Below are 456,900 nucleotides of genomic sequence, written 5' to 3' on the forward strand. Positions count from 1 at the left end.
GATGATTTTCATGACTCTCTACCTCCTCAGTTATTTCACGCCCAGGCGACCGGCAATGACCATCCGCTGGACCTCGGAAGTACCCTCGTAGATCTCGGTGATCTTTGCGTCGCGCATCATGCGCTCCACGGGATACTCGCGGGTGTAGCCGTAGCCGCCAAAGAGCTGCACGGCGCGGCGGGTCACATCAGACGCGGTTTCGGCGGCGAACAGCTTGGCCATGGCGGCGTCCATGGAATAATCCTCATGGAGCTGCTTCTTGCAGGCAGCGGCATACACCAGATACTGCGCAGCCTGTGTGCGGCAATGCATGTCAGCCAGTTGGAACTGGGTATTCTGGAACTGGCTCAGCCGTCTGCCGAACTGAACGCGCTCCTTGGTATACTTCACAGCTTCGTCAATGGCGCCCTCGGCAAGGCCCAGAGCCTGCGCGGCGATGCCGATACGGCCGCCGTCCAGCGTCTGCATGGCGATTTTGAAGCCCTTGCCCTCTTTGCCCAGCAGGTTTTCCTTGGGCACGATGCAGTCTTCAAAAATCAGATCGCAGGTAGAGCTGCCGCGAATGCCCATCTTCTTCTCGTGCTTACCCACGGAGAAGCCGGGGAAGGATTTTTCCACGATGAAGGCGGTGATGCCGTGGTTGCCGGCCTTCTTATCCGTCATGGCGAACACCACAAGGGTGTCGGCCACGGTACCGTTGGTGATGAAGCACTTGGTTCCGTTAAGTACATAGTGGTCGCCGTCCAGCACGGCCATGGTCTGCTGGCCGGAGGCGTCGGTACCGGCGCCGGGCTCAGTGAGGCCGAAAGCGCCGATCTTCTTGCCGGAAAGCAGGTCGGGCAGATACTTCTTCTTCTGCTCCTCGGTGCCGTGCTCAAAAATGGGGGCGCAGCACAAAGAGGTATGCGCAGAGACGATGACAGCGGTGGTGCCGCAGACCTTGGCCAGCTCTTCCACGCACATGGCATAGGAGAGAACGTCGCCGCCCGCTCCGCCGTACTCCTTGGGGAAATAAATGCCCATCATGCCAAGCTTTGCCATTTTCTCCACGGTTTCCATGGGGAACCGCTCTTCCTCGTCAAGCTCCTCGGCCAAAGGCTTTACTTCAGTTTCGGCAAATTCGCGGTACATCTTACGGAGCATCAACTGCTCGTTCGACAGATGAAAATCCATATTTCTTACTCCTTATATTGAATTTACTTGGAATAGTCGTAGAAGCCCTTGCCGGTCTTTTTACCCAGCAGACCTCCGCGGGCCATCTTGCGCAGAAGCAGCGCGGGACGGTATTTGGAATCACCGGTTTCGTTGTACAGTGTCTCCATGATAGCAAGGCACACGTCCAGGCCGATGAAATCGCCCAGAGCCAGAGGGCCCATGGGGTGGTTCGCGCCCAGCATCATAGCCTTGTCAATGTCCTCCACGGAAGCAACGCCGGTCTCCACCAGGCCCGCGGCCTCGTTGATCATGGGAATAAGTACCTTGTTAACCACAAAGCCGGGAGCCTCGGCCACCTCGATGGGGTCCTTGCCGATCTCGCGGGTCAGGTTATAAATGTAATCAAAGGTCTCCTGCGCGGTGCTGGCGCCCCGGATGATCTCCACGAGCTTCATGCTGGGGACGGGATTGAAAAAGTGCATGCCAATGACGGGGTGCTTCAGTCCGTTGCCCATTTCGGTGATGGACAGAGAAGAAGTGTTGGATGCGAAGATCGTCTCGGGCTTGCAGATGGCGTCCAGCTCGTTCAAGAGCTCCTTCTTGGTTGCCATTTCTTCCTTGACGCACTCGATGATCAAATCCGCGTCCGCACAGGCGGACTTTTCTTCCACCAGCACGTTTGCAAGCAATGCGTCCATCGCCTCTTGAGCCATCTTGCCCTTCTCAACACGCTTTTTCAGGGAAGCCGCCAGCTTATCCTTGTGCTTCTGGGCGGAAGCGACAGAACTTGCATACATAAGGGCGGTGTGTCCCTTTGCCGCGAAAACCTGAGCAATTCCGCTGCCCATTGTACCTGCGCCAAAAACTGCAACTTTCATGTAAATCCTCCTATTATTTTCACATGTTTATGGGATTTATTTCATAAAGGCCGACAGGTCAGCCATTTATAAACGGGTCGGGCTTGCGCTTTTCCACAAAGGCGGTCATGGCGTTTTTCTGATCCGCCGTCTCAAAACAGGAGCCAAACAGCTTTTCTTCCACAAGCAGTGCCGCGTCCATATCCGCCTCAAGGCCGTCGTTCACGGCCTTCTTGCAGGCACGAACGGCAATGGGGGCGTTTCCGGCGATGCGCCCGGCAAGCTTCTCAGCCTCAGCCATCAGCGTTTCGACGTGGTAAACGGCTTGCACCAGCCCCACGCTCAGCGCCTCGGGCGCTTTGATGTTGCGAGCCGTATAGAGCAGCTCCTTCGCTTTTCCGGGACCGATGAGCCGGGCCATGCGCTGAGTGCCGCCGAAGCCCGGCGTAATGCCCAGACCCACCTCCGGCTGGCCGAACACCGCCGTGTCCGCGCACAGGCGGATGTCGCAGCTCATGGCCAGCTCACAGCCGCCGCCTAAAGCAAACCCGTTTACCGCGGCCACTGTGGGCACGGAAAGGGTTTCCAGCTTGCGGAACACGTCGTTCCCCTGCTTTCCGAAGGCCTCGCCCTCCGCTTGGGTCAAATCGCGCATCTGCGCAATGTCCGCGCCTGCCACAAAGGCCTTCTGCCCTGCCCCGGTGACAATCAGACAGCGGACAGACGCCGGGTCGATTCGATCCAGCGTCTCATTTAACTGGGAAATTACTTCGCCATTCAGTGCATTCAGCGCCTCGGGACGGTTAATGGTCAGAATTGCCACCCCTCCGGCTCGCTCCTCCAATTCTACAAACGCCATATCTTCCCCCTCCAATACTTGTCAAAGGTTAAAGGCACCTGCCCTTGGAAACACAGACTTTGCTAAAATACTCACAATGTTTATTATAGTTTCTCCCGCTCAAATTAGCAACCCCAATCGTAGAAGAAATCTAACAATTATTGCTTTTTTACATTTCGTACAAATTCGTTACGTAATTTTATGCGATTGTGTTAAGCGGTTAACAGATGCAGGATATGCGTCTTTTTTTGCAGGACTTGATTCTCCCCGGTTTTCCGCATTTACAAGGGAAAAAAAGCATGCTATAATAGCCCGGAATCTATAATTTCTATGCAATTTTACAGCAGTGCGCCGGCATGGTAAGCACGGGCCGCCGCCTGCTTTTACAACTGGGAGGATGTATCCTGATGCGAATGAGAAAGAAAAAAAATCTGGTTCCCCGCATGGAGCGGTGTGCAGCGCTGCTGATTTCGGACCCCTATTCCATGCGCGGGCAGTGGCGGACGCTGAAGCCGGACGCGCGGGAACTGCGGGTGGAGCTGGGCTGCGGCAAGGGGCGGTTCACCGCCCAGACCGCCGCCGCAGAGCCAGACGTACTGTTTGTCGCGGTGGAGGTGGTTCCGGACGCCATGGTGGTCGCCATGGAGCGGTGCCGGACAGAGGGGCTTGAAAACGTCTTTTTTGTAGACGCAAACGCCGACCAGCTTCCCTCTTTTTTTGAGCCCGGCGAGGTGAGCCGCATCTACGTCAATTTCTGCGACCCGTGGCCCTCCAACCGGCACGCCAAGCGCCGCCTGACCCACGGGAATTTTCTGAAGCTGTACCGTCAGGTTCTGCGAGAGGACGGGCAAGTCCACTTCAAAACCGACAACGCCCCTTTGTTTGAGTTTTCCGTGGAGGAATTCCCCCAATTCGGCTTCACGCTTTCGGAGGTAACCAGAAACCTCCACGAAAACGGCCCCGTGGGCGTAATGACGGATTATGAGGAAAAATTCCACGGACTGGGAACACCCATCAACCGGCTGGTGGCCACCATGGCGGAGTGGACAGAGCCGGAACCTGCCCCTGAGGACGAAATGCAGGAGGGCGGGACATCGGAAGACGGTCCCGCTCTTTAAAACGCATTGTATGCGCACGGCGGCTTTTCCCGTTTTGGGGAAAAGCCGCCGCTTCTTTATATATGGCAATTGCTAAACTTTACAGGCTCGCCAAGTCAGGCGGAGACGACCGGAATCCGCAAAAAGAGGCGGGTATCCGAATGGATACCCGCCTCCGTGCTTTTATGGAAATATTCCGCTGTTACGCTGCCTTTTTCGCCATGTCGGCCAGCTGCGTGAAAGCAGCGGCGTCGTTGACGGCCATCTCGGCCAGCATCTTGCGGTTGATGGTCACGCCAGCGGTCTTCAGCCCGTGCATGAAAGTGGAATAGTTCATGCCGTTCAGCTTGCAGGCCGCAGAAATACGGGTGATCCACAGCTGACGGAAGTCGCGCTTTTTCAGGCGACGGCCGGTGTAAGCGTAGCTCAGGGACTTCATGACCGCCTCGTTTGCGATTCTGAAGTGCTTGGACTTGTCGCCCCAATAGCCCTTGGCCAGCTTCATGATCTTATTTCTTCTCTTGCGCGTCATCAGCGCGCCTTTTACTCTTGCCATTTTGAATTGCCTCCTATTCTAAACCGTTCAGTATCTTATTTGTAGGGGATCATCTTGCGGATCGCATCCACATTGGTCTGGTCCGCATAGGTGCCGGCGCGGAGGCGGCGGGTACGCTTGGTGGTCTTCTTGGTGAGGATATGGCTCTTGAACGCATGGGCGCGCTTCACCTTCCCGCTCTTGCTCAGGTTGAATCTCTTCTTCGCGCCACTGTGGGTTTTCAGCTTCGGCATAATTGAAATCTCCTTCCGTGTGTTTGACAGAATCTGTTTATTTACCAGTTTTGGGAGAGAGGAAAATGGACATCATCCTACCCTCCAGCTTGGCGGTCTTGTCCAATGCGGCGGTCTCGGCGCACTGCTCGGCAAACCGGGCCAGCAAGGCTCTGCCAATATCGGTGTGGGCCATCTCGCGTCCGCGGAAACGGACCGATACTTTGACGCGGTTTCCCTCGTCAATGAACTTCTGGGCATTTTTCAGCTTGGTGTTGAAATCCCCGATGTCGATGCCGGGAGACATGCGGATTTCCTTGATCTCCACCACGTGCTGATTCTTCCGGGCTTCCTTTTCCCGCTTGCTCTGTTCAAACCGGAATTTTCCATAGTTCATCAGCTTGCACACGGGCGGCTTGGCCTGGGGTGAAATCTTCACCAGGTCCAGGCCCTGTTCGTCGGCGATCTTCTGCGCGTCGGCGGAGGGCATAAGTCCCAGCTGCTCGCCGTCGGCTCCGATCAAACGGATCTCCCTGTCCCGGATCGCCTCGTTCAGTTCATGCTCTACCATGCTAATAGTCCAAGCACCTCCATTCAAAAATAGCAAAAAAACGCGGGCACCCGTCGGGCATCCGCGTAACTCTCCGGACAAGCGCCAATTCCTCAACTCGGAATGCGCCTGTCAACAAGCCGCCGTGGGCGGCCTGAGTACGGTGTTGACCTCTTTGCCAATGGCGGGAGGTGGAGCGGATGCACCCGGCTCACTTTATTTTGCTTTGTTATTTTAACAGTATCGGGCCTGTTTGTCAATCCCCAACGTCTTTTTTGAAAAATTTTATTTGCCACGGCAGCATGCATACATAAATTCCGATGAAAGCGGGAGACTATTTCTCGTACTCAGCGAACCGAAGGGAGGTGTGCAGCATGGCACAGAACCGTGAGAACAATCAGCAGAACCAGCAGAACCAGCAGAACCAGCAGAATCAGCAGCAGAAGCAAAATCAGCAGAACCAGCAGAATCAGCAGCAGAAGCAGAATCAGCAGAATCAGCAGCAGAAGAATCAGCAGCAGAACCAGCGCTGACTTCTTCGGAGGCCGTCGGGGAGCGGGCATTGCCCCCCGACGGCTTTCGCATTTTGTACGCAAAGCCCATGTTCCCGAAAGTCCTGCCGCCCAACCTCCCCCGGCCAAACAGGCCCTTGCGATTTTTGGCGCAACGTGGTATCGTGATAGATACTATATTGTGTGCGCGGGAGGAATCTATGAAACCGTCAAAGCAGGCTACGCTGGGCTATGCGCTGGCCCTGTTCACCGTGGTGGTGTGGGGCGCCACCTTTATCGCCAGCAAGCAGCTTCTCGCCTTTTACACTCCGGCCCGCATCATGCTGATGCGGTTTATTCTGGCCTACATCGCCCTGTGGATCATCCGTCCCCAGCCCCTGCTGCTGCCCTGGAAAACGGAACTGCGCTTCGCCGCCCTTGGCATTGCGGGCTGCTCGGTATATTTTCTCACGGAAAACACTGCGCTGCTCCACACTACGGCGGCCAACGTCAGTATCATTGTTTCGGCCGCCCCGATTCTCACGGCGCTCATCGCCCACTTCACCACCGATGAAAAGCTGCACCGAAACACGCTTTGGGGCTTTCTCACTGCCTTTTCCGGCGTGGTACTGGTGGTGTTCAACGGGGCGTTTGTCCTGCGGGTCAGCCCCAAAGGGGACATTCTCGCCCTGCTGTCTGCCTGCTGCTGGGCAACATACTCCGTGATGCTGCGAAAAATGCCGACGGAGCTGGACCCCATCATGCTTACGCGGCGGACCATGCTCTGGGGTCTGATTACCGCCGTTCCCATGGCGATTCCCGGCGGGGCGTTTTCTCTTGCTCCGCTGGCCGCGCCGCTTCCCCTGTTCGACATTCTGTTTCTGGGGCTGATCGGCAGTGCCCTGTGCTATGTCCTGTGGGGCAGAGCCTTTACGCTTCTGGGCGTGGTTCCCACCAACAACTGCCTGTATCTCATCCCCTTCGTCACCATGGTCGCGGCGGGACTGACGCTGAAAGAACCCATCTCTCCGGCGGCGCTGGCGGGCGCGGTTTTGATTACCGCAGGTGTGATTCTGGCCCAGCGGCGTAAGCCCGCCGCGCCGTCTCAGGAGGAACAGGAAGCCCTACTGCAAGGCTCCCGGGAGGCGCTTGCTGAGGATGTCTCAGAGGATGCATAACACATTTTTAATCATGAGGAGGCCGCGACGCGGCCTCCTCATAATTTTGGCTTTATACCGCGTCACAGCTCCGTAAATGCAAGGACTTCTTTCGTCCGCTCAAACTCCTCATACCGCAGTCCCCGGTCTGTAAGCTCCATCTCCCCCACCTGATTGTCGTAGGGGTCGGCCCGCCAGTGGTCCTGCGGCACGTCAAACGGAGCCTGAAACGCAGTGTTAGCGGTCATGCGGTAAAGGTCCAGATTACCAAAGTAAAACCGGCGGCGGGCCTCGTTTCCCTCCCGCACGGCGCCCACGCCGAAGGAGGGGTCGGCATACAGCCATCCATAGTCCGGAATGTAAAACCGCGCCCAGTCATGTGCGCCGCAAAAGCCCGGCTCCGCCTTCCAGCCGCTTTCCCACCGGGCCGGAATCCCCGCACAGCGGCAAAGCGTGATAAACAGCAGCGCCATCACGCCGCAGTCTCCCACAAGGTTTCTCGCGCAATTCTCCGCAATATTTTCAAGACCAAAATAAGCCCGGACATAGGTGTATTTCACATTTAGCGTCACAAAATCGTACAGCCTGCGGGCTTTTTCCAGCGGTTCTTCCGCGCCTGCCGTCAGCTCCGCCGTCAGGGCACGGAGATACGGGGTAAACAGAAGGTGGGGAGGCTCCTCCGCCAAAAATTCCTCCGGCGAGTAGGTGGACTCCTCTTTGTTCTTCCCCGAACGGGTTAAATCCGTATACCGCGCCGTGCGCACATACGAAAATTCCACCTCAAAGGGATGGTTTTCCACCATGCACTCCTCCCAAAACACCACCCGCTGGGGCGCGTCCTCCGGGGAGATATGGGCGGACTCCGGGGAAATCCGCTCAATGCGGAGTTCACTCTGCGCGTCGCAGCCACAGGGCAGGGGCAGGTATGCCCGGACCCGCTCTCCCTTTCGGAACGTCTCGTCTTTCAACCGCAGGGACGCACGGCACCGGATGCGGGCAGACAGCTCCCCCTTTTCCGCCAACAGGCGCGCCACGCGGTCCAGCCCGGATTCGCCGCCCTCCCGGGCGGCGTTTGAGCCGTCCGCGCCTGCCTGAGAAATCCCGGCCCGGGCGGCATAAGCCGCATCGGTTTTGCACAGGGAGTCAAAAAAACGGTTAAAATAATGGGGGACGCCCTGTATGTAAATCCAGTCAATCAGCCCCGCCTCCGCCAGTGCGTCAAACTCCTCCGCCGTGAAATCCGACGCGGCGGCTTGCGCCAACGCGATGGCTTCTTCCCGGGTAAAAGGGTAATCCGCCGGGAGACGGGCCATCATTTCCCGCTGGGCAGTCAGGCAGCGCTTCAATGGCTCCGGCGTGTTGGGCGCGGTTAAATACCGCAGGGCGGCGCGATCCGCCCGGGCAAAATCTCCAAAGTATTTCAGGCGCAGAACATCCTCCGGCAGGCCGATATGAAGGTATCTGAAATTGTCGTTGATACCCATGCTTCCTCCTTTTCCCGGTGCTCGGCCTCCCCGTCTTCGGGGAAGCCGAGCGATTGTTTACTTCTTTTTGACTTATGCCATCAGCTTGAGAATCGCGCCCATGGCAAGCCCGGCAAAGTTTCCGAGGGCCGCGCCCAGCACGCCCATCAAAACGCCGATGCCCGCGTAGGACTCATGATAGGCCACCGCAATAATCGGCGCGGAGGCGCTGCCACCGATATTGGCCACCGACGCTGTGGATACCATGCACAAATCCCAGTGGAACACTTTGGACAGAAGATACATGAGCGCCACGTGAATGGCAAGGATAAACACGCCGTAAACCACCCACATGGGTGCGGCCAACAGGTCGTTGAGCGGAGCCTGCGTCGCCAAAAGGGAAACCACCGCATACAGCAGAATGTTGGACAGTTCCTCCACCGCCGGAAGCTTTCCGATGGGGGTCATGGCGCACGCAAGGCCCAGCACAGTAACAAACAGGGTGGTGCAGGTACCCTTGTCGAACATGCTCATGCCCACAGACTTAAAGCCGGTATTCATCAGCAGGCCGATTTTCTGGGACATGGCAGAGACGAACAGCGCAAGGCCAATCAGCCAAATCCAGTCGGCGGACTTCGCCTGCTTCTTTTCCTTGGCAACCTCGGCGTTGGCCGCCTCGGCCACGGCGGAGAGCTTGGAGGTATCAGCCTTAACGGAATTGTCCCACTTGCCGGAATATCTCACCATGAAAAGAAGCAGGGCAATCCACACGGAATAGCACACCGTATCCAGCGCCAGAGCGCAGCTATACGCGCCGGGGTCCACTGGCAGAGCGTCCTGCATGGCGGCCATGTTGGCCGAACCGCCCACCCATGAGGCGTACAGCGCGGCGGTGGCGGCCCAGGTGTCCGCCCCCAGCAGTCCCTTAAAAATCGGATAGCCAATGATGAAGCCCGCGGCAATGGTCACGGAGCAACCAAGGAAAATGGCCACCATCCGCCCACCCAGCTTTGCAAGCTTACGGAAGTCACAGCGCAGCAGCATTACAAAAATCATGGCGTAAAGCAAATTGTTTTTCAGCCCGCTGTATGCCGCCGAGCACTCCTCCGAGGCATACAGTCCCATGGTGCAAAACACCATGTTCAGCACGTAAATCCACACCAGAGGGGGAACATAGCCAAAAACTTTCCACTTGGCGTACTTCTCCAGTGCCAGCAGCCCGCCGGCCAGGAACATCAGAAACGCAATGTACGTAAAGCCGTTGGTAATCGTAAACATGTTGTCCTCTCCCTTTTCATTTCAAGTTGCCGGTTTTGCGGTTCCCATACCGCCCGGACGCGCAATTCGGCGCACGCGGCGCCCCATTTTTCCCAGCTTCCCGCCCCCTTCCCTTCGTTGTCGCCGGAGCAGCCTCGTCCCGGCGAATTTTCTCAGTCCAGATATGTGATGCCCCGGATACCCGTCACGCCAAGGCCCGGCGCGTCAGACACGGTGATATCCTTCTCGTTGAACACCGCGCCCCCTTCCACGGGGTCCTCACTGCACAGCACAGGGCCGTCCAGATCCACTTTGGTGATGATTTTCTTTCCACAGGCCAGATGCACCGCGGCGTTGACGCTGACCTTGGCCTCCAGCATACAGCCGATCATGCATTCCACGCCGTAGACCTCGGCGGCGGAGGCGATTTTCAGCGCGTTCCACAGTCCGCCACACTTCATCAGCTTGATGTTCACCAAATCCGCCGCGCCCATCTGCATGATTTTCACGGCGTCCTCGGGGGAAAACACGCTCTCGTCCGCCAGAACGGGGACATAGCTCCGCTCGGTGACGTATTTCAGCCCCTCGAAATCGTGGGCCTTGACCGGCTGCTCCACAAATTCGATGTCCAGCCCCTTCTCCTGCATCTGGTTCAGCAGTGTGACCGCCTGCTTGGGGGACCAGGCCTGGTTCGCGTCGATACGAATTAACACGTCGCTCCCAGCCGCCTGCCGCACGGCGGCCAGCCGGGCCACATCCAGCGCCGGATTCGCGCCCACCTTCACTTTCAGGCAGTCATAGCCTCTTTCGATGGCGTTTCGCGCGTCCCGGGCCATCTCCTCCGGGTCGTTGACGCTGATGGTGATGTCGGTGACGATGTTCTTCCGGGCGCCGCCCATCAGCTTGTAGACCGGAATTTTGTAAAGCTGGCCGTACAAATCCCACAGGGCCATGTCCATGGCCGCTTTGGCGCTGGTGTTTTTGAGAATGCAGCCGTTCAGGGCGATCATCAAATCCTCAAAGTCATCCACGTCCCGGCCCACCACCGTTTTGATAATGTGGTCCTTTAATGCGCCGATGATTGCCCCTGTGGTGTCTCCGGTGATCACGCCGGTGGGGGGCGCTTCGCCGTAGCCCACCGCACCCGTGTCCGTATGGACCTCTACAATGACGTCCTCCACGCTGTTCACCTGCCGCAGTGCCGTCTTAAACGGCACCCGCAGGGGAACGGAGATATGTCCCAGCCGGACCTCTGTAATTTTCATATCCTTCCTCCTGTCTTATTTCGCAAGCTCATACATCGCCCGCGCGATGATCTGCGCGTTTTGCATCAGCCGGTCCACCTCGATGAATTCATCCGGCTTGTGCTCCCTCACCTCGTCCCCTGGGAAAATGGGACCGAAGGCCACCACGTTGGGCATAGCCTTGGCATAGGTCCCGCCGCCGATGCTCTTCGGCGTGGCGTTTAACCCCGTTTCTTCCTCGTATACCCGCAGTAAGGTGGTCACCAGCTCGCTCTCCAGCGGGACATACAGGCTTTCCTTATGGGTCTGCTCCTCCACTTGAAAGCCTGCCGCGCCCAGCTCCGCCTGAAAATTCGGGCCGCAGTCAGCCAGAGATTTGGTCACGGGATAGCGGTAGTTCACCCGGCAGGTCAGGCCGGTTTCGTCCCCGGAGATGACCCCCAGATTGAACGTCAGCGCGCCGGACATTTCATCCTCCAGCGCAAGTCCCAGCGATTTTCCGTTGGTTTCCATGCCGATCTTCTCCGCCAGAAAACGGACCGTCCCGGCAAGCTCTCCCTCCAGCGGCAAGCCGTTCAAGGCCAACATCAGCCGCCCAATGGCGTTTTCCCCCTGTTCCGGTGTGCTGCCGTGGGCGCTCACGCCCCGGGCTTCTATCCGTACGCCGCCGGAAACGGGAATGCATTCCGTCTTCTCCGTCATTGTAGCGGCGATTTGCTTCGCCAGTTCACCCGAGCATTCCAACTCCGCAAAGGCGGAGGCGGGAACCACGTTGGGCGCGTCGCCTCCCGAAATTTTCCGAAGCCGCACCGGACCGGACTGGCGCAGACTGCACCGGAAGGTCACGTTCACGATGCCCTTTTCCCCGTTGATGACCGGGTATTCCCCGTCCGGCGTGAAGCCCATCACGGGCCTTTCGCCCCCGTGGGCCAGATAGTATTTCATGTCGGCGGAGCCGGTTTCCTCGTTGGTGCCCATCAACAGCCTTACCCTGCGGCGCAGGGGCAGCCCCGATTCCTTCAGTGCGCCCAGTGCATAAAGAGCGGCCACGGTGGGACCCTTGTCATCCATCGACCCCCGTCCAAAGACCTTTCCGTCCCGGACCTCACCGGAAAATGGGTCGCCGCTCCAGCCCTCTCCGGCAGGGACCACGTCCAGATGGCCCAAGACGGCTACCATTTCCTTTCCCTCGCCAACCTCGCACCAGCCCACCTGATGATCCATGCTGCCCACCCGAAGGCCCAGATTCTTTCCGGTTTCCAGCATAAACTCCAGACACCGTTGAATGCTTGCACCATAGGGATAGCCGCTTGCATCCTCCTCCCGCACGCTGGGGATGCGGATGCTCTCCCCCAGCGTTTTCAGCAGCGGTTCTTTCTGCCGCTCCACAAGCTCCTTCAGTTCCATTTCGCGCTCCTTTCGGTTTCTTTCACCCGCACCCAAGGGGGCACAGGCCGCCTGATTCTAAGCTAAAAAACACAAAAACCCAGCAAGGACCAGAGAAATTCTCTGATCTTTACTGGGTTTCCCCCTGCTGATTGATATATTGGAAGATATATCACACAAGGGAAAGCAGTTTATGAACTTATTTGCCCGCCGAATCTATCCGCCAGTGGATTCGCTCTTTCCCACCGCAGCCCGATACCGCTTTTCAGCGTCCTTCATGGCAGCGAGCACCGCCTTGGCGGAGGACCCGTGGTATCGGCGGGTCACCTCGTTTTCCAGTTGGTCGTATTCCCGCAGCAGGAACCGCCCCACAAAAACGCGCCGCAGAAATTTCTCCGTCAGCTCCAGAGAGTGGGTACAGCTAAAATCCACGATTTTTCCGCTTTCAGCTTCCATCTCCAAAGCCATGTAAAAGGAACCGAACATTTTTGTGATGGCATTGTCGCTGTTGGTCCGGGATTCACCGATGATATACAGCGTCTCCATGTCTTCCATTTATCACATCATCCTGCCACAAACTTTGTAGTAATTATATCATTTCAAAGACCCATGTCAATAATTTACGGACACTTTATACAAAACTATTAGTTTTTCACAAAATCTAATGGTTTAATTTTGCAATATGGGTATGCATGCTATTACATATTTATGATGCTTTTTATATCTGCGCAAAGCCCGTTGTCTCTTTTCCGCCTGACGAGCACTCTTCCGACCGCTCCATTAAGTCTACAAAGCAGCGGCGGGAACCGATTCCGGTTCCCGCCGCCTCTTTCCGTATTCGGTTTTTCTTGTCCATCGGTTCACAGGTTGTCTGATGACTGCCTGCATTGCCCCATGAGCGTTTTGCGCCGAAGCGCCGTATTATTTGCTCAGCTGCTCGTCGATGGCCTTGGCGGCGGTTTTGCCCGCGCCCATGGCCAGAATCACCGTGGCCGCGCCGGTGACGGCGTCACCGCCGGCGTAAACGCTCGGGCGGGAGGTAAGTCCCTCCTCGTTCACCACGATACAGCCCTTGCGATTGACCTCCAGCCCCTCGGTGGTGCTCTTGATCAGGGGGTTGGGGCTGGTGCCCAGCGCCATGATGACGCAGTCCACCTCCATGTCAAACTCGCTGCCGGCAATCTCCACAGGGCTGCGGCGGCCGGAAGCGTCCGGCTCACCCAGCTCCATCTTGATGCAGCGGATGGCGCGGACATTGTCGTCCTCATCCGCCAAAATCTCCACAGGGTTATTGAGGGTGTTGAAGATCACGCCCTCTTCCTCGGCGTGCTCCACTTCCTCGTGACGGGCGGGGAGCTCCTCCATGCCACGACGGTAGACAATATGTACCTCGGCACCCAGCCGCTTGGAGCAGCGGGCCGCGTCCATGGCCACGTTGCCGCCGCCAACCACCGCCACCTTTTTGGGGTGGATGATGGGCGTGTCGGAGTCGGGCAGATAGGCCTTCATCAGGTTGATACGGGTCAAAAACTCGTTGGCGGAGAACACGCCCTTATAGTTGATGCCCGGAATGCTCATAAACATGGGCAGGCCCGCGCCGGAGCCGATGAACACGGCCTCGAAGCCTTCCTCCTCCATCAGCTCGTCGATGGAGATGGTACGACCCACCACGGTATCGGTGGCGACGGTGACGCCCAGCGCCTTCAGCCCGTCCACTTCCTTCTGGACGATGGCCTTGGGCAGACGGAACTCAGGGATGCCGTATACCAGAACGCCGCCCGCAAGGTGCAGTGCCTCAAACACGGTGACGTCGTAGCCCTTTTTGGCAAGGTCGCCCGCACAGGTGAGGCCCGCGGGACCGGAGCCGATCACGGCCACTTTATGTCCGTTGGGCGCGGGTCTGGGGGGGGCGTCGCAGGCGTTGTTGTTGTGCCAGTCGGCAACAAAGCGCTCCAGTCGGCCAATGCCCACCGGCTCTCCCTTGATGCCGCGGACACAGTACTTCTCGCACTGGCTCTCCTGCGGGCAGACCCGGCCGCACACGGCGGGCAGAGAGCTGGTCTTGGCGATAATCTGATACGCCGCCTCAAAATTGCCGTTGGCAACCTCGGCGATAAACTCGGGAATATGTATCATCACGGGACAGCCGCCCACGCAGGGCTTGTTCTTGCAGTTGAGGCAGCGCTTTGCCTCGTCCAGCGCCATTTCCTCGGTATATCCCAGCGTGACCTCTTCATAGTTCTTGTTGCGGACATTGGGGTCCTGCGCGGGCATGGGGTTTTTCTTCAAAGACATATTAGGCATATCACTCGGCCTCCTTGCTGAACAGATTGCAGGTTTCCTCGTGCTTGTGCTTCTCAAAGTCACTGTACATCCTGCTGCGCTTCACCGCCAGATCCCAGTCAACCTTGTGCCCGTCAAAATCGGGGCCGTCCACACAGGCAAACTTTGTCTCGCCGCCAACGCTCAGGCGGCAGCCGCCGCACATGCCCGTGCCATCAATCATGATGGGGCTCATGGACACCGTGGTGGGGATTCCGTAAGGCTCAGTGGTCTTGGAGACGAATTTCATCATAATCATGGGGCCGATGGCAAAAATCTCGTCGTACTGGTTTCCGGCCTCGATCAGCTCCTTCAGCGCGTCGGTGACCAAGCCCTTGCGTCCGTAGGACCCATCGTCGGTACAGATTTCCAGAATGGAGGAGGCAGCCTTGAACTTGTCCTCCAGAATCACCAGATCCGCGCTTTTAAAGCCGATGACCGCGTGGACCTCCGCCCCGTCGTCGTGGAACTTTTTCAGCACGGGATACGCAATCGCGCAGCCCACGCCGCCGCCAACCACGCAGACCTTCTTCTTTCCCTCCGTCTCGGTGGCCTTGCCCAGAGGACCCACAAAGTCCTGCAAACAGTCGCCCTCATTCAGACGGTTCAGCTTCTCCGTCGTGGCACCCACGATTTGGACAATGATGCTGACAGTGCCCTTCTCCCGGTCGTAATCATGGATCGTCAGGGGGACGCGCTCGCCATTTTCATCCACCCGGAGGATGATGAACTGGCCGGGCTGGGCCTTCTTTGCGATCATGGGGGCTTCAACCTCAAACAGCACGACGGTGGGCTTGAGCGCCTCTTTTCTCACGATTCGAAACATAGTTTTCCTTCTTTCCTCATATTGCTGCTCGCCTGGATTACACACTACTTTTATGTTAGCACAAGGGTCACAGTGCGTCAAATCAATTCCCAAACTTTTTTGTCAAATTTTTAACTAAATTTTTGTGCCATTTGTAGATATCAGACGGACATTCTCTTTTTCGCGGCCTTTCGACTGCCCAAACCCCTTGCTGCGCAGCCGGGGGCGCTTCTCAGCACAGCAGCGTAATCTCCCGTCCCTCCGCCTGAATCAGCTTTTCCTGCCTGAGATGCTTCAGCTCCCGCATCATGGCGCTGCGGTCCGTGGCGATATAGTCCGCCAGCATGCTCAGGGAAAAAGGCAGGGTGAAGGTGTCGCTCCCCTCCCGCTCAGCCTGCTGGCGGAAATAGCACAAAAGCTTATCCCGGATGGAGCGGCGGGAGAGCACGTCCACCCGCCCAGCCAGCGTCTGGGCCTTTTCGGTAATCAGTCTCAGCATGTTCCGCACCAGCAGGCTGTGGTGCTCGCAGGCCTTCTCACAACGCTTTAATATGTGGGGAAAGTCGATGTACAGCACGTCGCAGGCCGTCCGGCACACCACTTCCAGACTGTCGTTCACATCCCCGGAGAAAGCGAGACTGCGGCCAAACACATTGCCTGCGGTGAGATTTTCCAAAACCGTTGAAACCCCATCCTCGTCGATTCGGATGAGGGACGCTTCCCCCCGCTCCAGAATCCCCACCTGCTCCCCGACGCGGCTGAAATCATAGGCCACCTCCTCAGGGCGATAGCTCTTTTGCACCGCCTGAAAGCAGCTAAGCATGGCAAGATAGTTCTCGTAGTTGATCCCCTCAAAAATCGGACTCCCCTCCAGTTCCTCTTTTGACAGCATGAGAGTGCCTCCTTTTTATCTTTGTTGCATTTATCACATTTTATCACAGTGTTTGGGCCTTGTAAAGTTTCTTTTCCTGTCAGTGCAATTTAAAAATTTGTTCATCATTCTCCGGTAAAAATCGGTTATAGTAAACTTACAGATTCCGGCACATCGTTGCCAGAATAAAAAATGAAGAGAGGTATGCGTGTGAACATCGCTTATTTCCTGACGCCGAAAAACAGCGTGTCTTATCTGTATGACGATTTCACGTTTCGTCAGGGTCTGGAAAAAATGCGGCGGCATGGCTACTCCGCCATTCCCGTCATCGCACGGGACGGAACCTATATCGGCACCGTCAGCGAGGGCGATTTCCTCTGGCGGCTGCTGGACGCGGAGGACGCGCAGGACGGGGTTTTTACCAAAAAGACGGCGGAAAAGCTGTTTGTGCAGGACCTTCTCCGGGACAATACATATACAGCCGTCCCCATCACCGCTTCTATCGACCATCTGCTTTCTCTGGCGCTGAACCAGAATTTCATTCCGGTGGTGGACGATCTGGGGAAGTTCATCGGCATCGTCACCCGGAAAGACATTCTCAGCCGCCTTTCCCAAAGCGCGGAGCTTGCGTCGAGTCCCCAGCTTCAAAGAATTGTCTGAGCTTATCCCACTACGCGGTGCGGCGAACAAAAGGAACCGCCACGGAAGAGGGACAACCCTCCGGCAAAGTATCACAGCACAAACCAGCCCGGACCTGATTGGTCCGGGCTGGTTTCTTTTAGATTTTTCCCGGCTGCTTTAGGGTGAAGCGGCTGAAACTGCGGCGGTAAGCAGATAATCTATCCGCTTCAGCTTACACTCCACCACCGATATCTATTGTCGTCTCCACCTCGTCTCCGCCGCTGGTCAGAATTGTCACAATCAGTTCGGCCCCGTCCTCTGAAAACGCAAGCTTCCTGATGAACGAACCATCCTCTGGCAGCTCCACGGACCCAATAGATCGGCCCTCGTAATCATAGATCTCCGACCAAAAAGAGTAGACTGCGGTGGTGAGATCATCGCCCCGCCAGATAAGATTCGTGCCCGCAAAATCCTTTACAAACTGTTCCGCTTGGGTGTCAAACACACAGTAAATAAAGTTTTCCGGCCCCGTATGACCCTCGACAACGATATATTTTCCAACCGGATATTGGCCCATCAGCGCGTTGATGGACTGATTGCGCTCCGCCAGATCGTAGTCCACTCCGTGATAGGTAAAGACGCTTGAAAAGACGGTTGCTCCAGTCTCGTCTGGTAAAGACGCTTGCTCCGTCTCGGCCAGCAGCGCCACCGCTGCTTCCTTTTCCGGGTTCGTCAAAAAGCTCACGGCCACCGCTACGCAGGCGCATAGGGACATTGCGGCAACCCAAAACGCCGGCCTTTTATAGTTCAATCCCATCTTTATCCATCCTTTCACTCCCACCTTGCCAAAGGCCAGCGGACAGGCCTTACCCAAAACGCTGCCAGAAGCGAAACCCCAGAGGCTTCTATCGGTGGTCCCGGCGGTTTAGACGGGCCTGCTCGCGGGCAATTACATAGGCCTGCTGCAATTCATCCATGCGGGACGGAAGATAAATGCGAGCCTCGCAATGCCAAAAAACCGGCGTTTTGATATCATCGCAAATCCAGATGGCATCCCGGACATGGAGCGACGGCTTTACCCGCCTGTACAGCTTCCGACAGCCGATCGCTGCATACAGCAGCATGACCGTTATTCCTGCGCGTCAATCCGCTCCTTCAGTTCATTCAAATACATCCAGCGCTCAGTTTTTTCCTCCAGCGCCGCCTGCAATGTCTCCTGCCGCTCGGTCAGCGCCTGAAGCTTCACGTAATCACTGCCGCAATCCCCCATTTCGGCAGCTACGGCCTTCAATTCTTCCTCCAGCGCGGCCATCTCGCCGTCGATGCTGTCGAACTCACGCTGTTCTTTAAAGGTGAATTTCAGCTTCTTTTCCCTTGGGCGGCGGCTGTCCTCCCGGTCGGCCTTCTCCGGGGCGGCCGGCCGCTCCGCTTCCTGCCGCTTGCGCATATAGTCCGACCAGTTGCCGGTATACCGCTCCACCCGGCCCTCCTCGCCCACGGCGAAAATCTGCCCGGAAAGTCGGTCCAGAAAAAACCGGTCGTGGGACACGGCAAGGACAGGGCCGGGAAAGGTGTCCAGATAATCCTCCAAAATAGAAAGGGTGGTCACGTCCAAATCGTTGGTCGGCTCGTCCAGCAGCAGCACGTTGGGCGCGGACATCAAAATGCTGAGCAGGTAAAGTCTCCGCCGCTCGCCGCCGGAAAGACGGCCCACAGGCACCGATTGCAGCTCTGGAGGGAACAGAAACCGCTCCATCATGTCCTTGGCAGAGAGGGTTCCCTCCTCCGTTTTCACTTCATCGGAAATGCCACGGATAAAATCGTAAACCCGCTGGTTCAAATCCAGTTCCCGCCCCTCCTGCGAGAAAAAGCCAATCCGCACCGTGGCCCCCACGTCCACGCTGCCACCATCCGGCTCCAGCCGCCCGGCAATCAGGTTCAACAGGGTGGATTTTCCCGCCCCGTTGCGGCCCACAATGCCGATGCGGTCGTCCCGCAGAACGCCGTAAGAAAAATGGGAAAGGACGGTTCTTCCGTCAAAGGCCTTGGACACGTCCTCCAGCTCAATAATTTTCTTTCCAAGACGGCTTGAGGAGGCAGACAGGCGCACGGCCTCGTCCGTCTCCGGCGCGTCCTGATCTTTCAGGGCTTCGTACCGCTCGATCCGGTCCCGGCTCTTGGTGCTCCGGGCGCGACAGCCCCGCATAATCCACTCCCGCTCCACCTTTAAAATCGCCTGTCGCTTCCGCTCCCCTGCCTGCGCGATCTCGGCACGCTGTTCCTTCAGCTCCAGATATTTGGAGTAGTTTGCCTCGTAGTGATAAAGCTTCGCCCGGTCTACCTCAGTGATGTGATTCGCCACCCGCTCCAGAAAATAGCGGTCGTGGGTCACCATCACAAGGCCCCCGGTCCACCGGCGCAGCCACTCCTCCAGCCAGGAAACCATCTCCGCATCCAGATGGTTCGTCGGCTCGTCCAGAATCAGCACATCCGCCGGGTGAATCAGCGCCGCCGCAAGGGCCACCCGCTTGCGCTGTCCGCCGGAAAGTGTGCCGATTTTCTGCTCCGTATCAGAAATCCCCAGCCGCGTCAGCATGGAGACGGCCTCGTACTCGTTCAGCGCCCGAAACTCCTTGGGAAAGCTGAGAAACACCTGCTCCAGCACCGTGGCGCCGTCGTCCAGCTCCGGGTTCTGGGAAAGAAAGCTCACCTGCACGTTGGGGTCCCGGCGCACCGTGCCGCTGTCCGGCTCAATCACCCGGGCCAGCACCCGCAAAAAGGTGGACTTTCCGGTTCCGTTCACGCCGATGACGCCCACCCTGTCGCCCTCGTTCAGATAAAAATTCACGTCCTCCAACAACTGCCTACCGCCAAAGTTGATGGACAGCCGTTCCGCCGAGATCAGCATAGGGTCCTCCTTCAAGGCCCGGACACGGGGTCCGCACCGTTTGTTTTCTCCCCTATTTTACTACACCCGGCCCCATCACGCAAGCCGGGTCTGCTTGCCCTGCCGCCCGGCGTATGCTAAAATAGAACCAAGGCAATTATTTTTCAGCTTTCAGCTATCTTTTAGCCCTGCGGCAATTCATCATCCTGCGGCGGATTTTGCCGCCGGAGGAAGGGAGCGCAAGCCATGCCCTATGTCTCTTACCGTGTCTTGGAGGAGGATGCCGGTCTGACCGTCCGCCATATTTTAAAGCAGAAGCTGCACTTTTCCTCCCACGCCATCTCCCGCCTGACCCGTGCGGAAGGCGGCATTCTGGTGAACGGACGGCCCGCCCGCACCACCTTGGTCCTTTCTCCGGACGACACGGTGAGCGCAGAGAGCGGGGACGTCCGCCAGCAGCGCGAGGCCCCCATTCCAGGGCCTTGGCCCCTGCCGGTGGTTTGGGAGGACGAGCATCTTTTGGTGGTCAACAAGCCTGCGGGCATGACGGCCCACGTGTCCAATTTCCTGCCGGACACCCCCACCGTGGCAGGGGCGCTGGCCTATTCCCGTGGAACAGATTTTATTTTCCATGCGGTAAACCGCCTGGATAAGGGAACCACAGGGCTAATGGCGGTGGCCAAAAGCGGCCATGTCCACGACCTGCTGCGCAAAACCCTTCATACCGGAGGATTTTTCCGGGAGTACCGGGCCTTGTGCGTGGGGGTTCCCCAGCCGTTGGAGGGAATCATCAACCTGCCCATCGGACGGGACGAATCCTCCGCCGTGCGCCGCACCGTCCGCCCCGACGGACAGGCCGCTATCAGCCGGTATCAGGTTTTGGAGACGCGGAGCAACTTGTCCCTCCTGCGGCTTCTTCCCGAGACGGGACGCACCCACCAGCTTCGAGTGCACATGGCGGCGGTGGGCTGCCCTCTGGCGGGAGACTGGCTCTACGGCACGGAGGACCCGGACCTCATTGCCCGCCCAGCCCTCCATTCTTACCGGATGGCGCTGACCCATCCTATCACCGGCCAGCCGCTGGAACTTTTCGCGCCACTGCCGGAGGACATGGCCCGGCTGCTTGAAGATAATCCCGACCCACAGTTTGGGGACTGACAAGATAAACCGCCGGGAGACAAAGCTGTCTCCCGGCGGTCTTTTTCACTTCATGGTGGTTTTTAGCGTTTCCAGATTCCCTTCCATCAGCGTGAGATAGGTGGCTCCCGCGTCCATCTCCGCCTTGGAAACATTGTGGCAGCTATGAAACAGCGCGGTCTGCGCGCCGGTGGCTTCCGCGATGCTGTCCGCCACCAGATGGTTGGAAAATTCAATATAATACACCGTTCCAAGTCCTTCTTCCTTCACCTTCTCCGTCAAAAACGCGATGGTGGCGGCGGAAGGCTCGGTCTGGGTGCTGCATCCGGGGAAGGCGGCATAGCAGTTAATGCCGTATTCATCCGCAAAGTACCGCAGAGGGAAGCGGTCGCCAAACACCATGGTTTTATTGGAAACCGTTGCAAAGAAGTCCTCAAACTCCTTGTCCAGCTCCATCAGCTTTTCCGTGTAGTCCGCCGCATTTGCCCGATAGTCCTCCGCATGCGCCGGGTCCAGCTCCGCCATCCGCTCGCCGATGGCAGTGGTGATGGCGGCGGCGTTCACAGGAGAGGTCCACACATGCTCGTCATACTCCAAAACCTGCCCGTGCGTTTCCTCAGGCTCGTCTTCGTCATGCGCGTCCACATCCTGCTCGTGAGCGTCCTCCTCGTGGTTTTCCGCGTCTTCATCATGGGCATCCTCGTCTTGGTCATGGTCGTCTCCACTGTGGCTGTGGCCCTCCTCGGCGGTCATGCCCTCGATTTCAGCCTCTTCCTTCAGTTCCACGCAGTCCATCATTTTCATACGGCTCACGCCGTCGTCCACGGTCTTCAAAAGCGTCTCCACCCATGTGTCGGACTCGCCGCCCAGATACATAAACAGGTCGCTGTTTCCCACGTTCATGATATCCTTTGGCGTGGGCTCATAGCTGTGGCTCTCCGCCCCGGGAGGCAGCAGCAGCGTCACCTCCGCCAGATCACCGCACACGGCCCGGGCAAAATCATACGCAGGGAACACGGTGGTCGTCACCTGCAGCTTCGCCTCCTGCCCCTGAGAAGAGGCTGCGCTTCCCGCGCTTTGCGCGGCGCCCCCCGTCGCGCCACAGCCGGACAGTACCGCTGCGGCGGACACCGCCGCCAGCAACTTCAACATATTTATCTTCAATGTAAGGCTCCTTTCAATTTGAGAACGATTTTCATATTCGGAAGTATAGCACAGTCAAAATCAAAATGCAACCCCAAATTTTCCAGTTTTTTGCTTTCAAAATGTAGACTTTTTAAAGGACCCTGCGCTCCGCTTTGGCGGAGCGCAGGGTCCTTTTTTTCCTTAATCAATCGCAGCGGCTATCGGTTCCAGTTCATCAACGCCCGCTTTTTCACGCCTGAGACGATGCCCATGGCGGTATACAACGTAACAATAGAGGAGCCTCCATAGCTGAAAAAGGGCAGTGTCAGCCCGATGACAGGCATGACAAACAGGCACATGCCGATGTTTTCCACCGTCTGGAAAATCAGCATCCCCGCAATGCCCACGCACACCAGCCGCGCATAGTCCGTGGTGGCCCGGCGGGCCACCCACAGGCAGCGCAGGATGATGGCTGTTAGCAGCACAATCACCAGGAGACATCCGAAAAAGCCCAGTTCTTCGCCAATCATGGCGAAGATAAAATCCGTGTGCCGCTCCGGCAGAGCGCCCCGTCCCGCCTGGGTCTGGGTCCCCTGAAACAGGCCTTGTCCAAACCAGCCGCCGCTGCCCAGCGCCAGCAGTCCGCGGGTCTGCTGCCAGCCCACGCCACGCGGGTCAAAGCTGTGGTCAAACAGCACGCGGAACCGGTCCGCCATGTGGGAGGGCAGCTTTCCCATAAAATACAGCGCCAAGACACCCACTGCCATGCCGCCGCCGCCGAGGATAAACCACCGCCACGCAACCCCCGCCACCAGTGCTACGCACACGAAAATGAATACATAGACCAGCGCGCTTCCCATGTCGCTGGACACCACGTAAATCAGCCCAACCATAAACAGGAGGTGGCCCGTGGGCCCTGCCACGCTGCCAAGGCTTTTTAGCTCCCGCCGCCGATCCTTCACCCATTCAAGCTGTTTAGACAAAAGAATGATGAACGCAATCTTCACCACCTCCGCCGGCTGAATGGAAAAAGGCACATGGGGAATCTCCAGCCACGCCCGGTTTCCATTTCGGACGACACCCAAAGGCGTTCGCAGCAGCAAGATAAGCACCACGCTGGCCGCCAGAATGAGCTTCCAGTGCTTCACTAAAAGCTCCACATTCACCATGGACAGCAGCACATAGGCAACAAGACCAATCAGCATGGCCGCGCCCTGAACACCTACAAATCGAATCATACTGCCGGTCCCCATGTAGCGAGTGGCGCTGGCAATCAGCACCATTCCAAACAGAGTACACCCGCAGCAAAGGCCCAGCAGCACCAAATCAGCCTGCTGGAAAAAATCGGACAGTGTGGCGCGAAGACGGTTGAACATGGCATCTCCTATCAGAAAAACCGTGATTTTACAGAGTATATAGTATACCACAGGAGGTACGGCGTGTAAACCAATGAAATTTGTTTTTACATGGAGGAAAAACTGTGCTATACTATTTCCGGTAATTTTTTAGGGTCCGTACACCGCATTTCCGGCTGTGGCCGAAAATTGTGGGGCGGCGCCCCGGGAGAGGAGGCGGAAAAATGGAGTATCTGTCCCACAGCGAGGCCGAGACGGAGGCGCTCGGCGAGGCGCTGGGAAAGCGTCTGGCGCCGGGAACCGTGCTGGCCTTTCAGGGAGAGCTGGGCATGGGGAAAACGGCGTTTACCCGGGGGCTTGCCCGGGGACTTGGCTGTACGGGCCGGGTCACAAGCCCCACCTTCACCATTGTCAACGAATACGAGGGGCGCATCCCTCTGTTCCACTTTGACATGTACCGCCTGCCGGACTCCGACGCGCTGTTTGACATCGGCTGGGAGGATTACCCGGGCCGGGGCGGCGTGTGCGCCGTGGAATGGAGCGAACGAGTGGAGGACGCGCTGCCGGAGGATACGGTGTGGGTGCGCTTTTCCCGCCGCCCGGAAAGCGACGACTGGCGCGGCATTACAGTAGAGGGAGTGGACGGCTTTTGAAAATTTTAGCGCTGGAAACCTCCGCCAAGGCGTGCTCTGCCGCCGTGACGGAGGGCGGGCAGGTGCTGGCCTCCTGCTATCAGAACACCGGACTGACCCACAGCCGGACCCTGATGCCCATGGTGGAATCTTTACTGAAAAATGCGGATTTAAGCGTGGCGGATCTGGGCCTGATTGCCGTGGCCGCCGGGCCGGGGTCCTTTACCGGCATCCGCATTGGCGTGGCCGCCGCCAAGGGACTGGCCTTCGCCGCAGACCTCCCCGCCGCTGGTGTTTCCACGCTGTACGCCATGGCGCTGGGGCTGAGCCATATAAATGGCCTGATTATCTGCGCCATGGACGCCCGGCGGGCGCAGATCTACAACTCCCTGTTTGAAGCGAAAGATGGCAAGCTCACCCGTCTGTGCGAAGACCGGGCCGTCGGCCTTGCGGATTTGGCCGAGGAGCTGCGCGGCGACCCCCGCCCGCTCATTGCCGTGGGCGATGGCGGCGCTCTATGCCAGCGGGCGCTGGAGGAGGCGGGAATTCCCTGTGATTTAGCTCCCGCAAGGCTTCTGCATCAACACGCCGTGGGCGTGGCCCTTGCCGCGGGAGAGCTGGCCCAAGCGGGCACGCTGACCACCGCCCAAAACCTATCCCCCGTATATCTGCGCCCCGCCCAGGCGGAGCGGCTGCGAGACAGAATAAAGAAGGAGAACGCGACATGAACGACAACATCCACATTCTGAACCATCCCCTGCTCCAGCATAAGCTGACCATCCTGCGCAACAAGGACACCAGCACCAAGGACTTCCGGGAGCTGGTGTGCGAAATTGCCATGCTGATGACCTATGAGGCCACCCGCGACCTGCCTCTGGAGGATGTGGAGGTGGAAACCCCGGTGGCCCCCGGCGTTTTCAAAACTCTGGCGGGCAAAAAGCTTGCCATTGTGCCCATTCTGCGGGCGGGCCTTGGCATGGTAGACGGCGTTTTGAAAATGATTCCCGCCGCCCGGGTGGGACACATCGGCCTGTTCCGGGACCCGGAGACACTGGAGCCGGTGAAGTATTACTGCAAAATGCCCGCCGACATCGCCGAGCGGGACGTGATCATCGTGGACCCCATGCTTGCCACCGGCGGCTCTGCCTCCGCGGCCATCACCTTTATGAAGGAATACGGCTGTAAGCACATCAAGCTGATGGACGTGCTGGCCGCACCGGAGGGCATCAAGCGTGTGGAAAAGGACCATCCCGATGTGGAAATCTATATTGCCGCTCTGGACGACCATCTGAATGACCACGGCTATATCGTCCCCGGTCTTGGAGACGCAGGGGACCGGATTTTCGGCACCAAGTAATTTTTCTGCGGGCAATGTGCCCGTGTATGCCCGAGTCATAGTTTTTCATAAAACTGATTGCCATTGATTCAAAAAGTGGTCCCGCCGTTTTTAACGGCGGGACCACTTTTTGAAGTCTCACTGATTCCGAAGATGCCTAAGCCCCTTAAAACGGCCCAAAAAGCCTCAAATGCACCCAACAGCGCCCGAAAGCACCAAAATCATATCGGAATCGACCTGCACCCCTCCGAAGCACGGAGAACCTCGTCTGCCGAACTTCACGCATTTTTGAGCAGCACGACGTACCGCTCCCCAGCCTCCAGCGTGCAGACCTGCTCCATGTCCACGTCCATGTCCGAAAGGCATGGATCTTCCGCCTCGTAGCGCAGGCAGGTCCCGCAGGAGGAGCTGAGCCTCCGGGGCGTGGGCATCATCTTGGCGGAAATACCACGGGCAGCCAGTGTGCGGGCGGTGGTCAGTGCCGCCAGATGCGTGTGAAACGTGGCAACGTAGCAGCTCATTTTTTCAGCAGCAGGCGGAAGTCCCGGCCCTCCGGCGTCACGGACACCTGATAGCCGCTGCCGCCCGCATAGCGGGTCACATTTTCCACGGAGCACTGGTTGTCCACCAACACCTCCAGTTCGGCCGGACTGCTCTGCTTCACCTCTTTTTGCACCATTACCACCGGCGTGGGACAGGAATAGCCTCTTGCGTCAATCATTCTGAATTCCTCCTCTTATACCGCCGTTGTCTGCCGGGCGGCAACTTTTTCCTCTTTCGGCAGGTTTACCACAGAAATGACGGCCAGCACCGCAAAGCCCAGAAGCACCGCGACCTTGCCGGTGTTGGAGATTCCGCCCACCACCAGCTCCTTGGCCTCATTCAGCGCGTCGGGATTGCCCGCCAGGCCAAAGTTATGGGCCAGCGCGCCGCCCACGATCATTCCGAACACAGTGACGGCGGAATCGCCGTTGCCCTCGCCCGCCAGAATCAACTGGCGCAGGGGGCAGCCGCCCAGCAGCACAGAGCCCCAGCCCACCAGCGTCATGCCCAGCAGATTCCACAGGTGACTGCTGTGGGCTATGGGCTGGAGCGTAAACCCGAAGTGGAAATTTCCGTTGATGAGATTGCCCACCAGCACCACCAGGAAAATGGCAATAAAGCCATACAGCAGCTTAAAATCCTGGAACAGCAGCGCATCCCGGATGCCGCCCACGGTGCACAGTCTGGCCCGCTGGGCAAGCGCGCCCACCGCCAGAGCAACCACAAGCGCAACCAGTGCAGGCGCGTGCTTGGAGCCGGGGCCTTCCTCGCTGAACTTCAGCAGAGAGGGAACCGCCAGCAGAATCAGAAGCAGCCCCGCCATCACGGCGGGCAGCACGCCGCCCTCGGCCCGGCCCACCTCATAGGCCCGCTTCAAAGAGAAGCCACGCTTGAGGAATTGGACGCCCACCAGAATGCCCAGCGTGAAGCCCACAAGGCCCACGATGGCGTTGGCGTCACCGCCGCCAAGGCGCAGGACCATCCGCAGCGGGCAGCCCAAAAATGCCAGTGCGCCGATCATGACAAAGACGCCCAGAACAAACCGCGTGGCGGGAGAAGACCCCGCCTTTGCCCGGAATTCCTTTCCGGCCACGGACATGATGAATGCGCCCAGCACCAGTCCGATGACCTCGGGACGGGCATACTGCACCTTGGCTGCGCCGTGGAGCCCCACCGCGCCCGCAACGTCCCGCAGGAAGCAGGCAATGCAAAAGCCCATGTTGGAGGGGTTTCCAAGCATTGTCAACGCCACCGCCGCCAGACCCACCAGACCTCCGGCAGCCACCACAACCCAATTCACCTTTTTCATTTCAACTCTCCCATCTATAAAAATTTCCGTATTTTTTCACAGTTCTTGGAATTTATTATAAAATGGTTCCACAAAAAACGCCAATCTTTGTTTACAATTTCGTAATAGTTACTATCGTTTTTTGCGATAATCTATAAATTTCAGTAAAAAAGCACGGAGAGCGGACCTGCGCCGCTCTCCGTAATTTATCGTTTCAACTCTGATCTCAGGTACCCCACAAACGCCTGCTCCGTCCGACTGAGACTCACGTCCCTGCGCCAGACGAGGTAAATCCGCCGGGAAAAGCCCTCCTCGTCCAACTCAAAGGTCAGCAGCCGCCCGGCCTCCGCCTCCTCCCGCACGGACAGCTCCGACATCACCGAAACGCCCATTCCTCCCGCCACGCTGCGGCGGATGGCCTCCGGATTATCCATGCAGGCAACGATGTGCAGCTTCTCCGGCAGGATACCGTGCTTTCTCCAATATGTCTCCGCGGCCTGACGGGTTCCGGAGGTTTCCTCCCGGATGATAAAGGGCTCGTCCAGTAGGTCCCGTCCGCAGGCTCCCCGGGCCTTCAGGGCCTGAAACCGCTGCGTAGGGGCCGTGACCAGCACCAGCCGGTCCTCGCACAGGGTCTGACAGGTAAAGGTCCGACGGTCCGGCGCGGCGCCCACCACGCCGATGCGCACTTCGCCCTGGCTCAAAAGGCCGTGGACCTGCGCACTGTCCCCCCTACGGAGAAGAAACCGGCTCTCGCCGTGACGCTGGAGAAAGCCGGAAAGCAGCCCCGGCAACAAATACTGGGCTGGGACCGTGGACGCGCCGACGCTCAGCTCCACCCGTCCCTCCGCCGCCATGGGGTCCTGCAGCAGGCGGCAACGGTCCAGAATGTCCCGCGCCGCGCCATAAACCCGGCGGCCCTCCTCCGTCAGCGTCAGCTTCCGCCGCGCGCCCCGCAGAATCAGTTGAACGCCCATGGCCTCCTCCAAGGCCAGAATATGGGCGCTGACGGTAGACTGCGTGAGGTAAAGCTCCTCTGCCGCTCTGGTAAAGCTGCCGTATTCCGCCGTGGCGGTGAATGCCTCCAGCTGTTTCAAATTGATTCTCAGCATATCCATCCTCACAATCCCGGCGGGTATCGCTCCTGCCCGGACAATCTGGCTTTGCAAGCACGGGGCCACCGGGCGCACAGCCGTGGCATAAGCTCTCTGTGGCTCTATGATAGGGCTTTTTCCCCCCGACTGTCAACCCCTCCCCGTTTTTCGACGAATTTCACTGCAATGTTCCTTTAAAATCAAGTCCGGGCGCAAGACACGCGCCCGGGAGGAACTATGAAACATATTTTTTATCTGCCGCCCCGCGTTCGTCTTCTGCTGGCCATTCTGGCCCTCGCGGCGGGACTTTTCCTGTCATGGGGCCTTTGTGGGACGGACGGGCTGGGTCTTCTGGTTCTGCTGCCCTTTGCCGTCCTTTTCATCCGGATGAACCCGGAGCTGTGGCACGGACAGTAGATTTCTCCGTGGACTGCGGGGCAAAATCTCCCATGTCACTGTGTTATTCCGCTCCCCACCATCATAAAATATGATCAGGAGAGGAGTGATTGCGGACGTGTTTACCCAGCTGATCAACCCCAGTGTGGACGCTTACAACATCGAAACAGGCGCTTTTTGGGGCGAGGCCCGGTTTACGCCCACACAGGAAGCCGAGCAGGCCCTGTTGGATTGGATTAATTACGGCGTCAAGCCAAAATCCCTTTTGATGCTGGAGTCAAATTTCGAGCCCTCCGAACAGTATGTCCCCATTGTCCCCAACCAGGTTTATCACCAGAAGGGCATTTTCCGGGCTCTGGTCAAAGATGGCAGCTCCGGACGGTGGTTCCCCGTCGAGGCCCGGATTACATACGACTGGCGGACAAGGAGCGTGGAGCCGGGGCTTCATTTCAACAGCGTGGAATTTGACAACATTCAAATTACGGACTTTGTCGAATCCTTTTACTGACCTCTCCGCACCCGGCAAGGCTGCTCCGTCCCGAATGCCCGGAGCGGCATACGTCCGCATTCTTTAAAAGGCGCCGTCTTCGGACGGTGCCTTTTTCATTGCCATTGGTTTAGGGGCAAACGTGCGCAGCCTGCATAAGATGGAACAGCGAGCTGTTCCTCCCGTCAATTTTAACAGATGCAAGGTGTTTATATATGTATCAGATGAATTCAAAAACATGTCCTTCAAACGCTATGCAGCACACCATTAAAAGCGGAGATACGCTCTGGAAGCTCTCCCAGGCAAACGGCGTCAGTGTCCAGAGCATTCTGGACCTCAACCCGGGCGTTGATCCACGGAATCTGAAGATTGGCGCAACGCTCTGCATTCCTGCGTCCACATCCTCCGTATCTCCGTCCCCCCCATCCACTTCACCCGCGCCCCGTACCTGCCCAAGGGGTGCCTCCTCGTACATAATTCGTACCGGAGACACCCTGTGGAAGCTCTCGCAAACGCACGGTGTCAGCTTGCAAAGTATTCTGGACCTCAATCCGGGCGTGGACGCCCGAAATCTGCAAATCGGCGATGTGGTCTGCATTCCCCTTCCGACCGCACCGCAGCCACCGGCTCCCGCTCCAACGCCCGCGCCTGCACCTATGCCTACTCCAGCGCCTGCGCCTATGCCTACTCCAGCGCCTGCGCCTATGCCTACTCCAGCGCCTGCGCCTATGCCTACTCCAGCGCCTGCGCCAACCGTACCTGCCCCGCCCGCACCGTCCCCCTCCTGCGGAAACGAAACCTTTTCTTATGCCGTTCAGCGGGGCGATACCCTGTGGAGGCTTGCCCAGGTTTTTGGCGTCAGCGTAGAAAGTATTCTCAAGCTCAACCCCGGTCTGGAAGCCGACAATATGCAGCCCGGCGACGTAATCTGCGTTCCTCTTGTGCCGGCTACAAAGCCGGTTACTCCCACGCCCAAGCCGGTTATGCCTGCTCCCAAGCCTGTTAAGCCAGCGCCCAAGCCCCCTGTCGTCTGCGGAAGCGACGCGTTTTCCTATATGGTTCAGAGGGAGGATACCCTCTGGAAGCTCGCCCAGATTTACGGCGTCAGCGTAGACAGTATTCTCAAGCTCAACCCCGGTCTGGACGCACAGGATTTGCAGGTGGGTACCGCAATCTGCATTCCCTTTGCCCCTGCGCCCAAACCGGTTACTCCGACTCCAAAACCCGTAACTCCCACGCCGAAGCCGGTCACTCCCACTCCGAAGCCCCCCGTCGTCTGCGGAGACGAAGCGTTTACCTATACGCTTCAGCGGGAGGACACTCTCTGGAAGCTCGCCCAGATTTACGGCGTCAGCGTGCAAAGCATTCTCAAGCTCAACCCCGGTCTGGAGGCTAAAAATTTGCAGGTAGGCACTGCAATCTGCATTCCCTTTGCCCCCGCGCCGGAGCCCTCTGTTACGATGCCGATTACGATTACGCCCCCAACTATCACGCCCCCAACCATTACGGCGCCGTCTATCACGTTCCCATCCATTACGTCCAAGGGCATCACGCCACCCTCAATTACCATGCCCTCGATCACCATGCCTTCTATCACCGCTCCCACAATTACCTTCCCCTCTGTAACGTCAAAGTCTTCGGAAACCACAACCACAAAACCCACCACACCGACTGCTTTGCCCTCTATCTGCGGGGATGAAACCTTCTCCTATACGATTCGGCAGGGCGACACCCTCTGGAAGCTTGCCCAGATGTACGGTGTCAGCGTGCGAAGCATTCTGGACCTCAACGCCGGTCTGGACCCCCAGAACCTGCGCATCGGAAGCGTGATCTGCATTCCGGCCGATATGGAGCCGCCTGCACAGATGCCTGCGCAGCCGCCCGTACAGACGCCTTCGCAGCCCCAGCCCTCCTCAGATACGTTTATGTACAGAGTAAAAAAATGCGACAACATTTGTAAAATCGCAAAAGCCCACTTCGTCAGCGTAGAGAGTATCATCCGAAGCAATCCCGGCATGCAGCTCTACTGCCTGAAGGAAGGCACGTATATCTTTATCCCCATGAACCGCTGCCACGGGTCGGCCTGCCGCTACACCGTCAAGTGCGGAGATACCCTCAACCGGATCGCAAATCAGTTTAACCTCCCTCCCGCCGCGATTATGGCAGCAAACCCCAATGTGGACTTCGCAAACCTTGTGAAATGCCAGCGCATCTGCATTCCCAAGGAATAAATTTCTCTGTGCTTTTCTCTTCCCTCCAAAAACGTGCAGGGGCCTCGCCAAAAGGTGGGACTCCTCAGTCTGTGGAGAAACCCGGATGACATCTCCCCGTCATTTTAGCTTCTTCGACAGGCTGAAGCGAGGGGCCGTTCCTTAAAGAACGGCCCCTCGCCTTTTCATGTGATCATCCGGCTTCATTCAGTTCTGCACCTTTGCCTTCTGCTTACGGCTGGCTCCAAAGGCCGAGGCCGCGTGCATCGCCCGCATCAGCTCCTCCGCGGTGATGCCCTGTGCGATGGCGTCCAGCCGACTGCCGGGAACGCACTGCTTACGGCACCATGCCATCAGGTCCTCCTCGGGGACCTGATCCAGACGGATGTCCTCCATGGTCACGGGAAGTCCCAGCCGGACCATAAAGTCCACCAGCTCCTCCGCCTGCTCCATGTCCGCCTCCGGGTCCAGCATCAGCTGGGTCACGATGCCAAAGGAAACTTTCTCCCCGTGCATGATCCCGTGAAGCTGGGGAAAATCCGCCAGACGGGTTCCAAGCACATGGACGGCAGCGGTTCCGCAGCTCTCCCAGCCGATGCCGGAGAGGAGAATGCTGGCCTCCGCCACCCGCTCGTATGCGGGCGTGACCACGCCGCTTTTGGCGGCGAGAATTGCGGCCTCCGCATCGGCGCGGATGACCTCGCAGCAAAGCTTTGCCATGGTCCGGGCAGTGATGGTGGGCAGGTATTTCAGCCGCGTGGGCATATGGCTGAGATAGCTGGGCTCCGCCTCCATATACGTGGCCAGAGAGTCCGCGATGCCCGCAAGGAACATTCTTAGCGGCGCCTTGATGCACTCGGCGGTATCCACCAGCACGATGTCCGGGTTGGTGGGCCAGCCCTCCGTATCGCTGAAGCTGCCGTCCTCGTTGTACCAGACGGTACAAGCGGTGGGCGGCGCGTCGCTGGAGAGAATGGTGGGCGCCACAATGCAGGGCACCCCCGCCTGATGGGCCACGCCCTTGCTCAGGTCCAGCGCCTTGCCGCCGCCAAGACCGATGATTGCGTCAGACCCGGCGTCCTTCATCACCGCCACCACCCGGGCGCATTCGGCCCGGGAGCACTGGCCCTCCAGCATATACTCTCCCGGCTGAATCCCGGCCTGCTCCATGGCAGGCAGCACCGCGCCCTCTGTGGAGGCTTTGGTGCGATGGCCCCAAAGCAGCATGGGCCTTTTAATTCCCCGCTCGCTCAAAAGCCCCGGCAGCTCCTGTAAAACGCCCGCTCCCTGCATATATCTGGAGGGAAGCGCGATTAGTTTTCCTCTCATTGATGTTCCTCCGTTTCCAGACAATAGGATACCACGGGGCAGCGCTCCGGGAAACCCTTTTTTTCCACGTTACTTGTTGTACTCATAAAAGCCCGCGCCGCTCTTCCTTCCCAAGCGTCCTGCGTCCCGCAGTCGCTGAATCTGCGGAGAGGGACGGAACCGCTCCCCATAGGCACTGAATAGAATCTCGTCCACATTCATATTCAGGTCGTGGCCCGTCTGGTCGATCAGCTTGAAAATACCCATAGGATGGCCCAGCCCGTACAGGCAGATTTTGTCCACATCCTCCACGGAGCACACGCCCTCTTCCACCAGACGGCAGGCCTCGAGATAAAACACGTGGAACATGCGGTTCAGGGCAAAGCCCACCACATCTTTCACACGCACCGGCTCCTTGCCGATGGAGCGCAGCACTTCAAACACCGTGTCCACCGTCTCCTCCCGGGTCTGAAGACCGGGAATCACCTCCACCAGCTTCATGATGCTGGCGGGGGAATTGAAGTGGGTGCCGATGAACGCCCGGTCAGGTCCCACGGCGGCAGCCAGCTTTGTGATGGAGATGCTGGAGGTGTTGCTGGCGATAATGGTTTCCGGCTTGCAGACCATGTCCATGTGCTTATAGGCGTTGGTTTTGATGTCCAGACTTTCCAGAACCGCTTCCACAATCAGGTCGCAGTCCGCCATGTCCGCCACATTTCCGCTGGCGGATACCCGGCCCAGAATTTGCTCTTTCAGGTCCTCCGTCAGCTTTCCCTTGGCAATGCGCCGATCCAGCGCCGCTGCCTGCTTTTCCTTGCCCTTGTTTGCCAGCTCCTGATTCACATCGGTCAGAACCGTTTCATATCCGTTCATGGCAAAGCACAAGGCAATTTCCGAGCCCATCATGCCCGCGCCCAATACGCCGATTTTTTTCATTTCCATTGTATTTGCTCCTCTCAATCGCACCGCCGGATCAGCATGGCGGTGCCCATGCCGCCGCCCACGCAAAGCGTGGCCAGACCCAAGGTTTTGTTTTGCTTTTTCAATTCGTGCATCAGCGTCACCAGAATCCGCACGCCGGAGGCCGCAACGGGATGACCCAGCGCGATGGCGCCGCCGTTGACATTGGTTTTTTCCAGAATGGCCTCCTTGGTCATTCCGTAGTGGGCGCTCCACTCCTTCACGCAGCCAAGGGACTGTGCGGCAAACGCCTCGTTCAGCTCCATCAGGTCCACGTCCTTGAGGGACAGTTCCGCCTGATTCAGCGTCTTGATCACCGCCTTCACCGGACCCAGGCCCATGATGGCCGGGTCGATACCCACCGTGGCCATGGAGACGATTTCCGCCATGGGCTTCCACCCGTTGGCCAGCACCGCTTCCTCGGAGGCCACCAGCATCACCGCCGTGCCGTCGTTGAGCTGGCAGGCGTTTCCGGCGGTAACCGTTCCGCCCTCGCTGGCCTTTTTAAAGGCGGGGCGCATGTTGGCAAGGGCCTCATACGTCGTTCCCGGGGTATTGCTCTCGTCGGTGTCGAACACAAATTCCCGGCCCTTGCGGTCCTGATAGCGGATGGGAACGATTTCGTCCCGGAACCGGCCGGACTCGATGGCCTGCCGGGCCAGTGTCTGGGAGCGGAGGGCAAATTCGTCCTGCTCCTCCCGGGTAATTTCCTCTTTCACGGCCACATTTTCCGCCGTCATTCCCATCAGGTACCCGTTGAACTGGTCAATCAGGCCGTCGCAGTACAGGGAGTCCTGCACATCCACGGAGGTGGGGCCCATCTTGGTGCCCTTGCGGACCCGGTTGGTAAGAATATAGGGCACCTGAGACATATTCTCCACGCCGCCTACCAGCACCAGATTCGCACCGGCCTGAATGGCGTTGTACGCCAGGATTCCGGCTTTCAGCCCGCTGCCGCACTGCATGTTGACCGTGGTGGCGGGAACGTGGTCGGGGATGCCCGCCTCCAGCTCCGCCCGGCGGGCGATGGAGGGGCCCTGCCCTGCGGAATGCTGATGAGCCACCAGAACCTCGTCAATTTCACCCGGATTCACGCCGCTTTCCGCGATGACAGCTTTCATCACCTGCGCCGTCATGTCTCCCGGCTTCACCGGGGACAGGCTTCCGAGAAATTTTCCGATTGCCGTGCGCTTGGCGGCAACGATGTATGCTTTTTTCATAATATAAGACCCTCTTACTTTTGTTTTCATGGAAGAGGGCGGGGCGGATTCGCCCCGCCCCATCATTACCAGATCAATCCCTCTTCCACAGCCTGACGGCGAAGCTCCTCCCGGAAATCCGGGTGGGCAATTCCGATCAGGGCTTCCGCCCGCTGGCTGACCGTTTTGCCGGCAAGATTCACCACGCCGTATTCCGTGCAGATATACTGCACATCAAACCGGGAGGTAGTCACGGGCGTGCCCGTCTCCATGTGGGGAATGATGCGGGAGACTGCGCCCTTTTTTGCGGTGGAAGGCAGTGTGATAAAGGACTTTCCCCCCTTGGACATCTGGGCGCCGCGGACAAAATCAATCTGTCCGCCGCAGCCGCTGTATTGCCTTCCGCCGATGGTATCCGCGTTCACCTGACCCAGCAGGTCCACCTGCAAACAGGAGTTAATGGAAATCACATTGTCATTCTGGGCAATGACATAGGGGTCGTTGGTATAGTCCACCGGCACCACCAGAAGATCGGGATTGTGGTCCACAAAATCAAACAGGCGCTTGGTGCCGATCAGAAAGTTGGAGACAATTTTGCCCTTGTCCAGCGTTTTGCAGCTATTGTCAATGGCACCGGACTCATAGAGGTCGATAATTCCGTCGGACAGCACCTCGGAATGAATGCCCAGATGCTTCTTGTCCTTGAGGAAGTTCAATATGGCGTTGGGCAGGCCGCCGATTCCAAGCTGCAAACAGGCGCCGTCCTGGATAAAGGGGACGATGTGGGCGGCAATCTGCTCCTCAACGCCGCCCGTCTCGCTCTTGGTAAGCTCCGGCAGCGGCTGGTCGTGAATCACTATGTAGTCCAGCTTATCCAGCGAAACCTTGGCCCCATATGTCCACGGAAGAGAGGGGTTGATCTGTGCCACCACGATTTTTGCAGCTTCCATGTTGGCCACGGAATAGTCCACGTTTAGCGCATAGCTGCAATTGCCCTCCTCGTCGGGCTCCGTCAGCATCACAAAGAACACATCCGCCGGATGCTCGCGGTAATACTTGGGCATCTGGTAGTAAAACGCGGGAAGAGGATCTACCCGTCCCTCCCGGTAGGCCTGCCGGGTGCCCCGGTCCAGAAACTGGCTGACGTGACGGAAAATCCCCGCATACTGAGGCTCCAGAAACCGGGGAGTCTCCCAGATATTGTGGGCAATGACCTTTACGTCTTTCAGCTCCGGTGCCCGGTCCGTCAGTGCATCCATCAGGTGCATGGCCGTGCCCGCCGCCTGCTGGAGCACCACGGTGTCTCCGGATTTCACGCATTTGACAGCCTCTTCCGCAGAGACGATTTTATCTTGATAGGTTGCTTTCCAATCCATTTTTTCTTATCACCTTTTCAATCAGGATCCATAGCCGAACAGCCAGGGGATGCCCAGAGAAATCACCGGGATATAGGTCACCAGCATCAGCGCCACAATCAGCGCCAGCAGGAAGGGTACAATCCGCTTACACAGCGTGGTAAACTGGATATTGCCCAGCGAAGTAGCCACAAACAGGTTCAGGCCCACCGGCGGCGTGCAGAAGCCGATCGCCACGTTCAGGCACATCATCAGACCAAAGTGGATAATATCCACACCGTAGTCGGCGGCAATGGGCTGCAGGATGGGGGCCAAAATCAGAATGGCGGGGGTTCCGTCCATGACGCAGCCCACCATCAGCAGGAAGACGTTCATGGCAAGCAGCACCAGGATGCGGCTGTCGGTCAGTCCACCGATCCAGCTTGCCAGCTCCATGGGAATCTTCTCCAGCGTCAGCATCCGGGCAAGAGCCGTGGCCGTGCCCACGATGACCATGATGGTGGCAGTAGTGACCGCGGAGGTAGAAAGAGAAGCCACCAGCTTTTTAAAGGTCAGCTCGCGATAAATCAGGAAGCCCACCACTAGGGCATACACCACAGCCACGGCGGCCGCCTCGGTGGGGGTGAAAATGCTGCCGTAAATGCCGCCCAGAATAATGACCGGAACCAGCAGCGCGCCGATGGCGGAGACGAAGGTCTGCCCGACCCGCTTCCAGGTAAACTGCCGTCCGTTGCCCTGCCAGCCGTTTTTCCGGCAGATATACTGGGACACGGCAATGAGCAAAATGCCGCACAGGATGCCGGGGCCAAAGCCGCCCAGGAACATGGTTGCAATGGATGCGTTGGTTGCCACGCCATAGGTCACGAAGGGAATGGACGGGGGAATCAGCACGCCCAGCACGCCGGCGGCGGCAATCAGCGCATAGGAAAAGCCCTTGGAATAGCCCTGCTTAATCATGGAAGGCACCATGATGACGCCAATGGTGGCCACAGTGGCCGCCGCAGAGCCGGAGATGGCGCCGAAGAACATACAGGCCAAAACGGTGACAATTGCCAAACCGCCCTGCTTGTGGCCCACCATGGAGTCTGCAAAGTCAATCAGCCGCTTGCTCAGGCCGCCGCCTTCCATCAGTGCGCCCGCCAGAATGAACAGCGGGATTGCCATGAGTGTGAAGGAGTCGCAGGCCGTAAACATGGTCTGGGCCAGATAGGACAGATTGAAAGAGCTGGAGGACAGCATGTACAGGGTCACGGACATACCGATCGACCATGCGATGGGAACGTTCAGCACCAGCAGAATAAAAAAGGTGCCAATCAGAATCAATCCTGCATTCATTCTGCATCTCCTCCCTGTTTCATCATTTTCTCACTCTCAGTCTCTTCCATGGGAAGAATCCCAACCAGCTGCTTTACCAAAACCACCAGCCGCTGGAGTCCGCGTACGATCATCATACCCGCGCCCACATAAGGCGCCGCGTATGCAAACTGCATATTGATGTTATTGGCAGCGGAATACTGGGGCCGCACGCCCATAGAACTCAGAACCTGCATACCCACATAGCACAGCATGAAAAAGAATGCCAGGGAAATCAAAGACGCGATCATGTACAGCACAACCCGTGCCTTGCCCTTGAGAATCATGGGCAGCAGGTCTACGGACATGTGGTTGCCGTTTCTCACGCCCTTGCTTGCCGCGAGATAAATGACCCAGATGCACAGGTAACGGGCGCTCTCCTCCGTCCAGCCCACGGGAAGGCCCAGAGCCCGGAATACCACCTGAATAAAAATAATGGCACAGGTGATAAAAAACAGAACGGCGCAGACGTAGGTTTCAAAGAAATTCAAAACCCGGTCCAACATTTGGTTTGCTTTTGCCATTGTTGTCTCCTCTCCATCGCCGCCTCCCGGATGCTCCCGGGAGGCGGCCGAATTTCATGCGTAATTACTTATCGACGCCGGTAATTGCTTCCAACTCACCGTTGGTAAACTTGTCGTTGCAAACCTGAATTTGCTCCAGATAGGTATCCAGATTGGGCTCGGTGCCCTGCTGGCGGAACCAGTCGTACACGCCGGTAGTGGTGGCCTTGAATGCTTCCCGCTCCTCGTCGGTGAGGCGGATGACGGTCATACCGCCGTCAGCCAGCTCCTGATATGCGCCCTCTTCACCCTCGGCGGACAGCTTGAGTTGATACTGGCAGGCCTCCTGTGCGGCCTGATCCACCGCGGCCTGAAGCTCGGCGGGCAGGGACTGATAGAAGTCATAGTTAATTGAAATGGCGGTGGCATCATAAACGGCGGCCACGTCGGTGATATACTTCTGCACCTCGTCATAGTTGCCGGTAGAGGCGATCAGCGCAGGGTTCACCTGGCCGTCCACGGTTTTCTGCTGCATCGCGGTGAACAGCTCAGAGAAGGCCATGGGCATGGGGTTGCCGCCCATGTCGGTGTAGACCTTCAGCAAAATGTCGTTCTCCTGCGTGCGGATCTTCAATCCCTTCAGGTCCGCAGGGGTCTTGACCTCCCGCACAGAGTTGGTCAGAGCCTGCCAGCCATTCTCAAAGAACGCCAGAGGATAGATACCACTCTCCTCGGCGATCTTCTTGGTCAGTGCCTTGCCGTCCTCACTGTTCAGGAAGTTCTGGATGGACTCGCGGCTGTTGAACAGATAGGGAAGCTGCATGAACTTAAAGCTGTCGGTAAAGTTGGCCAGCACCACGGCGCCGCCCTCGGCCATCTGGATGTTGCCCTGCTGGCACTGCTCGTAATACTCTCTGTTGGAGCCAAGCTGCCCGTTGGGATATACCTCTACCTCGATGCGGCCGTCGGAATACTGCTCCGCCAGCTCCTCAAACTTGTAGAGGCCCTGAGTAATGGGATGATCCTCGGCCACGGAACCGGCCAACTGGATTTTGTAGGTTTCTCCACCCGCCTGGGAGCCTTGAGAGCCCTGGCTGCCGCCGCCGCACCCGGCCAGCAGCGTGCTGACCGAAAGCAAGGCCATGAGCAGTGCGCTTAACTTTTTCATCTTCATAGTCTTCCTCCATATTTAAATTGGCAATAAATCGTGCCTTATCTAACCTAAAGCAATTACTGTGCCATCTCCAAGGGTATATTTTGCACAAATTTGGCTTGAATAATTTGTCTCAAATTTAACATTGCTTCAAAAAGTCTAAAAACGTAGAAAAAGCTGTCTATATTTTTAGAAAGTCTAAAAATATAGACAGCTTACAATTTTACGCAGGCACACCTAATCCGAGCCCGCCGCTTTCAGTTTTTTATAAAGCCCGGAGCGGCTCACCTGCAAGCAGTCGGCAGTCTTGTCCACGTCTCCGCCGTTCTCCTCCAGGACCCGGCGGATATAAGACGCCTCCAATTCCGCCATCACCTGTTTGAGAGGCCTCTGCCCGTCTGGCAGGGCGGGCGAGTCCGCCTCCTTGTCGGCATTGCCTCCTCCTATTTCCGTTTCCCAGGAGGAAAGCTCCCCAATGAGCACAAACCGCTCGATGGTGTTGCGCAGCTCCCGAATGTTGCCCGGCCAACTGTAATTTTGCAAATTCGCCAGCTCCTGTGCGGACAAAACCCGGGCCTTTCCGTGCTTACGGTTAAACTGGGCCAGAAAAACGCTGGCCAGAGCCCGCAGGTCCCCCGGCCGTTCCCGCAGCGGGGGAATCGTGATGGGGACCACGTTCAGCCGGTAATACAGGTCCTCCCGGAAGGTTTTTTCCGCCACCATCCGCTTCAAATCCCGGTTGGTGGCCGCGATGATTCTTACATCCGTCTTTTGTGTCCTGCTCCCCCCTACGCGACGGAACTCTCCGCTCTCCAGCACCCTGAGAAGCTTTGCCTGGGCGGTCAGGGGCAGCTCGCCCACCTCGTCCATAAAGATAATGCCGCCGTTGGCCACCTCGAACAGGCCGGCCCTGCCCTCCTTTAACGCGCCGGTAAAGGCCCCCTTTTCATAGCCGAAAAGCTCCGCCTCAATCAGTTCGTTGGGGATGGCCGCACAGTTCACCGGTACAAACACCGCGTCCTTCCTCCCGCTGTGGCGGCGGATGAAGTTGGTGGCAACCTCCTTGCCCACGCCGGACTCCCCGTAAAGCATGATGGTGCTGTCCATTCGGGCCAGCGTTTCCAAAATGGAAAAAATCTTCCGGGTGGCAGGATCATCCGCCACCACCTGATTTTCCCCGCGGTAATCGGTCATCTCCATGGCGGCCTGATAGCCCTTGAGCTTTTCCTTTTCCCGCTGCAGCTCCTTTTGAAACGTCTCCAGAATATCCAGTCTGCGGCTGTATGTCACCACCATGCGCAGTTCGCCCGCGTCGTCAAAAATCGGCGTGCTGACACAGGCCACTTCCTGTCCGGTCTTATTAAAATATGTGCCCAGCGCCTGCCTGCGGGTACGAAGCACCTCGTCCGTCATGGAGTAGCTGACATAGCCCTCTGCCCGAAGCTGATAAATGTCCATCTTTAAAAGCTGCTCCAAAGGGCAGCAGAGCACCTGTACCGAATCTTCGTTTGCATAGATGATTTTCCCGCGTCCGTCCGTGGCAAACAAGTCCGCACAGCAATTTTCCAAAATCAGATGATATTCCTGATCGGTCAGATGGGCTCTTACTTTTCCAGACATGGTTCCGCTTGCGCCCCCTCTCGTGCAATGTCCTTTGTTTTCATCTTGTGGGCATAGTATATCCTAACCCGTCTGGGCGGGTCAAGTAAAAGTCTTGTCCAGACCGCCCTCCCCAAAAGGGGCCACTGGCACCCGTTGTCCGCTCTTTCATATGCCCGATATTAAGGTCGCAGCACCGCCGCGGGGCATCGCTTCTCCGTCTTCCACATCGGCTCCTCGGTTGGTCTTACCATTCCCCATCAATCAGGAACTGTTCCCCTCATTCATATAAAAAACGTAGGAGCCCCGCCTTTTGGCGGGCCCCTACGTTTTTTAAGCTCCGGCCTCCGCCGGACCTTTTGGCACCTTCACAGGTTGCAAATCTGATTCTGGAGGAGCGTTCCCACTGTGTCGGCAAACTGGTCCAACCGCCGAATGCGGGTAAAGTTCCGCCCATAAATGGTCCGGGCGGCGGGTAAATCCTCGTCCTCCCCTGTAAAAACACACACCACCGCCGCGCCGGTGCGGGAAAGGCTGCGGACCTCCTGCGCCGTATCCACCACGCCCATGCGGTCCGCATAATCCCGGAAGCCGCCGCTTCTGGCAATTTTAATCACATCATTGGGCTTTGCGTCGGACAGAAGAATCACCAGCCGGTGCTCACAGGGCGCATCCTCCAAATCCCGGCCCAGGGCGCGGACGGCCAGTCCGTCCCGGTTACAGCCGGTGGTGAAATAGTGGAAAATCATTTTGTTTCGGTCCGTCTCCCCATAATCCCGAAAGCGGGTCAACACCGTGTAGCCGCTGAGTGAGCAAAACGCCGTCACCCGCACGGGAATGCCGCAGCGGGTCAGGCTCTCCGCAATCATAAACCCTTGCGCGGAAACGGTTTCCTGCCGTGAAATCTGGGAGGTGGAGGCGTCCAGAAGCAGGTCCACGCACAGCGCGCCCGGGTCCCCCCGCAGGATGCGGGTGAACACCTTGTCGTCCCCCAGACACTCCGCCCGCCAGACCCGGGCCGCGTCCAGCAGTCCTGCAGAGGTCCGCACGGTTTCGGGCTGCAAGTGGGTCTGCATGGCGTTTCGGATGCGGGCGGTCAGCCGGGCCACGGTCATTCGGTTGGCGGTGAAATTTGCCTCATAGGCCGCTTTATTCTTCTCCATCTGCCGCAGCGCCGCCCTGCGCTGCTCTGCCGCGAAGCCCCGGGCGTGCTTGTCAAGCTCCGCCCCGCCCCGGGCGTAATAAAGGTTGCAGCCCTTGTGATCCCCGACGCACAGTTCCCGTTCCAATTGCTGCACCTTGTCCGCCGGGTACAGCGACGTGCCGAAATAGCTGGAAATATAGGCCCGGAGGGCCTCTTCGCTCTGGGCCAGGGTCATTTCCCCCAGCCGGCGCTGGGGCGCGGGGCCGCCGCCCCCCTCCACTGCCTGAGTGTGCTCTCCAAAGCCAAAGCCAAATTCCCGGAGACTGGGCTGGGGAGCCTTGTTCTTCTGCCTCCTGCCAAACAGGCGCAGCCGTCTCACAGCCCGCAGCTCCTCCGGGTCCTCGGCGTCGGCGGGGCCCGCGGGTGCATAGCCGAACCAGACCGCAAGGGTCTGCTCCAGACGCCGGGCAAGCGCCGCCCCGTCCAGCTCTCCCGGCAGGTCCAGCGCGGCAAGAAGCGCCCGGTCACGGTCCTTCAACCCACAGTCCTGTCCCAAAATCTCCCGGCAGCGTCCGGCGGAAAGGACGTGGACAAGCCGGTCCGTGGGCGTGCGTTCAAAGGCCTCCAGCGTTTTGCGGGCATAGCGCTGCCGCAGAGCCGCCATGGCGGGGCGGTTGTCCCGCTCCCGCGCAAACGCCGCGCTCTCCAGCCCCAGCCACGCGAGCTGCTCATAAATCCGTCGATCTGGCAAGCCCTCGAAGGAGGCAAACATGCCCTCCAACGAGTGGCCCCAGTCCCGGCGGACGCAGCCCGCCACCGTATTCCAGTATAAATCCGCGCGGCCTTCGGCATCATAGGTTTTCAGCTCCGGCTCAAACTCGTATTCCTCCGCCGCCGTCCAAACCTGATTTTTCGCCCGGCGCTGCTCGTGTTCCTGAATCTCCATCAGAGCGCAAAGGCTTCCCGGCCCGAAAGGTCCTCCGGCACCCGGCTTTTCACCACGTCCTCCACCAGCTGGCGCTCAAACTCGTCAAAGCACTTGTTCACAATGCCAAGCTCCAGCGCCCGGGCGGCGGGCAGTCCCTGCCGCATCAGGCGGACGGCGGCAAGCAGGCCCCGCAGGTCCAGCGCCTTGGTGGAAATCTCCGCACTGTCGCACTTTCTGCGGATGTCGGTAAACAAACTCGTCATCTGGTCGGCATATGTGGGCTTCAGCTCTGGAAACTCCCGGCCCAGCAGCTTTAGAAGATTTTCCTCGGTGATGGACGGCATGTTGATGACAAGGAATCGGGAAGCCAGCGCTTCATTCAAATCCCGTGTCCCGGCGTAGCCATAGTTCATGGTGGCGATAAAGCGGGCGGCATCCGACAAGGGGATACGGTCATAGCCCGGCACGTCGATGCAGCGGCGAAAGTCCAGCGCGGCGTGGAGCACCGCCAGAGATTCGTTTTTCGCCATATTGATCTCGTCCAGCACGCCGAACCCCCCCTCCAGCGCACAGCGGGCAATGGGTCCGTGGCGCAGGGAAACCTCCCCTCCGCATAGGGTATCTGTTCCAATCAGAGAGGCTGCGTCGGTGTTGATGTAAAACGACACGTCCCACTGGGGCCGCCCGAACAGGGCGGAGAGATTCTCTGCCAAATCGTTTTTTCCCGTGGCTTTGGGACCTGCCAGCAGCAGGTGCTCTCCGCTCAAAAGCGCGGAGATGGCCTCCTCCCAGACCTCCTTGCCGTAATAGGGATAGCGGGGCTTTGGAATGCGGTGAGCCGCTGCCTCCCGCACCGGGGTCTGGTGAGCCCTCCAGTCCTCCGTTGCCTGCAAAAGAGCCTCACTCACGCCCTCGGCCCGTAAAAACTCCATCAGCTCGCTCATATCGTCCTCCGTTCCGAAGGCGGCTGTGCGCCGCCTCCTCGTATTTTTCCTTCTTTTGTTATACGCGGGTTTTTTTGTCTTGTCAAACTTACGGCATTTCCACAAAAAACTGCAAAAAGTTCAGCGTGTAAAATGGCGGTCTGCCGCGTTGTCGTCATTGACGGGCGTCAGCCCGTCGGCATCCTCCGCCTTCCAGCCCACCATTTTACGCTGCTTCCTTTTTTCGCATTCCTCTGTGGAATTGCTGTACCCCCGCTATTTCGACAGCATTTCAAGAAAAACCAGCAAAAGACGGTTGTATCTTACCGCCGGAGGTAGTAAACTGACAAAAATGCTTTCTCGCGGGTGCGGGTCTGCACCGGGCAGCTATATGGCAGCTCTCCGGAACACGCAGATCCCGAAGCCACGTCCGCAGGCGGCTATTTTCATGAGCTTTGCGAAGCGAACAGGAATATGGAAAAGGAGTGAGAAGCCTATGAGCAGACTTGACATCAATACGCCCAGTCAGGCCCAATCCGTGGTGGATCAGCTATACCGCGGCATGGAGCGCCGCATCGCCGCCAGCCCTCCGGGCCTGTGCCCCATCGACATGGCGCTGAATTTCCTGAATCTCTGCCATGCCCAGACCTGCGGTAAGTGCGCCCCGTGCCGCATCGGACTGGGACAGCTTTCCAACATGCTGCGAGGGGTTCTGGACGGGGAGGCGGATGTCCGAGCCATTCACCGCATCGAGGTGACGGCGCAGGCCATCGTGGACACTGCCGACTGCGCCATCGGCATCAACGCCGCCCAACTGGTTCTCATGGGTCTTTTGGGCTTCCGGGACGATTATGAGGAGCACATTCTCCGCCACCGATGCCTGGGGAGCCTGAAAAACCCGGTGCCCTGCGTGGCTCTTTGTCCCGCCGGGGTGGACATTCCCGGCTACATTGCCCTGATCAACGCCGGGCGGTATGGCGACGCGGTGAAGCTCATCCGCAAGGATAACCCCTTCCCCACCGCCTGCGCCTACATCTGCGAGCATCCCTGCGAGGCCCGCTGCCGCCGGAACATGGTGGACGACCCCCTGAACATCCGGGGACTGAAGCGGTATGCCGTGGACCAGGCGGGAGAGGTGCCCCAGCCTGCCTGTGCTCCCTCCACGGGAAAGACCGTGGCCGTGGTGGGCGGCGGCCCCGGCGGACTGTCCGCCGCTTATTATCTCACATTGATGGGCCATCGCGTCACCGTGTTTGAAAAGCAGAAGCACCTTGGCGGCATGCTGCGCTACGGTATCCCCAGCTATCGCTTCCCCCGGGAGAAGCTGGACGAGGAGATCGCCTCCATTTTGTCCCTCGGCGTGGAAATCCACACCGAGGTGGACGTGGGCACCAGCCCCTCGCTGGACGAGCTGCGCCGGAAGTATGACTGCCTGTACCTCTCCGTGGGCGCCCACACCGACAAGAAAACCGGTATTCCCGGCGAGGACAGTGTGGGCGTGGTTTCCGCGGTGGAGCTGCTGCGCCGCATCGGCGACGGGGAACTGCCGGACTTCACCGGGATGAACGTGGTGGTCATCGGCGGCGGAAACGTGGCCATGGACGTGACCCGCTCCGCCCTGCGTCTTGGAGCGACAAAGGTCTCCTGCGTATACCGCCGCCGTCAGGCGGATATGACCGCCCAACAGGAGGAAATAGAGGGCGCCATTGCTGAGGGCGCGGAGGTTTTGACGCTGGAGGCCCCTCTTCGGATTGAAGCCGACGAGACGGGCCGTGCGGTGGCCCTGTGGGTCAGGCCCCAGATCATCGGCGAGATGGACAGTTTGGGCCGTCCCCGGCCCAACGACGCGGACGTGGAAATCCGGCGCATCCCCGCCGACGTGGTGATCGTAGCCATCGGGCAGGGCATTGAAACCCACGGCTTTGAGCAAAGCGGCGTGAAAATTCAGCGGGGCGGTACGGTGCTGGCGGCTTCCAGCACCCAGCTTCCGGACGTGGAGGGCGTGTTTGCCGGGGGTGACTGCGTCACCGGCCCCGCCACCGTCATCCGCGCCATCGCGGCGGGAAAGGTCGCCGCCGCCAATATCGACGAATACTTAGGCTTTAACCACGAGATTGTCACCGACGTGCAGATTCCCACCCCGGACCTCTCCGACCTGCGGCCCCGGGGCCGCATCAACACCGGAGAGCGGGATGCGGGAGAGCGCGTGCACGATTTCCAGTGCATTGAGTGCGGCTTTACCGATCAGGAGGCTCGGGAGGAATCCTCCCGCTGCCTGCGCTGCGACCATTTTGGCTACGGAATTTTCAAGGGAGGACGTGTGGAAAAATGGTAAATATCGAAATCAACGGACGCTTCCTTTCCGTCCCCGAGGGGTCCACCATTTTAAATGCGGCCCAGGAGGCGGGCATTCCCATCCCCCACCTGTGCTATCTGAAGGAAATCAACGAAATTGCCGCCTGCCGCATCTGCGTGGTGGAGCTGGAGGGAACCCAGCGGCTCATTCCCGCCTGCAACACGCAGGTGGAGGAGGGCATGGTCATCCGCACCAACAGCCCCCGGGTCCGCTCCGCCCGGAGAACCAATCTGCGCCTGATTCTCTCGGAGCACAATTCCACCTGCACCACCTGCATCCGCAGCGGAAACTGCGCCCTGCAAACCCTGTCCCACGATTTGAATATCCATTACCAGCCCTACCGGCTCCAGCCGGAAAAATCCCGCGTGGATTTGGACGCCCCGGTGGTACGGGAGGCCAGCAAGTGCATCAAGTGCATGCGCTGCGTGCAGGTGTGCGACAAGGTGCAGGGAATGCACATCTGGGACGTGGCGGGCACCGGCTCCCGCACCACGGTGGACGTGAGCTTTAACCGGCTTCTGAAAAACACGGACTGCACCTTCTGCGGCCAGTGCGTCACCCACTGCCCCACCGCAGCCCTCACCGTCCGGGACGACAGCAACAAGGTCCTGCGGGCTTTGGCGGACCCGGAAATCACCACGGTGATTCAGGTGGCCCCCGCCGTGCGGGTGGCATGGGCAGAGGCGTTTAACCTCTCCCCCAAGTTTGCCACCGCCGGGCGGATGGTAGCGGCGCTGCGCCGGATGGGCTTTGATTACATCTTCGACACCAATTTTGCCGCCGACCTCACCATTATGGAAGAGGGCAGCGAGTTTTTGGAGCGGTTTACCCACCGGGGGAAGTACCGCTGGCCCATGTTCACCTCCTGCTGCCCCGGCTGGGTGCGGTTTGTCAAGTCCCAGTACCCGGCGTATACGGAGTGCCTGTCCACCGCAAAGTCTCCTCAGCAGATGTTCGGCTCCATTGCCAAGAGCTACTTTGCGGAAAAGAAAAGCATCGACCCTCACAAGCTGTTTGTGGTGTCCATCATGCCCTGCTCCGCCAAAAAAGCGGAGTGCGAGCTTCCCAACATGAACGATGCCTGCGGCGATCCCGATGTGGACGCGGTACTCACTACCCGTGAGATGGTCCGCCTGCTGCGCAGCGACTGCATTGTCCCCACGGATCTTCCGGAGGAGCCTTTTGACAGTCCCCTTGGCTCCGGTACCGGCGCGGCGGTGATTTTCGGGGCCTCCGGCGGCGTGATGGACGCGGCGCTTCGCTCCGCCTATTACCTTGCCACCAGCAAAAACCCCAAGCCCGACGCATTCTCCAACCTCCGCAGCGGCACCCCCTGGCGAGAGGCCAACTTTGCCATTCCCGGCGCGGGAACCGTGCGTGTGGCAGTGGTCAGCAGCCTTTCCGGCGCCCGGGAGCTAATGGAAGCGGTGGAAAGCGGGTCATCGGAATATGACTTCGTGGAGGTGATGGCCTGCCCCGGCGGCTGTGCAGGCGGCGGCGGACAGCCCATTCACGAGGGTACGGAAATGGCTACCTCCCGGGGCGACCTGCTCTGGGAGCTGGACGCGGTAAGCAAGCTCCGCTTTTCCCACGAAAATCCCGACGTAAAAAGCCTGTACAGCGAATATCTCCGGGAGCCGCTGGGAAAGCGGTCCCACCATCTGCTCCACACGGACCACTCCGTCCATGCGGTCCCTGCGGGGAAAGATTCCCGGTAAAGACTTGAAATTCCACCACGCATGAAGTACCATAAAAGAAACCGGAATATGGAAGGAGCCTTATTATGAAACTGATTCACACCGAATTTGCCCCCGCCGCCATCGGCCCCTATTCTCAGGGCTATGTGGTAAACGGCCTGCTGTTTACCTCGGGCCAACTGGGGCTGGACCCCGCCACCGGCGCGATGGCGGGAGAGGACATTGTCTCCCAGTCCGAGCAGGTGATGAAAAACCTGTGCGCTCTGCTGGCTGCTGCGGGCAGCGACCCCTCCCGCGTAGTGAAGGCCACCTGCTTTCTCTCCGACATGGGAAACTTCGCTGCCTTCAACGAGGTATACGGTAAATACTTTACCGGAAAGCCCGCCCGCTCCTGCGTGGCGGTGAAAACCCTGCCCAAGGATGGACTGGTGGAAGTGGAGATCATCGCGGAGGCCTGACGGTCATATTTCGCGTGGTGAATTTCCGAAGACGATCTTCTCCGCTCACGGGGAGACAGCATTCGGAAAGGAGCGTACAGCAATTCAACCAATCCTGTCAAAACGGAGGGCAGCTTATGCCTTATATAGGGATCAACACCTCGAAATCTCTGTCCGACACCCAGAAGGACGCGCTCAGGACTGCGCTGGGCGAAAAAATCACGCTCATCCCCGGGAAGACAGAAAGCAAGCTGATGGTGGACATTTCCGACGGACGCACCATGTATCTGGCCGGTGAAAAGCGGGAGCTTGCCTATGTGGACGTGAAATGCTTCGGCTCATTCGAGTTTGCACACAAAAAGACGTTTACCGAGGCGGCGTTTGAAATCGTGCAGCAGGCCACCGGCCTGCCTCAGGACGGAATTTATCTCACGTACAGCGAGTTTGAAAACTGGGGCACGCAGGGCACAATGAAATAACAGGCATCTGGTGCGGTGCGGATTTTCCAGAAAAAGTTCGTCCGAGTCTGTTCTTCTCTAAAGGTTCGTACTTTACCAAATAATTGACCGCTGCTGTTTTCCTGCTTACCTGAAAATTTTCTGAGGGACTTGGCGTTTCCCGCGTTCTCCAGCATTTTTTCTTGGCTGCTTATTTCTATAGTTTTGCATTCCCGATATAAAAAACCGCCCGGACGCAATTGCGTCCGGGCGGTTTTTGTAAGCTCAATGCGAAATTCAGTCCTCGTATGCGGGGAGTTCGTCTCCCGCTCCGACCATGGCCGGAGTAGGCACCAGTTCCTCCGCAAATTCCTTGTAGGCCGCAAGTCCGGTACCGGCGGGAATCAGCTTGCCGATAATCACGTTCTCCTTCAGGCCCTGCAAATGGTCCACCTTGCCCTTGATGGCGGCCTCGGTCAAAACCTTGGTCGTCTCCTGGAAGGAAGCAGCGGACAGGAAGGATTCCGTGGCCAGAGATGCCTTGGTAATACCCATCAGAAGCTGGGTCCCCTCTGCGTGACGCAGAAGCTCTCCATCTTCCCGGCGCTCGCCCACCGCGTTGCGGCGGTCAACCTCCGTGTTGGCGTCCTCCAAATCCAGAAGGTCCACCATAGAGCCATCCAGCAGCTTGGTGTCGCCAGCGTCCTCCAAACGGACCTTGCGCATCATCTGGCGGACAATCACTTCGATATGCTTATCGTTGATGTCCACGCCCTGCTGGCGGTAAACCCGCAGGACTTCCTGAATGAGATAGTTATACACCGCATCGCTGCCCCGCAGGCGCAAAACCTCGTGGGGATTCAGTGCGCCGTAGGTCAAGGCAACGCCCTGGGCCACACGATCCCCGTCCTTCACCAGAAGGCCGGTGTGGGGCACAGAATAGATACGGGAATCGCCGTCATCGGCGGTAATAATAATGTTCAAAAGGCTTCCCTTGGTGGCCTCTTCAAACTTGACTACGCCGGAAATTTCCGCCAGCTGGGCCATCCGCTTGGGCTTGCGGGCCTCGAACAGTTCCTCCACTCGGGGAAGACCCTGCGTGATATCGCCGCCTGCCAGACCGCCGGTGTGGAAGGTTCGCATGGTCAGCTGGGTGCCGGGTTCGCCGATGGACTGGGCGGCGATGATACCAACCGCCTCGCCGGGGCCCACAGGCTGGGAGGTGGCAAGGTTCATGCCGTAGCACCGGGCGCACACGCCGCTGTGAGCGCCGCAGGTAAGCACCGTGCGAATCATCACAGTGGGCTTTCCGCCCTTTTCCGGGTCAAAGGAGCACATGTCTCCCTCCCGGTTGTTTTTCTGAATCCAGCGGCGGCCTTCCAGTATCTTCGCGTCGTTTTCGTCCATCATCCGCTCACTGGAGATCAGTTCCTCACCGGTGTCTGCATCCATAACGCTGCTCACCAGGAACCGGCCCCGCAGACGGTCGGAGAATTTCTCGATAACCTGCCCGTTTTCGCTGATTTCGGAAACGCGAATGCCGTGGATAGAGCCGCAGTCCTGCTGGCGAATAATCACGTCCTGAGACACGTCCACCATTCGGCGGGTCAGATAGCCGGAGTCCGCCGTACGAAGGGCGGTATCGGCAAGGCCCTTTCGTGCGCCTCTGGAGGAAATGAAATACTCCAGCGCGGTCAGGCCCTCGCGGTAGTTTGCCTTGATGGGGATTTCGATGGTGCGGCCCGCCGTGTTGGCGATCAGGCCGCGCATACCCGCCAGCTGACGAATCTGCTTCATGGAACCACGGGCGCCGGAGTCCGCCATCATGAAGATGGGGTTGTAGCGGTCCAGATTCTTTTGCAGCGCATCGGAAACCTCGTTGGTGGTCTTCTCCCACTCGGCAACCACCTGCTTATAGCGCTCCTGATTGGTCATGAAGCCCATTTTATACTGGCTCTCAATGTCCAGAACACGCTTTTCCGTCTGGGCCACCAACTCGTATTTCTTGGGAGGCACAGCCATGTCCGCAATGGACACGGTGATGGCGGCGCGGGTGGAGTATTGATAGCCGGTGGCCTTCACCGCATCCAGCACCTCGGCGGCGATGGTGAAGCCGTGCTTGTTGATGGTACGGTCCACGATGCGGCTCAGCTCTTTCTTGCCGCACTGGAAGGCAACCTCGTAATCCAGCGCCTTTTCGGGGTCGCTGCGGTCCACAAAGCCCAGATCCTGAGGAATGTTGCGGTTGAAAATAATGCGGCCCGCGGTGGCCCGGATGATTCCGGTGCGCTCCACGCCGTCCACCGTCCGGGTGACCCGCACCAGAATGGGGCAGTGGGGGCCGATGACATGGCTGTTGTAAGCCATCAGCGCCTCGTCCTCGCCCGCATAGACATGGACGGGCCGGAAAGTGGCTTCCTTCTTGCCTTCGTTTTTCGCGGCCTTATTGACGGCCAGGAACTCGTCGGCATCCACCTCCGCGTCGGGGGTGAGGCCGGTTTCGCCCGCGTCGTCCACATACACCGTCTCCGCGCCCATCTCGGCCTTGCCGATACGCTCGTAGGTCAGGTAGTACGCACCCAGCACCATGTCCTGCGTGGGCACGGTGACGGGGCCGCCGTCCTGCGGACGCAGGAGGTTGTTGGCGGAAAGCATCAGAATCCGGGCCTCTGCCTGTGCCTCGGCGGACAGGGGCACGTGAATGGCCATCTGGTCGCCGTCAAAGTCGGCGTTGAACGCCGTGCAGTTCAGGGGATGGAGCTTTAATGCGCGGCCGTCCACCAGCACCGGCTCGAAGGCCTGAATGCCCAGACGGTGCAGCGTAGGCGCGCGGTTGAGCATGACGGGATGATCCTTGATAATCACGTCCAGCGCGTCCCACACGTCGGCGGTACCCTTATCCACCATCTTCTTGGCGGACTTGATGTTGTTGGCGGTGCCGTCCTCCACAAGCTTCTTCATGATGAAGGGACGGAACAGCTCCACAGCCATTTCCTTGGGCACGCCGCACTGGTAAATCTTCATCTCAGGACCGACGACGATAACGCTTCGGCCGGAGTAGTCCACACGCTTGCCCAGCAGGTTCTGACGGAACCGGCCCTGCTTGCCCTTGAGCAGATCGCTCAGGGATTTCAGCGCCCGGTTGTTGGCGCCGGTGACGGCGCGGCCACGGCGGCCGTTGTCGATCAGGGCGTCCACGGCCTCCTGCAGCATCCGCTTCTCGTTGCGGACAATGATGTCCGGCGCATTGAGCTGGATCAGCCGCTTAAGGCGGTTGTTCCGGTTGATGACCCGGCGGTAAAGGTCGTTGAGGTCGGACGTTGCAAACCGTCCGCCGTCCAGCTGCACCATGGGGCGCAGCTCCGGCGGAATCACCGGCAGCACGTCAATCACCATCCACTCGGGTTTGTTCTGAGAGATGCGGAATGCGTCCACCACTTCCAGCCGCTTGACGATCCGGGCCTTTTTCTGGCCGGAAGCGTCCTTCAGCTCGGTGTGGAGCTGCTGGGAAAGCTGATCCAGATTCACGTCCTGAAGAAGCTTTTTCACGGCTTCCGCGCCCATTCCGGCGTGGAAATCGTCCTCATACTTCTCCCGATAGTCCCGATACTCCTTCTCGGAGAGAATCTGGTTGCGCATCAGGGGTGTTTCGCCGGGGTCGGTGACGATATAGTTGGCGAAATACAGGACCTTCTCCAGAATCCGGGGGCTGATGTCCAGCAGCAGGCCCATCCGGGAGGGAATGCCCTTGAAATACCAGATGTGGGAGACGGGGGTAGCCAGCTCAATGTGGCCCATGCGCTCCCGGCGCACCTTGGCCCGGGTGACTTCCACGCCGCAGCGGTCGCAGACCTTTCCCTTGTAGCGGATTTTCTTATACTTGCCGCAGTGGCATTCCCAGTCCTTGGTAGGCCCGAAAATCTTTTCGCAGAACAATCCGTCCCGCTCGGGCTTTAAGGTGCGGTAGTTAATCGTCTCCGGCTTTTTCACTTCGCCGTAGGACCACTCCATAATCTGTTCGGGAGAGGCCATGCCGATTTTAATCGCGTCAAAAGCAACATTGTTGCCGGTAGCAGTGTCAATCATTTGGTTTCCTCCTATCATGATTCAGAAATGTTGAGTTCTTCCGTGTGGGTATCGCTCAAGCTCTGAATCACTCGTCGTCAAACCCGGTATCCTCTTCCGCGTCCAGTCCGGCTTCCGCGCCGGCATCTTCGGGAGCGTCCTCAATGTCAAATCCGGACTCCTGGAACTCCGTCTCCTCCACCACGGCGTGGTGGCGGTCGTCCTCGGCGTCCATGCGGGCCAGGTTAAAGGTGTCCATGGCGTCCTCGTCTTCTTTCAGCTCGATCTGGTTGCCGTTCTCATCCAGCACCCGGATATCCAGGCACAGGGACTGCAGCTCCTTCACCAGCACCTTGAAGGCCTCCGGCACGCCGGGCTCGGGCACGTTGTGGCCCTTGACAATCGCCTCGTAGGTCTTCACACGGCCTGTCACGTCGTCGGACTTGACGGTGAGCATTTCACGCAGAGTATATGCCGCGCCATAGGCCTCCAGCGCCCACATTTCCATTTCGCCGAAGCGCTGGCCGCCAAACTGGGCCTTGCCGCCCAAAGGCTGCTGGGTCACCAGAGAGTACGGGCCGGTGGACCGGGCGTGAATCTTGTCGTCCACCAGATGGTGGAGCTTGAGGAAGTACACATAGCCCACGGTGACCTTATTGTCAAAGGGCTCTCCGGTCCGTCCGTCAATCAGTACGCTCTTGCCCTCGGGGTCCAGCCCCGCCTGCTGGAGCATGTCGGTGATGTCGGCTTCGTCGGCTCCGTCGAAAATGGGGGTGGCCACCTTGCAGCCAAGGGCATGGGCGGCATAGCCCAAATGGACCTCCAGCACCTGCCCGATGTTCATACGGGAGGGCACGCCCAGAGGATTCAGCACGATGTCCAGCGGCGTACCGTCGGGCATGAAGGGCATATCCTCCTGGGGCAGGACGCGGGAAACCACGCCCTTGTTGCCGTGGCGGCCGGCCATCTTATCGCCGACCTGAATCTTGCGGCGCTGGGCCACGTACACGCGAACCACCTGATTCACGCCCGGCCCCAGTTCGTCGCCCGCCTCGCGGGTGAACACCTTTGCATCCACCACGATGCCGGTTTCTCCGTGGGGCACCTTCAAAGAGGTATCCCGGACCTCACGGGCCTTTTCACCGAAAATGGCCCGCAGGAGCCGCTCCTCGGCGGTGAGGTCCGTCTCGCCCTTGGGCGTGACCTTACCCACCAGAATATCGCCGGCGTGGACCTCCGCGCCGATGCGGATGATGCCGGTTTCGTCCAGATCCTTCAGCGCGTCCTCGCCCACGTTGGGAATGTCGCGGGTAATCTCCTCGGGGCCAAGCTTGGTATCCCGGGAGTCGAGCTCAAATTCCTCGATGTGGATGGAGGTATACAAATCCTCCCGGACCAGCCGCTCGTTGAGCAGCACAGCATCCTCATAGTTGTAGCCTTCCCAGGTCATGAAGCCAACCAGAATGTTCTGGCCCAGAGCGATTTCACCCTGCTCGGTGGCGGGGCCGTCCGCCAGAACGCTGGGCGTAATCTCCCTGCCGTCGGCGTCGAAGCCGGGGCCGTGGACCCGCTCGCCCACCTCCACGATGGGGCGCTGGTTGATGCAGGTGGTGTGGTTAGAGCGGAGGAACTTCACCAGCTTATAGTCCTTTGTCTCGCCGGAGTCGTATTTCACGGCAACGTGCCGCGCGTCCATGGACGCGACCACGCCGTCGCCCTCCGCCAGCACCGCCACCTCGGAGTCGATGCAGATTTTGTGCTCCATGCCGGTGCCGACAATGGGGGCGTGGGGCTTGAGCAGAGGCACGGCCTGCCGCTGCATGTTCGCGCCCATCAGGGCGCGGTTTGCGTCATCGTTGGGCAGGAAGGGAATCATGGCCGTTGCGATGGAAACCATCATTCGAGGGGACACGTCGATATAGTCCACCCGGTCCCGGTCCACTTCCACGATTTCGTCCCGGTGCCGTGCAGTGATACGGGTATTGATGAGGCAGCCGTCCTCGTCCAGAGGCTCGGCAGCCTGACCGACGATGTAGTTGTCTTCCTCGTCGGCGGTCATATAGGTGATATCCCTCGCCACGTGGAAGCTCTCCTTGTCCACCGCGCGGTAGGGGGCCTCGATAAAGCCATATTCATTGATGCGGGCATACGTGGAGAGATAGGAGATCAGGCCGATGTTGGGACCTTCCGGCGTCTCAATGGGGCACATACGGCCATAGTGGCTGTAATGCACGTCTCGGACCTCCATGTTGGCGCGCTCGCGGCTCAGACCGCCGGGGCCCAGGGCGGAAAGACGGCGCTTGTGGGTCAGCTCCGCCAGCGGGTTCGTCTGGTCCATGAACTGGCTGAGGGGGCTGGAACCAAAGAACTCTTTGATAGCGGCGGTGACGGGCCGGATGTTGATGAGGCTCTGGGGCGTGACGATGTCCATGTCCTGAATGGTCATGCGCTCCCGGATCACCCGCTCCATCCGGCTGAAGCCGATGCGGAACTGGTTTTGCAGCAGCTCGCCCACGCACCGCAGACGACGATTGCCCAGATGGTCAATGTCGTCCCGGTTGGACACGTTCCGGGCAAGGCAGTTCATATAGTTAATGGAGGTGAGGATATCGTCGATGTTGATGTGCTTGGGCACCAGCGCGTCCCGATGGAGACGCAGCTGCTCCTTCAGCTCCTCGCCGGAATACTGGCCCAGCAGCTCCTGAAGCACGCTGTACCGCACCCGCTCCTTGATTTTGCATTCGGCCAGAGGGTCAAAGTCCACAAAGTGCTTTAGGTCGCACATGCCGTTTCCGATGACCTTCATAGGCTCGCCGTCGGCGATGATGCTGACCTCGCTGACGCCGCAGGCGTCCAGCCGCTTGGCCTCCTCCACGGTGAGCAGGTGGCCGTCCTCAAAGAGGATTTCTCCGGTAGAGGGGTCCGCCACAGGCAGGGCCAGCTTGTATCCGGACACTCTGGGCCACAGGCACAGCTTTTTATTGAACTTATACCGGCCCACGATGGACAGATCGTAGCGCCGGGGATCAAAGAACAGATTGTTCATCAGCGTCACGCAGGCCTCCACCGTGGGGGGCTCACCGGGACGAAGCTTGCGGTAAATCTCCAGCATGGCCTCTTCATAGGTCTTGCAGGGGTCCTTTTCAAGGGTCGCTAAAATACGGGGATCGTCCCCGAACCGGGCGAGGATCTCCGCATCAGTCTTCATTCCAAGTGCACGCAGCAGGCAGGTGACGGGCAGCTTCCGGTTTTTGTCAATCCGGACCCAGAAGCACTCGTTTGCATCCGTCTCATACTCCAGCCACGCACCACGATAGGGAATCACAGTGGCACTGAGGATGGGAAGGTCGGTTTTCAGGTCGATCTCCTTGCCATAGTACACGCCGGGGGAGCGGACAATCTGAGAAACCACAACCCGCTCTGCGCCGTTGATGACGAAGGTGCCGCCGTGGGTCATCAGGGGGAAATCTCCCATGAAGATCTCCTGCTCCTTAATCTCCTCCGTCTCCTTGTTGCGCAGGCGGACCGTCACCTTCAGGGGCGCGGCGTACGTGGCGTCACGCGCCTTGCACTCCTCCACGTTGTACTTGGGGGCCTCGTCCATTTTATAGTCGATGAAGGTCAGCTCCAGGTTCCCCTGATAGTCGGCAATGGAACCCACGTCGGCGAAGACCTCACGCAGGCCCTCCTCCCAGAACCACTGGTATGACTTCTTCTGAATCTCCAGCAGGTTGGGCACGGGCATGACTTCCTCGTACCGGGCAAAGTTCTTACGAAGGGTCTTTCCGTAATACTTGTCTTTGGACATCTCTGATTCACGCAGCCTTTCTGTCCGCTCCTCCGGCCCTGTCCGGCCGGGAAAGGGGACTTTAAGTTGTGAGCGGGCAACCAAATTGACACACCCGGATGGGTTGTTAAAACTTCATTGCTCGCTCTTGCTTTTTTATAGGAACTATGCTATCTTAATAACAGCAAATAAGAATGGGGTGGTATCTGTGCTGTCTATAAAGCACCTCATCATATCATTTTTGCAACCGCCTGTCAAGGCGGTTTTTCTATTTTAAGGGTGTTTCTGCGGCATTTTCCCCCAATACAGCTGGAAAATTTTTCAAAATAGCAAAAACAGGCCGCCCCTTTATCTGGGGCGGCCCGTTTTCTTCATGAATAGAGCTGCTCGTCGTTGTAATCGTCGTATTCGCTGCCAAAGCGTTGATCCATCCGCTTTTTCAGGCCGCTGTATCCCACGCTGAGATCGTGCCAGCCGCCGATCAGCAGGCAGACGAACGCCGCCAGAGCCAGACTTGCTCCCACAATTTTCATCACCATGCGTGCGGTTTTACTCATATCGTGTCCTCCTTTTACGGGTGCTTTTCACTGCTTCATCAATCGATCCTGAACTGCCTTAATTATGATACACCAGCGGGGAAAATATTACAAGTGCGGCGTCCCACAATTCTTTTTCGCAAGAAAGTTTTTCGGAATTTTTGGTCAGATTTCACAGAAGCGACCCGGCAGGCGCCAGTTCCGCCCAACGCTTTCTGTGCAGGACGACATGGCGCGCGGCACGAATCAGCCCCAAAAAGCAGCGCAACAGCGCTCAGGAGCGGGCCTTCCGCTGCCTTACAGCCGCTTTGCAAGATACTCCTTTCGCATAAGCGGAGGGACCAACCGCCCTCCCGTGGCCCAAAGAATATGGGACGCGTTCTCCATCTTCCCGGCAAGGCCGCGGGCCTTCAGATAGCTCTGCGCCGCCGGGAACTGGGCAAGGCCCCGATATCCCGCAAAGGCCGCGCAGGCAGACGGCTCGATAAAAAGCTTCTCCGCTGCGTTGAGCGCCCGTAGATCGTCGTACAACTGTCCGTCCGCCACGGTGAACTCTCCTGAGAGAGTGTGCTCCATCACGTCGCACACCAGCTTCGACGGGCGGGCCACCGCCAGTCCGTCCGCCTCCGTCACGCCGGTAAGACCCGCGTCCTGCACGCACACGCCGTCCTTTTCCCCGGTTGCAAGCCCCAGCAGCATGCAGGGGCACTGAACCGGCTCCGCGAAAAACACATGGACGTTGTCTCCGTACAGCAGCTTCAACCCATAGGCCACGCCCCCCGGCGCGCCGCCCACGCCGCAGGGAACAGTGACAAACAGTGGATGCCCGTCGTCCACCGTCACATTCTGGGCCGCAAGCTGCTCCGCCAGCCTCCGGGCGGCCACGGCATAGCCGAGAAACAGGTTTTTTGAGTGCTCATCATCCACAAAATAGCTCATCGGGTCCGCGTCGGACAGGGCCCGCCCCTGCTCCACAGCCTTGCCGTAGTCCCCGTCATACTCCCGCACATCCACGCCCTTTTGCCGCAGCAAGTCCTTTTTCCACTGCCGCGCATCGGCGGACATATGCACCACCACCCGATAGCCCAGCGCAGCGGCCATAATGCCGATGGAAAGGCCCAGATTTCCCGTGGAGCCCACCTGTACCGTGTATTTCGCAAAAAAATCCCGCTGTCCGGCAAGGTCTGCGTACTCCCCGTCCGGACGAAGCAGTCCCGCCTCCAACGCCAGCTCCTCCGTGTGCTTAAGGACCTCGTAAATCCCGCCCCGCGCCTTGACAGAGCCGGCCACCGCCAGCTCACTGTCCAGCTTCAAAAACAGCCGCCCGGCCGGGACCCGCTCCCGCCAGCTCAGCTTCTCCCTTAGGACAGGCAGCTCCCGCAGGGGCGATTCAATCCGTCCGCAATCCCCCTCCGTTTCCGGAAACAGGCGGCGCAGCAGCGGCGCAAAGCGGTCCAGCCTGTCCGCCGCGTCGTCCACCTCCTCCGGTTTCACCGGAAGACCGTCCGCCACAGCGGCAAAGGACTTCATTTGGGGGTTGATCCAACAGGTTTCCGCCGCCGCCAGCACGTCCCGCAGCGCCGGGTCCTCTCTCCACGTGGCGTTCATACGGCTCCCTCCCCGCGCAGACAGCGTCGCGCCCGCTTAACCAGCTTGTTCATCCGTCGCCCTCCTGTATGAAATTTGTTGGTTCCTTCCGTCCCGCGCAGCCCCTAAATATTTATCAGGTGGCGCATGGATCCTCCGAAAGTTCCTTAATTGTCAGTATAGCATACCCCGTTTTCCAAGGGAAGCGGGGAGAGATTGATTTTTGAAAAACGGCCCCCGCGCTTGTTGCGCGAGGGTCGTTTTCTGTCTTAATATTTTCCCGCAAAAGAGGGAGACGGAGCGCTTGTATAAGGCTCCACCGGAGGCTCCTCCCGCCGCTGGACCGCCGGAAGCGGGGCAGACTGCTCGTCTCTCAGCTTGAACTGGCCCACCAGCTCCCGCAGCGTCTGAGCCTGGGCAGACATCTCCTCGCTGGAGGCCGCACTCTCTTCGCTGGTGGCGGAGTTGTTCTGCACAACGCCGGAAATCTGGTCGATTCCCTGAGAGATTTGGGCAATCGCGGCAGCCTGCTGCTGTGCGGCGTCCGCGATTTTCTCCACCATCTCCGCCGTGGCCCGGGAGCTGACGGCCGCTGCGTCCAGATTTGCGGCGGTGGTGTCCGCAATACCGGTGCCCTTGGCGACAGACTGCACCGCAGCCTCAATCAGCGCAGCAGTGTCCTTGGAGGCGGCTGCGGATTTCCCGGCGAGATTGCGCACCTCGTCCGCCACCACCGCAAAGCCCTTGCCCGCCTCCCCGGCTCTGGCGGCTTCCACGGCGGCGTTCAGCGCCAGAATGTTCGTCTGGAACGCAATGTCCTCGATGGTCTTGATAATGCGGCCGATCTGCTTGGAGTTTTCGCTAATCTCGTCCATGGCCGACACCATGTCCTTCATCTGCCGGTCGCACTCCCGCATCACCGTACCCGTTTCGTCCACCTTGCGGCGGGCCTCCTCCGCGTTTTTGGAGGTATCGCCGATCTGGACCGAAACCTCCGTCACGGTGGCCGCCAGTTCTTCCACCGAGGATGCCTGCTCGGTGGCACCCTGACTCAGCGCCTGCGCCCCCGCAGCTACCTGCTCACTGCCAAGGGCCACCTGCTCCGCAGACAGGCCGATCTGCCGCATGGTTTCGTTCATACGTATCAGCATGTCACCCAAAGAGGCACGCAGCGCCGCATAATCACCCTGATACAGCCCGGCATTGGAGGTTGAAACCGTCAAATCTCCGTGGGCAACGCCGCTCAACCCCTGTTCAAAGTCCCCGATGATGCCGGAAATGGTCTGGGTAATGGAAGACGTAGCCTCCGCCAGACGCTTTGTCTCGTTCCGGCTGCGGACCTCGGGCACAGGAGACGCCAAATCGCCCTGCGCCAGCAGCTCCAGCCGCCGGGTACATTTTGCCACGGGGTCGCCAATCCGCTTGGACACTCGCAGGGCAACCACCACAGCCCCCACAATCGTCAACGCAATCAGCACCATGGTTATCAAAATCGCCCGGAAGGTGGAGCCCATAAAATCATTCACAGGCGCGTTGATGGCAAGGCTCCAGCCGTCGGTGTCTTCAACGGGCGCATAGGCCAGGAAATTAGTCTCACCGTTATAGGTGTACTGCCCAAAGCCGGCCCCGCCCTCCGTCATCTTTGTCTCCAGCCCGGCCAGCGCCGCAAGAGAGGTGTCCGTCTTGGCAGCCTCAATGGTGTTCTCCTGACTGACTACAACCCCCATGTCCTGATGGGCGATGGTGGTGCCCTGCTTATTCAGCATATAGGCGCCCCCATTTTCGCTGACATGAATTTCGGACACGATGTCGCTGAGAAACGTCTCCTTGGGAACAAAATACACCACGCCGGTCACCACGCTGCCGGAAATGCCGTCCTGCCAGATGGGCGCGGCAATCACGACGGTCATGGCCCCGGTCTTCTTGCTGACCAGCGGGTCAGAAACCCATGCCCTGCCCGATTTTGCCTGTTTGAAATACTCCCGGTCGGAATAGTTAACCCCGTCGAGAAGGCTTTTTCCGTCCAGATTCAGCACATTGCCCCGCTGGTAGCCGTGCTCCTTGGCTCGCTGGTCAATGATGGCCTGCTTGTCCTCCTTTGTAAGGGAATCGTCGGACAGCCGGGCCACGTAACCGGTTTCCATAGCCACGTTTTTAATGGCCTCCAGCTCTGCCTGCACCTTGTCTGCGGCCGCGTCGGAAATCTGCTGGAAGGTCTGCTCCAGGGTATCTTGCGTGCTGCTGAAAATTAAAAACGAGGTAAGTGCCCCCAGCAGAATGATGGGGATGGCCGCCAGAATGCAGATTTCCAGCATCAGTTCCTTCCGGATTGTGCTCTGTCGTTTTTTATGACCATTCATTTGCCCGCCGGACTTGTCTTTCTTTTTTACCGCTCGTTTCATAAGCACTCTCCTCTTTCTACCTTTTCTATCTAAGCCGCACAGCGGTGGACTTACAAAGCTGCCGCCCGCCGTCAAACGGGCCGCATATGTGTGAAAAAGCGCTTTTCTCCCGCGCGGTCCGGAAAGCCCCTGCATCCGGCCTCGGCGGAAATTTACACGTTGAAGCGGAAATAAATCATGTCCCCATCCCGAACCACATAGTCCTTGCCCTCGCTGCGCAGAAGGCCCTTCTCTTTGGCCTGATTGACCCCGCCGCAGCTCACCATATCCTCGTAGGCGATGACCTCCGCCCGGATAAAGCCCCGCTCGATGTCGGTATGGATTTTTCCGGCAGCCTGAGGGGCCTTTGTTCCCTTTTTAATGGTCCAGGCACGACACTCGTCCTTTCCGTAGGTCAAAAAGGAAATCAGGCCCAGCAGCGAATACGAGCATTTGATAAGCCGGTCCAGACCGGACTCCTCCACACCCAGCTCCTCCAGAAACAGTTCCTTCTCCTCGCCCTCCAGCTCCGCAATGTCCTGCTCCATCCGGGCGCAGATGGGCAGCACCTGACTGCCCTCTCTCTCGGCAAGCGCCTTCACCTGCTGATAATACTTGTTTTCCTCCAGCTTGGTAAAGCCCGCCTCGTCGGTGTTGGCGGCGTAAATTACGGGCTTCAGGCTCAAAAGGTCGGCAGTGGCGATCATCGCCATCTCATCCGGCTCGCACTCATACGTACGTGCGGGCTTGCCCGCGTCCAAATGAGCCGCCAAAGCCCGGAACACAGCCTCCTCCCGGAGGAATTTTTTATCACCCTTGGCCGCCTTGGCTGCCTTTTCTGCCCGACGGTTCACCATATCAAGGTCCGCCATTACCAGCTCCAGATCAATGGTCCCGATGTCGCCCAGCGGGTCCACCGGCACGTTGGTCCCCGCGTCCGCCACCACGTGCATGATGTTCTCGTCGTCAAAGCAGCGGACCACGTGGACGATGGCATCCGTCTCCCGAATGTTGGCCAGAAACTTATTTCCAAGGCCCGCACCCTGACTTGCGCCCTTCACCAGCCCCGCAATGTCCACAAATTCCACCACCGCGGGGGTTTTCTTGTCCGGCTCATAAATCCGGGCCAAATCGTCCAGCCGCTCGTCCGGCACGGCCACCACGCCCACATTGGGCTCGATGGTACAGAAGGGATAGTTGGCGCACTCCGCGCCCGCGTTGGTGATGGCGTTGAACAAGGTGCTCTTACCCACGTTGGGCAGGCCCACGATACCGAGCTTCATAGAATTTTAATCTCCTTTGTTTTCAATGGTTTGCGGCGTTTTCGGAGTGGCAATTACACCATCTTTACTCCACGTTAGCAATTTGATAGGATTCAAATTGCCGAACACCGTTTAATAATGAATCGTCTATTACATGAACATATCGATCCATAGTCGTTTTAATGCTTGCGTGTCCAAGCAGCTTTTGAAGCACTTTGGGCTGCATGCCGCTCTCAATTGCTCTTGTGGCGTATGTCTGTCGGAGGGTGTGCATAGAGAAACGTTTGATACCAGCCTTGTCGCACAACTTATATAAGTGCGTATCATAGGCACTGTTTTTTACAGGCTCTCCGTTTCGCCAATGGCCCTTGCTTGTACCGATACTCTAAGGTCTTATTGACGGTCAACGTCCGCTTTTCCCAATCAATCGCATCCCATGTCAGTCCGATCAGTTCCCCAGTTCGCAAACCGGTTTCTAAAATCAGAGCAAATTGAAAATAGCTACGCGACCTTTTCGCAGCCTCTAAGAACTTCTGTTGCTCTTCCACTGTAAGATATTTATTATCCTCCACAGCACGAATCGGCTTTGTATATCTTACACCATTCATTGGGTGTTTTGCAATCAAATCGTTCATTAAAGCAGACTTGAGCATAGTCCCCATGGCAATATAGACCTGACGAATCGTAGAACCTGCGTATTTATCTCCCATCTTATTCAAGACCATTTTGCAGAGCATAGGCTTAATCTCTGCCAACAGCATACTGCCAATAACAGGTTGGATATTATGGATGTACCGCTCTCGATAATTTCTCCGAGTATTGGGGGCCAAATCTCCCACAATGTTATCAATCCAGTATGCAAATCATGTGCCCAAGATTATATCTGCCGGAGCAAACATATTATCATGTCTATCCGCATACCTTGCGTCTTCCAGCCAGTTGCGAGCCTCCGCAAGTACGAAGAAATATTTCTCTTGGAGCTTACCATTTTTATTTACGAATCTGGCGTAAAATCCACCGGCTTTTCTTTGACCGATGCCTGTTCCGCATTCCTTTCCTTTCAGGCTTTTACCCACTTATTGAACTCCTTTCCCATTAAGAGAAAAAAGGCCAATGCAATATATTAAATTTTAACACAATGGCTTCTATTTCTCAAGAGCGGTCATTCATATAATTAGGTTTTTGCTGATAAGCTCCTCGAATTCCTTTCGTTTCGCCAGCTTTTTTATCCAATATAAAAAGCAAACGGGCAATTTTGTACTTTTTCATTCTCTATATCCACTTTTATTCCTCCTTTCTAGTGCATCCAGAAAAAGAGTGGCTGGAATATCGCCAGCAAGGAATCGGTGGCAGGGACGGCACAAGGCCCCATCCATTGTAATGCCATCCTGCATTATCTTTACTACACTGAAACACCGGAAACACCTCAACCAACGCCTGTTGACAGCCAAGAAATCGTGCTTCGAATCCTCAAACAGCAGCCTACCGCAGTCCCGCAACTGAGCGAACCTCAGAACAGAAAATATTGTCACAACAATCAGAAAGCCTCCACACCAAAGGCGTGGAAGCTTTCTGAGGAAAAGACGGACTTTCTGCTATTGCAAATACTTTGTCAGCATTTCGGAACGATTAAAAACAGCATATAAATAAGGCGTGCTTTTTATGTCAGAATCAATAGAGCTCTATTTCACCAATTTATATATAGTAAGCACATCCTGCCAGTAAAGTTTTTTCAGCCCACCAATCGGTTTTTCTTCTCCGAAAGCCGCACCAGTAGATTTTTTGGCCATTTCCTCCAGTCGGTCTTCTCCAACACCCAATTCCGACAACGTTCCAGGCAGTCCCATCTTGCAGAAAAATTCCCGCAGCCGGTTAATACCTTCCTGAACAATGGCATCAGGATCGCGGTAGCTGCCTTCCACGCCCATTACATTTACAGCGAACTGCACAAACATATTGATGTTATCCTTATAGACATACTGCATCCAGCCGGGGGTCAATACCGCCAAACCCGCGCCGTGTGCTACATCATATATGGCCGAAAGCTCATGCTCCATACCGTGGCAGGCCCAGTCCTGCTGGCGACCCATCCCTACAAGGCCATTGTGGGCAACTGTTCCGGAAAAACCAAGCTCTGCCCAAGCATCATAATCTTTCATATCCTTGTTGGCGAGAAGCGCGTTTTTCATCAGTGTTCTAAGCGTGACCTCACACAGTCCATCCGTCAGGTCGGTATGCGTGGTATTGGTAAAATAACGTTCAAAAACATGGCTCATCATGTCTGCCACACCGTTGGCTAGCTGATTTTTCGGCAGGGTAAAGAACAGTTCCGGGTTCATGATGCTGAGCAGGGGGCGCAGATGCGGGCTGCCGTAGCCATACTTCAACTGCCTTTCCTCGTTGGTGATGACTGTATCGCCACTGGATTCACTTCCCGCTGCCGGGATAGTCAGGATCGTGGCTACCGGCAAGGCTTTCTTAATCACCTTACCTTGTTCATAAACCTCCCAAATATCGCCGTCATAGTAAACACCCATGGCGATGGCCTTTGAGGAATCAATGGTGCTGCCACCGCCGATCGCAAGAATGAGATCGACATTCTCTCGCTTGCACAGAGCAATCCCCTCATACACCAACGAAAGACGTGGATTGGGCTTGACGCCGCCAAGTTCGACAAAAGACAGGCCGCTTGCTTTGAGGGAAGCGGTCACAACATCATATAGGCCACTTTTTTTGATACTGCCGCCACCGTAATGCAACAAGACCTTTGTTGCATGGGGCTTCAGCAATTCCCCGATGCGGTTTTCCTCACCTTTTCCAAACAAAATACGCGCGGGGGCGTAAAAATCAAAATTCCGCATAGATAATCCTCCATTAATATTTAGAATGTTGTTTTATCCGGATCGGACGAATAGCCGACACGGCCTTTCAGGTTGGCAATGAGCTGCACATCCGCCGCATCCAATTCAAAATTGAACACCTCTGTATTCTCCTTGATGCGAGTGGGCGTCACCGACTTGGGCAAGGGTAAATATCCACGCTGCAGGCTCCACCGAATACATATTTGCGCGATAGATTTCCCGTATTTCTCTGCGAGCGTTTTCATTTCCCGCACTTCAAAGATTTTGCCGACACCCAATGGACTGTACGCCTCCAGCAGCATATTCTTGGAACGGCAGTAATCAACAACCTCATCCTGCGTATCGCCGGGGCAAAGGCGAATTTGGTTCACCATTGGGGGAATTGTAGCCGTTTTCAACAATTCTTCGATATGGTGCGGACGAAAATTGCTGATGCCGATGGACCGAATGCGTCCGGCTTTGTACAGTTCTTCAAACGCCTTCCATGTACCGGCGTTCGCCTCCCGCCAGCTATTGCGAAACGCAATGGGGTTGGGCCAGTGAATCAGGAAAAGATCCAGATAATCCATATCCAGCTTTTTCATCGTTTCCTCAAAAGCGGCAAGGGTTTTTTCGTATCCATGCTCGCTGTTGGTCAACTTGGATGTAATGAAAAGCGACTTGCGGGGGATACCGCTTTTTTTCACAGCAATGCCCACGCTTTCCTCATTGCCATAACCTTGCGCAGTATCAATGTGACGGTATCCTGCTTCCATTGCACTTAATACAGACGAAACACAGACATCCCCATCTGGGGTCTACCAGGTTCCAAAACCTATACAGGGGATTTCCACCCCGTTGGAAAGTTTGTAGCAATCAGTTAATGACTTCATCGTCCTTCCTCCTTATCTGTGTTTCTTGACATATAGTTGGATGGTCTTGTAAAATTATCATAAACCTTAGCGTTAACGCTAAGTCAATAGTTTTATGAAAAATTTAGGAGGCCACGATATGGGATATACAGTGAGGATGGTAGCGGAGAAAACAAATCTGAGTCCGAACGCGTTGCGATATTATGAAAAAGAAGGGCTATTACCAAATGTAAAACGAACAAATAGCGGAATCCGACATTATTCCGATGAAGATTTGGAATGGCTGAGTTTAATTTGTTGCTTAAAAAATACAGGTATGTCCATAAAACAGATTCGTAATTTTGTCGATTTAAGCCTGCAAGGACCAGAGACGCTTAAAGACAGATGTGAAATGCTGGTTGCACACAAGAGAGAGGTAGAAGAACATATTGCGGAAATGAATCGACATCTTGAAAAGGTTACACATAAGATTTCATACTTTACCAGACAGTACGATGAATTCCAAATTAAAAAAGAGAATATATGAATAAGAAATTATAGTTACTTTTGTTTGCTATAGTTAGTCCGTACAATTATGTGAAATCGGGAGGCGAGTCTATTGAAATATGAGCCGAAGCTTGAAAAAGAAATGATGTGCCCAATAGAATACGGGCTTGACATATTCGGCGGCAAATGGAAGTCAAGAATTATCTGCGTTTTATCCTCTGCAGAAGTGTTGCGGTATAATGAAATTCGAAAAGAGCTGGGCAATATCACCGATGCGGTGCTTGCCGCGATGCTGAAAGATTTGATTGCGGACGGAATCATCAGCCGTACACAGTACAATGAGATTCCGCCTAAAGTGGAATATGCTCTGACCTCCAAGGGAAAGTCCGTGCTTCCCATTCTCCAAAGCATTTGCCAATGGTCAAGAACGCATACGCTGGACAGCCTTGAAAAAAAGCTGGCTGCATGCAAAACATGCAGCCAGCTTTCCCTATTACTATAAAATTTATTAGTATCTATTTAATTTCTTAATATCTTTTGGTTTCCAAGCGCCTTTGTTATACTTTACATTTGCCGCTACATGGTGCGGGTAAGCTGTTTGTGCCGTCACTTACGGTAACGGCATCAGCAATTAAAATTGTTGTCGGTTTCACTGGCTAAAAAACACCATACTGTCAGGGAACAATCGTTACTGCTCAAAGAAGCACCAGAGGGCGAGCCTATCGTTCTAGCTGAAACCGGTTCTATGATGCTCGAAGTGCACAATAAGAGTGCCAATAGTAGGCTAACTTCTTTTATACAATTCTTTCTCTTTCTTTATTAAGCTCTGGCATTGGGGTTGACCGCTCCACGAGGAACCAGACCTTTTGCCCCTTCGATGGCATATTCAACAGCCCTGTGCTGCAATTCATCAAATGACTCATTCGTCTGATACGCAATGTGGGGTGTCAGAATGACGTTGCGCATTTCCAGCAGAGGGCTATCCATAGGCAGCGGTTCAACTTCAAACACATCCAGTCCCGCCGCCCGAACTTTTCCGCTCCGCAGCCCCGCAATCAATGCTTCCTGATCAACCAGCGGCCCGCGCCCGGTATTTACGATAATTACGCCATCCTTCATTTTAGAGATAGCGTCTGCGTCGATAATATGATAGGAGGACTCCATCAAAGGAATGTTTGGCGAAATGATATCACACTTTTCAAAGATCTCATCCTTCGTCTTAGCAGGAATGACGCCATGCTCCTGCAACACTTCGTCGCTCAGGAACGGGTCAAACCCATAAACCGTGGCTCCAAATGCCAGCATATACTTGGCCAGATTCTTTGCGATACGTCCAAAGCCCAGCAAGCCTATGGAAATGGCGGAGATTCTTCTGGCGGGATAGCCAGACAGATATCCCAGGTGATCATACTCTCCCGAACGAACCTTCCAGTCATACCAGCAGACTTTGCGCAGAGTTCCCAAAATCAGAGCTGCCTGGTAAACCGCAACTTCCTCCATGGCGTAATCCGGAACGTTGCAAACATAGATACCGCGCTCCGTTGCCGCCTCTAAATCAATGATATCATAGCCCATGGCAACGCGCACGATTGCTTTTACGCTGGAATCAAGCCGCTCAATCACATTTTTTGGAAAGGGCTGAATGCAGGTAATGACGGCATCAGCCCCTTCACAGGCGGCAACAGTTTCATCATCACTTCCGCCATCCAGAACCTTCTTCAGCTCAACGCTGCTCTCATCAAACAGATGATAATACTCCTCACACTTAGGGGAGCCATGTTCATTGTAAAAAAACACTACCTTCATAATGCATTCCATCCTTTTCAGTCACGACTCTTTACAGGGAAATTCCTTCAAAATAATTACGTGGATTTTGATTTGTGATTCTTCTGATTGTATCAATAGGAAGACCCTTTTCAAGCAGCATAGGAACTGCATACTTTTCAAAGTAGGTAAAATTTACGGGGTTTTCCAACGCTTCGTTTGTACACGCTTCTTTCCACGATGGTACAAAGCCCGTGTATGGGGCGTAATCATGGGAAATAAGCAGCTGCTTTTCCCAGCCGTCCTTGCATAGTCGAATCAACGTATCTGTTCTTCTTTCCAGTGTTGTGCCGGGCGTAGCTGTTACGGTGCCGAAACGATCCAGTCCAACATAACAGCCGCGCTGCAGCAAGGATTCCAGATATTCAATATCGTCCACATCGCCGCTGTGTCCAGCAACCACGCGGTTTAGCGGAACACCGTGTTCCTGCATAATATCCAGCACGGCGCCTCCTTGTTTTAGCTCTGGAATGGTATGGCAAAAAACAGGAAGCCTGTATTTTTTTGCTGCATCCGCCGTAATTCCAAGCATTTTTAGAATGTAAGACGTCATCCCCCGGTAGTCCACCGCACATTTCATAATTCCAGGCAGAATGCTCGTCTCTTCCAATCCGTGGGCGCACTCATACGCAAGGTAATCATATATTTCTTCTTTGGGTTTCCATACAAGCCAAGGGTCTTCCTGGTGATAAAACCCGCTGGATACGATCACCCGGACTTTACTGAGTTCTGAAGCACGTTTAATCAGACGAATGTCCCTGCCCAAATTAATGGGAGTTCCGTCTACGATTGTCCTGATTCCAGCTGCATACGCTTTTCCCAGCTGGGTTACAGCCATTTCCAGCAATCGCTCCTCCTCGCAGAACTGCTTTCGCAGGCACATTCGCATAGACCAGTCACAGCAGGTCACAGCATGCTCGTGAATCAGCGTATACCCCAATTCAGAGGTATCAATTTCGCCAGTTACGGTATGAACTTTCATATTCGGAACTCCTATCTATTTAAGCAGGGACAAAGCTATCCTTTACTTCACAGTAATAATCTCAGACTTGGCGATGGCCTCCTCGCTCAGCTCCTGACCGATGCCGGGACGCTCGGGAACTTCAAAGCTGCCATTTTGGGGCAGCAGCATATCGTCATATTTTCCGATGGTGGTAAACACCGGAAGCGTGTTCCATTGCAGACACTCATGGTAGACAAAGTTGGGGATTGCCGCCTCCACCTGCAAGGTAGCTGCACAGGCAATGGGGCCGGCCATGCAGTGCATCTGAATTCCCACGTCGTAGGCATTTGCGAAGTCACAGGTCTTTTTCATCTCCGTGATGCCGCCGACAACCCCCAGATCGGGCTGTGCCACATCAATGGCACGGTTCTCTATAAACTGTTTAAAGCCCCACACAGAACCAATGCGCTCGCCGGTGGCGACACGGGTCTGAACGTTTTTCTTCAGTTCCAGCGTATAGCGGTAATCAATGGACTGGCTGGGCTCCTCATAGTACAGGCAGCCGTACTGATCCAATTCACGTCCCAGCTGAATGGCAGTGTTCACATCGCACATGCCGTGCAGTTCGATGACAATACCGACACTGTCTCCCACAGCGTCCCGAATTGCACCTACGCGATCGGAAACCACCTGTAGCTGATGCTTGGTATTGATTTTTTTCCATTCCCAGTCAGACACATTGGGGCGGAAAACACGCTGCGGGTTAGTGCACAGGCCCTTGTCGTCCGTCCACAGGGGATCGACCTTAACTGCGGTGAAGCCGTCCGCAACAGCACGCTTCGCCTCCGCCGCATACTGCTCCGGCGTAACGACCGGTTCACTGATGGGCCCCCACCCCAACTGAATCTGGCTTGCATAAGCCTTGATCTTCTGATTGACCTTGCCGCCCAGCAGCTTGTAAACCGGCATATTGGCAACCTTACCCTTGATATCCCAAAGTGCAATGTCAATCGCACTGATGGCAGCAAAGGGAATTGACCCGCCGCCGTAAGACCAGTAGGCGCCATGAAACAGCTTCTGCCAGATGACCTCGTTTTCCAGCGGATCCATCCCCAGAATAAAGGGAGCGATCTCCTTAATCATCGTCATAGTTGCATCGCGGCCGCTCATGACAGGGATCCCGGATTCGCCCCAGCCATAGACTCCCTCATTGGTATTTACTCGCACGCAGACGGGAAACCAGCCCGGTGTGGGGGATTCTACTTTTGCCTGAAAAATTTCAACACTTGTGATTTTCATTATGCCTGCTCCTTTTTGTATATTATTTTAATTGCACCAACTCAGTCTCATACCCGTCCGGGTCCTTGATGAAATACCCAAACTGATGAGCCTGCTCAACAATCTGTGCACTGACGCAGCCCATCTGCGTGTGAAACTCAAAGCTCTTTTGAATATCTTCCGTTTTCATGCCCAGATGACCGTACGCAGTATCCCGGGGTATATAGTCGGGAAGCTGCAGCAGCTGAATCTGCATCAGGCCGTCTGAAGTCATCATGAAGCAGGATCTTACGGTTGGTGTATGATGACACACAGCATTTTCACGAAAGCCCAGGGCTTGCTCATAGAATCTTTTTGCCCTGTCAATGCTGGCTACCTTCAGGCAGACATGATGTGTTTCAAACTTCATTAAAACTCCAGCTCCAGAATGTCGCCATTCTTCACGCCTGCGGCATTTCCTTCTTCAAAGTCCATGTGGATCACGTTTACATCACTGACCGTATTCTCCCGCACAATGACATTGTGGAATGTTACCGAACGGATGCCGCCGGAGGTGATGGAAACCGTCTGCATATTTCTTACGCCGATTCTTGCAAGGTCCTTTGTACAGATGTGCACATGGCGCGCCGCAACGATTCCGCACTTCAGTGTCACAGACGCCTTTGGGCCAACAAGTGTCAGCTCGCAGGCATTTTCAAGGTGACCAGACTCTACGATGGGTGCGTTGACACCCAGTTTCAGGGCATCGCTCTGCAACAGCTCCGCCTGATCAAACGGACGGTTGGGCCCCATCACGCGAATTCCGCTGATTGTTCCCTTGGGGCCGGTGACATCAATGGTTTCGGTGGAAATATATTCTCCGCCGCCCAGATACTTTTTCTGTGGAAGCACATACCCTTCGCCGAACAGCTTTTCAACAGTTTCCTGGCGCAGATGGACGTGATGATTGTCCAGCATGACTTCAATTGAATTCAGCTTATTCTCCAATGTACCGATCCTCCGCTTCGCTTTTTCCAAACAGATGGTATTTTTCTTCTTTGCGAATCACACGCAGTGCGCCGGAGGCCAGAGAATCCATCTCATGGGAGCCTGCGGCAACAATTATTGGTGCAATTTTTTCCGTGCGCTTGGCAAGCTCCTCCACCAGACGCTTGGAATATGCCATACCGCCGGTTAGCACAATGGCGTCAACAGCCATATTCAGGACAGTAGCCATGGCGCCGATATCCTTGGCCTGCTGATAAACCAATCCATCAAAGTAGAACCTGGCATCCTCGTCTCCGGCATCCATGCGCTTTTCCACTTCCCGCAGGTCGCTGGTGCCCAGATAGGACATCAAACCGCCCTTGCCCATAAACAGCTTCATCATATCGGTCTGGTCGTATACCCCGGAATAGCAGCCCTTGATGAATCCGGTGATGGCAAGGAAGGGCATGCCGCCCGCCCGCTCGGCGGCGTAGCCGTCACTGGTGGAGTCGATCAGCCTTCCATGCTGATGCGCAGAAGTGGATGTTCCGCCGCCCAGATGACAGACAACCAGATTGAAGTCAGCCAGCCCACCGCCCAGCTTCTCCGCACCGATGCGGGCAGCCGCCTTGGCATTCAGTGTGTGGGAACCGGGCGCAATGGGAAATTCCTTCAGCCCGGAAAGCGTGGCCAGAGCACAGAACTCATTGACCCCCTCGCCGTCATAAATAAAAGCGGGAATGCCCAGCTCCTTGCCCATGTCATAGGCAATGACAGGGCCGAGACTGGAGGCGTGGGGAATGGCAAAATTATGACAGTGCTCAACCAAATTTTCTTCAATCCGGTATGCACCCGACATCAGATTTCCACCTCCGCCGCCGCGGGATACAATCACATCCAGATCGGATTGATTGATCTGCTCTTCTTCCATAAACTTTTGAATTGTAGATCTGCGCAGGTCATACTGATCAAAAATCCCCTTCATGTTTGCAATCAGGGAATGATCAATATCCAAATTCTTTTCGCAGACTGCCTTCTCATTTTCATAATAGGCAACCTTTGTAGAAGTCGAGCCGGGATTAATCACTAAAATACGATAAATATCCTTCACAGACACTCTCCTGTATCTTCACATCTTGAAGCTTTTGGTTGCATAATCATAACCGCACTTGATCATTTCTTTGTTTCCCTGCGCAAACTTTGCCTTGGCGTCAACAAAGGTGTGGTCAACAGCATCGTAAAGATTCTGCAGAGAAATTTTCTCTGTAATTGCAGCGTAGACTCCGGCAACCAGCATGTTCATGCCGCGCTCATTGCCCGCCTCCATTGCAAGATCGTTGAATGGAATCTTGAAAGCCTTGATATCGGTTCTGGTTGGTTCCTGATGTACCAGAGAGCTGTTGATAATCATAATTCCGCCTGCCGCAAGGCGATCTTCAAACTTCAGCAGAGACGGAAGATTCATGACAATCAGCGATGTAGGCTTCAGAATCATGGGAGAATCCACGGGCTCGTCCGACACGCTGACACTGCAGGTCGCCGTGCCGCCGCGCATCTCGCTGCCATATGCGGGCAGCCAGCTGACTTCCATGCCATTTTCCATTGCAGACAGCGCCACCATTTTGCCGATCATCAGAACACCCTGTCCACCAAATCCCGCAACAATCAATTTTTCATTAATCATGGTTATTCTCCTTTCACTCAAAATCTTTGTAAACGCCCAGCGGGAAATAAGGAATCATATTTTCAGTCTGCCACTTCATAGCCTCGGCGGGCGTCTTGCCCCAGTTGGTCGGGCAGGTGGACAGAACTTCGACCATTGCAAAGCCCAGCCCCTTCATCTGGCACTCAAAGGCACGCTTGATCATCTTCTGTGCCTGACGGATGTGGGCGGGGGTATCGGTTGCAACACGCGCAATGAACTTGGAGCCCTCGATGGTTGCCAAAAGCTCGCTCATGCGGATAGGCATGCCGCAGTGATTTTCGTCACGCCCATAGGGCGAAGTTGTTGTCTTCTGCCCAACCAGCGTGGTGGGCGCCATTTGGCCGCCCGTCATGCCATAGGTTGTGTTGTTAATAAAAATGGTGGTGATTTTTTCACCTCTGTGGGCTGCCTGCACAATCTCCGCAGTACCGATGGACGCCAGATCACCGTCGCCCTGATAGGTCCAGACAATCTTGTCAGGATGGATGCGCTTAATGCCCGTTGCCGTGGCGGGCGCGCGTCCGTGCATGGGAAGAATGGTATCGGTGTCAAAAAACATGGGCGTCAGTCCGCCGCATCCGATGCAGGACACGTGGATCGTCTGATCCTTAATGCCAAGATCGTCAATCGCCTTTGCAACGCAGTTGGTGGCAATCCCATGCGCGCAGCCCGGACAATAGGTAAACTCTGTCGGAGTCAGGCTTTCCGCTCTTTTGAAAACAACACTCACTTTACTTCCTCCTTCAGGTATGCTTCCAGTGCGCGCACTACATTTTCCGTATTGAGTGGTCCGGTCTTGGTATTACCAACGTGATACACGGGCATTCTGCCATTGACGGCAATGCGCACATCGTCAATCATCTGGCCGATTGTATTGATTTCGGGGCAAATAACTGCTTTGCAGCTTTTTCCAATCTGCCGGAAAGGCTCTTCCGGAAAAGGCCATGCAGTCATGGGCCGAATGAAACCAATTTTCTTGTCCGTATGCAACTCCTTGATTGCTGCCTTGGCCATGCGGGCAGCAGTACCATACGCAGCAACCACAATGTCTGCATCCTCCAGGCCAAACGCTTCATATCGGGTTTCGTTTTTCTTGATTTCAGGCATCGTCTCATTTTCAAAACGATCGGTAAACTCGGTCAGCGGTTTGCCAAAGGTCAGCTGCATCTGCGTACGGTAGCCCTTCTCACTGACACTGGCCATGCGCCAGGGCTTATCAGGCAAATTTGTTCTTCTTAGAGGCAGCTTTTCAAAATCAACCGGCTCCATCATCTGGCCCAGCATACCATCCGCCAAAACCAAAACGGGCGTTCCGTACTGATCGGCAATGTCAAACGCCTCATAGACCATGTTGGCCAGTTCCTGCACATTGCCCGGCAGCAGAATGGGGATTTTATACGCGCCATTGCCGGATAACTTCCAGTCCTCCTGCGCAGGAGCAAGGTCACCGGCGCCCGGGCCGGAACGCATAACGTCAATAATCACGGCAGGGAGTCTGGTCAGTGCCATAGAAGAGATGGCCTCCAGCATCAGGCACAGGCCCGGACCAGAGCTGCTGGTCATGACACGCGCGCCTGCCGCAGACGCACCCAGCACCATATTGATGCCTGCCAATTCGCTCTCGGATTGTAAGAAAACCTTGCCCTTTTTCGGAAGCTCCCGTGCAAGATACTCAGGGACTTCGTTCTGCGGAGTGATGGGATATCCAAAAAACGCATCAACGTCTGCCCGCAGAGCAGCTTCGGCAATCACTTCATTGCCTTTAATCAATACTCTAGCCATATTTTATCCTTTCTCCGCTATCAGTCTTTTTCAAGAGTAATTGCTGCCTCAGGGCAGGTAATTGCACAGCTGCCGCACGCTATACACTTCTCAATCGCAATATTGCTCGTTGCATGATAGCCCTTTTTGTTGGTAATGCTCCTGTCAATTTTCATGATTTTGACAGGGCAAACAGACACGCAAAGCCCACAGCCCTTACAGCGTTCTGTATCAATTGTCATCTTTGCTCTCATGTTTTCACCTTATCTTTCCTTAGCTTTTCCTGTCTTTCCGCTTCATTTTACAAGTACTGGGGCCTCATAAACATTTCGATGGGAAACAATTCCCCGACAATTTGGCCTTTCTTCTGTTTGCACGCTTCAAGAAGGAATTGGGGGCACACGGTATAAATACAGGGAATATTCATCCGTCTGCATACTTCCTCTGTCACCTTGCTCCCGTGAAGAATGTCCTCAATGGTTGTTTCACGCAGCATATGCGTATTATTGATTGCACCTGTAATGTGAAGGCCGCTGGTCTGCATGATGGATTCCGCGAAGGAAATGGCCTGCTCTGCTGTTTGGCTTTCAAACCGGTTGGCATTGACCACCATCCACATGTCATAATGCCCTTCGATGATCTCATCGCGAAAGCGGGCCAGCACTCTGGCTCCGACCGCATTGCCGCCCACATCAATGACATTTTCGCGGCCGCTTTCAATAAAAAATGACTGTAATGCCCCACTGAGAGCGGGAATGTCAATTTTCCAGTCGTTTCCCAGATTACTTGAAACCACATTGATTCCCCTGGCCCCCAGCATATCTGCCTGTTGCCGGGTTCGAAAATACGGATTTACAATATCCAGGTCGGCCAGTGCCACATCCGCGCCGTTTCGTTTTAGGTTAATGGCATAGTTCACTGCAAATTCCGTCTTTCCACTTCCATAGTGACCTACGATGATATGTACCGTTGACCCCATTCCTATCCCCTCTCGTTATATTTTGAAATTGGATTTCATTTTAATTATAGTTCAACATATAACGCAAAGTCAATATATTAGTTAAATGAAAATTTAAAAATTTAATTTATCCTTTTATTTTTTGCAAATAATAAAACTAAATTTTATTATTTATACCCGCTTGCTTTCCATTTCTGATAATGCTATAATTTAAAAAAATGCAAGTAGGTGCTCATATGGTGGAAAAAGCTTCTGCAAACCAGTCGATAGACCGCATGTTCCGAATTACCGAAGCGATGGCAGCCGGCGGAAGAGCCATGCGTTTAAATGAAATTGCCGAAAAGAGCGGCGTTGCTGCCAGCACCGCAATGCGCATTTTAAATGCAATGATTGACAACGGATACGCACAGCAGGATTCCGATACGCAGTTTTACTCTCTGTCCTATAAGTTTTTATGGGTTGGGAACTCTATGAGAGAAAATCTGTCGCTGAATCAATTGCTGCACCCCTATCTCCGTGAAATTATGAAGCGGACAAACATGTCCTGTGCTTTGGGTATTCTGAACGGAAGTGAAGTTACCTATATTGACGAGGTCATATCAACGCAGCAAATGCTGCGTGTCTATCATCACCTCGGCTATTCGTATCCCTTGTATCTCAATGCCTGCGGCAAACTATTTCTGAGCGAATTTTCAAAAGCGGCCTTAAACAAGTATTTTCAGCGCACACAATTGATTGCTTCCACGCCAAAGACCCTGTGTACGCGGGAATCTCTCGAAGCGGATCTGAAAAGCATTCAAAGCCGTGGATATTCCATGAATGACGAAGAGGGCGTCCTTGGTATGCGCTGCCTTGCCTTTCCGCTGCGCAGTTCTGGCGGCGAAATATTTGCCGGCATCAGCGTCAGTGGCACCGTCTATCAAATTCCCAAAGACGGGCTGGACGTCTTCATTTCCACCGTTCAGGGTATTATCGAAAAAATGAATGACGACTGCGCCCCTGTGTTTACCAGAATGCAAACTGGTGAGCTGCTTTAAGCAGTTGAATAGAGAAAGGCTGTCCACTCCAAGGAGCGGACAGCCTTTTATTCTAATCAATTGCCCTCCGTCACAAGCTTCTCCCCTGCCGAAGCATGGGCGGCAGTATGTTTCTTCTTCAGGTAATGCAGCCGGATCGGCAAAATAATCACAGCCGGCAGCACCCCCAACGGCCACGCCAGCTTGGAGAGATAGCCGTACCCTGTTGAAATCGCGGCCTCCAGACCAAACTTCGAGCCAAAAGCCCCCACCAAAAGAAGTGCGGATGCGATGATTACGCTGCTCAGGCGATCTCCGCAGGAAAAGTATTTTGTGCACACAGGTTTAAATCTTGTAACAATGGCATAGGCACAGGTGGTTCCTGTCGAAGTGAGCGCGAAAAAGAGCATCACTTTATAAATACTTTCAAATACCGGCAATTGCAGGCCGTGTAAAACCGACAGAACCGGAAGTGCCTGCGTGTTGATTTCCGGAAAATTTGAAATCATTGCGACACCCAGGATTTGAAGCATCAGCGCATTTATCGCCGCTCCGCCGACCGCAGCGCCTACGGAGGCCTTTTGGTTTTCCAGGCTGCCGCTCGGTCCGCACAGGGCAAACATGCTTCCCACCAAAACACCTGCATACACCAGTGAATCCTTTACCGCCTGCCCAAGCGTCATCCCGCCGGTTTGCCTTTCAGCCACGACTTTGCAGAGCTGCTGCCAGTTCTGGGCCGTGCCAATGGTCCCGATAATCACAATGCAAATGACAAGACCAACCGTCAGGTAGGTTGAAAGAGTCATGATCGTCTTCGCTCCGGACACTACAATCATTAGGACAATTATACTCGCAGCAAGGACCCCCAGCCAGTAATTCAGCGAAAGCTCTTCAAATAATGCACCGGCACCGGAAAGGATGCTGACCTCTCCTATGATCTGTGTCACGATGGCCCAAATGTCAAACAAAAGCACAAATACGAAAGATATTTTTTTAATAAACACGCTTTGTGCATAGTCCTTATAGCTCTTGACCCGGGTCACCCGGCAGTATTCAAAAATGAAATAGAGCGCAATCCCAACGACTGCCCATGTTAAAAACGGCGTAATCAATGCCAGCCACCCATATGTGCTGTAATACACCGCATATTGTTTTCCGGTGGCAAATCCACCGCCGCATTGCAGTGTAAACCACATACACGCAATGCCTACGCTGGTGGGTATTTTTTTCTCTTTCATCAAACAGATTCCTTATTAGCAGAGTTCGGGGCCGCCCGTCTTTTCAGGCAGGCGGCCCCTTATAAGGGGTAGGTTATAGATTTTTCAACTTTTCATTGCGCAGCCACATTCTGTTTGTCCGCGCGGGAGAAAATTACTTTTTGGCAAGCTCCGGAGCATCCTTCCCCGTTGTGCGCAGATAGTGAATGCGCCAGGGGAGGATCAGAAATGCCGGCAGAATGCCGAGAGGCCATGCCAGCTTAGACAGGAAGCCATAGCCCTGAGAAAACACTGCCACCAGACCAAACTTCGATCCAAATGTGCCAACCACCATCATCACAATGGCAATCACAGCTGCAACAACTGTTTCAGAGCAGTTCAGCTTCTTTGCAATAACGCCCTTCCAACGAGCCACAATTGCGAATGCGCAACCGGCACCGGTGCTGAGGAGTGCCAGGAACAGCATAATACGATAGAGCCATACCAAGCCGGGGATGCCTGCGTTGTTCAGGGCCGTCAGAACCGGCAACGTCTCGGCATTGATGTCCGGATAGCTTGCAACGATCACCATGCCGAGGATTTGAAGCATCAAAACATTCAGAAGCGCGCCGCCAATCGCTGTCTTGGCAGATTCTTTGCGGTCTTCCAACTGCGGAGCCATAGAGGCAATTGCGAACATTGCGCCAATCTGAACTCCGGAATAGGTGCAGGCAGATTTCAGCGCCTCGAGGAATGTTCCGCCATCATTCTGGCGAGTGCTGACAACCCACCAGAAGTTGGACCAGTTTTGGGCAACGCCAATTATGCCCAGAATCACAATAATCACAATCAGCCCGTAAGTGATGTAAGAGGAAATCTTCATCATGGTCTTCACGCCGAATATTGTCATAAACAAAACAATGGCTGCCATAATGACAACACCCAGATAGTAGGGGACTCCAATTCCTTCAAACAGGGAGCCCGTGCCTGCCAGAATGCCGGTAACCCCCAGCATCTGTGCGCACAGTGACCACAAATCGATGGCAATCACAAAAAGTATGCCGATTTTCTTAATGAAAACATTCTGCGCATAATCCTTGTAGGTGTTGATTTTGGTCACACGCTCATACTCAAAGATAAAGTAAAACGCACCGCCCAAAACCGCCCATGTGATAAAGGGCATAATCAGCGCCAGCCAGCCATATTTGCTGTAATAAATTGTGTACTGTGTTCCCGTTGCAAAACCTGAGCCGCAATGCATGCCAAACCAAGTCGCTATGATGCCAAATGATGTCGCACTGAGAAATTTCTTTTTACCCGTTTTCCCTTCCATGCTCCCTTTTCCTTTCAAAACACGATTTAGTCTATTTAATGAAATCCAATTTCATTTTTTATAATAGCTTATTTTTATGTGTTTTGAAATAAACATTTCATCCAATGATTTAAAATTTTATTGTGCATTTAGCTTTATTTTCTGTTTTTATGCTTTTATTTTTATAAAAAATTTATAAATTGTAAAATTGGTATTCTTTTTCAAAATGCCTAATTTTAAAACGCTTTGCATTAGGACGATTAAACACTTGCCACCACACGCGCCCCAAACAGTGAGGGCACAGTGCCATCGGCTCTCCCGCGAAGATGCGCAGGAAGGGGAAAGCAACAGCATCTCCAATCAAAAGGCACTGCTGACCAATTATGCCAAGCGGAACAAGTCCCGCAACATCAAAATTTTTTTGGACGACGGCGTTTCCGGGGTTACCTTTAACCGTGACGACTTTAAAAAACTCATGGCAGTGACTGAAGTGGGCAAGACAGAAGCAGCCGCCAGATGCTCGTACTGAGCTCCTGTCGGCTGCTTTGTGTTAAGCGGCAAATCTGGGTTATCTAGACCTGCTTTTAGGTGCTGTCTATCAGAGTATTGAACATCTCATCAATTGTTTTTAGTGGTACTAACTGCACATTTCGTTTGATGTAGTCCCAGTATAAAGTTGGATTGCTTGTCCAATAATGTTTTCTGCAAAGAGTAACCAAGATTATCAGAATACCGTGTGTAATTAGCAATATGAATAGGAATATCTTACTTTGCTTTTTTATCATGCTTGGCCTTTCACATCAAAGAAGTTGATTCGGCAACGATTTCCGCATGCACAAGAATACCGGAGACTTGGGATCATCAGTTTCGGCTTCCTTTGTAATACTGGTGTCTGGAAACAGAAAAAGCGGGCAAAAATTCTATTATGCAGGTAGCGGTAAACAATTTTTAAAAAGTGAACAGGCGGCCTCGGAGGGCCGCCTGCTCGTTAGAGTGGACATACCTGTATGAGATTGTTAGCTGGGTGCATCCCGAATCAAAAGCGAACAATTATTATTGAAATTTATAGAGATGACTAAAAGATTGCTTATCTTATTATGATACTGCAATAAAAACATTTATTATTTTACAAATCTAAAGACTGCACGTGGAACTGTGTCTACTATGCAATCAGCCACATTGCCCGAAATGTAGTGGTTAAGACCGATATTCAAATTATTGGTTTTGTTATAAAAATTGGTACTTGCTATTTCATTAATTGGCATTGTTGCGTCCATGCTGGGATTTCCATATGGACTACCAGTGTAGCTAGCAATAGAAGTGTGTGAGATTCTTACCATATCTTGAATTACCGGTACATATGTGTTTGGCTGATAAGAAACTTTGTGATCCTTGTCCTCAATTAAAATATAACGACTTGTAATCTCATCTTCATTTGTGATTTCTGTCCGAGCACCATCGTAGTAAGTAACGTTGCCAACACCCGCCAGTAATGAAAATAGTGCATATGGGAAACCAATCTTCCAGTTTGCAAAACTCATAGTCATGTTAACAAGACCAGAAACCCATCTGGTATGGTCTGCTTTCCCATATAGATTGTAAAAATAGTTATCACTAAAAACTATAAGCAGCGCGGAATGTATACCCATTTAATATTCCATAAATTTTCGGGCATGAAAACATTATTATAAATCTTCTCCGCAATGGGGGCAGCAATTTGGAATCATTCCCCTAATGTTTAAAAGTGAATAGTTGCAATGTGGGCAACGATAAAAAAGCGCAGCTTGTATAATCGCAATTGCGATTAAGGCAATTCCTAACAGATATGAAAAGAAGCCTGCAAAAACTCCTATAATAAGTCCGATCCATAGTAACTCGAAACTATGTTTGTAACTCACTTAGCAACACCCACTTTGTCATACTTCATGCTATTTATCACCCGTTTTTCCATACCGTGCCAGGAATACATTACTCCTCTTATAAGCATTCATGCTAATAACACCTATGCTCAATTATGTTATACCTCTTTTCTCATTTTGTAAAAAATATGCCGGACTAGAGCCATGCAAAATGACTTTGCTATAATACTTACTGCATTGGCCTGCTCCTTTGCACCCCCGGTGGCGTGGGATCGTCGGTTTCTTCTGCATCAGTCTTACGGGCAGGTGTTGCTGACGGAAACAGAGGGCTTGGCCGTTCCATTTACAGAATAGCTCAGGGTCAGGGTGTAACTTTTTCCACCCTTGACGGCACACTGACCGGAGACAAAGACCGATCCCGTTCCAGAGCCGCTCCATGAGTCCACATAGGTATTCCCCTGATAGAGGGTCAGAGTCGCGGAAACCTTGTCGCTAGTGCTTGCGCTTCTGTAATTCACATAACAGTTTGCGGTTGTCCCGTTGAAAGACAAATTGGGATTTCCGGCCGCCCGTAGCTGCACCGCCTGAACAGAAATCGATAACACCAGCAACAGTAGTGCCGCTAAAGAAAACATACGTCTCTTCATCAAATACACCTCCTCTCTGCGTTGGATAAGGCTTCCATTTTGCCTTTACCCTGTTAACGCTTTGAGGAGGTGTATTTCTTACATTATTTTTAAAAGTTTTATCAGAAATATTTTATTTTGTCGATTCCACTAAAGCAACACTCTCTGCTATGTGTAAAAGAGCGGATTCATCGGCAAGTGTTTGCACCGTAAACTGAAGATTTGCGCTGGGATCAATCCAAGTGAGCGTGTTATCGTTCTTTGGATCAAGCGATAAGAAAATTTGTCCTTCAAAACCGTTGACCGTGATATCCCCCATTTCCACATTTTCTGTTAAAATATCAAGCGCGGAACCCTGTTGCATATATGCATAGTCAAAATACAAACGCCTGCCTTCTACGTTTTCATAGGTTACATAGAGCGCCGACGGGATTTCAATCCGGTCGGTTTCCACATAGCCCTCCGGCAGTTCGGTAATTTCATACTTGGGCAGTTCCCCGGAAATTTGCTCCCCGGAATAGCGATAGAGGATGTGCGTCTCGTACCACTCCGTGACCCAATTCATTACGGCGGCGCGCACAGAAGGACTGACCGCCATCAGCATCCCCAAAGACAGAGAGCACACCAAGAGGATCGCCGCCGCCGTCTGCACGCACCTTTTCCAAAGTGGGCGAACACGGCGCTTTGCCCAACGCTGTGGATTTGTCAGCATGGCGTTCATCTGCCGCTGAAAGCGAGGGGATACGACGACTGGCTCCGTGGAGAAAAGCTCTTCCGAAAACTCAATTGCCGCGGCATCTAAAAAAAGCTCCCGCAATGCGAAACGCTCTGTATCGTTTGTCATCGTGCATACTCCTCTCGCAGTTTTTTGATTAAGATTGCCCGTCCTCGATGAATCCGTGTGTTGACGGTGGTTTCCTTTAAATTGAGCGCCTTGGCGATTTCCTTTGTACTTCGCTCTTCTACAAATCGCATTTCCAACACCGCGCGGAAGGTTTCCGGCATCGTTTGGATCATCTTGATAATCGTCTTTCCGTCACCGTCTCCAAAGGAGGCTGTTTCGTCGGCAAAAGCATCCTCAAGGGGCAGTTCTTTTTTGCGCTTTCGCAGAATTGTAATCGCTTCGTTCCTCACTATGATGACGAGGTAGGCGCCTCTTTTCTTACAGGAAACATCCTGAACTTTTGAAAAGTTTTGCACCGCCTTCAACCAGGCATTTTGGACGGCGTCCTCCGCGTCCTGCTGGCTTTTCGGAAAATAGCGCTGGGCAACCCGCAGCATTGCGCTTCCGTACTGATTGTAAAGCTCTAAAAACAGTTGGCGTTCCGCATCGGATTCCAGCATGGATAAGAAAATCATCATCCGCCTTTCTCCTCTCTGTAACGCTTATCTGTCAAAAATTAAGACTCCTTCAACCAATTCGTAAACTCCTGCAAGCTGATCTCCCCGGCATCATAATATCCAGTATAATCAAATCAATGTCATGGCATTGGTTCAGCAGATGGAGCGCGCTTTCCCCTCTGTCGGCTGCGATTACCGCATACCCTTCGTTGGTGCGAAGAACCTCAACAACCTCGCAAATATCCTCGCTGTCGTTCACAACCATGATTTTTGAATACATATACTCTCCATTGCCTTGTTTTATCTATAATACTATATTATAACGTTATACTTTATGGCAAGTAGGAAAGCAACCGTATCGGGAGTCTTCCTTGGATTTGAATTGTAAAATATTGCGAAATTGGACAACGTTTATTTTAATTTGTCTTCAAGAGAAAGTCTCCTCCTGGCAAAGACTCCATTGTCATATCAATACGCTGTATTTCCTCTGGCCATTGTGGTTTGCGGCATTTCTATCGCGGTGAAGGCGCTCCCTAAACAGGGCTTATGGTTTCCTTTTAAGTCGGGCTTACATTAAAAAAGCATCTATGATAGAATAAAGCCAGATGATCTTTGAATCGCTATTATAAAGCTTTTCTATTATCTATTAAAAGTTTATTGTTTGAGCTTAAATCTGCTATATATGCTACACGAAGAAATATACACATTGTTTGCTATACTTAATTGCCGGACGGGAGGCGGGATATAATGCAGCCATCAACTATTTTAATCGTAGATGATGATAAGGATATCTGTGAAGTAACAGCAGCCCTGCTGCAAAGCGAGGGGTATGCCACATTACAGGCCAACAACGGCGAAGCTGCGCTGGATATGCTTGAAAACAGCATCGATCTGATTATCTTGGACATCATGATGCCCGGAGATTCCGGTTTTGCTGTATGCGAAAAAATGCGCAGGGTTACGACTGCGCCTATCCTGTATTTAAGCGCAAAAAGCTTGCCCACAGATAAGGAAATCGCATTAAATTCCGGCGGGGACGATTACCTCACAAAGCCTTTTATCCCTGTTGAACTTTTAGCCAGAGTAAAGGCTATGCTTAGACGGTATCACATTTACTCCAAGAATCAGCAACGCGGCAAACTGAATGACGAATTCATTCAAATCGGCGGGCTGGCCGTACACCCAACTTCAGGAGAGGTTTTTTTAAATAATTCCCCCGTGTTTTTACGGCACAAAGAATACCAGCTCTTATCGCATCTCATCCAAAACAGAGGAAGCGTTTTTTCCGTACAATATCTTTATGAGGCGCTTTGGTCTGAACCATATCTTCCCTCGGCAAACAACACGGTGATGGTTCATATTCGGAATTTGAGGCAAAAAATCGAGACAGACCCTCAGCATCCTAAATATATTCTTACGGTCTGGGGGGAGGGCTATCAAATTGTTTAGACATAGACTAAGTTCAAAGCTGGCATTATGTACGCTGTCGGCATTTATCATTGCAGCCTTTATTTTTTCAGGCACACATTTTGTTGGTTCTGTCTGGATTGACCATAAATTTCAGGACGCCGCCTTCGCCGAGCGACAGCAGCAATCGGAGTTGCAAAACTTGCAGGAGCATATCAGCAGCTGCAAGGCGTCCGCTTTGGATTATCATCTTGTATCCAATTGGGTAAAAGAACGAGAGCTTACTTCTCTGTCCTTGTATTATGGAGAGCGTCTTATTTATGATTCTACGATCTCCTATCATGCGGGCAATTTATTGAGCGGACGGGTAACCGCGCCATTGCCATGGCAAAAAACATATCCCTTGCGATTCCGTGATGTTGAAGTAACCGCTGTGGTCAGCACATTTGCGCGCCATCGATTTGAGGATCAACTGAACTTCGTCTGTCTGGCAGTTTTTTTCTTCGTATTTCTGCTGATTATGCTTTGGTATATGCATAAAAAGGTTGTTTACATACACCGCCTCGCAAAAGAAATCCGCAATATGGAAGCCGGCAATCTTAACAATCCGATTACCCTCAGAGGAAACGATGAGCTTTCCGCTCTTGCGCAGGACGTCGATAAAATGCGACACGCCTTGCTTCGGCAAATGATCCTTTTTCAAAAGGCCCGCAAGGATCGCGACCAGTTTGCCGTGCATATGTCTCACGATTTACGCACACCCATCACCAGCCTGATCGGCTATCTGGACATTGTAAACCAAAAACGATACCCCGATCAGAGCATACAGGAGCAATACCTCCATAAAGCGGAGGAAAAAGCGCTCCAGCTAAAAAACCTTTCAGAAAATATGTTCAGCCATTTTATGGTGAGCATGGATGAAGCGCAATCAGATAATGCCTTTTGTGACAATGCTACTGTGGACTCATTGATTCAGGATGGCGTTTTTATGCTGGAGTCCCAACTGCTTCAAGCTGTGGTTGCAAAGGCCCCGCAAGAGGACGGGGTGTTTTTCGCCATTAAAAAAGCGTCATTACAACGCATACTGGATAATATCTTTTCAAATCTTTTAAAGTATGCCGATCCCACTTTTCCTATTGAAATAGAATTTAAAAAAACAGAACAAATGCTTACGCTGTCTTTTTCTAACCATACTCTGCAAAAAAACTCCGACACTGTTGCCAGCGCCGGAGTTGGTTTGAAAAGTGCCCGGGAAATCGCATCTCAAAGTGGAGGGATGCTGCAAATAACGAAAGAGGCTTCTTTGTTTCGGATCAACCTAAGCCTTTGCGTCATATCAGAGACATCTTAACGCTGCGCCGCATTGAGCGCAGGCAGATCAATGATGCGGGTACACACCTTTTGCGCCAATGCCTCGCTGTGTGTAACCACGATCATCCCCATTTGGCGCTCTTCTACAACCGACAGCACCAGCTGCCAGATCTGCGCCTGCGTAATGACATCCAGCATAGTGCTTATTTCATCAGCAAGTAAGAACCTGGTTTTCGGTCCCAAGATGCGGGCAATGCAAAAGCGCTGCATTTCGCCGCCGCTGAGCTCGTTTGGCCAGCGATCCAGCCATTGCTTTTCAATCCCTATTTTTTGAAAAAAGTTATCATCCGGCTTCCATGCTTCTTCTAAAATCTGACGCATCTTCCACCGCACATTAATTGCTTTTTCGGGGTGCTGATAGATCATCTGCACAGGGCAGTACCCTGTTGTGGGAAGCGGTTTTCCGTCAAATAGAATTTCGCCTTTGGTTGGCTGCAAATACCCTGCCAAAAGCTTGGACAGCGTGCTTTTTCCGTAACCGGACGGCCCAACCAACCCCACACGCTCTCCCTTACTCACGGTAAAACTCACGTCTTTCAATATCAATTCTTTTTTTGAGTAGCCAAAGCTTACGTTTTTCACCTCAAGTAGCATGCTTGCATCTCACCTCTCCTCCGCGCAGTTCACGCATTTCTATCGTGCCGGTGCATGCATCGGTACGGCATTGGCACCGCGGCGCAAAGGGGCAGCCGCTTGGCAGGCTACCCGCATAGGGCTGCAACCCGGGAATGGGAACGAAATCATTTTGCGGCAAAGCATCCCATAAGGCCTTCGTGTAGGGATGGCGCAGACAGTCCTTTCCCGCTATAAAATCCTCAACTGGCGCAACCTCAATGGTTGTACCCGCATAAAAAACCGCAATTTTATCAGCGATGCTCAAGGCCAAATCAATGTCGTGCGTAATCAGCATGACCCCATTCCCCTGATCGGCAATCTCGCGGAAATAGCGCATGGTTTCTTCCGCCACCTCCACGTTGAGCCCCGGGGTGGGTTCATCGGCTATAATCAGGTGTGCATCTGTCACAACCGCTGTGGATACCAATACCCGCCGCGCCATTCCCCCGGAAAGCTGAAAGGGATACTTCTGCGCTGTTTCAGGTGCAAGTCCAAAGCGCCGGAACACCTCCTGCTGCTGCTTTTCGGCCCCATGAATGCCGCTGACCTGCTTGCCAACGCGCATCATAGGATCTAAGTATCCCACCGACTGAGGAACCAGCGCGATTTTCTTTCCACGCAGCCTCCTTTGAAGCCGGGGCGTCAGCTCCTCGCCGCAATACTTCATAGAGCCTGCACATGAGCTGTTGCCTGGCAATATTCCCAGAATAGCGTGAGCAAGCAGGCTTTTTCCGCTGCCGGAGGACCCTACTACCGCTAAAATCTCGCCTGCGTGTATAGCTATATTCAGATTTGAAATGACCTTTAATTCCTTTTGATTCAGCCCCCGGTCATACATCCGAAAGCAAATCGATAAATCCTTAACCTCTAACACAGGAGGTTTTTCTTTTTTCTCCAACATATCCCCCTCCTATTCCTGTGCGCTGTATGGATCGATAATCGTTCGAAGGTTGTCCCCGATGGCGTCAAAAAGCAGTACAATTACCAAAAGCGCCGCGCCGGGCAGCACCGTCAGCCACCAAAATCCGGAGGTCAGATAACGCATGGATTCTGATAAGATGACACCCACCGCCGGCTCCTCCGGCGACAAGCCAAACCCCAGAAAGGTAATGGATGCCTCATGTAAAATAGCATGGGGGAACAATAGGATCAACCCGACAATATATTGCGGAATGACATGGGGGAGAATATGCCGCACCGCAATAAACAGGCGGCTTCGCCCCATTTTGCGGGATGCCTGTACAAATTGGCCGTTCTTGACAGACATAACCTCTGCGCGGACAATTCGGGCCAGATTGGGCCAGTGGCTGATTGCAATACCAACCATCACACCTTTCAGTCCTTTTCCCAGCATAAACGAAATTAGCATCAGCAAAATCAGGTGAGGAATCCCCTGCACCATATCAATCAGCCACAAAATCAGCTGATCAACCTTTTTGCCCATAACAGCGGAAAGCGTTCCCAGAATCACCGCAATCACAGAGCTGATGCCTGCGGCCAGCATTCCGATCAGAATACTGGTGGAAAGCCCCTTGACCGTGCGGGCAAGCATGTCCCTCCCCATCCAGTCCGTTCCAAAAAGATGCGCGAACGATGGCGCTTGATTCTTATTTTCAAAATTAGTGGCATAGGCATCAGGCGGCATCAGAAGTCCAGCCAACGCAACAGCAACCAAAATACCAATGGCAGCTATGATGATAACCAACGTCCATGTGCGCCGATTGATTAAGGGCCTTTTCTCTGTGGAGATCACTTTATTTGTCATGTGTGGCCTCCCTGATCTGTGGATCAATCACGGGGTAAAGCAGATTTGCGATCATATTGCCGCAAAACACAAATAATGCGCTAAACAATGCAATTCCCATCAGCAGTGGTGTATCGCCATGGGTGCCTGCCAAAACGGCAGCCTGTCCGATCCCGGTATAAGAAAACACATTTTCCGCCAACACCGATCCTCCAAACAACTCACTGATTGCCGCAAACTGCAAGGTGATCGCAGGCAGCAGAATATTGCGGAATCCATGGCGGCGTATGGCCTGCCACTTCCCTTCTCCCCGTGCCTGTGCAAACAGCATAAAATCACTTTCCATAATGTCAATCAGCTTCTGCCGGGTGTGCAATGCGATGCTGGAGACACCCGTAATCGATAACGTAACGGCTGGCAGTATCAAGTGATGCAGTCGCTCCCAAATGGTCACTTCGCTTGCCAGCTTACCGATCGGGGCTGCCAGCCCCAGCGGAAACCACCCCAATTTTACCGCAAACACCATCATTAGCAGCAGCCCAAGCCAAAATGCCGGGCTGGAGGACAGAAGCAGGCAAACCGCCTTAATTCCCTTGTCAACCAGTCTGTGCCGATAAGCCGCCGCAACGACACCCAGCAGGAATCCAAAAACTCCAGATAAAATCCATGCAACACCCATTAGCATAATGGATTGTGTGAAGCGCTCTCCAATCACCGCCGTTACTGGCTGCTGAAAATAATAGGACCGCCCCATGTCCCCCTTTGCCAACGCTTTCATCCAACTGACCAGCCGCCCGGCAGGAGGCTCATTTAGTCCCCAATACTCGGCAATTGCTTCTCTTTGCTCTTCACTGATTGCGCTCTCCGATCCGACATAGGCACTGATGGGATCGATGGGGGATGCGTTTGCCAGCAAGAACGTCACGATAACAACTGCAATCAATAGCGTTATCCCTCGTAAAAGGCTCTGTGCGATTATTTTAACTAAGCTTCTATTCATCTGGTTCACTGATTCTCCTTTCTTTCTGTAAAAAACGACCAAGCCTTTTATCCGGCCTGGCCGCTTTTTTACAGCGATTGAATGGCAGACTTATTTTACAGAGCCCCAGTCCATAATGTTGCCCAGCACTGCAAAGCCATGGTCATGCGGATGAATTTTCTGTTCCCCAATGCTGATTCCATCACGCACAAAGTACAAATGGCTGATGTTTGCAATGTAAATATAGGGCGCATCGCCAAGAATACTGCCGCCGGTGGTTCCATCCCACTGCGCCTTCTGCCAGTATTGGTTCGCTTCCTCCTGCGTGGTGGCGGCTATGGCCGCCTCCAGATACTGATCCACCGTTGCATTTTTATAGGCAACGATGTTATACCAGCCGCCTTTTGCTGCGTAGGCTCCATAAAGCGCATTGATGACAGGAGTCGGATTATAATCGCCGCCGCCCAGCATGAATGCATCCTTGTGCTTTCTCGGAGTACGGTCGGAAGAGGAAAGTCCTTCGGTAATTACGTTGATACCAAATGCTTTTGCCTGCTCACTGAACGCCATGGAGATGGATTGGCGGGTGGAATCGTCAGAGGCATAGATCAAACTAAATTCCGCTTTTTGCCCATCTTTTTCACGGATGCCATCCCCATCGGTGTCTACCCAGCCGGCCTCTTCTAAAATCTGCTTGGCCGCATCAACATTTCCGTCCGTCAAAATGACGTCCTTATTATCCCACGGCAGGCCTTGTGAAACTGTGTATGCAACATCGCCATAACCGTTCAGTACCGTATCAATAATCTTCTGACGATTGATGCCATTTGCCAAAGCTTTGCGAATGGCCAGATCACTGGTGACACTGTTTCCGACGGGATATCCTTCCTCGCTAGTTTCTCCCGGCTTTTGAACCGGAAGCGCGACGGTGCGGAAGTCATTGGTCTTGCAGTCAACCAGATTATAGCCGGTCATTCCTTTTACGGCAAGATTCTCTGAAATCTTTGCCACATCTACCTGACCGGCCTGCAAGGCGGCATATGCCGCGTCATCACTGAGGAACAGAAGTACAAGACGTTTAAAAGGCGGCTTTCCGCCATAATACTCTTCATTCGCCTCTACAATCAGTTGCTGTCCCTTATCCCACTGCACAAACTTGTAGGGGCCTGACCCAATAGGCGCCTGCGCATAAGTATCACTGTAAGCGTGTTCGGGGACAATGCCCAAAGCGGCTGTCTGATAGACAAAAATCGACATGGGCGACTTCATATGAAACACAACCGTTGTATCATCTGTTGCCTCAGCCTTGTCCAGCAGAGTAAGGTCAACGGTAGAAATGCCGTTTTCCTTTGTCTGATTGTAAGTAAATGCGACGTCCTTTGCAGTCAGCTTTACGCCATCATGAAAAAGAACATCATCCCGGATTTTATATGTCCAGGTCAGGCCGTCCTCGCTCACCTTGTAATCTGTGGCCAAATCATTTTTCAGCTGATTGTTGGTGTCCGTATCCAACAGCTTACTTTGAAACAGCGGTGTTCCGTGGCTTCCCCAGCCCTTGCAGGGGTCGTACCCCGATTCTTTTTCTCCACCGACTGCAACAACTACCTCGTCTTTTGCAGCTATATTTACAGCGGCAGAAGAACTCGAGGGCTGCGATGAGCTTGAAGGTGCCTGTGCTGAACACCCCGCCGCAAGTAGCAGGACGCTCATCAGCCCTGCCGCAAGACTTGCTTTACTCCATTGTGTTTTCATAAGAAATATATCTCCCTTTCCATGGTTGTGCGTGGTTAGCGAATTCTAACCTTGCTTCAAGATTATAGTCTGCTCTTATGTCAATCGCAATAGATGTTGAAGGGATTTCAGATTATTTAAGAATTGCAAAAAGGAGGTATTATAAAACTATCTTTCTATAAATAAGCCTCTTATTTTCAATATAAAATTCAGTGTGTCAGAAGAGTTGCCTGAGACAGGTTCCTTTGACGGACTGAATAAGGGCAAACTGAATACGGATTCAAAGAGCAATCGGTGTCGACAAGCGGCACCGATTGTTTTTTGATTAACTTATTCCAACTACAACTTCACCTTCCGCTCACTGAGCGAGTCAAGTTTCTCCAGTATCGCTTGTACTGCTCAATGGTAGCGTAAGTTGCTACGATCTCCTGCTGCGCTGTGAAGCTCATCCTGCCGCTTTTGTCAGCCGGGAGCGGAACCTGCACATTTACAATTATATAAAAATAGAGCTTAGTGAGCTCATCTGCGCCTCGGTCGCTCTTCCGTCCTTTGGTGAGCCGCGAAAAATCGGCTGTATGATGTATTTCAGGCATTGGATGTCTATCCCTTCTTGTTTTGGAAAAAGGACACCTCTGTCTCCGTTGATTGAGAATCGGTCGTTAGAGATAACTCGTCGTTTGGAAACGCGCATATTTTCGCTTATAAGAAATGTTCCTTGGCGTATTGGCTCAGCTCGGCGCGAAAATCCGGGTGGGCGATCTGTATCATCGCTTCTGCCCTCTCCCGCAGAGTGTGGCCGCTCAGGCAGGCCACGCCATACTCCGTGGCCACATACTGAATCAGCGTGCGGGGACCGCTGACCGTGCTGCCACCGCCGATAAACGGAACAATGTTGCTTTGCAGAGTGCCGTCCTTTTTCTTGTGGGTGGATGCCAGACAGACGAATCCCTTTCCACCTTTGGAACGGAATGCCCCCTCCAAAAAGTCCAGCTGTCCGCCAATGCCGCTGAGCTGGCGGGTACCGGCGGATTCCGCATTCTCCTGCCCCATCAGATCCAACTGCACGCCGCCGTTGATGCTAATGAAATTTGTATAGGCCCCCATTCGCTGGGGATTGTGAACATAATCCAGATCCGCCGGATAGAACAGCGCAGCGTCCTCTTGTATCCAGTCATACATCTCCTGACTGCCCATGCACAAGTTCCATGTGCTGCGGCCGGTATCCTGCTCCTTGCATCTGTTGGTCAGCTTTCCCGCCCGGTACATGGCAAGATAGGCGTCGCTGATGGTGCCGGTATGGCAGCCCAACTCTTTCAAATCGCTTTGCGCAATCAAATTGGCCACAGTGAAAGGAATACTGCCCACGCCCAGAGACAGGCAGGCCCCGTCCGGGATCTCGTTGACCACCAGCCGCGCAATCTGAATATCGGTAAGAGAAGGCTCCCGATACGTCCGCACGGGAATCGGATCGTGCTTCCCTTCTACGACGTAGTCCGCCTCAGACAGATGTACCCGGTGGCTTCCGTCCACGCCCTGCAAGGTGGGGAAATACTCGTTGATCTCAAAAATGACCGTCCGGGCAGCCTGAAAAATGGTGCGCCAAGCATAGTTTGAAAGGCCCAGCCCGCAGTATCCCTGCGCGTCCGGACGGGAAACGGGGACAAACGCCACATCGACCCGGATATGGCCGTTGCGATAGAGGACCGGCAAGTTTCGCAGCAAGGTCGGCATGAATTTTACAAGTCCCTGAGCCTGAAGCTTTCGCTCGTAATCGCCGATGTGCCAGCTGTAATATTGAAAGGCAGTCTGCTCCGGATCGCATTCCACCACCTCAATGCGCGGATGAATCACCAATCCGCCGCGAATTTTCACATTCCGCAGCTCCGCCTTTCGTGCTACCACCGCTTTGTCCATCAACTCTGGAAATCCGCCGCCAAAGCCATAATCAACCCAATCCCCGCACTGAACAACTTTGGCTGCCTGCTCCGGTGTTACAAACTTTTCTCTGTATTGGTTTATCATTGGTAATCCCCCCTAATTTTAATGGATTCGTACTCATTTGATGCACAATGCTCCGGGGCTATCGAATGTCTGTCCAACAGCCCCGGAGTATCAGGCATGTGCGGAGATAGATAAACGCGCGTCGGGAAAGCGGTTTTTATTTATGCAAGAGCAATGCCCGCGTCAAGTGCCTGAATGTTGATATCAACCACCTTGGGCTTTGCCGCAAAATACTCCCGGATTGCGGCGGCAACGCTGTCCCGCTCCAAAATGCCGGTGCGCTTTATGATGGCACCCAATGCGATGGTGTTGGACACGGCCATATTTCCAATTTCAATGCCCATATTTTTAAATGGATGCCCGATATGGATGCCTTTTGCGTCCTTTGTTGGCGTGACCATGTTCGTATCATAAAACAGCAGGGTGTTGTCAGTCAACTGATTGACATAGCGCTCATAAGCCACCTGCGCAAGGCACAGGATGACCCCCGGTGTTTCAACATTGGGATAACTGATAGGCTCGTCGCTGACAATAACTTCCGCTTTTGTGAACGTACCTCTCGTCTCGGAACCGTAAGAGGCCGCAAGGGTTGCATAGACGTGCTGATGGATGGAAGCAGCCTCGCCGATGATTTCTCCGGTGGAAATCAGACCCTGACCGCCTACACCGCTTAAAACAATCTGTGTTTTCATAGGATTGACCCGTTCCTTTCTGCGGTCCGGAGGCATGGGCTCTCCCGCCGCCCCCGCCGCTGTTGGTTTCTTAAAATGATGAAGGATAGCGGCTTACGCCTGCTTTACCAGCCGGTCTATAATCTGTTGATAACGGGTGTAGTAGTCCTCCCGGGGCTTATTCACCAGCACGCCAGTGAGGAATTTCCCCTCCAACTCCTTGGGCGTCATGGACGCGGCCTTCTCCACGGGAACGGTCATGTCATTGACCGCCTCCAGCATCTGCGCGGAATTGCCCATCTTGTTCAGCCGTCCATAGTGGGTGGGGCAAGTATCCATAATTTCAATCAGCGCAAAGCCCTTCGTCTGCATTCCCTGCTTGATCAGGCTTCGGATCTGCATGGGATTATAGGCTGTCGAGCGGGCCACAAAGGGAGCACCGGCCGCCTCCACCAGCTTGCAGATGTCAAAGCCGGGTTCCACGTGGCCGTAAACGGATGTGGCGGTGATACTGCCCCGGGGCGTCGTGGCGGAATACTGTCCGCCGGTTTGACCGTAGTTATAATTGTTGGCGATAATCGCGGTGAGGTTGATGTTCCGACGGGCGCAATGAATCAGATGGTTGCCGCCAATGGTAGATCCATCGCCGTCGCCCATGGTGACCAGCACATGTAAATTGGGATTTGCCAGCGCAACGCCCGTGGCGGCGGCCAGCGCGCGGCCGTGGGTCACGTGCATACAGTTGATATTCAGATAATCGTCCACACGGCCAAAGCAGCCGATGCCGCTGACCAAAGCGATTTCGTGCTTGTCCAGCTCCTGCTGGGCCAGTGCGCTGGCAATTGCCTGAAGAATAATTCCGTGTCCGCAGCCCCCGCACCAGGTATGAGGCAGCTTATCAAAAAGCATGTAATCCTTGTAATTCGCCATTTTAAAGCGCCTCCTTCAGAGCTAGGATAATCTGCTGAGGGGAAATAAGAATGCCGTCCACACGGTTGGCCTGAACAATTTTGCATCCGTAATCGTTCAGCTTGCGGATTTCTCCGGCAATCTGGCCCAGATTCAGCTCGGGAACCACCACGGTTGCGGCTGTGGAAAGAACCTTGCGAATCTCCTTTTCAGGCAGCGGCCACACGGTTTGCAGTTGAAGCAAGCCCACGTTTTCACCCTGCGCCCGCAGGCACTCCATCGCGCCCAGTGCACTCCTGACAGAACAGCCGTATGCGATAAGCACCGTCTTGGCTCCCTCCAGATGAAACGATCTTGTCATACAGATGTCATCGGCATTTTTTTCGATCTTGTCGCTGAGATAGTGCGTTACGCGGTGGATATTTTCGGGGGTGGGGCGGAATTCTCCCTTTTCATCATGGGTAGAACCGGTGGTGCGGGAAAGATATTTTTCAGAGCCAAAGGCGGCAAGAGGCGCAGGCATTGTGCCGGTATAGTCATATGGACGATAGTCTTCGGGTGCGGTGCCTTCTTCGGGCTGCCTGCGGTTTACAATCTCGGAGACACTGACCTTGCGAATGGTCACGGTTTCTCTCAAATGACCGATTGTCTCATCTGCCATCAGATAAACAGGTGTGCGATACTTTTCTGCAAAGTTAAACGCCCTGATCGTAAGGTCGAAGCATTCCTGAACAGAGGCGGGAGAGAGTGCGATGATGCTGTGGTCGCCATGTGCGCCCCAGCGCGCCTGCATCATGTCTCCCTGCGCGGGTTTTGTGGCCGCCCCCGTGGATGGGCCGCTGCGCTGCACATCGATAATGACGGCCGGAAGCTCGGACATAATTCCAAGCCCCAGATTTTCCTGCATCAGGGAAACACCTGGGCCGCTGGTCGCGGTATATGCCTTTTTCCCCGCCACAGAAGCACCCAGCAAGGCCGCCATTGAGCTGATTTCATCCTCCATCTGAATGTAAAGCCCGCCAACCTTTGGCAGCATTTGAGATGAATATTCTGCGATCTCGGAACTGGGAGAAATAGGATAGCCGGCATAAAACCGGGCGCCCGCGGCCAGTGCGCCCTCCACAATGGCGATATTTCCCTCAATAAACCTCTTTTCTTCTTTCATCCCTGCACAACCTCCACTTCAATTGCAAAGTCAGGGCAGCGCATTTCACACAGCTTGCAGCCGATGCAAGCCTCCGGATTGGCTGCCACGGGGCAGTGCCCTACCTCCTGCGTCAATACTTTTTGGGGGCAAAAGTAGACGCAGATACCGCACTGCTTACAGTTCTTTTCCCTGATTGTGATGTTGCCTTTTTTAGCCATACTGTCGTAATACCTCCCTCATTTGTCGGTGTGTCCACAGAGGACACAGTCCATTTCCTATCCCCTATATCTTTTTATACAAGCAGAACAGCTTGCTGAAATAGGTGCGATTTCACCTGCCGAAAGGAACGCAGGCGGGATACGGAGAATCAATTGGCTTGCCAGTGAAAGAACTCCGTCATTTTCTCGCAGATCAGCACGCCGATGGCATCCTGCGCCTCATAGGTCCTCGCCCCTATGTGCGGGCTGACCAGATAGTTACCGCCGACATCAAACAGAGGGGAATGCAGTGTGTCGCCACCGCTCAGGTCGGCCATTTCCGCCTTGATGACATCCACACCGACGCCACCCAGCTTCCCAGACTTTAATCCTTCAGCGGCAGCGGTTTCATCCAGAACCCCGCCGCGGCTCATGTTGACGATGATGGCGCCGTCCTTCATCTTGGCAATCTCCTGATAGGAAAACAGGTTGTTTGTCTCCGGCGTCAGGGGCAGATGGATGGTGATAATATCTGCCTGACGCAGGAAGTCGTCCATCTCCAGCTTTACCGCGCCGCTCTGCTCGCACTGCTCCGCGGTCAGATACGGGTCGTATGCCAGAATGCGCATGCCGATGACGCGCGCAATCTCGGCCAGTCTGCGCCCAATACGGCCGTAGCCGCACAGCCCCAGCGACCGCCCCTTCAGCTCATGGCCGGTAAAGTGATACTTCTCCCAAATGCGATCCTCAGCCACTTCGTGGTGCGCGGCAATTACTTTGCGGCTTAAATCCAGTATTTTGGAAAGTGCCAGCTCCGCAACGGCGTTTGCACTGGCCCCGGGAGCATTTACCACGGCCACCCCTTTTTCCCGCGCATAATCCATGTCAATGTGTGCGGTGCCAACGCTGCAAACGGCAATCAACTTCAAATCCTTTGCTGCGTCCAGCAATTCCTTGTCAATTTCGGGGATAACGCGCATTACCAGCACTTCTACACCGTCCAGATGCTCTTTGAGATATTCCACACCTGGCATAACGATTGTCTCAACCTCTGCTCCGTGCTGCTCCAGTGTGTCTGCAATGATGCCTGGCACATCATCAATAATCAGGGCTTTCATTGGTATTCCTCCTTATTTTTTGAGACACCTGTCTCGTTAGAAATACAAAATTCAACGCAACTGCCGCGGTGCGCTTTCCACCGTCCGGTTGGTACCGGATGCGTGTCTTACGTGAGGTCGGGTATAGGAAATAATCACGAATAAGTTGTTCTTGCATGATAAATACAGACGCTCTATAATGAACCAAGCCAAGCGGACAAAGGGGCCAAGATGCGCAGTCGCCTTGCCCTTGAAAAAGTGAGGGGATATTGATATGAACCTTCTACATCTGCAGTATTTCAAAATTCTGGCGGAGAAAGAACATCTGCTGGCCAGTGCAAAGACAATCCACATCTCTCCGCCGGCACTTAGCTCCAGCATCTCAAAATTGGAACAGGAATTGGGAGTTCAGCTGTTTGACCACGTGGGGCGCAATATCAAGCTGAATGGGAACGGTCAGATTCTTTATCGCCATGTATGCCGGATATTTGCCGAGGTTGATGCCATCAACCAAGCCTTTTCAAAAGAGATGAGACAGAAACCGGATACCATCAACGTGGCTGTGATAGCCCCCACGACTTGGGCCGAAGTGACGGAAATGTTTATTAATGCACATCCGGGAATTATTGTAAACCAAAATGCACTTCAAGTTGAATACCTACAAAACCCCGCGATTTTAGAGCAATACGACCTGATTATAACGGACATGAATGAGTTCCCGTTGAAATCTTGGGAGCATGAATTTATAGTGGAAGATCCTCCCATGATCTTAGTTTCAAAAAATCATTCCTTAGCAAACCGAGAGATGGTCCTGATGAGGGATCTGAAGAATGAGCCGTTTGTTGCTCTTTCCAAGACATTTGCACCCCGCCGCTTTTTCGACGCTGCGTGCAGTCAGGCGGGTATTATCCCGAATATCATGGCTGAAACCGACTATCAGCTGCGCACCAGTCTGGTAGAATCCGGCGCGGGTATCGCATTCAGCAGCACACTGGCGGCCAAAGCCGTGCGCAGCACCTCCATTAAAGCGATTCGCGTCGGCTATCCGCCGAATCCCAAAATGCAGACCGTTTTTTGGAGGCCGGGAAAAGCACTTTTGCCCGCTGCGCAGGCATTTCGAGATTACCTAGTGGCCTATTACCACCACAGCAACGCCACCTGATTGCGGCGCTGCTTTGGGCACTTGCAAATTCAGAGTAGCACGTTTGCAAAATTGCGTCTATTTCAAAACCGCCACTGTATTATTAAGCGGAAGGTTAATAATTAAGAGGGGTTTTCTATGTAAGGTGCCAGCTTGGAACTGCCGGTTTTTTAGTGCTTCCAGTTATTTGTGCCGGATTTTGGGTTCTATAAAAAGCGCCGTTTTTTTCTATGCGACAAGAAATTTGATTCTTTTAAAAATTTGTCTGATTTGCTCTTGATTGTTAAGTTGCAACAAAAGTGAACACAAAAAAGCCGGATGATTTCCACAAAATCATCCGGCTTTTTTGTTGTGTTATGCTAAATTTTTACAACACATATGAAGAATTGACTGATTTGACAATAAATCAAACGCTATGTTACAGTCCAAGCGTCGACAAACTTCCTGTGCAGGAACTCCTACGTGCTCCACATGTATACTATTCCAAATTGGTTGGAAATGAAGGAAGGAGAGAACAAATGAGTTCTAGTACGATTGCAATTATTATTATTGTTTTGGCAATTATTTCTTTTGTTTTTGAAAAAATACCACTGGCAATGACTGCTATGATTGCATCTTTGGCGATGGGAATCTGCATTCCCGAAATAAACCTCTCGGATGTTTACTCCGGTTTCGGCAGCACCACCGTAATGATGGTTGCAGGCATGTGTATCGTTGGCAACGCATTATTTGAAACCGGCATGGCCAATAAAATCGGACATGCTATCGGAAACAGCAGGTTGGCAAAGAACGAGCGTACATTTACAATGGTTATCGTAGTTTGCTGTACAATTATGTCTGCGTTTTTGTCTAATTCGGGAACTATTGCCATGTGGATGCCTCTGATTGCTGCTGTTTCTGCAAAATCCAATGGCTTAATCCGCTCTAAAATGGTTATTATGGCAGCCGGAATTGCCGCAGCAATCGGGGGAGCCGGAACCCTTGTGGGCTCCGGTTCCCAGCAAATCGCAAGCTCGGTTCTCATGGGGTATGAAGGGTACGAGTCTGGTCTTGGCCTTTTTGATGAAACGCTTGTAATGGTGCCTCTTTGCCTCATTATGGTTGTATATTTTGGAACGGTGGGCTATACTCTTACTAAGAAAGTTCTCAAACCCGAGAGCAGCGACTTTGACAAGGACAATTACTTTGCCGAAATTTCAAATGCAGCGGTCAACGATACATCCAAAAGCATTCCTGCATGGAAAGGAAGGATGTCAGCCATTACCCTTGTCCTTTGCATTGTAGGCTTTATCATCTCCAGCTTCCCCACCTTTGAATCATATTTGAATGTGGGCATTGTTTCGCTTTTGGGAGCAACCCTTCTGATTACCACGGGTTGTATGCCCCTGAAGAAAACCCTTGCGGAGATGGATTGGAACACATTGATTATTTTGGGCGCGGCGCAAGGCTTTGCCAAAGGCTTGGATATTTCCGGCGGCGGCAAGGTTATCGCGGATGCAATCTTGAACCTGTTTGGAGGACAGAGCGCATCTCCGATTGTCTTAATGGCAGCTGGTATTGTAATTACCACTGTATTGACAAACTTTATGTCCAACAGTGCCTTAGCCGCAATGATGACTCCAATATACATCGAAATTGCGAGAAATCTTGGAATTAGTCCGATTCCTTTTGTAATTGCCATTGGCGCCGTGGCAACCAATCTGGCCTGTGCCACGCCTGTTGGAACACCGTGCATGACGCAAACCATCCCTGCGGGATACAAATATATGGACTATGTTAAAATTGGTGGGCCGCTGTGTGTGATCCTCACGATCGCCGCCATATTCCTGTGCCCAATTTTTTATCCGCTTTAAGTTAATTTCCGCGTCAGAGCTTCCGGTATATCGGAAGCTCTGACCTTTGGCTGCGTTTAAAAAGGGCAACGGTGCAGAATTTTATGTGGATACGAAAAAGGAATTTTAATTATGCTTGATACATTGTTACATGCGACGCAGGGTGTCTTCACAATTGTGATTATGGTCGCCACCGGATGGATATTGACGCACATAGGCTGGATGGGGGAAAATGAAAGCGTCTTCTTTTCAAGGCTGATTCTAAAAATCTCCTTTCCGTGCTATATGCTGTGGAATCTGACATCAAATTTTGACAGGTATGCACTTAGAGAGCTTTCCAGCGGCCTAATTGTACCGTTCACATCTATGTTGGCATCCTATTTTCTTAGTGTCGTTATAAGTAAACTCGCAAAAATATCCATAGAGCATCGCGGTATCTTTCGCAGTATCTTTTTTACATCTAACACGATTTTCATAGGATTACCTGTCAATCTCGCACTGTTTGGTGAAAAAAGCACCCCCTACGCGCTCATTTATTATATAGCAAACACCTGCCTTTTCTGGACACTGGCAAACTATGAAATTAGTAAGGACGGCAATCTCCGGAGCGCGGGAGGGATTTTCTCGCTCCGCACACTCAAGCAGCTCATAAATCCGCCCATATGCGTCTTCGTCTTCACCGTGCTGCTCATTTTGGCAGGCATTCAGCTGCCAAGTTTTATTACCAATAGTTGCCGGTACATTGGAGAATTGACAACCCCGTTGGCAATGTTCTTTATTGGCATTGTTCTGCATTCTATCCCGCTAAAAAAGCTGCGGCTGAATAAGGAACTGGGCATATTGCTTTTTGGCCGGTTTATCATTAGTCCGCTTTTGGTTGTCGCGCTGGAGCGAATTTTTATTCTTCCCCCCTTGATGTCCAAGGTGTTTATTATCCAATCCGCCATGCCTGCTGTTACAAGTACCGGCGCTATCGCGAAGCAATATGGCTCAGACTATGAATATGCCACAATCGCCACGGCAATTACGACTCTGTGCAGCATAATTGTTATTCCTGTTTATATGATCCTGATTTAATTGAAATTATTTATACATTTATTTGACGTATATAGCTCGATGCTTGGTATTGTCAAGAGTTATGCGCAAATTTGTTTGCAGTCGCCGGGGAAAGGAAGTTAGCTGGCAATGGAAGCATCCTCAGCCACCGCCTCCAGATGCCTCATATTCATGTACTTCTTGTTTCCCCACTGAGTACCCGCCACATGGCGCAGGCGAGCACAGACCATCATAAGAAGCTATGCCCCTTATGATGTCTCAGTATGTGAGCCACGTCAATTCCGGATATCATGCTATTTTAAAATGAGGATTTGAATTATCATGATCGGGAGACTATAAACAACATTATACGAAGTTCATATTTGTCGCACAGTCGTTATTGCGCTTATACTCTTTTTAAAATTTCGTAACTCATTGTTCGAAAAACCTCACAGTATTTTCGAAATGCATCCGATCCAATGATATAGATATTAGGCATATAGGCCATTCTTTTTCTGGAATATGCAATGCGTTCCAGACCATTGTCAATGGCTGTATGATTGCTTAAGGCCACATCTACATTTTTTTGGATTGCTGCGTCTTCAAAGTACCTCAAGGAGTTCAGATATTGTTCCACACCGAGCTTTGTCCATGGAGGTGTCGTCCCTCCCCACAAGGCCGCCATATGATGTTCACCGTTTTCTTTGACCGGGAATATGTAACTCAGGCATCCTGGCGTATGACCGGGTGTACTGTAAACGTATATGATTGTATCACCTAATGTTATGGTGTCTCCATCTTTCAGGTAGTGGTCAATGTTATAGTCCTTCCACGTTTCCGGCCTATCAGGCTTGGCGGGGTGTTCCTGCCAATAAATATCGTCAACTTCCGAGAGGTATGTATCTACATGGCATCGTTCAACAAGCCATTTCCCGCACCCCGTATGATCCACATGCCCATGGGTTAAAACCAGCTTTTTTATGGTATCCGGATACCATCCGACCTCTTTAATCGCATTTCTGATGGCATTAAAAGCTTCTTGGGCCGGCCAGATGGCATCTATGACGATCAGACCGTCCCTCGTCTTTAATACAAAGCAGTTTGTTTCTTTTTGGGCAACAATCAGTAAGTCATCAAAAATGAGAGAATGGGTAAAAAAAGACATATCCTCCATTGCTCTGATGGTCTCTTCTGTAACGACCGGTTTATCTAATCGATTCATTTATTATGCACTCCTCTGTACAATTTGTTTTTTATCTTTGTACAGAGGAAAAACGATTCTTGGGTGGCATACCGTCACTCCCTTTTCAAAATATTGATTATCAACTCCTGCGCTTGAACACGTCCTGAACAAACCGCGTAATTAAAAGAACATACACTCTGGCCACAGCTTAATAAATACGTTCCGCAATTTATTGTTGCAGCCCAAGCAGCCCCTTTTCCAGACAGGTGGACAGGATAAAGCGTTTTATCGTTCCATCGGTAAATCGGATTGTGACTGTATCCCCGCCTTTTTCCGCGATCATTCCACGCCCGAATATGTTGTGCACCACGTTTGCACCTTTGATGTAGTCTTTAGAGATCCACTGGATCCTTTGCGCCACTGCTGGCACCGTACTTGCGGCCAGAGGCATCTTCTTCCCCGGTTGCCCTGTTGCTTTGGGCGTCAGCGGCTGGCAGAATTGGTGGATAAACGTACACTCCGGCGTTTTTTCGTAACTCATAAGCAGCAGTTCGTTTTTTGCTCTGGTCGCTGCCACATAGAACAGCCGCCGTTCTTCCTCAAGGGCGGTTTGCTCGTCCTTATCCAAAGCCTGTCCCGGCTTGAACATCACCGAGGGCAGGATGCCGTCAACCGCATCAATGACAGCAACGCGGTCGTATTCCAGACCTTTGCTTGAGTGGATCGTACTGAGGATTAGATTGCTCTTTCTGTCTCCGCCAGCTTCAAACATACTTTTAAGCGCATCCAGCCGCTTTAAAAAGCTTTGGATGTTCTTCTCCCGGGATGCCAGCAGCGAGAGCAGATAGAGCCGCTCGTCGTCGCCGCCATTTTTCAGGAGGTACGCTCCGTATCCCATTTGATAACGCATCCGCTTCAATGCTTCCGCTGCGCTGTCTGTCATTAGGGCAGCAAAATGCGCCCTAAGCTCAATGAGCTTTTCCATTATTCGCTCAGGATTCTTGCCGGTGGGGTTCAGCGCAGCAAAGAGGGACACGTATTTCCCCGCCCGGCACAGCTCCACTGCCTTTTCGGCGTCCGCTCGGCTTATTGGCAGGTTCAGCTTATAATAGACCCGCATGAACGCCTCTGCATCCAGGGGTGAGCGCGCCAGCGTCATAAGGTCGCGGACGCCGGAAACCGTGCGGCTGGTAAAAAAAGTACCGTCTGTCTGGCGGATGCAATAGCTGATGTCGTTCCTGTCCAAAAAATCGATGAACGGCACGGCGCTGTCGTTATTGCGGTACAGCACGGCCAGCTCCCGTTCGGGTTCGCCCTGCGCCATTTTTGCGATGTAGCTGTATTGTGCCGCCCGGCTTATGAGCGTCACTTTTCGCACCGGCGCGCCGGAAGGCCGGCAAGCACGCATATGTTTCTCATGCCGCATGGTATTTCGAGTGATAAATCCGTCTGCTGCCGAGACAATCTCCGGCGTGGAACGGAAGTTCTCCTCCAAAAGCAGCACGGTGCTGTTTGAATACTCCCCCTCAAAGTGCATCAGCGCATCCGGGTACGCCGCGCGGAAACCGTAGATGCTCTGGTCTTCGTCGCCCACCATAAAGAGATTGCCGTCCTTGCCGGCAAGCAGGTGAATGATCCTGTGCTGTATCTTGGACGTATCCTGCGCCTCATCCACGCAAAGATATGGGTATTTTCGCCGATAGGCCTTCAGAATGTCCAGACGGGACTTGAGGATGTTGTAGGCGTAGACCAGTTGGTCGTCATAGTCCATCAGGCGGCGGCGCTTCATTTCGTTGATATATGCATCGTATATGGGGCCAATGTCTGCGCCGTCGAGATCAAGCGCATCTATTTCCTGACGGGTAAGGCACATATTCTTGATATATGTAATCTGCTTCTGAAGCTCTTTTACCTCGCCGTCCACGGGATAGTCGGCGCGCAGTTTCCGGTAGATCTCAGTAAGCAGCTTCCGGTTGTCGTCCAGCAGATCAAAGCCGTCTGCACCCTTGTCTCTTACATACCCGTTGATGATGGAGGCACACACGCCGTTGATCGTGCGAAATTGAAGCCTTGCGGCATATTCATCGCCAAACATGGCGGCAAACCGGTTTTTCATGTCCCCGGCCGCCGAGACGGTATAGGTCATCGTGAGGATGCGCTCCGGGGCCACGCCCACGCAGTACAGCATATATCCCAGCCGCGCCACCAGCGCGGTTGTTTTTCCACTTCCGGGCACGGCAAGCAGCAACACCGCGCCTTCAGTGTGCTGCACCGCCTGTGCCTGCTGCTCGTTGAGTAAGATGTTAAACTGTTTGCAGAATTCTTCGTAATGCACGTTATTTCCTCGTCGGTTGAATTTCTCTTGCGCGGAGTACTTTATTTATGTCCGCCAGGACGCGTTTTTTGTCTCCGCTCCATTTTGGCGCGATCAAATCCCGCTTTGCACCGTCGCCAGTGAGCCGATGGATCACCACGTTTTCCGGCAGCAGGTCCACTGCGTCGGCCACTAACTCGTAGTATTCGTCCGGCTCCAACGTCCGAAACTCGCCCCGGCGGTAGCTTTCCGCCAGCGCCGTCCCCTCAAGGACATGGAGCAGCTGGAGCTTGATTCCATCCGTGAACTGCCCGGCGTATTTGACCGTTGCCAGCATATCAGCGCGGCTTTCCCCCGGAAGGCCGAGAATGACATGGGTGATTCGATGGACGTTCAGCGCCGCCAAGTCCGCCATTGCCTTTTCGTAGACTGCCAGTGGATAGCCCCGATTGATATTCTTTGCGGTTTCCTCGTTTGAGGTCTGCAAGCCCAGTTCCACCCAAAGGGGCTTTTTTAATGCCAGCCGCTTCAGCATCGCCAACGCGTCTTTCCCAAGGCAGTCCGGCCTTGTGGCGATAGACAGTCCCACAATGTCGGGATGCTCCTCTGCTTCGGTATAGATACGCTCCAAGTGCACAATATCGCCGTAGGTGCCGGTGTAGCTTTGAAAGTATGCGATGTACTTAAGGCCCTCGCCTTTGGCGCCGAGTATCTGCTTCGCTTCCTCGATCTGCTGGGAAACCGGAAGCGCAGCGGACGCGGCGAAATCCCCGGAACCGCCCGCCGAGCAAAATATGCAGCCACCCACGCCCACCGTGCCGTCCCGATTGGGGCAGCCCGTCGCGGCGGACAGTGCCAGCTTATAGACCTTGCCGCCAAACAGCCGGCGGCAATAGACGTTTGCGGTGAGATATGTGTGGGACATAAAGAGCCTCCGGGAATTGTAAGGGTAAGGATAAGGATATAGGCATAAACAGAATGGCTTACGCCATTCTGTTTATTATAGCACAAAATAAATTTGAAGTTTGTGTGCCTGAAACAAGTTTAATTCCTTAAACTTGTTGATTTTGCTTATAACATAGATTGTGAATATTTGTGTAACAGCTCTTGAGGAATATGACAGTAGTCATCCGGGCATCTATCTAATCGATCTTGATGTTCCTCTGCACTTTTGACGTAATTGATAAGCGGAAGGACTTCCACTGCAATTTTGTCTCTGTCTGCTCTTCCGGCTATATAATTTTCAGCGTCCTCTAAATGACGAGGGGTTTTGCTGTATACGCCTGTGCGGTATTTTTCCCCCACATCATTGCCTTGCTGATTCACACTGTAAGGATCAATTATTTCAAAGAAATACTCCATAAGTTGAGTGACCGTGACAATTTCAGGGTCAAATTCCGTTTTCACGCATTCAGCATAACCGTCATACGCGCCATCCAGCGTATTTGAAGTGCCGTTTACGCGTCCCGCTTGCGTGCTCACAACACCTTTTAGAGTTTTGATGAATGCCTGTACACCCCATAGGCAGCCACCTGCAAAATAGATTGTTTCAGCCGTAGTGATCACCTGCGTCCCTTCACCAAATACAAATAATCAGATAGCGCTTTTGGTAGAAAACTCAAATTATTTTATTCTTGCTTCGCTAGCTGCACTGTATATCCATCCGGGTCTTTAACAAAATAAAATCGAATCCGTGGATTCGGCGATATCGGCCCCATAGGTGTATACCCGTTTTCCTTTAGTGTACAAATAAGCTGCTCCAAATCGTCGGCTTCAAGGCCGATGGATACTCCGTTCCCCGGATTGCCAATTTTCTTGCCCGCCTCACAGATCAATTCAATTTTAGTCTCGTCTTTCTTGCCCAGCATCACAATTTGATGGTCTGGGCTACCAAATTTTTCAGCAATACCAAGGTTGAGTAGATTCGTATAAAAAAACAGGCTTTTTTCTAAGTCACTTACATAAATGGTTATCCAATTCACTTTCATGATTAACGCTCCTTTTTTACTTGTTAATTATAAATATAATGCGACGTTCAGCCCCTAGTATAGAATATTCATAACTAACTGTCTACCTATTTCAACAGAGAGCGGCACCAGGCAATGTCTTCCCGGGAAACACAGGCAAAAATCCGCAGGGTCAGAATATAGAACAGAATTGTCAGGGCAATCTGCACCAGGAATGAAAAAGGTTCGGGGAACACCGGGAGCAACCGGCTCATCAGCGTTGCAAGCTGAGCGGATGCAATTATACACAGTACTACCTTAAATATATCGAACAATCGGATTTTCAGATCAGAAATATGCACCAGTTTATGAAGGCTCAATGTAAAATTCAGAATTTTGGAGCAATAAACCGTGATGAGATAGCCGGCAATGGCAAACTTGGGCAAAAGCAGGTAAAGCAGTACAACACTGACCAGAGAAGTGATCAAGTTATATTTCATCGTGCTCATGTGCCTGCCCAGGCCTCTGATCATCATATCGGTGATCATGTCCAGGTAAAAGAATGGGGCCAGAACGGCCAGACAACGGATAAAGTATGCGGCATCGGTGCTTTGATAGATTAGCATCCCCAATTCGTGACTAAACCGCAGAAAGATCCACATCATACAGACTGAAAACAAAACCCCAATTCGATATACCCGCCCGATGATATAACTCAGATGCCTAAGGTGGCCCGCAGCCTGACTTTCCGTCAGTTCGGGAAGTACCAGGTCCAGCGCTGTGCTGAGCAGAAAGGCTGGAAAAAGGATCAGCGGCATTGCCATACCCCGGATGATTCCGAACGTGGCAAGAGCTCCGCTTTCGGAGGCACCACCCTTTTTCAGACCGTAGGGGATCAGCAGATGCTCAATTGTGTGAATACTGGATGTAAGATAGGAACTCAAAGCAGTTGGCGCGGCAATATGAAGCAGTCGGCGAAAGAGATGGGGCGTGGAAGCACTGTTTTTCCGGCTTTGGTTTTTGATGGCTTTGCGGTAAAGCACAAACTGTATGAAGCAGGAACCCAATTCACCAAGCACACGACCCAAAGCTGCGGCAGCGCAGGAGTATGTAAGCCCCATGGGCAGACATATGCTCAGAAGCGCGACGCTGGCGGTGACCTCAAGCACCTGCTCGATCAATTGTGCTGCGGCGATATCTGCCGCTTTGCGCACGCCGATGAAATAACCGCTGAAGACCCCGGACAGTGAAGTCAGAGGAAGGCTGAAGGAAAAGATGCGAAGCGGCAGAATGGCCCTGTCATCATTGAGCCAAACTGTCGCAATCCAATTTGCTCCCAGATTCACCAGAATCGTTGCGGCAATACCGAAAGCTGCGGCACAGGCGAGGCACAAGCGTACCGCCTGAATGGCGCCGTTCGGTCGGCGGGCACCCAGCTCCTCGGCCACCAGCCGGGTGGCTGTGAACCGCATCCCGGAGGAGGCAAACGTTGCGGCCAGAAAATAGACCGATAAAGTCAGCTGGAAGAGTCCCAGCCCCTCCGCCCCCAGATTCCTGGCGAGATATGCCTGAAAGGAAAGGGCGACGGTCTGCAATATGACGGAAACGCCGCACAGGAGTATAAAGTTCAGAAACAGAGCTTTTACTTTTCTCAAATCAGCACCACTTTGCCTTTTAATAATCTAGACTATGGACAAAGCGAACGGATTATTCGATGACATTTTCGGCGGTAGCAAGGATGTCTATTCTTAAAAGAGCGGTTGATTGCGGCTCCGCGAAAACGCGTATTGCCCTCCCAATCCGCAGAAGGGCCGCCAATAAAATTGGCGGCCCTTTTTCACTTTGCCTTGATAAAGGCTACGCAATATACCAATTTTTCCAAAGCCCCGCTTCTCCTGCATATTTGTTTTGCATGCTTGACGTTCTCCTTTTGCAGCATGAACATAACACGAAGCTCGGCAGACTGGAATGATTATATTGGGAAAAAGGGGCGGTGGGGACAGAAGATTTTGCAGACTGCCCCATGCGCGGTTGCATTTTGCGCAAAATCCCGTTAAGATAATAAAACCACGCAATCTGCGAGAAAAAATTGAGGGAACAAACATGAGTATCTTGACAGTCAGTCATGTCAGTCACGGCTTCGGGGCCAGACAGATTTTAAAAGACGCGTCCTTCCGCTTGCTCAAAGGCGAGCATATCGGCCTTGTGGGCGCAAACGGCGAAGGAAAGACCACCTTTTTAGACATTATCACCGGCAAGCGCATGCCAGACGAGGGAACCGTGGAGTGGTGTAACCACATCACAACAGGGTATCTGGATCAGTTCAGCGTACTGGAGAAAGGAAAGACCATCCGCGATATTCTCCGCTCCGCCTTTGCACCCATGTACAAGCTGGAGCAGGAGCTGCTGGCAAATTATGACCAAATGGGCGAGTGCGAGGGTGATGCGCTGGAGAAGCTGATGGAGGATGTGGGCGAAATTCAGGAGATTCTGGAGCAGTCCGGTTTCTACGTGATAGATTCCCGCATTGAGGAGTATGCCAACGGTCTGGGGCTGGGGGACATCGGACTGGAACGGGATGTCAGTGAGTTGTCCGGCGGCCAGCGGGCAAAGGTGCTTTTGACGAAGCTGCTGCTGGAAAACCCAATGATCCTGATTCTGGACGAGCCGACTAATTTTCTGGATGAGAACCACATCGCGTGGCTGAAACGGTTCCTGCAGAACTACGAGAACGCCTTCATTCTGGTATCCCACGATACTCCGTTCCTCAACGATGTGGTCAATGTGATCTATCATGTGGAGAACACCGCGCTGACCCGCTACTCCGGCAACTATGAGCAGTTTCAGGCACTCTATGACATCAAAAGCCATCAGCTGGAACAGGCGTATGTAAAGCAGCAGAAGGAGATTGCCCAGCTAGAGGACTTTGTGGCCCGCAATAAGGCCCGTGCCGCCACCGCCACGCTGGCGCGGAGCCGGCAGAAGCGGCTGGACAAGATGGATGTCATTGAACTTGGGAAGGACAAGCCCAAGCCTGTCTTCTCTTTCACACCTGCCCGTACCCCTAGCCGCGAGGTCATCGTAGCCAAGCAACTGGTGCTGGGTTACAGCGAGCCGCTGACCCGTCCCGTGGATGTGACGGTGGAGCGCAACCAGAAAATCGCCATCCGCGGTGTCAATGGTCTGGGAAAATCCACGCTACTGAAAACTTTGCTGGGCCTGATTCCGCCGGTGTCCGGGACGGTGGAGCTGGGTCAGTTTGCCGATGTGGGATACTTTGAGCAGGAGGAGCGGGGCAACGACAACACGGCGCTGGTGGAGATCTGGCAGGAATTCCCCCAAATGAGCAACGGTGAGGTGCGGGGCGCGCTGGCGCGCTGCGGCCTGACCACCGAGCATATTACCACGCAGATGCGGGTGCTCTCTGGTGGCGAGAACGCGAAGGTTCGGCTTTGCAAGCTGATGCTGCGCCCCATGAATCTACTGGTGCTGGACGAACCCACCAACCATCTGGATGTGGACGCGAAGGACGCCCTGCGGGACGCCATCCGTGATTACAAGGGTACCATGCTGCTGGTGAGCCACGAACCGGAGTTTTACAGCGATCTGGTCACACAGGTGTGGAACGTCGAGGAGTGGACAACGAAGCTGATTTGATTTCGCATAAATAAATTGCGAAATTCGTACAGGAACCTTCGTGTCGGACCGTAATGTAACGGTCATGATTTTTTGCGGCAATATCCTGTACAAGGGAATCTATCGCTCATTCGTCTAGACCTTAGGCCCGGCTTGTTTCCTTTGAGTAAAGTTTGTTCTCTAATAATTCAACGACCCAGCGTGAATTCATTATTTAATAGTCCGTCCCTTATCATCACTGATTCAAGAACATCAATATCGCTCGTAACATCTATAACATCATCAATTGCCAAGGCGTCTAGCTGCTTTTCAAATCCCAAAACCAGTTTTTCAATTATGGTTTCAATTTCTTTTCTTAAATCAGATACGTTTTGGCTTGTACCGTATTCCTCGTATTGAGAATATTTATCGAGCAATTTTAATGTAGTGGGAAGATAATAGCTAACAAACATATTCACCTTACTTGACTTTTCCGGTTCTCTTTCAATAATCTCAAAAATATGTGTAGTAATCAGTTCTATTCGTGATATTTTTTCCGAGATATCTTCATTTAATATATTTTCGTTCAACTTGTGAATTCTTACCAAAGTGTTTGTGTATTCGTCCGCGCATTCCGAAGGCGGGATAGTCTTTTTTATATCAGTCGCTTTTTCGCTATTCTTTTCGTCTGCAAAGAATATAGCACCAGTATTGTGTAAATTAGCCCACTTCTTTTTGCTTTTTTGCAGTATAAGTATACCTCCAGTAAAAATTAAAAGATAGAAGAATATTCCAAAAATTCTATTAGAAACACTATCAGCAGTGCCAAGGGCGATCGCCCCAACTCCTCCAATAACGATTAAAAAGACGGCAATGGAAAAGGCTAACTTTAAAAAATATATCGCTTTATGCTTTTTTAATATTTTTTTCTTATTAACCAAAACAATTTCCTCATTTCAAGATAATTAATTATGAGTAGCTCAACAGCGCCAATGTGGATAATATGCTTCTTAGTTTAATAAACATAATGGGAAGTAATGTGTTTGTTTCTGATGCAAGTCTTATGGTCAGGTAATCACTTTAATTCGCAGCGGGCTTCCACGATTTCCTCAATGTTAAGTTCATACCCAGCAGTCATGCGGCTTCAGAGACTTTCATGAAGAATTAGAGATTTATAAAATTTAGGGGACGTGTCACAATTCCTAATTTCATGAAAAACCCTCCATAGTAGTAACATTATAACATTTACTTTTTAAAAACACAAATTTTTTGGTAAATACGCCCAATATTTTAGAGTTTTGTCCACTTCAAAGTCGACTTGCCTGCATTGGTCGTCTTTTCCCGGCAGGTGCAGAGCCAAACCGGCCCCCTTTTTGACAGATACGATTTCTGTCCATCCCATGCCTTTATAGAAGTTTTTAAACAGGATTCACACACTTGCTATCACAACTGAATCCATAATTATATAATCAATCCTCATGCTTTAACACCATTTGGAAAATATTGTAACGTCTTTGAACTTTTTAACGTCTTAATAGTATGTAGGGAATTGAAAACCGGCGATCCCACGTCTCCGGGGCACGAAAGGAGCAGTCCGATGCAGTAAACTTGCAGCAACTATTTCGCAATATCTCTGTTCTGCAAATTTTTTACAAAATGAGAAAAGAGGTATACCATGAAACGGAAAATGATGAGTTTGGCTCTGGCGCTGGTTATCAGCCTGTCCCTGTGTGTTCCGGCTTTGGCCGCAGAGTCTGCGGAAAGAATCGAGCATCTTTCTACAAACTCTATTATTACTTATATTCCATCTATTTCCCCCAGAGCAAATGATCCCACCCATTACACGTACATTTTTACAAATGTTCGCTGCACAACTCAACACATCGAAAAGGTTGTGGCGGGGCCAGCATCCAATGCTAATTACCCTAGTGAAGGTACTTGGCCGCACTTGACATACTCAAAAGGCGTGTCGACGACTTTCAGCGGTTCTATCTCTGCTCAAATAACAATTCCCTCAAACATAATTGAGGCAAATATATCGGTGAATGCAGGCAAAAGTGCATCGGTTACCAATACGGAAAGTATCGATTATGCTATCCCCTATCGATACAAAGCTTCAATTGTCTGTTATGTTAATCGCCAATATTACACATTCCACTGCGTCGTACAAAATCTTGCCGGAATTACAATCAGTGAGTTCGATGGCAACTGCACAGGAGGCGTCTACAACTCAGGGTATGATGTCAGTTTAGTTAGAATTTAACCACTTTTCAAACATCATTGGCAACCGTTAATATCGGTGTGGAGCATTTTTTCCAAGGAAAAAACGCTCCACACCTCGGACAATCTGATACATATTTCGAAGTTGCTTTTATAAGAAATATATTTTCTAACAACTATATTTTAAAATAAAAATGTTTCATTTTTTATAATAATAACACAAGGAGAAAAACGATGATTTGCATAATATGTGCAATGGCAATGATCGGTGCCCTGTGTACTGCCACTGGGGGAATTGGCATAAATCTTATTTATGCCGCCGCAATAAATCGTGAGGCATACAGTAATCAATCATTTATGCCTGCCATTCAAGTAATTGCCATGACAAGAGCATCAAATATTCTATTCTTCGACATCGGCTTAATCGTTGCCGGTATTTTAATTATATCTCTCTCACTCTATTTTGGTTTTAAATATATGAGCAAAACCAAGTAAAATAACGTCTCTTTTGTGGACGGATCACTCGCCTTTATTCATTAATATAGGCGTGAAAAAACTGGTTCAAGTAAAGCACAAGACCATTTAAAAATAAGTACAGTTTCTAAGCCAAACACCTACGTAAAAGGGAATGGGTACAGTTGTACCCATTCCCTTTTGCAAACAACAGCTTAGCGCGGCTTTACAATCAGATTGATGAGGCGGTTTTTTACATAGATGGTCTTGACAATCTCCATGCCCTCCACGGCCTTTTGCACCTTTTCCACTTCCAACGCGGCGGTCTTCACCGCCTCCTCGTCGCAATCGGCGGGGAGCACCACGGTACCCTTCAGCTTCCCGCCCACCTGTACCGCCATCTCCACGGTGGCGGCGGCGGTTTTGCTTTCGTCAAAGGCGGGCCACGGCTGCGCGCAGGCCATGCCGCCCGTCATCCCGGCAAAGCCCAGACTCTCCCACAGCTCCTCCGTAATATGGGGCGCGAAGGGACTGAGCAGCAGCAGCAGATATTTTATGTCGCCCCGGCTGGCGCCGTTGGCGTAGAACTCGTTCACCAAGGTCATCATGGCAGAGATGGCGGTGTTCATCTTCAGCTCATCGATGTCCTCCGTCACCTTCTTAATGGTTTTGTGAATCATCGACTCGTTGGCGGGGGTCACTTCGTAGCTGTCGGAGGCGGACTCCGCCAGATTCCACACCCTATCCAAAAAGCGCTTGGAACCCTTCACCGCCTCGTTGGACCAGGAGACGGCCTTTTCAAAGTCGCCGATGAACATGATGTGCAGGCGCATGGTGTCCGCGCCGTACTGCTCCACAATGTCGTTGGGATTCACCACGTTGCCCCGGGACTTGGACATTTTCTCGCCGCCCTCGCCCAAAATCATGCCGTGGCTGGTGCGCTTCTGATACGGCTCCTTGGTGGGGACCACGCCGATGTCGTAGAGGAACTTGTGCCAGAACCGGCTGTACAGCAGGTGGAGCGTGGTGTGCTCCATGCCGCCGTTGTACCAGTCCACCGGGGACCAATAGTCCAGCGCTTCCTTGGAGGCCAGCGCGTTTTCATTGTGGGGGTCCATATACCGCAGAAAATACCAGCTGGACCCGGCCCACTGGGGCATGGTGTCCGTCTCCCGCCGGGCGGGGCCGCCGCAATGGGGGCAGGTGGTTGCCACCCAGTCGGTCATGGCTGAGAGGGGGCTTTCGCCGTCCTCTGTCGGCTCGTAATTCTCCACGTTGGGCAGCACCAGGGGAAGCTGCTCCTCCGGCAGGGGTACCCAGCCGCACTTTTCGCAGTGGACCATGGGAATCGGCTCGCCCCAATACCGCTGGCGGGAGAACACCCAGTCCCGCAGCTTATAGTTGGTCTTGGCCTGACCGATGCCCTTTTCCACCAGCCAGTCCTTCATGGCGGGGATGGCTTCCTTCACAGTCAACCCGTCCAAGAAGCCCGAGTTCACCATGATGCCGGTGTCGTCCTTCAGGGCAAAGGCTTCTTTCGTAATGTCGCCGCCCCGGACCACCTCCACGATGGGAAGGTTAAACTTGGTGGCAAACTCCCAGTCGCGCTGGTCGTGGCCCGGCACGCCCATGACGATGCCAGTACCGTAGGTGATCAGCACGTAATCGGAGACGAACACAGGGATTTTCGCACCTGTAACGGGGTGAACGGCGGAGATGCCCTCCAGCCGCACGCCGGTTTTTTCCTTATTCAGTTCCGTGCGCTCCAGATCGGACTTGCGGGCTGCCGCGTCCATGTAGGTCGCAACCTCGTCCCAGTTTTTGATCTGGTCCTTCCACTTTTTAAGATACTCATGCTCCGGGGACAGGACCATATAGGTCACGCCGAACAGCGTGTCGCACCGGGTGGTGTATACCGTCAGCTTATCTCCGTTGTCGGCGGTGAAGTCCACCTCCGTGCCCTCGGACCGGCCAATCCAGTTGCGCTGCTGGATTTTCACCCGCTCGATATAGTCCACATCGTCCAGATCGTCAATCAGGCGCTGGGCATACTCGGTAATTTTCAGCATCCACTGGCTCTTCTCCTTGCGAACCACGGCGCTGCCGCAGCGCTCGCACACGCCCTCAACCACCTCTTCGTTGGCCAGCACGCACTTGCAGGAGGTACACCAGTTGACAGGCATAGTGGATTTATAGGCAAGCCCCTTTTTAAACATCTGGAGGAAAATCCACTGGGTCCACTTGTAGTAGCTTGAGTCGGTGGTGTCCACCTCCCGATCCCAGTCGAAGGAGTAGCCAAGGGACTGAATCTGGCTGCGGAAATTGGCGATATTGTCCTCCGTCACCTTCCGGGGATGGATGTGCATTTTGATGGCGTAGTTCTCCGTAGGCAGACCAAACGCGTCAAACCCGATGGGGAACAACACGTTATAGCCCTGCATCCGCTTTTTGCGGCAGATGATATCCATGGCGGTATAGGGCCGGGGATGGCCCACATGGAGCCCCTGCCCGGAGGGATAGGGGAACTCAATCAGCCCGTAGAACTTGGGCTTAGAGGTGTCGCCGTTCACGGCGGCGAAAGGCTTTTCCGTCTTCCATCGCTCCTGCCACTTTTTTTCAATGCCGGTAAAATCGTATTTCATTTTACAAGACCGTTCCTTTCTCATGTTTGCCCCGGTCGGGCAACGAAAAAAATACGCCCCTGACCGCAGCGGTCAGGGGCGTTGTGACGCGATACCACCCTGATTCAGCCGCCAGTCGCCCGGTCGGCCCTCTCGGGTCCCGAAACGGCGGCAGGCCCGGAATCCCGGCCAACGCCGCAAACCCGCCCGCGCCCTCTCGGACCATCAGCCTGTAACGGGGCCGCCCGCCCCGCCCTACTCTTCTTCAGGCGGGAAACTCCGGGACCAGTTATCCACGGACCTTCTCCACCGGCTCGCACCAGCCGCCGGCTCTCTGAGGCAGAAAAACCCGTCTTTTATCCCATCAACGTTTTTGAACACCGCTATTTTACGGGGGTTTTCCCTTTTTGTCAAGGAAAATCCGCAGTCCACCCCAAGGCGGCTCAGTCCCGGGTCAAAACCTCCGTCAGATCCAGCCGCTTGCCGTCCCGCCACAGGCGCTCCAAATCGTAAAATTCCCGGGCCTCCTGAGAAAACACGTGCACAGTCACGCAGCCGTAATCCAGAAGCACCCATGTTCCGTCCCGATAGCCCTCCCGGCGCAGGGGCGTCTCTCCCTGCTCCTTCAGCCGCTTCTCCACCGCATCGCACAGGGCGTTGATCTGGGTGTTTGAGGTACCGGTTGCGATGACGAAATAGTCTGCCAGCGTGGTCAGGTCCGCAATCTCAATGGCGGAAATCTCTCCGCCCTTTTTCTCGTCCAGCGCCGAAACGGCACTGATTGCAATTTCCTTTGGTGTCATGCATCTCTTCCTTTCAAATTGGGGCCGCCTGAAAACGCGGCAATTTTAACTGGTTCCGGGGCGCAAAGCGCCCTTGTCTCCTTGTCACTCGGCCAGACCGGACGGCACCTCGGTGACCTCCGGCGGGACAAATACCCCTTCGTCCGGTGGAGTAACCGTACCGGGGTCTGGCGTCCCCGGTGTCGTCGTGCCGGGGTCCGGCGTACCGGGGGTAGTCGTTCCTGGGTCTGTCGTACCGGGCGTGGTGGTTCCCGGGTCCGTCGTGCCGGGAGTGGTGGTCCCGGGCGTTGTCGTGCCGGGGCCTGTGGTTCCCGGGTCCGTTGTGCCGGGGGTGGTGGTGCCGGGCGTTGTTGCTCCGGAGCCGTCCTCCGGCGTGACGGGCAGGCCCGTCTCCGGATCGACAGGATTTCCGTCCCCATCCGTCACCGACTGCTCGGGTTCTTTCGTATCGGTCTTTTGGCCATAGAGAAGCACCGGGGCCTTTGCGGCTCTGGAGTCCTCCACATGGCCGGTGGAGGAGCTGACGGAGCCGTCAGCGTTCACACTCATAATATCCAGATCCTTAAGGGTAAATACCTCCGTAAAGGGGCTGAGGCTGTTGTTCACCAAGTCCAGAAGCTCCTTGGCGTTGGGTACCACATAGGACTGCCAGTTGTTCTTCCCCACCTGTCTGCTGACCGAGGGGCTATAACAGGATTTCATGGTATTGGGCATGGTGACAAACTCCACATTCTCCATGCTCAGTCCGCCCATAATGGCGGACTTTCCAAACCAGAACAGATTCTGCACGCTGAGGTCGGTTTCCACGTTCTCCTGAAAAATTTTGGAGAACTGGTTGATCTTCCCCACATTTTTCACCTGCAAAAGCTGCTCGATCACCGCCTTCAAAAACGCTTGCTGGGTTTTGATACGGCCCAGATCCCCGTCGGCATAGCCGTATTTCATATTGTTATCGTGACGGTAGCGGATGACGCCCATGGCCTGCTCGCCGTTCAGCAGCTGATCGCCCTTTTGGATATGAATAGACAAATCCTGATAGGGGTCTTCATAGTTCATGTTCCGGGGCACGTCGAACTGGACCCCGCCGATGGCGTCCACAAGCTTGCCCACCGCATCCCACTCGATAATCACCTGATAGTCCGGCTCAAAGCCCACAAGCTGGGAAATTTCCTGATAGACCTTTTTGACGCCCTTGTCGCCTCCTCCGTAATAATTGTATACGGAGTTGATGCGCTTGATGTCCCAGGACACGTTTACCATGGTGTCCCGTGGAATATTCATCACGGTGAGTTTCTGGTTCGTCACGTCGTAGCTGGCCAGCATCATGGTGTCCGTGTTGCCGCCGCCGCCGGTGTCCCGGCCCATCACCAGAACCGTGTAATAATCCTTGCTTTTGCGGGTCCCGTCACTGCGGGGACGCATGCCATCGCCATAGTCGTCGTCCTCCTCCTGAGAGGAAGTCGGGTCCTCCTTCTGGTGCAGCTCCGGCTTGACAAACACCGCCCGATAAGCCAGCGTCACAGACAGCACCGCCGCCAGTACGCACGCCAGCGCAATGAGGCCCCTTTGGGTCCCCGTCAGTCGATGCCTTTTTGTTTTTCCTTCCGTTTTTGCGGGGCAGGCCTTTTCTTCCCACCGCTTGCCCGGGCCTTTCTTTTTCTCGTTCATCGTTTGCCTTTCAGTTTCCTTTCAGATACTCCACTGCCTCCAGCGTGGCGCTGTGGACGGGATTTCCCATCTCGCGCATCTCCTGGACCGTCATGGTAAGGCCCAGCAGCAGCCCTTTGTCCAAATCCTCGTCGCAGGCCGCGCGCAGCGCATCCACGCCGGGAAAGCTGCGGGTGGGCTCGATGTAATCCGCCAGATACATAATTTTTTCCAGAAGCGTCATCCCAGCGTGACCAGTTGTGTGCCAGAAAATGGCTGTGTAAATCTCGTCGTCCACGCCGAACACGTCCCGGGCAATCGCCGCGCCGGTCTTGGCATGAAGCAGCTTCAGCGCCTTACGCTCCAGCTCGTCCATGGGGATGTCGTACTGCCGGCAAAGGGCCGATTGCTCTTCCATCCTCAGCTTTTTCGTGCAGTCGTGCAGCAGGGCCGCCACCCGGGCCTTGTGGACGTCCGCGCCATATCGCAGGGCCAGACGGATGGCCGCCTGCTCCGTGCCCAGCACATGGGGGATTCGGCTGTGGCTCAGATAGCTCAGCGCCACGGGCCGGAGCTGGTTGAGGTGCAGCGCACGCAAATCCGCATTTGTCCCATACAGCCTGTCCCGCAGAATCAGTCCGTATACCGCCGGGGCAAGATACCGGCTTCCGCCGCCAGCCGCCAGTTTGTCCCGCAGGTCCGTGGAGGAGATGTCCACCACGCCGGGGACCGTGAGGGTGAAAATGCGGGCGGAGGGATACTTATGATAGAGATACTCCCGCTGGGGCGCGAACAGCTCCTCCGTGTCGGCTTCCGACCGGCCGAAGGCCGCGATTCCCGCCAAGGCGAGAATGCGCTCCGGCTCGTGCCAGAGGTGAAGCGTCAGAAACATATCCGTCCCCATCAAAAGCCACAGCTCGTCGTCCGGATACAGTGACCGGACGGCCTCCAGCGTATCCGCCGTGTAGCTGGTTCCGCCCCGGCGCAGCTCAAGGTCCAGCGTCTCCACCCTGTCTCCAAGCCCCGTCTGCTCTCCCGCAAGGCGTGTCAGCTCCAAACGCTGCTCCGCCGTGGGGCTGCCGGTGGGCAAGGGCTTGTGAGGTGGAAGACTGTCGGGTATCAGCAGAAGCTTATCCAGCTTCAGCAGCTCAAACACCGCCCGCGCCGCCGTGATATGGCCCAAATGAGGCGGGTTAAAGGTCCCGCCGTAAATGCCAATCCGCATGTGCGCTTCCCCCTTGCGTCTTCAAAATCAAGCCTTGCGCTCCCTGCGGGGCTTGTCTTTCACCAGAGCAATCCGCTTGTCCTTGGGCTTGGAGTGGGTTTCCCGGTAGAGCACAAACTTGCTCCCGATGACCTGCACCGGCTCGCTGCGGGTGGGCAGCGTCAACTGGTCGCAGGCCTCCCTCGCAGTAAGCAGGGAATTTTCCAAAACCCGGCCCTTCACCAGCTCCCGCGCTTCCAGCGCTTCATTTGCCTGCTGGATGACCGCCTCGGTCACGCCCTCCTTGCCGATGTGCAAAATCGTGTCGATGGTATTTGCCATGCCGCGCAGCTGCGCGCGCTGTTTACTTGTCAGTTCCATAAATTTCAGATAATCTCCCCTAAGCTTGATTTTTATATTTCTATGACAGACGCAGGAATTTGTCAATAAGTTTCCCGAATTTCCAAAAATCTTTTTTCAACGCACAAATTTCAAAGAGCGAAGCTCCGTCCGCGCGGCATGTGCTTTTCCCGCCTGGCGCTTGACTGGGTTCTCACTTTCCGAGGTACGCCCTCAGCTCCTCGGCAAACGCCCGCAAAGCCTTGCCGCGGTGGGAAACTTCGGCCTTTTCCGCATCCGTCATCTGGCCGAAGGTCTTGGCCTTTTCCGGCACCAAAAACACCGGGTCATAGCCAAAGCCGCCGTCTCCGATGGGGGCAAAGGCAATCGCCCCGTCACACCGGCCCGCCACCGTCAAAGTATCCCCATTGGGAAACGCGCAGGCCACGGCGGTTTCAAAGTGAGCCGAGCGGGTAGGCACGCCCCGCATGGAGTTTAAAAGCAGCATATACCGCCCCCGGTCGTCCAGCTCCGGGCCGCCATACCGGGCAGAGTAAACCCCCGGTCCTCCGTTCAGCGCGTCCACGCACAGGCCCGAATCGTCCGCGATGGCGGGCAGGCCCGCCGCAGCACACACAGCCTTTGCCTTAAGCATGGCATTTTCCGCGAAGGTTTCGCCCGTCTCCTCCACGTCCACATGCAGCCCCAGCTCTGCGGGGCTGACCACATCCACCCCCAGAATTTCCAGAATGGCGGCCATCTCCCGGAGCTTGCCGGGGTTTTGTGTCGCCAGCACAAACTTCGCCTGTTCCATCTTCATCCTCCCAGCGCGGCCTGCTGCATGGCCCCAAGCTCCCGGATTCCCTTGGCGCACAGGTCCACCAGCTTCCGCTGCTCTTCTATGGTAAAGGCCCGGCCCTCGCCGGTGCCCTGCACTTCCACCAGCGCCCCATCTCCTGTCATCACGCAGTTCAAATCCACCTGCGCGGATGAGTCCTCCTCGTAGCACAGGTCCAGCAGCAGCTGGTCCTTCACGATTCCGGCGGACACCGCCGCCACGGAGGTTTTCAGGGGATTTTGCCTGAGCGCACCCTCCTTCATCAGCCTGCGCACCGCAAGCGCAAGGGCCACGTAGCCGCCGGTAACGCTGGCTGTGCGGGTCCCACCGTCGCCCTGAAGCACGTCGCAGTCCACGGTGATGGTCCGCTCTCCCAGCTTGGTCATATCCACGGCGGCCCGGAGGGACCGGCCCACCAGCCGCTGGATTTCCGCGCTGCGGGGGGACAGCTTCAGCTTGGAGATATCCCGTTTAGACCGATCCCGGTTGGCACGGGGCAGCATGCTGTATTCCGCCGTTACCCAGCCGGTTCCCTCCGGCACATGGAACGGGGCGCGCTCCTCCACGCTGGCGCAGCAGAGCACCTTGGTATTTCCGCAGGTAATCAGGCAGCTTCCTTCCGGAAACTCCACAAAATCAGTTGTAATTGTCACAGGCCGCAGCATATCAAAGGCCCGTCCGTCGATTCTGGTCATGGCTGTTCTCCTTTTTATATGATGGCCTCCACGTATTCCTTCGCGTCGAAGGGGCGCAGATCGTCAATTCCCTCACCCAGACCCACAAATTTCACGGGTACGCCCAGCTCTTTTGCAATGGCGATGACGATGCCGCCCTTGGCCGTGCCGTCCAGCTTGGTGAGGACGATGCCGGTAAGCCCCGCCGTCTCCCGGAAGCCCCTCGCCTGAATCAGGCCGTTTTGCCCGGTGGTGGCATCCAGCACCAACAGTGTTTCCCGGCTGGCTCCGGGACACTCCCGGTCAATGATTTTTGAGAGCTTCGCCAGCTCCTTCATGAGGTTTTCCTTGTTGTGGAGCCGCCCGGCGGTGTCGCACAGCACAGCGTCCACATTCCGGGCCTTGGCGGCGGAAAGTGCGTCAAACAGCACCGCACCGGGGTCCGCCCCCTCGCCGGAGCGCACCAGCTCGCACTCGGCCCGCTCTGCCCAGATTTGAAGCTGGTCGGCAGCGGCGGCGCGGAAGGTATCCGCCGCGCAGAAGAGGACCCGCTTGCCCTCCTCCTTCATGCGGTGGCCCAGCTTGCCGATGGATGTGGTTTTCCCCACGCCGTTCACGCCGATGAACAGCACCACGGCGGGCTTCTCTTCCAGATTGAGGGCAGTATCGCCCACATTCAGCATCTCGGCCAGAATTTCCCGCAGGGCGGCGCGCACCGCCGTTTCGCCGGAGACGCCCTCCCGCTTCATTTTGGACCGGAGACGCTCCACCGCCTCGGCGGAAGTTTCCACGCCCAGATCCGCCAGAATGAGACTTTCCTCCAAATCGTCGAAAAACGCCTCGTCGTCAGGGGAAATGGCATAGCCGGTGATGTCCTCCTGCCAAATTTTTTTCAGTTTGCTGAAAAAGCCCATAGTACCCGTCCTTTAAAATTTATTCAATCACTTCGCCGCAGTGGGGGCAATGCTTTCCGGGCCGGAAACGCCGCCCCAGCCACCGCTTACAGCTGGGGCAACGGAAGAAAATGATTTCCAGCACCAGCACGGACACCACCAGTGCCACCCCGGCATACCTCAGAGGATCGTTATTCAGCATTCCTCCCGCCAGCACCACGGTGCATCCCAGCGCCGCCACTGCAATTACCAGCAGATTTTTCTTTTTAGCGGACATCGTCTGTCCCTCCTCATTTGATGTTCAATTCCTTTGCCATGTCGTTGAGATTGATGGTCAGAATTTTGCTCACGCCCTGCTCCTGCATGGTCACGCCGTAAAGCACGTCGGCTTCCTCCATGGTGCCGCGGCGGTGGGTGATGACGATAAACTGCGTCTTCCCCGCAAGGGTGCGCATGTACCGGGCGTATCGGCTGACGTTGGCGTCGTCCAGCGCCGCCTCGATCTCGTCCATCACGCAAAAGGGCGTGGGATGTACTTTCAGTATGGAGAAATACAGCGCGATGGCCACGAACGCCTTTTCTCCGCCGGAAAGAAGGGAAATGGTCTTCAAAGTTTTTCCCGGCGGCTGGGCCTTAATTTCAATGCCGCAGTTTAAAATGTCGCTCTCGTCCTCCAGCTCCAGCGTGGCCTGCCCGCCGCCGAACAAATCCACGAAGGTAGACTGGAAGCTCTCGCTCAAAAGCTTGAACTGCTGGGAGAAAATCCCGGTCATCTCGCGGGTCAACTCTTCAATCACCCGCCGGATTTCACTTCCGGCCTTCTCCACGTCGTCCCGCTGCTCGCTGAGGTAGGTATAGCGGGTGTTCACCCGGTCGAATTCCTCGATGGCCCCGATATTGGGCGTACCCAGCGCGGAAATCTCCCGCTTCAGCTCGCCGATGCGGCGGTTGGCTTTCGAGCGGCTCTCCAGCTCCACCCGCTGGGCCTGCGCATCGGAATGGCTCAGCTCGTAGTGTTCCCACAAACGGTCCAAAATCTGCTTTTCCTCCAGCGCGCCTGTGGCCATTTTCTGCTCCAGCCGGCTGGCGGTGCGCTCTAAATCCAGCAGATGCTCGTTCATCTCCTGCCCGGCGCGGCTCTTGGCGGTGCGCTCCGCTTCCAGCGCGATTTTCTCCCGGTCCAGCGCCGCAAGGCGGTCCCGCAGGGCCTGTCCCTGTTCGCGCAATGCCTGCGCCTGCGCCTGCCTCGCCGCGATTTCTTCCTCCGCACGGGCAATGGCCGCCCGGCCCGTTTCCAGCGTCTCCTCCCGTACCGAGCGGTCGCCGGAGAGGTCAGTTTTCAGGCTCTGCAAGTCCTCCGCACGAAGAGCCGCGCCCTCCCGCTCCGCCCGCAGGGCGGCAAGATGGGACTTCCGTGCGCTGACCGATTCGCTCAGCTCTCCCGCACGGGCCAAAAGCTCCGTCTGCCCGGAAAGCTGCTCGTCTGCCCTGGAACGGAGGGCTGCGGCCTCGGCCTCTGCGGCGGCAATATTCGCCGCCGCTTTCGCCCCCCGGCGGTCGCACTCCGTCAGGCGGCCGGAAAGGGCCTCGCACTCGCCCTCCAGAGTTTCAAGGCTTGCACGCAGACTTTGAAGCAAAATGTCAAAGTGGCTCTGCCGCCCCTCCAGACGAAGGACCTCGTCCTCCGCCGCCCGCTGCTGGCTCTGCGCCGTCTCCAGCTCATACCGGGCTTTTTCCAGCTCCCGGTTCAGCTCCTCTGCCTCAGCCTTTGCTTCACTCAGGCGGCGGTTCAGCGTCTCCGCTTTTCCGTGAAGCTCCTTCAACTCCGCCGCCCGACTCAAAACGCCTGCGCTGCGGCTGACACTGCCGCCGGTCATGGAGCCGCCCCGGTTCATCACCTGTCCGTCCAGCGTGACGATCCGAAAACGGTTTCCATACTTCCTTGCCATGGCGATGCCGCAGTCCAAGTCCTCCGCCACCACGGTGCGGCCCAAGAGATTTCGGAAAATGCCCGCATACTGCGGGTCGTATTCCACCAGCCCGGAAGCAAGGCCCACGTAGCCGTATTCCCGCTCCAGGCCGCTTTCCCGCAGCTCGTCGCCCCGGATGGCGGACAGGGGCAGGAAGGTGGCTCGTCCCGCGTCCCGCTGCTTTAAAAAGCCGATGGCGGCCTTTGCGTCCTCTTCCCGGTCCACCACAATGTTCTGAAGTCCTGCGCCCAAGGCGATTTCGATGGCCACGGAGTATTTCCGCTCCACGCTCATCAGCCCCGCCACCGGCCCGCGAATCCCCCGCAGGCTGCTTTGGGCCTGACACACCAGACGGACGGCCTTGGAAAAGCCCTCGTACTCCTTTTCCATCTCCGTCAGCAGCCGGATACGGTTGTCCAGCGCCCCGGCGTCCATGGTCAGCTTGTTCGCTTTCTCCGCCGCTTCCCCGGCTTTGCGCTGCCGCTCCTCCATTTTCATGGTATGGCCCGCGATGATATTGGCAACGGCACCGGCCTCGTCCCGGGCGTCTTCCAGCGCGCGGCGGTTGGTCTTGGCCTCGCTGCCTGTCTGGTCCAGCCGCTCCCGGGCACTTGCAAGCTCCGTCTCCGATGCGGCCCGGCGCTCTGAAATCTGGGCGCGCTCCGCCGCCGCCGCCGAGGCCTCCGCCCGCGCGTCCGCAGCGGCGGACACTGCCAGCGTCTCCTTGGCCCGCAGGCGTTCTGCCTCGGTCAGCTTGCCCTCCGCCGTCTGTGACGCCTCCCGGGCCTGCGCCAGCAGGGCTTCCAGCGTCGCGGACTCTTCGGCAATCTGTCGGTCAATCTCCGCGATGCGCTCGGCCTGCTCCTCAATTTGCCGACTCAGGCCGTCCGCCCGATTCTCCTGATCCCGCAGCTCCCGCTCCACCCGGTCAATGTTCTCCCGATGGTGGGCGGCGGTGGTTTTCAGCACGGCCACGGCGGATTCCTGCTCGGCCGCCAGCGCGTCCTGCTCCCCGGCCTGCGTTCGCAGGCTTTCCGCCTCCATGTCCTTTTCCCGCATCCGCTGACCATATTGCTCACCCTCGGCGTACAGCGCGTCCAGTTGGACCCGGGCCTCGTCCCGTGCGGCCTCGGCGGCACGGAAGTCGCTCTCCAGCTTTCTGGCCCCGGCCTTCAGCGCATCCAGATCCTCCAGCCAGGTGGAAATCTCCAAATTTCGCAGCTCATCCCGGAAAATCAGGTATTTCTTCGCCTTCTCTGCCTGATCGCGCAAAGGCTCCACCTGCAATTCAAGCTCCGCGATCTTGTCGTTGATGCGCACCAGATTTTCGTCCGTGCGCTGGAGCTTGCGCTCCGCCTCCTCCTTGCGGTGGCGGTATTTGGAAATACCTGCGGCTTCCTCGAAAATCTCCCGGCGGTCGCCGCTTTTGGTGGACAGGATCTCATCAATCTTACCCTGTCCGATAATAGAATACCCCTCCCGGCCCATGCCGGTGTCCAGAAACAGCTCCGTCACGTCCTTCAGCCGGACGGACTGGCGGTTGATGTAATATTCGCTCTCCCCGCTGCGGTAGTACCGCCGGGTGACGGCCACCTCGGCCTCCTCCATGGCGGGGAAAATGTGCTCCGTATTGTCCAGCACCAGCGTCACCTGCGCAAACCCCTGCTGGGGCCGCTTGGCAGTGCCGCCAAAAATCACGTCCTCCATCTTCGCGCCCCGCAGGCCCTTCACGCTCTGCTCTCCCATGACCCAGCGGATGGCGTCGGAGGTATTCGATTTTCCGGAGCCGTTGGGCCCCACAATGGCGGTGATGTCCTCGCCGAACTTCAAAACCGTTTTGTCGGGAAAGGATTTGAAGCCCTGAATTTCCAATGCCTTTAAGTACAATGAAGCCACCTCTGTCAATAGAGATACTGTAACTACTCTACTATATCAAAAAACCCGCTTATATTCAAGGTACAATTTGAGAACGCTGTGGGAGAGCCATTCCCCGAAGTGCTTCTGCCTTCAACTCTGCGGAGCGTAGGTTGCCAATCCGCCCCGAACGCGGTATTCTGCCCATAGCGGCAAATCCGATGAAAATGAGGAACACAATTGATGAATCACTATGTAACGGGCGGGACTATCCGGGAGCTGCGGGAGAAAAAGCAGCTTACCCAGCGCCAGCTTGCCCAGATGCTTTGCGTCAGCGATAAAACCGTTTCAAAATGGGAGACCGGCCGGGGCCTGCCGGACATCTCCCTGCTGGAGTCCTTGGCATCAGCCCTGAGCGTCTCGGTGGCGGAGCTTTTGAGCGGCGAATGCTTTGTCAACGCCAACCGCTCCGGAAATCTCCTGCGGAGCAAATTCTACGTCTGCCCCATCTGCGGAAACGTCCTGTGGGCCGCGGGTGAGGGCTCGTTTTCCTGCTGCGGCGTGAGCCTTCCGCCTCTGGAGGCCGAGGAACCGGACGAGGCCCACGGCCTGCGGGCGCAGCGGCTGGACGGCGAATGGTACGTAGAACTGGACCACCCCATGCGCAAGGACCACTTCATCAGCTTTTTCGCACTGGTGACGGATAACCGGGCGGAAATCGTCCGGCTTTACCCGGAGCAGAGCGCCGAGGCCCGCTTTTCCTATCGAAGCGGTACGCTTTACGCCTGCTGCAATCGCCACGGTCTGTTCCGCATCCGACTGTAAAAAACGCCGCGGGAGCGACTTCGCTCCCGCAGCATTTTTCTCTGTACCGTCTCAGACTGTTCCCCTCCGCTTTCAGGAGGAGCGCTTTTTTCTTCCCGATTTCGGCTTTATTTCTCCATACAGCCAATCCAGCGCGTCGGAGAGCGTGCCCACCTGATCAATGAGCCCCAGACCCACGGCTTCTTCTCCGTAAAGCACCGTGCCCACGTCTGCCGCCATTTCTCCGGTCTTCATCATCAGGGACAGGAATTTCTCCCGGTCGATGGCGCAGTTGCGGGTGACAAAGTCCACAATGCGGTCCTGTAACCGCTCAAAGTAATGATACGTCTGGGGTGCGGCAATCACCGTGCCGCTCATGCGGACGGGGTGAACCGTCATGGCTGCGGAGGGCACCGCAAAGCTCCGCTTTGCCGCCACCGCCAGCGGGATGCCGATGGAATGGCTTCCTCCGAGTACCAGAGACGCAGTGGGCTTGCCCATGCCCGCAATCAGCTCCGCAATGCCAAGCCCCGCCTCAATGTCGCCGCCCACGGTGTTGAGAAGAAACAGCACGCCGTCCACCTCGTCGGACTGCTCCAGCGCTGCCAGCAGCGGCATCACATGCTCGTATTTCGTAGCCTTTGTGTTGGGCGCGGCGGCCATGTGCCCCTCAATTTGCCCGATAATGGTGAGGCAGTGGAGACTTCCCCGCCGGGTTTTGGTGGTGACGGAGCCGCTGTCCACAATCTGCTGCTGCCACGTCTCCGGGGAGGTTCCGCCCTTGTCAGAACCGGTGTCCGAGCCGGTATCGGCCTCGTCTTCTTCCGTCTGCTTTTTTGTTTTTGTCTCTTCCGTCATGAAATCCCTCGCTTTCCGCACTAGCTTCTGCAAAAATTAGAAATTTACCCGGTTTCCTTTTGAAAAACGCCGTGATATAATGCTTCCATATATCATCATTCTCTTGAGGGGAGCTGACGGACTTTGAAGCAGCAGCGTATTGTGGTGAAGGTGGGCACCTCTACCCTCACCCACAACTCCGGCGCGTTGAACCTGCACCGCATCGAGCAGCTTGTGCGGGTTCTTTCGGATTTAAGCGGTATGGGCCATCAGGTGATTCTGGTGTCCTCCGGCGCCATTGCCGTGGGCGCGGCCCGGCTGAACATGCCTGAGCGGCCAAAGGAGCTGCGGCTTAAGCAGGCGGCAGCAGCGGTGGGCCAGTGCCGCATCATGCACATTTACGACAAGTTTTTTTCCGAGTATAACCGCACCGTCTCCCAGATTCTGCTGACGGGGGACGACGTGGACGATTCCGTTCGGGCGGAGCATCTCACCAGCACCTTCGGGGCGTTGCTGGAGATGCGTGTCATTCCCGTGGTGAATGAAAACGACTCCGTGTCCTCGGCGGAGATTGAAACCGGGCGGCACAAGGTTCTGGGCGACAACGACACGCTTTCCGCCATCGTGGCAAAGCTGTGCCGGGCGGACCTGCTGATTCTGATTTCGGACATCGACGGGCTGTACGACGCGGACCCCCACGCACATCCGGATGCAAAGCTTATCCGCCGGGTGGAGGCGCTGACACCGGAGATTCTGGAAATGGCGGGGGGCGCAGGCTCGTGGCGGGGCACCGGCGGCATGGCCACCAAGCTGTCTGCCGCCAAAATCGCCACAGAGGCAGGCTGCGACATGGTGATCACCAACGGAGATCGGACCGAGGACCTGTACGGCATCGTGGACGGCGCGGAAATCGGGACCAGATTTTTAGCTTTAAAATGAGGAGGCGCGGAGCATGGAACCTATGACAGCTTTAGAGCGGCAGGGCCAATTGGCCCGGACCGCCGGACGGGTGCTGGCCATTACCGGCACGGCGCAGAAAAACGCCGCGCTGGAGGCCATCGCCGAGCTTTTGACGAAAAAACAGGACCTGTGGCTTGCCGCCAACGCAGAGGACGTGTCCGCCGCAGCGGCGGCGGGGATGCGCCCCGCGATGTTGGACCGGCTGACGCTGACGAAGGACCGGATTGCCGGGATTGTGGAGGGCATCCGTCAGGTAGCAGCTCTGCCGGACCCCATCGGCACGGTGACAAAAATGGAAACCCGGCCCAACGGGCTGATTATCGGGCGGCGGCGGGTCCCCCTCGGGGTCATCGCCATTATCTACGAGGCCCGGCCCAACGTCACTGCCGACGCGGCGGCCCTGTGCCTGAAATCCGGCAACGCCTGCATTCTCCGGGGCGGGAAGGAGGCCATCCGCTCCAACCGGGCGGCGGTGGAGCTGATGCGCGCCGCTCTGGAAAGCGCGGGTCTGCCTGCGGACTGCATCTCACTGGTGCAGGACACCAGCCGCGACACGGCAAATGAGCTGATGCACCTGACGGAGTACGTGGATGTGCTGATTCCCCGTGGCGGCGCGGACCTGATTCGCGCCGTGTCCAAAAACGCCGCCGTCCCCGTCATCCGCACCGGCGAGGGCGTGTGCCACGTCTATATCGACAGCGAGGCGGACTTGGACATGGGCGCCAAAATCCTGTTCAATGCAAAATGCTCCCGCCCCTCCGTGTGCAACGCGGTGGAGTGCGTACTGGTGGCGGAGGACGTGGCGGGCACCTTTTTTGAAAAGGCCGTTCCCCTCCTGAAGGAAAAAAACGTAGAGCTGCGGTGCGACGAGGCCGCTCTGGCCCTCATCGGCGGAAACGCCGTCCCCGCCCGGGAAGAGGACTGGGACGCAGAATATGACGACTATATTCTGGCAGTCCGCGTTGTAAAGGACGCTGCGGAGGCTATTGATTTTATCAACGCCCACGGCACCGGCCACTCCGAGTCTATCATTACCAAAAATTATTTTACCGCCCAGCACTTCTTAAACGCGGTGGACGCAGCGGCGGTGTACGTCAATGCCTCCACCCGGTTTACGGATGGATTTGAATTCGGCCTTGGCGCGGAAATCGGCATCTCCACCCAGAAGATGCACGCCCGTGGTCCCATGGGCTTAGAGGAGCTGACCAGCTCCAAATACGTGATTTACGGCGAAGGTCAGATTCGGGAATAAGCGTTCCGGCCCCGGCGGATTGCTCCGCCGGGGCCGGGCGAATGTACGAAAGGTAGGAGCGTTATGGCAACTTACGGATTTATCGGCGTTGGAAACATGGGCGGGGCGCTGGCCCGAGCGGTATGCCGCACGGTGGAGCCGGATCAGGTGTTTCTCTCCAACCGCACCATGGCAAAGGCGGAGGCGCTGGCTGAAGAGCTGGGCTGCGGTACAGCAGACGGCGAGGCTGTGGCCGGGAGCGCGGACTTCATCTTTCTGGGCGTGAAGCCCCACATGATGAAAGGACTTTTGGCCGACATTGGCCCCGTCCTTGCCGCGCGGGAGACGCGGTTTATTCTGGTGAGCATGGCGGCGGGCCTGTCCATCGCGGACATTCAGGAACAGGCCGGAGATACCTACCCTGTGATTCGCGTCATGCCCAACACCCCTTGCTCCATTGGGGAGGGGATGACGCTGTATTCCCTCAGCGCCGACGTGTCCGCCCAAGAGGAGCAGGCCTTCCTTGCCGACATGGCCGGGGCGGGAAAATTTATCGCATTACCCGAACATATGATTGACGCAGGCAGCGCCGTCTCCGGCTGCGGCCCGGCGTTTATCTGCCTGTTTTTGGAGGCTTTGGCAGACGGCGGCGTGGCCTGCGGCCTGCCCCGGGCCACGGCCATGGAGCTGGCCGCCCAGACGCTGATCGGCACAGCCCGTTTGCAGCAGGAGAGCGGAACGCACCCCGGGGCGCTGAAGGACGCGGTTTGCTCCCCCGGCGGAACCACCATTCAGGGCGTTCGCGCGCTGGAGGAGGGCGGCTTCCGGGCGGCGGCAATGAATGCGGTCATCGCCGCGTATGAGAAGACCGCGGCTCTCAAACAGTGAGGTTCTGTACCATTTAGAGTTGAAATTGCTGTATCTTTACGTGCGCGGCGGGCCTTGTATAAAGGCCCGCCGCGCTTTCTTTTCCTCGCCTTCTTTTTTCGGAAAAGTTATTTCGCGTTGTCCTTTGGCTGGCTTGTTCAGGTCCGTCCGAAAACTTTTTTAATATTTTCAGCCCGAGCGTGAACCTTTTGGTTTCGCATTCCCTCTAATATGTAGAGCTCAAATTTGGATCGGCCATCCGGAAAAGGACTTTGTATGTACCCAGATAGTTACACAGAAAGGAACAACCGCCGTGGACAGAGATGATTTTGCTTCCCGCGTCGTTGCGGCAGAGCCCACGCTGTACCGCATTTCCAAGTCTATCCTGAAAAATGACAGTGACTGTGCGGATGCGGTGCAGGAGGCGATTACGGCGGCATATGACAAGCTCCCCTCCTTACGGGAGCCAGGTTATTTCAAAACGTGGCTTTGCAGAATCTTGATTCACGAGTGCTACCGTATTTACCGGGCAAACCGAAACACCGTGTCTCTGGAGGAATATGCATTCCCGGAGACAGCCCCGCCCCAGATCCGGGACCCCGGGCTTTACGCCGCCATCATGGCGCTGCGGGAAGAGCTGCGGCTGGTGATTGTGCTTCACTATGTAGAGGGCTTTCAGGTGACGGAGATTGCGCAGATGCTGAAAATTCCGGAAGGGACGGTGAAAAGCCGCCTCTCCCGCGCCAGGGCCGAGCTTCGGTCGGTCCTTGAACAAAAGGAGGTACCGGTACATGACGCATGAAGATTGGGACGGCGTGTTTCCCGATGCGCCGCAGAGCTTTCACACAGCCGTGGAGCAGGCTTTGAGCGAATGCGCCCCCGCCCGGACTGAAAGGAGATTTCTAATGAGACGAAAAGCCCTTTTTATTGCTGCGGCGGCAGTGGCCGCCCTTTGCGTGACGGCAGCCGCCGCTTACGTTTTCCAGTGGAACGAGTTCATGGCCCGGCGCTTCGGCGCGGACCCGCAGCAGCAGGAGCTGCTGTCCTCCTCCGGGGCGGTGGGCGCCCCGGAACAGTCTGTTACAGAAAATGGTCTGACGGTATCGGCCCTGCAAACCCTCGGGGATCAGAATGGCGTTTACCTGCTTCTTTCCGTCAAAGCGCCTGAGGGCACGGCGCTGACAGACGCCAGCGGCTTTGAAATGCTGAGCGTGAAACTTGAAGGTTCGGACCATGTCAGCTGGAGTGGAGGGTTCATGAGCGGCGCAGCCCAAGCAGCCTCTCTTTCCGGGGCGGACAACGAGCGCTATTTCGAGCTGCGGCTGTATAATCCCCAGCAGGCGGACTGGAACGGCAAAACCATCACTCTGGATTTTGCAAATCTTCAGGCCGACCGGGGGAATCTGGACATGTACATCGTGACAGAGGGCCAATGGTCGTTGTCCTGGCCCTTGACCTACACCGATGCCATGCAAAGCTTTACCACCGGCGAACCCTATCAGGTGAACGGTCACGCGGTGACGGTGGACTCCGTTCAGCTCTCTCCGCTGTCCCTGGCCCTTTCTCTCAGCGGAGACGGGCTGGAAGTCCTCGTTGAAAACTCCGATTTGAACGAGGCCGGTTCCTTGTGCACGGTGTCTTTGACCATGGAGGACGGAACCGTCCTTGAAGAGCTGTACGGCCCCGGAACCGAAGGCTATGCCGACGGGCACTATGGGCGCACCACCAGCTTCGATCAGATTGTGGACGCAGACCGGGCAACGGCCCTCACCCTGACCTTCTTTTGGGAAAGCGGGGACAACACCATTACGATTCCCCTGAACTGACAGCCGACGCATTGTGCAGACACGGAGGAGCGGCCTTTTGACCGCTCCTCCTTACTATTTCGCAGGTCGATAAAGGTATGTCCATGATTTAAAATTGCAGAGAATATTTTCCCGTGAACCGCGCATACTGGGGCCAGAGGTGATTTTATGCAGTTAAGTCAAAAAGAAAGCAGTCTCTTAAAGGATTTGAAGGGGCAGGAGCAGCTCTGCGTGGACAAATACACCAAGCACGCCTCCTGCGCGGCGGATCCCCAGCTAAAGGACCTGTTCACGCAAATTGCCCAGACCGAGCAGCAGCATCTTGACACCATTACCCAGATGGAAAAGGGCACGGTTCCGTCCACAGGCGGAGGGTCCCAGAAAAGCCAGCCCACTTTCAAGGCGACCTATGGCGCGGCGGACACGCAGGACAAGCAAAACGACAGCTACCTGTGCTCCGACGTACTCTCCACGGAAAAGCACGCCTCCCATCTCTACGACACCTGTGTCTTCGAGTTCAAGGACGAAAAAGCCCGCGACGCCCTGAACCACATCCAGAAGGAAGAGCAGGAGCACGGCAAAATGATTTACGACTATATGTCAGCCAACGGCATGTACTCGTAACCCCCCAGCCCCGCCTTTCGGCGGGGCTGTTCTTTTTCCCCGCAGGCGATATTCCTTGCGAACTGAAATTCGGCATGAAACGTTGGTTCCCCGGCAACTTTCCGTTGCCCGCCGCCCCTTCCTGTGCTACAATGAAGCTGTCATTTCCCGGCGGCGGAACGGCTTCTGGCCCTTTCGCCCGCCGGAAGTTCAGGAGGAGCCTCATGAAAGTCGCCCTGCAATTTGCCATGCCTGCGGAGCTGCACGCCCTTCCCGGCGCGCGGGAGCTGCCGGTCATGGAAACAGTCTCCGGCATTCCCTTTTTTGAAGTCGCGCCGGGAATCCTTGCCTGCGCAGGCGGCGTGGGCAAGGTCAACGCCGCCGCTGCCGCCGAAATTCTTTGTCTGCGCTTTGGCGCGGAGCTGATTTTAAACGCGGGGGTGGCAGGCTGCTGCACGGACCTTGCCATCGGCTCCCTTGTGGTGGCGGACACGCTGGTGCAGCACGACGTGGACACCACCGCCGTGGGGGACCCCATCGGCCTTGTGTCCACTGTGAACAGAACAGAATTTCCCACATGGGAACCGGACGCCTGCCTGTCTGTTCTTAAAAAGCAAGGCGTGGACGCCGTAAAGGGCCGGGTCGCCACCGGGGACTGGTTTGCCGTGAAGGGGGATCGCGCCCGGTGGATCGCCGACACCTTCCATCCCCTGCTGGTGGAGATGGAGGCCTGCGCCGTTGCGCAGGTCTGTCTGCGCAACGATGTGAAATTTGCCGCGTTGAAATCCGTGTCCGACCACCTGTTTTTTGACAATCAGGCGGAGGAGTATTTTGACTTTACGCAGGCGCTGGAGAGCCTTGGGCGGGTGGTCCTGCCTCTTGCCCAGGCACTATCGGAGCTTTCATAAGGGGGCTTTTCATGAACACCGTCCGTCTTTATACCCGCCAGAGCGACAAGACCTTGCTGATGCTGGAGCATGGCGGGCGCATTGTGAACCAGCGGATTTACGTACAACTTCACTTCGGCGACATGGCGGAGCATTACCTTGACTGCTACGACTGGTTTGCCCGGGAGGCCTCCCGCCTTGTCCCGAAGCCGGAGGGGGCAGAATTGTCCATCTGGTGCACACCCAACGTGAAAAACTGCCTCCCGCCTATCGAGGGGACGGTGGTCTACGCACTGGACGTGCCGGAGGACCGGATCGTATTTTTTGACGACGCAAAGTGGGACTATGTCCTCAACCACCGATATCTCCCTTGGGACGATGCGGACGAGGCCGCGTATCGAAAGCACCTGCAAAACATTGGCGTTACCAATTCCTTTGAGTTTTTTGAGGGGCGGTACGCCGGGAAATACCCGGAGGAAACAGCCCGGATTCTGGAGAGCTGGAAGCGGGTCTTTGACCCCATCGACCACGCCTCCCCCACCGCCTGCGGCAACCTCTGGGAAATCAGGCAGGCGCAGATTGTCCGCATTTTCCGCCCCGGAGAGACAGTAACCCCTGTATGATTCGGAAAATATGCGGAAATGGGTCAATTTTGCTTGACAAGGCCGGATTTGGCCGCTATAATTAGTGAGCCGCTTTGAATGGGTAAAAGTGCGTCCCATGGACGCCGCCCCCGACAGCGAGCCCGTATTGAAGGAGTTGAAATATATGCACGCAATCATTGAAACCGGCGGCAAGCAGTACAAGGTCGCAGAGGGTGACGTGGTCTTCATCGAGAAGCTGGACAACGAAGCCGGCGACGCCGTGAAGTTCGACCGCGTTCTCGCCATTCTGGACGAGGAGAAGGCCACCTTCGGCGCACCCGTTGTGGCGGGCGCCTGCGTGGAGGCCACCATCGTCAAAAACGGCAAGGGCAAGAAGGTTCGTATCTTCAAGTACAATGCCAAGAAGGGCTACCGCAAGCGCCAGGGCCACCGTCAGCCTTACACCAAGGTTGAGATCGGCAAGATCTCTGTCTAAGGTATGACCACCGTTACGTTCCATATGGAGGGCGAGCGCATCTGCGGATTCGACGCCCGGGGACACAGCGGATACGCCGAAGCCGAGTGCGACATCGTGTGTGCCGCCGTCACCAGCGCTGTGCGTTTGGTAGATGCGACGATTAACGATGTTTTGGGCTTGGCGGCCAGCGTGAAAGTAAGCGAGGCGGACGCGGATATCAGCTTTCGTCTTCCCGGCGGACTGTCCGCCGAACTGGAGGACTGCTGTCAGCCGCTTCTGACCGGCCTGATGGTCTATCTCGCCCAGCTTCACGACGAGTATCCCGAAAATATCGAGGTTTTGGAGGGCTGACCCCCTCTCCATCTAAAACAAGTCTGAAAGAAAGGATGGTTCTTCATTATGCTGAACATTGGCTTGCAATTCTTCGCCCACAAAAAGGGCGGCGGCTCCACCAAGAACGGCCGCGACTCCAACGCCCAGCGTCTGGGCGTGAAGCGCGCGGACGGGCAGACGGTTCTGGCCGGCAACATTCTGGTTCGTCAGCGCGGCACCCACATTCATCCCGGCACCAACGTGGGCAAGGGCAAGGACGACACTCTGTTTGCCACCGCCACTGGCGTGGTTCGTTTCGAGCACCTGGGCAGGGACCGCAAGAAGGTCTCCGTCTACGAGGCGCAGTAACCGAACACCATGGAAGGGCCTCGAACGCAGACGTTCGAGGCCCTTTTTTTAGAACGGGACACACTAGGAAGTATGGCTGATCCGCTCCCGACCTCCGGGACGCACCGGACGCGGGGAGCTGACCAGCCGACAAGAAAGCGAGGCAGTTTATGGCGTCTTCTTTTATTGATAAGGCCCGCATTACCGTGCGGGCAGGCGACGGCGGAAACGGAGTGGTTTCCTTCCACCGTGAAAAATATGTGGCTGCGGGCGGGCCGGACGGCGGGGACGGCGGCAAGGGCGGCTCCGTCATTTTGCAGGTGGACGACAACCTCTCCACCCTGCTGGACTTCCGCTACAAGCGAAAGTATTCCGCCCCCAACGGCATGGACGGTCAGGGCGCGCGCAAGTCCGGAAAAGACGGGGCGGATCTGACCATTAAGGTTCCCCGGGGCACTCTGGTGCGGGATGCGGAAACCGGCGAAATTATCAAGGATATGTCCAACGGAAAGCCTTATGTTTTGTGCAAGGGCGGACGGGGCGGCTGGGGCAACTCCCACTTTGCCACCCCCACCCGGCAGATTCCCCGCTTCTCCAAGGGCGGAACTCCCGGCCAGAGCCATGATATCCTGCTGGAGCTGAAGCTGCTGGCGGATGTGGGCTTAGTGGGCTTTCCCAACGTGGGAAAATCTACACTGCTGAGCGTGGTGAGCCGTGCCCAGCCCAAAATTGCCAACTATCATTTCACCACCCTCTCCCCGAACCTTGGCGTAGTATACGTCGGCGAGGGCCGGTCCTTTGTACTCGCGGATATTCCCGGCATCATCGAGGGGGCCAGCGAGGGCGCGGGCCTGGGGCACGATTTTCTGCGCCACATCGACCGCTGCCGCCTGCTGATCCACGTGGTAGACGTATCCGGCAGTGAGGGGCGGGACCCTGTGGAGGACTTTGACGCCATCAACGCCGAGCTGATCCAGTACAGCGCCGACCTCGAAAAGCGGCCCCAGATTGTGGCCGCCAACAAGATAGACGTGATGGAGGATCCGGAAAATCTGGAGCGGCTGCGTAAGCACGTTGAAAAGCTGGGGTATCCCCTGTTTGAGATTTCCGCCGCGGCCCATCAGGGCGTGGACGGGCTGATGAATAAGGTGAGTGAGCAGCTTTCCACCTTACCTCCCATCGTCGTGTACGAGCCGGAGTACGTCCCCCGTCCCCCCGTGATCGACTATTCCCAGCCGCTGGACATTCAGCGCACGGACGACGGCATTTGGGTGGTGGACGGCCCGTGGCTCCAGCGGCTGATGAGCAACGTGAACCTGAACGACTACGAAAGCCGGATGTATTTCGACAGGACCCTGCGGGATTCGGGTCTTTATCAGCGGCTGGAGGAAATGGGCATTCATGATGGCGACACCGTTTCCCTCTACGACTATGAATTCGAGTATCAGCAGTAAGCCCAGCCTTTCACCCTTTTGACGGCAAAAACCGTTTCGGGCTTCGGCCTATTCAAATTTGCCTTGCAGTTAAAACATCCCCGGCGCGGCTGATGTCCGCGCCGGGGACGTTTTTCATGTTTACTCTCTCTGTACCTTTACGGGCGCAAGTCCGCATGAAGTGCTCGCGCCCCCCGCGGTTCAAGCGGCCTTGAAAAAGCGGCATGTTTTCTTTTGTGCTTTAATGACGGTAAGCCCGGCTGTTTACAGCAGAAGCCCCAGCCCGACAACCGTCAATAAATCCTCCGTCTGCCCGCCGGGACAATCCAGAGGAAGCTCCTGCGGCTCCACTTGCCCGCCGTCCGGCCGAAGCAGCGCCCGCTGGACGCACACCACCCCGTCCCGGTCCCCCATACTGGAAAAGGTCAGGCTGTCCCGGGCGGACAAACCGCAGCTTACCACCCGTTCCGCCCGAATCTGCCGGGAAGCGAGGCCTGTCCACTCGCTTGGCAGCAGAACGGTGCCGCAGGCACACACCGCCTCCGGTGCATCTGAAAGCTGCCGGCAGCCCTCCGCCGAGAGCGACAACACTTCCCACCGCTTTTCCGTCAGTGCCCGAACCGTTTGGGGCCGCTCCACCCCCGCCGGAAGAGGCACGGGGGCTGCCGCGCCTCCCCCAAAAAACGCCGCATCCACCATCTGCGCTCCCCCCTCTTTTCAAGTGTTTGCCAAGGCGGCAGGTTTATGCGAAAATTTCTCTCGTTTTTTTTGCAAAACCGTGATAAACTGATTTTAACAATTTGCTTTAAGAGTTCCGAGGTGACTATTTTGCGCTTTTTTGCCCATCTACATACGGTCAACCATCATCGCGCACTGGTGTGTAAATACTGCTTCCGCTTGGGGCTGTACTGGCAGGGTCTGACCCACGACCTGTCCAAATACTCTCCCCAGGAATTTTGGATCGGCGTGAAATATTATCAGGGGGACCGCAGTCCCAACGACGCGGAGCGGCGGGAAAGGGGCTATTCCAGCGCCTGGATTCACCATAAGTCCCGCAACCGCCACCATCTGGAATACTGGACCGACTACGGACAGAAAGAAGACGGTGACTTTGGCGTGGTGGGGGTGGAGATGCCCGTAAAATACGTGGCGGAGATGTTCTGCGACCGATACGCCGCCAGCCGGATTTACCGGGGCGCCGCCTTTGAGAACGCGGACCCGTGGCGGTTTTTTCAGCACTCAAAATCTCATACGATTTTAAATTCAAAGACTGCCGACCTTTTGGAAACCATGCTGACAAGGCTGAAGGATGAGGGTGAGGACGCCGCCTTTGCCTATATCCGCAGCGAGGTTTTAAAAAAATGAATACCGGGGCGTTTTTTTCGGGAATTGAAAAAGCAGGGCAGCCGAAAGGCTGCCCTGCTTTTTTAAATCCAGTCCTTTTCCGCGGTTTCCCGGAGTTCCCCGGGTTCGCGGCTCTGCGTCAGGAGCGTAAAAATGACCTTTGCGCCAAGGCTCAGGGCCTCGGCCTGCATTTTGGTCCAGGATCGATGGAACTGGCAGTCGTCAAAGCCCAAAAAGCCAAGAAGACACCCGTTTTCCCTTACCGCACAGCGGAGGATGGAGCAGGCGCTTCGCTCCTCCAGCAGCTTTCGGTGAGCGGTTGGCAGCGTCTCCGCTTCACGGCAGAGGAAAATTCCACGTGCATCAAAGCTCTGGCGGCAGTACACGTCCATGCTCCGACAGCGGATCCCCTGTCGAGCTGCCCGCATTGGGGCAACCCCCTCGCCACACCACTCAAAGGTATTAAAGCAATATTCGCCGTCCGCCGAGCTCTCGTAAAGATATACCCGGCTCACATGGAACAGCCGACCCAGCTTCTCCAGCGCACCGGCCACAGCTTCCTCCGTGCCGCCGGACAGGCGGCAGTCCCGCAAAATTTCACCCAGAATACGGGACAGGCCCATTTGAACGTCCGTCTCCGGGTCAATCTCGGCGTAGGGCACTTCCCCAGTCTCCCCGATTTCAGCGGAAAAATCTGGTTCGCCCAGCACGGCAATGCCGCCTCCGGTTTCCTTTGCCTGACAGAGGGCATGACCGCAGCACTGAAGCAGCGTTTCGCAGTCCTGTCCGTGGGCTGGAGCCATCGCAACGCCCACGCTGCACGAAATCGGCCGTCCGGAGTACCGCATTACGTTTTCGCACGCCTCCAAAAGCCGGTTCGCCCCGTCCAAGACAGAGCTCTGGGAAAAAACTGACGGCAGAAAGACTAAAAACACATCCCCGCCAATCCGGGCAGCAATCTCACCATCCCGATATGTCCGCTTCACCACGCCTGCCAGCTCCGAAAGCACGGCGTCGCCAAAAATGTGACCGTACCGGTCGTTCACGCGGCGAAACCCGTCCACATCCAGCACCAGCATAGCGGCAGTTTCGGATTCCTCCATGGCAGCAAGGCGAATATCAATTCTCTCCCGGGCCACCTCCTTGTGAAACAGCCCGGTCAGCCCGTCCCGTTTCGACTGGTCCGCCAACTCCTGTGCCGCCCGCTTTTCCTCCTCCACATCCGAAATAACGCCAATCACCCGGCAGGGCCTTCCGTCGCCTCCAAGCTGCACCGCAGCCTTGGCCCGCTGCCAGCGATACCGCCCATCAGCGGCAATCAGGCGAAATTCCTCCTCCTCCCGCAGGGCACCGTCCCGGATGGACTGAATCGCCCGCAGGATATTTTTCATATCCAGAGGATAAATGCGGGTGTTGCTCTTCAGCGCCTTTTGAAGATAGCTCCGGGGCTGATAGCCCAGCTTCAGCTCCCAGTTTCCAGAGGTCAAAAAGCGGTCCGTGGCTACATTCCACTCAAAGACAATGCTGCCCTCTCGCTGGGCGGCCACCTGATACCGCTCCAGACACTGGCGCAGGTCCTCCTGCACTCGTTTTTGGGCCGTGACATCCGTCAGCACGCACTGAAAATATTCCCGTCCGTCGGCCTCCCGGCGCAGAACACTGTCCTCCAAGACCCACACTGTGTGCCCGTCGGCGCTGTGCATGCGATATTCCAAATGCAGCTCGCGCCCTACTGCCAGCTGCCTGCTGCTATGCGCCAGCATTCGGTCCCGGTCCACCGGCTCCAGCAGGCAGACCATGCGGTTTTGAAACCGGACGGCAAACTCCTCCTCCGTATAGCCGGTCAGGTGCAAAAAGCCACGGTTCATATGGGTAACCGTGAGCTCCCGGTCGTTTTTGCGCCGCAGAAGTGCGGTGGGAAGCCGATTATAAAGTGCGCCTGGCTTCTCTGCTTTCTCAGGCAAGCGCATCTGTCTCGCCCCCATCTCCGCCCTGTTCGTCTCCCTGCGCCACACCGCCAGACCCTGACAGCGCCGTGGGTCATCCGAACCAAGGCGCAGCACCGTGCTCCTGTACCAGACGTATTCCCCGGTGTCCCGGTCCAAAACGCGATACCGGCTGGAATCCTCCAAGGATCCTTCCGTAAAAAAGCGGTGATACACCCCGTCCACCTGGGCCGAGGCTTTCTCCCGGTCCTCCGGATGGACGCAGGACTGCACAAACACAGCCCCCGCGTCGTCCACGGTCCGCTTCTGGAGAAACACAGAAAAATTGTGGTCCGCCTGATAAAGCAGGCGATAGCTCCCCGCGTTCCAGTCCAGTTCCAACACCGTGGCGTTCAGGTGGCGGAAGATGGCAGAGAGCTTGTCCTGACTCCGGGCCGTCCGGGTTCCTGAGAAAGCACGGACGGGCCGGGGCATCTCCTCTGCGCCCGCGTCCGCCGGGCGCAGCCCGTCGGCATATTTCCGGGCCAGCTCAAAAAACTCCGGCTGGGCGGTTTTAAAGCATTCCAAAAGCTCCTCGGAAAACGCGCCGCACTCTCCCCGCAGGATCATGTCGCAGGCCTCCTCCTCCGGAATCGCCTGCTTATACACCCGGTCTGTGGTCAGCGCGTCAAAGCAGTCCGCCACCGCCACCACCTGCGCGCAGATGGGGATATTGTTCTCCCGCAGTCCCTCCGGATATCCCTTGCCGTCCCACCGCTCGTGGTGATACCGGCAGATATTGTAGGCATAGCTTAGATACTCCGGATCGCTCATCCGGTCCAAACCCGCCAAAATCTCGCAGCCCTTGACGGTATGGGTCTTCATCACCTCAAATTCCTCCGGCGTCAGGCGGCCGGGCTTATTCAATACCGCGTCGGGAATGGCGATTTTTCCGATGTCGTGCAGCGTGGAGGCGCTGGCAATCACATCAATGGTATGTTCATTCATTCCGTATTCGGGATGCTCCTGCGCCAGCTCCCGCAGCAAAATCCGGGTAAAGCCCCGGATGCGGCGAATGTGCTGCCCGGACTCCAGACTCCGGTGTTCAATGACGGAGGAAAGTCCGTCGATCAGCGCGGTGTTTGACTCCCGGATGCGGGCGGCCTGCTCCGCCACCAGCTCCTCCAAATGGAGCTTATGACGGTAAAGCTCCACGGCGTTTTGTATCCGCCGCCTGACGGGCCGGGCCTCAAAGGGCTTGATAATAATATCCGTCGCCCCCAGGTCAAACACCCGAACCTCGCTTTCAGGCGTGTGGTCTGCGGTAATGACGATGATGGGGATACGGGAGAGGTCCTCATCCCCCGCCGCCTCTTGCAGCACCGCGTATCCATCCTTTACCGGCATCAGCAAATCCAGCAGTACGGCTGCAATTTTCTGCCGGTTCCGGCGCATCAGCGTCAGTGCCTGTGTGCCGTCCTCCGCCTCCAAAATCTCGTATTCTCCCTCGAACATCGCAGAGAGAATGGCCCGGTTAATCTGCATATCGTCCACCAGCAGCAGTGTGTTGCAGGTCTGTGTCATCGTCCGCCCCTCCACACCGGATACAATGTGCGGACACTGCCGCCCCTCCGGTCCTGTCGGCTCTGTTTCCTCCGCTGTGTCGTCATGGGTGATCTCCGTTCTATCTCAGTCTTTCACTTCCCCGCCGTCCGGAGCGGTCGGCCGACCCTTGGCGGAGAGCTGCAATAATATTCACTCTTGCATGTTATTTTACTTCAAAACGGCCCTCTTCGCAATAGTGTGCACTGCCTGGTTGACGTAATATTTTCCACTTTTATATGCAAAAAATTCCAAACTCTGTAATTTTTATACGACCCCGCCCCTGCATCGAAAAAATTAGAAAACCGCCCCTGATGAAGTCCTTCATCAGGGGCGGTGATTACTGCGGGCTGTCTCCCGGCTCTCCCAAAACCACGGAGGCGACTGCCGCACGCGTCAGCCTCCCAAATATGCCTTTTTAATGGCGGGAGACGCCAAAAGCTCGCCGCTTGGACCGGTGGTTACAATTTTTCCCGTCTCCAGCACGTAGCCCCGATGGGCAACGGAGAGGGCCATCTGCGCATTCTGCTCCACCAGCAAAATGGTGGACCCGGCCTTGTTCAGCCGCTGGATAATTTCAAAAATCTGCTCCACCAGAAGCGGAGCAAGGCCCATGGACGGTTCGTCCAGCATCAAAAGCCTTGGATGGCTCATCAACGCCCGGCCCATAGCCAGCATCTGCTGCTCGCCGCCGGAGAGGGTCCCGGCCACCTGCCGCCGCCGCTCCTTCAAGCGGGGAAACTGCTCGTAAACCTTCTCCATGTCTCCGGCAATTCCTGCACTCTTTTGCGTATAGGCCCCCATTTCCAGATTGTCCTGAACACTCATCTGCAAAAACACCCGTCGACCCTCCGGCACCAGGGCCATGCCGCGGGAGACAATCTTGTGGGGCGGAATCTTTCCTAAATTCTCGCCCATGAAGGTCACGGAACCTGTTTTGCTGTGCAGCAGTCCGGCAATGGTGTTCAGCGTGGTGGATTTTCCCGCGCCGTTTGCTCCGATAAGGGTGACGATTTCTCCCTCGTTCACATCGAAAGAAACACCCTTGACGGCGTGAATGCTGCCGTAAAAGACGTTCAGGTCCTCCGCGGATAAAATAACGCTCATGCCCTCACGCCTCCTTCTGTTTGCCAAGATACGCCTCGATCACGGCGGGGTTGGACTGGATATCCTCGGGACTGCCCTTGGCAATCACATGCCCGAAGTTCAGCACGCAAATACCCTCGCAAATGTTCATCACAAGGCTCATATCGTGCTCGATGAGGAGAATAGCAATCTGGAAGGTATCCCGGATTTTCCGGATATTCTCCATCAACTCCGCCGTCTCCGAGGGATTCATGCCCGCCGCAGGCTCGTCCAGCAGCAGCAGGCCGGGATTGGTGGCCAGCGCCCGGACAATCTCCAGCCGGCGCTGGGCCCCATAGGGCAGGGACCCGGCCTTGGCGCGGGCCATATCCTGCATGTCAAAAATGCTTAAAAGCTCCATGGCCCGGTCGTGAGCCACTTTCTCTTCCTTCCAGAATCCAGGAAGGCGGAAAATTCCGCTCCACATATTGTAACTCATGGCGTTGTCCATGCCCACCTTCACGTTTTCCTCCACCGTAAGGTTGGAGAACAGGCGGATATTCTGGAAGGTACGGGCGATGCCCGCCCGGTTCACCTGAATGGTGTTCATCCCGTGGGTGTCCTTGCCGTCCAGCAGAATCGTGCCCTTGGTGGGCTGATAGACCTTGGTTAACAGGTTAAACACGGTGGTTTTTCCCGCGCCGTTGGGACCAATGAGGCCCGCAATCTCCGTGCGCCCGATGGTCAGGTTGAAATTTTCAACCGCCTTCAGTCCGCCGAAGGTGACTCCCAGATTGATGCACTCGAGAATGGGGCTTTTGTCCGCGTCCCGGTCCGGAATCATTGCCCCGGAGGGGACGGGTATGAGCTTTGAAAACATATCAGGCAGCCTCCTTTCCGGCAGAGTGCCCAACCTTAAAGCGGGCAAAAAATGCTTTGAGTGCAGGATTGTTGGTAAACAGCATCACCAGAATCAGCACCACCGCATAGGCCAGCATCCGATAGTCCGCAAACTGGCGCAGCAGCTCCGGCAGAATTGTCAGCGCGGCGGCGGCAATGATGGAGCCCCGGATATTGCCCATGCCACCCAGCACCACGAACACCAGCACCAAAATTGAGGTGTTAAAGTCAAACTTTTTCGCGAGAATCGAGGAGAAATTCATGGCGTACAGTCCCCCCGCCAGCCCCGCCAGAACCGCGGAGGTGACAAAGGCCATCATCTTGTACCGGGCCGGGGAAATTCCCACGGACTCGGCGGCGATGCGGTTGTCCCGCAGGGCCATCACTGCCCGGCCTGCCCGGCTATGGATAAAATTCAGCACCACGGCAAGCGTCACCATGATGAGCAAGAAGCCCGCGGTCAAAGAAGACAGCTTGGAGATGCCCACCGCGCCCATCGGGCCTTGCAGCAGCATTTCCCCGTCCGCCGCCATATTCACGGCGGCGGCGCTCATGCCGAAATGAAGTCCCTCAGCGTCCAGACCCACATACACGCAATTCATGATATTTTTAATGATTTCGCCAAAGGCCAGCGTCACGATGGCAAGATAGTCTCCCCGCAGCCGCAGCACGGGCACCACCACAATCAGGCTCACCAGTCCCGCGGCCGCACCGCCCACCGCCATGGCCACGGCCAGACGCACGGGTCCCGCGGCAATTGTACCTTCCAGAGCCGCAGCAGCAATGACAGCGGTGAACGCGCCCACGCTCATAAAGCCCGCGTGGCCGAGACTCAGCTCGCCCATCACGCCCACCGTCAGATTCAGCGACACCGCCATGACGATATACGCGCACACAGGCACCAGCATGCCCCTCATGGAAGAGGTCAGCGCCTCGCCGGAAAGCATCCCCTGCATCAGGGCATACACCAAGATCACCATGGCGTAGGTGATGAAGCTGGAGCGGGTGGAGGGAGCCATGCGTTTCAGTTTTGTAGTCATCCCTTTCACCTCAAACCTTCTCGCGGAGCTGCTTGCCCAAAAGCCCTGTGGGCCGAACCAGCAGCACGACAATCAGCACACCGAACACAATGGCATCGGACAGCTCGGTAGAAATATAAGCCCGGGCAAAAATTTCGATGACGCCCAGCAGCAGTCCGCCAAGCAGCGCCCCGGGAATGGAACCGATCCCCCCGAACACGGCGGCGGTAAACGCCTTGATTCCGGGCATGGAGCCGGTGGTAGGAATCAGGGTGGGATAGGTAGAACACATCAATACCCCCGCCACGGCGGCAAGTCCCGAGCCGATGGCGAAGGTCATGGAAATGGTGAAATTCACATCAATGCCCATAAGCTGCGCCGCGCCCTTGTCCTCGGACACGGCCCGCATGGCCTTGCCCATTTTGGTGCGGCCGGTAAACGCGGTCAGCGCCAGCATAATCACAAGGCACGCCGCCACCGTAATCATGGACACATAGGCAATGTTCAACTGCCCGTCGAACAGCGACACACCCCGCTCCCCGCCAATGATAAAGAAGTTGGGGAAAATCTTCGTGTCGGAGCCCCACAGCAGCAGCGCCGCGTTTTGAAGAAAATAGCTCACGCCGATGGCGGTAATCAGCACCGCAAGAGAGGGGGCGGAGCGCAGCGGCTTATACGCCAGCCGTTCCACCGTAATTCCCAGCAGCGTGCACCCTGTAATCGCCAGCAGCACGGCGGGCACCGGGTGCCAGCCCAGAGAGGACGCCGTGATAAAGCACAAATAGCCGCCCACCATGATCACGTCGCCATGGGCGAAGTTCAACATTTTGGCAATGCCGTAAACCATGGTGTAGCCCAGAGCAATAATCGCGTAAATACTGCCCAGGCCAATGCCGCCAATCAGATTGGAGAGAATCGTCATAGCAAGAGATACCTGCCTTCCAAAATTTAAAGCGCCGCCGCGCCGGAATCGGCACGGGACTGCCCTCTGCGTTCTGGTCAGGAGGTCCCGGCCCGCCGTGGCAGGCCGTATCCTCCCGGCCGGAACGGCGGAAACCGGGAGGCCCCCAAAGGGGCCTTCCAGTTCTCGCATCCGTGAAACCGGAAATTACATGGTCACGTAAGCGCCGCTCTCAACCTTCACCACCATGGGAGCCTTGGAGACTTCGCCGTTGGTGCCCCAGGTCATGCCGGTGCCGGTCAGGCCGTCCACGCTGAAGTCGGAGGCAGTGAACGCGGCGACCATGGCCTCGCACACATCCTCGTGGCTCATCTCGGCGGTCACACCGGCCTTCTGGCAGGCGGCATAGATGGCGTAGATGCAGTCATAGCCGTCGGCAGCGAACTGGTTGGGCGTCTCGCCGTAGGCCGCCTCATACTTGGCGACGAAATCGGCAGAAGCCGCGTCGGAAGCGTTGAAGGGAGTCATCAGCATCAGGCCCTCAGCGATAGAAGTGTCAAAGCCCTCCATGGCCAGGATACCGTCCATGCCATCGCCGCCGAAGAACATCGGGGAATAGCCCATGCTCTTGGCCTGGTTCAGCACCAGAGAGGCGGGGGTGTAGTAGATGGGCATGAAGACCATCTCAGCGCCGTTGTTCTTCGCGTCGGCAAGCTGGACGGAGAAATCCGTATTGGTGTCGTCGGGGAAGGTAGTGGTGGAGACAACCTCCAGCCCCTTTGCCGCAGCCTCTGCGGCAAAGGCGGTGGCGATGCCGGTAGAATAGGCGTCGCCGTTGTTATAGAGGACGGCAACCTTCTTGGCAAGCGCCTTTTCCGCCACATAGTCCGCGGCGGTAACGCCCTGGCCGGGGTCCGTAAAGCAGATCTGGAACACGTTGTCCTTGCCCTTGGTCACGTCGGTGGAGGAAGCGGAGGGCGTGAGCTGGAAGTAACGGTCGGCATAGGTCTCAGCCGCCACGTTGACGCAGGAGCCGGTGGTGGTGCAGCCGTAGAGGAGCTGCATACCCCAATCCTGAAGTGTGTGATAGGCGTTGACGCCCTTCTCGGGGTCGGCTTCGTCGTCCTGAAAATTCATCTCAAACTGCAAATCGCCCAGCGCGTTGATTTCATCCAGCGCAATCTGCGCGCCGTTACGGGTGGCGATCCCGTAAGTAGCGGCTCCCCCAGTGAGAGGCCCGATGCCGCCGATCTTGATGGCTGCGGACGCTGCCCCGGCACCGGAGCCGGATGCGCTGCCGCCGGACGCGGCGGGCGCGGAGGTTCCGCCGTTGCTGCCGCAGCCGGCGAGGGCGGCCATCATGGCAGCCGCGAGGACAAAGCTCAAAACTTTCTTCTTTTTCATCATTACAATCTCCTTTAAAATCGTTTCGCGGTTGTTCCACAGCGGGACCGGGACCGACGGCCGTCCGGTCCTCTTCCCGCCCCGAACGCTCAGCTTATACAAAAAAGCGGCTACGCTCCAAGAGCGCAGCCGCTTTTCGTAACGAAAATCATGCGGTAACTCGTCTCCTGCGCCTATTTACTTTCCCCATAATCAGCAGTTCTACCAGTACCAATACCAGAATCGCCAGCAACAGGCCTACTACCAGAATGGTGCTAATCAGGCTGGCGGCAATAATGGCAATAATAATAATGGACGCCGCAATAACGGCGTCCAGAAGGGCAACAATGTTCATATTGGAAGCAGAATGCGTGCAGGGGAAAGAAGCCTCTGCACAATTGGCAGACGCGGTCATGTCCATATAAAAACGATTGGTAAACATCATAACCGTCAGGCTCCTTTCCAAAAATTTTTCGGCTCTCCCGCTGTCAGGGTCCAAATGGGATTGGTCTTATTGTAGCGGCGCAGCCCCGGAATGTCAACGGCCAAAACGACGGCAGTTTTCATAAATCAATCACGCAAAATCAGAATATATAGGACACTTGCTACAAAAAAGCCCCTTTTCACTGTAAATTTGTCATACCTCACAAACGTTGTCTGCTGAGCTAAAGCCGCCTTTTTCCAACGTTTTTTCCGTTGGAAAAGCCCGGCCGAAGCCGGGCTTTTCCAAAAGCAGCGCTCTTAATCCGGTACGGTGGGCACGGCTCCGGCCGGAATCGGACAGGTATAGCCCTCCTCCGTACGGCGGAGAAATTCGGCCTTGGCCTCCTCCAGAATTTCCGGACCGTTCAGAAGGTCGATGGCAGCGGCGCACAGTACTTTTCCCGCGTGGACCGCGGCTTTGTGACCGATGGCGGTTCTGTCACAGGAGACATTCTGCCAGCTGTGGCCGGGGCAGCCGTTGGGCCAGGCGGCGACGTGAATCTGTGCCGTGGGGCACTGCCAGCTCACATCCCCCACGTCGGTAGAACCGGGCTTGAATGCCTCTCCCTGATACAGCGGCAGGAGAAACTCGTTCATCGCGCCGCCATTTTCATTACGAAGAGTTTTCACCTTCGCCGAATATTCCGCATCGTAATCACATCCAATGCCTGGCAGATAGTTTGCGCCATCGTAGGTTTTGGCAAGGCTGTCGGCAAAGGCCTGCTCCTCCTCCGTGTGGGTGGGAACCCCCAGCGCAGAGAAATTCTCATACAGCAGCTTTTCCAACGTGTGGTTGGTCACGGTGTCGGCAAGCCCGTCAATGAACGTGCGCTCAAAGGTGGTGTCGGTCATCAGCGCCGCGCCCTCGGCAATGCGGTCTACCCGCGCTTGCAGCGCAACTGCCTCGGACACATGGTTGGAGCGGACCATGTACAGCACCGTTGCCCGGGGCTGAACCACGTTGGGGCTGCGCCCTCCCGCATCGGTGATGGCATAGTGTACCCGGGCCTTGTCACTCATGTGCTCCCGCAGAAATTGGACGCCAATGTTCATCAGCTCCACCGCGTCCAGCGCGCTGCGGCCCTGCTCGGGGCTTCCCGCCGCGTGAGAGGCAACGCCGGTAAAGCGGTACTGCACCTGAATGCAGGAGTTGGAGGACCCGGTGGCCACCTCGTTCCGGTCCTCCGGATGCCAGGTCAGCGCTGCGTCTAACCCGCGCCACAGTTCGTCCCGGGCCATAAACGCCTTTGCCGCGCCGCCTTCCTCACCGGGACAGCCATACAGCACCACGGTGCCGGGACGCTTCGTCTCCTCCAGATAGGCCTTCACGCCAATCGCAGCCGCCATGGCCCCCGCGCCCAGCAGATTGTGTCCGCAGCCGTGTCCACAGCCGCCCGGAATCAGTTCTTCCCGATCAAGGCTTCCCCCCTTTTGGGACAAACCGGACAGCGCGTCGTATTCCGCCAGAATCCCGATAATAGGCCGCCCCGCGCCAAAGGACGCGGAAAAAGCCGTGGGAATATTGCAAATTCCCTTCTCCACAGCAAAGCCCTCGCGCTCCAACACTTCGCAGTACAGGGCGGCGGACCGCTCCTCCTGCAACGACAGCTCCGCAAACTCCCAGATGGAGTCAGCCGTCCGGGTAATCAGCTCCGCCTTTTTATCAATGGCGGCAACCGCCTTTTGCTTTTCATTGCCAGTCATTTGATCGCTCCTTTTTTGCAGGGCGTCAAAAACGCCCCGTTTTGTTTTTATTCCGCCGCTGGAATCCATCCCTCATGCGAAGCAGGTCTTAGCGGCAAAAACCCCCGCCGGACCGCCGCGCGGCGGTCCGGCGGGGGTCGTTTCTTCAAAGCACCTTACTCAAAAAGTCCTGCAAGCGGGGATGCTGGGGGTTGCTGAAAATATTCTCGGGACTGCCCTGCTCCAAAAGCTTGCCGTCCGCCATGAACAGCACCCGGCTGCCCACCTCTCGGGCAAAGCCCATCTCATGGGTGACCACCACCATGGTCATCCCCTCCCGGGCAAGCCCCTTCATCACGTCCAGCACCTCGCCCACCATCTCCGGGTCCAGCGCAGAGGTAGGCTCGTCGAACAGCATTACCTCCGGCTCCATGGCAAGGGCGCGCACAATTGCCACACGCTGTTTCTGTCCGCCGGAGAGCTGAATGGGATATGCACCCGCCCGGTCCTTCAATCCGACGCGCTCCAGCAGGGTCAGAGCCTTTTCCTCCGCCTGCGCCTGACTCATGTGCCGCACCTTGATGGGGGCCAGTGTCATATTTTCCAGAATGGTCTTGTGGGGAAACAGGTTGAAGTGCTGGAACACCATGCCCATCTTCTGGCGGTGCTCGTCGATGTTTAGCCGCACGGTCTTCCCCTCCGCGGTTTTCACATGGGACTTGGTGATATCCACCCCGTCGAAGACAATGGACCCGTCTGTGGGCGCTTCCAGCAGGTTCAGACTGCGCAGAAATGTAGATTTTCCCGAGCCAGAGGGGCCGATGACCACCATCACATCGCCCCGGTTGATGTCCACCGTCACGTCGTCAAGGGCCTTAATGGCGCCCTTGTTGTAGTATTTTTTCAGTCCGGTGACCCGGATCAGACTACCGCTTGTCGCCACGTCTCATCCTCCTCTCGAAGTGCGCAATGATCTTGCTGGTGGGGAATGTCAGGCAGAAATAGAGCGCGGCCACCACCAGCAGCGGCTCCAGAATCCGGAAGGAGCCCGCCTGCGCCGCCTTCACCGCCGCCATCAGGTCCGCCACACCGATGGTAAAGGTAACGGCGGATTCCTTGATAATGGTGACAAACTCATTGCCGATGGCAGGCAGTATGTTCTTAATGGCCTGAGGAAGCACGATGTAACGCATGTTCTGGCCCTGTGTGAGGCCCAGAGAGCGGGCGGCCTCCGTCTGCCCCCCTTCAACCGACTGAATGCCCGCCCGGATGATTTCGGACACATACGCGCCGGAGTTCAGCGCCAGCGCCACCACGCCGGGGAGAAAACGGTTCAGCTTTACAAAGCCCAGGACGGTCACCGCGGGCAGGTTGATCACATCCTTGTGGAACAGCACCTGATACACGATGAATAGCTGCACCAACAGGGGCGTGGCCCGGAAAATCTCGACGTAGACCGTGGCGATAAAGCTGACGGGGTTAATCCGGCTCAGGGCAAATAGAAACCCCTGCTCCCGCAGACGGCCCTGATGATCCAGCGCCAGAAACCGCAGCGGCCTGATGTCGGACATGCGCATGACGGCCAGCACCAAAGCCAGCACAAAGCCCAGAATGACGGTAAAAAACGAAAGATAGATGGTGCACAGCATTCCTTCCTTAAACATACCGGAATACTGGAATACGGCTTCAAAGCCCGCTTTGGAGACATTCATCATGGGGCTCCTTTCGGATAATGATGGGGATGGCAACCCTGGGAACGGCGCAATTCCTCCCCGCCGGAATGGGGGGAGGAATCACGGTTATTGCGAATAAATCTCAGCCTGCCTGAGAAGAAGCGGCGGCAGAGGAAGCGCCGCCTTCCAGCAAGCCTTCGTGAATGTTGCCGCCTGCCTGCTCGTTGGCGGTGGCCACAAAGTCGTCCATAGAGCCGTCCGCCAGTGCGGCGGCAACGGCCTCGTTCACGCCCGCAAGCAGGGCCGCATTGCCCTTCTGCACGCCCACAGCGGAACCCTCCACCTCATAAGGCACATCGAAGGCCACATACAGGTCGGGATAGTTCTTGGCATAGCTCTCGGCCACCACAGTCTCAATAAAACCGGCGTCCAGCTTGCCGCCCAGCAGCTCGGAAACCACGTCGGTCACCTTGGCAAGCTGGATGATGTCGGCGTCGGGCGTGTTCTCAGCCGCCAGCTTATACTGGATGGAGCCCAGCTGCGCACCGATGGACAAAGAGGGATCGTTCAGATCTGCCAGAGATGCCCACTTGTCCTTGTTGGCCTGGGTGACCACCAGAGACTGGCCGCCTGCGTAGTAAATGTCGGAGAAGTCCATGGCTTCCATCCGGTCGGGGTCGGGGCTGAGGCCTGAGATGCCCAGGTCCACGTTTCCGGCATTTAGCTCAGCCAGCACGCCGTCAAAGTCCATGGGGACGATCTCCAGCTCCAGGTCCAGATAGTCGGCGATGTATCCGGCCAGCGCCAGATCAAAGCCCGCCAGCTGGGCATCGCCGTTTTCGTCGATGGCGTAGAACTCATAAGGGGCGAAGTCGGGAGAGGTGGCCACGGTCAACTTGCCGGGCGTCACCGTCTGGATACCGGCCTCAGCGGAACCGGAGCTGCTGCCGACGGACCCGGAAGGTGCGGAGGAACCGGCAGACCCGCCGGAATTCCCGCAGGCTGCAAGGGACAGAACCATTGCAAGGCTCAGCGCAAGTGCAAAAAACTTTTTCATCATATTCGCATCCTTTTCCAAAATCTGCTTGCCCGCTCAAGGGGCGTTATTCTCTCGTTCCGGGGAAAAAAAGCTTCCTCCCCGAGGCTTGCTATACCTTATCATGCCGGGTGCATAATGTCAATACTTTTCCACAATGAATGTATAATTATTTGTGGAAACTCCGCTATTCCTCGAAATCTCACAGCATCTTTGCTATAAGCCAGATAGTTTATTGTGCGTTTTGACGTTTCTCCTCTGTATGCTTTTTTGCATTTATGCATATCCCGCTGCATAAGAACTTTTTACCGTCCACAATTTTCGACCACAGGTATCTTCCAAATTGTCTAGCGGGGAGCCATCAGGTGGTGCAAAGCGGCGTCCAACCCGTCGATGCTTAACGGGAACATGGGAATTTCCTGACGGATTCTGCGGATGGTGTGGCTGCCTCTGGTATAGTCCCACAGCTCCTGAGGGACGGGATTCAGCCAGGCCGTGTGGGCCGATTTTTCTGCAAAGCGCCGGAGCCAGACAATGCCCGGGTCCTGATTCGTCCTATAATAGTCGAGGCTTCCGCCCTGTCTCAAAAGCTCCTCCGGGGCCATGGCCCCGTCCCCCACGAACAGGACTTTCCACGAGGAATTCAGCTTTGAAAGCACGCCGTTTGTGCCCTCACTCTCCCTGTAATAGCACTCCGGGGTGGTAAACAGATCGTCGTACACACAGTTGTGAAAATAATAGGTTTTCAGCTCTTTAAAATGGCTGGCCTCGTGGACCGCGTGGAAAAGCCTTGCGCACAGGCGGGAATAGGACCACATGGAACCGCCGGAGTCAAACAAAAGCAGCAGCCGCACGTCGTTTTTCCGGGGCCGGTCGAATTTCAGCTTCAAAAAGCCACCGCTGTCGCAGGTGGCCTGCACTGTCTCGTCCAGCATCAGCTGATCCTTGGGCCCGTCCCCTTTTACCGTCAGATTCCGCAGACGGCGAAACGCCATTTGAAACTGCCGCAGCTCCAGCGCCGCATCCTGCCGGAAATCCCGATAGTCCCGCTCCGCGGCCACCTGCACGGCGCTTCTGTGCCGCCCCGGCCCGCCGATCCGTATTCCCGCGGGGTTATAGCCCCCGTGGCCAAAGGGAGAAATTCCGCCGGTTCCTACCCATTTGCTGCCGCCGTCGTGGCGTTCCGTCTGCTCGGAAAGGCGCTCCGCCAGCATTTTTTTCAGTTCTTCAAGGTTCAGGCCGCCGCCAAATTGGGCGTCTACCGCATCCTTGTCAATTTCTCGCTGCGCCGCCGCCTCCGCCAGCCAGCTCAAAAACTCCTCCGGCAGCTCCTGAACGGACTCCACGTCGTGGAAATACTCTGCAAAAGCCAAATCAAACCGGTCAAAGTCCGCCTCGCTTCTGGCTAGAATACAGCGGGACAGCCGGTAAAAATCGGTCAGCTGGGAGTCGTGCAGCCCCAGACGCAGCGCCTCCATCAGCGTAAGCCATTCGTTTAAGGATACGTCCAGCCCGTGTCGGCGCAGGGCGTAAAAAAATCCCGTAAACATCCGCTCACCGCCGCCCAATGGCATCCATATCCTCTGTTTTTTTCAGCAGAACACCCGCAAAGGGCAGCGTTTTGCGCAGCAGCTCCGGGTCCACGCCGCCGATGCTCAGGGCCTGCACCCAGTCCAAAAGTTCGCTGGTAGAGGGTTTTTTTTGCAGGCTGCGGCTCCGCAGGGCGTAAAACTGCTCCAATGCCTGCCCCAAAAGCTGGCTGTCCAGATCCGGATAGTGGGCACGCACAATCTTTTCCATCATAGGCGCGTCGGGGAAGGCGATATAGTGGAAGATGCAGCGGCGCAAAAAGGCGTCCGGCAGCTCCTTTTCCGCATTGGAAGTGATAATGACGATGGGGCGGTGCTTTGCCCGGACAGTTTCCTTTGTCTCCGGGATATAAAACTCCATGCGGTCCAGCTCCCACAAAAGGTCGTTGGGAAACTCCAGATCGGCCTTATCGATCTCGTCAATCAACAGGACCACCTGCTCTCCCGCACGGAAGGCCTCCCCCATTTTCCCCAGCTTGATGTATTTCCGAATGTCGTTGACGCCGGACTCGCCAAACTGGCTGTCATACAGGCGGGCCACAGTATCGTAAACATACAGTCCGTCCTGCGCCTTGGTGGTGGACTTGATGTTCCACACCATCAGCTCCATCCCCAGTGACTCCGCCACCGCCTGGGCCAGCATGGTTTTTCCGGTTCCCGGTTCGCCCTTGATGAGCAGGGGCTTTTGAAGCGCCCGGGCGATTTCCGCCACCCGCAGCAGCTCCGGCGAGGCAATATAGTCTTTTGTGCTGTTCAGTTCTTTCATAGTTCCTCCAGGTAAGATTTCATTAAAGTTCGGCAAGGGGCTGCCGCAATTTCGCGGCAGCCCCTTTCTTGTCTTTCAACAAGCCGGTATTCCCGGCACAGTGGGATTCCTTCTTCCGCCTCTCGCCGGCGTAAAACACGTGAAGCGTTTGCGGTGTCACACCCGTTTCCCTATCCCTCTTCCGCCAAAGGCGGAAACGCAGCGCAGGGGGATTTTACTCTGACGCCGATTAGCCGAAGAGCTTCAGCAGGCAGCCAGCCGCCACCGCGGAGCCAATCACGCCGGCCACGTTGGGGCCCATAGCGTGCATCAGCAGGAAGTTGGAGGGATTGTATTTCTGGCCCACCACCTGAGACACGCGGGCTGCCATAGGAACGGCGGACACACCGGCGGAACCGATGAGGGGATTGATTTTGCCACCGGAGACAATATACATCACCTTGCCGAACAGCACGCCGCAGGCAGTGGCGAAGCAGAACGCCATCAGGCCCAGGAAGATGATCTTCAGCGTGTCCGCGGTGAGGAAGCGGCTGTACACCGCAGTGGCACCCACGGAGGTGCTCAGGAAGATGGTAACAATGTTCATCAGGTTGTTCTGGGCGGTATCGCTCAGGCGCTCGGTCACACCGCACTCCTTAAACAGGTTGCCCAGCATCAGGCAGCCGATCAGGGGCGCCACGGAGGGCAGCACCAGGCAGGTGACAATAGTAACCATGATGGGGAAAACGACCTTTTCCACCTTGGAGACGGGGCGCATGGTCTCCATCTTGACCTTCCGCTCCTTCTCCGTGGTCAGCAGCTTCATAATGGGCGGCTGAATCAGGGGGATCAAGGCCATGTAAGAATATGCCGCGATGGCGATGGCTCCCAGATATTCCGGAGCCAAAATCTTGGTCAGCCAGATGGCGGTGGGGCCGTCCGCACCGCCGATGATGGCGATAGATGCGGCCACATTCGGCTCAAAGCCCATAATGGTGGCCAGAATCAGCGCCACAAAAATGCCGCCCTGAGCCGCAGCACCCATAAACAGGGAAGAGGGACGGGCAATCATGGGGCCAAAGTCCGTCATAGCACCCACGCCCATGAAAATCAGAGGAGGATACAGTCCGACTTTTACGCCAATGTAAAGAATATCAAGCAGACCACCCTCCCGGAGCACGGTTCCGTAATCCACATTCACGCCCCAGAATTCCGGGTGATACATTTCCGCGCCGGGCAGGTTTGTCAGCAGCATACCGAAAGCGATACCCACCAGCAGCAGCGGCTCGAACCCCTTCACAATGCCGAGGTACAGCAGCACGCAGGAGATGAAAATCATCAGCAGCTGCCGCCAGTCCATCAATACGAAACCTGAGGTTTCCGCCAGGCCCGCAATGACTCCACTCACTAAATCCATCGGTTAAAGCTCCTTTCCGATTAACCCAGCTGAACCAGCGGAGCGCCGGTATCGAACTGCTGGCCAACCGTGATAAACACCTGTGCCACCGTGCCAGCGGAGGGAGCCATAATCTCGTTTTCCATCTTCATAGCCTCGAAGGTCAAAAGAATCTGCCCGGCGGTAACCGTATCACCCACCTTGACGGGGACAGACATCACCTTCCCTGCCATGGGAGCGGTAATCATGTCTTCTCCGGCAGGAACAGCAGCGGCAGCGGCGGGAGCAGGAGCGGCAACGGGAGCAGCGACGGGAGCAGGAGCGGCAGCGGGAGCAGCAACAGGGGTTACGCTCTGAATGCGGGGAGCGGCGGCGGAAGCGGAAGCGTCGTTCTCAGCCACCTGAACGTCATAAGCCTTGCCATTGACGGTAATCGTGTAAGCTCTCATGTCAATTTCTCCTTAAAAACAATATGAATTTTTATTTTTTAACTGGGGATCAAAAGACGTTCAGTCCAAATCCCGCCGGTTGCGGATGAAGGGGTTGCGCCGCCCGCGCTCGTATTCTGCGATGGCAGCGGAGAGAACGGCAATCAACTCCGCGTCGTCCTGCCTCGGCGCTGCCGCAGGGGCGGCGGCGGGAGCGGCAGGAGTGGGAGCGGCAGAAGTTGCCTTTCCCTCCTTGCCTGCGAAGAATTTGCCGAATGCAGTGATAATCGCAAAGAGCAGCAGCAGGACAACAAATACCACTGCCATACTGACAAGGCTGACGATGCCCGCCACGCCCAGGCTCATACTACCATGGATCATACATTCACCCTAAGAAGCAAACGCTTTCCTTTCTTCGATCATTTGTCTTCTTTTCGGGAGAAGACCTTTCCAAACGCGGTGATAATCGTATAAAGCGCCAGCAGAACAACGAACACCACCGCCATACTGACAAGACTGACGATGCCCGCCACGCCCAGGCTCATACTACCGTGAATCATACATTCACCTCAAAAAGCATCCGCTTCCCTTTCTTATTTGTTCATCAGACGGTCCCAGTCACGGATGATTCTGGGCGTCATCATGTGGTGAAAGGGGCAGATGGACTCGGGATTCTGATAGGCCGCGCCCACAAACGCGCAGATGTAGTTGCGCAGTTTGGGCATCTCCACGATCTCGTCCACCAGACCGGTCTTGGCACAGGAAGCGGGACGGGACTTATCGGCATACTCCTGAATCAGCTCGTTCATCTTGTCGATGGTGGGCTGGAGGTCCTTGTCCTCCTTCTTGTCCTTGACAAGGCGGCGGGAATACATGGCCGCGGCGGCAGTCTCGCCGTGCATCACGTAGATTTCTGTGGCGGCGGTGCCGATGCTGAAGACGTTGCGCGCGTTCCCCTGCGGTCCGCCCATGACATAGTGGGCGGCGGCGGTACCCTTGCGCAGGGTAATCTCCATCTGAGGGACCTTCGCGTTGTGGATGGAGTAAATCAGCGACTGGCCAAGACCCAGCAACTCCGCCTTTTCTGCGGGGTCGCCCACGTCGATGCCGGTGGTATCCTGCATCCACACGATGGGCAGGCGGTCCCGTCCGCACATGGTGACAAACTCGCTCATCTTAATCAGGCCCTGACGGTACAGCTTGCCGCCCACGCCTACGGAGCCGGCCTCGCGATACTCGGGATAGCCGGGAATCAAACCCTGATAGTTTGCCACCACACCGGTGAGAAGTCCGTTAATCCGGGCAAGGCCGCAGACGATTTCGGGGCCGTAGCCCTTCTTGAACTCCATAAACTCGCTGTTGTCGAACAGGCAGGCCAGCACTTCCCGGATGTCATAGGCGCGCTTCTGATTTGCGGGCACGCGGGTGTAAAGCTCCTCGCCCTGATGCGCAGGCTCCATGGGATCCGCCACGCGGAAGAAGTTTTCGTTGTAGCCGGGGATGGCGTCCATGTACTTCTTGATTGCGGTCAAAACGCCCTCTTCGCCGGAGTAAACCTCGCGGAAGAAGCCCGTCTCGCCGAAGTGGATGTGCACCGCGCCGGGAGGATCAATCTTTCCGGCCTTGACGGTTGCGTCGATCAAGGCCTCGGCGGCCTCCTCGTCCACATAGCCCTTGGGATTCATGCCGCCCACGATGCCCGCACCGCCCACGGCCATGTTGGCCTTCTCATGGGCAATAAGGATGGTGGGGCTGACAGCGTGATAGCCGCCGCCGGCGGGGTTGGTCCCGTAAATGCCCACCAGCACGGGAATGCCCATTTGCTCCAGCTCCGCGTGGCGGTAGAAAGGAGTGCCGCCGGTGACGCGGCCCGCGAAGACCTTTTCCTGCTCGTCCAGCTTCACGCCGGAGCAGTTGAGCACATACACCAGAGGAATGCGGAGCATCTTGGCAATGTCCGTGGCCCGGGTCAGCTTCAGGGCCTGACCGGGAACCCACGCGCCAGCCAGCTTCTTGTTGTCGGAGGCGATGACCACCGCCCACTTGTCCTGAATTTTGCCCATGCCGATCAGCACGCCGGTGGAACCGTCCTTGTTGTTCTCGGGATTGTACAGGCTGTCCAGCGGACACCAGGTCCCCTCGTCCACCAGGAGGTTCACCCGCTGGCTCGCGGTCATCTGCCCGGCCTGATTGAGAGACTCGTCACTGCGGCCTGCGGCCAGAGTGGCCTCTACCTCGGCGTTATACGCGGCTTCGACTTCCCGCAGGGTCTTCTCGTTTTCCTCGTTCGCCGCTTGAAGCGGCGTTCCCAGCTGAGGCATGTTCTGGAAATAGGAAGGCATGGAATAGCCAAATGCGCTCATATCGTACCACCTTATCATGTAATTTGGCCGCGGGCTAAAAAGCGGGACGGCAGCCCGGCCAACCAGCCGTCCCGCGCAATTCAAGCTTTTATTATGTTTCTCAGAGGGAAAGCACATCCGCAAACGCCTGAATGGCGGTGCGGGCCTGACCGAAGTCCCGCATCTGCTGGTCCACGCCCAGCTTGATATGGGGAATTCCGGCCTCATCCAGCGCCTTTTTCAAGGAGGGATACTCCATCTCCTCCGGGTCGCAGAACTGCTGCATAAACAGCACCAGACCCTTGGCCCCGCTCTCCTTCACCAGTCTCACCACATGCTCGCCCCGGCGATTTTCGCTGGAGCTTTCATCGTAGAGCAGCACGTCGTAATCCTGATCGGCAAACTGCTGAGCCAGCGCCTCCATGGGGTCGCCGGTCTCGCTTGCGTCTACCCTGAAGGCACGGGATTCGTGCGCCACGTCGTCGGCGGCAATGGCCACCTTGTTTTCTTCAAAAATCTCCAGCAGCTTGGGGTTGTCGCAGATGATGCCGGAGGTGACCACCTTTACGCCCTTCCAGTCGCTGGCGGGCAGAGCCTTCAGCTCCGCGTTGAGCGCTTCCAGCTTCTCGGCGTGCTCCGCCTTGGGCATAAACCACGCGGCCTTCAGCACCGCGCTGCGCATCACGGCCGTAATCACGTCGCAGTGGTCGCTGGCAAGCTTCACAAACTCCCGGCGGGCCGCGCGGCTGCGGTTATAGACCTTGATGGCCTCCCGCAAGGCTTCATCGGTGATGGGTGCGCCGGAGATTTTCTCAAGCTCTATCTTGATGTGGGTATACTGATCCAGGCAGAATTTTTTGCCGTAGGCGGGTCTGCGGTTCTGGGGATGCGCCAGGAAAATGCAGGGCAGCTTCTCGCTCATGGCCACGCGGATGTTCTGGCTCATGGGGCGCAGGGTGTCGCAGATGGTGGGGGTAATCACGCCGTCCAGCAGGTCCAGTGTGCCGTCCAGCAGCATTTCAAGGTCCAGCTGGGCAATGGTGCAGTAAAACGTGGCGCAGTATTCCTTGGCCTGAGAGATGGTCTTGTTGTTGCTGCCCCACAGGCCGAAGGGCATCATCCCAGCGGCGGAAACCAGCTCCTCGGGCGCGTAATAGGGCATCACGCCGATGCACTTTTTGCCCTCCGCCTTATACTTCTTGAGCTGCTCCCTGGGGCTTTCCGCCACGGCGGCAAACTCCTTTACAATTCCTTCGATGCTCATGCCCTGGCCTCCTTCTGCTTCATGTTCTCCTCCATCGCCTCCACCAGACCCTGTACGCGGGTTTCATACTGGGCCTCGTTGAAGTTGCGGGGGTCGGCCTGATCGCCGTCGAACCCGGCGCAGGGAACGCCAAGATCCTTTGTGAAGCGGCGCTGCATCTCGGCCATATAGCCGGACCAGGGCTTGCAGGAGCGGTTGTAATGAACCAGAACACCATCCACCTTGTTGTCCCGGCAGATACCCTCGCGCCAGTCCACGCCCTGCTCGATGCACACGCTGTTGGGCGCCTTGCAGTAAGCTCTTGCCATGTCGTCCAGGCCGTCGTATACAAAGCCGAAGGCAGGGGCATACACCACGGCGGTGACGTTGACGCCGTTGGCCTTCAGGGGCTTGAACAGGGTCTTCAGGTTGGGCCAGCAGGGGATGCCCTCGAACATAATGCGGTACTTCTCGGGGAAAGGTGCAGTGGTGGTGCCGTTTTTCACGTGCTCCTCCAGCTCGGTGGCCAGCAGCTCAAAGGCCTCGGCCGTCTCCACCTTGCCGCGGGCGGTCACCACGTCCGCCATGTGGTTGAACAGGTCAAAGCCGCTCATGGGAGAGGGCTTATACTGCAAATAGTCACACACCTTCAGCCATGCCTTGGCGGTACGGTTTGCGTTGGCGCAGGCCTGCTCGAACTTTTTCTCGTCAAACTTTGTCCCGGCGATTTTCTCCATCTGGCGGATGGCGTCGTCAAACTGGCCACGGATGTAGGCCACCTGAGAATCGCTGACGGTGACCTCGTTGTTGTAGGGCACGTCGATCATGATGAGAGGGATGTTGTGCATCCGGGCAATGTTCTCATACCACTTGGTCATGCAGTTGCAGATATTGTTGCAGCAGAGCACAAAGTCCGGCATGGGGACCCGGCGGGATTCGTTGGTCGTCTCCACCCCGGCGGAATAGGCAAGGGAAATTCGGGCATAGCCGCAGATGTCCGGGTCATAGCCCAAAGACTCCGCCGCCTCGCACATCCGCTGCCCGTCGTGCTGGGCGCCGATACCGGCGGCCTGATTCTCCGGATAGACAACCGCCAGGCCCAGGGCCTCAGCAATTTCGCAGGGGAACTTGGACGAGGACCAGCCCACGGGGCGGCCCGCCTCCTTCGCCTCCCATGCGGCGGCGTACACTTTGCTCACCACGTCCCGAAGGGCCTGCGTACCGGGGCTGGCCGGCTTAGGGGCCTTCTTTACGGGGGCCGCCTCTGGGGCGGCCGCCTCTGGGGCGGCCGCGGCGTTCTTCTCGTTTTCAGCCATGAATATATCCTCCGTTTCTCATAAGCTTGCGTTTCTTTTCCTGATATTGCACCGCGTCCCGGCTGGGATGGGCGCGTGGTTCCCCCTTTGGGATCACTTGCCGGTTATTTGGCGGCCTTCTGAAAGGCATACAGCGCCGCGCCCAGCGCGCCGTTGTACTGTGTCAGGGGCGAGGTGAGTATGGGATGGCCCAGCACTTCCTGCAAGGCGGAGACGATCCCGCCGTTCTGCGCGACGCCGCCGGTCATCACCACCGCGTCCCGCACGCCGATGCGCTTGGCCAGCCCCACCACCCGGGAGGCCACGGACTTGTGAATGCCGTTGATGATGTCCTTCTTGTCGCTGCCCTTGGCAAGCTGGCTGATGACCTCGCTCTCGGCGAACACGGTACAGGTGGAGCTGATTTCCACGTTTTTGGTGGACTGTGCGCCAAGGGTCGCAAGATCCTCTACCTTTACCTCCAGCACCCGGGCCATCACGTCCAGAAACCGGCCCGTACCGGCGGCGCACTTGTCGTTCATGGCGAAGTTCACCATCACACCGTTTTCAATCTCCAGCACCTTTACATCCTGCCCGCCGATGTCGATGACGGTGCGGACCTGCGGGAACAGGAAAAACGCACCCTTTGCATGGCAGCTCAGCTCGCTCATCTGGTGGTCCGCCACGTCGTCCAGCGAGTTGCGCCCATAGCCGGTGGCCAGAATGAAGGCCATATCTTCCTTCTTCATCCCCGCAGCTTCCAGCACCTCCGCGATGGCGCGGCTGGGCCCGCTGGTGCCCGCGCCCACGCTTACAAGCGACTTGGCCACGATGTCCTTCCCATCTCTCATGATCACGCATTTGGAGGCGGTGGACCCCACGTCGATACCCATTGTATAAATCTCACTCATAAAAAGCAGCCTCCTTTGGGGCGGCGGGGAACGCAACCCCGTGTTTTCCCCCGCTCTTTGGAACACGTCCGCTCAAACCCTGCGAAAGTCCTTTGAAACAGGTGGTTTTTTGATGATTCCACAGCCTTAGAATACCATACGGGGGCAAATTGTAAATACTGCCGCGCGTTAAAAAATTAGCATATATTGCTTTTTGCTTCGTCTGCTCTCACAATTTTGCCCGGTTCAAACCAAAAAAATTGACAGATTCTCAAATAAATTGACCGGACGCAACCGCTCTCCGGGTAAAAACCGGCCGCCAGCCGAAAGCAATTTCAGCGGGCGGCCGGAACATTAGGTCGGCGCAGCTCGGGCGCCGCGCCCCCAAAAATTGCCTCAGATCTTGTTGGCGGGGCAGGCCGGGGCCCGCCCGTAGCACAGGTTCACAAGATCGGTGGCGCAGGAGGTACAACAGTTAATCACGGACTCCTCCGTGGAAGCGGCGGTGTGGGGCGTGAGGACCACGTTTTCCATGTCCAACATCTGGCGGCTGTTTTCACTGAGCGGCTCCGGCTCAAACACGTCCAGACCCGCGCCGAACAGAACGCCGGTCTTCAGGGCCTCCACCATCTCCTCTTCGTAAATCAGGCCGCCGCGGGCCACGTTCAGGAAAATGGCGCGGGGCTTCATCATTTTGAACTGCTCCATGCCCACGGTTTTTTCGGTGGAGGGCATCAGGGGCAGGTGGATAGAGACAAAATCCGCAGTCTTCCAGATTTCGTCGGCATTGTCCTTCAGCTCGATGGGAAGGCCGCCCAACTGCTCCTTGGTAACATAGGGATCATAGCCGATGACCTTCATTCCAAGCCCGTTGATGCACTTGCCTGCAAAAATCTTGGCAATTCTGCCGCAGCCCAGCAGGCCCAGAGTCTTCCCCTCAACTTCCACGGTATTTTCAAGGCCCATGCGCACATAGAAATTGCCGCTGCGGAACTGCTTATCCACATAGCTGAACCGCCGTGCGGTCATCATCAGCAGCATCACGGCATGCTCTGCCACGGCGTTTGCATTTCCGGACGGGGCAAACACCACCTGAATCTTTTTGGACGTGGCATAGTCAAGGTCAATATTGTCCAGGCCCGCGCCCTGCTTGCCGATGCCCTTCAGATTGGGGCAGGCGTCGATCATGGCGGCGGTCACCGGCTCGGTGCGGCACATAATTACATCGGGCTGATACTCCTTCAGCTCCCGGAGATAAGTCTCCTCATCCAGGCCGCTTGCAACCTTTACTTCCACATCATTGCTATTGAAGATTTGGGTCGCCACATCGCTGAGCTTGTTGGTGTAATAAGCCTTGAATTTCATGACTTGCGTTCCTCCAAAAATCCATTTTTTCGGGAGCGGCAGATTGTTTCATTCGCTTCCGATTTTATATATCACGTAGTATTATCATAGCGTACTCTTTTTAATTTTGCAAGTATTCCTGCAATGTATTTTTAATTTTCCATAATTTCCGTCATTTTTGACGGGTTTTCAAACCCCTTTTGGTCATTTTGTAGAGCAAAATTCTCTGTATTTCCATAAAATATAGGAAATACAGAGAATTCATGATGCATATTGTGATTGTAGGCGACCTACTTTCGCTCCCCCTGGCTGAACCGCTTGGCATACTGCTTGGGCGGCAGCCCCGTCAGGGACGTAAAGGTCCGTATAAAGTGCTCGTTGCTCTGAAAGCCCACCATCTCCCCTGCGGTCTGCACCCGGTATCCGTCCTGCAACAGGCGGCGGGCCCGGAGAATGCGGGTGTTGATGACATATTCCATCACACTAAAGCCCGTGGCCTCCTTAAAGCAGTGGCTCAGGTAATATTTGCTGATAAAGAATTCCGAAGCCACCCGCTCCAGCGTCAGCTTTTCCGCCAGATGCTCCTGCAAATATTCCAGCACCGCGCTGATTTGCAGCGCGCCCTCCCGGCTGCCGGGGTCGGAGGGCCGCTCGATTTGGCACAGCTCGTCCGCCCACCGGCGAACCGGCGCCATGGACAGCGCCTGAAGCAAAAATTCTGACAAAAGCAGCATTTGGTTCAGATCGGAGCCAAAGCCCGCGTTTTTGCGGCCCTGCTCCCAGTCCAGCCGCTTTAAAAGGGACAGCAGTTCATTGTACCGGGTCCCCGTCTCCACCATCCGCTCGGCCTCCTGCACCCGGCGGTAAAGGTCGGTCCGGGGTGTGGAGATGGCATGAATTGTGGGAATGGGCACGTGAAGCACATACCGCTCATAGGGTTCGGCGGCCAAGGTTTTATGCAGCGTAGCGTCCGGAAGAATAAACAAGGCCTCCGGGTGCAGAGAATAGACCTGATTCTCCACGAACATCTCTCCGCCCCGGGAGACAGGCATCAAAAATTCAACGCTCTCATGAAAATGCGGACGGTCCATATACCAGGAGTTATCCCGGCTCATTTTTAAATAAAACGGCTGCACCTGCATGCCGGGCCCCTCCTTTCATCTCCGCCTGCAATTGCGCAAAATCAGGCAGTAAAACAACATCCGCTAATTTTTTCGCGCAAATGTTCCTTTACAGACTTTTAACGTATGGTAGTATGATATATGATTTCCTATGAAAACACAAGCTTTTTTGTGTTATTCAGACAGAAAAACAATCAAGATGTGGAGGCAATCGTAATGGGAAAAGTTTGCACGCTCTCCGAAGCCGTAGCCCGGTACGTGAAGAGCGGAGACACCATCTGCTTTGGCGGTTTTACCACCAACCGCAAGCCCTATGCCGCCGTGTATGAAATCCTGCGCCAGGGGCAGAAGGATTTCACCGCCTGGGGCGGTCCGGCTGGCGGCGACTGGGATATGATGATCGGCGAAGGTCGTGTGAAGGCGTATATCAACTGCTATACGGCCAACTCCGGCTATACCAACGTTTCTCGCCGCTTTCGCGCCGCCATCGAGGAGGGCAAGCTGACCTTTGAGGACTATTCTCAGGATGTCCTGATGCTTCAGCTCCACGCTGCATCCCTGGGCCTTCCGTTCCTGCCCGTGCGCCTGATGAACGGCTCCGGGCTGACGGAGCACTGGGGCATCAGCCGAGAGGAGCGGGAAAAAATAGACTCCGTGGACAATGACAAGTTCGTTTACGTAGACAATCCCTTCAACCCCGGTGAAAAGGTCATCGCTGTGCCGGTGCCCAAGCTGGACTGCGCCGTCATCCATGTGCAGAAGGCCTCTCCCGACGGGACCTGCATCATTGAGGGCGACGAGTTCCACGACGTGGACATCGCCGTCGCCGCCAAGCGGACCATCGTCACATGCGAAGAGCTGGTTTCCGACGAGTTTATTCGCCGCGATCCCACCCTGACCCGTATCTTCGGCATGTGCGTGGACGCAGTGGTTCACGCGCCCCACGGCGCATGGCCCGCCCAGTGCTACGGGTATTACGACGTGGACAGCAAGGCCATGACGGAGTATGACAAGGCCTCCAAGTATCAGGACGCGAACGACGCCAAACGCCAGCTTGCCAAAGCTGCCGAAAAGGCCCAAAAGGCTGCTGAAAAGGCCCCCGGCGACGCAAGGGCCGCCGAGATGGCCGCCAAGGCCGCCGCCGCTGCCAAGGGCGCGGAGGACGGCACCGCTGTTCCCGAAACCTTCCAGGACTTCCTGAACAAGTGGGTGTATGGCGTGAAGACTCACGAAGAGATGCTGGATAAGGTGGGCGCAAGCCACCTGATTTCCACTAAAAACGTGCCCGGCCTCGGCTATGCCGGAAAAATTCCGGAAAGGACGTGCTGAAAATGCCTGATTATACGAATTACACAAAGCAGGAAATGCAGGCGTTCGCCATCGCCAAAAACATTCAGGCGAACCAGATTGTCATTGTGGGAACGGGCCTGCCGCTGATCGGCGCATCTCTGGCCAAGCGGATCATCTGCCCCTCCTGCCACCCCATCGTGGAGAGCGGCCTGATGGACTGCGACCCCGTGGAGGTCCCCCGCAGCGTGGGCGACAACCGCTTTATGGCCCACTGCGCCGTGCAGTGGCCCAACGTCCGATTCATCGGTTTTGAGGCCAACGAGTGGCTCCACGGCGAGGACCGGCTCATCGCCTTTATCGGCGGCGCGCAGATCGACCCCTTCGGCAACGTGAACTCCACCTGCATCGGCGACTATCACCACCCCAAGACCCGTTTCACCGGGTCCGGCGGGGCCAACGGCATCGCTACCTACTGCAACACCGTCATCATGATGCAGCACCAGAAGCGCCGGTTCATCGACCAAATCGACTATGTGACCTCCTGCGGCTGGATGGACGGCCCCGGCGGGCGCGAGCGGGCGGGCCTTCCCGGCAACCGGGGCCCCCAGATGGTGGTGACGGACCTTGGCATTATGAAATTTGACGAGGATACCAAGCGGATGTACCTCGCCTACTATTATCCCTTCTCCACCCCCGAGATGGTGCAGGAGAACACGGGATTTGAAATCGACGTCAGCCGCGCGCAGCTGATGGAGGGTCCCGACCCCGAAATCATCCGCATTATCCGCGAGGAGATTGACCCGGGTCAGGCCTTTATCAAGGTTCCCAGGGAGAAATAAGCTTTCCTCAAAAATTCCCGTGATCGAATTTTCAGGGAAATTGCGGCCTGTCGGCGCGCACGAAAGAACCGCCTTTGGCGGTTCTTTCGCACACTTGCAGTCCAAAAAGAACTTTCAGCCATTTACACACGGCGCACAACATGATTTAATGGATTCAGCCGCCCCGGCGGCAACGCTCCCCGAAGCTTTTATGCAGACCTCAACGCTTTTCAAAAGCTTGCCTGTGGTAACTTTTGAAGCAACGCTAAAAAGGAGGGCCCCATGCTGCACTATTCCGGAACCGTCTACCGTCCCCCCAGCGAGGCTCACAGCCTGATTATTCAGGTGACTGTGGGTTGCAGCCACAACAAATGCGCCTTTTGCAACATGTACAAGGACAAGAAATTCTCCATTACCCCCATGGAGCAGGTGCTGGAAGACCTGCGCTGGGCCCGCGCCCAGTATCCCCGGGTGGAGCGCTTTTTCTTAGCCGACGGAGACGCGCTGATTCTCCCGACGGACCGTCTGCTGGAGATTCTGGGGGATATCCGGGCGCTGTTCCCCGAGTGCACCCGCATCTCCACCTACGCAAGCCCCAAGAGCATTCTTGGAAAATCCCCAGAGGATTTGTCCTCCCTCCGCAAGGCAGGGCTGGAATTTGCGTACCTCGGGCTTGAGACGGGGAACGAAGCGCTGCTTCAAAAAATCAACAAGGGCGTGACGGTTGCCCAGCAAATTGAGGCAGGTCAAAAGCTGAAGGCCGCCGGGCTGACCCTCTCCGTCACCGCCATCAGTGGCCTTGCCGGCTCCAACGGGGACTGGAAGGCCCACGCCATCGACACCGCCAAGGCCCTGAATGCAATGAACCCGGACTTTATCGCCCTGCTGACGCTGCGCATCTATACCGGTACGCCCATGGCCGATTGGGTTGCAAGCGGCGAGCTGGTGACCCCCACGCCCATGGAGCTGATTCGGGAAGCAAAGCTCCTTCTGGAGCATATCGACTGCCCCGGCGCGGTGTTTCGCTCCAACCACGCCAGTAACTATCTGGTGCTGGCAGGAAACCTGAATCAGGACCGGGGCCGACTCATTGCGGAGTGCGAGGAAGCCCTGCGGGGCGAAGCGCCGCTGCGCAAATTTGTAGAGCTGGGGCGATAACGCTCCTATTGGCGATATTTCTGCCCAGCCTGATGGTGCGTCCCGCCGATTGCGGAAATTTCCTCCTGATCCGGCGGACAAACACCGCCTGCCGGCGCGCTCCCCGCATAAGCGGGCCTGCCCTGAATATACGAAAAAACGCCTCTCCGACGCTTTTGTGTCGGAGGGGCGTGTTCTATGGGCGGAGTTGGAACCCGGGGTTATTTTAAAACCGAGGACAGCTCCCGCTTCATTGTCACAGTGATACGGGGCAAATCGTGAAGCCCACGCTTCAAATCCGCAATTTTCGGTTTTGTCACTGCGGTGACGGGAAACAATTGGTTTACAAGCTCCGCCGCATCCGACTCTTTTAATCCGAACGGATACGCAAAAAAAGCGGGCGCCTGCCCAACTTTCTGCTCAATCAGGTCATAGCTCTCTTGGATATCGTCCAGCACGCGGGCCTGAAACCCTTCGTCCGTCTCACCGGGCCTGCGCTGGATGCCGTTGACGCCGTTGGGATCAAAGCTTCCTCCCAGGTCCCCCAAATTGTGAAGTGCAAAGCTGTGGGAACCGATTTCAACCAAACCCGACCCGGCCATCTCTCTGCACATATCCCATGTGACGAAGTTATCAGTCGGAAGCTCCGGCATCTCCACAATGATGGAGATAACCGCCTTCATCTGATATTTTTGCAAAAGAGGGTACAACAGATCATAGTTGCTGCGGTATCCGTCGTCAAAGGTAATTAGCACAGGCTTCTCCGGCAGAGGGTCCCCCTCCGCCAGCTCCCGAGGCAGAACCGATTGATAGCCATGGTCCCGCAGCCAGCACAAATCCTTTTCCAAGCGGCTTTCAGTGACCGTCATGTCGTTGCACTCTGTCCCATCAGTCACCACATGGTGGTACATCAAAACAGGAAGTGGCGTTCTCCCATGGGCCGATACTCTCCATATGCCCAGCCCGCAGACCAGAACAGCCGCCACAAGGGCGGAAATTCCCCACCTGCCCCAAACATGCTTTTTTGCCGGACGCGTATGCCGCTTCACATCTGCCAGCTCCTTTTCATATCACAGCGGTATGCTGATTATTATTCCTACGTTAATTAAGACGGCGGCAGCACCCAAAAAGTAACGCCGTTTTATGCTGATATTCTATTTTTTTCAGAACTATCAGGCAAATTCACAAATAATTATTGGCATATACCAAATAAAGCTTGACATTTCCTATCAGCGCAGTATAATGCAGTTAATTGGTATATACCAAAAACGTAGATGGAGGAGCATGATTTGCCAAGACCTAAAAAATGCAGAAGGGTCTGCTCCCTTCCGCCCAGTTCCGCCTTTCTTCCGGTGGACGGTGGAGCGCAAAAGCAGCCGGTCATCCTGACGGTGGACGAATACGAAACCGTGCGTCTCATTGACAAAGAAGGGCTTTCTCAGGAGGCGTGCGGTACGTACATGGAGATTGCCCGCGCCTCGGCCCAGCTTATTTACGCGTCGGCCCGCAAAAAAATTGCGTCCGCGCTGGTGGACGGCCTGCCCCTGAAAATCGAAGGGGGAGACTACCGTCTGTGCAGCGGCACAGACGCTTCCTGCGGCTTTGGCGGCTGCGGCCGGCATCGCCGCTGCTGCGGTCAACCCGACAAACACTCAACAGGAGGAATAATGATGAAAAAAATAGCAGTCACCTATGAAAACGGCAACGTCTTTCAGCACTTCGGCCACACGGAGCACTTCAAAGTCTACGACGCGGAGGACGGAAAAATTACCGGCTCCTCGGTGGCGGATACCAACGGCAGCGGTCACGGGGCGCTGGCGTCCTTCCTGCGGGGGCTGGGCGTGGACACCCTGATCTGCGGTGGCATCGGCGGCGGCGCGCGAACTGCCCTGTCCGAGGCGGGGATTCAGATTTACGGCGGGGTGTCCGGCGATGCGGATGAAGCTGCTGCAGCGCTTCTTGCTGGGAGCCTGCACTATAACCCCGACGCTTCCTGCGGTCATCACCACGATGAGGAACACGCCCACACCTGCACAGAGCACGGCTGCGGAGAGCATCACCACGCTGAGCACCACCGCAAGGAGCAGAACTAAGGTAAATAGATCGGGGCGGCCAATAACAGGCCGCCCTGGTTTTTTAGACCTTGAAGTGCTGCGGTTCCGGCTAGGTTCGCTTGACAAGGCCTACCGTCTCCTTTAAAATAAGGGCAATTCATCTGGAGAGCCGTCCGGCAAGGGAGGACGGCTTTTGCATCTCCCCACCCTTGCCCGTCAGGAAAGGAGGCCGCCATGCGCCGTGAGGCAGTCAGAATCAGAATACTGGCAATCGCGCTGCTGGTCACACTTCTGGCAGCGGCATGGCTGACGGAGGGGTATGCGGCCACCCACCTTCGCCACCGCTGCACGGGGGATGGCTGCACCGTCTGCACACGGCTCGAGGTCTGTCTGCAAGCGGTGGAAAAAGCAGGAGACGCAGCCGTCGGTTCCGGTATTTTTTCCGGGAACACGCTGTTCTACCCGGCGTCAGCAGTGCTTCTTTTGTCCGTTGCCGCGCTCCTTTGCCCCCTGTCGCTGCTAAGGCTTAAAATCCGGCTGAACAATTGATTGCCCCGCAGGAAGAAAATTCGCCCCGGCATTGGAAGACAGGCCTGTCTTCCCCGCCAAGGGCGCTGTCTTCCTGCCTTTTTGTCTGAAACAAAATATTAGGGGGCAATTTTACTTTGAAACAGCCATTTTCTCCGCCGTTTGCACGGCGGCGGGAGGCAGTCTCCCCATCGGGGGACTATATCCCGGTTTTCGCCATCACCGGCTTTCTGGACGCCGGAAAGACAACGCTTTTAAACAGCCTGATCCAATCCCGCCTGCGGGAAGGAATCAACCCGCGCTGCATTCTTTTTGAAGAGGGCGAGGAGGACCCCGCCCCCTATGTGGAGGAACTGAAGCCTCTGCGCCTTTCCATCCGGGAGGTGCAGAGAAACCCGGCGGCGGCGTCTAAAAAAATCTATCAATACCTTCTGGAGCAGGACCCGGAGCAAATCGACGAAATTTGGGTCGAGTGGAACGGAATGCTGCCCATCCGGGATTTACAGGCCCTGTTCCCCGCCCCAAGCCGACAGGTCACCATGACAACCGGGGACTTCTGCCGTCTTCAGAAAATTCTGCATGTGGGGGACGGAGAGGCGCTGGAGCGTCTGCTGGGCGGCGCGGGAGCCGCCTTGGCCGATCAGGTTTCGGGCTGCGACTTCATTGTGCTGCGAAACGCCCGGGACCGGGAGTTCCGCCGCCTGCGCCAGCTTTTGCACGGACTGAATCCCGGCGTTTCCGTGCTGCGGTCAGATTGGCTCAGGGACATTGAAAAGGCCCTGCAAAAGCCTCGTCCCGCGCCCAACACCTTTTTTCTTCTGAGCCTTGTGTATTTCTGCGCCGCCTATCTTCTTCTGCGGCTGGTATTGGGCGGAACCCGGGTGGACGGCGTGGTGAACGTATTTCTGGGCATTCTCTTGCAAGCGGTGCCCTTTTTGCTCATCGGCGTGCTGCTCTCCTCCGCGATTCAGGTGTTTATCTCCGACCGGCTGATTGCGGAAAAATTTCCAAAGCACCCGGCGGGCGGCTTTTTGTTTGCGCTGCTGGCGGGCTTTTGCTTACCGGTGTGCGACTGCACCTCTATCCCGGTATTTCGCAGCATTGTGCGCAAGGGGGTTCCCCTGTCCGCGGCGGTGACGTTTCTCTCCGCCGCGCCGGTTATCAATCCGGTGGTCATGCTCAGCACATGGTACGCCTTCGGAGGGAACTGGAAAATCGTGGCCTGCCGCGTAGGTCTCGGGCTTTTTTGCGCGGTGCTGATCGGGCTGTCCTTCTCAGGGGCCGAATATAAATCCGGCATCCTCACCGGCGGGGGGCTTGGCGCGCTGTGCGGCTGCGGCTGCGCGTCGGACCCGGGAGCGGGAAAGCTGGAAAGCTTTATGCTTCATGCCCAGTCTGAATTTTTCAGCGTCGGAAAGTATCTGCTGCTGGGCGCGTTTGTCTCTGCCCTGTTTCAGACCATGGGTGCGGGCCTTTCCCGCACCGGCGCGGGAGAAGGCTTGCTGCTTCCCCTGCTGCTGATGATGGCAATGGCATTTTTGTTCTCCCTTTGCTCCTCGTCCGATGCGGTGGTGGCCCGAAGCTTTGCGGCCCAGTTTCCCATGGGGGCTTTGATGGGCTTTTTGGTATTTGGACCCATGATGGACGTGAAAAATGTGCTGATGCTTTCGGGGAGCTTCTCCAAAAAATTTGTGTTCCGGCTGGCTTTCACCATGTTTGCCGTGTGCGGCGCGGTGGTTTTTGCCGCCTTTTTTCTGGGACTTGGGGAGGTGTTAGCATGAAACGCGGCGCTTTGAACCCTCAGGCAGCTCTGGAAATTATCTGTCTGCTGTCCTTTTCCGGGGCGCTGATTTATCTGGCGCTCTCGGGCGCGTATCTTTCCTACGTGGCTCCGCGGGTAAAACCGTATCTTTTCTTTTCGGCAGGAGCGCTTCTGGTCTGCGCCGTCTTTTCCGCCACGCGCCTGTTCCGGCCGCAGTATCGCAGACGGTCCGCCCACTGTTTTTTGCTGGCCATTCCCGTGCTGCTGGTGCTGCTGCCCCACCAGCAGATCAGCACCGTCAGCTCCGGAGGGCTGTTGACCGGCGGCAGCGCCTTTGGCGGTTCGGACGGCCAGACGCCCGCCATCTCGTCCACCCTGCCCTCTTCCTCCCCGGAAAGCCCAGAGACTGGAGCGGAGGACGGCGTTTATACCATGGAGGGGGCCAGCGGGCAGGTGATCGGCTATCTCCACGGGTACGATGCAGAGGCCAAGACCATCACGATTCCGGACAGCGAGTTTTACAACTGGTGCAGTGAGCTTTTCATGTATCCGGAGCGTTTTGAAGGCTTTGAAATTACCATGACGGGCTTTGTCCTAAAGGACATTCCGTCTTTGAACGCGGACGAGTTTGTTCCTGCGCGGCTGATGATGTCCTGCTGCGCGGCGGATTTGTCTCCCTGCGGCATCGTCTGCAAATACGACGACGTGGCGGGACTGGCGGCGGATTCTTGGATCACCGTCTCCGGCACTTTGCAGGTGGGCTCCTTTGAGGGCGCGCCCGAGCCGCAGCTTCACGTCTCCTCCATCGAACCGGCGGAGGAAATCACGGATTACGTCTATCCGTATTAAATTGTCCCCGTCGGGGGAGAACACAGCAGGGGACCGTTTTCGGTCCCCTGCTGCGCCGTTTTTCGAGCCAAAACGAGGCGGAATCCGCCCGTGCGTGTTGACAAGGCCGGACGGATACAGTATGCTGTTTTAAAAAATGAACTCGTTTGGGACTTAGAAAGAAGAGATGCATTTTATGAACATGGATGTGTTGCAGGGCATTTTAATCCCGTTTATCGGCACGACGGCAGGTTCGGCCTGTGTCTTTTTTATGAAGGACGCTCTGGGCGACCGGGTGCAGCGCGCCCTCACAGGCTTTGCCGCCGGTGTGATGGTGGCGGCCTCCATCTGGAGCCTTTTGATTCCAGCCATCAATCAGTCGGAGCACATGGGAAAATGGTCCTTTGTCCCGGCGGTTGTGGGATTTTGGATCGGCGTGCTGTTTCTCCTTCTGTTGGACCACCTCATCCCTCACCTTCACCGCAACAGCGAGCAGGCCGAGGGCCCTCAGAGCCATCTTGAAAAAACCACCATGCTGGTGCTGGCGGTGGCGCTGCACAACATCCCGGAGGGGATGGCCGTGGGCGTGGTGTACGCAGGCTTTCTTTCCGGCGAAACCTCTATCACCGCCGCAGCGGCCCTGTCTTTGTCCATCGGAATCGCCATTCAGAATTTTCCTGAGGGAGCCATTATTTCCATGCCTTTGCGCTCCGAGGGGATGGGCAAGGGGAAGGCTTTTGCGGGCGGTGTGCTTTCCGGTCTTGTGGAGCCGCTGGGCGCGGTGGCGACGATTCTGGCCGCGGCGCTGGTGGTGCCTGCTCTGCCGTATCTTCTGAGCTTTGCCGCCGGGGCCATGCTCTACGTCGTGGTGGAGGAGCTGATTCCCGAAATGTCGGAGGGCGGCCATTCCAACATCGGCACTGTGTTTTTTGCGGCCGGCTTCAGCGTGATGATGGTGCTGGACGTGGCGCTTGGATAACACACTGGCGAACAGAATATCACGTTTTATTTCGGCGGGAAAACCCCGCCGAAATTTTCCTTTTTTCTGATAAAAAGCAGCCTTTCGGACAAACTAAATCCGAGTCCTCGACTCAGAAAGGGGGATTTTTATGGATAAACACATGGATCAGCATAAAGACGATTTTGAATTCCCCGACGAAAAAAACCGTCAAAAAAAGCAGCGGGACCCCGGAATCCCCTACGCCGATGATACAGCTCAGACCACTCCCGCCTCTCAGCAGGACTTTCAGCATGGCACAAATTCCTCGGGAAGCGGCTATGGACAGGATGAAAACGTGTCCCGCCAGCTCCGCCGGGAGAGCAGAAATTTCATGGGCTCCGTCGGTTCTATCGGGGCCTACGGCTCCCTTGGCGCCACGGGTTCCACCCGCTTTACGGGCGCAATCAATCCCGCATCCGATCCGTCCTCTCCGTCCGGTACACCCTCTCCGGACGAGATGAAGCACACTGACCAAAGCTCCGGAGAGCATAAGGAGCACTAATCTCCCTCCTCCGCCGCAATTGGCGGCGGACCGCACAAAGGAGACGCCAAACGGGGTTTGGCGTCTCCTTTTATCTTATCGAAAAAATTTGCCTAAGGACACTCCAACGGAAAGGCATCCTGAGGTTACAGCAGCTCAAATTCGTTTTTATGAAAGTGCAAAACGCCGCTGTCCCGAAGCTTCCCAAGCTCCGCCGACATGGCGCTGCGCTCCACCGAGAGATAATCCGCCAGCTCCTGACGGTTGAAGGGAATACTAAAGCGGCTGCCCCCTGCCCGCCGGGCCTCCGCCGAAAGATAAGCCAGCAGCTTTTCCCGCGTGGTCCGCCGGGAGGTAAACTCAATCTTCTGAGTCAGGGCAATGTTTTTCATGGAGACGATGCGCAGCATGTTTTGAATCAGCCGGTTGTGAAAATCGCAGGCCCGGGTACAGGGCGCGGTCAGCCTGCCACAGTCGATAAACAGCAGCTCGCTCGCGTCCAGCGCCGTCACGCCCACGGGCAGCGCGTCCGCCCCCGCGCAGGCAAAGGACTCCCCAAACAGGTTGCCCGGGCCGATATTTGCAAGAATGCTGCGGTTTCCGTAATAATCGTCCTGAATCACCTGCACCTGACCCGTAAGCACCACGCCAAATTCCCGGATGCGCTCTCCCCCGGAGAAAACGGCCTGCCCTTTTTCATAGCGAACAGTTCTGACCTGCAGGCAGCTTAAAAGCGGCTCAAAATCCGCCTCTTCTATGCCCCGAAACAGCGCCGTTCCTTTTAAAACATTTAAATATTTTTTCATAAAGCCCTCTTTTGTTGGAATTCCAACTGACTTGCTGTCTAAATAATAGTACACTCAGGGCATAAAGTCAATCCAAACATCTCACACTCTCAGAAGGAAATGCCCTTGCCTAATCGGCGGCAGGGGTGCAGACAAGTGGGTTTGGATTGACAAACAGCCTTTGGGATGATAGATGTTAGGTATCAGCCGACGGAAACAAAAGCGCATCATCCCATTCCCATAATATCCCCATCAATAAGTTCCATAAATACAAAAGGAGGAAAAAAGGAAATGAGTATGTTCTGCTACCAGTGTCAGGAAACCGCCGGAGGAAAGGGCTGCACCGTGCGCGGCGTGTGCGGCAAAAACGAGGAGGTGGCCAAGCTTCAGGATTTGCTGATTTACACCCTCAAGGGCGTATCGGAACGGGTCATTCAGGGAAAGCTGGATGTCGGTGCCATGCCCGGGACAAACCGCGAGGTAATCAACAGCCTGTTCATGACCATCACCAACGCCAACTTTGACGACGGCTCCATCGAGGTGCAAATCAAGCGGATGCTGTCCATCCGGGACGGCCTGACGACTCCTGCCGAAGGTCTGCATGACGCGGCCACCTTTACGGTGAATGACCGGGCCTCCATGCTGGAAAAAGCGGCGGACGTTGGCGTACTGTCCACGGAGAACGAGGACGTGCGCTCCCTGCGGGAAATGATCATTTATGGCGTGAAAGGCATGGCCGCCTATGCCGAGCACGCGGCAAACCTCGGGAAAAAGGACGACAGCATCAGCGCCTTTATTTACGAGGCTCTGGCCGCCACGCTGGACGACACCCTCACCGCCGACGATCTGGTGGCCCTGACGCTGAAAACCGGTGAGTATGGCGTGAAGACCATGGCGCTGCTGGATGAGGCCAATACCTCTAAATACGGCAGCCCCGAAATTACCGAGGTAAACATCGGCGTTCGGAAAAATCCCGCCATCCTGATTTCCGGCCACGATCTGGCCGACCTCGAACAGCTCCTGGAGCAGACGAAGGGCACCGGCGTGGACGTTTACACCCACGGCGAGATGCTGCCCGCCCACTACTATCCCTTCTTCAAGAAGTACGATAACTTTGTGGGAAACTACGGCGGCTCCTGGTGGCGGCAGGTGGATGAGTTCGGTCCGTTCCACGGCCCCATTCTCTTCACCACCAACTGCATTGTGCCCCCCAGAAGTGAGGAAATCCGCGCCAGAATTTTCACCACCGGCTCCTCCGGCTATCCCGACTGCCGGCATATCGACCCCGACAAAACCGGCAAAAAAGATTTTTCCGAAGTGATCGCTCTGGCCAAAACCCTGCCCGCTCCCGAGGAAATTGAGACTGGCAGCATCGTGGGCGGCTTTGCCCACAATCAGGTGCTGGCCCTTGCGGACAAGGTGGTGGATGCCGTGAAATCCGGCGCCATCCGGAAGTTTTTCGTCATGGCCGGATGCGATGGGCGCATGAAGTCCCGGGAGTATTACACCGAGTTTGCCAAAAAGCTCCCGGCGGACACCGTGATTCTCACGGCAGGCTGCGCCAAATACCGTTACAACAAGCTGGGCCTTGGCGACATCGGCGGCATTCCCAGAGTGCTGGACGCCGGTCAGTGCAACGACTCCTACTCTCTGGCGGTCATCGCCATGAAGCTTCAGGAGGTCTTTGGCCTGGACGACATCAACAAGCTGCCCATCGCGTTTAATATCGCCTGGTATGAGCAAAAGGCCGTCATCGTGCTGCTGGCGCTTTTGTATCTGGGCGTGAAGAACATCCATCTGGGTCCCACCCTGCCGGGCTTTTTGTCCCCCAATGTGGCAAAGGTACTGGTAGAAAAATTCGGCATTGCAGGCATCGGAACGGTTGAGGACGACATCAACCTGTTTTTGAACGCCTGATTGCAAACGCATTTATCTGAGGGAACTGAAAGGAAGGAGATTTGGCATTATGAACGCAAAAATTGACAGAAATGGCTGCATTTCCTGTGGGCTGTGCGAGTCCACCTGTCCCGAGGTCTTCCGCATGGGCGACGACGGCCCGGCGGAGGTCTACACCGACCCCGTGCCCACCGATGCGGAGAGCGCGGCGGAGGAGGCCCGGGATGGCTGTCCCGTCTCCGTCATCTCTCTGGAGTGACACAGACACTGGCATGAACCCCCGGCGCAATTGAACTTTCCCCCATACTTGAATTTTCCCCATCTTTGAAGTCGAAAAAGCGCCCGCCCGAACGGCAAATCCGTTCAGGCGGGCGCTCGGCTATTTGGAAGGCAAATAAACTCATCTTTGCGACGTGGGTATGCTTTGCTTCTCCTGTGTATCAGGCGTTTTTTAACGTTTCGGTGGTCCGGAGGCCCCGAAGCGCCAGCTTCACCAGTGCCTTTACCGGCTCCTCTTTCCCCAGCTGCCGCAGGCGGAGAATCAGATGCGGGTTGGGGAGCCCCAGCAAAATTGCCGCGGCAATGCTCACATCCATATCCTCCACCAGTTCTCCTGCCGCCTGCGCACGGAGAATGGCCTGTTCCAAGATGGACGCCATATCCCCTGCAAGGTCTTCCACCACTGTCTCCAGCGCGTTGATGGAATCCCGGGTAAAGACCCGCACAACCTCATTGAAATCAACATTTCCGGCCATATCCAGCATCATTTCCACATAAAGCTCCATCTGCGCGGAAAAGGAAATGTCCCGGCTGAAAATAGATAAAATCTCCTCTTTTATTTGTCCAATTTTCATTTCGCAGGATGCGATAATCAGCTCCGTTTTAGAGGGAAAGTACTCGTATATCGTTGACTTTCCGATCCCTGCCCGGGCAGCGATTTCCGACATAGAGGCTCCGTCCACGCCCCGGAGGCCAAACTCCGTCAGCGCGGCGTGCAATATGTCGGCGCGGCGCCGGTCACTGATCTTCGACACTGAGGATCTCCTCCTTCTTTTCCGGCGCGGATTTTCCCTTTTTGGCCGCGCGTTTATCTGCAAAATTTTGCCTGAAACTGTCCAGAATGCTGTAATACACCGGCGTGAACAGCAACGTTACAACAGTGGAGAGCAACATGCCGGTAATCATAGAGATGGCCATGGGCTTCATCATTTCGGCCCCCTCGCCCACACCCACGGCCATGGGTAAAAGTCCCAGAACCGTTGTAAGCATGGTCATCATCACAGGCCGGACGCGGCGGGGGCAGGCCTTCAAAATCGCCTCGTCCTTCTCCTCGCCCCGCAGCCGACGGATTTTGATGTAATCCACCAGCACGATGGCGGAGTTGACCACGGTTCCCGCCAGCATAATCACGCTGACCAGAGAGACGATGGAGATTTTCATGCCGAACAGGAACTGCGTGGACAGCGAACCCAGCAGGCTCACCGGCAGAATCATCATGACGATGACCGGCATCAGGAACGACTCGAACTGGGATGCCAGCACGAAATACACCAGGCCCAGCGCCACAATCAGCGCGGTGCCCAGGCTCTGGAAGGATTCCATCATATCGGCGCTTTCGCCCGCCATATCCACAGTGATTCCCTCCGGGGGCTGATAGCCATCCACCACGGTTTTAACAGACTTGGAAATGCCCACCGAATCGTCCGTACGGCTGTCGCCGGTGACGGTGATGGTGCGGCTCTGATTCTGGCGGATGATGGTCTGGGGCGCCATCACCACCTCTACGTTTGCCACCATGTTCAAAGGAACAGCACTGCCCGTGGGCGTGGTAATCAGCATGGAGCGCAGCGCGTCCAGGCTTTTGCCCGCATCGACCTCGCCCCGGACCACCACATCAATCTCCTCGCCGTTTACCTTTAGAATTGTGGCGGTGGAGCCGGTGAGCTGACTGCGCACAGCGGTACCGATGGTGGCGGCGGTAAGCCCGTACTGCGCGGCCACATCCCGGCGCAGCGTCACGTCCACCTCCGGCACCTGATCCCCGGCGCTGGATTTCAGGTCCACCGCGTCGGGCACGCCGTCGGCAATTTGCTTCAAAAGATCGTCCGCCGCCACCTTCAGCTCATCGTAATCGTCGCCGGAAAGGGTGAGCTGGATGGGGGCGCCGCTCATGGAGGACATATCCATCATGCCCGCAGAGGACACGGTGATTTCCGACCCGGCAATATCCCGTAAATCCTCCCGCAAACCGTTTCCAATTTCCTCGGCGGAGCGGTGGCGGTCCTCGATGGAAACGAGATTCAGCGTCACGGAGGTCGCGTTGTCACCGGTCATGCTGCTCATGGTGCCGCCGCCGGTGGTATAGTAAATGTCCTTAATCTCCGGGACGGTATCCATGGCAATGTCCACCACCTGCTCGGCGATGTGCTGTGCCTCCTCCGTCTCGGTTCCCGTGGGAAGGCTCACGGTGACGGTGACGCTGCTCTGGTCCATAGACGGCATCATCTCAAAGCCAGAGAACGCAATGATACCGATGAAGACCACAATCATGGCAAGGGTCGCCAGCATGGCACGCTTGCGATGATGGATATAATAGTCCAGCTTTTTCACATACCAGTCGGACAGGCGGGTGCTTTTCGCTTTTTTTGCCGCCTCCATGGCCTGTGCGTTGGCTTTCAGGCTCTTTTTCTGGCCGTGGCCCAAAAGCATATAGCTCAAAAGCGGCACGATGGTCAGCGCCACAATCAAAGACATGCCGATCAGGGTGCAGATGGTCAGGCAGAAATCGTAGAACATCATGCCCACAATTCCGTCGGTCAAGCCCAGAGGGAGAAACACCGCCACGGTGGTCAGCGTGGAGGCCACGATGGACAAAGACACCTCTCCCGTTCCCTTGGTACAGGCGGAGTAGTTATCGTGTCCGTCGGCGCGGTAATGGAAAATATTCTCCAACACCACGATGGAGTTATCCACAATCATTCCCACACCCATGGCCACACCGCCAAGGCTCATCATGTTCAGCGTAATGCCCAGCACCCGCATCAAAAGAAACACCGACACAATACAAAGGGGCATGGACACAGAGATGACCATGGTGGCGCCCCAGTCCCGCAGGAACACAAACAGCACCAGCGCGGCCAGCAGCACGCCCATGATGATGTTGGAAATGGCACTATCCACGGACATATTGATATAGTCGCTCTGGTCCATCAGCACGGACCATTCCAAGGTCGGATTCTCCTGCGCGATGTCCTCCATGGCCGCGCTCACGCTTCTGGCGGTGACCACGGTGTTCACGTCGGACTGCTTGTTCACAGACAGGAGCACGCAGTCTTCCCCGCCCACCCGGGCGATAGAACTGCGCTCCTGAGGCTTGAGATAGACGTTTGCCACCTCTCCCAACCGGACGGTTCCGCCGGTGGGCAGAGGAATCAGGCAGTTGGCCACATCCTCCGCAGAGGTAAACTGTCCGTCGGTCCGCACAGACAGGGTATTTGCTCCGCTGTCCACGCTGCCGGCGGGAATGGCCACATTCTCCGCCGAGAGAATCTGGGCGATATACGTGAGAGACAGTCCGTAACCTGCCAGCTTCTCCGTGTAGGTTTCCACCGCAATCTCGTTTTCAAAGCCACCCTGTACATCCACAGAGGCCACGCCATCAATGCGCTCCAGCGCAGGGGAAATGGTATCGTCCGCTGCGGCCTGAAGAGTCGCGAGATCAGCGCCCCGCAGCGCAATGACCATAACGGGCATGGCGTCCATGTCCATGGCCATCATCACCGGGTCACTGGCGCCGTCGGGCAAGGTACTTTTCACCATGCCGACTTTGTCCCGCAAATCCGTCATGGCGCTGTCCAGATTGGTTCCGTCGGTAAAAGTCACCAGCACAATGGACATGTTTTCAACGGAGTAGGAATAGAGCTCATCCATGCCCGACACCGACGCGGAAGCGCTTTCCAGCGGGACGGTGACCAGGTTCTCCACTTCCTGTGGACCCGCCTGATACGTGGAATACATCAGCACCATCGGAAGCTCGATGTCCGGCATCAGCGCCAAAGGCAGCTGGGAAAAGCCCATCACGCCAAAGACCGCCACCATCACGCAGGCCATGATGGTGGTAACCCTGTGGCGGATGGAAAATGAAACGATATTCATTCCGCCTTGCCCTCCGCGCTTTGGGCCGCCTGAGAGGCAGCTGCGTCAGAGGAGGCCGCGCCGCTCTCAGCGCCGGACGTGTCGGGGTCGGAGGAGTCCGCGCCGACCTCCGGTACCGGGGCGTTGGTGACACGCACGGGGGCCCCGTCGCTGAGATAGCTCTGCCCCCGCGTCACAAGCTGCTCGCCGCCGTGGAGCCCGGAGGTAATCTCCGTCTGCTTCTCACCCACAAGGCCGGTGGTCACATTTACCTGATAGGCCGTGTCGCCGTCCACCACGTAGACAGACTGGCTTCCATCCTCTCCCGTGAGAACCGTCTCCGTGGGGATGAGCACCGTGCCCGTCCGGGAATCGGTGCGGAAGGTGGCCCGGGCAAACATGCCGATGGAGACTTTCATATCCTTGGGCAAATCGATATGTACCTCATACAGTGCCGAGGGCAGGCTGACTGCGGAGGCAACAGAAGCCACCGTTCCCTGCACTGGCGTCTCTCCCACGGAGGGAATGTTGATTTCCACTGCGTCCCCCACGTGGATGGAGGGCTGCAGCGTCTCGGAGATGCTGACCACCACCTGGGGATGGCCGATTTCGGAAATCACCGCCCCCACAGTGCCGGGAGCCACGGCCACTCCCGCGGTCACGTTGACGCTGGAGACAGTTCCGGCGATGGGAGCCGTGACCGTGGGGCTGTTCAAAATATCCCACACATCGTCCAGCCCCATCTGGGTCAGGGTGCTCTTTCGAGCGTTTTCCGCCTGCATAAGCCCCAGCTTTGCCTGATCCACCTGATTCTGGCTCACAGCCCCAAGGGCAAAGAGGGCCTGAAGATTCTGATAGCTTTCCCCGGCCTGACTGACCTGCTCATCCAAAAGCTCCCGGGTGCCGGAATAGGTTTCCAGCGCACTGCCGTATGTATCCTGCAAATCGGCGGTATCCAGCGTAAACAACGCATCCCCGGCGGCCACGGCGTCGCCGGCCTTTGCCGTCACGCTTTTGACCTTGCAGGAAACCTTGCTCAAAACCGGTACGTTGCGGTTGGCGGTGACGCTGCCGGTGACGGTGCTTTCGGTGGCGATGTCGCCCAGCTCCACCGTTTGGGTTTCCACGGCAGTGCCCTTGACCTCTTCCTCGGAGGAATCGCCCGCCTGACCGCAGCCCGTCAGGATGCCCAGCAGCAGCGCCGCCGTCAGCAGCGCGGAAAGAGTTTTTGTTTTCATAGTGCTCTCCTTTATTTCTGACCGGCCTTACACAAGGCCGTACTTTGTGGCGCTGACATAGGCGTGGTAAGCGCTGAACAGGTTCCGCTGGGCCGTGTTCAAATCGTCCTGCGCGCTGTCCAGATTGCTTTTGGCGGCAAGGTATTCTTCGTGGGACGCCATTCCAAGCTCATACTTCTTGGCGGCGATGTCAAAGGTCCTCTGTTGAAAATCCACCGTCTCCTGCGCCGCGCTCACCAGCCGGACATTTTCCGGCACGGCCATGCAAACGCCCTTAAAGCCAGAGGCAAAGCTGTTTTGCGCCGCGATACGCGCATGTTTATTCACGGGGCCGGAATCCTCCCCGAAGGCAATCTCCGCGTTGGCCACATCCACATTTTTGGCGGCGGCGGTGCTCAGCATCTTGTCATAGTTCACGGCGTCCAACTCCGCCTGTGTGGGTACGGGCAGCTCGCCCAGCTTCACCGTGCCGCTCATCTCCATGTCGCACATGCCCTCCAGCAGCAGCTTATTCGTGGTCACCTGATACTTCAAAGCCTCCATCTGGCTGGCAACCTGCGCCCGCTGGTGACGGGCACTCTCCACGTCATAAGCGGAAGCCATGCCCAGCTCCTTCTGCTTTTCAACAATGGCCACCGCTCTGTCCAACGCGTCCAGTCCCCGCTGCACGGCAGGCAGTGTGTCCTCCATGGCAACAATGCCTACGTAAAGCTGCTCCGCGCCACTGATGACCTTTTCAATGGCGTTGTTCAGCGTGTTTTTCGTGCTGCCCATGGTATTATCCACGTTGATGACCTGGGCATAATTCTGCGCAACCGCGCTTTGCAGCGAAAGGACATTTGCATTCAGCGCGATGCGGAGCGCCTGGTAAACCGTGGGGTCAAGATCTCCGGCCTCCATCGCGCTTTCCACCATTCCAAGGGCTGCGGTGGTGCTTTCCAGCATTTCACGAAGCGTACCGCTGGCGCTCCACAGGCTGTCCTGCGTCATGCCGTTTACATCCATGATCTGCGCTTTCAGGGATTGAATGGTCGGGTTGTAATTCAGCAGCGCCCCCCGCAGGTTTTCAAAGCTGATGCCACTGGCGCTGTTGTTGGGTTTCAGCTGAAGATTTTGTACACTGCTTGCCAGCAAAACATCCGTGTCTGGGAGAATCTCCCCGTTTTCCGGCTGTCCGGGTACGGAAGCATCCGGGCTTGCGGCATCCGCCTGCCCGGAAGAAGCCGCGGGCTGCGCATCCGTTCCTGCATCCGTCCCCGCCTCCACTGCGGAGGAGGAAGATGCGGTCGGCTCCGCCGGAGGCTGAACACGGTCGTCCGCCAGCACCGGCAGCGCGGCGGCCATTGTCAGCAGGGCCGCCAATAGCAGCGCGAAAGTTCGTTTCATACAGATCTCCTTTTATCTGCGCGAGGCGCAAAGTTAGTACTTGCTAAGTCTCCGACCGAACGGTCGGTCGGAGATATTTATTATAGGCGCAGGGGTCTTGTCTGTCAAGGAAAATTTCTCCGTTTGCGCACCTTTTAACAATCCGCGGCAGGAAGTAAGAATCGTTTCTAAATGCCTTCCGGCTGCGTGCTTTTACGCAAAATCACGGGGACCCGACACGCCGGGTCCCCGGTGATTTTGTTCACTCCCCTGACCGCTCTGCCGTGATTTCCCGGCGAAGTCGCGCGCGGCGGTCATCAAGCAGCAGCTCTTTGTTGTGGCGGTAGTAGGCCTCGCAACCAAAATGCTCCACAAACCAGGAGGTATCGTACCCGGCGGTAATCTCCGTCACGAAAACCACCAGCTCTTGCGAGTCGCCCAAGGCCTCCTCCAAAAAGCGGAACACACTGTCAAAGCGGCGGCCAGTATCCTCGGCGGCAGCCCTGCGGGCCTCCACCTCCGCCCCAAACCATTGCCGTACCGCGTCCATGGCCAGCTCGTCTCCCACGGCTCCGTCTGCCAGACCCTGCCGATAGCGGCCCAAGGCATCCAGCTCCCGCTGCTCCAAGCTGCGGCGTTCCTTGTCCGTCTGTCCGGCGGCGGCAGCGCGGCGCATGGCCTCCCGGCGGGCATCCTCCAGCGCCAGCAGGGCCTCCGCCGCCCCGGTTCCCGCCGCGAGGCGGGCCTTGAATTCGGTGAGGTCGGCATGGAGCAGCTCTGTCAGCGCATCCTGCATACGGACGCCGTTCGCCTCCCGTCCAAGACGGCCCAGCAGCAGCCCCAGCACCGACAGCTTTTCGTCAAAGGGGGCGGTGCGCAGCTCGGAAACCGACACGGCGGCCCATTTTCCCTCCAGAATCTCGTCCACCCGCCAGGTCCGCTGATACTTGGCGTAAAGCTCCAGATACCCGGCAAAATCCCGGGCAATGGGGGGGAGTTGGATATACTGCCCTACCACCTCGGCCCCGGCGCGCAGGCCCAGCGTCTCATAGGCAAAAAGCAGCTCGCTCAAATCCTCCCAGCCTCGGGCCGTGGCAAACTGCACGCCGTCCACCGTAGTTTCGATGCGGTAAAAGTTCTCCCGCTTGCTGTCCAGATACGACACCACCGCCCCGTGAAGTCCTTTGCGGCGGGCATATTCCTTCCAAACGGCGAAATCTTCGGCAATGTCCATGCGCTTCACCCGGTCCAGCGTCACCACGTCAAAATCCCGGACAGAGCGGTTATACTCCGGGGGATTTCCCGCCGCGGCGATGAGCCAGCCCTCCGGCAGCTTCTGGTTGCCGAAGGTCTTGTTCTGCAAAAATTGCAGCATCATGGGCGCCAGCGTCTCGCTGACGCAATTGATTTCGTCCAGAAACAAAATCCCCTCCCGCAGCCTGGTCTGCTCCATCAGGTCGTACACCGAAGCAAGAATTTCGCTCATGGTGTACTCCGTGACGGAAAATTCCCGCCCGTCATAGGTCCGCTTTTCAATAAAAGGCAATCCCACGGCGCTCTGCCGGGTATGGTGGGTGATGGTGTAGGACACAAGGCCCACGCCTGTCTCCGCTGCAACCTGCTCCATAATCTGGGTTTTACCAATGCCCGGAGGGCCCATCAGCAGCACGGGCCGCTGACGGTTGGCGGGAATCAGGTAGTTCCCCAGCTCGTCCTTGGCAAGGTACGCCCGCAGAGTATTTATAAGCTCCTCTTTTGCCTGTTTGATGTTCATTCGTCCGTCTCCTTACAGCTCCGGCAATTCCAGAAGGTCATCCTCGTCCCGTCCGTCCGCTTCGCCGGGTTTCTCCGTATGCGCCGCTTCTCCCGCCTGATGCGCGGCGGTTTCCAGCTCCTGCTCCGTCAGCGTCAGCCGGATGGCCCATGGCGGCACATCCACCGCCAACGCCGGGTCCTCCGGCAACACAAACGCCGCTTCATAGGGCGGGCGCTTTTCGGGATACCGGCCCATTCCGTCGGTAAAGTAAATCAGACCCCGCAAGCACGCCAGCTCCCCGGCGGCGCGCAGCGCCTCCACATGGGAAAACACCGGGCGGAAGTCCGTGGCGCTGCCGCCGATGAGGTGAAAGTCCTCCATATAGGCCTTCAAATCCTTTAAATCATGGAGTACCGTATCATCCCGCACCCGGTCATCGCATTGGATGACCCGGATGTTCACTCGGGTGGAAAAGATTTCCGTACTTTTGAGAATCGAATAGGTGGCGGAGAGAAATTTCCGCACCAGCTCCCCGGAGGTGGACATGGAGGTATCAATTGCGATGACAAAGTCCTCGATGCGCTTTTCCTCCCGCGTCTCCGGCGGCTCCACCAAGGGCAGATTGCCATAAAGCCGCAGTCCGTAAGCATAGAAGCCGTAGTCAAAGCCGTCCGCGTCCACGCCCTGTACCTCCCGGGGGACAGCAAACCGTTTAAGAAAGGCCCGGTAGTCAACGCCCGGACGATTCGCCACTTTCACCTGCTCATACACCGCCTCACCGCCCACGGCCCTGCCCGCCAGCACCGTTTCCATCCCCGTCTGCGCCCGCTCCGACGCGGTGCGCCACTTCTGGTCCTGCCGCTCATTACGCTCCTGATCCTTTTTCCCCTGGGGGTCCCAAAGCCCGTGGTCGTCGGCAAAAAACTCCCGCTGGAGCCGCGCCCGCTCGTATTCCGGCAGATCCCGGCGCAAAAGCTCCCGGTAAATTCCCTCGGCGGTGAGTACCTTCATATGCTCCCGCAGACTTCCGTACAGACTGCGGCGCATGGGTGCGGGGGCAATTCCAAGGCAGGGGCTGGCCAGTCCGTCCAGAATGCTCTCCACGGCAATGTCGCAGCTCAAGTCCCATAGCTTCGGTTCCCGGCCCTGCTTCTTGGCAAGATGGCGCAGCAGGCAATGGAGAATCGTGTGGAGATAGGCCCGGTTGATGCTCTCCGCCCCCCGCAAAAAGCGCTCGGAGAGATAGTCCGCATCGTAATATAATTTTTCCCCGTCGGTGGCAATGGCCAGCGTCATCCCGTTTGCCGGAAGAAACGCAAGCCCGCTCAGCGCCGCGTCCAGATAGGGAAAATTCAGATACAGCTCACTCTGGGCCGCCCGCAGGATTTCAAGCCCCAGCTCCTCCCGGGTTTTTTTCTCCGCCACAGCGCCGCCCCCTTACAAGTCAAATGATTTATGAAGTCCTTCCGGGGCCGTTTGCCCCAGACGCTCCAGCAGCAGCGCCAGCGGCTCTGTAAGCCCCAGCCGCCGGGCCGTCTCCGCCGCCGTGCGCAGCGCATTTGCATCCGCACCGCTCAGGGGCAGGAACCATGCAAGGCCCCGGCTGTCCCGCTCTTCAAGAAGCCATGCCAGCGTGTCGCCCACCCTGCTCTTCAAATACGTGAAATAGCGCTTCTCTGATTGTTCCGTCAACTCCCGGGGTGCACGCAGCCGGTGCCATGCAAGGCGCAGGGCGCAGTTTGGGTCGTGCTCTTTCTCCAAAAGGCCGGGAAACAGCCGGTCGTACTCCTGAAGAGACAGCGCCCGGTCCCGGAATACATGGCGATAGGGATAGCCCGAGCCGTAGAGGTGAAAATCAAAGTGGTGGGCTGGGGCGTTTTCCTCCAATACCTCCCGGTACTCGGGGAAAATCAGCCGCGCGGTCCCCCCATCGGGAAAGTCCACGTTTACGTCCAGCTCTGTGGCCAGTTCATCTGCAAAATAAGCAAGGCTCTCCACCCTTGCGTCTCGCGCCCGGATAAAAAACCGGCGCAAATCACCGCAGTTCATCAACACCCCGCTTCCCCAATCGTTCATGGGCTCCGCAAGGTGCAGCTCTTTCAGGGCAGAGCAGTTGTAAAACGCGTAATCTCCCACCCGCCGCATCGTGGGCGGCAGAGTCACGGCCTCGATGCCCCGTGGATTGTCCCCCTGCACTCCCCCTCCGCAAACAATGCACAGGGGTTCGCCCTCCGGTGCGGGGCGGTTGGGAGAAAACGCATGGTGGCCCAGCGCCGTCACCGGCAGGCCCCGGACCCGCTCCGGCAGAAAAACGTGCTGTTCCCCCGAGGTAACAGCCGTCACCTCCGCCCCATCGGGCGCGGGCTTCCACCAGAGCGTCAGCGCGCCCTGTCCCATCTCTGTCTCCACGCGCTCACTCCCCTGCATCTCATCTGGTACTCCTGCGGGCGCAAAGCGCCGCCGGGATATTCGCAGTTCAAGCAGGCATGCGCCTGCAACGCGGACATTGTACCATAGTTTCCTCCGATTTTACAGTGTTTTCCCCGTTGATTCCCCGGCGCGGCAAAAAACGCTTAAAAATTCCGAAATTTCCCCCTTGACATTTCTTTTTAACTGTATATACTGTATATGAACAGTATGTGAGGTGATTACAGCTTGGAAATTTTATTGAGCAATTCCTCCAGCGCACCCATCTACGAGCAGATTGCCGCCCAGATTCGGGACCAGATTGTGGCGGGGACGTTGGAGCAGAGAGCGGCACTGCCCTCTATCCGGGCACTGGCAAAGGACCTGCGCATCTCCGTCATCACCACCAAGCGAGCCTATGACGAGCTGGAAGCGGAGGGCTTTGTCTACACGGTGGCAGGCAAGGGCTGCTTTGTGGCGGAGCAGAACACAGAGCTGATTCGGGAAAGCCGCCTGCGGGAGATCGAGGGCCACTTGCAGGCAGCCGCCGACCTTGCCAGGAGCTGCCGTGTCACAGACGAAGAGCTTCTTTCAATGCTGCGAATTATTATAGAGGGGGAATGAACTATGGATGCGATTGAAATAAAGAATGTGAGCAAGCGCCTCGGCGACTTTGCCATACAGGATTTGAGCCTTGTGCTGCCCCAGGGGTCTATCTGCGGGCTGGTGGGAGAAAACGGAGCGGGAAAGACCACCGCCATTCGCCTGATTATGGACGCACTGCGGCCCGACAGCGGCGAAATCCGTGTGTTGGGGGTGGATAACCGCAGCCCGGAATTTCATCAGGTAAAGGAGGACGTGGGTATCGTGCTGGACGAGGCCCATTTTCCTGAAACGCTGAATGCCCGGCAGGTGGGCCTGATCATGGCGGACACGTATCAGCGCTGGGACGCGGCGGCTTACGACGGGTTTTTAAAGCGCTTCGGCCTACCACTAAAAAAGGCATTCAAGGATTACTCCCGGGGTATGACCATGAAGCTTGCCATCGCCGTGGCTCTGAGCCATAGCCCGAAGCTGTTGATTCTGGACGAGGCCACCAGCGGACTGGACCCCATTGTGCGGGATGAGATTCTGGAGATTTTTTCAGAGTTTACCCGGGACGAAAGCTGTTCCATTCTCATCTCCTCCCACATCGTCAGCGACCTTGAGAAGCTGTGCGATTACATCGCGTTTCTTCACAGGGGCCGCCTGCGGTTTTCTATGGAAAAGGACGCTTTACGGGACGAATATGGCATTGTTGCTTGTAGCAAAAGCCGCCTTTCAGAGCTGCCCGAGGGAGCGGTGCTGGGCACGGAGGAATCGCCCTACGGCGTGCGCGCGCTGGTAAAGCGGCGCCTGGTTCCCGCCTCGCTGCCGGTGGAGCGGCCCAGTCTTGAGGACATCATTCTGTTTCTGGTAAAGGGGGAAAAGCAGGCATGAAGGCACTTTTGAAAAAGGATATTTTTGTGCTTCTTCGGCAAATGCGGATGTTTCTTTTAATGATTGCAATTTTTGCGGTGATTCCTCGGGGAAACATGACCGTGTTTGCAATTGTCTACTGCGGGATGCTGCCCTATACCGCCATGGCCTATGATGAGCGAAGCAAATGGGACGATCTGGCCGCCATGATGCCCTATACCGCCAGTGACGTGGTTATGAGCAAATATGTGCTGGGCTGGCTGGCGGTGGGCTGCGCGACGGTTTTGAGCGCCCTGAGCAATTTCCTGCTGGGGCTGTTTGTCACAACGGACCTTTCCTCCGCCGCGCTGCTGCCGTACATGTGCATGGGATTTTTGATGATGGCCGTGACCATGCCCATTATGTTCCGTTTCGGTGTGGAAAAAGGAAGAATGTTTTTCATTCTTCTGATGGTTTTCGTGGCCGTGGGCGGCGCGGGGCTGGTGGCTGGACTGGTAGATTCCGGTGAGAGCGGGGAGATTCCCAAGACGATGCTTGCCTTTGTTCAGGTCGGCATCCCTGTACTGTCCGCCGCGCTGACGGCGGCGTCTATCCCGCTGTCCATGGCCATGTACAAAAAGCACAGATACCACTAAGCGCGCACAGGATACCAGCCCACTCTGTCATGGCCTTCAAAAGGTTCCCAACAAGAGCGCACGTTCAGCCACACCTCCATAAGAACACATAATAAAACGCAGGAAATACGGAACATGAATCGGCAGACAGCGGGAATTCGCTGTCTGTCGATTTTTTAATGCAGCTTTCCAAAACATGGAACAACGTTGCTCTTACGTCGTTTTCCGGAAATTTTATTAAATGTCACAAAAACAAGCCTTACTTTTCATAGATATTCATTCTTGACGCGTTTACAGCCCAATGATAGTATAACGTATAAACATCCTACGTTGGATGAAATAAAGTCAAAGAAGAGGAAGGGAGCCATCATGAATAAAGAAGAACTCATCGATAAAGCGTATGAAGTTCGTAAAAACGTTCTGAGAATGGCACATGTGGACAAGCGCGGTTTTATTTCTCAATCCCTTGGTGCTGCGGACTTTTTGACAGTGCTGTATTCCCACGCCATGCGGTTTCATGCCGACGATCCGAAGTGGGAAGGCCGAGACAGATTTCTCCTCTCAGCCGGGCACAATGCCATTGCCGTATACGCGGCGATGGCGGAGGAAGGCTTTTTCCCCAAGGACTGGCTGGATACCTACGGCCTTGACAACAGCCGTCTCCCCATGTCCTGCATGCCTGCTTATACGCCTGGCATCGAAATTTCCGGCGGCTCCATTGGCCTTGGACTGCCCATTGCCGTGGGCATGGCGATGGGCCTGAAACTAAAGAACTCTGATGCAAAGGTCTACGTCATGATGGGCGACGGAGAGATGGCGGAGGGCCCCACGTGGGAGGCCGCTATGTCCGCCGGCGCTTATCAGCTGGACAACATTATCGGGATTGTAGACATCAACGGGATTCAGGCGGACGGCCTTACCAACGCGGTCATGGATACCGAGCCTCTGCATGAGAAATTCAGCGCCTTCAAGTTCGATGTGCAGCGGATCAACGGAAACAGCATTACGCAGGTGATGGAGGCTGTGGACAAGGCCAGAAACTCCACCGAAAAGAAGCCCCACATGATTCTTTGCGATACCGTGCCCGGCACGGGTGTTCCCTTCCTGATCGGCAATCAGAAAAGCCATTTTATCAGTCTGGACGCAGAGGGCTGGGAACGGGCATTCAGCGAATTGGAAAGGGGTAAGGACTAATGAGCAACGGTATCAAAAGTGTGATCAGCGACTCCAACGTCGCAACAAATCATCCGACCATGGCAGAGCCCTTTGGCAATGCGTTGATTGAGCTGGCCAAGGAAAATGATAAAATTATCGGCCTGAGCGCGGACCTTGCCAAGTATACGGACATCCATGTCTTCCGCGACGCCTTTCCCCAGCGGTTCTATAACGTCGGCATGTCCGAGCAGCTTCTGATGTGTGCTGCCGGAGGCTTGGCTAAGGAGGGGTTCATCCCCTTTGCCACTACATACGCCACGTTTATTGCCAGAAGATGCTACGACTTCATTTCCCAGGCAATTTGCGAGCATAACACCAATGTAAAGATTATCGGCGGTCTGCCCGGCCTTCAGTCAGGCTACGGTCCCAGCCATCAGGCCACGGACGATCTGGCAATCCTCGGTTCCATGCCCAATCTGACCATCATCGACCCCTGCGATGCGCTGGAAATGCAGCAGGCCACCAAGGCAGTTGCCGCTTTTAACGGCCCTGTCTATATGCGACTTCTGCGCGGAAACCGCGTGCCGGTCGTTCTGGACAAGTACGATTACCAGTTTGAAATCGGAAAGGCCAAGCTGCTGCGGGACGGCGCCGACGTGTTGATGATTTCCTGCGGCGAGATGACCATGCGCTGTCTGGACGCGGCGGAGGCTCTGGAAAAAGACAATATCCACGCCGCAGTTCTGCATGTTCCCACCGTTAAGCCCCTGGACAGGGAGACCATTCTGGCGGAGGTAAAGAAATCCGGACGTCTGGTGGTCACCGCCGAAAACCACAGCATTGTGGGCGGCTTGGGCAGCTTGGTCGCCAATCTGCTGGTGGACGAGCAGGTGTCCGCCGTTTTGAAGAAGATTGCCCTGCCCGACCGGTATCTTGCGGCAGGTACGCTTGAAACCTTGCAGGACACCTACGGAGTCTCCACCAAAGCGGTAATCTCGCAGGTGAAATCGTATCTGAACTAAGGAGGAGCGCACTTTGAAGGGAACGATGTGCGGCCTTGTCAAGGAGAGTGCGGCACCGGGAAAGTTTGTTTATCACACCGACCTGCCCATTCCCCAGATTAACGACGATGAGGTTTTGATCAAAATACACTGCACCGCTGTGTGCGGAACAGATCTTCATATCATGGATTGGGACAAGTGGTCCCAGGCCCGGATTAAGCCTCCGCTGATTCCCGGTCACGAGACGGCGGGCGATATTGTCGAGGTGGGCAAGGATGTCCGCGACCGCAAGGTGGGCGACCGGGTTTCCTGCGAAACTCATATTCCCTGCAACCGCTGCTGGTTTTGCAAAAACGGACTGCCCCATATCTGCAAGGATGTCAAGCTGTTCGGCGTGACGGAAAACGGCGCGTTTGCCGAATATGCCAAGATTCGGGCGGATAGCACCTTCCTGCTGGACGACGACATCTCCTATGAGACAGCCTGTTTGTTTGAACCCATGGGTGCCGGCGTGCATGGCGCTGAAAGCGCCGAGGTGGCGGGCAAAACAGTGCTTGTCAGCGGCTGCGGCCCCATCGGACTGACGGCCATCAGCGCCAGCAAGACCTTTGGCGCAAAGCTGGTCATTGCCTGCGATTTAGTGGACGAGCGCTTGGAAACAGCCCGTGAAATGGGCGCCGATGTGGTTTTGAACAGCGGCAAGTGTAATTTGGTTGAGGAAATTCAAAAGCTGACCGACGGCATCGGGGTAGATGCCGCCATCGACATTACCGGCGCGGAACCTGCCATCAGCGCCAGCCTGCGGTGTGTCCGCGCGGCGGGCAGGCTGGTATGCGTGGGCCTGCCCACCAAAAATGTCACGCTAGATCTGACCAACGACCTGATCTACCGGGAGGTTGAGATGACCGGCGTTTCCGGCAGAAAAATCTGGGATACCTGGACCGACTTTGAAACAGTGATGAAGGGCCCCTACTATAAATTGGATAAGGTCATCGGCCGCCGCTTCGCGCTGAAGGAGTTTGACAAGGCATTGGAAGCGATTCAAAGCGGCGTCCCCGGAAAAATGATACTTTACCCCTGGAAGGAGCCGCTGGAAGTATGAAACACGCTGAAGGAACCATTAAAAAAGTGCATGTACTGCGCATTGAACCGGGCGAAGACGTTCTGCTGTCCATTCAGCAATACTGTGACGAGCACCATATTCTCAGCGGAGTCATTCTTTCCGGAATCGGCAGTCTGGACGGCTGCACCTTTTTCGACCCGCAGGAAATGCCGGGCAAGCCGGGGCTTTACGGATATGTCACCCCCATCAGCCGACCCACTCCCATTGAGCTGGTAGGCCTGAACGGGATTGTCTGCGGCGAAGCCGATGGAAAGGCGGCGCCCCACATTCATGCCTGCTTTGCCGATGACGAGGGCAACGAATACGGCGGACACCTCAAGGAGGGAAACCGGGTTCTTGTAACGGTGGAGCTGGCAATTGCCGAACTGTCCGGCATTCGTATGTCCCGAAAGCTGGATCCCGTCAAGGCTGTTCCCGTGTTGTTTCCTGAGGCAGATCAATGATATACTAAGGCGATTTCCAGAAGCACCGAATGCTATATACGTAAAGAGAGGGAAAAAACATGAAGAAGAAAATTCTTGCGGCTCTGCTGTGCGCGGCAATGAGCGCCTCCCTGCTGGCCGGATGCGGCGGCAGCTCCTCCGGCGCGGGCAACGGCTCCGGCAGCACTGCTGCCGCCGGACAGAGCTACACCATGAAGATGCACCTGAGCCTTGGTGAAACCGACCCCGTGTACAAGTCCGCCGAGGTCTTTGCAAAAACCGTCAACGAAAAGACCGACGGAGCCATCACCGTGGAGCTGTATCCCAGTTCCTCCCTTGGCAACACCGCAGACTGCCTCGAGGGCCTGAGCCTTGGTATCTGCAACATTGTTTATGAATCCATCGGCAATCTGGCGTCGATGTCCTCCCTCGCCAATGTGGAGGCCGCTCCTTACCTGTACTCCGGCGTTGACCACTGGAGCGCCGTGTGGGAGGGCGAAATTGGCCAGGACATTCTGAATCAGCTGGGCGAAGACTGCGGCATGACCCTGATGGGCGCGGGCCTGCAGGGTGTGCGCGTGATGTGCAGCAACAAGCGCATCGAAACCCCTGCTGACGTGGCAGGCTTTAAGCTGCGCGTTCCCACAATCCCCATTTATCTCGACACCTGGCAGTGGCTGGGCGCTACCCCCACTCCTCTGGGCGGCAGCGAAGTCTTTACCGCAATTCAGCAGGGCACGGTCAATGGCGCGGAAAACGGCCTGACCAACATCGCCAGCCTGAGCTGGGATGAAAGCTGCGATTACATCATCGAAACCAACCACGTTTACAACACCGTTTCCTTTATCATGGATAAAAACTATTTCGCATCTCTTCCCGCCGAGTATCAGACCATCATTCAGGATGCTTCCGTGGAAGCGGGCAAGTATTGCACCAATCTGGTGATGGAAGCCACCGAGAACATTCGTCCCGAGGTGGAGGCCGCCGGCTGCGAGTTCATCAATACCGACGTGTCTCTCTGGCAGCAGGCCTTGGACGGCTTCCTGGAGGCAAAATATCCCGATTTGGTTCCTTACGCGGACGCAATTAAGGCCGCCGATCCCACCTGAACCCCGAATTGCTAACAAAGTGGGGCTTAGTGACGCTAAGCCCCACTCGGAAAACGCTAACAGAGGAGTTGAAAATCTGTGTTGACACAATACACCCGTTTTCTGGACGGCGTCCAAAGGGTAATCAAGGTACTGGAAATTATACTGCTGGCGGGGATTACCCTGATTATGGTTTATCAGTGCATGATGCGATATATCTTCCAAAATGCACAGCCTTGGTGCGAAGAGCTGGCCCTCTATCTCAGCATATACAGCATTTTTCTGGGGATTCCCATTGCTGTCCGGCGTGACAACCACCTTCAGGTGGATTTCCTTCTGAACTTTATGTCGGAGAGAACCCGGTATCTGATCTCTGCCATCAGCTCTGTGGCCGCAATTATCTTTATGATGGTCTTTTGTTATTACGGCCTCAGCCTGATTCAGCATGCCACCAGTGCATCCACCACGCTGCCGCTGAAAATGAAGGACATTTATTATTCCTTCCCCATTGGCGCTGTTCTGACAATTCTGTTTTCTGCGGAGATTGCCGTCACGAATTTTCTTAAATTTCTTGGCAAATCTCCTGCCGATTCCAAAAGGGAGGGCGTTTAAGCGATGAATGCCGGTGTTATTATTTTCGTCCTGCTGCTGGTTCTGGCCTTCGCAGGCCTGCCCATTTATCTCTCCATCGGCATTGCCACCATGGTGGCAATGGTCCACGCCGGATTCCCGCTGGAGGCCGTCGCTCAGAAGACCTTCCTTGGCATGAACTCCGCCTCCCTGCTGTGCATTCCCCTGTTCATTCTGGCGGGCAATATCATGGCGCAGGGCATTACGCAAAAGTTGATTGCCGCCGCCAACGTGCCGCTTGGCAGGGTGCGGGGCAGTCTTGCCTCTGTAACGGTGCTTTCCTCCGCCTTATTCGGCGCAATTTCCGGTTCCGCTGTGGCAACGGTTGCCGCCGTCGGCGGCATGACCGTTCCGGCAATGGTCAAGGAAGGCTATGATAAGAACTATTCCGTTGCCTGTGCAAGCTGCTCCTCTCTGTTGGGCCCCATGATTCCTCCCTCGATTTCTCTGGTGGTATATGCGAGCCTGACGGAAACCTCCATTCAAAAGCTCTTCATGGCAACCGCCGTGCCCGCCGTTTTCTGCGCGGTTTGCTTTTTGGTGTATACGCTGTATTATGGTTATAAAATGAAGCTGCCCAAGCAGCCGCAGACCACCACAAAGGAAAAGCTGCATATCCTGAAGGACAGCATTTGGGCCCTGTTCATGCCCATTATCGTCCTGGGACTCATCTTCGGCGGCATCTGCACCGTTTCCGAAGCGGCGGCTATCTCGTCGCTGTATGCCGCCATTGTGGGCATCTTTATTTACCGCACCATCAGCTTAAAGAACCTGATGGAAACGCTTTATGAGACAACCATTTCCGTGGCTGCCATCATGATTCTGGTGGGCCTGTCCAAAGCATCCGCTTATGTGGTCATCTCCTCTCAGCTGCCCAGCATTTTTATGGGGGCCATGACGTCTGTGGTCACCTCCAAGTTTATGGTGCTGCTGACGATCAACGTGATCTTCCTGATTCTGGGCTGCCTGATGGAGGGCAACTGCATCATCGTGATGATGGTCCCCCTGATGCTGAGCCTTGTAAACTCCTTCGGCATCGACCTGATTCAGTTTGGCATCCTGACCTGTATCAATATCTATATCGGCTGCATCACACCGCCGGTGGGCGTGTCGCTGCTGGTGGGGACAAAGATCGGTAATGCAACTGTGGGCGGCGCCTTCAAAGCCTGTCTGCCGTTCCTCATCATTGCTCTGGTCATTCTCTTGATGGTTACCTATATTCCGTCCTTTACGCTGTGGCTGCCGAGCGTTCTGGCCTAACGGTAAAAGTGCGGTAACAATGCTGTATCATGCAGGAGTGAACCGTATTCCACGGTTCACTCTTTGCATATTTTTGGAAGGTGTGTTATAATGACAAAAATAGGATTTTTAGGCCTTGGGGTTATGGGCTACCATATGGCTCTGAATGTGGACCGAAAGATGAATCTGGAGGTCATCGGATACGACATCGGCGAAAAGCAACGGGAAATGTACCGTGATGCAGGCGGCACTGTGGCCGCCGATATCGAGGAGCTTTACACCACCTGCGACGTAATTCTCCAGATGCTGCCTACTCACGCCATCATCCAGCACTCTGTGGAGGAGGCCATCCGGCTGGGAAAGCCGGGGCGTCTGATTGTGGATTTGTCCTCTGCCGCCCCGGACATTATTCTGGCGCTCGCGGAGAAGGCAAAGGCCGCGGGGATGTTTCTGCTGGATTCCCCCGTCAGCGGCGGAAATACGATGGCACAGGACGGAACGCTTTCCATCATGGTGGGCGGCGATCGTGCCGCTTTTGACCAAATAAAGCCCGTGCTGGACTGTATGGGTACCCCGGTGTACACCGGCGGCCCCGGCAGCGGCGACACGACAAAGCTGGTCAACAATATGGTGGGCGGCGCGATTCTGGTTGCCATTGCAGAGGGGTATGCCTTTGCCGCAAAAGCGGGCATTGATTTGCAGACCACCTTTGACGCGACCCGTGGCGGCTTTGCCGGAGGGCCCTTATACGATAACAAGGTGCCAAAGGTCCTTCATCGGGATTTTGAGCCGGGGGCCCGTATTGCCGTTCACCGCAAGGACATCCTCAATGCCAAGCACTATGCCCACAAAATGGGTGTGGACTTGCCCTTGACCGATGTGGTTTTGCAAGTGATGGATTGGATGAACGATAACGGCTATGTCAATGAAGATCAGGCAGCGCTTGTCCGTTACTATGAGGATAAGATGCAGGTAACTGTGGGGAAAACCGTGAAATGAGATCTGGCGTTTTGCCATTGATCCTTGGATATACAGCTTGAGCAAAGAAACAAACCTTGAAATTGAGGAAGAATCTGATGAGAGAAGTGACCGGCGAGTATCTTGCCCCTATTCAGGCAAAGTCCGTGGTAGACCGGGTGGTTTCACGCTTAACCAGCGCCATCATGAGCGGGGAATTGAAGCCCGGAATGAAAATTCCGACAGAATCCGACTTGGGGAAATCCTTTGGTGTGGGCCGCAATACCGTGCGGGAGGCCGTCAGGACCTTGGTGGCCTACGGCATTCTGGAGGTCCGCAGGGCAGACGGCACTTATGTCTGCGACGGGTTCTCCCCCAAGATTTTGAACCCGATGCTGTATGGGATTATCCTGCAAAAGGAAAGCGCCCATCACGAGCTTGTGGATCTCCGAAAACTTCTTGATAACGGAATTTTGCAGCAGCTTTTTTATACGAAGCTGCCGCAGGAGACATGGGACCGGCTCGGTGCGATTCAGGACGATTTGGAGGAATACCTGTCTTTGGGGGAGAATGACATCGCTGTGATTGCCAAGAAGGACATTGCATTTCACCAAGAACTGGCAGCCGCCACCGGCAATGTGGCCGTGATCACTCTTTACGACAGCATTGTAAAAATCACTGAGGACTTTCTGTATAAAACCATCCAGACGATTTTGCAGCATGATGCGGTGGCCTATTTTTCGGAGAGTCACAGAAACATTATGGAAAAGCTCTCCGGAAACCGGCTGGACGAGCTTTATGAGCGTGTAGAGTGGAGCTACCAGTATTGGTACATGACCTTCAAGGAAGAAGACTTCTTAAATGACGCCCCGCAGTAAGCGGGTAGAATTTTGCTTTAAGGCAGCTCTTCACAATTCGTGGCGATGGCCTTAAATTTCATTGTACTAAGAAGCCCGGCGGAACGCTATGCGTCCCGCCGGGCTGTTTGTTTATTCGGCCGCCAAAAAAGTTTCTGCAATCACCGGCAGGCGGGCGCCAAAGCCCTCCGCCGCCTCGTCGGGATAGGCCATGTAGACCGTGTATACGCCAGACTCCGGAACACCAACCTGCTGGCTCTCCACCCACTGTCCGTCCGTTTCGCTGCCGCAGACCGTCAGCGTCACCTCGGGATTATTCGCGGAGACCCACTGGTCCACGGCTCCCTTGGGCAGGTCCTCAGAGGTCTTTACCCACCCTTCATCGGGAACGTAAATGGAGTAGCCCTCTCCTTCGTACAGCGTGGCAGGGACCTCCTCGGACTGGCCCTCCACCTCCATGATTAAAATGGTGTGGTCATCTCTGCCGGGCTGGGATGCCGGATTGCCCGGTGTCTCGGACGACGCAGCTCCCGAGGATACGGCAGCGGACGAGCCGGATGAGCCGGCCGCGGGCGGATTCTGTCCGCAGGCAGACAGGGCCAGCGCCATACAAAGGGCGGCGGCAAGCAGCAGGGTTTTCTTCATGGATAGTTCCTCCTTATATGGGCCCCACAGGGGCTTCTCGTTGTTTTCTCCTTCGTGTTGCTTTGGAGCGGTTGCTCTCTCTCTATTGACGGAAACCGTCCGCAAAAAGTTACAAAAGGGGAGCCTAAAGGCTCCCCTTTTTCTCAGTCTTTCCGCTTGCCAAGGTACGCTTCCTTCACCTTTTCGTTCACCAGCAGCTCCGCGCCGGTACCGGAAAGGGTGATGTTCCCGGTTTCCAGCACATAGGCCAAATCCGCGATTTTCAGGGCCATATTGGCATTCTGCTCGATGAGCAGAATCGTAACGCCCTGACGGTTAATCTCCTGAATGATTTTGAAAATATCCTGCACCACCAGCGGAGCAAGTCCCAAAGAGGGTTCGTCCATCATCATCAGCTTGGGTCGGCTCATCAGCGCCCGTCCCACGGCCAGCATCTGCTGCTCTCCGCCGGACAGGGTTCCCGACAACTGCCAGGAGCGCTCCTTCAGCCGGGGAAACAGCTCGTAAACCCAGTTTAAATCCTTTTCGATCTCTGCCTTGTCTCTGCGCAGATACGCCCCGATTTTCAGGTTTTCCAGCACCGTTAAATCCGCAAAAACCCGCCGTCCCTCTGGAGACAGGGCAATGCCGCTGCTGATAATCTGGTCAATGCTCCGCCCCACCAGCTCCACTTCGTTCCACCGGATGGAGCCGGAGTCCGCCTTTACAAGGCCGGTAATGGTCCGCAGGGTGGTGGACTTTCCCGCGCCGTTGGCGCCGATCAGGGTGACAATTTTCCCGTCGGGCACCTCCATATTAATGCCCCGCAAAGCCTGAATGCCGCCGTAGGACACCTTCAGATTGTCGATTTTAAGCATCTTCCGCCACCCCCAGATACGCGTCGATCACGCGCTGATCGTTCTGAATGTCCGCCGGGGTGCCCTTGGCAATCAGCCCCCCGAAGTCCAGCACGTAAATGCGGTCGGAAATATCCATGACCAGATCCATATGGTGCTCGATGAGAAACACCGTCAGCCCCAGTTCGGAGCGGATACGGGCGATAAATTCCGTCAAATCGTTGGTTTCCTGAGGGTTCATGCCCGCCGCCGGTTCATCCAGCAGCAGCAGCTTCGGCTCCGTGGCCAGCGCGCGGGCAATTTCCAGACGGCGCTGCTTGCCATAGGGCAAAGAGGTCGCCAGCTCGTCCCGCAGCCCGCCAAGGCCCACGATATCCAGCAGCCGCTCCACGTCGGCCCGCTGGGCCTCCTCCTCCCGCCGGTTCATACGGAAGGTGGCGGAAAACAGGTTGGAGGTGCGCCGCAGATGCTTTGCAATCAAGATGTTGTCAAACACCGTCTGGGATTTCCAGAGGCGAATGTTCTGAAAGGTCCGGGCCATGCCCAGATTGGTAATGCGGTCGGGCGTGGGGCAGAGCACTTTATCGGTAAAGGCCGCCGGGTCCCGCTCCCGTTCATCCGCCTCCAGCAGGGTCCGCTCCTCCGGAGTGATTCCCGTGTCCGGCAGGCGAAGCCCGGTGGTATACAGTTCCGGATTCTGCCCCTTGTAGAGCTTTTTCATCTTCCCCTGAGGATGGTTGCGCACGATGGTTTCCCCGCAAAACTCCACTCGCCCGTTGCTGGGAGCGTATACTCCCGTGATGACGTTGAACGCGGTGGTCTTTCCCGCGCCGTTGGGTCCGATGAGGGATACAATCTCCCCCTTGTTGATCTCCAGATTCAAATTGTCCACAGCCACCACGCCGCCGAACTGCATGGTGGCGTTTTCCACGCGCAATACATTTTCTCTCATTTACCCGCACCTGCCTTTGCTTTCGCGGAGCGTCTCTTTCTCCTCAGGTCCCACAGCTCCTGATCACCCATGATGCCCTTCCGGAAGAACAGCACCACAATCATGATGACCACGGAGAACACCACCATGCGGAAGCCGGAGCGCAGCAGCGGCAGCTTTAGATTGGAGCTAAGCAGGAACCACACGTCCCAGCCCAGCGCCAGAGCCGCCAACGCCAAAGCCAGCACCGGGCCCCAGTCCACCGCAATTCGCTTTCCCGAGCGGAAGATAATCTTTCTGCCGCTACGTTTCAGCCGTAGCAGGCCGAAGCCCACAACCACGGCAATCAAAGCCGCCAGCAGGGCGCAAAACTGCACCTTGGCACTGAAATTTTTCAAAATTGTCTCGTTATCCAAAAACCGTAGCCACCACTCCGAGCAGCCCACGAACAGAAACGAACCCAGCACGGACCCGGTGACGGACCCGATCCCGCCAATAACCACAATCAGCAGAATTTCGTAGGTCATGGCCGCTTTGAAAGCCGTGGCCTGCACGCTGGCCTGAAACATGGCCAGCATAGCACCGGAAATACCGGCGAAAAAGGAGCTGATGACAAAGCTCATCCGCTTGTGTCTGGCCAGATTAATGCCCATGGCCTCAGCCGCCACCTCGTCGTCCCGGATGGCCTTGAAGGCCCGGCCATAGGTGGAGTTAATCAGCAGCACCACAATCAGGATACTCGCCCCCGCAAACAGAAAGGGCATCATCGTGGTGAGCTTCAGCTCACCCATATGGAAGTCGGAAAAGCCGGTGAAGCCGTACAGCAGGTTGGAACCGTTGGTGACGGGGCCAAGACCCTCATACTGCACCACGGAGCGGATAATCTCCGCAAAGCCCAGCGTGGCGATGGCCAGATAGTCGCTTTTCAGCTTCAAAACCGGCAGACCGATGAACCAGGCGAACAGCCCCGCCACGCACCCAGCCAGAATCAGGCAGAGCACCACGCCCAAAAACAAACCGAGCTGTCCCATGGAGTTGCCCAGGCTTTCCGTCACAGAGAATCCAAGGCCCCCGCCGGGATACCGCTGATAAACGCTGGCCTGCCGCGCCACGGGGACGGTGAGCACTGCATAGGTATAGGCCCCCAGCAGCATAAAGCCCGCCTGCCCGAGGGAAAAGAGGCCCGTAAATCCGTTTAGAAGGTTCATTGACACAGCCACCAGCGCGTAAATCGCACCCTTTTGCAGCACCGTCAGCAGCATGGACGGAACCACCTTGGACGGCAGGTTGTCAAGTACCACCACCAGTATCAGTATGGCGGCGGCAATGAGCAGGGCAATCCAAGTCTTTTTATAATCCTTTTTCTTGATCATTCCGTCACACCTTCTCCGTCAAATTCTCTCCGAAGAGGCCGGTGGGCTTCACAGCGAGAATCACAATCAGCAGGGCGAAGGTGAACGCGTCGGAAAACGTGGTCAGCCCCGCGCCCTTAATGAGGCTCTCACAGATGCCGATGATAAATCCGCCGATCACCGCACCGGGAATGGAGCCGATGCCGCCGAACACGGCGGCCACAAAGGCCTTTAGCCCCGGCATGGCGCCGATGGTGGGCGTGACAGTGGCGTAATTGGAAAAGTACAGCATGGAGCCAACAGCCGCCAGAAAGGACCCCACCACAAAGGTGAAGCTGATGACGTTGTTGATCTTGATGCCCATGAGCTGCGCCGTCTCAAAGTCCCGGGATGCGGCCCGCATGGCCATACCGATTTTGGTCCGCTTGATGAGCAGCACCAGACCCGCCACCAGTACCACCACCAAAAACGGGGTGACGACGGTGACCCGGCTGGTGGAGCTGCCCGCCACGTTCACGCTGTCGCTGATCCAGGGCAGCACCGGATACTGCTTGGGCAGGCCGCCGGTGAGATACCACATGGAGTTTTGCAGCAGATAGCTCATGCCGATGGCCGAAATCATAACGGACATCCGAGGGGCTGTGCGTAGGGGACGATAGGCCACCTTTTCCACCAGCACGGCCAAAGCCACCGTCAAAACGATGGTCAGCGGGATGGAAAGGGTCAGGGGCATGGTGGCGGCGGCGTAAACCATTACAAAGCCGGACACCGTAAAAATATCGCCGTGGGCAAAGTTTATCAGACGTAAAATACCGTATACCATCGTGTATCCAATGGCAATCAGGGCATACTGCCCACCCACGGAGACGCCTGCCAGCAGATAGGGCAGGATTTGTTCTAGCATGGGATTCCCTCCGTTTTCATTGTGTCCCGCGCAAGGGCGCGGGTTTCCCGTTAAACCGTTTCCTGTGATGCGGGCCTTGCCCGCGATGTGGGACTGCTTCTGTTCTGCATCGAACCCTTCGGCTTTCGGCTCGATGCAAGCCAGAATCGCCGCGCCCGGAAAAGCGCGGGCGGGGTGGCTCCCCGCCCGCGCCGTGGGCCGTACGGTTTTGGGGCAGACCTTTGCGAATCAGCCCTCGACGGACTGACGCTTCACAAAGGTAAACGCGCCGTCAGTGGCCTGCTTGATGTAAGCCTCGGTCTTGTTGGCGTCGCCTGTTTCGGGATTGATGGTGATGCGGCCGGTGACAGCATCGATATCCACGTCGAACAGCGCGGCCTGAATGGCTTCGCCCTCGGTGGACTGGGCCAGATTGATGGCCTCGATGGCAGTCATGTACGCATCGTAGCCCAGCGCGGAGACAGCCGCGACGATGTCGTTGCCGCCGTTATTGGTCAGGTTCTGGGCATCAGCGTTCAAAAACTCCTTAAAGCCCTTGACAAACGCGGCGGCAGGACCTGCATCGTCGTTCTCGTCGAAGAAGGTGGAACAGTAAACCTTCTGATCGGTTCCCTTCTGGGCGGCGAGAATCGCGGAGTTCTCCCACGTATCACCGGCGGTGATGGGAATGGTGACCCCGGCCTTGGCTGCCTGACCAACGATCAGGGCGGCATAGGTGGTGGAGGAGGGGGCGAAAATCACGTCCGCGCCATAGGTCACGGCGTTCTGGATGTAAGCGGAGAAGTCAGAGGTGCCCTCGGGGAAGCTCTCAGCTTTCACCTCACCGCCCAGGCCCTCAAATGCCTGCTTGAAATAGGTGCCAAGGCCGGAACCGTAGTCCTCGCCCAGCATGGTCAGCACATAGGCCTTTTTCGCGCCGAACTCCTCGGACACAAAGTTGGCCATGACGCTGCCCTGGAAGGGGTCCAGGAAGCAGACCCGGAAGTAGTAGGGGTTCAGCTCCGTCACGGCGGGGTTGGTGCAGGACACGCCGATGGCGGGAATCTTTGCCTGCTCAAAGGTAGGTGCAGCGGCAATGGACACGCCGGAGCCATAGGAGCCCAGCACCACGGACACGCCCGCGTTCACCAGCGTCTGGGCGGCAGTGATAGCCTTGTCGGTGGTGGACTGGTTATCCACGATCTCCAGCTTCACGTCGTATGTCTGGCCGTCGATCTCCACGGTGGGAGCCACCTGATTGGCATACTGGATGCCCAGCACCTCCTGCTTGCCGCCCGCGCCGTTATCGCCGGACGCAGGCTCAAACACGCCCACCTTCAGCACGGGATTGCTGCCGCCGGACGCGCTGCCGCCGTCGCCGCCGGATGCACTGCCGCCGGTATCCCCGCCGCAGGCGGCGAGAGAGAAGGTCATGGCAAGAGCCATGGCAAGCGCAAGAAACTTTTTCATGTTCTTTCCTCCTGTCGTCAATAAAAGAGAACCGTTTTTCAATTCTCTTTGCATAAGAAGCATTTTACGGAATTTCTTCCGGTTTTTCAAGTAGAATTATATACAGCGCAGCGCTTTAAATTCGTTTTACCACCCATAAATTTCCAAAAAAAAATTTTACTTTGTCTCTATACAGAAAACATATGTAGCTATTACAAAAAAAATTCACGATTCATGTCCTCGATACAAGGACAATCATTTTCGTGATTTTGCCGAAGGAAGCAAAAAATAATTGCGTACTCTTACGTCTCAGCCCGCATTTTGTTCTGCTTTTGATCCTCTTGATAAAATACGCACACTTCAAAAGCCTGGCCGATGCTGGTGCGGGGCTGTTTTTCAAAAAAGTCCCCGCCGTCGACGGACGGCGGGGACTTTCTCATGCGCTTATACCCGTGTAGATGCCTCCACCACGGTCAAAAATTCCTGGCGCGTCATTGTCTCGTTGGCCAGCAGGAAATTTGCCACCGAATCGAGTTGAGAGCGCCGCTCCCGCAAAATCAGTTCGCACCGGTCGTAGGCGGCGGTCACGATGCGGCGCACCTCCTCGTCGATCTGGGCGGCAATCTGCTCAGAATAGCTGCGACCCTGCCCCATGGCCCGGCCCAGAAACACCTCGTCGTGACCGGTTTCAAAGGACACAGTGCCAAGCTTTTCGCTCATGCCATAGGTGGCCACCATTTTATGGGCAATGCGGGTGGCCCGCTGAATGTCGTTGCCCGCGCCGGTAGAGATGTCCCCCAGCACCAGACTTTCGGCGGCGCGCCCGCCCAGAAGGGCCACAATCTGCTCCTCCAGATACTGCTTGGACATATAGGAGCGGTCCTCCTGCGGCAAAGAAATGGTCATGCCGCCCGCCTGTCCCCGGGGCACAATGGAAATCTGGTTCACCGGATCGTGGCTGGGCAGTGCGTGCATCACAATGGCGTGGCCCGCCTCGTGGAAGGCGGTAAGCCGGCGCTCGTGCTCGGGAATCACCCGGCTTTTCTTCTCCGGTCCGGCGATGACCTTGATCTCCGCCTCCTTCAAATCCGCCATGGTGATGAATTTCTGGTTCCGCCGGGCCGCCAGCAGCGCCCCCTCATTGGTGAGATTTTCAAGGTCCGCCCCGGTGAAGCCGGGGGTTCCCTTAGCCACCTCGCTCAAATCAACATCCTCAGACAGGGGCTTTCCCCGGGTGTGTACCTTGAGAATTTCCTCGCGTCCGCGAATGTCGGGAAGACCCACAAACACCTGCCGGTCAAACCGGCCCGGGCGCAGCAGGGCCGGGTCCAGAACGTCCACCCGGTTGGTTGCGGCCAGCACCACCACGCCCTCGTTGGCGGAAAAGCCGTCCATCTCCACCAGAAGCTGATTCAAGGTCTGCTCCCGCTCGTCGTGGCCGCCGCCCACGCCGGTGCCCCTCTGTCGGCCCACGGCGTCAATCTCGTCAATGAATACAATGCAGGGCGTGGTCTTCACCGCTTCTTTGAACAGGTCCCGCACCCGGGACGCGCCCACGCCCACGTAAAGCTCCACAAAGTCCGACCCGGAGATGGACAAAAAGCCCACCCCGGCCTCTCCCGCCACGGCCTTTGCAAGCAAAGTTTTTCCCGTGCCCGGAGGGCCCACCAGCAGCACACCCTTTGGAATCCGGGCGCCCAGCTCGGTGTACTTCTGCGGGTCCTTCAAAAACTCTACAATCTCCCGCAGCTCTTCCTTCTCCTCGTCGGCCCCCGCAACATCCGCAAAGGTGATGGACTTATCCCGCTCGGAAAGCGTGTGCGTCCGGGCCTCGCTGAATCGGTTCATGCGGTCCGGGCCGCCCGCGCCGCCGGAGCGGAGGGACATGACATACCACATGCCGCCCAACAGCAGTGCCGCCGCCACATAGGGCAGCAGAATCGCCAACCAGTTGGTAGAGTGGTCCGCCCGGTAGTTGTAGGAGGTGATGATGCCCTTGGCGGCCTGCTCCTGAATCAGGTCGTTCAAATCGCTGTAAAACAGCTCGAAATCATACAGCTCGTGGACCGCGGTAGTGCTGCCGTTGATCTGCGTGCGCAGATGCAGCGTCAGCGTGTTGTTGAAGATATCAAGGCTCTCCACCTTCTCCTGCTTGATAAGGCGCACCACCTCGGAATACTCCAGCGGCTCGGCGACAGAACTGCTGCGCCAAAGGTACATGGCACACAGCAGCATCACCACCGCCAGAAAGACAAAGGTCATCGCATTTGTTGCTTTTGAATTTTTCAACGGGTCCTCACTCCTTTGCGGGCCAAGCGCCCGTTTAGCGGGAATAAACCTCCGGCTTCAGCACGCCGATATAGGGGACGTTGCGATACTGCTGGCAATAATCCAGTCCGTAGCCTACCACAAACTCGTCCGGCACCACAAAGCCGACATAATCGGCGTTGACGGCCTTGGTCCTGCGGGAGGGCTTATCCAGTAACGTTACGATGGTGATGGAGGCCGCGCCCCGGGTTTTGAAATACTCGCTGAGAAACGCAAGGGTATTGCCGGAGTCCAAAATGTCCTCCACCACGATGACGTGCCGGTCCGTGATGTCCTGCTGAATGTCATGGACAATCTTCACCCGGCCGGAGGAACTGGTGGCGTTTTCATAAGAGCTGACGGCGATATACTCCACGTCGCTTTTCACCTGACAGGCCCTCACCAGGTCCGCCATGAACAGAAAGCAGCCCTTTAACACGCCCAGGAACAGCGGGTTCTTCCCCTCAAATTCCTTGTACAGCTCCTCGCCCAGCTCCGCGATGCGGGTCTGAATCTGCTCCTCCGTCACCAGAATTTTGAGGATATCGTTTTCCATCTCACTTCTCATAGTATCTCTCCCTCTATATCTTCTGTATAAAATGTCACCCATTCGCCGGGCGCCCCGGCGGAAAACTCCAAATCCACACCAAGATACGGCGCGGCTACCGGCCGCCCCCCTGTCCGCAGCACCGGCAAACGGTCCCGTTCCTCCGGGGAAATCCCTGCGTCGGAAAACAGCCGCTTCAACGTCCGCGCGCCCCGACTTCCCGGCAGATTCATGCGGTCCCCGCTGCGCCAGAGTGTCGCCTCAAGCGGCCCCGGTACGCACAGCCGATAGGAAACGCTCCCCGGCGGGCCCTCGCTCCCCAGCAGCACGCGCCATTTGCCAAATTCCACAATCTGTCCCCGCAAAAGCGGCACGGGCCGTGGCATGGGACTTGCTTTATAAAGCTCCAGCGCTTCTCCATTGTTGCGGGCCAGCAGCCCGTAAGGCAAGGAGTATTCCCGGCCCATTCCCAAGGACAGCACAGCACCCGCATGGGCGGCGGACAAATCCCTCCGCCGTCCGCAGACTCTTTCCATCAGCCCCAGCACCGCCCTGCCCCGCAGAGCCTCCGGCGCGGCGCGCAGGATTTCCCACGGTATGGTGGCCCGGTCCCCGGACAGCTCGGCCTGCTCCATCAGCTTTGCCGCAAGTTCGTCCAACAGCGCATCCTCCGCCGCCAGAAGCCCGGCGGAGCGGGCCATGTTTTGCACCGCTTTGGGGTTGATCTCCCGCAGCACAGGCAAAACCCTGTGCCGAAGCAGGTTCCGGGCCGCGTCGTCCTCGTCGTTCGTCTCGTCCTCCACATGGGGCAGGCCCCGGGCATGGGCGTAATCCGCAAGCTGTGCCCGGGTCAGCTCCAGAAACGGACGGTAAATATTCCCCCGCACGGCGGGAATCCCCAGCCCCGCGGAGCCGGTCCCCCGGCAGAGGTTTAACAGCATAGTCTCCGCGTTGTCGTCGGCGTGGTGGGCGGTGAGAATGGCGGCGCTGTGCCGCTTGGACGCGGCTTCCTCCAAAAAGGCATACCGCAGCCGTCGGGCGGCTTCCTCCAGAGAAAGGCCCTCTTCCCTTGCCGCCGCCCGGGCATCCCCCCGTCCGGAGACAAAGGGAATGCCCCACTGTGTGCAAAAGTCCCGGACAAAAATCTCGTCCCGATCCGCCGAGGCGCCCCGCAGCCCGTGGTGAAAGTGAGCGGCGGCGACAGCAATTCCCCGTCCCTCCGCCCAGCGGACAGTAAAGTCCAGCAGGCACATGGAGTCCAGCCCCCCGGACACAGCGCACAGCAGCTCCGTCCCGGCGGAAAAATGCGCCGTCATAAATTTTTCAGCGGAGGGAAGTTCAGTCCTCATCGTCGTACCGCGTCTCCAGCGTACCGAACATGGTATACTCCGGCACCCACTTCAGCTCCACCTTTCCCGTCTCGCCGTGGCGGTTTTTCGCCACGATGCACTCGGCAATGTTGCGCTTTTCGGAGTCCTCGTTATAGTAGTCGTCCCGATAGAGAAATAGCACGATGTCCGCGTCCTGCTCGATGGCGCCGGATTCCCGGAGGTCGGAGAGCATGGGGCGCTTGTCGTCCCGCTTTTCGTTGGCGCGGCTTAGCTGGCTGAGGCAAATCACCGGCACGTCCAGCTCCTTGGCCATGATTTTCAACGTTCGGGAAATGTCGGAAACCACCTGCTGGCGGTTCTCTCCGCCCTTGCTTTTCCCCCCGGCGGAGGTCATCAACTGCAAATAGTCGATGACTACCAGCCCCAGATTATCAAGCCTGCGGCATTTGGCGTTCATGTCCGCCACAGACAGAAGCGGGTTGTCGTCGATGCGGATATCCACCCGGTTGAGCACCGTGGCTGCATCTGCAATTCTCTCCCAGTCCGTCTCCCGCAGGGATCCGGTGCGCAGCTTGTTGCTCTCCACCAGCGCTTCGGAGGAAAGGAGCCGCAAAACAAGCTGCTCCTTGGACATCTCCAGAGAGAAGACGGCCACGGACCGGTCGGTCCCCTTGGCCACGTTCAGGGCCATGTTCAACGCCATAGAGGTTTTGCCCATGCCGGGCCGGGCCGCCAGCAAAATCAAATCCGACTTGTTCAGGCCCGTGATTTTTGTATCCAGCATGGAAAGGCCCGTGGACAGGCCCGGCATGCCCGAGGCGGACTCGCTCATTTCACTGAGCCGGTCCAACACGTCCGGCAAAACCTGCCGGACAGGGGTCATTCCCTGCGCGCCCTGTCCCCGGCGGATAGCAAAAATCCGCTGCTCCGCCGCTTCCAGCGTTTCCGCGGCCTCGCCGCCGCCCTCCTGCACCATGGCGGTGATCTCCGAGGCAGCCTGCGCCACGGCGCGCAGAAGGGCCTTATCCCGGACGATCGCAGCGTATTCCAGAACGTTTGCCGCCGTGGGGGTAATTTCGATCAGCTGGGCAAGATAGGCCCGGGTAGTATTTTCGTCGTAGGTGCCGTTTTTCTGCATCTCCTCCGCCACCGTGATCCCGTCGATGGGCCTCGCGTAGGTGAACATGGAGCAGATGGTTTCAAAAATCTCCCGGTTCTGGCGCAGGTAAAAATCCTCGGGCCGCAGCTTATCCACGACCTCCTTTACACAGTCCGGGTCGATGAGAACGGAACCCAGCACCGCCTGCTCCCCCTCCAGAGAGTGGGGCGTCTGGCGCAGAAGCAAATCTTCAATTGCCACGAAAAATCACCTCCGGGCGTGTTTTGGATGCATGGGCCGCTTATTTCTCCTCGTAGACGGACACGTACACAGTGCCGCTCACCTCGAAGCCCAGCTTGGCCCGGACCTCATAGTTGCCGAAGGCCTTGATCGGGTCCTCCAGCGCCAGCTTCTGCTTGGGGATGTCCACGCCGTACTGCTTCTGAAGCTCCTCGGAAATCTCCTTGGTGGTGATGGCGCCGAACAGCCGTCCGCCGGTTCCCGCCTTGGCGGTGACCTTGACGGGGCACTCCTTCAGCTTTTCCGCCGTGGCCTCGGCCTCGGCCTTCTGGCGGGCTTCCTCGGCTTTGCGGGCCTTTTCCTTCATGTTCATGGTGTTGACCGCGTCCGCCGTGGCGGCGGTGGCCAGCTTGCGGGGCAGCAGGAAATTCCGGGCGTAGCCCTCGGAAACCTCCACCATCTGGCCCTTCTTTCCCTGGCCCTTCACATCCTGCATCAAAATCACTTTCATCGGTATCTCTCCTTATTTGTCCGATCCCGCAAAGGATCTTTTATTTTTTCAGATAATCGTCCACGGCCTCCAGCAGCTTTTCCCGGACAGTGTCAGGATCGCTGTCCTCCACACGACCGCCTGCGGTGGTGGAGTTCCCGCCCCCGCCCAGCGTCTCCAGAATCACCTGCACGTTGATATCCCCCATGGACCGGGCGGACATCAAAACGCTCTCCCCGTCCCGGTAGATCACAAAGGAAGCCTGCACGCCCTTGAGCGTCAGCAGCTCGTCGGCAGCCTGTGCCGCCGCCACCCGCTCCACGCCGTCCTCCGTCACGGTGGCCACGGCGATGTCGTCCCGGTACAGCTCCGCCTGGCGGATAATGTCGTAACGGGAAACCATCTCCGTCAAATCATTCTGGAACAGGCGCTGCACCGCGCTGGTGTCCGCCCCTGCCCGGCGCAGGAAGGCGGCCGCCTCAAAAGTCCGCCCGCCGGTGCGCATGGTGAAATGCTTCGTATCCAGCACGATGCCGGCAAGGAGCGCCTCTGCCTCCTCGGGAAGAAGGTCGCTGGGCTCCACCAGATACTGTAAAAGCTCCGTCACCAGCTCCGAGGCCGAGGAGGCATACGGCTCGTGGAAATTCAGCGCAGCGTTTTCGATGTAGCTGGCGGCCCTGCGGTGGTGGTCGATGACTGCCACCCGGTTGCACGCCTCCAGCACGGCGGTGCTTTCCACAAAGTCCGGCCGGTTGGTGTCCACCACGATCAGCAGCGCCCCCGGCTGCATCCGCAAAAGCGCCTCGCTGCCGCCCAAGAACACACCGGCGTATTCCGCCCGGCTCCGCAGCTTTTCCAGCACGGCCTCCGCCGCGTTATGGTTCAGATCGATGACCACCTGCGGGTGCTTTCCCAGCTTGCGGGCCGCGCAGCAAAGGCCTGCCGCCGCGCCCACCGCGTCCATATCGGCAAAGGAGTGGCCCATTATATACACCTGCCGCGCGTCGCTCATCAGCTCACCCAGCGCATTGGCCATGACCCGGGACTTTACCTTCGTCCGCTTTTCCGGGCTTTTGGTCCTTCCGCCGTAAAACTCAAAATCCAGCTTGCCCCGGACCACCGCCTGATCGCCGCCCCGGCTCAGCGCCATCTCCAGCGATAAAGACGCATTTTTGTAAAGCTCCGCCATCCCGTCGGCCTCCCGGCCCACGCCGATGGACAGCGTGGGGTGGGACCCCTCGGCGCCGATTTCCCGCATGGAATCCAGAACGGAAAACTTCTCCGCCACCAGCGGAGCATAGTCCTTTTCCTCTGTCAAAAGAAGATAGCGGTCCCGGTTGGTCTTCACCAGAAGCCCCGTGTCCACCGCCCACGCCGTCAGCTTTTCGTCAATCTGGGCCTGAATGGCGCTGCGCTGGGCCTCGCCGCTGACCTTCATCAGCTCTTCATAGTTGTCCACATTCAAAAGCGCCACCACGGGGCGGGAACGCTCGAACTTCTCCCGCATGGCGTCGTATTCCGTGGTGTCCACCCAGTAGGTGGTAGCCACCAGATTCTGGGTGCCGTCCCGGTCCTTGGCCCGGACAAGGCTGCCATATACCCGGAAGCGGCGGTTGTTCATCACCACCCGGTCGGGGCACTCCTGCTTTCCCTCCAGCAGCCAAGCAACCGGCATCCCCGGCACCGTGTCCTCCACCTTAATCTCAAACAGATGCTCCCGCACGCCCACAAGCTGCAAAAAATCCTCGTTGCTCCAGATGATTTCGCCGGTATCCGGGCGAAAAACCATGATGGGCAGGGGCGAGTTAATCAGGGTGGATTTGCTGGCGGCGTCCACGCTGCCGGTCAGACTGTTGATATACTGCAAAATCCCCTGCTTGCGTTTCTGTGTGCTGGAGCGGAAAAAAAGATACATTCCCACCGTGACCGCGCCCTCCGCCGCCGCCAGCAGAGGCTGCACCGGAACGGTCACCGCCGCGAACAGCAGCAGGCAGAGAAAATAGAGTTTTAAATTGGGCTCCAGCAGCCGGGAAAACTTTTTATTCATAATCGGTTGCCCTCCTCCGGAGCACTGCGGCCCGCGCAGTCATGCTCCTAAGCCATAGATTTTACTAGTATACCACCCCTTTGTTTTTCGGGCAAGATTTTTTCTGTTTTCGCCCCCTCCCCAATTTTTTAAAAAGGTGTATACAAAGGAGGGGGCATGTGCTATACTATCCTATACAGTATCATTCGGGAGCTTGCGCGCAGGCCGCTGAGCCGGGCTTTTTTGCCCCTTGCCGCCGCTGCAGCCCGTTGATGTTTTTGTATTTCACTGGGCAGGACCGCGGTCCCATCCCGGTTTAATAAACGGACAATCTCACAGGGTACAGCGCGGACGCAGTTCATTCTTCCGCCGGCGAGACGGGGCCGGACGAAGTTGGACCGTCCTTAGTTTGGTGCGGCTTTTTGCAGTGCAAATCGCTCTCGCGCCCTATTTTGGTATACGTTTTCCGCCGTACAGCCTGGGATTTCTCCATCACTTTTTTACTTATTTTCTATAAAAGGAGTTCTCTGAATTTATGGCAGAAAAACTGAAAATCATCCCTCTCGGGGGGCTGGACGAAATCGGCAAGAACATGACCGTCTACGAGTACGGCGGCGAGATGATCGTCGTGGACTGCGGCATGGCCTTTCCGGGAGACGACATGTACGGCATCGACCTGGTAATTCCCGATGTGACGTATCTAATTAAAAACCGCACCCGCGTCCGCGGCCTGTTCATCACTCACGGGCATGAGGACCATGTGGGGGCCATCCCCTACGTGCTCAAGCAAATTAACATTCCCATCTACTGCACACGGCTCACCGCGGGCCTGATCAAGCTGAAGCTGGAGGAGCACGGGCTGGTGAAGTCCACCAAGCTCATCACCGTGGAGCCGGGCGAAACCGTCCGGGCGGGGAAATTCAATGTGGAATTTATCCACGTGAACCACTCCATCGCGGACTCCGTGGCCTTTGCCATCCACACCCGGATGGGCACCGTGGTCCACACCGGCGACTTTAAAATCGACTCCACCCCCATCGACGGCGAGGTCATGGACCTTGCCCGGCTGGGCGCGTTGGGGAAGGAGGGCGTGCTTGCCCTTTGTGCAGACTCCACCAATGTGGAGCGGCCCGGTTTTACCCCGTCTGAAAAAACCGTGGGCGCCGCCTTCATTCGCCAGTTCACCGGGTGCAACGAGCGTATCCTCGTCACCACCTTCGCCTCCAACGTACACCGCATCCAGCAGGTGCTGGACGCTGCGGCCGCCACGGGACGAAAGGTAGCGGTCACCGGCCGGAGCATGGAAAACATGATGCGGGTTTCCACGGAACTTGGCTATATGAAGGTTCCCAAGAACACCCTTCTGGACCTGAACCGCATCAAGGGCCTGCCCAAAAACAAGCAGGTCATCGTCACCACCGGCTCTCAGGGCGAAGAAATGAGCGCCCTGTACCGCATGGCGTTTTCCACCCACCGTCAGGTGGAGCTGGGAGCGGGCGACAAGGTGATTATCTCCGCCTCCGCCATCCCCGGCAACGAGGTAACGGTGGGCCGGGTCATCAACGAGCTGTTCCGCAAGGGCGTAAACGTGGTTTACGACCGGGCCGATATGCTCCACGTCTCCGGCCACGCCTGCCAGGAGGAGCTGAAAATCGTCCACGCGCTGACGAAGCCCCGGTTCTTCATCCCCGTCCACGGCGAGCAGCGGATGCTGCAAATCCACTCCAATCTAGCGCAGTCCATGGGTATGGATCGTAATCACATTGCCATCGCTCAAAACGGCGCTGTCATTGAAATCACCGGCAAGAGCATGAAGGTCAACGGCTCTGTCCCCTCCGGAGAGGTATATGTGGACGGCTCCGGCGTGGGCGACGTGGGCGCCGTGGTCATGCGGGACCGCAAGCGCCTTGCCGAGGACGGCATGGTGGTGGTGATTCTCCCTGTCTCCTCCCACGACGGGCAGCTTCTCTCCAAGCCGGAGATTGTCACCCGCGGCTTTATCTATGTGAAGGAGTCCGACGAGATGATGCGGGAGCTGGAAAATATCGCCATGGAGGCGGCATCCAACGCCCCCCGCAGCCGCGGGCGGGACGACGGCGAGCTGCGCAGCGCGGTGAAGTCCGCCGTCAGCAATTACCTCTTTAAAAATACCCAACGCAGTCCCATGATCATTCCCGTGGTCACCAAGCTGTAACCAAAAACAAACAGAGCGCCGCCCCGAAGATTCGGGGCGGCGCTTTTTGCCGTTGCTTTTCAGGTGGAGCGCCGGCCCCGTTCCTTTCCGGGAATGGCACGCGGAACCCCGCCGCTGCCGCGCTACAATCGGCAAAGCCTTTATATCAGGCGCCAAGTCCCTCCAGCGCCCGTTCCGGCAAGGAGGCCGCCAGCAGGCAGGAAAGCTCAAAGCTCTCGCCCTCCGTCAGGTCAAGGCCCAGCCTTGGCAGAAGGGACTGCAATTGAAGGGCCTTCCTTTTGAAATCTCTTGCCGCCAGAAAGCCCGTGTCCGTGAGATAGATTTTTCCGTACCGCTTCCGCACCAGAAAGCCCTTTTCCATCAGGACTGCGGACATCCGGGTGACAGAGGGTTTGGTCACATGCAGCGCTTTGGCCAGCTCCACGGTGCTGACATCCGGCATGGCGTGAGCCAGGTCGTAAATTGCCGCAAGATAGCGCCGATGCGCCGGGGTCAGTCGTTCCATTATGATCCTCCTGTTTCAAAATGGGCACAGGGAAGCGCGGGCGGAGTTTGCTCTGCCCGCGCCCCAAATGTGAAGTGTGTGAAGTGAATGTTTATTTCTCGTGGCAGCTTCCGCCGCAGGCGCCGCAGGCGCTTCCGCAGGAGCAGCCGCCTTTCCCGTTTTTCCTGTTGTGGACGCCGCGGGCCACGATGGCCACGAAGATACCCAGAACGATCAGGCCTATGATAATTGTCGGTGGATTCATGTGCAGACCACTCCTTTCAAAGTGTCAAATGTAGATGTGTATATTACCGGACGCCAGCCTTGGCCGCGGCGTCCACAGAGCTGACGGAGAGGACATTGCCGTCGTACTTATTCTTGCGGAACAGGAGATATATAAGACCCGCCAGCACCACAAGCGCCGCCACGGTGCCCGCGCCAAAGGATACCTCGCCCAGTAGCAGGCCGCCCAGCTGATAGATCATCAGGGCCATCACATAGGCGAAGCCGCACATATAACCAATGGCGGCGGCGGTCCATTTGGCGTTGTTCATCTCCCGCCGGATGGCACCCATCGCCGCGAAGCAGGGAGCGCACAGCAGGTTGAAGACCATGAAGCTGTAAGCGGAGAGAACCGTGTAGTGGGCCGCGATGGCGGCCCAGAGGCCCGCGTCGTCCTCGGCAACCTCTTCCCCGATGTGGAACAGGACGCCGAAGGTGGAAACCACGTTCTCCTTGGCAATCAGGCCGGTGACGGTAGCCACCGTGGACTGCCAGTCGCCGAAGCCCAAAGGCGCGAAGATGATGCACACCGCACCGCCGATGGCAGCAAGCAAAGAGCCATTGTTATCCTCCACCATGCCGAACGCGCCGTCCACAAAGCCAAAGCCCTGAAGGAACCACAGCACCATGGACGCGGCCACGATGATGGTACCTGCCCGCTTGATAAAGGACCAGCCGCGCTCCCAAGTGGCCCGCAGCACGTTGCTCATGGCGGGAACGTGATAGGCGGGCAACTCCATGACGAAGGGCGCCGGGTCCCCTGCAAAGCCCTTTGTCTTTTTCAGGATGATGCCGGAGATTACAATGGAGGCCACGCCGATGAAATAGGCAGACACGGCCACAAGGCCGCTGCCGTCAAACATCGCGCCGGCGAACAGGCCGATGATGGGCATTTTCGCACCGCAGGGAATGAAGCAGGTGGTCATGACGGTCATGCGCCGGTCCCGCTCGTTTTCAATGGTGCGGGAGGCCATTACGCCGGGCACGCCGCAGCCCGTGCCGATGAGCATGGGGATGAAGCTCTTGCCGGACAGGCCAAACTTCCGGAAAATCCGGTCCATGATGAAGGCGATACGGGCCATATAGCCCACGTCCTCCAGAATAGCCAGCATAAAGAAGAGCACCAGCATCTGGGGGACAAAGCCCAGCACCGCGCCAACACCAGCGATGATACCGTCGGAGATCAGGCCGATCAGCCACTCGGCAACACCCCAGCCCTCCAGCAGCGCACGGGAACCCTCCTGAAGCCACGCGGCGCCCAGCACATCGTTGGTCCAGTCGGTCAGGAAGCTGCCGAAGGGACCCATAGCCACCCAATACACCGCAAACATGATGACCGCGAAAATAGGCAGCGCCAAAATCCGGTTGGTGACAACACGGTCGATTCTGTCGGAGGAGGTGAGATCGTGCTTGGCCCGCTGCCGCTTCACAGCCTTGTTCACCACGCCGTTGATGTAAGCATACCGCTGGTTGGTGATGATGCTCTCTGCGTCATCGTCCAGCTCTTTTTCACAGTCGGTGATATGTTCTTCCAGATGGGCCTTCAAGCCGGCATCGATGTTCAGCTCGGAGAGGACCTTGCTGTCCCGCTCGAAAATCTTAATGGCATACCAGCGGAGGAAGCGGTCGTCCACTTTTCCCTGAATGGACTCCTCGATGTGGGCAATGGCGTGCTCCACACTGCCGGTGAACACATGGGGAAGCTCCCCTGCCTTGCGGGACTGGCCCAGCGCCATCGCTTTCTCGGCGGCGGAAATGCTGCCCTCGCTCTTCAGCGCGCTCATCTCCACAACCTCGCAGTGCAGCGCCTCCGCCAGCTTCTGCAAATCAATCTGATCGCCGTTTTTCCGCACCAGATCGATCATGTTCACCGCCACCAGCACCGGCAGGCCCAGCTCCACCAGTTGGGTGGTAAGATAGAGGTTCCGCTCGATGTTGGTGCCGTCCACAATGTTCAAAATGGCATCCGGCTTCTCACTCACCAGATAGCCCCGGGCCACCATCTCCTCCAGCGTATAGGGGGACAGGGAATAGATGCCGGGCAAATCCTGAATCACCACATCCTTGTGGCCTTTCAGCTTGCCCTCCTTCTTTTCCACGGTCACGCCGGGCCAGTTGCCCACGTACTGGTTGGAGCCGGTCAAGTCGTTGAACAGTGTGGTTTTGCCGCAGTTCGGATTGCCGGCCAGTGCAATTTTAATATCCATCGTTTTCTCCTTCCAAAATGTTAGTAAGAGCTAACCTTTAGCCCTTGAAAACGGCGGCCCTCCGCCGCCCTGCGGGAGCGGACCTCTCCGCGCCCGGTCTGCTTTCATGAGCAAACGCGCTCCGCACGCCCTACTCGCTCCCGCGGAAAATCCGGCTTCCCGGATTTGTCCGCGAAAAAAATGTACAGCTTACTGAATTTCGATCATCTCCGCGTCGGCTTTGCGCAGGCTGAGCTCATAGCCCCGCACGTTCAACTCCATGGGGTCGCCCAAAGGGGCTACCTTCCGCACGTGAACCTCCACGCCCTTGGTGATGCCCATGTCCATAATCCTCCGCTTGGTGGCACCCTCGCCGTGGAGTTTTACCACGGTGGCGTTTTCGCCCACCTTTACTTCTCTCAGTGTCCTCATGTCTCTCCTCCTCCTCAAATCATAATGCGATTGGCCATTGTCTTGTCCAGAGCAATGCGGCTGTCCTTCACCTGGAGAATCAGATTCCCGGCAATCTCACTGACCACCGTGATATCTTCATCCACCACAAAGCCCAGCTCCGCCAAGTGCTGGCGCACCTCGTCCTTGCCGGAAATCTTACGGATCGTCACAGTCTCCCCTGTTCTCGCCATCGTCAGCGGCATCATAGGCTCTCCCCCCTCTCAAGGATTAGCGATTGCTAACCGCAACTCCAAATACAAAGGTAAGTCACAACTTACCTCTCTTACAGCTAGAGTTTACTACCCCTAACCGTCCTTGTCAACCCCCTTTTTCATGCGTCCGGCGGCTTTAAGTTAGTTTCGCTAACTTATACGGATTGAAAAAGGCCTGTCCCCTTTCCTTTGTGCAGATTTACAAGACTGCTTTTTGCAATAACGCAAAGCCCAGCAAAATGCGCCCCCAAAAACGGATCCGCCCCCGCACGGTCAGCCTGAACCGCACGGGGGCAGCATCCGGGGAAAAAAGAAGGTAAACAGAATCTATGTATCCTTTTTTATAGGGCGCGGCTCGTTACCACTTGGCAAGTCCCCGGCCCAGCTCGCGGCAGGCTTCCTGACTCGCGTCATCAGGCATTTCGTTGGCGACCAGGCCCTCCTCTTCATAGAGGTTGGCGCTGTCGCAGCGCTTGCACCAGTCACGCATCCACTGGCCGTCGCCCCAGCCGTAGGAGCCGAACAGCGCAATGCGCTTGCCGGTGAGATCGCCCTCCAGGGCGGTGAACATGGGGTCGAACTCGCTCTCCTCCAAAACCTCGGACCCCATGGCGGGGCAGCCGAAGGCCACAGCTCCGTACTCCTTAAACCGGGCAGTGGAAAAATCGCCGGGGCCCAGCAGTTCGGCCTCGCCGCCCGCTTCCTTGACGCCCTCCGCAATGCACTGGGCCATTTTTTCCGTATTGCCGGTGCCGCTCCAATAGACGATTGCAACTTTGTTCATGATGCAGTTTCCTTTCTCAGCAGATAGATTAAATAATTATGACCAGCAGCGGCTATGCAGCCACCACAAGCTCAATAAGTGGGACTCCCCGGGCATACCGCTCCTTATACACTGCCGTGCATTTGCGGTACCGGTCAAAGCATTTCTGCGCGGCAGCCGGGTCGCCATAGGCTTTCCAATAGCCGCAGCAGGTATAATTCCAGCCCCGGTTTTCAATAAAGCCCACCACATCCTCCAGCGGATAGCCCAGAAAAATTCCGATTTCGTGGGGATACTCCGCCTCCATGCACAAACGCTCGGAGAGCTGGTCCAGCATAGAGGACACGCCGGAGCAGGAGTAGCCCTCGCCCTCCAGAAATGCGCGGCTGCCTTCTTCTTCCAGCAGTCTGGCCACCCAGGACTCCCGATAGACATAGAGCATCCCTGCGTCCAGCGAGGGGCATTCCTTTAAAACCCGAACGCGAATGCCATAGAGCTTCAGCGTCTCGTCCCAGCGGACGGCGTCACACCGAAGCTGCTCGAGACTTTCGCTCCGAAAACGAAACAGATTGGCGGGCTTCACCCCCGCCAGGGTGGGCGCGCAGTGGGTAATCAGCGCCGTTTCAAACCGTGGCTCCATAAACTGCCTCCCGTGTCTTGCGGAGCAGTGCGCTCCGTGTCAATGCGGGCCGCCTGCGGGCGGCTCCCGCGTCAATGGAACAAATCTCATGACGTGTATAGCCTTCCCTTTTTTCTGCCAGGCATCCGCAAAAACAGCTTCGCAGGGCACCAAAAAGCCTCCTAATGAATTGGGTTTGCAGGCGTAGGTTAGGCATCACTAATCTTATGCTTTTTGAAATGCCGCCCACAGGCGGCCTCCAAGTGTTGGTTAGCTTAATCTAACCGATGTTGAGAGAATACCACGGCCCCGCCATTTTGTCAAGAGAAGGCGTGCAAATTTCTTTCAACGCCTTGACTTTCCGGGCGGCAATGCTATACTGAATATTAACAACAGTCAACATTTTCCACTTTATTACGAGGAGGTATTACAATGGATAAAACTGTTTCTGAGCTGCTGAATAACCAAATCAATAAGGAGTTTTACTCCGCCTACCTGTATCTGGATATCGCCAACTACTATGACGCCAAGGGGCTGGACGGCTTCGCCAACTGGTACGAAATTCAGGCCAAGGAGGAGCAGGACCACGCCATGCTCTTTTACCGCTACATGCAGAACAACGACGAGCCTGTGAAGCTGCTGTCCATCGACCAGCCGGACAACGCCTTCTCCAACCTGCTCGACCCCCTGAAGGTCAGTCTGGAGCATGAGAAATATGTCACCGCCCTCATCAATGCCATCTATGCCGCCGCCCAGAAGGTGAACGACTTCCGCACCATTCAGTTTTTGGATTGGTTTATCAAGGAGCAGGGCGAGGAGGAGAAAAACGCCAGCGACCAGATTACCAAGATGGAGCTGTACGGCGGCGAAGCCCGCAGCCTGTATATGCTCAACAGTGAGCTGCTGACCCGGGCCTATGCCCCGCCGTCTCTGGTGCTGTAACCCAAAGTAAACAAATAGAGACGGGGCCATGGCCCCGTCTCTGCTTTTATCGTTATCTTCTGGCATCCCGCCCGCTCCCCGTGTACTATATCCTTTTGCGGCGCTGCGAAGCCGGAGGGATGGACAGCTCGCCCCGGTATTTCGCCACCGTGCGCCGGGACAGGGAAAAGCCCACCCCGGACAGCGCCTGCGCCAGCGCCTCGTCGGACAGGGGCCGATCCGGAGCCTCCGCCTCCACAAAGCGGCGCAGACGGCTGCGGGCCGCTTCGGCAGAGCCGCCGGTGGGCAGCGCGGTGGAAAACAGCTTTCGCAGGGGGAAAATCCGTCCGTCAAACTGGACGTACTTGTCCTTCACCGCGCGGCTGATCGTGGAAACGTTTAAACTCAGGTGTTGGGCCACCTGCTCCATGGTCATGGGCAGCAAATCCTCCCGGCGGAGAAAGTAACCCTCCTGCTCCCGCACCAGCGCACTAAGCAGGCGGAACAGCGTCTCATGCCGGCTCTCCATATTGTTCATCAGGTTTTTAGCCTCGGCAAGCTTTTCCTTCAGATAAAGCTGGGCCTCCTGACACCCGGGGTCGCCCACCAGATTGCAGTATTCCCGGTTCAAAGAGACGCGGGGGACCGCGCCCTCGTTCATCTCAATCACCAGTCCGTCCCCCGCACGGCGGATAACGGCCTCCGGCGCAATCAGCGCCGTACCCCGTCGGTCGCAAAAGCCACGGGAGGGAATGGGGTTCAGTGCGCGGACCACGTCTCCGGCCCGGCGGGCCTCCGCCGGTGAAACGCCCAAAAGCTTTGCAAGGCCCGCATAATCACCCTCCGCCAAAAGCGGAAGGCCAAAGCGGATCATGTGAATATTCACCTCGGTAAATTCGCTGCCCTGCGCCAATTGCAGCAGCAGACACTCTGACAGGCTTCGGGCGCCCACACCCGGCGGATCCAGCGCCTGCACCGCAAAAAGCGCCTGTTCCAGCTCCGGCTCCGTCACGTCCATCTCCAAGGCAAGCTCGTGAAGCTCGCAGTCCAGATATCCGGCGGAGTTGAGACAGCCCACCAGATACCGGCTCAGCGCCAGCATCCGTCCGTCCAGCGGCGCGGACTGGCCCAATTGAGCGTCCAGATATTCTGAAAAGGTCTGGGGCCGGGTCAGGCAGGAGGTAAAATCCGAAAGTCCTCCGCCCCCTTCCCAGATAAGCTGCTCCCGCCGCTCGATGGGAAGCGCCGTCTCCGGAGCCGCCTCCATCGTCTCGGGCCGGGGTCCGTCGTGGGGCGCGTCCTCCACCTCCAAAAGCGGATTGGAAAGCGCGGCCTCATGCAAAAACTCCCGCAGCTCCAAAGACGGCATTTGCAGGCATTGAAGCGATTGCAGCATCGCCTGCGTCAGTATTTGCTTTTGCGCCTGTTCCAAGCGCTGCTGAAAAACCATACAACCATCTCCTCCCCACAGAAGTCATTGTTTATCAGTTTAGCACATTTTTTGTCGAAAGGGAAGAGAAATCGCCGTGGATATCCATATAGAACGCGTAAAAAACGCGGACGACGGCCACCCGCTTTCGCGGACAGCCGTCTGGGCGCTTCCTCTTTGTCGTCTTTACAACCGCGTCTCCAAAATCTGGTCCATGCGGAAATTCTCAATGCGCAGGTAGTATTCCGCGCAGTCCACCAACGCGGCCATGGGCGTCAGCCCGATGATCTCACTGCCCACTACGCTCACACCCCAGCGCCGGGCCTCCATCTTCACCGTCTCAAACACACGGTAGAGGGAGGTTTTGGTATAATCCGTCATATTAATGGAAACCTGAGCAATATTCCGGTCCTCCAGCAGCACGCCCATGGATTTTACAAACCGGAAACCGCCATTGATGTGGCGGATGCGATGAGCAATTTCGTCGGCAATGTGCAAATCCGGTGTATTCAAATTGATGTTGAAGGCCACCAGGGGCATCCGCGCGCCGATGGCCGTCACGCCCGCGGTGGGATGGACGGTGTCTGGCCCAAAGTCCGGCCGCCACAGGGGATTTTTCATTTTTTCCGCCATTCCTTCAAACTGGCCCTTGCGGATGGCAGCCAGATTCTCCCGATGGGGCGCGGAGGCAGACTTTTCATAGAGAAACACCGGCAGGGCATATCGGTCCGCCACGGCGGCGGCCGTCTCCTTGGCGATGCGGTCCGCATCCTCCAGCGTGCAGCCCCGCACGGGGACAAAGGGTACCACGTCGGCCGCCCCCATACGGGGGTGCTGACCGTCGTGCTTTGTCAAATCAATCAGCGACACAGCGATGCCAATGGCCTCAATCACCGCGTTCCGCAGCGCCTCCGGGCTGCCCACGGCGGTAATCACGCAGCGGTTATGGTCCTTATCCGTGCTGTAATCCAGCAGCTTCACTTTCTCCTTTGCCCGAAAGGCCCCCGCAATTTTTTCTACCTTTTCAAGATCCCGTCCCTCGCTGAAATTTGGGATACACTCCATGATCTGATCCATCACGCTTCACTCCTTTATCCGTCCCGGTTTTCGGGGCCGCGCAGCCGCGTCTCCCCTATTCTTTCACAACATCTGTACCATAGCAAAAAAAATGCCGCCGCGCAACCGTTTTTCCTCCTCAGTATTCGTATTTCTCCCTTTTTTCACTGACCGTCCGCTTTTTTTGACGCGAATTCAACGCAAAGTCCCTATAATTGTATTCGTAAGACCACGCTTTGGCCGGCGCTTTTGCCCGCTGATGCGATGCCTTGGCAGTGAATTGTCGCAATACCGCTTTAATTTGGTGAAAACTACTAAATTTTTTAGTTTGTTTTTATGATTTTTGTTGATTTTTTAAAACAAGCATGTTAGAATGCGCTTGTAAGAAAAACCCTTGACTGTCCGGACCGGAGGATTTCCGGTCGGCAGAATTCAATTTTCAGGAGGAACAAGCATGGCTACCTTTGACGTTGACAAAGCTATGACGGTGAAACTGGACTATGACCTGCCGGAGTATCCTGCCTTTGAGGACGGAATCCGCCGCGCACCCCGCCGGGAAGCCCATCTGACTCAGGCCGACAAGGAGCTTGCCATTCGCAATGCCCTTCGGTACATTCACCCGGACCACCACGCCCAGATGGCAAAGGAATTTGCCCGGGAGCTGGAGGAGCACGGCCGGGTTTACGGCTATCGCTTCCGCCCTCAGGGCCGCATGCACGGCAAGCCCATTGACGAGTACAAGGGCAACTGCGTGGAGGGCAAGGCCTTCCAGGTGATGATTGAGAACAACCTGGACTTTGACGTGGCCCTGTATCCCTACGAGCTGGTTACCTACGGTGAAACCGGTCAGGTCTGCCAGAACTGGATGCAGTACCGTCTCATCAAGAAGTATCTGGAGGTCATGACCGACCAGCAGACGCTGGTTGTGATGAGCGGCCATCCTCTGGGCCTGTTCCACTCCCACAAGGGCGCTCCCCGCTGCATCATCTCCAACGGCCTGATGGTTGGCATGTTTGATAACCAGAAGGACTTTAACCGCGCCGCCGCCCTCGGCGTCGCAAACTACGGGCAGATGACCGCAGGCGGCTGGATGTATATCGGGCCGCAGGGCATCGTTCACGGCACTTTCAACACCCTGCTCAACGCAGGCCGCCTGAAGCTGGGCATTCCCACCGATGGGAATCTGGCAGGCCGTCTGTTCGTCACCGCCGGTCTTGGCGGCATGAGCGGCGCACAGGGCAAGGCGGCGGAGATTGCCGGCGCCGTGTCCATCATCGCCGAGGTGGATATGTCCCGCATTATGACCCGCTATACCCAGGGCTGGGTCAGCGAGAAGTCCGACAATCTGGAAGAGACGCTGGCCATTGCCAAAAAGCATCTGGACGCCAAGACTCCCTGCGCCATCGCCTACCACGGCAACGTGGTGGACCTGCTGGAGTTCCTGTATGAGAAGAATGTCCATGTGGACCTGCTCAGCGACCAGACCTCCTGCCACGTCCCCTACGACGGAGGCTACTGCCCCCAGGGCCTGACCTTCGAGCAGCGCACCGAGATGCTGGACAAGGACCCCGAGGGCTTCTGCAAGCTGGTGGACGAGACGCTGCGCCACCACTATGAAATGGTCTGCAAGCTCCACGAGCGGGGAACCTATTTCTTCGACTATGGCAACAGCTTCCTCAAGGCCGTGTACGATGCAGGCGTGAAGAGCATCTGCAAAAACGGCGAAAACGATCTGGACGGTTTCATTTTCCCGTCCTACGTGGAGGACATTCTGGGGCCCTTCCTATTTGACTATGGCTACGGCCCCTTCCGCTGGTGCTGCCTGAGCCGCAACCCCGAGGATCTTGACAAGACCGACGCGGCCGCGGCCGAGTATATTCAGGCCCACAACCGCCGCTATCAGGACTATGACAACTATGTCTGGGTCCGGGACGCGAAGAAGAACAAGATGGTGGTTGGAACCCAGTGCCGCATCCTCTATCAGGACGCCATGGGCCGCATGAATCTGGCCCTGAAGTTCAACGAGATGGTCCGCAACGGCGAAATTGGCCCCGTCATGCTGGGCCGCGACCACCACGACACCGGCGGAACCGACTCTCCCTTCCGTGAGACTTCCAACATCAAGGATGGCTCCAATATCATGGCCGAAATGGCCACCCAGTGCTACGCGGGCAACGCCGCCCGCGGCATGAGCCTGATTGCCCTGCACAATGGCGGCGGCACCGGCATCGGCAAGGCCATCAACGGCGGCTTTGGCATGGTGCTGGACGGCAGTGAGACGGTGGACACCATCCTGCGCATGTCAATGCCCTGGGACACCATGGTGGGCGTTGCCCGCCGCTCCTGGGCCCGCAATGAGAACGCTATGTCCACCGTGATGGAGTACAACGAGATGTACAGCGGTCAGGACCATATCACCCTGCCCTACGAGGCGGAAAACGACGACACGCTCATCCGCGAGGCACTTGAGAGCGCGAAGTAATTTTTAATCAAAACCTGAAAAGGGGCCTTTATAAGAGGCCCCTTTTCCCACATTTTATAAAGGAGGCTAACCTATGGCAAATCTGCTGATAAAAAACATCGGCCTGCTGGCCACCCCCACCGGTTCCAACCCAAGGCGCGGCAAGGAGCAGGGAGAAATCACAATGCTGAAGGACGCCTATGTCCTTGTGAAGGACGGGCTGATTGCCGCCGTGGGCGAGGGCGCGATTCCCGCCGGACTTTCCGACGGCGCGGAGGTGGTGGACGCGGGGGGCCGTCTGGTCACGCCCGGTCTGGTGGACGCCCACACCCACCTGATCTTTGGCGGCTGGCGGCAAAACGAGCTGGGAATGAAGCTCCACGGCGTGAGCTATCTGGAAATTCTGGCCCAGGGCGGCGGCATTCTCTCCACCGTCCGTTCCACCCGCGCCGCCTCCGAGGAGGAGTTGACGGACAAAGCCGCCAAGGTGCTGGACGACATGCTGCGCATGGGCGTCACCACCTGCGAAGCCAAAAGCGGCTATGGCCTCACGCCCGAGGACGAGTATAAGCAGCTGCGGGTCATCCACCGCCTGAATGAGACACATAAGGTGGAGGTAGTCCCCACGTTTATGGGCGCCCATGCCGTACCCGAGGAGTTCAAAGAGAATCGGGAAGGATATCTCCGCCTTTTGTGCGAGGAGATGATTCCCACCGTGGCCCGTGAGAAGCTTGCCGAATTCTGCGACGTGTTCTGCGAGACGGGCGTGTTTACTGCCGAGGAGTCCCGCCGGATTCTGGAGGCTGCCAAAGCCCACGGCCTGGTTCCCAAAATCCACGCAGACGAAATCGACCCCATCGGCGGATCCCAGCTTGCAGGTGAAATCGGGGCCATTTCCGCCGAGCATCTCATCGTCTGCCCGGAGGCGGGAATTGAAAGCCTTGCCAAGGGCGGCGTGATTGCCTGCCTGCTCCCCGGCACCAGCTTCTATCTGGGAGCCACCTTTGCCCCTGCCCGGGCTATGCTGGACGCGGGCGTTGCCGTGGCGGTGTCCACGGACTTCAACCCCGGCTCCTGCCCCAGCGCCAATTTGCAGCTTGCGATGAACATCGCCTGCCTGAAATATCGCCTCACGCCGGAAGAGGTTCTCACGGCCGTTACCCTTAACGGCGCGGGGGCCATCCACCGGGCAGACCGTCTTGGCTCCATCGAGGTCGGCAAGCAGGGCGACCTTCTTGTATGGGATGCGCCGGATCTGGACTACATTTGCTACCGGCTGGGTGCAAATCTGGTGGATACCGTCATCAAGCAGGGCGAGATCGTCCGGTTCTAAACGTTCGATCTGCCCCCTGAAATAAGCTCCATGCAGCGCTTTACCGCTTGGCGGGGCGCTTTATAAAAAACCGGCAGGCCCGGAAAGTCAAAGACTTTCCGGGCCTGCTTTTTACGCGCCTGCGTCACTCCGTCATAAAGTTTTTATTTTTGCTGTAAAGGTTCTCCACGGTCAGAGGCTTTGCCTGCCGGATGCTGTATTTCAGGCAGTCCTCCAGTTCGTCAAATTCATACGCACCTTTTACACCCCGCAGCCGCTGCATCCCCCTGTGACAATAAATGTCCAACGGGCGGTAAAGATAGCGGTCCAGCTCGTTGTCAAAAATGCGGTTCTGGTCCAGCTCCCGGCGCAGCCGGGCCAGCACGCTGTCCCGAATTCCCTGCTCCACCAGCGAGCTGAGACGGCTTGCCGAGTCCCACGAGGCCGCCAGCAGCTCCACCGCCCGGGCGTAACTCCCGTCCTGCGCAGCGTAATAGGCGGTGTATGCCTCGGTCAGTCCCCTGCCGGACAGCTCTCCTGTCTTTGCAAAGGCCCCCATGGCCCGCCCCAGCAGCAGCTGGGCTTTTTGGTGATCTCCCATGGCCATGGCGGCACGGGCATAGCAGGCGAACAAAAAGCCGCTGCCCGGCCATGGGTCCATTCCCTCTGTCCGGTTTGCCGCCGCCTGATAGAACACACAGGCCCCGGCGAAATCCTTCTGGCGGCGCTTCCACTCCCCCTGCCACGCCTCCACATAGGCGCAGAACATGGGATAGCGCTCTGGGTGGTCAATTGTCTCCAATGCCTGACGGAGGAAATAATCGCAGCTTTTATAGCTGCCCTCCTTGCAGAAGTCGATGCCCCGCAGCAGCAGATAACAGGCCCGCTGGCGTTTCAGGCCCGATTCCTCCGCAATTTCAAGGCCCCGGACAATGTATTCCGGCGCGGCCTGATCAGTCTTGATATGATAGGTGATTCGCTGGCGCAGCGCCCACAGCAGCAGCTCCGTGTCCTCCGGGGCGCAGGGCGTCAGGGCCCGAAGCAGGTCGTCCGTGACAGCCAGCCCCTCCTGATACTGCCCCGCGTAAATCATCGTCCGTGCCTTGGCGCACAAAAGCAGCCGTTCCGGCCCCGCCAACGTCCCTTTCTCCTCCGGCGAAAGCTGGCGGCGCAGCCGCTCCAGCTCCTGTTCCAGCCGCTTCACCTCATCCTCCGCCGTCTCCCCTGTCCGAAGGAAGAATGCGGGCGCGTCCGCAGGTGCGAGAGGCGGAATTTCACAACTCTGCCCCGTCCGCCAGTAAAGAGCCTCGATCTCGCAGCAAAGAGCCTTCAGTCCCTCTCCTCCCGCCCGGTAGTGATCCGCCGCCCGGCTAAGTCCGGCGGCGTCTCCCTCCTGCACAGTTTCCCGCAGGCACTCCGCGATTTTCAGGTGCAGGGGCTGACGCTGGAAATAGGACTGGGCCTGATACAGCGCCTCCCGCATATGGGGATGGAGAAATTCCAGATAACTCTCTCCGTCCACAAGCCGCTCTCCGATAAGGGAGTGCTCCTCCAGCTCCACGGAGAGGGTGTAAAGCTGCGCCGTCTGATAGCCGGTGATTTCGGTGAGCAGGCGACAGGGCGTCTTGTCCTGAAACAGGGCCAGAACATTGGCAAGGTGCAGCGCCTGGGCGCTCAGTCCCGCCATGCGCTGGCGAAGAATGCCGCCCTCGTCGGGCAAGGTGTTCTCCGAAGGCTCCTTGCCTCGCAGGTTTTCAACAGCCGCCGCCAGCAGTCGGGGATTGCCGCCCGTGGCCTCGTAAATGCGGCCCCGCAGGGGGACAGGAAGGTCTCCGCCCAGCACGGCGTCCAGATATTCGTCCGTCTCCTCCCGGGTGAGGCAGGGGATGCATACCCGCTCCAACGCCGCCTCGTCCAGCATGAAATTCACGTCCACGTTCAGCGTCCAGCTTGTTGCAAGCAGCAGAAGTTGATTTCCTCCCAGCCTGCGGACCACCTGACTGAGCAGATCCTGACTGGCCGAATCCATCCACTGCAAATCCTCGAACACCAATAGAATTTTCCGCCGATGGGCCGCCAGAGAAAGCAGCAATGCCACTGCGTCCGTTACCAGTGCGCCGCAGCGGTTCTGCTTGAACTCTCCCGGCTCCCGCCGGGCCTCTTCCCCGTCGGAAAAAACAGGAAACACCCGGGCAATGGTACGGCGGGTGGTTTCCGGAATCTGCACGTTTCGCCGGGCCATCTCCTCCGCCACAGCGAGCATCACGTTTTTCCACGGCTCCAGATACACCCCCGCCTGCCGTTGGGAGCAGCCGCCCTTCAGCACCAGCGCATCGGAAAAATCCCCGCCACGCAAAAAGGATTGCAGCAGATAGCTCTTGCCGCTGCCCGCCTCACCGTAAAACAGCAGGGAGGAAACCTCGTACCCCTCCTGAAACAGCCGATATCGCTCCTGCATTTTCCGCACCAATGCGGCGCGGCTGGCGGTCATCTCCGGGCCGGGGCGGCTGGGTGCGTCCTCCGTGGTGCGGTTCCACTGGTTCACAATTTCATAGTACAGCGCGGCCGTCTCGTGCAGCGGCGTGATGCCCAGCTCCTCCGCCAGCTTGTCCTTCAACCGCTGGTAGAGGTTCGCCGCCTTATAATACCGCCCCTCCTGCTGGTAAATCTCCATCAAGAACATCACCATTTTCTCATCCAGTCCATCCCGGCCGAGATATTCAAGGCTCAGCCGTTCCGCCCTTCCAAGATCGCCCGCCGCCCGGGCCTGTGCCGCGCCGTCGGCTAAATCGCTGAGGGTGCGCGCGGCCATCTGCTCCCGCACCTGATCCACCCACGCGTTGAAGCTGGGCGCGTTTTTCACAGTGAAGCCCCGTAAAAACCGCTCCTTGTCAATGGCCTCGCCCTCGCCGCATCGGTCCAGATCGGAAACCAATTCCCGCTCCGTGTTCAGCCGCACTTCCGTTTTCTGCGTAGTCAGAATCAGGTCGGCCCCCAAGATCTTGCGCAGGGTATAGATAGTGTGGCGCAGGTTTTTATAGCCCACCTCTTCCGTGCAATCCTCCCACAAAAGCTCCACCAGCTCCTGCCTTGTGGCGCTTTTGCGGCAGATCAGATAGTAAAACAGCGCGTCCACCCGCTTGAAGGGGAAGGAAACCTCCACCCCGTCCAGCTTCACACAGGGAATATCAAACATCTGCACTTCAATTTTCGGCATTGGCCCGTCCCTTCCCTTCAAAAAGCCACACTGCGGCTTTGTTTTTCATGCTTATTATACACGGCTTTGCCCCGCTGCGCCAGCTATATCTGCATCCATGGGATAACGAACAGGGGCAGGCCGCCACGGCCTGCCCCCAGTTGCACGCAAGCGTCGCGTATCTCCGCGCCGCTGTTTGTCAGTCCGTCCGTCCGAAAAAGGCGCGCACCTCGCCCACCTGATACAGCGAGCCAAAGGCGCAGACAATATCCTCCGGGCCTTTCCCGTCCATCGCCATGGCCATGCCGCTTTTCACATCGCCGCCGCTTCGGGCGGGAAGCCCGGTCAACTCCGCAATCCTCGCACAAAGCGCCCCGGATGGGAGCGCCCGCTCACTCTCCGGCGTCACGGCAATAAATTCCTTTGCAAACGGTGCCACGGTGCGAATCATATCGTCGTAATCCTTGTCCGCCATCACGCCCATCACCATGGTCAGCTTCCGTCCCGGCAGATAGGCTGAAAGGCCACCGGCCAGCTCCCGCACTCCGTCGGGATTGTGGGCTCCGTCCACCAGCACCAACGGATTTTTTTGCAGAATTTCAAATCGGCCCGGCCAGGTGACCGCCAAAAGCCCCTCCCGCACGGCAGACTCCGGAATGGTGTATCCCCGCCGCTCCCGCAGCACATCCACGGTGTCCAGCACCACGGCAGCGTTTTGATATTGATAGTTTCCAATCAACCGCAGGCGGAGGGCCTTCCGGTCCCCGTAATCGAAGGTCTGCCCGTCCAGATCGTGGGCAAGCAGCATTTGAGCTGTGGAATCGGTCACCCGCAAAGCGCAGCCCCGCTGGGCGCAGACACCGCGCACCACAGTCTCCACCTCTTCTGTCTGCCCGGAGAGCACAACCTCCGCGCCCGGTTTGATGATGCCCGCCTTCTCCCCGGCAATTTTCGTCAGGGTGTCTCCCAGCACATCAGTATGCTCCAGCGCAATGTGGGTAATCACCGCAACGTCCGGCGCGTCGATGACGTTGGTGGAATCCAGACGTCCTCCAAGACCCACCTCAAGAACCACCACGTCGCAGTTCTTCTGCTGAAAATACAGCAGAGCCATGGCAGTAATCCGCTCAAATTCCGTGGGCTGATCCGGCATCCCGTCCACCAGCGGCTTCACCTGTCGGGCAAGGTCAGTCAACTCCTCATCGGAGATGTCCGCTCCGTTCACCTTCATCCGCTCATTGATGCGAAAAAGATGGGGTGAGGTATACAGCCCGGTGGTATAGCCCGCCCGTGTCAAAATCTCTGAAAGCATGGCACATACGGAGCCCTTTCCATTGGTCCCCGCCACATGAATGAACTTCAGTCGCTTTTGGGGATTGCCCAGCAGTTCCATCAGTTCTTCAATGCGCTCCAGCCCCAGACGGCTTCCCTGCCAGGATGTGGCGTGGATAAATTCCAGCGCCTGCGAAAGATTCATACGGTTGCCTTCTTTCCAAAGTGTCCCAGTACCTTTGTCATCAGGCCGATGGTCACCACCTGTGCCGCAATCATCACAGCGGTGGAGATGGTCCGGGTGAGGAACAGAGGGCCGTAGGGCGAACCGTACAGCACGGAAATCCACAGTGTATTCAAAAGCAGGCTCAGCACCAGTTGGTTCACAGCCACCGCGCCGCCGATGCGGGCCATGGTCTGCCGCTTGTGCAGGAACACGCCCCACACCAGCCCCATCAAGGCGGCGGTGAGGGTAAATCCGGGGAAATAAGGCCCGATGGGGAACATAATGGCCCCCAGGAAATCGCTCAGACCGGCTACAACCGCCGCAGGCACAGGACCGTACAGAACCGCCGCCACCACCACGGGCACAAATCCAAGGCCGATTTTAAAGTTCCACGCAGGAATGGAGCAGAACCGGGAGAGGATGATTTCGATGGCAACCAGCATACCAAGGGTCACCAGCATGGATGTTTTTTGCTTTTTCATATTAAATTCCTCCTTTATGTGAGAAAAACGGCCCAACCAAGCAGTTTCTTGGTTCCGGCAGTTGCCACGTGGGAGGAAGTATTTCCTTCTTTGTGGCAGCGGATGCGGGTTCAGCAACGCGGGGCGTGGGCCCCTTCGTCCAACGGCGACTCCCATCCGTCGGCACTTAACGCGCTGGCCCTACTCTGTCGTCGGAGCAGGCTCCAATTCCCTCGCTTCGGCCTGCGGCCAAAGCTCGTTCATTTTGCCGCTCCTCCTCTTCCCAGAAAATGCTCCGCATTTTCTGGGGCTTGGGAACGGGGTACGCGGAGCAGGCTCCAACTCCCTCGCTTCGGCCTGCGGCCAAAGCTCGTTCATTTTGCCGCTCCTCCTCTTCCCAGAAAATGCTCCGCATTTTCTGGGGCTTGGGAACGGGGTACGCGGAGCAGGCTCCAATTCCCTCGCTTCGGCCTGCGGCCAAAGCTCGTTCATTTTGCCGCTCCTCCTCTTCCCAGAAAATGCTCCGCATTTTCTGGGGCTTGGGAACGGGGGTACGCGGAGCAGGCTCCAACTCCCTCGCTTCGGCCTGCGGCCAAAGCTCGTTCATTTTGCCGCTCCTCCTCTTCCCGGAAAATGCTCCGCATTTTCTGGGGCTTGGGAACGGGGTACGCGGAGCGTCGGCTCCGAAATGATATCCGGGCCTCGCCCAAAAAATTAGATTTGCACAGGCTTTTTATGGTGCGCAGACCAAAGCAGCCAAGCAAAACCAAGACCGCCCAAAAGATTTCCGATTGTCACCGGCAATAGATTTCCCAACAGGAAGTTTCCCCAGGTCAGGGCCGAGATATCCAGACCGGACGCCGCCACAACCGCTCCGGCACCGGGCAGGGTCAGCGCCAGCAGACCTGCGGGGATGTAATACATATTGGCTACACAGTGCTCAAATCCGCAGATCACAAAGCAGCAGACAGGGCCAAACACGCCCACAGCCCGGCCCACCGAATCCTCGGCGCACAGGGCCATCATGACGGCGGCGCACACCAGTATGTTGCACAAAATGCCAAGTCCCAGCGCTTCGGTAAACGAAAACGAGCATTTTGCAGCAGCGGTGGAAATCATTTTCAGCACCAGCCCGTCAGACATATGCGGGCCGCTGAACGTCCGCAATGCCCACGCCAGCAGCACCGACCCGACAAAGTTGCCGAGGTACACCAGCACAAGGTTTCGGACCATCCCGCCCACACGAATCCGCCGCTCCCGAATGGAAATCAGCATCAGGCAGTTTCCGGTAAACAGCTCCGCCCCGGTCATCAACACCATAATCAGCCCCAGCGGAAACAAAACGCCGCTGATAAGCTTTGCAATGGATGCACTTTCAACGGAATAGCTGGCTGCGGCAGTCACCGCGCTGCCGATTCCAATGGCAAAGCCCGCCAATATTCCTGCCAGCAGCAGCTTTTTTACGCCGGACGCAGCCTTTTTTTCACCAATCTCGGTATACTTTTCCAAAAATTCAGCGGGATTCAGCATAGCTCGTCCCCTTTCGCTCCCGCACACGAATCGGGAAGCTTTTTCTAAAATGCCCTGTAAAAGAGGGCGCGTGCCCCGGCGGAGCCGATTGGCTCCGCCGGGAGATGCAGTTTAAAACAGGCCGGAAATTCTCCCCTGCGCGTCCACGTCAATCCGGTCGGCAGAGGGAACCTTGGGCAGGCCGGGCATGGTCATGATATCGCCGGTCTTTGCCACCAGGAAGCCCGCACCGGCGTTCACCTTCAGGTCCCGCACGGTGATCTTGAAGCCACGGGGCGCACCCAGCTTCCCAGCATCGTCGGAGAAGGAGAACTGGGTCTTTGCCATGCAGATGGGCAGCTTGTCAAAGCCCAGCTCGGTGAGCTGCTGCATCTGCTTTTTCGCGGCGGGAGCAAGCACCACGCCGTCGGCGCGATAGACCTTGGTGGCGATGGCGTTGAGCTTCTCCTCAATGCCCGCCTCCGCGTCATAGACAAACTGGAAGTTGTTGGGCTGATCGCACAGGCGCATGACCTCCTGCGCAAGGGCTTCGCCGCCCTCGCCGCCCTTGGCCCACACCTCGCTGAGGGCCACGTTGACGCCAAGCTCGCGGCACTTGTCTTCCACCATTTTCAGCTCTGCGGCAGTATCGGTGGGGAAAGCGTTGATGGCCACCACGCAGGGAAGGCCGTACACCTTCGTCACGTTCTCCACGTGCTGAAGGAGGTTGGGCAGGCCCTTTTCCAGCGCCTCCAGGTTTTCATTGTTCAGGTCGGCCTTGGCAACACCGCCGTGATACTTCAGGGCGCGGACGGTGGCCACCACCACAACCGCGTCGGGATGGAATCCGCCTGCGCGGCACTTGATGTCAAGGAACTTCTCTGCGCCAAGGTCGGCGGCAAAGCCCGCCTCGGTGACGGTGTATTCGCTGAGCTTCATGGCCGTCTCCGTAGCCTGAATGGAGTTGCAGCCATGGGCAATATTAGCAAAGGGTCCGCCGTGGATCAGCGCGGGGGTGTGCTCCAGCGTCTGGACCAGATTGGGCTTAATGGCGTCCTTCAACAGGGCAGCCATGGCACCCTCGGCATGGAGGTCGTGGGCCGTGACGGGCTTCTCATCCCGGGTATAGGCCACCACCATCTTGGCAAGTCTCGCCTTCATATCCTCAAGGTCCTGCGCAAGGCACAGCACGGCCATGATCTCGGAGGCCACGGTAATCTCAAACCCGTCCTCGCGGGGCACGCCGCTGGCCTTGCCGCCAAGGCCGCAGATGATGTGGCGCAGCTGGCGGTCGTTCATGTCCACCGCACGCTTCCAAACAATTCTGCGCACGTCGATATCCAGCACGTTGCCCTGCTGAATGTGGTTGTCCAGCAGCGCTGCCATCAGGTTATTGGCTGCACCGATGGCGTGGAAATCGCCGGTGAAGTGGAGGTTGATATCCTCCATGGGCACCACCTGGGCATAGCCGCCGCCGGCCGCGCCGCCCTTGACGCCGAACACGGGGCCAAGGCTGGGTTCCCGCAGGCAGACCACGGTCTTCTTGCCGAGCCGGTTCAGTGCGTCGGCAAGGCCCACGGAGGTGGTGGTTTTACCCTCGCCCGCGGGGGTGGGGCTGATTGCCGTCACCAGCACCAGCTTCGCCTTGCGGGGCAGGTCCTTCAAAGCGTGGATATCCAGCTTCGCCTTGTAATGGCCATAGGGCTCCAGCGTCTCCTGCCCAACGCCCAGCTTCGCGGCCACCTCTTGGATGGGAAGCATGGCTGTGGACTGGGCAATTTCAATGTCAGTCTTAAATTCCATGGGTCATTTCCTCCTTAATCATTTGTCTTAGATCATCTCGGCAATTTCGCAAATCAGGAATGCGGATGCTGACGTGCATCGCAGCAGCGGCTCCACGTTCTCCGCCAGTGCCGCCTCGCCCGCGGCAAAGTGAACGCCTGTCCCCTCCGCCGAAAGCTCACCGTCCCCCTCCGCGCAGTAAATCAGAAACACGCTCTTTGCCGCCGCCTCCACCGTTTGGCTCAGGCGGCTCACACCGCCCTCGCCCATGCGCAGGCAAACCATCTGTCCGGCGCAGCGCCCCTTGCGGAGCATCAGGTTGAAGTCCGTGCAGGTACCCTCTGAGCGGGTCGGTGCGCCGCCGTCGAACCGGTGAACGCTGCCGGGGTTCAGCTCCAGCGCGTCTTCTCCATGGGTCAGGCGGATGGTCCCCCGCAGGGTGGACAAAAACCGCTCGTAGTCCGGAAGGGGCGTGAAGTCGGAAGTCTCCAGCTCCACTGTTGCGGAGCTGACGCGCCACAGAAAGTCCCGCTCCGCATAGACCGCCCCGGCGGGGGCAATGGCAATCTGCGTGGTAATTCCTCCGCTCCAGCGAGAGGCAGCATATTCCTCGGAGGCGATGCGCCGAATTGTAGCGTTCATTATATCACACTTTCCGACTGAATCCATCGGTTTTTTATAATTTAAAGTGAATTAAGAACCTTTTCGTAAATGGAGTCCGCCAAGGGCAGCGCCTTTGCCAAAAGGGCCTCGCCCTGCGCGCGGTAACGGTCGGCAAATTCCTGATCCTTCATCCCGGCGATATTGATGAGCACGTTCAGCCACGCGCCCTGAATGGCAGCCTTCAGGCTCAGGGCCGCACAGCCCAGATCGCTGGCGGCGCTGGCGTTGGACTTGCCAACCACCTGATCGGTCAGCTCCAGAGCGGCATAAGACAGCTCCATCATCTCAAAGGGCGTCTCTGTGCAGCCCTTGAGGGCGGTGAGCATTGCGCCGGAGCGGGCGGTTTTTTCCTCATCAGAATCCTTGGGCATGGCGAAGACGGCGGACACGGCATTGAATGCCTCGGTGTCCCGGTCAATCACGTCCACAAACTTTGCCTTCAGCGCCTGCGCCTGATCGGCAACACCGGCGGTCAGCTCCTGATACTCTTCATACTTCTTCTTTCCCTGGGTCAGGGAGCAGACCATGGCGGTCAGGGCCGCGCCCATGGCGCCCTCCAGTGCGGAGGCAGCTCCACCGCCGGGGGCGGGCGCGTTGGAGGCCGTCAGGTCTACAAAACCCGAAAGGGTCTGGTCAACAAGCTTCATGTCCGCCTCCTTATTCCATGTCGATCAGGTGGTATTCCATCACCTGATTGCGGCAGTTGAAATTCTCAATCTTGAGGTAGAACTCGGCGCAGTCGATCAGGGCCTTGGCGGGGGTCAGGCCCACCACCTCAGTGCCGAGAATGCGCACGCCATACCGGTCGGCCAAGGCGCGAATCATCTCGTAGGTATAGTACAGAGGGGTTCCCTCATAGTTCACCATGTTCATGGAAACCTGCGCGATGTTCCGGTCCTCCAGCAGAAGGCCGATGGCCTTGCAGTGCTTGAAGCCGCCGGAGGAGCCACGAATTGCCTTGGCAATCTCCTTGGCAACCTCCACATTGTCGGTGTCCAGATTCACGTTGAAGGCAACCAGAGGCATCCGTGCACCGATGGCAATAATGCCCGCGGTGGGGTGAATCTTCCGCTCACCGTAATCGGGAGCCCACTCGGGCAAAAGCAGCTTCTCGGGCATTCCCTCGAACTGGCCCTTGCGGACCTTGGCAAGGTTCACCCGGTCGGGAGAGGAAGCGGAATCCTCATACAGGAAGCTGGGGACCTTCAGCTCGTCCCAGATGCGCTGAGCGACGTGCTTGCTGATTTCAATGCACTCCTCCACGGTGATGTCCATGGTGGGGACAAAGGGAATGACATCGGTGGCACCCATGCGGGGATGCGCGCCCTCGTGCTTGGTGAGGTCAATTGTCTCGGTGGCTTTTTTGCACAGCTGGAAGGCGGCCTCTTCAATGCCCTCGGGAGAGCCCACCAGCGTGAACACGCAGCGGTTGTGGGTGCCGTCGGACTGAACGTCCATCACCGTACAGCCGGGAATGGAGTTCGCCACGTCCACCAGTCCCTGAAACACCGGCTCGTCCTTTTCCTTGCTGACGCTGAAATTGGGAATGCACTCTACAAGCTTTGACATATCAATTTCCTCCATAAAAATATTAATGCCTTAGGATCAATCAGGTATCCGAAATTTATCCGCGGGAGCATGGTCCTGAGCGGCGGTCCAGCGGCGGTCCCGCAGCGCCGCACCTGAAACTATTCGCAGTATAGCACGGCCTCATCCAAAACGCGTCTAATTTTATAATTTTCAAAAAAATCAGCAGTGCATTTCACGCATTCCAAGCTCCAGAGCCGTTTTAAAACCTAAAAACATCAGCATTTTTGCGGGATTCCTTCATCACGCCGTCCACCGTCTAATTTCCGTTTTCTTTTCGCGCCAAACTTCGAAAAATCAGGCAATTCCCTTTTTGGCGCTGCCATGGGCGAAGGACTTTGGGCAGTCTTTTCCGGGCAAAGGGGCGCAAACGGCGAAAGATGCCCCGCTGAAAAAATTTTGTAAAGGCCAGTGGGTGTCACAAACTGGAAGTTTTTTCGCATGCCAGTGGATACTGCCGCAAAATGACCTTTGTGGGGGGTCAGGAACCGAATTGCACATATATGTGTAAAAAGGCCCGCCGAATGTGCATTCGGCGGACCTCCTTACAGTATGGAGCAGCTTTTCGGAGAAAAAGCTTCTCAGTGTGGCCTTAGCCCATCAAATAGCCGTACCGGCTGAACACCGTGAGAATTACGCACTCGATATCCTTGGGCAGGGTGTTCTCCCCATCCAGATCGGCCTCGGAAACCGCTCCGTTCAGCCGAACCAGAACCTTACGCCCACCGAGGGGCAGGAACCCTGCGTTGCCCTCCGTTTCATCAAAGTCCTCCTTGCTGTGGAACAGGGTAAACTTATCGCGATAGGGCGCGGAGTCGTAGGGGCAGAACACGGCGCAGTTGCCGCACTCGTTGCACATACGGTCCACGTGGAGAATCTCCCGCCGCCCGTCGGGCATCTCTATGGAAACGTTGGCCCGGTTGGGGCATACGTCGGCGCAGCTTTCGCACACCACGTTGCAGCTCAGGCAGCGCTCTCCCTCGCACTTGGCGGATTCGCACAGGATGCCGCGCTTGGCCACCGCCTCCTCCCGGGAGGACTGTGCGTTTGCAGGGAAGTTCACAGAGGTACGGAAGGTTTTCAGCACCTGATTGGCAAAGCCCTGCGCGTCCGCGATGCACTCCACCACCGTGGCGGGGCCGCGGCGCACGTCGCCGCCGCAGAATACGCCCTCCAGATTGGTAATAAAGGCAGGACAGCCAATGTTATCCAGTTTAATGCCGTTGTCCGTGAGGAATTGGGTATCCACCTGCTCGCCCACGGCGGAAACCACCGTGTCGCAGTTGATTTCCACGGTTTCCCCCGTCTCCACCGGCACACGCCGGCCGGAGGCGTCCGGCTCACCCAGCTTCATCCGCTTGCACAGCAGCGTTCCGTCTTTCTGCTCAAAGGGGCTCACCAGCTCCAAAAAGCGCACACCGTCGGCAATGGCAAGGTTCAGCTCCTCCGCGTCGGCGGGCATATATTTCTTTGTCCGGCGATAAACCAGCGTGGAGGACTTAGCGCCCGCCCGCAGAGCCACGCGGGCCGCGTCCATGGCGGTGTTTCCGCCGCCGACCACGACCACATGGCCCAGAGATACTTCCTTCCCGTCCTTCAGGTCCTTCATCCAGCCGATGACGGGAGCCACGTTGCCGGGGATATTCAAATTGCCGGGCTTCCAAGCGCCCACGGCGAAATAGATATGGGTATAGCCCTGTGCCTTCAGCTCCTCCACAGAGGGAGCGGGCGCGCCGCAGCGGACCTCGGCACCCATTTTCAACACCAGATCCACGTCCTTCTGAATGGCCTCGTCACTGATGCGGAAGCCGGGGATGACCTGACGCACCACGCCGCCAAGGGTGTCCGCCTTTTCAAAAATAGTGCAGGGGATTCCAGCCCGACCAAGGAAGAACGCCGCCGACAAGCCGGAGGGGCCGCCGCCCACGATGGCGGCCTTCACCCCGTTATTGGCGGGAACGGGGGCCTTGAGCGTGCGCATCACCTCGTCATAGCCCTTTTCCGCCGCCACCAGCTTGGTGGCGCGAATCTGCACGGAGTCCTCGTAGAAATTCCGAGTGCACTTGTCCATGCAGTGATGGGTACAGATGGTGCCGGTGATGAAAGGCAGGGGGTTTTTCTCGATAATCAGGCGCAATGCGTCCGCATACCGGCCCTGATGGCACAGCTCGATATACTCCGGAATATCCTGCCGGATGGGGCAGCCGCCCTCGCAGGGGGCGGTGAAGCAGCTCAGCAGAGGCACCTTTTCATACAGCTTCCGCCGGGGCAGGGGCTTAACCGGCTTGACATGGTACTTATCCCGCCGCGCCTCCAGCGACAATGCCTCGATGCCCTCCACGTCCACGGAAATAAATGGCTCGTAGCGAAGCGTATCGAGCTTCTCTGCAATCTGCTTAAAGCGCTGATAGCCGCCGGGCTTTAACTCTGTGGTGGCCATGGTGATGGGCCAGATGCCGCAGGCAAACAGCTTGTCAATGTTGAAGAAGTCCGCGCCACCAGCATAGGACAGGCGCAGCCGCCCGCCAAATTCCTTGGCAATACGAGCCGCCATGATAGTGGTCAGCGGGAAGAGAGACTTGCCCGCCATATACATTTCCTCGGAGGGCAGCTCCTTGCGCGTCACGTCCACAGGGAAGGTGTTGGACAGCTTCAATCCGAATTCCAGACTGTGCTTTCCTGCCAGCGCCATCAGTCGGTGGAACATGGGCACCGCGTCGGCATACTGCAAATCCTCCTGAAAATGATGCTCGTCAAAGGAGATATAGTCGTACCCCATGGAATCCAGCACGGTGCGGGCCGTCTCATAGCCCAGAATGGTGGGGTTGCACTTCACGAAGGTGTGAAGATGCTTTTCCTCAATCAGGTAGCTGGCGATTCGCTCAATCTCGTCCGGCGGGCAGCCGTGGAGCGTGGAGACGGTGACGCTGCGGGAAACCCGGGGAGAGATGGAGGCGATAAAGTCCTCCTCCGCAGGGAACATCTGCCGCAAAACGGCGATGCACTCTTTAAAAATGGGGGTTTCGGACGCGTCGATCATTCCGTTGAGGAAATCGTCGATCTTCTTGCCCTTGATGCCCTCCAGGTCATAGCCCACGGACATGTTGAACACGAACCCATCCGGGTCGCCCAGCCCGTACAGCCGGGCCATCATTTTACAGGCGCACCAGGCTTTTACGTATTCCTCAAACGCCTGAGAAACGTACAGCTCTGTGGACCACTCGCAGTTATAGCACTCGTCCTCCGCCAGAATGCAGGGCTTGTTGACGCAGGCGGCCAGCTCCGCGCCGTCCATTTTCTGAACGGTTTTCAGCTCGAAGAACCGGGCGCCGGTGTAGTATCCGGCGATGATGTTCTGCGCAAGCTGGGTGGCGGGGCCTGCCGCCGGGCCAAAGGGGGTTTCAAGCTTCTCACCAAAAATAGGAAGGGTCTTGGTCCCGGCCAGATAGGGCCGGCGGGCGCCGAACACGGTTCCCTCCTGCTGGTGCTCCGAGACGGTCCATGCCATCAGTTCCCGAAACGGGATGGGGGTCATCAATTCGCTCATTTCCGTTTACCTCCGTTATATTCTTTCCTCATGCTTTAAAGGACGGAGCGGGCTGTTCCGCCGCCACGGCGGACGCCCCGTCCGTTCGTCTCAATACTCTCTGTGATTCAACCGGCCCCAAAGGCGCTTGGAGCTTTCCAGAATGCGGGCGTTGACCGCGTCCTCGTCGATCTCGGTCAAAACCCGGTCCTTCATCAGGACCTTGCCGTTGATCATGGTGGTCTTGCACTGGCGGCCCGTCATGCCGAAAAGCATATGCCCGTCGATGTTCTCGTCGGAGAAGGGGGTGTACGGCTTATAGTCCATGACAATTACGTCCGCCGCCGCGCCGGGGCGCAGAACGCCCAAGGGCGTTTCAAAGGAGCGGTTCGCAATTTTCGCATTGTTGCGGAAGAGCATGTCTGTGACCTCGCACCAGCCCACGTTTGGCAGGCACGCGTTGCTCCGCTGGGAGCACAGGGCCACCTTGATAGACTCCAGCATGTCGTTGGTATACGCGTCGGTGCCAAGGCCCACCAGAATGCCCTTTTTGCAAAGCTGCAAAATTGGAGAAATGCCAACGGCATTGCCCATATTGCTCTCGGGATTGTTGACGCACATGGTGTCGGTGGCCTTAATCAAATCCATTTCGGCGGTGTTTACGTGGATGCAGTGGCCAAGCAGGGTCTTCGGCCCCAGAATTTCGTGGTCCTGAAGCCGCTGGACGGGACGGCGGCCATAGTTTTGCAGGCTGTCGTACACGTCGTTCATACCCTCGGACACGTGGATATGGAAGCCCACACGCCCGTTGTTGGCGGTAGTCATCCGGTCAAAGGTCTTGTCGGAAATGGTGAACAGGGCATGCCCGCCGAACAGGGCCTTGAGCATATCGTCGGGGTTCTTCTCACAATAGTCGATAAAGTCCTCGTTCTCCTGCACGGATTGGATGGCCTTCTCCTCCCCGTCCCGGTCGGAAACCTCATAGCACAGGCAGGCCCGCATGCCCATCTCCTTTGTGACCTCCGCGATTCTCATGAGGGAACCAGGAATCTCGCAGAAGGATGCGTGGTGATCGAAAAAGGTTGTGACGCCCTGCTTGATGCAGTCGATGACCAGCGCTTGGGCGGAGGCTTTGGTGGCCTCCAGATCCAGATTGCGGTCGATGGCCCACCAAGTCCCCTCCAGCACTTCCAGGAAATTGGAGGGGTTGTTGCCATTGATGCTCAGTCCCCGGGCCAGTGCAGAATAAATGTGGGTATGGGCGTTAATCAGGCCGGGCATGATGACGCCGCCGCCTGCGTCCACAAACTCCGCCTGCGGATACTGGGCTTTCAGCTCCGCGGTCCCGCCCACGGCCACAATTTTGCCTCCGTCGGTGACAACTCCTCCGTCGGGATAGTAGCCAACACCCTCCGCGTCACGGGTGATGACCTTTCCGTTTGCCAATAGAATCATTTGAAAAGCCTCCTGTCTTCATTTATTATTATTCAATCTTCCCATTTTCTCTCGGTCTATAAAAAAGGAAAGCGCCCCAAACCACCGTCGGTTTGAAACGCCCCTCAGACAACAAGAAATGATAGGCGTCAGCCCGTGCGCAGAGCACTTCGTTCCAGCTATCATTTTTAATTGTGTCTATTGTATCGGACATACGCATAATTTGCAAGCAGGTGGGCTAAAAAAATTTTAGGTTTGGTTTTGTGGAAAACGACGGAGTAAAAATTCAAAAAACCACTTGAAATATTTTTGACATGATGTAATATAATAATGAAAACTATATTTAACCAAAGACGGACTGAGAGGTGTTATCTGTATGCGTGATTTCGTAGTAAAGGCACAGGACCGCGTCAGCTTTGCAACCCATGCCCTGGGGGCTGTCGGGGCCCTTGCGGGCTGCGTGGTGATGGCCCTGCGGGGCGTTGCGCTGGGCGTAAGCGCCAAAACCTTGTGGGCGGCGATGGTATTTTGCCTGTCGGCGCTGGCCCTGTACACCGCCAGCGCGGTTTATCATTACTATCCCGGCTGCGACACGACACCCGGGGCAAAGCGCTTTTTGCGCAAGATGGACCACAGCATGATCTATGTGCTGATTGCCGGAAGCTACACGCCCTTTGCCATGGTATTGCTGCCCCAGCCCACGGGCGTGCGGTTTTGTGTTGTGCTGTGGGCGGTGGCACTTTTGGGAATTATCATCAAGCTGGCATGGCTGAACGCGCCCCGGATTTTATCCACGGCGGTTTATCTTGTCATGGGCTGGGCAGTGCTGTTTGTTGCCAAGGACTTTGCGTCCGTGGGCCAGCCCTGCATGACGCTGGTGGCGCTGGGGGGCGTGTGCTATTCCGTAGGCGCGGTGTTTTACGCAATTAAAAGGCCCAACATTTCAGTGGAATGGACTTTCCACGAGCTGTTTCACCTGCTGATTCTCGCTGGAACGGCGTTCCACTTTGCGGCAATTTATTGCTTTGTGCTCTGAGCCTGTTTCTCTCTGTCCCGACGATTTTCAAGCAATTTTTCGGCTTCTCTTGCCAAATATTTTGCAGCGGGGTATACTGTTTTCCAGTTTATCTGGTGCAACCGCCCTTCGGTGAAGGGCCGAACGCTGCCCCTGCGCCGGGTAAACCGAGCCACATTGCCGATGGAAAAGCAGCTTTCCCGGCAGGATACGGGCGGCCGCCTTTTAGAATGACGGGAGGAGCAGGCGCATGGAAACTCTGGAACCCATAAAAATTGACGAAGCGGATGAAGCCGCCGGAACAGAGGCCGCAGAAGCGGGCAAGTCTGGGCGGCGCAAACGACGCTTTTGGTTTCGCCCCTTACGAACGGTGCGGCTGGTGCTTCTGGGCGTGGCGCTGTGCGCCATGGTTGGAGTTGCGGGCTTTCTTGCCGGGCGCTTCGGCGGCGGGTCCGCGGAAGTCACGGAGCTTGACGCAGTGGTGCTGGAAAACCGGCTGGAGGAAATCAGCGAGCTGGCCAGCGTCAGCTGGTCCTATACGAACATGGCGCAGTTTGAAAACAAAAACGTGTTTTATGGAATGACCCTGCCCTTCACCACCAAAAAGTTTATCCTTACCTACGACGGGGAAATCAAGGCGGGGGTGGATTTGCGCAAGGCCAAGGTGGATATTTCCGGCACAGAGGTACATATACGCCTGCCGCAGGCGGAAATTCTCTCCCACGAGATTGACGAGAACAGCGTGGAGGTCTTTGATGAAAAAGCCTCTATTTTTAATCCCTTTACCGTGGAGGATTTCACCGCTTTCCAGTCCGACCAGAAGGCCGCTATGGAGAAAAAGGCCCTGGACAAAGGGCTTTTGAAGGAAGGCCAGGAAAAGGCCGCCGACAGCGTGGCCCTTCTTCTGGGCGCGGCGCTGCCGGAGGGGTATACCCTCAAGGTTGACTGGAAAACGCAAATTTAATGCAAGCGCAGCCGCCCACCGGCGGCGCGAAGAAAAGGGCACGGGGAACTTCCCCGTGCCCTTCCAGCTTGCTCATGCGCCTCTACGCAGAGCCGGACGACAATTCGGCAGTCGCCGCTTTTAGCCTGTCCGCGCGCCCCTGCGCAGAGGGAGAGCGGTCGCTCCCTCTGCCTCATTTTATAAATTCCCCCAGCACTTGCAGCAGTTCCTCCCGCCGCACGGGCTTTGAAAGATGGGCGTTCATCCCGGCGGCCCGGGTTTCCCGCCGGTCATGTTCAAAGGCGTTGGCAGTCATGGCAATGATGGGAATGCTTTGCGCGTCGCCCCGTCCCGAGGCACGGATGGCCTTTGCAGCGTCGATTCCGTTCATCACCGGCATGCGAATATCCATCAGAATTGCATCGTAATAGCCCTCCGCCCCGGCAATATAGCGCTCCAGCGCCAACTGTCCGTTTTCCGCGTGGTCCACCAGCAATCCCCGCATGGAGAGCATCCGCTTCGCAATCTCTGTGTTGACAGGGTGGTCCTCCACCAGCAAAACACGCTTTCCTGCAAGGGCCGTCCCGGGTCCTCGCTGGGCGGACGCATCCTCCGACGCCTCCGGCGGATGTCCCTTATGCATGGTGATCCGCACGGTAAACTCGCTGCCCCGTCCCAGCTCGCTTTTGACGGTGACGGTGCCGCCCATCTCCTCCACCAGATTTTTCACGATGGCAAGGCCCAACCCCGTGCCGAGCTGGGGATTCTGATAGCCGTTGCTCTCCTGCTCAAAGGGCTCGAACACCCGGCTGAGAAACTCCGGGCTCATGCCGCAGCCCTGATCCCGGAAAACAATGGTGCTGAATATTTTATCGTCTCCGCAGGGAGCATGTCGTACCGTGCAGAAAATCTCCGAGCCGGGCCTTGAAAACTTCACGGCATTGCTCAGGATATTGATGTACACCTGCTGGATGCGCAGACGGTCCACCACCACATATGGCGTGATGCCGCTTGCATCCAGATGAAAGCGAACGCCCTTTTCCTCCATGCGTGGCAAAATCAGCGCACGGATATCCCCCAGCAGCGCCCCCGTATTCACAGTTTCCGGGTGCAGCTCAATGTGGCCCGACTCAATCCGGCTCATGTCCAGAACGTCGTTAATCAGCCCCAGCAGGTATTCGCCGGACACCTGAATTTTATCCAACATTCCCATCGCCTCGGAATCCAGCACCTTTTCCTGCGCCAGCTGGGTCAGTCCCAAAATGGCGTTCATGGGCGTACGAATTTCGTGGCTCATGCGGGAAAGAAACTCGCTTTTCGCCTGATTGGCCCGGCGGGCCTCCTCCAGCGCGGCGCGCAGCACCTCGCTGCGGCGGCGCTCCCTGGCAAAGGCGTCGGTAGCGTCCGCCATGGTGCAGCAGATGATATTGCTCTCCCTGTCCAGCCAGACAAAGGAATAGCGCAGCCGCCGGATTTCTCCGGCGCTGCTGCGGCAGTCGGCATAGACGGTATATTCCACGCTGCGGTTGAGCCGGGCCCGGATTTCCTTGAAATGCAGGCGCTCCAGCGTCTCCTCCAGATCGTCCCCGGCAAAGGAGTCCCGGACCACGCCAAGCAGCGCCGCCTCCGCCCCGAGAATCTCCCGAATGGAATGGTCCCTGTCCTGCGACGCAAAAATTCGGGCGGTGTCGGTATTCAGGTCAACGCGCAGAATCATCAGGTATTCCCGGCGGATGACGGTATCCATAATCTGCTCCATGGACTTTTGATCGTCGATGTCAAAGGAGTAAATGTTGGCCTCCACGTCGTTGGTCACGGGATTTTCCGTGATGTCCACCCTTACCGTCAGCCAACGGCAGGTGCTCCCGATCCGGCAGTTGCGCTCGAAGGTCAGCGTGGTGGTCCCCTTGGCATACGCATCCAGCAGGGCCGCGCGGTTGAACCGCCGTCCAAATTCCTCACACTGCTCCGGCACGGCGGTACGCTTTTTCATCGCCGCAAACAGGGCGTCCGCGGTTCCGTCCAGCCCCTCTAAAAAGTCTGGATACAAAGCGGGCCCCACCTTGCAGGTATTTCTCGTCAGATTCAGGCGGGCCGAAATCACCGCGTTGGACACCAGCGCCCGCATGCGCTGATTCTGCCGCTCATACCGCTCGATCTCCCGGTGAAGCTGGGTGCACACCACGCCGGTGCATAGCACCCGCGTCCGGCTCCCTTCCGCGTCGTACAGGGAGGTCATTTTAATCTTAATCCACCGGATATCCCCGCTCACCGTGCGCTCCCGCACCTCGCAGGAGGCAAAGGGCGCACCCTGATCAATGGCGTCGATTTCCTTTTGCAGTCTGGGAATGTCCTCCTCCAGCGTGATATTCTGCTCAAACCAGGACTGGGGATAGTTCTCCAGCACGCTGGGCACGCCAAACAACTCGCAGGCACGCTTACTGGTGCGCAGCGTGTGGAGCGTGGGGTCGTATATCCAGGAATCCACGTCGGCATGGTCCATGGCCGCCTGAAGCATGCGCTCGTTTTCCTCCAGATTCTCCTGAAGGCGTTTCAGCTCGTCCACGTCACTGAATACGCCGTAGTAGGTCCGCCCGTCGCCCTCCCGGGGAGCTGGGGACGCTTTCAGCGCAATCCAGAAATAATTCCCGTCCTGCCGCAGGATACGGAAGGTCGCCTGAATGGGTTCCCCACCCTGCCGGCAGCGGGCAAGCTGTTCTCGAAGGATCGCCCGGTCGTCGGGATGGACATTCAGCATTGGATTGACAATTTCACCCTCCTCCGGCTCCGAATAGCCCAGCATCTGATAAAAACCGGCGTTTAAATGAAGCGTTTCAAAGCAGGTCTCTTCGTCCACCCGGAAGGAGCAGATGCCGCCGGGCACCAAATCCATCATCTTTTGAAGCTGCCCTTCCCGCTCCCGCGCTTCCCGAATCAGGGAGCGTCTCCGACGGTTGTCCCACAGCAAAAAGGCAAGCCCCGCTGCCAGCAGCGCAACAAGCCCCATGACCACCAGCGCGTGGGGATGCCGGACAGCGGCCCGAAAAAAAGGCTCGTCCGCCGCCCGGGCGGCGGGAACAAAGAAAAAAAGCAGCACGGCAGGGAGCGATAAGCCTATCGCCCTCTCCCCTGCCGCGCCGCGCTTTTTCTGTCTGCGTCCCATAGCTTCTCCGCCTTTCCAAGGTCCGGCCTTCCGGCTCCCGGAGGTTCTCTCTTTTCCGGACCCTTGCAGCGTTTATTTTTGAAGGCCTGCCTCCACCTGAAGATAATAGTCCACAATCATGTTCACCGACGGCTCAATGCCGATGGCGCTGGAGAGCACCAGATCAAAGCACTTTCGGTCGCCCCACTTTTCACCGGTGAAGTGAAAATAGTAGTTGGCGCGGTTTTTGTCGGTTTTCAGCATCAGCGCCTCCGCCGCCTTCTGGTCCAGCTCATGCCGCTCCATCACCCGCCGGATACGGCTGCGCATGGGTGCCTGCACGAAGACGTTTACATGAGGGCCCTTTTCCTGAAGCACATAATCCGCACAGCGGCCCACAATCACCGCGCCGCCCTGTGCCGCAATGTCCCGAATGACCTCGGACTGGGACAAAAACAGCTGATCCGCGGGAGGTAGCAGGTTCACGCTGCCCGACCGCATCCCCATAGAGAAGTTGGCCCCGGAAAAGGAATACAGAAAGCTGCTGACGGACTGCTCGTCAAGCCCCGCCAGATACTCCGGGCTGAGGCCGGACTTTTCCGCCGCCAGCACAATCAGCTCCTTGTCGTAATAGGGCAGCCCCAGCTTTTGGGCCGCCAGCTTCCCAATTTCCCGGCCACCGCTGCCAAATTCCCGTCCGATGGTCATTACCATTTTATGTTCCATATCCTTGCTCCTTCCGGCAGGGAACTCAAATCTTCCCCTGCGCCGTTTCCTCTTTTGTCTCCTGTATAATATCACGGATTCCGGGAAAAAAACAATCATTTTCACCGTAGGGCACGGAAAAAACCGAGACGCCCTCTGCGGAGGGGGCCACGGCCAGCGTCTGCCAGAACCAGAAAAGCTCTGTCTCCGAGAGGTAGAAATGGTCTGGGTTAAAGCTGCGGCGCAAAAGCCGCCGCCATCCCTCCCGATACCGGGCCGCTCCGGCCCGCTCCCGCCGCTCCATCTCCGTCTCCGCTTCCCGCAGCAGCGCTTTTCGCCAGGGGTATTTTTTTGAAAAGCAGGCGGAGAGAGGAATCGGCGCACCGGTGAGCAAATCCCATGTGTCCCCGTGCCGCCTCCGCTCCATCCGCCCACCGCACCGCTCCACGGATTCGGTGTACAGGCTCAGCACGCCGCCGCCGTTGCAGGTGACGCAGTAGGTGAGCCGGGCAAAGTCTTGGGGGATGGGCGCGCTGTTCTCCATGGCCAGGCGGCAGGCCTCCGCCGACTGGGGGAAAAGCCAGCGCTCACAATAGCGCAGATAGGCACGGGCATAGAGCTGATAGTACCGCGCAAGCCTGCGGTCCGAACGTTCCCCCTCCCCCACGGGCCGGGGAAGGGACAGTTCCGCAGTGAGCACGGGGATTCCGTCCACCGTCCACTCCCGCTGGGCAACAAACGGTTCCAGCTTTATCTGATCGCGCATGGCAGCCTCCTTCACACGTTCAAGACGGCGAACGCTCCCCGCCGGCCGAAATGATTCATGCTCCAGCGTATGCCGCCGGACACTGCGGGGTGCCCCCCGCCGCCCGGCTCCAAAAGCCCGAAATTAGATTCGGACCGGAATTAAAAAAATCAACATCTCCCCCCTTTACTTTCATGCTGTAAAATAGTAAAATGAGCAATCAGAAGCGCGGCAAAACGCCGCCTACGTTTGGAAAGGAGCCAGTCATGGTCAAGATTGGAAAAAAAGAGAAAAATGGAGAGCTGTATAAGGCAATTCTCCTGCTGAAAAATGAAGAGGAGTGCTACAACTTTTTTCAGGACCTGTGCACCGTTTCGGAGCTGCGGTCCATGGAACAGCGCTTTGAGGTAGCCACATTGCTGCACGAGGGGCTGATTTATAACGATATTCTGGAGCGCACCGGAGCATCCAGCGCCACCATCAGCCGGGTAAACCGGTCGTTGAGCTACGGCGCGGGCGGATACGAAGTGATTTTCGATCGCCAGAAAAAGAAATGAGCCGCTATCAGTCCCTGGCCGGGGCCTATGATGCGCTGATCGCCGACGGAGCGCACCGAAAGCGGGCGGCCTATCTTCACCGCCTGCTGCAAAAGGAGCCACAGCGCGTTGAAACGGTGCTGGACCTCGGCTGCGGCACCGGCACAGTCACTTGTCTTCTGGCAGCTTTAGGCTATCGGATGATCGGAGCCGACCTGTCGGAGGAAATGCTGACAGAGGCCGCCCGCAAGGCGGAGGCCCTGCCCGAGGACCGGCGGCCCCTGCTGATTTGCCAGTCCATGAACCACCTGCGTCTCGCGGAGCCGGTGGACGCCGCCGTTTCCACTTTGGACGCGCTGAACTACGTGACGGGCGACGCCGCCATGCGGGAGACGCTGCGCAGGGTGTTTAAATGGCTGCGCCCCGGCGGACTGTTTGTGTTCGACGTGAACACGCCTTACAAGCTGCGGCGGATGGACGGAGAGGTGTATACAGACGAGTCGGAGGATTCCTTCTGTGTCTGGCGCACAGCTTTTTCTGAAAAAACTAAGGTCTGCACCTATGGCGTAGACCTTTTTTCACTGCGCCCCGACGGGGCCTGGGACCGCGCGTGGGAGGAGCACCGGGAGCGGGCATGGGAAGAGGACGAGCTGCGTCTTCTCTTGGAAGCGGCGGGCTTCCGGGATATTCATGTCACAGGCGACCTGCGCCAATCCGCCCCCCGCCCGGACGAGGATCGGGTGATTTTCCGCTGCCGTAAGCCCGAGGGCAGCCAAAAGCAACCACAAACGCGAAAAAGGAGCAACGCATGAGCGACAAAATCGTAAGAGCAATCTCGGCGGACGGCTATATCAAGGCCTCCGCCATCTCCAGCCGAAGCTTGACCGAGCGGGCACGGAACATCCACCGCACCCTCCCCGTGGCCACCGCCGCGCTGGGCCGCACTCTGGCGGCGGCCTCCATGATGGGCAACGCCCTGAAAGAGGACGGCGCCAGCGTGTCCCTGCAATTCCGGGGCGGCGGCCCGCTGGGCCTTGTGATGGCCGTGTCGGACAACGAGGGCAACGTCCGGGGCACGGTGGACAACCCCGCTGTGGACCTCCCCCTTCGCCCCGATGGGAAACTGGACGTGGGCGGAGCTGTTGGCAGTGAGGGAACCCTCACCGTCATCCGGGATTTGAATATGAAGGAGCCGTATGTGGGCAGCGTGGGCCTGATGGGCGGTGAGATCGCCGAGGACCTGGCGGCCTATTTCGTCGAATCCGAGCAGGTTCCCTCGGCTTGTGGTCTGGGTGTGCTGGTAGACCGGGATCAGAGCGTGCGCGCTGCGGGCGGCTATCTCGTCCAATTGCTGCCCGGTGCAGGCGAGGATACCGTTGCCCGGGTGGAAAGCGGCCTGATGGCCGCCGGAGCCGTTACAGCGCTTCTGGAGAAATATCCGGAACCTGCGGATCTGCTGCGGGCAGCGCTGCCGGAATTTGAGCTGCAAATTCTGGAGGAGCGCCCCGTGGAGTACCGCTGCACCTGCTCCCGGAGGCGAATGGAGCGGGCGCTGATCTCCATGGGCGCCGCGGAGCTGCGCAGCCTGATCGACGATCAGGGCGGCGCAGAGCTGACCTGCCGGTTCTGTGACAGCGTTCAGATCTTTACAAAGGCAGAGCTGGAAACGCTGCTGGCCTCTGCAAAGCGCTGAAAATCCAAGCATTTTGTAATTGAAAAAAATCTTTTTAAAAATTTTGGGATTTTTAGTTGACAGATCGCGGACCTTTTTGTATAATAACTTTTGCCGTCTGACGAGAGCGAGCGGCATTCGGGAGCATAGCTCAGCTGGTTAGAGCACCTGCCTTACAAGCAGGGGGTCACTGGTTCGAGTCCAGTTGTTCCCACCACCTCAAGCTCTCAGCAAAAGGTCCATGGCCCGGTAGTTCAGTTGGTTAGAACGCTAGCCTGTCACGCTAGAGGTCGACGGTTCGAGCCCGTTCCGGGTCGCCATTTTCCCGCGGGAAGCGCCGCTTCCCGCATATGCCTTCGTAGCTCAGTTGGTAGAGCAGAGGACTGAAAATCCTCGTGTCATTGGTTCGATTCCGATCGAAGGCACCATTTGCGGGCATAGCTCATCTGGTAGAGCGCCACCTTGCCAAGGTGGAGGTAGCGAGTTCGAGCCTCGTTGCCCGCTCCAAAACTGAATGCCCACACAGGGGTGTGGGCATTTAGTTTTCCTATAACTTTTAAATTTTGCTGGACTTTTTCCGGCATTTCGTATATACTATTAAATATCATGGTGACATAGCCAAGTGGTAAGGCAAGGGTCTGCAAAACCCTTATTCCCCGGTTCAAATCCGGGTGTCACCTCCAGAAACGAATCTGAGACAAAGGTACAAAAGGTTGTGCCTTTGTCTCAAATTTGTATTTGAGACAAAACCGCGAAGAAACCGCCATAGTGATGGCGCATAGGACTGCACACGGATGCAGCCTCCCATCAAGTCCATGTGGGGCCGTGAGGAAGTATCATGATCAATCGGCGTTTCATCGCAGCTTCTTAGCCCCCCACCCCATAAGGGTGCTCGTGGCCCTGGAGGAAATATCTCCCCTGCCCTTTAGTAATGCTCCGCGTGATGCTTGGGCCACGCGGTGTACTGCTCATTGTCCATCGGTCCCGGAGAATCCGTTTAATGTAGTCCTGCGAGCCAAAGAGGAGTAGCGAAGGTCTGCCTGTGTGATGACCTTTGCCGGGATGTGCCCCTGTCGCCTGCTGCACTGCCAATCGGGCGATCTGATGGAGTATGTGGAGGACTAACAGTCTGTGGGTCACCCACAGGGTATAGCAGCTCACGCCTGACGGTGTTTTTCTTGTAAATTGAATATTCCGCATCAACGCACAATTAAGGCGGCCCCCGGGAACATGTTCCTGGGGCCGCCTTTGAGTTTGTAGTAAACTTTGTTTTCTGCAAAGCCGAAATGACTGTGAACACTCTCACGGATGCAGGTCGCGCAGCCGAAGAAGAACTGGCGCTGTTCGCAATGCCTGGTAACTATCACTCTAATTGCAGACGCTCAACTAACGAGTTAAGATTATCAATCGTTTTCCGATCTAGAAAGTGCTCGATTTTTTCAACCTGCTCCAATTCATTATCAGAGCAATTAAGCAGGCATAAAAATCGATGAATTACTTCATGCCGATAAAGAAGATATCCCCCTGTTTCACGTCCCTTGTCGGTTAAAGAAATATCACCATATTTTTCAGCATGGATATACCCTGCATTATTCAGCTGCTGAAGCATTTTGCTCGCCGATGAGGGCCTAACATGCAATTGATACGACAAATCTCGAACCTTTACATGATTGTCACTTTGCATAATGCGGCAAATCATTTCAAGATAATCTTCCATTGCCGTGGTCAGCTCCAGTTGTGTGTTGAGCTGATAGCCTTTTAATGTGTAAAACCCGCTCGCTTTATCCATGTTGCTTTACGCCATCCCTTCGTATCTTGCTGTAACACATTACGCAGCAATAGAATAGTATAAGGCTGAAAGTTTCCTTATCCTAAATTATTCGAAGGGTGCGCATTATATGAATCAGCTTAGTACGCTCAACGTTTTAATCCCCGGTCAGCATGCTACCGTGCGTGAATTGCTTTCATCAGGCAGTATACGGCGTCGGTTACTTGATATTGGTTTAATTGAAAATACCGATGTGGAGTGCATTGGCCGAAGCCCTGGCGGAGACCCCACAGCCTTTTTAATTCGTGGCGCAGTCATTGCCATCCGATCAGAAGATTGTCGTAATATCTTAATTCAGTTACCTTGTTAGAAAGCGGTGAATAAAATGGGCCTGACCAACAGTTCGGTCGGTATTAAAGCAGTAGATTCCGGTTTGGAAATTAAAAGGCTCTCTCCCTCTGATAAAGTGATCGCCATTGCCGGTAATCCAAATGTGGGTAAAAGCACCGTGTTTAACGCATTAACCGGGATGAACCAGCATACCGGAAACTGGCCGGGAAAAACCGTAACGAATGCGCAGGGGTATTGCGCCACCAGCAAGCACGCTTATGTCATGGTGGATATACCCGGTACATATTCGTTAATGGCCCACTCTGCCGAGGAAGAAGTTGCGCGCAACTTTATCTGCTTCGGAGAACCGGATGCCGTGGTCGTCATCTGTGACGCCACCTGCCTAGAACGGAACCTAAACCTCGTTTTGCAGACGATTGAAATATCTTCAAAAGTGATTGTTTGCGTTAATTTAATGGATGAAGCCAAACGAAAAAATATCAAGATTGATTTGGCAAAGATCTCTGAACGCCTAGGCGTACCGGTGATTGGAACTGTTGCCCGAAAACGTAAAAGTCTTACAGCGCTTTTAAGTACGCTGGATGACATGATAGACGCAGAACATTGCCCGGCTCCACTCAGTGTTCGCTATTCAGACGAAATTGAGCAGGCCATTGACCTGATTGAGCCGATCGTCAGGCAAAAAACAAACGGAAAGCTGAATAGCCGATGGCTGAGTCTTAAACTGCTGGATCAGGATCAATCGCTTATCAGCGAGATAAATGCCTATCTTGGCAATGACTTTTTACTGGATGAGACACTAATCGCTGCCTTAGAGATCGCAAAACTTAAATTAACGCAGAGTGGTATCGGACCGGACCAGCTCAAAGATAAGGTGGTTTCTGCACTGGTGACCGCTGCGGAGAAAATTTGCCGCGATACTGTGATTTTCCAAAAAGAAAAATATGATGCGTTTGATCGCAAAATGGATCGCATTCTTACCAGTAGACAAACCGGGTACCCGATTATGATTCTGCTATTGGCTATGGTATTCTGGCTGACCATCAGCGGCGCAAATGTGCCATCACAATTGTTGGCTGACGGTTTATTCTGGGTACAGGATAGATTGACATCCCTTTTCCACTTTATGAACGCGCCGGACTGGTTGCACGGCGTACTGGTGCTTGGCGTTTATCGTGTTCTGGCGTGGGTCATTTCAGTGATGCTGCCTCCTATGGCCATCTTTTTTCCACTATTCACGCTGCTGGAGGATGCCGGTTACCTGCCGCGCGTTGCTTACAATCTTGATAAACCCTTTAAATGCTGCCGTGCTTGCGGCAAACAGTCACTGACTATGTGCATGGGATTTGGCTGTAACGCCGCCGGAATTATTGGGTGCAGAATCATCGATTCTCCGCGCGAAAGGCTATTGGCCATTTTGACAAATAACTTCGTTCCGTGTAACGGTCGATTTCCTACGTTGATCGCAATACTAACCATGTTCTTTGTCGGTGTACAAGGCGGAACGATCGCTTCTCTGTTCTCTGCCGTACTGCTGACGGTGGTTATACTGCTTGGCGTCCTGATTACGTTTGGCGTCACAAAACTACTTTCTGCAACGCTATTAAAAGGTGTACCATCTTCTTTTACGCTTGAACTTCCTCCTTATCGAAAGCCCCAGATTGGTAAGGTAATTGTTCGTTCTATTTTTGATCGCACATTATTTGTACTGGGAAGAGCCATCATTGTTGCCGCACCTGCAGGATTGGTCATATGGATGATGGCCAATATTATGGTAGGCGGCATCAGCATTCTAAATTACTGCACTGCATTTTTGGATCCTTTCGCACGTCTGATGGGACTGGACGGGGTAATATTGATCGCCTTTATATTGGGCTTTCCGGCCAATGAAATTGTCATTCCAATTATGATTATGGCTTATATGTCACAGGGAAGTCTTCTTGAACTGGATAGCCTTGCAGAAATGAAGCAGCTATTCGTTTTAAATGGCTGGACCTGGGTTACCGCTATCAGCACCATGCTTTTTTCTTTGATACACTGGCCCTGTTCAACAACTTTGTTAACCATAAAAAAAGAAACCGGCAGCTGGAAATGGACTGCGTTGGCTATGGGTATTCCCACGGTGATCGGTGTTGGCACCTGCATTTTATTTGCAAGCTTTGCAAAGCTGTTTCTTTAATAGAAAAGATGATGCACGAAGTGGCGCTTCGTGCATCATCTTTATTTTATCTAAAAAATGGGAAGCGATCTTTAAGAGATCAGGATAATGGCATTAGGGCCTTCCGCTCTCATTAAGAACAGAAGACCCCAAGAATGCCAAAGTGATGAAACTATTTGGAATTACACTTCAAGATAAATAATGCTCAGGTTTGCGGTTGCAAGAAGATCGAAAAAGAAAATTTGGTTGCCTGTGACGTTGTTGAGTGTAATGACAGCGGGCGTGGTTGTGATAGTAAGAAAATCTGAACCGGATATTTGCTCACTGTTAATGGTCGAAGAGGAGTTTGAGTGAACCACTCCGTTTACCTGTAAAGCAAGCGAGAATGTGGTTGCTATGGGGGAACCGCCTACCGCTGCCCACCAATTGACATAATAGCTACCCGGTTGTTGCAATGTGAGCTCTCCTGTACTAGCATTGAAAGTAACATAAGTGCCATTGCTGTCAATTAACTGGTTAAACGGAATAGGGTCACCGTCATCAATCATTTCTGTCTCCGTAATGATATATTGCACCTGAATACCTGACAGCTGGGCAGGTTGACCCGGGAGGCCTGCATCTCCGGTCGGCCCGGTGGGGCCTGCGTCTCCGGTCGGCCCGGTAGGACCTACATCGCCGGTCGGACCGGTGGGACCTACATCGCCAGTCAGGCCGGTAGGACCTACATCGCCAGTCGGCCCGGTAGGGCCTGCATCTCCGGTAGGACCGGTGGGACCTGCATCTCCGGTAGGCCCGGTAGGGCCTACATCGCCAGTCGGCCCGGTAGGGCCTGCATCTCCGGTCGGCCCGGTGGGACCTGCATCTCCGGTCGGCCCCGTAGGACCTGCATCCCCGGTCGGTCCCGTAGGACCTGCATCCCCGGTCGGCCCCGTAGGACCTGCATCTCCGGTCGGCCCGGTGGGGCCTGTATCTCCGGTCGGTCCGGTAGGGCCTGCATCTCCAGTCGGACCAGTGGGGCCAGCATCTCCGGTTGGCCCGGTAGGGCCTACATCGCCAGTCGGCCCGGTAGGACCTGCATCTCCAGTCGGACCAGTGGGGCCAGCATCTCCGGTCGGTCCGGTGGGGCCTGCATCCCCGGTCGGCCCGGTGGAGCCTGCATCCCCGGTCGGCCCGGTAGGGCCTACATCGCCAGTCGGACCGGTAGGGCCTACATCGCCAGTCGGACCGGTAGGGCCTACATCGCCAGTCGGACCGGTAGGGCCTACATCGCCAGTCGGACCGGTAGGGCCTACATCGCCAGTCGGCCCGGTAGGGCCTACATCGCCAGTCGGACCGGTAGGGCCTACATCGCCAGTCGGCCCGGTAGGGCCTACATCGCCAGTCGGACCGGTAGGGCCTACATCGCCAGTCGGACCGGTAGGGCCTACATCGCCAGTCGGCCCGGTAGGGCCTACATCGCCAGTCGGCCCGGTAGGGCCTACATCGCCAGTCGGCCCGGTAGGGCCTACATCGCCAGTCGGCCCGGTAGGGCCGGCAGGGGTAGTATCTTCAATTGTCACGATAGCAGAACCTTGCGTTACAGTGATATCAAGCGTAGAAGATTGGAAAATCAGGTTTTGTCCAACTCCCACGGTAGCAGACCCTACGGGACCCTGAACATTGAAGATCGTCTCTTCGGGTTCAAAAGTTCCGGTGGGGCCGGTGGGACCAGTTGGACCGATGAGGCCCGGTGCCCCGTCCCCGCCTGTTGCGCCAGTTGGGCCTGTTGGGCCTGTTGGACCAGTTGCACCGTTAGCACCAGTGGGGCCAGTCGGCCCGATGAGACCCGGTACCCCGTCCGCGCCGGTTGCGCCGGTGGGGCCAGTCGGCCCGATGAGACCCGGTGTCCCGTCCGCGCCGGTTGCGCCGGTGGGGCCGGTTGGACCAGTTGCACCGTTAGCACCGGTAGGACCGGTTGAACCAGCCGCACCGTTAGCACCAGTGGGGCCAGTCGGCCCGATGAGACCCGGTGCCCCATTCGCACCGGTTGCGCCGGTGGGGCCTGTTGAACCGTTAGCGCCGGTGGGCCCGGTCGGCCCGATGAGACCCGGTGCCCCATTCGCACCGGTTGCGCCAGTTGTACCGGTTGCACCGGTTGAACCTTGCGGACCTTGTGGACCCTGTGGACCTTGCGGGCCCTGTGGACCTTGCGGACCCTGTGGGCCCTGTGGACCTTGCGGACCTTGCGGGCCTTGCGGACCTTGCGGACCTTGCGGACCCTGTGAGCCTGTGGGACCTGTAATACAACATATTGGTTCGCAACAGGGTCCAGGACACGGTGGGTATGAATTACAACATTTGTTTTTAGACAGATCATTACATTGAATTCTATTCATTCTTGGAAAATCACTACTGTTATTGTCGTCATATTTCATGGGACTATCTCCCTTGCATTTATTGAGCAGAAAATACACCTTCGCTCTTTCAGTATATTTCCGAATTCATATAATTGTGCAATTGCTGTGCTGATACCTATATTCTTTAAGTGCCTCCGTCGCCCCATTATTATTTTAATGAATAGCCTTTATCCATGTTTGGAAGATAGGCGCTTTGGAGATAGATGTCAAAATTCATTTTTTTATATTCATGCCCCTTTATGATTTGCCCTTGCAAATGGCAAGGAAAAGCGGCGATCCAAAGAGTGTCTGATTGCACAGACCGCACACGTTTTTTGCAGAAAAAATCACAGGAGCCGGGCATTTGCCCGGCTCCTGTGTGCTGTTTACTGAATGATGCGGTTGTGGACGCTGCCATAATGGCGTCGTAGGCCCAATAACCGGAGGGATATTTGCGTAGCCCCTCAGTCAAAAATATCCATACCCTTAGCCGGTATAATTCCAAGCATTTCGTCGGTAACCTGACGAAGCGCGGCGATATCCGAGTTGATGATGCAGCTGTATATTTTATTATGGGTATCGTTTTCCCCCATAGGCGGAAGCCCCGCTTCTGCCCGACGATGAGCCCGGGTACTGAGCAGCTGGGTAATATGACTGCGAATCAACTGCTGTACCATGAAGTAAACGTCCTTATACAATCTGTTGTGGCTCATCTTCACCACTTTATAGTGAAAATTAAAATCCGCATCCACCACACGTTCCAGCGCCGTTGGATCATCCAAGTTTTTATTATAATCCGTTGCAAGGCTGTTATAATGCATCAGTGCGTCATGAAGCTCTTCTTTCTCTGCATCGGTGGCCGAACGGATTGCCAAACACATACACTCATATTCCAACAGATTGCGTAGTTGCTGCACATCACGATAGCGATCTGTACCCTCATAAAAAACAGATATCTCACTCAGCACGGGCCGGAGTGAAAAGTCACGCACAAAAGACCCTTCGCCCACGCGGGTTTCTATAATCCCTAAAGTGCTGAGCTTCTGCAAAGCCATACGTACGCTCAGGCGATTCACGCCGAAGGTATCGGCAAATTCGGCTTCCGAAGGGATCTTATCCCCTGTTTTCCAGATACCATCCGCAATGTCCTGTTTAATGGACGCGCAAACCTGATCGACTATGGATACCCGGCTGATTTTCATTTTTCGGTGAGGAACCCCGCCGAAGATTTCTGTTTCCATTCTGTTCACCTAACATCATTTAACATTGTTACTTTTTAGTATAACTCCTTTTTTATAAAATGTCACCCTAAATGTCATGATTCAAAAAATTAACGTACGGAAACAGATTGTTTTATAAATATTCAAATCATTATTAAGTCTAACCGGTTGGCCGCTTTTCTCAAACAGAAACAGCGCCTATTTTATCATCGGTATACGGTCCTTTTTGCCGGATTCGGCTTCAATGTTTTATGCAAATTATATAGGATTTTAAATGCAGCCGCCTTCCAATTGAAAGGCGGCTGCATTGCCAAACCAGAAAATCACGGGAGATTATGCTGTTACTTAATAATAACCTTCTTCGCCTTGGACATGTATTCCTCGCTCATTTCCTGACCGATTCCGGGCAACTCGGGAATTTCATAGAAACCATTCTGAGGCGCATAGTAGTATTTACCGGCGTTTTTAAACTTGGTCAGCAAATTCGCGTTGTGCTCCTCATGAATTACAAAGTTAGGGATGGTGGCTTCCACCTGAAGAGCAGCAGCGGTGGCAATAGGACCTCCGCAAACGTGGATCTGCACACCCACATCATAGACCTGCGCCATATCGCAGATCTTCTTTGTTTCGGTAATTCCGCCGGTATTGGCCAGATCAGGCTGAATTACGTCCAAGGTGCGGTCCTCGAAAAACTGCCGGAATCCCCAACGAGTATAGCTCCGTTCACCCGTGGCCAGAGGCAGCCCGCTGCGCTCCTTGATATGCTTGAAAAGCGAGGGATTGCACGGCATCGTGGGCTCCTCAAAGTACATAATGCGGTAGGGCTCCAGTGCCTTGCCCAAAATTGCGGAAGTATTGGCGTCCAACAAAGAATGTATCTCAATGATGATATCCAAATCATCGCCGCCAGCCTCGCGGGCCGCCGCAATCCGCTCTACGGAGCGCTTTAGGTCATGCTCACGATAGCAGCCCCGAATCTGATTCCCCTGCGTGGACATTACTTCGCCCATGGATTTCTTTTCATAGGGTGCAAAGACAGGATCAATCTTGACCGCATCATAGCCTTCGGCCATTGCGTCTTTCACTACGTCGTAGTAGTCCTTGGGATCAAACAGCAGCGTTAGGGAGTCGTCTTTTTCAATGAGTTTTCGCCAGCCGAACTGGAGCTGAGAAGCATAGGCGCGGAGCTTATTGTTGGTCTTTCCTCCCAGCAGCTTGTAGACAGGCATATTTAAGGCCTTGCCCTTAATGTCCCAGCAGGCGGTGTCGATGGCCGCCATGGCGGAAGTGACAACCACGCCGCCTCCCATGCCCCAGAAGGTGTGGCGATGCAGGTGTTCCCAAATTTTTTCCGTGTCAAAGGGATCCATGCCAATGACCAGCTTGGCAAAGTCCTGGCACTGCCCGAAAGCTGCCTCCGAGCAGTTTCCATAGGCCAAACCAGCCTCACCAAATCCATAGATGCCCTCATCTGTGTTCATCTTGATGGTAACAAAACCACCGAGAGCGCCGTCCCCAAGGTAACATTCTACACTTGTAATTTTCATAAATAGTTGCTCCTTTCTTTTACTATGGTTCTTTCAATGTGAAAAGTCTTTTCACACTTAGAAAGCAAATTATTTTACGGTGGAGGACTCCCCCTGATCTTCAGCCCACACAGAAGTGTGAATTTCGATATTGCCGCGCTTTGCCCTCCAAACTCCAACAATTGCCATTAACAAGAGCACCACTACGTTTGCGGTTGCCAATCCCGGAGTCATGGACAGGCAGGATTTCCAGAATACCACGATAAACCCGGCCAGCGACAAGAAGTTGATTGCAAAATACAGGCCGTTAGAAACGTGGAAACGAGATTTTTTCCATGCCTCCGGATACTTGGAAGGCATTTTGATTTGTGCCGTAAAGTTCAAAAATGCAAAGAATGAGGTGAATATCTGCACCATATTGGTAATCACTGTAATTGAAAGGCCAAAAACAATCGGAATAATTCCTATAAGATACATAAAAGTCAATATGTAAATACGCGAACCCTTGGAATTTTGTTTTCCAAAAGCAGATGGGAGCCAGCCGTCATCACATGACTGACCGATGGTAATGGCGTTATAGGCAAAGCTGGAGTTTAAAGTGGACAGCAACGCCATGATGGGGCCTCCAATAATGAAAAAGTAGAACAGCCAAGATGGGAAAATACGCTGTGCGGCAAAGACCAGTGTCGTAGACGCACCGTACTCACTCACGCTCATAACACCCACGCCAGCCATGGCCACCCCCACATATAAAATAATCAATGTGGGAACCGTCATCAGCATGGCTACGGGAATATCCCTTGTGGCATTCTTGGAGTCGCGGCCATAGGCAGTCGTCATATAATAACCCTGGCAAGAGTATACAAACAGCAGCAGTGCGCCTGTGAAACCACCGGAAATCTGCCCATCGGTAAAGGTAATCCCCCAACCGTTGATCAGGAAATTGGGGTCACTAAAATTAAAAATTGGTAATTTCATTTTGAAAATACCGACAATGGCAAAAAGAATCAATGCAGCAATGAGGAGCCATGTCATCAGCTTTTGCGCTTTAGCCATGACATCCACACCCAGCAGATTGACAACAAAAAAGAATGTCAGCAGCGATACTCCCACAATGGCCCGAGGAACCGTTCCTCCCAGAACGGGAATTATATCGCCCAGATAAGCGGATGCGGCAGCTCCAAACAAAGACAAGCCCAGACATTGCGTCAAATAAGAAAATGCGTAGATGCCGGAAACAGTGGGTCCTGCCAATTCACATAGCATGGAATAGTTACCGCCGCCCAGACGAAGTGTGGACGAGATAAAGACGAAAGGCAAGACCATGATAAATCCCATGATAATCGCCGCTAAATAGGCAAGCCACGCAGAATAGCCGGTCATTTTGATTGCGGGGACAATGAGCGTGATTACACCGGCCCCAATCACCTGGCCCACAGCTAATGCATAGAGTTCTACTTTTCCAAGAGTTCCGGGTTTTGGCGCTGGCTCTTTAATAATTTTAATAGCCATAGCAAACTCTCCTTAGTTCCTCTCCTGATTGTAATCAATACATCCTTGCAGAAACGTTTCCATTTAAAAGTCCTTTACAGGATCCCACATGCCGGAGCAGGCGCGCTGCCCTTTCACCGGCCAAAATTTACACCCCTTTCTCCCCTAGCATAATGCCCTTGAGAATTACTCCACAATTTTGTACAAAAGTGCTTTATCAATGGCTTCCTGCAAGAATTCGTTACCGATGCCGGGCAGATCGGGAACCGTGAAGTACCCGTTCTCAGGCTGAAGGTTATACTTTGTAAGACCCAAGCAGGTATCCATCCGATTACATGTGTGATGCTCATGTATCACAAAATTGGGAATCACGCACTCCAAATGCAACGCGGCATTGGTAGATAACGGACTGCCCGCCACATGAATCTGAATTCCCGCATCAAATGCGTGCGCCATATCGCAGATTTTTTTGACTTCACTGATTCCGCCGCAGTTTCCAATGTCGGGTTGTGCCAGCTGTAAAAGATTGCGCTTAAAGTAGTCGGCATATTGCCAGCGGGAAAAGAGACGTTCACCGTTGGCAATTGGTACACTCACATACTTTGCGATGTATTCCACCGTTTGAGTCGTGGGTGTATTCGGCTCTTCAAAGGCTAAAATACGATACTTCTCGGCCAGCTTCCCCAATTGCACAGCACCCAGCGCATCCGGATAAGAATGGTTTTCCATAATGATATCCACTCCATCGCCGGCGGCTTCCCTCGCTGCTTTCATCCGAGCCTCCACCATCTTGAGCTGCGCAGGAGTTAAGAAGCCGGTTGTATCCAAAAAGTTCAGGGGTTTGCCTTCTTCGTCCCGATCAAAAAAGTCAATTTTTACCGCATCAAACCCCTCTGCCATAGCCAGCTTCACATTATAGGCATAATCCTCAGGCTTCACGGCCCAAAGATGTTCGCTTACCCCTACCTGCCCCCAGCCAAACTGAAGCTGACTTGCATAGGTGCGAAGCTTATTGCGAACCTTGCCTCCCAACAGCTGGTAAACAGGGACATTAAAATGTTTGCCCTTAATATCCCACAATGCAACGTCAATGGCGGCAATGCCTGAGAATACCACGGGACCTCCGTTCTGCCCCCAGAACGTCTTTTTGTACATGGTTTCCCAAATAAGTTCCGTTTGCAGCGGATCCATACCGATGATCAACTCTGCCAGATCACAGACCATACCAAAAGCCGCAGAACCACCCACACCATAAGCCATACCGGCTTCGCCATCCCCACGAATACCAACATCAGTGTAGATGCGGCAGCCAATCGGGCTGTTCATCTTGCTGTTGGCCGTGGGCAATCGAAACACTTCCACCTTTGTAATTTTCATACTTCATCCCTCCGCATAAATTTATTTTAGTTATCCGTTTGTTCGGTTGTTCGCTATGTTGTAAACATATATCTAATTCTTTATAAAGTCAAGAGGATTGTTTATTTCTTGTATTAAATGTAAATTAACATAGTAATTTGTTGTGCATTTCGCTGATTTCAAAATTGTATATACGCTTTGTGAAAAAATATCATACCCGCCGAACGAAGATATAAAAAGGGCCTGCCTATTTTGCAGACCCTTATGTTTTAAATCGTTCAGTTTTTTGGTTGTAAGCTCTGTCAATCTTCGGGGACATAGTCTCCTTGTGAAAGATGTCGAAGCCATCCTGCGCATATTTTTACGAGCGGGACGGAAGAGCGGTGAGCCAAAGAGCACCGGCCTGCCGGGCCGTCTCACCGAGAAAGTCCCCCGTCTCTCTCCCCGCTGCGGCGGGTCCCCTCTGTCACCGGCAGCAGGCAGGAAATTGAAGGTTTTTGCAATGGCCTTATATCCCGCACGCTCCAGCTTCTCAACCGCCTTACGAATGGTGCGGACGGTAGGAACGGAGCAGTTGGTCAGAGCGGCGAGACTAATGATGCACTGACCAAATCGATTACGGTGGCTGTACAGGGAGGGTCCCTGTCAAAGGCTCTGTAAATGCGCAGTCGGCAGGATTTCCCGTTGGAAGTACAGCTTGCCCCGGATGCAAAGTGGAGGGGAACCAAATCGGTTCCCCTCCATTCGCGTCAGATTGAATTAGTTGCCCATAGTTCTATAAAGGAATGTGACGGCCTGTGCCCTGGTGCAGAGATCGCCGGGCACAAACTGGCCGTTGCTGCGGCCGGAGGCAATGCCTTGATTTATTGCCCAAGTCACCGCCTGCGCATAGTAGGCATCAGCACTCACATCTGAGAAGCCAGTCCCGGAAACCGCTGGACTTCCCTCCGCGCGCCAGAGGAACGTCACCACCTGTGCCCGATTGCTGAATGCATTCGGAGCGAATGTGGTCGCACTGAAGCCGCTGGTTATACCTTTTTCTACCGCCCAGAGGACCGCATGGTAGTAATAGGCGTCTTCACTGACATCCGTAAACGGATTTTCCATGGTGGCGGGGGTGGGAGAGCCATTGGCCCGCCAGAGGAATGTGACGATCTGCGCACGAGTGCAGCTCTGGCCCGGGGCGAAAGTATTTGCAGAGTTCCCGGCGGTAATCCCCTGCTCCACCGCCCACTGCACCGCATCATAGTAGTATGCGCCGCTGGAAACATCATTGAATGCGGCCGCCGTACGGTAGCCTACCATGTACTTGGAAAAATGAGGTGTGACAAAGGTCACCATGCCGGATGTCCTGTCGTAGGAGGTCTTGCATGCTGTCAGGCTGCCGCTGTCAGTCAGGTAGTAGACCGTCAGCGCCGCAGCCGTTTCACCGTCCTTCAGAGCATACGGAATGCTTACGGACGCGGCCCCGCCGCCCAAATCATGGATTGCGGCGGCATTGCCGTTGGCAATGGAAATGTCAAATACCCGGCTGTCGCCTGTTGCCTTTTGCTGATCCGTGTTCAACTCGGAAATTGGCACAGGCTTTACGGAGACGGTCACGTCTGTCCCGCCCTGACGGGCAACTGCCATCAGCGCATCCCTGTCCAGAGTCACATGCGCAACCCCGGAAGTAATCGTCAGCGCCGCATCCTTGTGGCCGGCGAGCGTTTCCAGTGCGTCTACCGGAATTGTAACAGACAGGCTGTCGGCTTTGGACGGGGTATTTACCTCTAGCTTCACCGCAGGCGCGGTGGAATTCTTCTGGGCCGCAGCCAAAGCACTGTTCACCGCACTGGTGACGGTTGCACTGCTTACCGTGACGTTGGCCGTTGTGCCGGAGACGGTGGGTGTTACAGTCACGGCAACGGTGGTTGTCTTTTCACTTGTAGTCGTATTTCCGGAGGGGGACTTAGAATCGCTGGAAGAGCCGCCACCGGAGGAACCTCCGCCGCCGTTTGAAGTTTTAGTCGTGGCTGCGGAAAGCGTAAGTCTGTCGCTTTGACCCACGGGGCTCATTGCATTGATCGTAATGGTGTATTCGCTTTGCTCGGAGAGCGCGTCAAATGTGGCGGAGGTTGCCGCTGCTTCCGAAGTCAGTGTTTTCAGCAGCGTCTTCCCCTGATAGAGCGAAATGACGTAACTGTCGGGCATCGGTCGGTTGTCCGTGTTTTCGGGTGCTGCCCATCGAACTTCCAAGCTGTTGGGCCCGGATTGAACCGTCGCCTTGGGCGCCTTGGGCACCTCCAGTTGGGCCTTGAAGGAGCCAAATTTCTGATCGGCAGTGATCGTCACCGTGGTGCCAATCAGCTTACCAGGAGCAATACCGGAAATCGACTGCGTTTCCGCTCCCGTGCTCCAAGCATAGCGATATTGCGTGCCTTCTTCTCCGCCCTTCACCTGTGCCGTCATCACATAGGTGCCGTCTTCGGATTTCTCAATGGAAATGACCGCTGCGCCGGTAAGAACCGTCCTCTCCGTAATCAAGAGATACTGCTCCCGAAGTGCATCATTGGCATTCGTCAGAGCTTCCAGCGTGGGTTCATAGCTGCTAAGAACCTGAATACCGGCGGTGATGGCTTCCTGCAGCGCCGCCCAATGCTCCTTTGCGCCATAATCCGCTTCGCTCAGCGCCTGCGCCTGATCAACCATCGCATCCAGCGCCAGCAGCGCCTGGAACACCTCATGCTCCTCAGCAATGTCGTCAATCAGCTCGTGATATTGCATCTCGCGGTTGTATTCGGTAACCACGGCTTTGTGGTCGATACGAAGGCCGTCCGCCTGCATCCCTGCCAAAAAGCGATCCAGCAGCGCATCAGACAAATTGCATATCAGCATGAACTCCGTGTCCACACCGCTGCCGGAATACGGTGTCTTATCCGCTTCATATCCATCCAGTCCCGCAAGATAGCCCACAGTCTGGTTCAATTCGGCATCCGAAACATCCAGCACCTCAATGCCCAAGCCGGACAAAATGCTTCTCAGCCGCATTCCACGGGAGGTATTCTCGCCCAAATTGTAAAGTGCAACCTTCGGCCCCGCCATGGTGGTACCCTCGCTGACAATTGGCGCGGAAACGGAGAAATAGTCAACTTCCTCTTCCGCCCATTCGGTATGCGGCAGACGGAGCTTGACGATCAGCCGATTTCCGGGAATGAGCGTCGTCCCCTCCCGCACCGGAATTTCCACCTTGCCCTTGGCAGTGTCGCCGGAACGGCTGCTGACTTGACCGACCACAGTCGCTTTCGGACTTTCCCACAGTTCATTCTCTTCAAATTCCCTGTCCGTGTAATTTGCGGGGAACTGATAGACAGTGGCTGTGCAATAGAAGTCGTCGCCCATGGTCAGATATTCGTCTGAATAGTCAATGGTAACCGGAATGGTCTGTGCATCGGAAGGGATTGCGGCGGCTTCAAACGCCGCATAGGGCGTTCCCCAGTTTGGCGAGGGCTGAACAGCCACGATATTTGACAATGTCTGCTGTCCGCCCGCCGTGATCACAAGCTGCAAATTGGTTCCGGCCGTTAAGCTTCCGGCTCCGAAATAAAGCGTGCGGTTGGCTGCGCTGATGGAGAGTGTTCCGTTGACCAGTGCCGTGGCGGTCTGGGGGTCCAGCACACTTCCGGTAAACTGATACAGCGTATAGGAAGCCGCGCCCACTGAGGTATCAAACGTCATGGCTGCACTCACGTGTGTCATTCCTGCGGTTACCTTGGTATCAAGAATTTTTGCGGTGGGTGCGGGAACCACAGCTTCCCCCAAAACAATCATCGGATCGGAAAAGTAATCCACCGAGGGGTTAACGCCACCGTTCCGCATTACAACAAGGATTTTTTTACCCGGCGTAGGCGCGGGAGAAAGTGCAAGTGTATTTTCTCCTTCCTCCAAACTGCCCAGCACGGCAAAATGCAGGCTTGTATAATTGTTGAGTTTGTCGCCTGCGTATGTTTCATTGGCACCCAGCTGAATGACCCGCAGAATCCCCGAAGACGGAATGTTTGCCAGCGATACCGCAATGCTCGTTGTATCCGCCGTAATTTCCGAATCCTGCAAGGTCACGCTTGGAGCCCCCGGCTGCGCCGCGGCCGCAACGGTAAACGCGCTGCTGGTAAAGGTATTATTGCCGTTCATGTACGTAATGACCAGGCACACCTGGTCCCCCGCCGCCAGCGCTGCGGAATTGATATCAAAGGCAATTTCCCCCGGGCTTTGACCGTACTTTGCTTGCAGGGGGGTGTCTGTATTCGCCACGCCGTTAACCAGTTTGCAGAGCTTGACCACATTCAGGTTTGTGACGCCGCTATTGCGCGCGGTCACCTGAAACACAGCCTGGGTGCTCTCCGGCGTCAGCTTGCCAACCAGAGAAACCGTCAAATCCTGCACGGCTTCCACCGTCACCGGCCGGGACTGTGCAGCAGCCGCTCCGCCATTGAGAATAAACGCCACCAGTTGCTTGCCGGCGGTCAGGGAAACTCCGGTATTGGGGATGATGGTATTTGCGCCTGTCACAGGACTTACTTTTGTGCCGTAAGCATCCCCGGAATCCGAAGCAAATTCCGTTACACTCGCCGGATAACTTTTCAGCAATAAAATCGAGCCGCCCGGCACAGCGCCGCCGACGGTGACGGAAACGCTTTCCGCATCACTTTCGACGGGCCCGCTGACCGCAACCGTCAACGTATCCTGATCGGGTGCGGCAGAAACCAGCACCGAGTCGTCGGGGCGGTTAAAGGCCGCCTCATAGTCGTTGCCCTTTGGCAAAAACAGCTCCTGATTCTGCGCCCAATAAACCACGGCGCGGACGCGATAGCCCTCACGCAGCGGCTCGTTGAGCTGAATTTCCTTTCCATTAAAGGCTTCAGTCGTCTGCAAATTGTTTTTCAAAGAGATTTGCTCTCCGCTTTCAAAGTCAAAGGTGTCTCCAGCGGGATACTGGGCCACCGCGCAAGTGATGCTGGTCTTCCCGTCCCGCACCGCCTGAAACAGACGCTCATCCCCGGTCAGGCTGATGTGCAGCGAGGTAGCCCCCGCGTAAAGTTCCGTCTCGTCAATTGTCACATCGGGATACGTATAATCTTCAAAACCCTTTCCGGAACCATCAACAACCTGCAGCACCTGAGAATTGATGGGACGATAATTGTCCTCTCCCACCGGCACGTTTAGACAGGCAATAATTTTATACCCCACAGTCAGGGGCAGATTATTTACGTTAAAGTCGCAGGTAACTTCATCGCCATCCTTTACCATGCCCGACCACAGGCTCTTGTTATAAGGCGCATCCGGACTAAAGGTGGTGTTGCCCGCATAGGCGTAGATTGTCAGGGCGCACTGCTGAACAGTCTCGTCCAGCAAGACATTAACATCCACGGAAGTCTCATCCTCCCGGAAGGGCTCCGTTCGCTCCGACCCATCTTTTTGCAGGCTGACCCGGCAATTTGCAAGGATGGCGCTGGGGTCTGTGACAACGGGACTTCCCCCAACAATGAGCGGCTCGGAAACGTAATCCACAGGACTGTCCCCGCTCCCATCCCGCAAAACGGCAACAATCTTTTTGCCCGCAACGGGAGATGCGGACAGCGTCAGCTCATTATCGCCGACCTTGATGGTGGTGATAAATCCCTGCGCCAGCATATATGCAGTATCAGTAAACAAATCAGATGTATATTGCGCGCTGCTATTTAACTGAAAAACACGCAAAAGTCCGGCTGTCGGAACTTGGGTTAAATTCACGGTTAAGGTGTTTGTCTGTGTGGTGATCTCCGTATCCTTGATGGAAACCACTGCCTGCGCCGCAAACGCCGGGGGTACTGCCAGCGAAAGCAGCATCACCAGCGCCAACAGCAAGCTTATTCCTTGCCTGTGCATCTTCTGGGCCATGAAATATCCTCCTTAAACTCTTGGGCGCATCGTCCCCTCAGTCGCAGTTAGGTAATACTAACCACGGAATTAAATTTATACAATAGTTTTCATAATTTGTCAATTGTCGAATGTACCAAGAGTGGAGAAGTCAATTATCGAGATTGGTGGGACAGGTAGTAGAATATATCCCCACCCTTGCCAGATAAGCCTCATTTCCGAGAAAGTCGTTGGAAAATATAATAAGAGCGTTCATGCCATCGGCATGAACGCTCTGGAAAGCGGAGTACGGGAGATAAACCGTGATAGGATGAGCTAAGCTCAAGATACTAAAACACGGGGCCCCATTAGCTTCGGGCCACCTTGGCCCTCAAACAATACTTATATAATCTTTATTACGAATCCTTTTCCAACTGTTTCGCGTCATTTTTTTCTGCATCAGATAAACAGACGATTGCACTGTCCAATCTGCGGTCTTGAATTTTCGTCACTTTTATCGTTAACCCATACTCTTCAAGCTCCGGTGTACTTCCGTCATTCGGGACCGTTCCCAGGATGCCAAAGACAAGGCCGCCAAAGGTATCGTGTTCCTCATCAGGAAGTAATACGCCTAATTGCCTGGCTACCTCATCTAGCGGTGCTGTTCCTTGAATACGCCATGTCTTTGAATCTATCCGCTCAATTAATGGCGCTTCCGGCGGTTCAGACATATCGTCATCAAGGTCACCTACCAATTGTTCCAGCAGGTCGTTCATAGTGACAATTCCGCTCATTCCGCCATATTCATCAACAACAACGGCAAAATGGTTTCTGGATTTTTTCATGTTACGGAACAAAACATCTGCCCGCACGGATTCCGGGACAAAATAGGCGCACTGCACCGCTTTTTCCATTGCATGCTCACGGGCCTTATTATTAAGCCTGAGGTAGTCTTTTGTATATAAAACACCGATAATATGGTCCGGATTATCTTCGCAAATAGGATAAATAGAGTGTCTGCTTTCGTTAATGGTGCGTTCCCACTGTTCATCCGTTTCTTCAACCCACAGCAGAGAAACCTCCGTGCGGTGCGTCATGATTTCCCCGGCAGAAATATCATCAAATTCAAAAATGTTTTGTATCATACTTTGCTCATCGGGCTGTATGGTGCCTTTTTGCTTACCTGCGTCTAAAATCATGCGAATTTCTTCTTCCGCATTTTCATCTTCCTCACTGTTCGGGTCAACGCCAAGCAGCCGCAGGAGTCCATTCGTGGATACGGTAAACAGCCAGACGGCCGGAGTAAATATCTTTGAAACTGCGTAGATAAGCCCTGACATACCCAGCGCGATTTGCTCTGCCTTTTTCATGGCAAGCCGCTTCGGAATCAATTCCCCAAGAAGCACGGTAAAGTAGGTTAGAAGGACTGTGATAATAGCCACAGATAGAATATTAACGACAGATAACGGGATGTTAATCCCCACGCTGATAAACCAAGCTACCAACCGGTCGGAAAAATTCTCCGTAGCAACGGCACTGCTCAAAAGGTTTACCAAAGTAATGCCGACCTGAATTGTAGCAAGAAAACCTGCGGGCTGCTCGGTAAGTTTAGTAAGCCGCATTGCCCGCTTATCTCCGGCAGCAGTAAGTTTCGCAAGTTTGTTATCATTCATCGTGATCACAGCAATTTCCGCACAAGCAAAAATTGCATTAAGACATATAAATACAAGTTGTAGCAAAAATAGCCATAACAAGGGATTGTCTTTCAAAATTATTACCTCCTGAAATACATTTAATGTATATCATCATATTTCTAGAATTTTAATTCGAGTAAGCACTTAACTAGGGAAAAATATAATATAAGTTTGTTCTTATAGCAGCAAAAAAACACACAGCAAAAAGGACAACATATAATTGCCCTCTGCTATGTGTATAAAAAATTGAAATATCTGTTTACGCCCTTTGAATAATACTAATTCAGTACTTCGACAATTCGGAGGTTCTGAATCAGGATCTGAAGATTCACTCACGTTAAGTACACCTACCCTTTTCTTATGTAATCATAGGATATTTTGAGGAATATGTCAAGCCTTGAAAAAAAACTTCGGGCCAATTTGGCCCGAAGTTCCTTTTTATCCGGAAGTCCGTCAAAAAGTATCGGAAGATTTGGTGCTGACATTGTTCTTGGTTCTGGCATTTCCCTTTCGGCCAGGGCGGGCAGGCCCCTCAGGCTCTTTACGGGGAATTCCTCCCCCGATGGTTCCTTGCAGGCACTTCGCACCGCGGCATGGATGGGGAACCTTTCACTACCACTTTGCGTAAGTCCAGCTCATTGATACAGCTTAATATACTCTTCGGTCAGTGCGCTCAGCCCCATCATGTTGTAAACCTCCACGGGATTAAACATCTTTTCGCGATCTTTCAGGGTATTTTCCTGCGCAAACAGATTGGCAAATAGATCATACATTGACTTTGCCGCCACAGCCATTGCCGAAACCGGGAAAAGTCCAATCTGGTAGCCCAGCGACTTGATCTGCTCAATAGGAAGATTTGCAGCCGCACCCTTTTCATTCATATTGACCAACAGCTTAATTTTTGCATTGGAGGCCACGTACTCCAGTTCTTCCGCGGACTTAAGCCCGTCCACATAGGCATAATCCGCACCGTACTCGCCGGCACTGTTGATTCTGCGGACCGCCTCGCTTAAGTCATTTTTTGCAATGTTTGCAATGGTGCGGAAAATTATCACAAAGTCCTTTGAGACGTTTTTTCTTACCGCCTGAATTTTAGGAATGGTCATCTCCCAGCTGAGCATTTCCTTGCTTGTAGTCGGAACGGACTGGGGCAAAATCTGATCATCCACCTGCATTCCCGCCACGCCTAGAGCTTCAAACATACGGGCTGTGTTTGCCACGTGAATCGCATTGCCAAACCCGTTATCCGCGTCGGAAATCAGCGGAATATCAACCGTTGACGTAATGCGCTGAATTGCATTCATAAACTCCGTCAAATTCAAAAACCCAATGTCAGGCCGACCCAAGCCCGCAATGGACAGTGCGCCGCCAGACAAAAAGAGGGCTTTCGCGCCGGTTTCTTCGGCCATTTTGGCGGACATACAATCATAAATTCCGGGGACAATCAAAAACTGGTTTTGATCGAGGATTTCACGCAATTTTTTTTTGTTATCCATTTTTATCTCCTATCGAAAATTAATAAAAAATGATACATGCGGCAGTTGTGATGATCCAGAAGATAACAGCCAGCGGAGCGCCCACCTTGGCATAGTCCTTAAACTCATATCCGCCGGCCTCCCAAACCAGCAGATTGGGGCCCGTGCCAAAGGGCGTGCAGAATGCGGCAGATGCCGCTACGGCAATCGCCATCACCACGCCTCTGGGGCCCATCCCCGCCGACTGCGCAACCAGAATTCCCATTGGCACCAGAATTGCGGTCAGAGAAGTGTTCATCAAAAACTGGGTGGTCACAATGGTCAGTCCCGTGACGGCGGCATAGACAAATACTGGAGAAGCTTCGGCTAAAACTGGAGAAAGCATATCAATAATAAACTGTGCGGCTCCAGTCTGAATCAGGGCAGTGCTCAGGGGAAAAATCCCCGCAACCAAAAACAGCGTGGTGGTGCTGAACGACTTGACCGCTTCATCAACCGTGATACAGCCAAACAATACGACTAGAATGGCCCCCAACGCCGCCGCCAGATGCATTGCCAACAGCCCACTCGCCATGCAGTAGATAATAAACACAAACACTGCAAAAACCAGAATCATTTTTTTGGGGCTTCTTTCGGCCAGCTCGGCTGCATTGCTATTTGAAATTTCTTTGGACGGAAGCAGCTTTTTTCCGATGGTTGCCATGTAAATCAATCCGACGATTGTAACAGGGATGCCAAACTTTGCAAATTCAAAAAAGGTAAATTCCGCAATTCCCGCATCAGCCAAAAGACCGTTGGCAACAATATGCGGCGTGGTTCCAATCAGTGTGATCGTCCCGCCCAGCGAAGCAAAAAAGGCGACCGACATCAGGACTTTTGAAAGTGGGACCTTGGCTTTTTGTGCTAATGAGCTGACGATTGGAATGAGACACCCGGTGGTTCCGGTATCGTTGAGAAATGCCGACAGGCTTGCCGCTACGATCCCCGAGCTTAAAATGATCCCCGTTTCGCTTTTCCCAACAATGCCAATCAGTTTTTCACCAATAAAATCGGCCAGCCCGGTCTTAAAAATAGCCGCGCCAATTACCAAAAGGCTCATAAAGAAGACCACAGTGGTGTTTGCAAAATCTGAAAATGCCGTTTTGGCGTCAAGAATTCCCAAAAGAGCCAGTGCCGTAGGTATGGCCGCGCCAATTAAAATCGGATGGATTGGCTTCCAAATTAAGAGGACGATTGCCGCAACAAAAACCACGCATGCAAGTATAGCCTGTGTTGTCATACTCTCTCTCCTTTTTATGTCTTTATTAAAGCTGCAGAAGTAGATCCACAATCCCTTGGGCCATAAACAGGACACCGGTTTTAATGCTATTTTCGTCAAATAAAATACCGGAATTGTGCAGCGGCAGCCTGGATTGTTCCTCCTGATTGGCTGTACCCAGTCGAATCAGCGCCCCGGGGACCTTTTCAAGATAAAAGGAAAAGTCCTCGCTTCCCATGGACGGAGTTTCAAGCCATCGCAAATTCTCGCTACCTATTGACTGCTTCCCCGATTGTTCAAGCACCTCGATTACCGGGGTATGGTTGATGACCGGACCACACACCTTTTGAAACGTCAGTTCTCCCGTGGCGCCAAAGCTGGCCGCCTGGTTTTCAACAATCAGCCTGAGCTTTTCCTCAATCCGACGGTCAGTTTCTACGCTGAGCGTTCTCACTGTGCCCTCGGCCCGGGCAGTGCTGGGGATGACATTCGATGCGGTTCCGGCAGTCAGCTTTCCAAATGTGATCACTGCGGAATCGACAGGTGCGATATTTCTTGCAATAATAGACTGAATGGCAGTCATGGTATAAGCAGAAACCAAAACCGGGTCAATGCTCCGGTGCGGGTGGGCGGCGTGACCGCCGCTTCCGGTGATTTCAAAGGAAACATTCGAACTGGATGCCATCATGGCGCCTTTTTTCAGACCAACGGTACCGGCAGGAAGATCGGGCCAGGTATGCATGGCAAGAATAAAATTGACCGGGGGATCTAAAAGGACACCTTTTGTTATGGCCCGCTTCGCGCCAGTAAAATTTTCCTCTCCGCCTTGAAAAATCAAACGGACATTGCCTTTCAGCCGGCTCTTATTTTGGCTCAGTACTTTTGCCGCGCCCAGTAAAACCGTTGTATGGATATCGTGGCCGCACGCGTGCATACAACCTGGATTTTGGGAGGTAAAATCCAGCCCGGTTTTTTCATCAAGCGGCAATGCGTCCATGTCCGCCCGATACGCAATGGTCTTCCCGGGCTGTCCGCCCCGGATCAATGCGGTGACCCCCACATTTTCAAAAATGTATTCCGGAGACAGCCCGCATTTTTCGAGAAACTCAAAAACAAGCCTGGATGTCGCAGTTTCGTGGTTGCTTAATTCGGGATTCTGATGAATTTGCCGCCTGATTGCAATCAGCTCGGGCAGCATCTCCCGGATGGAACGTTTAATATCCTGCATAACGCGTTTCACCTTCCTTTGTAGTTATCTACAAATTGATGCTAGCATATCAGGTTTTTTCAGTCAAAGACCGAAAAAGTAATGCACATTATAACATCTAGTGTTATAATGTGCCGGGGTGATGATATGGATGAAATAAAGTTTGATTATATAATGGAAATAGCACGGCAAAAAAGCATTTCAAAGGCGGCCAAAAATCTGTTTATCGCCCAGCCGTCACTCAGCCGCTATGTCATCAATCTTGAAAAGCAGCTCGGCGTAAAGCTTTTTGATCGTTCCCACGCGCCTTTGGAGCTGACCGAAGCCGGCATTCTGATGGTCCAATATATTGAGCAGTCAGAAGCATTAAAAGCAAAGTTTTTCAGCAAACTCGGGAAGCACAAGGAATCTACATGCACTGAAATAAAAATCGGTGTGGTTCCATGGCGTATCCCAGTATTTCTACCGAAAATTGTTCCGGAATTTATGGACAAGCACCACAATGTCAAGGTTGTCATAAAAGAGGGCGTCTCGCAGGATCTGGAAGCATTGGTGCTTGCAGATCAGATCGACGCCTGCGTTGTCAACGGTCCGCAGAACAATCAGTTACTGGAATATCGGGTGCTGAACTATGAAAAAATTGTACTGGTCGCTTCACGCAGTTCGGAGGTTGCCAAAAGCAGCTATGATTTTGTGAACAACAGATACTACTCCTCCATGATTGATCTGCGGTCCCTCAGAAACGAAGCATTTATTCTTTTGGTGGAAAAATATCGACTGGGCCTTCTCTCCCGAAAAATATTTAAATCGAGAGATGTTATGCCCTCCCGTATCACCTATGTTTCTAATATGAACACAGCACTAAGTATGTCAGCGGTTGGGCTTGGATTAACATTTATGCCCGAATCCGGTATTGAGCGTTCCCTCGATGGGGGTGAATCACCCCTCTATTTTTCCATCGGCGAACCAGAATTCGGCTTTCCACTGATCATCGCTTTTAAAAAGGGTAAGAAATTAAACCAACCCTTAATTGAATTTATTGATTTTGTGTGCAGCAATTATAATGACTACCGTCAGTGCTGATCATTTTTTAAAATAAATTCCAAGCAGCAGACACAAGTAAAAGTTCGAAGAAAACTATAATACTGAAGCTTGTGTCAATATCTGATGCCCTTCCGCTCCGTTGGGCAATATACCGCTCCGGTTCCCCTTTTCTTCTCGTTTCGTAGTGCGGTGGCAGGTACTTCATAAGAACCTATACCGCATAAATCCTACATATATGCAGAAGCTTCTTAAAAGCCGAACTATAAATTCGGCAGAGGGCGGGAGGCGGCATACACATGAGTAAGAAGCGGCGGGTTCTCCGAAAAGTGGGAGCAGGTCTTTTTGCCGCAGCCTTTTTATCTGTTTGGCTATGCGGATTCATCTTATATCAGCCCCCTCAAAAGGCTAATTACTGCGAAGTTAAAATTGTGGCGCATCGGGGCGACTCCTCCCGCTTTCCGGAAAATACAATGGCCGCCTTTCGGGGGGCGGCAGACGCAGGGGCAGACTATGTCGAGTTGGACGTACGTCAGACATCAGACGGAGTCTTAGTCGCCATGCATGACAGCAACCTTCTGCGCACTACCGGAGTGAATCGGGAAATCTGTGACGTTACCTATAATGAGCTTCGCAGTCTAAAAGTAAGGAGCGGCTTCGGGCCTTGGTCTATTCAGGAAGCAATTCCAACGCTTCAGGAGGTATTTCAGTTCCTGAAAAGCAGCAGTATGATGCTGAACATTGAACTCAAGCCATGTGAAGAAGACGGCTACGAAAAAGAAGTCGTCAATTTGATCTTGGAAACAAACATGCAGAACCGATGCCTGGTCGCCTCCAGCGACTGCGGGATTCTTCAGCGAGTGAAGAGCTACGCCCCCGAAATCAGAACAGCATACGTGGGCTGCAATTTTAAAAGCTGTATTCTAGAGCTGCGGTGTGCCGATGTTATCAGTCTGAACGCAAACTGTGTGGATGCAGAGGTGGTGCAGCTTTCTCATTCTGCGGGTAAACAGATCTATGTGTGGACCATCAATACAAAGCAGATTCTGGACAAGGTCATTGCTTTAGGGGTGGATGGCGTCATTACAGACAATCCGTCGTTGGCAATTCAGAGAACTTATTTTATTAAGAAGCAGCCTGCGGCTCAGGCGTCATAAGGACAACGTGTCCGGATGCTCTGCGCCTTGATGGGTTTTAAGGAACCTTGTCATTTCTTTGCGTATGATTCTCGTCGCTGACGCTGCTTGCAGCGGGGTACTTGAGGCACTCGCCTCATATATAGTTTTGCACCGCGCCATAAAAGATAAAAGGACGCGCCTTTCAAGCGATGAAAGGCGCGTCCTTTTAATTGAAATAGCAGCAGATTATCTGTTTTCTGAAGTCTTTAAAATTGTTGGCGGGTTTTGAAGTTCACTGATCGCTCCGCAAGTTGTTGCAACGATTGCCCGTCTCACTTCCGGGATTACCAGTTTGCGCTTCACTGCTGAATAGTGTGCGGAAAATCCATCCCTCCAATTGACAAGCCGCAGAGAGCGCGTCGCTTATTTTTTTCAGCGGGTATTGCGGAGCAGCCTGAATGATAAGGACCGGATGGTCGTTGTCAATATACATGTTCAAAAGAGTGGCTTTTTTGAACGATGCCAAGTCGGCGCCCTCCTGCACGCTTTTTCCCAGGACTGAATATGTGACATAGATACTTTGATAGCGGCAGTCACCATTGAACAGATGATAAATCTTTTCAAAAAACAAATCCGGCATCAACGTAAAAGTAAACAGGTATCGCCCACAGAGACTGTCATGCGCCTCCAGCAGCGTTCCGCCCTCCGAAAGCGCCATTTCTTTGAACTTGGGCATTTCATCAGTCCACAAACCGGCGGATCGCTGAGACCTGTCCTCAATCAGAAGCATGGAAGAATTTCCTTTGAGCAGGCATTTTATTGCATTGCCTACAATCCGGCGAAATTTCTCTTCGTTTTTCTCTTGCTCGGATACGTTTTTTTCGTAGAAAAACGTGGGAATCCCATAGTATCGAACAAATTCGGGTAGCGCTTCACTGATTCGGAAATCGCCCTGTGATAGCCAGAACTCATCTGGATTGGGCGAATTCTTCTTTTCCTTGCCGCGCCGTAAGAACATAGTTATTCTCCAATTCTTGTAATATCAGTCACCCATTCGCTAGGGGAAGATCAGGTGTAAGAACCAGCCATGCCAAAAATCGGCCCCCGGCAATACCCCCAATCGCTCAAGAATCGTATTCGATGCTGTAATAGATACAGGCATCTAAATCGTAAATTTCTATCCGGAAATCTGTGTAGTCTCCGTTTGAAGTCTCTTCAGGACTGTTATCCCAGAAAAGCCACACGCCATTGGTGATCTGAACTACATATTCCAACTCCTTGATGTGTGACAAGGTCTGCTGTGCAAAATTGGAAAGCGGAGTTTCTTAAAATCCATCCTCCCGCAGCTTTTGCGCAAACTTCTCGGATTCCCCCGGTAGAATATAAGCCGTATCAGTTGCGGCGCCACCCGCGCGAAATCCACGGTCATCTGTTCTCGTGACTTGTGTTCCCTCAGGGTAAAAAGGGTGAATTTTTGAATCTTGAATTGTCAAGTCAAGTGCAACGATTTTTGAAAAAAGACTTCAAAGGGAGTTTTCCATCCTAAGCATTTGCGAGGTCTGTGATTGAGCTTTTTAATGAAGTCTGCAATTTGGTTTTCTGAAGAAAGTGCGATGTCAAAAGACTTGGGCAGATATTCTCGAAGCAGACCATTGGTATTTTCATTTGTGCCCCGTTGCCAGGGCGCATGGGGGGCTGGGAAGTAGAACTGCACTCCGTTTAATGCCTTCGTTACGCAACTATGCTTAGAAAACTCTTTTCCCCGGTCAGGCGTGATGGTTCTGCGTTTCTTCTTAGGCAAAGCGGATAACAAAGAGATCATCTTGTCTGCAACCAGAGCCGAATATCGCTTTGCTACCTTTCCGGCCAGCAGATACCGGCTGCACCGATCTGTGATGGTTACAAGACAGGCAGAGCCTGTTTTCCCAGCCACAGTATCCGCTTCCCAATGCCCAATAATTTGCCGATCGTCAGCTTCTTGGGGGCGCTCTTGAATGCGGTTGCTGATTGCAATTTTGCCTCTGGTTTCAACGGTTCCTTGGCGGCGTCTGGTTTTTCCCCGATGGCGTAGATTCCTAATTGCACCCCGATTTCCCTTGGAACGCCTTTGCTCCGGCGTATCAAACGCCCCGGAATAAATTGCCCGATAAATAGTAGCATAGCTGACTCTGAGTTGGTTGTTCTCGTGTACAAGGCGATTCGCTATTTGTTCCGGAGACCATTGCTCTTTAAGAAACAAACGCATCACAGTTTCCTTTAGCAGCATGTTTGAGAGTAGCCTCTGCCGCCTGCATTTCTTGCGGCGGTTATGGTAGCTCCTTTGTGCATCTATTGCGGAATACCTTTCATGGTGAAGCTGGTTACGGCGCAGCTCTCGAGATATCGTTGATGCGGAACGTCCGATTTCACCCGCTATCCTTCGTACACTTTTACCTTCTGTACGCAATACAAGTATCTTTTCTCGTTCCGATATGCTAAGATGATGGTAATGACTCATTGTCTTGGTATCCTCCCATAGTTGTCCTCACAAACACTATGGTATCGGATTCCCTGCTCTGAGTCATTATTTTTTACTGCTGCACTTACATTGTAAATTCAAGCTTTTGGATGGCCGCTTCAATTGCTCACCCATCGCTGAAAGAAATGCTGAAAAGGCCCGTCAGGTTCTACATGGCAATGCGCCGCTGTGGGCACAGGAAATACCTGCCCTTCCACAAACATCATACAGCCCCTGAACCTGTTTTACAAGGGCATTTCACCAGACAGAATCAATGGAGAGAAGTTGCACATTATTGTACAACTTCTCTCCATTGTCACGCCTTTTATCAAAAGGACTTTTAGGAGGCACGGCATGAGCAGAGAAGCGATTGGAGAAAACGGAGCCGTTTTGGGAAGCGGCGAGTATTGGAGTCGGGTAAACCGCTCCACCTTTTTCGGCGGACTGATGCAGCGGGCATCAGAGGCAAGCTATCAGGAAACACTGCGGGAAACCGGCAGTCGGGCAAGCGACATGGTGGAGGAAATCCACGAAGATTTGCAGGAGCATAAAAAGCGACTCTCTTCCATTGATTCCGGGGGTCGAAATACCCTTGCAAAACAGGTTCAAGGGCTGTATGATGTTTGCAGAATGGCAGATACTTCCTGCACCCACAGCGGCGAATGCATTACTATGCTGAATCTCTCGGGTCTTTTCAGCAATCCTTTCAGCGACGAGCGCGCAATTGAAGCCGCCATCCGCAAGGTAAAAAACAATCCGGATTTCTTTTCAAGTGAATGCATTGATCTCATTGAAAAGGCTGCGGACTGGGGCATCGCTTTTGCCGCCGGAAGCAGCGAGAAAAAGCGGGCATTTCTGGAAGACGTTGCGCAGGGAAAGGGCAAGGACTTTTTGCAGGAGGTTGCGGACGCCTATCAGGCTGGAAGCGATACGGCGGATATCCGGGGAAAGTGCGGACACTCCATCGGGAGCCGCGAATATCTGGACCGCATGGAGCGGGTTGTTTTTCGACAGGATGTCCCAACCATGTACAGCGCCCGCTGGGGAAGCCCGGACTATGACGGTCTGCTGAAAAGTTCGCTGGAATCCATTGCTCACCAGCTGGATCAGGACCTGGAGCGCAATGAGCGGGAGAACAATTACATCACCGATGATACCGCCAAAGAACTGAAGCTTGCCGTCGGCGAGTTGGAGCGCTGCGGTATCAGTACCGGCTCGGCCAGCGGCAAAATAGAAAAGCTGGCGTGGTTTGTGGGCGGCGACCCGGCGAAGATTCGGGAGCTGCAAAGTAAGCTAAACCAGTTGGGGATTGGCGAGCATCTCAATGAGGACGGCGTTTATGGAGGAAAAACGCTAGCTGCGTGGGAGAGATTTATTAAAAATTTGGAGCACGGAACGGTGCCGACACTTGCATGGATTGACCCGCTGCAAAATAACGCAGGAGGATTAATGATTGCAGGCAGTAACAACATGCCCAATAATTCGATTGCAGATGTAAAGACTGGCTATCGGTATCTTCGAATCGATACACCTCATATTAGCAAAAACGGAGTGCCGCATAAAGTTTTCTTTCGCGGGGAGCAACTGCCGATTGATTATAATCACCTCAATGTTGATTTTGGGAATCATCCCACTGCGCTTCAATCTTGGCTTAAAAACAGATATAATCATTTTCGGCTCAGTGATAGCGCTTACGACATGCTAAAAGATTTGAAAAGCGCCGGCAAGAAGGTTCGTGTTGCCGGAAAAGTATTGCTGGTGGCAGGGATTGCCCTGGATGCTTTGGAGTTAGGAACAACTATTGACGCGGACTTAAAGGATGCAGATCGGAAACTTGGCAAAACAACGCTTTCCACCGCCGTCGGTATCGGTGGAAGCTGGGCGGGCGCCGCGCTGGGGGCACAGCTGGGCGCGCTTGCGGGCGTGGCAACCGGTCCGGCCGCATTTATTGCGGTCCCAGTTTTAAGTCTTGCGGGCGGCATTGTCGGTGCTTTGGGCGGGGATGCCCTTGGGAGATACATCGTGGACATCACTTGTACGGAGGATTAGATATGGGACTGATTAAACTTTTATGGGACCTTTACTATTTCCCACGGCATCACGAATCTACGTTGCCGCCGGGCAACTGGCCGCCGGACGGTAGTCTGCATTTTATTGAATGTGGGACCGCCTCTTGGAAATCTATACCAGAAACGTATAGAAACTATGAATTTTCGTCAAACGAAGATGAGTATGATCGTAGAATTGGGGAACTCGGCATAGAGATTATGAAGCGTTTCTGTGTTTCCAGACGGGTTTTAACAAAAATAAGATCCGTCAGGGAGGTTTCTAAAAAAGAAAAATCTCCACCCGATCGCTTTCCTGTGCGGTATCAGCGGTTTTTGCAGCAAACTCAGCCGCAGACCCCTATCTATGCAGGACATGATAAGGAACTCTTCTTTTGCACCTATGGCTTTGATGGAACCGCGCTGGCTGCATTTAAGGAGCTTGATCGAACGGATGACTGCTTTTTTGATTATTACGTTTTTCCGGAAAGCGCCCTAATTTCAAGCGCGGAAGAAACCTCCAAAGCGGCTGCCGCTGGGGAGTACGACGTGTGGTTTAGTCTGAGCGAATGGGGGCCGTGTGCCCTATATGTAACGCTGAATCCCGAAACGGTTGACGTGGGCGAATTGCAGGAACTGATCGCAGAGGTTTGCGAGGAAAATGATATTTTGTTTCAGAATCCGAAAGGGTACGAAGGGTAGTTGTATGGCACGAAGACGGGATCATTCCATGCTCTATGGCGTGTTGGGTGGGTTTTGACTCTTTGTGTTGCTGCCGCTTTTAATCGCACTGTATTTTATATGGCCCAGCTATATGTATTCAAAATCCCACCCTTTTTCCCCGGAGGGGACGCAGGTCTCACAAACAGATGATCACGGATTTCCCGGGGATGGAATTGCAACCATTACAGCTCATATTTTACCGGAGGCATCTGAGGAGTTTGCTCAAAACTTAAGGAGGATGGATTCGTAGAAACGCCAATTTCCGAGTTTGTGCATATGCAGTTGCAGGGAGTCACAGAAGCAGCGGACGCCGCTCAGGTCACCAATGGTCTATGGTATTTTCAAGACGATACCCCTAATAAAGAATTTTCTGGAGGAGACTGTTTTAATTATACATTTGAAATTTACGATTTGGACGCCTATATCTATTACAGTATCGAATACGATTCCTGAGCGACTGCGCGCTGGCGGGCGCAACATTCGGTCCGGCCGCATTTATTGCGGTCCCCGTTTTAGGTCTTGTTGGCGGTATCGGCGGAGCCATAGTCCGGGACGCGCTTGGGCGGTATATCGTGGACATTACTTGTACGGAGGATTAAATTGAAATGAGCTTTATCAACGGCTTTTTTAAGCGAGCGCTTTCTGCGCAGTATGCCGTGCAAAATGAGCAGGCATCGTGCGACACAATGTACTTTCTGGAATGCACAGAAGAATCCTCAAAAAATATTTCAGGCACTTACATTCGCTACGAGTTTACACAGGATTTAGATGAATATGACGCCAGAATTGTAAGACTCAGCGCGGAAATTATGAAGCGATTTTGCGGTTTCAGACAAGTTTTAACAAAAATTCACTCAGACAGGGAGTTTTCAAAAAAAGAGGCACGCAATTCAAAACATTTGCTCTTTACCGTGCGGTATCGTGAGTTTTTGGAGGGCATGGATTCCCCGATCTCAATGTACGCGGGAAACGAAAGAACGCTGTTTCTTCTGACGGACGGCTTTGACGGGACCGCCCTCTGGGCAAATCAGAAAATCGATACAGAAAATCGCTGCTACTTTGATTTTTATATTTTGCCGGATACGCCCGCAATTTCAAGTGCGGAGGATGCCACCAAAGCGGTTGCCGCCGGAAATTACGATGTGTGGTTTCAGATCTGTGAAAATGGAGCTTCCGCTCTATATGTAACACTGAATCCCGAAACGGTTGACGCGGGTGAATTGCAGGAACTGATCGCAGCGGTTTGCGAAGAAAATAATATTTTGTTTCAGAATCCGAAAGGGTACGAAGGGTAGTTGTATGGCACGAAGACGGGATCATTCCATGCTCTATAGCGTGTTGGGTGGGTTTGGACTTTTTGTTTTGTTGCCGCTCTTAGTTGCACTGTGTTTCACATGGGTAAATTACATAAATTCAGAAGATCGCATTATTTTCCCGGCGGGAACGCAGGTCATAAGAACGAATGACTATGATGGATTTCCAGAAAATGGGACTGCCACCATCACGGCGCACATCTTGCCGGATAAATCCGAAGAGTTTGCACAACAGTTGCATAAGAACGGGTTTCAGGAATCACCGATCCCTGGAAATATACAATTGCAGTTGAGATATGTCTCCGAAGCAGAGGCCGCCGCACAGGTTATCAATGGCCTGTGGTATTTCAAAGATGAAACTCCGGAGGAATTTTAAGGCAGGTATTGTCACAACTATTTATTTGAAATTTACGATTTGGACGCCTGCATCTATTACAGTATCGAATACGATTCCTGAGCGACTGCGCGCTGGTGGGCGTGGCAACCGGTCCGGCCGCATTTATTGCGGTCCCCGTTTTAGGTCTTGTTGGCGGTATCGGCGGAGCCATAGGCGGGGACGCGCTTGGGCGGTATATCGTGGACATTACTTGTCCGGAGGATTAGATATGGGACTGATTAAACTTTTATGGGACCTTTACTATTTCCCACGGCATCACGAATCTACGTTGACGCCGGATGATTGGCCGCCGGACGGTAGTCTGCACTTTGTCAAGTGCACGGACGAAGCCCAGAAAACCGTTCCAAATACGCACATTCAATATGAATTTGGCGCTAACGTAGGCGAGGATGACCGCAGAATCGTAACGCTAAGTATGGAGATTATGAAACGCATCTGCGGTTCCGGACTGGTTTTGACAAAAATCGGCTCCAATAGGGAATTTTCAAAAAAAGAGAAGTTCCATCCCGAACGCTTTCCCGTGCGGTATCGTCGCTTTCTGGAGGATATAGGTTCTCCCGTTTCAATTTACGTAAGGAATGAAAAAACGCTGGAGCTTCTGGCAAGAGGCTTTGACGCAACTGCGTTTTGGATGAATCAGGAAATCAACACGGCAGACCCCAGTTTTTTTGATTTTTACGTATTGCCGGATACGCCCGCGATTTTAAGTGCGGAGGATGCCGCCAAAGCGGTTGCCGTCGGAAATTACGATGTGTGGTTTGACCTGAGCGAATGGGGTCCGTGCGCGCTTTATATAACGCTGAATCCCGAAACGGTTGACGTGGGTGAATTGCAGAAGCTGATCGCAGCGGTTTGCGAGGAAAATGATATTTTGTTTCAGAATCCACCAACAATTTTAAGGACTTTAGAAAACGATTAAGCTGCCGTGTTCAGACGGTAGCTTCGTGTTTTTTAATTCTTCCTGTGCGTATCAAAAAGGGCACGGGCCGTCAATTGACGGCCCGTGCCCTTTTCAATAATTCGCGGCTTCACACTTGCGGGGCTTATGCGGCCGCTGTCATACACCCTGTTCCGGACGTTTTTTCATCAGCTCGATGGCCTCTTTCCCCGTCATATGGTGAACGGTCATCTCCATTACGCAAAGGGGCTTCCACTCCCGGTCAATGGCCTCTTTAAGCCTTTGGGCGCTGTTTTCCGGAGCGTATTTGACAGCCAGCTTTTTGATGGCCTCCATCTTTTCAGCGTCATCCTCTAAAATCCGGAGCGCACCAAAGACAATCACGCTTCTAAAGTAGGAAGTGTATTCCTCCGGCACTACCTGGTCCCGGTCCACTACGCAAAAGGAGGCCTTTTCACACCGGCGGATCGCATCAATCTTGTGCCCTTCTTTTGCACCATGGAAATAGATTTTGGAGCAGTCATACACATAGCTCAGGGGAACAGCATAAGGATAACCGTCGTCCCCGGACAGGGCAAGAACGCCTGCCGTTCCCCGGTTCAGAACACCAACCGCGTCCTCCTCTGATAACAGCTGCCTCTTTCTGCGCATTTCACGAAACATAGCCGCGCTCCTTCCGAAACCTGCCGAAAAAGGTCTGGTATGCTTTTCTGGCAGACAATATTTTTTAAAGTATACGACGCCCAATGGGCAAAGTCAACATTTCCGTTCTTCATAGCCGGGCACATTCAATGGCCCGAGTCCGCAAATTTGACGCATCGGGCCGCACCGCAAATTTTCTTAGACAGCACGACAGGGGTATGATACAATATTAAATAGAAAGCATCCGCTTTTGAAACCGTTTTGGGAGGGAGCGCCATGAAAAAAATTATTCTGGCCCCCGATTCCTTTAAGGGGACCATGACTTCCCGGGAAGTCTGCGAAGAGCTGACCGCCGCCATTGGTGAAATTTTTCCGGAGACGGAGATTCTATCCCTTCCCGTGGCGGACGGGGGCGAGGGCAGCGTGGACGCATTTCTCACCGCCTGCGGCGGCGAGCGGGTGCGCACGGGCTGCATTGGCCCCAACGGGCAGCGCATTGAGGCGGAGTACGGCCTTTTGCCCGACGGGACGGCAGTGGTGGAGATGGCCGCAGCTGCGGGTCTTCCTCTGGCCGACCCCAAAAATCCGGAGTGCACCACCACCTTTGGCGTGGGGGAACTGCTGCGCCATGCGGCGATTCGGGGCGCGAGGAAAATCATTATGTGCCTTGGCGGCAGCGCCACCAACGACGGCGGCTGTGGAGCCGCGGCGGCCTGCGGCATCCGGTTTTTTGACGAAGAGGGAACTCTTTTTACACCCGTCGGGGGAACCCTGCGGGACATTGCCCGCATCGACCTGTTGGGACTTGACCCTGCTCTTGCCGCCCTTCCTATCGTAACCATGTGGGACATTGACAATCCCCTCTGCGGCCCGACGGGAGCGGCGGCGGTGTTTGGCCCCCAGAAAGGGGCGGATGCGGCCATGGTCCTGCGACTGGACGAGGGGCTTGCCCATCTTTCCGACCTGCTGCATCGGGACTGCGGCGCGGAGGTTCTCAGTCTCCCCGGCGCGGGAGCAGCGGGTGGAATGGGCGCGGGAATGACTGCGTTTTTTAAGAGCCGCCTGCAAATGGGCATCGAAACAGTGCTGGACACGGTGGACTTTGACAAAGCACTTGCCGGAGCGGACTTGGTCATCACCGGCGAGGGCTGCCTGGACCGTCAAAGCCTCTATGGAAAGGTGGCGGTGGGTGTGGCCCGGCGGGCCGCCCTTCGCGGTGTGCCGGTCATCGCTCTGGTAGGCGATGTTGGAGAGGGCGCGGAGGAGATCTACGCACTCGGCATTACGGCGGTTTTCTCCATCAACCGCGTGGCGGTGCCTTATGAGCAGGCGCGGCTTAGGAGCCGCCGGGACCTGCGCGCCGCGGCGGGAGATATTCTGCGGCTGTGCCGCACTCTTGAAATTTCAGAGCGGCTGTGATAATATTGATAAATCATTTACGGCAGACGGGCCGAAAATAACTTGACAGTTTTCAGGAAATCAGACATCACGAAAAGGAGCAAGCCCGCCCATGATTAAAATTACCACGGACAGCACCTGCGACCTGCCGGTCGCCCTGCTGGAGGAAAACAATATCACGGTGGTGCCGCTGGGCATTGTAAAAGGCGAGCGTGTCTACCGGGACGGCGTTGACATCCATCCGGCGGACATTGCCGCCCATGTGGACGCCGGCGGCGACATCACCACCACCAGTGCGGTAAACACGGCGGATTACCACGAGCTGTTCAGCAATCTGCTGAAGGAATACGACGCGGTCATCCATATCAATCTGGGCGCCGGTTTTTCCTCTTGTCATCAAAATGCCAGAATTGTGGCGGAGGAGCTGCGGGGCGTCTACGTGGTGGATTCCGCCAACCTGACGGTGGGCATCGGTGAGCTTACCCTGCGGGCGGCGCGGATGGCGCGGGAGGGCCGCCCTCCGGAGGAAATTGTTGCGGAACTGGAAAACCTGCGCGACCGGCTGGAGGTCAGCTTTGTACTGGACCGGCTGGATTATATGAAAAAAGGCGGGCGCTGCAATTCCGTAACCGCCATCGGGGCAAATCTTTTGAAGCTGCACCCCTGTGTGGAGGTCATTGACGGGAAAATGTCCGTCACAAAAAAATACCGGGGCTCCATTGAGCGGGTGGTAACGGAATACCTCCACGACCGGCTGGACGGACGGACGGACATTGACACGGAACGCGTCTGGCTGGTGGACACCTCTTTCGGCCCGGAGCTTGCGAACACGGCCCGGGAGATTCTGCGGGCAGACGGACGCTTTGGCACCATTTTAGAGGGCAAGGCGGGCTGCACGATTTTCTCCCACTGCGGACCAAACACGCTGGGCATCGCGTTTTTCCACAAAAAGAACACCGACTGAAAAACCCTGCCCCGGCGGACAAGCGTTCGCCGGGGCAGGGTTTTACTCCGGAGGCGAGAATTTCCGCCGGGGCCTTTCTTCCTGTGACCTTCTTCCATTTTCCGGGCTCATTTTTTACGTTCTTACTTCTCCGCGTTTTTTCCTAGATCCTTCCGGCGTGTTTGCTCCCCCGGGTTCTCTTCGCGCGTCCCTCTCCCACTCTGTGCCCTCTCCCTTGTCCGGCTAAAAACGACTGCGAATGCTTCTGGGCAAAAAAACACGCCCCTTCCGGGACGTCGAATCGTTATTAAAAAACACAACCCCCCATCTGTCCAACGCAGATGGGGGGTTACTTCTGACTGGGGTTCTCTGCCATGTTGCTACCTCTTACTTTCGTAGATTCACGTTTGGAAGGCCGGGATACTGAGACTTACGCTGCGGGATACCGGAAAAAGCTTTGGGATGACCGGGAAACAGGAAAAACTCTCGGTGGCAGCCAATCCATAAAACATCAGGTGCACGCAGATAGTTGCCTTGGACATTGCCAAAACCGAATCTCGTGATTCTCATTGAAATGAGTTATGTCTCGTCTTTGGTTCCCTCCGTGGGTTTACTGGAGTCTGCCGGAAATTCGCCAAGGCTTTGCCGGGTTGCCGGGAAAGTATTTATCTTTGCGGGGAAAGATCTATTCGCTGAAATCAGCCTGCACTTGCGGTGAAATTGCGGAATACTTCCAAACGCGGCGGTGAGAAATGAGACTGGATTTCGCTGAACCAGCTAGCCCATTGGACTCACTTCCTTCCGGTAATTATTAAATACCACATTAGCGCATAAAAGTCAAGTGGCTTTTGTGCGTTTCTACATTTTGTAATTATTTTATCACTGATTTTTGTGCAGTTTCACATCACGCTTACTCAGACTTTAAGCCCTCCACTGCATCATCCCCCAGTGTTCGGAAAAAGGCGGAGAGTGACAGGGTGGGCTCGGTGCGAAACACAGACAGCAGCGCCTCTATGTTATCCTCATTGTGCTCAATCTCCCGGCAGTAGAGCCGCAGGGCCTTATCAAGGGGCAGAAGGCTTGCCGCCCGATCCACCACCAAACCGCCCAGCAGGGCAAGCTGCACCCGCCCCAGCAAATCCCCGTCGTTGACGGCCTTGAGGGCATAGCGAAACAGAAAGTAGGCGACAATCCGTTCCAGCAGAGCTTCCGGGACCGCACCGGGAACGGCTTCCCTCCCCCGACACAACAGCGCCCGCCAATCATCTCCCAGAATTTCCAGACCGGACAGCATCTCCCACGCACGGGGAAAAATCCCCTCCCCGTCCATCTGACAAACGGGGGCAGGAGCCGACCACGCCCGGCAAAGGGCCGGGAGTGACGGGGCCTCGTCCTCGTCCAGCAAAATCTGGGCTTCCGCCGCCAAGGCCAGCAGCTCCGAAAGGCGGAAACCAATTTTGAGGGAACGGTCCTGTAAAACTTCAAAAAGCTTCTCCCGGACAACCAGCAGCGGATCCAGCCAAGGGTCCCCCGACTCGCCCTTCTCGTCCGTTTCCGTCCGAGGAAACATCAGCGGCGCGGAGGAAGAGAGCAGCAGGCGGCAGGCCTCCGGACAGGAAGCGACGAGATTTGTCTCCCGCAGCGGGCCGTAGTCCTCAATAAACCGGGGATGGCTGCGGCAGACCTCGCTGGTCCGCTCCGGTCCAAGCGCCCGGTGGATGGCGCACAGGCCGTCCGTATCCCAAAAGGGGCAGCGGCCCGTGTCCGTCAGGGCAAAATAGTCCTCTCCGTCCTCGGTTTGCAGGGCTGCCCGGAGCCGCTCTCCCAGCGGCTCCGGCAGGGTGCGGTAAAATTCGGCGGAAGCTTCGTCCACCACTACCTCCCAGCCCTGACAGCAGGAGTGGGGGCACGCGCCCGCAAGGCACTGAAATTGTTCCAGATAATCCGGCGCCCGCAATTGCATGCCGCCCGCTCCCTTATATTAAAGATTTAAGCTATCCACGGCGGCTTTCAACCGCTCCATGGCCTGCTCCAGCACAGAGCGTGGACAGGCGGCGTTTAAGCGCATGAAGCCGCTGAGGCTCCGTCCGAAGGAATCCCCGTCGTTCAGGCCCAGCCGCGCCTTTTGAATCATAAAGTCGTGCAGCTCCCGGTTGCTCAACCCCAGCGCACGGCAGTCCAGCCAGACGAGATAGGTAGCGTCCGGCACGGTGGGGCGAATCTGCGGTATATGCGCGGCGCAGTAGTCATGGATGTAGTCAAAATTGGCGGAAAGATACGGAAGAAGCTGGTCCAGCCATTCGTCCCCATGGGTAAACGCAGCCTCCATGGCCGTGAGGGAAAAGGCGTTGTTGCGGTGAATGTCCATGCGATGCCAGAAGCGGTCAAACACCTGCTTTTTGTGCCGGTTGGGGAACACCACCGTGCTGGCCTGCAGGCCTGCCAGATTGAAGGTCTTGGTACCGGAAATGCAGGTGATGACGTTTTCCGCAACGCTGGCCGCGACGGTGTGCTTTTTCCCGTGGAAAATCAAGTCGGAGTGAATCTCGTCGGACACCATGGGCACGCGGTATTTGTCGCACAGCTCTCCCATCCGCCGCAGCTCCTCCGCCGTCCAGACGATGCCCAGAGGATTGTGGGGGTTGCACAGAATAAAGAGGTCGCTCCGGCCCAGCTTTTCCTCAAAGTCGACCCAGTCCACGGTCCACTTGCCGTCCTTTTCCACAAGGGGATTTTCCACCACCGTGCGCTCCCACGCCTCGGTCATGTCGTAAAACTCGGAATACACCGGGGTCTGAATCAGGACGCTGCCCCCCTCCGGGGTGAACAGCCGCACACAGGCGGAAAGCGTCTGCACCACGCCAAGGCTGAAACTCATCAGGCTCTGGTCGATGTCCCAGCCGTTGCGCCGCTTCTGCCAGCCGCGGATGGCAGTAAAGTAGCTGTCGGGCCGGGCGGTATAGCCCCAGATGCCCTCCTCAGCCCGCGCCTTCAGCGCGTCGACGATGGGCTGGGCAGTGCGAAAGTCCATGTCCGCAATCCACAGGGGAATCACGTCCTCCGTGCCGAACTTTTTCAGCCGCTCGTCGTATTTGGCGGCACGGTTACCGGAGCGGTCGATGACAGTATCAAAATCGTATTTCATAAATAGCCTCACTTTCCAGAATTGCCTGTGGATTATTCGCCGTCGGGTTATCGCCTGCACAAAGCAACCCATTCCCGGCGTCGGTCCGCGCAGCGCAGAACGCGAATGACCTGTCCGCCATATTCTGCGGCTTTGCACGGCTTTAAAAACCTGCGGGACGTAAACCAAATCCGCTGCTTTGCCGCTATTTTACCACGCTTCCGCCCCCTGCGCAATCCCGGCTGTTCTCCCCCCGCCAAGGAATAAGTCACATCCTTTTTATGGTGCCAGCGGCAAAATTCCGCTTTTTTTCCTATTGACAAACCTGGCTGTGGCGTTTAAAATTACCTCAAATTAGTTCAATTTTTTTGACTAAATAAACTTAACTACATGAATTTAAGGAGATATTGACAATGGATTTTGAGAAGGTACGGGACGTAATCGTGGAAACACTGGCCTGCGAGGCCGAGCAGGTGACACTGGAGGCCACTCTGGCAGAGGACCTGGGCGCGGATTCCCTGGCCTCCGTGGAGCTGGTGATGGCGCTGGAGGAGGCCACAGGCGTGGCCATTGACGACGCGGAGCTTCCCAACCTGAAAACCGTGGGCGATATCGTGAAGTATCTGGAAGCTCACAAGGCCTGATTGCCGCACATCGACCGAAAGGGAACCGCTGCGGTTCCCTTTCGCGCTATAAAGGTTTTTTGTGCGCCCCTGTGGGCGTCAAAAGGCGCGCGTCCCCGGTGAACGCCCGGGACGCGAATAAAGGAAGGAGAATCATGACCAACTCCGAGATTTTTGAACTGATGGACCGCTTTGAAAAAAGCGGCATTTTGACCATGCGTGTCTGCGTTGGCGGCGACGAGCTGGAGCTGAGCCGGGCGGGTACGGCGGCAACGCCCGACGCTGCCGCCGCTCCTGCGTCTCCCGCCATGTCCGCCCCCAACCCGCAGGAGGGGCCGGTGATTCGGGCCCCGCTGGTGGGAACGTTTTATGCCGCCCCCGCCCCTGACCGGCCTCCCCTTGTCAATTCGGGTGACCGCGTGAGCAAGGGGCAGACCGTGTGTCTCATCGAAGCCATGAAAATGATGAGCGAGGTGACGGCCCCCTGCGACTGCGTGATTGAAGAGGCGCTGGTGAAAAACGGCGACCTGCTGGGCTTTGACGCGCCCATCTTCCGTTATCGGGAGGCGTAACCATGTTCAGGCGCATTTTGATTGCCAACCGGGGCGAAATTGCACTGCGGGTGCTGCGGGCCTGTCGGGAAATGGAGATTGAAACGGTGGCGGTGTATTCCACCGCCGACGCGGATGCACTCCACGTCCAGCTTGCCACCCGGAGCGTTTGCATCGGTCCGCCCAAGGCCGCCGACAGCTATCTCAATCAGGCGGCGCTTTTGACCGCCGCCAAGGCCACCGGCTGCGATGCGGTTCACCCCGGATATGGCTTTTTGTCGGAAAACGCCGACTTTGCCGACGCCTGCGCCGCTGCGGGGCTGAAATTCATCGGCCCCTCCGGTGATTCCATCCGCAAGGCGGGAAGCAAGGCCGCCGCCTGCGCGCTCATGTCCGCGGCGGGTGTTCCCACGGTTCCCGGCTCCGGCGGCCCGCTGGCCGATGTGGATGCCGCTCTGAAAGTCGCCGGACAGGTGGGCTATCCCGTGCTTCTGAAAGCCAGCGCCGGCGGCGGCGGGCGGGGCATCCGCAAGGTGGAAGCTCCCGAGGAGTTGCCCGCCGCGTTCCACGAGGCCGTGGCAGAGGCCATGGCCTGTTTTGGCGACGGAACCATGTATCTTGAAAAATTTGTGGTGAATCCCCGGCACATTGAGTTTCAGATTCTGGCGGACAGCCATGGAAACACGATTCACCTCTTCGACCGGGACTGCTCCATTCAGCGGCGGAACCAAAAGCTGATTGAGGAGGCTCCCGCCCGGTGTCTCACGCCGGAGCTGCGCCGGGAGATGGGCGAGGCGGCAGTTCGCGCCGCCCGGGCCGTGGGCTATGAAAACGCGGGGACAGTGGAATTCCTTCTGGCGGAGGATGGACGGTTTTACTTCTGCGAGATGAACACCCGCATTCAGGTAGAACACGGAATTACCGAGCTTGTCACCGGGGTGGACCTGGTGCGCCAGCAAATCCGCATCGCGGCCGGGCTTTCTCTGGGCTTTGCGCAGGAAGACGTGACGCTGAACGGCCACGCCATTGAGTGCCGGGTAAACGCAGAGGACCCCGCCGCCGATTTCCGCCCTTGCCCCGGTACGGCGGCTTTTGTCCACTTCCCCGGGGGAATGGGCGTGCGAATCGACTCGGGGCTTTACAGCGGCTACACCCTGCCTCCCTACTACGATTCTCTGGCGGCAAAGGTTTTGGTTCACGCCCCTACCCGGCTGGAGGCCATCCGCCGGATGCGCCGTTCGCTGGAGGAGCTGACCATCGAGGGCTTCGCCACCAACGCAGGGCTGAGCCATCTGATTTTGTACCATCCGGATTTTGTCCGGGGAACCTGTACCACCGCGTTTCTGGAAAATCATTTGCAGGAGCTGGTGGACTGGGACCGCAAAGCAGTGGAAAGTGAGGCGGCCAAATGACTTCGATTTTTGCCCAGCGGCGGCAAAAGCTGCTGGCGATGAAGGCCTTTCGGGACGGGCAAACCCACGCGCCCACAGCTGGGACGGTCTGCCCCGGCTGTGGCCAGACCGTGGGCGCAGGGACGCTTGCCCAAACGCAGTACGTCTGCCCCCAGTGTGGCTATCACATGCCTCTGGGGAGCTACTACCGGCTCAGCACGATTCTGGATGCCGGTTCCTTCCGGGAGCTGAACTCCCGCCTGACCTCCACGGACCCTCTGCATTTCCCCGACTATGCCGCAAAGCTGGAGGCCACCCGAAGAAAAACCGGACTAAACGAAGCGGTGGTCACCGCCTTGGGGTCCGTGGATGGTCAAAAATGCGTGATCGGGGTTTTGGACGGGCGGTTTTTTCTTGGCAGCATGAGCGCTGCCGTGGGAGAAAAAATCACCCGCGCCATTGAGTTTGCCGCAAAGAGCAAACTCCCCCTGATCCTCTTCTCCGCCAGCGGCGGCGCGAGAATGCAGGAGGGGATTCTCTCCCTAATGCAGATGGCAAAAACCAGCGCCGCTTTGGCCCGGTTTGATGAAAAGGGAGGTTTTTTCCTCTCGATTCTGACAAACCCCACCACCGGCGGCGTCACCGCCAGCTTTGCAAGCCTTGGCGACGTGATTCTGGCGGAGCCGGGAGCCCTCATCGGCTTTGCCGGTCCCCGGGTCATCGAGCAAACCATCGGGCAAACGCTGCCGGAGGGCTTTCAACGGGCGGAATTTCAACTGGAGCACGGCTTTGTAGACGCGGTGGTTCCCCGCAGTGAGCTGCGGAGCACGATTTCCCGCCTGCTGGCGCTCCATGGGAAAGGAGGCCGCAATGAGTGAGCCCATGACCGCCGCCGAGCGGGTGGCAATTGCCCGCCATCATCAGCGGCCCAACGCACAGGAGATTTTTGACTTTTTGTTTACGGACCTCTTTATCCAGCGGGGCGACCGCCTGGCAGGAGAGGACGAGAGCATTCTGGGCGGCATCGCCCGGTTTCATGGGCGGCCTGTCACGGTGATTGCCACCCGCAAGGGCCGCACGCTGGACGAAAACATCAAATACAATTTCGGGATGCCCTCCCCCGAGGGCTACCGCAAGGCGCTGCGCCTGATGCATCAGGCGCAGAAGTTTCGCCGCCCGATTTTCACGTTTATCGACACGCCGGGGGCCTACCCCGGCATGGAGGCGGAGGAGCGGGGACAGGGGGAGGCGATCGCACGAAATCTGATGGAGATGAGCCGCCTCACCGTGCCGATTTTTGTCACCGTCACCGGTGAGGGCAACAGTGGCGGCGCGCTGGCCTTGGGCGTTGGGGACCGGGTACTGATGCTGGAAAACGCGGTGTATTCCATTTTGTCCCCCGAGGGGTTTGCAACCATTCTGTGGAAGGATTCCTCCCGTCATGGGCAAGCCTGCGAACTGATGCGGCTCACCGCCCCGGACCTCAAGCGATTGGGGATTATTGATGAAATTATTCCCGAACCGGCAGGAGGCGCGCATCTGGCCCCGGACATTGCCCTGCGTGCGCTGGACGAGGCGCTTGTCCGGAACTTAAAGGCCGTCTCCCGCCAGAGCGGAGAGGCGCTGGCCGCGGGGCGGTATCGGAAATTCAGACAGATGGGGACACCCCCGAAGGAGGACCAATGAGCGGAATTAAAATTTGCGGCGCGGGACACTATGCCCCGCCGAAACTGGTCAGCAACGCCGACCTTGAGAAAATCGTGGACACCAACGACGAATGGATTACGTCCCGCACCGGCATCAAGACCCGCCACCACTGCGTTGAGGAAACCCATTCCGACATGTGCCGCCATGCGGCGCAGACGGCACTGGAACGTGCCGGAATCAAGCCGGAGGAGATTGGCGTGTGCATCGTGGCCACGTTTTCGTCCGACTTTCTCTCCCCCAACGCCGCAAGCCTGTTGCAGCGGGATCTGGGCCTTTTAAACGACACGGTCTGCTTTGACATCAACGCCGCGTGCAGCGGGTTCCTCTTTGCCATCCACACGGCGGAATGCCTGCTGGCGGCCTCGCCCCGGAAATACGGGCTGGTGCTGGGGGCGGAGATGCTCAGCCGCTTTATCAACTGGGAGGACCGGGGCACCTGCGTTCTCTTTGGCGACGCGGCGGGGGCAGCCGTGGTGGAATGGAACGAGGAATACGAATCCCTCGGCGCGGTGCTGCACTGCGAGGGCGACAGCGAAATGCTGGGCGTCACCGGTTCGGGCCATAAAGCCCCGCCTCAGATTTTCATGCAGGGCCAGCAGGTGTTTAAATTCGCGGTAAACGCCGTGCCCTCCTGCATGGATCAGGCATTGACGCGCAGCGGCAAAACGATTGACGACGTGGACTTTTTCGTGTTCCATCAGGCCAACACCCGCATCATTGATCTGGCGGTGAGAAAGTATCACATTCCGGAGGAAAAGTACTACAAAAACATCGAAAAGTACGGCAACACCTCCGCCGCCAGCATTCCCATGGTGCTCAGCGAGCTGACGGAGCTTGGCAAGGTGGGCCCCGGCAGCCGGGTGATGCTGGTGGGCTTTGGCGGCGGACGCGCGTGGGGCGCGGCGCTGGCGGAATTTAAATGAGAGGACGGACCCGCGCCTGCGGGGAAGCAACGTGATATGAGATTGAACGAGTTTCTGGGGACGGAGTTCCCCATTATTCAAGGCGGCATGGCCAACATCGCCACCGGCGAATTTGCCGCCGCCTGCGCCAACGCGGGCGCCCTTGGCATGATTGCCACCGGCGGCTGGGACGGCGAGCGTCTCCGTCAGGAGATTCGCCGGGCAAGAGAGCTGACAGACAAGCCCTTCGGCGTAAACCTGATGCTGATGAGCCCCCATGCCGACGACATCGCAAGGGTCATTCTGGAAGAGAACGTCCGGGTGGTGACCACCGGGGCGGGCAACCCCGGAAAATATATCCCCGCATGGAAGGAAGCGGGCATCAAGGTGATGCCCGTGGTTGCGGCGGCGGTACTGGCAAAGCGGCTGGAGCGCTACGGCGTGGACGCGTTCATTGCCGAAGGCACCGAGTCCGGCGGCCATGTGGGTGAAATGACCACCATGGCGCTGGTTCCGCAAGTCATCGACGCGGTAAACGTCCCCGTCATTGCCGCAGGCGGCATTGCCGACGGGCGGCAGCTGGCGGCGGCCTACGCACTGGGCGCCATCGGCGTTCAGGTGGGCACCTGCCTGCTTGCAAGCGAGGAGTGCCCCATTCACGACGGGTATAAGCAGGCAATTCTCAAGGCCAAGGACTCCGACACCGTGGTGACAGGCCGCAGCATCGGCGGGCCTGTCCGGGTTTTGAAAAACAAGATGGCCCGGACCTACCTGGAGCTTGAAAAGCGCAATGCCACGCTGGAGGAGCTGGAAACGGTGACGCTGGGCGGCCTGCGCCGGGCGGTGCTGGAGGGTGACGTGGAAAACGGCAGCGTGATGTCCGGTCAGGTGGCCGGAATGCTCCACGAAATCCGCCCTCTGCGGAAAATTTTTGAGGAGCTCGCAGCGGCAGGTGATGCTCGCATCAGGGAATTGGCGGCAAGCCTATGAAGCTGGGATTTTTATACGCCGGGCAGGGCGCCCAGCATCCCGGTATGGGGGCGGACCTATACGAAAAGTATCCGGCCTTTCGTTCCGCGCTGGACGGGGCCGACGTTGGCTTTGACTTAAAGGCCGTGTCCTTTGCGGACCCCGACGGTCTTTTGAACGAGACGCAATATACCCAGCCCTGCATGGTGGCCTTTGCCGTGGGACTGACGGACGTTCTGGCGGAAAAGGGCGTTGTCCCCTCCGCTGCCGCGGGCCTGTCCCTCGGCGAATATTCCGCACTGTACGCCGCAGGCGCGCTGGACGCGAAAACCGCCGTGGAGATGGTGGCCTTTCGCGGAAAGGCCATGACCGACGCGGCAAAGGGCGTGGACTCCGCCATGATGGCGGTGCTGGGGGCAGATCGGGAAACGGTGACCGCCGCCTGCAAGACCGCATCAAGCCTTGGCGTAGTGGAACCCTGCAACTTCAACTGCCCCGGGCAAATCGTCATCGGCGGTGAGCGGGCAGCGGTTGAAAAGGCAGCAGCTGTCGCCAAGGAGCTGGGCGCAAAGCGCTGCATGCCCCTGAACGTCAGCGGCCCGTTTCACACCTCCCTTTTAAAGCCCGCCGGAGACGCGCTGCGGGAGTACTTCAAAACCGTGGACTTTCAACAGCCGAACATTCCCGTCCTGCATAACTGTCTGGGCGGTGAAAACCAGGCCGGGGATTCCATCCCCGCCCTGCTGGGGCGGCAGGTCCAGTCCGCCGTGTACATGGAGGACTGCATCCGCGCCATGGCGGCGCTGGGGATGGACGCTGTGGTTGAAATCGGCCCTGGCAAAGCGCTGGCGGGCTTTGTGAAGAAAACACTGCCGGGCTTCCCCGTGTTCAGCGTGGAAACGGCGGAGGATGTTGAAAAGCTGCCGGAGTTTTTGAAAGAGGTGGAGCGCGGATGAATTTCACAGGTAAAACAGCCGTGGTCACCGGCGGAAGCCGGGGGCTGGGCCGGGCCGTGTGCCGCAAGCTTGCCGAGCATGGCGCCAACGTGGTTTTTTCCTATGCAGGAAACACCGCCGCCGCGCAGGAAGCGCTTGCAGAGCTTGAGCGCATGGGCGCAAATGTCCGTGCCGTGCAGGGAAACGTGGCAGACAGCGCAGCGGTGAAAGCCCTGATGGATACCGCCGTGAAGGAGTTCGGCAGACTGGATATCCTCGTAAACAATGCCGGCATCACCCGGGACGGACTGGTGATGCTGATGAAAGAAGAGGACTTCGACGCGGTGATCGACACAAACCTGAAAGGGACGTTTCTTTGCATGAAAGCCGCCAGCCGCATCATGCTCCGGCAGAAATACGGCCGCATCGTGAACCTCAGCTCCGTGGTGGGTCTGCACGGAAACGCCGGGCAGGTGAATTACGCCGCCAGCAAGGCGGGAGTCATCGGCATGACCAAGTCCCTTGCCAAGGAGCTGGCCTCCAAGGGCGTCACGGTAAACGCCGTGGCCCCCGGCTTCATCACCACCGACATGACCGACGGATTGCCCGAGGCGGCAAAGTCCTCCCTGCTGTCCACCATTCCCATGGCCCGTCTGGGCGCACCGGAGGACGTGGCTGAGGCCGTGGCCTTCCTTGCCGGGGATGGCGCCGGGTATATTACCGGGCAGGTTCTGGGCGTGGACGGCGGCATGGGCATGTAACACGGCGGGGGCCAAGGCTCCCATACGCATAAACGCAAAAGGAGACAGCTATGGATAAAAGACGAGTTGTGATTACCGGCCTTGGCGCCGTCACGCCCATCGGGCACTCCGCCCCCGAAACCTGGCAGGCGGTGCGAAACGGGGTGTGCGGCGTGGCCCCCATCGCCGCCTATGACGCATCCGGGCAGAAGGTCACGCTGGCCGCGGAGGTCAAGAACTACCAGCCGGACGATTTTCTGGATAAAAAAGAAGCGAAGCACATGGCCCGCTTCACCCAGTTCGCGGTTATTTCCGCCCGGGAGGCGCTGAAAGACGGCGGCTTCACCCTTGAAAATGCGGACCCTGACCGCTGCGGCGTGATTGTATCCAGCGGCATCGGCGCACTGCAAAACACCGAGGACGAACACAGCCGGTATCTGGAAAAAGGCATTGACCGGGTGTCCCCCTTCTATATCCCCATGACCATCTGCAACATGGCGGCGGGGCAAGTTGCCATTGACGCGGGCTTTCGGGGGATGTGTTCCTGCCCGGTGACGGCCTGTGCCGGCGGCACCAACGCCGTGGGCGACGCGTTCCACTACATCCGGGACGGGTACGCCGATGCGATGCTCTGCGGCGGCAGCGAGTCCGCAGTCACGCCGCTGGCCATCGGCGGCTTCACCACCATGAAAGCCCTGACCCAAAGCGCCGACCCCAGCCGCGCCTCCATCCCCTTTGACGCGGAGCGCAGCGGCTTTGTCATGGGCGAGGGAGCGGCAATTTTGCTGCTGGAGGAGCTGGACCACGCACTGGCCCGTGGCGCGAAGATTTACGCGGAGTTTGTGGGCTACGGCTCCACCTGCGACGCGTATCACATGACCGCTCCCCTGCCGGGCGGTGAGGGCGGCGCGAAAGCCATGGCTCTCGCCCTCTCCGACGCAGGAGCGCGGCCCGAGGACGTGGACTATATCAACGCCCACGGCACCTCCACTCCCCTAAACGACGCGGGCGAAACCGCGGCTATCAAAACTGTGTTCGGCGAGCACGCAAAAAAGCTTGCCGTCAGCTCCACCAAGTCTATGACCGGCCACATGCTGGGGGCGGCGGGCGCGGCGGAGGCCCTGTTCTCCGCGCTGGCGCTGAAAGAGGGGTATCTCCCCGCCACCATCAACTATCAAGTAAGCGATCCCGCCTGCGATCTGGACGTGGTGCCGAACGTGGGCCGCGATGCCGAATTGCGCTATGCCCTGTCTAACTCTCTGGGCTTTGGCGGGCACAACGGCAGCATTCTCTTAAAGAAATGGGAGGGCTGAGGCATGGGATTGCAGTATAACTCCGACGAAATCGCCCAGATTCTGCCCCACCGCTATCCCTTTGCCCTGGTGGACCGCATTGTGGACGGCGAGGAGGGTAAGTGGGCCAAGGGCATCAAGTGTGTCACGGTAAACGAGCCGTTTTTTCAGGGGCACTTTCCTCAAAAGCACGTGATGCCCGGCGTTCTGATGATCGAGGCCATGGCGCAGGTGGGGGGCGTTGCCGTGCTGGCTCTGCCGGAAAACCGGGGAAAAATCGCCCTGATGGGGGCGGTGAAAAACGCCCGCTTCAAGCGGCAGGTCACTCCCGGCGACGTGCTTGAAATCACCTGCACCCTGACAAAGCAGCGCGGTCCTGTGGGAATCGGTCAGGCGGAGGTCCGGGTGGACGGCGCGCTGGCGGCCACAGCGGAGCTGACCTTTGCCATCGGGCAGTGAAGACCGGATTTGAATACCAGTTGTAAAGCCCAACAGGGCACAAATTATAAAAAGGGTGGTTTTTGCCGTGCTGGATCAGCTTTTTTTTGAGGTGTACAGCAAATTTAAGCTGCATTTTTATCAGGAGATTTTGACCAGTTTTCAATCCCGGGAGGCCAGCCTGACCACCATAGAGACCTTTTGCATGGAGTCTATTCAGGCGCTGAAAAGTCCCACTATCAACGAGTTTGCATCGTTTCTGCACATCTCCCCCTCCAACGCCGCCTACAAGGTCAACAGTCTGGTGAAGAAAGGCTATGTGGACCGGGTGCAGTCTCCGGAGGACCGGCGGGAGTTTCACCTACGGGTAACGCAGAAATATGTTGATTACTACAACATCAGCTCCTCCTACGTGCGGGAGGTGACGGAGCGGATGCAGCGGCGCTTTCCCCCCCACGACTGCGCGAAGCTGGAGGAGATGCTGCGCATCATCAGCGGCGAGCTGATGCCGGAGGTTGTTCTGCCGGAGATTTCCGCCGCCGAATAAAGCATCAAAAAACCCGGGAGCGTCCATTAGGGCGCTCCCGGGTTTCATTTTGCTTAAGATCGTCTTACTTATTGTCCACCGAGGCCATATAGCAGGCCAGCTCCACCATTTTGGTGGAATAGCCGTACTCGTTGTCATACCAGGAGACAACCTTGACAAAGGTGTCTGTCAGGGCAATGCCCGCCTTGGCGTCGAAAATAGAGGTATGGGAATCCCCCAGGAAGTCCGAGGAGACAACCTCATCCTCGGTATAGCCCAAAACGCCCTTCAGCTCCCCTTCGGAGGCGGTCTTCATCGCCTTGCAGACCTCTTCATAGGTGGCGGGCTTTTCCAGATTGACGGTCAGATCCACCACAGACACATCCAGCGTGGGAACACGCATGGACATACCGGTAAGCTTGCCGTTCAGATCGGGAATCACCTTGCCCACGGCCTTTGCCGCACCGGTGGTGGAGGGAATGATGTTTCCGCAGCCCGCCCGGCCGCCGCGCCAATCCTTCAGAGAAGCGCCGTCCAGAATCTTCTGGGTGGGGGTGACGGAGTGTACGGTGGTCATCAGGCCGTCCTTGATGCCAAAGCTCTCGTGGAGCACCTTGGCAATGGGGGCCAGGCAGTTGGTGGTGCAGGATGCGTTGGACACGAACTGCATATCGGAGGTGTACTTTTTGTTGTTCACGCCCATGACGAACATAGGGGTGTCATCCTTGGAGGGTGCACCCATGATGACATGCTTCGCACCCGCGTCGATGTGGCCCTGACACTTTTCCTTGGTCAGGTGCTGCCCGGTGCACTCGCAGACATACTCCGCCCCTGCGTCGCCCCAGGGAATGCTGCCCACTTCCTTCTCCGCGTACACGGCAATGCGCTGCCCGTTGACAATCAGTGCGCCGTCCTCATAGGACACCTCGCCCTGAAACCGGCCATGGACCGTGTCGTAGCGCAGCATATAGGCCATATAGTCAGGGGTCATGAACGGATCGTTCACCGCCACAACCTCCACATCGTCCCGGGTCAGGGCGACGCGGAAAACCAGACGACCAATGCGGCCGAAGCCATTAATTCCAAGTTTAACCTTCATAAGGAAACGTCTCCTTTCAAATTCGGCCGCTGAAAACCGATTGCGCAACCGTTTTTGTTAATCGTTTACATTTGCATAGTATCACAACTCGCTTGCCTTTGCAACCGTCAAAACCGCAAGATTTTTTATTCTTACTTGTATAAATCCAATAATTTTTGAAAAATTTGCACAATTTTGCGTTTAAAATTGCCCGAAGGCCTTGACGTTGCAACGGAAGGAGCATATACTAGGCACTAATTAAAGGATTACGTAATGCCAACACAGCTTGCGCAAACCCCTCCAGTCCGCGAAACGCGGCGCTCTGGCTGTGGCGGCGCGACGTACCCGCGCTTAACCGTTCCCGTCTCGGGTATTGGAACAAGCGAATCTACGTGAGAAAGGAGCGGTTCTCCACGATGAAAGTGACCATCAGCGATGTGGCAAAGCTTGCCGGCGTATCCACAGCCACCGTCTCCCACACCATCAACAACACGCGCTATGTCTCGGAGGAGACGAGGGAAAAGGTTTACGCCGCTATCTCCCGTCTGGGCTACACGCCGGACGCCTCCGCCCGGAGCTTTCGCACCGGAAAGCGGAAAACCATCGGCTTTATCGTGCCGGACATCTCCAATAAATTTTTCGCCACCATGATTGAGTCTGTGGAAAATTATCTGGCCGCCGCCGGGTATCACCTGATTATTGCCAACACCAAGGAGGACATGGACCGAGAGGAACGGAACATCCGATTGCTTGCCGCCGGTCTTGTGGACGGGCTGCTCATCGCCAGCACCATGGATAACTTTTCGCGGCTGGACAGCCTGATTCCCGCGGGCTTTCCCGTGGTACTGGTGGACCGGGTGTTCAGCGAGAAAAAGTTTACCTCCGTGTGCGTTTCGAATTTCCAGCCCATCTACCGCAGCGTATGCCGTCTGGTGGGCAAAGGCGACCGGCGCATCGGCATCATCGGGGGCCTGCCCCGCCTGTCCTCCACACAGGAGCGCGTCTCCGCCTATCAGCAGGCCATTTCAGACTGCGGTCTGGAGGCGGAGGAGACGCTGATCCGCTACGGAGACTCCATGGAAAACAGCGCTCATGGCTGTCTTGACGAGCTTTTGGAGCAGCAGTGCGACGCCGTGATTGTCACCAACGGCCTGATGGCCTCGGAGTCCATCATCCACCTGCACCGCAAGGGCGTGCAGCTTGCCCGAGATATTGACCTTGTAAGCTTTGTGGATTATGAATCGGATTTTTACGAGCTTTACGCCAACCAGATCGACTCCATTGTCCAGCCTGTGGACGAGCTGGGCAACATCGCCGGGGAGGAGATTTTAAAGCGAGTGGAAGATCCGGACGCGCCGATTTTTGAAAAGGTGCTCACCTCGGCCTATCGCCCCTATGATGTACCAAAGTCCAAAAATGATGCGGACGGCTGAGGACTTCAAGCAGTATTTGTAAGCACAGCATCGAAATGAACGAAACGCGCCGCCGGAAATCCGGCGGCGCGCTTTTCAATTTGATACGGTCAAATGACTTACAGGGCGGCCTTGATATCCTCCGCGATCTGCCCGGCGGTGAGCCGGTATTCCCGCAGAACATCCTCCGCCTTGCCGGACTGGCCAAAACGGTCGTTGACGCCCAGCTTCTTGAACTTGCAGGCAACCTTTCCCATCAGCACATCCGCCACCGCGTCTCCCAGACCGCCAATGACACTGTGCTCCTCCACGGTAATCACCTTGCCGCACTTTTGAGCGTATTCCGTAACGCAGTCTGCGTCGATGGGTTTAATGGTGTGGACATTGATGACGCTGACGCGGATACCGTCAGCCTCCAGAAGCTTTGCGGCCTCCAGGCATTCAGACACCATCAGCCCGCAGGTAAAGATCGCCGCGTCGGGTCCCTCCCGCATGACGTTTGCCTTGCCGATTTCAAAGGGATAGTCCTCCTCAAACACCGGAGAGGCCAGCCGCGCCAGCCGGAGATACGCGGGCCCCTCCAGTTCGGCCAGCGCGAAGACGGCCTTTTTCGCTTCCTTCGCGTCGGCAGGGACGATCACCGTCATGCCGGGAATCACCCGCATCAGAGCCAAATCCTCAATGGCCTGATGGCTGCCGCCGTCCTCTCCCACGGAAACGCCCGCGTGGGTCATGCACAGCTTCACGTTGAAATGAGGATAGGCCACAGAGTTGCGCACCTGCTCATACGCCCGGCCCGCGCCGAACATGGCGAAGGTGGAGCAGAACGGAATCAGCCCCATGGTGGACATTCCCGCAGACACCGACACGAGATTGCTCTCGGCGATACCCATATTATAGTGACGGTCAGGGTAAGCCTTTTGAAATTTCGCGGTCTGGGTGGCGTTGGCCAAATCCGCGTCCAGAACCACTACCTTGTCGTTCTGCGCACCCAGCTCAATCAGGGCCTCGCCGTATGCGGCGCGGGTTGCGATTTTCTCTGCCATCTTACATTCCCTCCAGTTCCGCGAGGGCCGCGACCCGCTGCTCTTCATTGGGGGCTTTGCCGTGCCAGCCCACCTGATTTTCCATAAAGGACACGCCCTTGCCCTTCAGGGTATGCGCAAGAATGCACCGGGGCTTGCCGGGAACGGCAGGGCGGGCCAACGCCTCCACCACGGCGGCAATATCATTGCCATCGGCCAGCTCGATAAGGTCGAAGCCAAAGGCCCGCAGCTTTGCGGGCAAATCGCCAAGGCTCATGACCTCCTCGTTGGAACCGTCGATCTGAAGGCCGTTGTTGTCAAACAAAACAGTAAGATTATCCAGCTTATAATGGGCGGCGGACATAAATGCCTCCCACAGCTGGCCCTCCTGCGCCTCACCGTCGCCGCACATGGCAAAGACTCTGGTGTCTTTTTTCAGGTGCTTTGCGCCCAGCGCCATACCCACCGCGATGGACACACCCTGCCCCAAAGAGCCGGTGGACGCGTCCACTCCGGGAACCTTTTTCACGTCGGGATGCCCCTGAAGAATGGCATGGAGCTGGCGGAAGTTTTTAAATTCCTCCTTGGCAAAAAAGCCCAGCTCACCCAGCACCCCGTAGTAGCAAGGGGAGGCATGGCCCTTGCTCAGGACGAAGCGGTCCCGGTCCGGGTCGTGGGGATTCTTGGGGTCCACCCGCATCTGGGTGCAAAACGCGGCGCTCATCAGCTCCACCGCGGAGAGCGAGCCGCCGGGGTGGCCGCTGCCCGCGTCGGCGGTCATGTTGATGATGTCCCTCCGGACCGCGGCGCAGAATTTTTCCAGCTCTTGCGTCGTCATATTCTTCCTCCGTATTCCCAATGAATTTGGGTTGTATTCCTAAGCTTCTACGGTATCACAAGTGCCCCTGCGTGTCAAGAAAGAACCGGATTTCCAAGCCGGCGGCAACTTGTCCACTTCCCTGCGCCAAACCTTGCCCAAGGGGGCTTGCGGGCCGGGCCAAAGACCGCTATAATGAAAAAAACATCAGAAAGCGGGGAAGCAGGATGGAGACGAGACGCGAGCGAGACACCATGGGGGAAATTATGGTTCCGGCGGAGCGCCACTGGGGTGCCCAGACCCAACGTAGCCTTGAAAACTTCAAAATCGGCACGGAAAAAATGCCCCGTGAGATCATCGTTGCTTTTGCTTATTTAAAGGAAGCCTGCGCCAGGGCCAACGCGGGTTTTGGAAAGCTAACGGCAGAGCAGGCGGAGAATATCTCTGCCGTATGCGGTGAAATCCGCACCGGTCAGTGGGAGAGCGAATTTCCTCTGGCGGTGTGGCAGACCGGCTCGGGCACCCAGACCAACATGAACGTCAACGAGGTAATTTCCCATCTGGCGACGGAGCGGGGAACAGCGCTCCACCCCAATGACCATGTGAACGCCTCCCAGTCCAGCAACGACACCTTTCCCTCCGCCTTGCACATCGCGGCAGTACTTGCGGCAGAAGCGGGCGTACTCCCCGCCGCAAGGCGGCTGAGCGGGACCCTTGCCCGGCTGGAGCGGGAAAACGAGGACGTCATCAAAATTGGACGCACCCATTTGCAGGACGCCACGCCCCTTCGCTTCTCTCAGGAGATTTCCGGCTGGCGGGAGTTGGTGGACGCGCCCTGCCGGATGCTGGAAATGGCCCTTTTAGAGCTGCGCCGCCTTGCCATCGGCGGCACCGCCGTGGGCACGGGCCTGAACGCCCCCGAGGGATTCGACGCAAAAGTCTGCGCCTGTCTCACGGAGTTATGCGGCACGGAATTTGTCCCGGATGAAAACAAATTCCACGCCTTGACCTCTAAAGACGCGCTGGTGTTTGCCCATGGGGCGCTGAAGGCCCTTGCGGCAAATCTCATGAAGATTGCCAACGATGTTCGGTGGTATGCCTCCGGCCCCCGCTGCGGATTGGGGGAGCTTCATATCCCCGAAAACGAACCGGGCAGCTCCATCATGCCCGGAAAAGTAAACCCCACACAATGCGAGGCAGTGACGATGGTGGCGGTGCAGGTGATGGGAAACGACGCGGCGATCGGCTTTGCCGCGTCGCAGGGGAATTTCCAGCTAAACGTGTTTCTGCCGGCGTGCGCCCAGAATTTTTTGCAGTCCGCCCGTTTGCTGGCGGACGCGATGGACTCCTTCCGGGTCCACTGCATGGAGGGTCTCACCGCCGACCGGGAGCGGATGGAGCAAAATCTCCGGGGCTCTTTGATGCTTGTGACCTGCCTCACACCAAAAATCGGCTATGAAAAGGCGGCGGAGTGTGCGAAACAGGCTCTCCGGAACGGGACGACGCTGAAAGAAGCCGCGCTTTCTTTGGGACTGATGAGTGAGGCAGAGTTTGACGAGGCCGTGCGTCCTGAGAAGATGGTCTGAGCCGCTTCTTCTCCTTTCCTGTGGGGACTTTCCTCCAAGCGCCATCAGTATATTTTCATCTAAGATAGCAGCCGCTTTGCACCTCTATCCGGCGGTATTTCCATGAAAAGCCCCTCTCTTTTTTCCGGAAAAAGAGAGGGACTGAACATTATTACGCTCTTGCCGCATCGTCTATCCACACTGTACGCATACTGGGTGATAAACGGACTGCGCTACATAATTAATAGATTGCAATTGGTCCGTAAGGGCTGTCAATAATGTCGATTTGCGTTTCAAAAATGTCTGTCAGAAGCTCTGCATTCATAATTTCCGCCACCGTTCCAAACGCGGCAATTTTTCCATTCTTCATGGCACAAATTCTGTCTGAATACTTGGCGGCAAAATTGATGTCATGCATCACCGTCAAAATTGTTCTTCCGAATTCATCGGCGGCATGCCGCAAATGCTTCATCATCTGCACAGAACGGGCCACATCGAGATTATTGAGCGGCTCATCCAAAAGCACATATTCCGTTTCCTGACACAACACCATTGCCACATAGGCCCTTTGTCTTTGGCCGCCGGAAAGCTCATCCAAATACCGGTTTTCTAAATCCGTCAGGTCCAAAAAGTCGATATATTTGGAAATAATCAGCTCATCTTCTTTTGTCAGCCTGCCTTTGGAATACGGGAAACGTCCAAACCCGGCCAGCTGCCGAACCGTCAGTCTCGTTACAAAATGGTTTTCCTGCCGCAAAATCGTCAGGATTTTTGCAAGCTCCTCCGACTTGGATGTTGAAATGTCCATGGACGCCACTTGAATCTGGCCCTCGTCCATGTCCAAAAGCCGTCCAATCATCAAAAGCGCCGTGGATTTTCCCGCGCCATTGGGGCCGATGAGGGAGGTCAGCCCGGCTTTGGGGATCTGAATATTCAAAGGCCCTATTTTTACTTCATCCGAATATACTTTTCCCGCATTGAGAATATCGATCATAAGCTTCCCTTCCTTAACAGTACAATGAGAAATGTGATTCCCCCAAACAGCTCGATAATAATGGAGACGACCCCCTGAGCCCTGAACACATGATACATAAAAAAGTACGACCCCGTTAATATGAGAAAGCCGATCGCAAGAGACATTGGAAACATATATCTGTGGTCATAGGTTGGCGCCGCCTGATAGGTCATGGTGGCAACCAAAAAGCCATAAAAGGTCAGTGACCCCACCAGAGCGGTTGAAACCGACATCAGAACAGAAACCAATATCAGCGTATAAATTACCCCAAATTGATGGTTTAAACCCAACGAGGTACCGGCACTCCTGCCCAGCGACAATACATTTAGCTTTTTGGAATAAAGAAGAATCAGCAATGCGGTAATGCCTACAATTGGAATTGCAATGGGAAAGTAAGCGGCGTCTGCGTGATTGACAGAGCCAAACAGCTTTGCCTGCAAGACGTCAAATTCGGACGGCGCCAAGAGCCTTCTCATGAAAGAGGAGACAGCCTTCAGCCCGGTTCCCATAATGACCCCCACCAGCAGCATCAGCTGCAAATTTCCATATTTCCCGGAAAGCAGCCAGCCATAAAGGATCAGACACATCAAAATCATTGCTACAACCTGAAACAGAAAGGGTCCCACCCCGCTGAATTTCAGGAATGCGCTGGTGCCGAAGAAAAACATCGTGCCGGTATGAATCGTCGAGTATAAGGCTTCAAACCCCAAAAGCGAAGGGGTTATTATCCGATTATTGGTGCTTGACTGAAAGGCAACCGTCGCCAGACTTTGGCACACAGCCGCAATGATCATGGCTGTCAGCGCCACCATTCTTCTTTTCACCACCGGGATAAAAGAGGGGGCCCCCACCGGAACGGGATTGTTATAGACCAACAGTCCGTAGGAAGCAACTGCACCCAAAACAATCAATGTAATCAGCAAAATCCAATATCGCTTCTCTTCCCTTTGGGAGCGAAACGCTCTGGCTGACCTGCTTTTATCATCAGGCCCGGTTTTGGCCCTATTTTGTTGTGTATGATCTTTAAATTCCCTCATCTCTGCTTCCTCTGCTTTAATAAGATCACAATAAATACAACCGCGCCCACAGTTCCCAGTATCAGGGAAACAGGGACCTCAAACGGCATGATGATGGTCCGGGAAATAATATCGCAAAGGGTGATGGCGCCCATTCCCAGCACACATACCCACGGCAGGTTGCTCTTGAGATCATCGCCCCGGTACATCGAAACAATATTAGGTACAATCAGCCCCAAAAAGGGCAGATTCCCAATCACGGCGGCAACAACCCCGACAGCGGCGGAAATCAGGCAAGTGCCCAAAATGACAATCCGGTTATAATTGACGCCAAGACTTGTCGCCACATCCTCCCCCAATCCGGCCAGTGTCAGCCGGTCTGCATAGACAAAAATGATGATGTTTACAACCACAATCAGCCATAAGTATTCATACCGGCCAATCTGGACAGGCGCAAAAGAACCCACAAACCAGCTTTCGATGCTTTGCGTCATTTGAAATACGAGGCCGATAAACGTAGAAATTGCGGAAATAACCGCGCCAAGCATCATTCCGATGATGGGAACGATCAACGAGGAGCGCAGCTTCACTTTTCTTAAAAAGAGGAAGAAAATCATCGTGCCGATGAACGAAAAAAGAATCGCCCCCGCCATTCTTACCATCAGCGTCGGAGCAGGAACCGCCAAATAGACAAACACAAGCCCCAGCCCCGCCCATTCGATGGTGCCTGTTGTGGTCGGCTCAACCAGACGGTTTTGTGTAATCAGTTGCGTCACCAGTCCCGACATGGACATGGCCGCCCCCGTCAGCATCAGTGCCGCCGTCCGCGGGACACGGGTAATAAAAAACATATTCCACCCGTCCTCCCGGCCCTGTATATCGTAAACGCCCGTAAACAGGGACACAGCGCCCAAAGCAAGCACAGCGCACACTGCAAATATAAAGGGCTTTGACCATGGTTTCCTGTGGCTAAAAAGGGGGGGCTGAGAAATCTCAGCCCCTGTAATTCTATGTATCACGCGTTTCAACATTTTGAAATACACCCTTCATGCTATTTGGAAAAAGCACTTGCAATATTCTCAAACAGCTCCAGATAGGTCTGTATGGATTCATTTGTGTAAGTGTCATTCGGCGCGTAGATAATCTGATCCTTTGAGACGGCCGTTGTGTTTTTCAGGGCGGGAGACTGATTGATCACATCCTTGGCAGGCACGTTTTCCTCCTCGGAGGAAATCGCCGCATCACGGTCCAACACCATCATCCAATCGGGATTGCTTTGGGCAATCGCTTCTACGGAAATATCATCTCCCTTATGATCAGAAGAGGAACCGTCCACCTCCAATGCCGAGCTCCAGCCGAAAATATCATACATAGGGCCCCAAACACGCCCGGAAAGAGGCGCCGAGAATCCAATATCTCCACCGGAAACCACCACACTCATGATTTTGTCAGTTCCATTATAGGCAGCTTTGGCATCCTGAATGGCCTGATCAAAATCAGCGTTCAACTGTTGGGCCTCTTCATTTTTATCAAAAACCTTTCCCAACGCAATTGTGGAATTTTTAAGGCCATCCACCAGCGTCGCTCCAGATTTTCCGGCCTCCTCTGAAAGCTCAAAGTTGAGGTTGATCACAGCCGCATCGGGCACCAGCGCTTTTATATCTTCATAATAACCGGCAAATCTCTGGCCAACAATCACAAGCTCCGGATTAACCGCCGCAATGATCTCAAGGTTCGGCTCGCGGTGATCTCCGATATCCTGGACAGCGTCGTCCTGATAGTAGGGAGAATCCGCAGGCATAACGCCCTTTGGAACCGCTGCCAGCTCAATTCCCCAATCAGACAGGGTTTCAAACGATCGGTTATCCAAAGACACTACATTCTTCGGATTGACAGGAACGGTCACAGTGCCGTAAATATCCGTGATTTCCACCATGGCGGCCGCGGCTGGCTCATTTCCCTGCTGGCCTGCTTCGGGATTGGAAGTTTGATTGCCGGAGCTTGAGCAGCCCGTCAGCATCAAAGCAAACGCCGCAGTAACAACAATTAATTTTTTGAGACGAAATCTTTTCATGTGTATCCTCCTGAATTTGTGTTTTAATCGACAGGCAATCAATTGCCTTGCTTTTCATGGTCAGTTTAAAACGCTGGATAAGCTCTGTTTTAAAAACGCAGCAACCCCCTCCTCCCTTTTTGTTTGGAAGCACAATACAACGTTGACCGCCTTTAAGTTAGTTATATCTAACTATATGTAAAAAAATAAGAGGTCAACCATAGTTGATCTCTTATCCAATATACTTTCGTATATCCTCCGAGACGGGATATGCTGATGTATGGGCATTATTATATCTTGCCTGTGAGCAAATGTCAATATTTATCATCACGACCTCAAAAACATACCCATAAACCTAACAGGTTGGTTTCATATGCCATATGACAAAAATCCTTGCTGAGGCTCATTTCCCGGGGGCTTGCTTGAAACGCGACGGATGTTCGTCTTTGTAATTATCTCCCCACGCATGCATCGCATCCAGCACAGGCCTTAAGCTGTATCCAAGCTCTGTAAGGGTATATTCCACCCTCGGCGGGACCTCTGCATACGCCTTGCGGGAAAGCAGTCCCTCCTGTTCCATCTCCCGAAGATTGGCCGTTAAAACCTTTTGAGAGACAGCGCCGATGGCACAGCGCAGCTCCCCAAAGCGTTTTGTTCCATCCATCAGATCCCGAAGAATCAGAACTTTCCACTTATTCCCGATCAGTGTAATTGTAAGTTCCACGGGGCAAGCCGGAAGCTGTTCACACATTTATCTCATCTCCTATTAGTATCTTTTTGAAACCAGATAACCAAACGGTTCCTACTTTACATTTTGCACTAAGGTAAAGTATAATAAAAAAAATAAAAAAATCAAGCTCTTTAAGGAGGAACGTAATGAAAATCATGATCATTGGTGCTTCGGGTAAACAAGGCAGACAGCTTTTGTCAGAGGCGCAAAGAAGAAACCACGAGGTAACGGCAGTTGTCAGAGATAAGAATAAGCTGTCTGATGCCAATTGCAAGGTTCTTGAAAAGGACCTGTTTGAGTTGACCTATGATGACGTAAAGGAGCAGGATGTCATCATCAGCGCCTTCGGGACATGGACGCCGGAAACGCATATTCTGCATAAAAATTCCACGGTATTTCTAGCCGATCTGTTAAGCGGAAAGCACAACCACCTGCTGTTCGTCGGCGGAGCAGGCAGCCTGTTCACCGACGAAACCCACACGCAAAGGCTGATGGATGCCCCGGATTTTCCGGAATCCTATTATCCCACAGCTTCCAACATGGCCCTTGGGCTTGATGAAATCAAGAAACGCGATGATGTGAACTGGACCTATCTCAGCCCTTCCGCCGAGTTTGACGCAGAGGGCGAGCAGACCGGAAAATACCGGTCCGGCGGCGAGGTTGTCCTGTTCAATGCAAAAGGCGACAGCTACATCAGCTACGCGGATTACGCTGTGGCAATGCTTGACGAGGCCGAACAGGGCAAGCATATCAAGAAAAGGTTTACGGTTGTTTCCGCGTAAAACGGCATAAATAATCCAGCTCTTCTCCTCTAAAAAACATGCGCGGCTCTTAAGCAATAAAGGCCTTGACATCAAAATTTGAGTATGCTATGATGTTCAACGTTCATCGGAGGACTATCTGTGCAAATGAGAAACGGCACAGATTCAATGCCGGACAAGATGACTAACTTCGTTAGTTTCTTGTCCGGCATTTTTGTTTTCGGAACAATTGACACGATAAGGTGTGATGATAAAAAACGGTTATTTATACAGTGAGTAGCGCACTCTCACAAACTGGAGCGGTTTTTAGAAATCATCTTACAAAGAAAGAAGGGGAAACCACATGAAATTGATGTTTCGTTTTATCAAGCCCCATTGGAAGCTATGCGCAGTTACGATGCTGATGCTGATCATAGACGTTACAGGCGGATTGTATATTCCGACGCTGGCCGCCGAAATGATGAATCAGGGTGTTTTGGGCAGTTCTTTCGAAACGCTGCTCAATACAGGAATAAAAATGGCCATTGGCTCCTTGGTCGCCGGGTTATGCGCTGTGATCGGCGGCTATACCTGCGCAACGCTCACCGCGCGCATTGGCAAGGACATGCGGGTCGCTCTTTACGAAAGCTCGCTGAAGCTGTCCGTTCATGAGTTTCGCCAATTCGGCACGGCCTCTATCACCACACGGACTGTTTCAGACATCACCAATATTCAGACCGCCTTCATCAGCTTTATGCAGATGGTGGTGCCGGTTCCTGTGATTTGCGTGATCGCTTTGGCACTTTCCTTCCGGCTGGATACACAAATCGGTATCGTTTTGCTCATTGCGGTGTTCATCATTCTTTTACTGGCCTATTTCATTATTAAAAGCGCCTCTCCCCTGTTTAAGCGGCTGCAAAAGCTGCTGGATTCCATGAGCACCGTTTTGCTTGAAAACATTACGGGCGTGCGGGTGATTCGCGCGTTTAACAATGAACTCCGCGAGCAGGAACGGCTGAATGTCTCTTTTGCGACCTATGCCAACACTTCGATCAAAGCAAACCGCAAGTTTGCAAATCTGGACGGATTATCGTTTTTCTGCATCAATTTTGTCATTATTTCTGTGTTCTGGCTCAGCGGAGGAAGAATTGCCGCAGGACATTTTCAGATCGGAGATATTACCGCCGTCATCGAATACGCCTATCTGATTTTGTTCTTCATTATGATGGCGCAAATGGTCATCTTAACGCTTCCGCGCGCGTTGGAGTGCTGCAATCGCATCCAGAATGTGCTGGACTATTCACCGGAAATCTCCGACCCCGCGTCTGCGCAGCCGATTAACAACGAACACAGCCAAAGTGATGTACTGGTATTCCAAAACGTATCGTTCCAATTCCCCGATGCGGAAAAGGATACGTTAAGCAATTTGAACTTTACATGCCGCCGGGGTGAAACAACGGCGATTATCGGCGGAACCGGCAGCGGAAAGTCCACCATCGCCTCTATGATTCTGCGGTTTCACGATGTAACGGAGGGCGCGATTTTGCTCAGCGGTCGTGACATCCGCGGGATGCGCCAGGAGGATTTACGCAATCAGTTGGCTTATGTGCAGCAAAAGGCAATGCTTTTTTCAGGAACGATTGCCGAAAACCTTCGTTATGGAAAGCCTGATGCAACAGAGGAGGAACTGCTGCACGCCGCCAGGGTTGCACAGATTGATGCGCTGATTCGCTCTCTGCCCGATGGGTTAAACGCCTTTGTTGCTCAGGGAGGTACCAACTTCTCCGGTGGGCAGCGGCAGCGTCTTTCCATTGCGCGGGCGCTGGTCAAAAAGCCGGAGCTTTATCTCTTCGACGACAGCTTCTCCGCTCTGGATTTTAAAACCGACGCCGCCCTGCGCAAGGCCCTGACACCGGAGACAAAGGACGCGGCCGTATTGATCATCGCGCAGCGCGTCAGCTCCATCCGCCACGCGCAGCAGATTATTGTACTGAACGAAGGGACCATTGCAGGCATCGGAACCCACGACCAATTAATGAAAAGCTGTTCGGTTTACCGTGAAATTTATGAATCTCAGACCAGGGAGGTGCAGAACGCATGACCAAACGCCAAGATAACGCCAAGTCCGCAGACTTATCCGGTTCAGATAGCGAGGCTTTGAAAGACACCGGAAGCACGCTGCTGCGCCTTGTCCGCAGGTTAAAGGGACAGCGTATCCGCCTTTCCATCATTACGGCCTCCATCCTGATTTACACCGTCCTGACGATTTGGGCTCCGCTTTACAGCGCACAGGTTGTCGACATGCTGTGGAGCAGCATTCAGGCAGCCAGGACGCAGGGCCTTCCGTTTGCCATTACATGGCATAATATGGGGTCTGCGCTGACCCACCTCACCGTTATGTACATAGGTATCTGGCTTTTTTACTATCTCCAGTCCTACCTGATGGCGGTCGTGGCCGAAACCCTGACCCTAACCCTTCGCAAGCAAATCAGCCGCAAGCTCAGTCATTTGCCCTTGCGGTTTTACGATCAGAACAAGGCGGGAGAAATTCTAAGCCGGGTAACCAGCGATCTGGATAAGGTATCCGAAACCCTCCAAACCGGGCTTTTAAAGCTGATTGTTGCAATTGGCACCGTCACCGGATCGCTGGTGGTCATGTTCTATTTCAGTGTCCCTCTGACCTGTATTTTCCTTGCAAGCGTTTTTCTCAGCCTGCTTGTCACCAAGGCGGCAGCAACCCAGAACCTGAAATACGCCTCCCTCCGGCAGGAGTCCATCGGGGAGCTTACCGGTATCGTGGAGGAGTATTATACAGGAAGAAACGTCATCAAGGCCTATAACCATGAGCAGGAGAGTTTGAATCAGGTTACTCTCGCCGCGGAAAAAAACCGCATCGTCTCCCAAAAGGCGGATTTCCTGACACATTGTATCAACCCCATCATCCGCCTGCTGACCCGCCTTTCCCATGTGGTCATTGCCGTGATTGCAGGCGGGGCCATCCTCAACGGAACCATGTCGGTCGGCGTGGTGCAGGCATTTTTTCAATATGTGAATCAGACGGCGGAGCCTTTGACCGAAGGCGCCTTCATGATCAATTCCCTCCAGTCCGCGCTGGCCTCCGTCAAGCGCACATTTGACTTTCTGGATAGCCCGGAGGAACGCCCGGACCCCCTGCATCCCGCAGAGCTGGAGCACGCAAACGGATTGGTTGCTTTTGAGCATGTCAGCTTTGGTTACGAAGAAAACCAGCCGTTAATGAAGGACATCAGCTTCCGTGCACAGCCCGGGCAGAAAATTGCCATTGTCGGGAGTACCGGCGCCGGAAAAACCACCCTTGTCAATCTGCTTATGCGGTTTTATGAGGTGAATGACGGAACCATCATGGTGGACGGCGTTGCTGCCTCGGAAATGACGCGCCGCGGTCTGCGCCGGAACTTTGGCATGGTCTTACAGGACACATGGCTGTTTGGCGGGACAATTGCGGAAAACATTGCCTACGGAAAGCCACAGGCCACGAGAGAAGAAATTGTGGCTGCGGCAAAGGCGGCGAAAATAGACTATCTGATTCGCACCATGCCCAAAGGGTATGATACGGTTCTGGACAACGACGCGGCCAACCTTTCCGTTGGGCAGCGGCAGCTTCTGACCATCGCCCGTGTGTTTTTATGTGATCCCCCCATTCTGATTCTGGATGAGGCCACCTCCAGCGTTGATACGCGGACAGAGATGGAGATCGGCCGGGCAATGAAGAAGCTGATGCAGGGGCGCACCAGCTTTGTCATCGCACACCGCCTTTCCACCATCCGGGATGCCGATAATATTCTTTATATGGAAAACGGCAATATTATTGAGCAGGGCAGTCATCACGCGCTGTTAAAGCAAAAAGGCGCCTATGCAAATCTATACGACAGCCAGTTCGCCTGAGCCTGTTGGTAAACACGTGTAAGCGCCACACAAACAAAATCCCGGAAGAAAAACAGCCGCTTGTTTTGCCCGTATCCGCATGATAAAATAAGTATAAAACCAGTATGATTTATGAGGAATATGGCGGATATGGACGAAAGAATTGAGAAAACAATCTCCAGCTTGCGGCGAAACAATATGGCCGGGTATTTTGTTCAGGACCGGGAGGAATTGCTTCGGCTGCTTGCAGAGCTGATTCAGCCGGGCGAAACCATCGGGTGCGGAGATTCCGCAACCTTGGAGGAAACAGGTGTATTTGATTTCATCCGAAATGGAAGATACACCTTTTACGACAAGCACCGCAACAGCTTAACCCCGACAGAAAAGCGCGCTATCTATCTACAAAACTTTGATGCCGACACCTTCCTGACCGGTACCAACGCCGTTACCATGGACGGGAAGCTGTTTAACATCGACGGAAACGGAAGCCGGGTGGCGCCCATGCTGTACGGTCCGAAGCAGGTAATCGCCGTTGTGGGTATCAATAAGCTCACAAATACTGTTCAGGATGCAATTGACCGCACACGGCAGGTTGCCGCTCCCATGGATGCGAAACGGCTTTGCAAGGATACGCCCTGCACAAAGCTTGGGCGGTGCATTGATTGCAGGCACGCCCAAAGAATCTGCAACGATTTCGTTTTGATTGCGGGGCAATTTGTGAAAGACAGAATCAAAGTGATCATTGTCAACCAGACATTGGGATATTGACCTATCTGTCAACCAAGTCATAGAAAACACTGGGAATCAAGGATTTCGAAGCTCGAAATCCTTGATTCCCAGTGTTTTATTGTTCATCCCACTCTTTTTCCACGCTGAGGCAAGCGTGTTGCTCCAGCCTCTCACTGCATGTCCACGAGGCTGAAAATTCAAGAAAGCCTATGCGTTGCGGGAGAAAATGGGTCTTTCCCCTATGTTACGCCATCAACGTGATCTTGCTCTCAAATTTCTGCTTCTCCGCATTCCAGCAAAACTCCGCTTTGCCGCCGTACTTCCCGGCGATGGTTTCTATGGACAACAGCCCATACCCCATCTGCCCACCCCTCTTGGAGGAAAGAAACCGCCCGCCACGCTGGCGGATAGTTCCGGCAGTGTTCCACACACGGATGTGCAGCGCATCTGCCCCCGTGCGGATCACGGCAACCCAAATGGCTCTTTGTCCGCTTTGCATCCGCTGGCATGCCTCCACAGCATTTTCCATGAGGTTGGCGTACAGGCAGCACAAATCGGAATCGGTCATGCCGGTATGGCCGGGGTCTGCCACGGCTTTCAGATCGCAGCGAATATCCAGCCGGATCTGGTTCTGCCTTGCCACTGTCTGGTAATGGCAGGTCAGCGTGTTGATGACGTCGATGGGGCAATACTCCGGCAGTTCCCCCTCCGTGGAGGTAGTTCGGTATTCTTTGATGTACTCCTCCAGCCTGTCGTACTGGCGACTGCTCACATACTGATCTATGAGGGTAAGATGATGGCGCAGATCGTGACGCATGGTTTTGACCTGCGTCATCTCCTGCCTGAGCACCTCCAAATGGGAGAGCTGGCTTTGGTACAGCCGCTCCATGCTGCCTGCCCGCTCGGCCATCACAGCGCTTTCCCGGTACCGGGTGGCCACTTCCTGCCCGGTCACCCCACCGATGCAAAGCACAAGGGTGAAGCTTGCAAGCTCGATAAACCAGCCCGTGAGAATGGGTTCATGCACTGGCAGGAGCCGGTCCGCCAGGAGGGCGCAGACGAAAATCACCACGCCGTAAAGCAGGGGCGTAATGCGCACCACGCCCTTTCGGATGGCATACCAGACTGCGGCGGCAATCAATCCTGCCGTCATCCATTCGTAAGCCGAAATCAGCCATGAATAGGCCAGCAGCAGGTTCAGATTGCCAATCGGCAGCAGCAAATGCACCAGTACGGAGGCGGCACACAGGAGTCCTCCGAAGCCCACAAAGGGAAGCCCCCACTTTTTTGGCAGGCCGCTTACCCCCATGGCTACCAGCATCGCAACGCCGAGCATGGCACAGAAGGAAACATTTTCAAGGGCATAGCGGAGCCGTCCGCCGGTAAACAGGGTACCGGTAATCGGATAGCTCACATAGCCCACAAAGAACAGGCACAAAAGTCCGAACAGCAGCGCCAGCGAGCTTTTGCGGCCCAGCAGGCCCACCATCACCGACAGCAGGCCGACGGTGAGCGCCACAGCGCACACAATGCTTCTAAATACAAGTCTTGTGCTCAGGAGCCCGGACACCGCGTCCGGCTGACCAAACGCGGGAGGATACACCATGCCGCTGTACAGATGGGAGAAATCGGATACCGCAAGCAAAATTTCAATGCTGCCGCCTGCTTCCATGCTGACGGTGCGGTTTCCGGTTTCCGCCCGGTATCCGTCCCTCTCCGGTTCCCCCATCTGCATGACCTGCTCGCCGTTAATATATAGGCGGTAGGCGGAAAAGATTTCGGGCAGCTCCAGCAGGTAGGTGTCCGTCTGCGCCGGTAATCTGATCGTCAGCCGATAGCTGGCACTGCCATGAGGCGAGCCGCCATTCCATGCTTCAAAGCCACCGAAGCGGCCAATAAACAGATACTGGTCCGGGGCAGGCGGCGTATCGTCAAAGTCCGCAGGCGTAAGCAGCCGGTTGGCGTAATACTCCCATCCGTCCACGAGGAAAACGACAGGATGCTGTGCAAGCGCTTCCCCATCCAGCGTGAGAATGCCGTCCTTTGCTTTGGGCCCTGCCGCCGTGTATTTATTGTCGTACTGGTATACCGTCAGAAACACAGCAGAAGCCAGCGCAAAAATCACCGCCACTTTCAGTGCCAGCCGAATACGGTGATCTACTGCATCATGGTTTCCCACGCCGCCACCTCCCGTGTCTGCCAAACCGGAGCACCAGCAGTGCGCCGGAGCACACGCTCGCTGCGCTGAGAAAGAAAAGAATCAGTGCTGTTGCCGAAAATCCTGGCTCCGGTGCTGACTGCTCCAGGTCAAGAGGAATTGCAGCGTTTTCTGTGGCAGGCGCTTCTTCCTCCTTTGCCGGGATGTTTTCCCCTTCAGGCCTTGCCGGCGCGGGCTGTGTTTGCGCGGCTTCACTTTGTTCCTCAGCCGGAACTGTTTGTGCAGGAGCTGCGGCTGTCGGATTTTCTGCAGAAACAGTCTCTGTCTCCGTATCCGGCGGAGCCGCGACGGTGGGAATATCCGTGTCGGTATGCGCATCTGATTCGTCGGTTATCAAGCCGCTGACTTCCGCGGCATTTTCATCGTGACCGCCTGATGCTTCATCGGTTTCCGACGGATTGTCATTGCCGCCGTCAGACTGACCGCTGTCTCCGTCATCCGGCTCCTCACCGGTTCCGGGCACATTGCCGCTGCCGCCGTTGTCGCCGTCGGGAGGATTGACGCCGCCCCGGTCGGTTCCCGTGCGGTCGCCGCCGTTTCCTCCGATAAAGACGCCATCCCTTTCATCTAAGATGGCAATGTTGGATTCACCCACGCCGATATTCTCAACCTGAAACCATACAGCATGCGCCAGTGTATCATAGAAAAATTTCACTGCACTGCCATTCCACAGGATATCCTGCGCGTGCGTGGCATCCTGCCACGTTTCGCCCTCGTCGTCTGAGCGCCACAGGATCACATTTTCCTCCATGGAGTCATAGTCCTGCCAGAAATTCAGAACCGCATACCGTGCGCCGTCTTCCAGCTCCCGCACGGCAATTTGGCTGATACAGGGCAGAGCGGGGTCCCGCACCTCCACCGTTATCGTAATGGACACATCATCAAATATCCCCAGACCATACAGGTCCGGGTCGACGGTACCGGACACCAGCGTTATTCCTAAATTTTCGGTGTCAATTTCGTAACTTTCATCCCAGTAGACGGGAAATGGCCGGATGATTACGCGGCCTTCTTTGTCCATGAGGAAAATATTCGGGCTGTTCAGCATTGCAAGGGGGTCAAACAGGAAGCTGTGCTGCTCCAGCGGCAGATACAGCCGGGAGAAGGACTCCTCCATGGCGCGGCGGCTGACGCTTTGCACCCCGGCGGGTGCGGGAGAAGCGGCGCAGGAATCCAGAAGCAGGTCGTTTCCCGCCGCCACGCTGGCTCCGTCGCCCTGGGCGGTCAGCTTGCAGTAGAAAAGGTCCGCTCCGTTTGGCGCGTATACGGCGATGCTGTTGTCACCGGAAACCTCCACCTTGTAGCACCATGCCTCCATAGGAACATCCAGCCAAAGCCCGACAGCCCCTTCGCCATAAGAGCGAAGCACGCCCTGCCAGAGCAGACTGTCCATGCCAAAGTCTTTATCATCGGCATTTGATATACGTAGCGCCGTGCCGCCCCTGCCATCCCGGCCAGTGGCCGTCACATTCATCTGCAACAGGGTACTGTTCCAACTGGGTGCATAAGGATAGCCGCCGTCTCCCCGCTTCACATTCACCACCGGTACATTGATGCCCTCTCCGGTAATGAAAACATTGTAGGTTGGCAGCATGCCGCCGTCAAACACAAGGCCAAACATGCCGGTATCAATGGTAATTTTTCCGTTGATTCCGTATATTCCCATATCCTGCGTAATGGTCACGTGGTCGGACAGAGTTACCGTTCCGCCTGTCTCCTGATGCTGTTGGATCCATTCCGCCAGATCCTCTTCCTTGGAAACGGCACCTGTTTCCAAGGGTGCATCAGGCAATTCCGGCGCAGCATTGCTCTGGCTCCGGAGGGAATTGCCGGGTTCTTCCCATTTCTCCGGATTCTCCCGCTCCGGTTCGGCTGGCGCTTCCGGCTCGATGGGCCGCTCCGGTTCTGCTTCCGGCTCGGTAGGATTCTCCGCCCCCGGATCGGCAGGGGAATCCGCCTCTTTTGCACCCGGCTCACCTTGCTGGTCAGAAGCCTGCAAAGCAGGCTCCTCAGTTGGAACCGCAAGGGCATAAACGCTCTGACAGAGCATCAGGCAAGCCGCCAGCGCCACGGGCAAGGCCCGTCCTTTCCACCATCTCATGGCGACACCTTAAACAGACGGTCGGATAAAAAATCGGCATAGGCGTCCCGCAGCTCGGTCCTCCCCCGCTGGCGCAGGGGGACGAGGCTGCCGTCACGCATCCGAAAATCATCCTGCCCGATGGCCTCCACATGGTTCAGGTTTACGATGTAAGAACGGTGGCAGCGCAGGAACGTACCTGTTACCATCTTTTCCAATTCATCGAGGGGCAAAGCGGCTTTGATCGTTCCTGCGGCCGTATGGATCAAAACCTCTTTGCCGTACACCTCCATAAACAGGATTTGATTGAGCGGAACTTTTCGTTTCATGCGATTGGACACCACCTCAATAAACCGTCCGTTTTTCAGAAAAACCTCTCGGCATCTGACAAAGGCACGGTCAATCTCCTCACGCTTAATCGGCTTCACTACATAGTCGTTTGTCCCAATAGAAAAGGAATCCAGGGCGTGATCTTTGCTCGTGGTAATAAACACCAGAGAAAAATCACGGTCTATCTCCCGGAGCCTTTGGGCAGTCTCCAGCCCGTTCATTCCGCCCATGTAAATATCCAGAAATACAACGTCGAAAGGATCGGCTGCAAAAGCCTGTGCAAGCGCTTCTCCGCTGAAAAAGGTATAAAGCTCACCGGCAAAGTCGTTTTTCTCAAAATGCTCGCGCAGCAGTGCACAAACCAGCTCTGCATCGTGAACACTGTCGTCGCAAATAGCAACTCTCATCCCCTCACCTACCGACCATTATTTTTTTAATTATACCATTCCTCTGAAAGGGAGACAAGAATTTTAGGCATAAAGATGTAATTCGCGCAGTTTGCCCTCCGTTCAGGCCATATCTATATAAAGGCATTGCAAAAATTGCTACAATATATTCTGCCAAACCAGCAAACAAAGTGGTGCGTTTTTGTGTTTTGGCGCTGAAAGGCACGACCCCCTCGGGAAAAGCAATCCATGGGGATATCCGTGCGCAAATGAGTAACGATGTGCAGGAGGAGTATGGTATGAAAGCCGGCAAACGCTTGATAAGCTTACTATTGCTTATCGCAATCATTTTTACAGGGATTCCTACATATGCATTCGCGCAGGAAGCGAATGCACCCGAATCAGTCACACAGATTTCTGAAAAGAGCCCCGCCGAGTTGCCCTTTACCGATGTCAATGAGGGTGACTGGTATTACGACGCCATTGAATACGCTTATCAAAACGGGATATTCAGCGGCACCTCCGAGGATTCCTTTAACCCGAACGGTGGAATGACCCGCGCCATGTTCGTCACCGTGCTGGGACGCTTCGCAGGAATTGACCCAGCCGCGTATTCCGGCGCCGCCGCCGTGTTTAAGGATGTTGTGGCAGACGCCTATTACGCGCCCTATGTGGCATGGGCCGCAGAAAAGGAGATTACCCTCGGCGCGAGGGATCAATACTTTGATTTATACAGCCTTGTCACCCGCCAGCAAATGGCAGTATTTGCAGAAAGATTCTTTAAGGCATACTCCATTTCCTATTCCGAAGACACCGACAATCAAAAAACGCCCTCCGACCTTTCCACTGTTTCGTCCTTTGCAAGGGACGCCGTGCTCAATCTCTATCGGGCAGGTATCTTCCAGGGAGATGCGAATGGAAATTTCAATCCCAGGTCAACGGCAACCCGCGCTGCCGCGGCAACGGTGCTGAAACGCATTGATACCAACCTGGACTGCCTGGGCGTTGCAAGCCAGGAGAAGGAGAAAGAAAAAGAAGTCGCGCCGAAGCCCTCCGGCGGCAGCGGAGGTGGGGGTTCCGACTCAGGCGCGTCTTCATACAGCATCAGCTTTCAAACCGACGGCGGAAGAGCGCTTGATCCCATTAGGGTCGCCACAGGTCAGCGTGTCGCAAACCTGCCGACTCCAATTAAGGAGAACGCCGTGTTCGCAGGCTGGTACAAGGATGCGGACCTCTCAATCAGATTTGATGAAAATACCGCTGTCACCAGCAATTTAACGCTCTATGCAAAATATATCGCCGTAGACATCAACTACATGAACAACAGAGTGGAAATTTCCTCGGCCTACCAGATCGCTGAGGAAACCCCGGTTCAACCGAATTTTTCAATCAGATTAAACGCGTCAAATGCCGGGTTAACGGCAGCGGACGTGCGAAACCTGCTTCAATTTGCCTGCACCTCCGGTGTGGATGACCGCGGCATCACCGTCACAGGGCAAGGCGGCTCCTACGAGGTGTCCATGGACGGCGGCTTCAAGCCCGGCGCCAGCTATACGCTGACGCTGCCCAGCGACGGGCTTAGATTCGCGGGTAAGGACGAAACGGCCAGAGAATACTCCTTCAGCATTTACAGAGAAGAAAGCGATGATCTGTCCTTTAACGCTGGAATCATCTATATTCCCGCCGATAAAATCAGCAATATTCTCTGCAACGGCGCACCGGTCAATTCCCTTTCCGCCGCTGTGTACAACATCTCTGAGACAGGTGTTGAATCCCAAGACATTTCAGGGACCTTTACCTACGGCGGAAACGAAACTCTGACTTCCGGCAATGTGCTCTGCATATACAGCGGCCTAAGTCCGGAACTGGCGGATACCGCCGCCCGTGAGTCGCTGTACGACGATATTGCCTATGTCAAAGTCAAATCTGTAAGTGGCACGACAATATCCTATGAAAGCGCAGAAGCGGAAGATGTGCTGTTTATCTCTAAGACGGTTGCCATCCCAAAAAGCAGCGTCCTTGATTCTTTGGAAATGGACACTGATGTTTTTTCCTTCCGGATTAATCACCTTACTGTCGATAACACCTGGTCCATCGGCAGTGACAGTCCCGTATCCGGAACCATCGCAGAGGGCGACACCATTGCGCTCTACGACGCAGCCTCACTCATGCAGGCAACGCCGGAGGACGTTACCTTGGGTACGGTGACCGGGATTTCAGAAGGCAGCGCTATTTATACCATCACCTGCGCCACCACTTCGCTGGAGCAGTTGCAGCAGGGGATGAACTACTATCAGAATATTCCCATCAACACACAGGACCTTATAGACAGGGGAGCCATTAAACCCGACCTGCTTCAGCACGAGCTTCGCCAGCAGACGCTGCAAAGCGGAATCATTGACGAACTGGCCGGACAATATGCCCTCACGGTCCTTGAGGGAGATTTGCTGGCCGATCAGGTGGAAAACCTGCAAGGCATGACGGTTCTGATGAGCAACGGCACGCAGGCTTCCGCCCAGCAGCTTCAGAATATTCTCTACTCTCAAAGCGGCGAGGATAACAAAGATGATGAAAAGGTGGAGGTCGGAGACGTTTCTGTAATTGTCACTGTCAACTCCGATGAAGGTGTGCTGGGCAACGGCGCACTGGTGGCCAATGTTGAGGTTGGCTTTGATGTGACCATTAAAACGCAAGAGGAAGATTCCATCAAGCTGTCCTTTAGTATTACATTTATACAGGAAATCGGCCTGTCCGTGGCTGCAGACGCAGGAATTGAGTGGGGCTGGACATGGTGCGTTCCCTATCCTCAGGAGTGCTGGGTCAATGCCTCTCTGGACGTAAAAACCCGCAGCGCCGTGGAGCTGAAAGCTACGCTGGCGACAAAGTCCGGCGACAGCGACAATACCATTGATATCTCCGAGAAAATCAAGGCCGCACTTGGCGGCAATGAGGAAAATGACGCTCTCGAAAACGTCTCTGGCATCTACGCATATTATCAAGAGTTCATGGAGAATGATTTGGACTACATTCAAATCATTAAGAAGAGCCTGTTTCAGGTCAACATCTCTCTTGCATGGGGTCTTGTTCAGATTACGGTGGAGCCGTATTTTGTGGTTAGTGCCGCGGCAAACGCCGCAGTTACCTGCACGCTTTCCTATCAGGAGGGCACAAGATACAGCTTTACCGCGCGTATGAGCACCGCTTCTCTGACCTTTAACAAAACCCCCATTCTGGATAAGCGCTTTGACTTTTCCCTCTATCTGGTGGGAAAGCTGGGGCTGAGGGTTGGTATCGAACTGGAGTTGAAGGCCGGGCTGATTTCCACCAAGCTGAACAGCATGGGAATCTCCGCGCAAACCGGCTTATACATTGAGTGGTGCGGTTTCTTCAGTTATGAATACAGCCGCAATTTTTCCCAAGGTACTTCGACGTCGGTTGCGCAGGGGGCCATGTATGCCGAGCTTGGCGTTTACCTTGAAATCGGGGCAAGTTTTCAGGCGGGAAATGGCAAATGGCAAAAAAACTTTGGCCTCCTAAGTGAGACTTTCCCCCTGCTGACCACCAACAGCCGGGACTATGTATACGACTTCTCCTATGAACTGGGCGAGGCTGAAAAGCTGATTATTAATGACACGAAAAACAGCTTGCCGGACTATGCGTTTAAAATGATCACGCTGGATCTCAGTTCCGGTGAATCGACACTGGAGGACTATGACGCGGGCCGTTTCAGCATCGCGTTTACAAATCCTGCGTTTTCACTGAATAACGGGAAAATCGTCGTGAATACGCAGGAGGATTATCTGGAGGCGGATATGATCATCACATGGAAAGGCTCGCCGCTGGCATTTACCTCCGTTCCCATCAAGCGCAGTTTCCACGTTATTTACAACGACAACGAGAACCCCGTGGAAAAGGGCCTGCTAACGGTGAAGGTAAACAATCAGCCGGTTTGGAGCCAGCGCGTCGACTTCGGGACGCCAGTGGAAGATGCGCTTCCCACGCAGGCCGAAATTCTCAAGCTGATTGGCTATTCTGATTATGATAAAACTGTTGACAAGGGAACCCCCTCCGCGAGAACAGTCAACCTCCGTTACGACGGCACAGGCGGCTATAAAGGACTATATTCCGGCGTGGTTGACGGCTCCCGCGAATTTGACTATGAGCTGCCCCTGAGAGAATACACCGTCACGGTGAAAGACATTCAGCAGGCAAATGGCAGCACCACTACCCAGAATTTCACCACCCTATACGGCGGAAGCTTCGACCTCAGCGCTCTCGACTCCACCGGCACGGAAAATCCGGGAGATGCCTATCCATCCGGCACGGAAGCACCAGAAATTATCTATACAAAATTCTTCAATGTGGAAACTCAAAAAAATGGCGTGGCGGAGGGACAGCCGCTCTCCGGCCCCGTGCTTGACGCCCTTGCTGTTCAAATCCTGAGCAGCCAAAACTATACCTATCACGCCACCTATGCCGACAACTCGGCCAAGGTAATCTATCGGTTCCAGACCTTGGTCGGCTCGATTGAGGGCCGGACCGAAATCATCAAAAGAAACACTTCTCCCACATTTGGTTACCAGACGTATGTGGAAAGTCAAGTTGTGAACGTTCCAGAGCATGACGACCACTATGCCGTATACAGTGTCAGCGGTGATCCCTCCGCGCCTGTCACCGGAGAGCGCATCATCAATATCGCCTGCGCGCCACAGGGCGGCTATGAGCTGACTCTTTACCGCAACGGCGGAACCTATGTCAGCTATACTCCGCCCACAACCTATGATGTAGCCGGGACCAGACTGCCGGCCTATGGCGAAATTGAGAAAGAAAATTATGAATTTGCGGGGTGGTATGAAAACAGCGACTTCAGCGGAAATCCGGTGGCAACCGTCAGCGGGAATCTGGGTCCGAAAACCTATTACGCCCTGTGGATCGCCCCGGAGTATACCATTCAGTTTAACAGCGCGGGCGGCACAGGCACAATGGATGAAGTACCCGCAACCTTCGGAACCCAAACCACCCTCCCCAACTGCGGCTTTGCCTACGAGTCCTATAAGGAAACGGATAACCCGTTCCTAAGCTGGAACACCAAGGCAGACGGCACCGGCTTTGCTTATGCTGACTTGGCAGCGATTACAATTCCCGATGGGGTAAATTCCTCCGGTGTTCTGACGCTTTATGCGCAATGGGACGATTATAAGGTCACCTATGTCCCGGACAATCCGGCCGCTCCGACTTTCTCCGGGGAATTACCTCTGGGCACCGCACTAAAATACTGCGAGCAATATCCGGGGGCCATTACGCTAAATAGTGATGATTGGCGCATAGAGATTGACAGAACAATTGTCCTGCCGGACGGCGTAACCTTCTCAACAAACCGTCCCCAGCCCTACGGAAACAGCTATCTCGAACTCGTCGGTATGTCTGATGCACTGTTTTTCATAGAGGAGCGCAGTTCAGTCACGGTGAAAGATGTGATAATTCACAGCACTGCGTACAGTAACTGCTGCACTTTTGAAAATCGCGGCAGCCTGACACTGGAGGATGTTTATATCGACAATTTCATCAGCACCGACAAGCATGCAATTCGTAATTACGAGACGGGACGCATCGTTATGCAAAATTCGTCTGCTAGATCCGGAGACGGCCCCACCTTCGATCCAAGTCTCATTTTTAATGAAGGCATTCTGCTTATAGACAATGCATATTTTGGAGACAACAGCCCCGTTGAATCTGACCACCTAATTGTAAACCGGGGGCAGATGGTGCTTAATAATGTGATCTATCGCAATAATGGGTATCGTTCTCATTCCGGCGGAATATTCAACGAAGGCGGAGAGTTGTATGTGCTGAATACATCTTTTAATAGAAATGGTAGCTTACACGGGGCAATTGAAAGCAACGGCGGAGCATTGTATATTATTAATTCTATTTTTGGCAGCAACCGAAATGAGCAAGAGAACTTCAGTAATATCAGTGTCTCTGGCGAGAGCGGCAGTGCCTACCTTTACAATGCAATATACGGCATCGCAGATTCGTCGAGCCTAAACCGACTGACGATAGTGAACTCCGAGTCTTTTGAAGATGCCGCAATTGGTGAATTCAATACCATCCTCAAAGACCCAGCCCTCAGAAATCTTGCTGCCACAGTGCATTTGGACTATTCCGATCCTAAAAACATCAAAATTGGCCTTAGCTACGACGGAACGTTTACATCCATTCTGAACGGCGCGACAAGCGAAACCCCGGTGGTAAACAAATATCGGGGCGGTGATGACAGAGACTTGAGCGACAACAGAGTTGGAGCCGAATATCTGGAGATTCAGGAGAATTGACCGGCGAATAAAAAACTACACCAGCGCGTGAAACCGCAATCCGTTAGGCCCAAAACGGTTCAAAGAGCCCGCAGGTATAACCTGCGGGCTCTTCCCTTTCCTTGCAGCTTGGTTAATTGTTTCCTTTCGAGATTTCTCCTTGCCGGTTATCGACGCTTGCGCTGTGGCTCATTGAACGGAGCAACCCAAAGGCAATTAAAGCGGTTAGCCCTTCACTCAGGGAATGACACAGCCAAATGACTTCGCTGCCAAACATCATTGGCAAAAGCATAATCAAGATTGGCGGGCACACGATACTGCGCGCCAGAGAAACGGCCAATGCTCTTTTCGTGCACTGTGTCGACTGCCAATAAGTAATCATCAAAATATTGTATCCTGCCAGGAAAAATCCGCAGAAATAGTAAAGGCTTTTGCTCTGCATGAAGTCAATCAACTGCATGTCTTCCGGATTGAAGATCGCGAAAAAGTGGCGGGAGAACAGCACGATCAACAGATAACACAGGATTCCAACGCCTAAAAATATCTTGGCTGCAAAACGCCGCATCTCCTGACTTCTTTCCGTTTCACCTGTGCCTGTAAGGTAGCTGAAAACAGGCTGCAAGCCCTCGGCCATTCCCAAAAAAATCGTGAGAATCATCAGCATCAGGTATCCAATCACGAGATAGGCTGCAAGGCCGATTTCTCCGTACCCATGCTTTACAATAGCAAAGTTATAAACAAATGTCACAATACCGACGGTAAACTCCATAATAAACGAGGGAAAGCCCAGCGTGAAGATGCGTTGGATATTGCAAAAGCGTATTTCCAGCTTAGCAAAGTGCAAGTTTCCCCTTTTCATCAAAAAATGCGGCAGCAGAATCAGCACGCTGAAAATGGGCCCCAGCGCCGTGGCCAGCGCCGCCCCGGCAATTCCCATATTCAGCGGGTACATGAACACATAATCCAGCACAATATTGGAAACCGAGCCGAATGCCAGCGCAAACATTGCAAGCTTCGGGCAGCCGTCGTTCCTCGCCAGCCCGCCCAGCAAAAAGCTGAACAAAAGGAACGGAGAAAAGGTGACAATGTACCACAGATAAGAAACTGCCTCGGCGTGTATCTGGGGTGTAGATCCCAGGAACGACGCAAGCGGGTGAAGAAAAAGGTTTCCCAGAATGGCCGTCAGAATTCCGATCCCCGCGGAGCAAAGGATTGCAGTATTAAAGGTCTGCACAGCTCTGCCGTTTTCATTCCGGGCAAGCTGCCCGGAAATCATAATTCCCGCACCGGATGCCACAGCCATTGAAAGGGCAATCAGGATTTCAATAAACGGCACGGATACTGCGGCGGCAGCCATAGCATCGCGGCCCAGCCGGTTGCCGATAAAAATGCCGTCCACAATTAAATAAACGGAGTTGAACAGCAACCCAATCATCTGGGGAATTGCGTACTTTACAAACAGTGTGTGCGTCTTTCCTTCATACATGGTGGAAGCCCTCCTTAAAAATAAAAAGAGGCCTGTGTTGTGTAACACAGGCCTACTACACAAAGTGAAATCCCGGCGGATTGCTTTTATTGATCTCTGCGCTTACATGGCTCTTTTGGGCAAAAAAATAAAACGCCCTGCTCTCCATTCCTTCTATGGCCTAACGGAATGGGAGTAAGACGCAAAACCCGGCGGTTATTTTTTATATAATAATACATTTCGCCTAAAAAGTCAAGACCGCATAGCCAGAAGCAATGAAAAGATCGAATGCTCAACACGTTGCCGCCGCGATCGGCGCGAGGCAGCAGGGCGTTTTAAAACACACAAAGTGAGGAGCCCCCTCATAAAAGGGGACTCCTCATTTTTGCATTTGCTCCTCTTTCTCCAGCAACGCATATGCGGCCTTTCGAGCTCTTGTCAGTGCCATGCGAATGCTGCTCGGTTTGATTCCAAGCTCCTGCGCCAATTCATCCATGGGCCTTTCAAGTATGTAGTACCCTTCCAGTATGTATCTGCTTCGTTCGTCCAGCTTGGACCAAACGCGGGACAGCTGCGCCAATTCTTCCTCTTTCACAAGGTAGCGTTCCGCCAAGTGATCGTCATTTCTAAAATCCGAAGTATCCATGTAATCCTCGTAAGACAATTCCTTTGGGCGTTTGCTGTCACGCAAATAATTCAGCGCGGTGTTATGGGCGGTGGAAATAAGATAGTTGACGCGCTGATCCCGACTTTGGCTTCGTAGCAACGGTATCTTATCGATGAGTCTCACCCATGTAATTTGATAAATTTCATCAACATCCCAGCAGTCTGTCGTAATTTTTCGAACAGTGCTGTATATAATCCGCTCGTAAGCCTTAACGAGGTCCGACATAAATGCGCGGTCGTCATCATCCTCAATGACCAGAATGCACTGCGGTATCATCAATGCTCCTTCTTATTGCAGCGGTTGATCGCTATATGGAATTCCATCTCGTCCATAATGAGAATCAAAGCATCTTTCCGAGCTGCATCTAATTGTTTTAATGTACAAATAAATTCACCGATTGTTTTTCTTTCTGCGATTATCTCCTTGAAAACATCCGGAGACAAATTGCTTTCACAGCGCCCAAGCAGATAATCGGTAGTCACATGGAAATAGTCAGCCAGATTTATCAGTTTCTCCAAGTCCGGGAAGTGAACACCCTTTTCATAATTTGAAATGGTGCCGATGGATACGTGAAGTTTATCTGCTAACTCACGCTGCGTCATTTTCCTGTCTTGACGCAGTTCAGCCAACAATTCCCCCAATTTAGCCATATCATTCGCTCCCATCAAATAAGTGTCTATATTATATGTTACCTGTGAAAAAATGGGATAAAATATTAAGATAACAATAATATTTTTTTACAGCTGTCTATGTGTTTTAGTATAACTAAAACACATAGACAGCTGTTTGTATCAAAATACTCCTACACCCTTTTTCACATGTTGCAAAATCTTAGCCCTGGCGTCTCCTTGTTTGTCTAACGGAGAAAAGGTTGTATAATGGAGGCGACTTACTGTGATGATATTTAACTTGCAAGAATCTTCCGATCAGGACTTTATAGACAAGTTCAGCCGGGACTATGAGCGACTTATGTTTTTTACCGTAAAAAAGTATACATCCAATTTATCTGATCAAGAGGATATCGTGCAGGACGCTTTACTAAAACTGATGAATAAAGTTTCCGTTATCCGTCCGTTGCCCTGTTACATTTTAGCCGGATATGTTGTCTCTACAATTAGAAATACAGCGATCAATTACTTGAAACGGCAGGGACGTGAGCAGGGTCGTTGCGGAAGTCTGGAGGATAAGCCTTTTGTTGGGGGCGAATCACCGTCGCTGGACGAACTGTTGATTCTTGCGGAGCAGCGTGAGGGCCTCTTGGAACGATGGAAGGATTTGCCCGAGAAGGACCGAGTTCTCTTGGAAGGAAAGTATATTTTGGACTACACGGATGAAGAATTGGCGGCGCGGCTAAACTGCAAGGCATGCAATATTCGGATGCGGTTGAGCAGAGCCCGCCGTAGAGCGATGAAATTATTGATTGAATGGGAAGAAGGCGCAGAATTATGACAAGACAGGAGCAATTGCGGGAGCGGTATGAAGACGCTCTCTTCGCGCTTATGATGGACCAGGTAGCAATCTCTGAGGGAAAAAAGGCGCTGGAAGAAAATGAGCGTTTGAAGAATGACCCCTCCGCAGAGGTACCGGAGGCTGTGTCCATGCGATGCCAACGGATGATTCGACAGCATTTTGCAACAAACACAGCCCGTAAAGCAGGAAAGTTTACGGCGAAAATTTTTGGCAAAATTGCAATGGCCGCCGGTATTGCGGCCATGCTTTTTACAAGCGCTTTCGCCGTATCAGAGACAGTGCGAATTAACACGCTCAATTTAGTCGTTGAGGTTTTTGAGGAAAACACGGATTTCTATTTTGCAAAGAGTTCGACTTCCGCTGATGATAGCCAAATTACAGCAGGCTGGCTGCCATCTGGTTATGTGCTGGAGGATCAGGGAAAGGACGAATTAGGACGTTGGTGTATCTTTAGGAAGTCGGAAAATGAATACATCTATGTGATGTATACCTCGGGAAATGGCTCTGTACTAAGTGCAGACACAGAAAGCGCAGAGACAGAAGGCGTGCAAATTAATGGGATACAAGCCACGCTTATAAAGAAGGACAGTGAATTACAGCTTGCGTGGGGAACAAAAGATCAAGCCGCGTTTATCCAAATCATTGGCACAGGGATAACAGGTGAAGACCTGATTCATATGGCAAATAAATTAAAATTTTAAAAATGATGTTGCATATTTTTAAATCTTGTGTCTCCTATTTGAGCAAATCCCCAAATATAAATTAGGAGGAAATTCAAATGAGAAAGAAATCAATTCGCGCAACGGTTTTCATGCTTTTACTCGTCAGCCTATTTTCAGCGAACCTAGTAAGCGCAGGGGCCACACAGATTGGGCTTATGTACACCGGCGTTTCAAGTTTAACCTCCGGCTTAACCATCTCTACCAGCGGCGCAGCAACCTGCGGTGGTAGAGCGAGTGTGCGGAGCGGGTATACGGTTGATCTAACCGTTGAACTGAAACAGGATGGCTCAACGATTAAGACCTGGACTTCATCGGGAACTAGTATTGTGAGTGCCGGCGGTACTTACTACGTCGCGTCAGGACACAGCTATGTAGTCACAACGACCGCCGCAGTCTACGACTCTAACGACCATCTGGTTGAAAATCCCGACAAGGATTCTCTGGTTACTTACTACTAAAATTCAAAAAAGAGGCGGGCACTCTTTTTTCACAGAGAGTACCCGCCTTTTTTATTTGTCGCAACGCGTCATAAATTAAGATGCGTTGCGATAAACAGCAGGAGGTCGTAGATTGAACTATTTTATAGAAATGACTGCTTTGTCCATAACATGGAAGCGGGCAGGTTCAGATTGCTTTGCAGGCAATCGCCGGGTTTTGCCTTAAAATCCTCAATGCGCATCGGTGATTGTCGTTGTATTGCCCAACACAAACCGCTTTCCGTTCATGATGATGGAATCAGATCAAATTTAGGAGGAAAGCATTATGCGAGAATTACCAATTACAACTCGTACTATACAAACGGAGGACAATCGCCGTCTTACGCTCCGATATATTCTTTTGGTGGAGGAAACGGCGGAGGGGCTGGAAAATTTCGGGGTAAAAATTACAGAAGCAGAGAACGAAACCAATGCTACCGCGCCCAATCTGACTATGAACACTCAGAAAATCTACGGCCTGATCGGGACGTTGGCGCGATGCACTGTCACGCCCACCGGACTCATGGACGTGCTGGCAGACTGGCTATGACGTCTTATGAACACCGCAATGTCAGCGAGAATTCTAGTTAGAAGAATATCCCACCAGAGCCGAGGCAGTGGGATGGGGAAGGACAGCAAGAATGTTGGAACGGCGCTGTTCCATCCTACGGCCTGACTTCAGGGAGGAACCCATCGCTTTTACAATTTGGGATGCGAACCGAGTGGTGGAAAATTCCCAAAACCACGCAAAAAGGGATTGCAGGCAAGCGGTTCGCATCCTATTTAGAATCCTAAAAAAATTATAAAAAAACCACGAAATCATACAATTTCGTGGTTTATCTGGTGGAGACGAAGAGGATCGAACTCTCGACCTTACGGATGCGAACCGTACGCTCTCCCAGCTGAGCTACGCCCCCAAATATTTCCTGCGCAAACCGACACCGCGTCTTTCCCGCAGACTTCTTCACTGCACTCCAGTTGATTAAGACGATTCCCCGCAGGGCGGGACGATACGCCGGAATCCTCCGGAGCCAGAGACAAATGATATTATAGCATGATTTTTGGAAATGTAAAGTGTAATTTTGCGAAAATTGGGTGTAAAACGCCGCGTGGAAAATTCCGGAACGTGAACAGTCGGTAAATTGCGCCGGGAAACGTGAAGAAACACTACCAAACCGAAAAAATATATGATATACTGCTATAATTGAGTTAAAAAGAGTTTTGGCCCGGACGGGGCAGCGGGAAGGAGGCGGACCCATTGAAAAACAAGCTGAGATGTATGACCGCAGTCTCGCTTTTATTGGTTCTCTGCCTCTTTTTGAGTGGCTGCGCCGGACTGAAGCCGGAAACTGCGGAGGACCTTTACAGCCTGCCCAGTCTTCCTGCCGAATACCGGGAGCTGGAGGCCAGCATCAACGCCCTGATTGAAGAGGGCGCGGAATATGCGGCCCCCACCTCCGGGTCTAACATCCAGCCGGTGCAGCTTGTGGATCTGGACGGAGACGGGCAAGAGGAAGCCCTTGCCTTTATGCGCAAGCCCAATGAGGAAAAGCCTCTGAAAATCTATATCTTCAGCGCCAGCAACGGAAGCTATCACCCCTCCGCCGTGATTGAGGGCAGCGGCAGCGCCATCTTCAGCATCGTATACAGCGATTTTGACGGAGATGGCTACACGGAGATGGCGGTGGGCTGGAAAACTGCCTCCGAGATGCAGGCGCTGACCATTTACGCCCTGCGTGGCGATCAGCCCGAGGAGCTGCTGCGCACCACCTATGTCAAATATGTCCTGACCGATCTGGATGCAGACGGCCGCAGTGAACTTGTAGCCTTCCGGGCGGACACGGAGGGCATGGGCGTTGCCGAGCGGTATGTCTGGCAGGACGGGACCATGGCGCTGAAATCCTCCTGTAAAATATCCGTTACCATGGCGGAGCTGAGCAATCTGGGCCGGGTAGTCTCCGGCGCCTTGCAGGACGGGACGCCGGCTCTGTTTGTGGTGGGTGTGTCGGATTCCACCACCGCCATCACCGATATTCTGATAGACCGTGACGGGGAGCTGGACAACATTGTGCTCTCCGACATTACCGGCATGTCCACCGAAATCGCCCGGTTCCTCTCCCTCTACCCCACGGATATCAACGGCGACAAAACCACTGAGGCGCCGGTTCCGGCGCTGATTGCCATGTCCGAGGGCGGACAGGGGTATTACCGCATCGAGTGGCGGGGCTACGATAGTTCAGGCGCCTCCACCCGGGTGGCGTCCACCTACCATGATGTGGAGGACGGCTGGTATCTGGTCCTGCCGGAGAGCTGGCTGAATCAGGTAACGGTCCGGAGGGACTCCGGTCCGGAGGAGGCCACCGTGACCTTCTCCTACCGCGACGACACCGGGACGCGGGAATTTTTGAAAATCAGCGCCGTCACCGGAAGCAGCCGGGAGATTAAGGCCGTGCGGGGCGGGCGGTTCATTCTCAGCCGCCGGGCCGAAACGGTTTACTCCGCGGAGCTGTTGACGGAGGCCAGCAACGCCTGGCCATTGAGCATGACGGAGGACGAGCTGCGCACAGCCTTCAGCCTGATCACCGGAGAATGGCTGGCGGGAGACAACTGAGAACACCGGGAAAGGACGGAGCACTCATGAAAAAAGTTCTGGTACTGGAAGACGAGTCCAGCATCCGCGATTTCATCGTCATTAATCTGCGCCGGGCGGGCTACGACGCCATCGAGGCGGAAACGGGCGAGGAAGCCATGGATCGTCTGCGGGAAAATCCGGACGTGACCGTGGCGCTTTTGGACATTATGCTGCCGGGAATCGACGGGTTTGAGGTCTGCCGCCGGATTCGGGCCACCAACACGAAAATCGGCATTATCATGCTCACCGCACGCACGCAGGAGATGGATAAGGTGACAGGCCTGATGACCGGGGCCGACGACTATGTGACAAAGCCCTTCTCCCCCGCCGAGCTTACCGCTCGGGTGGACGCCCTGTTCCGCAGGGCGGGAGGTGAGGACCCCGCTCCCGCGGGAGAGCTGAACCAGCCGCCCTTTCTGCTGAACACCCGAAACCGCACGCTGGAGAAAAACGGCAAGCGCATCAAGCTGACGCAGGTGGAGTATTCCATCGTGAAGATGTTTATGGAGAATCCCGGAAAGGCCCTGAGCCGGGAGGAGATTTTGGACACGGTCTGGGGCCGGGACTATTTCGCGGAGCTGAAAATCGTGGATGTGAACATCCGGCGGCTCCGTCTGAAAATTGAGGACGACGTGGCAAACCCCGCGTTTATCACCACCATCTGGGGCTACGGCTACAAGTGGGGCCTGTGACGCCGCGCGGAAGATAAAACGGAAAAAGAGGGCGGAGCACCATGCCGAAGACAGGCGGAAGTATGCGAAAAAAATATCTGCACATCGGCGGACTGCGCCAGCGGTGGATTCTCAACACCATTATGCCGGTACTTGCCCTGCTGGTGCTGATTGTGACGCTGTTTTCCGCCGGCGTTGCCAGCTATTATTACGGTGGGATGCAGCGGGGCCTGGAAATTCGGGCACAGGAAGCGGCGGACTCCTTCAACAGCTATTTTATGAACAGCTACGCCGAGTACTATCAGATGGCGGTGTACTCTACCGATTCCTTTGAGGACAAGGACCGTATTGAATTGCAGTTCATCAGTCCCAGCGGGCGGATTCAGGCCTCCAGCTATGGGCTTACCGTAGGAACCTCTCCCAAAACCGCCGACATTCCCGATGCGGTTTCCACAGGGGAAAAGGCCGTGTTTCAGGGCGAGGACCCCGCCACGGGAGAGCGCATCCTTTCCGTGTCCTATCCGCTGATGTTCAACAGCCGGGTCGTGGGCGTACTGCGGCTGGTGACAGCGCTGCGGGACGTGGACCGGCAGGTGCTTTTGTCCGTACTGGCAGTGTTTTTGATCGCGGCAGTCTGCATGTCTATGGTGGTGGTTTCAAATCTCCTGTTCATTAACCGGGTGGTAGAGCCGGTGGCGGTGGTTTCCGACGCGGCAAAGCGGATTTCTGCCGGAGGCTATGGGCTTCAAATTGAAAACAGGTACACCGACGAGCTGGGCGAACTGGTGAATAACATCAATGACATGTCTCTGAAAATCGGGCGAAACGAGAAAATGAAAACGGAGTTTATTTCCTCCGTATCCCACGAGCTGCGCACTCCCCTCACCGCCATCAACGGCTGGGGCGAGACAATTTTGGCGGACGCCTCCGGCGACCCCGCGCAGCTTCGCAAGGGCATCCGCATCATTTTGCGGGAGGCCCGTCGCCTGAGCACCATGGTGGAGGAGCTTTTGGAGTTCTCTAAAATGGAAGACGGGCGCTTTACCCTGCGGGTGGAAGCGGACGTGGATCTTCGCAGCGAATTTGAGGACGCAATTTTTACCTATCGTGAGCTGTTCCGTCAGGAGGACATTGAGCTGGACTACGACGCAGACGGCGAGGACCTCCCTCCCATCTCCGCAGACCCGGAGCGGCTGAAGCAGGTGTTTTGCAACGTGCTGGACAATGCCGCCAAGCACGGCGGCTCCGGCAAGCGGATTGCCGCCTCCGTGGCTCTTGAAAACGAATACGAGGTAGTCCGGGTCCGGGACTTTGGCCCCGGCATTCCAGAGGCGGAGCTGCCCTACGTGAAGCAGAAATTTTACAAAGGCTCCTCCAAAGCCCGGGGCAGCGGCATTGGCCTTGCGGTGTGCAATGAGATCGTCACCCTGCACAGCGGAAAGTTCGACATTGCCAACGCGCAGGGCGGCGGCACGGTGGTGTCAATCTTCCTGCCAATCGGAAACTGAAAAACCCGTCCTTGCCGTCCGCCGTCTTTTGCGGCGGGCGCGTGGACGTCTTTGCCGCCAGATCACGCGGGCGGCAAAAATATTGTAGAACAAACGTTGCATTTCCATAAATCTTGTGCTATTCTAAGTAACTAGAAAGGACCACACATGGCAGAAAACAACTCCTGCGCCTTCCGCACCAGCATCGGCGGACAGGCTTTGATCGAGGGCATTTTGATGCGCGGGCCTGAAAAGCAGGCCATTGTCGTGCGGGATCACGAAGGAAATTTGGTGGAAAAGGTGGAGGAGCTCCACCTCATCAAGGAGCGGCACCCGTTTTTGGGCTGGCCGCTGGTGCGGGGCACCGTGAACTTTTTGGACTCCATGGTCAAGGGTGTGAAGGCCCTGATGTACTCCGCAGATTTTTACCCGGAGGACGAGGCGGCAAAGCCGTCCAAATTTGATCTGTGGCTGGAAAAGCATTTGTCCAGCAAAAAGCTGGAGGCTATGCTGGTGGCGGTGGCCACCGTGGTGGGTGTTGGAATGTCTCTCCTGCTGTTTCTGGTGCTGCCCACGTTTATCACCGGCGGGATTCTGCACTTTTTCCCCGGCTTCCCCCTGTGGGGGCGCAACGTGGTGGAAGGCGTTCTGAAAATTATTATCTTCATGATTTATCTGGTTGGCTGTTCAAAAATGAAGGATATCTACCGGGTATTTCAGTACCATGGCGCGGAGCACAAAACCATTTTCTGTTATGAAGCGGGCCTGCCCTTGACGGTGGAAAACGTCCGCATTCAGCCCCGGCACCATCCCCGCTGCGGCACAAGCTTTCTCTTTGTGGTGATTTTTGTGTCCATTCTCATTTCCTCCGCGGTGTTCGGTATCTGGCCAATCACCAATGTGTGGCTGCGGACACTGGTGCACCTGCTGCTTTTGCCGCTGGTGGTAGGCATTACCTATGAGTTTAACCGCTGGGTGGGCCGCAGCAGCTCCGGCCTTGCAAAGGCCCTGACTGCTCCGGGCATGTGGATGCAAAACTTCACCACCAACGAGCCGGAGGACTCTATGATTGAGTGCGCCATCCGCTCGCTGGAGCTGGTTTTGCCCAACGAAAAAGGGCAGGACGAATGGTAAGCACAGCTTTTTAAAAAGGATGAAGCAAACGTGACCAAGACCTATAACAATTTATACATGGACCTTCGTGCCGGTTTGAAAGCCGCCGGGGTGGAAATGGCCACGCTGGAGGCCCGGGAGCTGACGTGCTTTGCCACCGGCAAAAGCCGGGAAGAACTGGTGCGGGACGGGGCGCTGTACGCCTCGCCGGAGCTGGAGCAGCGGGCCCACGACCTGCTGGCCCGGCGGCTCGCGGGAGAACCGGTAGCATATCTTGTGGGCGAGTGGGAATTTTTTGGCCTGAGCCTGGACATCTCCCCCGCCGTACTGATTCCCCGGACGGACACGGAGGTGCTGGCCGCGCAGGCCATGGAGTTCTGCGGCGCGCTTTCTGAGTGCCGGGTGCTGGATTTGTGCGCCGGCAGCGGCTGCGTCGGCCTTGCCATCGGCTGCCGGGTCCCTCAGGCCCGGGTGGTGCTGGGCGAGCTGAGCGAGGCGGCGCTGAAAATCTGCCGCCAGAACGTGAGGCGCTGCGGCTTGTCCGGAAGAGCCGTCTCCATGCAAATAGACGCGCGGCAAAAGCCCTCCCCCGCTCTGGGGGAGTTTCACTGCATCGTGTCCAATCCCCCCTATATCCCCGCTGGGGACATTCCTTCGCTGGACGCGGCGGTGCGGGACTATGAACCCCATCTTGCGCTGGACGGCGGCGCGGACGGACTGGACTTTTACCGTGACATTGTAGAGCGGTGGCGGCAGGCGCTGGCCCCCGGCGGGCGGCTGTACTTTGAGGTGGGCATCGGGCAGGCGGACAGCGTTCTGCGCATCATGCGCACCGCGGGCTTTGGGGACATTCAGGTGGTGAAGGACACGAACGGCATTCCCCGGGTAGTGTTTGGAACGCTGTGCGCAGAGATTTAAGCCGTATCCGTAGCCGCCCCGTGCCAATGGGCGCCTGATTGAGCGCATGAAGAGAGTTTTTACAGCACCGTCCGAAAAATAAGGAGGAAGAAGACTATGGCAAAAGATAAAGCAGCCGCATCCTCGCTGCCGGATAAGAAGGCGGAAATCGCCTCGGACAAGGATCAGGCCATTAAAAGCGCCATCGCCCAGATTGAGAAGGCCTATGGTAAAGGCTCCATCATGCGGCTGGGCGACCGGTCCAATCTGGAGATTGACACCGTGCCCACCGGGTCGCTGGCGCTGGATCTGGCGCTGGGCGTGGGGGGACTGCCCCGGGGCCGCATTATTGAGATTTACGGGCCGGAATCCTCCGGCAAAACCACGCTGGCTCTCCATGTGGTGGCGCAGGCCCAGAAGAAGGGCGGCGAGGTGGCCTTTGTGGACGCAGAGCACGCGCTGGACCCCACCTATGCCCGCGCCCTTGGAGTTGACATTGAAAATATGCTGATTTCCCAGCCGGACACCGGCGAACAAGCGCTGGAAATCACCGAAGCGCTGGTGCGCTCCGGCGCCATTGACGTAGTGGTGGTGGACAGCGTGGCCGCGCTGGTCCCCCGTGCGGAAATCGAAGGCGACATGGGCGACAGCTACGTGGGCCTTCAGGCCAGGCTGATGAGTCAGGCCCTGCGCAAGCTCACCGGTGCCATCGGCAAAACCAACTGCATCGTCATCTTTATTAACCAGCTCCGGGAAAAGGTGGGCGTTACTTACGGAAATCCCGAGGTCACCACCGGTGGCCGGGCGCTGAAATTCTACTCCTCCATCCGCATCGACGTGCGCCGCATCGAGGCTCTGAAAAACGGCACAGAGTTGATCGGTAACCGTACCCGGGCCAAGGTGGTAAAGAACAAAATGGCCCCCCCGTTCCGGGAGGCGGAGTTCGACATCATGTACGGCGAGGGCATTTCCCGCAGCGGAGAACTGATTGATTTGGGAATCAAGCTGGACTTGGTGCAAAAGTCCGGGTCTTGGTTCTCCATGGGGGAAACCCGCATCGGTCAGGGCCGGGACACTGCCAAAAACTACCTTCGGGATAACCCGGAGGTGATGGAAAAGCTGGAAGCGGATATCCGCGCCAACTTTGACAAGCTGCTCACCGGCCAGTCCCGCGTGGCAGCCAAGGCGGCGGGCCGGGCCGTGGATGTGGACGCGGACGATTTCAACGATGAAACTTGACCGTTTAGAGCGGTCTAAGCACGTTTCCGGACGGGTTCTTGTGTTTCTGGAGGATGGGACGCTTCTGAAAGTCACGGAGCAGGAGCTGCTGGACTTTGGCCTGCGGGCCGGAGACGAGCTGGACGAGGAGACGCTGGAACGGCTGAAGTCCTCCGCCTCCGGCTCCGATGCAAAGGCCCGGGCAGCGGAGCTGATCGGGCGGCGGGCCATGTCCCGTCGGGATTTGGAGCGGAAGCTGACGGAAAAGGGCGCGTCACAGACGGAGGCACGCTACGCCGCCGAATGGCTGGAAGCCATCGGCGCGCTGGATGATGGGGAGTATGCCGCCCTTCTGGTGCGCCACTGTGCGGAAAAGGGCTACGGTCCCGCCCGCTACCGGGATGAGCTGTATAAACACGGCGTTCCCCGGGAGCTGTGGGAGGACGCGATGGCCTCGGCCCCAGACCCTGAGACACTTGTGGCGGCGTATTTGCAAGACCGCTTTCGCAAGGGTCCCCCGGACGAGCGGGAGCGGCGGCGGGCCGCCGACGCGCTGGCCCGCCGGGGCTTTGGCTGGAGCGACGTGAGAACCGGACTGTCCGCTTGGGCAGAACTCCCGGACGATTCCTGAGTATTCCTTTTAAAAAGGCATTGTCTGCGCCAAAACAGGCCGGAGTTGTTTTAAAAAACTTTACGAATGCAAAAGCTCTGTAAAAACAGGCAAGTCCGCATTGTAACAATCAGGCCGCGTCAAAACCATCAGGACACACTGGGCCGCGCTCTTGGCGCGGCCCGCAAATCGAAACCCATGCAATGGAGGAGCTATTTTGAAGTACAGTGTTGCGTTTATTTCCCTTGGCTGCGCAAAAAATCAGGTGAACTGCGAGCAAATGATGGCCACCGTCACCGCGGCGGGCCACACCGTTGCCGCCGCGCCGGAGGGCGCGGATGTGGCGGTGGTAAACACCTGCGGCTTTCTGGCCTCTGCCTGTGAGGAGGCCATTGACAACATTCTGGAGATGGGTGCGCTGAAAAAGGCGGGAAAGGTCCAAAAAATTCTCGTCACCGGCTGCATGGCCCAGCGGTATCAGGAGGATGTGCTGGGCGAACTGCCGGAGGTGGACGGCGTTCTGGGCACCGGAAGCTACGGCGACGTGGCCTTTGCTGTGGATGCCGTGATGGCCGGGGAGCGGCCCTGCCGCTTTGGCAGCATCCATACGGCGGAGCAGGAGGGAACCCGTGTTCTCTCCACTCCCGGCTGGTACGCGTATCTGCGGATTGCAGAGGGCTGCGACAACCGCTGCGCCTACTGCGTCATTCCCTCTTTGCGGGGAAAATACCGCAGCCGCCCCATGAAGCACCTTCTGGAGGAGGCCCGGGACCTGGCGGACCGGGGCGTGAAAGAGCTCATCGTCATTGCGCAGGACATCACCCGGTACGGCACGGACCTGACGGGAACGCACCAGCTCGCCCCCCTGCTGCGGGAGCTGTGCAAGCTGGACTTCCACTGGATTCGGCTTCATTACCTCTACCCCGATGAAATCGACGACGAGCTGATGGAGGTCATCGCTGCTGAGCCGAAAATTCTTAAGTATATTGACCTGCCCATCCAGCACTGCAACGACAGAATTTTAAAGGCCATGAACCGCAGGGACACCAAGGCAGCCATGCTGTCCCTGCTAAACAAGCTGCGGGCGCGCATCCCCGGACTGGTGCTGCGCACCAGCATCATCGCGGGACTGCCCCTGGAGGACGACGCGGCTTTTGAGGAGCTTTGCGAATTTCTGCGGGAGACGAAAATTGAGCGGGCGGGCGTGTTCCCCTTCTCTCCCGAGGAGGGAACTCCTGCCGCTAAAATGGACCATGTAGACGAGGCAGAGGCCCGCCGCCGGGCAGAACTGCTGGTGGATGTACAATCCGACGTGATCGACGGATACAACGAATCCGTCCTCGGCTCCGTGCGGGAGGTGCTGTGCGAGGGCTTTGACCCCCAAGCCCAGCGCTATTACGGGCGCAGCTATGCCGAGTCCCCGGATATTGACGGGCGCATCTGGTTTGACGCGGACGAGGCCCGTCCCGGAGAATTTGTAAACGTCCGCCTCACCGGCACCACGGACGGCGAGCTGACCGGAGAAAAGGAGTGAGCCACGGTGAATTTGCCGAATAAGCTGACCCTGCTGCGCATTTTGCTGATTCCGGTGTTTATGGGGGTGCTGTACTGGGGCTTTCCCGGCGCGAATTACGCGGCACTAGTGATTTTCATCCTGGCAAGCCTCACGGATTTGCTGGACGGCCACATCGCCCGGTCCAGAAACCTCGTCACGGACTTCGGCAAATTTGCGGACCCTCTGGCGGACAAAATGCTGGTCACAGCGGCCATGCTTTGGTTCGTGGAAATCGGGCAGATGCCCGCATGGGCGCTGCTGATTGTCATTTGCCGTGAATTTGCCGTCAGTGGGCTGAGAATGCTGGCGTCCGACGCGGGGCGGGTCATCGCCGCCGGCTGGTCCGGCAAGGTGAAAACCGCCGCCACCATGGTGTGTCTCGTGCTGATGTTTTTGCCCATCCCAAAGGTGCTGAACACCGCGTGCGTGTGGGTGATTGTTGTGACCACCCTGTATTCCGGCGTGGAGTATTTTACCAAGAATAAGGACGTATTTCGGTCCATGTGAGTAAAGGGTCGGGGGTTTCAACTTTGTTGAAACCCCCGACCCTTTTTGCGTTTCTACACAGAAGCTTCCGAAGCTGCCCCGTGGAAATGAGCCGTTTTAAAAGGAGCACGGGCGCACTTGCGCCCACTGGCACGCTTTTACGCCCCGGGTATGGGGGATGCAGCAACGGTAAAAGTGGAGGGCTTTTTATCTGGGACGGATAGTTCCTTTGCGCGACAGCGGGAGAACATAAACAGACTTTCCCAGGAGGAGGCAAACGGACCTTTATCAAGGAGATACCAGCCTCCATTCACCGGCGAGAACAAGAAAGCCCTGTCCCTCTGAAAATTTGCGACAGCACTTCCCCCGCCGAAAGAGTGGCAACTCCCTCCGGGTCGGTGATCACGCCCCCGTCAAGCGCCCAGCGGAACACGCCGCCGGAAAACGCCGTATAAACCTCCCACGGCTTTCTAACCGGCGCGTAGCGTGTGTACCACGCGGGGCAGCGCCGCATCACCATTTCTGCCAAAGCCAGCGCTTCGCAGCAGCCGGTATCACCGGGCGACAAGGCGCTGAGCTGAACGCCCCCTCCCGGGCAGCCCGCCCGGCTGTCGGAAGGCGTGGAGTGGGCCAGAAGAACGCTGCCGTCACCGCAGGTCCCCATGCACAGCCAGACGTGCCCCTTTATGCCGCAAATGTCCCCGGGACGAAGCGAATTTTCCTCCCCGATTTCTGTCAGACCGCCCCAGCCCCGGCGGGCAAAGTCCCCGGCCATGGCCGCAGAGGAGCACACATAACCGGGAAGGCTGTCCCGGTCATGGAGGGTGTTGTACACCGTCCAGCCCAAATAGCCGGAGCAGTCCAGCCCCGCGTAGTAATAGACGTTTTCACCCAATACAGGATAATAGTCCCGATAAAAATAGCACTTGTTCTGCGCCCTGAAAAACGCGCACCACTCGGGCGCAAGCCCGATGTGGACCGCCTGAGGGCCCGCGCCGGTATCCTCCCGGTTCCAGCCGCCGCCGTAGACATACAGCGCACCCCCCATGGGGGCTAAGGCAGTTGTCAGCAGATTTTTCAGCGTCCGCAGACCGGGGATTGCCCCGGAAGGGCATCCCGTTTTTTGTACATCGGAAAGCGGGGTTTTCATTCGGTTCTCCTCCTCCCCGGCGAGACAGTTTCGCCCGGCTGTTTGGATGTATGCGAAAAAAACCGCTTTCATGCCGCCCGGGAAGGAATGGAACATGTGCATAAACAGGCAAAATGCAGGGGGCTGCGGAATTTATTTCCGCAGCCCCCGATCTTCTCTCCGCCCGCAATGCCTGTGCAGGCCTGCACCATCACATCGAACCAGGCAGGCTTGCAGGTTCTTTCCAATCCGCCTACGGCCGGAGGGACTTTCTCTTGTCAGCCCTTCCAGAGGACGGCCTCTCCCGCCCGCAAAGACGCGGGCACATCGATGATCCGCTGATTGGCGCTGCCCCGGAAGCGCAGGGAGATGTCCTTCAGTGACTGCACAAACTCCCCATCCACCAACACATCGGTGAGCGCCAGTAGTTCGTCCGTTGCCTCGCAGCGGGCGCGGCTCTCCCCCGTCAGCTCTTCCCATGTGTAGCCGGAAAAGGCCCACACGGTTTTCCCGGGGCGCTCTGCCCGGACCCTGCGGATAAAGGGCAGCAGCGCGCGCTGGTTTTCCGGCTCAAAAGGCTCGCCCCCCAGCAGCGTCAGTCCCGCCACATAGGACGGCTCCAGCGCCCGGAGCACCAGCTCCTCCGTCTCTCCGGTAAAAAGCCTTCCGTATTGAAAATCCTGCGCCTCAGAGTTAAAGCAGCCGGGGCAGCCATGGGTACAGCCGGAAACGAACAGGCTGACCCGCACCCCTACGCCGTTGGCAATGTCGCAGGTTTTGATATTGGCATAATTCATGGCATCCCTCGAAAAGTCCCGCCGGAGAACCTCCGGCGGGCTTTTTTTCGTTGATTTACAGATGGAGCACCCGCTCCCGAATCTCTTGGGTCCGGCCCTGATTCCAGAACTGGGTCCCGATATAGCCGCAGGTCCGCCGGGCCACGTTCAGCTTGCTCTGGTCCCGGCTGCCGCACTTGGGGCACTCCCAAACCAGCTTGCCGTCGTCCTCCACAATGGAGATTTCCCCGTCGTAGCCGCAAGTCTGGCAATAGTCGCTCTTGGTGTTCAGCTCGGCGTACATAATGTGGTCGTAGATATACTCCATCACGCTCAACACCGCGGGGATGTTGTCCTGCATGTTGGGGACCTCCACATAGCTGATGGCTCCGCCGGGGGACAGCGCCTGGAACTGAGATTCAAACTCCAGCTTGTCAAACGCGTTGATCTCCTCGGACACATGGACGTGATAGCTGTTGGTGATATAGGCCTTGTCCGTCACGCCGGGAACGATGCCGAACCGCTTTTGCAAACACTTGGCAAACCGGTAGGTGGTGGATTCCAGCGGCGTTCCGTACAGGGAGAAGTCGATGTTCTCCTTTGCCTTCCACGCAGCGGTGGCTTCATTGAGCCGACGCATGATGGAAAGCGCAAAGGGCGTGGCTTCCGGGTCGGTGTGGGATCTCCCGGTCATGTACTTCACGCACTCGTAAAGCCCTGCGTAACCCAGAGACAGGGTGGAATACCCGCCGTAAAGCAGCTTGTCGATGGTTTCTCCCTTATTCAGTCGGGCCAACGCGCCGTACTGCCACAAAATGGGGGCCGCATCGGAGAGAGTGCCCTTGAGCCGCTTGTGGCGGCACATCAGCGCCCGGTAACAAAGCTCCAGTCTCTCAGAGAAAATCTCCTCAAACCGGGCCATGTCTCCATTAGAGGACAGGGCCACATCCACCAGATTGATGGTGACCACGCCCTGATTGAACCGACCGTAATACTTGGGGCTTCCCGTCTCGGGGTCCACATAGGGTGTGAGGAACGAACGGCAGCCCATGCAGGTATAGCAGTGCCCCTCTCCATTTTTATCAACCTTGTTCTGAAGCATGACCTTTTCGGAGATATAGTCCGGCACCATCCGCTTGGCGGTGCATCTGGCCGCCATCTCCGTCAGATAGTAATAGGGTGTTCCGGGGCGGACATTGTCCTCCTCCAGCACATAAATAAGCTTTGGAAATGCCGGGGTGATCCACACCCCCGCCTCGTTTTTCACGCCCTGATACCGCTGGGTCAGCGTTTCTTCGATAATCACCGACAAATCCCGCTTGGTCTGGGGATCGGACACCTCGCCCAGATACATGAACACCGTCACAAACGGGGCCTGCCCGTTGGTGGTCAGCAGCGTCACCACCTGATACTGGATGGTCTGCACTCCCCGGCGGATTTCCGCGCGAAGACGCTTTTCCACAATCCGGTTCAAAACCTCTCCCTCGGGGTGGCCGCCCATGGCGGCGGCCTCCGCCAGCACGTCACCCCGGATTTTCTCCCGGGAAACCTGCACGAAGGGAGCCAGATGGGCAAGGGAAATGGACTGCCCGCCATACTGGCTGGAGGCCACCTGGGCAATAATCTGGGTGGCGATGTTGCAGGCGGTGGAAAAGCTGTGGGGCTTTTCAATCAGCGTGCCGGAAATCACCGTACCGTTTTGCAGCATGTCCTCCAGATTCACAAGATCACAGTTGTGCATGTGCTGGGCGTAATAGTCCATGTCGTGGAAATGAATCACGCCCTCCTCGTGGGCCTGCACCACTTCCGTCGGCAGCAGCAGGCGCTTGGTGATGTCCTTGGACACCTCGCCCGCCATATAGTCCCGCTGGACGGAGTTCACCGTGGGATTTTTATTGGAGTTTTCCTGCATAACCTCCTCGTTGTTGCACTCGATGAGGCTGAGAATCTGATTGTCGGTGGTGTTGGCGGCCCGGGCCAGCGTCCGGGTATAACGATAACGGATATAGCGCTTCGCCGTTTCATAGGCACTGTGGCGCATCAGCTCTGTCTCCACCAGTTCCTGAATTTCCTCCACATTCAGCGTCCGGCCAACCTTCTCCGCAGTAGTCTCCACATTCAGCGCGATCTGCTGCACCTGTGCGTGGGACAGCTCCGGCGTCTGCCCGCCTGCAAAGTTCGACTTTTCCACCGCCGCTGCGATTTTTTCCCGGTCAAAGCCCGCTTCACTGCCGTTTCTTTTGATAATTTTCATGATGTTTCTGCCGCTCCCTTTTGTCGAAAAGCCAAAATAGTTCTTCCCAACTTACTTTTATGTCAACCAAACGGTTTTATAACAACCACATTATATAGTGTGTCATCCCATTTTGCAATACCCTATTTAGTATTTTCTTCGAAAATTTCCACAGTCTTCTGTTCCGTCTGCACTTCGGCAAAGCGGCGGTCTGCCCTGTGCTTGGCCCAGAGGTAGCAGAGCACATGGATTAAAAGGGTCACTATCCATGAGACGGGATAGGACCAGTAGACACACTCCGGCGTGTGATACGCCGGAATCTGAAAGACCGTGGCAACCCACACAAGACGCAGGACGCAGGCCCCCATCAGCGACACCATCATGGGCATCACGGAGTAGCCAATGCCCCGCAGAGCACCCACCATCGTGTCCATCATGCCGCAGATAAAATAGGTCCCGCAGATAATGCCAAGGCGCACAAAGCCAGCCTCCACCACCGCCGGGTCCCCGGAGTAGATTCCAAGCAACAGCCGGCCCCCCTGCCACGCGCCCACGCCCAGCACCAGTCCCGTGGCCGTTACACAGCCCAGCCCCGTCAGCAAAATGCGGTTGACCCGGTCCAGCCGTCCCGCACCCACGTTCTGGCTGGTAAAGGACAGCGTCGCCTGATACACCGCGTTCATCGCCACGTATACAAATCCCTCGATATTGCTGGAGGCAGCGCTGCCCGCCATGACAATCTCCCCCAGAGAGTTGACGGAGGACTGAATGACCACGTTGGACAGCGAAAAAATGATGCCCTGCACTCCGGCGGGCAGACCCACCCGCAAGATGCCCACAAGCTGCTCCTTGTGAAATCGCAGCGCCCGCAGGTCCAGATGAAAGCTCCCCGTCTCCCGCATCAGGCAGGAAACCACCAGCGCCGCGGAAATGCACTGGGACACCACGGTGGCAATCGCCACGCCCGCCACGTCCAAATGAAACACGATCACCAGCAGCAGGTTCAAAACCACATTCACCACGCCGGCCAGCAGCAGGTAATACAAGGGACGGCGGGTATCTCCCTTGGAGCGCAGAAGGCCCGCGCCGAAGTTATAGAGCATCAGGGCGGGCATCCCCAAAAAGTAGATCCGCAGATACAGCACCGCCAGATCCAAAACGGCGGGAGGCGTCTGCATCCAGACCAGCACCTGCCGCGCCATGGCGACGCCCACCACAATCAGCACCATACCGCTGCAAAATGCCAAAAGCATAGCCGTGTGGACCGCCCGATGGAGCTCCCGCTCCCGCTTTGCCCCGAAATATCGGGCCGCCAGCACGTTTGCGCCCACGGAAAGCCCGACAAACAAATTTGTCAGCAGATTGATCAGCGCCGCGTTGGACCCCACCGCCGCCATAGAATTATCCCCGGAAAACTGCCCTACCACAATCACGTCCGCCGCGTTGAACAGCAGTTGGAGTACGCCGGAGGCCATCAACGGCACGGCAAAGCGCAGCATTTTTTTCAAGATTGGCCCGCTGCACATATCAATTTCATAAGCCTTCGACTTTAACATAGGGTTTGCCGTCTCCTCATTTTCATGCTTTTGCATGGTGTTCCCGCAAAATTCGCGGCGGCAAAGGCTGCCGCCGCGAGTTGCAGTGATGCTATTTATCAATCATCAGGTTCCATTCGCCAGCGCATCCAGCGTTTTTCTCAAATCCTCCGGGTCATAGGGCTTGCGCACAAAGCCTCTGGCACCCAGACGCAGGGCCTTTTCCTCGCTGTCCAAATTATCCGCCTGGGAAAGCACCAGCACCGGAATATCCCGCAGAGCCGGGTCCTGCGCCTTCTTTTGCAGAAATTCGTACCCGTCCATAATGGGCATGATGATATCCAACAGCACCACGCCAACGTCTTCCCCGCTGCGCAGAGCATCCAGCCCCGCCTTGCCGTTGGACGCCTCCAGAATGCTGTATTGGTGAGAGAGCATCTTCTCCAGCACCAGTTGGTTCACCCGGTTGTCCTCCACAATTAGGAGCTTGCGGCAAGTACGGCAGCCCAATACCCGCTGCTGCCGGGGCGGCCCGAGCTCCTCGCTGGGGACGGCAGCGGGCACCATGCAGCCAAACTCGGCAGGCAGCTTCAACCGGGAAATATCCCGAAACAGCGCCAAAAACAGCTTGCGGCTGTCCTTGCGCCCCATGTAGCAGACGCTGACCATCAGGCTTTTGATCCGGTAGGAATCCATATACCGCCGGATGACCAGCTCCTGCCGTTCTCCCGTTTCCGAAGCGGCGTCCATGGCCATTAGAAACGCGGGACGGTCCCGCTCCTCCAGCCAGTCGGTAATCAGCTGCCCGCTGCGGAACAAAAGCTCGGGAGAGCTCTCCATCAGACGGTAATACCCGTCGTTCACGCTGAGAATCTCCGCCGCGTCGCCAAACTGCTCGAACATGGCCGCCGCGTCCATCCTCCCCCGCATCATCCTGTCATAGGCCTTTACCGCGTCCCACACCGCCCGGGTGTCCGCCGTTTTGTCAAAAATCCGGGGCCGTTCGGGAGCGAAAGTCGACCGGTATCGCTTCAGCAGGGAAAAAAAGTCGTCCTTCGGGACAGGGCGGGAGAAATAGTACCCCTGCACCCGGTCACAGCCGATGGAGCGCAGATAATCCACATGGGTCTGTGTCTCCGCCCCCTCCGCCACCACGCTCATCTCCAGCCACTTGGCCATGCGCACGATGCTGCTGACCACGCAGTTGGTCCGCTCGTCGCTGCCAACGCTGCGGATAAAGCCCATGTCCAGCTTCAAAGACGACACCGTCATATTCATCAGCATATTCAAAGAGGAGTAGCCGTTGCCAAAATCGTCAATCAAAACGGCAAAGCCCGCTGCGTTGAGCTGCCGTGTCAAATCCAGCATCTGACCCGGGTCCTCCATATAGACGCTCTCCGTCACCTCAATCCGAAAGACGGCGGGGTTCACATCGTACTTTTTTGCAAGTCCTGTCAGCAGCCCGCAGATATCCGCGCTGTAAATATCCAGCCGCGACATGTTGGCGGAAATGGTCACGTCGGGATAGCCCGCCGCCTTCAGCTCCGCCAGATACTGAAACACCTGCTCCCAGACATACTGGTCCAGTCGGTTGATAAAGCCGTTTTTTTCAAGGATGGAGATAAATTGATTGGGGAGAATCAGCCCCCGCTTGGGGTGATCCCAGCGCACCAGTGCCTCCGCCGACACGGGCGCGTTGGACGACAGGCTGAAAATCGGTTGAAGATACACCTGAAACTGCCCCTGCTCCAGCGCCTCATACATCCCGGAGGCCACCTCCTGCTCCCACAGCAGGCTCCGGCGCAGCTCCTCATCATAGAGCGCCACGCTCTTGTCGCTGCGGCCGGAAACGGTTTCCTGCGCGATTTGCGCGCGGTCACACAGCTCCACCACCGGAAGCGTGGGATCGTCGATTTCATAGACGCCGCAGCACAAATGCAACGCGTATTTCAGGTGCAGCCGCCGCATCAGATCGGCGCCCAGCCGGTTAAACCGGGAAAGCTCCAGTTCCTCCGTGCGGCACAGCATCACAAACCGGTCCCCACCCACGCGGCCCACGTGAATCACGCCCCGCATCGCGGACAGCTTTGCCGCCAGATTCCGCAAAAGCTGGTCGCCCGTGGCCCTGCCGAAAAGATCGTTGAACACCTTGAAGCGGTCCATGTTTAAAAAGATGATGGACAGCGACCTCGGCCGATTATCCTGTTCCATCTCCGCCAGCGTGTCCCGTGCCTTTTTTAAAAACGGTTCCCACTGCAAAACGCCGGTCAGCGGGTCCAAATCCCGATCTCTCCAGAAAAGATTCACCAGATTCTGCACCTGGCAGGCGAGAATATCCGGCTCTCTGGACTCCTCAAAAAACGCGGCGGCGCCAAGGCTCAGCGCCTTCAGCTCGTCCTCCGCCGTCCCCATGGCAACCACGGGAATCGACTTGAGCAGCCGGTTCGTATGAAGAAAGTGCATCACATCAAACCCGCTGAACTCAAACAGGCGGCATTGCAGCACAATCGCGGCAAAATCCTGCCGCGTCCGCAGGATGTCCACCGCCATTTCCCCGTCCAGCGCGGACGTGACGCAAAACGTGCCATGCAGGACCCCGGCAGTCTGCTGACGGCGCTCTCCATCCCCGTCCACCAGAAGAATTTTCTGTTTCTTCCGCGTGTCCTTCACGTCTCTCCCTCTCCTCCGGCGGGACGAAACCGCCCCGTTTTCTTATCTGCCCACCGCATCAAATGTCCGGCGGCCAAGCCCAGCGCCAAACCCAGCGACGCGCCGGCCAGCACATCGCTGGGCCAGTGCACATATAAATACAGCCGTGAAAAAGCAATCAGGGCCGCCAAAACCAAGACGGGCCCCAACAGTCTGCCGCGCTTCTCCGACAGCAGAGCGCCCACCGCGGCAAAGGACGCCGCCGCGTGCCCGGAGGGAAACGACCAGTCCTGCGGCCGGGAAATCAAAAGTGTTACCGCCGGATTCACGTCGCAGGGCCGCACCCGGGCAATCAGCGGCTTGAGAATCCCGTTGCAAAGCAGCACATCTAAAAGCAGCGCCAGCGCCAAAACCGCGCCGGTACGCCGATATCTCCGCATAAAAAGCAAAATTGCCGCCAGCGCAATCCAGATTTCTCCGTGATTGCACAGCGCGCTGATCAGCGGCATCAACCCGTCCAGAAGCTCCGTCCGGCAATTCTCCTGTATCCAGTTTAAAACGCCGAATTCCAGCTCCCTCACCCGCACACCTCTCCCATACGGCCGGCGCAAAATCGGCTGCGCCGGAAAGCTTTCAAAGCCCCCGTACAAAGCAATGTCGTCCACTGTGGCCATTGTACCATCTGCTTCCAATTTTGAAAAGGATTATTTATGCGCAATTCCACCAAAGTCAAACGAGTTTCAATTGCTTTGCCCTAAATTCCACCAATTTTTATGTTTTGCACAAAAATGCAAAAAAAATTTGGGAATACAGTTGACATCCCCTTCATATCGTGATAGGATACCTCAAAATTGGATCGCTCAGATAGAGGCGCGAGGTCCATCAGTACCGTGAGTAAGTCGGCAGGCAGCCGCCGCGGGAAAGGGGACGTCGCCGAAGGATTTTGGAGCTGCCTGCTCCAAGACACCTGGGCCGGCGGGGAATACCCGACGGACTGTCACATTTTTTGTGAAGCGCTATCATGGCTGAATCGGGCAGTTCTGCCTGCTTTTTCCACGGGTCGCTTTGCGTCAAAGCGGCCCGTTTTTTGTCGTTCTCCTTTGCGGCGTGGGGAGAGGGATATTCAGTGCCCGCCGCCACAAAATACCATTGGTTGAGTTGAAAGGAAGGATCTTTTATGAAGAAGTTTTTTGCTCTTGTTCTGGCTCTGGCCATGACTGCGTCTCTTGCCGCCTGCGGCGGCTCTGCCCCGGCGGCCTCCGGCTCCGGTGCGGCTGCCGGTTCCTCCGCGTCCTCCGCCGACGGCGCGGTCCCCTCCGGCGTGGAGGACGGGGTGCTGACCGTGGCCATGGAGTGCGGCTACGCGCCCTACAACTGGTCCCAGCCGGATGACTCCAACGACGCTGTTCCCATCCGGGACACCAGTGAATACGCCAACGGCTACGACGTGATGATGGCCAAAAAGCTCTGCGAGGCCAACGGCTGGGAGCTGGAAATTGTCCGGCTGGAGTGGGAATCTCTGGTACCCGCCGTTCAGTCCGGCGCCGTGGACGCGGTGATCGCGGGCCAGTCCATGACCGCCGAGCGGGCGGAGCAGGTGGACTTTGCAGGCCCCTATCTGTACGCCTCCATCATATGCCTGACCAAGGCAAACAGTGCCTTTGCAAACGCCAAGGGCATCAGCGACCTTGCCGGCGGCTCCTGCACCAGCCAGCAGGGCACCATTTGGTATGAAACCTGCCTGCCCCAGATTGAAGGGGCCGATATCCGCACGGCTGCGGAATCCGCCCCCGCCATGCTGATGGCGCTGGAAACCGGCGCGGTGGACTTTGTGTGCACCGATATGCCCACCGCACAGGGCGCGATGGTGGCCTATCCCGATTTCAAGCTGCTGGACTTCTCCGGCTCCGGTGACGACTTTGAAGTGTCCGACGAGGACGTGAACATCGGCATCTCCGTCATGAAGGGCAACACCGTGCTGAAGGACGCCATGAACTCCGTCCTCTCCGGCATGACTGCCGACGATTTCAACGACCTGATGGCGCAGGCCGTGGCGGTGCAGCCCATCGGGGCCTGAGCCTCCCTGTCCGGGCGCGCCCGCTGAATACTGAGAGAACGAGGGAACCATTATGGACTGGTCAAGATTTCCACAACTGGCCGCCGACATTACCGACCTCTGGGCCAAATACGGCACGGTGAGCTATCTGGGCGGCATCCGCCGCACGCTGATTCTGGCCGTGGTGGCCACGTTAATCGGCTGCGTCATCGGGCTTGGCTGCGGTATTTTGCAGACCATTCCCAGCGCCAAATCCGACCACCCCGTCAAGCGGCTGGGTCTGGGATTGGTGCGGGTGCTGCTGCGCATTTATATCGAGGTTTTCAGGGGCACGCCCATGATTTTGCAGGCAGTGTTCATTTACTACGGCCTGCCCTATTTCACCAACAACTCTCTCCGCTTTGAGGGTATCTGGACCGTGGCGATTCTGGTGGTATCCGTCAATACCGGCGCATATATGGCCGAGTCCGTCCGGGGCGGCATTCTCTCCATCGATCCCGGCCAGACGGAGGGGGCCAAGGCCATCGGCATGACCCACTTCCAAACCATGCTGGGGGTCATTCTGCCCCAGGCCCTGCGGAACATCATGCCCCAGATTGGCAACAACCTGATTATCAACATCAAGGACACCTCCGTGATGTTCATTATCGGCTTTACCGATTTTTTTGCCGCCCACAAGGCGATTTCCGGGGCCACCTTCACGTATTTTCCCTCCGCCACCATCGAAATGGCGGGCTATCTCACCATGACCCTTGCGGCTTCTTTCCTGCTGCGGTGGGTGGAGCGGCGGATGGACGGGTCCGACAGCTACGAGCTGGTACAGACCGATTCTCTGACCATGACCGCCGGAACCTACAACCACCCCGGCAAGGGCAGCAATTTTGACGAGCACAGCAAGGAATACCGGAAAAATTCCAAGCAGTCCTCCAAAAAGCGGAACTTGACCGAGAGAGGAGAGATCTGACATGGGCGAGACGATTCTTGAAATCCGCCATCTGGGCAAGGCCTTCGGCAGTCATCAGGTGCTGCGGGACATCGATTTCACGGTGGAAAAAGGGGACGTGACCTCCATCATCGGCTCCTCCGGCTCCGGAAAGTCCACGCTGCTTCGCTGCGTGAACCTGTTGGAAACCCCCACCTCCGGCGAGATTCTCTTTCACGGGAAGAACATGGCGGACCGGGGTGTGGATGCGGCCGCATACCGTTCCCGGGTGGGAATGGTGTTTCAATCCTTCAACCTGTTCAACAACATGACCGTTTTGAAAAACTGCGTGGCGGGACAGGTGAAGGTCCTGAAAAAGGACCCGGCGGAGGCCCGGACCGCCGCCCTTCAATATCTGGACCGGGTGGGCATGGCGCCCTATATCAACGCAAGGCCACGTCAGCTCTCCGGCGGGCAGAAACAGCGGGTGGCCATCGCCCGGGCGCTTGCCATGGAGCCGGAGGTGCTGCTGTTTGACGAGCCGACCTCAGCGCTGGACCCTGAGATGGTGGGCGAGGTGCTGGACGTGATGAAGGACCTGGCCCGGGAGGGGATGACCATGCTGGTGGTGACCCACGAGATGGCCTTCGCCCGGGACGTGAGCAGCCGGGTGGTGTATATGAATCAGGGCGTTATCTGCGAGGAGGGCACGCCGGAGGAACTTCTGGGCAACCCCCAAAGACAGGAAACCCGGGACTTTCTCTCACGCTTTCGCAGCGTGTAAGCCGCAGGAATCAACTGTAACAAACCCCTGCGCGCCTTTTCAAAAAGCAAAAGGGCTTGAGGACATAAAATCCTCAAGCCCTTTTTTTATTACGACAGCCGCTCCGGCGTATGCACCGCCACGGTGACGCCGGAATAGTAGTGGGTGATAATCTCTTTCCAGTCCTTGCCGTCCTTTGCCATCTGCTGGGCGCCATATTGGCTCATGCCCACGCCGTGGCCGTACCCGGTGACAAAGAAGACGATTTTCCCGTCGGCCACCTCCGCTTCAAAGGTGGAAGAGCGCAGGGAGAAAATGGTGCGCAGCTTCGTCCCCCGGACGCTGACGCCGCCCACCGTGACAGACTCCACATTGCTGTCCTCGCTGATGGCCCAATCCTTCATCCATCCTCCGGCAGCGCCGGACAGGTCCGCCTCCGGATAGGCCGCCAGAAACAGCTTCTTGAACTCCGCCGGGGTAAACTCCGCGCGGCTGTAATAATTGGGCACGCTTTCCCCCTCCGGGCTCTCCACGCTCTGGAGATAGGGCAGATCGTCAGTCCACACCTCGCCCGCCCGCTTTGTGCTCCCGGCGGAGGATGAGTGAAACACCGCCAAAATGGGCTGCCCGCCGTATAGAATCGTTTGCCCGTCGGTGAGGGCGACGGCGTTTTCCACCTTCGCCTCGTAAGCCTGCGCGCTGTCCCCCCAGTTGGACGCGGCAGTCTCCTTATCAAGATACGCCTGACAGCAGGTGTGATCACCGCAGACATCCGCCGTGTCGCCGTGGTTCCCGCCGGTGGCCATCTTATACATCGTATAGGTCCGTGCCGCCACCGCCTGGGCGCACAGGGCCTGCTGCTCGAAGGAGGCGGGCATTTCCGCCCGCACCACACCCTGAAGATATTCCCCCATGGTCATGGTCTTCACCTCTTCCCCCAGCAGAACCCGGATGGTGTAAGACCCGTCCGTCTCCCCCTGGGGCAGCAGCTCAATTTCCGGCGTTTCCGGCTTCAGCTCCCGCTTCGTCCCCGCCTCCGCCTCCCGCCGGACCACATGGGTCGTCACGGTAATCAGCGGCAGCAAAAAAAGCAGGCCCAGCAGCACCGCCGACATGCCCAGATACCGTCTCATCTCGTTTCCTTTCCCGCCGCTCCAAAAAGCATTTACCTTTTGAACAGCCTGTACACTTTCCGTAAATTGATCAAAGTACGCCCGCAATCCGCGGTTTCTTCAGCATATGCGCGGAAGATAAAAAACAGTCCTGCGTATAAGCTGTCGAATTTTGCGGCGTTTGATTATAACATGGATTGCCCAAAGCGGCAACCTCGCCGCCCGATGCGTTTTCCCTCGCCGCGGTGTGGACAAACCGCCTTGGCGGGCGTATAATGACCCCAGTATCAGCCCCTTTGCGCCTTTAGCAATCACGGGGAACCCTGCACGCGTCTCGTCCCCACGGTCGGAGCAGTACCGCTTCCTTTGGGGCGTGGCGGGAAAATCTCCGCCCGCTACGAAGACACCGCAAACCGGGCGAGCGAAAAATATTACCAAATTGCGCCGGGGGCTATGCCCGGCTTTTCAAGGAGGACCGGAATGAAACACACCACGGCTATGGCTGTTTTGGCGGCGGCGGGCGGCGCGGCGGCCTTTTTTCTGCGGCTGGCGCAGGCGCGCACCGGCTTGATTCCGGAAACCGGACTGAGCGTTCCCGGAAATCTTTTCGGACATCTTCTGTGGGTTTTGCTGGCTCTTTTGGGGGTGGGGCTGTTTTTGCTTGCCCGCCGCCTGCCTGATCGCCGCCCCGACCCCCGCCCGTTTCAGGATGTCTTTTCCGCGCAGGGAGCCGCACCCCTGCTGCTGGTCGGCGTCTTCCTGCTGGCTCTTTCCGGGGGGGCAGAGGTACGGGCCGCCCTTTCAGCTCCCGCAGGCTTTCCCGGCAGCGGGGCCCCTCCCGCAGGAGTTGCGCTGGCCTGCGGCGGCCTGACCGCGCTTTCCGCCCTGTGTCTGCTGCCCGTCGCTTTTTCGGCAGGTGCCGGGCGGCACTCTCGCTCCCGCAGGACCCCGCCACCAGTCTTACTTCTGCCTGCCCCCGTGGCGCTGGTGTTTCATCTGGTGCTGGACTACCGGGTCCGCGCCGCAAACCCCGCGCTGGAAACCTATGCACCGGAGCTGCTGGCTCTGGGCTTTGCCGCGCTGGCCTTTTTCCGTCTGTCCTCCTTCGCCTTTGAAGACGGCTCGGTGCAGGTCTTTTCCTTTTTCGCCGGAGGCAGCGTCGTTCTCTGCGCTGCCGCACTGGCAGGCAATCGAAGCCTTTCGAACTACGCCTTGCTAGGCGGCTGTGCCCTCTTCTTTCTGGGGCTTCTCCTCTCCCTACAGCCCGGTTCGATCCGCAGACGCGCAGGCGAGGTGGAAGAAGAGGAACTGCCTTGACCTTCTGCGGACTGCAAACTCTGTCACTGGTTGACTTTCCCGGTAAAGTGGCGGCCACGGTCTTCACCGGCGGGTGCAACCTCCGCTGCCCCTATTGCCACAACGCCCGTCTGGTCATCGCGCCCGCCGAGGAGCAGGAGCGGTATAAGGAGCAGGAGATTCTTGCGTTTTTATCCTCCCGCCGGGGACTGCTGGACGGGGTGGTGCTCTCCGGCGGGGAACCGCTGCTGCACGAGGGGCTTTCGGACTTTGCCGCCCGGGTAAAGTCTATGGGCTTTGCGGTGAAGCTGGACACCAACGGGTGCTATCCCCAGCGGCTCCGTGCCCTGCTTGAGACAGGAAGCATCGACTATGTAGCCATGGATATCAAAAACAGCCTGTCAAAGTACCCTCTGACCGTGGGCGTAATGGACTTTGACACCGCCCCTGTGGAGGAGAGTGCCGCGCTTTTGATGGATGGACCGACGGACTATGAATTCCGTACCACGCTGGTGCGGGAGCTTCACACTCAGGCGGATTTGCTGTCCATTGCCCAATGGCTGAACGGGGCACGGCGCTATTTTTTCCAGAACTTCGCCGACTCCGGGGAACTGATTGGCTCCGGGCTGCACGGCTTCTCCCCCGATGAAATGCGTACCTTTGCCGAGGCTGTCCGCCCCTTTTGTGGAGAAGTTTCTCTCCGGGGCGTGGACTGAGCGGTACTCACCTTTTTCGACAAATACTGACTTTTTTCGTCACAAAATGCTATTTGGTGTACAGTTATGTTTTTCGCGTTCCTACTAAATCTGGGCGCAATTGGCATTTTTTATGAAATACTCCACAAGATATAGGAGTTCTTCTAATTGACATCCCCCAACAGCCCCGCTAGAATAAGAACGGAAGGACGCTTCGGCGTCTTTCCGTTCTGACGGTATATGGGCCTATCTTTGGTACGCAGGCGGCGGCAGGGCAGTTTGCCCCGCCGCCGCGAAGCGGAAATACTTTAAGAGAGTGTGGGAGCGGTATGTATCGAGTTTTGAAGCGGGACGGCAAGGTCGTGGACTTTGCCCTGTCCAAGATCAGCGTGGCCATCACCAAGGCGTTTGACGCCGTGGGAAAGGACTACAACCCCGACATCATCGATCTTTTGGCGCTGAAGGTCACCGCGGATTATCAGGACAACATCAAGGACGGCTCCATCTCAGTGGAGCAGATTCAGGACAGCGTGGAAAACGTTCTCATCAAGGCCGGATACAGCGATGTGGCCAAGGCCTACATTCTGTACCGCAAGCAGCGGGAGAAAATCCGTAATTTAGGCTCCACCGTGCTGGATTACAAGGACCTGGTGAACAACTACCTGCACATCAACGACTGGCGGGTGAAGGAAAACTCCACCGTCACTTACTCCGTGGGCGGGCTGATTCTATCCAACTCCGGGGCCATCACCGCCAACTACTGGCTCAGCGAGATTTACGATGCGGAGGTGGCACAGGCCCACAAAAGCGGCGATCTCCACATTCACGATTTGTCCATGCTCACCGGCTACTGCGCGGGATGGAGCCTGAAGCAATTGATTCAGGAGGGCCTTGGCGGCATTCCGGGCAAGATCACCTCCTCCCCCGCAAGCCACCTGTCCACCCTTTGCAACCAGATGGTGAATTTCCTTGGCATCATGCAGAACGAGTGGGCCGGGGCGCAGGCGTTCTCCTCCTTCGACACGTATCTGGCCCCCTTTGTGCGAGTGGACAACCTCTCCCAAAAAGAGGTGAAGCAGTGCATCCAGTCCTTTGTGTACGGGGTGAACACCCCGTCCCGCTGGGGCACGCAGGCTCCGTTTTCCAACATCACGCTGGACTGGACCGTTCCCACCGATCTTGCAGGCCAGCCCGCCATCGTGGGGGGCAGGGAGATGGACTTTAACTATGGGGACTGCAAGCAGGAAATGGACATGGTAAACCGCGCCTTTATCGAAATCATGGTGGAGGGCGACGCGGACGGCCGGGGCTTCCAGTATCCCATTCCCACTTACTCCATTACGAAGGATTTTGACTGGAGTGACACGGAGAACAACCGTCTTCTCTTTGAGATGACCGGGAAATACGGGACACCCTATTTCTCCAACTACATCAACTCCGACATGGAACCCTCGGACGTGCGCAGCATGTGCTGCCGCCTTCGGCTGGATTTGCGGGAGCTGCGGAAAAAGTCCGGCGGCTACTTCGGCTCCGGCGAATCCACCGGGTCCGTCGGCGTGGTGACGGTAAACCTGCCCCGCATCGCATATCTTGCCAAGGACGCGGCGGACTTTTACCGGCGGCTGGACAAGCTGATGGACGTGGCCGCCCGCAGCCTGAACACCAAGCGCACCGTCATCACCAAGCTGCTGGATGCGGGACTGTATCCCTATACCCAGCGGTATCTGGGCAGCTTTGGCAACCACTTTTCCACCATCGGCCTTGTCGGCATGAACGAAGCGGCGCTGAACGCCGCCTGGCTGCGCAGGGACCTGACAGCGCCGGAGTCCCAATCCTTTGCCAAGGATGTGCTGAACCATATGCGTCAGCGGCTCAGCGACTATCAGGAGCAGTACGGCGACCTTTACAATCTGGAGGCCACCCCCGCCGAGTCCACCTCTTATCGTCTGGCAAAGCACGACACGGAGCGGTTCGAAGACATTATTACCGCCGCCAAACCCGGTGACGCACCCTATTACACCAATTCCTCCCACCTGCCGGTGGGGTACACCTCGGACTTGTTCGACGCGCTGGCGGTGCAGGATGAGTTGCAGACCCTCTATACCTCCGGCACCGTGTTCCACGCGTTTCTGGGCGAAAAACTGCCGGACTGGAAAGCCGCCGCCGCGCTGGTGCACAAAATCGCGGAGAACTTTAAACTGCCCTACTATACTCTCTCCCCCACCTATTCCGTCTGTTCACAGCACGGGTATCTTACCGGAGAGCATTTCACCTGCCCCCACTGCGGGAAACCCGCCGAGGTTTACAGCCGCATCACCGGGTATTACCGCCCCGTACAGAACTGGAACGACGGCAAGGCGCAGGAATACAAAGACCGCAAACTTTATGAACCCGGAACGGCTTTTAAAGCTCACGCGCCAAGCCCCGCCCCACAGACTGCCCAGCCCGTGCCCGGTTTTACTGCTCCCTTCTCTGCGGAGCAGCCCGTCCCGGAGAAAAGCTCCACCGTGCGGGCCATGCGCGATGCGGTAGACGAGCTGCTGCTGTTCACCACCAAAACCTGCCCCAACTGCAAAACCGCAAAGGCGGGACTTGAACAGGCGGGACTTTCCTACACGGTGCTGGACGTGAGCGAACATCTGGACCTTGCTCGGAAATACCGCATTATGCAGGCGCCCACCCTGCTGGTGCGCCGGGGGGACAAGATGGAGGCGGTTTCCGGCGCGCCCGACATCTGCAAGCTTGCCGCCGCGCTTTGAATCGCAGTTTTCAGAATACGACTTTCATAAAAGGTTCCCCCGCCGTATTGCGGCGGGGGAACCTTTTCATAAACGCTTTGGGCATCTTCAAAAGCCTCGGGACTGCTCCCGGCTTCTTCCGGATGCTCTCTTGCTTCGGGATACTTCCGGGCAATGCCTTTTACTCGCAATCGCCCCTGCTTCCCAATACGCTTTCAGGCTAGATTCCGCCAAAGCGCCCTTATTTTCTCCGCAGGGCTTTCAGCGCCTGAATCACCAGCATGCTGGCAAAGGCCAGCCCCACAATGGTCCAAAGATTTGTCGCCGACAGGACCGCCACGTCAAACAGCGGCTCCAGCACCGGGACGGTCAAAACGCTTGCCAGAAGCGCCGCGCCAACCAAAAACGCCAGCAGGAGGTACCGGTTGTTGAACAGCTTTTTGGAAAACAGCACGGGCCGCTGGGATTTGCAGTTGAACCCATGGAACAGGCGGCTCAGACACAGCGTCGCAAAGGCCATGGTGGTTCCCACGGGCGTTCCTCCAGCGCTCAGGCCCATGTGGAATGCAATGGAGGTGGCAATGGCAATCACCATACCCTCCAGCCCCACGTCCGCAAGGAATGCACGGGTCAGAATCCCCTCGTTCCGGGGGCGGGGCTTTTGAAGCATCACGTCCTCGCTTCTGGGCTCCAGCCCCAGCGCGATGGCGGGCAGGCTGTCAGTTAACAGATTAATGAATAGCAGATGCACTGCCGCAAAGGGCGCAGGCAGGCCCATGAGGGACGCGTACAGCACCGCAAGGATGCCCGCCGCGTTGCCAGAGAGCAGGAACTGAATGGCCCGCTTGATATTGGCATACACGCCCCGTCCGTTTTCCACGGCCCGGACGATGGTGGCGAAATTGTCGTCCGTCAGAATCATGCCCGCCGCGTCCTTGGCCACCTCCGTGCCTGTGACGCCCATGGCCACGCCAATATCCGCCTGCTTCAATGCCGGGGCGTCGTTCACGCCGTCTCCGGTCATGGCCACCAAGTTTCCCCGCTCCTGCCAGGCCCGGACGATGCGGATTTTATGCTCGGGGGACACCCGGGCGTACACGCTGACTTTGGGTACAAACTCCCGCAGTTCTCCGTCGCTCATGGCGTCGATGGCAGCCCCGTCCACCGCCTCGGTCCCCTCGGTGAGGATACCGATTTTCTTGGCGATGGCGGCGGCGGTGATACGGTGGTCGCCGGTAATCATCACCGGGCGGATTCCGGCGGAGATGCACTCCGCCACCGCCACGGCAGATTCCTCCCGGGGCGGGTCCATCATGGCAATCAGGCCCAGAAAGTCCAGCCCATTTTCATCAGACAGATTCACCGCCGGGGCATCCAGATGCCGGCAGGCAAAGGCCAACACCCGCAGCCCCTCCCGGGAAAACTGCTCATTAACAGCTTCAATTCTCGTGCGCTCCTCCGGCGTAAGCAGAGCGCGGTCCAGCAGCACGTCCGTTGCCCCTTTGGTAATCATCATCAGTCCGCCGGAAAGGGTATGGACTGTGGACATCAGCTTGCGGTCGGAATCGAAGGGGATTTCCGTCAGCCGGGGGTATTTCTCCCGGACTTCTTCCTCGTCAAAGCGGAACCGCTCGCCAAGGCGCACCAGCGCCGTCTCCGTGGGGTCACCCACCTCTCCATTTTCGTTCACCGTGGCGTCGCTGCACAGCAGGGCCGCCCGCAGCAAAGGCTCCTGCATCGCGTCGGAAAAGTCCGCATCCTCTACGGAAATGACTTTCCCGGCGGTATAGAGCTTTTGAACGGTCATTTTATTCTGGGTCAGGGTTCCGGTTTTATCGGAGCAGATGACCGACACGCTTCCAAGGCCCTCCACCGCCTGCAATTTGCGGATGATGGCATTCTCCCGGGCCATGGTCCGGGTACCAAAGGAGAGGACGATGGTGACGATGGAGCTGAGCGCCTCGGGAATCGCGGCCACCGCCAGCGCCACGGCAAACAAAAACGCGTTCATCACCGGCTCGTGCCGCAAAAACACACTCACCATAAACAAAAGCCCACACAGAATCAAGATGCCCACAGAGAGCTTTTTCCCGAACTGGTCCAGACTTTCCTGCAAGGGGGTCTTCTTGTCCCCCGCCGCCTTCAAAAGCGCCGCAATGCGGCCCATCTCCGTGTCCATAGCCGTTCCGGTGACCAAAAACCGGCCCCGCCCATAGGTGATGAAGCTGCCGGAGTAGACCATGTTTTTCCGGTCACCCAGAGGAACGTCGCCTTCAATCTCCGTAATGTCCTTCTCCACCGGCAGGCTTTCGCCGGTGAGGGCGCTTTCGTCCGCCTTTAATGCGGCGCATTCCAGCAGCCGCCCATCGGCGCACACCGCGTCTCCCGCGTCCAGACACACCACGTCGCCCGCCACGACCTCGCGCCCCGGAATCTCCCGGATCACGCCGCCACGCAGAACCTTTGCTGTGGGTGCGGACATTTTTTTCAGGCTTTCCAACGACGACGCGGCTTTCACGGTCTGAACCGTTCCGAGAATCGCGTTCATGGTGATCACCGCCAAAATGACCACCGCGCTCTCCGCATCTTTCAAAGCGATGGACACCGCCGCCGCCGCAATCAAAACAATTACCAGAAAATCCGCAAACTGCTCCAAAAAAATCCGCATTGTGGACTTCCGCGCCTCGGCTAAAAGCTCGTTGGGTCCGTTTTGTTTCAGCCGCAGCGCGGCCTCCTCCTCTGTCAGGCCCTCCTCGCCGCAGCTAAGATCCCGAAACAACTCCACCCTGGCCTTCTGCCATACTCCCCGTTTTTCCGCCATAATTCTCTTCCTTTCCTGCATCCATTGCGCAAAAAAACGAGACTTTTGCGCCAACGCCGCAGCGTTTGCTCAAAAGTCTCGCCATTTCGATCCGAAGCGGGGCAGAAATTCTGCCCGACCTGACGCCAGCGGATGCACATTTCTGTGCCGGCTACTCCCTTATGATTGGACGTATCATATCCGATTTTTCGGCGGCTGTCAAGAAGTATTTCCCGAAATGCCGCTAAAAATTCTTGCGGCCCTTACAAGCCACGCCATTCCTCCGGCCGCAGCAGCGACAAATCCGCCGCCGCGTGGTCAATCGCCGCCAGCATGGCGGCCTTATCCCCATTCAGGGTTCCCCGCAGGGCCAGATAATTGCTGGCATGGTTCATGCGGAACACGCTGCCGGGACTGTCCAGCCCCTCCACCAGCATGCGGGTTTCCCGCAGGTCCTCCGCCGGGGTCAGCAGGCGGAAGGAGCCGTCCTGCACCCAGTCGTACAAAGGCGTACCGGGCTCTACCATCAGCGTCAGCATTCCGATATATTCCGGGTTCATCGCGTTAAAGGCGGCGGCGGTTTCGACCGCGTGCCGCTCCAAAAGCGCCGGCCCGCCAAGGCCCGTGATGGCGGTAACGGACAGGGCGATGCCGTTTCTGCGAACCTTGCGCCCCATTTCTACAATAAAGGCCGCATCGTGGCCCTTGCGCATCAGCTCCAGCACCGCGTCGCACCCGGACTCAAGGCCCATATAAACCATGCTTAGGCCCTTTTCCCGCAGTATCTTCAGTTCTTCGTCGGAGCGGATGTTGATGCTGTCCGGCGAGGCATAGCTGGTCACGCGGATGCACTCGGGAAAAAGTGCCCGGATTGTGTCCAGAATCGTTTCCAGCTCCCCAGCCTTGCGGACCAGCGCGTCCCCGTCCGCCAGAAAGATTTTCTCCACGTGGGGGTAAAGCCGCCGGGCCTCCTGGAAATCCGCCAAAACCTCTTCCAGCGGGCGGACCGCAAAGCGCTTTTCCTTGTACATGCTGCAAAAGGCGCAGGTATTATGGCTGCACCCGTAAGTCACCTGAACGATGAGGCTTCGCGCCTCGGAGGGGGGGCGGTATACGCTTCCGTAGTAGTTCATTTTAAAATTTTCTCCAATGCGGCAAGTTTCAGCGAGGTGCACAGCACCTCCATGGCGGCCTCCAGCTCCGAAAGCGGCGGCAGGGACGGGGCGATGCGGATATTGCTGTCCTCCGGGTCGGTTCCATAGGGGAACGCAGCGCCAGCCCCGGTCATGGCAACCCCCGCGGCTTTGCAAAGGTCCAGCGTCCGCCGCGCCGTTCCGGGCATGGCGTTGAGTGAGACAAAGTATCCGCCCTTGGGGCTGCGCCAAGAGGCGATGCCCAACGGGGCAATTTCCTGCTCCAGCGCGTCGGTGACGCAGCGGAACTTGGGACCGAGGATGGCCGCGTGACGGCGCATCAGCGCCAGCGTGTTTTCCCTGTCCTTTAAATACAGCACATGGCGCTGCTGATTCACCTTGTCAAAGCTGATGGCCTGCACGTCAATCAGCTTCACCATGTACTCCATATTCGCCTCCGAACAGGCAAAACAGGACACACCCGCGCCGGGCAGCGTGATTTTGGAGGTGGACGCAAATTCAAACACCATGTCCGGGTTTCCGGCCTCTGCGCACAGGGACAGGATATCCGAAAACGGCACAAACACACCCTCCAGCTCATGGACGCAGTACGCATTGTCCCACATCAGCAAAAAATCCGGCGCGGCGGGCTTCAGGGCGGCAATGCGACGTACGGTTTCCTCGGAATAGACAATCCCGTCTGGGTTGGAGTATTTGGGCACGTTCCACATGCCCTTCACCTGCGGGTCCGCCACGGCGGCTTCCACCGCGGCCATGTCCGGGCCGTCCTCTGTCATGGGGATGCTCACCAGCTCAAACCCGAAGGACTCGGTAATTTTAAAATGCCGGTCATATCCCGGGACGGGGCAGAGCCACTTCACCGTCTCTTCCCGGCACCAGGGGCGCGGGCTGTGCAAAAGCCCGTGGGTATAGGCCTTGGAAACCGTGTCGTACATCAACTGAAGGCTGGAGCTGCCTCCTGCAAACACCTGCTCCGCCCGGCAGCCTAAGATATCGGCGAACAGGCGGCGGGCGGCGGGCAGGCCCGCCGTCTCCCCGTAGTTCCGGCAGTCGATTCCGTCGGACACATAGTCCTCCGGTCCCTTGAAAACATTCAAAAGGTCCCCACTGACCAAATCCAATTGGATCTTTCCCGGCTTGCCCCGGGCCATGTTCAAATTCAGCTTCCGGTCCCGGAGCTTTTCAAATTTCTCGCAGACCAGCTCCTGCTCCATCAAAAGCTCCTGCCTGTTTCTATCGGCATACGCGGTCATATGCGCCATCCTTCCCCGGGCGGAGCAACGCGCCCGGTTTCTTCATAAAGTTTTAATGAAATCTTATTAAATCCAGTATACCCGCTTCTCTTGTTTCTGACAATATGGATTTCGACGGTTTTGCCAAAAAACCCGCCTGTTTACGGGGCGTTTGCGGATCGTTGGCGGATGTTTTTTCGCTTTGGGCGGCCTGCGGTCCGCTCTTGCGCTTTTTTCGCCGCTGTGGTATCTTAGCGGTATGGAAGCTTATACGCTGATTCGCTCCCGCCGGAAAACGCTGGCGCTGGAAATTACAAAGGATTGCAAGCTGCTGGTACGCGCACCCCTGCGGTGCTCCGAGGAAACCATCCGGGGATTTGTAGCCCGGAACCAGAGCTGGATCGCCCGCAGCGCGGACAAGGTGCGCCAAAGGGCCGCCGCGGCAGGCCCGCCCCCCACGGAGGACGAGCTTGCGGCGCTGAAAGCGCTGGCCCGCACCATCCTGCCGGAGAAGGTCGCGCGGTATGCCGCCGCCATGGGCCTTTCCCCCACCGGAATCAAAATCACCACGGCCCAGAAGCGGTATGGCAGCTGCAGCGCGAAAAACAGCCTGTGCTTTTCCTGCTACCTGATGCGCTCGCCTGACACGGCCATTGACGCGGTGGTGGTACACGAGCTGGCCCACATCCGCCACAAGAACCATGGGCCCCAGTTTTACGCGCTGGTGGAGCGGTACCTTCCGGATTACCGGGCGCGGAAAAAGCTGCTGAAATAGCGCAAAGGGCAAAAGGCATAGCCTCCCGCCCTTCGCCGTATGTTTTCTTATCCCCGGCGCGCCCGCTCATAGAGAGGCTCGCCCCGCCGGAAGCTCTGGGGCAGATAGGTTATGGAGGAAATTCGCTTGCCCGACACCCCGTATTTCGGGTGGTAGCCGAACAGGTTCTGATACTCCAGAAGGTCGTCCCGCTCTTCGGCCATGGCCCACAGAAGGGCGGCGGCGGCCCGCGCGTCGTCCACGGCCCGGTGGCTGTTCTGTACAGTGTCCTCCAGCCCGTAGGCGGCGATGGCGTCCTTTAGCTTGTGAGGATAGTCCCGCCGGTCCTTATAGACCGTGAGCGCGTCCAGAAATTTCAGATTTCTGAGACAGGACGCGCGGCCCTGCTCCCGAAGAAAATAGTACATAAAATTCAGGTCAAACTGGGCGTTGTAGGCCACCAGCAGTGTATTCTCCCGGGTAAGAAGTCTGCTGAATTCCTCCGCCGCGTTTGCCTTTTCCACGCCGTCCCGTTCAAGCTGCTCCGCCGTGATGCCGGTCAGTGATGTAATAAAGGGAGGCAAAGTCTTTCCCCCTGAAAGGCGCACCAGCGCGTTGAAGCTGCCGTCCTCCACCCCGTTCGTCACGCTGACGGCCCCGATTTCGATGATCTGCTCTTCCGCAGGGTCGATGCCCGTTGTCTCCGTGTCAAACAGGACCAGATGGGCAAACCGGTCCTCCAGTGCGCTGTGTATTCCCATAAACGATCTCCGTCTCTAACCCGCGCCGCTGCGTCAGGCTTCTTCTTTTTATAAGTTTATCGGCCAATGTGCAAAATTTCCGCAAATTTGTCGATACTAAAAGCGCTTGCTTTTCAGCATTATAGCTTTTTGTCGAAAAAAAGGCAATCCCCGGCCCGATTTTTACCGAATCTGGCGCGAACCGAATATACGGGCTACTTTCGGGCAATTGACACTTGACTTTTCGCAGAATTGTGCTATTGTACTTCTGTATTAAATATATGATACAATTTTTCGGTTTAGCCTTGACATTTTCAGACGCGTGTCCTATACTAACTGTACTAGTACGGATAATACAGCGTTGGCCGGCTTACTCCGGTTGACCGCTGCGCCGAACGCCGGACGTATTTACACAAATGAGAGCCCTTTTTCCATGTTTATGTATGATGGTTCTCCCCACGGGCTACTTGGAGCGGTCCCGCGTGCAAATACGCTCTTCCGCGTTGGAAAGGATGGTTTCCCCTTATGAAAGTCCTGATTACCTCCGATTGGTACGCCCCCACCGTCAACGGTGTGGTGACCTCGGTATTGAATCTTCAGCGCGAACTGGTGGCCCAGGGCCACGAGGTTCGTGTGTTGACCTTATCTGAATCCCGTCACACGCTGGTACGGGACGGCGTGACCTATGTGGGCGCCATGAGCGCCGGCGTCATCTATCCCGGCGCACGGCTGCGTACGGCTCTTGCCACCCGGCAGGTCCAGTCCCTGATTCGCTGGCGGCCCGACGTGATTCACACCCAGTGTGAATTTTCCACCTTCCTGCTGGCCCGGAAAATCAGCGACCGCACCGGCGCGCCCATCGTCCATACCTATCATACGGTGTATGAGGACTACACGCACTACTTTTCCCCCAGCCGCGCCTGGGGCAGGCGGATGGTTGCCTTCTTCTCCCGGCATGTCGTCACGCAGACCGCCTGCGTCATCGTCCCCACGGAGAAGGTGCGCGGCCTTTTAAAGAGCTACGGCGTTCGTAAGCCGGTATATGTGATTCCCTCCGGCATTGACCTGCGCCGGTTTTCCGGCCCCGTCGACCAAGAGCATCTTTCCCGCATGAAAGAGGAGCTGGGCATTCCCTCGGGCAATTTCGTGCTGACCTATGTGGGCCGCCTTGCCAAGGAAAAGAACGTGGAGGAGCTGCTTGGCAGTCTTGCAAGGCTGGAGCGGAAGGACGTTACCCTTCTCATCGTGGGCGACGGCCCCTACCGCCAGACGCTGGAGGAGTCCGTCCGGGAGCTGAGCCTTGGAGACAGGGTGATTTTCACGGGCATGGTGAAGCCCGACCGGGTGGCCGACTATTACCGTCTGGGAGATTTGTTTGTCAGCGCCTCCACCAGCGAGACGCAGGGCCTCACCTATATTGAAGCCCTGGCCTCCGGGCTTCCCGCCCTGTGCCGGAAGGACGCGTGTCTGGACGGCGTGATTGAGGAGGGCGTGAACGGCTGGCAGTTTGAAAACAGCGAGGAATTTCTCGTCCGTCTCCGGGAATTTCTGGGGGATGAAGCGCTTCGCGCCTCCATGCGGGCCGCCGCTTCGGAGCACATCCGAAAAACCTTTTCGGCGGAGCGCTTTGCCCGCCGGGCAGCGGAGGTTTATGCCGCAGCCGCCAGTGGGAATTCGCTGTGGGAAACCACTGCATAAGCATAACTTTAACGCAGCAGCCGCGCGGACCTGAGAAGCGCTCCTTTGAGCCGTTCTCAGGCCCGCGTTTTTTGCGCTTTGCAGGGCGCAGCGGCAGATGATTCAGGCACAGTTCCTTTGTTTTTCCAAACTTTTTCAATTGCGCAAAGAAGGCCGCACTTTTTGCATGGATTTTAGCACATTCTCCAGTGTAATTGTGGGGAATCTGCTGATATAATAAAGCAAGTAAATTCAGAAGGGGGCACACCCGATGCAGTTTTGGAAAATGAATGGCGCGGGCAACGATTTTATTGTTCTGAATAATCTGGAGGAGCGTTTGCCAACCGAGGAGTTTTCGGAGCTGGCGCGGACGCTGTGCGAGCGGCACCTGTCCATTGGGGCGGACGGCCTGATGGTGGTGGATACACCCACGCAGGGCGGAGACTACAAGATGCTGTTTTACAACGCCGACGGGTCAGTGGGCGAAATGTGCGGAAACGGCGCCCGGTGCATCTGCCGGTACGGCTATGAAACCGGTCTTGCCGGGGAAACCCAGACGGTGGAAACCATGGCGGGCATCGTCACGGGCAAGCGGATTGACAAGCGGCGCTACCGCATCCGCCTGAATGACCCCTCCACCATCCGGCTGGAGCACCCCATTGAGGTGGACGGCGTGCGGTATTCCTGCGCCTATGTGGAGCTGGGAAATCCGGGTATTCCTCATGCGGTGGTCCCCTATCGCGGCCTGCGGGATGCGGATGCAAACGAGCTGCGGGAGCTGGGCCGCGCCATGCGGCATCATCCCTCCTTCCCCAAGGGCGCCAACGTGAATTTCTATGAACTTACCGGCGAGGACGCGGTTTATGAGCGGACCTTTGAGCGGGGCGTGGAGGACTTTACTTACGCCTGCGGCACGGGAACCGGGTCTGTGGCGGTAGTCCTGACCTTGCAGGGCAAGGTTTCCGGCTCCGGGGTCCGGGTGGATATGACCGGCGGGCAGCTCATCGTGGACGTGGAGCGGGAGGGCTCCGGCATCCGGTCCCTGTACCTGACGGGACCTACCAACATTGTTTGCAAGGGCGAAATCACCGACGAGGAGCTTTGCCCCGCAAAATAAACGCAGTGCGTTTGAACTTCCCCATTGTGTGTGAAAGAGAGGATTGAATTTATGAGCAAGAAAAGCTCCCTGTGGAGCAGCTACGGCCTTTTGATCTGCATGGTATGCGGCATTGTGCTGGGCTGCGTCGTGGGCGCCCTGTTCCCCAACGTGAAGGACGCAAACGGCGACGTGATCGGACCGGGTGCTTCCATCCTGAAGCCTCTGGGCCAGATCTTCATTAACCTGATGTTCTGCATCGTGGTCCCTCTGGTGTTCGCGTCCATCTCCGGCGCCGTGGCCAACATGAAAAGCGCCAAGCGGGCCGGCAAAATTATGGGCACCACCATCGTCACCTTCCTGGTCACGGGGGCCATCGCCGCCGTCATCATGATTGTGCTAATGAAAATTATCCCCCCCGTGCTGGCCCCGTGGCAGAACATTTCCGCCGGAACGGTGGATGCGCAGAAGAGCATGGCGGAGCTGATTGTCAGCTTCCTCACGGCGGAGGACTTTGTGGCCCTGCTGAGCCGTCGGGCCATGCTGCCTCTGATTGTGTTTTCCATCATCTTTGGCTTCGGCGTGAATATGAACGGCGGACCGGACTCTCTGGTGGGCAAGTTCCTGGAGGATTTGTCCAACTGCATGATGAAGGTGGTCAAGATCATCACCTACTACGCGCCCATCGCGTTTTTCGGCTTCTTTGCCGATCTGGTGGCGACTTATGGCTCCGGCATTGCGCAGGACTATGGCCGCGCACTGCTGGTGTACTATCCCCTCTGCTTCGTCTATGTGTTTACCGCTTTCCCCCTGTTTGCCCGCTTCGGCGGCGGCAAGGGCGCTGTGAAGCTGATGTTTAAGCACATTCTCCGTCCCGCAGTCACCAGCCTCGGCACCTGCTCCTCCGTGGCCACCATCCCCACCAACATGGAAGTGGCGGAGGAAACCGGCATCCCCAAGGATGTCAGCGAGATTGTGGTTCCTCTGGGTGCCACCATGCACATGGACGGCTCCTGCTTCTCCTGCGTGCTGAAGATTGCGTTCCTGTTTGGCGTGTTTGGTATTCCGTTTGACGGGGTGGGCACCTTCCTGAAAATTATTCTGGTGGCAGTGTTCTCCTCCGTGGGTATGAGCGGAATCCCCGGCGGCGGCTACATCGGCGAATTCATCATGTGCTCCGTCTTCTTCCCCACCCAGTTGGAGCTGGCCTATCCCATCGCCATCACCATCGGCAATCTGGTGGATCCCCCCGCCACCATGATCAACTCTGCCGGAGACTATGTTATCAGCTATGTGGTGGCTCGCTTTGTGGACGGCAAGGATTGGTTGCAAAAGGCGATTGCCTCCGGAAAGGTACGCTGAGAAAACCCTGCTTTCGTCTTTTCGCGCGGCGCGGACGAAACCTCCTGCGGCACAGATTGCTGCTTAGCTGTAAAAAAACCGGCGCGGCCCGAGGGCCGCGCCGGTTTTTTCGGCCTGACGGAACTAAAATTGTGCCTTTTCCCGCCACGACGAATCAGGAACTTATCCAGCTTGCGGGAGTTTGTAGGACTTGCCAGAGCATATGTGCACCTGGGGGGCCTATCACACCCTGGGGGCCGGCTTTTTTTCTCCAGCCTGCCCTCAGCAGTGCTTCATTGCGGCATGGGCAGAATCCTTGGCGCATAAATTGTTCTGTCTTTCAAGCGCGGGCCCTTTTGTTTGCGGCATAAAAAATCACGCGATTTTACCCGAATATGCTGGCTCATCCGGTTAGTATGTGCTATAATGTCGAAGTGTGGCGGCGCGGGCCGCGGCCAATTCCTGCAGTACGGGGAGGCATTGACACAATATGACGCTATCGAACAACCATCTTTTAATAAACGCGGTGATTGCCTGGATTACGGCGCAGGTTTTGAAGGTAATTATCTACGCGCTGGTAAACCGAAAGCTGGACATCCGCCGCCTGGTTGGAGACGGAGGGATGCCCAGCGGTCACTCCGCGACCGTGACGGCTCTGGCTGTCACCGCCGGGCTGGAATGCGGACTGGACTCGGCAACCTTTGCCGTCTCGGCCATTCTGGCCATTATCGTCATGCACGACGCCATGGGCGTTCGTCTGGAGGCAGGCAAGCACGCCAAGGCGCTCAACGAGCTTTTGGAGCTTGCCAGCAGCGATCTTGAAAACGAGGTCAAGCTGAAAGAGTTTGTGGGGCATACCCCGCTTCAGGTGGCATTCGGCTGCCTGTTGGGTCTGGTGCTGGCGGTAATTCTGAGCTGACATTCATCCCCGGCGGGTCGGGCCGCGATTTGCCTACACCGGGCAACCTTTCCGCCTTTCGGAGGAGGACGTGTCGGTTTGCGGTGCAGCTTTCATATTTGCGCACCGCTTAGGAGCCTTTTATTGCATTTGAATACTTACATCAAAAGACGTGGGATTGCCGAATCGGCAATCCCACGTCTTTTTTCATATCTGTAATGAAACGAGCGGCTTAAAGGCAATCCTTCTCCCTGTCCAGCCAGTCCGCCACCAAGGCGGCAAAAGGCTCCGGTCGCTCAACCTGCAAATTGTGGCCCGCCAAATCCAGCAGGGCAAACGCCGCCCTCGGCATATCCTCCAGTAGCCTCCACAAGTCCCGGTAGCCTACGCAGATATCCTGTCGACCGGCCAGCAGCAGCGCGGGCCGGTCAAAGCCCAGCGCCCGGACCCGTGCGTCCACGTCAAAGGAAAACGCGTAGCTTTGCCGTAGCGCCGCCACAAATTCCCCGTTTGAAAGGCGCAGCCCGGAGGCAACTTCTTTTTCATACCGTTCATAAACCCGCCGGTTTGCCAGCACCGCCAGATTGCAGAACGCCGCCCGCTCCTTCGGTCCCAGTTCTCGCAGAAATTCCTCATCATAGCGCAGAGCGCCCACGGGAGGTAACTCCCGTTTTTCCGGCTCCGGCACAGTCACTGGGCAGATCAGCAGCAGACCATCCACAAGAGGGCCCAGCTCTGTGGTCAAAAGGCCACGGGCAAGATAGCCGCCATAAGATTCCCCCGCCAGCAAAAACCGCTCTCCTGCCGTCAGCTCGACCACAAGGGCCCGCAAAAGCTCCAGAATCCCGTCCGACGAAGCCCGCTCCATCGGCGCGTCCGACCGACCCATGCCGGGCAGGTCCACGTAGATGCGCCGGTAGCCGGGCCGATGTGCAAACACCGGCTCCATGCACCCCGCCATCAATCGATGGTCGCAGCCAAGGCCGTGAAGCAGCACCACCGGCTTCCCCTCGCCCACGCTGTGGCAGTAAAGCCGAACGCCTTGCACCGTTTTGTACATCTTCTCCACTCCTGCCTGCGGTCAACTCCGCGCCTGTTCTCTTTTTCCGCAGTGTCTGCTTGGGCCTTTACTCCTCCTGCGTCTGGGCCGCCGTGCCGCCCAAATCCACATCGCGGCTCTGCCCGGAGGGGGAGGTCCCCTTCCCCGGTCCGCCCAGGCCAAAGTCCCGCTCTACGCTGGCAGTATCCCGCCGAAGCATGGTTTCCATCACCCGGATATCGCTGTCCACGTCCAGTACGTCGGTCTTGTAAAGCTCGTCCAGCTGGTGCTCAAAGCCCGCGACAATGGAATCCATGGTCTGCTCAATCCGCAGCTTGGCCTGACGCAGGTTCTCTCCCTCCACGCCCGCCGCGTCAAACTCTGCGTAGGAGTCCAGCAGCTTTTGGGTGGTGGGCAGGTAGTAGTTCATAAACGTATCGATGCGGCCCTGTTTTTTCGGGTCCGCCTCCACCGCCCGGAAAATACGGGCGGTCACTTCCTCCAGACGGTCAATTTTCTCAGACAAAACGGGGTCAGCAATTTGCTCGTTGGCCCGGCGAATGCTTCGCAGAATACCGGAATAGCCCTCCTCCGCCTCCTTGGGCGGCTGACGGGCAGGGTCCTCCGCCTCCTTTTGCCGGCGGTGGGCTTCCTCCGCCCGGGCGCTGCGGAAAAAGCAGCCCTGAATTTGGTCCAGATAGGCTTGGGGGCCAAAATAGCCCCGATCGATCATTTTTTCCAAATCCTTTTCCACGCGCCGTCTGGACCAGCCCAGCTTTCGGCTCAGGTCCTCCACAGAGATGGCCTCCGCCTCTCCCAGCACGGCGGAATAGCGGGCATAACGGCGCAGGGCCGCGTCCATGTTCAGCCCGCCTAAAAACAGGCCCAAACCGCCCGCCGCAATGGCCAGATACTGCAAGAGGTCCCAAAGGTATCCGCTGAAACCGGAAAACACCATCCCAGCCGGGTCGGCAGCCGACAAAATGCCGATTCCCATCGCCACAAGGCCGATAATTTTCATGGTCCGAGAATTAGACCGCTTCACCGCCGGAGGACGTGTCAGATTTCTGGCCGCGGCCTCCGCCCGACCGCCGACATGCCCCTGCTGGCCAGTCTGCTCCATACCCGGGCGCACGGAGGATGCGGGCGCAACTTTTTTCCTGCCGCCGTTCTTGCCAAACAGCTTGGAAAACAGCATAAACAGCGCCACGGGCCAAATTCCAATGGCAAACAGGAAGACAATCAGCGCCCAATAGCCCCAGTCGCCGTCCTTATTTCGTTTCTCGGGGGTCATGGGCGTCACTTCTCTTTCCTTTTCAGCTTTTCTTTCGACCCGTCGGGCCGCAGAAGCACGGTGTTGTCCAGCTGTCCCTGTAAATTGCCCAGCACAGCACCCACATATTCTTTGTGCAGCGCGGTGCGCTCCGCCGTCTCCTCTTCACTCAGACCCTCGGGCGACTTCGCCTTGCGGGCCAGTTCGTTGATGCGGTCAATTTTCGCTTGCTCCATGCAGTTCCTCCTGTCACTCTATGGGGGTTTCCCGCTCAAAAATCAAGTCAATCGTCTCTATATAGCCCTCTGCCCGCTGAATCCGGGGGATGCACCCGGCGTATCGCCAGCCATCAGCCGCTCTTCGGCAAATGACTTCCCGGTACTCCTGTGTTTCAATACCCGCCGCGCCAACAGCTATGCTTGCAAATCCGCCGCCTAGCCGGCAAGGCACCGTTTCAAACCCATATTCCAGCATATGCGCGCCTCCTCAAACGGACCGCCGAACCACAATGGACGTCCGGCCCTTTCTGGTGACACCGCCGATCTCTGTCATTGTAAACCGGCCCACACCCCGGGCAGAAACGGTGTCTCCCTCTGCCAGCAGGCGGTCCGGCTTGGTGCATTCCATCCAGTTCACCTGCACCCGACCGCTCTCGATCAGGGAAGCGGCCTTTCCCCGGGCCATTTTAAAGCCCGTGGCGGCAATCGCGTCCAGCCGAAGGCTCATCACCGTGTCCCGGACCTCCTCAAAGCGCTCCTCCGGGACGGACAGCTCTTCAGCCGAAATGGCGGAAACGCTCAGCTTTGCCCGCCCGGCCTGGTCCCAGCTTTGCAGCAGAAACTCCGCCACGCCCTCCAGCACAATCAAATCGCAGGACTCTTTGCCTGCCAGAATGTCTCCTGTCTTCTCCCGGGTCACGCCCATGCCCATCAGGCTTCCCAGAAGATCCCGGTGCCCAAGGTCGTATTCCGGGCGGTATTTCGCCCGCAGGCACCGAAGGGGACTTTGCTCTGCTGCGGCTTCTATGTCCATCCAATCCGGCAGGAACAACAGAATCCGCCGCTCGGCGCCTTCGTAGCCACCCATGGATACATATTCTGTCTCTCCCACGCCCGCAAGGCGCAAAAGCACCTCGGCGGAGGCCCGCTCCTGCGGGGAAAGAAAATCTGTGGCCGCGGGAATATTGCGGCTTTGGGCCTGCTCCAGCCGGTCCAGTACCCGGGCAAGAATCAGCCGCTCCTCTCCGCTTTTCGCGGCCCTGTCCAGAAGCTTCGTCTTATCCATGGCGCAGCTCCTGCGTGCGGTACAGCTGGGCATACGCGCCGTTTTTCGCCAGCAGCTCCGCGTGGGGGCCCTGCTCCACAATTTCGCCGTTCTCCACCACCAGAATCCGGTCCGCCTTTTGGACGGTGGAAAGCCGGTGGGCGATCATCAGCGTGGTGCGGTTTTTGGCAAGCCGCTCGAAGGTGGCCTGAATTTTGGCCTCTGTCACGCTGTCAAGCGCGGAGGTTGCCTCGTCCAGAATCAGCACCGGCGGGTCCTTCAGGAAAATCCGGGCGATGGAAATGCGCTGCTTCTGCCCTCCGGATAAAAGCGTTCCCCGCTCGCCCACGTAGGTGTCAAACCCATCGGGTAAGGCGCAGATATCGTCGTAAATCTCCGCTTCCTTCGCGGCTTTGAAAATCTCCTCCTCCGTGGCGTCTGGACGGCCATAGCGGATGTTTTCAAGGACGCTGGCGGCAAATAGAAATACCTCCTGCTGCACCACGCCCACGTTGCGGCGCAGGGAGCTTTGCTTTACATGGCGAATGTCCTTCCCGTCCAGCCGCACGCTGCCCCCGGACACATCGTAAAACCGGGGAATGAGCTGGCAGAGGGTGGACTTTCCGCCCCCCGAGGGGCCAACCACCGCCACGGTTTCACCGGGGCGGATGTGCAGGTCAACATCGTGGAGCACCGGCAGATTGTCCCGATAGGCAAAGCTCACATGGTCCAGATCCACCCGGCCCTCCACCCGGGAAAGGTCCTCCGCGTCCGGCGCGTCCTTCAGCGCCGGTTCCTCCCGCATCAGCTCGGCAAAGCGCTTCAGGCCCGCGGACCCGTTGGCAAACAGCTCCATAAAGGAGGAGAGCTTGCGGATGGGGCTGACGAAGGTAGTGATATACAGACTAAACGTAATCAGGTCAATGGTGTTCATCTGCCCCTGCATGATGAGCCAGCCGCCCGCGGCAATCACCGCCGCCTGCAGCATACACAGGAAAAACTCCATGGCGGCGTTAAACCGGCCCATGGCCTTGTGAAACATCCGCTTGGAGGTTTTAAACGTCTCGTTGGACCGGTCAAACTTGCGCAGCTCCGCCGCCTCGTTTGCAAAGGCCTTGGCGGTGCGGATGCCGGACAGGCCGGACTCGATATCCGTATTGATGGCAGCGGTCTTCCGCTTCACCGCGTCCGACGCCTCCGCCATAGACCGGCGGAAGCTCCACACCACGGCGAAAAACACGGGAAGAATCACCGCAATCACCAGCGCCAGCCGCCACTGAATGGTAAACATCACCGCAAGGGACCCCACAATGGTCACAAAAGAGATAAACACATCCTCCGGTCCGTGGTGGGCCAGCTCCGTGATGTCGAACAGGTCCGCAGTGAGCCTGCTCATCAGCTGGCCGGTGCGGTTTTTATCGTAGTAACGGAAGTCCAGCTCCTGCATGTGGTGAAACAGGTCCCGGCGGATGTCCGCCTCCACCAGAATGCCGAAGGTGTGCCCGTAATAGGCGATGACGTAGCTCAGGGCCGCCCGCAGGGTAAAGGCCGCCACCACCACCGTCATTACGGCGAAAAATGCCTGCCATGCGTTTGCTGGCAATAGAGTATACATGCACCACCGGGAGACAAACGGAAACGCCAAATCAATGAGGGACATGATAAAAGCGCAGCCGATGTCCAAAAAGAAAAGCCGCCGGTGGGGCTTGAAATAGCCGATAAAAATTTGAAATAGGGAACGGGTTTGAAATTCTTTGGCGGTCATGCTCACTCTCCTGATTTCAGCCGGTGAAAACCGGACATTATAATATAGGAAAACTCCGTGGAAACGGCGGTTTCAATATCCTGCCCGCTTCTTATATATTATAGCATGGGATTTCCCTTGGCGCAACAAGGAATCCCCGCCGGACAGTCCGTGTCCGGCGGGGATTTTCACTCAGGAAATAGCCTCGCTTCCGATGCTGTACTCCGTCCATGTGCCGCGCTCCGGCCAGACGCATACGCAGTCGGAAAAGAAATACGCCCCGTCGCCGCCGCGCCACTTTTGCGCGTCAAAGGTCAGGGTTGGCAGGCTGGCATCAGCCGTTTCGCCCTGCTCATCCGCCGTGATGGAAAAAAGCACTCCGTCCTTCCAGAAAAGCTTCTCCCGGTCAATATATCCCTGCTCCGCCAGCTCGTCAAAGGTTCCGGTCAGGGCCTGCGCCCCGTGAAGCCGCCCAAACTGCCACACCACCGCGGCCTTTTCCGTCTCCGTCAGGTCACCGGGGGCGGCGCTTAAATCTACGCCCACATAGGGAACCGTGCCGCCGCCCTCCATGCCGTTCAGGCCCGGGTCTGTGCTCCACAGGTCGTCCAAAACCTTGAGCCACAGGCCGCACAGGTCGGTATAACTCCCATTTTCCGGCGTTTGTGCTCGCAGGGACATAACCTGCGCAAATTGGGCGGGATAGCTTTCCAGCACCGCGCCGGAATGCTCCACCTCCACCGTCATGCCGTCGGTAAGGTCTTTTGCGTCGGAAGATTGTCCGTCCACCGTCACGGGCAGGTTCCCCACCGTCAGAAGATACACGCCGTTCTCCGCGCCGTTCAGCTCCGCCAGTAGCAGCTCCCCCGTCTCCGCCCCATCCACAATCCGGCACACGGTCACCGTTCCCGTCGATAAAGTTTCTCCTTTTAAGGTCCCCGCCGAGGAAGAGGACCCACCTCCGACTGCGGCCGGGGGCGCAGCCTGTCCGCAGGCCGCGAGAACCACGCACAAAGTCAATAACAAGATTGCTATCCGCACTTTTTTCACCCAAATCAGCCTCCTTTTTCCTCTTGGACGGAAATCATACGCCGGGAGTTCCCATAATCAATATTTTCGGATTCATTTTGAGATGAAACCCCGCGGATTTCCCTCTTGACAAATTGCCTGAAACGCGTAAAATAAACATGTGATTACTAAATATTAAAAAGCTTACAGAGGTGAAGTTCATGACCCAAAGAGAGCGCCAGCTGCTCAACTGGATTGAGGAAAATCCCCTGATTTCCCAGCAGGAGCTGGCGGAAAAAGCGGGCATCACCCGCTCCAGCGTGGCTGTTCACATCTCCAATCTGATGAAAAAGGGCTGCATCGCCGGGAAGGGCTACATTGTCCGCACCGCGCCTTACGCGGCGGTGGTGGGCGGCGTGAACATGGACATTGGCGGCTGGCCCGCCGAGGTACCGGTGGCCCGGGACTCCAATCCCGGTCGGGTGCGCATGAGCCTTGGCGGCGTGGGCCGGAACATTGCCCACAACATGGCCCTCATGGGGCTGGACGTGCGGATGGTGACGGTGTTCGGCGACGATCTGAACGCCCGGAAAATTGCCGCCGGCTGCGCGGAGGTGGGCATTGACGTATCCCAGTCCCCCTTTTTGTCGGGGGAACACACCTCCACCTATCTTTTCATCACCGACGAGGGGGGCGACATGGCCCTTGCCGTCAGCGACATGGAAATTTATGAGCGGCTGACGCCTCAGTTTCTGGCCCAGCGGCAAAAGCTGCTGGACGGCGCGCAGGTGGTGGTGGCAGACACGAATCCCCCGGCAGAGGCCCTTGCCTATCTGGCGGACCACTGCGCTGCCCCCATTTTCTGCGACCCTGTCTCCACCGCCAAGGCGGAGAAGCTCGGACCCATCTTAGGAAAGCTTCACACCCTCAAGCCCAACCGCATTGAGGCGGAGCTGCTTTCGGGTGTGGAAATCCGGGATGAAAAAAGTCTGCGCCGGGCGGCGGACACCCTGCTGGAAACCGGACTGCGACGGGTCTTCATTTCGCTGGGAGCCGACGGCGTGTTTGCTGCCGACCACCACGCCGCGGTGCAACTTCCGGTGATCCCCGGAACCATGGTGAACACCACCGGCTGCGGCGACGCGTTTATGGCCGCCATCACCTGGGCATATCTCCGGGGATCGGATTTGGAAGAAACCGCCCGTCTGGGGCTTGCCGCCTCCTCCATCGCCATGGAGAGCGGAGAGACGATCAATCCGGCGATGCAGGCGGACGAGCTGTGCCGTCGTGCCGAAGTCTGCAAAGCGCTTTAATCCCCCGATTTTCAGCAAATTATTTTACAATCAGTCATTTTTAATCAAAAATTATACACGGAGGAATCATTATGCTGAACAATTATCTGGATATCTCTCCCGAAGTGCGCGCCGCGCTGGACGCGGGCAAGCCCGTGGTCGCTCTGGAATCCACCATTATTTCCCACGGTATGCCCTATCCCCAGAACGTGGAGACAGCGCTGAACGTGGAGCAGCTCGTCCGGGACAGCGGCGCCGTTCCCGCCACCATCGCCATCATTAAGGGACGCCTGAAGGCAGGCCTGACCAGAGATGAAATCGACTATCTGGGCAAAACTGGTCACGGCATCCCCAAGGCCAGCCGCCGGGACCTGCCGGTGTTGGTGGCACAGGGCCGGGACGGGGCCTGCACTGTCACCACCACTATGATCATCGCAAGCCTTGCGGGCATTTCCGTGTTTGCTACCGGCGGCATCGGCGGCGTTCACCGGGGCGCGGAAACCACGATGGACATCTCCGCCGATCTGGAGGAGCTGGCCCACACCCCCGTCATGGTCATCTGCGCGGGTGCAAAGTCCATTCTGGACCTTGGCCTGACACTGGAGTATCTGGAAACCCACGGCGTGCCTGTCATCGGCTATGGCACGGAGGAGCTGCCCGCTTTCTACACCCGGAAATCCGGCTTCGGCGTGGATTATCGTCTGGACACCCCGGAGGAGCTGGCAAAGGCCTTCCACGTCCAGCAGCAGCTGGGCCTTGGCGGCGGAATGCTGGTGACAAACCCCATTCCCGAGGAGTATTCCATGGACCCGGCTGTTATCAACGGTGCAATCACCCGGGCCGTTGAGGAGGCAAAGCAGCTGGGGATTCACGGCAAGGAAACTACCCCGTTCCTGCTGGCAAAAATCAAGGACCTTACCGGCGGCGACTCTCTGGACAGCAACATCCAGCTTGTGTACAACAACGCCCGGCTGGCAGCCAAGACTGCCGTGGCCCTTTGTGCTCTTGAAAAGGGCTGAGCACTGTGATAAAATGGGCCGACGGAGGCTTCCGTCGGCCCATCTTATCATCTCCGGCCCAATTTCCGGCCGACCCTTTTTCAGGAGGACCCTCTATGGAGACGAAATCTGCTCTGCTTCCGGAAGCCACGAACTTTTCAACCGTTGCGTTCCTGTTCGGCTCCCCCTTGGGCCTTGCGCTCACGTGGCTTTTGCTGATCAACCTGATTACTTTTCTGGTCTTCGGCCTTGACAAGCTGAAGGCAAAGTGGAAGGTAAGTCACGAGGCTACACGCCGGGTGCCGGAAAAAACATTGTTTTTCCTCAGCGCCATTGGCGGCAGTCTCGGTGCACTTTTGGGCATGAAGGTGTTTCACCATAAGACCCTTCACAAGACGTTCCGCTTCGGCATTCCTGCCATTTTGCTTTTGCAGGTCGTAGTGGTTGGGGGTCTTTGGGTCTATTTCCATTCCAACTGGTAAGCAGCGCCGAAGCTCAACCACAGGAAAGTACATACGCTTTACAAATAAACCACCCGCATTGCTAATAGCAATGCGGGTGGTTTTTGCTTCGTGCACCGGTTTTCGCTTGGGGCTACGCTTCTCTCACACCCCGCCGAAGTGGAACACCACGCCCACGACGGCAGAGATTGCGATAAAGACAATGGGATGCCACTTTTTCGTGGGCTTGACCCAGGTGGTGAACACCAGCAAGGCCCCCGCCAGCGCCAGCCCCCGCCAGTTGAACAGCCCGGCCCAATCCACGCCCTTGGCCGACAGGGCAGTGAAATTCACCAGCGTCTCCAGAATTACGCCCAGACAGGCCGCGCCAATCAGTCCGGTAGAGGCGGGACGCAGACCGTAAAATGCAAACTGCACATATTTACTTTGGCGAAATTGCTGCAACAGCACCGCGATGATCAGAATTACAATGATGGAGGGGGCCACCTCTCCGACGGTGGCGACAATTGCACCCGGAACCCCCGCCAAAGTAAAGCCCACATAGGTGGCCATGTTGATGCCCACAGGGCCCGGGGTGGACTCGGAAATGGCCAGCATGTTCATCAGCTGGCTCTGGGTAAACCAACCCGTAGCCTCCCCCATGTGCGCCAGAAACGGCAGCGTGGCCATTCCGCCGCCCACGGCAAAAAGGCCCACCTTAAAAAACTCCCAAAAAAGCTGAAGATAAATCATGCCTTTCGCGCCTCCAATTGCTTAAGCGCGATGCCCGCCAGCGCGGACAGCACCACAAATATCACCGGCGTCACATCCAGCGCAAAGCTTCCCGCCAGCACCAGCAGAAAGATCACCAGCGTCCGCTTGTCCACCACCGAATTTTTCAGCAGCTTCACCACCGCGTTGAAAATCAGCACGCACACGCACGCCTGAATTCCCGCGAAGGCGTTTTTCACCCATGCCAGATGGTTGAAGCTGTCGATAATCCCCGCCAGCAGGGAGATAATCACCAGCGACGGAAACGCAACGCCAAGGGTCGCCACAATGCCGCCCAGCGCACCATAGAGCTTTTGCCCCACAAAGGTGGCGGTATTCACCGCGATGATGCCGGGCGTACACTGGCCGATGGCAAAATAGTCAGACAGCTCCTCCTCGGTGGCCCAGCTCTTGTTCTCCACCACCTCCCGCTGCAGCATCGGCAGCATGGCCATTCCGCCGCCGAAGGTCATCACGCCGATTTTCGCAAAGGCGATAAACAGCATCCAGTACTTTTTCAAACCAGTCCTCCTCTTTTCCTCGCTGCTCCCTTCCGCACCCGCGTCGGGAAGCTGTCAGTCCACATAGCCGTACATCCCCCGGACGGATACTTCACCGGTGCGGACGGTCTTTTGCGTCCCATCCTCCAGCTCCACGATAAGGCCAAACTCATCGTCAATATCCAGCGCCCTGGCCGTCTCCCGCGTGCCGTCGGACGAGATAAGCTGCACGGGCTTTCCCAGTGTCACGCAGTCCCGCCGATAAGCGTCCAGATACCCGCCGGTGTCTCCCCGGAGAATGTCCCCGTACAGCCGGTCCAGCGCCCGGATCTCCGCCGCGGCCAGCGCGGGGCGGGACACGGCCTTCCCCAGCGCCATGTCCAGCGACACGGCGATTTCCCGAAGCTCAGGGCCAAACTCCTCTGCGGTCTGGTGGACATTGATCCCCATGCCGATGACGAGGTATTGCAGGTCTCCGCTCTCTCCCTCCAGCGCCATCTCCGTCAGAATCCCGCAGAGCTTCTTCTGTCCGATCACCAGATCATTGGTCCACTTGATGCCCGGGCGAATCCCGCAGACCTCCTCCACCGCGCCGCACAGCGCCACGGCGGTCTGGGCGGTGACGCAGCCAAGCCGCGTAAGCGGCACCCCGCGGGGCCGCAGCAGCACGGATAGCGCCACCAGCTTTCCCCCGGGATTTTGGAAGGGACGGTCCATCCTCCCCCGGCCTCCCGTCTGGCAATCCGCTGTCACCACGGTGCCCTCGGCCGCGCCGGAAAGAGCCTGTTTTTTCAGATACGTATTGGTGGAATCCACGCTGTCCAGACACACCAGTTCCCGGCCCACCAGCTCTGTCTCACCCAGAAAGCCCCGGATTTCCTTTTCCGTCAGCGCGTCCGGCGCAAAAAGGAGCCGGTATCCCAGCCCCGTTCGCGCCTCCACGGTATAGCCCTCCTTCCGCAGGGCGTCCACCGCCTTCCACACCGCGGCCCGGCTCAGCCCCAGGCGCTCGGCGGCCTCCTCACCGGAAAAATAATCCCCCGGACGGCTCCTCAGCAGCTCCAATATTTTTTGACGGCTCATCGGGTCCGCCTCCTCTTACAAATTCCCTGTCAGCATACCACGTTGCACCCTGTTTGTAAACCGCGCGGAGTTGTAAACCATTCCAAAAAATAAGTTGACATTCTCAAAAAATATGCTATTCTTTCTGTAAACCATAAATTCAAAAACAGTTTACAATAGGAGGCCCTCATGAAAACAAAAGCACTGATTCTCTGCGCCCTATTCGCGGCGCTGACGGCCGTGGGCGCATTCATCAAGGTTCCGTTCCTCTATTCCTCCATCACGCTGCAATTTTTCTTTACCGCTCTGGCGGGCGTGCTGCTGGGGGCAAAATACGGGGCACTGAGCCAGCTTGTCTACGTGGCGCTGGGGCTGGCAGGCCTGCCTATTTTCACCTCCGGCGGTGGCTTTGGGTACTTTTTATATCCCACCTGCGGCTTTTTGCTGGGACTGATTCCCGCCGCGTGGGTCATCGGAACACTGGCAGGGGACGGACGGTCCATGAAGCGGGTGGTCCCTGCCGCACTGGCGGGGCTGGCGGTTTTATATGCGGTGGGCCTTCCATACATGGCGGTGATTCTGAACGTGTATATGGGCAAGGGAATGGACCTCTCGGCGGTTCTGATGGCGGGGATGATCCCGTTCCTTCCCGGCGACATGGTAAAAATTATCGTGGTGGGGGTTCTTGCCCCGAAGCTGCTGCCCCGGCTGCGCTTTCGCTCCGCCGACGCAAAGAACCCATCGTAACTGAGCGGGTCGCAGTCACCGCAGGAAATGCCGTCCGTTATCCCACAAAACTGCTTGGTTTTTTATATTATATCCGTCTTTGTGGGGCATAAACGTTGAAATACCAAGGCATTTCGCTGGATTTTGATGCTGCTTTATCCGGCCATTAAAGCTCCCGCAGACGGCTTTTTTGAAAATGTAACAGTTGCAAAAAAAGGGGAGGTATGTTATAGTCTGGTGTATCGGGCGCTGCGGTGTCGCGCGTATTCCGGATTTGAACTGACAGGGGGCGTACTGCTTGGCAAATCAGCAGTCTTCCATTTTGAAAATTCAAATGCTGGGAGGCTTCTCTCTGCTTTGGAGCGGCCGGGAAATCACAGACAGTGACAACCGGTCCCGGAAAGTGTGGCTGCTGCTGGCATATATGATCTGCTGCCGAAACCGCCCTGTTTCGCAAAGCGAGCTGTTCAGCCTGCTATGGGGCGACGAGGGGACCGTGAACCCCGTAAACGCGTTGAAGACCATGTTTCACCGGGTTCGCACCATGCTGGACAGGCTGGGCGACGGCGCGGGGCATACGCTGATTATCCGCCGTGGCGGCAGCTACGCCTGGAACGACGAAATTCCCGTCTCGGTGGACGTGGAGGAATTCGAGGCTCTGTGCCGGACTGCTTCGGCCCAGTCGGACGAACAGGCCCAGCTCAAGCTGTATCTGGAGGCTTTGGAGCTTTATCAGGGTGATTTTCTGCCCAAGCTGTCCTCCGAATCCTGGATTGTCCCCCAGAGTACTTATTTTCACAATCTTTATCTCAGAACGCTGCGCTCTGTCCTCCCTCTTTTGCAGGAGCAGGAGCGTCAAGCTGACATTGTGGCGCTGTGCGGCCGGGCAATTCTTGTGGAGCCTTACGACGAGGAAGTGTATCAATTTCTGATGCAGGCGCAGCTTGCTCTGGGTGACCAGCAAAGCGTGATTAAAACCTATGAGAACATGAGCGATCTGCTCTTTACGAATTTTGGAATTATGCCCGCCGACGAAAGCAGGGCTATTTACCGGGAGGCTGCCCGCACCGTCAACGAGCGGTCTGTGAATCTGGGGCTTTTGCGGGAGCAGTTGGACGAGCCCGGCAGCGTCAGAGGGGCGCTTCTGTGTGACTACGATTTTTTCCGCATTATTTATCAGGCAGAGGCCCGGTCCGTGGCCCGCAGCGGAGCCGCGGTGCACATTGCCCTGATTTCGGCTGTGGGCTGCGAGTCAAAACCTCTGTCCCGCCGCAGTCTGGACTGCTGCATGGACAATTTACAGGACGTGATTGTGGGGAATCTTCGCCGCGGCGACGTGGTGGCCCGGTGCAGCGTTTCTCAATACATACTGATGCTGCCGCAGGCCAACTATGAAAATAGCTGCATGGTCTGCGACCGGATTGTGCGGGCTTTCTCCCGCCAGTATCCTCACTCCCCGGCAACACTGAGCTTTACTGTGCAGCCTTTGGTCCCCCGTTCCTGAATTTTTAAGCGGTCCGCAGTTTCCTTCGGATCGGAGCGCGGCGCGGCGGATGTTCCGCCGCGCCGCATAAATAAAGCGGTGCGCTTTCTTTTCTTGAAAGCGTACCGTCTTATTTTATCCCCTTACAGCACCGACACCAGCAGCCACGCCAGCCCACAGGCCCCCGCCCCGGTCAGGGACCAAAGCACCGGAGGAATCTGGTTAAGCCGCTTTTTCAGGCCCGAGCCACCGGCGTATTCCTGCGCCACCCGGCGGGCCTCCTCCACCAACTCCCGGGAGGAAACGCCCTCTCCCGCCGCATCGTTGCGCACAATAAAAATTGCCTGCTCAAAGTATCGTCTGTCCGGCGAATCCACAACCACTACCCGCCGGGAAATGCCCTTGACCATCCTGATCCACTCCTTTTTTTCTGTCGATTCCGTAAACCGGAACGGCATATAATCCAGTCTCATTTTGGCACTGCGGGGAAATTTTTATACCCCGCGTCAGAAAAGATTTTCAGTTCATTTGCCACAGGAAAAATTTTCAAACAAACTAAAGCCGCGGGATTGCGCAATCCCGCGGCTTTGCTGTATTAAAAACGGTTTGTAAGCACCTCCGACTTTATCCTATACCTCTTTCAGTCCCTCGGACGGCAGATACAGCACCTGCACGCCGCAGTCGTCCGCAAGGCCGTTTTGCTTTTCCGCCTCCCGCAAAATCAAATTTGCAAGCTGCTGCGGGTCTGTCCCGCTCCAGCCCGCCAGCAGATTTTGAAGCCACTCGTCATGGTTGCTGTCCGCCGCCCCGTCACTGATGAGGACGGCAAAGCTCTCCGGCTCCAGCCGCAGACGGGTCACGTCCGGCCCCGCCGGGGATGTTTTCAGACCTGCGGGCAGCGCAGCACCGGTGATGCGGCGTACTCTTCCAAAACGCTTGATGTAGGTGGGCGCCGCGCCGTATTTGTAGATAGCGGCTTCCCCGCTTTCCAGCCGCAGGGTCAACAGGTCGATGGTGGAAAAGCTGCCTGTCTCCTGCCCACGCAGGGCCATAGCCGCGTTCATCGTGTTCAGCGCAGCCTCGGCTTCCACGCCCGCCTCCAAAAACTGGCGCAGCAGCCGGCAGGTCAGGGCGGATTCCCGGCGGGCCGCCTCGCCACTGCCCATGCCGTCGGACAAAAGAAGGCACAGCAGGCCGTCGTCCGTTTCAAAGGAGGCCAGCGTATCCCCGCAGGAAACCTCCCCCTGCTTGGGCTTGATGGCCGCGCCCAACTGATACTGACGGCGAACCCCCACCGCTGTGGGAACCGCCTCCAAATTTGCCGCCGTGGCGGCCAGCAGGTCGCTGAGCCGGGCATACTGCCCCTTCGCGTCCTGCCGCGTTTCTTCCATCCTGCGGCGATACTGCTTGCGCAGAAGGTAGGCCGACAGCTCCACGTTGATAGCTCCCAAAAACTCCGGCAGATGGATGCAGCGAGAGGAAAAGTGGTTGGGAAAATCCTTTGCCAGCACCCGCCCCCGCTCCAGAAGATAAGGCGTGGCGTCATTTAAGGCATTATAGGTGGCACCGTATTCCTTTTTCCAGCACAAGTCGCACAGGGCGCAGCCCCGGCAGACCCGTTCCGCCGCCCGGTCAAATACAATTGCGGGGTTTTCCTCCGCAGACTGGACGGGCCCCCGGCCCATGCTGTCGTACAGGTCCCGGAAGGCTGACGCGGCACGCTCCAGCCGCTCCCGAAGAGTGGGTAGTGCACCGGGTTCCTGATGGACGGCCTGCTTGACCCGCTTGCCTCCCAAAAGCTTTGGAGGGACCAGTAAAAACAGTGGAATTGCCAGCGCCGCCTCCCCAATGGCGGAAATTCCCTGCGCCTGTGTTACGGGGGCGAGCGCCGTCAGCGCCGCCAGCAACCACAGTGCCCCGGCGGAGATGCGGCTGCGCCCCATCCGCAGACCCGCCGCCATCCCGGCAAAGCCGTATGCGGCAGTGAATACCGGCGCATTGCCCCCTGCGCACAGGTCTGCCAGAAGCCCGGCCCACACGCCGGTGACCGCCCCGGCGGAGGCCCCCTTCTGCCATGCGGTAAACAATACCAGACAAGCAATGACCGTCCGCCCCAGAGAGATTCCCCCAGGGGCCACGTCGGAAAACGCCAGCAGCAGCGTCACCGCCAGAAATTCCAGAGACTCAGACTTTTTTGTGTCCTCTCCGCCCCGCAACAGCGGCGCGCAGCACCGGGCGGAAACCCCCACCAGCACGGTGGTCAGCAGGCACGGCGTGAGCCGCGCCAGAGGTGAGAGGGACTGGGCCACATAGATGCCCTCCACTGCCAGCGTCATTCCGGCGGCCACCAGGGGCGTAAACAGAGGCCTGTCCGTCAGTTTCATTCCCCGAAAGGCCGCCGCCGCCGTATATACCAGAATTGCCACGGCGATGTGGGCAAGCCCCGCTGAAAACTCCAGAAACACCAGCGCGCCCACAACCGCCCCGGCCAAAGCGCACATTCCGTTGATTCCCGCGCCGCAGGCTGCCGTAAAGCCCAGAGCAAAGGGCGCGCTCCCCCCCGCAATCTGGGCGGCGGTCAGTGCCGCCGCCAAAAAAAAGCGCACGCCGCCGTTTAAAAAACGCACCGTTCGTGCGTTGTCCAAAGTGATTTGCCCGTGCATCAGGCTTGTCCCCTCCCTCGTTGGTTTTCCATTATTTTACATAACAACATTTAAAAATGCCGTCGGTAAAAGAGAGAGTTCAAAAGTTTTTGGTTTGCCGCCGCCATCCCCGGCGGATTTTGGAGGGTTCTTCAGCCGCGGTGAGGAAAGGGACAGGTTCCCTCTTTTCATTTGATGCGAGTTGTGATAAACTGAGCAAGTATATTGTGCCCCGGCGTGGGGCGTCTTCGTAAGAATTGGCAATTTGGGCCCCGTGCCCGCAAAGGAGCGCATTTTTTGAAAATCGGAACAGTGGAAATTTCATCAAAGCTGGCCCTGGCCCCTATGGCGGGGGTGACAGACGCCGCATTCCGCCAGATTTGCGCGGAAAACGGAGCGGGCTATACCTGTACGGAGTTGATTTCCTCCAAGGCCCTGTGCTACGGCGACAAAAAGACCCAAGCCCTGCTGGCCCCTTTTCCGGGGGAGCGGCCCTTTGCCGTGCAGATTTTCGGCAGCGACCCCTCCTGCATGGCGGAGGCGGCGCAGATTGCGGTGGAGCTGTCTGGGGCCGACATAGTGGACATCAACATGGGCTGCCCTGTGGGGAAGGTCGTGAAAAACGGAGACGGCTCGGCTTTGATGAAGGACCCGGAAAAGGCCGCCCGGATTGCCGAGGCAGTGGTGCGGTCCAGTCCCGTGCCGGTGACGGCGAAAATCCGCCGCGGCTGGGACATGGGAAACCTGAACGCCGTGGAGGTTGCAAGGCTTTTGGAGCAGGCGGGCGTTTCCGCCATCGCGGTCCACGGGCGCACACGGGTGCAGATGTACGGCGGACAGGCAGACTGGAACTCCATCAGGGAGGTCAAGGAAGCCGTGAGCGTCCCGGTCATTGCCAACGGCGATATTTTTAAGCCCGAGGACGCGGTGCGCATTCTGGAGCGGACCGGCGCGGACATGGCCATGATCGGGCGGGGCTGCTTCGGAAATCCGTGGCTGTTTACACAGGCGAAGGCTCTTTTGGAGGGGCTTCCCCTGCCGCCCTTACCGCCGCTTGATGAGCGGTGCGACACCGTGGTGCGGCAGATCGAGCTGTCTGCCGCCGCCCGGGGCGAGCGAACGGCCGTGCTGGAGGCACGGCGGCACTACTGCTGGTACTTAAAGGGGATACCCCACGCCGGATATTATAAGGAACAGATCGTCCGCATGAACACACTGGAGGACGTTTACACTGTGACGAAAGGGATCAAAAGGGATCTGAAATGAATGACATACCGGAACAACAACTGGTAAAAGACGCACGATCGGGTGACGCGGACGCTTTTGAAACGCTGGTTCTCCGCTATGAAAAGCGGGTTTACGCGCTGGCGCTGCGGATGTGCGGCAACCCGGCGGACGCGCAGGAGGCGGCGCAGGAGGCGTTTCTTTCCGCGTGGCAAAGCCTGCCCTTCTTCCGGGGCGAGGCCAGCTTCTCAACCTGGCTCTATCGCCTGACCTCCAACGCGTCGGTGGATTTGCTGCGGAGGGAAAAGCGGCAGCGGGCCGTTTCTCTGGACGACGGAGAGCTGAGCCTAAACATTCCCGACGACCGGCTCACCCCCCACGAGGAGGCAGAACAGTCTGAGCTGCGGGAGGCTATCCGCTCGGGACTGAAAACCCTGCCGGACGACTACCGCGCGGTGCTGGTGCTGCGGGAGCTGCATCAACTGAGCTATCAGGAGATTTCCACCGCGCTGGATGTGGATTTGGGGACCGTGAAGTCCCGGATTAATCGGGGTCGAAAGCGGCTTTGTGAATTTTTAACGGAAACCGGGAACTTTTTGCCCGCCGCTCCGTCCAAGAATGCAGAGAAGGAGGGGCGATAACATGAAAATTTGCGAACAATATGCACCCCTTCTGGATTCCTTTGTGGACGGGGAGCTGCCGGAGCAGGAAGCCGAAACCGTGCGGGAGCATCTCACTGCCTGCCCCGCCTGCGCAGCTTACGTCTCAGATGCATTTGCCATCCGGGCTGGGTTTGAAGACGTGGAGGAAACGGAAGTCCCCGCCGGCTTTGCCGACGGCGTGATGGCCGTCATCCGGGCAAACGCGGCGCCCCGGAAAAAGCCCCACCGTGCCTTGAAAACAGTGGCATCGCTGGCGGCCTGCGTAGCTCTTGTATTTGCCGCCGTGCGGGTACTGCCCTTTGAGAGCTTTTCCAGCAGCGCGCCCATGTCCGCCATGGCGGGGGGCGGCGCGGCTTTTAAGACCGAATCGGAAAGCAGCACGGCAGAAAGCGGAGAGCTTGGCTCTGCCCCAGAAGAAGACTTGTTCGATGACGCATCCTCTGGTGAGGATGTACAGTCCCGGAGCTATACGGCATCTTCCTCCCAGCTCTCTGAGATGTACGACGCCCCCTCCCCTGACAGCGCGGCCCCCTCCGAGCAGCAGGCCCCGGCCTCCTTCCTCATGACCCAGGCCAACGAAGACGGCGGCGCTTCGGACGAAGACATGGTGTTTGCCGGAGTGGTCTTTCTTCCCGCCAGTGAGCGCCTGAGCGCGCTTTTGGAAGGTCGGGAGAGCCAGCCTTACTCCGACCAAGATGGCGGCACCGGAATCGGCTACGCCATGTCGCAAGAAGAACTAACGGCCATTCTGGAGGAACTGGGCGTGGAACCGGAGCTGCGGCTCAACGCCGACAAGACCACCGAGCTATACTGCCTCGTGGTGTCGGATTCATAAATGAACACCGCAAGGGGCCGCCAATTGGCGGCCCCTTGACTTTTGTACATTGGCTGTGCTATACTTCCAATCGACAGGTGCCATATCCCTGTCCAAGCGTCGGTTCCGGCGTTCGTTCGGCAAGCTTTCTTGCCGTTCTCTAAACAAAAAAATGGGGGCTGCGCGCATTTGCGCGCCGCGTGCTTTGTGACGGCCTCCGAATTTAAAAGGAGGTCTTTTTTTATGTCCAAATCCCGCTTTACTGTACAGCAAATTACCTTCGCCGGTATTGTGGGGGCGCTGTACGCTGTCCTCAGCTACTTTGCCGCCGTCTTCGGCGTGGCCTATGGGCCGGTGCAGTTTCGCTTTTCCGAGGCGCTGTGCGTCCTGCCCTTCCTGTTTCCCGCCGCCGCGCCGGGCCTGTTTGTGGGGTGTCTTGTTGCAAACCTCCTGTCGCCCTACGGTGCGCTGGACATCATTTTCGGCTCCCTCGCAACGCTTTTGGCTGCGGTCCTCACTATGAAGGCCCCCAACAAGTGGCTGGCCCCTCTTCCCCCGGTTCTGTGCAACGCGGTCATTGTGGGCGCGGTCATTGCGTTTCAGCAGACCGGTTTTACGGATGCGTTTCTCGCAGCGCTGGCGTACAATGCCCTTACGCTGGGCCTTGGCGAGGCGGTGGTCTGCTATGTACTGGGTGGACTTCTCCTTGCGGCCCTGTCCCGGGTACGCGGCCTGCGGCCCATGATGGCGGAGGGTCGGATTGTACAGTGAGCCCTTTTTGAAGAAAGGATTTTTATGCTGAACATCGGATGTCACCTCTCCTCTTCCAAAGGCTTTCTCGCCATGGGGAAAACGGCGGCGGAAATCGGCGCCTCCACCTTCCAATTCTTTACCCGCAATCCCCGGGGCGGAGCAGCCAAAGCGCTGGACACGGACGACATTGCCGCCTACCGCGCTTTTGCAGAGGCGCACGGGATTTTTCCCGTTCTGGCTCACGCGCCCTACACTTTGAACTGCTGCGCTGCCGATCCCCACATCCGGGAGTTTGCGAGAAATACCATGGCGGACGACTTGGCCCGTCTGGAGTATTTTCCCGGCAGCCTGTACAACTTTCACCCCGGAAGTCATGTGAAGCAGGGCGTGGAGGCGGGAATTGCACTGATTGCCGAAACGCTGAACACCGTTCTGCGTCCTGGGCAAACTCCGCGAGTGCTTCTTGAAACCATGTCCGGCAAAGGCAGTGAGGTAGGCCGCAGCTTTGAGGAACTGCGGGCCATCATGGACCTCGTGGAGCATCGACAGTTGTTGGGGGTGTGTCTGGACACCTGCCACGTTTACGACGCCGGATACGATTTGGTTCACGATCTGGATGGCGTGCTTGAGAGGTTTGACAAGACCGTTGGCCTTGACCGCCTGCGGGCCATTCACCTGAACGACAGCAAGAATCCCTTCGCCAGCCACAAAGACCGTCATGCCCGCATCGGGGAGGGAAGTCTCGGTCTTGACACATTTGCCGCTATTATCAATCATCCCAAGCTGCGGCACCTGCCCTTTTATCTGGAAACCCCGCAGGAGGACGTGGCTGGCTACGGGCAAGAGATTGCCCTGCTGCGGAGCAGATTTCTAAACAATTAAAATTTTCTGCGCTTACAGCTTAGCCCACGAATGCACGATCTGTGCCATTTTGCCTCGCTGTAATGTGCGTTTCTCAAAGACCTTCTTCGTTAGGAAGTTGTAGGAGTCCGTTTGCTACGGATTTGGAAAGCGGCCATTATGTGCGCTTTCCCGCTGCGTAAGCGGGATGTCTATATTAGCGCATTTCTTCTATGAAAACACGTTTCTTTTCCTTCCGAAAATTTTGCACCTGAAAAAGCGCCCCTGCCGGTCGGCAGGGGCGCTTTCAAGGTTATTTACTTTACCAGCTCGATAATGGCCGTCTCCGCGGCGTCTCCGCGGCGAATGCCGGTACGGATGACGCGGGTGTAACCACCGTTGCGCTCCGCATAGCCGGGGGCGATCTCCTTGAAGATCTTCTTGCAAACATCCTCGCGGGTAATGAAGGTCATAGCCTGCCGATAGGCGGCCAGATCGTTCTTCTTCCCCAAGGTGATCATCTTCTCGGCCAGGGGCTTGATCTCCTTGGCGCGGGTGACGGTGGTCTCCATAGCGCCTTTGTCCAGGAAATCGGTGACCTGCTGGCGAAGCATCGCTCTGCGCTGGTCCGTTGTTTTACCGAGTTTACGGGTTCCGGGCATTTCGGTATTCCTCCTTATCGGGAATTTTCTTCCCCGGCAGTCTCCCGCCGGGCTTTCAGTCAATTATTCTCTTCGTCTGCCAAGGACAGACCCATCATCGCCAGCTTATTGATTACTTCCTCCAGCGACTTGCGGCCCAGATTGCGAACCTTCATCATCTCGTCTTCGGTCTTGGAAATCAGGTCCTCCACGGTGTTGATGTTGGCCCGCTTGAGGCAGTTAAAGCTGCGCACGCTCAGGTCCAGCTCCTCAATGGTCATCTCCAGCACCTTATCCCGCTGGGCCTCTCCCTTCTCCACCACCGTGGGCTTGCTGCCCACGTTCTCCGAGAGGTCGGTGAAGAGGGTGAAGTGGTCGCACAGAATCTTGGCGCCAAGGGACACAGCGTCCCTTGCGGAGATGGTGCCGTCGGTCCAGACCTCCAGCGTCAGCTTGTCAAAATCGCTGGACGTGCCCACGCGGGTGGGCTCCACAGTATAGTTGACCTTGTACACCGGGGTATAGATCGAATCAATGGGAATCACGCCGATCACCTGCTGGCTCATTGCATGCTTATTCTTGTCGGCAGAGACATAGCCCCGGCCGTGGGACAGTGTGATTTCCATGTTCAGCGTCGCGCCGCTGTCCAGCGAGGCGATGTGAAGCTCGGGGTTGAGAATCTCCACCTCGCCGTCGGCCTTGATATCGCCGGCGGTGACCTCGCAGGGGCCGACAGCCTCTACATAGACCGTCTTCCCGCTTTCGCCGTGGAGCTTGGTGAGGAGGCCCTTTACATTCAGGACAATCTCCGTCACATCCTCCTTGACGCCGGGAATGGTGGAAAACTCGTGCTGGACGCCGGCGATCTTGATGGAGGTCGCAGCGGTGCCGGGCAGAGAGGACAGCATAATGCGGCGAAGCGCATTGCCCAGCGTGGTGCCATAGCCCCGCTCCAGCGGCTCCACCACATACTTGCCGTAGGTCACGTCGCCGGGAGCTTCGATACACTCGATCTGGGGCTTTTCGATTTCGATCATGCAGTTACCCTCCTTCATCTTCTCATTGCGGCAAAGCCCAAGGGCAGGCCGCGTTCGGTTCCTGTCATCTTCGAGGGCGTCCTCCGATTACTTGGAGTACAACTCGACGATGAGGTGTTCCTCGATGGGAAGATCGATGTCCTCGCGGGCGGGCATCCGCACCACAGTGCCCTTCAGCGTATTCTTTTCGCGCTCCAGCCACGAAGGCAGCAGGAACATCACGGCGTTCTCGCCCACAAGGCGCTTGAACGCTGCGGAGGAGCGGCTGGATTCCGCAACCTCAATCACGTCTCCCGCCTTCACCAGATAAGAAGGAATGTTGACCTTCTTGCCGTTGACGGTGAAATGCCCATGGTTCACCAGCTGACGGGCCTCGCGGCGGGTCATGGCAAAGCCCATGCGGTACACCACGTTGTCCAGCCGACGCTCTACCAGAATCAGCAGGTTGTCGCCGGTCTTGCCGGGAGTGGCCACGGCCTTTTCATAGTAGCTGTGGAACTGCTTTTCGAGAATTCCGTAAATAAACTTGACTTTCTGCTTCTCGTTCATCTGAGTCGCATACTCGCTCTTCTTCTTTCTCATCTGGCCGCCGGGATTACGCTTGGTTTCCTTCTTGGCGTAACCCATCACGGCAGGAGAAATGCCCAGAGTCTTGCAGCGCTTGGCAATGGGCTGCATATTCTTAGCCATAAAGCTTTACCTCCTTCAAATCAGACACGGCGACGCTTCGGGGGACGGCAGCCGTTGTGAGGAATGGGAGTGACGTCCTTAATCATTGTCACTTCCAGGCCCACGGCCTGCAGCGCCCGGATCGCAGCCTCACGGCCCTGACCGGGTCCCTTCACGAAAACCTCGACGGTCTTCAGTCCGTGCTCCATGGCGGCGCGGGCGGCAGTCTCCGCCGCGGTCTGCGCCGCAAAGGGCGTGGACTTCTTGCTGCCCCGGAAGCCGAGGCCGCCGGAGGAAGCCCAGGAGAGCGCGTTGCCCTGGGAGTCGGTAACAGTCACCATGGTGTTGTTGAAGGAAGAGCGGATATGGACCTGGCCACGCTCAATATGCTTTTTCTCGCGGCGGCGGCGGACGACTTTCTTTCCACCGGAACTTGCTGTCTTAGCCATTTTCGTTCTCCCTCCTTACTTCTTCTTGTTCGCAATGGTCTTCTTGGGACCTTTGCGGGTACGAGCATTGGTCTTGCTGCGCTGTCCGCGGACAGGCAGGCCTCTGCGGTGACGCAGGCCGCGATAGCAGCCAATCTCCGTCAGGCGCTTGATGTCCAGCGCGGTCTGGCGACGCAGGTCGCCTTCCACGGAATAAGCCTCAATGGCGTCGCGGAGCTGCTGCTCCTCGGCGTCCGTCAGATCCTTCACGCGGGTATCGGGGTTGATGCCCGTCTGCGCCAGGATGTCCTTGGCGCTCTTTCTGCCGATTCCGTAGATATAAGTCAGTCCGATTTCGATCCGCTTATCCTTCGGCAGGTCAATGCCGGCGATACGTGCCATACTCTTAAAGCACCTCCATTTTTAATTAGCCCTGTCTCTGCTTGTGCTTGGGGTTCTCGCAAATAACCATGACACGGCCTTTGCGGCGAATGACCTTACACTTTTCGCACATGGGCTTCACGGACGGTCTTACCTTCATGTCTAACCATTCCTTTCAGCTTTTGTTCCCAGCCGCCAAGAGCGGCGTAGGCAGTGTGTTCGTTACTTTGTACGCCAGGTGATCCGGCCCCGGGTCAGGTCGTATGGTGACATTTCCACCGTGACCTTGTCGCCAGGCAGGATCCTGATGAAATTCATTCTGAGTTTCCCGGAGATGTGCGCCAGGATCGTATGTCCATTGCCGATGTCCACCTTAAACGTGGTGTTGGGCATGGATTCAACCACAACGCCCTCTACTTCGATCATATCGGATTTTGCCAAGCCTTATCCCTCCTGGTCCGGATGAACCTCCCCGCGGTATTCCGCGAGGGCTCTGCGAAGTTCGCTGTTCGTGACTTTTTCTTCGCCTTTAATTTTTGTGGAAAGGCGGGTGTCGTCAGCGGCAACAAACAGCACATGTCTGCGCTTTTTGCGCTTGGGCGACTCTACCCTCCGTGATTTCCCATCCGCCAGCAGCAGGTATTCCCCCTCCACGCTCATCACGCAGAAAAGCTTTCCCCGGTCCCTGCCGGCGCTGGACTGAACAATATTCGACTTTGCGATCTCCATAAGCACTCTCTCAAATTGCAGGAGCCGTCAAAATTTCCGGCTCGCCGTCGGTAATCAGGATCGTGTTCTCATAGTGGGCGGCGTTCTTTCCGTCCGCAGTGCGGACAGTCCAGCCATCGCTCATCTGATAAATGGAGGCGGACCCGGCGTTCACCATGGGTTCAACCGCAATCGTCATCCCCTTGAGGAGCCTGGGGCCCCGGCCGGGATGACCGTAGTTTGGAATCTCAGGGGATTCGTGCATATCCGCGCCGACCCCGTGGCCGACGAATTCCCGCACGATTCCGTATCCATGAGCTTCCGCATAAGCCTGCACCGCCGCAGAGATATCTCCAGTGCGGTTGCCTGAACGTGCCTGCTTGATTCCCTCGAAAAAGCTCTGTCTGGTCACATCAATCAGGTCCTGAGCCTCCTTAGAAACGGTTCCGCAGGCAAAGGTTGCCGCGCAGTCCCCGTGAAATCCGCCGATATACGCGCCCACATCCACGCTGACGATATCACCCTCCAGCAGCACCCGCTTGCCGGGGATGCCGTGAATAATCTCGTCGTTGACGCTGATGCAGACGGACGCCGGATAGCCCTGATAGTGCAGGAAGGACGGCACCGCGTGGTTCTTTCGGATAAATCGCTCCACTTCGTCGTTGATCTCCTGGGTTGTAACGCCGGGCTTTACCATTTCCCCTGCCAAGGCACGGGCAGCCGCGGTAAGTTTTCCCGCTCGGCGCATCAAGTCGATCTCCTCCGGGGATTTGAGAATAATCATTCTGTCCTCATTTCCCCAACGCGCGGAGGATTGCCTGGGAGGTCGCAGCCACAGTGGGCTGGTTCTCCACATATTCCAGAACGCCCCGGGACTTGTAAAAGTCCTTCAGCGGCTCTGTCTCCTTGTGATAGACCGCGAGGCGGTGTTCCACAACCTCGGGGTCGTCGTCATGACGGCGGCTCAGTTTACCGCCGCACTTGTCGCAGATTCCCTCCTGCTTGGGGGGAACCGCCACCACGTGAAAGCTGGCGCTGCACTGTTCGCACACCCGCCGGCCCGCCATGCGCTCTTCAATCTCCGCATCGGAGATTTCGATGGAAATTACGTGGTCAAAGTAAATACCGGCCTTCTCCAGCGCCTCGGCCTGAGCGATGGTGCGGGGCACCCCGTCCAGAATGTAGCCGTTAGCGCAGTCCGGCTCCGCCAGCCGGTCCGAGATGACGCCAATGATGACCTCATCAGGGACCAGCTTGCCCGCGTCCATAAAGGACTTCGCCTTCAGGCCGGTGGGCGTGCCGTTTTTCACGGCCGCGCGGAGAATGCTTCCGGTTGAAATCGTGGGAATGGAAAATTCCTTGCACAGAATTTCAGCCTGTGTCCCTTTTCCGGCGCCAGGTGCGCCCAACAGGATCAGTTTCATTCCATTTCGCCTCTTTCTTATTCCAGGAAGCCCTTATACTGGCGCATCAGCATCTGGGATTCCAGCGCGCGCACTGTTTCCAGCGCCACGCCCACGATAATGATGACCGAGGTACCGCCAATGCCCAGCGTGCTGTTTTTAATCACAATGCCGGCAACCAGGGGAACCATAGCCACAATACCCAGATAGATGGCGCCAAAGAGCGTCACCTTGTTCAAAACCTTCCGGATGAAGTCCACCGTGGGCTTGCCCGGACGGAAACCGGGGATAAAGCCGCCCTGCTTTTTCAGGTTGTTGGCAATCTCCACGGGATTGAACTGAATGGTAGAGTAGAAATAACTGAAGCCAATGATCAGGATGAAATACACCGCCATATAGAGAATGGACTTGGTGTCCAGGAACTGAGAAAGTGCATAGCTGAAGCTTCCCTCCTCGCCCACGCCGGTAAACGCCATAATGGTGGCCGGCAGAGAAGCGATGGACTGGGCGAAGATGATGGGCAGCACGCCCGACATATTCACCTTCATGGGAAGGGTGGAGGTCTGGCCGCCGTACATCTTCCGGCCCACCTGCCGCTTGGCATACTGGACGGGGATGCGGCGTTCAGCGCCGTTGATAAACACAATGAACACAATCAGCGCCAGAATACCCACCAGAATCAGAACCACGCTCCAGGGAGCCATTGCCTGATCCAGCATATACTTTGCGTTTGTCGCCGAGTAGCCTGCATCCAGCAGCGTCTGCTCTGTCAGCGCTCCGCTGCGAACGCCGGACCAGGTGATCACACCCTCGTACATCCCGGACACCATGCTGGGAACGCGGGAAAGAATGCCCGCGAACAGGATGATGGAGATGCCGTTACCCACGCCGAACTCAGTAACCTGCTCGCCCATCCACATCACGAAGGAGGAACCGGCGATGAAGGACACAATGATCACCAGTGCGGGCCAGATGCCTGCGTCAGTGAGGATGTCGTAGCGCTTCATAATCATATAGTAGCCGAACGCCTGCAAAATGGCGATGGCCACAGTGGCATACCGGGTGATAGACTGAATCTTCTTCCGGCCTTCCTCGCCGCCCTCCTTGGCCAGCCGCTCCAGAGCGGGAATGGCCACGGTAAGCAGCTGAATGATAATGGAGCTGTTGATATAGGGCTGGATGCTCAGTGCGAAGACAGTTGCCTGTGCAAACGCCCCGCCGCTCATCACGTTATACAGCCCCAAAATGGTGGTGGTCTGGCTGTTCAGATAGCTGGACAGCGTGGCCGTGTCCACATAGGGAACGGTGATGGCGTTACCGATGCGGAAAATGAGCAAAATCAGCAAAGTGAAAATGATCTTCTTCCGCAGCTCGGGAATATCCCATGCTTTGCGAATTGTTTCGATCACGTTACTTCACCTCGGCCTTTCCGCCAGCTGCCTCGATTGCCTCCTTGGCAGATGCGGAGAAGGCAGAGGCCTGCACCGTCACTTTTTTTGTGACCTTGCCGTTGCCCAGCACCTTGAATCCATAGGTGCACTTGGAGAGAACACCTTTCTCCAGCAACGCCTGATCGGTGACGGTTTCGCCGTCTTCAAACACGTCCAGTGCGCTGAGGTTGATAATCTCCAAGGGCTTTGCAAAGATATTGTTGAATCCGCGCTTGGGAACGCGGCGTGCCAGAGGCATCTGGCCGCCCTCGAAGCCCACGCGGACCTTGCCGCCGCTGCGGGCCTTCTGGCCCTTGTGGCCGCGGCCGCCGGTCTTGCCGTTGCCGCTGCCGGCGCCCCGGCCCTTGCGGTAGGGCTGCTGGACGGAGCCTTCGGCGGGAGACAGTTCGTTGAGTTTCATGTTTCCGTGCCTCCTTATTTCACTTCGGCGACCTGCAGCAGATAGCCGATCTTGGCGATCTTGCCGCGGGTCTGGTCATTGTCGGGCTGCACGGCGATATCACCGATTTTGCGCAGACCCAGGGAATGGGCGGTCAGAATCTGCTTTTCCAGACGACCGTTCAGGCTCTTGACGAGCTTAATATTTAAGTTTGCCATAATAAGCCCCTCCTTAACCCACAATCTCGCTGACGCTCTTGCCCCGGATCCGAGCCACTTCTTCCGGCCCGCGCATAGAGCGCAGTCCCTCGAAGGCGGCGGCGACCACGTTGTTGGCATTGTTAGAGCGCAGGCACTTGGTACGAATATCCTTAATTCCGGCAGCTTCCACCACGGCGCGGACAGCGCCGCCGGCAATCACGCCGGTACCGGGGGCGGCGGGCTTCATCAGCACGCGTCCGGCGCCGGAAGCGCCGATCACCTCGTGGGGAATGGTGGACCCGGCCAGGGTCACGGTAATCATGTTCTTCTTCGCGGACTCCAGGCCCTTGCGGATGGCCTCGGGAACCTCGGCGGCCTTGCCCAGGCCATAGCCGACCTTACCCTTCTGGTCACCCACCACCACCAGAGCGGAGAACTTCATCACGCGGCCGCCCTTAACGGTTTTGGAAACTCGGTTGAGGGCAACAACCTTCTCTGCGTACTCGCTGGGCTCTCTTTCAAATCTAGGCATGTTGTTTACCTCCTCCGATCAAAACTTCAGGCCGCCCTCGCGGGCGCCTTCGGCCAGTGCCTGAACACGGCCATGATACAGATAACCACCGCGGTCGAAAACCACGTTCTCGATTCCCTTCGCCTTGGCCCGCTCGGCAATGAGCTTGCCCACGGCGGCAGCGGCGGTGGCGTTGCCGCCGTAACCGGCGATCTCTTTATCCAGAGAAGACGCGGCCGCCAGGGTCTCGCCCTTTACATCGTCGATCACCTGAGCATAAATGTTAGACTCGCTGCGGAAGACATTCAGGCGGGGAGTAGCGGCGGTGCCGGAGATTTTGGCACGCACCCTCTTGTGACGCTTCAGGCGCTGAGCGTTTGTATTCGGCTTTTTAATCATATCGGCACACCTCCTTACTTCTTGGCGCCGGTCTTACCAACCTTGCGGCGGATGACCTCGTCAGAATACTTAATACCCTTGCCCTTATAAGGCTCGGGGGGACGCTTCTCGCGGATTTCGGCGGCAAACTGGCCCACAGCCTGCTTGTCGCAGCCGCGCACGATGATTTTATTGGGAGCGGGGACCTCAATGGTGATGCCCTCGATCTCGGAAACGATCACCTGATGGGAGAAACCCAGGTTCATCACCAGGTTCTTGCCCTCCTTAGCCACACGGTAGCCCACGCCGTTGACGTCCAGCTCTTTGGTGAACTCATTGGCGACACCCTCCACCATATTGTGGAGCAGGGTGCGGGTCAGGCCGTGCAGGGCCTTGTGCTGCTTATCCTCGGAGGGACGGTCCACGGTGATCGTGTTGCCGTCCTGCTTGATGATCATTTCGGGGCGCAGGGCCCGGGCAAGCTCGCCCTTGGGACCCTTCACGGTGACCACATTACCCTCTGCCACGTTGACGGTGACGCCGGCGGGGACGGTAATGGGCATTCTGCCGATTCTAGACATGATTCAGTACCCTCCTTACCAGACGAACGCCAGGACTTCGCCGCCGACATGTCCCTCGCGGGCCTTCTTGTCGGTCATGATGCCCTTTGACGTGGAAATGATCGCGATACCCAGGCCGCGGAGCACGCGGGGCAGCTCATCGGCGCCCACATAGACGCGCAGGCCGGGCTTGCTGACACGGCGAAGACCTGTAATGACCTTCTCCTTGCCGGCGTTGTACTTCAAGGTGATGTGGATGATGCCCTGCAGGCCGTCTTCCACCACCTGGAAGCTCTTGATATAGCCCTCGTCCAGCAGAATCTGAGCAATGCTCTTCTTCATGTTGGAGGCAGGGACATCAACGGTGTCGTGCTTTGCGCTGTTGGCGTTGCGGATGCGGGTGAGCATATCCGCAACTGGATCTGTGATATGCATGGATAAATCCTCCTGTTTTTAGAGTTACGGTTCCGAAGAACCGTTCAGGCAGCGAGGTATCACTATGAATGGAGCAGTCCGCTCGCGCGTGGTGCCCGATTCACAGTGACCTTTCGCCATCCTTCCACCAGGGCTTTCGCCCCAAGCGACAAAAGAAAACTCGGTGGGCCTTAGAAAGACGCCTTCCGAACGCCGGGGATCTCGCCCTTGTAGGCCAGCTCACGGAAGCAAATACGGCAAACGCCGTAGTCCCGGAGATAGGCATGGGGGCGACCGCAGAGCTTGCAGCGGTTGTACTTCCGGGAAGAGAACTTCGCGGGAGCCTGCTGCTTCAAAATCATAGACTTCTTAGCCATTCTTCTCTTCCTTCCTTACTTGGCGAAGGGAGCGCCGACCTGCTCCAGCAGGGCGCGGGCTTCCTCGTCGGTTTTTGCGGTGGTGCAGATAACCACATCCATGCCGCGGATCTTGTCGATCTTATCGTACTCGATTTCCGGGAAAATCAACTGCTCCCGAATGCCCAGAGCATAGTTGCCCCGGCCGTCAAAGGAGTTGGGGTTGATACCCTGGAAATCGCGGACGCGGGGCAGAGCCACGTTGAACAGCCGGTCCAGGAATTCCCACATCTTTGCGCCGCGGAGAGTGACCTTCGCGCCGATGGGCATTTCCTCACGGAGCTTGAAGTTCGCGATGGACTTGCGGGCCTTGGTGATGATGGGCTTCTGGCCGGTAATCTGGGCCAGATCGCCCACCACGTTCTCAAGAACCTTGGCGTTTTCCCGGGCCTCGCCGCAGCCCACGTTCACGACAACCTTGTCGATCCGGGGAATCTGCATGACGCTCTTGTATTCAAACTGCTTCATGAGCGCGGGAGCGACTTCGGCGCCGTATTTTTCTTTCAGTGTTGCCATGTTCGTCTACTCCCCTTTCTCACAGCGCGGCGCCGCAGTGCTTGCACACGCGGACGCTCTTGCCGTTTTCGATCTTGTGGGCAACACGGGTGCCCTTGCTGCACTTGGGGCAGACTACCTGCACCTTGCAGGAAGCAATCGCCGCCTCGCGCTTGACAATACCGCCGGTCTCGCCCTGCTTGCGGGGCTTGACGTGGCAGGTCACCATGTTGATGCCTTCCACCACAACCCGGCTGGTCTTGGGCACGCTGCCCAGGACCTTGCCCTGCTTACCCCGGTCCTTGCCGGAGAGAACGACCACGGTGTCGCCCTTTTTGATATTCATAGACATATCAGGCGTCCTCCTCAAATCACTTCGGGAGCCAGGGACAGGATTTTCATGTAATCCTTGTCGCGCAGCTCGCGTGCAACCGGCCCAAAGATACGGGTTCCTCTGGGGTTCTGGTCGTCCTTAATGAGGACGGCAGCGTTATCGTCGAAGCGGACATAGGTGCCGTCGTTGCGGCGGACGCCCTTGGCGCTGCGAACGATGACGGCTTTGACCACCTCGCCCTTTTTCACGGTGCCACCCGGCTGGGCCTTGCGGACAGACGCCACAATAACGTCGCCGATGTTGCCAAACTTGCGGGTGGAGCCGCCCAGAACGCGGATGCACTTGATCTCTTTGGCGCCGGTATTATCGGCAACCTTCAAATAGCTTTCCTGTTGGATCATAACTCGGCACCTCCTTACTTCGCTTTTTCAATAATCTCGACCACGCGCCACCGCTTGTCCTTGCTGAGGGGGCGGGTCTCCATAACCTTCACCTTGTCACCGATGCCGCATGCATTTTCCTCGTCGTGGGCCTTCAGCTTGTAGGTGCGGCCGACAATCTTCTTGTACAGGGGATGGGCCACGCGGTCCTCAATGGCCACAACCACGGTCTTATCCATCTTGTCGGACACAACCTTGCCGATTCTGGTCTTCCGGGAGGAAGTTCTCACCATTTCACTCATGTTCACTTACCTCCTTACTGCTTTCCGGAAGCCTGAAGCTCCCGCAACACGGTTTTGACTCTGGCAATGTCGTGCTTGGTTTCCCGAATCTTCAGGGGATTGTCAAGCTGGTTGGTGGCGTGCTGCATACGCAGGAAAAACAGATCCTTCTTCAGGCCGGTCAGCTTCTCGTTGAGCTGCTCAGCATTCATCTTGCGAACTTCACTTGCCTTCATCTTACTCACCTGCTTCCTGAGCCTCCGAAGCAGCCTCGCGGATGACCAGCTTCGTCTTGATGGGCAGCTTGTGGCTGGCCAGACGCAGGGCCTCGCGGGCGGTTTCTTCGGGAACGCCGGCAATCTCAAACATGATACGGCCGGGCTTCACTACTGCAACCCAAAACTCGGGGGAACCTTTACCGGAACCCATGCGGGTGTCGGCGGGCTTCTTGGTGACGGGCTTATCGGGGAAAATCTTGATCCAGACCTGACCGCCACGCTTGGTGTAGCGGGTCATGGCGATACGGGCCGCCTCAATCTGGTTGCTGGTGATCCAGCCGGGCTCCATGGCCTGGAGGCCGAACTGACCGTAGGTAATCGTGTTTCCGCGGTATGCCTTGCCGGTCATACGGCCACGGTGCACACGGCGGTATTTAACTCTCTTGGGCAGAAGCATTATTCAGCTCCTCCTTCCTTCTTGGGTTCAGCGGGGGCCGCAGGGGCAGCCGCCGGACGAGGGGTGTTGGTGTTGGGACGGTTGAAGCCGCCCTGAGGGCCGCGGTTGAAGCCACCCTGGCCGCCTGCGGGGCCGCGGTTGAAGCCGCCCTGTCCGCCTGCGGGGCCGCGGTTGAAGCCGCCCTGGCCGCCTGCGGGACCGCGGTTGAAGCCGCCCTGGCCGCCTGCGGGACCGCGGTTGAAGCCGCCCTGGCCGCCTGCGGGGCCGCGGTTGAAGCCGCCGCCCTGGCCGCCTGCGGGACCGCGGTTGAAGCCGCCGCCCTGACCGCCGGGGCCACGGTTGAAGCCGCCGGGCCGACGATCGCCGCCACGGAAGTCTCCATCACGGCGAGGCCGACGCTCACGACGCTCCTGATAGGGCTTCGTGGTATCCATGGTACGGGGAGTGGTGCGCAGGGTCTGAGAAAGGACCTCTCCCTTGTACACCCAGACCTTCACGCCGATGCGGCCGAAGGTGGTGGCAGCCTCCGCGAAGCCATAATCAATGTCGGCGCGGATAGTCTGCAGGGGGATAGTGCCCTCGTGATAGTGCTCAACGCCCGCGATCTCGCGGCCGCCCAGACGACCGGAGCAGCAGCACTTGATGCCCTTGGCACCGGCGCGCATGGCGCGGGCCATGGAATTCTTCATAGCGCGGCGGTGAGAGATGCGCTTTTCAAGCTGCTGGGCAATGTTCTCTGCCACAAGCTGGGCGTCCATGTCGGGGTTACGGACCTCAACGATGTTCAGCTTTACCTTCTTGCCGGTCATCTTCTCAACAGCCAGACGATACTGCTCGATCTGCTCGCCGCCCTTGCCGATGACCACGCCCGGACGGGCGCAGTGCAGGAAAATGGTGACCGTGTCGTTGCTGCGCTCAATCTCGATCTTGGGAACACCGGCACCGTACAGGGTCTTCTTCAGGTACTTGCGGATCTTCTGATCTTCGACGATCAGGTCGCCGACCTTCTCATCACTGGCATACCAACGGGAATCCCAGTCTTTGATGACGCCCACGCGCATGCCGTGGGGATTAACTTTCTGTCCCATAAAAAACTGTCTCCTCCCTTATGCCTTTTCCGCCACGGCCAGCGTGACGTGAGAGCTTCTCTTGTTGATGCGGTACGCGCGGCCCTGCGCCCGGGGCATCATCCGCTTGAGGATGGGGCCGGGGGTGGCGAAGACCTCACTGACGTACAGCTTGCTGGGGTCCATGGCGAAGTTGTTCTCCGCGTTAGCGGCGGCACTCTTGAGAAGCTTCATCAGAGGCTCGGATGCAGCCTTGGGGGTCTGCATCAGAATCGCCATGGCGGTGCCCACATCCTTGCCGCGAATCAGATCGCAGACGATCTGAATCTTGCGGGGAGCGATGCGGACATAGCGCAGGAATGCCTTTGCTTCATTGTTTTCCATATTTCGCATCCTCCTTTATCAGTTTTTCTTTGCGTGGCCGCGGAAGGTCCGGGTGGGGGCGAACTCGCCCAGCTTGTGACCCACCATGTCCTCCTGGACATAGACGGGCACGTGCTTGCGCCCGTCGTGCACGGCGATGGTATGACCCACGAAAGCGGGGAAGATGGTGGAGCTGCGGCTCCAGGTCTTCAGCACCTGCTTTTCGTTCTTCTCGTTCATTGCCTCAACCCGCTTGAGAAGCTCAGGGGCAACATACGGGCCTTTTTTGACAGATCTGCTCATAATCTACTTGCCTCCTTACTTCTCGTTCCGCCGCTTGACGATGAACTTGCTGGTGGGGTTCTTGCCCTTGCGGGTCTTGTAACCCATGGCGGGCTTGCCCCAAGGCGTCACGGGGCCGGGACGGCCGACGGGCGCACGGCCCTCGCCGCCGCCGTGGGGATGGTCGTTGGGGTTCATGACGCTGCCGCGGACCGTGGGACGCCAGCCCATGTGGCGCTTGCGTCCGGCCTTGCCGATGTTGATGTTCTCATGGTCGATGTTGCCGACCTGACCGATGGTGGCCATGCAGTTGATCCGCACGATACGCACCTCGCCGGAGGGCATACGAATCTGAGCATCCTTGCCCTCCTTGGCCATCAGCTGGGCGGAGGTTCCGGCGGAGCGCACCAGCTGGGCGCCGTTGCCGGGATGAAGCTCAATGTTGTGGATAATGGTACCCACGGGGATCTTCTCGATGGGCAGCGCGTTACCCGGCAGAATGTCGGCGTCGGGTCCGGTCATGATCTTGTGGCCGGACTTCATGCCCACGGGAGCCAGGATGTAGCGCTTTTCGCCGTCCTCGTACTGGATGAGGGCGATGTTGGCGCTGCGGTTGGGATCGTACTCCAGACGCAGGACGGTGGCGCTTCCCTGCTTGTCGCGCTTGAAGTCGATGATACGGTACTTGCGCTTGTTGCCGCCGCCGCGATGGCGGACGGTGATGCGGCCGTAGCTGTTGCGGCCAGAGGACTTCTTCAGAGACTCGGTGAGGCTGGGCTCGGGCTTGGCTTTCTTGTCAAGGCCGTCGAAACCGGAAACCGTCATCTGTCTTCTGGAAGGTGTCGTCGGCTTATAAGATTTAATAGACATCGCTTAACACTCCTTACAGTTATATCGGTTCCGGTCTTAGACCATCCCCTCGAAGAACTCGATGGTCTTGGATTCGTCGGTGAGCTGGACATAGGCCTTTTTCCAGGTCTTGGTCTTGCCGGGACGGCCTGCGCCGCGGCGCTTCTCCTTGCCCGGAACGGTCAGCGTGTTCACGCTTTTGACCTTTACGCCGAAGATTTCCTCAACGGCCTTCTTAATCTCGATCTTACCGGCTTCCTTGGCAACCTCGAAGACATATTTCTTGTCGGCGACGGCGCCCATGGCGCGCTCGGTGATGATCGGGCGGATCACGATATCGTAACTGGTGGCCATTACGCGAACACCTCCTCGATTTTGGCGAGCGCAGTCTGGTCAATGACCAACTTCTTGGCATTGAGAATGTCATAGACGCTCAGAATGGTGGCGGTGGTGGTGGACACGCCGGGAAGATTCCGGGCGCTCTTGACCACGACGTCGTCCTTCTCGGGGACGATGACCATGGCCTTGCCGTCCGCCTTGACGGCGTCCAAGAACTTGCGGAAGTCAGCGGTCTTGATGGCGTCCATCTTAATGGAATCCACAACGATGATCTCGCCGTCCGCGGCCTTGGCAGACAAGACAGACTTCAGCGCCAGGCGCTTGATCTTCTTGTTCAGGACATAGCTGTAATCCCGGGGCTTCGGGGCAAACACGATGCCGCCGTGGGTCCACTGGGGAGAACGGGTGGAACCCTGACGGGCATGGCCGGTTCCCTTCTGACGCCAGGGCTTTCTGCCGCCGCCGGAAACCTCGGCGCGGGTCAGGGCACTCTGGGTGCCCTGCCGGCAGTTGGCCAGGTGATTCTTTACGGCCTCGTGAACGACAGCCCCATTCGGCTCGATGCCAAAGACGGCGTCGCTCAGAGCGACCTCGCCGACCTTTGCGCCGGACATATTCAAAACTTCAACATTAGGCATATTCTAAGCACCCCTTTCTCACTTGCTTCTCGCGGAAGCCTTCTGCGGGTTGCGGCCGGAAGCCTTCTGCGGGTTGTGGCTGATGCCGGTCTCCACATTCTTGGCCCGGTGCGTCTTCACGGTGGTCTTCACGGTGACAAGGCTGCCCTTGGGTCCGGGAATCGCGCCGCAGACCACCAGCATATTCAGCTCCGGGTCCACCTTCACAACGGTCAGGTTCTGCACAGTGACCTGATCCACGCCCATGTGGCCCGCGCCGATCTTCCCCTTGAAAATCTTGGAGGGATCGGAAGAAGAGCCCATAGAGCCCGCATGACGGTGCACAGGGCCGCCGCCGTGACTGGTGGGCGTGCGGTGGGCGCCGTGGCGCTTGATAACGCCCGCAAAGCCGTGGCCCTTGCTGGTGCCGGTCACGTCCACGAAGTCTCCTGTCTGGAACACGTCGGCCTTTACAAGGTCGCCCACGTTCAGTTCAGCGCCATTTTCCAGGTTGAACTCCCGCAGGTGCTTCTTGGGGCCCACGCCCGCCTTGGTCAGATGGCCCATCTCAGGCTTGGTGAGCTTGCGCTCAGCCACGTCTTCATAGCCCAGCTGGACGGTTTCATAGCCGTCTCTCTCCGTGGTCTTCTTCATGGTGACCACGCAGGGACCGGCCTCGATCACGGTGACGGGAATTACGTGACCGTTTTCATCAAAGATCTGGCTCATGCCGACCTTTTTGCCGATGATTGCTTTCATGTATGTTCCTCCTTAAAGGTTATTGGTCGGCTTAGATACGGCCGCGCCGCATTGCTCTGCCGACATGACCCGTCCGCCTCGCAAGTCGGCGGACAATGGGTGAGCAACGAATTAAATGTGGGAAAGGGTCTTACAGCTTGATCTCAATCTCAACGCCCGCGGGCAGCTCCAGGGCCATCAGCGCTTCCACAGTCTTGGGGGTGGAGCGGGTGATGTCGATGAGGCGCTTGTGGGTGCGGCGCTCAAACTGCTCGCGGCTGTCCTTGTACTTGTGGACGGCGCGCAGGATGGTGACGACCTCTTTCCGGGTGGGCAGAGGGATGGGTCCGGAGACTTCGGCGCCGGTGCGCTTGGCAGTCTCGACGATCTTCTCTGCGCTCTGGTCGATGACCTGATGGTCATAGGCCTTCAGACGAATGCGAATCATTTGCTTCTGTGCCATAATTGTTTCCTCCTGATTTCGTACATAGTTTTTTGTTGTTCCGAAAACTGTGTACGGCGGGAAGTTTTTCTGTACGCTTATCCGTGCGTATCATTCTCGCTCATGAAAAATACCGGCGCAATACGGCCGGTATCCAAACATGGCGCAGCGATCTACGCAACGTGCAGATTCCTTCTCAGCCGCCCGATCATCGGACATACTCCCCGAAAGTTACCGGGGCAAGCCCCGCAATCTCCCGGTTCATCGCAGTTTGCGCGTTTTAGGCATAGTTCGCCCTTTGCGCGCTCAATTATGATACAAGATATATGTCCCAATGTCAAGTAGAATTTTATATTTTGCAGCATTTTGCGCAAAGATTCTTTGTAAAGGTTTGCGCGCGGTTTTCCTTGTAACCCCAGAGGGGATATAGTACAATGAAACCATCATCAATTTAACCGGGCCAACCCGCCCGTAAAGTGAAAGGAATATTTGCATGGACACCATCTATGTCACCGGGCACCGCAACCCCGACACAGACTCCATCGTCTCCGCCATGGCTTATGCCGCCCTGCGCAATTCTCTGGGGGACCGGGAATACACGGCGGCGTGCCTCGGCAGAGTAAACGATGAAACCCAGGCCGTGCTGGACCGTTTTGGCTTTGAGCCGCCCATGCTGCTGAAAAACGTGCGGACGCAGGTGGACGACCTCTCCTATGACACGCCGCCCCTGCTCAGCGCGGGGGTCACCGTCAGCCGGGCGTGGCGCGTGATTCATCAGGACGCCAATACCAAGGCCATTCCCGTGACCAATGAGGACGGAACGCTGTACGGAATGCTCTCCTCCGGGGATATTGCCTCCTATGATATCTCCTCCGTCCGCAATCCCCATGTCAGCAACATCCCCCTGTACAATCTGTTATCTGTTCTGGAGGGAAAGGTGCTCAACAAGGCCGGTGAGCAGGTGGACACTATCTCCGGTGAGGTGACCATTGCCCTGCCATCCTCCCGCAAAAATCTGATGTTTGACGCGAAGGACAGCATCGTGGTCTGCGGCGATCAGCCGGATATGATTCGTTACGCCATGGAGCTGGGGGTCCAGTGCCTGATCGTGTGTCAGTCGGAGGTAAGCGAGGAGCTGCGGACCATGGAGACGGAGACGTGCCTGATCTCCACGCCCTACGACGCCTACCGCACGGTGCGGCTAATCTGCCTTTCCCTGCCGGTGAACCGCATCTGTAAAACGGAAGACCTTGTCTCCTTCCATCTGGACGACTATATTGACGACGTGCGGGAGACAGTTTTGAAAAGCCGCTTCCGCTGCTACCCCATTCTGGACGATGAAGAGAAGGTGGTGGGAACGCTGTCCCGCTTCCATCTGCTGCGCCCCGCCCGCAAGCGGGTAGTTCTGGTGGACCACAACGAAGCGGCGCAGGCTGTCCGCGGGCTTGAGCAGGCGGAGATTCTGGAAATCATCGACCATCACCGTCTGGCGGACATCCAGACCGGGAATCCCATCTACGTGCGCAACGAGCCGGTGGGCAGCACAACCACCATTGTGGCGGGGATGTATCAGGACCGGGGCCTGATGCCCTCGGAGAAAATGGCGGGGCTGATGGCCGCGGCCATTCTCTCCGACACGGTTATGTTTAAATCCCCCACCTGCACCCAGCGGGACATTGACATGGCAAACCGCATGGCCCGTATTGCCAAAATTTCCTTAGACGAGCTGGGCCATATGATTTTCTCCGTTTCCAGCGGTGAAACCCACACGGCGGAGGAGCTTTTGATGACGGACTTCAAGGAGTTCCACATTGCGGGGCACGACCTGGGCGTGTCCCAGATTACCTGTGCGGACTCCGCCCAGTTCCTCGCCCGGAGAGAGGAGTTTGTGGAGTCGCTGCACCGGATGCGCACGGAGAAGCACTATGACTTGGCCATCCTGATGCTGACCGATGTGTTGCAGGAGGGCAGCCGCCTGTTTTTCGCGGGGGACGAGCAGACCATCCAGCAGGCGTTTAACGCCAAAACAGAAAACGGCAGCGTTTTCCTGCCCCACGTCATGTCCCGGAAGAAGCAGGTGATCCCCGCCCTCTCCGCTCTCTGGGGCTGAGGCGCAGGGCCCTGTTTTCAAATCCCGTCACACCAACGAAATACGAAAGAGCGTTTCATAGAAGTGCTTCAAATTATACAAAAACGGCTCCAGGACTTGTTTCCTGGAGCCGTTTTGTCTACAATCCGAGAGATCATATTAGAAGAACGATCTCTTTTTTAAGATTAGCACAATTAGTCAACTATTTTTACCATTGCGTGGCAGGTATCACCCTTCCCGGCATGGGACTGATCCAAAAACCCTGAGAGCGCCGCATAGCGGCGCTCTTTTTGTTTTCTTATATATAAGGTAATTAAGAAACCTGACACGAAACGGGCCTCAATTTGGCAAATACACCCCGCCGTGATAGCAGTAATACGCCCCCGCCTTCAGCGCCAGCAGCTTTTCAAGCGACGCCTCGGCCCCTTCCCTGTCCAGCGCAAATTGGGGGTTGGCCGTCACGGGCAGACCGTTTTCCAGCGCCATGGCATCCCCGGTCATCACAATGGACTCGTTTTCCAAGAGCAGAGAAATATGCCCCGGCGTGTGACCCGGGGTGCCGATGACACGGCAGCCGCCGCACCAGTCCAGCCATTCTCCGTCGCGCAAAAGCCCGTCTATCTCCACCGGTTCCACACGGCGCAGCAAATCGCAAAACGCCCGTCCGAATTCCTGCATCTCCGGCGGCAACGTTTCCTGCATCTCCTCCGCCTGCCGGAGCCGCAGCGGCTTTTCCCGCCCGGAGATAAACGGTTCCTCGGCGGGTGACGTATAAATCTTTATATCGGGATTCGCCCGCCGCAGCGCGGCGGCAGCGCCCATGTGGTCGTGGTCGTGATGGGTCAGGACAAGCCCCGTCAAATCCTGCACCGCCAGCCCGACTTTTTCTAATTCCCGTTCCACAATCGGCAGCGCTCCAATCCACCCGCAGTCCACAAGAACGGCGCACGCCCTGTCCCGCAGTACCGTAGGATAAACCGTCTCCTCCACTCCCTGAAACGCCATGGTAACGGTAAGCCTGTGTATTTCGTGTTCCATTCCTCATGTTCCTCTCTTCTTTGCAAGGTACGGCCCACTTTTTCGCAAGGCAAAAAACTTCCCCGCAACGCCGGAACTTTTTTACGGACATTTCCTCACCGGACCGACACGTATTTGTTATCCTTTATATAGAATCTCCACGGATAGTCCTTTGCCTCCCCGGCATAGTCCACACCTATCCGCTTTGCCGTCGCCACAGAAAAGTCCTTTTGTTCTCCTTCTTCTATATATAGCGCATCCCCACACAGGTCCGCGCCGTTCAACCGCCTGTCCAGCCCCAGCGCGCGGCACAGCTTTCCCGGCCCATTGGTCAGGCCAAGGCGCTGGCTTTTCGTCAGCTCACCGTAAAGCCCGCCAAACCGCGACAGCGCCATCTGCTCCAGCCCCTCCAGCGGCTCCAACCCACGAATCAAAACGGCTTGTGGAATTTCCTTCTGGGCTGTCACCACATTGAAGCAGCAGTGCATTCCATAGATCATAAAAATATAGGCAAAGCCCGCCTCTCCGTACATAATCTCCACCCGGGGCGTTCTCCTGCCGCCATAGGAATGGGCGGCCCGGTCTGCAACTCCCATATAAGCCTCCGTCTCCACAATCCGGGCCGCGATTCTCTCTCCGCCGGTTTCCCGGACAAGCACCTTGCCCAGAAGCGCCTTGGCAACAGAAATCGAATCCCGGCTGTAAAATGCCCTGTCCAGCTTATCCACGGCCAAATTCCTCCCGGCTTTCAACAATCGGGACTCATGCCCGACGCTCCCGCCTCAAAATATTCTTCACCTGCTCCAAACCATAGAATACTCCGCTTCTCCCGTGCTCTCGTCCACTTGCTCCCGGTTAATCGAAAACCCCTCCCGCTGATAAAAGCGAGCCGCTTTTCGATTCTTTTGATAAACCGATAAACTTAAGCTGGGGTAAAGCTCCTTTGCTCTATCAAGCAGCTGCTTTCCAACGCCCCTTGATTGCTCCTCACGGGAAACGAATATTCCGGCAATGTATCCGCTGTCAATTCCGATGAAGGCTTTAATATTACCCTCTATCTCACAAACATAGATTTCTGCTTCTGGAAGCATATGCTTCACAGAAGTAAAGTTGTTTTCCCAATAATCTGCCGGGATAAAGTCATGCGCCTGTATATTCGTATTCAGCCACAGGTTCATTACTTCTTCCAAATCTTTAATTTCAAATTCTCTAATCATTGTCTCCTCAGCGTATACTCCCGCCGCCGTTCTCGATTTCATGTGCTTTTGTGCCTTGGACCCACAATATTTTGAGATGGCGCCGCCTTATTCCCTCGCGCCTTTTCGGTGCGTCATCAACACTACGCACTCAACATGCGCCGTCCCGGGAAAGAGGTCCGCCGCCACCGCCCGCTCCGCCTGATAGCCCAGCGCGGAAAACTGCTTTAAATCCCGGGCCAACGTCGCTGGGTCGCAGGAGACGTACACCACCCGCTTCGGCCCCATAGCGGCCACGCTGTCCACCACCTCGGGGGCCAGACCTTTCCGGGGCGGGTCCACACAGATTACGTCGGGCCGCAGGCCCTCCCTTTCCAGCTTTGCAGCCACATCCGCCGCGTCCCCCAGAAAAAACTCCGCGTTTGAAATTCCGTTCCGCTCCGCGTTCTCCCGGGCGTTTTCAACCGCCTCGGGCACAATTTCCGCGCCGATTACCCGCTTCGCCGCCTTCGACATTGCCAGCGTGATGGTCCCTGCCCCACAGTACAAATCCAACACCGTCTCCGTCCCCGTCAGCCCCGCGAACTCCACGGCCTTGCCGTACAGCACCTCCGCCTGCTCCCGGTTCACCTGATAGAACGACGGCACAGACAGCTTGAACTCTAACCCGCACAGCTCGTCCATCAGAAAGTCCTGCCCCCAAAGCGTCCGATACCGCTCACCCAGAATCACGTTGCCCCGGCTGGCGTTGCCGTTGAGTACCACGCCCACGGTCTTCGGCACGGCAGCCAAAATCATGGCGACCAGCTCCGGTTCCCGAGGGGCGGTTTTGCCGTTGAGCACCACGCAGCAAAGGCTTTCCCCCGCCCGGTTGGTCCGGACGTAGACATGGCGCACCAGGCCCTTCCCCGCTGTTTCGTCATAGGGGGAAATGCCGTACTTTCTCATCCACGCACCAACAGCCCCGGCGGTTTCGTCCGCGGCGGTGGCGCAGATTTGGCAGTGCTCCACAGGAATCACCCGGTGGCTCCGCCGCCGGTAAAAGCCCACCGCACCGTCCGCCCCTACCGGATACTGCGCCTTGTTGCGGTAATGAAGCGGGTTTTCCGCCCCCAGAATTTCCTCCGCCCGCAGTGTAAGACCTCCGATGCGCCGAAGTGCGTCGTTCACCTTTTGCAGCTTGGATTGCAACTCCTCGGCATAGGTCATATGGCGATAGACACAGCCGCCGCACTCCCCGAAATAGGGGCAGTCCGGCTCCACCCGCTCCGGCGAGGTTGTCAAAATTTCTTCGATTTCCCCCGCGTAGCTGGTTTTCATGGCCTTGACAATGCGAAGCCGCACCTCTTCGCCGCGGACGGCGCGGGGTACGAATACCACCGCGCCGTTGATGCGAACAATGCCCAAGCCCTCGCTGGAGTAGCCCTCTACCGTGCCGGTATATGCCTGATTCAGCAATAAACGTTCCATAATCTTTTCCTTATTGTAAAGTAGCAGGAGCAGACAGGCGTTACGCCTCCCACTTGTCCAAAACCTGCTTGAGCTGGTCCGCAAATCTGCCCACGCTCTTGTTGTCCCTGCCTCTTGCGCGGGTAATGGCCTCCGACACCCGCCGTCCAATGGCCGTCAGCCGCTCATAGGCCGCCGACAGCTTCACGCCGTCCACAGTCTTGGCTTTGCGCTCGGGAAGATATCCGTTTTCAATCTGCCGGTTGGCCGCCAGATCGTAAATCTCCGTATACTGCGCCGCATGGGCATCCATCCCCATCCCTCGCAGCGTCTCGGCAAAGAAGGGCGCCACATCCCGGTCGCCATGGACCACAAACACCTGCTGGGGCTTGGGGTCCTTAAACTCGGAAATCCAGGCAATCAGGTGGTCCCGGTCCGCGTGGGAGGAAAGACCCGTGTAGTTTACCATCTCCGCCCGGACCGTAATTTCCTCGCCGAACATCTTGACAGTCTGGGCCCCGTCCAGCAGCTGCCGCCCCAGGGTTCCTTCTCCCTGATAGCCCACGAATGCAATGGTGCTCTCGGGCCGCCAGAGGTTGTGCTTGAGATGGTGCCGGATACGTCCCGCATCACACATGCCGGAGGCGGAGATAATGACCTTGGGTGCGCGGTCCTCGTTCAGCGCACGGGACTCGTCCACCGTCTCGGTCATGCGCAGGTCGGGAAAGTTAAACATATGGGTCCCGTCGGCCACCAGCGCCAGCGCATCCTCGTCCAGATAGCCCCTAAGGTCGCCGGTGAAGACCTGCGTCGCCTTTCTGGCAAGAGGCGAGTCGATATAAACCGGAAAGTTGGGAACGGATTTCACCATTCCCCTGTCCTTGATCTCCCGGATGAAGTACAAAAGCTCCTGCGTGCGGCCCACGGCAAAGGAGGGAATCACCACATTGCCGCCCCGGGCCATGGTCTTGTCGATAATCTCTGCCAGATCGTCCGTATAGCTCCAGACTTCCTTGTGGTTCCGGTCGCCGTAGGTGGATTCCATCACCACATAGTCCGCCCCTGGGAACGTAGAGGGGTCCCGAATGATGGGCTGGTCTACATTGCCGATATCCCCGGAGAAAACGATGGTCTTGGTCACCCCGGCCTCGGTCATTTCCACCCAGATAAAGGCAGATCCCAAAAGATGACCCGCGTCCTGAAATTTCACCCGCACGCCCTCGCACAGGTCAATGATCTGGTTGTACTCGCAGGTATGCACGTATTCCGCCACCTTCTGGGCGTCCTCCACGGTGTACAGCGGCTCCACCGGTTCGCGGCCCGCCCGCTCACCCTTGCGGTTTTTCCACTCCGCGTCCTGCTCCTGAATGTGGGCAGAGTCCAGCAGCATGATGTTAATCAAATCCGCCGTCAGCCGGGTGGTGACCACCTGCCCCCGGAACCCGTCCCGAATCAGCTTGGGAATCCGACCCGAGTGGTCGATGTGGGCGTGGGTCAACAGCACATAATCCACACCGGCGGGGTTGAAGGGAAACTCGTCGTTGGAAATCTCATCCCGCCCCTGCTGCAAGCCGCAGTCGATCAAAATGGTCTTACCGTTGACCTCCAGACAGTGGCAGCTCCCGGTGACGCTCTGGTCCGCGCCAAAAAATTTCAGCTTCATGGAATGTCCTCCCGTATTTTTTAGAGTCTCATATTTGCAATTTTGTAGGGCCGGGCTTGTCCGCCCCGCAGTGTCATTCCCTTTACAGTGCCCGTCAGCGGTTTAAAATCTCCGCCTGAAGCCCCGCCAGCACGTCCATGGTCTTTTCGTGCAGACCCGGATCAAAGCTGGCGGTAAGTCTTGCATCCACCACGATGCGGGCCTGGGGATAGTGGCTTTGCAGCACCGCCGCATTGCTGACCACACAGATGTTGGATACCAGCCCGCACAGCTCGATACGCGCCGCCTCCTTGGGGAGAGCCGCCAGCACCGCCGGGTCGCCTGTATCCATCCCAAAAGCGGGCTTGTCGATGCCAACAGCGCCCACCTCTTCAAGGGCCTTGGCCGTCTCGCCGTAGTTTTCCCAGCCGGGGGTTCCCTTTACGCAGTGGACCACGGGCAAAAACGTCCCCTCCCGGGTTTGGAGATAGTCCTCGGAATGGGTGTCTCTGGTAAACCAGACGCGGCCCGGACCATAGGCCCGCACCCGGGCGGCAATGGCCCCGTCCAGCTTTTCCGCGCCGGGAAAGCCAAGGGCCCCGTCCACAAAATCCTTTTGGTAGTCGATGACAAACAGGCAGTCCATACCGATTCCCGATCCTTTCCCGCTGCCGGCCGCAGCCGGTTATATTTTTACCGTTTATTCCTACTATTGTAGCATCAAATTCTTAAATGCACAATGAAAAATCCGGAAGGCAAACAGCTCCTTTCCGTGCCCCCAGAAGGAAAATTTCCTGCGATTTCCATGCAAACGGCGGTTTTGCCTGAAATTTTTGAGTCTTTTTGTGAAAAAGGGAAAAATCTTTCTCCGGAAATTGACTTTTGACGCGGAAACCGCTACAATTGTGCCATCTCAAAGTTCCGATTAACACAGATTTTTTTGTTTTTAGGGAGCTTTGGGTTAAATTATTTTGGAGGTCTTTTCATGAAAAAGTTGTTTGCTCTTGCTCTTGCAATGGCCATGACGCTGTCTCTGGCCGCCTGCGGAGGCGGCTCTACGCCCCCCGCCGGGTCCACGCCCTCTTCCGGCTCCGGCTCCGAGGCTCCCGATGGAAAGGTATACAACGTGTGCAACCTTGTCAACGGCAACCTGGGGGACAAGTCCTTCTTCGACTCTGCTAACGCCGGACTTGAGCAGTTGAAGGCCGACGGTCGCATCACTCTGAACACCATCGAAATGGGCGGCACCGACGCCGACCAGCCCACATGGCTGTCCAACCTTTACGAGGTGTCCGACTCCGGCGAATACGACCTGATTGTCTGCGGTACTTATCAGATGCCCGAGTATCTGGACGAGGTGGCCGCCAAATATCCCGACCAGCACTACCTTATTTATGACTCTGAGTCCAGCCAGCCCAACGTGGTGAATATCAACTACAAGCAAAACGATCTGGGCTACCTGATGGGCGTATTTGCCGCCAGCATGACGACTGACACCACCGTGGACCACATCAACGAGGATGCGGTGCTGGGCTTCGTCGGCGGCGTGGACAGCCCCGTCATCAACGATTTCCTGTACGGCTTCATTCTGGGCGCCCAGAGCATCAACCCCGACGTGAAGGTGGATACCCGCTACACCAACGACTATGTGGATACCGCCATCGCCAAGGAATATGGCAACTCCATGATTAATGACAACAAGTGCGACGTGATCTGGGGTGTGGCTGGCAACTCCGGCAACGGCGCTGCCGAGGCGGCTCTGGAAACCGGCAAGGCATGGTTCCTGGGCGTTGACTCCGATCAGGAGCTGACCTTCTCTCCCGATCTGGCCGCCATCACCCTCACCTCCGGCCTGAAGAACATCGGCAACTCCCTGATCTGGTTCTTCGATCAGTGGGACGCGGGCGAGGATCTCTTCGGCCAGAACATCCTGCTGGGCATTACCGAGGGCGGTGTTGGCATCGTCACCGACAAGAACTATGACAAATATGCCTCCGCCGAGACCAAGGCGGCCGTGGAGGCCGCGCAGCAGAGCATCATCGACGGTGCTGTCACCGTTCCCTCCGCTATCACCGACAGCGACGGCGTTGTCGCCCTGCGCGAGGCGGTCCGTCCGTAATTTTCCCGCTTTTTCAGACAAAGGGGGGGCTTCGCCCCCTCTTTGTCTCTCCCGCCCGGGCGCGGAGCGAGTGGCAGGCCGCTCGTTTCACGCGCGGACAGGAGGCCGGTCCTCCGGAATCCGTTTTAATATCCCACCCACAGAAAAACGCAGAGGGGGAATCCCATATATGCAGGAACACAAAGAAGAGGAATACGTCGTTCGGATGCTTGGCATCACCAAGGTTTATCCCAACGGCATCGCCGCCAATCAGGACGTTGAGCTGAATATCCGCAAGGGGGAGATTCACGCCCTGATGGGAGAGAATGGCGCAGGAAAATCCACGCTGATGAAAATGCTGTTCGGTCTGGAGCAGCCCACCGGCGGTGAAATCTGGCTGAACGGGGAAAAGGTGTCTCTCACCGCCCCCGCCGTAGCCATTGCCAAGGGAGTGGGCATGGTCCACCAGCACTTCATGCTGGTGCCCAGCCTCACCGTGGCGGAGAATATGGTGCTGGGAATGGTGCCCAAAAAGTCCGGCCTTTTGATTGATGGGGCTAAGGCAGTCCAGATCACAAAGGAATACTCGGAGAAATTTAACCTCCATGTAGACCCTGACGCCCGGGTATGCGACATTCCCGTGGGCATGAAGCAGAAGGTGGAAATTCTCAAGGCACTGGTTCGGGGTGCGAAAATCCTGATTCTGGACGAGCCTACCGCCGTTTTAACCACGCAGGAGACGGCGGAGCTGTTTAAGGAGCTGATCCATCTCAAGGAGCAGGGATACACCATTATCTTTATCTCCCACAAGCTAACCGAAATTATGCAGATAACCGACCGCATGACCATTCTCCGGGGTGGAAAGTCCATGGGCGTCTACGAAACCAAGGACGTAAGCCCGGAGAAAATTTCCCGCCTGATGGTGGGCCGGGACGTGGTGCTGAAGGTGGAAAAGGGCAAGGCAGAACCGGGAGACACCGTGCTGCGGGTCCGGGATCTGGAATACGTCAACGAGTGGGGCAAGAAAATGCTGGACAAGCTGTCCTTTGACCTGCGCCAGGGTGAGATTCTGGGCATTGCAGGCGTGGAGGGCAACGGGCAGAAGGAGCTGGTGGACATGCTGTTCCACCTGAACCTGCCCAACGCCGGCTCCGCCGAGGTGAACGGCGTCAGCGTTCTGGGACAGTCCCAGCGGAAAATCCGGGGCATGGGCGTGTCTTTGGTGCCGGAGGACCGGATGATTTACGGCATCGCAGGAGACGGCACCATTGAGGAAAACCTGATTTCCGACCGCGCCGGGGCGAAGCGGCTGAACCGCGGCCCCATGTTCGACATGAAGGCCATTCACAAGGAGTGCGACCAACTGATCGCCGATTACACCGTTTTGTGCAAATCCGGGGCGCAGCAGGTCAAAATGCTCTCCGGCGGCAATATTCAAAAGGTAGTGGTGGCCCGCGAGTTTTCTAACAGCCCCACCCTCATCATCGCCGACCAGCCCACCCGGGGCATCGACGTGGGCGCCACGGAGTTTATCCGCCGCAAGCTGGTGGAGCTTTCCCGCTCCGGTGTGGCCGTACTGCTGGTTTCCGCGGATTTGAACGAGGTCATGGAGCTGTCCGACAGCCTGATGGTCATGTACGGCGGACGGATTGCCGCTTACTTTGAAGACACGTCCAGCCTTAGCGACGAGGAGATGGGCGAATATATGCTGGGCCTGAAACAGCAGGCCCCCGAAGAGATTGGGAGGGTCTGCCATGAATAAGAGACAAAGCATGCTCTTCAGTCTCATCCGGGGTGGCGCGGCTATTTTCATCGCCCTGCTGGTGACAACGTTTTTGATTTTCATTTCCGCCGACGCGCCAGACGGCGCCTCCTTCGGCGCTGCCGTCTCCGCAAAGCTTTCGCTGACGGGGGGCGCCTTGCGCCAGCTTTTGATTGGCCCCGCCTTCCGGGCAAACGGAAGCATCAGCGTCAAAAATCTCTCCGACATTCTGGCGTCTATGATTCCCATCATCTTCACCGGCCTTGCCACCTGTGTCATGTTCTCCGCCAACCAGTTTAACCTTGGCGCAGAGGGCGGCGTCATGCTGGGCGCCTTTACAGGTGCGCTGGCCGCCATCTATCTGGATCTGCCCGCAGGGCTTCTGGCGGTGGTGTGCGTGCTGATCGCGGCGGCCTCCGTGGGCGTGATGATGCTGATTCCCGCGGTGCTGAAAGCGCGGCTTGGCGTCAGCGAAATGGTGAACTCCTTGATGCTGAACTACGTGGTGATGTACCTCATCAAATATCTGCTGAACACCTATCTGGCGGACAAAACCAAAGGTCAGATTCAGTCTTACCCCTTTCAGGCCGGGGCCGCGATTCCCCAGCTGGTGGACAACGGGTCCAAGCTGTCTTGGGGCTTTGTGGTGGCGCTGGCCTTCGTGGTCATCACCGCGCTGTTCATGTACCGCACTCGCTGGGGCTATGCCATCCGCATGATCGGCATCAATCAGGACTTTGCCATGTATTCCGGCATGAAGGTGGGCGGCATTGTGATTCTCTCCCAGGTGCTGGGCGGCGTCCTCGCGGGTATGGGCGGCAGCATTGAGATGCTGGGCCGCTACACTACCTTCTCTTGGGGCGCTCTGCCCGGATATGGCTGGACCGGCATCACCGTGGCGATTCTCGCCGGAAACAATCCGGCTTTCGTCCCTCTGGCGGCCTTTTTCATGGCATACCTCAATAAGGGCTGTAACCTGATGTCCACCTATTCCGGTGTTCCCGCCCAGTTGATTGACATTATTCAGGCGTTGATTTTCCTGTTCTTCGCGGCGGAGCAGTTCCTCTCCCGCTACCGGCAGAAGCTGGTGGTCCGCAACACGCAGGCAGAGCTGGCCGCAAAGGCCGCTCCCGCGGAAGGGAGCGTGAAGTAATATGCTGCTGGAACGAATTTTTACTACGGATTTCTTCTTCTCTGTCCTCCGTATCACCGCACCCATCCTCTTCGCCACGCTGGGCGCGGTCATTGGGGAGAAGGCCGGCATTTCCAACATCGGCCTCGAGGGCATCATGATGATTTCAGCACTCTTCGGCTCGCTCACCGCTTATTGGAGCGGAAGCTGGTTTATGGGCGTGCTGCTGGCCCTGCTGATTGGCATTCTGGTTTCCCTGCTGATGGGCTTTTTCTCCTTTAACCTGAAAACAGACATCATTCTCACCGGTGTGGCCGTAAACATGATCGGCTCCGGCGGCACACTGTTTTTAGTGAAGGTCATTACCCAGCTCACCGAGGGTTCCGCCATGGCCTCCACTACCTCCCTGATTACCAAAAGCCTTCAGACGCCCTCTGTCAACATTCCACTCTTAAAGGATATTCCCATCCTTGGCGGCATTCTCTCGGGCCACAGCGTGCTGACTTACCTTGCCTTTTTGCTGGTGTTCCTCACTTGGGTCATGCTGTATCGGACCCCTCTGGGCCTGAACATCCGCTCCGTGGGTGAAAATCCCAACGCGGCCGCCTCTGTGGGCGTCAGTGTGCTGCGCATCCGGTATATCGCCATCGGCTTTTCGGGCGCCATGGCAGGCCTTGGCGGCGCGTATATGTCCATGTACTATGCCATGGGCTGGTCCCAGGACATGGTGGCGGGCCGGGGCTTTATCGCCCTCGCAGCGCAGGCCATGGGCGCTGGCGAGCCTTTCGGGGCCATGCTGGCGGCGCTGGTCTTTGGCCTTGCCCAGGCGCTGGGCATCAAGGTTTCGTCTCTGGGGGCGGACTCCAACCTTGTCTCCCCCATTCCCTATCTCGTGACCATTCTGGGGCTTGTAATCTTTGCTCTGGTGGCCCGGAGCCGCACGCGGCGTCGTCATTCTGCCGCAGCGCTGGCCTCTGCCGCCGGAAAATAATCCATTCACAGCCCGCCTGAAAGGAAACCGCATATGACAAATCCAAAAAAACGCCCAGTCATTCTGGACGGCGACCCCGGCCACGACGACGCCATGGCTTGGATGCTGGCGCAGGCCAGTCAGGAGCTTGACATTCTGGCCGTCACCTCCGCCGCCGGAAACCAGACCATTGAAAAAACCACCTTTAACGCCAGACGCGTGTGCGCTCTGCTTGGCATTACGGCACCCATTGCCATGGGCCTGCCCGCCCCGCTTCTCTGCGACCCCATCACCGCCGGAAACATCCACGGCCAGACGGGGTTGGACGGCCCCAGCCTCCCCCAGCCGGAAGGTTCCCTCTCCTCCCTGAGCGCAGTGGAGCTGATGGCAAAGGCCCTGCGGGAAAGTTCCGACCCCGTGACCATCATCGCCACCGGGCCGGAAACCAATGTGGCCGCCCTGCTGCTGGCCCATCCGGAGCTGAAGCCCAACATTGCGCAAATCTCCGTCATGGGCGGCGGACTGGGCTTTGGCAACTGGACCCCGGCGGCGGAGTTCAACATTCTGGCGGACCCCGAGGCGGCGGACATTGTCTTCTCCTCCGGTCTTCCCCTGCTCATGTCTGGGCTGGACGTAACGGAGCAGGCTTTGATTTTTCCCGAGGATTTTGAGCGCATCCGCGCCGTTGGGAATCAGGTGGCGGGCGTGGTGGCGGACTGGCTGGAGTTCTTCTTCAAATTCCACCGGGACCTTGGCTATCAGGGCGCGCCTGTCCACGACGCGGTGGCCGTTGCAGCCCTGCTGCACCCGGAGCTGTTTACCATTCAGGACATGTACGTGGGCATTGAAACCCGCGGTGAATACTGTCGCGGCGCAACAGTAGGCGACCCGCAGGGGAAGCTAGGCCGCGCGCCCAACGCCCGGTGTGTCCTGAATCTTCAGCGCGAAAAATTTGTGGACCTGATGGCCGAGGCAGTGAAAGCCTATGACGGACGGGAGGTTGCGGTATGAGTAAAATTCCTGTCTGGTTCGATACCGATTTGGGCGTGGACGACGCGGTGGCCCTGCTGGTGCTGGCGCGGCTGCCTCAGCTTGAATTGAAGGGCATTTCCACCGTGGCAGGCAACGCAGAACTGCATCATACCTTTGAAAACGCCAGGAATGTCTGCCATTTGGCGGGTATTGAGACACCCGTCTATCCCGGCGCGGAGCAGCCTCTGTTTGTCCCGCTGCACACCGCCCCTCTGGTGCACGGCATAAACGGTGTGGGAGAGGTAGCGCTTCCCCCCTCCCCCGCAGCCAAGGAAACGAAGCCCGCGTGGGACGCGCTGTACGAGGCGGCGGAGGCCGCCGGGGGTACGCTTGAGGTGGTGGCGGTAGGCCCCTTGACCAATCTCGCCATCGCTCTGGGCAAGTACCCCAAGCTGAAAACTCTTTTAAAACGCATCCTTATCATGGGCGGCGCGGCGAAAGGCGGCAATGTGACTCCGGCGGCGGAGTTTAACATCTACGGCGACCCCCACGCCGCGCAGGCGGTCTTCCGCTCCGGCATTCCCGTGGTGATGTGCGGACTGGACGTGACTATGCAGGCCTATCTCACTCCCGAGGAGGTGGACAGCATCGGTGATCACGGCACCCCGGTGTGCCGCTTCGTCCGGGAAAGCAATCAGTTGGCGCTGAACTTCTTTGAGCGGCTCAACGGCCCCGGCCTCTGCTGCCACGACACGTGTCCGGTGCTCTTTTTGGCCTGTCCGGAGCTATTTTCCGGGGAGACGGCGGGCGTTTACGTGGAAACACAGGGAAACTTCACTCTGGGCAAAACCGTTACCGATTTGTGGAGCGATAAACAGTTTCCCCAGCAAAACGTCTTTGTCGTGCTGGATGTGGACCGGGACCGCTTCGCGGCAAAGGTGCGGGAGCTGCTGCTGGAATATTGAGAGCGGCATTTGAATATTGCAAAGCGGCGTTGGGGAACTTCCCCAACGCCGCCTTTATACGTTAATCACCCAATAAACAGACAGCCTTACGAAAAAAGCAGAGCGGCGTGCCAAAAGCACGCCGCTCTGTTCATTGAGTAATTCAGTCATTCCAAAAGCGCACGAATGCAGCATTTCAGAAATTCTTACTTCTCCTCTACCTCGATGACAGCGCCGGAACCGACGGTACGGCCGCCCTCACGGATAGCGAAACGGAGACCCTTCTCAATAGCGATGGGGGTGATCAGCTCCACGTCCATCTCCACGTTGTCGCCGGGCATGCACATCTCAACGCCCTCGGGCAGGGAGATGACGCCGGTCACGTCGGTGGTACGGAAGTAGAACTGGGGACGATAGTTGTTGAAGAAGGGAGTGTGACGGCCGCCTTCGTCCTTGCTCAGAACGTAGACCTGGCCCTTGAACTTGGTGTGGGGGTGAATGGAGTTGGGCTTCGCCAGAACCTGGCCACGCTCAATGCCATTGCGGTCCACGCCGCGCAGCAGGACGCCGATGTTGTCGCCAGCCTCAGCATAGTCCAGCAGCTTGTGGAACATCTCGATGCCGGTGACGACGGTCTTGCGCTTCTCCTCGGCCATGCCGACGATCTCGACTTCCTCGCTCAGCTTCAGCATGCCACGCTCCACACGGCCAGTGGCCACGGTGCCGCGGCCGGAGATGGTGAACACGTCCTCGACGGGCATCAGGAAGGGCATATTCTCCTTGCGCTCGGGGGTGGGGATATAGTCGTCAACCGCGTCCATCAGCTCCTTGATGCAAGCATACTCGGGAGCGGCGGGATCGGTGGACTCGCAAACCAATGCGTTCAGCGCGGAGCCCTTGATAATGGGCAGATCATCGCCGGGGAACTCGTACTTGCTCAGCAGCTCGCGGACTTCCATCTCAACCAGCTCCAGCAGCTCGGGATCGTCCACCTGATCGCACTTGTTCAGGAACACAACGATGGCGGGCACGCCCACCTGACGGGCCAGCAGAATGTGCTCGCGGGTCTGGGCCATGGGGCCGTCGGAAGCGGCGATAACCAGAATCGCACCGTCCATCTGGGCAGCGCCGGTAATCATGTTCTTGATATAGTCGGCGTGGCCCGGGCAGTCAACGTGAGCATAGTGACGCTTATCGGTCTCATACTCCACGTGGGCGGTGTTGATGGTAATGCCGCGCTCTTTCTCTTCGGGAGCCTTATCAATGGAATCATAGGCCTCAAACTTGGCCTTGCCCTGCAGGGACAGCCACTTGGTAATAGCGGCGGTGAGGGTGGTCTTGCCATGGTCAACGTGACCGATGGTACCAATGTTTACATGCGGTTTGGTTCTCTCAAATTTCTGCTTAGCCATTTGATGATCCTCCTGTCAATTTCAAAAATCCTTGCGGGCAGCGCAGTTATATTCAGTGCTCCCCATTTTACAGTAAAATGCGGGGAAAATCAATCCCCAATTATTCCGCCTTGTTCCCGTTGCGGGTGGCCACGATCTTGTCCCGGATGTTCTTCGGGATTTCGACGTAGTGGCTGGGCTCCATGGTGTACTGACCACGGCCCTGTGTGCGGGAGCGCAGGTCGGTGGCATAGCCGAACATCTCGGCCAGAGGCACATGCGCGTCGATCTGCTGGGCGCCGGGACGGGCCTCCAGCTTGACAATCTGCCCGCGGCGGCTGTTCAGGTCGCCGATGACATCGCCCATATACTCGTCGGGCACGATGACGGAAACCTTCATGATAGGCTCCTGAAGGGTGGGGTCAGCCTTGCGGCAGGCCTCTTTAAAGCCCATGGAACCAGCGATCTTAAATGCCATTTCGGAGGAGTCAACCTCGTGGTAGGAGCCGTCATACAGCGTAACCTTCACGTCCACCACAGGGAAACCGGCCAGTACGCCGCCGTTCAGCGCGCCCTGAATACCGGAATCAACCGCAGGGATATACTCCTTGGGGATCGCGCCGCCCACGATGGCGTTGACAAACTCATAGCCCTTGCCGGACTCGTTGGGCTCCACACGGAGCTTGACGTGACCGTACTGGCCCTTGCCGCCGGACTGGCGGGCATACTTGGTGTCCTGCTCCACCTTTTTCTTGATGGTTTCCTTGTAAGCCACCTGAGGGGCACCCACGTTGGCCTCCACCTTGAACTCGCGGAGCATACGGTCCACGATAATGTCCAGATGCAGCTCGCCCATGCCGGCGATAATGGTCTGCCCTGTCTCATCGTCGGTCCATGTCTTAAAGGTGGGGTCCTCCTCGGCCAACTTGATCAGGGCCATGGTCATTTTTTCCTGACCGGCCTTGGTCTTGGGCTCAATAGCCACGCGGATAACGGGCTCGGGGAACTCCATGGACTCCAGAATGATGGGGGCCTTTTCGTCGCACAGGGTATCGCCGGTGGTGGTATTCTTCAGGCCCACAGCGGCTTCAATGTCGCCTGCGTAGACCTCATCAATATCCTCCCGGTGATTGGCGTGCATCTGCAAAATGCGGCCGATGCGCTCTCTCTGGTTCTTGGTGCTGTTCAGCACGGAGGAACCGGTGGTCAGATGCCCGGAATACACCCGGAAAAAGCTCAGACGGCCCACATAGGGGTCGGTCATGATCTTAAATGCCAGAGCGGAGAAGGGCTCATCGTCGCTGGGCTTGCGGTCTTCCTCGGCCTCAGTCTTGGGGTTCACGCCCTTGATGGCGGGAATGTCCAAAGGAGAGGGCATATAGTCCACAATCGCGTCCAGCAACTTCTGCACGCCCTTGTTTTTATAGGACGTGCCGCAGGTGACAGGAATCATCTCGTTGGCAACCGTGGCTTTCCGGATGGCCACGCGGATTTTCTCAGAAGAGACTTCCTCGCCGCCCAGATAAGCTTCCATGATGGAGTCGTCAAACATGGAAACCGCATCCATCAGCTTCTCACGGTACTCACTGGCAAGGTCGGCCATGTCGGCGGGGATTTCCTCCTCGCGCATGTCCTTGCCCTGATCGTCGTAATACACGTCCGCCTTCATGTCCACCAGATCGATGATGCCCTTAAAGGTATCCTCGCTGCCGATGGGAAGCTGGATGGGGACGGCGTTGCACTTGAGCCGGTCCTCCACCATCCGCAGAACGTTGTAGAAATCCGCGCCCATGATGTCCATCTTATTGACGTAAATCATGCGGGGGACCTTGTAAGTGTCGGCCTGCCGCCACACGGTTTCGGACTGGGGCTCCACGCCGCCCTTGGCGCAAAGCACCGTCACGGATCCGTCCAGCACGCGCAGTGAGCGCTCCACTTCCACGGTGAAATCCACATGGCCCGGGGTGTCGATAATATTGATGCGGGTATCGGCGAACTGGCTCTTGGAGCCCTTCCAGTGGCAGGTGGTAGCGGCGGACGTAATGGTGATGCCGCGCTCCTGCTCCTGAGCCATCCAGTCCATGGTGGCAGTGCCGTCATGGGTTTCACCGATCTTATAATTCACACCGGTGTAGAACAGGATGCGCTCTGTGGTGGTGGTTTTACCCGCGTCGATATGGGCCATGATGCCGATGTTACGGGTGTTTTCGAGCGAGTTTTTTCTCGGCATAGTTTTTCTCCTTAATAGCGGAAATGCGCAAACGCCTTGTTGGCCTCGGCAGCCTTGTGGACTTCCTCGCGCTTCTTGACGGCGGCGCCGGTGTTGTTGGATGCGTCCGTGATCTCATTGGCCAGGCGCTCCGCCATGGTGCGCTCCCCACGGGAGCGGGCATAGGCGGTGAGCCACCGCAGGCCCAGGGTCTGGCGGCGGGCGGGACGAACCTCCAGGGGCACCTGATAGGTGGCGCCGCCCACGCGGCGGGCCTTGACCTCCAGGCTGGGCATGATGTTCTCCATAGCCTGAGTAAACACTTCAACGGGGTCCTTCTCGGTCTTTTCCTTGATCTGGTCAAAGGCCGTGTAGACCACCTTCTGGGCTACGCCCTTCTTGCCGTCCAGCATCACGCTGTTGACCAGCTTGGTCACCAGAATGGAGCCGTAAACGGGATCGGGCAGAACCTCTCTTTTGGGAACGTTACCTCTTCTCGGCACGATACTTCCCTCCTTCATAATAATATGATGTCATAGGTACTCAAAAGGCATTTCTGCCTTCCGTGAATGCCCGCCAAAGAGGTGATCTATATAAACCTATTCGGCAAAGCTTTCAGTGAGTAGTCCTTACTTGGACTTGGGCCGCTTGGCGCCGTACTTGGAACGGGACTGCATACGGCCGGAAACGCCCTGTGCATCCAGAGTACCACGAACAATGTGGTAGCGGACGCCGGGGAGATCCTTCACGCGGCCGCCGCGAATCATGACGACAGAGTGCTCCTGCAGGGAGTGACCCACGCCGGGGATATAAGCGGTGACCTCATAGCCGTTGGTCAGACGAACACGGGCGATCTTACGCAGAGCGGAGTTGGGCTTCTTAGGGGTAGCCGTTCTCACAGCGGTGCAAACGCCTCTCTTCTGGGGGGAGGGCAGATCGGTGCTCCGGTTCTTCAGGGTGTTCAGGCCAAACTGCAGCGCGGGGGAGGTGGACTTGTAGCTGGACTGCTCCCGTCCTTTACGGACCAGTTGGTTAAAAGTAGGCATACTGTTCTCCTTTCTTGTCAAATGTGTTGACTGTAAAACGCACAGCCTTTATTTTTTGCGGAAAGCCGGTAAGCTATTCCGAAAAAACCGAAATGTTCCATCCTATTTCAAAAGGACGGCTACGGCGGCACCCACGCTGATGCGGCAGGCGGCGCCAAGCTGCGCCATGGTGTGCTCCCCTTCCACGGGAACCCCCATTTCTTCGCAGCTTTTTGCAAGGGCCTCCAGCAGCGCCGGATCTGCGTCGCAGGCCAGGAACGCCTTGGCGGCCTGTCCCTGCGCAATGGCCCTGTGGGACTGCTTCACGCCCACGACTCTGGATTTTCCTGTCAGTTCCTCCAGCACGGGGTTCTCCCTCACATTCGCATGGCAAAATTCGCGGAATATCCGCGCAGAATGGAATTATATCATGACTTTTTGCCGCAGTCAAGCATTTGTTCCCAGGATTTCCTTTCTGCCGGACCTTTTCCATGCACAAATCCCCATCCGTCCTTTTCATAAAAAAATCCCCGGAACCGCTTGGTTCCGGGGATTTCGTGAAAAATCAACGCTTGGAGAACTGAGGTGCGCGACGGGCTGCTTTCAGACCGTACTTCTTGCGTTCCTTCATACGAGGATCGCGGGTCAGGAAACCGGCCTTCTTCAGGATGGGACGGTTGTCCTCGCTGGCCAGCAGCAGGGCGCGGGCAATGCCATGGCGCAGGGCGCCGGCCTGGCCGGACACGCCGCCGCCGGCAACAGTAGCCACAACGTCCATCTTGCCGGTGTTGGAGGTGGACTCCAGCGGCTGACGGACCACCATCTTCAGGGTATCCAGGCCGAAATACTCGTCAATATCCCGGCCGTTGATGATAATGGAGCCGGTGCCGTTGGGGAACAGGTGGACGCGTGCCACGGAGGACTTTCTCCGGCCAGTGCCGTACAGATAGGGCTTCTTAGACTGATACATTCTGTTCTTCCTCCTTATTCCGCGTCGAGCGCCACGGGCATCTGTGCCTGCTGCTCATGGTTTTCGCCGGCATAGATGTGCAGCCGGGTCAGAGAAGAGCGGCCCACGCTGTTCTTGGGCAGCATGCCCCGGACAGCCTCGCGCATGGCAAGCTCCGGCTTCTCCTGCATCAGGATGCGATAGGGAGTCTCCTTCAGGCCGCCGATCCAGCCGGAATGTCTCCGGTAGATCTTCTGGTTGCCCTTGTCGCCGGTCAGCACCGCCTTGGAAGCGTTGATGATGACGACAAAGTCACCGCAGTCGGCATGGGGGGTAAAGGTGGTCTTGGTTTTGCCGCGCAGAATGTCGGCAGCTCGGACGGCCGTTTTGCCCAGGGGCTTTCCGGCGGCGTCCAGGATGTACCACTTGCGCTCAATATTGGACGCGTTGGCCATAAAAGTGGACATGTTCTTTCCTCCGTATATGAAATTCTTGATGTTCTTTACAAACCTGATATATCAGGGTAAAATCAAAGCACGTTTATTTATACCACCCTATTTCGGCAATGTCAACACAAATCTGATTTAGATATATGATACCTTTCATTATCTTTGTTTTTCTCTTAGTATCTCCCAAAATCACTTGTTCAATTTAAATTTTATAAAAAGGACGGAGGCGTTTCTCCGCCTCCGTCTTTGATCAAGCGCCTGATTTTATATGTAGCAGCTAGAGAATCCACTGCACCAGCAGCAGCAGCACAAATCCCGGCAGGCCCAGAATCCCCACCACCAGAGCGTTCCAGATGTTCAGTCCCAGGGCGATGCCGGTCCACGGGGCCGTCAGCCCCGCAAGATACAGCGCGAGAAAGCCCAGAAAGGTATTGGCCAGCAGCTTGACAGCCAGCTTCAGCGGCGCCTTGAAAATGCGCAGCAGTGCCGCCAGCAGAAATACTGCCAGCACGCCCAGAATGATTTTATGACTTAAGTCCATGTGGCGGCCTCCTCCGTCCGGGTCATCGCCGCCGTGTCAGGGCAGCGGGCCTTGATGGCGCGAATCAGGTAATTGCACCGGGCTTTGGCCGCGCTGATCTGGTAGACGCAGGATTCCACCAGCTCCGGGTCCGTCGCCAGATCGAACTGGCGATACGCCAGAGTCAGCTCGCCTTGGGCCGCGCGCAGCTCGCTTTGCAGGACCGACAGCTCGGACTCCTGCACGGGACGCTTGGAAAAGAATACGTTTTTCATATGACTCCCCCGTTTCTTTGCGCACTATATCTTACGGGGAGTTTGGACAATTATTCCAATTTCTATACGGAGGTTTCCATGGAGCACGAGGATTTTATGCGCCGGGCGCTGGCACTGGCCCGGGAGGCCGCGGACGCCGGAGAGGTTCCGGTGGGCTGCGTCATCGTCCGGGAGGACGAAATTGTCGGCGAGGGCCGCAACCGGCGGGAAGAATGCGGCCTTGCCGCCGCCCACGCGGAGATGGACGCCATCGCCGCCGCAAACCGCCGCCTTGGAGACTGGAGGCTGGAAAATTGCTCCCTGTACGTGACACTGGAGCCATGCCCCATGTGCGCGGGGGCAATTTTAAACACCCGGATTGCCAGAGTTTTTTACGGCGCCCGGGACGGGGTTTTCGGGGCCTGCGGCGGCGTGACAAACCTGTTTATGGAAAACTTCCCCAACCCGCCCGCACTGGTGGGCGGGATTCTGGGCGAGGAGTGCCGCGGGCTTCTGGCCTCGTTTTTCCAAGCCCTCCGGGACCGCGATCACAGCAAATAGAGGCTTCCGTTTTTGTCCCCTCCCGCGCATTCTATAAAAGACGCAAAAGAGAACAGGCTGCACGCCTGTGCCGCCTGTTCTCTTCTTCGGTCTGAATCTTCAAAATATTTTCTCCAGCCGGAGCGCCAAGCCGAAAATCCGCCTGCGGCTTTTTCCGTTCGGCATCACCAGATGCCCAAAGTCCTTTGCAGCACAAGGCTGACCACCGTGATGCCCACCCAGCAGCAGGCTCCCAGCGCCAAGGGCTTCCCTCCGGACTTAATCAACTGGATGAGATTACTGTTCAGCCCGATGGCGGCCATTGCCACCACGATGAAAAACTTGCTCAATTCCTTCACCGGGCCGAACACCGCCGCCGGAACGCCCAGCCGCAGTGCCACGGTGGTTACGACAGAGGCGGCCACGAAGTAGAGAATAAAGAAGGGGAAAATTTCCCGGAGCCGCAGGGCCTTCCCCGTACCCCCGGCAGCCTTTTCCCGGTGTGCCCGCAGCAGGGCCAGCACCAGCGTGATGGGGATGATCGCAAGGGTTCTGGTCAGCTTTACGGTCACCGCCTTGTCCAGCGTGGCGGAGCCGAGATTCCACATGCTGTCCCAGGTAGCGGCGGCGGCGGTAACGGAGGAGGTATCGTTGATGGCCGTACCCGCAAACACACCGAAGGCCTCACCGGAGCCGGTATCAAAGCCCAGCACATTTCCAAGGAGAGGAAACAGCACCGCCGCCAGCACATTGAAAAAGAAAATTACCGAGATGGCCTGCGCCACCTCCCCATCGTCTGCATCAATCACGGGGGCGGTGGCAGCGATGGCACTGCCGCCGCAGATGGAGGAGCCCACCCCCACCAGCGTGGAAATATTCCCCGGAATGCGAAGCACCCGGTGCAGCGCGGCGGCAATCGCAAGAGAGGTTGCAATCGTGCACAGGATGATGGGCAGGGACTGCTTCCCCGTCTCAATCACCACCCGCAGATTCATCCCAAAGCCCAGCAGGATCACCGCCCACTGAAGAATTTTTTTTGAGGCAAACTTAATTCCACTTTCCAAATGCCCCCTGCTTTGCAGGAAAAGCGCGATCACCATTCCCGCCAGAATGGCGATCACTGCCCCGCCCACCACGGGAAACCGCCTGCCCAGCAGCCACGACGGCGCCGCGATCACCAGACACAGCAGCAACCCCGGCCCATTTTTCTTTAAAAATTGCATCGGTCTTTCCTCTTTTCACAAAGTTCTCTTCGCTATCATACGCCTCCTGACGCGCAAATTCAAACGCCTTATTTATTTTTAATTGCCAGCAGAAGATTTCATACTTTTGTAACAATCCTTGCTTTTTCGGTTAACATATTGCCGTTATTATAATACTTGCAAGAGACAAAACTTCTTTTCATCCAATCTTCCAAAAGCACAACGGGCCAGCCTGCCGGCTGGCCCGTTGTGCTGCGCCTGTACCTTTGTACCTTGTGCGTAAAGGCGCCGAATTTCGTTTTTCGCAGTTCATTCCGGGGGCTGATCGCCGGGCGGCGAATCAGCGGTCCCTTCCCTGCAGAACTGCTCCAGCAGCACCTTGATTTCGCTGAGCAGCTCGTTCTGGTAGCTGAGGGCACAGCAGATATAATGCATCGTGGACTCCGGGAGCGCCGGGCCGCCGGGCTGCGGAATAGGGTGAACCCACCGACGGACCTCCGGTTCGCCGACGCCCGCTTCCGGGGCGGGGGAGGCAGCCGCGCTCCGACCCCGATCGAATTTATTTTCCATCAAAGCTCCCTCCAGTTCTAAACTGTGCCGGTTACCGGGCGGCTTTCGCCCCCGTCACCGATGCCCGTGGAGATATTTTTCCTTGGTGGCAATTCCGCCTCGGATATGGCGCTCCTGTTTGTTCACGTCCAGCACCTGCCGCGCCTGCGCCGCCAGCGCCGGATTCATTCTGGGCAGCCGCTCGGTAATGTCCTTATGTACGGTGGATTTGGAGATTCCGAATTTTCCGGCGGCGGCGCGGACCGTCGCTCGGTTTTCTATGATGTACTGGGCCAGTTGCTCGGCCCGCTCCTCCATGTTTCCCTTCAAAAAGCAACACTCCCCGCCTTGCGTTGCTCCATCCTATGCAAAACGCGGGGCGGTTATGTACGCCAAACGCGGGAGGCAGCCCGACGCGGGAATTCGCTGTCTTTCATGAGACGGATTTGCGATCTTACACCGGACCGCGGGGGCCGTCTCCTTTAAGGGAGACGGTTCGCCCCTGATTGCTGCAAATCTGCATGTTCATCTGCCCCTTTTGCAATTTACTCTAATTATACGTAAGCACCAAATTCTTTTGTTAATTAATATGTACAAAAAAAGTTTAAATTTCTCCCAGAATATACTTGACAATTTATATCCACAATAGTAGAGTGGAAGACGCAAAGGAGATGAAACATTGCTTCTGACAAAGGAAACGGATTACGCTCTGCGGATTTTGCGGGTACTTGCGGACGAGGAGCGGGCCACTGCGGCGCAGCTGGCGCAGGGAGAACAAATTCCTCAGCAGTTTGCCTATAAGATTTTAAAAAAGCTTGAAAAAGGCGGGATTGTCCGAATTTTGCGCGGAGCGGATGGCGGCTATATTTTGGCGGCCAAGCTGGAGCAGGTGTCTCTTTTCCGGCTGATGCAGGTCATGGAAGAGGATTCCTTTATCAGCCCCTGTATGAATCCGAACTATCAGTGCCTTTGGTGTAAGGCGCACGGAGATACCGTCTGCCGCGCGCATATCAATTTAACCTCCATCCAGAAAAAGCTGGATCAGGAACTGGAGGCCCATAGCCTTCACGAAATTTTATTCGACGGGTAATCATTTTTTGCACTTAAAGTGGATATATTTTGTCAAATATAGCGGTCAATTAAAAAGGGGGAAGCAGTATGTTATTCACGACCACGCAGCAGCAGGAAAAGCTTCGCGCCAAGGTCCGCGCGTTTGCGGAAGAAGAGATTAAGCCCCTCGCCTTCCTCATGGACAAGGAAAACCAGTTCCCCGATGAAGCGGTGGCAACTCTGGGAAAAATGGGGTTGATGGGGATTCCCTTCCCGAAAGAGTATGGCGGAGCGGGTCTGGACATGATCAGCTATGCCGTCGCGGTGGAGGAGCTGTCCCGGGTCGACGGCGGCTCCGGCGTCATTCTGTCGGCGCACACGTCCCTGGGCACCTGGCCCATCTTCGGATTTGGCACCGAGGAACAGAAGAAAAAATATCTCGTTCCGCTGTGTAAGGGAGAGAAAATCGGCGCGTTTGGCCTGACCGAGCAAAACGCAGGCTCCGACGCGGGCGGAACGGAAACCACGGCGGTGGATAAGGGCGACCACTACCAGCTGAACGGCGGAAAAATTTTTATCACCAACGCGCCCAAGGCCGATACATATGTGGTGTTCGCAGTGACCACCCCCGACATCGGCGTAAAAGGCATCTCCGCCTTTATCGTGGAAAAGGGCTGGAAGGGCTTTGAATTTGGCGACCACTACGACAAAATGGGCATTCGGTCCTCCTCCACCGCAGAGCTGATTTTCAACGACGTGAAGGTCCCCAAGGAAAATCTGCTGGGCAAGGAGGGCGAGGGCTTTAAAATCGCCATGGCCACGCTGGACGGCGGACGCATCGGCATTGCGGCGCAGGCGTTGGGCATTGCGCAGGGTGCGTTCGAACAGGCGGTGAGCTACGCCAAAGAGCGCGTCCAGTTCGGTAAGCCCATCGGCTTCCAGCAGGCCATTTCCTTCAAAATCGCGGACATGGCGACCAAGCTGCGCACGGCGCGGTTCCTGGTCTATTCGGCGGCAGAGCTGAAGGAGAACCACGAACCCTTCGGCATGGAATCCGCCATGGCCAAGCAGTATGCCTCCGACATTGCATTGGAGGTCACCAACGACGCGCTCCAGATTTTCGGCGGCAGCGGCTACCTCAAGGGCATGGAGGTTGAGCGGATGTACCGCGACGCGAAAATCACCACCATCTACGAGGGCACCAACGAGATTCAGCGGGTGGTCATCGCCTCCCACATTCTGGGCAAGCCGCCCAAGGAGGAAAGCGCCTCCTCCAGCCGGTCCAAAAAGCCCGCGCCCATCACCGGAATCCGGAAAAAGCAGATTTTCCGGGACGGGGTCGCCACGGAGCAGGTTTCCGCGTTGGTGGACGCACTGAAAAAGGACGGTTTTGACTTTACGGTGGGGATTCCTCTGGATGCGCCCATCGTGCAGGCCGAGCGTGTGGTTTCCGCGGGCAAAGGCATCGGAGACAAGGAAAACATGCTTCTGGTCGAGAATCTGGCCAAGGCCGCAGGCGCGGCAATCGGCTCCTCCCGCCCCGTGGCTGAAACGCTGAAGTATCTGCCGCTCAACCGCTATGTGGGTATGTCCGGCCAGAAATTTACCGGCAACCTATATATTGCCTGCGGCATTTCCGGGGCCAGCCAGCATCTCAAGGGCATTAAGGACGCCGGAATCATCGTGGCGGTCAATAAAAACGGCAACGCCCCGATTTTTAAGAACTGCGACTACGGCATCGTGGGCGACGTGAATGAAATTCTGCCCCTGCTCACCGCCGCGCTGGACACCGGCGACAAGCAGCTCGCCCCTCCCATGGTGAAGATGAAGCGCCCCCGCATGCCCAAGCCGGAGCCCATCGGCCCCAGCTATGTATGCAGCGGCTGCGGCTATGAATATGTACCCGAGCTTGGCGACGCGGAAAGCGAGATCGCGCCGGGCACGCAGTTTAAGGATCTGCCGGAAGACTGGGCATGCCCCGAGTGTGCCGAGTCCAAGGACCAATTTATTCAGGCGTAAAACCGAAGGGAGGAAAAAAATATGTATAGTGTAAGAAATGTGACTGAGGATGTGTACTGGGTAGGGGCCAACGACCATCGCCTTGCTCTGTTTGAAAATGCATATCCCATTCCCAGAGGTGTTTCCTATAACTCCTATCTTTTGCTGGACGAAAAGACCGCCCTGTTTGACACCGTGGACTGGTCCGGCTGCCGTCAGCTTCTGGAAAACATGGAGCACGTTTTGGCGGGCCGCCCGCTGGATTATCTGGTCATCAACCATCTGGAGCCGGACCACGCAGGCTCCATCGAGGAGATTTTGCTCCGGTGGCCCAATGTGGTGATTATTAGCAACGAAAAAGCTTTCATGATGATGCGCCAGTTCAAATTCCCCGTGGACGAACATGCGATCGTTGAGGTGAAGGAAGGTGACACCTTCAGCTTTGGGAAGCATGTGGTTACATTTGTGTTTGCCCCCATGGTCCACTGGCCGGAGGTCATGGTGACCTTTGACACCACCGACGGCGTGCTCTTCTCCGCCGACGCGTTTGGAACCTTCGGCGCGTTGGACGGAAAGCTGTTTGCCGACGAGGTGGACTTTGACCGGGACTGGCTGGACGATGCCCGCCGGTATTTGACCAACATTGTTGGAAAATACGGCCCCCACATTCAGCTCATCCTGAAAAAGGCCGGGGGCATTTTGAGCCAGATCAAATACATCTGCCCGCTCCATGGGCCGGTGTGGCGCAAGGACCTGATGTATTTTATCCAGAAGTACGACACCTGGAGCCGCTATGAGCCGGAGGAAAAGGGCGTGATGATTGTATACGCCTCCATGTACGGCAACACGGAGTCCGCCGCGCAGGCACTGGCCGCGCGGCTGTGCGACAAGGGCATGACGAAAGTCGCCATCTATGACGTATCCTCCACCGACGTCTCCCAGCTTATCTCAGAAACCTTTAAGTACAGTCACCTGGTGCTGGCCTCGGTGACGTATAACCTCGGAATTTATCCGGCGATGCACAATCTTCTCATGGATATGAAGGCGCTGAACGTGCAAAACCGCACCGTGGCCATTATGGAGAACGGGTCCTGGGCTATCAAGTCCGGCGATCTGATGCAGAAGTTCCTCGACGAGGAAATGAAGAACATGACCGTGCTGAACGAGCGCGTGAGCATGGCCTCCTCCCTGCACGAGGATAAGGCATTTGAACTGGAAACGCTGGCGGACGCCATCTTGGAGTCCATGCAGTAAGGCTATTTGAATCAGCTACGCCCCCTCCCTTTCTCAATCTTGTTTTACACACAAAAGACCGGACCTGTCGCAAGCCCAAGGCTTGCGATAGGTCCCCCTCTTTTTATCTGCATTTTTGCATTTGTTTGCCGCATGTGCTGACTTATCTGTCTAACCATTTTCAAAGCAGCGGAGATTGCGAAAGCCATTGCGGCCAGACTTTGCTTGTCGGGTTTTCCTTCTAAATACGCAGGTTATCCGGCGCTCGCACTCTGGCAAGATGGCGGTCAATGCCTGCCGGGACTATGTGGCGCAGAAGAGAGAGGGCGTGAATCCCGTCTTCCAAGCCGCTGATATCTGTATAGACGTCAGCCAACTGGACTATTGGAAGTGATTTTTCCCCCCTGGGGCTGCGCCAAGCGGCAGGGCCTTTAAGTCCGCAAAGAACAATCCGTTCCGCAGGAGCCAAGGCTCCTGCGGAACGGATTATCATAATTCCATTCAAAAAAGCACCCCAACCGTTATGCAGCATATCATGCTGTCTGACGATTGGGGTGCAGTCTTTATCTGCTCACTCGACTGATGCCGCCTGTTCCTGCTACTTCAGCTCCTTCTTCAAAAGATCAAGGATTGCAAGGTCGGCGCTCCAATAATAAGCGGACTCTCCCAGCAATGCGGTGATTCCCGCCCGGTCAAAATAGGTGCGCACAGAGTGCGTCATGCCGCAAAAGGCCACTGTCCTTCCCTCTTCCTTCATGCTCTGGCAAAGCTCCAACATCGTCTGAACGCCCGACACATCCACACTGGGCATCCCCCGCAGAGACAAAATAACATGATCATATGCGGGCATTTCTCTGATGCAGCGATTAAATTCATCCACCGCGCCAAAAAACAAAGAACCGGTCACATAGGCCACGCCGGAAGTCTCCCAAACAGCGGCTTTTTCATCCGGCACATCCCGCAGCCGATTTGCGTCAATCGCAGAAAAGCTGACGGAGATATGGCTGACACGGGACATATACAAAATAACGGAGTACAGCACACCTAGCAAAATTGCCATGGTCAGATCAAAGACCACAGTGGCCAGCATCGTCACGAAAAACTGACTGATCCCGGACTTAAAGCGGTGCGAAAAGATGTACCGGATTCCGTCCCAGTCGTTCATGCGCCATGCCGTGACCATCAATACGCCCGCCAGCGCCGCCAGCGGCAGCTTTGCCATGACGCCGCCCAGCAACAGCATGGACCCCAGCAGGAACAGGGAGTGAAACACGCTGGTAAGTCTGGTTTGCTGTCCGGACTTCACCGCCACGCTGGTGCGGGCGATGGCCGCCGTGGCCGGCACGCCGCCAAACAGGGGCAGCAGCATGTTTCCAACACCCTGTGCAATCAATTCCTGATCGGCATTGAACGTCTCGTTTTTCATCCGGGCGGCGGACGCGCCGCACAGCAGGCTTTCAATCATTCCCAGCGCTGCAATGGTGACAATCGGCGAGCTCAAGTTTGCCAGCATCCCAAGGCTGTCACCGTCAAGCGTCAGGCGGTCGCTCAGCAGCAACGACCGCGGAATGTCGCCCACCGTTGTCAAGCTGTCCATGCCAAACGCAACAGACACCACAGCCGCCACAACAATTCCCGCCAGAGAGCCGGGCACCTTTGCACCCCATTTCTTAGGCCAGAGCAGCATCACCGCCACCACCAGCACACTCACCGCCACAGCCTGCCAATTGGGGGAAAAACCCAGCCCTCCATAAGAAGCCAGTTTTTCCAGATTGGAACTTCCCTGCGAAACAGTTCCAAAAAAATTATCAATCTGCCCCATGGCAATAATGATTGCAATTCCGGAGGTAAATCCCATGACCACGGGCATTGGGATAAACGAGATCAGGCGGCCCATTCGGAAAATCCCCGCAATCAGCAGCAGTACTCCCGCGGCAAAGCTGGCCAAAAATACGCCCTGCAAACCATGGGTTCCCACAATGCCAATCAGCACGGCGCTCATGGCACCGGTAGGTCCGGATATTTGATAGGATGCGCCCCCCAGCGCGGCAATCACCACACCCGCAATAATGGCCGTGACAAGGCCCGCGGCCGCCGTGGCGCCGGAGCTGACGCCAAATGCCAAGGCCAAGGGCAGCGCCACCGCGCAGGCCGTCAGTCCGGCCATTGCGTCCTGCATCAGGCCTGTGGAACCGTATCCCCGAAACTCATTTTTCAAATCTGATATAAACCGCAAAAACAATGCCAATTCCTCCAAAATCGTTCTAAAACATGCGTTTTCCATTGTACCACAACTCATCCGGAGGGGCAAGTTTTAATCTGCATTCGGGCACGCTCTGAACCGGCAAAAAGGGCAGCCGCAAATGCTCCCAGAATAAAGCCGCCGCCCGCAAAAGCGGGCGGCGGCTTTGCATCATATCTGTTTCTGTGCCTCCAGATAGTCATTCAGCTCTGCGTTTTTCACGTCGGTGATAAACATATGCCCCGGCGCATGGGTAATGACGATGGGCGGCTTTGCATGCTCCACCGCCGCCTGCGGCGTCACGCCGCAGGGCCAGAACACAGGGATTTCGCCGGGCTTTATCTCCACGGGGTCCCCGTAATCCGGCTTCATAATATCCTGAATTCCGATCTGCGCGGGATCGCCCATATGGACAGGCGCTCCGTGGACATTGGGCATTTTCTCCGTAATGGCCCTGGCAATTTCGGCGTGCTCCGGCGACATAGGACGCATAGAGCAGACCATGGGTCCGTAAAACGGTCCGGCCTGCACTGTTGCAATGTTCGTTTTGTACATGGGCACATTGCAGCCCTGCGTAATATGCCGCACCTCGATTCCCGCAGAAAGCAGCGCCTCTTCAAAAGAAAAGGAGCAGCCGATCAAAAATCCCACATAGCCGTCCTCCCAATAGGCGGACACATCCGTGAGCTCTTCCGTGAACACGCCGCCGCGATAGATGCGGTAACGGGGAATGTCGGTGGTAATGTCGCCGCCCTCTCCCATGGCATGGGTCCCGGGCGTACCCTCGATCACCTCCAATATCGGGCAGGGAAACGGGTTGCGCCGGGCATACTCCCTGAAATCCGCCGCATAGTCCGGCGGCAGGATTACAAGGTTGGCCTGCGCATAGCCCCGGCACATACCGGCAGTTGGAAAGTCGATTTTCCCGGCGCGGATCTTTTCCCGCACCACTGCGGGAGAAAGGTCAATATAAGGCGTAATATCAAATGACATTGATGCTCCTCCTTTTTTATGTCAGCGCCTGTTTTCTTCAGTTGTCCAGCACATGCCGCAGCAGCCGCAGCGATGCCCGCTGGGCAAGCAACGCCTCCTGTGCGGCGGACAACGATATCTTTTCAAAACGGACCTTATCTCCGCTCTTTAGCTGGCCCAGAATGCGAAAATCCGCAGAAATTACGTTGGCAATCTTGGTGTAGCCGCCGGTGGTCTGCCGGTCGGAAAGCATGACGATGGGCTGCCCCGAAGAGGGCACCTGAATGGCGCCGAACGCGATGCCATCGGAGATGATGTCTCCGGAGGATTCATGGGCAATCTCCGGGCCCTCCAGTCGGCAGCCCATTCGGTCAAACTCGGCTGTGACGCTATAAACGCCCGTGAGAAACGTCTCCATCCCCGCAGAGGTAAACGCATCGTCCTGCGGTCCCGGAACCACCCGAAGCGTGTATTCCGTCCGCGCGCGGAACTCCGGCGCGATGGCACGGGTGGCCAGTGATTTTGGCCCCTTCTCCGGTGCACGAAGGCCAAGCACGTCTTCCTTTTCCAGCTTTCTGCCATGGAAGCCGCCGATTCCCGCTTTCATATAAGTCGATCGGCTCCCCATCACCTGAGGAATATCCAGTCCCCCCGCGACGGCGATAAATGCCCGGCAACCGGATTTGGGACCGGTAAAGCGCAGCACCTGCCCAGCGCCCACCTGAACGGCCCGGTAGTTATCCATAGGAACGCCGTCCAGCGTCGGGCCCAGGTCCGCACCGGTGACGGCGATCACCGCGGGCTGGTCGAAGCGGAGCTGGGGGCCCATAATGGTACACTCCAGAATAGCTTCTCCCTCTTCATTACCCGCCAAAATATTGGCTACGGCGGCGGAACGGGGATCCACTGCCCCGGAAACCGGCACGCCAAACTGCTGATACCCCGTCCGTCCCTGATCCTGAACGGTTGTCAGCATACCGGGATGCAAAACCGTGATACTCATTCCGCACGCTCCTCTCTGGAGTGACGCTTGCAGACATAAGTCCCGGCGGCCTCCTGCTCCGCAATTCTATCATATTCCGCCCGATCAATGGGGTAAAACTTCATATACTGGCCCGCCTCCGGCAAAATCGGTTTTTCACGCTCCGGCGCGTACATCCGCACCGGGGTCCGCCCGATCAACTGCCAGCCTCCCGGAGAGTCGATGGGATATACTCCGGTTTGCGCCCCGGCGATGCCCACGCTGCCTGCGGGAATTTTGACCCGGGGTGTTTTCAGCCGGGGCGTGGCGATGGTGTCGTCCATGCCGCCCAGATACGTGAAGCCCGGCGTAAAGCCCAGCATGTAGATCAGGTATTCCGGCGCGCTATGAATGGCGATCACCTCGTCCACGGACCTGCCTCCCTGCTCCGCCACAAACGGAAGATCCGGCCCTTCCTCCCCACCATACAGCACGGGAATTTCCAGCACCTCGCTGGGAGGAATCCGCACCTTGTCCAGACCGCCCAGCAGTCCCTTCAGCTTCTGTTCCAGTGCGGCATAGCGAATGACGCCCGGATCATAATGCACCATCAGGGACCGATAGGTGGGAACCGTCTCCACGATGCCTGAAATGCCGCTTTCCAGCAGGGCAATGTTAAACGCCCGAATGCGGCTGTTAATCGCCACGCTGATCTCATTGCCAAATTCCACGGTCACAGCCGTATCTCCGGCATTTAAAAATCTCACTTCGTCCATACTTGTTCCTTTCCGCTGGGCGCGACACCGCCGCGCCCAGCGTATGATACGCCTTTTATCAGGCGAAAAGCTTCAAAATGCCGGGAACGGCTTTCACTCCGGCGTAGAGAGAGATGCAGACCACAATGATACCCAACGCAATCATCCATGTAGGATGCTTGTAGTCATCGCCTACGATTTTCTTATTGCGGCACGCCAGCAGCATTACGCCCAGACTGACCGGCAGAATCAGGCCATTGAACGCACCCGCAATAATCAAAAGCTGGGCGGCGTTGCCAACCAGCACCATCATCAGCGTGGAAAAGGTGATGAAGCCCACCACGAACTGGCGCTCATACTTGTTGATGAAAGGGTGCAGCGTCTTGAGGAAGGAGACTGAGGTGAACGCCGCGCCCACCACGGAGGAGACGCCGGCGGAGAACAGGCACAGGCCGAACAGCCGATAGCCCAAATTGCCGGCGGACAGGCGGAACGCCTCGGCGGCGGGGTTTGCTGCGTTGATAATGGTGTCGGCATTGGCGGCATTCCACTGGGAGCCGATCATGCAGGTGCCCAGCACGGCCAGGAACAGCAAAATACGCACGGTTCCGGAGGTTCCGCAGCCCTGAAGCACACTCTTGCGCACATGCTTCACATTTTCAGGACCGGAAATGCCCGCGTCCAGCAGCCGGTGTGCGCCGGAAAAAGCAATGTAGCCGCCGCAGGAGCCGCCCAGCAGGGTGGTCAGCGCCACAAACATGGAGGGGATTTCATTGAACTTGGTCAGGCTGGACGCAACCACGCCCAGAGGCGGCTGAGAGATCACCGCCACCACCAGCACAGTGACCAGAATGATGGCAGCCAGAAGCGTGGCAACCTTATCCATGATGGTCTTGGCATTTTTGTTGACAAAGATGATGATGCCAAGGCAGCCTGCGATCACGGCGCCCACCTTTTCATTCAAGCCGAACATGGCGTTGAAGCCCAGCGCCACGCCGCCCACGTTGCCCACGTTGAATGCCAATCCGCCGATTGCCACCAAAACAGCAAGGACGACGCCCAGGCCGGGAAGCACCTTGTTTGCCACGTCCTGTGCCCGCATCTTGGACACGCTGACAATAGACCAGATGTTCATTTGTGCGGTAATATCCATCAGGATTGCCAGCAAAATAACGAGAATCAGTACGGGACCATATTGTGCGGTAAATTTTGAGGTCTGGGTCAAAAATCCGGGGCCGATGGCAGAAGTCGCCATTAAAAACGCGGCGCCCAGCAAAACAGATCTATTCTTTGTCGTCTCGTTCGCACTCATCGGGATTTCCTCACTTTTATTATATTTGTGGCACGCGATTAAACAATGGCGGCGATGGGGGCGATTTTCACGCCCTGCGCCTCCATAGCGGCACGGATGTTTTTTACAAATTCCACAGCGGAGGGGTTGTCGCCGTGTACACAGATGGAATCGGCGGAGATGGAAACCTCCTCGCCTGTAATGGCAGTGACCTTTCCCTCCATCACCATGCGCACCGTACGGCGAATGGCCTCGTCCTTATCGTGGATTACCGCGCCGGGCTGCTTGCGGGGAACCAGAGAACCGTCCGCCTGGTAGGCGCGGTCCGCAAACACCTCGCTGGCCACCCGCAGTCCTGCGGCCCGGCCCGCCTCAATCATTTTGCTTCCGGCAAGACCCAGCAGAATCACGTCCCTGTCTACCTCCGCGATGCCCTGCGCGATGGCGGACGCCAGTTCCATGTCCTTGCCCGCCATATTGTAAAGCGCACCGTGGGGCTTCACATGCTGAAGCTTTACCCCCGCCGCGGCGGTGAACGCCAACAAAGCACCCATCTGATACTGGACATAGGCCTTGGCCTCCTTGGGCGAGCACACCATGTTTCGCCGGCCAAAGCCCATCAGGTCCGGAAACCCCGGATGCGCGCCGATGGCCACACCCGCCTCTTTCGCCATGGCCACGGTCTGCGCCATGACCAGAGGGTCCCCCGCATGATAGCCGCAGGCCACGTTGACCGACGATACGTGCTGAATCACCTCGCTGTCCAAACCGATGGTGTACGCACCGAAGCTCTCTCCCAGATCGCTGTTCAGATCCACCAGATTCATAATTGTAGCTCCTTCCTTTTTTGCCCCAAGGGCACCATTCCAGATGTACCTGTCATACTTAGCAGCAAGTTCCATACCAAGCCTTCAAGTTTTTATTACAAACGCACATCATTTCCGCTTATGGCGCGAAATAATTGTTTGTATTTTACAGTTTCGCTAGTTGCTTTTTGTGATTTTCACATTCATAGTCTCTGATTTTTTTACAAAAAAACACGTCCGCTTAGGAAAATAAACCATTTTCCTAAGCGGACGTGCGATTCTGCACGGCCGGATGTTCAATTCCGCACGTCTTCATCCTCCATCCGGCGCTTCAGCGTAAACCGGCTGATACCCAGCAGCTCCGCCGCCGCGGTGCTGTTCTCCCCGCTCAGAGCCAGTGCCCGGCGGATATACGCCCGTTGAAATGCCACGGTCTCGGCTTCCAGATCAATCGGTCCCAAGGAAAGGTCCTTTACTCCCAAAGGGGCGCCTCCTCCGCCAAAAGCGGCCAAAGGCGCGCCCCGAAGGGTCTTTCCCTCACAAAACAGCACCTCCCGCTCCAAAACGTTTCTCAGCTCGCGCACATTGCCCTTCCAATAATAGCGGCGCATTTCGCCCAGATAGGCCAGGTCAATGGCTTCAATCTCCTTGGAAAATTTCTGATTGAAGTGCCGCAGGTAATAATCCGCGATGACGGGAATATCCTCCACCCGTTCCCGCAGGGGCGGGATAAATATCTGCATGACATTGAGCCGGTAGAACAAATCCTCCCGAAAGGTCCCCTTGGCAATCTCATCCTCCAGCCGGCGGTTGGTGGCGGCAACCACCCGCACATCCACGGGAATATCCGTCAGTCCACCCACCCGCTTAAAGCAGCGGTCCTCCAGAAAGGTCAGGAGCTTTGCCTGCATGGCAAGAGGCATCTCCCCAATTTCGTCGAGAAACACCGTGCCGCCATGCGCCAGCTCAAACAGGCCCTTTTTGGTCTTCACCGCCCCGGTAAACGCTCCCTTTTCATAGCCGAACAGCTCCGCCTCCAAAAGGTTTTCCGGAATAGCGCTGCAATTGATTTTCACCATGGGGCCCGCCTGCCGGGCGGAGGTGTAATGGATCATGTTCACCACCACCTCCTTGCCGGTGCCGGTTTCGCCCCGAATCAGCAGGTCTACGTTGTCATTTCTCGCCAACAGCCGGATCTGGGACCGGATTTCCTCCGTGGCGGGGCTGTTTCCAATCAGCTCCCGCTGCTTGCCCTTCACAGCCTTCAGGCTGCGGTCTTTTTTCAGTTCGTCCAGACTGCGGCGAATGATCAGGTTCAGCTCGTCCAGATCAAAGGGCTTTTGCACAAAATCATAGGCCCCCCGGCGGATGGCCTCCACGGCCTGCGCAACCGTCCCGTAAGCGGTGATCATGATGATGCGCACTTCCTCGTCAAGATGTCGGAGCGCCTCGATATAGTCCGTCCCCACATCCCCTTCCAAGCGATTATCCAGCAATATCACGTTTGGCCGCATCCGCTCCGCCGCGGCAAGGCCCTGGGCGATTGTCCCCGCTGTGGCAACTTCATAGCCCATGTCCGACAGGCCCGCCTCCAGAGAAATGCGGATAAGACTTTCATCGTCGATGACCAATACCCGTTCTTTCATAGCGTCTCCTTTTCCCCTGTATCCGTCCGGCGAAACCGCATTTCAATGCACGTCCCGCCGCCGGGACTGCTGAGAATTTTCATTTCCCCGCCATTTTGCTCCAGCAGACGACTGACAATGGCAAGGCCGTATCGTCCGGTTCCGCCCGAGGCAATGCCCCTTTCCACAGAGCGCAGCTTTTCGCGATCCATGCCCGCGCCGTCGTCCGTCACCGACAAAAGGACCTCCCCGGGGCCGCCCTGCGCCCGCAGGGCAATGCGTCCCCCCTGCCCCACGGCTTTCAGTCCGTTGCTCACAAGATTTATCAAAACCTGCTTGAGTTCCGCCTCGTCGGCATAAATCGCAAGGCCGGGCTCCGCCGTGGTTTCCATCGTGACGCCGTGGTTGCCGGCCAGCTTGGAGTATAGCATGGCCACCTCGCCCAGCAGCGGCTTCAGCTCCACCACGGCCTTGTGGCTTTCCCGCTTGCGGGACAGATTCAAAAGGTCCCCAATCAGTTCATTGATGCGGTCCACCTCTTTGATGACGCTGGTGCACAGGGTCCGGTCCCGCTCCCGCTCCAGTCCCCGGCCCACCACCTGAATCGAGGCGCGGATGCCCGCCAGAGGATTGCGTATCTCATGGGCCAGCATGGCGGCCAGCTTTCCGATATAGGCCAGTTTCTCGCTCTCGCCCACCTTTTCTTCCATGATCTTGTCATAGGTCACGTCGTCAATCGTGCAAAGCGTCCCGGGCTGCGTTTCAAGGCTCCCCCGCCCAAGCCGCCAGACTCCTATCTGGTAGACCCGCACATCTCCCCTGCCGTTCTCCAGCCGAATTGCCTCAAGGGGGACGCTGGCCTGCGTAAGACGGCGCTCCAGCACCAGGCGCAGCGTCTGCCCGGCGGCAAAAAACGTCTCATTCGCCAGCATGGCGCTGGCCCGGTCGTTGACGCACAGCACCTGCCCGTCCGCACCATAGGCCACCACGCCCAGCGGCAGATTCTGCACAATATTTTCGTTCAGTGCTTTCTGCTCCGCCAGCGCCGCGTTGTACCGCCGCAATTCTTCCAGCATTCTGCGGAACGCATCCGCCAGCTGCCGCGTTTCCGCGCCGCCCACATCTGTGGGAATCAACTCCGGCGACGCCTCCTGGGGCCGTTCTCCGATGGCTGCGCAGGCCGCTGCCAGCCGCCGCACCGGCTCTGAAATCCCGTAAGACACGAAGACACCCACTTGGATCGTAATAATCAGCAGCGCAATGGTGGCAAGAATGGCGTATTTCTGCTCCTCCACAAGGCCGCTTTGAAACGCCGCTTCATCCAGCGTATAGCAAAGTCTCCAGCCAAACCCATTGTCCCGCTGCTCGGCCAAAACACTTCCCTCCTCCACCAGGGCAGCTCCCTGTTCCGTTCCCAACAGACGGGCACCCCTGCCATCCAGAATGACAAGTCCGTCGTTTTCAAGAGCGGCGCAGCCGGCGAGAATCGCGTCCTGTCCCACATTGTCTCCAAACTGGCGGATGTCCCAGCTGATATAGGCCAGCAGCTCCTCCCCCTTTTCCCGCTCCTGTGTCAGCTTACTCGTATACCCCTCCCGGAGCATCAAAAAGCCGAAGCACAGCACAGAGAGGACGCAGATCCCCACCACCGCCATGAGAATCTTATTCTCAATGGTCAGTGAACGTCTCAACTTCATACTTCCGCCTCCCTTTTCCGGCTCAGCACGGACCCCAGCCACAGTGCCCCGGCGGAGATCAGCGTTCCCGGCAGGGCGGGATGCACAGGAAGCAGCCCCTCATAGTAAAGCGGATAGAATACCGCCAGCGCCAGAAGCCCGGCTCCCAGCGCGGCGCAAACGCCTGTCCGGGTGGTGCTCTTCCACAGAAGGGTCCCAAACACCGGGGCCAGCAGCGTCACACTGAATACGCCCCACACATCCCCTCCATATGTCAAAAGGGAGGCCGGCGGCGACAGGGCCAACAGCAGCGACAGCGTTCCCCCCGCCATCACCGCCCCACGGCTGAGGCTGACCAGCGTGCTCTCCTTGAGCGGTCTGGGCCACAGCGCCCCCACGATATCGCAGGAGCAGCTGGACGCGATCAGCAGCAGCTGGGAGTTCGCAGTGGAAACGCACGCACCGATTATGGCAAACAGCAAAAATCCGCTCCACGTGCTGTAAAGGTCGTTATTAAGAATATAGGTAAGAATCTCGTCGGTGGATAACGTCTCATTCACCGTGGGAATCAGCACCCGCATACCAAGACCGATACTGCTGAGCGTAAAATAAATTCCCGCCAGCAGCGCCAGAGAAATCCAGATCATCCGCCGGGCGGAGCGGGCGTCCCGCGAGGCCAGAATTCGCACGGCATATTGGGGATTTACCGCCAGACCCAGCCCCCAGCCGAAAAACATGCTGATGCTCATCAACGGCGCAAAGTCCCCCTGCCCGAAGGGCCGCAGAAGGTCCCCTGCCTCGGTGGCATATTCCATTCCCGCATGGGCGTATCCCGTCACGCCCGCCGCGCCGGAGTAAATTCCGCCCAGACTTCCCACCCGGGCCACGACAATTACCAAAAGAACACCCAATCCCACAATCATGAGAATCAGGTTGAATGCGTCGCTGCGGGTCACCGACTGATAGCCGCCGAAGGACGTGTACAAAATAAACAGATACACCAGCAGGATAGACAGGCTGTACGGGATGCCAAACAGCGTGGAGGCCACAATGCCGAAGCCTTTGATCTGAATCACCAGATATAGCACATACACCGCCGCCAGCAGCGCGCCGAACGCCGCCTGAAGCCCCTTGGACCCATATCGGACGCGAAACAGCTCCGGCACCGTGGTGACGCCGGTGGCATACAGCTTCCCGCTGACGTGTATCATCAGCAGCGCCCCCAAAAACCAGGGGACCACCGAGAACATCAGCGCGGACAGCCCGCTTTCATACACCGAGCCGGTCAGACTGAGAATGCTGGCCGCCGAAACCCACGTTCCCACAAAAGTGCAGACGCACCGCCACAAGGGCAGCCGCCGGTCGCACATAAAAAACTTTCCAACGCTGTCGCTGTCCCTAAGGCTGCTTTTGCCGATCACCAGCAAGATCGCGGAATACGCCGCAAAATAGATGAGATAGAGCAGAGTTTTGTTCATGGCCCGTTTTCCCCCTTGCGTCCCGGCAGCTTCTCTTTTTTTACACAGTATCCTATCATACCCTGCGATATTTGAAAACCCCCGGCTCCGTTACAGATATTGCACTCACGCGGCGGGCGCGGCTGATTTAAGACAGCGCAGCAGGTGCGAAGCCCCGTTTGAGAAGCAGTTGAAACGCAAAACAAGGCCCTGATGCCAAAGCATCAGGGCCTTGTTTCTTGTAAATTCGCAGGGGCGGAGGAAAAATGCAGGATCAGCCCGCGTTAAAATCCGCAGCAACCTGCGCGTAGAGCAGCACACTGTTAATCAGCGCACTCTCATCCACCCGGTATTTTCCGGAGTGCTGGGGCCACACGGCGCCGCAGGCCTCATTTCCAACGCCCATCAGAGCGATGGCGCCGGGGACCTTCTCCATGAAATAGGCGAAATCCTCACCCCCGGTGATGCGGTCAATGGCAATCACTGCGTCGGCAGAAATCGCCTTGCGCGCGGCACCGATCGCCACCTCGGTCATTTGGTCGTCGTTGATGGCGGGAGGAACAATGCGGTCATAATTCAGCTTCGCCTCAGCGCGGAACGTCTGCGCAGTCTGGGTCACGACCCGCTCCATCATCTCTGGGAAGCGCTGATACAGGTCCCGGGAGAAATAGCGGGTGGTGCCCTCCAGTCTTCCGTACTCCGCAACCACATTCCAGCGGGTGCCCGCTTCTATGCGTCCCACTGTCAAAACGGCGGGGTCGCCGGGGTCCACTTCGCGGCTGACGATGCTCTGCAAATTGTTCACCATCGCGCTGGCAACCACAGCGGCATCCACACACTGATGGGGCGCGGAGGCATGGCCGCCCTTCCCCTTGATATCAATGCTGAACTGATCGGCGGCGGCCATCCGGGGTCCCGGGGCCAGCGCCACCCGTCCGGCGGGCACGTTCGACCATACATGAATGCCGAAGCAGCCGTCCACACCTTCCAGCGCACCGTTCTCAATCATGGATTTTGCACCCTGCGCTGTTTCCTCCGCCGGCTGAAACGCCAGACGGACAGTCCCGCACAGGTCCGCTTTGATGTCATTGAGCACGCGCGCCGCTGTCAGCAGCGTTGAGATATGGCAGTCATGGCCGCAGGCGTGCATCACGCCGGAAACCTCGCTGGCAAAGGGCAGCTCGGTTTCCTCCTGAACGGTCAGCGCATCCATGTCGCCCCGCAGCAGGATGGTCTTTCCGGGTTTTCCGCCCTGAATGGTGGCCAGGATTCCCGTCTCCAGACCGCAGGGGCGCCAGGCAATCCCAAACTTATCCAGTTCCGCCTTAATCCGTTTGCTGGTTTCATACTCTTTTCCGCTGACTTCGGGATGCGCGTGGAAACAGCGCCGCATCTCAATGAGGTAATCGCCGTATTTTGCGGCAGCTTCTTTGAGGTTCAACTTTCAGCACTCCTTTTTATTAAAACATAGTTGCAAACACGCCGGCAATAAAGACTGATGTAATGGTCACTGTGACAAAGCCGCCCACAATCATAGACGGGAACATTCTGCTCATCAGATACTCCTTCTCCTCGGGGGTCTGAGAAAGCGCCGTGCAGGTGGACTCGGTGATGATCGCGTCGCAGGGGAACCCGTACAACGCCGTCAGTCCGTTGGCAAACGCCATAGGGAAGGACATCCGCAGCACCTTGGCCACGATAAAGGACATGATTGCCATGCCCACAACGCCCACCACAATCAGGGCGACCATGGGGAAAATGATGGCCTTCAGCATATCGGGTGTGCAGTCCTTCAGTCCGTCAAACACATACATCATCAGCGCGAACATCATAATTCCATAGGAATTGGCTTTATTCAGCGAGTTGGCATCCAAAAAGCCGATGGTGGTGAAAAGGATACCCAAAACCAGCGCCCAGATTGCGCCGCTGATTTTGCCGATGCCGGGGAAGACGATGCCGCCAAGCTGGGTGGCCAGCCAGCCCACGAGGGCCAGCTTGATCAGAACCACAACAGCGGAATCAAATTTCTGCGGGATGGGGGGAATCAGCTTCTTTTTTGCAGCAGACGCAGAGGTGGCGGCCTCCGCTGCCTTTACGGCGGCTCTGTCGGAATCGGTCATGACCGTCTCGCCGCCGCGGTACTCTTTCAGCAGGCGCTTGCCCTCTGCCTGAAGGCAGACAGCGGTGATGGGATACCCCGCAAAGCCCTGAATGCAGTACATGGTGATGGCAAACACGGCAGCCTTCTGGAAACCGGCCGCGGCAGCAGCGTCACGCATGAGCGTGGCGGCCACAATGCCGCCGGTCAGCGGAGGCAGACCGGCAATGACCAGCTCGCGCTCCATGATCAACGGAGCCACCAGCAGAGAAAGACCGCACATACCGGCAAGACCCATCAGGCATACCACAATGGTCTTCCACTGTTCTTTCAGCTGCTTGAGGCTGATCACCGTGCCCATGTGGGTAATCAGCAGGTAGATGCCGATGGTACTGCCGAAGGGGATCAGCATACTGTCGCTGACCAGGGTGGTGGGGAGCACAGTCCAGTACCCGACCAGCATCACCACTGCCGTGACAAATACCGAGGGAATCCATGCCTTGGTCAGGGTGGAAACCACTTCACCGATGATGAACGCGGCTGCGCAGATAACGAATGCAAGTGCAAAATTGTACATATTTTCTCCTTACTCCTGTCGTGCTTTTTTCTATTCAAAACCCGGCGGCTTGCCGCAGGGAGGTCCTTTGCCGATGGATGTATGGTGCGGCTCCGCTTTCTGATTGGGAGTGCCGCCCTCAGCGGTTGAGATATTCAACGGCGATGCCTGCCATGGCCCGGATGCCGTATGGCATAGCCTCCTCCCGCAGGACCAGCTTGGGGCTGTGAAGGGGATACAGTTCCTCCCCACCCTGCCCGCCAAAGAGCATAAAATAGGCGGACGGCGTGCCCGTCATCTGATAGAAATAGGCAAAGTCTTCACTAAAGCCCATGGGCCGCTCCAGCTCCACGATGGCGTCGTCTCCCAACTCATCCGCCACCGCCTTCCTGGCGCAGTCTACTAAATCCGCATCGTTGTATGCTGCGGGATAGCCGTGGTAATGGTAAATATTCACCTTACAGCCGGAGATGGACTCCATTCCCTTGCCAATGGCAAACATCTGACGGCGGATCGTCTCCCGCACTTCCTCAGAAAAAGCCCGGGACACCCCACCAAATTTCACCTCGCCGGGAATCACATTGGGTGCGTCTCCGCTGTGAATGCTTCCGATCGAGAGAATTCCCGTCTCCAGCGGGTCAATTCTGCGGGCAACAATCTGCTGCATATCCACAACCATCTGACAGGCGGCCAGAATGGGATCGTCCGTTTTCTGCGGCTCGGAGCCATGTCCGCCCCGACCGGTCACCGTCACATCGTACAGGTCCACAGACGTGGTCACAGCCCCGGCACGCATGCCGATCTTGCCCACGCGGTCTTGATCCGGCAGCATGTGAATCGCATAGATGGCATCCACATGTGGGTTTTCCAAAACGCCCTTTTCCACCAGCTCCATGGCCCCTCCGGGAAGGGTATCCTCGCTGTGCTGGAAAATCAGCTTCACCGTTCCCCGAAACTGTTCTCTCATCCCGCAGAGTACCTTTGCCACGCCCAGCAGCATGGACGCGTGCATATCGTGTCCGCAGGCGTGCATCATTCCCGGCGTCTCGCTGGCAAAGGGCAGCCCGGAATCCTCGCTTACCGGCAGCGCATCGATGTCGGCACGCAGGGCAACGCACTTGCCAAATCCTGCGGTACCGTGAATCAGGGCAACCACAGCCGTTGGAACAGGCTGCTCAATCCTGTCCACTCCGTACTCCGCCAGCTTTTCCCGGATCAGCGCGGAGGTGCGCACCTCCGACCGGCCAATTTCCGGATGACGGTGGATATCTCTTCGGACGGCGACGATTTCGTCAATGCAGGCTTCCGTTCCGGTTTGAATTGCACTCATGTCCATCACACTCCTTGCTCTTTTGATAAAATGCTATAAAATTAAGGGGCTTTTGCAAAACAACCACAAAAGTCCCTCACAAGTATGGGGTCGCCCGAATGCCTCGTCCGTTCATCTTTTTAAGTGAGGTTTTGATCAGGCAACGCAGTGATTTAGCTATTTAAATAGTATTATCCTGCAAAGCGTTTCAACAGTCAACAGTGGTGTTTGAAAAAATATACAAACTTTAGAAAGTCATTTTTTATTTTACAGTCTTTTTCACCAGATGCCCCTTGCGTGCCGGAAGTTGCATCCGCTTACTTTTCTTAAAAATCCCTTGATTGGTCAGAAAAATTTTCAAGTCCGCCTATGCCACAGCATTTTCAAAATTAAAATCCAGACTTTTAACTTACAAGATGCCCGAAAAAATAACCATTTCTTTTCATATTTTATGCACATTCCAAAAAGGCCGGGGAGCATCGGCGCAGTGCGCCGATGCTCCCCGGTTCTTTCTAAGCAGTTTGCGTTACACGCCAAACTGCCGATACAGGAAGGTCACAATCTGACCTCTGGTGCAATTGGTATTCGGGCTGAACGTGGTAGCTGTGGTTCCGTTTGTAACCGATTTTTCCACGGCCCACAGAATTGCGTTCGCGTAGTACGCGCCGGAGGGCACATCGCCAAAGGAATTGGCGGTTGTCACAGAGGGAGAACCCGCTGCGCGGTACTGGAAGGTGACAATCTGCGCCCGGGTAACAGCGCCATTGGGGTTAAATGCCGTGGCGCTGGTGCCGCCGGTGATTCCCTTCTCCAGCGCCCACAAAACCGCCTTGAAGTAATAGGCTCCGCTGTCCACATCCCCAAAGGGATTTGCCGTGGAGGCAGGCTCCGGAGAACCCGCTGCTCTCCACAGGAAGGTCACCGCCTGCGCGCGGGTGCATGCGGCGTTGGGTCCAAAGGTGGTGGCGCTTGTCCCGGAGGTCACGCCCTTTTCAACCGCCCAGCGCACGGCGTCCGCATAATACGCGCCGCTTGCCACATCCGTGAATGCCAGCTCCGCAGGCACTTCACTGCCGGGAATCACAGCAAACACGGAGAGATTCCGCACGCCGCTGATCGTGAGGCTGTTTCCGCTGACCGAGGGCTTCAGATACTCCTTTGTGCCGTCGGTCAGAATGTGCAGCACATAGGGGTTTGCAATCTTGCTCAAATTGGCCACCGTCAGCGTGATTGTCAAAGAACCGTCGAAACTGTGGACGGCCTGACCGCCAACGGAAAGGGATACGTCAAATGCAGGTGTTCCATCAGAAAGGCCCGCGGCGGAGGCCGACGCAGCCGTGATGCCAACACTGACGCTGGCACTGGAAGAAGCCCCGCTGATCACGCCCGCCAGAGCTTCGGCAGACACGGCAATCACACCGTTTTTCGTGGTAATGTTGAGGCTGTTGTTATTGGCCTGCGCCGCGGTCAGTCCGGATACGGGCAGCGTAACCTGCGCCGCGCCGGACGCGCTGATGGAAATGACAGCACCCTTGGCCGCGCTCTTAACTGCGGCGGTCATTTGTGCGGCAGTCACGCTGCCGCCGCTGACATTGATCGTCGCGTTTCCAGAAGCAACAGAGCCTCCGTCACCGGAGCCGCTGCCGGAGTTATCATTGGAGGTACTGCCGCGTTTGGTGTAGGTAATGCTTTCTCCATCCAGCGTTGTAAAGGTCAGGTTATTGCCGGAGCGCACATAGTGGCTTCCTTTAGTCTCATCTTCTGCGTTTGCAACATATATGCCGGACATGGCGCTGGCACTGTTGTCATAAGCAAAGAACTG

General features: G+C 56.2%; 426 protein-coding genes, 6 tRNA genes, 3 pseudogenes and 2 riboswitches (1 of these 437 only partly in view). Of the genes and pseudogenes, 157 read left to right on the forward strand and 278 right to left on the reverse strand.

Annotation, left to right across the window (positions count from 1 at the left end; translation table 11 throughout):
- Window positions 1-30: 30 nt before the first annotated feature.
- From ABVS15_RS00005 to ABVS15_RS00015, 3 genes are read right to left on the reverse strand one after another with little or no spacing between them, the layout of a single operon-like run.
- Complete coding sequence (locus ABVS15_RS00005; RefSeq protein ID WP_294855720.1) at window positions 31-1,173, reverse strand: acyl-CoA dehydrogenase; 1,143 nt, start codon at window positions 1,171-1,173, stop codon at window positions 31-33.
- 23 nt (window positions 1,174-1,196) lie between these two features.
- On the reverse strand, window positions 1,197-2,033 hold the full coding sequence (locus tag ABVS15_RS00010; RefSeq protein ID WP_369281759.1) for a 3-hydroxyacyl-CoA dehydrogenase family protein: 837 nt from the start codon (window positions 2,031-2,033) through the stop codon (window positions 1,197-1,199).
- A 58-nt stretch (window positions 2,034-2,091) separates the two neighbouring features.
- The gene (locus ABVS15_RS00015) at window positions 2,092-2,871 is read right to left on the reverse strand and encodes an enoyl-CoA hydratase-related protein (RefSeq protein ID WP_369281760.1); all 780 of its coding nucleotides are present in this window, start codon (window positions 2,869-2,871) and stop codon (window positions 2,092-2,094) included.
- Between the two features lie 392 nt (window positions 2,872-3,263).
- On the opposite strand from ABVS15_RS00015, the gene trmB reads away from it, so the two are divergent.
- Window positions 3,264-3,968, forward strand: coding sequence for a tRNA (guanosine(46)-N7)-methyltransferase TrmB (trmB, locus tag ABVS15_RS00020; protein WP_369281761.1), 705 nt, complete (start codon window positions 3,264-3,266; stop codon window positions 3,966-3,968).
- Between the two features lie 181 nt (window positions 3,969-4,149).
- Here trmB and rplT read toward each other — a convergent pair whose 3' ends face one another.
- The 4 genes from rplT to ABVS15_RS00040 form a co-directional block, all read right to left on the reverse strand.
- On the reverse strand, window positions 4,150-4,503 hold the full coding sequence (rplT, locus tag ABVS15_RS00025) for a 50S ribosomal protein L20 (RefSeq protein WP_369281762.1): 354 nt from the start codon (window positions 4,501-4,503) through the stop codon (window positions 4,150-4,152).
- A gap of 35 nt (window positions 4,504-4,538) precedes the next feature.
- The gene (rpmI, locus tag ABVS15_RS00030; protein ID WP_294855725.1) at window positions 4,539-4,736 is read right to left on the reverse strand and encodes a 50S ribosomal protein L35; all 198 of its coding nucleotides are present in this window, start codon (window positions 4,734-4,736) and stop codon (window positions 4,539-4,541) included.
- Window positions 4,737-4,773: 37 nt separating this feature from the next.
- Window positions 4,774-5,286, reverse strand: a complete 513-nt coding sequence (gene infC, locus ABVS15_RS00035; protein WP_293010199.1) for a translation initiation factor IF-3 — start codon at window positions 5,284-5,286, stop codon at window positions 4,774-4,776.
- Between the two features lie 326 nt (window positions 5,287-5,612).
- On the reverse strand, window positions 5,613-5,861 hold the full coding sequence (locus tag ABVS15_RS00040) for a hypothetical protein (protein ID WP_369281763.1): 249 nt from the start codon (window positions 5,859-5,861) through the stop codon (window positions 5,613-5,615).
- Between the two features lie 116 nt (window positions 5,862-5,977).
- Between ABVS15_RS00040 and ABVS15_RS00045 the strand changes: the two genes are divergently transcribed.
- On the forward strand, window positions 5,978-6,934 hold the full coding sequence (locus ABVS15_RS00045) for a DMT family transporter (protein WP_369281764.1): 957 nt from the start codon (window positions 5,978-5,980) through the stop codon (window positions 6,932-6,934).
- 62 nt (window positions 6,935-6,996) lie between these two features.
- On the opposite strand, the gene ABVS15_RS00050 is transcribed toward ABVS15_RS00045, so the two are convergent.
- The 8 genes from ABVS15_RS00050 to ABVS15_RS00085 all read right to left on the reverse strand — a co-directional run bounded on the left by ABVS15_RS00050 (window position 6,997) and on the right by ABVS15_RS00085 (window position 16,282).
- Entirely contained in the window at window positions 6,997-8,397 is a 1,401-nt protein-coding gene (locus ABVS15_RS00050; RefSeq protein WP_369281765.1) for a transglutaminase-like domain-containing protein, read from the reverse strand.
- A gap of 72 nt (window positions 8,398-8,469) precedes the next feature.
- Complete coding sequence (locus ABVS15_RS00055; RefSeq protein WP_369281766.1) at window positions 8,470-9,654, reverse strand: DUF819 domain-containing protein; 1,185 nt, start codon at window positions 9,652-9,654, stop codon at window positions 8,470-8,472.
- 152 nt (window positions 9,655-9,806) lie between these two features.
- Window positions 9,807-10,898, reverse strand: coding sequence for a dipeptide epimerase (locus ABVS15_RS00060; RefSeq protein WP_369281767.1), 1,092 nt, complete (start codon window positions 10,896-10,898; stop codon window positions 9,807-9,809).
- A gap of 15 nt (window positions 10,899-10,913) precedes the next feature.
- Complete coding sequence (gene pepV, locus ABVS15_RS00065; RefSeq protein ID WP_369281768.1) at window positions 10,914-12,284, reverse strand: dipeptidase PepV; 1,371 nt, start codon at window positions 12,282-12,284, stop codon at window positions 10,914-10,916.
- 195 nt (window positions 12,285-12,479) lie between these two features.
- Window positions 12,480-12,818 (reverse strand): DUF3870 domain-containing protein, encoded by a 339-nt coding sequence (locus tag ABVS15_RS00070; protein ID WP_369281769.1) that lies wholly within the window; start codon window positions 12,816-12,818, stop codon window positions 12,480-12,482.
- A gap of 366 nt (window positions 12,819-13,184) precedes the next feature.
- Complete coding sequence (gltA, locus tag ABVS15_RS00075; RefSeq protein ID WP_369281770.1) at window positions 13,185-14,567, reverse strand: NADPH-dependent glutamate synthase; 1,383 nt, start codon at window positions 14,565-14,567, stop codon at window positions 13,185-13,187.
- Between the two features lies 1 nt (window position 14,568).
- Window positions 14,569-15,411, reverse strand: a complete 843-nt coding sequence (locus ABVS15_RS00080) for a sulfide/dihydroorotate dehydrogenase-like FAD/NAD-binding protein (RefSeq protein ID WP_369281771.1) — start codon at window positions 15,409-15,411, stop codon at window positions 14,569-14,571.
- A 211-nt stretch (window positions 15,412-15,622) separates the two neighbouring features.
- Window positions 15,623-16,282, reverse strand: coding sequence for a Crp/Fnr family transcriptional regulator (locus ABVS15_RS00085; protein WP_369281772.1), 660 nt, complete (start codon window positions 16,280-16,282; stop codon window positions 15,623-15,625).
- Between the two features lie 183 nt (window positions 16,283-16,465).
- Between ABVS15_RS00085 and ABVS15_RS00090 the strand changes: the two genes are divergently transcribed.
- A complete protein-coding gene (locus ABVS15_RS00090) occupies window positions 16,466-16,921 on the forward strand; it encodes a CBS domain-containing protein (protein ID WP_369281773.1) in 456 nt (151 codons plus the stop codon).
- 193 nt (window positions 16,922-17,114) lie between these two features.
- Here the strand turns inward: ABVS15_RS00090 and ABVS15_RS00095 are convergent, their stop codons facing one another.
- From ABVS15_RS00095 to ABVS15_RS00105, 3 genes are all read right to left on the reverse strand, one after another.
- Window positions 17,115-17,699 (reverse strand): hypothetical protein, encoded by a 585-nt coding sequence (locus ABVS15_RS00095; RefSeq protein WP_369281774.1) that lies wholly within the window; start codon window positions 17,697-17,699, stop codon window positions 17,115-17,117.
- Between the two features lie 88 nt (window positions 17,700-17,787).
- Window positions 17,788-18,006 carry a hypothetical protein gene (locus tag ABVS15_RS00100; RefSeq protein WP_369281775.1) on the reverse strand — a complete coding sequence of 73 codons (219 nt, stop codon included), beginning with the start codon at window positions 18,004-18,006 and terminating at the stop codon, window positions 17,788-17,790.
- Between the two features lie 5 nt (window positions 18,007-18,011).
- Entirely contained in the window at window positions 18,012-19,790 is a 1,779-nt protein-coding gene (locus ABVS15_RS00105) for an ABC-F family ATP-binding cassette domain-containing protein (RefSeq protein ID WP_369281776.1), read from the reverse strand.
- 225 nt (window positions 19,791-20,015) lie between these two features.
- Between ABVS15_RS00105 and ABVS15_RS00110 the strand changes: the two genes are divergently transcribed.
- On the forward strand, window positions 20,016-20,927 hold the full coding sequence (locus tag ABVS15_RS00110; protein ID WP_369281777.1) for an RluA family pseudouridine synthase: 912 nt from the start codon (window positions 20,016-20,018) through the stop codon (window positions 20,925-20,927).
- A 45-nt stretch (window positions 20,928-20,972) separates the two neighbouring features.
- Here the strand turns inward: ABVS15_RS00110 and ABVS15_RS00115 are convergent, their stop codons facing one another.
- Window positions 20,973-22,070, reverse strand: a complete 1,098-nt coding sequence (locus tag ABVS15_RS00115; RefSeq protein ID WP_369281778.1) for a metal ABC transporter substrate-binding protein — start codon at window positions 22,068-22,070, stop codon at window positions 20,973-20,975.
- 179 nt (window positions 22,071-22,249) lie between these two features.
- Complete coding sequence (locus tag ABVS15_RS00120) at window positions 22,250-23,407, reverse strand: FtsW/RodA/SpoVE family cell cycle protein (protein ID WP_369281779.1); 1,158 nt, start codon at window positions 23,405-23,407, stop codon at window positions 22,250-22,252.
- Window positions 23,408-23,610: 203 nt separating this feature from the next.
- Here ABVS15_RS00120 and tsaE point away from each other — a divergent pair, with 203 nt between their 5' ends.
- From tsaE to ABVS15_RS00140, 4 genes and pseudogenes are all read left to right on the forward strand, one after another.
- Window positions 23,611-24,039 carry a tRNA (adenosine(37)-N6)-threonylcarbamoyltransferase complex ATPase subunit type 1 TsaE gene (tsaE, locus tag ABVS15_RS00125; protein WP_369281780.1) on the forward strand — a complete coding sequence of 143 codons (429 nt, stop codon included), beginning with the start codon at window positions 23,611-23,613 and terminating at the stop codon, window positions 24,037-24,039.
- Window positions 24,036-24,746, forward strand: a complete 711-nt coding sequence (tsaB, locus tag ABVS15_RS00130; RefSeq protein ID WP_369281781.1) for a tRNA (adenosine(37)-N6)-threonylcarbamoyltransferase complex dimerization subunit type 1 TsaB — start codon at window positions 24,036-24,038, stop codon at window positions 24,744-24,746. Before tsaE ends, tsaB begins: the two co-directional genes overlap by 4 nt.
- The gene (upp, locus tag ABVS15_RS00135; protein ID WP_369281782.1) at window positions 24,743-25,375 is read left to right on the forward strand and encodes a uracil phosphoribosyltransferase; all 633 of its coding nucleotides are present in this window, start codon (window positions 24,743-24,745) and stop codon (window positions 25,373-25,375) included. The genes tsaB and upp overlap by 4 nt, the downstream gene beginning before the upstream one ends.
- A 3-nt stretch (window positions 25,376-25,378) precedes the next feature.
- Window positions 25,379-25,426, forward strand: a pseudogene (locus ABVS15_RS00140) (4Fe-4S binding protein); the annotation flags it as partial.
- Between the two features lie 206 nt (window positions 25,427-25,632).
- Here ABVS15_RS00140 and ABVS15_RS00145 read toward each other — a convergent pair.
- From ABVS15_RS00145 to ABVS15_RS00160, 4 genes are all read right to left on the reverse strand, one after another.
- A complete protein-coding gene (locus tag ABVS15_RS00145) occupies window positions 25,633-25,875 on the reverse strand; it encodes a DUF3343 domain-containing protein (protein ID WP_369281783.1) in 243 nt (80 codons plus the stop codon).
- Window positions 25,872-26,075 (reverse strand): sulfurtransferase TusA family protein, encoded by a 204-nt coding sequence (locus ABVS15_RS00150; protein ID WP_293009351.1) that lies wholly within the window; start codon window positions 26,073-26,075, stop codon window positions 25,872-25,874. Before ABVS15_RS00150 ends, ABVS15_RS00145 begins: the two co-directional genes overlap by 4 nt.
- A 15-nt stretch (window positions 26,076-26,090) precedes the next feature.
- On the reverse strand, window positions 26,091-27,206 hold the full coding sequence (gene yedE, locus ABVS15_RS00155) for a YedE family putative selenium transporter (protein WP_369281784.1): 1,116 nt from the start codon (window positions 27,204-27,206) through the stop codon (window positions 26,091-26,093).
- A gap of 185 nt (window positions 27,207-27,391) precedes the next feature.
- On the reverse strand, window positions 27,392-28,297 hold the full coding sequence (locus ABVS15_RS00160) for a selenium metabolism-associated LysR family transcriptional regulator (protein ID WP_369281785.1): 906 nt from the start codon (window positions 28,295-28,297) through the stop codon (window positions 27,392-27,394).
- A gap of 219 nt (window positions 28,298-28,516) precedes the next feature.
- Here ABVS15_RS00160 and ABVS15_RS00165 point away from each other — a divergent pair, with 219 nt between their 5' ends.
- The 4 genes and pseudogenes from ABVS15_RS00165 (at window position 28,517) to ABVS15_RS00180 (ending at window position 31,393) form a co-directional block, all read left to right on the forward strand.
- The gene (locus ABVS15_RS00165; protein ID WP_369281786.1) at window positions 28,517-28,696 is read left to right on the forward strand and encodes a hypothetical protein; all 180 of its coding nucleotides are present in this window, start codon (window positions 28,517-28,519) and stop codon (window positions 28,694-28,696) included.
- A gap of 97 nt (window positions 28,697-28,793) precedes the next feature.
- Entirely contained in the window at window positions 28,794-29,183 is a 390-nt protein-coding gene (locus tag ABVS15_RS00170) for a hypothetical protein (RefSeq protein ID WP_369281787.1), read from the forward strand.
- Between the two features lie 233 nt (window positions 29,184-29,416).
- Window positions 29,417-29,752 (forward strand): annotated as a pseudogene (locus ABVS15_RS00175) (LysM domain-containing protein); the annotation flags it as partial.
- Window positions 29,753-29,890: 138 nt separating this feature from the next.
- A complete protein-coding gene (locus tag ABVS15_RS00180; protein ID WP_369282191.1) occupies window positions 29,891-31,393 on the forward strand; it encodes a LysM peptidoglycan-binding domain-containing protein in 1,503 nt (500 codons plus the stop codon).
- A gap of 186 nt (window positions 31,394-31,579) precedes the next feature.
- Here ABVS15_RS00180 and ABVS15_RS00185 read toward each other — a convergent pair whose 3' ends face one another.
- The 10 genes from ABVS15_RS00185 to ABVS15_RS00230 all read right to left on the reverse strand — a co-directional run bounded on the left by ABVS15_RS00185 (window position 31,580) and on the right by ABVS15_RS00230 (window position 43,818).
- Window positions 31,580-32,701, reverse strand: a complete 1,122-nt coding sequence (locus ABVS15_RS00185) for a glycerol dehydrogenase (protein WP_369281788.1) — start codon at window positions 32,699-32,701, stop codon at window positions 31,580-31,582.
- Window positions 32,702-32,770: 69 nt separating this feature from the next.
- The gene (locus tag ABVS15_RS00190; protein WP_369281789.1) at window positions 32,771-33,622 is read right to left on the reverse strand and encodes a 3-hydroxyacyl-CoA dehydrogenase family protein; all 852 of its coding nucleotides are present in this window, start codon (window positions 33,620-33,622) and stop codon (window positions 32,771-32,773) included.
- Window positions 33,623-33,636: 14 nt separating this feature from the next.
- Window positions 33,637-34,860, reverse strand: coding sequence for an acetyl-CoA C-acyltransferase (locus ABVS15_RS00195; RefSeq protein WP_369281790.1), 1,224 nt, complete (start codon window positions 34,858-34,860; stop codon window positions 33,637-33,639).
- 65 nt (window positions 34,861-34,925) lie between these two features.
- On the reverse strand, window positions 34,926-36,215 hold the full coding sequence (locus tag ABVS15_RS00200; protein ID WP_369281791.1) for an acetyl-CoA hydrolase/transferase family protein: 1,290 nt from the start codon (window positions 36,213-36,215) through the stop codon (window positions 34,926-34,928).
- A 21-nt stretch (window positions 36,216-36,236) separates the two neighbouring features.
- Window positions 36,237-37,529, reverse strand: a complete 1,293-nt coding sequence (locus tag ABVS15_RS00205) for a TRAP transporter large permease (protein ID WP_369281792.1) — start codon at window positions 37,527-37,529, stop codon at window positions 36,237-36,239.
- Window positions 37,526-38,071, reverse strand: coding sequence for a TRAP transporter small permease (locus ABVS15_RS00210; RefSeq protein ID WP_369281793.1), 546 nt, complete (start codon window positions 38,069-38,071; stop codon window positions 37,526-37,528). The genes ABVS15_RS00205 and ABVS15_RS00210 overlap by 4 nt, the downstream gene beginning before the upstream one ends.
- Window positions 38,072-38,135: 64 nt before the next feature.
- The gene (locus ABVS15_RS00215; protein ID WP_369281794.1) at window positions 38,136-39,224 is read right to left on the reverse strand and encodes a TRAP transporter substrate-binding protein; all 1,089 of its coding nucleotides are present in this window, start codon (window positions 39,222-39,224) and stop codon (window positions 38,136-38,138) included.
- Between the two features lie 216 nt (window positions 39,225-39,440).
- On the reverse strand, window positions 39,441-40,823 hold the full coding sequence (locus ABVS15_RS00220; RefSeq protein ID WP_369281795.1) for a sigma-54 interaction domain-containing protein: 1,383 nt from the start codon (window positions 40,821-40,823) through the stop codon (window positions 39,441-39,443).
- Between the two features lie 347 nt (window positions 40,824-41,170).
- A complete protein-coding gene (locus ABVS15_RS00225; RefSeq protein WP_369281796.1) occupies window positions 41,171-42,892 on the reverse strand; it encodes a hypothetical protein in 1,722 nt (573 codons plus the stop codon).
- Window positions 42,892-43,818: an AAA family ATPase gene (locus ABVS15_RS00230; RefSeq protein WP_369281797.1), complete on the reverse strand. Its 927-nt coding sequence runs from the start codon at window positions 43,816-43,818 to the stop codon at window positions 42,892-42,894. Before ABVS15_RS00230 ends, ABVS15_RS00225 begins: the two co-directional genes overlap by 1 nt.
- Before the next feature lie 475 nt (window positions 43,819-44,293).
- Between ABVS15_RS00230 and ABVS15_RS00235 the strand changes: the two genes are divergently transcribed.
- The 4 genes from ABVS15_RS00235 (at window position 44,294) to ABVS15_RS00250 (ending at window position 48,766) form a co-directional block, all read left to right on the forward strand.
- The gene (locus ABVS15_RS00235) at window positions 44,294-46,132 is read left to right on the forward strand and encodes an NAD(P)-binding protein (RefSeq protein WP_369281798.1); all 1,839 of its coding nucleotides are present in this window, start codon (window positions 44,294-44,296) and stop codon (window positions 46,130-46,132) included.
- Window positions 46,126-47,871, forward strand: a complete 1,746-nt coding sequence (locus ABVS15_RS00240) for a [FeFe] hydrogenase, group A (RefSeq protein ID WP_369281799.1) — start codon at window positions 46,126-46,128, stop codon at window positions 47,869-47,871. The genes ABVS15_RS00235 and ABVS15_RS00240 overlap by 7 nt, the downstream gene beginning before the upstream one ends.
- A gap of 65 nt (window positions 47,872-47,936) precedes the next feature.
- Complete coding sequence (locus ABVS15_RS00245) at window positions 47,937-48,308, forward strand: RidA family protein (RefSeq protein ID WP_369281800.1); 372 nt, start codon at window positions 47,937-47,939, stop codon at window positions 48,306-48,308.
- A 116-nt stretch (window positions 48,309-48,424) separates the two neighbouring features.
- Window positions 48,425-48,766, forward strand: coding sequence for a phenylpyruvate tautomerase MIF-related protein (locus ABVS15_RS00250; protein ID WP_369281801.1), 342 nt, complete (start codon window positions 48,425-48,427; stop codon window positions 48,764-48,766).
- Window positions 48,767-49,021: 255 nt separating this feature from the next.
- Here the strand turns inward: ABVS15_RS00250 and rpoC are convergent, their stop codons facing one another.
- From rpoC to ABVS15_RS00310, 12 genes and pseudogenes are all read right to left on the reverse strand, one after another.
- Complete coding sequence (gene rpoC / locus ABVS15_RS00255; protein WP_369281802.1) at window positions 49,022-52,810, reverse strand: DNA-directed RNA polymerase subunit beta'; 3,789 nt, start codon at window positions 52,808-52,810, stop codon at window positions 49,022-49,024.
- A gap of 67 nt (window positions 52,811-52,877) precedes the next feature.
- Window positions 52,878-56,597, reverse strand: coding sequence for a DNA-directed RNA polymerase subunit beta (rpoB, locus tag ABVS15_RS00260; RefSeq protein ID WP_369281803.1), 3,720 nt, complete (start codon window positions 56,595-56,597; stop codon window positions 52,878-52,880).
- Window positions 56,598-56,947: 350 nt separating this feature from the next.
- Window positions 56,948-57,133, reverse strand: coding sequence for a hypothetical protein (locus ABVS15_RS00265; RefSeq protein ID WP_294855775.1), 186 nt, complete (start codon window positions 57,131-57,133; stop codon window positions 56,948-56,950).
- A gap of 276 nt (window positions 57,134-57,409) precedes the next feature.
- A complete protein-coding gene (locus tag ABVS15_RS00270) occupies window positions 57,410-58,720 on the reverse strand; it encodes a D-serine ammonia-lyase (protein ID WP_369281804.1) in 1,311 nt (436 codons plus the stop codon).
- A gap of 248 nt (window positions 58,721-58,968) precedes the next feature.
- Window positions 58,969-61,101 carry a methyl-accepting chemotaxis protein gene (locus ABVS15_RS00275; RefSeq protein ID WP_369281805.1) on the reverse strand — a complete coding sequence of 711 codons (2,133 nt, stop codon included), beginning with the start codon at window positions 61,099-61,101 and terminating at the stop codon, window positions 58,969-58,971.
- Window positions 61,102-61,253: 152 nt separating this feature from the next.
- Window positions 61,254-62,363 (reverse strand): redox-regulated ATPase YchF, encoded by a 1,110-nt coding sequence (gene ychF, locus ABVS15_RS00280; RefSeq protein ID WP_369281806.1) that lies wholly within the window; start codon window positions 62,361-62,363, stop codon window positions 61,254-61,256.
- Between the two features lie 64 nt (window positions 62,364-62,427).
- The gene (locus ABVS15_RS00285) at window positions 62,428-62,649 is read right to left on the reverse strand and encodes a tyrosine-type recombinase/integrase (protein WP_369281807.1); all 222 of its coding nucleotides are present in this window, start codon (window positions 62,647-62,649) and stop codon (window positions 62,428-62,430) included.
- A 16-nt stretch (window positions 62,650-62,665) separates the two neighbouring features.
- A complete protein-coding gene (locus tag ABVS15_RS00290) occupies window positions 62,666-63,097 on the reverse strand; it encodes a tyrosine-type recombinase/integrase (RefSeq protein WP_369282192.1) in 432 nt (143 codons plus the stop codon).
- 12 nt (window positions 63,098-63,109) lie between these two features.
- Window positions 63,110-63,181: pseudogene (locus ABVS15_RS00295) on the reverse strand (hypothetical protein); the annotation flags it as partial.
- A gap of 24 nt (window positions 63,182-63,205) precedes the next feature.
- Window positions 63,206-63,418 carry a hypothetical protein gene (locus tag ABVS15_RS00300; protein ID WP_369281808.1) on the reverse strand — a complete coding sequence of 71 codons (213 nt, stop codon included), beginning with the start codon at window positions 63,416-63,418 and terminating at the stop codon, window positions 63,206-63,208.
- 606 nt (window positions 63,419-64,024) lie between these two features.
- Entirely contained in the window at window positions 64,025-65,203 is a 1,179-nt protein-coding gene (locus tag ABVS15_RS00305) for an iron-containing alcohol dehydrogenase (protein WP_369281809.1), read from the reverse strand.
- Window positions 65,204-65,223: 20 nt separating this feature from the next.
- Window positions 65,224-65,958, reverse strand: a complete 735-nt coding sequence (locus ABVS15_RS00310; protein ID WP_369281810.1) for an aldo/keto reductase — start codon at window positions 65,956-65,958, stop codon at window positions 65,224-65,226.
- Between the two features lie 235 nt (window positions 65,959-66,193).
- Here ABVS15_RS00310 and ABVS15_RS00315 point away from each other — a divergent pair, with 235 nt between their 5' ends.
- Window positions 66,194-66,580: a MerR family transcriptional regulator gene (locus tag ABVS15_RS00315; protein WP_369281811.1), complete on the forward strand. Its 387-nt coding sequence runs from the start codon at window positions 66,194-66,196 to the stop codon at window positions 66,578-66,580.
- Window positions 66,581-66,652: 72 nt separating this feature from the next.
- Window positions 66,653-67,042 carry a winged helix-turn-helix transcriptional regulator gene (locus tag ABVS15_RS00320; RefSeq protein WP_369281812.1) on the forward strand — a complete coding sequence of 130 codons (390 nt, stop codon included), beginning with the start codon at window positions 66,653-66,655 and terminating at the stop codon, window positions 67,040-67,042.
- Between the two features lie 317 nt (window positions 67,043-67,359).
- On the opposite strand, the gene ABVS15_RS00325 is transcribed toward ABVS15_RS00320, so the two are convergent.
- The 11 genes from ABVS15_RS00325 to ABVS15_RS00375 are packed head-to-tail and all read right to left on the reverse strand — an operon-like array spanning window position 67,360 to window position 75,996.
- Window positions 67,360-68,346 carry a C-terminal binding protein gene (locus tag ABVS15_RS00325; RefSeq protein ID WP_369281813.1) on the reverse strand — a complete coding sequence of 329 codons (987 nt, stop codon included), beginning with the start codon at window positions 68,344-68,346 and terminating at the stop codon, window positions 67,360-67,362.
- A 31-nt stretch (window positions 68,347-68,377) separates the two neighbouring features.
- The gene (locus ABVS15_RS00330; RefSeq protein ID WP_369281814.1) at window positions 68,378-69,346 is read right to left on the reverse strand and encodes a phosphotriesterase; all 969 of its coding nucleotides are present in this window, start codon (window positions 69,344-69,346) and stop codon (window positions 68,378-68,380) included.
- A 42-nt stretch (window positions 69,347-69,388) separates the two neighbouring features.
- Complete coding sequence (locus ABVS15_RS00335) at window positions 69,389-70,606, reverse strand: mandelate racemase/muconate lactonizing enzyme family protein (protein WP_369281815.1); 1,218 nt, start codon at window positions 70,604-70,606, stop codon at window positions 69,389-69,391.
- 22 nt (window positions 70,607-70,628) lie between these two features.
- Entirely contained in the window at window positions 70,629-70,994 is a 366-nt protein-coding gene (locus ABVS15_RS00340) for a VOC family protein (protein ID WP_369281816.1), read from the reverse strand.
- Entirely contained in the window at window positions 70,994-71,572 is a 579-nt protein-coding gene (locus ABVS15_RS00345; protein WP_369281817.1) for a PduL/EutD family phosphate acyltransferase, read from the reverse strand. Before ABVS15_RS00345 ends, ABVS15_RS00340 begins: the two co-directional genes overlap by 1 nt.
- Window positions 71,562-72,662, reverse strand: a complete 1,101-nt coding sequence (buk, locus tag ABVS15_RS00350; RefSeq protein ID WP_369281818.1) for a butyrate kinase — start codon at window positions 72,660-72,662, stop codon at window positions 71,562-71,564. Before buk ends, ABVS15_RS00345 begins: the two co-directional genes overlap by 11 nt.
- 18 nt (window positions 72,663-72,680) lie before the next feature.
- A complete protein-coding gene (locus tag ABVS15_RS00355) occupies window positions 72,681-73,235 on the reverse strand; it encodes a 2-oxoacid:acceptor oxidoreductase family protein (RefSeq protein WP_369281819.1) in 555 nt (184 codons plus the stop codon).
- Window positions 73,236-73,248: 13 nt separating this feature from the next.
- Window positions 73,249-73,986, reverse strand: coding sequence for a thiamine pyrophosphate-dependent enzyme (locus tag ABVS15_RS00360; RefSeq protein WP_369281820.1), 738 nt, complete (start codon window positions 73,984-73,986; stop codon window positions 73,249-73,251).
- Window positions 73,983-75,038, reverse strand: coding sequence for a 3-methyl-2-oxobutanoate dehydrogenase subunit beta (locus ABVS15_RS00365; protein WP_369281821.1), 1,056 nt, complete (start codon window positions 75,036-75,038; stop codon window positions 73,983-73,985). The genes ABVS15_RS00360 and ABVS15_RS00365 overlap by 4 nt, the downstream gene beginning before the upstream one ends.
- A 20-nt stretch (window positions 75,039-75,058) precedes the next feature.
- Window positions 75,059-75,271 (reverse strand): ferredoxin family protein, encoded by a 213-nt coding sequence (locus ABVS15_RS00370; protein WP_369281822.1) that lies wholly within the window; start codon window positions 75,269-75,271, stop codon window positions 75,059-75,061.
- Window positions 75,272-75,318: 47 nt separating this feature from the next.
- Entirely contained in the window at window positions 75,319-75,996 is a 678-nt protein-coding gene (locus ABVS15_RS00375; protein WP_369281823.1) for an ATP-binding protein, read from the reverse strand.
- Between the two features lie 254 nt (window positions 75,997-76,250).
- Between ABVS15_RS00375 and ABVS15_RS00380 the strand changes: the two genes are divergently transcribed.
- On the forward strand, window positions 76,251-77,012 hold the full coding sequence (locus tag ABVS15_RS00380) for an IclR family transcriptional regulator (RefSeq protein WP_369282193.1): 762 nt from the start codon (window positions 76,251-76,253) through the stop codon (window positions 77,010-77,012).
- Between the two features lie 56 nt (window positions 77,013-77,068).
- Here the strand turns inward: ABVS15_RS00380 and ABVS15_RS00385 are convergent, their stop codons facing one another.
- Together ABVS15_RS00385 and ABVS15_RS00390 are read right to left on the reverse strand one after the other, a co-directional pair.
- Window positions 77,069-78,229, reverse strand: a complete 1,161-nt coding sequence (locus ABVS15_RS00385; RefSeq protein ID WP_369281824.1) for a hypothetical protein — start codon at window positions 78,227-78,229, stop codon at window positions 77,069-77,071.
- Window positions 78,230-78,362: 133 nt separating this feature from the next.
- Window positions 78,363-79,520: a hypothetical protein gene (locus ABVS15_RS00390; protein WP_369281825.1), complete on the reverse strand. Its 1,158-nt coding sequence runs from the start codon at window positions 79,518-79,520 to the stop codon at window positions 78,363-78,365.
- Window positions 79,521-79,767: 247 nt separating this feature from the next.
- On the opposite strand from ABVS15_RS00390, the gene ABVS15_RS00395 reads away from it, so the two are divergent.
- Window positions 79,768-80,028, forward strand: a complete 261-nt coding sequence (locus tag ABVS15_RS00395; protein ID WP_369281826.1) for a recombinase family protein — start codon at window positions 79,768-79,770, stop codon at window positions 80,026-80,028.
- A 592-nt stretch (window positions 80,029-80,620) separates the two neighbouring features.
- On the opposite strand, the gene ABVS15_RS00400 is transcribed toward ABVS15_RS00395, so the two are convergent.
- The 5 genes from ABVS15_RS00400 to ABVS15_RS00420 form a co-directional block, all read right to left on the reverse strand.
- Window positions 80,621-81,148 (reverse strand): hypothetical protein, encoded by a 528-nt coding sequence (locus ABVS15_RS00400; protein ID WP_369281827.1) that lies wholly within the window; start codon window positions 81,146-81,148, stop codon window positions 80,621-80,623.
- Window positions 81,149-81,654: 506 nt separating this feature from the next.
- A complete protein-coding gene (locus ABVS15_RS00405; RefSeq protein ID WP_369281828.1) occupies window positions 81,655-82,005 on the reverse strand; it encodes a hypothetical protein in 351 nt (116 codons plus the stop codon).
- Window positions 82,006-82,117: 112 nt separating this feature from the next.
- A complete protein-coding gene (locus ABVS15_RS00410) occupies window positions 82,118-82,828 on the reverse strand; it encodes a DUF4367 domain-containing protein (RefSeq protein WP_369281829.1) in 711 nt (236 codons plus the stop codon).
- Window positions 82,825-83,346 carry an RNA polymerase sigma factor gene (locus ABVS15_RS00415; RefSeq protein ID WP_369281830.1) on the reverse strand — a complete coding sequence of 174 codons (522 nt, stop codon included), beginning with the start codon at window positions 83,344-83,346 and terminating at the stop codon, window positions 82,825-82,827. The genes ABVS15_RS00410 and ABVS15_RS00415 overlap by 4 nt, the downstream gene beginning before the upstream one ends.
- Window positions 83,347-83,395: 49 nt before the next feature.
- Window positions 83,396-83,605 (reverse strand): response regulator, encoded by a 210-nt coding sequence (locus tag ABVS15_RS00420; protein ID WP_369281831.1) that lies wholly within the window; start codon window positions 83,603-83,605, stop codon window positions 83,396-83,398.
- Between the two features lie 467 nt (window positions 83,606-84,072).
- Between ABVS15_RS00420 and ABVS15_RS00425 the strand changes: the two genes are divergently transcribed.
- Together ABVS15_RS00425 and ABVS15_RS00430 are read left to right on the forward strand one after the other, a co-directional pair.
- Window positions 84,073-84,774, forward strand: coding sequence for a response regulator transcription factor (locus tag ABVS15_RS00425; RefSeq protein WP_369281832.1), 702 nt, complete (start codon window positions 84,073-84,075; stop codon window positions 84,772-84,774).
- Window positions 84,767-86,083 (forward strand): histidine kinase dimerization/phospho-acceptor domain-containing protein, encoded by a 1,317-nt coding sequence (locus ABVS15_RS00430; RefSeq protein ID WP_369281833.1) that lies wholly within the window; start codon window positions 84,767-84,769, stop codon window positions 86,081-86,083. Before ABVS15_RS00425 ends, ABVS15_RS00430 begins: the two co-directional genes overlap by 8 nt.
- On the opposite strand, the gene ABVS15_RS00435 is transcribed toward ABVS15_RS00430, so the two are convergent.
- The 11 genes from ABVS15_RS00435 to ABVS15_RS00485 all read right to left on the reverse strand — a co-directional run bounded on the left by ABVS15_RS00435 (window position 86,080) and on the right by ABVS15_RS00485 (window position 97,215).
- On the reverse strand, window positions 86,080-86,697 hold the full coding sequence (locus ABVS15_RS00435) for an ABC transporter ATP-binding protein (RefSeq protein WP_369281834.1): 618 nt from the start codon (window positions 86,695-86,697) through the stop codon (window positions 86,080-86,082). The two genes, ABVS15_RS00430 and ABVS15_RS00435, sit on opposite strands and share 4 nt — an antisense overlap.
- Window positions 86,687-87,619, reverse strand: coding sequence for an ABC transporter ATP-binding protein (locus ABVS15_RS00440; protein WP_369281835.1), 933 nt, complete (start codon window positions 87,617-87,619; stop codon window positions 86,687-86,689). Before ABVS15_RS00440 ends, ABVS15_RS00435 begins: the two co-directional genes overlap by 11 nt.
- 9 nt (window positions 87,620-87,628) lie before the next feature.
- Window positions 87,629-88,483 carry an ABC transporter permease gene (locus ABVS15_RS00445; RefSeq protein WP_369281836.1) on the reverse strand — a complete coding sequence of 285 codons (855 nt, stop codon included), beginning with the start codon at window positions 88,481-88,483 and terminating at the stop codon, window positions 87,629-87,631.
- Entirely contained in the window at window positions 88,473-89,462 is a 990-nt protein-coding gene (locus tag ABVS15_RS00450; RefSeq protein WP_369282194.1) for an ABC transporter permease, read from the reverse strand. Before ABVS15_RS00450 ends, ABVS15_RS00445 begins: the two co-directional genes overlap by 11 nt.
- A gap of 90 nt (window positions 89,463-89,552) precedes the next feature.
- The gene (locus ABVS15_RS00455; protein WP_369281837.1) at window positions 89,553-91,193 is read right to left on the reverse strand and encodes an ABC transporter substrate-binding protein; all 1,641 of its coding nucleotides are present in this window, start codon (window positions 91,191-91,193) and stop codon (window positions 89,553-89,555) included.
- Window positions 91,194-91,871: 678 nt separating this feature from the next.
- On the reverse strand, window positions 91,872-93,194 hold the full coding sequence (locus ABVS15_RS00460) for an acetyl-CoA hydrolase/transferase family protein (protein WP_369281838.1): 1,323 nt from the start codon (window positions 93,192-93,194) through the stop codon (window positions 91,872-91,874).
- Window positions 93,195-93,334: 140 nt separating this feature from the next.
- Window positions 93,335-93,865 carry a 2-oxoacid:acceptor oxidoreductase family protein gene (locus tag ABVS15_RS00465; protein WP_369281839.1) on the reverse strand — a complete coding sequence of 177 codons (531 nt, stop codon included), beginning with the start codon at window positions 93,863-93,865 and terminating at the stop codon, window positions 93,335-93,337.
- Between the two features lie 93 nt (window positions 93,866-93,958).
- Window positions 93,959-94,774, reverse strand: coding sequence for a thiamine pyrophosphate-dependent enzyme (locus ABVS15_RS00470; protein ID WP_369281840.1), 816 nt, complete (start codon window positions 94,772-94,774; stop codon window positions 93,959-93,961).
- A 1-nt stretch (window position 94,775) separates the two neighbouring features.
- The gene (locus tag ABVS15_RS00475) at window positions 94,776-95,918 is read right to left on the reverse strand and encodes a 2-oxoacid:acceptor oxidoreductase subunit alpha (protein WP_369281841.1); all 1,143 of its coding nucleotides are present in this window, start codon (window positions 95,916-95,918) and stop codon (window positions 94,776-94,778) included.
- Window positions 95,915-96,118: a ferredoxin family protein gene (locus ABVS15_RS00480; protein ID WP_369281842.1), complete on the reverse strand. Its 204-nt coding sequence runs from the start codon at window positions 96,116-96,118 to the stop codon at window positions 95,915-95,917. The genes ABVS15_RS00475 and ABVS15_RS00480 overlap by 4 nt, the downstream gene beginning before the upstream one ends.
- 149 nt (window positions 96,119-96,267) lie before the next feature.
- The gene (locus ABVS15_RS00485) at window positions 96,268-97,215 is read right to left on the reverse strand and encodes an NAD(P)-dependent oxidoreductase (RefSeq protein ID WP_369281843.1); all 948 of its coding nucleotides are present in this window, start codon (window positions 97,213-97,215) and stop codon (window positions 96,268-96,270) included.
- 253 nt (window positions 97,216-97,468) lie between these two features.
- On the opposite strand from ABVS15_RS00485, the gene ABVS15_RS00490 reads away from it, so the two are divergent.
- The 3 genes from ABVS15_RS00490 to ABVS15_RS00500 all read left to right on the forward strand — a co-directional run bounded on the left by ABVS15_RS00490 (window position 97,469) and on the right by ABVS15_RS00500 (window position 101,244).
- A complete protein-coding gene (locus tag ABVS15_RS00490; RefSeq protein ID WP_369281844.1) occupies window positions 97,469-98,356 on the forward strand; it encodes a LysR family transcriptional regulator in 888 nt (295 codons plus the stop codon).
- A 497-nt stretch (window positions 98,357-98,853) separates the two neighbouring features.
- A complete protein-coding gene (locus ABVS15_RS00495) occupies window positions 98,854-100,188 on the forward strand; it encodes an SLC13 family permease (protein WP_369281845.1) in 1,335 nt (444 codons plus the stop codon).
- 111 nt (window positions 100,189-100,299) lie between these two features.
- Complete coding sequence (locus tag ABVS15_RS00500) at window positions 100,300-101,244, forward strand: AEC family transporter (RefSeq protein WP_369281846.1); 945 nt, start codon at window positions 100,300-100,302, stop codon at window positions 101,242-101,244.
- A 364-nt stretch (window positions 101,245-101,608) separates the two neighbouring features.
- On the opposite strand, the gene ABVS15_RS00505 is transcribed toward ABVS15_RS00500, so the two are convergent.
- The 6 genes from ABVS15_RS00505 to ABVS15_RS00530 all read right to left on the reverse strand — a co-directional run bounded on the left by ABVS15_RS00505 (window position 101,609) and on the right by ABVS15_RS00530 (window position 108,300).
- Window positions 101,609-102,424 carry an MBL fold metallo-hydrolase gene (locus ABVS15_RS00505; protein WP_369281847.1) on the reverse strand — a complete coding sequence of 272 codons (816 nt, stop codon included), beginning with the start codon at window positions 102,422-102,424 and terminating at the stop codon, window positions 101,609-101,611.
- A 190-nt stretch (window positions 102,425-102,614) separates the two neighbouring features.
- Window positions 102,615-104,720 carry an ATP-dependent helicase gene (locus ABVS15_RS00510; protein WP_369281848.1) on the reverse strand — a complete coding sequence of 702 codons (2,106 nt, stop codon included), beginning with the start codon at window positions 104,718-104,720 and terminating at the stop codon, window positions 102,615-102,617.
- 1 nt (window position 104,721) lies between these two features.
- A complete protein-coding gene (locus tag ABVS15_RS00515) occupies window positions 104,722-105,624 on the reverse strand; it encodes a TIGR01212 family radical SAM protein (RefSeq protein WP_369281849.1) in 903 nt (300 codons plus the stop codon).
- A 146-nt stretch (window positions 105,625-105,770) separates the two neighbouring features.
- Window positions 105,771-106,265 (reverse strand): peptide-methionine (S)-S-oxide reductase, encoded by a 495-nt coding sequence (locus ABVS15_RS00520; protein WP_369281850.1) that lies wholly within the window; start codon window positions 106,263-106,265, stop codon window positions 105,771-105,773.
- Between the two features lie 62 nt (window positions 106,266-106,327).
- Entirely contained in the window at window positions 106,328-106,687 is a 360-nt protein-coding gene (locus tag ABVS15_RS00525; protein WP_369281851.1) for a VOC family protein, read from the reverse strand.
- Window positions 106,688-106,773: 86 nt separating this feature from the next.
- Window positions 106,774-108,300 (reverse strand): oligosaccharide flippase family protein, encoded by a 1,527-nt coding sequence (locus ABVS15_RS00530; protein ID WP_369281852.1) that lies wholly within the window; start codon window positions 108,298-108,300, stop codon window positions 106,774-106,776.
- 448 nt (window positions 108,301-108,748) lie between these two features.
- Between ABVS15_RS00530 and ABVS15_RS00535 the strand changes: the two genes are divergently transcribed.
- Complete coding sequence (locus ABVS15_RS00535) at window positions 108,749-110,302, forward strand: ABC-F family ATP-binding cassette domain-containing protein (protein ID WP_369281853.1); 1,554 nt, start codon at window positions 108,749-108,751, stop codon at window positions 110,300-110,302.
- Between the two features lie 167 nt (window positions 110,303-110,469).
- Here the strand turns inward: ABVS15_RS00535 and ABVS15_RS00540 are convergent, their stop codons facing one another.
- Window positions 110,470-111,201, reverse strand: coding sequence for a 5-bromo-4-chloroindolyl phosphate hydrolysis family protein (locus ABVS15_RS00540; RefSeq protein ID WP_369281854.1), 732 nt, complete (start codon window positions 111,199-111,201; stop codon window positions 110,470-110,472).
- A 734-nt stretch (window positions 111,202-111,935) separates the two neighbouring features.
- Here ABVS15_RS00540 and ABVS15_RS00545 point away from each other — a divergent pair.
- Window positions 111,936-112,523: a hypothetical protein gene (locus ABVS15_RS00545; protein WP_369281855.1), complete on the forward strand. Its 588-nt coding sequence runs from the start codon at window positions 111,936-111,938 to the stop codon at window positions 112,521-112,523.
- Window positions 112,524-112,714: 191 nt separating this feature from the next.
- Window positions 112,715-112,975, forward strand: coding sequence for a hypothetical protein (locus ABVS15_RS00550; protein ID WP_369281856.1), 261 nt, complete (start codon window positions 112,715-112,717; stop codon window positions 112,973-112,975).
- Between the two features lie 173 nt (window positions 112,976-113,148).
- Here ABVS15_RS00550 and leuS read toward each other — a convergent pair whose 3' ends face one another.
- The 10 genes from leuS to smc all read right to left on the reverse strand — a co-directional run bounded on the left by leuS (window position 113,149) and on the right by smc (window position 125,818).
- Window positions 113,149-115,575: a leucine--tRNA ligase gene (gene leuS, locus ABVS15_RS00555; protein ID WP_369281857.1), complete on the reverse strand. Its 2,427-nt coding sequence runs from the start codon at window positions 115,573-115,575 to the stop codon at window positions 113,149-113,151.
- Between the two features lie 422 nt (window positions 115,576-115,997).
- Window positions 115,998-116,357 carry a ribosome silencing factor gene (gene rsfS, locus ABVS15_RS00560; protein WP_312634621.1) on the reverse strand — a complete coding sequence of 120 codons (360 nt, stop codon included), beginning with the start codon at window positions 116,355-116,357 and terminating at the stop codon, window positions 115,998-116,000.
- Between the two features lie 84 nt (window positions 116,358-116,441).
- Complete coding sequence (locus tag ABVS15_RS00565) at window positions 116,442-118,025, reverse strand: LCP family protein (RefSeq protein WP_369281858.1); 1,584 nt, start codon at window positions 118,023-118,025, stop codon at window positions 116,442-116,444.
- 10 nt (window positions 118,026-118,035) lie between these two features.
- Window positions 118,036-119,229 carry a bis(5'-nucleosyl)-tetraphosphatase (symmetrical) YqeK gene (gene yqeK, locus ABVS15_RS00570; protein WP_369281859.1) on the reverse strand — a complete coding sequence of 398 codons (1,194 nt, stop codon included), beginning with the start codon at window positions 119,227-119,229 and terminating at the stop codon, window positions 118,036-118,038.
- Window positions 119,230-119,256: 27 nt separating this feature from the next.
- Window positions 119,257-119,589 carry a YhbY family RNA-binding protein gene (locus ABVS15_RS00575; protein ID WP_293010617.1) on the reverse strand — a complete coding sequence of 111 codons (333 nt, stop codon included), beginning with the start codon at window positions 119,587-119,589 and terminating at the stop codon, window positions 119,257-119,259.
- 172 nt (window positions 119,590-119,761) lie between these two features.
- Complete coding sequence (locus tag ABVS15_RS00580; RefSeq protein ID WP_369281860.1) at window positions 119,762-120,361, reverse strand: XTP/dITP diphosphatase; 600 nt, start codon at window positions 120,359-120,361, stop codon at window positions 119,762-119,764.
- Between the two features lie 2 nt (window positions 120,362-120,363).
- Window positions 120,364-121,080 (reverse strand): ribonuclease PH, encoded by a 717-nt coding sequence (gene rph / locus ABVS15_RS00585; protein ID WP_369281861.1) that lies wholly within the window; start codon window positions 121,078-121,080, stop codon window positions 120,364-120,366.
- A 14-nt stretch (window positions 121,081-121,094) separates the two neighbouring features.
- Window positions 121,095-121,973 (reverse strand): signal recognition particle-docking protein FtsY, encoded by an 879-nt coding sequence (ftsY, locus tag ABVS15_RS00590; protein WP_369281862.1) that lies wholly within the window; start codon window positions 121,971-121,973, stop codon window positions 121,095-121,097.
- A gap of 19 nt (window positions 121,974-121,992) precedes the next feature.
- Window positions 121,993-122,229, reverse strand: coding sequence for a hypothetical protein (locus tag ABVS15_RS00595; protein ID WP_369281863.1), 237 nt, complete (start codon window positions 122,227-122,229; stop codon window positions 121,993-121,995).
- Window positions 122,230-122,242: 13 nt separating this feature from the next.
- Window positions 122,243-125,818 (reverse strand): chromosome segregation protein SMC, encoded by a 3,576-nt coding sequence (gene smc / locus ABVS15_RS00600; RefSeq protein ID WP_369282195.1) that lies wholly within the window; start codon window positions 125,816-125,818, stop codon window positions 122,243-122,245.
- 201 nt (window positions 125,819-126,019) lie between these two features.
- On the opposite strand from smc, the gene ABVS15_RS00605 reads away from it, so the two are divergent.
- The gene (locus ABVS15_RS00605; RefSeq protein ID WP_369281864.1) at window positions 126,020-126,601 is read left to right on the forward strand and encodes a helix-turn-helix domain-containing protein; all 582 of its coding nucleotides are present in this window, start codon (window positions 126,020-126,022) and stop codon (window positions 126,599-126,601) included.
- A gap of 72 nt (window positions 126,602-126,673) precedes the next feature.
- Here the strand turns inward: ABVS15_RS00605 and ABVS15_RS00610 are convergent, their stop codons facing one another.
- On the reverse strand, window positions 126,674-127,438 hold the full coding sequence (locus ABVS15_RS00610; protein WP_369281865.1) for a ClpP family protease: 765 nt from the start codon (window positions 127,436-127,438) through the stop codon (window positions 126,674-126,676).
- A 123-nt stretch (window positions 127,439-127,561) separates the two neighbouring features.
- Between ABVS15_RS00610 and proB the strand changes: the two genes are divergently transcribed.
- The 12 genes from proB to obgE all read left to right on the forward strand — a co-directional run bounded on the left by proB (window position 127,562) and on the right by obgE (window position 136,946).
- Window positions 127,562-128,356, forward strand: a complete 795-nt coding sequence (gene proB, locus ABVS15_RS00615) for a glutamate 5-kinase (RefSeq protein ID WP_369281866.1) — start codon at window positions 127,562-127,564, stop codon at window positions 128,354-128,356.
- 22 nt (window positions 128,357-128,378) lie between these two features.
- A complete protein-coding gene (locus tag ABVS15_RS00620) occupies window positions 128,379-129,629 on the forward strand; it encodes a glutamate-5-semialdehyde dehydrogenase (RefSeq protein ID WP_369282196.1) in 1,251 nt (416 codons plus the stop codon).
- A gap of 63 nt (window positions 129,630-129,692) precedes the next feature.
- Window positions 129,693-130,496: a pyrroline-5-carboxylate reductase gene (gene proC / locus ABVS15_RS00625; RefSeq protein ID WP_369281867.1), complete on the forward strand. Its 804-nt coding sequence runs from the start codon at window positions 129,693-129,695 to the stop codon at window positions 130,494-130,496.
- A 292-nt stretch (window positions 130,497-130,788) separates the two neighbouring features.
- Window positions 130,789-131,277, forward strand: coding sequence for an RNA polymerase sigma factor (locus ABVS15_RS00630; protein WP_369281868.1), 489 nt, complete (start codon window positions 130,789-130,791; stop codon window positions 131,275-131,277).
- A complete protein-coding gene (locus ABVS15_RS00635) occupies window positions 131,267-132,301 on the forward strand; it encodes a hypothetical protein (protein WP_369281869.1) in 1,035 nt (344 codons plus the stop codon). Before ABVS15_RS00630 ends, ABVS15_RS00635 begins: the two co-directional genes overlap by 11 nt.
- A gap of 147 nt (window positions 132,302-132,448) precedes the next feature.
- Window positions 132,449-132,904, forward strand: a complete 456-nt coding sequence (locus tag ABVS15_RS00640) for a spore coat protein (RefSeq protein WP_369281870.1) — start codon at window positions 132,449-132,451, stop codon at window positions 132,902-132,904.
- Window positions 132,905-133,107: 203 nt separating this feature from the next.
- The gene (locus ABVS15_RS00645) at window positions 133,108-133,791 is read left to right on the forward strand and encodes a 5'-methylthioadenosine/S-adenosylhomocysteine nucleosidase (protein WP_369281871.1); all 684 of its coding nucleotides are present in this window, start codon (window positions 133,108-133,110) and stop codon (window positions 133,789-133,791) included.
- Between the two features lie 11 nt (window positions 133,792-133,802).
- On the forward strand, window positions 133,803-134,393 hold the full coding sequence (locus ABVS15_RS00650) for a DUF3841 domain-containing protein (protein WP_369281872.1): 591 nt from the start codon (window positions 133,803-133,805) through the stop codon (window positions 134,391-134,393).
- A 145-nt stretch (window positions 134,394-134,538) separates the two neighbouring features.
- Window positions 134,539-134,850, forward strand: a complete 312-nt coding sequence (gene rplU / locus ABVS15_RS00655) for a 50S ribosomal protein L21 (RefSeq protein ID WP_369281873.1) — start codon at window positions 134,539-134,541, stop codon at window positions 134,848-134,850.
- A 3-nt stretch (window positions 134,851-134,853) separates the two neighbouring features.
- The gene (locus ABVS15_RS00660; protein ID WP_293008742.1) at window positions 134,854-135,183 is read left to right on the forward strand and encodes a ribosomal-processing cysteine protease Prp; all 330 of its coding nucleotides are present in this window, start codon (window positions 134,854-134,856) and stop codon (window positions 135,181-135,183) included.
- Between the two features lie 48 nt (window positions 135,184-135,231).
- Complete coding sequence (gene rpmA, locus ABVS15_RS00665; protein WP_293008744.1) at window positions 135,232-135,513, forward strand: 50S ribosomal protein L27; 282 nt, start codon at window positions 135,232-135,234, stop codon at window positions 135,511-135,513.
- 149 nt (window positions 135,514-135,662) lie between these two features.
- Window positions 135,663-136,946, forward strand: a complete 1,284-nt coding sequence (obgE, locus tag ABVS15_RS00670) for a GTPase ObgE (protein ID WP_369281874.1) — start codon at window positions 135,663-135,665, stop codon at window positions 136,944-136,946.
- Window positions 136,947-137,189: 243 nt separating this feature from the next.
- On the opposite strand, the gene ABVS15_RS00675 is transcribed toward obgE, so the two are convergent.
- Window positions 137,190-137,624, reverse strand: coding sequence for a hypothetical protein (locus ABVS15_RS00675; RefSeq protein ID WP_369281875.1), 435 nt, complete (start codon window positions 137,622-137,624; stop codon window positions 137,190-137,192).
- A gap of 120 nt (window positions 137,625-137,744) precedes the next feature.
- Between ABVS15_RS00675 and ABVS15_RS00680 the strand changes: the two genes are divergently transcribed.
- Complete coding sequence (locus tag ABVS15_RS00680; RefSeq protein ID WP_369281876.1) at window positions 137,745-138,290, forward strand: DUF5662 family protein; 546 nt, start codon at window positions 137,745-137,747, stop codon at window positions 138,288-138,290.
- A 62-nt stretch (window positions 138,291-138,352) separates the two neighbouring features.
- On the opposite strand, the gene ABVS15_RS00685 is transcribed toward ABVS15_RS00680, so the two are convergent.
- From ABVS15_RS00685 to ABVS15_RS00795, 23 genes are all read right to left on the reverse strand, one after another.
- Window positions 138,353-141,778, reverse strand: coding sequence for a PAS domain-containing protein (locus tag ABVS15_RS00685; RefSeq protein WP_369281877.1), 3,426 nt, complete (start codon window positions 141,776-141,778; stop codon window positions 138,353-138,355).
- 414 nt (window positions 141,779-142,192) lie between these two features.
- Window positions 142,193-142,894 (reverse strand): ABC transporter ATP-binding protein, encoded by a 702-nt coding sequence (locus tag ABVS15_RS00690; RefSeq protein ID WP_294855896.1) that lies wholly within the window; start codon window positions 142,892-142,894, stop codon window positions 142,193-142,195.
- 13 nt (window positions 142,895-142,907) lie between these two features.
- Window positions 142,908-143,705, reverse strand: a complete 798-nt coding sequence (locus ABVS15_RS00695; protein ID WP_369282197.1) for an ABC transporter ATP-binding protein — start codon at window positions 143,703-143,705, stop codon at window positions 142,908-142,910.
- A gap of 37 nt (window positions 143,706-143,742) precedes the next feature.
- Window positions 143,743-144,801: a branched-chain amino acid ABC transporter permease gene (locus ABVS15_RS00700; RefSeq protein WP_369281878.1), complete on the reverse strand. Its 1,059-nt coding sequence runs from the start codon at window positions 144,799-144,801 to the stop codon at window positions 143,743-143,745.
- Between the two features lie 10 nt (window positions 144,802-144,811).
- The gene (locus tag ABVS15_RS00705; RefSeq protein WP_369281879.1) at window positions 144,812-145,702 is read right to left on the reverse strand and encodes a branched-chain amino acid ABC transporter permease; all 891 of its coding nucleotides are present in this window, start codon (window positions 145,700-145,702) and stop codon (window positions 144,812-144,814) included.
- A 186-nt stretch (window positions 145,703-145,888) separates the two neighbouring features.
- Window positions 145,889-147,085 (reverse strand): ABC transporter substrate-binding protein, encoded by a 1,197-nt coding sequence (locus ABVS15_RS00710; protein WP_369281880.1) that lies wholly within the window; start codon window positions 147,083-147,085, stop codon window positions 145,889-145,891.
- Between the two features lie 148 nt (window positions 147,086-147,233).
- Window positions 147,234-147,509 carry a hypothetical protein gene (locus ABVS15_RS00715; RefSeq protein ID WP_369281881.1) on the reverse strand — a complete coding sequence of 92 codons (276 nt, stop codon included), beginning with the start codon at window positions 147,507-147,509 and terminating at the stop codon, window positions 147,234-147,236.
- A gap of 296 nt (window positions 147,510-147,805) precedes the next feature.
- Entirely contained in the window at window positions 147,806-149,251 is a 1,446-nt protein-coding gene (locus ABVS15_RS00720) for an amidohydrolase (protein WP_369281882.1), read from the reverse strand.
- A 145-nt stretch (window positions 149,252-149,396) separates the two neighbouring features.
- The gene (locus ABVS15_RS00725) at window positions 149,397-150,137 is read right to left on the reverse strand and encodes an amino acid ABC transporter ATP-binding protein (protein ID WP_369282198.1); all 741 of its coding nucleotides are present in this window, start codon (window positions 150,135-150,137) and stop codon (window positions 149,397-149,399) included.
- A 19-nt stretch (window positions 150,138-150,156) separates the two neighbouring features.
- Complete coding sequence (locus ABVS15_RS00730) at window positions 150,157-150,894, reverse strand: amino acid ABC transporter permease (protein ID WP_369282199.1); 738 nt, start codon at window positions 150,892-150,894, stop codon at window positions 150,157-150,159.
- Window positions 150,895-151,045: 151 nt separating this feature from the next.
- Window positions 151,046-151,960, reverse strand: coding sequence for a transporter substrate-binding domain-containing protein (locus tag ABVS15_RS00735; RefSeq protein ID WP_369281883.1), 915 nt, complete (start codon window positions 151,958-151,960; stop codon window positions 151,046-151,048).
- 326 nt (window positions 151,961-152,286) lie between these two features.
- Complete coding sequence (locus ABVS15_RS00740; RefSeq protein WP_369281884.1) at window positions 152,287-153,489, reverse strand: VWA domain-containing protein; 1,203 nt, start codon at window positions 153,487-153,489, stop codon at window positions 152,287-152,289.
- Window positions 153,490-153,493: 4 nt separating this feature from the next.
- Window positions 153,494-154,294 (reverse strand): AAA family ATPase, encoded by an 801-nt coding sequence (locus ABVS15_RS00745; protein WP_369281885.1) that lies wholly within the window; start codon window positions 154,292-154,294, stop codon window positions 153,494-153,496.
- Window positions 154,295-154,523: 229 nt separating this feature from the next.
- Window positions 154,524-155,690: a sodium ion-translocating decarboxylase subunit beta gene (locus ABVS15_RS00750; RefSeq protein ID WP_369281886.1), complete on the reverse strand. Its 1,167-nt coding sequence runs from the start codon at window positions 155,688-155,690 to the stop codon at window positions 154,524-154,526.
- Window positions 155,691-155,710: 20 nt separating this feature from the next.
- Entirely contained in the window at window positions 155,711-156,118 is a 408-nt protein-coding gene (locus ABVS15_RS00755; protein ID WP_369281887.1) for a biotin/lipoyl-containing protein, read from the reverse strand.
- A gap of 60 nt (window positions 156,119-156,178) precedes the next feature.
- On the reverse strand, window positions 156,179-156,478 hold the full coding sequence (locus ABVS15_RS00760; protein ID WP_369281888.1) for an OadG family protein: 300 nt from the start codon (window positions 156,476-156,478) through the stop codon (window positions 156,179-156,181).
- 38 nt (window positions 156,479-156,516) lie between these two features.
- Window positions 156,517-156,657 (reverse strand): OadG family protein, encoded by a 141-nt coding sequence (locus ABVS15_RS00765; protein WP_369281889.1) that lies wholly within the window; start codon window positions 156,655-156,657, stop codon window positions 156,517-156,519.
- 33 nt (window positions 156,658-156,690) lie between these two features.
- On the reverse strand, window positions 156,691-158,460 hold the full coding sequence (locus ABVS15_RS00770) for an acyl-CoA carboxylase subunit beta (RefSeq protein WP_369281890.1): 1,770 nt from the start codon (window positions 158,458-158,460) through the stop codon (window positions 156,691-156,693).
- Window positions 158,461-158,560: 100 nt separating this feature from the next.
- Entirely contained in the window at window positions 158,561-159,703 is a 1,143-nt protein-coding gene (gene hgdB / locus ABVS15_RS00775) for a (R)-2-hydroxyglutaryl-CoA dehydratase subunit beta (protein WP_369281891.1), read from the reverse strand.
- Window positions 159,700-160,998 carry a 2-hydroxyacyl-CoA dehydratase subunit D gene (locus ABVS15_RS00780; protein WP_369281892.1) on the reverse strand — a complete coding sequence of 433 codons (1,299 nt, stop codon included), beginning with the start codon at window positions 160,996-160,998 and terminating at the stop codon, window positions 159,700-159,702. The genes hgdB and ABVS15_RS00780 overlap by 4 nt, the downstream gene beginning before the upstream one ends.
- A 104-nt stretch (window positions 160,999-161,102) precedes the next feature.
- Window positions 161,103-161,888 carry a (R)-2-hydroxyglutaryl-CoA dehydratase activase HgdC gene (hgdC, locus tag ABVS15_RS00785; RefSeq protein ID WP_369281893.1) on the reverse strand — a complete coding sequence of 262 codons (786 nt, stop codon included), beginning with the start codon at window positions 161,886-161,888 and terminating at the stop codon, window positions 161,103-161,105.
- A gap of 375 nt (window positions 161,889-162,263) precedes the next feature.
- Window positions 162,264-163,232 carry a hydroxyacid dehydrogenase gene (locus ABVS15_RS00790; protein WP_369281894.1) on the reverse strand — a complete coding sequence of 323 codons (969 nt, stop codon included), beginning with the start codon at window positions 163,230-163,232 and terminating at the stop codon, window positions 162,264-162,266.
- A gap of 269 nt (window positions 163,233-163,501) precedes the next feature.
- Window positions 163,502-164,353 (reverse strand): helix-turn-helix transcriptional regulator, encoded by an 852-nt coding sequence (locus tag ABVS15_RS00795; RefSeq protein ID WP_293009173.1) that lies wholly within the window; start codon window positions 164,351-164,353, stop codon window positions 163,502-163,504.
- 195 nt (window positions 164,354-164,548) lie between these two features.
- On the opposite strand from ABVS15_RS00795, the gene ABVS15_RS00800 reads away from it, so the two are divergent.
- From ABVS15_RS00800 to ABVS15_RS00810, 3 genes are all read left to right on the forward strand, one after another.
- The gene (locus ABVS15_RS00800) at window positions 164,549-165,661 is read left to right on the forward strand and encodes a CoA transferase subunit A (protein WP_369281895.1); all 1,113 of its coding nucleotides are present in this window, start codon (window positions 164,549-164,551) and stop codon (window positions 165,659-165,661) included.
- A 2-nt stretch (window positions 165,662-165,663) separates the two neighbouring features.
- A complete protein-coding gene (gene gctB / locus ABVS15_RS00805; RefSeq protein WP_369281896.1) occupies window positions 165,664-166,461 on the forward strand; it encodes a glutaconate CoA-transferase subunit B in 798 nt (265 codons plus the stop codon).
- A gap of 261 nt (window positions 166,462-166,722) precedes the next feature.
- Window positions 166,723-167,598 carry a radical SAM protein gene (locus tag ABVS15_RS00810; RefSeq protein WP_369281897.1) on the forward strand — a complete coding sequence of 292 codons (876 nt, stop codon included), beginning with the start codon at window positions 166,723-166,725 and terminating at the stop codon, window positions 167,596-167,598.
- A gap of 200 nt (window positions 167,599-167,798) precedes the next feature.
- On the opposite strand, the gene ABVS15_RS00815 is transcribed toward ABVS15_RS00810, so the two are convergent.
- Window positions 167,799-168,626: a polysaccharide deacetylase family protein gene (locus ABVS15_RS00815; protein ID WP_369281898.1), complete on the reverse strand. Its 828-nt coding sequence runs from the start codon at window positions 168,624-168,626 to the stop codon at window positions 167,799-167,801.
- Window positions 168,627-168,866: 240 nt separating this feature from the next.
- Between ABVS15_RS00815 and ABVS15_RS00820 the strand changes: the two genes are divergently transcribed.
- From ABVS15_RS00820 to ABVS15_RS00845, 6 genes are all read left to right on the forward strand, one after another.
- Window positions 168,867-169,670 carry a NifB/NifX family molybdenum-iron cluster-binding protein gene (locus tag ABVS15_RS00820; RefSeq protein ID WP_369281899.1) on the forward strand — a complete coding sequence of 268 codons (804 nt, stop codon included), beginning with the start codon at window positions 168,867-168,869 and terminating at the stop codon, window positions 169,668-169,670.
- 195 nt (window positions 169,671-169,865) lie between these two features.
- Window positions 169,866-170,180: a hypothetical protein gene (locus tag ABVS15_RS00825; protein ID WP_369281900.1), complete on the forward strand. Its 315-nt coding sequence runs from the start codon at window positions 169,866-169,868 to the stop codon at window positions 170,178-170,180.
- Window positions 170,181-170,296: 116 nt separating this feature from the next.
- Window positions 170,297-171,940 (forward strand): permease, encoded by a 1,644-nt coding sequence (locus ABVS15_RS00830; protein WP_369281901.1) that lies wholly within the window; start codon window positions 170,297-170,299, stop codon window positions 171,938-171,940.
- The gene (locus tag ABVS15_RS00835; protein WP_369281902.1) at window positions 171,937-172,770 is read left to right on the forward strand and encodes a TIGR03943 family protein; all 834 of its coding nucleotides are present in this window, start codon (window positions 171,937-171,939) and stop codon (window positions 172,768-172,770) included. Before ABVS15_RS00830 ends, ABVS15_RS00835 begins: the two co-directional genes overlap by 4 nt.
- Before the next feature lie 175 nt (window positions 172,771-172,945).
- On the forward strand, window positions 172,946-173,728 hold the full coding sequence (locus ABVS15_RS00840) for a ZIP family metal transporter (protein WP_369281903.1): 783 nt from the start codon (window positions 172,946-172,948) through the stop codon (window positions 173,726-173,728).
- 130 nt (window positions 173,729-173,858) lie between these two features.
- Window positions 173,859-174,251 carry a hypothetical protein gene (locus tag ABVS15_RS00845; protein WP_369281904.1) on the forward strand — a complete coding sequence of 131 codons (393 nt, stop codon included), beginning with the start codon at window positions 173,859-173,861 and terminating at the stop codon, window positions 174,249-174,251.
- 125 nt (window positions 174,252-174,376) lie between these two features.
- On the opposite strand, the gene ABVS15_RS00850 is transcribed toward ABVS15_RS00845, so the two are convergent.
- Window positions 174,377-175,036, reverse strand: a complete 660-nt coding sequence (locus ABVS15_RS00850) for a Crp/Fnr family transcriptional regulator (protein WP_369281905.1) — start codon at window positions 175,034-175,036, stop codon at window positions 174,377-174,379.
- 270 nt (window positions 175,037-175,306) lie between these two features.
- Between ABVS15_RS00850 and hcp the strand changes: the two genes are divergently transcribed.
- Both hcp and ABVS15_RS00860 read left to right on the forward strand, forming a co-directional pair.
- Entirely contained in the window at window positions 175,307-176,932 is a 1,626-nt protein-coding gene (gene hcp, locus ABVS15_RS00855) for a hydroxylamine reductase (protein WP_369281906.1), read from the forward strand.
- 49 nt (window positions 176,933-176,981) lie between these two features.
- Window positions 176,982-177,170, forward strand: coding sequence for a ferredoxin (locus tag ABVS15_RS00860; protein WP_293010482.1), 189 nt, complete (start codon window positions 176,982-176,984; stop codon window positions 177,168-177,170).
- Window positions 177,171-177,351: 181 nt separating this feature from the next.
- On the opposite strand, the gene ABVS15_RS00865 is transcribed toward ABVS15_RS00860, so the two are convergent.
- From ABVS15_RS00865 to ABVS15_RS00895, 7 genes are all read right to left on the reverse strand, one after another.
- The gene (locus tag ABVS15_RS00865; RefSeq protein WP_369281907.1) at window positions 177,352-177,945 is read right to left on the reverse strand and encodes a TetR/AcrR family transcriptional regulator; all 594 of its coding nucleotides are present in this window, start codon (window positions 177,943-177,945) and stop codon (window positions 177,352-177,354) included.
- A complete protein-coding gene (locus tag ABVS15_RS00870; protein WP_369281908.1) occupies window positions 177,929-181,066 on the reverse strand; it encodes an efflux RND transporter permease subunit in 3,138 nt (1,045 codons plus the stop codon). Before ABVS15_RS00870 ends, ABVS15_RS00865 begins: the two co-directional genes overlap by 17 nt.
- Complete coding sequence (locus tag ABVS15_RS00875; protein ID WP_369281909.1) at window positions 181,063-182,283, reverse strand: efflux RND transporter periplasmic adaptor subunit; 1,221 nt, start codon at window positions 182,281-182,283, stop codon at window positions 181,063-181,065. The genes ABVS15_RS00870 and ABVS15_RS00875 overlap by 4 nt, the downstream gene beginning before the upstream one ends.
- 27 nt (window positions 182,284-182,310) lie before the next feature.
- On the reverse strand, window positions 182,311-183,669 hold the full coding sequence (locus ABVS15_RS00880; RefSeq protein WP_369281910.1) for a TolC family protein: 1,359 nt from the start codon (window positions 183,667-183,669) through the stop codon (window positions 182,311-182,313).
- 241 nt (window positions 183,670-183,910) lie between these two features.
- Complete coding sequence (locus ABVS15_RS00885; RefSeq protein ID WP_369281911.1) at window positions 183,911-185,422, reverse strand: ATP-binding protein; 1,512 nt, start codon at window positions 185,420-185,422, stop codon at window positions 183,911-183,913.
- Window positions 185,423-185,434: 12 nt separating this feature from the next.
- On the reverse strand, window positions 185,435-186,829 hold the full coding sequence (locus tag ABVS15_RS00890; protein ID WP_369281912.1) for a VWA-like domain-containing protein: 1,395 nt from the start codon (window positions 186,827-186,829) through the stop codon (window positions 185,435-185,437).
- A 12-nt stretch (window positions 186,830-186,841) separates the two neighbouring features.
- Window positions 186,842-187,831 (reverse strand): leucine-rich repeat protein, encoded by a 990-nt coding sequence (locus tag ABVS15_RS00895; RefSeq protein WP_369281913.1) that lies wholly within the window; start codon window positions 187,829-187,831, stop codon window positions 186,842-186,844.
- A gap of 228 nt (window positions 187,832-188,059) precedes the next feature.
- Between ABVS15_RS00895 and ABVS15_RS00900 the strand changes: the two genes are divergently transcribed.
- From ABVS15_RS00900 to ABVS15_RS00955, 12 genes are all read left to right on the forward strand, one after another.
- Window positions 188,060-188,434, forward strand: coding sequence for a GntR family transcriptional regulator (locus ABVS15_RS00900; RefSeq protein ID WP_369281914.1), 375 nt, complete (start codon window positions 188,060-188,062; stop codon window positions 188,432-188,434).
- 3 nt (window positions 188,435-188,437) lie between these two features.
- Window positions 188,438-189,289 carry an ABC transporter ATP-binding protein gene (locus ABVS15_RS00905; RefSeq protein ID WP_369281915.1) on the forward strand — a complete coding sequence of 284 codons (852 nt, stop codon included), beginning with the start codon at window positions 188,438-188,440 and terminating at the stop codon, window positions 189,287-189,289.
- Entirely contained in the window at window positions 189,286-189,903 is a 618-nt protein-coding gene (locus tag ABVS15_RS00910) for an ABC-2 transporter permease (RefSeq protein WP_369281916.1), read from the forward strand. Before ABVS15_RS00905 ends, ABVS15_RS00910 begins: the two co-directional genes overlap by 4 nt.
- A 348-nt stretch (window positions 189,904-190,251) precedes the next feature.
- Complete coding sequence (locus ABVS15_RS00915) at window positions 190,252-191,076, forward strand: transketolase (protein WP_369281917.1); 825 nt, start codon at window positions 190,252-190,254, stop codon at window positions 191,074-191,076.
- A complete protein-coding gene (locus tag ABVS15_RS00920; RefSeq protein WP_369281918.1) occupies window positions 191,076-192,059 on the forward strand; it encodes a transketolase family protein in 984 nt (327 codons plus the stop codon). The genes ABVS15_RS00915 and ABVS15_RS00920 overlap by 1 nt, the downstream gene beginning before the upstream one ends.
- A 13-nt stretch (window positions 192,060-192,072) precedes the next feature.
- Entirely contained in the window at window positions 192,073-193,140 is a 1,068-nt protein-coding gene (locus ABVS15_RS00925) for an alcohol dehydrogenase catalytic domain-containing protein (RefSeq protein ID WP_369281919.1), read from the forward strand.
- A complete protein-coding gene (locus ABVS15_RS00930; protein ID WP_369281920.1) occupies window positions 193,137-193,604 on the forward strand; it encodes a PPC domain-containing DNA-binding protein in 468 nt (155 codons plus the stop codon). The genes ABVS15_RS00925 and ABVS15_RS00930 overlap by 4 nt, the downstream gene beginning before the upstream one ends.
- 59 nt (window positions 193,605-193,663) lie before the next feature.
- Window positions 193,664-194,692 (forward strand): TRAP transporter substrate-binding protein, encoded by a 1,029-nt coding sequence (locus tag ABVS15_RS00935; protein ID WP_369281921.1) that lies wholly within the window; start codon window positions 193,664-193,666, stop codon window positions 194,690-194,692.
- Between the two features lie 78 nt (window positions 194,693-194,770).
- Window positions 194,771-195,283, forward strand: a complete 513-nt coding sequence (locus tag ABVS15_RS00940) for a TRAP transporter small permease (RefSeq protein WP_369281922.1) — start codon at window positions 194,771-194,773, stop codon at window positions 195,281-195,283.
- 3 nt (window positions 195,284-195,286) lie between these two features.
- Entirely contained in the window at window positions 195,287-196,561 is a 1,275-nt protein-coding gene (locus ABVS15_RS00945; RefSeq protein WP_369281923.1) for a TRAP transporter large permease, read from the forward strand.
- A 90-nt stretch (window positions 196,562-196,651) separates the two neighbouring features.
- Window positions 196,652-197,539 (forward strand): NAD(P)-dependent oxidoreductase, encoded by an 888-nt coding sequence (locus ABVS15_RS00950; RefSeq protein WP_369281924.1) that lies wholly within the window; start codon window positions 196,652-196,654, stop codon window positions 197,537-197,539.
- Window positions 197,540-197,616: 77 nt separating this feature from the next.
- Entirely contained in the window at window positions 197,617-198,375 is a 759-nt protein-coding gene (locus ABVS15_RS00955) for a FadR/GntR family transcriptional regulator (RefSeq protein ID WP_369281925.1), read from the forward strand.
- A 111-nt stretch (window positions 198,376-198,486) separates the two neighbouring features.
- Here the strand turns inward: ABVS15_RS00955 and ABVS15_RS00960 are convergent, their stop codons facing one another.
- From ABVS15_RS00960 to ABVS15_RS01015, 12 genes are all read right to left on the reverse strand, one after another.
- Entirely contained in the window at window positions 198,487-198,999 is a 513-nt protein-coding gene (locus ABVS15_RS00960; RefSeq protein ID WP_369281926.1) for a hypothetical protein, read from the reverse strand.
- A 143-nt stretch (window positions 199,000-199,142) separates the two neighbouring features.
- Entirely contained in the window at window positions 199,143-199,856 is a 714-nt protein-coding gene (locus tag ABVS15_RS00965) for an ABC transporter ATP-binding protein (RefSeq protein WP_369281927.1), read from the reverse strand.
- Window positions 199,849-200,787 (reverse strand): ABC transporter ATP-binding protein, encoded by a 939-nt coding sequence (locus ABVS15_RS00970; protein ID WP_369281928.1) that lies wholly within the window; start codon window positions 200,785-200,787, stop codon window positions 199,849-199,851. The genes ABVS15_RS00965 and ABVS15_RS00970 overlap by 8 nt, the downstream gene beginning before the upstream one ends.
- Complete coding sequence (locus ABVS15_RS00975) at window positions 200,784-202,139, reverse strand: branched-chain amino acid ABC transporter permease (protein WP_369281929.1); 1,356 nt, start codon at window positions 202,137-202,139, stop codon at window positions 200,784-200,786. The genes ABVS15_RS00970 and ABVS15_RS00975 overlap by 4 nt, the downstream gene beginning before the upstream one ends.
- Window positions 202,140-202,143: 4 nt before the next feature.
- Window positions 202,144-203,022 carry a branched-chain amino acid ABC transporter permease gene (locus tag ABVS15_RS00980; RefSeq protein WP_369281930.1) on the reverse strand — a complete coding sequence of 293 codons (879 nt, stop codon included), beginning with the start codon at window positions 203,020-203,022 and terminating at the stop codon, window positions 202,144-202,146.
- 228 nt (window positions 203,023-203,250) lie between these two features.
- Window positions 203,251-204,471, reverse strand: a complete 1,221-nt coding sequence (locus ABVS15_RS00985; RefSeq protein ID WP_369281931.1) for an ABC transporter substrate-binding protein — start codon at window positions 204,469-204,471, stop codon at window positions 203,251-203,253.
- Window positions 204,472-204,894: 423 nt separating this feature from the next.
- The gene (ftsH, locus tag ABVS15_RS00990; protein ID WP_369282200.1) at window positions 204,895-206,685 is read right to left on the reverse strand and encodes an ATP-dependent zinc metalloprotease FtsH; all 1,791 of its coding nucleotides are present in this window, start codon (window positions 206,683-206,685) and stop codon (window positions 204,895-204,897) included.
- 88 nt (window positions 206,686-206,773) lie between these two features.
- Window positions 206,774-207,325 (reverse strand): hypoxanthine phosphoribosyltransferase, encoded by a 552-nt coding sequence (hpt, locus tag ABVS15_RS00995; RefSeq protein WP_293007805.1) that lies wholly within the window; start codon window positions 207,323-207,325, stop codon window positions 206,774-206,776.
- Window positions 207,322-208,653, reverse strand: a complete 1,332-nt coding sequence (gene tilS / locus ABVS15_RS01000; protein ID WP_369281932.1) for a tRNA lysidine(34) synthetase TilS — start codon at window positions 208,651-208,653, stop codon at window positions 207,322-207,324. Before tilS ends, hpt begins: the two co-directional genes overlap by 4 nt.
- The gene (dnaB, locus tag ABVS15_RS01005; RefSeq protein ID WP_369281933.1) at window positions 208,643-209,995 is read right to left on the reverse strand and encodes a replicative DNA helicase; all 1,353 of its coding nucleotides are present in this window, start codon (window positions 209,993-209,995) and stop codon (window positions 208,643-208,645) included. Before dnaB ends, tilS begins: the two co-directional genes overlap by 11 nt.
- Before the next feature lie 40 nt (window positions 209,996-210,035).
- Window positions 210,036-210,485, reverse strand: coding sequence for a 50S ribosomal protein L9 (gene rplI / locus ABVS15_RS01010; RefSeq protein WP_369281934.1), 450 nt, complete (start codon window positions 210,483-210,485; stop codon window positions 210,036-210,038).
- Window positions 210,486-210,525: 40 nt separating this feature from the next.
- Entirely contained in the window at window positions 210,526-212,511 is a 1,986-nt protein-coding gene (locus ABVS15_RS01015) for a DHH family phosphoesterase (protein WP_369281935.1), read from the reverse strand.
- 514 nt (window positions 212,512-213,025) lie between these two features.
- On the opposite strand from ABVS15_RS01015, the gene ABVS15_RS01020 reads away from it, so the two are divergent.
- Window positions 213,026-214,684 carry a ribonuclease J gene (locus tag ABVS15_RS01020; RefSeq protein ID WP_369281936.1) on the forward strand — a complete coding sequence of 553 codons (1,659 nt, stop codon included), beginning with the start codon at window positions 213,026-213,028 and terminating at the stop codon, window positions 214,682-214,684.
- Between the two features lie 145 nt (window positions 214,685-214,829).
- Here the strand turns inward: ABVS15_RS01020 and ABVS15_RS01025 are convergent, their stop codons facing one another.
- The 7 genes from ABVS15_RS01025 to ABVS15_RS01055 all read right to left on the reverse strand — a co-directional run bounded on the left by ABVS15_RS01025 (window position 214,830) and on the right by ABVS15_RS01055 (window position 219,704).
- Window positions 214,830-215,189 carry a metal-dependent transcriptional regulator gene (locus ABVS15_RS01025; protein ID WP_294855877.1) on the reverse strand — a complete coding sequence of 120 codons (360 nt, stop codon included), beginning with the start codon at window positions 215,187-215,189 and terminating at the stop codon, window positions 214,830-214,832.
- Between the two features lie 91 nt (window positions 215,190-215,280).
- Complete coding sequence (locus tag ABVS15_RS01030) at window positions 215,281-215,433, reverse strand: FeoB-associated Cys-rich membrane protein (RefSeq protein ID WP_369281937.1); 153 nt, start codon at window positions 215,431-215,433, stop codon at window positions 215,281-215,283.
- A 43-nt stretch (window positions 215,434-215,476) separates the two neighbouring features.
- A complete protein-coding gene (gene feoB, locus ABVS15_RS01035; RefSeq protein ID WP_369281938.1) occupies window positions 215,477-217,657 on the reverse strand; it encodes a ferrous iron transport protein B in 2,181 nt (726 codons plus the stop codon).
- A gap of 189 nt (window positions 217,658-217,846) precedes the next feature.
- Window positions 217,847-218,068: a FeoA family protein gene (locus ABVS15_RS01040; RefSeq protein WP_312612426.1), complete on the reverse strand. Its 222-nt coding sequence runs from the start codon at window positions 218,066-218,068 to the stop codon at window positions 217,847-217,849.
- A 14-nt stretch (window positions 218,069-218,082) separates the two neighbouring features.
- Complete coding sequence (locus tag ABVS15_RS01045; protein WP_293009453.1) at window positions 218,083-218,295, reverse strand: FeoA family protein; 213 nt, start codon at window positions 218,293-218,295, stop codon at window positions 218,083-218,085.
- Window positions 218,296-218,659: 364 nt separating this feature from the next.
- Window positions 218,660-219,085 carry a flavodoxin gene (locus ABVS15_RS01050; protein ID WP_369281940.1) on the reverse strand — a complete coding sequence of 142 codons (426 nt, stop codon included), beginning with the start codon at window positions 219,083-219,085 and terminating at the stop codon, window positions 218,660-218,662.
- 52 nt (window positions 219,086-219,137) lie between these two features.
- A complete protein-coding gene (locus ABVS15_RS01055) occupies window positions 219,138-219,704 on the reverse strand; it encodes a DUF3793 family protein (RefSeq protein WP_369281941.1) in 567 nt (188 codons plus the stop codon).
- A gap of 411 nt (window positions 219,705-220,115) precedes the next feature.
- Between ABVS15_RS01055 and ABVS15_RS01060 the strand changes: the two genes are divergently transcribed.
- Window positions 220,116-220,625: a ferritin gene (locus tag ABVS15_RS01060; protein WP_369281942.1), complete on the forward strand. Its 510-nt coding sequence runs from the start codon at window positions 220,116-220,118 to the stop codon at window positions 220,623-220,625.
- 85 nt (window positions 220,626-220,710) lie between these two features.
- On the opposite strand, the gene rpoN is transcribed toward ABVS15_RS01060, so the two are convergent.
- Complete coding sequence (gene rpoN / locus ABVS15_RS01065; RefSeq protein ID WP_369281943.1) at window positions 220,711-222,054, reverse strand: RNA polymerase factor sigma-54; 1,344 nt, start codon at window positions 222,052-222,054, stop codon at window positions 220,711-220,713.
- A 165-nt stretch (window positions 222,055-222,219) separates the two neighbouring features.
- A complete protein-coding gene (gene ftcD, locus ABVS15_RS01070) occupies window positions 222,220-223,110 on the reverse strand; it encodes a glutamate formimidoyltransferase (protein ID WP_369281944.1) in 891 nt (296 codons plus the stop codon).
- A gap of 433 nt (window positions 223,111-223,543) precedes the next feature.
- On the opposite strand from ftcD (ABVS15_RS01070), the gene ABVS15_RS01075 reads away from it, so the two are divergent.
- Window positions 223,544-225,571: a urocanate hydratase gene (locus tag ABVS15_RS01075; protein WP_369281945.1), complete on the forward strand. Its 2,028-nt coding sequence runs from the start codon at window positions 223,544-223,546 to the stop codon at window positions 225,569-225,571.
- A gap of 73 nt (window positions 225,572-225,644) precedes the next feature.
- Window positions 225,645-226,883, forward strand: coding sequence for an imidazolonepropionase (gene hutI, locus ABVS15_RS01080; RefSeq protein WP_369281946.1), 1,239 nt, complete (start codon window positions 225,645-225,647; stop codon window positions 226,881-226,883).
- 124 nt (window positions 226,884-227,007) lie between these two features.
- Here the strand turns inward: hutI and ABVS15_RS01085 are convergent, their stop codons facing one another.
- The 11 genes from ABVS15_RS01085 to ssnA form a co-directional block, all read right to left on the reverse strand.
- On the reverse strand, window positions 227,008-230,079 hold the full coding sequence (locus ABVS15_RS01085; protein WP_369281947.1) for an AAA family ATPase: 3,072 nt from the start codon (window positions 230,077-230,079) through the stop codon (window positions 227,008-227,010).
- A 178-nt stretch (window positions 230,080-230,257) separates the two neighbouring features.
- Window positions 230,258-231,535, reverse strand: a complete 1,278-nt coding sequence (locus ABVS15_RS01090) for a folylpolyglutamate synthase/dihydrofolate synthase family protein (RefSeq protein ID WP_369281948.1) — start codon at window positions 231,533-231,535, stop codon at window positions 230,258-230,260.
- Complete coding sequence (locus ABVS15_RS01095) at window positions 231,532-232,038, reverse strand: folate family ECF transporter S component (protein ID WP_369281949.1); 507 nt, start codon at window positions 232,036-232,038, stop codon at window positions 231,532-231,534. Before ABVS15_RS01095 ends, ABVS15_RS01090 begins: the two co-directional genes overlap by 4 nt.
- 94 nt (window positions 232,039-232,132) lie before the next feature.
- Window positions 232,133-232,228: riboswitch (THF riboswitch) on the reverse strand.
- Window positions 232,205-232,624: a hypothetical protein gene (locus tag ABVS15_RS01100; RefSeq protein ID WP_369281950.1), complete on the reverse strand. Its 420-nt coding sequence runs from the start codon at window positions 232,622-232,624 to the stop codon at window positions 232,205-232,207. Its footprint overlaps the riboswitch before it by 24 nt.
- A gap of 107 nt (window positions 232,625-232,731) precedes the next feature.
- Window positions 232,732-233,547 (reverse strand): formate/nitrite transporter family protein, encoded by an 816-nt coding sequence (locus ABVS15_RS01105; protein ID WP_369281951.1) that lies wholly within the window; start codon window positions 233,545-233,547, stop codon window positions 232,732-232,734.
- 111 nt (window positions 233,548-233,658) lie between these two features.
- Window positions 233,659-235,329: a formate--tetrahydrofolate ligase gene (locus tag ABVS15_RS01110; RefSeq protein WP_369281952.1), complete on the reverse strand. Its 1,671-nt coding sequence runs from the start codon at window positions 235,327-235,329 to the stop codon at window positions 233,659-233,661.
- Between the two features lie 27 nt (window positions 235,330-235,356).
- Window positions 235,357-235,950, reverse strand: a complete 594-nt coding sequence (locus tag ABVS15_RS01115; protein WP_369281953.1) for a HutD family protein — start codon at window positions 235,948-235,950, stop codon at window positions 235,357-235,359.
- Between the two features lie 41 nt (window positions 235,951-235,991).
- A complete protein-coding gene (locus tag ABVS15_RS01120; protein ID WP_369281954.1) occupies window positions 235,992-236,618 on the reverse strand; it encodes a cyclodeaminase/cyclohydrolase family protein in 627 nt (208 codons plus the stop codon).
- 10 nt (window positions 236,619-236,628) lie between these two features.
- Window positions 236,629-237,540, reverse strand: coding sequence for a glutamate formimidoyltransferase (ftcD, locus tag ABVS15_RS01125; RefSeq protein ID WP_369281955.1), 912 nt, complete (start codon window positions 237,538-237,540; stop codon window positions 236,629-236,631).
- A 610-nt stretch (window positions 237,541-238,150) separates the two neighbouring features.
- On the reverse strand, window positions 238,151-241,105 hold the full coding sequence (gene ygfK, locus ABVS15_RS01130; RefSeq protein WP_369281956.1) for a putative selenate reductase subunit YgfK: 2,955 nt from the start codon (window positions 241,103-241,105) through the stop codon (window positions 238,151-238,153).
- 90 nt (window positions 241,106-241,195) lie between these two features.
- Window positions 241,196-242,539: a putative aminohydrolase SsnA gene (ssnA, locus tag ABVS15_RS01135; protein WP_369281957.1), complete on the reverse strand. Its 1,344-nt coding sequence runs from the start codon at window positions 242,537-242,539 to the stop codon at window positions 241,196-241,198.
- Between the two features lie 355 nt (window positions 242,540-242,894).
- Between ssnA and ABVS15_RS01140 the strand changes: the two genes are divergently transcribed.
- Both ABVS15_RS01140 and ABVS15_RS01145 read left to right on the forward strand, forming a co-directional pair.
- Entirely contained in the window at window positions 242,895-243,554 is a 660-nt protein-coding gene (locus ABVS15_RS01140) for a hemolysin III family protein (protein WP_369281958.1), read from the forward strand.
- Between the two features lie 229 nt (window positions 243,555-243,783).
- Window positions 243,784-244,497 carry a DUF4230 domain-containing protein gene (locus ABVS15_RS01145; RefSeq protein ID WP_369281959.1) on the forward strand — a complete coding sequence of 238 codons (714 nt, stop codon included), beginning with the start codon at window positions 243,784-243,786 and terminating at the stop codon, window positions 244,495-244,497.
- Between the two features lie 172 nt (window positions 244,498-244,669).
- On the opposite strand, the gene ABVS15_RS01150 is transcribed toward ABVS15_RS01145, so the two are convergent.
- The 3 genes from ABVS15_RS01150 to ABVS15_RS01160 all read right to left on the reverse strand — a co-directional run bounded on the left by ABVS15_RS01150 (window position 244,670) and on the right by ABVS15_RS01160 (window position 249,089).
- On the reverse strand, window positions 244,670-247,639 hold the full coding sequence (locus ABVS15_RS01150; RefSeq protein WP_369281960.1) for an ATP-binding protein: 2,970 nt from the start codon (window positions 247,637-247,639) through the stop codon (window positions 244,670-244,672).
- Window positions 247,640-247,711: 72 nt separating this feature from the next.
- Window positions 247,712-248,344 carry an AAA family ATPase gene (locus ABVS15_RS01155; RefSeq protein ID WP_369281961.1) on the reverse strand — a complete coding sequence of 211 codons (633 nt, stop codon included), beginning with the start codon at window positions 248,342-248,344 and terminating at the stop codon, window positions 247,712-247,714.
- A gap of 25 nt (window positions 248,345-248,369) precedes the next feature.
- The gene (locus tag ABVS15_RS01160) at window positions 248,370-249,089 is read right to left on the reverse strand and encodes an RsiV family protein (RefSeq protein WP_369281962.1); all 720 of its coding nucleotides are present in this window, start codon (window positions 249,087-249,089) and stop codon (window positions 248,370-248,372) included.
- 245 nt (window positions 249,090-249,334) lie between these two features.
- On the opposite strand from ABVS15_RS01160, the gene ABVS15_RS01165 reads away from it, so the two are divergent.
- The 8 genes from ABVS15_RS01165 (at window position 249,335) to ABVS15_RS01200 (ending at window position 251,959) form a co-directional block, all read left to right on the forward strand.
- The gene (locus ABVS15_RS01165) at window positions 249,335-249,625 is read left to right on the forward strand and encodes a YerC/YecD family TrpR-related protein (protein WP_293010008.1); all 291 of its coding nucleotides are present in this window, start codon (window positions 249,335-249,337) and stop codon (window positions 249,623-249,625) included.
- Window positions 249,622-250,416 carry a class I SAM-dependent methyltransferase gene (locus ABVS15_RS01170; protein ID WP_369281963.1) on the forward strand — a complete coding sequence of 265 codons (795 nt, stop codon included), beginning with the start codon at window positions 249,622-249,624 and terminating at the stop codon, window positions 250,414-250,416. The genes ABVS15_RS01165 and ABVS15_RS01170 overlap by 4 nt, the downstream gene beginning before the upstream one ends.
- Window positions 250,413-251,297, forward strand: a complete 885-nt coding sequence (gene hslO, locus ABVS15_RS01175) for an Hsp33 family molecular chaperone HslO (protein WP_369281964.1) — start codon at window positions 250,413-250,415, stop codon at window positions 251,295-251,297. The genes ABVS15_RS01170 and hslO overlap by 4 nt, the downstream gene beginning before the upstream one ends.
- Before the next feature lie 119 nt (window positions 251,298-251,416).
- Window positions 251,417-251,493, forward strand: a tRNA-Val gene (locus ABVS15_RS01180).
- Between the two features lie 26 nt (window positions 251,494-251,519).
- A tRNA-Asp gene (locus tag ABVS15_RS01185) sits at window positions 251,520-251,596 on the forward strand.
- Between the two features lie 32 nt (window positions 251,597-251,628).
- Window positions 251,629-251,704, forward strand: a tRNA-Phe gene (locus ABVS15_RS01190).
- A gap of 3 nt (window positions 251,705-251,707) precedes the next feature.
- Window positions 251,708-251,783: transfer RNA gene (locus ABVS15_RS01195), tRNA-Gly, on the forward strand.
- A 101-nt stretch (window positions 251,784-251,884) separates the two neighbouring features.
- A tRNA-Cys gene (locus tag ABVS15_RS01200) sits at window positions 251,885-251,959 on the forward strand.
- Window positions 251,960-252,639: 680 nt separating this feature from the next.
- On the opposite strand, the gene ABVS15_RS01205 is transcribed toward ABVS15_RS01200, so the two are convergent.
- Window positions 252,640-253,065, reverse strand: coding sequence for a metal-dependent transcriptional regulator (locus tag ABVS15_RS01205; RefSeq protein WP_369281965.1), 426 nt, complete (start codon window positions 253,063-253,065; stop codon window positions 252,640-252,642).
- A 109-nt stretch (window positions 253,066-253,174) separates the two neighbouring features.
- Here ABVS15_RS01205 and ABVS15_RS01210 point away from each other — a divergent pair, with 109 nt between their 5' ends.
- Together ABVS15_RS01210 and feoB (ABVS15_RS01215) are read left to right on the forward strand one after the other, a co-directional pair.
- Window positions 253,175-253,414 (forward strand): ferrous iron transport protein A, encoded by a 240-nt coding sequence (locus ABVS15_RS01210; protein WP_369281966.1) that lies wholly within the window; start codon window positions 253,175-253,177, stop codon window positions 253,412-253,414.
- Between the two features lie 15 nt (window positions 253,415-253,429).
- On the forward strand, window positions 253,430-255,574 hold the full coding sequence (feoB, locus tag ABVS15_RS01215) for a ferrous iron transport protein B (protein WP_369281967.1): 2,145 nt from the start codon (window positions 253,430-253,432) through the stop codon (window positions 255,572-255,574).
- Between the two features lie 161 nt (window positions 255,575-255,735).
- Here the strand turns inward: feoB (ABVS15_RS01215) and ABVS15_RS01220 are convergent, their stop codons facing one another.
- The gene (locus ABVS15_RS01220; protein ID WP_369281968.1) at window positions 255,736-256,101 is read right to left on the reverse strand and encodes a hypothetical protein; all 366 of its coding nucleotides are present in this window, start codon (window positions 256,099-256,101) and stop codon (window positions 255,736-255,738) included.
- A gap of 51 nt (window positions 256,102-256,152) precedes the next feature.
- Here ABVS15_RS01220 and ABVS15_RS01225 point away from each other — a divergent pair, with 51 nt between their 5' ends.
- Together ABVS15_RS01225 and ABVS15_RS01230 are read left to right on the forward strand one after the other, a co-directional pair.
- The gene (locus ABVS15_RS01225) at window positions 256,153-257,511 is read left to right on the forward strand and encodes a hypothetical protein (RefSeq protein WP_369281969.1); all 1,359 of its coding nucleotides are present in this window, start codon (window positions 256,153-256,155) and stop codon (window positions 257,509-257,511) included.
- Window positions 257,512-257,669: 158 nt separating this feature from the next.
- A complete protein-coding gene (locus ABVS15_RS01230; RefSeq protein ID WP_369281970.1) occupies window positions 257,670-257,834 on the forward strand; it encodes a hypothetical protein in 165 nt (54 codons plus the stop codon).
- 558 nt (window positions 257,835-258,392) lie between these two features.
- On the opposite strand, the gene ABVS15_RS01235 is transcribed toward ABVS15_RS01230, so the two are convergent.
- The 9 genes from ABVS15_RS01235 to ABVS15_RS01275 form a co-directional block, all read right to left on the reverse strand.
- A complete protein-coding gene (locus tag ABVS15_RS01235; protein ID WP_369281971.1) occupies window positions 258,393-259,169 on the reverse strand; it encodes a FadR/GntR family transcriptional regulator in 777 nt (258 codons plus the stop codon).
- A gap of 320 nt (window positions 259,170-259,489) precedes the next feature.
- On the reverse strand, window positions 259,490-260,695 hold the full coding sequence (locus tag ABVS15_RS01240) for a mandelate racemase/muconate lactonizing enzyme family protein (RefSeq protein ID WP_369281972.1): 1,206 nt from the start codon (window positions 260,693-260,695) through the stop codon (window positions 259,490-259,492).
- A 69-nt stretch (window positions 260,696-260,764) separates the two neighbouring features.
- Window positions 260,765-262,186, reverse strand: a complete 1,422-nt coding sequence (locus ABVS15_RS01245; RefSeq protein ID WP_369281973.1) for an APC family permease — start codon at window positions 262,184-262,186, stop codon at window positions 260,765-260,767.
- 165 nt (window positions 262,187-262,351) lie between these two features.
- A complete protein-coding gene (locus ABVS15_RS01250; protein WP_369281974.1) occupies window positions 262,352-263,542 on the reverse strand; it encodes a mandelate racemase/muconate lactonizing enzyme family protein in 1,191 nt (396 codons plus the stop codon).
- A 738-nt stretch (window positions 263,543-264,280) separates the two neighbouring features.
- A complete protein-coding gene (locus ABVS15_RS01255; protein WP_369281975.1) occupies window positions 264,281-269,437 on the reverse strand; it encodes a DUF3783 domain-containing protein in 5,157 nt (1,718 codons plus the stop codon).
- 374 nt (window positions 269,438-269,811) lie between these two features.
- A complete protein-coding gene (locus ABVS15_RS01260; RefSeq protein ID WP_369281976.1) occupies window positions 269,812-271,164 on the reverse strand; it encodes a hemolysin family protein in 1,353 nt (450 codons plus the stop codon).
- Between the two features lie 560 nt (window positions 271,165-271,724).
- The gene (locus ABVS15_RS01265; RefSeq protein WP_369281977.1) at window positions 271,725-272,585 is read right to left on the reverse strand and encodes an oxaloacetate decarboxylase; all 861 of its coding nucleotides are present in this window, start codon (window positions 272,583-272,585) and stop codon (window positions 271,725-271,727) included.
- A 19-nt stretch (window positions 272,586-272,604) separates the two neighbouring features.
- Window positions 272,605-273,894, reverse strand: coding sequence for an SLC13 family permease (locus ABVS15_RS01270; RefSeq protein ID WP_369281978.1), 1,290 nt, complete (start codon window positions 273,892-273,894; stop codon window positions 272,605-272,607).
- Window positions 273,869-275,020, reverse strand: a complete 1,152-nt coding sequence (locus ABVS15_RS01275) for a M20 family metallopeptidase (RefSeq protein ID WP_369281979.1) — start codon at window positions 275,018-275,020, stop codon at window positions 273,869-273,871. The genes ABVS15_RS01270 and ABVS15_RS01275 overlap by 26 nt, the downstream gene beginning before the upstream one ends.
- A gap of 156 nt (window positions 275,021-275,176) precedes the next feature.
- On the opposite strand from ABVS15_RS01275, the gene ABVS15_RS01280 reads away from it, so the two are divergent.
- Window positions 275,177-276,112 carry a LysR family transcriptional regulator gene (locus ABVS15_RS01280; protein ID WP_369281980.1) on the forward strand — a complete coding sequence of 312 codons (936 nt, stop codon included), beginning with the start codon at window positions 275,177-275,179 and terminating at the stop codon, window positions 276,110-276,112.
- Window positions 276,113-276,369: 257 nt separating this feature from the next.
- Window positions 276,370-277,227, forward strand: a complete 858-nt coding sequence (locus ABVS15_RS01285) for a glycerophosphodiester phosphodiesterase (protein ID WP_369281981.1) — start codon at window positions 276,370-276,372, stop codon at window positions 277,225-277,227.
- Window positions 277,228-277,480: 253 nt separating this feature from the next.
- Here the strand turns inward: ABVS15_RS01285 and ABVS15_RS01290 are convergent, their stop codons facing one another.
- Both ABVS15_RS01290 and ABVS15_RS01295 read right to left on the reverse strand, forming a co-directional pair.
- The gene (locus ABVS15_RS01290) at window positions 277,481-278,206 is read right to left on the reverse strand and encodes a hypothetical protein (protein ID WP_369281982.1); all 726 of its coding nucleotides are present in this window, start codon (window positions 278,204-278,206) and stop codon (window positions 277,481-277,483) included.
- Between the two features lie 471 nt (window positions 278,207-278,677).
- Window positions 278,678-279,685 (reverse strand): IS30 family transposase, encoded by a 1,008-nt coding sequence (locus ABVS15_RS01295; RefSeq protein ID WP_369281983.1) that lies wholly within the window; start codon window positions 279,683-279,685, stop codon window positions 278,678-278,680.
- 354 nt (window positions 279,686-280,039) lie between these two features.
- Here ABVS15_RS01295 and ABVS15_RS01300 point away from each other — a divergent pair, with 354 nt between their 5' ends.
- From ABVS15_RS01300 to ABVS15_RS01320, 5 genes are all read left to right on the forward strand, one after another.
- Entirely contained in the window at window positions 280,040-281,734 is a 1,695-nt protein-coding gene (locus ABVS15_RS01300) for a hypothetical protein (RefSeq protein ID WP_369281984.1), read from the forward strand.
- Window positions 281,735-281,736: 2 nt separating this feature from the next.
- The gene (locus ABVS15_RS01305) at window positions 281,737-282,432 is read left to right on the forward strand and encodes a hypothetical protein (RefSeq protein ID WP_369281985.1); all 696 of its coding nucleotides are present in this window, start codon (window positions 281,737-281,739) and stop codon (window positions 282,430-282,432) included.
- 626 nt (window positions 282,433-283,058) lie between these two features.
- Window positions 283,059-283,748 carry a hypothetical protein gene (locus ABVS15_RS01310; protein WP_369281986.1) on the forward strand — a complete coding sequence of 230 codons (690 nt, stop codon included), beginning with the start codon at window positions 283,059-283,061 and terminating at the stop codon, window positions 283,746-283,748.
- A 4-nt stretch (window positions 283,749-283,752) separates the two neighbouring features.
- Window positions 283,753-284,142 carry a hypothetical protein gene (locus tag ABVS15_RS01315; protein ID WP_369281987.1) on the forward strand — a complete coding sequence of 130 codons (390 nt, stop codon included), beginning with the start codon at window positions 283,753-283,755 and terminating at the stop codon, window positions 284,140-284,142.
- Between the two features lie 229 nt (window positions 284,143-284,371).
- The gene (locus tag ABVS15_RS01320; protein ID WP_369281988.1) at window positions 284,372-285,082 is read left to right on the forward strand and encodes a hypothetical protein; all 711 of its coding nucleotides are present in this window, start codon (window positions 284,372-284,374) and stop codon (window positions 285,080-285,082) included.
- Window positions 285,083-285,220: 138 nt separating this feature from the next.
- On the opposite strand, the gene ABVS15_RS01325 is transcribed toward ABVS15_RS01320, so the two are convergent.
- Window positions 285,221-285,724: a pyridoxamine 5'-phosphate oxidase family protein gene (locus tag ABVS15_RS01325; protein WP_369281989.1), complete on the reverse strand. Its 504-nt coding sequence runs from the start codon at window positions 285,722-285,724 to the stop codon at window positions 285,221-285,223.
- Between the two features lie 255 nt (window positions 285,725-285,979).
- Between ABVS15_RS01325 and ABVS15_RS01330 the strand changes: the two genes are divergently transcribed.
- Together ABVS15_RS01330 and ABVS15_RS01335 are read left to right on the forward strand one after the other, a co-directional pair.
- The gene (locus tag ABVS15_RS01330) at window positions 285,980-287,122 is read left to right on the forward strand and encodes a glycerate kinase (protein WP_369281990.1); all 1,143 of its coding nucleotides are present in this window, start codon (window positions 285,980-285,982) and stop codon (window positions 287,120-287,122) included.
- Window positions 287,123-287,213: 91 nt separating this feature from the next.
- A complete protein-coding gene (locus ABVS15_RS01335; RefSeq protein ID WP_369281991.1) occupies window positions 287,214-288,065 on the forward strand; it encodes a DegV family protein in 852 nt (283 codons plus the stop codon).
- Between the two features lie 889 nt (window positions 288,066-288,954).
- Here the strand turns inward: ABVS15_RS01335 and fliB are convergent.
- Both fliB and ABVS15_RS01345 read right to left on the reverse strand, forming a co-directional pair.
- Window positions 288,955-290,007: a flagellin lysine-N-methylase gene (gene fliB, locus ABVS15_RS01340; protein WP_369281992.1), complete on the reverse strand. Its 1,053-nt coding sequence runs from the start codon at window positions 290,005-290,007 to the stop codon at window positions 288,955-288,957.
- Between the two features lie 18 nt (window positions 290,008-290,025).
- The gene (locus tag ABVS15_RS01345; protein ID WP_369281993.1) at window positions 290,026-291,189 is read right to left on the reverse strand and encodes a MalY/PatB family protein; all 1,164 of its coding nucleotides are present in this window, start codon (window positions 291,187-291,189) and stop codon (window positions 290,026-290,028) included.
- Between the two features lie 392 nt (window positions 291,190-291,581).
- On the opposite strand from ABVS15_RS01345, the gene acpP reads away from it, so the two are divergent.
- The 12 genes from acpP to ABVS15_RS01405 all read left to right on the forward strand — a co-directional run bounded on the left by acpP (window position 291,582) and on the right by ABVS15_RS01405 (window position 301,263).
- Window positions 291,582-291,812, forward strand: coding sequence for an acyl carrier protein (gene acpP, locus ABVS15_RS01350; RefSeq protein WP_312613186.1), 231 nt, complete (start codon window positions 291,582-291,584; stop codon window positions 291,810-291,812).
- A gap of 134 nt (window positions 291,813-291,946) precedes the next feature.
- On the forward strand, window positions 291,947-292,363 hold the full coding sequence (locus ABVS15_RS01355; RefSeq protein WP_369281994.1) for an acetyl-CoA carboxylase biotin carboxyl carrier protein subunit: 417 nt from the start codon (window positions 291,947-291,949) through the stop codon (window positions 292,361-292,363).
- Window positions 292,364-292,365: 2 nt separating this feature from the next.
- Window positions 292,366-293,754: an acetyl-CoA carboxylase biotin carboxylase subunit gene (accC, locus tag ABVS15_RS01360; RefSeq protein ID WP_369281995.1), complete on the forward strand. Its 1,389-nt coding sequence runs from the start codon at window positions 292,366-292,368 to the stop codon at window positions 293,752-293,754.
- Window positions 293,751-294,611, forward strand: a complete 861-nt coding sequence (gene accD / locus ABVS15_RS01365; protein WP_369281996.1) for an acetyl-CoA carboxylase, carboxyltransferase subunit beta — start codon at window positions 293,751-293,753, stop codon at window positions 294,609-294,611. Before accC ends, accD begins: the two co-directional genes overlap by 4 nt.
- The gene (locus ABVS15_RS01370; protein WP_369281997.1) at window positions 294,604-295,419 is read left to right on the forward strand and encodes an acetyl-CoA carboxylase carboxyltransferase subunit alpha; all 816 of its coding nucleotides are present in this window, start codon (window positions 294,604-294,606) and stop codon (window positions 295,417-295,419) included. The genes accD and ABVS15_RS01370 overlap by 8 nt, the downstream gene beginning before the upstream one ends.
- Window positions 295,416-296,363 (forward strand): beta-ketoacyl-ACP synthase III, encoded by a 948-nt coding sequence (locus ABVS15_RS01375; RefSeq protein WP_369281998.1) that lies wholly within the window; start codon window positions 295,416-295,418, stop codon window positions 296,361-296,363. The genes ABVS15_RS01370 and ABVS15_RS01375 overlap by 4 nt, the downstream gene beginning before the upstream one ends.
- 36 nt (window positions 296,364-296,399) lie before the next feature.
- On the forward strand, window positions 296,400-297,332 hold the full coding sequence (locus ABVS15_RS01380; protein WP_369281999.1) for a nitronate monooxygenase: 933 nt from the start codon (window positions 296,400-296,402) through the stop codon (window positions 297,330-297,332).
- Window positions 297,329-298,267 carry an ACP S-malonyltransferase gene (gene fabD, locus ABVS15_RS01385; protein ID WP_369282000.1) on the forward strand — a complete coding sequence of 313 codons (939 nt, stop codon included), beginning with the start codon at window positions 297,329-297,331 and terminating at the stop codon, window positions 298,265-298,267. Before ABVS15_RS01380 ends, fabD begins: the two co-directional genes overlap by 4 nt.
- Window positions 298,264-299,007 carry a 3-oxoacyl-[acyl-carrier-protein] reductase gene (fabG, locus tag ABVS15_RS01390; RefSeq protein WP_369282001.1) on the forward strand — a complete coding sequence of 248 codons (744 nt, stop codon included), beginning with the start codon at window positions 298,264-298,266 and terminating at the stop codon, window positions 299,005-299,007. Before fabD ends, fabG begins: the two co-directional genes overlap by 4 nt.
- Before the next feature lie 50 nt (window positions 299,008-299,057).
- Entirely contained in the window at window positions 299,058-300,299 is a 1,242-nt protein-coding gene (gene fabF, locus ABVS15_RS01395) for a beta-ketoacyl-ACP synthase II (protein ID WP_369282002.1), read from the forward strand.
- 3 nt (window positions 300,300-300,302) lie between these two features.
- A complete protein-coding gene (fabZ, locus tag ABVS15_RS01400; RefSeq protein ID WP_369282003.1) occupies window positions 300,303-300,737 on the forward strand; it encodes a 3-hydroxyacyl-ACP dehydratase FabZ in 435 nt (144 codons plus the stop codon).
- Window positions 300,738-300,804: 67 nt separating this feature from the next.
- Window positions 300,805-301,263 (forward strand): MarR family winged helix-turn-helix transcriptional regulator, encoded by a 459-nt coding sequence (locus tag ABVS15_RS01405; RefSeq protein WP_369282004.1) that lies wholly within the window; start codon window positions 300,805-300,807, stop codon window positions 301,261-301,263.
- A 64-nt stretch (window positions 301,264-301,327) separates the two neighbouring features.
- Here the strand turns inward: ABVS15_RS01405 and gap are convergent, their stop codons facing one another.
- A complete protein-coding gene (gene gap, locus ABVS15_RS01410) occupies window positions 301,328-302,341 on the reverse strand; it encodes a type I glyceraldehyde-3-phosphate dehydrogenase (protein WP_369282005.1) in 1,014 nt (337 codons plus the stop codon).
- Between the two features lie 395 nt (window positions 302,342-302,736).
- Here gap and ABVS15_RS01415 point away from each other — a divergent pair, with 395 nt between their 5' ends.
- Window positions 302,737-303,753 (forward strand): LacI family DNA-binding transcriptional regulator, encoded by a 1,017-nt coding sequence (locus tag ABVS15_RS01415; protein ID WP_369282006.1) that lies wholly within the window; start codon window positions 302,737-302,739, stop codon window positions 303,751-303,753.
- Between the two features lie 98 nt (window positions 303,754-303,851).
- Here ABVS15_RS01415 and ABVS15_RS01420 read toward each other — a convergent pair whose 3' ends face one another.
- Both ABVS15_RS01420 and ABVS15_RS01425 read right to left on the reverse strand, forming a co-directional pair.
- The gene (locus tag ABVS15_RS01420; RefSeq protein WP_369282007.1) at window positions 303,852-304,778 is read right to left on the reverse strand and encodes a transketolase family protein; all 927 of its coding nucleotides are present in this window, start codon (window positions 304,776-304,778) and stop codon (window positions 303,852-303,854) included.
- A gap of 1 nt (window position 304,779) precedes the next feature.
- Entirely contained in the window at window positions 304,780-305,595 is an 816-nt protein-coding gene (locus tag ABVS15_RS01425) for a transketolase (protein ID WP_369282008.1), read from the reverse strand.
- 206 nt (window positions 305,596-305,801) lie between these two features.
- On the opposite strand from ABVS15_RS01425, the gene fumC reads away from it, so the two are divergent.
- On the forward strand, window positions 305,802-307,160 hold the full coding sequence (gene fumC / locus ABVS15_RS01430) for a class II fumarate hydratase (RefSeq protein ID WP_369282009.1): 1,359 nt from the start codon (window positions 305,802-305,804) through the stop codon (window positions 307,158-307,160).
- A gap of 220 nt (window positions 307,161-307,380) precedes the next feature.
- Here the strand turns inward: fumC and ABVS15_RS01435 are convergent, their stop codons facing one another.
- The 5 genes from ABVS15_RS01435 to ABVS15_RS01455 form a co-directional block, all read right to left on the reverse strand.
- The gene (locus tag ABVS15_RS01435) at window positions 307,381-308,133 is read right to left on the reverse strand and encodes an ABC transporter ATP-binding protein (RefSeq protein ID WP_369282010.1); all 753 of its coding nucleotides are present in this window, start codon (window positions 308,131-308,133) and stop codon (window positions 307,381-307,383) included.
- On the reverse strand, window positions 308,130-309,191 hold the full coding sequence (locus ABVS15_RS01440; protein ID WP_369282011.1) for an iron chelate uptake ABC transporter family permease subunit: 1,062 nt from the start codon (window positions 309,189-309,191) through the stop codon (window positions 308,130-308,132). The genes ABVS15_RS01435 and ABVS15_RS01440 overlap by 4 nt, the downstream gene beginning before the upstream one ends.
- Window positions 309,188-310,201: an ABC transporter permease gene (locus ABVS15_RS01445; protein WP_369282012.1), complete on the reverse strand. Its 1,014-nt coding sequence runs from the start codon at window positions 310,199-310,201 to the stop codon at window positions 309,188-309,190. Before ABVS15_RS01445 ends, ABVS15_RS01440 begins: the two co-directional genes overlap by 4 nt.
- Before the next feature lie 20 nt (window positions 310,202-310,221).
- Window positions 310,222-311,244, reverse strand: coding sequence for a siderophore ABC transporter substrate-binding protein (locus ABVS15_RS01450; RefSeq protein WP_369282013.1), 1,023 nt, complete (start codon window positions 311,242-311,244; stop codon window positions 310,222-310,224).
- 382 nt (window positions 311,245-311,626) lie between these two features.
- Entirely contained in the window at window positions 311,627-311,974 is a 348-nt protein-coding gene (locus ABVS15_RS01455; RefSeq protein WP_369282014.1) for a winged helix-turn-helix transcriptional regulator, read from the reverse strand.
- Between the two features lie 125 nt (window positions 311,975-312,099).
- Between ABVS15_RS01455 and ABVS15_RS01460 the strand changes: the two genes are divergently transcribed.
- The 4 genes from ABVS15_RS01460 (at window position 312,100) to ABVS15_RS01475 (ending at window position 317,364) form a co-directional block, all read left to right on the forward strand.
- Window positions 312,100-312,735 carry an NAD(P)-dependent oxidoreductase gene (locus tag ABVS15_RS01460; RefSeq protein WP_369282015.1) on the forward strand — a complete coding sequence of 212 codons (636 nt, stop codon included), beginning with the start codon at window positions 312,100-312,102 and terminating at the stop codon, window positions 312,733-312,735.
- Between the two features lie 322 nt (window positions 312,736-313,057).
- Window positions 313,058-314,794 carry an ABC transporter ATP-binding protein gene (locus ABVS15_RS01465; RefSeq protein WP_369282016.1) on the forward strand — a complete coding sequence of 579 codons (1,737 nt, stop codon included), beginning with the start codon at window positions 313,058-313,060 and terminating at the stop codon, window positions 314,792-314,794.
- Window positions 314,791-316,617: an ABC transporter ATP-binding protein gene (locus ABVS15_RS01470; RefSeq protein WP_369282017.1), complete on the forward strand. Its 1,827-nt coding sequence runs from the start codon at window positions 314,791-314,793 to the stop codon at window positions 316,615-316,617. The genes ABVS15_RS01465 and ABVS15_RS01470 overlap by 4 nt, the downstream gene beginning before the upstream one ends.
- Before the next feature lie 129 nt (window positions 316,618-316,746).
- Window positions 316,747-317,364, forward strand: a complete 618-nt coding sequence (locus tag ABVS15_RS01475) for a lactate utilization protein (RefSeq protein ID WP_369282018.1) — start codon at window positions 316,747-316,749, stop codon at window positions 317,362-317,364.
- Between the two features lie 205 nt (window positions 317,365-317,569).
- On the opposite strand, the gene ABVS15_RS01480 is transcribed toward ABVS15_RS01475, so the two are convergent.
- The 3 genes from ABVS15_RS01480 to ABVS15_RS01490 are packed head-to-tail and all read right to left on the reverse strand — an operon-like array spanning window position 317,570 to window position 322,360.
- Window positions 317,570-319,504 carry a sensor histidine kinase gene (locus tag ABVS15_RS01480; RefSeq protein WP_369282019.1) on the reverse strand — a complete coding sequence of 645 codons (1,935 nt, stop codon included), beginning with the start codon at window positions 319,502-319,504 and terminating at the stop codon, window positions 317,570-317,572.
- Window positions 319,491-321,644 carry a hypothetical protein gene (locus ABVS15_RS01485; protein WP_369282020.1) on the reverse strand — a complete coding sequence of 718 codons (2,154 nt, stop codon included), beginning with the start codon at window positions 321,642-321,644 and terminating at the stop codon, window positions 319,491-319,493. The genes ABVS15_RS01480 and ABVS15_RS01485 overlap by 14 nt, the downstream gene beginning before the upstream one ends.
- Window positions 321,641-322,360 carry a LytR/AlgR family response regulator transcription factor gene (locus tag ABVS15_RS01490; RefSeq protein WP_369282021.1) on the reverse strand — a complete coding sequence of 240 codons (720 nt, stop codon included), beginning with the start codon at window positions 322,358-322,360 and terminating at the stop codon, window positions 321,641-321,643. The genes ABVS15_RS01485 and ABVS15_RS01490 overlap by 4 nt, the downstream gene beginning before the upstream one ends.
- Window positions 322,361-322,638: 278 nt before the next feature.
- On the opposite strand from ABVS15_RS01490, the gene ABVS15_RS01495 reads away from it, so the two are divergent.
- Window positions 322,639-328,674 carry an S-layer homology domain-containing protein gene (locus ABVS15_RS01495; protein WP_369282022.1) on the forward strand — a complete coding sequence of 2,012 codons (6,036 nt, stop codon included), beginning with the start codon at window positions 322,639-322,641 and terminating at the stop codon, window positions 328,672-328,674.
- A 112-nt stretch (window positions 328,675-328,786) separates the two neighbouring features.
- Here the strand turns inward: ABVS15_RS01495 and ABVS15_RS01500 are convergent, their stop codons facing one another.
- The 3 genes from ABVS15_RS01500 to ABVS15_RS01510 all read right to left on the reverse strand — a co-directional run bounded on the left by ABVS15_RS01500 (window position 328,787) and on the right by ABVS15_RS01510 (window position 331,435).
- On the reverse strand, window positions 328,787-330,139 hold the full coding sequence (locus ABVS15_RS01500) for an MATE family efflux transporter (RefSeq protein ID WP_369282023.1): 1,353 nt from the start codon (window positions 330,137-330,139) through the stop codon (window positions 328,787-328,789).
- A gap of 358 nt (window positions 330,140-330,497) precedes the next feature.
- Entirely contained in the window at window positions 330,498-331,061 is a 564-nt protein-coding gene (locus ABVS15_RS01505) for an RNA polymerase sigma factor (protein WP_369282024.1), read from the reverse strand.
- Window positions 331,061-331,435 (reverse strand): helix-turn-helix domain-containing protein, encoded by a 375-nt coding sequence (locus ABVS15_RS01510; protein ID WP_369282025.1) that lies wholly within the window; start codon window positions 331,433-331,435, stop codon window positions 331,061-331,063. Before ABVS15_RS01510 ends, ABVS15_RS01505 begins: the two co-directional genes overlap by 1 nt.
- Window positions 331,436-331,682: 247 nt before the next feature.
- Between ABVS15_RS01510 and ABVS15_RS01515 the strand changes: the two genes are divergently transcribed.
- The 4 genes from ABVS15_RS01515 to ABVS15_RS01530 all read left to right on the forward strand — a co-directional run bounded on the left by ABVS15_RS01515 (window position 331,683) and on the right by ABVS15_RS01530 (window position 334,003).
- A complete protein-coding gene (locus ABVS15_RS01515) occupies window positions 331,683-332,234 on the forward strand; it encodes an RNA polymerase sigma factor (RefSeq protein WP_369282201.1) in 552 nt (183 codons plus the stop codon).
- The gene (locus tag ABVS15_RS01520) at window positions 332,231-332,956 is read left to right on the forward strand and encodes a DUF4367 domain-containing protein (RefSeq protein WP_369282026.1); all 726 of its coding nucleotides are present in this window, start codon (window positions 332,231-332,233) and stop codon (window positions 332,954-332,956) included. Before ABVS15_RS01515 ends, ABVS15_RS01520 begins: the two co-directional genes overlap by 4 nt.
- A 347-nt stretch (window positions 332,957-333,303) precedes the next feature.
- Window positions 333,304-333,435 carry a hypothetical protein gene (locus tag ABVS15_RS01525; RefSeq protein WP_369282027.1) on the forward strand — a complete coding sequence of 44 codons (132 nt, stop codon included), beginning with the start codon at window positions 333,304-333,306 and terminating at the stop codon, window positions 333,433-333,435.
- 304 nt (window positions 333,436-333,739) lie between these two features.
- The gene (locus ABVS15_RS01530) at window positions 333,740-334,003 is read left to right on the forward strand and encodes a DUF6514 family protein (RefSeq protein WP_369282028.1); all 264 of its coding nucleotides are present in this window, start codon (window positions 333,740-333,742) and stop codon (window positions 334,001-334,003) included.
- 291 nt (window positions 334,004-334,294) lie between these two features.
- Here the strand turns inward: ABVS15_RS01530 and ABVS15_RS01535 are convergent.
- Window positions 334,295-334,370: transfer RNA gene (locus tag ABVS15_RS01535), tRNA-Ala, on the reverse strand.
- Between the two features lie 341 nt (window positions 334,371-334,711).
- On the opposite strand from ABVS15_RS01535, the gene ABVS15_RS01540 reads away from it, so the two are divergent.
- The 9 genes from ABVS15_RS01540 to pgsA all read left to right on the forward strand — a co-directional run bounded on the left by ABVS15_RS01540 (window position 334,712) and on the right by pgsA (window position 344,143).
- On the forward strand, window positions 334,712-336,064 hold the full coding sequence (locus tag ABVS15_RS01540) for an FG-GAP repeat domain-containing protein (RefSeq protein ID WP_369282029.1): 1,353 nt from the start codon (window positions 334,712-334,714) through the stop codon (window positions 336,062-336,064).
- A gap of 26 nt (window positions 336,065-336,090) precedes the next feature.
- The gene (locus ABVS15_RS01545; RefSeq protein WP_312634910.1) at window positions 336,091-336,777 is read left to right on the forward strand and encodes a response regulator transcription factor; all 687 of its coding nucleotides are present in this window, start codon (window positions 336,091-336,093) and stop codon (window positions 336,775-336,777) included.
- A gap of 41 nt (window positions 336,778-336,818) precedes the next feature.
- Entirely contained in the window at window positions 336,819-338,264 is a 1,446-nt protein-coding gene (locus ABVS15_RS01550) for an ATP-binding protein (RefSeq protein ID WP_369282030.1), read from the forward strand.
- Window positions 338,265-338,411: 147 nt separating this feature from the next.
- The gene (locus tag ABVS15_RS01555; protein WP_369282031.1) at window positions 338,412-339,377 is read left to right on the forward strand and encodes a DUF1385 domain-containing protein; all 966 of its coding nucleotides are present in this window, start codon (window positions 338,412-338,414) and stop codon (window positions 339,375-339,377) included.
- 30 nt (window positions 339,378-339,407) lie between these two features.
- A complete protein-coding gene (prmC, locus tag ABVS15_RS01560) occupies window positions 339,408-340,274 on the forward strand; it encodes a peptide chain release factor N(5)-glutamine methyltransferase (protein ID WP_369282032.1) in 867 nt (288 codons plus the stop codon).
- 96 nt (window positions 340,275-340,370) lie between these two features.
- Window positions 340,371-341,492 (forward strand): recombinase RecA, encoded by a 1,122-nt coding sequence (gene recA / locus ABVS15_RS01565; RefSeq protein WP_369282033.1) that lies wholly within the window; start codon window positions 340,371-340,373, stop codon window positions 341,490-341,492.
- Window positions 341,482-342,102 carry a regulatory protein RecX gene (locus tag ABVS15_RS01570; RefSeq protein ID WP_369282034.1) on the forward strand — a complete coding sequence of 207 codons (621 nt, stop codon included), beginning with the start codon at window positions 341,482-341,484 and terminating at the stop codon, window positions 342,100-342,102. Before recA ends, ABVS15_RS01570 begins: the two co-directional genes overlap by 11 nt.
- A gap of 196 nt (window positions 342,103-342,298) precedes the next feature.
- Window positions 342,299-343,615, forward strand: a complete 1,317-nt coding sequence (gene rimO, locus ABVS15_RS01575) for a 30S ribosomal protein S12 methylthiotransferase RimO (protein ID WP_369282035.1) — start codon at window positions 342,299-342,301, stop codon at window positions 343,613-343,615.
- 6 nt (window positions 343,616-343,621) lie between these two features.
- Window positions 343,622-344,143 (forward strand): CDP-diacylglycerol--glycerol-3-phosphate 3-phosphatidyltransferase, encoded by a 522-nt coding sequence (gene pgsA / locus ABVS15_RS01580; protein WP_369282036.1) that lies wholly within the window; start codon window positions 343,622-343,624, stop codon window positions 344,141-344,143.
- A gap of 289 nt (window positions 344,144-344,432) precedes the next feature.
- Here pgsA and ABVS15_RS01585 read toward each other — a convergent pair whose 3' ends face one another.
- The 6 genes from ABVS15_RS01585 to ABVS15_RS01610 all read right to left on the reverse strand — a co-directional run bounded on the left by ABVS15_RS01585 (window position 344,433) and on the right by ABVS15_RS01610 (window position 353,025).
- On the reverse strand, window positions 344,433-345,272 hold the full coding sequence (locus tag ABVS15_RS01585) for a hypothetical protein (RefSeq protein WP_369282037.1): 840 nt from the start codon (window positions 345,270-345,272) through the stop codon (window positions 344,433-344,435).
- Window positions 345,273-345,529: 257 nt separating this feature from the next.
- Entirely contained in the window at window positions 345,530-346,048 is a 519-nt protein-coding gene (gene nrdG, locus ABVS15_RS01590) for an anaerobic ribonucleoside-triphosphate reductase activating protein (protein ID WP_369282038.1), read from the reverse strand.
- Between the two features lie 55 nt (window positions 346,049-346,103).
- Window positions 346,104-348,281 (reverse strand): anaerobic ribonucleoside-triphosphate reductase, encoded by a 2,178-nt coding sequence (nrdD, locus tag ABVS15_RS01595; protein ID WP_369282039.1) that lies wholly within the window; start codon window positions 348,279-348,281, stop codon window positions 346,104-346,106.
- A gap of 122 nt (window positions 348,282-348,403) precedes the next feature.
- Window positions 348,404-349,816, reverse strand: a complete 1,413-nt coding sequence (locus ABVS15_RS01600; protein ID WP_369282040.1) for an MATE family efflux transporter — start codon at window positions 349,814-349,816, stop codon at window positions 348,404-348,406.
- Between the two features lie 105 nt (window positions 349,817-349,921).
- Entirely contained in the window at window positions 349,922-352,465 is a 2,544-nt protein-coding gene (locus ABVS15_RS01605; protein ID WP_369282041.1) for an EAL domain-containing protein, read from the reverse strand.
- Window positions 352,462-353,025 (reverse strand): phosphatase PAP2 family protein, encoded by a 564-nt coding sequence (locus ABVS15_RS01610; RefSeq protein WP_369282042.1) that lies wholly within the window; start codon window positions 353,023-353,025, stop codon window positions 352,462-352,464. The genes ABVS15_RS01605 and ABVS15_RS01610 overlap by 4 nt, the downstream gene beginning before the upstream one ends.
- A gap of 276 nt (window positions 353,026-353,301) precedes the next feature.
- Window positions 353,302-353,471, forward strand: a riboswitch (Lysine riboswitch).
- 150 nt (window positions 353,472-353,621) lie between these two features.
- Here ABVS15_RS01610 and ABVS15_RS01615 point away from each other — a divergent pair.
- From ABVS15_RS01615 to ABVS15_RS01625, 3 genes are read left to right on the forward strand one after another with little or no spacing between them, the layout of a single operon-like run.
- Window positions 353,622-354,521: a transporter substrate-binding domain-containing protein gene (locus ABVS15_RS01615; RefSeq protein ID WP_369282043.1), complete on the forward strand. Its 900-nt coding sequence runs from the start codon at window positions 353,622-353,624 to the stop codon at window positions 354,519-354,521.
- 52 nt (window positions 354,522-354,573) lie between these two features.
- Window positions 354,574-355,464 carry an amino acid ABC transporter permease gene (locus ABVS15_RS01620; RefSeq protein ID WP_369282044.1) on the forward strand — a complete coding sequence of 297 codons (891 nt, stop codon included), beginning with the start codon at window positions 354,574-354,576 and terminating at the stop codon, window positions 355,462-355,464.
- A 1-nt stretch (window position 355,465) separates the two neighbouring features.
- Window positions 355,466-356,206: an amino acid ABC transporter ATP-binding protein gene (locus tag ABVS15_RS01625; RefSeq protein ID WP_369282045.1), complete on the forward strand. Its 741-nt coding sequence runs from the start codon at window positions 355,466-355,468 to the stop codon at window positions 356,204-356,206.
- 89 nt (window positions 356,207-356,295) lie between these two features.
- On the opposite strand, the gene spoIID is transcribed toward ABVS15_RS01625, so the two are convergent.
- Entirely contained in the window at window positions 356,296-357,318 is a 1,023-nt protein-coding gene (gene spoIID / locus ABVS15_RS01630; protein ID WP_369282046.1) for a stage II sporulation protein D, read from the reverse strand.
- A 459-nt stretch (window positions 357,319-357,777) separates the two neighbouring features.
- Between spoIID and ABVS15_RS01635 the strand changes: the two genes are divergently transcribed.
- From ABVS15_RS01635 to ABVS15_RS01645, 3 genes are all read left to right on the forward strand, one after another.
- Window positions 357,778-358,614 (forward strand): hypothetical protein, encoded by an 837-nt coding sequence (locus tag ABVS15_RS01635; RefSeq protein ID WP_369282047.1) that lies wholly within the window; start codon window positions 357,778-357,780, stop codon window positions 358,612-358,614.
- Window positions 358,611-359,309 carry an anaerobic ribonucleoside-triphosphate reductase activating protein gene (locus ABVS15_RS01640; RefSeq protein ID WP_369282048.1) on the forward strand — a complete coding sequence of 233 codons (699 nt, stop codon included), beginning with the start codon at window positions 358,611-358,613 and terminating at the stop codon, window positions 359,307-359,309. Before ABVS15_RS01635 ends, ABVS15_RS01640 begins: the two co-directional genes overlap by 4 nt.
- Window positions 359,310-359,617: 308 nt before the next feature.
- A complete protein-coding gene (locus tag ABVS15_RS01645) occupies window positions 359,618-362,047 on the forward strand; it encodes a ribonucleoside triphosphate reductase (protein ID WP_369282049.1) in 2,430 nt (809 codons plus the stop codon).
- A 220-nt stretch (window positions 362,048-362,267) separates the two neighbouring features.
- Here ABVS15_RS01645 and ABVS15_RS01650 read toward each other — a convergent pair whose 3' ends face one another.
- The 3 genes from ABVS15_RS01650 to ABVS15_RS01660 all read right to left on the reverse strand — a co-directional run bounded on the left by ABVS15_RS01650 (window position 362,268) and on the right by ABVS15_RS01660 (window position 367,233).
- Complete coding sequence (locus tag ABVS15_RS01650) at window positions 362,268-364,847, reverse strand: cation-translocating P-type ATPase (RefSeq protein WP_369282050.1); 2,580 nt, start codon at window positions 364,845-364,847, stop codon at window positions 362,268-362,270.
- A gap of 242 nt (window positions 364,848-365,089) precedes the next feature.
- A complete protein-coding gene (locus ABVS15_RS01655; protein ID WP_369282051.1) occupies window positions 365,090-365,959 on the reverse strand; it encodes a radical SAM protein in 870 nt (289 codons plus the stop codon).
- On the reverse strand, window positions 365,956-367,233 hold the full coding sequence (locus ABVS15_RS01660; RefSeq protein WP_369282052.1) for an aminotransferase class I/II-fold pyridoxal phosphate-dependent enzyme: 1,278 nt from the start codon (window positions 367,231-367,233) through the stop codon (window positions 365,956-365,958). The genes ABVS15_RS01655 and ABVS15_RS01660 overlap by 4 nt, the downstream gene beginning before the upstream one ends.
- Before the next feature lie 238 nt (window positions 367,234-367,471).
- Here ABVS15_RS01660 and ABVS15_RS01665 point away from each other — a divergent pair, with 238 nt between their 5' ends.
- Entirely contained in the window at window positions 367,472-367,987 is a 516-nt protein-coding gene (locus ABVS15_RS01665; protein ID WP_369282053.1) for a M48 family metallopeptidase, read from the forward strand.
- A 47-nt stretch (window positions 367,988-368,034) separates the two neighbouring features.
- On the opposite strand, the gene ABVS15_RS01670 is transcribed toward ABVS15_RS01665, so the two are convergent.
- On the reverse strand, window positions 368,035-368,727 hold the full coding sequence (locus ABVS15_RS01670; protein WP_369282054.1) for a PolC-type DNA polymerase III: 693 nt from the start codon (window positions 368,725-368,727) through the stop codon (window positions 368,035-368,037).
- Window positions 368,728-369,231: 504 nt separating this feature from the next.
- Between ABVS15_RS01670 and ABVS15_RS01675 the strand changes: the two genes are divergently transcribed.
- The 4 genes from ABVS15_RS01675 to ABVS15_RS01690 all read left to right on the forward strand — a co-directional run bounded on the left by ABVS15_RS01675 (window position 369,232) and on the right by ABVS15_RS01690 (window position 373,739).
- Complete coding sequence (locus ABVS15_RS01675) at window positions 369,232-370,404, forward strand: glycosyltransferase family 4 protein (protein ID WP_369282055.1); 1,173 nt, start codon at window positions 369,232-369,234, stop codon at window positions 370,402-370,404.
- Window positions 370,405-370,654: 250 nt separating this feature from the next.
- Window positions 370,655-371,500, forward strand: a complete 846-nt coding sequence (gene dapF, locus ABVS15_RS01680; protein ID WP_369282056.1) for a diaminopimelate epimerase — start codon at window positions 370,655-370,657, stop codon at window positions 371,498-371,500.
- A 51-nt stretch (window positions 371,501-371,551) separates the two neighbouring features.
- Window positions 371,552-372,841: a dicarboxylate/amino acid:cation symporter gene (locus ABVS15_RS01685; protein ID WP_369282057.1), complete on the forward strand. Its 1,290-nt coding sequence runs from the start codon at window positions 371,552-371,554 to the stop codon at window positions 372,839-372,841.
- A 469-nt stretch (window positions 372,842-373,310) separates the two neighbouring features.
- On the forward strand, window positions 373,311-373,739 hold the full coding sequence (locus ABVS15_RS01690) for a divergent PAP2 family protein (RefSeq protein ID WP_369282058.1): 429 nt from the start codon (window positions 373,311-373,313) through the stop codon (window positions 373,737-373,739).
- Between the two features lie 211 nt (window positions 373,740-373,950).
- Here the strand turns inward: ABVS15_RS01690 and ABVS15_RS01695 are convergent, their stop codons facing one another.
- The 7 genes from ABVS15_RS01695 to ABVS15_RS01725 form a co-directional block, all read right to left on the reverse strand.
- Window positions 373,951-374,778, reverse strand: a complete 828-nt coding sequence (locus ABVS15_RS01695; protein ID WP_369282059.1) for an alpha/beta fold hydrolase — start codon at window positions 374,776-374,778, stop codon at window positions 373,951-373,953.
- Window positions 374,779-374,845: 67 nt separating this feature from the next.
- Window positions 374,846-376,051 carry a 5-bromo-4-chloroindolyl phosphate hydrolysis family protein gene (locus tag ABVS15_RS01700; protein ID WP_369282060.1) on the reverse strand — a complete coding sequence of 402 codons (1,206 nt, stop codon included), beginning with the start codon at window positions 376,049-376,051 and terminating at the stop codon, window positions 374,846-374,848.
- A 5-nt stretch (window positions 376,052-376,056) separates the two neighbouring features.
- Window positions 376,057-376,266: a DUF896 domain-containing protein gene (locus tag ABVS15_RS01705; RefSeq protein ID WP_369282061.1), complete on the reverse strand. Its 210-nt coding sequence runs from the start codon at window positions 376,264-376,266 to the stop codon at window positions 376,057-376,059.
- Window positions 376,267-376,279: 13 nt separating this feature from the next.
- Complete coding sequence (locus tag ABVS15_RS01710) at window positions 376,280-376,504, reverse strand: DUF4177 domain-containing protein (protein WP_369282062.1); 225 nt, start codon at window positions 376,502-376,504, stop codon at window positions 376,280-376,282.
- Window positions 376,505-376,516: 12 nt separating this feature from the next.
- Entirely contained in the window at window positions 376,517-377,314 is a 798-nt protein-coding gene (locus ABVS15_RS01715; RefSeq protein WP_369282063.1) for an RNA-binding protein, read from the reverse strand.
- Window positions 377,307-379,058, reverse strand: a complete 1,752-nt coding sequence (locus ABVS15_RS01720) for an ABC transporter ATP-binding protein (RefSeq protein WP_369282064.1) — start codon at window positions 379,056-379,058, stop codon at window positions 377,307-377,309. Before ABVS15_RS01720 ends, ABVS15_RS01715 begins: the two co-directional genes overlap by 8 nt.
- Window positions 379,059-379,229: 171 nt before the next feature.
- On the reverse strand, window positions 379,230-380,087 hold the full coding sequence (locus tag ABVS15_RS01725; RefSeq protein ID WP_369282065.1) for a lipoprotein: 858 nt from the start codon (window positions 380,085-380,087) through the stop codon (window positions 379,230-379,232).
- Window positions 380,088-380,266: 179 nt separating this feature from the next.
- Here ABVS15_RS01725 and ABVS15_RS01730 point away from each other — a divergent pair, with 179 nt between their 5' ends.
- The 3 genes from ABVS15_RS01730 to ABVS15_RS01740 all read left to right on the forward strand — a co-directional run bounded on the left by ABVS15_RS01730 (window position 380,267) and on the right by ABVS15_RS01740 (window position 382,817).
- Window positions 380,267-381,358: a PfkB family carbohydrate kinase gene (locus ABVS15_RS01730; RefSeq protein ID WP_369282066.1), complete on the forward strand. Its 1,092-nt coding sequence runs from the start codon at window positions 380,267-380,269 to the stop codon at window positions 381,356-381,358.
- Between the two features lie 71 nt (window positions 381,359-381,429).
- The gene (locus ABVS15_RS01735) at window positions 381,430-382,356 is read left to right on the forward strand and encodes a pseudouridine-5'-phosphate glycosidase (protein ID WP_369282067.1); all 927 of its coding nucleotides are present in this window, start codon (window positions 381,430-381,432) and stop codon (window positions 382,354-382,356) included.
- Window positions 382,357-382,451: 95 nt separating this feature from the next.
- Window positions 382,452-382,817, forward strand: a complete 366-nt coding sequence (locus ABVS15_RS01740; protein ID WP_369282068.1) for a DUF1294 domain-containing protein — start codon at window positions 382,452-382,454, stop codon at window positions 382,815-382,817.
- A 123-nt stretch (window positions 382,818-382,940) separates the two neighbouring features.
- Here ABVS15_RS01740 and ABVS15_RS01745 read toward each other — a convergent pair whose 3' ends face one another.
- From ABVS15_RS01745 to ABVS15_RS01755, 3 genes are read right to left on the reverse strand one after another with little or no spacing between them, the layout of a single operon-like run.
- Window positions 382,941-383,528 carry a chromate transporter gene (locus ABVS15_RS01745; RefSeq protein WP_369282069.1) on the reverse strand — a complete coding sequence of 196 codons (588 nt, stop codon included), beginning with the start codon at window positions 383,526-383,528 and terminating at the stop codon, window positions 382,941-382,943.
- On the reverse strand, window positions 383,525-384,067 hold the full coding sequence (locus ABVS15_RS01750) for a chromate transporter (RefSeq protein WP_369282070.1): 543 nt from the start codon (window positions 384,065-384,067) through the stop codon (window positions 383,525-383,527). The genes ABVS15_RS01745 and ABVS15_RS01750 overlap by 4 nt, the downstream gene beginning before the upstream one ends.
- Before the next feature lie 54 nt (window positions 384,068-384,121).
- The gene (locus ABVS15_RS01755) at window positions 384,122-385,129 is read right to left on the reverse strand and encodes a biotin--[acetyl-CoA-carboxylase] ligase (protein ID WP_369282071.1); all 1,008 of its coding nucleotides are present in this window, start codon (window positions 385,127-385,129) and stop codon (window positions 384,122-384,124) included.
- Window positions 385,130-385,297: 168 nt separating this feature from the next.
- On the opposite strand from ABVS15_RS01755, the gene ABVS15_RS01760 reads away from it, so the two are divergent.
- Together ABVS15_RS01760 and ABVS15_RS01765 are read left to right on the forward strand one after the other, a co-directional pair.
- Window positions 385,298-385,855, forward strand: a complete 558-nt coding sequence (locus tag ABVS15_RS01760; RefSeq protein ID WP_369282072.1) for a biotin transporter BioY — start codon at window positions 385,298-385,300, stop codon at window positions 385,853-385,855.
- Window positions 385,856-386,132: 277 nt separating this feature from the next.
- Complete coding sequence (locus tag ABVS15_RS01765; RefSeq protein ID WP_369282073.1) at window positions 386,133-387,338, forward strand: BTAD domain-containing putative transcriptional regulator; 1,206 nt, start codon at window positions 386,133-386,135, stop codon at window positions 387,336-387,338.
- Window positions 387,339-387,460: 122 nt separating this feature from the next.
- Here ABVS15_RS01765 and ABVS15_RS01770 read toward each other — a convergent pair whose 3' ends face one another.
- Window positions 387,461-387,727 carry a hypothetical protein gene (locus ABVS15_RS01770; protein ID WP_293008006.1) on the reverse strand — a complete coding sequence of 89 codons (267 nt, stop codon included), beginning with the start codon at window positions 387,725-387,727 and terminating at the stop codon, window positions 387,461-387,463.
- A 219-nt stretch (window positions 387,728-387,946) separates the two neighbouring features.
- On the reverse strand, window positions 387,947-389,980 hold the full coding sequence (locus ABVS15_RS01775; protein ID WP_369282074.1) for a SpoIIE family protein phosphatase: 2,034 nt from the start codon (window positions 389,978-389,980) through the stop codon (window positions 387,947-387,949).
- Between the two features lie 276 nt (window positions 389,981-390,256).
- Here ABVS15_RS01775 and dusB point away from each other — a divergent pair, with 276 nt between their 5' ends.
- The 5 genes from dusB to ABVS15_RS01800 all read left to right on the forward strand — a co-directional run bounded on the left by dusB (window position 390,257) and on the right by ABVS15_RS01800 (window position 394,294).
- Window positions 390,257-391,225, forward strand: a complete 969-nt coding sequence (gene dusB, locus ABVS15_RS01780) for a tRNA dihydrouridine synthase DusB (RefSeq protein ID WP_369282075.1) — start codon at window positions 390,257-390,259, stop codon at window positions 391,223-391,225.
- On the forward strand, window positions 391,222-391,824 hold the full coding sequence (locus tag ABVS15_RS01785) for an RNA polymerase sigma factor (RefSeq protein ID WP_369282076.1): 603 nt from the start codon (window positions 391,222-391,224) through the stop codon (window positions 391,822-391,824). The genes dusB and ABVS15_RS01785 overlap by 4 nt, the downstream gene beginning before the upstream one ends.
- 1 nt (window position 391,825) lies before the next feature.
- Window positions 391,826-392,680 (forward strand): anti-sigma factor, encoded by an 855-nt coding sequence (locus ABVS15_RS01790; RefSeq protein WP_369282077.1) that lies wholly within the window; start codon window positions 391,826-391,828, stop codon window positions 392,678-392,680.
- 222 nt (window positions 392,681-392,902) lie between these two features.
- Complete coding sequence (locus tag ABVS15_RS01795) at window positions 392,903-393,430, forward strand: QueT transporter family protein (protein WP_369282078.1); 528 nt, start codon at window positions 392,903-392,905, stop codon at window positions 393,428-393,430.
- A 24-nt stretch (window positions 393,431-393,454) separates the two neighbouring features.
- Window positions 393,455-394,294, forward strand: a complete 840-nt coding sequence (locus tag ABVS15_RS01800) for a deoxyribonuclease IV (protein WP_369282079.1) — start codon at window positions 393,455-393,457, stop codon at window positions 394,292-394,294.
- A gap of 275 nt (window positions 394,295-394,569) precedes the next feature.
- On the opposite strand, the gene rplQ is transcribed toward ABVS15_RS01800, so the two are convergent.
- From rplQ to rpsJ, 32 genes are all read right to left on the reverse strand, one after another.
- Window positions 394,570-394,914, reverse strand: a complete 345-nt coding sequence (rplQ, locus tag ABVS15_RS01805) for a 50S ribosomal protein L17 (protein WP_294856667.1) — start codon at window positions 394,912-394,914, stop codon at window positions 394,570-394,572.
- A gap of 59 nt (window positions 394,915-394,973) precedes the next feature.
- On the reverse strand, window positions 394,974-395,930 hold the full coding sequence (locus tag ABVS15_RS01810) for a DNA-directed RNA polymerase subunit alpha (protein WP_369282080.1): 957 nt from the start codon (window positions 395,928-395,930) through the stop codon (window positions 394,974-394,976).
- An 87-nt stretch (window positions 395,931-396,017) separates the two neighbouring features.
- Window positions 396,018-396,620 carry a 30S ribosomal protein S4 gene (rpsD, locus tag ABVS15_RS01815; RefSeq protein ID WP_369282081.1) on the reverse strand — a complete coding sequence of 201 codons (603 nt, stop codon included), beginning with the start codon at window positions 396,618-396,620 and terminating at the stop codon, window positions 396,018-396,020.
- A 20-nt stretch (window positions 396,621-396,640) separates the two neighbouring features.
- Window positions 396,641-397,048 (reverse strand): 30S ribosomal protein S11, encoded by a 408-nt coding sequence (rpsK, locus tag ABVS15_RS01820; RefSeq protein ID WP_293009143.1) that lies wholly within the window; start codon window positions 397,046-397,048, stop codon window positions 396,641-396,643.
- 15 nt (window positions 397,049-397,063) lie between these two features.
- Window positions 397,064-397,429, reverse strand: coding sequence for a 30S ribosomal protein S13 (rpsM, locus tag ABVS15_RS01825; protein WP_293009145.1), 366 nt, complete (start codon window positions 397,427-397,429; stop codon window positions 397,064-397,066).
- A gap of 25 nt (window positions 397,430-397,454) precedes the next feature.
- Complete coding sequence (gene rpmJ / locus ABVS15_RS01830) at window positions 397,455-397,568, reverse strand: 50S ribosomal protein L36 (protein ID WP_014116882.1); 114 nt, start codon at window positions 397,566-397,568, stop codon at window positions 397,455-397,457.
- Window positions 397,569-397,630: 62 nt separating this feature from the next.
- Window positions 397,631-397,849, reverse strand: coding sequence for a translation initiation factor IF-1 (infA, locus tag ABVS15_RS01835; RefSeq protein ID WP_014116881.1), 219 nt, complete (start codon window positions 397,847-397,849; stop codon window positions 397,631-397,633).
- A gap of 3 nt (window positions 397,850-397,852) precedes the next feature.
- Complete coding sequence (locus ABVS15_RS01840; protein ID WP_294856670.1) at window positions 397,853-398,137, reverse strand: KOW domain-containing RNA-binding protein; 285 nt, start codon at window positions 398,135-398,137, stop codon at window positions 397,853-397,855.
- Between the two features lie 10 nt (window positions 398,138-398,147).
- Entirely contained in the window at window positions 398,148-398,900 is a 753-nt protein-coding gene (gene map, locus ABVS15_RS01845; RefSeq protein WP_369282082.1) for a type I methionyl aminopeptidase, read from the reverse strand.
- Between the two features lie 7 nt (window positions 398,901-398,907).
- Complete coding sequence (locus tag ABVS15_RS01850) at window positions 398,908-399,540, reverse strand: adenylate kinase (RefSeq protein ID WP_369282083.1); 633 nt, start codon at window positions 399,538-399,540, stop codon at window positions 398,908-398,910.
- A 17-nt stretch (window positions 399,541-399,557) separates the two neighbouring features.
- Window positions 399,558-400,928, reverse strand: coding sequence for a preprotein translocase subunit SecY (secY, locus tag ABVS15_RS01855; protein WP_369282084.1), 1,371 nt, complete (start codon window positions 400,926-400,928; stop codon window positions 399,558-399,560).
- 1 nt (window position 400,929) lies between these two features.
- Window positions 400,930-401,370 (reverse strand): 50S ribosomal protein L15, encoded by a 441-nt coding sequence (gene rplO, locus ABVS15_RS01860; protein ID WP_369282085.1) that lies wholly within the window; start codon window positions 401,368-401,370, stop codon window positions 400,930-400,932.
- Window positions 401,371-401,384: 14 nt separating this feature from the next.
- Window positions 401,385-401,567: a 50S ribosomal protein L30 gene (rpmD, locus tag ABVS15_RS01865; RefSeq protein WP_369282086.1), complete on the reverse strand. Its 183-nt coding sequence runs from the start codon at window positions 401,565-401,567 to the stop codon at window positions 401,385-401,387.
- Between the two features lie 13 nt (window positions 401,568-401,580).
- On the reverse strand, window positions 401,581-402,081 hold the full coding sequence (gene rpsE / locus ABVS15_RS01870; protein ID WP_293007401.1) for a 30S ribosomal protein S5: 501 nt from the start codon (window positions 402,079-402,081) through the stop codon (window positions 401,581-401,583).
- Between the two features lie 18 nt (window positions 402,082-402,099).
- Window positions 402,100-402,459, reverse strand: coding sequence for a 50S ribosomal protein L18 (rplR, locus tag ABVS15_RS01875; RefSeq protein ID WP_369282087.1), 360 nt, complete (start codon window positions 402,457-402,459; stop codon window positions 402,100-402,102).
- Window positions 402,460-402,473: 14 nt separating this feature from the next.
- Entirely contained in the window at window positions 402,474-403,019 is a 546-nt protein-coding gene (gene rplF, locus ABVS15_RS01880; protein ID WP_294856677.1) for a 50S ribosomal protein L6, read from the reverse strand.
- 15 nt (window positions 403,020-403,034) lie between these two features.
- On the reverse strand, window positions 403,035-403,433 hold the full coding sequence (gene rpsH, locus ABVS15_RS01885) for a 30S ribosomal protein S8 (RefSeq protein ID WP_369282088.1): 399 nt from the start codon (window positions 403,431-403,433) through the stop codon (window positions 403,035-403,037).
- Window positions 403,434-403,603: 170 nt separating this feature from the next.
- Window positions 403,604-403,789: a type Z 30S ribosomal protein S14 gene (locus ABVS15_RS01890; RefSeq protein WP_091127912.1), complete on the reverse strand. Its 186-nt coding sequence runs from the start codon at window positions 403,787-403,789 to the stop codon at window positions 403,604-403,606.
- 15 nt (window positions 403,790-403,804) lie between these two features.
- Window positions 403,805-404,344 (reverse strand): 50S ribosomal protein L5, encoded by a 540-nt coding sequence (gene rplE, locus ABVS15_RS01895; RefSeq protein ID WP_369282089.1) that lies wholly within the window; start codon window positions 404,342-404,344, stop codon window positions 403,805-403,807.
- Window positions 404,345-404,363: 19 nt separating this feature from the next.
- The gene (gene rplX / locus ABVS15_RS01900) at window positions 404,364-404,675 is read right to left on the reverse strand and encodes a 50S ribosomal protein L24 (protein WP_293007387.1); all 312 of its coding nucleotides are present in this window, start codon (window positions 404,673-404,675) and stop codon (window positions 404,364-404,366) included.
- Between the two features lie 14 nt (window positions 404,676-404,689).
- A complete protein-coding gene (gene rplN, locus ABVS15_RS01905; protein WP_040663505.1) occupies window positions 404,690-405,058 on the reverse strand; it encodes a 50S ribosomal protein L14 in 369 nt (122 codons plus the stop codon).
- 14 nt (window positions 405,059-405,072) lie between these two features.
- Window positions 405,073-405,330 carry a 30S ribosomal protein S17 gene (gene rpsQ / locus ABVS15_RS01910; protein WP_041615533.1) on the reverse strand — a complete coding sequence of 86 codons (258 nt, stop codon included), beginning with the start codon at window positions 405,328-405,330 and terminating at the stop codon, window positions 405,073-405,075.
- Between the two features lie 23 nt (window positions 405,331-405,353).
- Window positions 405,354-405,554, reverse strand: a complete 201-nt coding sequence (gene rpmC / locus ABVS15_RS01915) for a 50S ribosomal protein L29 (RefSeq protein ID WP_293007381.1) — start codon at window positions 405,552-405,554, stop codon at window positions 405,354-405,356.
- Between the two features lies 1 nt (window position 405,555).
- On the reverse strand, window positions 405,556-405,993 hold the full coding sequence (rplP, locus tag ABVS15_RS01920; protein ID WP_293007379.1) for a 50S ribosomal protein L16: 438 nt from the start codon (window positions 405,991-405,993) through the stop codon (window positions 405,556-405,558).
- Window positions 405,993-407,081 carry a 30S ribosomal protein S3 gene (gene rpsC, locus ABVS15_RS01925; protein ID WP_369282090.1) on the reverse strand — a complete coding sequence of 363 codons (1,089 nt, stop codon included), beginning with the start codon at window positions 407,079-407,081 and terminating at the stop codon, window positions 405,993-405,995. Before rpsC ends, rplP begins: the two co-directional genes overlap by 1 nt.
- A gap of 18 nt (window positions 407,082-407,099) precedes the next feature.
- A complete protein-coding gene (gene rplV / locus ABVS15_RS01930) occupies window positions 407,100-407,444 on the reverse strand; it encodes a 50S ribosomal protein L22 (protein WP_294856695.1) in 345 nt (114 codons plus the stop codon).
- 18 nt (window positions 407,445-407,462) lie between these two features.
- Window positions 407,463-407,726 carry a 30S ribosomal protein S19 gene (rpsS, locus tag ABVS15_RS01935; RefSeq protein WP_294856696.1) on the reverse strand — a complete coding sequence of 88 codons (264 nt, stop codon included), beginning with the start codon at window positions 407,724-407,726 and terminating at the stop codon, window positions 407,463-407,465.
- A 15-nt stretch (window positions 407,727-407,741) separates the two neighbouring features.
- On the reverse strand, window positions 407,742-408,575 hold the full coding sequence (gene rplB, locus ABVS15_RS01940) for a 50S ribosomal protein L2 (RefSeq protein WP_312159819.1): 834 nt from the start codon (window positions 408,573-408,575) through the stop codon (window positions 407,742-407,744).
- 36 nt (window positions 408,576-408,611) lie between these two features.
- On the reverse strand, window positions 408,612-408,908 hold the full coding sequence (rplW, locus tag ABVS15_RS01945) for a 50S ribosomal protein L23 (RefSeq protein ID WP_294856698.1): 297 nt from the start codon (window positions 408,906-408,908) through the stop codon (window positions 408,612-408,614).
- Window positions 408,908-409,531, reverse strand: a complete 624-nt coding sequence (rplD, locus tag ABVS15_RS01950; protein WP_369282091.1) for a 50S ribosomal protein L4 — start codon at window positions 409,529-409,531, stop codon at window positions 408,908-408,910. Before rplD ends, rplW begins: the two co-directional genes overlap by 1 nt.
- A gap of 18 nt (window positions 409,532-409,549) precedes the next feature.
- On the reverse strand, window positions 409,550-410,269 hold the full coding sequence (rplC, locus tag ABVS15_RS01955) for a 50S ribosomal protein L3 (protein ID WP_369282092.1): 720 nt from the start codon (window positions 410,267-410,269) through the stop codon (window positions 409,550-409,552).
- Between the two features lie 130 nt (window positions 410,270-410,399).
- Entirely contained in the window at window positions 410,400-410,711 is a 312-nt protein-coding gene (rpsJ, locus tag ABVS15_RS01960; RefSeq protein WP_014116856.1) for a 30S ribosomal protein S10, read from the reverse strand.
- A 472-nt stretch (window positions 410,712-411,183) separates the two neighbouring features.
- Here rpsJ and ABVS15_RS01965 point away from each other — a divergent pair, with 472 nt between their 5' ends.
- Window positions 411,184-412,800, forward strand: a complete 1,617-nt coding sequence (locus ABVS15_RS01965; protein ID WP_369282093.1) for a putative manganese-dependent inorganic diphosphatase — start codon at window positions 411,184-411,186, stop codon at window positions 412,798-412,800.
- A gap of 318 nt (window positions 412,801-413,118) precedes the next feature.
- Here the strand turns inward: ABVS15_RS01965 and ABVS15_RS01970 are convergent, their stop codons facing one another.
- From ABVS15_RS01970 to ABVS15_RS01995, 6 genes are all read right to left on the reverse strand, one after another.
- Complete coding sequence (locus ABVS15_RS01970; protein WP_369282094.1) at window positions 413,119-413,817, reverse strand: MBL fold metallo-hydrolase; 699 nt, start codon at window positions 413,815-413,817, stop codon at window positions 413,119-413,121.
- 95 nt (window positions 413,818-413,912) lie between these two features.
- Entirely contained in the window at window positions 413,913-414,524 is a 612-nt protein-coding gene (locus ABVS15_RS01975; RefSeq protein ID WP_369282095.1) for a DNA-3-methyladenine glycosylase, read from the reverse strand.
- 66 nt (window positions 414,525-414,590) lie between these two features.
- Window positions 414,591-415,013, reverse strand: coding sequence for a GNAT family N-acetyltransferase (locus ABVS15_RS01980; RefSeq protein WP_369282096.1), 423 nt, complete (start codon window positions 415,011-415,013; stop codon window positions 414,591-414,593).
- Window positions 415,014-415,100: 87 nt separating this feature from the next.
- Window positions 415,101-416,462, reverse strand: coding sequence for a 23S rRNA (uracil(1939)-C(5))-methyltransferase RlmD (gene rlmD / locus ABVS15_RS01985; RefSeq protein ID WP_369282097.1), 1,362 nt, complete (start codon window positions 416,460-416,462; stop codon window positions 415,101-415,103).
- Between the two features lie 40 nt (window positions 416,463-416,502).
- A complete protein-coding gene (locus ABVS15_RS01990) occupies window positions 416,503-418,104 on the reverse strand; it encodes an MBL fold metallo-hydrolase RNA specificity domain-containing protein (RefSeq protein WP_369282098.1) in 1,602 nt (533 codons plus the stop codon).
- Window positions 418,105-418,198: 94 nt separating this feature from the next.
- Entirely contained in the window at window positions 418,199-418,729 is a 531-nt protein-coding gene (locus tag ABVS15_RS01995; protein WP_369282099.1) for a cysteine hydrolase family protein, read from the reverse strand.
- A 93-nt stretch (window positions 418,730-418,822) separates the two neighbouring features.
- Between ABVS15_RS01995 and ABVS15_RS02000 the strand changes: the two genes are divergently transcribed.
- From ABVS15_RS02000 to ABVS15_RS02030, 7 genes are all read left to right on the forward strand, one after another.
- Entirely contained in the window at window positions 418,823-418,969 is a 147-nt protein-coding gene (locus ABVS15_RS02000; RefSeq protein WP_369282100.1) for a hypothetical protein, read from the forward strand.
- Window positions 418,970-419,068: 99 nt separating this feature from the next.
- On the forward strand, window positions 419,069-420,202 hold the full coding sequence (locus ABVS15_RS02005; RefSeq protein ID WP_369282101.1) for a BMP family ABC transporter substrate-binding protein: 1,134 nt from the start codon (window positions 419,069-419,071) through the stop codon (window positions 420,200-420,202).
- 169 nt (window positions 420,203-420,371) lie between these two features.
- A complete protein-coding gene (locus ABVS15_RS02010; protein ID WP_369282102.1) occupies window positions 420,372-421,943 on the forward strand; it encodes an ABC transporter ATP-binding protein in 1,572 nt (523 codons plus the stop codon).
- On the forward strand, window positions 421,936-423,096 hold the full coding sequence (locus tag ABVS15_RS02015) for an ABC transporter permease (protein WP_369282103.1): 1,161 nt from the start codon (window positions 421,936-421,938) through the stop codon (window positions 423,094-423,096). Before ABVS15_RS02010 ends, ABVS15_RS02015 begins: the two co-directional genes overlap by 8 nt.
- Before the next feature lies 1 nt (window position 423,097).
- A complete protein-coding gene (locus ABVS15_RS02020; RefSeq protein WP_369282104.1) occupies window positions 423,098-424,066 on the forward strand; it encodes an ABC transporter permease in 969 nt (322 codons plus the stop codon).
- A gap of 33 nt (window positions 424,067-424,099) precedes the next feature.
- Window positions 424,100-425,056, forward strand: a complete 957-nt coding sequence (locus tag ABVS15_RS02025) for a nucleoside hydrolase (protein ID WP_369282105.1) — start codon at window positions 424,100-424,102, stop codon at window positions 425,054-425,056.
- Window positions 425,053-425,982, forward strand: coding sequence for a nucleoside hydrolase (locus ABVS15_RS02030; protein ID WP_369282106.1), 930 nt, complete (start codon window positions 425,053-425,055; stop codon window positions 425,980-425,982). The genes ABVS15_RS02025 and ABVS15_RS02030 overlap by 4 nt, the downstream gene beginning before the upstream one ends.
- 185 nt (window positions 425,983-426,167) lie before the next feature.
- On the opposite strand, the gene tuf is transcribed toward ABVS15_RS02030, so the two are convergent.
- The 9 genes from tuf to ABVS15_RS02075 form a co-directional block, all read right to left on the reverse strand.
- The gene (gene tuf / locus ABVS15_RS02035; protein WP_369282107.1) at window positions 426,168-427,373 is read right to left on the reverse strand and encodes an elongation factor Tu; all 1,206 of its coding nucleotides are present in this window, start codon (window positions 427,371-427,373) and stop codon (window positions 426,168-426,170) included.
- Window positions 427,374-427,473: 100 nt separating this feature from the next.
- Window positions 427,474-429,582, reverse strand: coding sequence for an elongation factor G (fusA, locus tag ABVS15_RS02040; protein ID WP_369282108.1), 2,109 nt, complete (start codon window positions 429,580-429,582; stop codon window positions 427,474-427,476).
- An 11-nt stretch (window positions 429,583-429,593) separates the two neighbouring features.
- A complete protein-coding gene (rpsG, locus tag ABVS15_RS02045; RefSeq protein WP_369282109.1) occupies window positions 429,594-430,064 on the reverse strand; it encodes a 30S ribosomal protein S7 in 471 nt (156 codons plus the stop codon).
- A 126-nt stretch (window positions 430,065-430,190) separates the two neighbouring features.
- Complete coding sequence (rpsL, locus tag ABVS15_RS02050) at window positions 430,191-430,607, reverse strand: 30S ribosomal protein S12 (RefSeq protein ID WP_369282110.1); 417 nt, start codon at window positions 430,605-430,607, stop codon at window positions 430,191-430,193.
- 102 nt (window positions 430,608-430,709) lie between these two features.
- Entirely contained in the window at window positions 430,710-430,952 is a 243-nt protein-coding gene (locus ABVS15_RS02055; RefSeq protein WP_369282111.1) for a ribosomal L7Ae/L30e/S12e/Gadd45 family protein, read from the reverse strand.
- A gap of 199 nt (window positions 430,953-431,151) precedes the next feature.
- A complete protein-coding gene (gene rpsI / locus ABVS15_RS02060) occupies window positions 431,152-431,556 on the reverse strand; it encodes a 30S ribosomal protein S9 (protein ID WP_312614349.1) in 405 nt (134 codons plus the stop codon).
- Window positions 431,557-431,570: 14 nt separating this feature from the next.
- Window positions 431,571-432,002, reverse strand: coding sequence for a 50S ribosomal protein L13 (gene rplM / locus ABVS15_RS02065; RefSeq protein WP_293009528.1), 432 nt, complete (start codon window positions 432,000-432,002; stop codon window positions 431,571-431,573).
- A gap of 259 nt (window positions 432,003-432,261) precedes the next feature.
- Window positions 432,262-432,525 carry a pro-sigmaK processing inhibitor BofA family protein gene (locus ABVS15_RS02070; protein ID WP_293009529.1) on the reverse strand — a complete coding sequence of 88 codons (264 nt, stop codon included), beginning with the start codon at window positions 432,523-432,525 and terminating at the stop codon, window positions 432,262-432,264.
- Window positions 432,516-432,779, reverse strand: a complete 264-nt coding sequence (locus ABVS15_RS02075) for a DUF2508 family protein (protein WP_369282112.1) — start codon at window positions 432,777-432,779, stop codon at window positions 432,516-432,518. The genes ABVS15_RS02070 and ABVS15_RS02075 overlap by 10 nt, the downstream gene beginning before the upstream one ends.
- 78 nt (window positions 432,780-432,857) lie before the next feature.
- Between ABVS15_RS02075 and ABVS15_RS02080 the strand changes: the two genes are divergently transcribed.
- A complete protein-coding gene (locus tag ABVS15_RS02080; RefSeq protein WP_369282113.1) occupies window positions 432,858-433,319 on the forward strand; it encodes a nucleoside deaminase in 462 nt (153 codons plus the stop codon).
- A 164-nt stretch (window positions 433,320-433,483) separates the two neighbouring features.
- Here the strand turns inward: ABVS15_RS02080 and ABVS15_RS02085 are convergent, their stop codons facing one another.
- The 3 genes from ABVS15_RS02085 to spoIIID all read right to left on the reverse strand — a co-directional run bounded on the left by ABVS15_RS02085 (window position 433,484) and on the right by spoIIID (window position 435,379).
- Complete coding sequence (locus ABVS15_RS02085; RefSeq protein ID WP_369282114.1) at window positions 433,484-434,521, reverse strand: YeiH family protein; 1,038 nt, start codon at window positions 434,519-434,521, stop codon at window positions 433,484-433,486.
- A gap of 288 nt (window positions 434,522-434,809) precedes the next feature.
- Window positions 434,810-435,070, reverse strand: a complete 261-nt coding sequence (locus ABVS15_RS02090) for a hypothetical protein (protein WP_369282115.1) — start codon at window positions 435,068-435,070, stop codon at window positions 434,810-434,812.
- Between the two features lie 54 nt (window positions 435,071-435,124).
- The gene (gene spoIIID, locus ABVS15_RS02095) at window positions 435,125-435,379 is read right to left on the reverse strand and encodes a sporulation transcriptional regulator SpoIIID (protein WP_369282116.1); all 255 of its coding nucleotides are present in this window, start codon (window positions 435,377-435,379) and stop codon (window positions 435,125-435,127) included.
- Between the two features lie 349 nt (window positions 435,380-435,728).
- Here spoIIID and ABVS15_RS02100 point away from each other — a divergent pair, with 349 nt between their 5' ends.
- From ABVS15_RS02100 to ABVS15_RS02110, 3 genes are all read left to right on the forward strand, one after another.
- Complete coding sequence (locus ABVS15_RS02100) at window positions 435,729-436,139, forward strand: Rrf2 family transcriptional regulator (RefSeq protein WP_369282117.1); 411 nt, start codon at window positions 435,729-435,731, stop codon at window positions 436,137-436,139.
- A 68-nt stretch (window positions 436,140-436,207) separates the two neighbouring features.
- Entirely contained in the window at window positions 436,208-438,118 is a 1,911-nt protein-coding gene (locus ABVS15_RS02105) for an acyl-CoA dehydrogenase family protein (protein WP_369282118.1), read from the forward strand.
- 21 nt (window positions 438,119-438,139) lie between these two features.
- Window positions 438,140-439,351: an FprA family A-type flavoprotein gene (locus ABVS15_RS02110; protein ID WP_369282119.1), complete on the forward strand. Its 1,212-nt coding sequence runs from the start codon at window positions 438,140-438,142 to the stop codon at window positions 439,349-439,351.
- 577 nt (window positions 439,352-439,928) lie between these two features.
- Here the strand turns inward: ABVS15_RS02110 and ABVS15_RS02115 are convergent.
- The 13 genes from ABVS15_RS02115 to ABVS15_RS02175 all read right to left on the reverse strand — a co-directional run.
- Window positions 439,929-441,614: a SulP family inorganic anion transporter gene (locus tag ABVS15_RS02115; protein WP_369282120.1), complete on the reverse strand. Its 1,686-nt coding sequence runs from the start codon at window positions 441,612-441,614 to the stop codon at window positions 439,929-439,931.
- A 129-nt stretch (window positions 441,615-441,743) separates the two neighbouring features.
- Window positions 441,744-442,565, reverse strand: a complete 822-nt coding sequence (locus tag ABVS15_RS02120) for a putative hydro-lyase (RefSeq protein WP_369282121.1) — start codon at window positions 442,563-442,565, stop codon at window positions 441,744-441,746.
- A gap of 37 nt (window positions 442,566-442,602) precedes the next feature.
- Window positions 442,603-443,547 carry a biotin-dependent carboxyltransferase family protein gene (locus tag ABVS15_RS02125; protein WP_369282122.1) on the reverse strand — a complete coding sequence of 315 codons (945 nt, stop codon included), beginning with the start codon at window positions 443,545-443,547 and terminating at the stop codon, window positions 442,603-442,605.
- Complete coding sequence (pxpB, locus tag ABVS15_RS02130) at window positions 443,544-444,281, reverse strand: 5-oxoprolinase subunit PxpB (RefSeq protein WP_369282123.1); 738 nt, start codon at window positions 444,279-444,281, stop codon at window positions 443,544-443,546. Before pxpB ends, ABVS15_RS02125 begins: the two co-directional genes overlap by 4 nt.
- Before the next feature lie 58 nt (window positions 444,282-444,339).
- The gene (locus tag ABVS15_RS02135; RefSeq protein WP_369282124.1) at window positions 444,340-445,572 is read right to left on the reverse strand and encodes an NRAMP family divalent metal transporter; all 1,233 of its coding nucleotides are present in this window, start codon (window positions 445,570-445,572) and stop codon (window positions 444,340-444,342) included.
- Window positions 445,573-445,610: 38 nt separating this feature from the next.
- Window positions 445,611-446,378: a LamB/YcsF family protein gene (locus ABVS15_RS02140; RefSeq protein WP_369282125.1), complete on the reverse strand. Its 768-nt coding sequence runs from the start codon at window positions 446,376-446,378 to the stop codon at window positions 445,611-445,613.
- 275 nt (window positions 446,379-446,653) lie between these two features.
- Window positions 446,654-448,003, reverse strand: a complete 1,350-nt coding sequence (locus ABVS15_RS02145; protein ID WP_369282126.1) for a sigma-54-dependent transcriptional regulator — start codon at window positions 448,001-448,003, stop codon at window positions 446,654-446,656.
- Entirely contained in the window at window positions 448,000-449,679 is a 1,680-nt protein-coding gene (locus tag ABVS15_RS02150) for a PAS domain-containing sensor histidine kinase (RefSeq protein ID WP_369282127.1), read from the reverse strand. The genes ABVS15_RS02145 and ABVS15_RS02150 overlap by 4 nt, the downstream gene beginning before the upstream one ends.
- Window positions 449,676-451,136, reverse strand: coding sequence for a sodium:solute symporter family protein (locus ABVS15_RS02155; protein ID WP_369282128.1), 1,461 nt, complete (start codon window positions 451,134-451,136; stop codon window positions 449,676-449,678). Before ABVS15_RS02155 ends, ABVS15_RS02150 begins: the two co-directional genes overlap by 4 nt.
- A gap of 253 nt (window positions 451,137-451,389) precedes the next feature.
- Window positions 451,390-452,556 carry a M20 family metallopeptidase gene (locus ABVS15_RS02160; RefSeq protein WP_369282129.1) on the reverse strand — a complete coding sequence of 389 codons (1,167 nt, stop codon included), beginning with the start codon at window positions 452,554-452,556 and terminating at the stop codon, window positions 451,390-451,392.
- A gap of 19 nt (window positions 452,557-452,575) precedes the next feature.
- Complete coding sequence (locus ABVS15_RS02165) at window positions 452,576-453,790, reverse strand: hypothetical protein (protein WP_369282130.1); 1,215 nt, start codon at window positions 453,788-453,790, stop codon at window positions 452,576-452,578.
- Between the two features lie 118 nt (window positions 453,791-453,908).
- The gene (locus tag ABVS15_RS02170; protein ID WP_369282131.1) at window positions 453,909-455,099 is read right to left on the reverse strand and encodes a M20 family metallopeptidase; all 1,191 of its coding nucleotides are present in this window, start codon (window positions 455,097-455,099) and stop codon (window positions 453,909-453,911) included.
- A gap of 505 nt (window positions 455,100-455,604) precedes the next feature.
- On the reverse strand, window positions 455,605-456,900 hold the 3' end of the coding sequence (locus ABVS15_RS02175) for an S-layer homology domain-containing protein (protein ID WP_369282132.1). It continues 3,294 nt past the right edge of the window; 1,296 of the gene's 4,590 nt are visible here — the last part of the coding sequence; its start codon lies beyond the right edge, outside the window; it ends in the stop codon at window positions 455,605-455,607.

This window comes from Oscillibacter sp. GMB15532 (assembly GCF_041020825.1).
Taxonomy (GTDB): Bacteria; Bacillota; Clostridia; order Oscillospirales; family Oscillospiraceae; genus Oscillibacter.

What these genes read in the sequence shown, in the direction of transcription:
- ABVS15_RS00005 (WP_294855720.1), bottom strand. Translation starts at nt 1,173, where the DNA reads ATGGATTTTCATCTGTCGAACGAGCAGTTGATGCTCCGTAAGATGTAC.
- ABVS15_RS00010 (WP_369281759.1), bottom strand. Translation starts at nt 2,033, where the DNA reads ATGAAAGTTGCAGTTTTTGGCGCAGGTACAATGGGCAGCGGAATTGCT.
- ABVS15_RS00015 (WP_369281760.1), bottom strand. Translation starts at nt 2,871, where the DNA reads ATGGCGTTTGTAGAATTGGAGGAGCGAGCCGGAGGGGTGGCAATTCTG.
- trmB (WP_369281761.1), top strand. Translation starts at nt 3,264, where the DNA reads ATGAGAAAGAAAAAAAATCTGGTTCCCCGCATGGAGCGGTGTGCAGCG.
- rplT (WP_369281762.1), bottom strand. Translation starts at nt 4,503, where the DNA reads ATGGCAAGAGTAAAAGGCGCGCTGATGACGCGCAAGAGAAGAAATAAG.
- rpmI (WP_294855725.1), bottom strand. Translation starts at nt 4,736, where the DNA reads ATGCCGAAGCTGAAAACCCACAGTGGCGCGAAGAAGAGATTCAACCTG.
- infC (WP_293010199.1), bottom strand. Translation starts at nt 5,286, where the DNA reads ATGGTAGAGCATGAACTGAACGAGGCGATCCGGGACAGGGAGATCCGT.
- ABVS15_RS00045 (WP_369281764.1), top strand. Translation starts at nt 5,978, where the DNA reads ATGAAACCGTCAAAGCAGGCTACGCTGGGCTATGCGCTGGCCCTGTTC.
- ABVS15_RS00050 (WP_369281765.1), bottom strand. Translation starts at nt 8,397, where the DNA reads ATGGGTATCAACGACAATTTCAGATACCTTCATATCGGCCTGCCGGAG.
- ABVS15_RS00055 (WP_369281766.1), bottom strand. Translation starts at nt 9,654, where the DNA reads ATGTTTACGATTACCAACGGCTTTACGTACATTGCGTTTCTGATGTTC.
- ABVS15_RS00060 (WP_369281767.1), bottom strand. Translation starts at nt 10,898, where the DNA reads ATGAAAATTACAGAGGTCCGGCTGGGACATATCTCCGTTCCCCTGCGG.
- pepV (WP_369281768.1), bottom strand. Translation starts at nt 12,284, where the DNA reads ATGGAACTGAAGGAGCTTGTGGAGCGGCAGAAAGAACCGCTGCTGAAA.
- ABVS15_RS00070 (WP_369281769.1), bottom strand. Translation starts at nt 12,818, where the DNA reads ATGGAAGACATGGAGACGCTGTATATCATCGGTGAATCCCGGACCAAC.
- gltA (WP_369281770.1), bottom strand. Translation starts at nt 14,567, where the DNA reads ATGCCTAATATGTCTTTGAAGAAAAACCCCATGCCCGCGCAGGACCCC.
- ABVS15_RS00080 (WP_369281771.1), bottom strand. Translation starts at nt 15,411, where the DNA reads ATGTTTCGAATCGTGAGAAAAGAGGCGCTCAAGCCCACCGTCGTGCTG.
- ABVS15_RS00085 (WP_369281772.1), bottom strand. Translation starts at nt 16,282, where the DNA reads ATGCTGTCAAAAGAGGAACTGGAGGGGAGTCCGATTTTTGAGGGGATC.
- ABVS15_RS00090 (WP_369281773.1), top strand. Translation starts at nt 16,466, where the DNA reads ATGCGTGTGAACATCGCTTATTTCCTGACGCCGAAAAACAGCGTGTCT.
- ABVS15_RS00095 (WP_369281774.1), bottom strand. Translation starts at nt 17,699, where the DNA reads ATGGGATTGAACTATAAAAGGCCGGCGTTTTGGGTTGCCGCAATGTCC.
- ABVS15_RS00100 (WP_369281775.1), bottom strand. Translation starts at nt 18,006, where the DNA reads ATGCTGCTGTATGCAGCGATCGGCTGTCGGAAGCTGTACAGGCGGGTA.
- ABVS15_RS00105 (WP_369281776.1), bottom strand. Translation starts at nt 19,790, where the DNA reads ATGCTGATCTCGGCGGAACGGCTGTCCATCAACTTTGGCGGTAGGCAG.
- ABVS15_RS00110 (WP_369281777.1), top strand. Translation starts at nt 20,016, where the DNA reads ATGCCCTATGTCTCTTACCGTGTCTTGGAGGAGGATGCCGGTCTGACC.
- ABVS15_RS00120 (WP_369281779.1), bottom strand. Translation starts at nt 23,407, where the DNA reads ATGTTCAACCGTCTTCGCGCCACACTGTCCGATTTTTTCCAGCAGGCT.
- tsaE (WP_369281780.1), top strand. Translation starts at nt 23,611, where the DNA reads ATGGAGTATCTGTCCCACAGCGAGGCCGAGACGGAGGCGCTCGGCGAG.
- upp (WP_369281782.1), top strand. Translation starts at nt 24,743, where the DNA reads ATGAACGACAACATCCACATTCTGAACCATCCCCTGCTCCAGCATAAG.
- ABVS15_RS00145 (WP_369281783.1), bottom strand. Translation starts at nt 25,875, where the DNA reads ATGAGCTGCTACGTTGCCACGTTTCACACGCATCTGGCGGCACTGACC.
- ABVS15_RS00150 (WP_293009351.1), bottom strand. Translation starts at nt 26,075, where the DNA reads ATGATTGACGCAAGAGGCTATTCCTGTCCCACGCCGGTGGTAATGGTG.
- yedE (WP_369281784.1), bottom strand. Translation starts at nt 27,206, where the DNA reads ATGAAAAAGGTGAATTGGGTTGTGGTGGCTGCCGGAGGTCTGGTGGGT.
- ABVS15_RS00160 (WP_369281785.1), bottom strand. Translation starts at nt 28,297, where the DNA reads ATGCTGAGAATCAATTTGAAACAGCTGGAGGCATTCACCGCCACGGCG.
- ABVS15_RS00165 (WP_369281786.1), top strand. Translation starts at nt 28,517, where the DNA reads ATGAAACATATTTTTTATCTGCCGCCCCGCGTTCGTCTTCTGCTGGCC.
- ABVS15_RS00180 (WP_369282191.1), top strand. Translation starts at nt 29,891, where the DNA reads ATGCCTACTCCAGCGCCTGCGCCAACCGTACCTGCCCCGCCCGCACCG.
- ABVS15_RS00185 (WP_369281788.1), bottom strand. Translation starts at nt 32,701, where the DNA reads ATGAGAGGAAAACTAATCGCGCTTCCCTCCAGATATATGCAGGGAGCG.
- ABVS15_RS00190 (WP_369281789.1), bottom strand. Translation starts at nt 33,622, where the DNA reads ATGGAAATGAAAAAAATCGGCGTATTGGGCGCGGGCATGATGGGCTCG.
- ABVS15_RS00195 (WP_369281790.1), bottom strand. Translation starts at nt 34,860, where the DNA reads ATGAAAAAAGCATACATCGTTGCCGCCAAGCGCACGGCAATCGGAAAA.
- ABVS15_RS00200 (WP_369281791.1), bottom strand. Translation starts at nt 36,215, where the DNA reads ATGGATTGGAAAGCAACCTATCAAGATAAAATCGTCTCTGCGGAAGAG.
- ABVS15_RS00205 (WP_369281792.1), bottom strand. Translation starts at nt 37,529, where the DNA reads ATGAATGCAGGATTGATTCTGATTGGCACCTTTTTTATTCTGCTGGTG.
- ABVS15_RS00210 (WP_369281793.1), bottom strand. Translation starts at nt 38,071, where the DNA reads ATGGCAAAAGCAAACCAAATGTTGGACCGGGTTTTGAATTTCTTTGAA.
- ABVS15_RS00215 (WP_369281794.1), bottom strand. Translation starts at nt 39,224, where the DNA reads ATGAAGATGAAAAAGTTAAGCGCACTGCTCATGGCCTTGCTTTCGGTC.
- ABVS15_RS00220 (WP_369281795.1), bottom strand. Translation starts at nt 40,823, where the DNA reads ATGTCTGGAAAAGTAAGAGCCCATCTGACCGATCAGGAATATCATCTG.
- ABVS15_RS00225 (WP_369281796.1), bottom strand. Translation starts at nt 42,892, where the DNA reads ATGGAGATTCAGGAACACGAGCAGCGCCGGGCGAAAAATCAGGTTTGG.
- ABVS15_RS00230 (WP_369281797.1), bottom strand. Translation starts at nt 43,818, where the DNA reads ATGAGCGAGCTGATGGAGTTTTTACGGGCCGAGGGCGTGAGTGAGGCT.
- ABVS15_RS00235 (WP_369281798.1), top strand. Translation starts at nt 44,294, where the DNA reads ATGAGCAGACTTGACATCAATACGCCCAGTCAGGCCCAATCCGTGGTG.
- ABVS15_RS00240 (WP_369281799.1), top strand. Translation starts at nt 46,126, where the DNA reads ATGGTAAATATCGAAATCAACGGACGCTTCCTTTCCGTCCCCGAGGGG.
- ABVS15_RS00245 (WP_369281800.1), top strand. Translation starts at nt 47,937, where the DNA reads ATGAAACTGATTCACACCGAATTTGCCCCCGCCGCCATCGGCCCCTAT.
- ABVS15_RS00250 (WP_369281801.1), top strand. Translation starts at nt 48,425, where the DNA reads ATGCCTTATATAGGGATCAACACCTCGAAATCTCTGTCCGACACCCAG.
- rpoC (WP_369281802.1), bottom strand. Translation starts at nt 52,810, where the DNA reads ATGATTGACACTGCTACCGGCAACAATGTTGCTTTTGACGCGATTAAA.
- rpoB (WP_369281803.1), bottom strand. Translation starts at nt 56,597, where the DNA reads ATGTCCAAAGACAAGTATTACGGAAAGACCCTTCGTAAGAACTTTGCC.
- ABVS15_RS00265 (WP_294855775.1), bottom strand. Translation starts at nt 57,133, where the DNA reads ATGAGTAAAACCGCACGCATGGTGATGAAAATTGTGGGAGCAAGTCTG.
- ABVS15_RS00270 (WP_369281804.1), bottom strand. Translation starts at nt 58,720, where the DNA reads ATGAACGCCACGTGGAGAGAGGACCCGGCGCTGCGGGACGTGCTGGCG.
- ABVS15_RS00275 (WP_369281805.1), bottom strand. Translation starts at nt 61,101, where the DNA reads ATGAAACGAGCGGTAAAAAAGAAAGACAAGTCCGGCGGGCAAATGAAT.
- ychF (WP_369281806.1), bottom strand. Translation starts at nt 62,363, where the DNA reads ATGAAGCTCGGTATCGTGGGCCTGCCCAACGTGGGTAAGAGCACCTTG.
- ABVS15_RS00305 (WP_369281809.1), bottom strand. Translation starts at nt 65,203, where the DNA reads ATGCGGAATTTTGATTTTTACGCCCCCGCGCGTATTTTGTTTGGAAAA.
- ABVS15_RS00310 (WP_369281810.1), bottom strand. Translation starts at nt 65,958, where the DNA reads ATGGAAGCAGGATACCGTCACATTGATACTGCGCAAGGTTATGGCAAT.
- ABVS15_RS00315 (WP_369281811.1), top strand. Translation starts at nt 66,194, where the DNA reads ATGGGATATACAGTGAGGATGGTAGCGGAGAAAACAAATCTGAGTCCG.
- ABVS15_RS00325 (WP_369281813.1), bottom strand. Translation starts at nt 68,346, where the DNA reads ATGAAGGTAGTGTTTTTTTACAATGAACATGGCTCCCCTAAGTGTGAG.
- ABVS15_RS00330 (WP_369281814.1), bottom strand. Translation starts at nt 69,346, where the DNA reads ATGAAAGTTCATACCGTAACTGGCGAAATTGATACCTCTGAATTGGGG.
- ABVS15_RS00335 (WP_369281815.1), bottom strand. Translation starts at nt 70,606, where the DNA reads ATGAAAATCACAAGTGTTGAAATTTTTCAGGCAAAAGTAGAATCCCCC.
- ABVS15_RS00340 (WP_369281816.1), bottom strand. Translation starts at nt 70,994, where the DNA reads ATGAAGTTTGAAACACATCATGTCTGCCTGAAGGTAGCCAGCATTGAC.
- ABVS15_RS00355 (WP_369281819.1), bottom strand. Translation starts at nt 73,235, where the DNA reads ATGATTAATGAAAAATTGATTGTTGCGGGATTTGGTGGACAGGGTGTT.
- ABVS15_RS00365 (WP_369281821.1), bottom strand. Translation starts at nt 75,038, where the DNA reads ATGGCTAGAGTATTGATTAAAGGCAATGAAGTGATTGCCGAAGCTGCT.
- ABVS15_RS00370 (WP_369281822.1), bottom strand. Translation starts at nt 75,271, where the DNA reads ATGAGAGCAAAGATGACAATTGATACAGAACGCTGTAAGGGCTGTGGG.
- ABVS15_RS00375 (WP_369281823.1), bottom strand. Translation starts at nt 75,996, where the DNA reads ATGGGGTCAACGGTACATATCATCGTAGGTCACTATGGAAGTGGAAAG.
- ABVS15_RS00380 (WP_369282193.1), top strand. Translation starts at nt 76,251, where the DNA reads ATGTTCCGAATTACCGAAGCGATGGCAGCCGGCGGAAGAGCCATGCGT.
- ABVS15_RS00385 (WP_369281824.1), bottom strand. Translation starts at nt 78,229, where the DNA reads ATGAAAGAGAAAAAAATACCCACCAGCGTAGGCATTGCGTGTATGTGG.
- ABVS15_RS00390 (WP_369281825.1), bottom strand. Translation starts at nt 79,520, where the DNA reads ATGGAAGGGAAAACGGGTAAAAAGAAATTTCTCAGTGCGACATCATTT.
- ABVS15_RS00400 (WP_369281827.1), bottom strand. Translation starts at nt 81,148, where the DNA reads ATGGGTATACATTCCGCGCTGCTTATAGTTTTTAGTGATAACTATTTT.
- ABVS15_RS00405 (WP_369281828.1), bottom strand. Translation starts at nt 82,005, where the DNA reads ATGAAGAGACGTATGTTTTCTTTAGCGGCACTACTGTTGCTGGTGTTA.
- ABVS15_RS00410 (WP_369281829.1), bottom strand. Translation starts at nt 82,828, where the DNA reads ATGACAAACGATACAGAGCGTTTCGCATTGCGGGAGCTTTTTTTAGAT.
- ABVS15_RS00415 (WP_369281830.1), bottom strand. Translation starts at nt 83,346, where the DNA reads ATGATGATTTTCTTATCCATGCTGGAATCCGATGCGGAACGCCAACTG.
- ABVS15_RS00420 (WP_369281831.1), bottom strand. Translation starts at nt 83,605, where the DNA reads ATGTATTCAAAAATCATGGTTGTGAACGACAGCGAGGATATTTGCGAG.
- ABVS15_RS00425 (WP_369281832.1), top strand. Translation starts at nt 84,073, where the DNA reads ATGCAGCCATCAACTATTTTAATCGTAGATGATGATAAGGATATCTGT.
- ABVS15_RS00435 (WP_369281834.1), bottom strand. Translation starts at nt 86,697, where the DNA reads ATGCTACTTGAGGTGAAAAACGTAAGCTTTGGCTACTCAAAAAAAGAA.
- ABVS15_RS00440 (WP_369281835.1), bottom strand. Translation starts at nt 87,619, where the DNA reads ATGTTGGAGAAAAAAGAAAAACCTCCTGTGTTAGAGGTTAAGGATTTA.
- ABVS15_RS00445 (WP_369281836.1), bottom strand. Translation starts at nt 88,483, where the DNA reads ATGACAAATAAAGTGATCTCCACAGAGAAAAGGCCCTTAATCAATCGG.
- ABVS15_RS00450 (WP_369282194.1), bottom strand. Translation starts at nt 89,462, where the DNA reads ATGAATAGAAGCTTAGTTAAAATAATCGCACAGAGCCTTTTACGAGGG.
- ABVS15_RS00455 (WP_369281837.1), bottom strand. Translation starts at nt 91,193, where the DNA reads ATGAAAACACAATGGAGTAAAGCAAGTCTTGCGGCAGGGCTGATGAGC.
- ABVS15_RS00460 (WP_369281838.1), bottom strand. Translation starts at nt 93,194, where the DNA reads ATGATAAACCAATACAGAGAAAAGTTTGTAACACCGGAGCAGGCAGCC.
- ABVS15_RS00465 (WP_369281839.1), bottom strand. Translation starts at nt 93,865, where the DNA reads ATGAAAACACAGATTGTTTTAAGCGGTGTAGGCGGTCAGGGTCTGATT.
- ABVS15_RS00470 (WP_369281840.1), bottom strand. Translation starts at nt 94,774, where the DNA reads ATGGCGAATTACAAGGATTACATGCTTTTTGATAAGCTGCCTCATACC.
- ABVS15_RS00475 (WP_369281841.1), bottom strand. Translation starts at nt 95,918, where the DNA reads ATGAAAGAAGAAAAGAGGTTTATTGAGGGAAATATCGCCATTGTGGAG.
- ABVS15_RS00480 (WP_369281842.1), bottom strand. Translation starts at nt 96,118, where the DNA reads ATGGCTAAAAAAGGCAACATCACAATCAGGGAAAAGAACTGTAAGCAG.
- ABVS15_RS00485 (WP_369281843.1), bottom strand. Translation starts at nt 97,215, where the DNA reads ATGAAAGCCCTGATTATTGATGATGTGCCAGGCATCATTGCAGACACA.
- ABVS15_RS00490 (WP_369281844.1), top strand. Translation starts at nt 97,469, where the DNA reads ATGAACCTTCTACATCTGCAGTATTTCAAAATTCTGGCGGAGAAAGAA.
- ABVS15_RS00495 (WP_369281845.1), top strand. Translation starts at nt 98,854, where the DNA reads ATGAGTTCTAGTACGATTGCAATTATTATTATTGTTTTGGCAATTATT.
- ABVS15_RS00500 (WP_369281846.1), top strand. Translation starts at nt 100,300, where the DNA reads ATGCTTGATACATTGTTACATGCGACGCAGGGTGTCTTCACAATTGTG.
- ABVS15_RS00505 (WP_369281847.1), bottom strand. Translation starts at nt 102,424, where the DNA reads ATGAATCGATTAGATAAACCGGTCGTTACAGAAGAGACCATCAGAGCA.
- ABVS15_RS00515 (WP_369281849.1), bottom strand. Translation starts at nt 105,624, where the DNA reads ATGTCCCACACATATCTCACCGCAAACGTCTATTGCCGCCGGCTGTTT.
- ABVS15_RS00525 (WP_369281851.1), bottom strand. Translation starts at nt 106,687, where the DNA reads ATGAAAGTGAATTGGATAACCATTTATGTAAGTGACTTAGAAAAAAGC.
- ABVS15_RS00535 (WP_369281853.1), top strand. Translation starts at nt 108,749, where the DNA reads ATGAGTATCTTGACAGTCAGTCATGTCAGTCACGGCTTCGGGGCCAGA.
- ABVS15_RS00545 (WP_369281855.1), top strand. Translation starts at nt 111,936, where the DNA reads ATGAAACGGAAAATGATGAGTTTGGCTCTGGCGCTGGTTATCAGCCTG.
- ABVS15_RS00550 (WP_369281856.1), top strand. Translation starts at nt 112,715, where the DNA reads ATGATTTGCATAATATGTGCAATGGCAATGATCGGTGCCCTGTGTACT.
- leuS (WP_369281857.1), bottom strand. Translation starts at nt 115,575, where the DNA reads ATGAAATACGATTTTACCGGCATTGAAAAAAAGTGGCAGGAGCGATGG.
- rsfS (WP_312634621.1), bottom strand. Translation starts at nt 116,357, where the DNA reads ATGACACCAAAGGAAATTGCAATCAGTGCCGTTTCGGCGCTGGACGAG.
- ABVS15_RS00565 (WP_369281858.1), bottom strand. Translation starts at nt 118,025, where the DNA reads ATGAACGAGAAAAAGAAAGGCCCGGGCAAGCGGTGGGAAGAAAAGGCC.
- yqeK (WP_369281859.1), bottom strand. Translation starts at nt 119,229, where the DNA reads ATGCGGATTGGCATTTACGGCGGGACCTTTAACCCGCCTCATTTGGGC.
- ABVS15_RS00575 (WP_293010617.1), bottom strand. Translation starts at nt 119,589, where the DNA reads ATGGAACTGACAAGTAAACAGCGCGCGCAGCTGCGCGGCATGGCAAAT.
- ABVS15_RS00580 (WP_369281860.1), bottom strand. Translation starts at nt 120,361, where the DNA reads ATGGAACAGGCGAAGTTTGTGCTGGCGACACAAAACCCCGGCAAGCTC.
- rph (WP_369281861.1), bottom strand. Translation starts at nt 121,080, where the DNA reads ATGACCAGAATCGACGGACGGGCCTTTGATATGCTGCGGCCTGTGACA.
- ftsY (WP_369281862.1), bottom strand. Translation starts at nt 121,973, where the DNA reads ATGGGCTTTTTCAGCAAACTGAAAAAAATTTGGCAGGAGGACATCACC.
- ABVS15_RS00595 (WP_369281863.1), bottom strand. Translation starts at nt 122,229, where the DNA reads ATGTCCGCTAAAAAGAAAAATCTGCTGGTAATTGCAGTGGCGGCGCTG.
- ABVS15_RS00605 (WP_369281864.1), top strand. Translation starts at nt 126,020, where the DNA reads ATGAATCACTATGTAACGGGCGGGACTATCCGGGAGCTGCGGGAGAAA.
- ABVS15_RS00610 (WP_369281865.1), bottom strand. Translation starts at nt 127,438, where the DNA reads ATGACGGAAGAGACAAAAACAAAAAAGCAGACGGAAGAAGACGAGGCC.
- ABVS15_RS00620 (WP_369282196.1), top strand. Translation starts at nt 128,379, where the DNA reads ATGACAGCTTTAGAGCGGCAGGGCCAATTGGCCCGGACCGCCGGACGG.
- proC (WP_369281867.1), top strand. Translation starts at nt 129,693, where the DNA reads ATGGCAACTTACGGATTTATCGGCGTTGGAAACATGGGCGGGGCGCTG.
- ABVS15_RS00635 (WP_369281869.1), top strand. Translation starts at nt 131,267, where the DNA reads ATGACGCATGAAGATTGGGACGGCGTGTTTCCCGATGCGCCGCAGAGC.
- ABVS15_RS00640 (WP_369281870.1), top strand. Translation starts at nt 132,449, where the DNA reads ATGCAGTTAAGTCAAAAAGAAAGCAGTCTCTTAAAGGATTTGAAGGGG.
- ABVS15_RS00645 (WP_369281871.1), top strand. Translation starts at nt 133,108, where the DNA reads ATGAAAGTCGCCCTGCAATTTGCCATGCCTGCGGAGCTGCACGCCCTT.
- ABVS15_RS00650 (WP_369281872.1), top strand. Translation starts at nt 133,803, where the DNA reads ATGAACACCGTCCGTCTTTATACCCGCCAGAGCGACAAGACCTTGCTG.
- rplU (WP_369281873.1), top strand. Translation starts at nt 134,539, where the DNA reads ATGCACGCAATCATTGAAACCGGCGGCAAGCAGTACAAGGTCGCAGAG.
- ABVS15_RS00660 (WP_293008742.1), top strand. Translation starts at nt 134,854, where the DNA reads ATGACCACCGTTACGTTCCATATGGAGGGCGAGCGCATCTGCGGATTC.
- rpmA (WP_293008744.1), top strand. Translation starts at nt 135,232, where the DNA reads ATGCTGAACATTGGCTTGCAATTCTTCGCCCACAAAAAGGGCGGCGGC.
- obgE (WP_369281874.1), top strand. Translation starts at nt 135,663, where the DNA reads ATGGCGTCTTCTTTTATTGATAAGGCCCGCATTACCGTGCGGGCAGGC.
- ABVS15_RS00675 (WP_369281875.1), bottom strand. Translation starts at nt 137,624, where the DNA reads ATGGTGGATGCGGCGTTTTTTGGGGGAGGCGCGGCAGCCCCCGTGCCT.
- ABVS15_RS00685 (WP_369281877.1), bottom strand. Translation starts at nt 141,778, where the DNA reads ATGACACAGACCTGCAACACACTGCTGCTGGTGGACGATATGCAGATT.
- ABVS15_RS00695 (WP_369282197.1), bottom strand. Translation starts at nt 143,705, where the DNA reads ATGATTCCGGACCGGGACGCGGACAAAAGCCCCATTCTCGAGTGCATC.
- ABVS15_RS00700 (WP_369281878.1), bottom strand. Translation starts at nt 144,801, where the DNA reads ATGACTACAAAACTGAAACGCATGGCTCCCTCCACCCGCTCCAGCTTC.
- ABVS15_RS00705 (WP_369281879.1), bottom strand. Translation starts at nt 145,702, where the DNA reads ATGACGATTCTCTCCAATCTGATTGGCGGCATTGGCCTGGGCAGTATT.
- ABVS15_RS00710 (WP_369281880.1), bottom strand. Translation starts at nt 147,085, where the DNA reads ATGAAAAAGAAGAAAGTTTTGAGCTTTGTCCTCGCGGCTGCCATGATG.
- ABVS15_RS00715 (WP_369281881.1), bottom strand. Translation starts at nt 147,509, where the DNA reads ATGATGTTTACCAATCGTTTTTATATGGACATGACCGCGTCTGCCAAT.
- ABVS15_RS00720 (WP_369281882.1), bottom strand. Translation starts at nt 149,251, where the DNA reads ATGACTGGCAATGAAAAGCAAAAGGCGGTTGCCGCCATTGATAAAAAG.
- ABVS15_RS00730 (WP_369282199.1), bottom strand. Translation starts at nt 150,894, where the DNA reads ATGTTTAAGGAAGGAATGCTGTGCACCATCTATCTTTCGTTTTTTACC.
- ABVS15_RS00735 (WP_369281883.1), bottom strand. Translation starts at nt 151,960, where the DNA reads ATGAAAAAGTTTTTTGCACTTGCGCTGAGCCTTGCAATGGTTCTGTCC.
- ABVS15_RS00740 (WP_369281884.1), bottom strand. Translation starts at nt 153,489, where the DNA reads ATGTTTACGGGATTTTTTTACGCCCTGCGCCGACACGGGCTGGACGTA.
- ABVS15_RS00745 (WP_369281885.1), bottom strand. Translation starts at nt 154,294, where the DNA reads ATGAAAGAACTGAACAGCACAAAAGACTATATTGCCTCGCCGGAGCTG.
- ABVS15_RS00750 (WP_369281886.1), bottom strand. Translation starts at nt 155,690, where the DNA reads ATGGATTTAGTGAGTGGAGTCATTGCGGGCCTGGCGGAAACCTCAGGT.
- ABVS15_RS00755 (WP_369281887.1), bottom strand. Translation starts at nt 156,118, where the DNA reads ATGAGAGCTTACACGATTACCGTCAATGGCAAGGCTTATGACGTTCAG.
- ABVS15_RS00760 (WP_369281888.1), bottom strand. Translation starts at nt 156,478, where the DNA reads ATGATCCATGGTAGTATGAGCCTGGGCGTGGCGGGCATCGTCAGCCTT.
- ABVS15_RS00765 (WP_369281889.1), bottom strand. Translation starts at nt 156,657, where the DNA reads ATGATTCACGGTAGTATGAGCCTGGGCGTGGCGGGCATCGTCAGTCTT.
- ABVS15_RS00770 (WP_369281890.1), bottom strand. Translation starts at nt 158,460, where the DNA reads ATGAGCGCATTTGGCTATTCCATGCCTTCCTATTTCCAGAACATGCCT.
- hgdB (WP_369281891.1), bottom strand. Translation starts at nt 159,703, where the DNA reads ATGAGCATCGAAGGAATTGTAAAGGAGTTTGCCGCCGTGGCGGAAAGC.
- ABVS15_RS00780 (WP_369281892.1), bottom strand. Translation starts at nt 160,998, where the DNA reads ATGGCTGAAAACGAGAAGAACGCCGCGGCCGCCCCAGAGGCGGCCGCC.
- hgdC (WP_369281893.1), bottom strand. Translation starts at nt 161,888, where the DNA reads ATGAGTGAGATTTATACAATGGGTATCGACGTGGGGTCCACCGCCTCC.
- ABVS15_RS00790 (WP_369281894.1), bottom strand. Translation starts at nt 163,232, where the DNA reads ATGAAATTCAAGGCTTATTACACCAACAAGCTCAGCGATGTGGCGACC.
- ABVS15_RS00795 (WP_293009173.1), bottom strand. Translation starts at nt 164,353, where the DNA reads ATGCAGGTGCAGCCGTTTTATTTAAAAATGAGCCGGGATAACTCCTGG.
- ABVS15_RS00800 (WP_369281895.1), top strand. Translation starts at nt 164,549, where the DNA reads ATGGGAAAAGTTTGCACGCTCTCCGAAGCCGTAGCCCGGTACGTGAAG.
- gctB (WP_369281896.1), top strand. Translation starts at nt 165,664, where the DNA reads ATGCCTGATTATACGAATTACACAAAGCAGGAAATGCAGGCGTTCGCC.
- ABVS15_RS00810 (WP_369281897.1), top strand. Translation starts at nt 166,723, where the DNA reads ATGCTGCACTATTCCGGAACCGTCTACCGTCCCCCCAGCGAGGCTCAC.
- ABVS15_RS00825 (WP_369281900.1), top strand. Translation starts at nt 169,866, where the DNA reads ATGCGCCGTGAGGCAGTCAGAATCAGAATACTGGCAATCGCGCTGCTG.
- ABVS15_RS00835 (WP_369281902.1), top strand. Translation starts at nt 171,937, where the DNA reads ATGAAACGCGGCGCTTTGAACCCTCAGGCAGCTCTGGAAATTATCTGT.
- ABVS15_RS00840 (WP_369281903.1), top strand. Translation starts at nt 172,946, where the DNA reads ATGAACATGGATGTGTTGCAGGGCATTTTAATCCCGTTTATCGGCACG.
- ABVS15_RS00845 (WP_369281904.1), top strand. Translation starts at nt 173,859, where the DNA reads ATGGATAAACACATGGATCAGCATAAAGACGATTTTGAATTCCCCGAC.
- ABVS15_RS00850 (WP_369281905.1), bottom strand. Translation starts at nt 175,036, where the DNA reads ATGAAAAAATATTTAAATGTTTTAAAAGGAACGGCGCTGTTTCGGGGC.
- hcp (WP_369281906.1), top strand. Translation starts at nt 175,307, where the DNA reads ATGAGTATGTTCTGCTACCAGTGTCAGGAAACCGCCGGAGGAAAGGGC.
- ABVS15_RS00860 (WP_293010482.1), top strand. Translation starts at nt 176,982, where the DNA reads ATGAACGCAAAAATTGACAGAAATGGCTGCATTTCCTGTGGGCTGTGC.
- ABVS15_RS00870 (WP_369281908.1), bottom strand. Translation starts at nt 181,066, where the DNA reads ATGAATATCGTTTCATTTTCCATCCGCCACAGGGTTACCACCATCATG.
- ABVS15_RS00875 (WP_369281909.1), bottom strand. Translation starts at nt 182,283, where the DNA reads ATGAAAACAAAAACTCTTTCCGCGCTGCTGACGGCGGCGCTGCTGCTG.
- ABVS15_RS00880 (WP_369281910.1), bottom strand. Translation starts at nt 183,669, where the DNA reads ATGAAACGAACTTTCGCGCTGCTATTGGCGGCCCTGCTGACAATGGCC.
- ABVS15_RS00885 (WP_369281911.1), bottom strand. Translation starts at nt 185,422, where the DNA reads ATGAACATCAAACAGGCAAAAGAGGAGCTTATAAATACTCTGCGGGCG.
- ABVS15_RS00895 (WP_369281913.1), bottom strand. Translation starts at nt 187,831, where the DNA reads ATGCAGGGGAGTGAGCGCGTGGAGACAGAGATGGGACAGGGCGCGCTG.
- ABVS15_RS00905 (WP_369281915.1), top strand. Translation starts at nt 188,438, where the DNA reads ATGGATGCGATTGAAATAAAGAATGTGAGCAAGCGCCTCGGCGACTTT.
- ABVS15_RS00910 (WP_369281916.1), top strand. Translation starts at nt 189,286, where the DNA reads ATGAAGGCACTTTTGAAAAAGGATATTTTTGTGCTTCTTCGGCAAATG.
- ABVS15_RS00915 (WP_369281917.1), top strand. Translation starts at nt 190,252, where the DNA reads ATGAATAAAGAAGAACTCATCGATAAAGCGTATGAAGTTCGTAAAAAC.
- ABVS15_RS00920 (WP_369281918.1), top strand. Translation starts at nt 191,076, where the DNA reads ATGAGCAACGGTATCAAAAGTGTGATCAGCGACTCCAACGTCGCAACA.
- ABVS15_RS00930 (WP_369281920.1), top strand. Translation starts at nt 193,137, where the DNA reads ATGAAACACGCTGAAGGAACCATTAAAAAAGTGCATGTACTGCGCATT.
- ABVS15_RS00935 (WP_369281921.1), top strand. Translation starts at nt 193,664, where the DNA reads ATGAAGAAGAAAATTCTTGCGGCTCTGCTGTGCGCGGCAATGAGCGCC.
- ABVS15_RS00945 (WP_369281923.1), top strand. Translation starts at nt 195,287, where the DNA reads ATGAATGCCGGTGTTATTATTTTCGTCCTGCTGCTGGTTCTGGCCTTC.
- ABVS15_RS00950 (WP_369281924.1), top strand. Translation starts at nt 196,652, where the DNA reads ATGACAAAAATAGGATTTTTAGGCCTTGGGGTTATGGGCTACCATATG.
- ABVS15_RS00955 (WP_369281925.1), top strand. Translation starts at nt 197,617, where the DNA reads ATGAGAGAAGTGACCGGCGAGTATCTTGCCCCTATTCAGGCAAAGTCC.
- ABVS15_RS00960 (WP_369281926.1), bottom strand. Translation starts at nt 198,999, where the DNA reads ATGAAGAAAACCCTGCTGCTTGCCGCCGCCCTTTGTATGGCGCTGGCC.
- ABVS15_RS00965 (WP_369281927.1), bottom strand. Translation starts at nt 199,856, where the DNA reads ATGCTTAAAATCGACAATCTGAAGGTGTCCTACGGCGGCATTCAGGCT.
- ABVS15_RS00970 (WP_369281928.1), bottom strand. Translation starts at nt 200,787, where the DNA reads ATGAGAGAAAATGTATTGCGCGTGGAAAACGCCACCATGCAGTTCGGC.
- ABVS15_RS00975 (WP_369281929.1), bottom strand. Translation starts at nt 202,139, where the DNA reads ATGATCAAGAAAAAGGATTATAAAAAGACTTGGATTGCCCTGCTCATT.
- ABVS15_RS00980 (WP_369281930.1), bottom strand. Translation starts at nt 203,022, where the DNA reads ATGCTAGAACAAATCCTGCCCTATCTGCTGGCAGGCGTCTCCGTGGGT.
- ABVS15_RS00985 (WP_369281931.1), bottom strand. Translation starts at nt 204,471, where the DNA reads ATGAAAAAGTTTCTTGCGCTTGCCATGGCTCTTGCCATGACCTTCTCT.
- ftsH (WP_369282200.1), bottom strand. Translation starts at nt 206,685, where the DNA reads ATGCTGCTGTGTGCCATGTACCTTTGGCGCAGCAGTTCTGTCGCCGAG.
- hpt (WP_293007805.1), bottom strand. Translation starts at nt 207,325, where the DNA reads ATGAGAAGTGAGATGGAAAACGATATCCTCAAAATTCTGGTGACGGAG.
- tilS (WP_369281932.1), bottom strand. Translation starts at nt 208,653, where the DNA reads ATGAGGACTGAACTTCCCTCCGCTGAAAAATTTATGACGGCGCATTTT.
- rplI (WP_369281934.1), bottom strand. Translation starts at nt 210,485, where the DNA reads ATGAAAGTGATTTTGATGCAGGATGTGAAGGGCCAGGGAAAGAAGGGC.
- ABVS15_RS01015 (WP_369281935.1), bottom strand. Translation starts at nt 212,511, where the DNA reads ATGAATAAAAAGTTTTCCCGGCTGCTGGAGCCCAATTTAAAACTCTAT.
- ABVS15_RS01020 (WP_369281936.1), top strand. Translation starts at nt 213,026, where the DNA reads ATGGCAGAAAAACTGAAAATCATCCCTCTCGGGGGGCTGGACGAAATC.
- ABVS15_RS01025 (WP_294855877.1), bottom strand. Translation starts at nt 215,189, where the DNA reads ATGGAACGACTGACCCCGGCGCATCGGCGCTATCTTGCGGCAATTTAC.
- ABVS15_RS01030 (WP_369281937.1), bottom strand. Translation starts at nt 215,433, where the DNA reads ATGAATCCACCGACAATTATCATAGGCCTGATCGTTCTGGGTATCTTC.
- feoB (WP_369281938.1), bottom strand. Translation starts at nt 217,657, where the DNA reads ATGGATATTAAAATTGCACTGGCCGGCAATCCGAACTGCGGCAAAACC.
- ABVS15_RS01040 (WP_312612426.1), bottom strand. Translation starts at nt 218,068, where the DNA reads ATGAGGACACTGAGAGAAGTAAAGGTGGGCGAAAACGCCACCGTGGTA.
- ABVS15_RS01045 (WP_293009453.1), bottom strand. Translation starts at nt 218,295, where the DNA reads ATGATGCCGCTGACGATGGCGAGAACAGGGGAGACTGTGACGATCCGT.
- ABVS15_RS01050 (WP_369281940.1), bottom strand. Translation starts at nt 219,085, where the DNA reads ATGAACAAAGTTGCAATCGTCTATTGGAGCGGCACCGGCAATACGGAA.
- ABVS15_RS01055 (WP_369281941.1), bottom strand. Translation starts at nt 219,704, where the DNA reads ATGGAGCCACGGTTTGAAACGGCGCTGATTACCCACTGCGCGCCCACC.
- ABVS15_RS01060 (WP_369281942.1), top strand. Translation starts at nt 220,116, where the DNA reads ATGGATAAAACTGTTTCTGAGCTGCTGAATAACCAAATCAATAAGGAG.
- rpoN (WP_369281943.1), bottom strand. Translation starts at nt 222,054, where the DNA reads ATGGTTTTTCAGCAGCGCTTGGAACAGGCGCAAAAGCAAATACTGACG.
- ftcD (WP_369281944.1), bottom strand. Translation starts at nt 223,110, where the DNA reads ATGGATCAGATCATGGAGTGTATCCCAAATTTCAGCGAGGGACGGGAT.
- ABVS15_RS01075 (WP_369281945.1), top strand. Translation starts at nt 223,544, where the DNA reads ATGGCTACCTTTGACGTTGACAAAGCTATGACGGTGAAACTGGACTAT.
- hutI (WP_369281946.1), top strand. Translation starts at nt 225,645, where the DNA reads ATGGCAAATCTGCTGATAAAAAACATCGGCCTGCTGGCCACCCCCACC.
- ABVS15_RS01085 (WP_369281947.1), bottom strand. Translation starts at nt 230,079, where the DNA reads ATGCCGAAAATTGAAGTGCAGATGTTTGATATTCCCTGTGTGAAGCTG.
- ABVS15_RS01090 (WP_369281948.1), bottom strand. Translation starts at nt 231,535, where the DNA reads ATGAATCTTTCGCAGGCGCTGGAATTTATCCACGCCACATCCTGGCAG.
- ABVS15_RS01095 (WP_369281949.1), bottom strand. Translation starts at nt 232,038, where the DNA reads ATGAAAAAGCAAAAAACATCCATGCTGGTGACCCTTGGTATGCTGGTT.
- ABVS15_RS01100 (WP_369281950.1), bottom strand. Translation starts at nt 232,624, where the DNA reads ATGAACGAGCTTTGGCCGCAGGCCGAAGCGAGGGAGTTGGAGCCTGCT.
- ABVS15_RS01105 (WP_369281951.1), bottom strand. Translation starts at nt 233,547, where the DNA reads ATGCTGAATCCCGCTGAATTTTTGGAAAAGTATACCGAGATTGGTGAA.
- ABVS15_RS01110 (WP_369281952.1), bottom strand. Translation starts at nt 235,329, where the DNA reads ATGGAATTTAAGACTGACATTGAAATTGCCCAGTCCACAGCCATGCTT.
- ABVS15_RS01115 (WP_369281953.1), bottom strand. Translation starts at nt 235,950, where the DNA reads ATGAACGCTACAATTCGGCGCATCGCCTCCGAGGAATATGCTGCCTCT.
- ABVS15_RS01120 (WP_369281954.1), bottom strand. Translation starts at nt 236,618, where the DNA reads ATGAAGCTTGTTGACCAGACCCTTTCGGGTTTTGTAGACCTGACGGCC.
- ftcD (WP_369281955.1), bottom strand. Translation starts at nt 237,540, where the DNA reads ATGTCAAAGCTTGTAGAGTGCATTCCCAATTTCAGCGTCAGCAAGGAA.
- ygfK (WP_369281956.1), bottom strand. Translation starts at nt 241,105, where the DNA reads ATGAGCGAATTGATGACCCCCATCCCGTTTCGGGAACTGATGGCATGG.
- ssnA (WP_369281957.1), bottom strand. Translation starts at nt 242,539, where the DNA reads ATGATTCTATTGGCAAACGGAAAGGTCATCACCCGTGACGCGGAGGGT.
- ABVS15_RS01140 (WP_369281958.1), top strand. Translation starts at nt 242,895, where the DNA reads ATGCGTGATTTCGTAGTAAAGGCACAGGACCGCGTCAGCTTTGCAACC.
- ABVS15_RS01145 (WP_369281959.1), top strand. Translation starts at nt 243,784, where the DNA reads ATGGAAACTCTGGAACCCATAAAAATTGACGAAGCGGATGAAGCCGCC.
- ABVS15_RS01150 (WP_369281960.1), bottom strand. Translation starts at nt 247,639, where the DNA reads ATGGGACGCAGACAGAAAAAGCGCGGCGCGGCAGGGGAGAGGGCGATA.
- ABVS15_RS01155 (WP_369281961.1), bottom strand. Translation starts at nt 248,344, where the DNA reads ATGGAACATAAAATGGTAATGACCATCGGACGGGAATTTGGCAGCGGT.
- ABVS15_RS01160 (WP_369281962.1), bottom strand. Translation starts at nt 249,089, where the DNA reads ATGCGCGATCAGATAAAGCTGGAACCGTTTGTTGCCCAGCGGGAGTGG.
- ABVS15_RS01165 (WP_293010008.1), top strand. Translation starts at nt 249,335, where the DNA reads ATGGTCAAGATTGGAAAAAAAGAGAAAAATGGAGAGCTGTATAAGGCA.
- ABVS15_RS01170 (WP_369281963.1), top strand. Translation starts at nt 249,622, where the DNA reads ATGAGCCGCTATCAGTCCCTGGCCGGGGCCTATGATGCGCTGATCGCC.
- hslO (WP_369281964.1), top strand. Translation starts at nt 250,413, where the DNA reads ATGAGCGACAAAATCGTAAGAGCAATCTCGGCGGACGGCTATATCAAG.
- ABVS15_RS01205 (WP_369281965.1), bottom strand. Translation starts at nt 253,065, where the DNA reads ATGGATAAAGCGAGCGGGTTTTACACATTAAAAGGCTATCAGCTCAAC.
- ABVS15_RS01210 (WP_369281966.1), top strand. Translation starts at nt 253,175, where the DNA reads ATGAATCAGCTTAGTACGCTCAACGTTTTAATCCCCGGTCAGCATGCT.
- feoB (WP_369281967.1), top strand. Translation starts at nt 253,430, where the DNA reads ATGGGCCTGACCAACAGTTCGGTCGGTATTAAAGCAGTAGATTCCGGT.
- ABVS15_RS01220 (WP_369281968.1), bottom strand. Translation starts at nt 256,101, where the DNA reads ATGATTGATGACGGTGACCCTATTCCGTTTAACCAGTTAATTGACAGC.
- ABVS15_RS01235 (WP_369281971.1), bottom strand. Translation starts at nt 259,169, where the DNA reads ATGGAAACAGAAATCTTCGGCGGGGTTCCTCACCGAAAAATGAAAATC.
- ABVS15_RS01240 (WP_369281972.1), bottom strand. Translation starts at nt 260,695, where the DNA reads ATGAAAATTACAAGTGTAGAATGTTACCTTGGGGACGGCGCTCTCGGT.
- ABVS15_RS01245 (WP_369281973.1), bottom strand. Translation starts at nt 262,186, where the DNA reads ATGGCTATTAAAATTATTAAAGAGCCAGCGCCAAAACCCGGAACTCTT.
- ABVS15_RS01250 (WP_369281974.1), bottom strand. Translation starts at nt 263,542, where the DNA reads ATGAAAATTACAAAGGTGGAAGTGTTTCGATTGCCCACGGCCAACAGC.
- ABVS15_RS01255 (WP_369281975.1), bottom strand. Translation starts at nt 269,437, where the DNA reads ATGGCCCAGAAGATGCACAGGCAAGGAATAAGCTTGCTGTTGGCGCTG.
- ABVS15_RS01265 (WP_369281977.1), bottom strand. Translation starts at nt 272,585, where the DNA reads ATGGATAACAAAAAAAAATTGCGTGAAATCCTCGATCAAAACCAGTTT.
- ABVS15_RS01275 (WP_369281979.1), bottom strand. Translation starts at nt 275,020, where the DNA reads ATGCTGCCCGAGCTGATTGCAATCAGGCGGCAAATTCATCAGAATCCC.
- ABVS15_RS01280 (WP_369281980.1), top strand. Translation starts at nt 275,177, where the DNA reads ATGGATGAAATAAAGTTTGATTATATAATGGAAATAGCACGGCAAAAA.
- ABVS15_RS01285 (WP_369281981.1), top strand. Translation starts at nt 276,370, where the DNA reads ATGAGTAAGAAGCGGCGGGTTCTCCGAAAAGTGGGAGCAGGTCTTTTT.
- ABVS15_RS01290 (WP_369281982.1), bottom strand. Translation starts at nt 278,206, where the DNA reads ATGTTCTTACGGCGCGGCAAGGAAAAGAAGAATTCGCCCAATCCAGAT.
- ABVS15_RS01295 (WP_369281983.1), bottom strand. Translation starts at nt 279,685, where the DNA reads ATGAGTCATTACCATCATCTTAGCATATCGGAACGAGAAAAGATACTT.
- ABVS15_RS01300 (WP_369281984.1), top strand. Translation starts at nt 280,040, where the DNA reads ATGAGCAGAGAAGCGATTGGAGAAAACGGAGCCGTTTTGGGAAGCGGC.
- ABVS15_RS01305 (WP_369281985.1), top strand. Translation starts at nt 281,737, where the DNA reads ATGGGACTGATTAAACTTTTATGGGACCTTTACTATTTCCCACGGCAT.
- ABVS15_RS01310 (WP_369281986.1), top strand. Translation starts at nt 283,059, where the DNA reads ATGAGCTTTATCAACGGCTTTTTTAAGCGAGCGCTTTCTGCGCAGTAT.
- ABVS15_RS01315 (WP_369281987.1), top strand. Translation starts at nt 283,753, where the DNA reads ATGGCACGAAGACGGGATCATTCCATGCTCTATAGCGTGTTGGGTGGG.
- ABVS15_RS01320 (WP_369281988.1), top strand. Translation starts at nt 284,372, where the DNA reads ATGGGACTGATTAAACTTTTATGGGACCTTTACTATTTCCCACGGCAT.
- ABVS15_RS01325 (WP_369281989.1), bottom strand. Translation starts at nt 285,724, where the DNA reads ATGTTTCGTGAAATGCGCAGAAAGAGGCAGCTGTTATCAGAGGAGGAC.
- ABVS15_RS01330 (WP_369281990.1), top strand. Translation starts at nt 285,980, where the DNA reads ATGAAAAAAATTATTCTGGCCCCCGATTCCTTTAAGGGGACCATGACT.
- ABVS15_RS01335 (WP_369281991.1), top strand. Translation starts at nt 287,214, where the DNA reads ATGATTAAAATTACCACGGACAGCACCTGCGACCTGCCGGTCGCCCTG.
- fliB (WP_369281992.1), bottom strand. Translation starts at nt 290,007, where the DNA reads ATGCAATTGCGGGCGCCGGATTATCTGGAACAATTTCAGTGCCTTGCG.
- ABVS15_RS01345 (WP_369281993.1), bottom strand. Translation starts at nt 291,189, where the DNA reads ATGAAATACGATTTTGATACTGTCATCGACCGCTCCGGTAACCGTGCC.
- acpP (WP_312613186.1), top strand. Translation starts at nt 291,582, where the DNA reads ATGGATTTTGAGAAGGTACGGGACGTAATCGTGGAAACACTGGCCTGC.
- ABVS15_RS01355 (WP_369281994.1), top strand. Translation starts at nt 291,947, where the DNA reads ATGACCAACTCCGAGATTTTTGAACTGATGGACCGCTTTGAAAAAAGC.
- accC (WP_369281995.1), top strand. Translation starts at nt 292,366, where the DNA reads ATGTTCAGGCGCATTTTGATTGCCAACCGGGGCGAAATTGCACTGCGG.
- accD (WP_369281996.1), top strand. Translation starts at nt 293,751, where the DNA reads ATGACTTCGATTTTTGCCCAGCGGCGGCAAAAGCTGCTGGCGATGAAG.
- ABVS15_RS01370 (WP_369281997.1), top strand. Translation starts at nt 294,604, where the DNA reads ATGAGTGAGCCCATGACCGCCGCCGAGCGGGTGGCAATTGCCCGCCAT.
- ABVS15_RS01375 (WP_369281998.1), top strand. Translation starts at nt 295,416, where the DNA reads ATGAGCGGAATTAAAATTTGCGGCGCGGGACACTATGCCCCGCCGAAA.
- ABVS15_RS01380 (WP_369281999.1), top strand. Translation starts at nt 296,400, where the DNA reads ATGAGATTGAACGAGTTTCTGGGGACGGAGTTCCCCATTATTCAAGGC.
- fabD (WP_369282000.1), top strand. Translation starts at nt 297,329, where the DNA reads ATGAAGCTGGGATTTTTATACGCCGGGCAGGGCGCCCAGCATCCCGGT.
- fabG (WP_369282001.1), top strand. Translation starts at nt 298,264, where the DNA reads ATGAATTTCACAGGTAAAACAGCCGTGGTCACCGGCGGAAGCCGGGGG.
- fabF (WP_369282002.1), top strand. Translation starts at nt 299,058, where the DNA reads ATGGATAAAAGACGAGTTGTGATTACCGGCCTTGGCGCCGTCACGCCC.
- fabZ (WP_369282003.1), top strand. Translation starts at nt 300,303, where the DNA reads ATGGGATTGCAGTATAACTCCGACGAAATCGCCCAGATTCTGCCCCAC.
- gap (WP_369282005.1), bottom strand. Translation starts at nt 302,341, where the DNA reads ATGAAGGTTAAACTTGGAATTAATGGCTTCGGCCGCATTGGTCGTCTG.
- ABVS15_RS01415 (WP_369282006.1), top strand. Translation starts at nt 302,737, where the DNA reads ATGAAAGTGACCATCAGCGATGTGGCAAAGCTTGCCGGCGTATCCACA.
- ABVS15_RS01420 (WP_369282007.1), bottom strand. Translation starts at nt 304,778, where the DNA reads ATGGCAGAGAAAATCGCAACCCGCGCCGCATACGGCGAGGCCCTGATT.
- ABVS15_RS01425 (WP_369282008.1), bottom strand. Translation starts at nt 305,595, where the DNA reads ATGACGACGCAAGAGCTGGAAAAATTCTGCGCCGCGGTCCGGAGGGAC.
- fumC (WP_369282009.1), top strand. Translation starts at nt 305,802, where the DNA reads ATGGAGACGAGACGCGAGCGAGACACCATGGGGGAAATTATGGTTCCG.
- ABVS15_RS01435 (WP_369282010.1), bottom strand. Translation starts at nt 308,133, where the DNA reads ATGATCGATATTCTCAATGCGGGAAAAGTATATTCGGATGAAGTAAAA.
- ABVS15_RS01440 (WP_369282011.1), bottom strand. Translation starts at nt 309,191, where the DNA reads ATGAGGGAATTTAAAGATCATACACAACAAAATAGGGCCAAAACCGGG.
- ABVS15_RS01445 (WP_369282012.1), bottom strand. Translation starts at nt 310,201, where the DNA reads ATGTTGAAACGCGTGATACATAGAATTACAGGGGCTGAGATTTCTCAG.
- ABVS15_RS01450 (WP_369282013.1), bottom strand. Translation starts at nt 311,244, where the DNA reads ATGAAAAGATTTCGTCTCAAAAAATTAATTGTTGTTACTGCGGCGTTT.
- ABVS15_RS01455 (WP_369282014.1), bottom strand. Translation starts at nt 311,974, where the DNA reads ATGTGTGAACAGCTTCCGGCTTGCCCCGTGGAACTTACAATTACACTG.
- ABVS15_RS01460 (WP_369282015.1), top strand. Translation starts at nt 312,100, where the DNA reads ATGAAAATCATGATCATTGGTGCTTCGGGTAAACAAGGCAGACAGCTT.
- ABVS15_RS01465 (WP_369282016.1), top strand. Translation starts at nt 313,058, where the DNA reads ATGAAATTGATGTTTCGTTTTATCAAGCCCCATTGGAAGCTATGCGCA.
- ABVS15_RS01470 (WP_369282017.1), top strand. Translation starts at nt 314,791, where the DNA reads ATGACCAAACGCCAAGATAACGCCAAGTCCGCAGACTTATCCGGTTCA.
- ABVS15_RS01475 (WP_369282018.1), top strand. Translation starts at nt 316,747, where the DNA reads ATGGACGAAAGAATTGAGAAAACAATCTCCAGCTTGCGGCGAAACAAT.
- ABVS15_RS01485 (WP_369282020.1), bottom strand. Translation starts at nt 321,644, where the DNA reads ATGAGATGGTGGAAAGGACGGGCCTTGCCCGTGGCGCTGGCGGCTTGC.
- ABVS15_RS01490 (WP_369282021.1), bottom strand. Translation starts at nt 322,360, where the DNA reads ATGAGAGTTGCTATTTGCGACGACAGTGTTCACGATGCAGAGCTGGTT.
- ABVS15_RS01495 (WP_369282022.1), top strand. Translation starts at nt 322,639, where the DNA reads ATGAAAGCCGGCAAACGCTTGATAAGCTTACTATTGCTTATCGCAATC.
- ABVS15_RS01500 (WP_369282023.1), bottom strand. Translation starts at nt 330,139, where the DNA reads ATGTATGAAGGAAAGACGCACACACTGTTTGTAAAGTACGCAATTCCC.
- ABVS15_RS01505 (WP_369282024.1), bottom strand. Translation starts at nt 331,061, where the DNA reads ATGATACCGCAGTGCATTCTGGTCATTGAGGATGATGACGACCGCGCA.
- ABVS15_RS01510 (WP_369282025.1), bottom strand. Translation starts at nt 331,435, where the DNA reads ATGGCTAAATTGGGGGAATTGTTGGCTGAACTGCGTCAAGACAGGAAA.
- ABVS15_RS01515 (WP_369282201.1), top strand. Translation starts at nt 331,683, where the DNA reads ATGATATTTAACTTGCAAGAATCTTCCGATCAGGACTTTATAGACAAG.
- ABVS15_RS01520 (WP_369282026.1), top strand. Translation starts at nt 332,231, where the DNA reads ATGACAAGACAGGAGCAATTGCGGGAGCGGTATGAAGACGCTCTCTTC.
- ABVS15_RS01530 (WP_369282028.1), top strand. Translation starts at nt 333,740, where the DNA reads ATGCGAGAATTACCAATTACAACTCGTACTATACAAACGGAGGACAAT.
- ABVS15_RS01545 (WP_312634910.1), top strand. Translation starts at nt 336,091, where the DNA reads ATGAAAAAAGTTCTGGTACTGGAAGACGAGTCCAGCATCCGCGATTTC.
- ABVS15_RS01550 (WP_369282030.1), top strand. Translation starts at nt 336,819, where the DNA reads ATGCCGAAGACAGGCGGAAGTATGCGAAAAAAATATCTGCACATCGGC.
- ABVS15_RS01555 (WP_369282031.1), top strand. Translation starts at nt 338,412, where the DNA reads ATGGCAGAAAACAACTCCTGCGCCTTCCGCACCAGCATCGGCGGACAG.
- recA (WP_369282033.1), top strand. Translation starts at nt 340,371, where the DNA reads ATGGCAAAAGATAAAGCAGCCGCATCCTCGCTGCCGGATAAGAAGGCG.
- ABVS15_RS01570 (WP_369282034.1), top strand. Translation starts at nt 341,482, where the DNA reads ATGAAACTTGACCGTTTAGAGCGGTCTAAGCACGTTTCCGGACGGGTT.
- ABVS15_RS01585 (WP_369282037.1), bottom strand. Translation starts at nt 345,272, where the DNA reads ATGAAAACCCCGCTTTCCGATGTACAAAAAACGGGATGCCCTTCCGGG.
- nrdG (WP_369282038.1), bottom strand. Translation starts at nt 346,048, where the DNA reads ATGAATTATGCCAATATCAAAACCTGCGACATTGCCAACGGCGTAGGG.
- nrdD (WP_369282039.1), bottom strand. Translation starts at nt 348,281, where the DNA reads ATGAAAATTATCAAAAGAAACGGCAGTGAAGCGGGCTTTGACCGGGAA.
- ABVS15_RS01600 (WP_369282040.1), bottom strand. Translation starts at nt 349,816, where the DNA reads ATGTTAAAGTCGAAGGCTTATGAAATTGATATGTGCAGCGGGCCAATC.
- ABVS15_RS01615 (WP_369282043.1), top strand. Translation starts at nt 353,622, where the DNA reads ATGAAGAAGTTTTTTGCTCTTGTTCTGGCTCTGGCCATGACTGCGTCT.
- ABVS15_RS01620 (WP_369282044.1), top strand. Translation starts at nt 354,574, where the DNA reads ATGGACTGGTCAAGATTTCCACAACTGGCCGCCGACATTACCGACCTC.
- ABVS15_RS01625 (WP_369282045.1), top strand. Translation starts at nt 355,466, where the DNA reads ATGGGCGAGACGATTCTTGAAATCCGCCATCTGGGCAAGGCCTTCGGC.
- spoIID (WP_369282046.1), bottom strand. Translation starts at nt 357,318, where the DNA reads ATGAGACGGTATCTGGGCATGTCGGCGGTGCTGCTGGGCCTGCTTTTT.
- ABVS15_RS01635 (WP_369282047.1), top strand. Translation starts at nt 357,778, where the DNA reads ATGAAACACACCACGGCTATGGCTGTTTTGGCGGCGGCGGGCGGCGCG.
- ABVS15_RS01645 (WP_369282049.1), top strand. Translation starts at nt 359,618, where the DNA reads ATGTATCGAGTTTTGAAGCGGGACGGCAAGGTCGTGGACTTTGCCCTG.
- ABVS15_RS01650 (WP_369282050.1), bottom strand. Translation starts at nt 364,847, where the DNA reads ATGGCGGAAAAACGGGGAGTATGGCAGAAGGCCAGGGTGGAGTTGTTT.
- ABVS15_RS01655 (WP_369282051.1), bottom strand. Translation starts at nt 365,959, where the DNA reads ATGAACTACTACGGAAGCGTATACCGCCCCCCCTCCGAGGCGCGAAGC.
- ABVS15_RS01660 (WP_369282052.1), bottom strand. Translation starts at nt 367,233, where the DNA reads ATGACCGCGTATGCCGATAGAAACAGGCAGGAGCTTTTGATGGAGCAG.
- ABVS15_RS01665 (WP_369282053.1), top strand. Translation starts at nt 367,472, where the DNA reads ATGGAAGCTTATACGCTGATTCGCTCCCGCCGGAAAACGCTGGCGCTG.
- ABVS15_RS01670 (WP_369282054.1), bottom strand. Translation starts at nt 368,727, where the DNA reads ATGGGAATACACAGCGCACTGGAGGACCGGTTTGCCCATCTGGTCCTG.
- ABVS15_RS01675 (WP_369282055.1), top strand. Translation starts at nt 369,232, where the DNA reads ATGAAAGTCCTGATTACCTCCGATTGGTACGCCCCCACCGTCAACGGT.
- dapF (WP_369282056.1), top strand. Translation starts at nt 370,655, where the DNA reads ATGCAGTTTTGGAAAATGAATGGCGCGGGCAACGATTTTATTGTTCTG.
- ABVS15_RS01685 (WP_369282057.1), top strand. Translation starts at nt 371,552, where the DNA reads ATGAGCAAGAAAAGCTCCCTGTGGAGCAGCTACGGCCTTTTGATCTGC.
- ABVS15_RS01690 (WP_369282058.1), top strand. Translation starts at nt 373,311, where the DNA reads ATGACGCTATCGAACAACCATCTTTTAATAAACGCGGTGATTGCCTGG.
- ABVS15_RS01695 (WP_369282059.1), bottom strand. Translation starts at nt 374,778, where the DNA reads ATGTACAAAACGGTGCAAGGCGTTCGGCTTTACTGCCACAGCGTGGGC.
- ABVS15_RS01700 (WP_369282060.1), bottom strand. Translation starts at nt 376,051, where the DNA reads ATGACCCCCGAGAAACGAAATAAGGACGGCGACTGGGGCTATTGGGCG.
- ABVS15_RS01705 (WP_369282061.1), bottom strand. Translation starts at nt 376,266, where the DNA reads ATGGAGCAAGCGAAAATTGACCGCATCAACGAACTGGCCCGCAAGGCG.
- ABVS15_RS01710 (WP_369282062.1), bottom strand. Translation starts at nt 376,504, where the DNA reads ATGCTGGAATATGGGTTTGAAACGGTGCCTTGCCGGCTAGGCGGCGGA.
- ABVS15_RS01715 (WP_369282063.1), bottom strand. Translation starts at nt 377,314, where the DNA reads ATGGATAAGACGAAGCTTCTGGACAGGGCCGCGAAAAGCGGAGAGGAG.
- ABVS15_RS01720 (WP_369282064.1), bottom strand. Translation starts at nt 379,058, where the DNA reads ATGACCGCCAAAGAATTTCAAACCCGTTCCCTATTTCAAATTTTTATC.
- ABVS15_RS01730 (WP_369282066.1), top strand. Translation starts at nt 380,267, where the DNA reads ATGACCCAAAGAGAGCGCCAGCTGCTCAACTGGATTGAGGAAAATCCC.
- ABVS15_RS01735 (WP_369282067.1), top strand. Translation starts at nt 381,430, where the DNA reads ATGCTGAACAATTATCTGGATATCTCTCCCGAAGTGCGCGCCGCGCTG.
- ABVS15_RS01740 (WP_369282068.1), top strand. Translation starts at nt 382,452, where the DNA reads ATGGAGACGAAATCTGCTCTGCTTCCGGAAGCCACGAACTTTTCAACC.
- ABVS15_RS01745 (WP_369282069.1), bottom strand. Translation starts at nt 383,528, where the DNA reads ATGATTTATCTTCAGCTTTTTTGGGAGTTTTTTAAGGTGGGCCTTTTT.
- ABVS15_RS01755 (WP_369282071.1), bottom strand. Translation starts at nt 385,129, where the DNA reads ATGAGCCGTCAAAAAATATTGGAGCTGCTGAGGAGCCGTCCGGGGGAT.
- ABVS15_RS01760 (WP_369282072.1), top strand. Translation starts at nt 385,298, where the DNA reads ATGAAAACAAAAGCACTGATTCTCTGCGCCCTATTCGCGGCGCTGACG.
- ABVS15_RS01770 (WP_293008006.1), bottom strand. Translation starts at nt 387,727, where the DNA reads ATGGTCAAGGGCATTTCCCGGCGGGTAGTGGTTGTGGATTCGCCGGAC.
- ABVS15_RS01775 (WP_369282074.1), bottom strand. Translation starts at nt 389,980, where the DNA reads ATGCACGGGCAAATCACTTTGGACAACGCACGAACGGTGCGTTTTTTA.
- ABVS15_RS01785 (WP_369282076.1), top strand. Translation starts at nt 391,222, where the DNA reads ATGAATGACATACCGGAACAACAACTGGTAAAAGACGCACGATCGGGT.
- ABVS15_RS01790 (WP_369282077.1), top strand. Translation starts at nt 391,826, where the DNA reads ATGAAAATTTGCGAACAATATGCACCCCTTCTGGATTCCTTTGTGGAC.
- ABVS15_RS01795 (WP_369282078.1), top strand. Translation starts at nt 392,903, where the DNA reads ATGTCCAAATCCCGCTTTACTGTACAGCAAATTACCTTCGCCGGTATT.
- ABVS15_RS01800 (WP_369282079.1), top strand. Translation starts at nt 393,455, where the DNA reads ATGCTGAACATCGGATGTCACCTCTCCTCTTCCAAAGGCTTTCTCGCC.
- rplQ (WP_294856667.1), bottom strand. Translation starts at nt 394,914, where the DNA reads ATGCCCGGAACCCGTAAACTCGGTAAAACAACGGACCAGCGCAGAGCG.
- ABVS15_RS01810 (WP_369282080.1), bottom strand. Translation starts at nt 395,930, where the DNA reads ATGATCGAAATCGAAAAGCCCCAGATCGAGTGTATCGAAGCTCCCGGC.
- rpsD (WP_369282081.1), bottom strand. Translation starts at nt 396,620, where the DNA reads ATGGCTAAGAATATGCAGCCCATTGCCAAGCGCTGCAAGACTCTGGGC.
- rpsK (WP_293009143.1), bottom strand. Translation starts at nt 397,048, where the DNA reads ATGGCTAAGACAGCAAGTTCCGGTGGAAAGAAAGTCGTCCGCCGCCGC.
- rpsM (WP_293009145.1), bottom strand. Translation starts at nt 397,429, where the DNA reads ATGGCACGTATCGCCGGCATTGACCTGCCGAAGGATAAGCGGATCGAA.
- rpmJ (WP_014116882.1), bottom strand. Translation starts at nt 397,568, where the DNA reads ATGAAGGTAAGACCGTCCGTGAAGCCCATGTGCGAAAAGTGTAAGGTC.
- ABVS15_RS01840 (WP_294856670.1), bottom strand. Translation starts at nt 398,137, where the DNA reads ATGGAGATCGCAAAGTCGAATATTGTTCAGTCCAGCGCCGGCAGGGAC.
- map (WP_369282082.1), bottom strand. Translation starts at nt 398,900, where the DNA reads ATGATTATTCTCAAATCCCCGGAGGAGATCGACTTGATGCGCCGAGCG.
- ABVS15_RS01850 (WP_369282083.1), bottom strand. Translation starts at nt 399,540, where the DNA reads ATGAAACTGATCCTGTTGGGCGCACCTGGCGCCGGAAAAGGGACACAG.
- rplO (WP_369282085.1), bottom strand. Translation starts at nt 401,370, where the DNA reads ATGAAACTCAACGAACTGTCTCCCGCCGAAGGCTCCGTCCAGCAGCCC.
- rpmD (WP_369282086.1), bottom strand. Translation starts at nt 401,567, where the DNA reads ATGGCAAACTTAAATATTAAGCTCGTCAAGAGCCTGAACGGTCGTCTG.
- rpsE (WP_293007401.1), bottom strand. Translation starts at nt 402,081, where the DNA reads ATGCCTAGATTTGAAAGAGAGCCCAGCGAGTACGCAGAGAAGGTTGTT.
- rplR (WP_369282087.1), bottom strand. Translation starts at nt 402,459, where the DNA reads ATGATTAAAAAGCCGAATACAAACGCTCAGCGCCTGAAGCGTCACAAG.
- rplF (WP_294856677.1), bottom strand. Translation starts at nt 403,019, where the DNA reads ATGTCTAGAATCGGCAGAATGCCCATTACCGTCCCCGCCGGCGTCACC.
- rpsH (WP_369282088.1), bottom strand. Translation starts at nt 403,433, where the DNA reads ATGCATATCACAGATCCAGTTGCGGATATGCTCACCCGCATCCGCAAC.
- ABVS15_RS01890 (WP_091127912.1), bottom strand. Translation starts at nt 403,789, where the DNA reads ATGGCTAAGAAGTCTATGATTTTGAAGCAGCAGGCTCCCGCGAAGTTC.
- rplE (WP_369282089.1), bottom strand. Translation starts at nt 404,344, where the DNA reads ATGGCAACACTGAAAGAAAAATACGGCGCCGAAGTCGCTCCCGCGCTC.
- rplX (WP_293007387.1), bottom strand. Translation starts at nt 404,675, where the DNA reads ATGTCTATGAATATCAAAAAGGGCGACACCGTGGTCGTTCTCTCCGGC.
- rplN (WP_040663505.1), bottom strand. Translation starts at nt 405,058, where the DNA reads ATGATCCAACAGGAAAGCTATTTGAAGGTTGCCGATAATACCGGCGCC.
- rpsQ (WP_041615533.1), bottom strand. Translation starts at nt 405,330, where the DNA reads ATGGTGAGAACTTCCTCCCGGAAGACCAGAATCGGCAAGGTTGTGTCC.
- rpmC (WP_293007381.1), bottom strand. Translation starts at nt 405,554, where the DNA reads ATGAAGGCAAGTGAAGTTCGCAAGATGAATGCTGAGCAGCTCAACGAG.
- rplP (WP_293007379.1), bottom strand. Translation starts at nt 405,993, where the DNA reads ATGCTTCTGCCCAAGAGAGTTAAATACCGCCGTGTGCACCGTGGCCGT.
- rpsC (WP_369282090.1), bottom strand. Translation starts at nt 407,081, where the DNA reads ATGGGACAGAAAGTTAATCCCCACGGCATGCGCGTGGGCGTCATCAAA.
- rplV (WP_294856695.1), bottom strand. Translation starts at nt 407,444, where the DNA reads ATGGAAAACAATGAAGCAAAGGCATTCCTGCGCTATGTCCGCATCGCT.
- rpsS (WP_294856696.1), bottom strand. Translation starts at nt 407,726, where the DNA reads ATGAGCAGATCTGTCAAAAAAGGCCCGTATGTTGCCCCTGAGCTTCTC.
- rplB (WP_312159819.1), bottom strand. Translation starts at nt 408,575, where the DNA reads ATGTCTATTAAATCTTATAAGCCGACGACACCTTCCAGAAGACAGATG.
- rplW (WP_294856698.1), bottom strand. Translation starts at nt 408,908, where the DNA reads ATGGCCACCAGTTACGATATCGTGATCCGCCCGATCATCACCGAGCGC.
- rplD (WP_369282091.1), bottom strand. Translation starts at nt 409,531, where the DNA reads ATGCCTAATGTTGAAGTTTTGAATATGTCCGGCGCAAAGGTCGGCGAG.
- rplC (WP_369282092.1), bottom strand. Translation starts at nt 410,269, where the DNA reads ATGAAAGCAATCATCGGCAAAAAGGTCGGCATGAGCCAGATCTTTGAT.
- rpsJ (WP_014116856.1), bottom strand. Translation starts at nt 410,711, where the DNA reads ATGGCACAGAAGCAAATGATTCGCATTCGTCTGAAGGCCTATGACCAT.
- ABVS15_RS01965 (WP_369282093.1), top strand. Translation starts at nt 411,184, where the DNA reads ATGGACACCATCTATGTCACCGGGCACCGCAACCCCGACACAGACTCC.
- ABVS15_RS01970 (WP_369282094.1), bottom strand. Translation starts at nt 413,817, where the DNA reads ATGGAACACGAAATACACAGGCTTACCGTTACCATGGCGTTTCAGGGA.
- ABVS15_RS01980 (WP_369282096.1), bottom strand. Translation starts at nt 415,013, where the DNA reads ATGATTAGAGAATTTGAAATTAAAGATTTGGAAGAAGTAATGAACCTG.
- rlmD (WP_369282097.1), bottom strand. Translation starts at nt 416,462, where the DNA reads ATGGAACGTTTATTGCTGAATCAGGCATATACCGGCACGGTAGAGGGC.
- ABVS15_RS01990 (WP_369282098.1), bottom strand. Translation starts at nt 418,104, where the DNA reads ATGAAGCTGAAATTTTTTGGCGCGGACCAGAGCGTCACCGGGAGCTGC.
- ABVS15_RS01995 (WP_369282099.1), bottom strand. Translation starts at nt 418,729, where the DNA reads ATGGACTGCCTGTTTGTCATCGACTACCAAAAGGATTTTGTGGACGGG.
- ABVS15_RS02000 (WP_369282100.1), top strand. Translation starts at nt 418,823, where the DNA reads ATGAAAAATCCGGAAGGCAAACAGCTCCTTTCCGTGCCCCCAGAAGGA.
- ABVS15_RS02005 (WP_369282101.1), top strand. Translation starts at nt 419,069, where the DNA reads ATGAAAAAGTTGTTTGCTCTTGCTCTTGCAATGGCCATGACGCTGTCT.
- ABVS15_RS02010 (WP_369282102.1), top strand. Translation starts at nt 420,372, where the DNA reads ATGCAGGAACACAAAGAAGAGGAATACGTCGTTCGGATGCTTGGCATC.
- ABVS15_RS02015 (WP_369282103.1), top strand. Translation starts at nt 421,936, where the DNA reads ATGAATAAGAGACAAAGCATGCTCTTCAGTCTCATCCGGGGTGGCGCG.
- ABVS15_RS02020 (WP_369282104.1), top strand. Translation starts at nt 423,098, where the DNA reads ATGCTGCTGGAACGAATTTTTACTACGGATTTCTTCTTCTCTGTCCTC.
- ABVS15_RS02025 (WP_369282105.1), top strand. Translation starts at nt 424,100, where the DNA reads ATGACAAATCCAAAAAAACGCCCAGTCATTCTGGACGGCGACCCCGGC.
- ABVS15_RS02030 (WP_369282106.1), top strand. Translation starts at nt 425,053, where the DNA reads ATGAGTAAAATTCCTGTCTGGTTCGATACCGATTTGGGCGTGGACGAC.
- tuf (WP_369282107.1), bottom strand. Translation starts at nt 427,373, where the DNA reads ATGGCTAAGCAGAAATTTGAGAGAACCAAACCGCATGTAAACATTGGT.
- fusA (WP_369282108.1), bottom strand. Translation starts at nt 429,582, where the DNA reads ATGCCGAGAAAAAACTCGCTCGAAAACACCCGTAACATCGGCATCATG.
- rpsL (WP_369282110.1), bottom strand. Translation starts at nt 430,607, where the DNA reads ATGCCTACTTTTAACCAACTGGTCCGTAAAGGACGGGAGCAGTCCAGC.
- rpsI (WP_312614349.1), bottom strand. Translation starts at nt 431,556, where the DNA reads ATGTATCAGTCTAAGAAGCCCTATCTGTACGGCACTGGCCGGAGAAAG.
- rplM (WP_293009528.1), bottom strand. Translation starts at nt 432,002, where the DNA reads ATGTCCACTTTTATGGCCAACGCGTCCAATATTGAGCGCAAGTGGTAC.
- ABVS15_RS02070 (WP_293009529.1), bottom strand. Translation starts at nt 432,525, where the DNA reads ATGGACTTAAGTCATAAAATCATTCTGGGCGTGCTGGCAGTATTTCTG.
- ABVS15_RS02075 (WP_369282112.1), bottom strand. Translation starts at nt 432,779, where the DNA reads ATGAAAAACGTATTCTTTTCCAAGCGTCCCGTGCAGGAGTCCGAGCTG.
- ABVS15_RS02080 (WP_369282113.1), top strand. Translation starts at nt 432,858, where the DNA reads ATGGAGCACGAGGATTTTATGCGCCGGGCGCTGGCACTGGCCCGGGAG.
- ABVS15_RS02085 (WP_369282114.1), bottom strand. Translation starts at nt 434,521, where the DNA reads ATGCAATTTTTAAAGAAAAATGGGCCGGGGTTGCTGCTGTGTCTGGTG.
- ABVS15_RS02090 (WP_369282115.1), bottom strand. Translation starts at nt 435,070, where the DNA reads ATGGAAAATAAATTCGATCGGGGTCGGAGCGCGGCTGCCTCCCCCGCC.
- ABVS15_RS02105 (WP_369282118.1), top strand. Translation starts at nt 436,208, where the DNA reads ATGTTATTCACGACCACGCAGCAGCAGGAAAAGCTTCGCGCCAAGGTC.
- ABVS15_RS02110 (WP_369282119.1), top strand. Translation starts at nt 438,140, where the DNA reads ATGTATAGTGTAAGAAATGTGACTGAGGATGTGTACTGGGTAGGGGCC.
- ABVS15_RS02115 (WP_369282120.1), bottom strand. Translation starts at nt 441,614, where the DNA reads ATGGAAAACGCATGTTTTAGAACGATTTTGGAGGAATTGGCATTGTTT.
- ABVS15_RS02120 (WP_369282121.1), bottom strand. Translation starts at nt 442,565, where the DNA reads ATGTCATTTGATATTACGCCTTATATTGACCTTTCTCCCGCAGTGGTG.
- ABVS15_RS02125 (WP_369282122.1), bottom strand. Translation starts at nt 443,547, where the DNA reads ATGAGTATCACGGTTTTGCATCCCGGTATGCTGACAACCGTTCAGGAT.
- pxpB (WP_369282123.1), bottom strand. Translation starts at nt 444,281, where the DNA reads ATGGACGAAGTGAGATTTTTAAATGCCGGAGATACGGCTGTGACCGTG.
- ABVS15_RS02135 (WP_369282124.1), bottom strand. Translation starts at nt 445,572, where the DNA reads ATGAGTGCGAACGAGACGACAAAGAATAGATCTGTTTTGCTGGGCGCC.
- ABVS15_RS02140 (WP_369282125.1), bottom strand. Translation starts at nt 446,378, where the DNA reads ATGAATCTGGTGGATCTGAACAGCGATCTGGGAGAGAGCTTCGGTGCG.
- ABVS15_RS02145 (WP_369282126.1), bottom strand. Translation starts at nt 448,003, where the DNA reads ATGAAAGAACGGGTATTGGTCATCGACGATGAAAGTCTTATCCGCATT.
- ABVS15_RS02150 (WP_369282127.1), bottom strand. Translation starts at nt 449,679, where the DNA reads ATGAAGTTGAGACGTTCACTGACCATTGAGAATAAGATTCTCATGGCG.
- ABVS15_RS02155 (WP_369282128.1), bottom strand. Translation starts at nt 451,136, where the DNA reads ATGAACAAAACTCTGCTCTATCTCATCTATTTTGCGGCGTATTCCGCG.
- ABVS15_RS02165 (WP_369282130.1), bottom strand. Translation starts at nt 453,790, where the DNA reads ATGTACAATTTTGCACTTGCATTCGTTATCTGCGCAGCCGCGTTCATC.
- ABVS15_RS02170 (WP_369282131.1), bottom strand. Translation starts at nt 455,099, where the DNA reads ATGAGTGCAATTCAAACCGGAACGGAAGCCTGCATTGACGAAATCGTC.